Below are 459179 nucleotides of genomic sequence, written 5' to 3' on the forward strand. Positions count from 1 at the left end.
GCTTCGGCCTGGGGTTCACGGTATTGACGGACCCGCTTGCTGCCGCCACGCCGGAATCCGTGGGCAGCTGGCGCATGGGCGGCACGTATGGCCACTCGTGGTTTGTCGATCCGGCGCAGGAATTGTCGGTGGTGGCGTTCACGAATACGGCGCTGGAGGGCATGGCGGGGCCCTTTGTGACGCAACTGTGCCAGGCGATTTATGGCAACAAGGAAGCTGGCGCCAAGGACATGTCATGACGCGCCCGCACCCCATCGTCTTCCTCGCGATGGGCCTGTTCGGCGTGTATTGCATCGAGTTTGGCGTGGTCGGCATCTTGCCGATGATCATGCAGCGTTACGGCGTGACGGCCGCGCAGGCGGGCTCATTGGTGAGCCTGTTCGCGCTGGTGATCGCCGTGGGCGGCCCCTTCCTCGTGCTGCTGGCCACGCGCTGGCGCCGCAAGCCCGTGCTGATTGTCTCGCTTCTCGTGTTTGCCCTGGCCAGCGTGGCTTCGGCATATGCGCCCCGCTTCGGGCTGCTGCTGGCGCTGCGCGTGGTGCCGGCCCTGTTCCACCCCGTGTATTTCTCGCTGGCCATGGTGGCGGCCGCCGCCCTGTATCCACCGCAGCAGGCGGCAAAGGCCGGCGCGCATGCGTTTACGGGCACCAGCATGGGCATGGTGCTGGGCATTCCGCTGACCACGTGGATCGCCGCGCAAGTTGGCTATGAGGCATCGTTCCTCGCCTGCGCCCTCGTGAATGCCCTGGCGGCGCTGGGGCTGTATCTGTTTCTGCCCGACACGCGGCGCGAGGCGCCGCTGACGTATGGCCGCCAGCTGGCCGTGCTGCGCAAACCTGCCCTGTGGTTCACGGTCGCCGCTGCCGTGCTGGTGTTTGCCGCCATGTTTGCCGTGTATGCGTATGCGGCCGCGTATCTGCAGCAGGTGATGGGTTTGTCGGCGCGCCAGACGGGGCTGGCGCTGGTGGTGTTTGGCGTGGGCGGCGTGGCGGGCAATCTGTTCGCGGGGCGCCAGCTGGGCACGCACGTGCTGCGCACGGTCTTGCTGCAGCCCGTGCTGCTGGGGCTGGCGTACTGGCTGCTGTACCGGCATGCGGGCAGCGATATCGGCTGGGCGGCGCTGACCGTGTTGCTGCTGTTCTGGGGCGCGGCGCATACGAGCGGGCTGATCGTGACGCAAGTGTGGCTCAGCAGCGAAGCGCGCGAGGCGCCCGCGTTCGCCATCGGCGTGTATATCGCCGCCATCAACCTGGGCGTGACGCTGGGCGCGCTGGCCGGCGGCATGGCCATCGAGTCCTATGGCATGCGGGGAGCGCTGGCTTGCGGCGCGCTGCTGGGAGCGCTGGCGCTGGCCTTGATCGGGATCAAGGCGTGGCGCTATCGCCTGCCCTCAGTCCTCGATATGGTTGGGGATGCGAAACAGTAAATCCGTGTCGCCGATATCCACGCCCGCTTGCGACAGCAAGGTGCTGGCCTGGCCACGGTGATGCGTCTGGTGGTTGAAGAAATGCATGAGCAGGCTGAAGAATTCGCGCCGGTTCGGCCCCTTGCTGTTGCGGTAGTCGAGCAAATGGTCGAGGTCTTCTTCGCGGATGGAAGCGGCCCAGTCGATGATGACCTGGTCCAGCCATTGCCGGTGCGCGTGCATGGCGGCAAAATCGTCGGCCGCGAACAGCGGCTGCGTGAGCGACGCGGGCGGCGTGATGGCGCGGATGGGATCGAGCAGCGGGAAGCCGGCCGGGTGCTTGGCATAGCGCTGCAGCCACAGCGTGTCGCCCACCATCACGTGGTTCAGAGTGGCCAGCAGGGAGCCGAAAAGGCGCCCCGCTCGCGCTCCAGCTCGCCGGGCGGCAGGCTGGCCGCCGCTGCGTAGACCTTGGCATTCATCCACTGGTTGTAGTCGGCCATCAGGCAAATGTGGGCGCAACGGCTCATGCTGGACTCCTTCAGTGGATGAATGTTCTATGTTAAACGGACTTCAGGAACGCGCGTATGCCAGCTAATAGCATTTCAATGGCCATCGCCGTCAGGATCAAGCCCATCAGGCGCTCGAACGCCGTCATGACCCTTGGACCGAGCGCCCGCTGCAAGCGTTCGGCGCACAGGAAGACGGCCAGCCAGACGGCGGCCACGGCCGTCAGCCCCGCCACGTGGGCGATCACGTCGTTCATTTCATGCGAGGAAAACAGCAGCACGGTGGCCAGGGCCGACGGGCCGGCCAGCGCGGGGATGGCCAGCGGCACGATGAACGGCTCGCCGCCCATCTCGTGGTCGCTATTGCCCGCGTTGGGCTGCGGAAACACCATGCGCATGGCGATCAGGAACAGGATCACGCCGCCGCCGATGCGCAGCGCCACTTCCGACAATTGCAAGGCGTTCAGGAAATGGCGGCCGAAGAACATGAACAGCAGCAAAATGCCGAAAGCGATCAGGCATTCGCGCACCACGACTTTCCAGCGCCGCTCGATGGGTACCCGTTTCAGGGCATTGACGAACAGGGAAACGTTGCCGAACGGGTCGGTGACGAGCAAGAGCAGGATAAATGTCTGGAAGAAATTCTGTGTCATGGCGGTGAGAGATAAGGTCAACACCGCTGCCAGGATGGGCGCGGTGCGATAAGGCTTGCGATGATAACAAGCCCGGCGCTTATCGCCCATGATTATTGATGCATAGCAGCATTTTTTATGCCGCGATGACTTTTGCCTGGTAAAACGCCGTCGGCGTGGTGCCGAAATGCTTTTTGAACATGGCCGTAAACGCGCTTTGGCTCGTGTAGCCATTGTCCATCGCCACATCGATGACCTTGCCGCCGCGCGCCAATTGCTCCAGCGCCCGCAGCAGCCGCGCCTGCTGGCGCCACTGGCCGAAGCGCATGCCCGTCTGCTTCTGGAACAAGCGGTGCAGGCTGCGCTCGGTGATCGCCAGTTCCCGCGCCCAGTGCGCCACCGTCACTTGCTCGCCCGGTTGCTCCATCAGCCGCGCGCAAATGCCGCGCAGGCGCGCGTCCGCAGGCAAGGGCAGGTACAGGGGCAGCACGGGCAGGCTGCCCAGTTCGTGCAACAGCAATTGCAGCAGATGCCAGTCGCGGCTGCCTTCCGCGAAGTCGGGCGCAATGTCGACGGCCGCCACGATCAGTTGCCGCAGCAGGGGGCTGATGTCGAGCACGCAGCTGTGGCCAGGCAGCAATGGAGAATTGGCGCAGTTGACGAACAGCGTGCGCATTTTCACGGCGCCGCTCATGCGCACCTGGTGCGCGATGCCGGGCTGCAACCACACGCCGCGCGTGGGCGGCACCACCCAGCGCCCGCCCTGCGCCTCGATGGTCATCACGCCTTCGATGGCATACAGCAATTGCGCATGCGTGTGGCGGTGTACGGAAATCACGTGGCCATGCGCATAGTCGACGGCCAGCGCCATGGCGCGCGCCGTGACGGGCAGCAATTCCTGAAAGGCGGGGGAAGTGCAATCCATAAAAAGAGCGTCAGTTTTGCGATAGGTATGGACATCTTAGCGCGAGAAGGCGCGGCGCGCCTGCGGCATGATGGTTCCCCGCAACTATTCCTGGAGCTATACATGCCTGTGCGCGCCTATCTGTATCCGTTTCTCGCCATGCTGCTGTGGGCCGGCAACGTCGTCGTCTCGAAGCTGGCCGCGTCCAGCATCGCCCCCACGGCCATCACGGTTTACCGCCTGGTGCTGGTCTTGCTGGTGATGACGCCGTTTATCGCCCGCCCCCTGTGGCGCAACCGTCATGCGCTGCGGCGCCAGTGGTGGCAGCTGGCCTTGTGCGGCCTGATGTCGATGGCGCTGTTCCAGAGCCTGTCCTACCGCGCCGCCGAATCGACGACGGCGACGAACATGGCCATCGTCACGGCGCTGGCGCCGCTGATGACGGCCCTGCTCAGCGTGCTGCTGCTGGGCGAGCGATTGACTGTCGGCATGGCGGCCGGCGGCGTGCTGTCGTTCGGCGGCCTGCTGTACCTGGTAGGGCGTGGCGACGTGCTGGCCTTGCTGCAGCAGGGCGTGCATGCGGGCGATGCGCTGATGCTGCTGGCCTGCCTGATCTTCGCTTTGTACGGCGTGCTGCTGCGCCGCTGGCGTTTAACGATTCCCGCCTGGCAAGCCATCTATTGCCAGGCGCTGGCGGCCCTGGCCTGCATGCTGCCGTTTTTCCTGTTGTTGCCGCCCGGCAGCGCCAGGCTGGACGCCACCACCTTGCCCCTGATCGGCTATGCGGGCATCGGCTCGTCCATCGTCCTGTCCTATTTGTGGATCGAAGGCGTCAAACTGCTGGGGCCGAACCGCTGCAGCATCTACGTCAACCTGCTGCCCTTGCTGACGGCCTTGCTGGCCGTCGTCTGGCTGCATGAAAGCATGCATGTGTATCACCTGGTCGGCGGCGGCATTTCGCTGCTGGGCGTGCTGCTGGCGCAGACGGTACAACGCCCCCTGTTTGGCCGGCGTGCTGGGGTGTCGGGCCTTGCCTGAACGGCCATGCATAATGGCGGTTTTCGGCAGTGGAGTTGACATGCGGTACACATTTTGGACGAGCACGATGGCCATGGCCATGGCGCTGGCCTTGGGCGCCCTGGCGCCAGCGCAGGCCGCGCCGCGTTTTTATGAGGGTGCGCCCATGGCCTACGCCAGCGCCGTCGAGCGCCGCGACGGCGGCGTGGTGCTGGCTTTCCTGCGGGAAAATGGCGAGGTCAACGGCTACTATTGCCAGTGCAAGGGCATCAGTGAAAAACGCATGAATCTGGACAAGTACGGCCAGGCCAGCATCGAGGCCGTGTTCCAGCTGGATCTCGACAGCGAAGGCGAAACCACGTTCGTGCTCAGCCGCAGTGACAACCGCTTTGGCTTGCATGCCTACCGCTACGAGCGCAGCGGCGGCAAGATGTTCAAGGTGGCCACCTTGCAGCCGGCGCTGGATGCCATCGTGCGCGGTGCCAAAACCATGGACGAGGCGCGGGTGCGCGCCGCGCTGGCCCGTTTGCAGCTGATTGACTACAGCATCGCCTATGCGCCCACGGGCGTGGCCGAGTTCGACGCCATCGAGCATGCGCACGGCACCCTGGTCGGCTATTTCAATATCGATGGCGAGTTACTGCCGGGCAAACCGGCCGACGCCCCCGCGTTTGCCTATAAAAAGACGTACCAGGAAAAGGATGGCCATTTCCTCACAGTCACGTATCTGCTGGGCAAGGGCTGGGAAGGGGGCTTCGCGCCCAGTTATCACGTCAAGTGGATCACCTGGGAAACGCAGCCGCAGCGCTTTGCCGCCAGCCAGGACGGGCTATTCATCGAGTATGACGTCAATTGCTGCGTGGGCAGCGTGTTTGCCCGCGGCCTGTATGCGCAGGGCAAGCGTACCGGCGTATGGCATTACGAAGAGCCGAACACCATCCGCTCGTCTGGCGCCTTTGTCGACGACAAGGCGGAGGGACCATGGACGTATGAAAGCGGTGACGAAACGACGACGGGCCAGATGCGGCGTGGGCAGCGCACGGGGCGCTGGGAAGTGAGTCCGGGCGTGGCCGAATGGCGCGCAGCGGACATGCACAGTTTCACCGGTTACGACCATTTCGTGAAAGACCGCCTGGAGGGGCCCAGCGAGCGCCGCGTCGGTGGCGTGGTGCAATGGCAGGGCAACTATGTCAATGGCAAGAAGCAGGGCCAGTGGGTGGAGCCCGGTGGTGGCGGCAACTATGTCGATGATGTGAAACAGGGGCCGTGGAAGAAGGCGACGCCGGACGGCGGCTGGCAAGTGTTGACCATGCTCGATGGTAAACCCGATGGCAAGCTGGAGCAGTATGCGGCCGGCGGCCAGCTGGAACTGGTCGAGCATTACCGCCTCGGTGTGCTCCATGGCACGATGGAAAGTTTTTATCCGGACGGCAAGCGGCGTTACCAGGGCAGCTTTGCCGACGGCAAGCGCGATGGCGCGGAAACCCTGTTGTATCCCGATGGCGAACTGCCGCAATTCCATCGCAACTGGCACCAGGGCGTGCTGCATGGCGTCAACATCGAACATTTCCAGAACGGAAAACCGAAGCAGATAGGCGCCTACAACATGGGCAGGAAAACGGGCCGGTTTCAGTATTTCCGCGACGATGGACAGCTCATCGAAGAAACCATGTATTAACTAGTTGGCTAAGTAATCCTCGGGAAATTAGTGTGAATTTATGACGAACAGAACCGGATGCTATGCAAGGCGCTCGCTGCGACGCAGTGCGGGCACTGCTAGCAGTGAGCAACGCCGCAGAGCGCCGGTTATGGCAGTCAGAAATCACAATAATTTATTGGGGGTTACTTAGCATAAATGGCATTCCCGCGCGACCGCGCACGGCAGCGGAATGCCAGTTCTGCGCAAAAAACATCATCCGCTTGTTACAAATCGTGAAAATCCATACTGGATGTTGCTACTAGTAATCTTTCCCTGTATCTTGCAGTCAGGAAATTAAAAGTACAGGAAACCTCGACCTCGTTGCCCTGTCTTGCACTCCTGACGATATGCGCGGGCCGCCTTTCCCCCTGCCGCCGCACACGCCGTATCGACCTGTCCTGAACAATTCACGTGATCCGCCCATCTGGCGTTTGCCGCTACCCCACCCGGCAGGCGGTGGCACGGTCGCGCCCTTACCAAGGAAATTGCATGCTGTCGAATATAACAATAAAAATGCGTCTGATCGCTACCATGAGCGTGCTGGGCGTGCTGATCGCCTTGCTGGGCGTGATGAGCATTATCAGCCTGAAATCGGCCAACAACAGTCTCAACGAGGTCTACAGCAATCAGCTGGCCTCGACGCAAGCGATCGGTGAATCGCAAATTGCCCTGGGCCGCGCCCGCTTCACGATGGACCGCGTGATGGTGCACCCCGAAGCGGCCGATGCCAAAGATACCCTGGCCCGCGCGGAACAATTCATGGAAGCGTCCAACAAGTCCTGGAAGGTGTACCTGGCCTTGCCGCAAAGCACGGACGAAAAGCGCCTGTCCGACGACATGGACAAGAAGCGCAGCGACTACATGAACAACGGCTTGCTCGTCATGAGCAAGGCTTTGCGCGAAAACAATATCGAACAGGCGGACAAGCTGATGATGGCGGGGCTGACGCCGCTGTACCGCACCCTGGACCAGGCCGCCGAAACCTTGACGCAATACCAGGCCACCTCGGCCGCCAGGATGTATGCGGACAGCCAGTCCAGCTACCGCACCCAGGTGGCCATGGCCATCGCCGGCATGATAGTCGGCGCCTTGCTGACGATTATTTCCAGCTTCTTGCTGCTGCGCGCCATCTTCGGTCCGCTGGACCAGGCCCTGCGCCATTTCGGCGCCATTTCCGACGGCAACCTGGCCAACGACATCGTCATCACGCGCCACGACGAGATGGGTGCCCTGCTGGGCGGCCTGAAACAGATGCAGGAGCGCCTGTCGACCACCGTGCGCGGCGTGCGCGACGGCAGCGGCGCCATCGCCACGGCCAGCAATGAAATCGCCTCGGGCAACCTGGATCTGTCGAGTCGCACGGAACAGCAAGCGTCGAGCCTGGAAGAAACGGCCTCGTCGCTGGAAGAGCTGACCTCGACCGTCAAGCAGAACTCGGACAATGCGCGCCAGGCGAACCAACTGGCCGTCTCCGCCTCGGACGTGGCGGTGAAAGGCGGCGCGCTGGTGGCGCAAGTGGTCGACACCATGGGCACCATCAGCGAATCGTCGAAAAAGATCGCCGACATCATCGGCGTGATCGACGGCATCGCCTTCCAGACCAACATCCTGGCCCTGAACGCGGCCGTGGAAGCGGCCCGCGCGGGCGAGCAGGGTCGTGGTTTTGCCGTCGTCGCCACGGAAGTGCGCAACCTGGCGCACCGCTCGGCTTCCGCCGCCAAGGACATCAAGATGCTGATCGAAGCGTCGGTGCAGAACGTGGGTGCCGGCAGCGCGCTGGTCAGTCAGACGGGCACGACGATGGACGAGATCGTCTCCAGCATCCGCCGCGTGACGGACATCATGGGCGAAATCAGCGCCGCCGGCCACGAGCAGGAATTGGGCATCGGCCAGATCAACCAGGCCGTGGCGGAAATGGATACCGTGACGCAACAGAATGCGGCGCTGGTGGAAGAAGCGGCGGCCGCCTCGGAAGCGATGCAGGAACAGGCGGCGGCGCTGGCCGAGATGGTCAGCATCTTCAAGCTCGACGCCGCCCACAGCGGCCCGGCAGCGGCCAAGCCCGCCTTGCGCAAGCCTGTCGTGGCCGCCGCAGGCGCGGCCTTGAAACGCCCGGCGCTGCGCCTGGCGCCAAGCCGCACCGCCTCGGCAGCCGCTCCGGCCCAGCCACGTGCTGCCAAGCCGGCCGCCGACAACAGCGGCGAATGGGAAGAGTTCTAAGCTAGCGAGGTTCCAGGGCCGCCTTGCTGCCCTGTTCCTGCAGCAGCGCCGCCTCGGCCAAGGCCTGGGCGCGCGCTTCTTCCGCCGCCTGTTCCGCTTTCTCCAGTGCATCGTGGTGCGCCTGCAAGGCCGCCCGCGCGCGCACGAAGACGATCTTGATGGCCGCCATCACGGGCACGGACAGGAAGATGCCGACCACGCCGCCGAGCTGGTCGCCGGCCAGCAAGCCGACGATCACCATCAGCGGGCTCACTTCCACGCCTTCGCTCATCAGGTATGGGTTGACCACGTAATCCTGGAACAAACGGTAGGCGGCGATAAAGCCGATCAGCCAGAACACGTGCTCGAAACCGCTGAAACCGGCCACGACCACGGCGATGACGGCCGCCGCCAGCGGGCCGGCAAACGGGATGAATTCCAGCAGGGCGGCGGCACCGGCCAACAGCAGGCTGTACGGCACGCCCATCAGGGAAAAGGCGATGCTGTAGGACACAAACGTGGCGATCGACAACAGCAGCAGGGCGCGCACATAGCGCGACAGCAAGATGTCGAGGTCATCGATGATGGCGCCCCAGAGCTTCTTGTTCGGGCGGTTCAGCAGGGACAGCAAGCCGTCGCGCATGTCCGGCCCTTCCTTGATCAGCAAAAAGCTCAGCACGGGCACCAGCACCAGATAGATCAGGTTGCTGGCCGCATGCATGACGGTCAAGCCCAGTTCCTTCGCCAGCGGCATGGCTTGGCCCGTACCGCTGCTCAGCTGCGTCTGCATGAAGGACAGCAGGCGCGCGCGCAAGGGTTCCATGAATTCCGGCAACGGGATGCGTTCGGCAAAGTTGTTGCCCCTGAGTAGGGTCGGCAACTGATCGCTGAGCTTGATCGCCTCTTCCTCGATGCGCGCCCCGAAGATCGACCCCAGCACCGCCACCAGCAAGATCACCACCAGGAAGACGATGCCGATACTGGCCGTGCGCGGCAGGCGCTTCGGCCCGTACCGTTCCAGCAGCCCGATCAGCGGATACACGAGGTAGCTGAAGAACACCGCAAACACCACCACGATCAGGGTCGACGATACCTTGTACGTGAGGAATAACAAAAAAGCGACGAGAAAAGCCGTCCACACCATCTTGGCGACGCGCAAGTTAAAACCGAACATATGACTCCTTAGGGCAGGATGCTACGCAAGCGTGGCTGGCTTGAAGGGCTGGGTGGGCAAGGCAGGGATCGGGCCGCGCCGCACGGCCGGAAATCATACCGCAAAATGCCAAAATGCCATGCTCTTGTGCGTAATGGCAATGCTTTCCCTGTTCGCCTCCTTATTTTGTCCGCCAGCTGGCCACGGTGATGAGCACGCTGTCTTTCTTGTCCGGTTCGCGCAGGGTGATTGTGTAGCGGCCGCTCGTGTCGCTGCCCGTGAACACGACCTTGTCGTCATGGCCCTGCACTTGCGCGCCCTTGGCCAGCTTGGCATAGGTGTTGAGCACCCAGTGGAAATCGGCATAGCTGCGCAGGGTGATGCTGGCATCGGGCATGGGCTCGTCGCCGGCCTCGGCCGCTTCCGTAGGCGTGCGCATGGGCAAACCGGCCAGGCCCGCCGGTGCGATGAGCTTGCCGCCGCTGGCGCTGCTATTCAATTCCGCGCTCGGCAGCAACAGGTGCAGCAAGCTGGGCGGAAAGCCGGGCGGCACGTCGCGCGGCTCCCAGCCGGGGTGGCCGGGAAGAGTGGTGATGTATTCCACCGCAGCAATGCTTTGCCGCTGTTCCGGCGCAGCCTGCGCCAGCATGGGCGGCAGTTGCCGCGCCCACACGAGCAGCGGCGCGGCCATCTCGTCCTGCGCGCCCGGCGGTACAAACACCGTCAGCATGGCATGGGTGGACGGCAGGCAGGCGGGCACGGCATCGCCGATGGCGGCCTGGCAATGACCGTTGACGAGGCCCAGGGCCAACAGCTTGCGTTGCGGGTCGAACAGCATGGCGGCCCGCTGCGCGCCGTGTGCGTCGGGGTTGATGGATGCCAGCACGGAACGCCCGTCGGGCAGCATGGTCCGCTGGATGTGTTCCAGTGAGCGCATGCTGTCGAGCGCCTGGAGCGCGATCAGGCTATCGCCCTGCGTGTAGTTGCCGCGCGCATAGCCGAGCAGCTTGAAGACGTCGGCGCGGATTTGCGGATGCTCGTTCAGGCTGAGCGGCGGCGACGGCACGGAGACGGGCACGGTGGCGGCCACGAAGGCGGCGTCTTCGGTCGCTTGCGTTTGCGCCAGCGCAAACGGTGACGTGCCCAGAGCCGCGCACAGTGACAGCAGGGGATAAATGAGGCGTATGTTCAATGGCAATCCTGGTCGAGAGGCCATGCCGGTCCGGGCGCCGGCATGCGCGCGCCGCGATCTTAGCATTTCAGGAATGAAACGCTTTCTGCTAAGCTAGTCTATTGAATCACTGCCCCCTTGCCATGGCCAAGATCACCATTTCCTGCAGTATTCCCGTTGACGATGAGGTCGTGACCGAGTTCTTGCACAAGTATGTGCTCCAATCGCGTGTCGGCGCGGCCAGGAAATTGCGCATGGGAGAGAAGGGCTGCTTTTATGCCTGTTCTTTGTACCAGGAAGACCATGCCAAAGTGAGCCGTTTGATCCGCCGCATGCTGGCCTTTTTTGAGAGCAAGGACATTCCCTTGACCATTCTCAAGATCGGCGCGCAGGACAGCTGGTACGGGGTGGACCCCGACCAGCGCGACCCGTGGAAGATTGCGCCGCAAGCTCTGCTGGCGCTGCTCGATGCGGGGCCGTACGATGGCGTTCAGGCGGCGTTGAGCACGTAGCGGTTCTTGCCGTTCTTCTTGGCCAGGTACAAGGATTCGTCGGCGCGCCGGTAGCTGTGCGACAAGTCGACTTCCTTGAGCAATTCCGCGACGCCGATGCTGACGGACACCTTGCGTTCCGGCACGAAAGCCGCCTCGACGGCATCGACCAGCTGCGCGGCAAAGGCGCAGGCCGCGTTCTTTTCGCCCAGGTAAATGACGGCGAACTCTTCGCCGCCCAGGCGGCCGCACAGGTGCTCGCCTGACAGCCCCGCGATCACCTCGGCGATCCTTTTCAGCACTTCGTCGCCCACGTCATGGCCATGCACGTCGTTGATCTGCTTGAAGTCGTCGATGTCGATCATCAGGAAATACGCGGGCGTGCGCGCTGTGCGCTGCAAGGCGCGCGCGCTTTGCGTGAACATGCGCCGATTGTTGAGCCCGGTCAAGCCATCCTTGTAGGCCATCGTCGCCAGTTCGCGCTGGGCGCGGTAGTTGTGGATGCGCAAGACGAGAAAATAGATGTTCAGCGCCAGGCCGATGATCACGCTGATGGTGACGGCCAGCACGGGCCAATGCTGGTCGGCCTGGCCCGCATGCACGGGGAACTGTCCCAGCCCCAGCATGGCCCACACGCACAGCGATACGCCCAGGTAATACGCGATGCCGCTGAAGATGGGTGCCGTTGTCAGGGTGATCATCACCCCCAGCGGCAACACCCAAAAAGCGGGGTCTTCCGTGCCCAGCATCAGCACGCGAAAGCCGAAAGCGATGAACAGCACGCTGATGGTGCCGCTGGCGATAATCGCCTGCAAGGACTTCGCATACACGGTCAGCAGCAGCCCGGCCAGCATGCCCGTCACCCCCAGCGCCGCCTGCGCATGATCGAGCGAAGCGCGCGGCAGGGTCAGGCTGAACGTGACCAGCCAGCAAGCCAGGCCAAACGTCAGGATGGCTATCGAAATGAAATGCAGTTCCTTGAAAAAGCGCTGCTGCTGCTCCCGTTCTCCTGAAAAGAACAGGTAATAGAAGGCAGGCGACAGGCTGCGCGAAGTGAACATTGCATTTGTCCAGAGACAACACGCCTTGCGGCAGGGCCGCCTCCCGGCAACGGCAGGCGGCATGGCGCGCGTACAAAATTAGTTGCGCTCAGGAACTAGTGTACTGGTTTCTTGGGGGAGTGGGGAGTGTGGCGAGGAAAACGGCGGCCAGTGTCCTGCCGCCGCCACAGTGGCATGCGGCGGTGCGGCAGCGCGGGGCGTCACAGGTCGCGCGCCAGCACCTGACCGACCAGGTCCTTGCCAAAGCTGTGATGCGCTTCTTCCTCCACCAGCTGGAAGCCGGCCTTGTCGTAGATGCGGCGCGCATCGGTGAGGATGCTGTTGGTCCACAACACCATTTTCGTATAGCCGACCTGGCGGCTGAAGCGCAGGCATTCATCCACCAGGCGGCTGCCGATGCCCAGGCCGCGCGCGCAGGGATCGACATACAGCAGGCGCAGCTTGGCCGTCGTATCGTCCTGGCGCACGATGAAGACGGAACCGATCACCTTGCCGTCCTTCTCGGCGATCCAGCAGCGCTCACGGGCAGGATTGAATTCCCGCACGAATTTGGCGAGGATCTCGGCAACGAGTGCCTCGTACTCGTTGTTCCAGCCATATTCCTGCGCATACAGCACGGCTTGCCGGTGGATGATCCAGCCCATGTCGCCCGGCTGCGGATTGCGCAGGATATAGCTGGGCGATGAGCTGGGCGATGGCTCCCCCAGCAAGCCCTGGATTAGCCCCATGGCAGCGACCAGCTCCTGCTGCACCGTCGGCGGCAAGCGCTCCAGCATGGCCGCCACTTCGCGCCGCGACGCGTCGACCAGGGGCGCGAGGGTGCGCTGTCCCTGTTCGGTCAGCTGCAATTGCGTGGCGCGCGCATCCGTCGGCGAGCGCGTCTTGGCGATCAGCCCCTGCTTTTCGAACCCGGCAATCACCCGGCTCAGATAGCCCGCATTCAAGCCCAGCTCGCGGCACAGGTCCGCACTGGTCAATTGCTCCCGGTGCGCCAGTTCATACAGGATGCGCACCTCCGTCAGAGAGAATGCGCTGTCCAGCAGGTGTTCATGCAGCACGCCAATCTGGCGCGTATAGAAACGATTAAAACGGCGCACGATCTCCGTGCGTTCGCCGAGTTGATCCGTATGCATCTAATGCCTCCCATATGCTTGCTTATGGCAGATTATTGATTGCTTTTAGCAAGTATGTCAATGCAAGGCAGGATTTTGGCGCGCATAAAAAAAGCGGCCCCCGAGAGGGCCGCCTTGGCTGTCACACAAATTAGGGAGGCTGCTTATGTGGGGTGTCACAAAATTGTAAATGCCCATTGATTCAAAGGATTTTTCATTTACTTTGTCACACGTAGGGGGAATTGGTGATGAAGCATCGGTTTCCTGCCGAGTAACCTATTCCCATATATCCTGTTGCATAAGGGAAGAGATGCCGGAATCGGTGCCTCTCAACAGAGCATAAACGATATCTCCAATTTTTTTCGCGAGAAGGGGAGGAACAGCATTTCCCACCTGATGAAACTGTTCGGTCCTGTTCCCCTGAAAAAAATAGTTGTCAGGGAAGGTTTGCAATCTTGCTGCTTCCCGCACCGTCAGACTGCGGCACTGCGTTGGATCGTAATGGATGAAATAGTGACCATCCTTGGAAATGTGACTGGTAACCGTCGTGGCTGGCCGCCCGCGCAACTGGACACGGAATCGATCAGAAAACTTGCCCGTTTCCCAGTTATCATGATTAGGTCTCAATCCCTGCAGTGAGAATTCGCCATGTCCTTTCGGCGACCAGCCAAATGCGTCGGCAAACGCCGCCGCGTACGCATAGCGCCGCAGATCTGTGCGCATATGTCCCCGGGCGTCATGATTCAGCCAGACCGAAAGCATCGGATCGTAATACCAGCCATCGAGTAATTCCGGACTCTCTACATCCTGCGTCAGGATGCCAAGCTGCTTGTTACCTGTGCCGAGTCCTCGTTTGATCGAAACAGATGCTTCCCTGAGCACCTCCTGCAATCTAGCATCGCCATGGGCGTCTCTCACCTCACGTGCCATCTCGCTGAAATGGTTCGCCACCACGTCGCCCCAGCCTTCATCCGAGTCGGGCTCTTTGCTCAGCCGGCTGCGTAGCTTGGGAAGAGAACCAATGACTTGCTCGACTGTAACCTCACCTGCTTTCTCGATCTGCGCGGGAGTACCCAAGCCGATGCCTTCGCGCACACCGATAAGAATCACGCGGTGCCGTGCTTGTGGTATTCCATGCTGTTCTGCCTTGATGACGAAATCGTGTACATCGATATTGCGTGGAGAGTCTTTGGCGGAATATTTGGTTGCACAGGTAAGGGAATGGATGCGGTACCCACTTCCGGAAGCCGGCATTTCCATTGCTTTGTCGGGATCCGAAAGATCTTCAAGTATCGTCTCGAAAATCTTTTTCCCACCAACAGTGGCTGTGAGAATGCCTTTTACGTTCTCCATCACGAACACTGCGGGACGGTATTTCTGAATAATTCGCAGGTATTGCTTGTAGAGGAAATGACGATGATCTTCTTCAGGACGGTATTCGATGTTGCTTCGGTTGCGAGCCCGTCCTACGATCGAGTACGCCTGACATGGAGGGCCGCCGATCAGCACCCATGGCGTGTCCGGACCAAGCTCGTGCGCGGAAATTCTTCGATCAAGCTCATCGTTATCATGAGGCTTCCCCAGCTCCAGTTGTAGCGCTTCTTCCCCAGCCTCCACCCATGCATCATGGTTGGTTTCGTCGTACGGATATTCCGATTCGCCGTTGCAGAAACGATAATAAGAGTCGATGGAATTCCCACCTTGACGTTTGAGTAGGCGATAGAAAGCCCTCAGACGAAGTGTACTGTGCGCAGAGGAACTCATTTCAGCCGATACAATTATTCTGAAAGGATCACTTTCTACTGACGAAAATCCTTCACCAAGACCTCCAGGCCCAGCAAAGAGGTCAACGATAGGAATATTTCCCGTAAAACTGGATTTCTGTTTGATGAGCAACTTTGCCTTAAATAAAAACTCGTGTGGGCACGTAGGATACCAGGAAAAATGGACATAGTCGATTCAGCTACCCGGTCGAGAATGATGTCAGGGATTCAGTCTAAAAATACAAAACCCGAAATGCTCGTACGCCAATACCTTCACGCGCAGGGCTTCCGTTATCGGTTGCACACGCGTGAATTACCAGGGTCGCCCGATCTCGTACTGCCAAAATACCGTGTAGTGATTTTCGTACACGGGTGTTTCTGGCATCGACACGCGGGCTGTCGTTTTGCAACCCAGCCTGCATCCAATACCGAGCGATGGAAAACAAAGTTCCAGAGCAACTTGGAGCGGGATGCCAAGAATGTGGCTGCGTTGCAGGCAACGGGATGGCGCGTTTTAGTGGTTTGGGAGTGTGAACTTAAGCGCGAGCCCTTGGACAGACTTCAGCGGCTCGTTAGAGAGCTCAAGCAATAAACGACTACACTGCAAAGTATAATTCTCTCGACCACCTTGCTCGCACCGACATCTCTCCAGCACTACTGGCACAGGTGCGCGTCTTGATCGAGAGAAAGCAGGCCGATCTGGCGCGACGCTATGGCCTTCTGGCCGAGAAGGACTTACTTCAATATCACCGCGCTGATGCATGAACTGGCCCACTATCGGCGTGTGCGCTTTGGCAAAGCCAGTGAGGCGCTCGTTGGCGAGGAACGCCTGCTGTTCGAGGAAATGGTCTCGATGGATCTGGCCGCGATCAAAGAGGAACTCGAAGCCCAGGCGCCGCCAAACCGCGTCGCAAGTGCGCAGGACACCAGCCGCTGTGGCCAGAATCGCCACGTATTGCGTACCGTCATGAGTCCGAGTCGTGCCATTGCGGCCAATGCGGTGCAGAGCTGCTCAAGATCGGAGAGAACGTCAGCGAGCAACTGGACATGGAGCCTGCCCGCTTCTTCGTGCATCGTCCGTGACCCTGCAGGGCAAGCATTACGCAGGCGCATGACAAAGCTCTGTGAATTCTCTGCTGCACCCATATCCGGCCGCAGTACGCATGCCGTCCGTGGCAGACGGTAACGGACGCACATATCGCTGTGGTCATCATTGATGGCGGTATTGCTGCCGTCGGTCTGCTGGCGTGGATCGCGGCCTGCAAATACCTCAACCATCTGCCGCTGTACCGGATTAAATGAAAGCGTCCAGCCGTCCCATCTATGAATTCTTGAACAGCATCACCAAACTACCGTCTCGATCAAGACGGGAGGTAACGATGTAAAACGAGGCACAGGTGGGCAGCTGTGCAGACTATAAAAGCCTTGTTTGCCGAGGTGTCACCGAACTGGCCTGTCTGGCCCATATCCGTAGAAAATTCTTCGATGTGCACGCCGTCAGCGGCAGCGCTGTGGTCAAGGAGGCCTTGCACCGCATCGCGGCGCTGTATGTGATCGAGTGCAAGGTACCGGTCTCGATCCGCCGCAATGCATGGCCCTGCGCAAAAAATTAGCCCTGCCAGCGCTGGTAGCGGTACAGTAAAGGCTGTCGAACACTCGCTCAAGCGCTGTCGGCGCTGGTGCATTATGAGGCATCGGGCACGCTGCCCATCTACAATAATCCGGTCGAGAACGCGATTTGCTTCATCGCTATCGGTAAGAAGGACAGGCTATTCACGGGTTCAGAACGGTCCGGCCGACGTGCCGCAGCAATTCGAAGTCTGTTCGCTACCGCTGAGCTCAATGGACTCGATCCGCCCCGCTGGCTGACCACATTATTGGAACGTCTCCCGACGTGCCCCAACATCAAAATTGATTCCCTGCTGCCATTCCCGGACTTTACCCAATGCTGAAAGCGCTGCACAGGTGGACGCGCTGGCTGCTCACTCAATGGCGATGGCGCCGACGACACCAAGGTGTGCCATTAGGCCATTGCCCTACGAAGCGTACAGGCCATTATTTCAACACATAAAAAACAGCAAGCCCTAGAAAGACAGCCAACCAAGCGCTGAGGCCTGCAACGCCATTTGCATGCCATGCCTCACTTTGGTCGTCGGATATGGAAGAAGTGGACCTGCTACCATTGATGCAGTTGGTCGAAACCAAAATGCGCCGTTTCATGCTGCTCGGCGAACGGGTAATGGCGCGCGACATCGACCGCCAAGTCGCCGACTTCAGCTACGTGCCGCCACCCGCAATCACTTCACCTAACTCGGCACCCGATGACGGTGCGGATGGCATAACTACGCTAAGGAATAGGGACACGACACTCTCGGTTATGCAACAAAGCCGCCGTATGAATAGAAAATCCGAATGATTACATTTCCGAAGAAAATTGACTTACTATAGAGGAAACTTCTGATGAACCATCAGAATTTCTTAATTTTTGTTCTCGATTGCCAAAAATCCATGTCAGCCAATAAAATTCGACCAGCGGCTCGCCTCATCCGTACCATAGGCCAAGATCTGATCAAAGATGTATATGCAGCAATCGTCGAGTTGGTTAAAAACGCGTACGATGCAGACTCCCTCTCCGCCATTATTCGCTTCAACTTCAATGTTGATAGAGAGACACTGTCGATCTCGATAGAGGATCAAGGGCATGGCATGACTCTTGATACGGTGGTGAATAAATGGCTTGTGCCTGCAACCGATGACAAACTCAAAAGAAAGCGAAGTGATAGCGGCCGGACTTTACAGGGGCGAAAAGGAATTGGTCGTTTTGCGGCCGGTATTCTTGGGGACCGCATCTTGTTAGATACCTGTGCTAACGGGAAAAGCACTTCGTTCCTTTTGGATATGGAAGAACTTGAGAATACGAAATTCCTAGATGAATTTGATATTGAAATTGAAGAAAATACGACTTCAGCAGCGAATGGAACACGTATCGAGATTGAAAAGTCCGGTGTAACTACTTTTGATGTGAAAAATATCTGGAATCCTCGGCAGATCCAAAAGCTACTCATCGAATTAAGGAGCTTAACTGCGCCAGAAGAGATTTTTCAAGTTGCCTCTAGGCAAGGGTATGAAATTCGCCGTGACTCGTTCGAAATAAGATTGATATTCGAAGATTTTCCCATAGAAGAATATTCTGGGCGAGAAATTATAATTAAACCATTTCCTATTCTTGATTTATATGATTATAAAATATCAGGTATTGTTAATTCATTAGGAATTGCTTCACTTACCTATGAAAATAGTAATGTCGCCGCTATAGTTGAAAAGATAAATTTTACTATTCCGCTGGACGAAAAGGAAAACGCGAATTATCCAGGGAAATATTTATTGATCTTCGAGTATATGACAGAGATCCAAACAACATTGAAAACATAATTAAGCGAGGATTAATAGATCCTGATACTAATGAATATGTTGGAAAACAAGAAGCTAGGAAGATTCTAGACGAATATTACGGCGTAGGGATATATAGAGAGCAATTTCGGATCCGCCCCTATGGAGAGCAATCTTTTGATTGGCTGGATTTAGACAAAAAGCGTGTGCAAAATCCCTCTTATAAGATTGGTCATAATCAAGTTATCGGTTTTATTCATGTTCGGCCTGAGGAAATTTCAGGACTGCAAGAAAAAGCGCAAGGGATGGGTTGGCGGAAAATGGTGCGTATTTAGGTCTTCTTTCCGTTGTTTCAAAAGTAATAAATGAGCTCGAAGTAAGACGTTTTCAATATAGACAAAAATCGATGAAAGGTGGGCGTTCAAAGAGTCTTGATGAAGAGCTTGAACATCTTTTCGATTTTAAAGAAACCAAAAATAAAATTTCTCGTGAGCTAAAGAATATAGGTATAACAAATGAGCAGCAGGAGCAAATTCAATTAGTCCTGAATAATGCATTGGATAGTGAAAGTTTAAAAAAATCTGATTATGTTAGAAAAATTCGCGACACTATAGCCATTTATCAAGGACAAGCTACACTGGGAAAAATAACTCATGTGATATTGCATGAAGGCCGAAAAAATATCAAGTATATTTCTGAAACGGTTCCTCGTATAGCGAAATGGGCAGCACAACTTTCAAAAAAACCGGATCCGGTACTAGAGATCACTCTCCATGAGCGAAGTGAAAAGACACTCACACATACGAAAAGTCTGACGTTCCTATTTAAGAAAATCGAACCTTTGGCGAGAACAAGACGGTCTCCTGCTAAAAATTTAATTCTTAAAGACGAAATTCAATCAGCCTTCGATATTTATGCTGCGGAAATTGAATTAGCCTCTATTGATGTAGAAATCGATTTCGAAGACAAAAATATCGTAATTCACGGCACTGAAATTGACGTAATAACTATTTTTTCTAATCTTGTTGAAAATAGTCTATTTTGGCTTAGTCACAACGGAGAAAAGCAGAAGAAAATTAATGTCCAAGTATTTTCGGATTCAAGCAATATTGTCGTCGAGTTTAAAGACAGTGGACCTGGGTTCCAAGGTGGAAATTTGGAACTGATGTTTGAACCAGGATACAGCATGAAGCCGTCAGGTATGGGCTTGGGGCTTGCATTAGTTGGAGAGGCAATAAGCCGGGTAGGGGGCACCATCGAAGCGAAGCATTCTAATGATGGCGCAATTTTCGAGTTAATTTTCAAAAAACAAAATGACTGAAATTATTAAAATTCTTGTTGTCGAAGATACAGATGATATGTTTGAACTCTACGAAGATCAAGCAACGGAGTTGAGTACAAATGCCTTAAAAATTTCACTAACACGTGCTAAAACTGTTGATGAAGGTAAACAACGCTTGCTCTCTAACGAATACGACGGTGCAATTGTGGACTTGAATCTAAGTCAGGCGGATCCTAGAGAAGCGTCCGGAAATGATATATTAATAGAAATTATTGAAAAGCACAGATTCCCTGTGTTTGTCGTATCAGGCAATCTGGGTAATCTGAAACCCGAAATACGAGCTAAATCTTCTAATTTTTTGAAATTTTTCGATAGAACAGTATCTAATACTGATGTTTTCAATGAGATCATTGCGATATTTAAAACAGGAATAACAAAAATACTTGGCGGGCGCGGAATTGTTGAACAACAGCTTAGCGATATCTTCTGGAAACATTTATCATCGGAGATAAACGGCGGCCAAGTGTACCAAAAAGAAAAGGTTCTCTTGAGGCATATTGTAAGTCACCTTTTAGAGTACTTAGATCTGCCAGAAGATGATGCTGGCTATCACGAGTCGGAAGTGTATATTCGGCCTCCAATTAGAGCCCACATTTCGAGCGGTGATATTATTCAGATGGATGGGAAATTTTTTGTTGTTCTTTCCCCTGCTTGCGATATCGCCGTCAGAAAACCTGTCGGAAATCCTCCTATAATAAATTCCAATAGAATTACTCTGGCACCTACGATTCCTGTGGAGCGCCAAGCATTTATTGAAAATAAAATTATAAAAAACGAAGATAATAAAAAAGTTCGAGACAACGTATTGAGCGAAATAATTAAAGGAAAACGAGATAAATATGGCTTTCTTCCTAAATACGGCAATATTTCTCCGGCAGTTATCGATTTTCAAAATATAATTTCAATATCGTTCACTGAATACTTAACTATGTCTCGGCTTGCGACAATATCAGGTTTTTTTATGAAAGATATCCAGTCAAGATTTGCCGCATATGTTGGGCGGCAAGGTCAACCGGATTTAGATAAAGATCGATTAATTCAGGAATACCAAGTTCTGATTAGCCCCCTAAACGTTTAAAAGACTTACCGTAGCTCGAGGCAATCTGCCCGGGCTACTGGAGGGGAGTAGTTAAGCCACTGATATCTTGAAGTTCGTACAAAACTCATGGATACTACCATGTTGCCGCATCGCAGAGTTTAGTCGGTTTTTATCCAAAAAAATCAACTCCACCGCAGGCCAATCCAATCGCCAACTTATTTTCGAGAGTATCAAAAAAACTGTTTATAGAATGGTAGGTTATATTGCTTTTGATATTTAGTATGAAGCTGTTACACAAATCCCGCCGATGTCGCTTGAGTCACCATTCGGATAAATTGGCACGATGAATGCACCGGCTAAACCAAAGTGTGGAACGACTAACTGAAGGGCGTATAGCGCGGTGCTAAACGCGCGTGGTTCGCAGCTTATCTTGCTGGACCAAGACATGTGCTGGCACGGCAGTGCCGTTGGTAAACGCGAGCGCAGCCGGAAGTACAGCTAAGCTCCTATTCAACTCTGCTTGATTATCAAGTATCTGTTCAACTTGACGCTGCTGCAGGGAATGGGCATGGCGCAAAGCGTGCTCAGGTTAGCGGGCTTGGATTGGGAAGTTCCTGCTTTCAGCACCTTGAATCGCCGACAAAAGCATCCCGCCGTGACGATTACGGCGAACAAGACGACGTCAGGATTCCACTTGGTGGTTGCCTGTACAGGCATAAGATGTTTTGCGCGGGTCAGGGAAAGCGAAGAAAAATGGGTCCGTCTACCGCAGTCAGTGGCGCAAGGTGCAGCTTGGAATTGATGCCAAGACCCTAGAAATCCGGGCCATTGAGGTCATGGAAAACGCACCGGCGATGCACCGATGCTTTCATGCCTGCTCAGCGACACCAAGGCCTGCCATGAGGCCGTTGCCCTACGCGGCTTATAGGCCATTATTCCAACACGTAAAAACGGTAAGCACTAGAAAGACCATCGACCAAGCGCTGAGACCTGTAATCCCATCCTGAATACTATGCGACACTTCGGTCATCGGATATGGAAGAAGTGGCTTGGCTATCATCGACTCAGCTTAGTAGAAACCAAAATGCGCCGTTTCAAGTTGCTTGCAGCAGGGGGATGGCGCGCGATTTCGAGCGCCAAGTCACCGAGCTTCAAATATGTGCCGCCATCCTCAATAACTTCACCCGACTCGGCACCACGATGACTGTGCCGATGGCATAACGCCGCTAGGGAAAAGCCACATTACGCCCTCGGTTTATTTGTTCAACAAAGCCGCTCAGAGCCATCAAAATGTATCTTTTGATGAAAATCTCAAAGGAAGCGTTCCAAAATCTCAGGTTATGGCTACTGCTAAAACCTGCTTAAACGTCAATATTCCCCGCGCGCAACGCGTTATTTTCAATAAACGCCCGGCGTGGCTCCACGTCGTCACCCATCAAGGTGGTGAAGATCTGGTCCGCCGCAATGGCGTCTTCGATCTGCACTTTCAACAAGCGGCGGACGGTCGGGTCCATCGTCGTTTCCCACAGTTGATCCGGGTTCATTTCGCCCAGACCTTTGTAGCGCTGTTTCGAGACGGTGCGTTCGGCTTCGTCGCGCAGCCATTGCATGGCTTGGTGGAAGTCGACCACGGCGATTTCCTTCATGCGCTCGCCTTCGCCGCGGCGCACGAACGCGCCTTCGCCGATCAGGCCTTCGAAGGTGGCGGCGCCGCTGCTCAGCACGGCGTAGTCCGGGCCTTGCACGAAGTCGGCGTCGATGGCCGTCACTTTGACGTTGCCGTGGTGCATGCGTTCGATGTGCAGCTTGTGTTTTTCCGACAAATCATCGGAACGCACGTGCACGCGCACGGCGCTGTCGTTGATGGCCGTCTGCAGGGCCAGGGCGGAAGCTTCCGCCTGGTCCAGGGTCGACAGGTCCAGCTGCACGCCCGTCATGATGGCCGTCAGGGCGGCGCGGTCGATGACGCGCGTCAGACGCGTCATGATGGTGTTCGACAGGTTGAACTTGCGCACCAGTTCCGTCAGGGTGTCGCCGGAAATGCCTTCCGCGCCTTCGCGCGGCACCAGCACGGCAGTGTTCAGCGCCACCGTCATCATGTAGCTTGCTTCCTCGGCGTCATCTTTCAGATAGCGCTCGTCGCGGCCCGCTTTCACCTTGTACAGCGGCGGTTGCGCGATGTAGATGTGGCCGCGCTCGACCAGTTGCGGCATCTGGCGGTAGAACAGGGTCAGCAACAGGGTACGGATGTGGGCGCCGTCGACGTCCGCATCGGTCATGATGATGATGCGGTGGTAGCGCAGTTTTTCGACGTTGAATTCGTCCGGTCCGATCGAGGTGCCGAGGGTGGCGATCAGGGTGGTGATCTGCTCCGACGACAGCATTTTTTCGAAACGGGCTTTTTCCACGTTCAAGACTTTACCGCGCAGCGGCAGGATCGCCTGGAACTTGCGGTCGCGCCCCTGTTTTGCCGAGCCGCCTGCCGAGTCACCCTCGACGATGTACAGTTCGGACAGGGCAGGGTCTTTTTCCTGGCAGTCGGCCAGCTTGGCCGACAGGCCCAGGCCGTCCATGATGCCTTTGCGGCGCGTCAGGTCGCGGGCCTTGCGGGCCGCTTCGCGGGCGCGCGCCGCTTCGACGATCTTGCCGCAAATAATCTTGGCGTCGTTCGGTTTTTCTTGCAGGTAATCTGCCAGGGTCTTGGCGACGATCTCTTCGACAGGGCCGCGCACTTCCGACGACACCAGCTTGTCTTTCGTCTGCGACGAGAATTTCGGCTCCGGCACTTTCACGGACAAGACGCAGGTCAGGCCTTCGCGCATGTCGTCGCCGTTGATTTCCACTTTCGCCTTCTTGGCGAATTCCTGCTCGTCGATGTACTTGTTGATCACGCGCGTCATGGCGGCGCGCAAGCCCGTCAGGTGGGTGCCGCCGTCGCGTTGCGGGATGTTATTCGTAAAGCACAATACCTGTTCATTGTAGGCATCGTTCCACTGCATCGACACGTCGACCGTGATGTTGGTGCCCTGGTCCGACAGGCGCTCGCCCGTGGCCTGGAAAATGGTCGGGTGCAAGACCGACTTGGCCTTGTTGATGTATTCGACGAAGCCGCGCGTGCCGCCTTCGAAGGCGAACACTTCTTCCTTGCCCGTACGCTGGTCGGACAGCTTGATGTTGACGCCGTTGTTCAGGAAGGACAGTTCGCGGATGCGCTTGGCCAGGATTTCGTAGTGGAATTCCACGTGCGTGAAAATCTCTTCGTCGGCCCAGAAATGCACTTCCGTGCCGCGCTTGTCCGTCTCGCCGATGACCTTGATCGGCGACGTCGCGACGTCGCCGGCCATGACGATCTGGCGGTCTTGCGGCACGCCGCGCACGAATTCCATGTAGTGGACCTTGCCGTCGCGGCGGATGGTCAGTTTCAGCAATTTCGACAGACCATTGACGCAGGATACACCCACGCCGTGCAAACCGCCCGATACTTTATAGGAGTTCTGGTCGAACTTGCCGCCCGCGTGCAGTTCGGTCATGACGATTTCCGCAGCGGAACGCTTCGGATCGTGCTTGTCGTCCATTTTCAGGCCGGTCGGCACGCCGCGGCCATTGTCGGTGATCGAGATCGAATTGTCGCTGTGGATGGTGACGTGGATTTCCGTGCAGTGACCGGCCAGCGATTCATCGATGGAGTTGTCCAGCACTTCGAATACCAGATGGTGCAAGCCGGTGCCGTCCGAGGTGTCGCCAATGTACATGCCCGGGCGTTTGCGTACGGCTTCCAGGCCTTCCAGGATCTGGATGGAGGCGGCGCCGTATTCTTCCGTTTTGGCCTGGATCGGGGTGTCTTGTGGATTCTCGGACATGGACTGCTTTCTCAAATAACGATTGCTGATTGATTCGGGGCTGCTGGCTGATGGCCGCAGGTCGGGTTAGCCGGAACGGCGTAACCCGACAGACGGCGCTCAGCATGTCGGATGACGCTGCGCTCATCCGACCTACGTCACTGCTGTGGTCTTTAGATCCGCATCGGCATGACGACATACTTGAAGTCGGCATTGTCCGGGATGGAGATCAGGGCGGACGAATTCGAGTCGCCCAGCGCGATGTTGACGTATTCGCATTTCAGGTTGTTCAGCACGTCCAGCAGATACGTCACGTTGAAGCCGATGTCGACGGAGTCGCCGCCGTAGTCGATTTCCAGTTCTTCGACGGCTTCTTCCTGGTCCGCATTGGTCGAGCTGATCTTCATGCTGCCCGGGGTGATGATGCAGCGCACGCCCTTGAACTTGTCGCTGGTCATGATGGCGGCACGTTGCAGCGAGCGCAGCAGTTCATCGCGGCCGATGGTGAAGTCGTTCTTGTAGCCTTTAGGAATCACGCGCGTGTAGTCGGGGAACTTGCCTTCCACCAGCTTCGAGATCAGCTCGATGTCGGCAAAGGTCAGTTTCACCTGGTTGGCGGCGATGTCCAGTTGCACCGGCTCATCGTTCTCTTCCAGCAGGCGCTGCAGTTCGATGATGGTCTTGCGCGGGATAATCACTTCCTGGCGCGCGAACGTCTGCTCGGTGGCGACCTGGCAAAACGCCAGGCGGTGGCCGTCGGTGGCCACGGCGATGACATTGTTGCCATCCAGAACCAGCAGCAAGCCGTTCAGGTAATAGCGGATGTCTTGCTGCGCCATCGAGAAATGCACCATATTGAACAGGTGCTTCAGGGTTTTTGGGGCAGGGTGACGGACGCGTTGTAGCTTTCCGCTTGTTGCACGGTTGGAAACTCTTCCGCCGCCAGGGTTTGCAGGGCGAAGCGCGACTTGCCCGTTTGCACGGTCAGGCGCTTGTTGAGCAGGGTCATCGTGACGTCGCCCGATTCGGGCAGGGCGCGCAGGATGTCGAGCAGCTTGCGCGCGGCCACGGTGGTGCCGGTGACGTCCGCGCCGGAACCGATTTCCGCGTGCGTGGTGATCTGCACTTCGGTGTCGGTCGACAGGAAGGAGACATTTTCACCGTCTTTGCGGATGAGGATATTGGCCAGAATCGGCATAGTGTGCCGACGCTCGACAATACCGCTCACGATCTGCAGTGGCCGGAGAAGGGTATCTCGGGTGGTTTTGACCAATTGCATATTTATCCTCAATGTATAGGTTGAACAGTACGACGTTTAACGTATTAATTTAACAATTCTTGCCATGGGGAGCCCCGACAGACCGGCTGCGGCGCCCTCCCAGATAATAAGGGTAAAGCACGTTTTGAGCCAGCCTTGCCCAAGCGGCGCTTAACCTTTTAGTGTTTGCTCCAGCACATGCAATTCATGGTTGCATTCCGGATTCTTTGTGCGGTCCAGCGCGATCTTGCGCACGGCATGCAGCACCGTGGTGTGGTCGCGGCCGCCGAACAGCTCGCCGATTTCCGGCAGGCTCTTCTGTGTCAATTCCTTGGCCAGGTACATGGCGATCTGGCGCGGCCGGGCGATATTCGCGGGGCGGCGCTTCGAATACATGTCGGCAACCTTGATATTGAAGAAGTCGGCCACCGTTTTCTGGATGTTTTCCACGGAAATCTGGCGGTTCTGCACCGACAGCAAGTCCTTCAGGGCTTCCTTGACGATATCGATTGTTATATCTTTGCCATGGAAACGCGAGTACGCCAGGATCTTGCGCAGCGCGCCTTCCAGCTCGCGCACGTTCGAGCGCAAATGCTTGGCGACAAAGAAGGCCACATCGTCGGAGAAGGTCACGCCTTCCTGCTTGGCTTTCTTCAACAGAATCGCCACGCGCATTTCCAGTTCCGGCGGTTCGATGGCCACCGTCAGGCCCGAGTCGAAGCGCGAAATCAGGCGGTCGTCCATGCCCGTGATTTCTTTCGGATACGTATCCGAGGTGATGATGATCTGTTTCTTCGCGGCAATTAATGCCTCGAACGCATAGAAAAACTCTTCCTGCGTGCGGCTCTTGCCGCCAAAGAACTGGATATCATCGATCAGCAGCATGTCGAGCGAGTGATAGTAGTGCTTGAAATCGTCGAAACCCTTGCGCTGGTAAGCGGTCACTACGTCGCGAACGTACTGTTCCGCGTGGATGTAGCGGATCTTCGCGCCCGGATTGTCGGCCATCACCTGATTGCCGATGGCGTGGATCAAGTGGGTTTTACCGAGGCCGACGCCGCCGTAGAAGAACAGCGGGTTATACGACACGCCCGGATTGTTCGCTACCTGGATGGCGGCGGCGCGCGCCAGCTGGTTGGCCTTGCCGGTCACGAAGCTGTCGAAGGTCAGGTCGGTGTTGATGCGGCTCTGCTCACGGCGCGGCGCGGCGCCGATGCTCAGTTCCGGCACGCTGGGCTGCGGTTCCGCCGGGCGCGCGCTGGGCGCGCCGCCATTCGGATCGCTGGCCGGGGTGCTGGCGGTGACTGGCTTTTTCGGCAGGGCCAGGCGCGGGTCGAGCACGAACTGCACTTCCGTCGGCGCTTCGAAATACTGTATGGCCAGCGCCGTGATGCGGCTGGCGAACTGGGTCTTGACCCAATCGAGCTTGAAGCGATTGGGCGCAGCAATGCGCAGCTTGCCCTCTTCGTAATCGAGAGGGATAAGCGGTTTGATCCACGCACTGAATTGTTGCGGTGTCAGCTCCAGTTCCAACTGCGCGGAACAGGCCTGCCAGAAATTATCCATGTATGTCTATGTGAAAAGGTGTGGGAGGGCGTATCGATTCTGCCCTGCGGTCACCGTGTTGCAAGGCCGGCGTCGCGCGAGGGCTCGCCACACGTAACGCGCTATTCTACTCCCGACTGCCAAAGTTATCCACAGGCACGACGCTTATTTTTGTGTGGCGGGGTGGGGCGCCGTGTGTATAAGAAGCGACTTATCCCCCGGTTATCCCGTCACAGGCAGTGCTGGCGCGGCCTGCGGCGCAGGCGGAGAGCTGCGCGCAAATTTCCTGGCGATCACGGCAATCCTTGACAAGAGGGGGCATATGCTGAATAATTCAGGGTTCCCCGCCCGTATTCCGTGTTTATTCATTTGGAACGACAATATGGACTAAGCGTGGATTAACGACGCAGTACCAAATCGTAGCGAGCGGTGATGAGTTGTGGCTGAGGCGCGCAACTGTGCGAAGGCACAGTGAGCACCGGAGGCCGCAAATCGCTCCGCGTAGTAGATTTGGTGCGCGTTCAAGCGGGCGATGAGATTGGCCAGCTTGTGCCTTGGCATAAGTGCGCGATTGTCATTGGCACCAAAAACTGACGGGACGTCAGACCCGATTTTGCATTTTTTTTGTTTTTAGCGAGACCAACATGAAACGTACTTACCAACCTTCCGTCGTTCGCCGCAAGCGTACGCACGGCTTCCGCGCTCGTATGGCTACCCGTGGTGGCCGTGATGTGCTCAACGCACGTCGCGCAAAGGGCCGCAAACGTCTGGCCGTCTAGGCTTGTCGTTGACAGCTGATCGCGTGGCTAGCTGTACTCCAGTCGGCAATCAACGCGAAGGTTCACACGACTTCGCGCGCTTTCGGCGTATCGTTAAAACGGATGAATTTTCATCCGTTTTTCGTTTGCGCCCTTCGCAAAAAACAGCGCATTTTGTGCTGTACACCCGACACAATCAATTGCCGCATGCGCGGCTGGGCGTCGTTGTGGCCAAGCGTTTCGCGCCGCGCGCGGCGACCCGCAACACGATCAAGCGCGTCACGCGCGAGCTGTTTCGCAACAGCGCGATGCCGCCGGTCGACTGCGTGGTGCGTTTGTCGCGCGCCGTCAACAGCAAGGATGGCCCTGCCACCACGACCAGGCTCAAAGCCGAGCTGCGTGAAGAATTGGGCCGCCTGTTCGCGGCGCAAATCGCCGCCCAGGCCCGTTCTGTTGCTGCGCCACCACCATCCGCGCCATGAAAACCCTGCTGCTGTTCCTGCTGCGCGCTTATCAGTTGCTGATCAGCCCCATGCTGGGACAGAATTGCCGTTTCTATCCGAGCTGTTCGCATTACGCGATGGAAGCGCTGCGCGTGCACGGTACGGCCAAGGGCAGCCTGCTGGCTGCCAAGCGCCTGTGCCGTTGCCACCCCTGAAGGGGGCGTCGACCCGGTGCCGCCGGCCGATGGCAAACAATCTTCAACGACCGCTTGCGGTTGCAACCACTCCTGACAAATACCCTAATGGATATCAATAAACGTACCATCCTGTGGATCGTGTTTTCCGTCTCGCTGGTAATTCTCTGGAACGAATGGATGATCTCGAACGGCAAGCCGTCGATGTTCTCCGCGAACACGGAACAAACCGCCAAGGCGCCTGTCACCCCGGCCAAGACGGCCGCCCTGGCGCCTGCCGGCGCGAGCGCCGTGCCTGGCGAAGCGACCGATCCCGCCGCGTTCAAGCGCGAAGTGATTACCATCACCACCGACGTCATCAAGGTCGATATCGACACCCTGGGCGGCCAGGTCAAGCGTCTGGAATTGCTGAAATTCAAGGGCGCGGGCAATCCGGGCTGGTTCGGCGGCTGCTTCGGCCTGTTCAAATGGTGCCAGCCTGACGAAGGCAAGCAAAACGAAGTGCTGTTCGACGTCGGCGCCAACCACACCTACCTGGCGCAGTCGGGCCTGGTCGGCGGTCCTTTCCCCACGCATAACACGGGCTTTACCGTACAGCCTGGCGTACGCACCCTGGCGGACGGAAAGCAAATCCAGCTGGTCATGGAAGCGGTCGAAGGCGGCGTCAAGCTGACCAAGACGTTTACCTTCAAGCGCGGCGACTACGTCATCGACGTGCGCCACGACGTGGCCAACGTGGGCGCCGCTCCCGTCACGCCGCAGCTGTACCTGCAACTGACGCATGACGGCAACAAGCCGGTCGGCGACTCGTTCTTCAACAGCAGCTTCACCGGTCCTACCCTGTACACGCCGCAGGACAAGTACCAGAAGATGACGTTCGAGAAGATCGAAAAAGCGGCCGTGGAAGATGAGAAGAAGGGCAACGACAACGCCATGAAGGGCCTGCATCCGCAATCGGCGAATGGCGGCTGGTTTGCGATTTCGCAACACTTCTTCGTGTCGGCCTTCGTCCCGCCAGAAAACGTCAAGCGCGACATCTTCACGAAAAAGCTCGACACCAACCTGTACGCCATCGGCAACGTGCTGCCGCTGCCGACCCTGGCGCCTGGCGCCTCGGCCAGCATGGACAGCAAGCTGTACTCGGGTCCGCAAATCGCGCACCTGCTGGAAGCCGTTTCGCCCGGCCTGGAACTGGTCAAGGATTACGGCTGGCTGACCATCATCGCCAAGCCGATCTTCTGGGTCATGGAACACATCCACAGCGTGCTCGGTAACTGGGGCTGGACCATCATCGCCTTCACGATCCTGATCAAGCTGGCGTTCTTCCCCCTGTCGGCCGCCGGCTACCGCAGCATGGCGAAGATGAAACTGGTCACGCCGAAGATGCAGGCGATCCGCGAGCGCTACAAGGGCGATCCGCAAAAGATGAACCAGGCCACGATGGAGCTGTACAAGACGGAAAAGATCAATCCGCTGGGCGGCTGCCTGCCGATCCTGATCCAGATGCCCGTCTTTATCGCCCTGTACTGGGTGCTGAACGCGTCCGTGGAAATCCGCGGCGCGCCATGGATCGGCTGGATCACCGACCTGGCCCAGCATGACCCATGGTGCATCCTGCCGGTGCTGTACGCGATCTCGATGTACATCACGACCAAGCTGAACCCGGCCCCGGCCGATCCGATGCAAGCGAAGATGATGCTGTTCATGCCACTGGCATTCTCGGTGATGTTCTTCTTCTTCCCGTCGGGCCTGGTACTCTACTGGGTCGTCAACAACGTCCTGTCGATCGGCCAGCAATGGGTGATCACCAAGAAATACGCGCCGTCCACTGTGTAAGCAGGGTTAGCGAAGTAAAAGCCCGCCTAGTGCGGGCTTTTTAATTCTTGTAGGTCGGATTAGCGTGGCAAGGCCACGCGTAATCCGACACTATCGCCAGCGTGTGCTGCGTCGGCTTACGCGCTGCGCGCTAAGCCGGCCTACGTTGCTGCACTTTCCCTTGCCGTACCTATTACAATATCCCCATGAAACTCGACTCTTCCCCTATCGCCGCCATCGCCACCGCTCCCGGACGCGGCGGCATCGGCGTGGTACGCGCCTCCGGCAAAAATCTCGCCCCGCTGATGACGGCCCTGTTCGGCGCGCAAACGCTGAAACCGCGCCACGCCACCTATCTGCCGTTCACGGAAGCCGATGGCAGCATCATCGACCAGGGCATCGCCATCCACTTCAAGGGCCCGCATTCCTACACGGGCGAAGACGTGCTGGAATTGCAGGGCCACGGCGGCCCTATCGTGCTGCAGCTGCTGCTGGCGCGCGTGCTGGAAGCGGGCAAGGACAGCGGTCTGCGCCTGGCCGAACCGGGCGAATTCACGCGCCGCGCGTTTTTGAATGACAAGCTGGATCTGGCGCAAGCCGAAGCCGTGGCCGACCTGATCGACGCTTCCACGGAAGCGGCCGCCAAGTCCGCCTCGCAATCGCTGTCGGGCGCGTTCTCGAACACCATCCACGCGCTGGTGGAACAGGTGACGGGTTTAAGGATGCTGGTCGAGGCCACCCTGGATTTCCCGGAAGAGGAAATCGACTTCCTGGAAAAATCGAATGCGCGCGGCCAGTTGAAGGCCGTCATCGCAGCCTTGCATAAAGTGTTTGCGCAGGCGGCGCAGGGCGCGCTGCTGCGCGAAGGCTTGAACGTGGTGCTGGCCGGCCAGCCGAACGTGGGTAAATCGTCGCTGCTGAACGCGCTGGCGGGCGCCGACGTGGCCATCGTCACGCCGATCGCCGGCACCACGCGCGACAAGGTCAGCGAAACCATCCAGATCGAGGGTATTCCGCTCAACATCATCGACACGGCCGGCATCCGCAGCGCGGGCGACACCATCGACGCCGTCGAGCGCATCGGCATCGAGCGCACCTGGGGCGAGATCGGCAAGGCGGACGTGATTTTGCACCTGCTCGACGCCGACCACGGCCCGACGCTGGCCGATGAAACCATCGTCGCCGCCTTCCCGGAAGGCGTGCCCGTGGTGCGCGTGTGGAACAAGATTGACCTGTCCGGCCACAAGCCCGGCGTCGACAACATGCCCGATGCCACCCACGTGTATCTGTCTGCGCACGAGCACATCGGCATCGATCTGCTGCGCGCGGAACTGTTGCGCATCGCCGGCTGGCAGCAGACGGGCGAATCGCTGTATCTGGCGCGCGAACGCCATCTGATCGCCTTGAAATCGGCCGGCAAGCATCTGGATATCGCCGCCGCGCACGCGGCGCAGGACGACCAGTCGCTGGACCTGTTCGCCGAAGAGCTGCGCCTGGCGCAGGTGCAGCTGTCGAGCATCACGGGCGAGTTTTCGCCCGACGATCTGCTGGGCGTGATCTTCAGCCGTTTCTGCATCGGCAAATAAGGAGGTGCGATGAAGCTGCTGCTTGTTCTGCTGTTCAGTTTCCTGCCCCTGCTGGCCGGTGCGCAGGAAAAGTTGCCGCAGGACGTGGCGCAGTTCGTCGAAAATGCGCAGATGTGCGAGCACTTCGCCGGCGAATGGGATGACAACGACAAGGCGCGCCAGCGCGAGATCACGCAAGCCGTGGCCAGCTCGTGCGGCCAGGCGCAGCGGCAGTGGAAGCGCTTGCGCGTGAAATACGCGAAGCAGCCTAAGCTGCAAAAAGTCATTGCCGAGAATGCCAATGACGCGGTCAGGAGTTTTCGGAAATAAGTCCGAACGGCGGAAAGGCCGGGGTCAGACCCTCAACACCGCTAACACAAAGGTCATCGCTCAGGTGCGAGGGGGTCTGACCCCAGGTTTTGCTACCCTTTCTTCCCCTTCGCCTGTTCTTCCTTGAACTTCTGGAACGCCTCGATATGCTCGGCGCGGCGCAGCACGCGCGAGTGCGGGTCGAGCGTGTACGTGGCGCCCGCCGGCAGGGGCAGTTCGCCAAAGCCCAGCGACATGGGAACGGTATGGATTTCTTTGCCGATACGCACTTCCACCGGCATCGGGAAGGCGATGTCGGCAGGCGTCTTCCATAGCAGGCGCAAGGTGTCGCCGTCGCGCACGGCGGACAGTTCCGGCAATGCCGCCTGGTACAGATAAACCTGGAAGAACCAGTCGTAATTGCTGTCCGTGACTTTGTTGACGATGGCCATGAATTCCGCCGTGCTGCCGTAGCGCGGCTGGAACTGGCCCGGCTGCGGCTGTTCCGTGCCGTAGACGAGCAGGCGCACGGCGCGGAAGAAGGCCTCGTCGCCGATCAGGCCGCGCAAGGTGTGCAGCACCAGCGCCCCTTTCACATACAGGTCGCCGCCCGGTCCGCCCTTTTTCTGGTCGTAGACTTCTTCCTCGCTTCTCGGCTTGCCCGAAACCATGGGCGCCTTGTTGACGATGCCGGCGCGCATTTGCTGCAACGAAGCAAAATACTCTTGCTCGCCCCGCAGGTACTGCATGTAGAGCGGCTGCATATACGTGCCGAAGCCTTCGTGCAGCCACATATCGTCCCAGTTGCTGTTGGTGAGCTGGTTGCCGAACCATTCATGGGCGAGTTCATGCTGCAACAGCTCGTCGTAGCCATAGCTGGTCTTGGCGAATTTGTTCCCATAGGCATTGATGGTCTGGTGTTCCATGCCCTTGTGCGGGGTTTCGGCGATGCCGACTTTCTCATCGCCAAACGGGTAGGGGCCGATGACGCTTTCAAAAAGTCTAGCATGGGCGGCAATTCCGCGAACAGGGCGCCCGCCTTGGCCTCGCTTTCCGGCAGGCACCAGAATTGCAGGGGGATGCGGTTGCCGTAGCGGCTCGCATACTCGCCCTGCAGGCTATGGTAGGGCGCCACGTTCAGGGCGATGCCATAGGTGCTCGGGTGTTTGGCGCGCCAGTGCCAGGTGCGCCAGCCGTCGGCCTCATCCATGCCGAGCGCGATGCCGTTGCCGGCCGCCACCAGCGGCGCCGGTACCTGAATGTGCTGGTCGATCAGCCGGGCCTTGCCCATCGGGTGGTCGATGCACGGCCAGAACAGGTCGCAGCCTTCGCCTTGCACGGCGCTGGCGAACCACGGCGCGCCAGCGGCGGTGCTCGACCACACCATGCCGCCATCCCACGGCGCTTTCACGGCAACGTGCGGCACGCCGTGGTAGACGATGCGGATGCTGGTGCGCGCGCCTGCCGCGAGGGTGGCCGGCAAGGTCATGCTCAGGCGGCCGTCCGGGTTGGCATAGTCTTGCGGCCGCAGCGTCTTGCCGTCGATTTCGATGACATCGACGGGCAGGTTACGGTCCAGGTCCAGCGCGAAACGCGAGATCGGCTGCGTGGCCAGGAAGGTCAGGCGCGCATCGCCGGCAATGCTGCGGCGGGCGGGATCGATGCGCAGGGTCAGGTCGGCGTGTTCGAACACCACCGCCAGTTGTTCCGGCGTGCGTTCGGCACCCGAATTGAGGGTGTAGGCGGTGGGCGCGCGCGTGGCGCAGGCGCTGAGCAGCAGGCAGGAGAGCAGCAGGGGGATGTGTTTCATGGCGAGCGCGCAAGTGAGCGGAATACCGATTGTAGTGTGAAGTGACAACGTTGTCGTTTGGAAATTTCGAGATGCCGATGGGGCAAGCGTGGCCGCGGTTGAGAAATGTCATGGGCTTCAAACTGTGCTGACGTAATCTTGCTGAGCGGCCTTGAAGTGCCGCCAGGAAAGGAAGCGCCATGGACAGCGAACAGCCGGAAGTCGTGGAAAGCAGGGGATGGCGGCGCCGCCATTGCCTTCCCTGTCGCAATTGATCGCAGTGCTGCCGCCGAAAGGCGCATGCTGGTACTGCGACAAGCCGCTCGATGCCGTGCGCCGCTTTTGCTGCAAGAGTTGTTGCGTGGCGTATGCGGAAGAGGCGCAGTTCAACAGCTGAGCGGTAACGGGCTGAGCGCTAGCGCCGCCGCAGCAGAGCCGCCAGGGCGCCGTCGAAATCGAACTCATGCGCGGCGGCTGCCACTTCCTGGTAGACATTCACGCCCAGGCTGGCCGCGAGCAGGCTGGCCGAGTTTTCCAGGATGTCGATGGCGGCGCCGTCGCCTTCGCGCAGATGGCTGGCCAGGCGCGCCAGCAGCAGCTGGATGGCGGGTGCGGCCGGGTCGGGCGCCACGTCCTGCGCCGCCGTGTGGGTTGCCTCCGGCGTGCCCAGCATGCTGCTGACCGCGCCGAGCAATTGATCCTGCGCCAGTTCCAGCTGCTGCATCTGCTGGGCCAGGTCGGGCGCCTGCGCACGCAGTGCCGACTCCAGGGTTGCCGCCAGGCCGTGCACGTGGCGCGCGCCGATCATGCCGGCGGCGCCTTTCAGGGTATGCGCCTTCAGGCGCGCGGAAGCATAGTTGCCCGTGTCGAATTCGGCGCGGATCTGGCACGGCGTGGTGCCGTGGTCATGCAGGAAGCGGCGCAGGATTTTCAGGTACAGGATGCGGTCGCCCATGATGCGGCCCAGTCCGTTCTCGACGTCGAGAATGCGGACCATGTCGGATGCCGCAACGGCGGCATCATCATCGCAAGCGGCGTGTGGTTTCAGCATGCTGTGCAGAGCGCCCCAAAACTTGTCAATTGCTGTAAAGCAGGAACAGCTATTTTACATCCAGTCGTCCTCGATGCTGCGCCCGCTTGGCACGGCGAGTCGCCCTAGCGCGTGCTGAATGACCAGCTCTGCGTGACGTCCGCGCCATTGACTTTGCCGATGAAACTCACGTCATAGCTGGTGTTCGCGTTCAAGGCCGCCAGCGGGATGATGGACGCGGCCGAGACGGGCGTATGCACATCGTTGCCGCTGGTGAGCAGGCGCACGGCCAGGTCCGCGGCGGCGCCGCGCTGGCGCACGCTGAACGCCGTCACGCTGACGGGCGTGCCGTAGTTGGCATGCACGCTGATCGGGTAGCCGACCACGTCCTGGTTCGGCACGGGATCGGGCGATTCGTTATCGCTGGAGAAACTGATGGCCACCTTCTGCTGTCCGCTGTAGGGATAGGTGACGATCTGCGCCGCCGCCAGCCCGGGGCCATAGCTGCGGTTGCCGGCCAGGTCGGTGGTGAAATACGCATAGCCGCTGCCGCTGACGGCCGCGCCCGCGCCGCCTTCCTTGAACAGCGGCTCGAAAATGACGAAGCGGTGATAGATGGCCGTGACCAGCTCTTCGGCCAGGTAAAAGCCGGACGTGTTGCTGGCGCCGGCGATGACTTCGCCCTGCAGCGAGGTGACGACGTAGCCGGCCTTGGCCAGGCGGTCGCCCAGTTTGACGCCCGTAAAGCCGGGCTTGCCCTGCACCTGCTCGTGCGCCACCGTACTGTTGAGATTGAGATAGCTGGAATGGCCCAGGGCCGCGCTGTCGATCAGGCTATTGCGCACCAGCGGAGACAGGCCGATCTGGCTGCGCCGGTAGTTGAACCAGTTGAAGCCATCGGTGGCGATATTGTTGCTGAGGACGGGAGCGCCAGGCTCCTGCGTCAATTGCCCGGCCGGGGTCGAGGTGCTCAGCGACGTATTGCCGCTATCGCCGCCACCGCCGCAGGCGCTCAGCAGGGCTGCGCTCAGCAGGGCGGGTATCCAGTATTTCCAACGCAGTGACGAGGCAATCAAGTCGACTCCTGTATAGGTGGGCGGACAGCGTGCTGCCCTGTAAAACGATTCTAAGGTATTTTGATCGCTCGTAGAGCATCGATGAAAAGATATGTCCCGCTCGTGCGGGGACGGTGCCGCCGCTGCGCAGGGTAGAATGAGCGTAGCGCAGCGTTTGCCGCTGCATTGCCTCATCCCGCTACTTTGATTGCCCATAATTTGAACACATTGCCCAAGTCGCGCCTGCAGCGCGCCAAATACGCCTTGCCCAGCATGGTGACTTTGCTTTCGATAGCGTGCGGTTTTGCCAGTATCGTTATTTCCGTCGATAACGCCGGTGTCGGCGATGCGGATGCCTACCGCCTGGCGGCGGCGCTGCTGGTACTGGCCGGCGTGTTCGATGCGCTCGACGGCTACGTGGCCCGGCTGACGGGGACCAGCTCGCAGTTCGGCGTGCAGCTCGATTCCATTGCCGATGTGATGAATTTCGGCTGCGCCCCGGCTGTCTTGTTGTATTGCTATGGTTTTGTGCAGATGGGCGTGCACGATCCGCTGCTGTTGCGCTTTGGCGGCATGGCCAGCTTCTTCTTTGTCGCCTGCGGCGCCATGCGCCTGGCGCGCTTCAATGTGAATGTGGGGCGCACCGACCCCCTGTATTTCGTCGGCATGCCGATCACGGCCGGTGCCGCCTGCGTGGCGGCCGTGGTGGTGGCCTGGCCGGCGCCCATCGATTCCATGCTGCACAGCTATCTATTGATGCTGCTGCTGGTCGGCGTGGGCAGCCTGATGGTGTCGACCTTGCGCTTCCCCAGCTCCAAGCAAAAGAAAAGCCTGGCTGCGCTGCTGGTGCTGATCCTTGCCATCGCCCTGCTGGTGTGGCTGAAGACCAGTTTCTTTGCGCTGTTCTTCGCCGTCTACATCGCCGCCACCCTGCTGCTCAACCTGGCGTGGTACCTGGGCTGGCGCGGCATTGCCTTACCCCAGGTATTCAACGACCCGGACGAGATTGATTAAACGTTAAGCCACCTCGTGCCCGCGCGCGGCGCGCAGGATGGCGAACCAGTCGCTGCGGCTGAGCGTGAACTGCGTGCCTTCCACGGCCACGCCCACCGCTTCGATGCGTCCCGTGCCCGTCAGCGGCAGGGGGCGGCATGGCAATTGCATGATCCAGGCAAACACCACGCTGGCAAACGGGCGCTGCAGCTGGTCCGCGATCTGCTTGATGACATTGCGCAAGTTCTCCACATTCGCATCGCCGCCCTGGAACAGCCGTCCGCCCGCCAGCGGCGACCAGATCATCGGCGCCACCCCCACGTCCTGCAAGCCGTCGAAGGTTTCGTCGAACAGGGGCGCCACGTGCAGCGGCGAAAATTCCACCTGGTTCGTCACCAGCGGGAAACGCCGGTGCAGGCACTCGAATTGGTGGCGGCTGAAGTTCGATACGCCAAAGTGCAGCACCTTGCCCGCTTGCCGTAGCTGGGTAAACGCGCCGGCGATCTCGTCGAAATCCATCAGCGGGTCGGGGCGGTGGATCAGCAGCAAGTCCAGGCGGTCCGTCTGCAATTGGCGCAAGCTGTGTTCCACGGAACCGGTGATGTGCGCCGCGCTCGTGTCGTAATGCTGGATGGCATGGCCGGGACGGTGCGGCGACAGCAGCTTGATGCCGCACTTGCTGACCAGCTCCATCTTGTCGCGCAAGCCCGGTTGCAGGGCCAGCGCTTCGCCGAACAGCCCTTCGGCGCTGTAATCGCCATAGATATCGGCATGGTCGAAACTCGATACGCCCAGCGTCAGGCATTGCTCGATGAAGCTCAAACGCTGCTGCGCCGACATATTCCACTCGCCGATGCGCCACATGCCGGCGACGATGCGCGACAGTTCGGGACCGTTGCCGCTTAAACGGCTGCGCGGCGCTTGCAGGCTGGCGGGAAATACATGGCTCATGGGCTGGCTTTCTGGTGGTGGCGAAGAAGGTGACGCCACGATTATATCCAGAGCTACAACATGCTGCGGATAAAGCGGCAGCAACGCTCCTGCAGCGCAGCATCGAGCTGGCCGCCAAGTTGCATCTGGTACACGAGCGCCGATTGCAGCATGAAGGCGAACAGGCGCAGGTCGAGGTCGGCGCGCACGCCGATGTTGACCAGGCGCTGCACCACCAGGGTGATCCACGGCGCGACGATCTGCTCGCGAAAGCGCAGTTGTGCCGCCGCATCGTCGTGGATCAGCACCAATAAATCGCAGGTGAAGCGGCCGTCGGCGTTCAGGTTGTCGAAGATGCGCGCGCAGATCGCCTCGATTTCCTGGCCGTCCGGCATGTCGAGCGCGCGCTGCAGCTTTTCCGCCGTGCGCTTGACGAGCGCGTCGAGCAGCATGTCTTCGCGGCGCGGCCAGCGCCGGTAGATCGTCTGGCGCCCCACGCCGGCCACGTCGGCCACCATCTGTATCGTCACCGCCTCCAGTCCATGCTGGCGCACCAGCAGGACGATGGCTTCCAGTACCGCATCTTCCACGCCCGCCTTGCGCGGGCGGCCACGCACCGCTGCCTCTTTTTTGATCACGTTAAACCTGTCTCTGAATGTTTCTTTTAATTATGGTACGATGCGCACCGTAAATGCAAAGCTACCGCTTGTCAATCACCTTGATCAATTAACCGGCAGGTGGATGCACCGCGCCGCGATACCCCAGTCATCTCTACGTGAAATCTGCCATCTGCGCGGCGCGTGTCCGCATTTTCTTTCTGACTTCCACATCCATCACTGTGGCGGCTCGTGCCGCCTGAGGACAACCTATGAAAATCATCGGGATTTCGCCCCACCGGCGCAACTTCCTGCGCAAGGCCGTCGGCGCCGCGCCTGCCGTGGCCTTGCTGGCCGGCGCCGGCGGCGGCCTGGCCATGGCCGTCTCCAAGGACCAGCCTGCCTATAAACCGCGCTTTTTCGACGCCACCGAATGGGCCACATTGAGCGCGCTGGTCGACCGGCTGATCCCCGCCGACGCCGAAGGGCCGGGCGCGCTGGAAGCGGGCGCGCATGAATTCATCGATGCGCAGATGAACACGCCTTATGCGTATGGCGCGCTGTGGTACATGCAGGGGCCGTTCGTGCCCTCGATCGAACAGTTCGGCTACCAGTTCCATATGGCGCCGCGCGAGCTGTACCAGAGCGCCCTGGCGGGCGTGAATGCGGCCGTCAATAAGCAGTCCGGCAAGCCTTTCGTGCAGCTGAACGCGGCCGAGCGCGACGCCGTCATCACGCAATTGCAAAAGGGCACCCTGGACATCGGCGCAGTGCCGTCGAAAATCTTCTTCAACCAGCTGCTGCAAAACACGCGCGAAGGCTATTTTTGCGACCCCGTGCACGGCGGCAACAAGGACATGCTGGCCTGGAAGATGGTGGGCTTTCCTGGCGCGCGCGCCGACTACATGGATTGGGTGGAGCAGTATGGCAAGAAATATCCGTTGCCTCCCGTGTCCATAGCGTAAAACTTTTAGTACCCGATCAAAGAAAAAGAAAAACCATCATGAGTGATATCAAACCCGATGTAAAAATGAAGCCTGTCGATGCCGTGATTGTCGGCTTCGGCTGGACCGGCGCCATCATGGCCAAGGAATTGACGGAAGCGGGCCTGAACGTGGTCGCGCTGGAGCGCGGCGAATACCGCGACACCTATCCCGACGGCGCCTATCCGAAGACCCTCGACGAGCTGACCTACATCCAGCGCAGCAAGCTGTTCCAGGATATGTCGAAGAGCACGTTCACCTTCCGCCACAGCATCACGGGCGTGGCCGTGCCGTATCGCCAGATCGGCGCCTTCAAGCCTGGCACGGGCGTGGGCGGCGCGGGCTTGCACTGGTCGGGCATGCACTGGCGCGTGTTGCCGGAAGAGCTGCAGATCCGCAGCCACTACGAACGCCGTTACGGCAAGAAATTCATTCCCGAAGGCATGACGATCCAGGATTTTGGCGTGACCTATGCCGAACTGGAGCCGCACTTCGATTTCGTCGAGAAAGTCTTCGGCACCTCGGGCCAGGCGTATAAAGTCAACGGCATCGTCGTCGGTGACGGCAATGTGTTCGAGGGCGACCGCTCCGACAATTACGCGCTGGCGCCGCAAAAAGTGCCGTACACGGCCGAACTGTTCCGCCGTGCGGCCAAGGCCGTCGGCTACCACCCGTTCGTCAACGCCTCGTCGAACGCGTCCGGCCCGTACACGAACCCGTACGGCTGCCAGATGGGGCCGTGCAACTTCTGCGGTTTCTGCTCCGGCTACGCCTGCTACAACTATTCCAAGGCCTCGCCCAACGTCAACATCATGCCGGCCCTGCGCATGGTGGCGAACTTCGAGCTGCGCGCCAACTGCAACGTCGTGCGCATCAACCTCGACGGCAGCAAGGGTGGCAAAGCGCGCGCAACAGGTGTGACCTATATCAATGCGGATGGCAAGGCCGTCGAACAGCCGGCCGACCTGGTCATCGCCAGTGCGTTTGCCTACAACAATGCGCACCTGTTCTTGCTGTCGGGCATAGGCAAGCCATACGACCCCGTCAGCAATGAAGGCGTGGTGGGGCGCAATATCGCCTACCAGATGATGTCCACCATCCAGACCTTTTTCAAGGAAGACACGAACACGAACCCGTTCATCGGCGCCGGCGGCACCGGTGTCGCGCTCGATGACTGGAATGGCGATAACTTCGACCATGGCCCGCTGGGTTTTGTGGGCGGCTCGCCCGCCTGGTGCAACCCGGCCGGCTCCAAGCCCATTTCCGGCATCGCCACGCCGGACGGCACGCCCGCCTGGGGCTCGGCCTGGAAGAAGGCCGTCAAGAAGAGCTACCTGAACACGGTCTCGTTCGATTGCCACGGCGCCAACATGACTTACCGCGACTGCTATGTCGACCTGGACCCCACCTACACGGACAAGTATGGCCAGCAATTGCTGCGCTTTACCTTCGACTGGAAGGAAAACGACATCAAGATGAGCCGTTTCGTCACCGACAAGATGATGAAGGTGGCCGAGGCCATGAATCCGGAATCGATCAAGGTGTCCGTCAAGAGCGTGGGCGACCACCTCGACTTGCGCAACTACCAGACCACCCACTGGGCGGGCGGCACGGCCATGGGCGCGGACCGCAAGACCAGCGTCGTCAACCGCTACCTGCAAAGCTGGGACGTGCACAACGTGTTTGCCGTCGGCTCCAGCGTGTTCCCGGTGGGCATAGGCTACAACCCGACGGGCCTCGCTTGCGCGCTGACCTACTGGTCGGCCAAGGCCATCCGCGAGCAATACCTGAAAGATCCCCGTCCCCTGGTCGCTTGATAAAGAACAAGAAGATGAACAACACATTCACCCATACCGTGGGCGCGCTGCTGCTGGCGCTCGCTTCAAGTACTGCCTGGTCGGCTACCGCGACCACCCCGAACGCCCAGCTGATACGCCAGGGCGAATACCTGGCCCGCGCCGGCGACTGCATCGCCTGCCACACGGCCGGCACGCAGGGCAAACCGTTCGCGGGCGGCCTGGGCATGGAAACGCCGATCGGCAAGGTGTATTCCACCAACATCACGCCCGACAAGAAGGCCGGCATCGGCGACTGGAGCTTTACCGATTTCGACAAGCTGATGCGTACCGGCGTGACCAGGCACGGCTATACCGTGTATCCGGCCATGCCGTATCCGTCGTACTCGCGCCTGAGCGAAGCGGACATGCAGGCGCTGTACGCCTACTTCATGCATGGCGTGAAGGCAGACCCGACGCCGAACAAGGCGGCCGATATTCCGTGGCCGCTGTCGATGCGTTTCCCGCTGACCATCTGGCGCTGGGCCTTCGCCCCCACGCCGCAGCCGTATAAAACGCCGGCCACGGGCGATGCGCAATTGCTGCGCGGCGCTTACCTGGTACAGGGCCTGGGCCACTGCGGCGCCTGCCACACGGCGCGCGGCGTGGGCATGCAGGAAAAATCGCTGACGGATGAGGGCAACACCACCTTCCTGGCGGGTGGCGGCGTGATCGACGGCTGGTCCGTGCCTTCGCTGCGCAATGAACATGGCGGCGGCCTGGCGCGCTGGAGCGCGGCGGAGATCGCCGAATTCCTGAAAACGGGCCGCAACAGCCATACGGCGTCGTTCGGCGCCATGAACGACGTGGTGGCCCATTCCATGCAGCACATGACGGATGGCGACCTGGCGGCGATGGCGAAGTACCTGAAGTCCTTGCCGCCATCGAAGCCAGGCACGCCGGCCTTCGTGGCGGACGACAAGCTGGGCAAGCAGTTGTTCAGCGGTATCGTCAACTCCAAGGGCGCGCAGCTGTACCTGGACCGCTGCGCCGGCTGCCACCGCTCCGACGGCAAGGGCTATGACAAGGCTTTCCCTGCGCTGGCCGGCAATGCCGTGCTGCAGACCAACGATCCCACCTCGGCCATCAACATCGTGCTGTCGGGCGGCGCCGTGCCGGCCACGCGCACGGCGCCGTCGGCGCTGACGATGGCGCCGTATGCCGACATCTTCAATGATGAGCAGACTGCCCAGGTGGTGACGTTTATCCAGACCAGCTGGGGCAATCGCGGCACGCCCGTGACGGCGGCACAGGTGGCCAAGGTGCGCAAGGTCTCGGTGCCGGTGGCGGCGTCGCAGACGGAAGCGACGTTTGCGGCAGGCCGCCACGGCACCTTCCCGCCCGTGGCGCGTCAGCCGCACCTGAAGGATGCGCCGGCGAAGTAAGCTGACGTAACGCAAGACGAAAAAAATGCCCGCAGCATCTGCGGGCATTTTTTATGGGGAGTGCTGACTGCTTATTTCATCCACAGACGCATCGAATCCCAGGCGCGGCCGAAGATCGTGGCCTGGTTGATGGTTTCCAGCGCCACGACGGGCAGTTCCAGCAGAACCTTGTCGTCGACCATCATTTTCAGCTTGCCGACAGGGGCGTTTTCAGCCAACGGCGCCACCAGCGGGTCCTTGCGTTCCAGCACAGGTTTCATCTTGGCCGCCGTGCCTTTTGGTACGGTGACGAGTACGTCGCGGGCGAAACCGATTTTCACGGTGCCTTTCGAGCCTTTCCACACTTCCGGCGTGGCCACGGCCTGGCCCTTCGAGTACAGCTTGACCGTATCGAAGTTCTGGAAGCCCCAGTTCAGCAGCTTCTGGCTTTCCTGCGTGCGCGCCTGGTCGGACGAGGTACCCAGCATGACGGAGATCAAACGGCGCTCGCCGGTGCCGCCTGGACGGCGGGCCGAGGCGATCATGCAATAGCCGGCCGCTTCCGTGTGGCCCGTCTTCATGCCATCGACGGTTGGGTCCAGCCACAGCAGGCGGTTGCGGTTAGGCTGGGTGATCTTGTTGTACGTAAAACTCTTGATGGAATCGATTTTATAGAATTCAGGATAGTCGGCGATCACGCGCTGGGCCAGCACGGACAGATCTTGCGCCGTGGAATAGTTATCCGGGCTAGGCAAACCATGCGGATTGGCAAAACGCGTGTTTTTCATTCCCATGCGCTGGGCTTCGCGGTTCATCAGCACGACGAAGGTGCCTTCGTCGCCGGCGACGGCTTCAGCCAGCGCGACGGCGGCGTCGTTACCCGATTGAATCATCAGGCCGTGCAGCAAGTCGTCGATCGAGACGGGCGTGGCCGGGTCGATGAACATCTTCGAGCTGCTCGAATCAACTTTCCATGCGCGCACGGACACGTTTACCTTCTGGTCCAGCGCCAGTTTCTTTTCGCGGATGGCGGCAAACGTCAGGTAGGCCGTCATGATCTTGGTCAACGATGCCGGCTCGATACGGGCGTCCGGATCTTGCGAAGCAATGATCTGGCCACTGGTGGCGTCAAGCAGCAGCCAGGATTTGGCGGCGATGCTCGGTGCAGGAACGTGCTGGGCGTGGGCGGCGGATAGGAAAAGTACACTGGAGGCCAGTGCCGCTAAAAGTTTTTTCATGGAGGCTGGTCTGCGAAAAAGATGAAGGCTGAGGGCCACGCAGTTGCTGCGTACGTGGCCGCGTGGAAAAAACGGATCAATTATAGCCGTGGAGGCGCTAGTAAGCCCACACTTCAATGATCATCCGCTGCAATTGCGGGTTTGTCACCATGCCACAGCGCAATCACGAGGTTCTTGATGTGGTTGAGCTTGCGGTGGAAAAAGTGGTCGGCGCCGGGGATCACGATCACGGGGATGTCTTGTGGACGGGCCCAGTCGAAGACGGCGGACAGGGGAATTGTGTCGTCCAGTTCGCCGTGGATCAAAATGGTGTCGGCCGGAATGTCGGCCATGGCCCATTTGCCGGCCGCGCTGCCGATCAGCGCCAGACGCTCGGCGGGCGTGCCGGCGGCGGCCAGGCGTTCCTGCAGTTTCGATTGCACGAAGGTGCCGAACGAGAAACCGGACAAGGCCACGGGCAAGCCCGGATACAGGCCGACCATGTGTTCATACAGCAATTGCATGTCGTCCGTCTCGCCCGCGCCATGGTCGTGCACGCCTTCGGAAGCGCCCACGCCGCGGAAGTTGATGCGCGCCACCACGTAACCGAGGGCGACAAACGCGCGCGCCAGGGTTTGCGTGACCTTGTTATCCATCGTGCCGCCGTACAGCGGGTGCGGATGGGCAACGAGGGCGATGCCGCGCGGAGTGTCTGCCGGGAAATCGAGCAAGCCTTCCATGCTGCCCGCATGGCCGGCGAGGGTAAATTTTTCCGAGTTTCTGTTCATGATGCTCATACTGGTGGCGTAGGCTTAAATTAGGATTAAATATGCGGCTTAGATTTTCAGACGTTCGACGATCTTGCCGCCCACCAGGTGGGTATCGATGATCTCGTCGATATCGCTGGTGTCGACATAGGTGTACCAGGTCGCTTCCGGGTAGATCACCAGCAGCGGGCCTTCCTCGCAGCGGTCCATGCAGCCGGCCTGGTTGATGCGGATCTTGCCCGCGCCATTCATGTCGAGTTCCTTGATGCGGCGCTTGCAGTGCTTTTGCGCTGCTTCCGCGCCATGGTCGCCGCAGCTGTTGCGGCCATCTTCACGTTTGTTCATGCAGAAAAAACGTGGCGTTCAAAATACGGTGCGTCGCTCATACTATGCTCCTGCTGATTCATCAATGCGCCATGATAGCGCTTATGGGTGGTCTTCGCGACGCTGGCGCTGCACATCGTCCTGCCGGTTCAGGCGATGCGAGGGCAGGCACAGGAACCACAGGGCCACGAAGGGCCACAGCAAGGCCAAAAATTGCGCCGCGCCATTAAAGTTGAGGAACTTGCCTTGTACCCAGCCTTGCAAGGTTGACATGAAATACGGGTTGATCGGCGTCGTATTCACCATCACCAGGCTCAGCAGCAAGGTGGCGGCCGCGATGCGGCGCTGCGCCACGTGCGGCGCGAAGGCCAGGCCGCCCAGCATGATCAGGCCGATCAAGAAGCCGCCCTGGGCGCCCGGCGTGATCCAGACGAAGGCGTTTTGCGGCGAAAACAGCAGCGCGCTGGCCATCGAGCGCACGATCAGGGCGGCGGCGATCAGGGTCAGCATCAGGATGGCGCGCGGCGCGGCGCGGCGCAGCAGGCACAGCAAGGTGAGCACGGCGCCCGTCATGCCGCAAGCCGTGATGATGGTTTCTGAAAGCCAATATTGCTCGACCGTTAAGATCACGTCGGGACGCAGGTACGCGGCCAGATCGATGTCGATGCCCGTCAGCTGCGACAGCCAGTCCGACAGGATGGGCAGCAGCTGGCCCAGGCCGAACAGATAGCCTTGCGGATAGATCTGCGCCAGCGGCCACAGGGCCACCAGCACCAGGCCCTGGCTGGCATGCTGGGCAAACCAGCGCTGGCGCAAGCGGTACAAATGGCTATGGTCGAGCAGCTTGCGCGCCGTCAAGGCGCCGATGATGGAGCCGATGCAGCAGCCGGCCGCATTCGTATAAAAATCCAGGTTCGACGATACGCGGCTGGGCAAATAGGTCTGCACGGCTTCCATGCTGCCGGAAATCAGCATGCCGCACAGGCTGGCGACGATAACGGCAAAGAAACCTGTGATCCTTGGAAACAGCGAATACACGATCAAGGCGCCCAGCGGGATGTAGCCGACGACGTTGATGCCCACGTCAAAGCCCGTCCAGTAACGGGGCATGCGGGTGTTTTCCAGGAACGTCAGCGGCGACAGGCCATTGCTGTGCCAGCCCGTGAACGGGAACCAGCTGGCGTACACGATCAGGAAGACGTAGGCGAGCAGGGTCGCGCGCGACACGGGCGAGGAACGGACGGGCGGCAGCGGCGCCGCCGGGCTGGCGGAGGGTGCGGGCTCGGTCATTCTTTCGGGATATTCAGCGTGCCCAGCCAGGTGAGCAGGTCGGCGGCGATGGCGTCCGAGGCGGCCGCCAGCGCCTGCGCGCCGCCTTGCGCATCGGCGCTGCCGGCCGGACCGCTGCGGCTGAAGGTTTTCTGGTCGATCAGGCGGTGGCCGCGGAACAGCGAGGCGCGCAGCGACACATGGCCGCTGCTTTGCGTCTGCGTGTCAAACGCTTGCGAAAAATCATCGACGTCGATGCGCAGCAGGGGAATACCGGCGGCCGCGTCCGTGGTCGACAGCACTTTCACGCCGCTTTGCGCCACGCGCGTCTTCAGGCGCTGGCTGAACAGCTGCAGCGGCGGCGTGTTCCAGCGGTTGTAGGCGTACGGCCGCGATTGCTGCGCATCGGCGTACAGCAGGCGGTAATACATGCGCTGGCTGTCCAGCCACGAAGGGCCGTTGGCGTCGGCGATCACCAGCACGGGCACGGCTGGCACGGCGGCCGGTGCGGCCGCCAGCGGCGCGGCAGGGCCGAAGTCATAGAACGTGGGCACGGGGCCGCGGCTGGCGCAGCCGCCCAGCAGGACGGCGCCGGCCAGGATGAGTGCGGTGAGATGGCGTGGGATAGGCATGCGGTGTTCTCCTTATTTGCCGGGCGCCGAAAAACCGGGCTCGCCCGGGCCGGGCGGAATGTCTGGGGCGCCGAACAAGATGCTCTGCGGCTGTTCATTGAGCGTGCTCATGGTGGTTTTCAGGGCGCGCATCGAGGAGCGCGCCTCGCCGCTCAGCTCGATTACCTGCGGCAAGACTTCCAGCGATACGCCATTCGCCACCGTTTCCACGGAATGGCCGACCTTATCGACCGTGCCATTGACCTTCTCGAGCACGCCGCCGGGCGCCTGGATATCGTTACCGAGTTTTTTCCACGTGGCCGTCAGGTCCGACACGTTCTTGCTGGCCGTGCTGACGGCCGTCAAGGTTTGCCGCGTCTGTTCCGTCAGTTGCGGCAATTGCGTCAGGGTCGGTTCCAGTTGCTGGGGAATGGCGCCAAAGGCCTTGGCCGCCTTGCCCACTTCATTGAAGGCGCCCAGCATGGCCGCCTGGTTGTCGGGGCTGAGCAGATTATTCACCTTGTTGGTGATCTGCTCGGCCTGGTCGAGGATGCGCTTGCCCCGTTTTTCCAGCTGGTCGAGCAAGCCCGCGCGCAGGGGGATCAGCGACGGTTTGTCCTTGCTGGTGCCCAGCAGTGTCGAGCCCACGTGCTCGTCGTCGAGCTGGATGTAGGCGATGCCCGTCACGCCCTGGTAGCCGAGCGTGGCAAAGGTGGTGTTGGTGACGGGCGTGTCGGGCGCCACGCTGATGTGCACGAGGATTTGCCCCGCCTTTTGCGTGTCGAAGTCGATGGCGTCGACCTTGCCCACTTCCAGGCCCCGGTAGCGCACGGTCGCCTGCGGGTTCAGGCCCGGCACGGACAGGGTGGTGGCGAGCAAATACGGGACTCTTTCTACGCGGTCGCGGTTGAACCAGACGCCGAACAGGATGGCGGCCACCAGCAGTGTCAGTGTAAAAAATCCCGTCATCAGGGCATGTGATCTGTTTTCCATTACTTCTCCGCTTTCTTGTCTGTGCCGGCGTCGTCGCCTGGCTGTGTCGCCTTGGCTGCCGCCTGTTTTTCATCGAGGACGGCCAGCGCGCGCTTGCCGCGGTCGCCGAGGAAAAATTGCTTGATGAACGGGTGGTCCACTTCGATCACCTCGCGCGTGGGCCCGATGGCGATCACGTGTTTTTCCGCCAGCACGGCGATGCGCGTGGACAGGGCGAACAAAGTGTCGAGGTCATGCGTGACCATGACGACCGTCAAGCCCAGCTCGCGGTGCAGCGACTGGATCAAGGAGACAAAACTTTCCGACAAGTCCGGGTCCAGGCCCGCCGTCGGTTCGTCGAGGAACAGCAGCTTCGGCTCCAGCGCCAGGGCGCGCGCCAGGGCCACGCGCTTGATCATGCCGCCCGACAAGTCCGACGGCATTTTCAGCGCATGTTCCGGACCCAGGCCCACCATGTTCATCTTTAATAATACCGCGTCGTGCACCAGCGCCTCGGGCAGCACGCGCAATTCGCGCATGGGCTGGGCCACGTTGTCGAACACGGTCAGGGCCGAATACAGGGCGCCTTGCTGGAACAGCATGCCCCAGTGGTTGCGCAACTGTTGCAGCTGGTCGGAACTTGCCTTGTTGATATCCTCGCCAAAGACTTTGACGCAGCCCCGTGCCGGATGTTCCAGGCCCAGCATCTGGCGCAGCAGCACCGTCTTGCCCGTGCCGGAGCCGCCCACGATGGAGAGGATTTCGCCCCGCTCGATTTCCAGGTTCAAGTCCTGGTGCACGACGGTGCGGCCGAACTTGGTCCACAGATTGGTGATTTCCACCACGGGCGCGCTGCCGTGCAGGTTGAACTGGCCTTCCTTGCCGGTGCCGCAGGCGATATCGGTGTCGTCCGCCATCAGTAGCCCACTCCATTGAAGACGATGGCAAACACGGCGTCGGCCAGGATCACGACGGTGATGGCCGTGACGACGGCGGTGGTGGTGCCGCGCCCCAGGCTTTCCGTATTCGCCTTGATGCGCAGGCCGAAGTGGCAGGAGACGAGGGCGATCAGCATGCCGAAGATCACGCCCTTGCCCAGGCCGATCATGTAGTTGGCCAGCGGCACGGCATCGGGCAGCTTCTGGATGAAGTAGCGCGCCGACAGATTCAGTTCCACCTTGGCCGCCACCATGCCGCCGATCAGCGCGGCCGTATCCGTCCAGATGACGAGCAGGGGCATGGAAATGGCCAGGGCCAGCACTTTTGGCATGATCAGGCGGAAACCGTGCGAAATGCCCATCACTAGCATGGCATCGAGCTCTTCCGTGACGCGCATGACGCCCAGCTGCGCCGTGATGGACGAGCCGGAGCGGCCGGCCACGAGAATGGCTGCCAGGAGCGGCCCCAGTTCGCGGATGACGCTCATGCCCAGCAGGTTGACCAGGTAGATGTCGCCGCCAAAGGCGCGCAGTTGCTGCGCGGACAGATAGGACAGCACGACGCCGATCAGAAAGCCGACCAGGGCCGTGATGCCCAGCGCCTGGAAGCCCGCATGGAAGATATTGGCGGAGATTTCACGCCACGGCCCGCGCATCGGGTGGCGCGCGAAGCGGCCGATATCCTGCGTCACCTGGCCGACAAGGGCAATAAACCCCTTCAAATGTTCAAAAAACAGCAAGATGGCCATGCCCAGCTTCATCACGGGCGTGAGGCGGTTGGCGCGCGACGGCGGCGTTTGCAGCGGCCCCGTCTCTTCGATGCGCCGGAAAAACTCTTCCTGCGATGGCGCCAGGGTCAGCTGCGCGGGGCGCTGCTTGCCCCAGGCATTCCAGAACAGCTGGGCGCCGATATGGTCCATGCTGTCGATGGCCGACAAATCCCATTGCGCCTTGGTATCGCCCTGCAAGGGCTTGAGCTGGGCCTCGATGGCCTTGATGGCATTGTCATGCGCCAGTGCGTGCACCTGCCAGGTGCCGCTGGCAGTGACAAGGGCTCCCTGTTGGGAGCTGGTCTGGGAGAGGGTCAGTTTCGGCGATTGTACAGTCGGCATCGCGCCAGTTTAAGGGAGAATGGCGCAGACCGCCACCGCTGTTCAATCGCCGGCCCCTCAGGACGCCAGGTGGCGCGCCTGCCGCTGCGGCAGGGCGACGTCCGGGCGCACCTTGGTGTTGTTAGTACTCACTTCGCTGGTCTTGGCGTGCGCGGCCGCCTGCGCGCCGCCCGCATAGTCGCTGGCCAGCAGGGCGTTGGCCTCGGCCGCGCTCATGCCGCGCGTCTGCAGCCATTGCGCCACCAGCTTGGCCAGGCGCTCCATGGCGATGCGGTGGGTGGCGTCCGTGTGGGCGTACAGCCAGTTCGAAAAGTCCATGAAGTTTTCAAACGGCGCATCGCCCAGCATCCATTGCACCGTATTGGCGAAGCGGCCCGAGTTGGCCACCAGGTCCCAGTAGCGGGCGAAGCGCACGAGGCGCTGCATGCTCATGAAATCGAGCTGTTTATTCGCCAGGATGGTGTACGGCGGGTGCGGGTCGAACACCATGCCATAGTTTTCCGTATGCCGGATGATGGGCGTGCCGCGCAGCCGCTTCAAGATGCCGAACTGGATTTCATGCGGTTTCAGGGCCACCAGCTTGTTGAAGCCGGCCGCGAAGCTCGCTTCATCCTCGCCCGGCAAGCCGGCGATCAGGTCCACATGCAAGTGGGCGTTCGATTCCTCGCACAGCCAGCGGATGTTATCGGCCGCCTTTTGGTTGTCCTGCTTGCGGCTGACCAGCGATTGCACGTCCGGATTGAAACTCTGGATGCCGATCTCGAACTGCAGCGCGCCGGGCGGGAACTTGCTGATGCCTTCTTTCAAGGCGTCGGGCAAGTGGTCGGGCACCAGCTCGAAGTGGGCGTAGATGGGATCGTTGGGATTCGCTTCGATCTTGTCTAAAAAGAACTGCATGATCTTCAGACTGGTCTTGATGTTCAGGTTGAAGGTGCGGTCGACGAACTTGAACAGGCGCGCGCCGCGCGCATGCAGGGATTCCATCTCGGCCAGGAAATTCTCCAGGGCGAAGGGCCAGGCCGTCTTGTCCAGCGCCGACAGGCAGAATTCGCACTTGAACGGGCAGCCGCGCGACGCTTCCACGTAAATCGTGCGGTGGCGGATATCGTCGTCTGTATACAAGGAGTAGGGCAGCTGCAGTTCCGCCAGCGGGGCTTGCACGCCCGCATGGATCTTCATCAGCGGCTTCGGCCCGTTGAGGATCTCGCCGCACAGCTTGGGGAAGGTGACATCGCCCCAGCCCGTGATCAGGTAGTCGGCCAGTTTGACGATTTCCTGCTCGCCCGCCTCATGCGACACTTCCGGCCCGCCCAGCACGATGATGACTTCGGGCGCCACGCGCTTGAGCATGGCCACCAGTTTCGTCGTTTCCTCGACGTTCCATATATACACGCCAAAACCGATGATGCGCGGCTTGTTCAGCAGGATGCGTTCGACCAGTTCCGTGGTTTTCGTGCCGATGACGAATTCCTGCAGCCGCGTTTGCGCTTGCAGCGGCCCCATATTGGCCAGCAGATAGCGCAATCCCAGCGAGGCGTGGGTATAGCGGGCGTTCAGGGTGGAGAGCAGGATGGTCATGGGAGGCGTTTGAATCGGCGAAACCGCTATTTTACGCTGTCGCGTCAGCTGTGCGCTGCGGCCACAAATGCCATGTTACCATTTGTCAATAATTACTAACTTGTCAATGCTGCGGCGGGTAAAAAGGGATATACGGTGCTGGCGAAAAAAGTACTCAATAAGAAAGTTCTGCTCGGGGCGCTGGCCGGGGTGGCGCTGGTGGCGGCCGCGCTGGTCGGCTACCGGGTCTTCGGCTGGGGCGCGCTGGGGCCGGTCAACGGCCTGAAGCTCGATTTATCCCGGCCCGACGCGCTGGTCCGGACGAAAAGCCTGTCGGCCTTGCCGCGCGACCTGCTGACGGTGCCGCTGGCGCGCGATGTGCTGCGCGAGGATTTCCTGTTCTATTACGAGCAGAGCGAAGACCGGCTGGGCCTCAAGGGCAGCCTGCGCCGCATCGCCTATGAACATGAATTGGGCTGGGGCGACCAGCTGCTGCGCATGGTGCTGGACCAGCCGGCGGAAGTGGCCCTGTGGCGCGATGCCGACGGCTCGCTCAAGCATTTCGCCATCGCCGTCTCGCGCAGCCAGCTGACGCGCCTGCTGGAAGAGGCGGGCAAGATCGCCTTGAAGGATACGCAGATGCGCGTGGCCGGCAGCTTGCGCGTCGATGGCGGCCAGGTGCCCGTGTATGCGCTGAACTATGCCTACCAGCGCACCTTGCTGTTTGCCGCGCACGGCCAGCGCCTGGTCATCCTGTCCCATCCCGGCATGCTGTACGGCGGCAGCGACGGCAAGCATGGCGATGGCACGGCTGAAAAAATAGTGGCCAACCTGCTGGCGCCGGAGCCGGCGAAACAAAACGTCTTGCATGCGCAATTTCATCTCGACGGCGCCGCGCCCGAGGGACACAGCATCGCCGTCAAGGCCGACTTCCTGTCGTTCGGTTACCAGCCCTTCTTTGGCGCGCTCGAAGCGTTGCGTTTCGATTTTCAACAGGGCACCTGGCAATCGAAGGTGCTGCTCAATGCCGATAAACTGAAAAACGGTGCTTATGACAGCAGCGCCCTGTGGCCCGTGCTGCCGCATAACCCGAGCGCCTGCTTCAGCGTGCCGGTGGACTGGACCGCGCTGCAGCCCGTGCTCAAGCGACTGGGCGACAAGGCGTCCGAGCCGGTGGCGCCGCTGGCCGGCCACTTGCAAGGCCCCGCCGCCGCGTGCTGGTACGGCACTTCGCGGCTGCATACACCCGTGTTCGTGGCCACGCGCAGCGCGCAGGCCGGCGACGACGCTGTATATGGCAGCCTGTTCGCGGCGGCCATCGGCGGCAAGGACCCCGTGCGCAAGACCACCGGCAAGGACGCCAAAGGTGAGTTCGTGCGCTGGGAGCGCAGCGTCGCCACGGCACTGGGCCAGTCCACGCCGGCGCTGGCCGTGGCCGGCAATACGGTTGTCTTCTCCGCCGACGGCAAGCTGGTCGACCAGGTGCTGGCCGTGCGCCGCAAGCAGGCGCCGGCCGCCAGCGACCTGCTGCCCGATGGCGCGCGCACGATCGGCCTGATCGCACCGGCCTCGCTGGCCCGCCTGATCCAGCTGGAAGCCTTCGATACCCTGCCGGCGAATAACGAACCGGTCTTGCGCGCGGCCGCCAACGAACACCTGGTGCCGCGCCTGGACGCCCTGAAAAATATCCCGCGCTGCGCATGGTGCTCAAGCGGCAGCCAGCCAGCGGCACGTCATGGGAAACGCTGGAATGGCAGGAGACGGCGCGATGACGGTGTCGCATGGGCGGCGCGCTGCGCTGGCGGTGTGCGTCGCCGCTGTCGCCGCACCCAAGGCTTGGGCCCTGCGCGCGGCCGCCGGGGGCAAGTGCAGCTGTCGCAATCCCAGAGCCGCGCCTTCCAGGCCTGGATGCTGCGCATCGTCAACGCGCAGATCGAACGGGGACCATCGCCGCGCTGGACGCACCGCGATTGCGCCGGCCTGGTGCGCTTTGCCGTCAACGAGGCATTGACCGTGCATGACGCGAAGTGGCTGCATGCGAATGGTATTGCCAGTGACCGGCGCCTGCCGCCCGAGCTGGAACTGGACGCGAACCAGGCCGCCTTGCGCAACCGCTGGATACAGACGGGTGGCAGTGTCGGCCACTTCGTCACGGCGCTGGCGCTGGTGCAGCACAACAGCCGTTTCATCGCCCGCGAAATCAGCCAGGCGCTGCCCGGCGACCTGCTGTTTTTCGACCAGGGCGACGAACAGCACCTGATGGTCTGGATGGGGGCGCGCATCGCCTACCACACCGGCACCGTCACACCCGACGACAATGGTCTGCGGACCGTCGATATCAAAGAACTCACGAGCTGGAAGGACACGCGGTGGCAACCTGTGGTCAACAATCCGAATTTCGCCGGCGTGTTCCGGCTGGCGTTTTTATCATGAAGCCGATTTTTGTCATGAAGCTGTTCTTTGCCAGCCTGCTGGCCTTGGTCCTCATTGGCGGCGCCTCGGCGCAGGAACGCGAACCGAGCAACTACGCCACCTTCAAGGGCGAGCCTTTCTTCCTGCTGTCGGACGCCAGCTACGGCAGTCTTGATGAAGCGCGCGTGCGGCTCGAGGTGCCCGGGCGCGACATGGGGCGCATGAACCTGGAAGCGTATTCGGGCGCCGACATCGTCGTCTACCGCGTGCCCGAACCGATGGAATTCCTGAAAAAGCAGCGTAATCTGCACCGCATCCAGGTCGAGGGCAATTACCAGGGCGAGGGCCTGGCCAACACCTTGAGCTTTCTGTGGGATAGCTGGTGGAAGCAGTCGCGCCTGGCCTGGCGCAAGCTGTTTTCCGGTGAGGCGCGCCGCGCGGTCACGAAAGAACAGCCGCAGCTGGCGACGAATGACGCCATCCGCAAGCCGACCGTATTCGCCAACCACCCGCAGTACAAGCCGATCAAGGGCATGGAGCTGGTCGACAGCTTCCGCTATCCGATCTGGCAAGCCAAGGCCATCGCCCCGCCGAAAGGCGTCAAGCTCGATGGCTCCAGCAGCGACTTCATCGTCGCCGGCGCCGGCAACGTGATGATCCCGCTGGGCAAGCGCAAGCCGGGCCTGTACCTGGTCGAAGCGATCATCGGCGAGCACCGCGCCACCACCCTGGTGTTCGTGTCGGATACGGTGGCCGTCACCAAGGTCTCGTCCGGCCAGATGCTGGTATGGACGGCGCGGCGCGACAACAGTGCCGCCGTGGCCGGCGCCAGCGTGGCGTGGACGGACGGCACCGGCGTGCTGCAGTCGGCCGTGACGGGTTTTGACGGTGTCGCCTCGCTCGAACGCGGCAGCCCCGAACATACGTATGTACTGGGCCAGGACGGCACTGGCGGCGTGTTCGTGTCCGAGAATTTTTACTATGACAGCGAAATCTATAACACCAAGATTTATGCGGTGACCGACCGGCCCCTGTACCGGCCCGGCGATGAGGTCAACGTCAAGTTTTTGGGCCGCGAATTCACCTCGGCGCGCGCCTCGCAGGCAGCAAGCGCAGCACCGCTCAGCCTGACCGTGCTCAATCCGAACGGCACGCCGCTGCTGACGCAAACGCTGCAGCTGTCCGGCGATACGGGCGCCGACACGCGTTTCCGCCTGCCGACGGAAGCGACCGCCGGCGGCTATGAACTGCGCTTCAATTACAGGGATGGCGTGTATGGCGCGGCCTTCCGCGTGGCCGAATACGTCAAGCCGCACTTTGAAATCAACGTCCAGCCATCGAAACCGGAATTCAAGACGGGCGAGGCGGTCAAGGGCAGCATCGCGCTGCGCTACCCCGATGGCAAACCGGTAAAAAACGCGAAGATGACCTTGTCCTTGCGCGGCCAGCAAAACACCATGGTCGAGGGGGAGCTGCGTTACAGCGGCCTGTTCCCGGTGGTCTTGAAGACCGAGGAAGTGACGAGCGACGGCAGCGGCAATGTGGACTTCACCTTGCCGCCCGCCGCCGATCCGTCGCGCTACATCCTGACCGTGCTGGCGACCGATGGCGCGGCCTACCGCGTCAAGGCGACGCGCGAGCTGATGATAGAACGCTCGAACAGCAGCTATCAGTTGAAGGCGACGCGCCAGTTTTCCGATCCGGGACAAAACGTGCATTTCGACTTGCTGGCCGATGGCCAGGGCGCGGCCAAGCCCGTGCGCTGGGAGATGGTGCAGCTGGAAAAACAGAGCAAGACCGAGGGCGCCTTCGATCCAGCTGCCAAGGGCTGGGACGTGACATTCCCGGCCTCCGGTTCGTATCAGCTGGCGCTGCGCGACGAACGGGGCAACCTGCTGGCCGCCGCCAGCCACTGGGTGGCTGGTGACGGCGTGCAGACCACGCCGGGCAGCATCGAGATCGTGCTGGACCGCGCCCGCTACCGTCCGGGCGACACGGCCGAGGCCTTGATCACCTTCTCCGACAAGGTGGATCAGGCGCTGCTGACGCTCGAGCGCGACAAGGTGGAACACCATGGCTTGATGGCCGGCGCCGCGGATTGGTACCAGGCGAAGCGCGTGGCGCCGCGGCAGTGGAGAGTGCGCATCCCGGTAAAAGAAGAGCATGGCCCGAACATGACGTTCTCGGTGGCGTACACGCGCAATGGCGATTTCGTGTTCGAGAACGCCGGCCTGCAAGTGATCGAGCCGCGTATCGCGCTGCAGTTCAAGAGCGACAAGGAGAGCTACCAGCCGGGCGAGAAGGTCACGCTGGACGTCAAGGCCACCCTGGACGGCAAGCCCCTGAGCACCCTGGTGGCGCTGGGCGTGGTCGATGAAATGATCTATGTGCTGCAGCCGGAAATCGCGCCCGACATCGGCGACTTCTTCTACCATCCGCGCCGCAACAACGTGCGCACCACGGCCAGCCTGTCTTTCATCAGCTACGACATGGCGCAGGGACGCACTGCCGGCGCGCCCGCGCGCCACAATTACAACGAGCGGGGCGTCAAGGTGCTCGAACGTCCGCGCCGCGACAATATCGATACGGCCTACTGGGCGCCATCGCTGAAGACCGACGCCAACGGCAATGCGCGCGTGAGCTTCACCATGCCCGACGCGCTGACCCGCTGGCGCATCACGGGCCGCGCGATGGATGAGCAGGGGCGCGTGGGCCAGCGCACCGCCTATCTGCGGTCGGACAAGAACTTCTATGCCAAGTGGACCGCGCCGGACTGGATGCGCGCCGGCGATGCGCCGCGTGCCTCGGTGGCCGTGTTCAACCAGACGGGCAAGGAGCAGGCGCTCGACGTCGTCCTCTCGGGCGGCGCGCAGCCGAAGACGGAAAAGCTGTCCGCCAAACCGGGTGTCAATTACGTCGAGTTCCAGCTCGCTGCTGGCGCTAGCGGGCCGCTGCGCCTGGAGCTGAAGCAGAACGGCAAAGTGGTCGATGCACTCGATACCGCTATGCAGACGCTGCCCGCCGCCTGGAGCAGCCCGCGTTCGCTGGTGCTGCCGCTCGATGGCGCCACCGGTGATATTCCGCTCAAGCTGCCGGCGGATGCGCGCAATCTCCGCGTCTCGTTCGCGCAGGGAACCGCCAGCCAGTTCGCGCGCATTGCCGACGATTTGATCGACTATCCGTATGGCTGCGTGGAGCAGACGGCAAGCCGTTTGATTCCGCTGGCGCTGGCCACGCAAAGCCTGGGGCCGGACGCCGGCGCCCTGCAAACGCTGCTGACGGCGCAGCGCCTGCGCCTGGTATCCATGGCCGGCCCGAATGCCGTCTTCGGCTGGTGGGGCAACGCCACGGCCGGCAATGCCTTGATGACGGCCTACGCCTATTACGCCGACTGGTACGCGGCGCGCGCGCTGCACATCGAACTGCCGCCCGAACACTGGAACAAGCTGCTGGCCGTCTACGGCGAACATGGCTTGAAGGACGCGATGGGCGACCGCGCGCTGGTGCTGTGGATGGCGCGCGAGATGGGCTTGCCCACGCAGACGCTGGCGGCGGGCCTGGTGGACGACAGCGCCATCGCCGTCCTGGGGGCAAGCCGCGCCAGGCGGGCGACAGTGGCAGCCTGCTGCTGGGCGGGGCATCTGACCGCGAGGCGCAAGCGATGAGCCTTGGCCTGGTGGCGCTGGTCGCCAGCCAGAATGGCATCGTCTTGCCGCATGGGCTGCAGCTGCAAGTGGCCAGCGCATGGCAGGTGCTGCGCGAGTCCAAAGCGCCGGTGGCGCAAGCCTTGCTGATGCTGGCCGGCGAAGTGCCGCCATCGCAGGCGGACGCGGTGCTGGCCGGCGTGCGCGCCGAGATGCCGACCCTGGACCGCGCGATGACGTTGATGTGGGTGCAAAAGAAGCTGGGCGGCATATCGTTCGGCAAGGGGCCGGCCGTCGCGCTGGACGGCGCCTGGCAAAAACGCGATAGCCGCAGCGGCCAGCCGCTGTGGCGGTGGAGCGATGCCAAGGGCCTGCCTGACAAACTGCGTCTCGCTGCACCGGCGCCGGCCGGCACGGTGGCCGTGGTGCAGTACGACAGCCATGCCGCCGAAGCGCAGACCTTGCCGGTCGCCGTCGAACGTCGCATCCTGCGCATGAAGGCGGGCAAGGGCGGCTACACGACGGAGCTGGTCAAGCCGGGCGAGGCGCTCAGCACGGACGCGCTGTACCTCGATGAAATCACCTTGAAATCGGCGCCGGGCGCGAAGCACCGCTTTGGCTTGCTGGAAGTGGCGCTGCCGCCGGGCGCCATGGTCGAATCGACGACCTGGGGCATGGTCATGGCGGGCGACAAGCCGGCCGCGCTGGAACGCGCGCGTCACACCGAGCGCCGCGACGGTTATGCGGTGCCGGTCGAGCCGTTGGAAGGCGCCGTGACCGTGCGCCATTTGCTGCGCTTTGCGCAAAAGGGAGTTACGTGCTGCCGCCGGCGCGCTTTTACCGCATGTACCAGCCGGAGCAGAAAGCGCTCGAGGGCGGCGGCAAGAGCACGCGCGCGCTGAAGGTCGAGTGATGCGCTTTGTACGTCCAGCATTGATGGCGGCCCTGCTGCTGGCCATGCCTGCCTGGTCGGCTTCATTGGACGTGGCCTGGTGGCGCGACGGCAAGATGGAGGTGCGCCAGCTGCGTCAGGGCGGCACCACGCTGCCACTCTCGCCGCCGTTTGACGGCGCGCGCCAAGTGCCGCTGGCCAGCTTGTGGAAGCTGTTCGTATATGTCTACGCGAGCGATAACAAGGTGGCGATGCCCGACTACCGCTGCGGCGGCCGCGATCCGGAAGAAGTGTATTGCTGCGATGCGGGTCAGAGCATCGGCCACGATGCGGCGCTGGCGCAGTCCTGCGGCCCCTTCTTCTCGCCGAAGCGTCTGATGATCACGGCCGCGCCGTGGCGCCAATACTGGACCTCCCGTTTAGGTAGCGCGCCGGCAGGGGACTTTGCCTGGCTGGCGGACCCCGCCCAGCTGGCGCCGGGACGGCTGGTACGGCTGGACAGTCTGCTGCGCGCGTTGGACAGCATACCGGCCGCCAGCCGCGTGGACGCCGAAGCGGCCTTGTTGCGCGTGGTGCTCGATGGTCGCGGTGCCGGCACGGCGCGCTGGTTCGGCAGCCAGTTGCGCGTAAAGACGTATTCCTGGCACGAGCAGCGCCGGGCAGACGAACGGATTGGCGGCGCGGCCGGCTGGCTGGCCGATGGCACCCCCATCTGGTTTGGTGGCGCAGGCGGCAGCAGCAATGTCTTTGAACAGTGGGCGCCCAGGCTGGCCGCCAGTCTGCCGCCAGTGGGTGCGGCAGACGATGGCGGTTGCGTGGTGGTCGACTACTTCAAGCGCTATCCGATCCGTATCGTGCGCGGCGAGCGCGGCGTTGCCGCAGCTGGCCCGCTGAATGGTCGCTACCATGTGCAATTCGAAAATGGCCAGAACCTGGCCCTGCGCAGCACCGGTGAACTGATGCTGTTGCAGGAGAAGGGCGGCCGCCCGCAATTGCGCGGCCGCTTCGGCGTCAATGAATATGTGGCGCGCGTGCTTGACCGCGAAGCGAGCGCGAATGAAGCGGAAGCGGCCAAGGCGCTGGCGATTGCCGCGCGCACGTATTTGCAACAGAACGCGGTGACGGTGGCGGGCTGCCAGCAGATCGCCGACAGCAGCGCGACCCAGCGCGTCAGTCCCAGCCCCGCCACGCCGGCGGCGCTGGCGATTGCGCGCTGGACCGATCAGCTGATCGTCGATGGCGTCACCGTGCGCTATCACAGCAACCAAGCGTCCGAGGGCACGATGGCGTGGAGCGAGGCGGTACGCCAGGCGAAACAGGGCAAGCACTATGATGAATTGCTGGCGGCGGCCTATCCCGGCGGCGCGCTGAGCACCGTTGGCAATACCGGCGCGCGTTGCCGTCGCCTGGCGCAGAACGAGGATTGGCTGGCGCGGTCGGTGCCGCGCTGGCAACGCGTGCTGCTGCGCGAGGCCGGCTACGAGGCGCCGCCGCAAGCGCCGCTGGTCTGCGCGCTATCCAGCGGTGCGCCGTATTCGGAGCAGTCGCGCAACCGTATCTTCATGCGCCCGCTGACCACGCGCGAAGACCGCATCACCTTGGCCCATGAATATTTGCACCTTGGCCTGCGCCATCATCCGCGCGGCCAGGACGAAGAATATGTCGAGCGGCTGGCCCGCCGGCTCGTCGATCTTAACCTGGAGGCTCTGTGAGTTTTTATATCCGTTGCGCGATTCCCCTGATGCTATTGCCACTCTGGGCGCAGGCCCAGGTCACCATCGATGCGCCGAAGGGCGGCTGGCGCAATTCGGCCGGTGCACGCGAGGACTATACGCAAGCGGTCAATTACCCCGCCGCATCGGTCAACCTGCAGCCGGGCCAGGCCGAGACGGCGCAGATACGGGGGCGTATCGCCGGCGCCGTCAAGGGCAAGCCCGCCACCCTGGTGGTCAATGGCGTGGCGATGCCGATGGAGGTGGGCGAGGATGGCAGTTACGGCCGCCCCTATGGCTTTGGCAGCGGCTCGAACAGCGTGGAGGTGCGTTCGCCCGATGGCAGGAGCCGCGCGCGCACCCAGTTTGTCGACAGCTACCAGGGCAAGACACAGGCGCGCTTGCGTATCGTGCTGTCGTGGGACAGCGCCGGCACCGACCTCGATCTGCATGTGGTCACGCCGGATGGTGGTCACGCCTGGTACGGCAATCGCGTCTTGAAGGATGGCGGTGCGCTGGACGTGGACGTGACCACCGGTTACGGGCCAGAAATCTTTTCCAGCGCGGCGCCCCTGAAGGGCAACTATCACGCCTACGTCAATTACTACGGCAGCGGCGAGAACACCGCCATGCTGACCGTGGCCCGCATATCGATCATCACAAATGAAGGTACGCCGCGTGAAAAGCTGCAGAGCTTCCAGGTGCCGATGCGGGCGGCTGGCGAGCTGACCTTGGTGAAATCGTTCGTCTTGCCATAAATGGCTCTTGCGGACACGCTGTTGCTTGGCTATAATTCGCCCCCTCGCTGAACGACGCATGCAAATGCCGAGTGAGACGAGAGAAAAGAAGGAGTTGACGATTGTGCTGAAATGCTTCATACTCTTCCTTCTTCGCAGCTGATAAACACAACGCTTTGTCGATAGCGCGAGAGTAGTAAATAAGCAGTAACCGAATACAGTTCTTTAACAATTAACAGTCGATAAGTGTGGGCATTTGATGTAAGTGCAGCAGTGATCTTCGGATTACTGTAATACTTAAAATATCAAATGTTCACAAGAAATAATGAAATAGGATACTTCTTCGGAAGTAGCCTGTCAGTTTTTTGAGTGAGCGACCCGTCGCAAGACGGTGCCAATAAAATGGCAAAGTAACAGAGATTAAACTGAAGAGTTTGATCCTGGCTCAGATTGAACGCTGGCGGCATGCCTTACACATGCAAGTCGAACGGCAGCACGGAGCTTGCTCTGGTGGCGAGTGGCGAACGGGTGAGTAATATATCGGAACGTACCCTGGAGTGGGGGATAACGTAGCGAAAGTTACGCTAATACCGCATACGATCTACGGATGAAAGTGGGGGATCGCAAGACCTCATGCTCGTGGAGCGGCCGATATCTGATTAGCTAGTTGGTAGGGTAAAAGCCTACCAAGGCATCGATCAGTAGCTGGTCTGAGAGGACGACCAGCCACACTGGAACTGAGACACGGTCCAGACTCCTACGGGAGGCAGCAGTGGGGAATTTTGGACAATGGGCGAAAGCCTGATCCAGCAATGCCGCGTGAGTGAAGAAGGCCTTCGGGTTGTAAAGCTCTTTTGTCAGGGAAGAAACGGTGAGGGCTAATATCCCTTGCTAATGACGGTACCTGAAGAATAAGCACCGGCTAACTACGTGCCAGCAGCCGCGGTAATACGTAGGGTGCAAGCGTTAATCGGAATTACTGGGCGTAAAGCGTGCGCAGGCGGTTTTGTAAGTCTGATGTGAAATCCCCGGGCTCAACCTGGGAATTGCATTGGAGACTGCAAGGCTAGAATCTGGCAGAGGGGGTAGAATTCCACGTGTAGCAGTGAAATGCGTAGATATGTGGAGGAACACCGATGGCGAAGGCAGCCCCTGGGTCAAGATTGACGCTCATGCACGAAAGCGTGGGGAGCAAACAGGATTAGATACCCTGGTAGTCCACGCCCTAAACGATGTCTACTAGTTGTCGGGTCTTAATTGACTTGGTAACGCAGCTAACGCGTGAAGTAGACCGCCTGGGGAGTACGGTCGCAAGATTAAAACTCAAAGGAATTGACGGGGACCCGCACAAGCGGTGGATGATGTGGATTAATTCGATGCAACGCGAAAAACCTTACCTACCCTTGACATGGCTGGAATCCCCGAGAGATTGGGGAGTGCTCGAAAGAGAACCAGTACACAGGTGCTGCATGGCTGTCGTCAGCTCGTGTCGTGAGATGTTGGGTTAAGTCCCGCAACGAGCGCAACCCTTGTCATTAGTTGCTACGAAAGGGCACTCTAATGAGACTGCCGGTGACAAACCGGAGGAAGGTGGGGATGACGTCAAGTCCTCATGGCCCTTATGGGTAGGGCTTCACACGTCATACAATGGTACATACAGAGCGCCGCCAACCCGCGAGGGGGAGCTAATCGCAGAAAGTGTATCGTAGTCCGGATTGTAGTCTGCAACTCGACTGCATGAAGTTGGAATCGCTAGTAATCGCGGATCAGCATGTCGCGGTGAATACGTTCCCGGGTCTTGTACACACCGCCCGTCACACCATGGGAGCGGGTTTTACCAGAAGTAGGTAGCTTAACCGTAAGGAGGGCGCTTACCACGGTAGGATTCGTGACTGGGGTGAAGTCGTAACAAGGTAGCCGTATCGGAAGGTGCGGCTGGATCACCTCCTTTCTAGAGTTTGCACGAATCATGTAAATGATTCACGCATCAAATGTTCACACTTATCGGCTGTTAATAAAGAAGAACAGCATTTGGGGCTGTAGCTCAGCTGGTTAGAGCACCGTGTTGATAACGCGGGGGTCGTTGGTTCGAGTCCAACCAGCCCTACCAGTTTCTGTAGCACCCGTAGCAAACATGGGGGATTAGCTCAGCTGGGAGAGCACCTGCTTTGCAAGCAGGGGGTCGTCGGTTCGATCCCGTCATCCTCCACCAAAAGTTCAAACGTAAATCAGCGCAGATGGCGCCGGGATTTAGGTTTGGTCTTTTCGAGATCAAGTGCTGTATGTTCTTTAACAATCTGGAAGAAGTAAAGATTATTTATTGATCGGTTTGCCGTAAAAAGCGAATCGATGGGTAATGATTGTATGTATCAACAAACAAGCAACAACGTTGTACTTTCTTATCCCTGTAGCGCTCTTTTCATTTGAAAGAATGAAGAGGCTAACGTTATAGGGACAAGCGAATAAGTGCACATGGTGGATGCCTTGGCGATTACAGGCGATGAAGGACGTAGTAGCTTGCGATAAGCTGCGGGGAGTGAGCAAACACACTTTGATCCGCAGATTTCCGAATGGGGCAACCCACCCTTTTAGGGTATTGCATACTGAATACATAGGTATGCAAGGCGAACGCGGCGAACTGAAACATCTAAGTAGCTGCAGGAAAAGAAATCAACCGAGATTCCCAAAGTAGCGGCGAGCGAAATGGGAAGAGCCTGTACGTGATAGTCGGACCGATAACAGAATCCCCTGGAAATGGGAGCCATAGTGGGTGATAGCCCCGTATGTGAAATCGGACCGGTGGTACTAAGCGTACGACAAGTAGGGCGGGACACGTGACATCCTGTCTGAATATGGGGGGACCATCCTCCAAGGCTAAATACTCGTAATCGACCGATAGTGAACCAGTACCGTGAGGGAAAGGCGAAAAGAACCCCGGAAGGGGAGTGAAATAGATCCTGAAACCGTGTGCATACAAACAGTAGGAGCGGACTTGTTCCGTGACTGCGTACCTTTTGTATAATGGGTCAGCGACTTACATTCAGTGGCAAGGTTAACCGCATAGGGAAGCCGTAGAGAAATCGAGTCCGAATAGGGCGATCAGTCGCTGGGTGTAGACCCGAAACCAAGTGATCTACTCATGGCCAGGATGAAGGTGCGGTAACACGCCCTGGAGGTCCGAACCCACTAATGTTGAAAAATTAGGGGATGAGCTGTGGGTAGGGGTGAAAGGCTAAACAAACTTGGAAATAGCTGGTTCTCTCCGAAAACTATTTAGGTAGTGCCTCAAGTATCACCATCGGGGGTAGAGCACTGTTATGGCTAGGGGGTCATTGCGACTTACCAAACCATTGCAAACTCCGAATACCGATGAGTGCGAGCTTGGGAGACAGACGTCGGGTGCTAACGTCCGGCGTCAAGAGGGAAACAACCCAGACCGCCAGCTAAGGTCCCAAAGATTGGCTAAGTGGAAAACGAAGTGGGAAGGCTAAAACAGTCAGGATGTTGGCTTAGAAGCAGCCATCATTTAAAGAAAGCGTAATAGCTCACTGATCGAGTCGTCCTGCGCGGAAGATGTAACGGGGCTAAGCCAGTCACCGAAGCTGCGGATATCCTTTATTGGATATGGTAGGAGAGCGTTCTGTAAGCCTGCGAAGGTGTCTTGTAAAGGATGCTGGAGGTATCAGAAGTGCGAATGCTGACATGAGTAGCGATAATGGGGGTGAAAAGCCTCCACGCCGTAAGCCCAAGGTTTCCTGTTCAACGTTCATCGGAGCAGGGTGAGTCGGCCCCTAAGGCGAGGCAGAGATGCGTAGCTGATGGGAAGCAGGTTAATATTCCTGCACCGTCGTATGATGCGATGGGGGGACGGATCGCGGAAGGTTGTCTGACTGTTGGAATAGTCAGTTTCTGTCTCATAGAAGGCACTTAGGCAAATCCGGGTGCGGAATTCAAGGGGATGGGACGAGTGAATTTATTCACGAAGCAATCGGAAGTGGTTCCAAGAAAAGCCTCTAAGCTTCAGTCATACGAGACCGTACCGCAAACCGACACAGGTGGGCGAGATGAGTATTCTAAGGCGCTTGAGAGAACTCGGGAGAAGGAACTCGGCAAATTGGTACCGTAACTTCGGGAAAAGGTACGCCCCGGTAGCTTGAATGGTTTACTCCATGAGGGTGAAAGGGTTGCAATAAACTGGTGGCTGCGACTGTTTAATAAAAACACAGCACTCTGCAAACACGAAAGTGGACGTATAGGGTGTGACGCCTGCCCGGTGCTGGAAGATTAAATGATGGGGTGCAAGCTCTTGATTGAAGTCCCAGTAAACGGCGGCCGTAACTATAACGGTCCTAAGGTAGCGAAATTCCTTGTCGGGTAAGTTCCGACCTGCACGAATGGCGTAACGATGGCCACACTGTCTCCTCCCGAGACTCAGCGAAGTTGAAATGTTTGTGATGATGCAATCTACCCGCGGCTAGACGGAAAGACCCCATGAACCTTTACTGTAGCTTTGCATTGGACTTTGAACCAATCTGTGTAGGATAGGTGGGAGGCTTTGAAGCGGGGACGCTAGTTCTCGTGGAGCCAACCTTGAAATACCACCCTGGTTTGTTTGAGGTTCTAACCTTGGTCCGTTATCCGGATCGGGGACAGTGCATGGTAGGCAGTTTGACTGGGGCGGTCTCCTCCTAAAGTGTAACGGAGGAGTTCGAAGGTACGCTAGATACGGTCGGACATCGTGTTGATAGTGCAATGGCATAAGCGTGCTTAACTGCGAGACTGACAAGTCGAGCAGGTACGAAAGTAGGACATAGTGATCCGGTGGTTCTGTATGGAAGGGCCATCGCTCAACGGATAAAAGGTACTCTGGGGATAACAGGCTGATTCCTCCCAAGAGTTCATATCGACGGGGAGTTTGGCACCTCGATGTCGGCTCATCACATCCTGGGGCTGTAGCCGGTCCCAAGGGTATGGCTGTTCGCCATTTAAAGTGGTACGTGAGCTGGGTTTAAAACGTCGTGAGACAGTTTGGTCCCTATCTGCCGTGGGCGTTGGAAATTTGAAGGGGGCTGCTCCTAGTACGAGAGGACCGGAGTGGACGAACCTCTGGTGTACCGGTTGTCACGCCAGTGGCATTGCCGGGTAGCTAAGTTCGGAAGAGATAACCGCTGAAAGCATCTAAGCGGGAAACTTGCCTTGAGATGAGATTTCCCAGAGCCTTGAGCTCTTTGAAGGGTCGTTCGAGACCAGGACGTTGATAGGCTGGGTGTGGAAGTGCAGTAATGCATTAAGCTAACCAGTACTAATTGCCCGTACGGCTTGTCCCTATAACCTTAGCAGGTACAGAGGATGAGAAAGTACATGTTGCGAAGTTGTTGATCGCAATCATTACCCAAAATTCTAAATAATCCGCTTCTTCCAGATTCATGGCTTTGTCGCTCCACTGAGGACAAATGCCGGTACAAGTTATGCCTGATGACCATAGCAAGTTGGTCCCACCCCTTCCCATCCCGAACAGGACCGTGAAACAACTTTGCGCCGATGATAGTGCTGCAACCAGTGTGAAAGTAGGTTATCGTCAGGCTTGTTATTCGCAGTAAGAGAAAAACCCGTCAAGCAATTGGCGGGTTTTTTCGTCTGGCGGTTGGATGCGCCGCTGGTGCTGTCGGCTTACGCTGCGCTAAGCCGACCTACGCCGACCTGCGCCGATCCGCCGACCGACGGTCAGTGTGTGGGGACTGCCCCCGGCTGTTCAGCAGGCGAAAAAAGGCAGCGCTGCGCGCTGCCTTTGTCATTTATCACCACATGTTGTGCACAGCGGGCACCGTCATGTTCTCTTCATATTGACACTGTACGATGACTTCCATTCTCATCAAGTAACGTGTGCACCCATGCTGGCCAAGCTTAAACTCGTCAAAACGCCCAAAGGCATCGATAGCGCTTTGATGCTGTCGGCCATGCTGATACTGTGGATCGGCAATTACAGCAACCTCGACCTCATGATTGCCGACAGCATGTTCGACGATGCGCGTGGGCAATTTGTCGGCACCGACAGCGCGTGGGCGGGCAGTTTTCAGATAGGTATGCTCTTGCTTGGCGCCGTCATGATCGGGCTGGCCGTCTGGGACACCTTGCGTCCGGTGGCCTGGCTTGCTTCACGCCGCAGCGCCTTGCGCGTGGCGGCGCTGTCGGCTATCTTCGTGCCGCTAAGCATCTATTGGCTCTCTTCTTTCAGCGATGTGCCGTGCCCCACGGATTTATTGCGCTATGGCGGACTGGAGCCTTACACGCGTTTGCTGGAAACGTTGCCAGCCAGCGCATCTGCCATGGTATGCCTGCCAGCGACCCAGGCGAATATTGCCTGGTGGATGCTGGCCTTGCCATTGTTCTGCCTGCCTGGACGGCCACGCACGGCGCTGCTGCTCACTGGCGTCATGCTGCTGTGCGGTTTGGCGGCAGGCTGGCAGCAACAGTTGCAAGGTGCGCAATTTTTTACGCACACCTTGTGGTCTGCCTGGATCGCTTCTTTCCTGATCTATCTGCTGCATCATTTGTTCCGGACCGAGGACGCGTTGGCCTGAAATACAAAAGTACGTCACAATCTGCCTGTCGAGTTGTCGTTTCATACAAAAACAGGAGCACCATGAACGAGCAGATTGCGAGAGAAGTGGTATTGGTCCGTGCTATCGAGACGGCCGACCAGAAAAAGAAGTCCTCAGCGAGGATGACCGCATGTATGCCAGCCGCAGTGCGCGTGAGCTTGCGCAATGGCAAGCTTCGGGCAAGCAGGCCGAAGTCACGGGTGACGATTTCCTGCAGCAGCGCTCCGAGCTGATCATCAAGCGCATCACCGAGCGCACCCCCGCGTTTGCCGTTTTCGCGAAACGCCGTAACGGCATGAAAACCCTGGCGCTGACTTTGCCCCTGTTGGCACTGCTGCTGGGCGCCGGGCTTGATCGCATCACGGATCCGCACCGCGTCGACTTGTTGTCGGCGCCCTTGCTGTTGATCATCGCCTGGAATGTGCTGGTCTACCTGGGCTTGCTGATCTGGCTATGCATTCCCTCACGTTCCCTGGGCTGGCCGAAAGCGGGATTGGTGCGCCACCTGAGCGTGGGCCGCCTGGCCTTGCCGCGCAAATTGCCGCACGCCTTGTCCTCGGGCTTGCTCAGTTTCATGGGGGAATGGGCGCACCTGAGCGCCAAGCTGACGGCCGCGCGCCTGGGTCGTACCATTCACCTGAGCGCCGCCATGTTTGCCATCGGCGCCGTCGCCTCGCTGTATGCCCGCGGCTTCCTGTCGCAGTACGCGGCCGGGTGGGAGAGCACGTTTCTGAATGCCGGCCAGGTGCACAGCCTGCTGTCGACCTTGTTTGCGCCGGCCATCGCCCTGTTTCATTTGCAAGGTTTTTCGCTGGCGGAAATCGAGGCGCTGCGTTTCCCGCAAACGACGACCGTCGAAGGCGGCGCGCGCTGGGTGCATTTGTATGCGGCAACGATTTTCCTGCTGGTGGTCGTGCCCCGCCTGATCCTGGCCCTGGTTAACAACTGGCGCGCCGCGCGCCTGGCCAGGCACTTTCCGCTGGATCTCGATCAACCGTATTTCCGCAAGCTTAATGAAAGCATCGGCGTGGCTACGGGCGGCATGCTGCGCGTCTTGCCGTACAGCTTTACGGTCGATGAAGCCCGCCACAAGGGGCTGGGGCAGCTGTCCATCATGCTGTTTGGCGAGCAGGGCCGCATGATGCTGCGTCCATCGACGTCATATGGCGAAGAGCCGCAGGAAGTCTTGCGCGGCACGGACTTGAATGATCCGCAAGTCAATATCACGGCCGTGCTGTTCAACCTGACGGCGACGCCGGAAAAGGAAAATCAAGGCGCCTTCCTCGATTATCTGGTGCAATCGTCGGCGCGCGGCATCGCAGTCCTGATCGACGAGTCCAGCTACCTGGAGCGCGCGGGCGAGCAGGTGGATAATGCCGCCCGTTTGGCGGAACGAGTCGCCCTGTGGCAACAGTTCTGCCAGTTCCATAAAACCACGGCCACCGTGGTCAATTTGCTCAATCCGGCCCTGCACCCGCTCGATGCCGGTGTCGGCTTGAAAGTATCGGCAGCAGCATGAGTGTGAATGTGAATAAAGATATCCAGGATAATGCGGTGCAGATTCAGTTTGCGCTGATTTCGCACACGAATAATGGCAAGACGACATTGGCGCGCACCCTGGTGGGCGTGGATATCGGCGAAGTGCGCGACGCCGCCCACGTGACGGTGTTTGCCGAATCGCATACCTTGCTGGCGACGCCGCAGGGCGATGCCCTGCAATTGTGGGACACGCCCGGCTTTGGCGACTCCGTGCGCCTGCTCAAGCGGCTGGGACAGTCGGGCAATCCCATCGGCTGGTTCCTGCGCGAGGTGCTGGACCGGTATCGCGACCGTCCGTTCTGGCTGAGCCAGCAAGCGCTGCGCACGGCCAAGGACGCGGCCGACGTGGTGCTGTACCTGGTCAACTCCTCGGAACATCCGAAGGATGCGGGTTACTTGCCGGCGGAAATGAAAATCCTCGAATGGCTGGGCAAGCCAGTGGTGGTCTTGCTCAATCAGATGGGGCCGCCACGTCCGGGTAATGAAGAACACAGCGAGCAGGCGCGCTGGCGCGAGCATTTGCAGCAATATCCCATCGTACGCGACGTTTTGGCGCTCGATGCCTTTGCCCGCTGCTGGGTACATGAGCGTGTGTTTTACGAAGCCGTGGGCAAGTTGTTGCCGCAATCACAGCAAAGTGGCTATGCGCGCTTGTTTGCTAGCTGGCAAGCGCAGAATACGGCGCGTTTCCAGCAGGCCATGCAATTGCTGGCTACGCAGCTGGCTGCGGCTGCCCAGGATCGCGAGGCCATTGAGCCGGCGTCCAAGGGCTTGCTGAAATCGGCTTTGCAAGTTGTGGGTATCGGCAAGAATGCAGAGCAGCAACGCCAGGAAAAGGCCATGGCTAGCCTGGTGGCGCGCCTCAATACGCACAACGGCGTGATCACGCGTGAACTGTTGATCTTGCACAAACTCGACCCGACCGATGCGCATAAGATCAATAGCCGGATACGGGAAAATTTCGCCGTGCGCGCGCCGATCGACAAGGCGCAAGCGGGGTTGTTGGGCGCCATGATTTCCGGAGCGGCGACGGGACTGTCAGCCGACCTGATTTCCGGTGGCTTGACGTTGGGCACGGGCGCCTTGCTTGGCGGCGTGGTCGGTGCGCTGACATTTGCGGGCGCGGCCTGGGGCTTTAATTCCGGTACGGATCGCAACGAGCCCACGATGCAATTTACCGATGCCTTCCTGCGTACCTTGGTGGTGGCAGGCGTGCTGCGTTACTTAGCGGTGGCGCACTTTGGCCGTGGCCGCGGCAACTTTGTGGAAAGCGAAGCGCCGGCCTTCTGGCAAGATGAAGTCGAGCAAGCGGTGTCGCGTCATGAGGGCGCGCTGGCAGAGTTGTGGAAAGACGTGCGCAGGGAAAAATCGCCCGAGCAAGCGACCGAGCGGATCGCCCCCATGATTGCCGCCATCACTTCCGATACCCTGGCCCGCCTGTATCCGGATGTGCCGCGCCTCGTATAGCGTATCAGGCGCCAATCAGACGCGGGTCTGCAGCCACTGTTGCAGAAATTGCACGCAGGCTCTGACCTTGGCCGAGTTCGACAGCCGCGAGGTGGTCACCGCCCACACATCGGCGGCCTGTTGATACGCGGGCAAAATGCGGATCAGCTTGCCTTGCGCCAGACTGCTTTCCACATCCCATGCGGAGCGCAAGATGATGCCGTGGCCATCCAGCGCCCATTGATGGACGATCTCGCCATTGTTGGCCGATAACGGTCCATCAACCTTCACCGTTTCCTGCCCGTGCGGCCCTTGCAGTTTCCAGCGCCGTCCATCCTGGTCGCGCTCGCGGATGACGATGCAGTCATGCTCACGCAATTGCGCCAGTGTGGCAGGCGTGCCATGTTGGGCCAGGTAGGCGGGCGAGGCACACAGGACGCGCTGGTTGCTGGCAATGCGGTGGGCGATCAGGTCTGGCTCGCGCACCTCGCCGATGCGAATGTCGAGGTCGAAACCTTCGCCCAGCAGGTCAACGGGGCGGTCGAGCAATTCCAGCTGTATTTTCAGGTCTGGATATTGCCGTGCCAGCTGGGATAGGGCGGGACCGAGCCGGTTGCGCCCAAAACCGGAACTGGAGCAGATGCGCAGCAAGCCCTGCGGCTGCAATTTCGACTGCGCCACCGCTTCACCCATCTGTTCGACATCTTCCAGGATGCGCTGCGCCCATTGCCGTACGATCTCGCCGTGATCGGTGACGCTGACCCGGCGCGTCGTCCGGTGCAGCAAACGCACTTGCAGCGCCGCTTCCAGCATGCCGATGCGCTTGCTCACGACCGCCTTGGAAATGCCCAGTTCCAGCGCCGTGGCGGCGAAACTGGTTTTATGGGCGACCTGGCAAAACAGGCGCAAGTCTTCCAGCAGCGGCGTATTTTTCATCGATTGACCACAAAATGTGGATACTTGGGTTATGAATTCCCTGATTGTATTCTGATGCGGCACCAGTATCATCAACATATCCATTTATCCACAGGAGAATGTCATGCCCGGACACAGAATCGCAGTCATCGCCGGCGACGGCATCGGCAATGAAGTCATGCCGGAAGGGTTGCGTGTGGTCGAGGCCGCGGCGCGCCGATTCAATATCGACCTGCAGTTTACGACCATGGCGTGGGCGAATTGCGACTATTACCTGGAGCATGGCCAGATGATGCCCTCGGACTGGTTTGCCCAGCTCAAGGATTTTGACGCCATCTATTTTGGCGCCGTGGGTTGGCCGGACAAGGTGCCCGACCATATCTCCTTATGGGGATCGCTGTTGAAATTCCGGCGCGAGTTCGACGAATACGTCAACTTGCGACCCGTGCGGCTGATGCCGGGCGTACCGTGTCCGCTGGCGAACAAGAAACCTGGCGATATCGACTTTTATGTCGTGCGTGAAAATACGGAAGGAGAATATTCGTCCGTGGGCGGGCGCATGTTCGAGGGGACGGAGCGCGAAACGGTGCTGCAGGAATCCGTGTTTACGCGCAAGGGCGTCGATCGCATCCTGAAGTATGCGTTTGAGCTGGCGCAAAGCCGGCCTAAAAAACACCTGACATCGGCGACCAAGTCGAATGGCATTGCCATCAGCATGCCATTCTGGGATGAGCGAGTCGAAGCGATGGGGCCGAGCTTTCCCGATGTGCACTGGGATAAATACCATATCGACATCCTTGCGGCCCGTTTTGTGCTCAGCCCCGAGCGTTTTGACGTGGTGGTCGCTTCGAACCTGTTTGGCGATATCCTGTCCGACCTGGGGCCCGCATGCACGGGAACGATTGCGATCGCACCGTCGGCGAATATCAATCCTGAGCGCACTTTCCCTTCTGTCTTTGAGCCGGTGCACGGTTCCGCGCCCGATATCTATGGCCAGAATATCGCCAACCCGATTGGCATGATCTGGTCGGGCGCCATGATGCTCGATTTTCTCGGCAATGGCGATACCCAATACACGGCCGCGCATGACGCGATTGTGCGCGCTATCGAGCAGGTGCTCGAGTATGGCCCGCGTACGCCGGACATGGGCGGCAGCGCCAGTACGACTGATGTCGGCAAGGCGGTTGCCGAATTGCTGAAATAAAGCTTGCCGCCCGTGGGCGGCTTTGCTATAGTTCGCCTCCCCAATGAGACGCAGCAGTTTGCGGCACAAAAGGGACGGCCTTCAGGGGCTGGGTAGTAGAAAAGAAGGAGTTGACGGACGTAGCAAATTGCTTCATACTCTTCCTTCTTCGCAGCTGACAAACACAACGCTTTGTCAATAGCGCGAAAGTAGTACCGAATACAGTTCTTTAACAATTAACAGTCGATAAGTGTGGGCATTTGATGCAAGTGCAGCGCCGATCTTCGGATTGGCGTCTAACTTAAAATATCAAATGTTCACAAGAAATAATGAAATAGGCGCTACGAAAGTAGTGGCCTGTCAGTTTTTTGAGTGAGCGACCCGTCGCAAGACGGTGCCAATAAAATGGCAAAGTAACAGAGATTAAACTGAAGAGTTTGATCCTGGCTCAGATTGAACGCTGGCGGCATGCCTTACACATGCAAGTCGAACGGCAGCACGGAGCTTGCTCTGGTGGCGAGTGGCGAACGGGTGAGTAATATATCGGAACGTACCCTGGAGTGGGGGATAACGTAGCGAAAGTTACGCTAATACCGCATACGATCTACGGATGAAAGTGGGGGATCGCAAGACCTCATGCTCGTGGAGCGGCCGATATCTGATTAGCTAGTTGGTAGGGTAAAAGCCTACCAAGGCATCGATCAGTAGCTGGTCTGAGAGGACGACCAGCCACACTGGAACTGAGACACGGTCCAGACTCCTACGGGAGGCAGCAGTGGGGAATTTTGGACAATGGGCGAAAGCCTGATCCAGCAATGCCGCGTGAGTGAAGAAGGCCTTCGGGTTGTAAAGCTCTTTTGTCAGGGAAGAAACGGTGAGGGCTAATATCCCTTGCTAATGACGGTACCTGAAGAATAAGCACCGGCTAACTACGTGCCAGCAGCCGCGGTAATACGTAGGGTGCAAGCGTTAATCGGAATTACTGGGCGTAAAGCGTGCGCAGGCGGTTTTGTAAGTCTGATGTGAAATCCCCGGGCTCAACCTGGGAATTGCATTGGAGACTGCAAGGCTAGAATCTGGCAGAGGGGGTAGAATTCCACGTGTAGCAGTGAAATGCGTAGATATGTGGAGGAACACCGATGGCGAAGGCAGCCCCCTGGGTCAAGATTGACGCTCATGCACGAAAGCGTGGGGAGCAAACAGGATTAGATACCCTGGTAGTCCACGCCCTAAACGATGTCTACTAGTTGTCGGGTCTTAATTGACTTGGTAACGCAGCTAACGCGTGAAGTAGACCGCCTGGGGAGTACGGTCGCAAGATTAAAACTCAAAGGAATTGACGGGGACCCGCACAAGCGGTGGATGATGTGGATTAATTCGATGCAACGCGAAAAACCTTACCTACCCTTGACATGGCTGGAATCCCCGAGAGATTGGGGAGTGCTCGAAAGAGAACCAGTACACAGGTGCTGCATGGCTGTCGTCAGCTCGTGTCGTGAGATGTTGGGTTAAGTCCCGCAACGAGCGCAACCCTTGTCATTAGTTGCTACGAAAGGGCACTCTAATGAGACTGCCGGTGACAAACCGGAGGAAGGTGGGGATGACGTCAAGTCCTCATGGCCCTTATGGGTAGGGCTTCACACGTCATACAATGGTACATACAGAGCGCCGCCAACCCGCGAGGGGGAGCTAATCGCAGAAAGTGTATCGTAGTCCGGATTGTAGTCTGCAACTCGACTGCATGAAGTTGGAATCGCTAGTAATCGCGGATCAGCATGTCGCGGTGAATACGTTCCCGGGTCTTGTACACACCGCCCGTCACACCATGGGAGCGGGTTTTACCAGAAGTAGGTAGCTTAACCGTAAGGAGGGCGCTTACCACGGTAGGATTCGTGACTGGGGTGAAGTCGTAACAAGGTAGCCGTATCGGAAGGTGCGGCTGGATCACCTCCTTTCTAGAGTTTGCACGAATCATGTAAATGATTCACGCATCAAATGTTCACACTTATCGGCTGTTAATAAAGAAGAACAGCATTTGGGGCTGTAGCTCAGCTGGTTAGAGCACCGTGTTGATAACGCGGGGGTCGTTGGTTCGAGTCCAACCAGCCCTACCAGTTTCTGTAGCACCCGTAGCAAACATGGGGGATTAGCTCAGCTGGGAGAGCACCTGCTTTGCAAGCAGGGGGTCGTCGGTTCGATCCCGTCATCCTCCACCACGTTTTACCGAAAGTGCAAATGTAAGCCAGTCAAATAGACTCAGGTTTAGATTTGATCTTTTAGCGATCAAAGCTGTTTCGTTCTTTAACAATCTGGAAGAAGTAAAGATTATTTATTGATCGGTTTGCCGTAAAACGCAAATCGATGGGTAATGATTGTATGTATCAACAAACAAGCAACAACGTTGTACTTTCTTATCCCTGTAGCGCTCTTTGAGGACTTCGGTCTTCAGAGGCTAACGTTATAGGGACAAGCGAATAAGTGCACATGGTGGATGCCTTGGCGATTACAGGCGATGAAGGACGTAGTAGCTTGCGATAAGCTGCGGGGAGTGAGCAAACACACTTTGATCCGCAGATTTCCGAATGGGGCAACCCACCCTTTTAGGGTATTGCATACTGAATACATAGGTATGCAAGGCGAACGCGGCGAACTGAAACATCTAAGTAGCTGCAGGAAAAGAAATCAACCGAGATTCCCAAAGTAGCGGCGAGCGAAATGGGAAGAGCCTGTACGTGATAGTCGGACCGATAACAGAATCCCCTGGAAATGGGAGCCATAGCGGGTGATAGCCCCGTATGTGAAATCGGACCGGTGGTACTAAGCGTACGACAAGTAGGGCGGGACACGTGACATCCTGTCTGAATATGGGGGGACCATCCTCCAAGGCTAAATACTCGTAATCGACCGATAGTGAACCAGTACCGTGAGGGAAAGGCGAAAAGAACCCCGGAAGGGGAGTGAAATAGATCCTGAAACCGTGTGCATACAAACAGTAGGAGCGGACTTGTTCCGTGACTGCGTACCTTTTGTATAATGGGTCAGCGACTTACATTCAGTGGCAAGGTTAACCGCATAGGGAAGCCGTAGAGAAATCGAGTCCGAATAGGGCGATCAGTCGCTGGGTGTAGACCCGAAACCAAGTGATCTACTCATGGCCAGGATGAAGGTGCGGTAACACGCCCTGGAGGTCCGAACCCACTAATGTTGAAAAATTAGGGGATGAGCTGTGGGTAGGGGTGAAAGGCTAAACAAACTTGGAAATAGCTGGTTCTCTCCGAAAACTATTTAGGTAGTGCCTCAAGTATCACCATCGGGGGTAGAGCACTGTTATGGCTAGGGGGTCATTGCGACTTACCAAACCATTGCAAACTCCGAATACCGATGAGTGCGAGCTTGGGAGACAGACGTCGGGTGCTAACGTCCGGCGTCAAGAGGGAAACAACCCAGACCGCCAGCTAAGGTCCCAAAGATTGGCTAAGTGGAAAACGAAGTGGGAAGGCTAAAACAGTCAGGATGTTGGCTTAGAAGCAGCCATCATTTAAAGAAAGCGTAATAGCTCACTGATCGAGTCGTCCTGCGCGGAAGATGTAACGGGGCTAAGCCAGTCACCGAAGCTGCGGATATTGTTCTGTGATTTATCACAGATATATATGGTAGGAGAGCGTTCTGTAAGCCTGCGAAGGTGTCTTGTAAAGGATGCTGGAGGTATCAGAAGTGCGAATGCTGACATGAGTAGCGATAATGGGGGTGAAAAGCCTCCACGCCGTAAGCCCAAGGTTTCCTGTTCAACGTTCATCGGAGCAGGGTGAGTCGGCCCCTAAGGCGAGGCAGAGATGCGTAGCTGATGGGAAGCAGGTTAATATTCCTGCACCGTCGTATGATGCGATGGGGGGACGGATCGCGGAAGGTTGTCTGACTGTTGGAATAGTCAGTTTCTGTCTCATAGAAGGTACTTAGGCAAATCCGGGTACGGAATTCAAGGGGATGGGACGAGTGCACTTGTGCACGAAGCAATCGGAAGTGGTTCCAAGAAAAGCCTCTAAGCTTCAGTCATACGAGACCGTACCGCAAACCGACACAGGTGGGCGAGATGAGTATTCTAAGGCGCTTGAGAGAACTCGGGAGAAGGAACTCGGCAAATTGGTACCGTAACTTCGGGAAAAGGTACGCCCCGGTAGCTTGATTGGTTTACTCCATGAGGGTGAAAGGGTTGCAATAAACTGGTGGCTGCGACTGTTTAATAAAAACACAGCACTCTGCAAACACGAAAGTGGACGTATAGGGTGTGACGCCTGCCCGGTGCTGGAAGATTAAATGATGGGGTGCAAGCTCTTGATTGAAGTCCCAGTAAACGGCGGCCGTAACTATAACGGTCCTAAGGTAGCGAAATTCCTTGTCGGGTAAGTTCCGACCTGCACGAATGGCGTAACGATGGCCACACTGTCTCCTCCCGAGACTCAGCGAAGTTGAAATGTTTGTGATGATGCAATCTACCCGCGGCTAGACGGAAAGACCCCATGAACCTTTACTGTAGCTTTGCATTGGACTTTGAACCAATCTGTGTAGGATAGGTGGGAGGCTTTGAAGCGGGGACGCTAGTTCTCGTGGAGCCAACCTTGAAATACCACCCTGGTTTGTTTGAGGTTCTAACCTTGGTCCGTTATCCGGATCGGGGACAGTGCATGGTAGGCAGTTTGACTGGGGCGGTCTCCTCCTAAAGTGTAACGGAGGAGTTCGAAGGTACGCTAGATACGGTCGGACATCGTGTTGATAGTGCAATGGCATAAGCGTGCTTAACTGCGAGACTGACAAGTCGAGCAGGTACGAAAGTAGGACATAGTGATCCGGTGGTTCTGTATGGAAGGGCCATCGCTCAACGGATAAAAGGTACTCTGGGGATAACAGGCTGATTCCTCCCAAGAGTTCATATCGACGGGGAGTTTGGCACCTCGATGTCGGCTCATCACATCCTGGGGCTGTAGCCGGTCCCAAGGGTATGGCTGTTCGCCATTTAAAGTGGTACGTGAGCTGGGTTTAAAACGTCGTGAGACAGTTTGGTCCCTATCTGCCGTGGGCGTTGGAAATTTGAAGGGGGCTGCTCCTAGTACGAGAGGACCGGAGTGGACGAACCTCTGGTGTACCGGTTGTCACGCCAGTGGCATTGCCGGGTAGCTAAGTTCGGAAGAGATAACCGCTGAAAGCATCTAAGCGGGAAACTTGCCTTGAGATGAGATTTCCCAGAGCCTTGAGCTCTTTGAAGGGTCGTTCGAGACCAGGACGTTGATAGGCTGGGTGTGGAAGTGCAGTAATGCATTAAGCTAACCAGTACTAATTGCCCGTACGGCTTGTCCCTATAACCTTAGCAGGTACAGAGGATGAGAAAGTACATGTTGCGAAGTTGTTGATCGCAATCATTACCCAAAATTCTAAATAATCCGCTTCTTCCAGATTCATGGCTTTGTCGCTCCACTGAGGACAAATGCCGGTACAAGTTATGCCTGATGACCATAGCAAGTTGGTCCCACCCCTTCCCATCCCGAACAGGACCGTGAAACAACTTTGCGCCGATGATAGTGCTGCAACCAGTGTGAAAGTAGGTTATCGTCAGGCTTGTTATTCGCAGTAAGAGAAAAACCCGTCAAGCAATTGGCGGGTTTTTTTCGTCTGGCGGTTGGGTGCGCCGCTGGTGCTGTCGGCTTACGCTGCGCTAAGCCGACCTACGCCGACCTGCGCCGATCCGCCGACCGACGCTCAGTGTGTGGGGGGACTGCCCCCGGCTGTTCAGCAGGCGAAAAAAGGCAGCGCTGCGCGCTGCCTTTGTCATTTATCAAACCCATTAAAAGTGATAAGCGACTTTGACGTTCATGTAATTGACGCCGCTATTCGGTTTCTTGTAACCGCCGTTCGAGAAATGCTGGATCTTCGCAGCGACTTCCCATTTGTTATTGAAGATATAGCCGACGCCGATATGGTCGCCGAACTGGAAGTGGGTCGACAGGCGGTTATCGTCGTTGTCGTACAGCTTGGACAGCATGTGTACGCCAATGCCGCCTTCCGCATAGAAGCCCAGCTTATTTGTATTTTCAAAGCGGAACACAGGGGTAAAGCCCAGGTCCCACAGTTTTTGATGCTGTCCAGGGACGTTGCGATAGCTCTTGCCATCCCAGCCACCGATGCTGGCATCCCAGTAACCGCTCAGCTGCGTGCCATTCGATACAAACCAGGCCTTATCCCAGTTCGAGGTCACGCCGGCGCGTACCATTTGTACCTTCACGCCCTTGGCATATTCGCCGTAGACGGAGTCGATCAGTTTGTCGTCGGCGGCAAAGCCGGCGTTGGCCGCCATCAGCGCGGCAACGGCGGCGATGGATTTGAGGAGATTCTTCTTGAAGAACATAGAGGCTTTCATCGTAAAATTGGCCGATAGGCTATTGTCTTGTCTGCGCAGGCAGCTTTTTTGCATGCCGCTCTCGCCACTTGTTGATTTCAGGGGTTCAATTGACATTCTCTACAAAAATCGCATTTCTCGGTATCGGTCTGATGGGGGATCCGATGGTCCGCTGCCTGCTACGCGCTGGATATTCTGTCACAATTTGGAATCGCACGCACAGCAAGGCCCAAGTCCTGCGTGCGGCAGGGGCGCAGCCGGCCGTATCCGTGGCTGAGGCGGTCAATGGCGCGGACGTGGTCATCTCGATGCTGGAAGCCGGTCCCATCGTGGCGCAGCTACTGCAAGAGGCGCTGCCGGTCCTGCCCGCTGGCGCGATCTGGATCGATATGAGTTCTACCAAGCAATCGGAAGCCCGGCAATTTCATGCCACTTTGCATGCCGCAGGCCATGGCTTCATCGATGCGCCCGTGTCGGGTGGCGTCGGCGGGGCACAGGCGGGTACTCTGGCCATCATGGCAGGCGCCAGCGCCGGCGATTACGCGCGCGTGGAAACTATCCTGGCGGCGATGGGGCGCCCGACCCTGGTGGGGCCACCCGGCAGTGGCCAGGTTGCCAAGCTGTGCAATCAGCTGATCGTCGGCGCGACCCTGAATATCGTGGCGGAAGCCTTGCTGCTGGCCCAGGCGGCTGGCGCGGATGCGGCCGCCGTACGGGCAGCCATCCGCGGTGGTTTTGCGGAGAGCAAGATTCTGGAGGTGCATGGCCAGCGCATGCTGGAGCGCAATTTTGTTGCGGGCGGGCAGGTGAAAAGTCAGATCAAGGATATGCACAACATCCTCGCGGCAGCGGAAGCGGCGCACGTCACCTTGCCGGTGACGCAACTGGTGACGCAGCGCTATGATACCCTCGCCATGAGCCACCCGACGGCAGACCACGCGGCTGCCTTGTTGGCCCTGGAAGCGTTGAATCCGGGCCAGCGCCTGGGCACCGGTCCGGATAAGTTGAGCTGAATCAAGTGACGGGCAGGCTCGCTTCGGCCAGCTTGACCCAGAAACTGGCGCCGATCGGCAGCAGGTTGTCGTTGAAGTCGTAGCTGCCGTTGTGCAAGACGCACGGTCCCAGGCCGTGGCCGCCGTCGCGGTGCTCGCCATCGCCATTGCCGATGAAGATGTAGCAGCCGGCCTTTTCCTGCAGGAAGAAAGCAAAATCTTCCGCGCCCATGGTCGGTTCGACATTCGCGTTGACCTTGTCGGCGCCCACCACGCTTTTCATCACTTCGACGGCAAACGCCGTTTCTTTCGCGTGGTTGACCAGCGGCGGATAGTTGCGCTTGAAGTGGAACTCGACTTCGGCGCCAAATGCGGCGGCCGTGTGCACGGCGATGTCGCGCATGCGCGCTTCGATCAGGTCCAGCACGGGCGTGGTAAAGGTACGCACGGTACCGACCAGACTGGCATCGTCGGGAATCACATTGGTGGCGCTGCCCGCATGGATTTGCGTGATCGACAGCACGGCCGTGTCGAGCGGACTCTTGTTGCGCGTGATGACGGTTTGCCAGCTCTGGGCGATTTGCACGGCCACCATCACGGGGTCGATGCCCTTGTGAGGCTGGGCCGCATGCGCGCCCTTGCCCTTGACGGTGACGTGGAACTCATTGCTCGACGCCATCATCGGCCCTTCCACCACGCTCAGGGTGCCCGTTTCGGCGCCTGGCCAGTTGTGCATGCCGTAGATGGCATCCATGGGAAAGCGGGTGAACAAGCCGTCTGCTATCATTTCGCGCGCGCCTGCGCCGCCTTCTTCGGCCGGCTGGAAGACCAGGTAGACCGTGCCATCGAAGTTGCGGTGTTGCGCCAGGTAATGGGCCGCACCGAGCAGCATGGCCGTATGGCCGTCGTGGCCGCAGGCGTGCATCTTGCCCGGGTGGCGCGAGGCATGCTCGAAGGTATTCATTTCCTGCATGGGCAAGGCATCCATGTCGGCGCGCAGGCCGATGGCACGCTTGGAGCTGCCATGCTGGATGATGCCGACCACGCCAGTGCGGCCCAGGCCGCGTACCACGGGAATGCCCCATTCCGTCAGTTTGGCGGCGACGACGTCCGAGGTGCGCTGTTCTTCGTAGCATAGCTCGGGGTGCGCATGCAGGTCGCGGCGGATACTTTGCAGCTCGGATTGAAACGCCAAGATCGGATCAACTAGTTTCATGGGACTCTCCTGTGGATGCTGGCACGCAGCAATGTATGGCGCGCCGGACCGTGCTTGTTTGATCAAAAACAGGCGCGGCTAATAGTGCATTGTAGCCCTTGTTTGCCGGGTAAATCCAGCGCACGGACGTGCTTGCCACGGCGCCAACAGCAAGCGTCCGGAATGGTTTACAGTATCGCCTTCCCCCAACGTTTTTGGATTGCACCATGACCACCACCCAAGTGCGCGCCGCCTGCCCGCTCGATTGCCCCGATACCTGCGCCTTGCTGGTCACCGTGACCGATGGCGTGGCCACCGCCGTCAAGGGCGATCCTGACCACCCGACCACGGCTGGCGTGCTGTGCACGAAGGTATCGCGCTTCACGGAGCGCACCTATCATGCGGACCGGCTGCTGCATCCACTGCGCCGCGTGGGCAAGAAGGGCGAAGGCAAGTTCGAACGCATCAGCTGGGAAGAGGCATTGCAGACCATCGCGGCCCGCTTGAAGCCGATCGCCGCGCGCGATCCGCAGGCGATCTTGCCGTACAGCTACTGCGGCACCATGGGCCTGGTGCAGGGCGAGTCGATGTCCTCGCGTTTCTTCAACCAGCTCGGCGCTTCCCTGCTGGACCGCACCATCTGCGCGTCAGCCGGCGCCACGGGCTACCGCTACACGGTGGGCGCCAGCATCGGCACGGACCTGGAACAGTTCCAGAACGCCAAATTGATCATCATCTGGGGCGGCAACCCCATCGCCTCGAACCTGCACTTCTGGATGCGGGCGCAGGAAGCCAAGCGCCATGGCGCCACCCTGATCGCCATCGACCCGTACCGCTCGCTGACGGCTGAAAAATGCCACCAGCATATCGCCTTGCTGCCGGGTACCGATGCGGCCCTGGCGCTGGGCTTGATGCATGTCTTGATCACCGAAGATCTGGTCGACCATGACTACATCGAACGCTACACGGTCGGCTACGATGCCTTGAAACAGCGCGCTTTGGAATGGCCGCCCGAGCGCGTGGCCGAGGTGTGCGGCATCACGGCCACGCAAGTGGTGGAACTGGCGCGCCTGTACGGCCAGGCGTGCCGCTCTGGCGAGGGTGCCGCCATCCGCACCAACTACGGCGTGCAACGCGTGCATGGCGGCGGCATGGCCGTGCGCAATATCGCCTGCCTGCCGGCCCTGACGGGCGCCTGGCGCCATCCGGCCGGCGGCATGCAACTGTCGAGCTCGGGTTCCTTCCCCGTCAACCGCAAGGCCCTGCAGCGCCCTGATTTGTTGAAAGGCACGCCGCGTACCATCAACATGAGCACCATCGGCGATGATTTATTAAAAGAAAGCTCGCCCGAATTTGGCCCGCAAGTGGAAGCCGTGATCGTCTACAACTCGAATCCGCTGGCGGTGGCGCCCGATTCCTCGAAAGTGGCGCAGGGTTTTGCCCGCGAAGACCTGTTTACGGTCGTGCTCGAACACTTCCAGACCGATACCGTCGATTACGCGGACATCGTGTTGCCCGCCACCACGCAACTGGAACACGTTGATGCGCATTCCACCTACGGTCATCTGTACATGATGGCGAACAACGCGGCCGTGGCGCCGCTGGGCGAAGCGAAGGCGAATACGGAAATCTTCCGCCTGCTGGCCCAATACATGGGCTTTGACGACCCGTGTTTCCAGGAAAGTGATGATGCGCTGGCGGCCAAGGCCTTCGATGCGACGGATGCCCGTGCCGTGCATTTCGACTGGGAATCGCTGAAACGCAGGGGCTGGCAAAAGCTGGCCATGCCCGAGGCGCCATTTGCCGACGGTGGTTTCCCCACGCCATCGGGCAAGTGCGAATTTTATTCCAGCGCCATGGCGCAGGCGGGACTCGATCCCTTGCCCACGTATATCGCGCCGCACGAATCGCAAGCCAGCAATCCCGCGCTGGCGGCGCGCTTCCCGCTGGCCATGATTTCCCCGCCGGCGCGCAATTTCCTCAATTCCACTTTCGTGAACGTGAAAAGCCTGCGCGCGGCCGAAGGCGAGCCGCACCTCGACATCCATCCCGACGACTGCGCCGCGCGTGGCATCGCGGCCGGCGACATGGTGCGCATCTTCAATGACCGTGGCAGTTTTGTCGCCAAGGCCAGGGTCACGGACAAGGCGAGAAAAGGCCTGGTGGTGGGCTTGTCCGTGTGGTGGAAGAAACTCGCCAGCGATGGCAAGAACGCCAATGAAGTGACGAGCCAGCGCCTGACGGACATGGGCCGCGCGCCGACGTTCTACGATACGCTGGTCGAAGTGGAAAAGGCTGCCTGACATGGCGCGCTGGCCGGCCCGCCTGCTTGTCGGCATGCTGTGCCTGCCGCTGGGCGGCTGCACGCAGCTGCGCTACTACACGCAGGCGGCGCAGGGGCAATATGCGCTGTGGTCCGGCGCGCGCCCCATCGGTGACTGGCTCGATGATCCGGCCACCGAACCGCGCCTGAAAGTGCGCCTGGCCAAGGCGCAGCAAATCCGTCGCTTTGCCGTCAGCGAACTGGATTTACCGGACAATGGCAGCTACAAGAACTACGCGTCCCTGCGGCGCCCGTTCGTGCTGTGGAACGTGGTGGCCACGCCGGAATTGTCGCTGCAGCCGCTGCAATGGTGTTTTCCCATCGCCGGCTGCGTCAATTACCGCGGCTATTACAGCAAGGACGAGGCGCTAGCGTATGCCGACGAGTTGCGCGCCCTGCATTACGACGTGCAGGTGGGCGGCGTGCCCGCGTATTCCACCCTGGGCTGGTTCGACGATCCCTTGCTGTCGACCTTTATCAACTACAACGATGCGGAACTGGCGCGCCTGATTTTCCATGAACTGGCGCACCAGGTGGTGTACGTGCCCGGCGATTCGGCCTTCAACGAATCGTTCGCCAGCGCCGTGGAAGAGGCGGGCGTGCAGCGCTGGCTGGCGCGCGAGGGCAATGACGCGATGCGCGCGGCCTACGCTCAGTACGCGGCGCGGCGCCAGGATTTTCTGGCCTTGCTGCTGACATACCGGGGGAAGCTGGACGCCGTGTATGCGAGCGACGCCAGCGATGCGGACAAGCGCGCGCGCAAGGCGCAGGTGTTTGCAGCATTGCAAGACGCGTATCAGGTGCTCAAGCAAAACTGGGGCGGTTTTGCCGGTTACGACCGCTGGTTCGAGCAGCCCTTGAGCAATGCGCACCTGGCTTCCGTGTCTACCTACAATGAATTTTTGCCTGCCTTCAAAAAATTGCTGGAAGAAAAAAGAACTTTCGTGCTTTTTATGCTGCAGTGCACACAATGGCCCAGCTCAAGAAGCCTGAGCGCAGGCATGCGCTGGAACAATTGTCCAGCCCCTGACCCGTAAAGATTGTCCCGTATGCCGAGGCAAGCGATTCGGTAACAGCGTATTTATCATGCTGCAATGCAGCATAAAAAGGCCCTAGAGTTGCCGCTCGAATACTGTTGAAAGCGCTTGCATGGAAGCGCGGCGCCCGATAGCATCGCATTAGTAGCATAGAGCAATTGCTCGTCAGAATGCTCAAACTGACTGCAGGACGACAGAATCCGCAGCGATGATCCGCGCCGGCAGGGTGCGCCGGCTCCCCCACGATTATTCGAGACAAGAGGCACAGGATGGACAAAATTTGGCTGAAGTCGTACCCTCCCGGCGTCCCCGCCGACATCGATCCTGATCAATATCGTTCGCTGGTGCATTTGCTGGAAGAAGCGTTTCAAAAATATGCGGACCGCAATGCCTATGTCTGCATGGACAAATTTCTCACCTATGCCGAACTCGATACCTATTCGCGCCAGCTGGGCGCCTGGCTGCAAAGCCGCGGCCTGAAGAAGGGCGCGCGTGTCGCCCTGATGATGCCGAACGTGCTGCAGTATCCGGTGGCGATCGCCGCCGTCCTGCGCGCCGGCTACACGGTGGTCAACGTCAACCCTTTGTATACGCCGCGCGAACTCGAACACCAGCTGAACGACTCGGGCAGCGAAGCCATCATCGTGCTGGAAAACTTTGCCCATACGCTCGAGCAAGTGCTGAGCAAGACGGCCGTCAAGCACATCGTCGTCGCCAGCATGGGGGAGATGCTGGGCGGCTTGAAGGGCATGATCGTCAATTTTGTCGTGCGCAACGTCAAGAAGATGGTGCCCGCGTATTCCTTGCCGAACGCCATGCGCTTCAAGCAGGCGCTGGCGCTGGGCAGCCGCATGAAGCTCACGCCCGTCGAGCTGAGCATCAACGACGCCGCTTTCCTGCAATACACGGGCGGCACCACGGGCGTGTCGAAAGGCGCGACCTTAAGCCACCGCAATGTGATCGCCAATGTGCTGCAGAGCGAAGCGTGGTCGGGCGCGGCGCTCGACCAGAACAGCCGCGAGCAGATGATCGTCGTCTGCGCCTTGCCGCTGTACCACATCTTTGCGCTGACGGCCTGCGCCATGTGGGGCACGCGCGTGGGCGCCCTGAATATCCTGATCCCGAATCCGCGCGATATCCCGGGCCTGATCAAGGAATTGGGCAAATACAAGTTCAACCTGCTGCCGGCGGTCAATACGCTGTATAACGCGCTGGTCAATCATCCCGACTTCGCCAAGCTCGATTTCTCGGGCTTGAAGATCGCCAATGGCGGCGGCATGGCGGTGCAGCAAGCCGTCAACGACAAGTGGCTGCAGGTGACGGGCGTGTCCATCATCGAAGGCTATGGCTTGTCGGAAACGTCGCCCGTCGCCACCTGCAACCGCGCCGACAGCACGGCGTTTTCCGGCACCATCGGCTTGCCCGTGCCATCGACCGATATCGCCATCCTCGACGATGACGGCAAGGAAGTGCCGCTGGGCCAGACGGGCGAGATCGCCATCCGTGGCCCGCAAGTGATGAGCGGCTACTGGAACCGTCCCGATGAGACGGCCAAGGTCATGACGCCGGACGGCTACTTCAAATCGGGCGACGTGGGCATCATGGATGAGCGCGGCTACGTGAAGATCGTGGACCGCAAGAAAGACATGATCCTCGTCTCCGGCTTCAACGTGTATCCGAATGAAGTCGAGGCCGTCATTGCGGCCCATCCAGGCGTGCTCGAGTGCGCGTGCGTGGGCGTGCCGGACGAACACTCGGGCGAGGCCGTGAAAGTGTTTGTTGTGCGCAAGGATCCGAACCTGACCCAGGAAGTGCTGGCCGCGTACTGCAAGGAGCAGTTCACCGGCTACAAGCGGCCGAAATACATCGAATTCCGCGATGAATTGCCGAAGACCAACGTCGGCAAGATTTTGCGCCGCGCCTTGCGCGACGAGAAAAAGATAGCAGCATAAACAATGTGGATGCGCCAGGGGGCGCATCCCTTTTACAGATAAAGATGAGGCGAGATGGACAAGATTTGGTTGAAGTCGTACCCGGACAGCGTTCCCGCAGAGATTGATTGCACGCAATACCGTTCCGTCACGCATTTGCTGGAAGAGTCGTTCCAGAAATACGCGGACCGTAACGCTTTCGTGTGCATGGATAAATTCCTTACCTATCGCGAGCTCGACCAGCTGTCGCAGCAGATGGGCGCCTGGCTGCAAAGCAAGGGCCTGCAACGGGGCGCACGCGTGGCGATCATGCTGCCGAACGTGCTGCAATATCCGGTGGCCATGGCGGCGATCCTGCGCGCCGGCTATACGGTGGTGAACGTCAATCCGCTGTACACGCCGCGCGAACTGCAGCACCAGCTGATCGATTCGGGCAGCGAAGCGATCATCGTGCTGGAAAACTTCGCCACCACGGTCGAGCAGGTGCTGCCGCATACCCAGGTCAAGCACGTGATCGTGGCCACCATGGGCGACTTGCTGGGCGGCTTGAAGGGGACCATCGTCAACTTCGTCGTGCGCAAGATCAAGAAAATGGTGCCCGCGTTCTCCTTGCCGAACGCCATCAGCTTCAACAAGGTGCTGGCCGAGGGGGCACGCTTGACCTTGACGCCGGTGCAGCAGGGGCATGACGATATCGTCTTCCTGCAATACACGGGCGGCACGACGGGCGTGTCGAAAGGCGCGATGTTGCTGCACCGTAACGTGATCGCCAACGTGCTGCAGAACGAGGCGTGGATGTCGCCCGTGATGACGCCTGAAATGCGCGCCACCTCGATGGGTTTCATGTGCGCCTTGCCCCTGTATCACATCTATTCGCTGACGGTCAGCGCCCTGATGGGCATGCGTCTGGGTGGCATGAGCGTGCTGATTCCGAATCCGCGCGACATCCCCGGCTTCGTCAAGGAATTGAGCAAGCACAAGATCGTCGTCTTCCCGGCCGTCAATACCTTGTATAACGCGCTGCTGAACAATGCCGACTTCGCCAAGCTCGATTTTTCCAGCTACAAGGTGTGCAATGGCGGCGGCATGGCCCTGCAGCGCAACGTGGCCGAACGCTGGCTGAAACTGACGGGTTGCCCGCTGATCGAAGGCTATGGCATGTCGGAAACATCACCCGTGGTGACGGGCAACCGCGTCGATATCACGGAATTCACGGGCACCATCGGCTTGCCTTTCCCGTCGACGGAAGTGGCGATTCTCAACGACGACGGCGTGGAAGTGCCGCTGGGCGAGCCGGGCGAAATCGCCGTGCGCGGCCCGCAAGTGATGGCGGGATATTGGCAGCGTCCGGACGAGACGGCCAAGTCGATGACGGCCGACGGCTACTTCAAGACGGGCGACGTGGGCGTCATGGACGAGCGCGGCTATGTAAAAATCGTAGACCGTAAGAAAGACATGATCATCGTCTCCGGCTTCAATGTGTATCCGAACGAGGTGGAAGACGTGGTCGCGTCGTGCCCTGGCGTGCTCGAATGCGCATGCATCGGCGTGCCGGACGCCAACGCGGGCGAAGCCGTGAAAGTGTTTGTCGTGCGCAAGGACCCGAACCTGACGGTGGAACAGATCCGCGAGCATTGCAAGCATGAATTGACGGCCTACAAGAAGCCAAAATACATCGAGTTCCGCGATGAATTGCCGAAGACCAATGTCGGCAAGATCTTGCGCCGTCAATTGCGCGACGAAAAGAAGGTTGCCTAGGCTTTAACTTTGCAAGCCCGCCTTGCCGTCCCGGACGGTAAAGCTGGCCAGTGTCGCGATGGCAGAAGTGCTGTCGCGCACGTTCTCCAGGCCCTGGAACAGGGTCGTCGTTTTCTCCGGCGTGATTTCCAGCAACATATAGCCGCGCTTGTCGCTGCGTCCGTAACGGATGTGCGGGTTCATCGCCACGTACTGGTCCGTGCGCGCCTGCGGGCGGGAGCTGGAGGTGATCGAGGTGCCGCAAAACTCGGTCGCCAGCACGGGATTGGCCTTGCTGCTGGGGCGCGTGGCATTGCGGCTCAGTTCGGTCGCATAAAAGGTGTGCACGTCGCCCGACAACACCAGCGGATTGCTGGCCTGGCTGCTGCGCAAGGCGTCGAGCAGATGCTGGCGCGCCATCGGGTAGCCATCCCAGCCATCGGTCCAGACGCGTTCGTCACCGGGCCGCAGGATGGGCACCTGGCTCGATTGCGCCATCAGGGTTTGCTGGGCCAGGATATTCCAGCGCGCGGGAGATGCATCGAGACCGGTTTGCAGCCAGCGCTGCTGTTCTTCGCCCAGCATGGTGCGGTCGGGCTTGCGCAAGTCGGGGCAGTTGCGCGTGGTGACGGAATTCGAACCGCCGCGGCCCGGTCTGGCGCAGGCGTGGTAGGCGCGGTATTGGCGGTCGTCCAGCACGTGGAAGCGTGCCAGGCGGCCCCAGTCGTAGCGTTGGTAGATGCGCATGTCGACAAAGCCCCTTCTGCCCAGCGGCAGCAGGCGCAGCGGCATGTGCTCATAAAACGCCTGGTAGGCGGCCGCGCGGCGCTGCAGGAACGTGGGTGTCAGTAGTTCGTCGCGGTCATTGCCGTAATCGTTGGCCACTTCATGGTCGTCCCAGGTGACGATCCACGGCGCGGCCAGGTGCGCGCCCTGCAAGTCGCGGTCGCTCTTGTATTGCGCGTAGCGGGCGCGGTACTCGTCCAGCGTAAAACTTTCATGCGTGCGCACGGCCCGGCTCGGGTGCTGCAGCTGATACGGCCCCCATTCGTAGATGTAGTCGCCCAGGAAGGCCACCAGGTCGGGCGCAGCCGCGGCAATGTGCCGGTGCGCCGCATACGCGCCGAATTCCCAGTGCTGGCACGAGGCGACGGCCAGTTTCAGCGAGGCAGGCATGGAGCCGGGCTCGGGCGCCGTGCGCGTGCGGCCCACGGGGCTGACGGCGTCGCCCAGCATGAAGCGGTACCAGTACCAGCGTCCGGGCGCCAGGCCACCTGCGTCGACGTGCACGCTGTGGGCGAGGGCGGGCGTCGCCGTGGCCTGGCCCTTGGCGGCGATGCGCCGGAAAGCCTCGTCTTCGGCCACTTCCCAGCGCACGTTCAGGGCGATGGCGGGCGTGGCGGCTGCGTGCAGCGGGTCGTAGCAGATACGCGTCCACAGCACGACCGCGTCCGGCAAGGGCGAACCGGAAGCGACGCCGAGCGCAAACGGATAACCCGTGCCGTTCAGGCGCGTAGCGGCGCCGGCACTGGAACCTGACAGCAGGCTGCCGGCCGCGGCCAGCGCCGTGATGCGCGCAGCGCTCAGCAAGAAGATGCGGCGCTGGCTATCCATCGTGTGGAATGATTACGACAATCAAGACGCCAATAAGGTCTCGATCGGCGGCACCTTGCGCGGCTTGCGGTCGGAGTCCGTCGCCACGTAGATCAGGGTCGCTTCCGTGACTTTCACGATGCATGCCTGCAGCCGGTTGCGCTCGGCATACACTTCCACATTGACGGTGATCGAGGTATTGCCCACCTTGACGATGTCGGCGTAGAAGGAGAGCAGATCGCCGACGAAGACGGGATTTTTGAAGACGAAGGAATTGACGGCAATGGTGGCGACACGGCCGTTGGCGCGCCGCGTGGCCGGCAGGGAACCGGCGATATCGACTTGCGCCATGATCCAGCCGCCGAAGACGTCGCCGTACACATTCGCGTCCGACGGCGCGGGCATCATGCGCAGTTCGGGCATTTTCCCGGCGGGCAGGCCGGCGGCGAGGCAGTTGTCGGGGCGGGCGGGGGAGGTGCTCATCTTTTATTCTCATGAAAGGCTACAATTGCTGCGATTGAACCATAAAAAGCCGACCTTCGCCATGCGCCGTTCCCAGACTCCCCCTCCGCCCCGCTCGCCAGCTTCCGCCAGCCACAGCGATTTCGCCACCATCAAGACCCTGTTGCCGTACCTGTGGGTCTACAAATGGCGGGTATTGCTGGCGCTGCTATGCCTGGTCGGCGCCAAGCTCGCCAACGTGGGCGTGCCCCTGATCCTGAAAAACTCGTCGACGCCATGACGATCACGGCGGCGCATCCGCAAGCGCTGCTGGTGCTGCCCGTGGGCTTGCTGGTGGCGTACGGCTTGCTGCGCCTGTCGACCACCTTGTTTACGGAATTGCGCGAATTCCTGTTCGCCCGGGTCACGCAGCGCGCCGTGCGCACCATCGCGCTGCAAGTGTTCCGCCACCTGCATGCGCTGTCCCTGCGGTTCCATTTGAACCGGCAGACGGGCGGCATGACGCGCGATATCGAACGGGGCACGCGCAGCGTCGGCTCGCTCATTTCCTACACCCTGTTCAACATCCTGCCGACCCTGGTGGAAATCACCCTCGTGCTCGGCTATCTGGTCTTGCATTACGATATCTGGTTCACCGTGATCACGGCGGTGGCGCTGGTGTCCTACATCGCGTTCACCGTGCTGGTGACGAACTGGCGCACGCATTTCCGCCGCACCATGAACGACCTCGATTCGAAGGCGAATACCAAGGCCATCGATTCGTTGATCAACTATGAAACCGTGAAATATTTCGGCAACGAGGATTACGAAGCGAAGCGCTACGACGAAGGCTTGCAGCGCTATGAATCCGCCGCCGTGAAATCGCAGACTTCCCTGTCCTTGCTCAATACGGGCCAGTCGCTGATCATCGCCACGGCCGTTACCTTGATTTTGTGGCGCGCCACGGTGGGCGTGATCGCCGGCACGATGACCCTGGGCGACCTGGTGCTGGTCAACGCCTTCATGATCCAGCTGTACATTCCCCTCAATTTCCTGGGCGTCATTTACCGCGAAATCAAGCAAAGCCTGGCCGACATGGAGCGACTGTTTTCCCTGCTGAACGAGAACCGCGAAATCGCCGATACACCGGACGCCAAGCCGCTCGTCACGCGGGGCGCGGCCGTGCGTTTCGCGCATGTGGATTTCAGCTATGAAGCGAAGCGGCAAATCCTGTTCGACGTGGATTTCCAGATCCCCGCCGGCACCACGACGGCCGTGGTGGGTCACAGCGGCTCGGGCAAGTCGACCTTGTCGCGCTTGCTGTTCCGCTTCTATGAAGTCGATGGCGGCGGCATCACCATCGATGGCCAGGATGTGCGCAATATCACGCAGGACTCCCTGCGCGCGGCCATCGGCATCGTGCCGCAGGATACGGTGCTGTTCAACGACAGCATCGAGTACAACATCGCCTACGGCAAGCCGGGCGCCAGCAAGGAGGCCATCGTGGCGGCGGCCAAAGCCGCATCGATCCATGATTTTATTGAAAGCTTGCCAGATGGTTATAACTCCATGGTGGGCGAGCGGGGTTTAAAACTGTCGGGCGGCGAAAAGCAGCGCGTGGCGATTGCCCGCACCTTGCTGAAAGACCCGGCCATCCTGATCTTCGATGAAGCCACCTCGGCGCTCGACTCGAAGGCCGAGCAGGCGATCCAGTCGCAGCTGAAGGAGATTGCCAAAAACCGCACCACCCTGGTGATTGCGCACCGTTTGTCGACGGTGGCAGACGCCCAGCAAATCCTCGTGCTCGACCATGGCCGCATCGTCGAGCGGGGCACGCATCCGCAATTGCTGGCGGCGGATGGCCTGTATGCGCAGATGTGGCAACGCCAGCAGGCGAATCGGGACGATGAGGCGGAAGAGGACGCGTTGGCGGGGCTGGCGCCGGCAAAATAAATCGGCAAAGGGGAATCAGTAGGAAAAATGCTACAGCCGCGCCGATTCAGGCGCGCGTATAGCGCCTATTTGAGGGCAATCGCAGAAAACGGCTGGTCCGGCGCTGAAAATGAAATAAAATTAATTCCATTGGTGGCGTCTGCACCACAGTTGTTTCGTTCGGAGTCCATCCCGTTTGTCCGCCCAGGAGAATTTATGAAATTGACCAAAATCATCGCCACGCTGCTCAGCGTCGGCGTCATCAGCAGCATGTCGCCAGTCCAGGCTCAGGAATTGACCGGCACCTTGGCCAAGATCAAGAAAGCCGGTTCCGTCACCCTCGGCGTGCGCGACGGCTCCGTGCCCTTCTCCTATCTCGATGACAAGCAGCAATACCAGGGTTATTCGATCGACCTGTGCATGAAAGTCGTCACGGCCTTGCAGAAACACCTGGGCATGAGCGAACTGAAGGTGGTGATGAGCCCCGTCACGTCGGCCAACCGCATCCCGCTGATGGCCAACGGCACCATCGACCTCGAATGCGGCTCGACGACGAACAATCTGGAGCGCCAGCAGCAGGTGGCGTTCGCCCCCACCATGTTCGTCATCGGCAACCGCGTGCTGTCGAAAAAATCCTCGAACATCAAGACCCTGGAAGACTTGCGCGGCAAGACCCTGGTCGCCACGGCCGGCACGTCGACCATCAAGCAGATGACGATCCTGAACAAGGAAAAGAACCTGGGCATGACGATTGCCGTCGGCAAGGATCATCCCGAGTCGTTCCTGATGCTGGAAACGGGCCGCGCGGTGGCCGAAGCCAATGACGACATCTTGCTGGCGTCGCAGGTGGCCAACTCGAAGAACCCGAACGACTACGAAATCACCAAGGAAGCGCTGTCGGTCGAACCGTACGGCATCATGCTGCGCAAGGGCGACCCGGCTTTCAAGAAAGTGGTCGATGATGCGCTGATCCGCCTGTACAAGAGCGACGACATCAACCGCATTTATGCGAAATGGTTTACCTCGCCGATCCCGCCGAAAAACATCAACCTGAAATTCCCCATGCCGCCGCAACTGAAGGCCGTGTTCATGAATCCGACCGACTCGGGCGACCCGGCGGCATATGCGGCCGTGCCCGAAGCGCAGAAGACTTCGGACAAACGGAAAAAGTAAAGATTGCGTAACAAACCGGGAGGCGCAAGCCTCCCGATTTATTTGCGGGACGGGTGGCCGGCTGGCCGCTGTCCTCGGGCTGCATGCGAAGGATGATCATGAATTACAACTGGAATTGGCGCATTTTCTGGGAGATTTCTCCCGATGGCGTGGGCACGTATATGGACACCTTGTGGTCCGGCCTGGTCTGGACCCTGGCCACGGCCGGTGCGGCCTGGATCATGGCATTGATATTGGGCCTGGTGGTCGGCACCGTCCGCACCCTGCCGAATAAATGGCTGGTGGGCGTAGCCAATGCCTACGTTGAATTGTTCCGCAACGTGCCGCTGCTGGTGCAGATGTTCCTCTGGTATTTCGTCATGCCGGAACTGCTGCCGCCGGACCTGGGCGCCTGGGTCAAGTCGCTGCCGAATGCGCCGTTCGTCACGGCCGTGCTGTGCCTGGGCTTTTTTACCTCCTCGCGTGTGGCCGTGCAGGTGACGACGGGCATCGAGGCGCTGCCGCGTGGGCAGAAACTGGCCGGCACGGCGCTGGGCCTGACCCTGCCGCAAACCTACCGTTTCATTTTGCTGCCGATGGCCGCGCGCGTCATCCTGCCGCCGCTGACCAGCGAATTTTTGAACATCATCAAGAACAGTTCCGTGGCGCTGACCATCGGCCTGATCGAGCTGACGGCCAGCGCGCGCGCCATCCAGGAGTTTTCCTTCCAGGTGTTCGAGGCGTTTTCGGCCGCCACCATCATCTACGTCGTCGTCAACCTGCTGGTGGTGGTGCTGATGCACCTGATCGAGAAAAAGGTCGCCATCCCCGGCTTCATCGTCGCCGGCGCCAAGACGGGAGGACACTGATATGTTCGGTAATTTCGACTTCGATGTCATCTCCCGCTCATGGGTCTACCTGTTCCAGACCGGCATGGTGTTTACCCTGAAACTGACGGCGCTGTCCATGGTGGGCGGCATCGTGCTGGGCACCGTGCTGGCGCTGATGCGCTTGTCCGGCAGCCGCCTCATCTCGGGCGTGGCGTCGACCTACGTCAACCTGATACGCTCGATCCCGCTGGTGCTGGTGATCTTCTGGTTTTACTTCCTCGTGCCGTATATCGCTGCCTGGATCATCGGCGCGAACGAACCCGTGAAAGTGGGCGCGTTTTCTTCCGCGCTGATCACCTTCATCATGTTCGAGGCCGCCTACTATTGCGAGATCATGCGCAGCGGCATACAGTCGATTCCCCGCGGCCAGGTGTGGGCGGGCCAGGCGCTGGGCATGAACTACTCGCAGACCATGGCCTTCATCGTGCTGCCGCAAGCGTTCCGCAACATGATCCCCGTGCTGCTGACGCAGACCATCGTGCTGTTCCAGGACGTGTCGCTCGTGTACGTGTTGTCGATTCCCGATTTCGTCGGCGCCGCCTCGAAGATCGCCCAGCGCGACGGCCGCCTGGTGGAGATGTACGTGTTTGTCGCCGTCGTGTATTTCGTGCTGTGCTACGCCTTGTCGTTCCTCGTCAAACGCCTGCAGAAACGCGTCGCCATCATTCGCTAACCGTAAAAGAAAGAACAAGATGATTGAACTCAATAACGTCAGCAAATGGTATGGCCAGTTCCAGGTACTGACCGATTGCACCACCAATGTCGACAAGGGCGACGTGATGGTCATTTGCGGCCCGTCCGGCTCCGGCAAGTCGACCCTGATCAAGACCGTCAACGGCCTCGAACCGATCCAGCAGGGGCGGATCATCGTCGACGGCATCACCGTCAACGATCCGAAAACGAATCTGTCGAAACTGCGCGCGCGCATCGGCATGGTGTTCCAGAATTTCGAGCTGTTTCCGCATTTGTCGATCCGCGAAAACCTGACCATCGGCCAGATCAAGGTGCTGGGCCGCAGCGCCGACGAAGCCAATGCCAAGGGCTTGAAATACCTGGACCGCGTGGGCCTGCTGTCGCAGCAGGATAAATTCCCGGGCCAGCTGTCGGGCGGCCAGCAGCAGCGCGTGGCGATCGCCCGCGCGCTGTCGATGGATCCGATCGCCATGCTGTTCGACGAGCCGACGTCGGCGCTCGACCCGGAAATGATCAACGAAGTACTCGACGTGATGGTGGGCCTGGCGCAGGAAGGCATGACGATGATGGTCGTCACGCACGAAATGGGTTTTGCCCGGCGCGTGGCCAACCGCATCGTCTTCATGGACCAGGGCAAGATCATCGAGGATTGCAGCAAGGATGACTTCTTCAACACGACCCGCTCGGACCGCGCGCGCGATTTCCTCGCCAAGATCATCCATTAATTTTCCATCACCTTGAAGTTGAGTACGAATGCCTGACATGAAACACCTCGCCGGCGCCATGCTGGCGCTGGGCCTGCTGGCCCATGCCCACGCGGCCGACAAGATCGCCGTCGACATCGCCCTGCGCGACGCCACCCTGATCGACGTGGCCGGTGGCCGCGCCGTCAAGGGCAAGACCGTGCTGCTCAAGGGCGACAGCATCGTCGCCGTCGTCGATGAGGCGCAGCTGCGCGGCTACGCGCCGAAGCGGACCATCCGTCTGCCCGGCAAATACCTGATGCCGGGCCTGTGGGACACGCACGTGCATTTCGGCGGCGGCCCCGAGCTGATCGACGAGAACAAGCAGCTGCTGCCCCTGTACCTGGCGTACGGCATCACCACGGTGCGCGACTGTTCGGGCGACTTGCCCGACACGGTGCTGGCATGGCGCCGGCAGATCAACGCTGGCCAGCTGCCAGGCCCGACGATCTTTACCTCTGGCGCCAAGCTCGAAGGCATCAAGCCGCTGTGGAAGGGCACCATCGAAGTGGGCACGCCGCAGGAAGTCACGCGCGCGCTCGATGGCCTGCAGGCGCAGCAAGTGGACTTCGTGAAGATCACGGAAAACACCCTGAAGCCGGAGCTGTACCTGGAAGCGTTGCGCCAGGCGCGGGAGCGGGGCATGCGCACTTCGGGCCATATCCCGGTGCAGCTGACCCTGGCGCAGATGGCCGATGCGGGCCTGGGCACGATCGAACATCAATCCTACCTGCTGCGCGCCACGACGCCACGCGAACAGGAGCTGACGGAGAAGGTGGCTGCCGGCACGATGACGGGCAAGGAGGCCATGCGCGAAAGCCTGCAAAGCTACGACGAGGCGACGGCGCGCAAGGCCTTCAGCTACCTGGCCGCGCGCGGCACGGCCATCGTGCCGACCTTGTGGGGCTCGCGCGTGACGGCCTACCTGGACCGCGAAGACCACACGCACGATCCGGCCCTGCAATATATCGGCAAAGGCTTGCGCGCCACCTACGACTGGCGCGTGCAGCGCGCCGCCAAGGATGGACCGGAAGCCATAGCCCAGCGCCACGCGCAGTTCGAGCAATCGGCCAGGCTGCTGCCGATCTTGCAGCAGCAGGGTGTGAGCATCATCGCCGGCACGGACGCGGGCTTCTTGAATTCCTTCGACTATCCGGGCCAGGCCCTGCACGATGAAATCGGCCTGTACGTGCAATACGGGCTGACACCGCAGCAAGCCTTGCAGTCGGCCGTCATCAACGGCCCCCGCTTCCTGGGCAAGCTGGAGCGCTACGGCAGCGTGGCGGCCGGCAAGGCGGCCGATTTGCTGGTGCTCGACGCGAACCCGCTGCAGGACATCGGCGCCACGCGCCGGATCCGCCTGGTGGTCAGCCGTGGCCAGGTATACGACCGCGCCAAGCTGGATCAGATGCTGGCCGAGATCCGCGCCTGGGTCGCCAAGCAGGAGACGGCATCGGCCAAGTCCTGATGCTCTTCGTGCTTTTTAGTAAAGACAAAGACGGCCGGTTGATACCGGCCGTTTTGCCGTCTGCCAGCCAGCATGCGCGGGCTCTCCCGGCCGGCGGGACGGTCCTGCGGCTGGTAAAATGGCGCTATCCGCAATGACCGCCCGAGAGCAGCCGCCATGTCCACACCCGATCACACCCCAGATTCCATCACCATCACCCGTCCAGACGACTGGCATTTGCACCTGCGCGACGGCGCCGTCATGGCTAGCGTGCTGCCGCACAGCGCGCGCCAGTTCGGCCGCGCCATCGTCATGCCGAACCTGAAGCCGCCCGTCACCACCACGGCCGATGCCAGCGCCTACCGCGAGCGCATCCTGGCGGCCGTGCCGGAAGGCGTGAACTTCGATCCGCTGATGGTGCTGTACCTGACGAACAACACCTCGCCCGATGAAATCCGTCGCGCGCAGGACAGCGGCATCGTGCAAGCCGTGAAACTCTATCCGGCCGGCGCCACGACGAATTCCGACCTGGGCGTGACGGATCTGAAGAATTGCTACAAGGTGCTGGAAGTGATGCAGGAAGTGGGCATGCCCTTCCTCGTGCACGGCGAAGTGACGGACCCGGAAATCGACATTTTCGACCGCGAAGCCGTCTTCATCGAGCGCGTGATGCGTCCGCTGCGCAGCGCCTTCCCGGCCCTGTCCGTCGTGTTCGAGCACATCACCACCAAGGATGCGGCGCAGTATGTGGCCGAAGCGGAAGGTCCGATCGCCGCCACCATCACCGCGCACCATCTGCTGTACAACCGCAACGAGATTTTCAAGGGTGGCATCCGCCCCCATTACTACTGCCTGCCCATCCTCAAGCGCGAAGAGCACCGTTTGGCCCTGATGACGGCCGCCGCCAGCGGAGACGAGCGCTTCTTCCTCGGCACCGATTCTGCGCCGCACGCGCAAGGCGCCAAGGAAATGGCCTGCGGCTGCGCCGGTTGCTACACGGCCCTGCACGCGATGGAAATGTATGCGGAAGCGTTCGAGCGCGCCGGCGCGCTCGATAAACTGGAAGCGTTCGCCAGCTTCCACGGCCCGGCCTTCTACGGCGTGCCGCGCAACACGGACACCATCACCTTGCGTCGCGAAAGCTGGACCTTGCCGGCCTCGCTGCCGCTGGGCGACAGCCACGTGATTCCGCTTAACGCGGGCGAACAGATCAACTGGAAAATGGTCTAAGCATTCATGCTGCCATCGATAGACTGGACCCGCCCCTGGTTTGCCACGGTGCTGCCGGCGCGACGGCAGCTGGACCTGCAGCGCGACACGGTGATCGCGGCGCTGAACGGACGGGCGCGGGCGCTGGACTTGCGCAATCCGTCCGGCTTGCCGCTGGCCTTCGTGCCGCAAGCGGACCTGCCCGAAGGCGTGGCCTACGAGGAGTTCATCGGCGCCACGGGCGGCGTGCCCACGCGCGACAATCTGCACGATTTTTTCAACGCGCTCGTGTGGCTCACCTTCCCGCGCATCAAGCGGCAATTGAATGCGCTGCAGGCGGCGCAGATCGCCCTGTCCGGGGTCGGCAAATCGCGCGGTCCCGCGCGCGACGGCGCGACGATTTTCGATGAAAATTCCGCCTTGCTGGTGCTGCGCGACAGCGATGCGGGGCGCGCGCTGGAAGCGGCCTTGCGCGGACACGACTGGCGCAGCGCGTTCATCGCGCAGCGCGAGAAATTTGGCGCGGGCGGCGACGCCGAAGTCTGGCTGTTCGGCCACGCACTGATGGAAAAACTGGTGGCGCCGCGCAAGGCCATCACGGCGCACACGCGCGTGATCTTTGCCGGCGACGCTTACTTTGCGCTCGACGACGCGGCACGCCGCGCCTGGCTCGACGAGCGGGTGGCGCAGGACCTGGCGCAGCAAGGCCTCACCACGGCGGACTTCACGCCGCTGCCGGTGCTCGGTTTACCCGGCTGGTGCGAAGGCCAGGACGACGATTTTTACAATGACGCGGCGGTGTTCCGCCCGAAGCGCAAGGCAGCTGGCGCAGAAAGAGAGTAGAGCATGGAGCATACCGTCCGCTGGGGCATCCTCGGCACCGGCAAGATCGCCCGCGCGATGGCCAATGGCTTGCGCGACGCGCCTGGAGCGCAGCTGGCGGCCGTCGCCTCGCGCAGCGCCGCCGGCGCGCAAGCCTTCGGCGCCGAATTCGGCATCGAGCGTTGCCACGGCTCCTACCAGGCGCTGGCTGACGATCCTGGCGTGGACGTGATCTACATCGCCACGCCGCACACCCTGCATGCGGAAAATGCCCTGATGTGCCTGGCCGCCGGCAAGCACGTCGTGTGCGAAAAGCCGTTCACCATGAACGCGCGCGAGGCGCAGGCCGTGGTCGATATGGCGCGCGAGAAAAAGCTGTTTCTGATGGAAGCGATGTGGAGCCGTTTCCTGCCCGCCGTGCAGGAAGCGCAGCGCATCATCGCCAGCGGCGAGATCGGCGTGCTGCGGCAGGTGCAGGCCGATATCGGCTTTGTCGCCCATTTCCCGCCCGAGCACCGCATGTTCAATCCCGAACTCGGCGGCGGCGCGCTGCTCGACGTGGGCATCTATCCGCTGTCGATGGCGGCCTTCTTCCTCGGCCCGGTATCGGCCGTGCAGGCGCTGGCCGAGATGGGCGCCACCGGTGTCGACGAACAGGTGGTGTTTTCCTTGCTGCACGCGGGCGGCGGCACCTCGTCCTGCGCCTGCAGCCTGCGCGCGCAGACGCCGACGGAAATGACGATTTCCGGCAGCCTGGGGCGCATCCGCCTGCCCAACCGTTTTTACAAACCCGATCAGCTGATCGTCGAAGCGATGGATGGTGCACGCCGCGTCGTCGCCGCGCCGCACCTGGGCAATGGCTACGCGCACGAGGCCATCGAAGCGATGCGCTGCATCCGCGCCGGCCTGCTGGAAAGCCCCGTCATGCCGCACGCCGACAGCGTGGCGCTGATGCGCAACCTTGACACCATGCGCGGCCAGATCGGCCTCGTCTACCAAGCCGACCAGGCGTGAACAGGAACCCCATGACATTGCACGCATCCCGTCCTAGCCTGAAGACCGTCCTCATCGCCAGCGGCGTCGTCCTGACCCTGGCGATGGGCGTGCGCCACGGCCTGGGCTTCTGGATGCAGCCGATCTCGCAAGCGAACGGCTGGACGCGCGAAACGTATTCGCTGGCGCTGGCCATGCAAAACCTGATGTGGGGCGTCTTCGGTCCGTTCGCCGGCATGGCGGCCGACCGTTTCGGCACCATGCGCGTCGTCATCGTCGGCGCCATCAGCTACATGGCGGGCCTCGTGTGGATGGCGCTGGTGACGCAGCCCACCCTGTTCATCGTCGGCTCGGGCATCTTCATCGGCCTGGCGCTGGCCTGCACTGCCTTTGGCGCCATCAGCGGCATCATCGGCCGCAGCGCGCCGCCCGAGCAGCGCTCGTGGGCCTTCGGCATCTCGTCGGCGGCCGGCTCGTTCGGCCAGTTCCTGATGATGCCGGTCGAGCAGCAGCTGATCTCCGCCGTGGGCTGGCAAAACGCCTTTTACGTGCTGGCCGCGCTGGTGCTGCTGGCCATGATCCCGATGGCCTTCTACCTGCGCGAGCCGCCCGTCTCGCACGCCAGCGGCCCGCAGCAAAGCGTGGGCGCCGCCTTCAGCGAAGCCATCGCCAGCCGTTCGTTCTGGCTGCTGCTGGCGGGCTATTTTGTCTGCGGCTTCCAGCTGGTCTTCATCGGCGTGCACTTGCCGGCCTATTTGAAGGACCAGGGCCTGATGAACCCGAACATCGCCGTCACGGCGCTGGCCCTGATCGGCCTGTTCAACATCGTCGGTTCCTACTATGCGGGCAAACTGGGTGGCAAGATCGCCAAGCGCTACCTGCTGTCGGCCATCTACGTGACGCGTGCCGTGGTCATCACCGTGTTCCTGCTGGCGCCATTGTCGGCGTGGTCCGTGTACCTGTTCGCCGCCGGCATGGGCGTGCTGTGGCTGTCGACCGTGCCGCTGACGAACGGCATCATCGCCGGCATCTTCGGCGTCAAGCACCTGTCGATGCTGGCCGGGATGGTGTTCTTCTCGCACCAGGTGGGCAGTTTCCTCGGTGCGTGGCTGGGCGGCTATCTGTACGAGCACCAGGGTAGTTACCACATCGTGTGGATGATCACCATCGGCCTGGGTTTGCTGGCCGCGCTGATCAACCTGCCCATCGACGAGCGCGCCGTCAAGCGCACGGCGGTGGCCGCGTAATGGCCAGCTGGCGCACGTGGCTATGGCGCCTGGCCGGCGCCGCGCTGCTGGCTCTGGTCTTCCTCGCCTATCTGCGGCCCGACTTCATGCTCGACCTGGCGAACCGCTTCTGGATGTGCATGTAGGCTGCGCGGGCGCAAGGCCGTTTGCGAAAAGTGGGATTACGCTGGAAGTCGGATTACGCTACGCTAATCCGACCTACCCGACCTATTGCGGTGTCTTTACGCGTAGGTCGGATTAGGCCGCAGGCCGTAATCCGACAACACCCGGAAATAAGCAATACCGATAGCGTTTAGGCCGCAGGCCGTAATCCGACAACACCCGAAACCATGCGATATCGACGCGCATTCCAGCCAGGCGGCAGCTTTTTCTTCACGGTGGTGACGGCACACCGCCGGCCCGTCTTTACTTCGGAAACTGCCGTGGCTTTGCTCAGGGACGCTTTCCGCGCCGTGCGCCAGAAGCGGCCATTCGCTATCGACGCCATCGTCATCTTGCCCGATCACCTGCATTGCATCTGGACCTTGCCTGAAGACGATGCCGATTTCATGACGCGCTGGCGCTTGATCAAGACGTGGTTCAGCAAGCATGCAGGATTGAAAGACGTTTGGCAGCATCGCTACTGGAGCATGTGCTACGCGACGAGCGCGACTTGATAAAGCATGTCGATTACATCCATTACAACCCCGTCAAGCATGGCTTGGCGAGTAAAGTCATCGATTGGCCGTATTCCAGTTTTCACCGGTATGTAAAGCACGGCTTGTGTGCGGAGGATTGGGGCGGTGATGTCGTAGACATGACAGGTGTTGGGCGGGAGTGACATTAGTCAACAATGTTGTCGGATTACGCTACGCTAATCCGACCTACCCGACCTATTGCGGTGTCTTTTCGCGTAGGTCGGATTAGCGCGCAGCGCGTAATCCGACAGCACCTGAAAGCAATACCGGCTTTACACCTTCAAAAACTCTTCTTTTCCACCCAGCCAGCGCGCCAGGTGCGCTTCCACGGTGGCTGCGGCCGCCGCCGTGGAAGCGTGCAGCAAATCGTGCGCCACGTCGCGGGCCTGATCGACCAGCCATTGGTCCGTTTCCAGGTCGGCGAAGCGCAGCATGGCCTGGCCGGACTGGCGCGCGCCGAGGAATTCCCCTGGACCGCGGATTTCCAGGTCGCGCCGGGCAATTTCAAAACCGTCCGTCGTTTCGCGCATGGTCATCAAGCGCTGGCGCGCCACACCGCCCAGCGGGCCCTGGTACAGCAGCAGGCAGACGCTGGCCGCCGAGCCGCGGCCCACGCGGCCGCGCAGCTGGTGCAGCTGCGACAGGCCGAAACGCTCGGCATGCTCGATCACCATCAGCGAAGCGTTCGGCACGTCGACGCCCACCTCGATGACGGTGGTGGCCACCAGCACGTGGATATGGCCGGCGATGAAAGCGTCCATCACTTCCTGTTTTTCCGCCGGTTTCAGGCGGCCGTGCACGAGGCCCACCTGCAGCGCGGGCAGGGCTTCGGCCAGCATCATGTAGGTGTCGGTGGCCGTCTGCAGCTGCAGCGCTTCCGATTCCTCGATCAGCGGGCAGACCCAGTACACCTGGCGGCCTTCCAGCGCGGCCGCATACACGCGGGCGATGACTTCATCGCGCCGGTTCTGGTCGATGGCGCGCGTGACGATGGGGCTGCGGCCGGGCGGCAGTTCGTCGATCACCGACACTTCCAGGTCGGCGTAATACGTCATGGCCAGGGTGCGCGGGATCGGCGTGGCCGACATCATCAGCTGGTGCGGCACAGCCGCGCTGTCGCCCTTGTTGCGCAGGGTCAGGCGCTGGCCCACGCCGAAGCGGTGCTGCTCGTCGACGATCACCAGGCCCAGTTTCGCAAACAGCACGTTATCCTGGATCAGCGCATGCGTGCCGATCACCAGCTGCGCTTCGCCCGATTCGATCAGGGCCAGCGCCGCCGTCTTTTCCTTTTTCTTCAGGCTGCCCGTCAGCCAGGCCACCTTCACGCCCAGCGGCTCCATCCAGGCGGCGATCTTGCGGAAGTGCTGCTCCGCCAGAATCTCCGTGGGCGCCATCAGCGCGGCCTGGTAGCCGCTGTCGATCGCCTGCGTGGCGGACAGCGCCGCCACCACCGTCTTGCCGCTGCCGACGTCGCCCTGCAGCAAGCGCTGCATCGGATACGGCTGGCGCAGGTCGGCGCGGATTTCCTCGAGCACGCGCGCCTGCGCGCCCGTCAGCTTGAAGGGCAGGGCGGCGCCGAAGGCGTTCGACAAGGTGCCGACGATGGGCAGCGAGGCCGCGCCTTTCGAGCGGCGCGCGCGCTGGGCGCGTTTGAGCGACAGCTGCTGCGCCAGCAGTTCATCGAACTTCATGCGCACCCAGGCTGGGTGCGAGCGGTCCATCAGCGCGCTTTCATCGATGTCCTGCGGCGGATAGTGCAGCAGGTGCACGGCGGCGCGGAACGGCGACAGCTGCATCCCGCGCAGCAGATCATCGGGTAATGTATCCCGCCAGTCGATGCGGCGCATGGCGTCGGCGATTTCGCGCCGCAGCACGTGCTGCGACAGGCCTTCGCCGGACGGATACACGGGCGTGAGGGCCGTGGGCAGCGGCGCGCCCTCGTTGACCACCTTGTACGTCGGGTGGACCATCTCGGCGCCGAAAAAGCCGTGTTTGAGTTCGGCGCGCGCGCGCACCCGCGTGCCTTCGGCCAGCTGCTTGACCTGGCTGCCGTAGAAATTCATGAAGCGCAGCAGCAAATTGCCCGTTTCGTCGGCGATCGTCACCAGTAATTGCTTGCGCGGCTTGAAATTGACTTCGCACTTGGTGACGACACCTTCCACTTGCCACGACTCGCCGCCGCGCAGGCAGGCGTCGCGTATCGTGTAGACCTTCGTCTCGTCTTCATAGCGCATCGGCAGGTGCAGCACCAGGTCCATATCCGTGCGCAAGCCCAGTTTGGCCAGGCGGCTTTCCGTGCTGACCACTTTTTTGGCGGCCTTCGGCTTGGCGGCCGGCTTGGCTGTGGGAGGAAGATCGGGCTTGGGTTCGGACATATCGGAGATTTTTGTGCCGCTAGCGTAAAATAGAGGGTTGTCCGGCACACCCTGTGCGTACCGCAGTCGTTGTGTTGCGGCGGATTATTGTAATGCCTGTATAGGCGCACAGTATAGTGCCAGATGTTCCATTGCGCACTCCTAATCATTTTTGACGTACTTTTGAAGCAAAACGCATGTATTCGCTTTCCGATTTCGATTTTAATTTGCCGCAAGAAAACATTGCGCAAACTCCGTTGGCCGAGCGCAGCGCCTCGCGCCTGTTGCACCTGGACGGCGACGCCCTGGTTGACCGCAGCTTTGCCGATATCGTCGGGCTGTTGCAGGCGGGCGACCTGCTGGTAATGAACGATACGCGCGTGCTCAAGGCGCGCTTCTTCGGCGTCAAGGAAAGCGGCGGCAAGATCGAGGCGCTGGTCGAGCGCGTGCTCGACGACCGCACCGTGCTGGCCCAGGTGCGCGCGTCGAAGTCGCCGCCGCCCGGCTGCCGCATCCGCCTGGCCGACGCCTTCGACGTGACGGTGGGCCAGCGCGCCGGCGAATTCTTTACCTTGCACTTCGAGGCCGACGTGTTCGAGTTGATCGAGGCGCATGGCCGCTTGCCGCTGCCGCCCTACATCGAGCACGATGCGGACGAATTTGACGAAACGCGCTACCAGACGGTCTTCAACAAGGTGCCCGGCGCCGTCGCCGCGCCGACGGCCGGCCTGCATTTCGACCAGGCCCTGCTCGACCAGTTGAAGGCCAAGGGCGTCAACTTTGCCTATGTGACCCTGCACGTGGGCGCCGGCACCTTCCAGCCCGTGCGCACGGAAGTGCTGGCCGAACACAAGATGCATACCGAGTGGTACACCATGCCGCAGGAAACCGTCGACGCCGTGCGCGCCGCGCAGCAGGCCGGGCGCGACGTGGTGGCCGTCGGCACGACCAGCCTGCGCGCGCTGGAATCGGCCTCGCAAAGCGGCCGGCTGGTGGCGGGCAGCGCCGATACGGCCCTGTTCATCACGCCCGGCTACGCCTTTAAAACGGTGACGCGCCTGATCACCAACTTCCATTTGCCGAAGTCGACCCTGCTGATGCTGGTGTCGGCCTTCGCCGGCTATGAGCCGATCCGCAACGCCTACGCGCATGCGATCGCGCAGAACTACCGTTTCTTCAGCTATGGCGATGCGATGCTGCTGACCACGCAATCGCGCGCTGCGCTGAACCTTGATACTCCCGTGAAAGACTAACCATGCTGGAATTTACATTACTCAAGACCGACACGAGCGGCCTGACCAAGGCACGCCGCGGCACCTTGAAACTCAACCATGGTGTCGTGCAGACGCCGATCTTCATGCCAGTGGGCACTTACGGTTCCGTGAAAGCCATGTCGCCGCTGGAACTCAACGAGATCGATGCACAGATCATCCTGGGCAACACGTTTCACCTGTGGTTGCGTCCAGGCAACACGGTCATGGAAAAATTCGGCGGCTTGCACGGTTTCATGGGCTGGAACAAGCCGATCCTGACGGACTCGGGCGGATTCCAGGTGTTTTCGCTGGGCGCCATGCGCAAGATCACGGAAGAGGGCGTGCATTTCAATTCGCCCATCAACGGCGATAAACTGTTCCTCTCGCCGGAAGTGTCGATGCAGGTGCAGCGCGTCTTGAACTCCGACATCGTCATGCAGTTCGACGAATGCACGCCGTACGAGATCCAGGGCCGCCCGGCCACCATCGAGGAAGCGGCCAAGTCGATGCGCATGTCCTTGCGCTGGGCGCAGCGCTCGAAGGACGAGTTTCACCGCGGCGAGAACCCGAATGCGCTGTTCGGCATCGTGCAGGGCGGCATGTTCGAAATGCTGCGCGACGAGTCGCTGGCCAAGCTCGAAGAGATCGACTTCCCCGGCATCGCCATCGGCGGCCTGTCCGTCGGCGAGCCGAAGGAGGACATGATGCGCATGCTGGCCCACGTGGGCCCGCGCCTGCCGGCCAACAAGCCGCATTACCTGATGGGCGTGGGTACGCCGGAAGACCTGGTGGCGGGCGTATCGAACGGCATCGACATGTTCGATTGCGTCATGCCGACGCGTAACGCCCGCAATGGCTGGCTGTTCACCCGTTTCGGCGACATCAAGATCAAGAACGCCAAGTACAAGGAAGACCAGGCGCCGCTCGACGAGACGTGCAGTTGCTACGCCTGCCGCAACTTCTCGCGCGCCTACCTGCACCATCTGCACCGCTCCAAGGAAATCCTCGGCGCGCGCCTGAACACCATCCACAACCTGCATTACTACCTGGACCTGATGCGCCAGATGCGCGAGGCGCTCGATGAAGACCGTTTCCACGCGTTTACGCTGCAATTCCATGCGGAACGGGCACGCGGAACTTAAGAAAAGCTTAGCTTGCGCCCTGGCGGCAGCAGGGCCGGAAGTTTTGTGTATTGGTGCTTGGACGGGGGCGATAAAGCATTGCATAATGCCTTTTTAGCCCCACTTAAAGTTGCCATGCCTGCAATTCGGGTTATGACGTATAGCCAATGCTAGAATACAGCGCTATTTTTTCAAACTGATTAGAACTGGAGTCACCGTGTTTTTCATTTCCAACGCTTATGCGCAAGCCCCAACCGACGCCCTGGGCCTCGGCGGCAACCTGACCAGCTTCCTGCCGCTGGTATTGATGTTCGTGGTCATGTATTTCCTGATGATCCGTCCACAGCAAAAACGCGCCAAAGAACAACGGGCGATGATGGACGCGCTGGCCAAGGGTGACGAAGTCGTCACCGCCGGCGGCATGCTGGGCCGTGTTGTCAAGGTAGTGGACGCTTACGTCACCATCGAAGTGGCGACCGGCACCGAAATCACGGTGCAAAAGAGTGCCATTACCACCTTGCTGCCTAAAGGCACCCTGAAGGCACTGTAATTTCTCGCTGTCATTGCCTCGGCAATGATAGACCCGGGGCGGCTATCGGCCGCCCCTCGCGACGCCTCCGACGCTCAACACTGAACGCTGAATCACTATGAATCGCTATCCTGCCTGGAAATACATCATCATCGTCGTCGCCTTATTGCTGGGCGCACTCTATACGGCGCCCAACTATTTCGGTGAGTCACCGGCGCTGCAAGTAACCAGCGGCAAGTCGACCGTCAAAGTGACGGGCGAGCTGATGACGCAAGTCGAGCAAATATTGACGAAAGAGAACGTCAAGTCGGAAGGTGTCACCATGGATGGCGCCGGCAACCTCGCCTCCGTGCGCGTGCGGTTCGCCGATCCCGATACCCAGTTCAAGGCGAAACTGGTGCTGGAAAAGGACCTGAATCCCGATGCCAGCGACCCCGCGTACATCGTGACGGTCAACCTGCAAGCCAATACGCCGATGTGGATGCAAAAATTGCATGCCTTGCCCATGTTCCTGGGCCTGGACTTGCGCGGCGGCGTGCACTTCCTGATGCAGGTCGATGCGAAAGCCGTACTGAACAAGAAAGTCCAGGGCGTCCAGTCCGCCGCGCGTAGCGTGTTGCGCGACAAGAATATCCGCCATGCGGGCATCGAGCGCGTAGGCGACAGCGTGCAGATCAACTTCCGCGACGCGGAAACGCGCCTGAAGGCAAAGAATGTCCTGTCCGACCAGATGACGGAACTGGCGTTCGCCGATGCGGGCGAAGGCAGCGATTTGAAATTGAACATCACCCTGAAGCCGGCGGCCCTGAAGGCGACCATCGACGAAGGCGTGAAACAGAATATCTCCACCCTGTCCAAGCGCGTCAACGAGCTGGGCGTGGCCGAACCGCTGATCCAGCAGCAAGGTCCCGACCGCATCGTGGTGCAACTGCCTGGCGTGCAGGACGTGGCCCGCGCGAAAGCCATCATCGGCCGCACGGCGACCCTGGAAGTGCGCCTGGTCGACGAAAGCATCGTGCCCGGCACCGAACTGTCGAGCGCTATTCCGTTCAACTCGGAATTGTTCACCGTCGGCAAGGGCGTGCCTGTCGTACTGGCGAAAGACGTGATCCTGACGGGCGACTATATCTCCAGCGCCACGGCCAGCTTCGACCAGAACCAGCAAGCGGCCGTGTCGATCGACCTGAACGGCGACGGCGGACGCAAGATGCGCGAAGCGACGCGCGAACGCGTGGGCAAGCGCATGGCCATCGTGCTGTTTGAAAAGGGCAAGCCGGAAGTGCTGTCGGTCGCGACCATCCAGCAGGAACTCGGTTCGCGCTTCCAGATCACCGGCATGGGCGGCGCGGAAAACGCGAATGAACTGGCGCTGCTGCTGCGCTCGGGCGCCCTGTCCGCACCGATGACCGTCATCGAAGAACGCACGATCGGACCGCAGCTGGGCGCGGAAAACATCGCCAAGGGCTTCCACTCGACCTTGTACGGTTTCATCGCCATCGCCATCTTCATGATCGCCTACTACATGTTGTTCGGCGCCTTCAGCGTGCTGGCCCTGGCCACCAACCTGCTGTTGCTGGTCGGCTTGCTGTCGATGATCCAGGTGACCTTGACCTTGCCAGGTATCGCCGCTATCGCGCTGGCGCTGGGCATGGCGATTGACGCCAACGTGCTGATCAATGAACGTATCCGCGAAGAGCTGCGTGCCGGCAATACGCCGCAAGCGGCGATCGCCGCCGGCTTCGACCGTGCCTGGGCCACGATTCTGGACTCGAACGTGACCACCCTGATCGTCGGCCTGGCGCTGCTGGCCTTCGGCAGCGGCCCCGTGCGCGGCTTCGCCGTTGTGCATTGCCTGGGTATCCTGACCTCGATGTTCTCCTCCGTGTTCGTGTCGCGCGGCGTGGTCAACCTCTGGTATGGCCGCAAGAAAAAGCTGACGACCTTGTCGATCGGCACGGTGTGGGTGCCGGGCGCCAGCAAATAAGCGACGGCCCCGACTCACCCAATAGCGTCAACAGCGATCGCGTCCGGTGGCCCAGCCGCCGGACGCACAGAATAGAACTCAGAGGATTTCATGGAATTTTTCCGGATCAAAAAAGATATTCCCTTCATGCGCCATGCGTTGATTTTCAACGTGATTTCGGCCGTGACCTTCCTTGCCGCCGTCTTCTTCCTGGTGCACAAGGGCTTGCACCTGTCCGTCGAATTCAAGGGCGGTACCCTGATGGAGGTGAAATACCCCAAGGCGGCCAATCTTGAAGGCATACGCGGCACCCTCATCGCCATGGGCTATGAAGAGCCGGGCGTGACCAGCTTCGATACGGCGCGCGACGTGATGATCCGCCTGCCGGTGGAAAATGGCGTCAGCGCCGCGAACACCTCGCAGCGCGTGTTCGAATCGCTGTGCAAGGCCGAGCAGGGCACGACCAAGGCCATCGACACCGTCACCGCCAAGGGCGAACATGTGCTCAAGAGCGCCTGCATGGACACCGCCGGCAATGAAGCGGTGGTACTGCAGAAGGTTGAATTCGTCGGCCCGCAAGTGGGCGAGGAACTGGCGCAGAACGGCTTGAACGCGCTGGTGGTGGTGATTATCGGCGTGATGATCTACCTGGCCATCCGCTTCGAATGGAAATACGCTGTCTCGGCCATTATCGCCAACTTGCACGACGTGGTGATCATCCTGGGCTTCTTCGCTTTCTTCGAATGGGAATTCTCGCTGACGGTGCTGGCGGCGATCCTGGCGGTGCTCGGTTATTCCGTCAACGAATCGGTGGTGATCTTTGACCGTATCCGCGAAAACTTCCGCAAGCAGCGCAAGGCTTCCGTGCATGAAGTGATCGACAACGCGATCACCAGCACCATTTCGCGTACCATCATCACCCACGGCTCGACCCAGATGATGGTGCTGTCGATGCTGGTCTTCGGCGGCCAGACCCTGCACCACTTTGCACTGGCGCTGACCATCGGTATCTGCTTCGGTATCTACTCGTCCGTGTTCGTCGCGGCCTCGATCGCCATGTGGCTGGGCGTCAAGCGCGAAGACTTGATCAAGCCGATCAAGGAAAAAGACGAAACCGACGGCGCCGTGGTGTAAGCGCAGGTTTTTTGCAGGTCGAATGAGGAACGATCACCGTTTGCGGTGGTCGTTTTTTTATGGTGGATGACGATGAAGCGTTTGATAGTGATGGGCATCATGGCGGGCATCGGCACCTTGGTCAATGCCGCGCAATTGAGCCGAGTGGACAGCGGTGCCATCGCCCTGCGCGGCCCGATTGCCGAGGGCGACGTGGACACGCTGCGGCAGCTGGCCACGCCTGGGACGACGCTGTTGCGCGTGAACAGCGAGGGTGGCGATGCGCAGGCGGCCATGCAGCTGGGCCGCTACCTGCGCCGGCAGCAATGGGATATTGCCGTTGACACCGTGTGTGCGGGCAGCTGCGCCCTGTATGTCTTCCCGGCCGCGCGGTACAAGCGCATTCCGGCCGATGCCGTGCTGGCGCTGCAGGAATCGGCATTCCTGCGCGCGCAGGCGAGTCCGGCACAGATGCGCCGCACCCTGGCCGAGGCTGGCGTGGCGGCCGAGGACCTGGAGCGCGAAACGGCGGCGCTGGCGGCCCAGTTGACGGAGACTGCGGCGCAGGAAGCGGCGTTTGCCTCGGAACTGGGCATTGCTTCCGCCTTTTACCGCGATTTCCCGCAAGTGGCGGCGCAGGCCGAGAGCGTGCGCCAGCGCTTTCCCGACCAGGAGGCGGCCGTCCACTGGTGGCCGGCCGCCGCCCGCCTGCAGCGCTGCTACGGCATCGCCGGCGTGGACGAGGGGCCGCGCGCGGTTCGCCTGGCGCCCGGTGGTTATCTGTATGTGCCGGCCCTGTCGGCCCTCGTCATGGGCGACCAGGCCTTGCAGGACTGTCCATGAGCCGCAGCGGCCGCTTGTTCCTGCTGATGGACGCCATGCGCGCCAGGCGCGTGCCCGTCACGGCGGCCCAGCTGGCGCAGCAGCTGGGCGTATCCGAGCGCACGATCTACCGCGATATCCAGACCCTGGCCGAACTGGGCGCACCCTTGCAGGGCGAGGCGGGCATCGGCTACGTGCTGCGCCGCGGCGCCTTCCTGCCGCCGCTGATGTTCGGGGCCGATGAACTGGAGGCGCTGGTGCTGGGCGCGCGCTGGGTGCGCCGGCAGGGCGACGCGGGCCTGGCGCAGGCGGCCAGCAATGCCCTGGCCAAGATCGCGGCGGCCTCGCCGCGCGACTTGCGCGACAGCATGGCCGAGACCAGCCTGTGGGTGCCGCTGGGCCGCCCCGCCGATGGCACACAGCCGGCCGACCGCTACGTGCAGCCCGTGCGCGAGGCGATCCGCTACGAACAGAAACTCACGCTTGCCTATCAGGATGAGCACGGCAGCGCCACCTTGCGCACGGTGTGGCCCTTCGCCCTGGCCTTTTTCGAGGGCAAGCGCCTGCTGGCCGCCTGGTGCGAACTGCGCGGCGATTACCGGCATTTCCGCATCGACCGCATCGCCAGCGTGCGGCAGCATGAGGAGCGCTATCCCACGCGGCGCCACGCCTTGCTCGACACCTGGCGCAAGGCGCATGAGATTGATCCGGAATCCTGATATTCGCTCCTGACAAAAACTGTCAGTGACGGCAACTACGATGGTGGCTTCTTCACTCACCGGAGCCTTTGCCATGCGCCTGTACCATCACCCCATGTCCTCAAATGCCCGCCGTGCCCTGATGACGGCGATCCACCTCGGCCTGCCGCTGGAACTGGCCGAAGTCGACCTGATGAATGCGGACGACCGCCGCCGTCTGCTTGAACTGAACCCGAACGGCAAGGTGCCCGTGCTGGCCGACGGCGCTTTCCTGCTGTGGGAATCGTGCGCCATCATGCAATACCTGGCCGAGCAGGTGCCGGGCCAGACGATTTATCCGCAGGCGCCGCAGGCGCGCGCCGACGTCAACCGCTGGCTGTTCTGGGCCGCGCAGCACTTCGCGCCCGCCGTCAGCGTGCTGGCCTGGGAACGCGCGTGGAAGGGCATGACGGGCAATGGTCCGGCGGACCCGCTGGAAGAGGCGCGCGGCGAGCGCGACCTGCATGAGTGCGCCGTGGTGCTGGACGCGCACCTGGCGGGACGCAGCTGGATCCACGCAGACGATGTGACCCTGGCCGATTTCGCCGTGGCCGCGCCGCTGATGTACAGCGAGGCCGTGCGGCTGCCGCTGGCGCAGTACCGGCATATCCAGGCGTGGTTGGCCCGCGTGCGGCAGCTGCGCGCCTGGCAGGAAACGGATGTCGAACTGCTGCCGGGATAATCTGCGCGCTAAGTGTGCCAGCGCACGGAGCCGGCGCGGCACACCGCATAAGATAGGGCTGTCTCTTTCAGGACATCCCTAGCTTTGGACTTTACCCGCTTTCGAGCGGGTTTTTTTCGCCGTTATTGGCGCTTGCTGTTGATGGCGAGTGCTCACATTTAGCGCGTGAAGCACATCAATGCACGAGCACCTTCAGCAGCGACTGCACTTCATCGTCCGATTCTTCCATGATGCTCGACAAGGTCGCATCGTCGCCGATCACGCAATCGATGCTGCCGGCGGCGCGCGCGGCGCGCACGGCGATGGCGGCCGGGCTTTCATTGAGGGGCGACGAGACGGGCGCCAGGTCATTCGCCAGCAGCAGGGTGTCGCCCAGCGATTCGGGCGGAATGGCGCGCAATCCTTCCCACAGCGCATCGATGGCGCCCATCACCGCTTCCGGCACCTTCAGCTTGGTCAGGACGCCATGGCCGATGGCCTGTTCGCCATGCTCGACCCAGTCCTGCGGTTCGCCATCGAGGATGCCGGGGAATTCGGCCGCGCGCGACAGCAGATAAAAGCCGCCCACTTCATGCATGATGCCGGCAAACAGGGCAGTATCGGGATCCACCTTGGTCACGCGGCGGGCCAGTACCTGCGACAGGGCCGCCACGTGGGCCGTATGTTCCCATAGCTGGTTGGCCTTCGCCTGCAGCGCGGGATCGGTGATGGTGCTGCCCAGCTGGCGCACGATCAGCGATGCCACCACCGACTGCAGGGTACGCACGCCGAGCCGTTGCACGGCGTTGCGCACGCTGGTGATTTCATTGCCGGAACGGTTGAACGCCGCCGAATTGGCGATGGCCACTGTGCGCGCGGCCAGCAGCGGGTCAGCCTGCACCAGCTTGGCGGCGGCCTCGATATGGCAGTCGGGATCGGCCAGCGCCTCTTGCAGCTTGAGCGAAGCGTCCACATTGGCAGGAAAGGTCAGCTCGCCACGAGCGGCTTGCGCGGCGATGCTTTTAAAGGCGTCGAGTCTGTTCATTGAAAAAATTATACTCGCAATATTTCCGTGCGGAACTTTTTAACCGTGATCTTTTCGCAAACAGCTGGACAAAAGGCAAGCAAAGCCCCGTAAACGGAAAAAGGCATGCCTATATTGTTGACATGCCTCTTTTTAACGACAGCGATCGTCACAGCGCTGGACAGGACGACTGCGCAGCAGGTCCTGTTCAGCGCTACTACAGAACTTCGCTGAAGATCGCGTCGCAGCCTTCCACCAGCTCGTCGCTGTCTTCCAGCTCATCCGTCAAGCCCAGGTCGAACAGTTCCTCGACGGCGTTCATGAAGCTGTTGTGCTTGGTGGCGCCGATCAGGCGGTAGATTTCGCCGTCTTCGTTGCGCACGCCGATGATCAGTTTTTCCTGGCGCACCAGTTCCGGCGTGCTGGCATTGAGCAGCAGGTTGCCGATGATGTGTTTATCGAAATGAGCGGGCTTTTTGCCTTCGAGCAGTGAGGTTTTCAACTTGGTTTCCTTTGTCTTGTTTGAATGTCTGTGCTTGGTGAATGGTCAGCCGTGACCGTTGGCGATCGCGTGTTTCAAGCCTGCCAGGGTGCTTTCCAGACGTATGAAATCGTCTTCGGTATAGCCGTCGAACAGGCGCTGGCCTTGCTTTGTCAGCTTGGGGAACACGTCATGGAACACCTGTTCGCCCTCGCAGCTCAGGCGCACGTAATAGGAACGCTTGTCGCGTGGACAACGTTCGCGTATCACCAGTCCCTTTTGTTCCAGCCGGTCCACCACGCCCGTCAAAGTCCCCTTGGTAATCAGGGTTTTCTGGCCCAGTTCCTTGTAGGACATGCCGCAAGTGTTGCCGAGCGTGGCAATGATGTCGAATTGCGCATGCGTCAAGCCGTACTGGCGCACGAAGTCGCTAGAAAACCGCTCGAAGCCTTGCATGCATTCGGCCAGCAGCCGGATACTTTTTAAATATCGTTCACCCATGGCAGTGATTATATCCTTCCGCCCCGCTTTTTTCCGCCGCGCCAAGATGCGCCCCCGCATGAGGGTCTCGCTGGGGCGGAAGTCCGGTATCATGTGGGCAACTCAGCCCTTGCCCCGATCCCGCCCCGCCGATGTCCTTCGCTAATCTTTCCCGTATCGGCCTCGACAAACCGCTGCGTTTGCTGCTGGTGCATGCCGGCGATGCCGAGTCGATCACCTGGGCCGGCCTGGTGCAGCCGCTGCGCCTGTGCGCGCGGGCGCTGGGGTCGCAGGCGTTCCAGCTGGACGTGCGTACGCCGGAACAGGTAGCCGCGCAGGGCGGCCACTGGCATATCGCGCTGCTGGTGGCCGATGAAACGCAGGCGCCGCTGCGCGCCGAGCTGTGCCGGGCCGTGATCGAGCGCTGCCGTTCGGCGCCGTTCTGGGGCGGCGTGGGCGCCGCCGTGCTGTGGCTGGCCGACGCGGGCGTCATGGATGGCGTGCGCATCGCCCTGCCGTGGGCCTTGTATGCCGATGCGGAAGCGAAGGCAGAACGGGCCATCCTGACGCCGCATTTGTTCGACATCGACGGCCCGCACATCACCTGCTGCGGCGGCGCGGCCAGCATCGATTTTTCTCTGACCCTGATCGAGACCATCTTTGGCGCCGACGTGCAGGCGCTCGTCAAGGAAGCGCTGTGCGTGGACAAGGTGCGCGGCAAGGAAGAGCGCCAGCGCGTGGCCCTGCAGGCGCGTTTCGGCGTATTGCAGCCGAAGCTGTCCGAAGCGGTGACCTTGATGGAAGCCAATATCGAGGAGCCGTTGTCGACCGACGACATCGCCAGCCTGGTGGGCCTGTCGCGGCGCCAGCTGGAACGGCTGTTCAAGCAGTACCTGGGCAGCCTGCCGTCGCGCTACTACCTGGAGCTGCGTTTGCAGCGCTCCAGGCAACTGTTGCTTGATACACATTATTCCATCGTGCAAGTTGGCCTGATGTGCGGCTTTTCCTCCGGCTCGCACTTTTCCACGGCGTTCGGCACCCTGTTTGGCAATACCCCCGCGAAGAGCGGCAGCGCAAGCTGATGCCGCCGGTCTAGCCAGCATCCAGGCAGCTGTGATGAATTGTGAAAATCCTTGTCGCAGATTCAAAAGAGTTTTAGCATCCCGCTTTTTATAATGCAGTACACACGTAGCTGTCGTAGCTGCGGAGTACCTAACATATTGATGGGGAAATGCTATGAATGCCAAGCTTGATTCGACCGTAACGGCTCGTCCAGTCACCCGGGAAACCTTTGACCAGGTCCTCGTTCCTACCTACGCCCCTGCAGCCATGGTGCCCGTGCGCGGTTCCGGGCTGGATCTGTGGGACCAGTCGGGCAAGCATTACCTCGATTTCACCTCCGGCATCGCCGTCAACAGCCTGGGCCACTGCTATCCGGCCCTGGTCGACGTGCTGACCAAGCAAATCAATAATTTGTGGCATTTAGGCAACGGCTATACGAACGAGCCTGTGCTGCGCCTGGCGCTGGCGCTGACGGAAGCGACCTTCGCCGACCGTGCCTTCTTCTGCAACTCGGGCGCGGAAGCCAACGAAGCGGCCCTGAAGCTGGCGCGCAAGTACGCGCACACCAAGTTCGGCGCGCACAAGTCGCGCATCATCTCGTGCTTCAGCTCCTTCCACGGCCGCACCCTGTTTACGGTCTCCGTCGGCGGTCAGGCCAAGTACACGGAAGGCTTCGAGCCGCTGCCGCCGTCGATCGACCATATCGCCTACAACGACATCGAAGCGGCGCGCGCCGCCATCGGCGATGACGTGTGCGCCGTGATCGTCGAGCCGGTACAGGGCGAAGGCGGCGTGGTGCCGGGCAATCCGGAGTTCCTCAAGGAGCTGCGTGCCCTGTGCGACAAGACCGGCGCGCTGCTGATTTTCGACGAAGTCCAGAGCGGCATGGGCCGCACTGGCGCGTTGTTCGCCTACATGGGCTACGGCGTCACGCCGGACATCCTGACGGCCGCCAAGGCGCTGGGCAACGGCTACCCGATCGGCGCCATGCTGACCACGAATGAACTGGCGCAAACCCTGGCCGTCGGCACTCACGGTACCACCTACGGCGGCAACCCGCTGGCCGCCACCGTGGCCCTGACCGTGCTGGAGACGATCAACACGCCGGCATTCCTGGCGCGCGTCAAGGAAGCCAGCGTCAACACCATCGCCATGCTGCAAGGCTTGATCACGGATTACCCGCAAGTGTTCTCCGTGGTGCGCGGCAGCGGTTTGCTGCTGGGCCTGGTCGTCAGCGATGCCTGGAAGGGCCGCGCGAAAGACATCCAGAAAGCGGCCGAAGCGCAAGGCTTGATGGTGCTGATCGCCGGCATGGACGTGGTGCGCCTGGCACCGGCCCTGATCGTCTCGGACGAGCAGATTGCCGAAGCGGGCCGCTTGCTGCGCGCCGCCATCGACGGCATGCTGAAAGCCTGAGGCTAGCCTCGCTCCCTGTTTGATCACCGGCCCGCCGCTTTGCCGCGGGCCGGCTTGGTTCTACCCGGGTTTTCAGCCCATGTATCGTCAGCATTGAAGGAGTACCCATGTATGTTGTCCGTCCGGTAGAAATTGCGGATATTGCAGCCCTCGAAGCGCTGGCCGCGGTAACCATGCCGGGTGTCCATACCCTGCCGAAGACGCGCGAGAAAATCGCCGCCTCCGTCGAGCGCTCCATCGCCTCGTTTGCCGCCCATGTCGACATCCCCAGCGAAGAGTCGTATCTCTTCGTGCTTGAATCCCTGCTCGACAAGAGCATCGCCGGCACGGCCGCCATCTTCGCCTCGGCCGGCTCGAACGGCACCTATTTTTCCTTTCGCAACGACGTCATCCAGCAAGTCTCGCGCGACCTGAACATCAGCCACAGCGTGCATGCGCTGACCCTGTGCTCGGAACTGACGGCCTATTCGCAGCTGTCCGGCTTCTACGTGCGCAACATGGAGCAGGCGGGCCTGGAAGCGGCCCTGCTGTCGCGCGCGCGGCTGCTGTTCGCCGTGCTGGCGCCGCACCGTTTCGGCGACCGCTTCTTCGTGCCGCTGGCCGGCATCACGGACGCCAACGGCCAGTCGCCATTCTGGGATGCGCTGGGCCGCAAGTTCTTCCAGATGGATTTCCTCGATGCCGAAAAAGTCATCGGCGGCGCGCGCAACCGCACCCTGATCGTCGAACTGATGCCGCACTACCCCGTGTACGTGCCGCTGTTGCCCGGCGACGCGCAGGCGGCCATGGGCCAGATCCACCCGAGCGGCGAACTGGCGTTCAATCTGCTGACGGAAGAAGGTTTTGAAGCGGACGATTACATCGACATCTTCGATGGCGGCCCGATCCTCCAGGCGCACAAGCATGCGCTGCGCTCGTTTACGGGCTCGCTCACGCGCCGCGTCGTCGCAGGCGTCACGCCCAGCCGCACGGGCCTGAAAGTGCATTACGCGATCGCGTCGGGCGCGGAGCGCAACTTCCGCGCCGTCACCTTCACCTGCGATGCGCTCGAAGCGCAGGACACCGTCGGCTTGCCGGCCGAGCTGCTGGAAGCGCTGGCCGTGGCCGAAGGCGACAGCGTCATTTGCGTGCGCATCTAACCGAGAGAACATTATGCTAGTAGTACGCGCCATCAACGCCAATGACCTCGATGCCCTGTACGGCCTGGCCAGCCAGGTCGGCACCGGCATGACCACCCTCAAGCCGGACATGAAAATGCTGGGCGACCGCCTGGCCATCGCCTGCGCCTCGTTCGCCGAAACCATCGCGCCCGAAAAGCGCGACTACATGTTCGTCATGGAGGATACGGACACGGGCCGCCTGGCCGGCGTGTGCGCCATCAAGGGCGCCGTGGGCCTGGAAGAACCGTTCTATAACTACCGCATCGGCACCCTGGTGCATTCCAGCCGCGAACTCGACGTGTTTACGCGCATGGAAACCCTGTACCTGTCGAACGACCTGACGGGCAGCACGGAACTGTGTTCGCTGTTTTTGCATCCCGATTACCGCAGCGGCAACAACGGCAAGCTGCTGTCGAAAAGCCGTTTCCTGTTCATCGCCCAGTTCCCGCACCTGTTCACGGAAAAGCTGATCGCCGAAATGCGCGGCTACCAGGCGCCGGACGGCAGCTCGCCGTTCTACGAAGGCCTGGGCCGCCACTTCTTCAAGATGGATTTCCACCACGTCGACGACCTGACGAGCCTGGGCAAGAAATCGTTCATCGCCGAACTGATGCCGCGCCAGCCCATGTACGTGGCCTACCTGCCCGACGAGGCGCAGGAAGTCATCGGCAAGGTGCATCTGAGTACGGCGCCCGCGCGCCGCCTGCTGGAACAGGAAGGCTTGCACTTCGAAGGTTATGTCGACATCTTCGACGCCGGTCCCGTGCTGCAGGCGCGCGTCTCTGAGCTGCGCGCCATGCGCGACAGCATGCCGGCCGTGCTCGATGCCGCGACTGTGCCAGTGCCTGCGCCTGAAGCGTGCGGCGACGCCGCCCAGGCCGAGCCTTACCTGGTGTCGAACACCGACCTGAAAGATTTCCGCATGATCGTCACCAGCGCCAATCCGCACAGCGGCAAGCTCGCGCTGGACGACGATGAACTGCATCTGCTGCGCTGCCATCAAGGCGATACCGTGCGCACCTTGTCACTCAACCCGAGGAAGCATCCCCATGTCTAATGTGAATACCACGCAATCGAACTTCATCAACGGCGCCTGGCTGCCGGGCACGGGCCGCGAACTGGTCACCATCGATCCGTCGAACGGCAAGCAGACCTGGGCCAGCCTGGAAGCGACGGAAAACGAAGTCGGGCAAGCTTGCCAGGCCGCCCGCGCCGCCTTTGAAGCGTGGGCCGATACGCCCGTCGACGAGCGCATCGCCATCTGCGTGCGCTTTCGCGAGCTGCTGAAGGAACACGCCGAGGCGCTGGCGCTGCTGATCTCGGAAGAAGTGGGCAAGCCGCTGTGGGAGTCGCGCACGGAAGTGGCCACCATGGCCAACAAGATCGATATCTCGGTGCAGTCCTACCACGCGCGCACGGGCATCACGCAAAGCAAGATCGCCGATGGCGACGCCGTGCTGCGCCACCGTCCGCATGGCGTGTTCGGCGTCTTCGGCCCATACAATTTCCCCGGCCACCTGCCGAACGGCCATATCGTGCCGGCCCTGATCGCCGGTAACACCATCGTCTTCAAGCCCAGCGAATATGCGCCGCGCACGGCCATCAAAACCGTGCAGCTGTGGCAGCAGGCAGGCCTGCCGGACGGCGTCGTCAACCTCGTCAACGGCGGGCGCGACACGGGCGTGGCGCTGGGCGCGAATGCGCACCTCGATGGCGTGCTGTTTACGGGGTCCTGCCAGACGGGCATCAGCCTGCACCGCCAGTTCGGCGGCCAGCCGGGCAAGATGCTGGCGCTGGAAATGGGCGGCAACAACGCCCTCGTCGTATGGGACGTGAAGGACGTGGACGCCGCCGTGCACCACGCGATCTTCTCCGCCTTTGTCTCGGCCGGCCAGCGCTGCACCTGCGCGCGCCGCCTGGTGGTACAAGATAACGCAGCCGGCGCCGCCTTCGTCGCGCGCCTGGTGGAAGTGGCGGCGAAACTGGGCATCGGCGCGTCCGATGCGCAGCCGCAGCCATTCATGGGACCCGTTGTCTCGAGTGCCGTGGCCGCGCGCCTGGTGCAGGCGCAGGCGGACATGGTCGCCAGGGGCGGCAACACCCTGCTGCAGATGCGCCAGCTGAATCCCGAGGCGGGTTTTGTCACGGCCGGCATCGTCGACGTTACCAACGCTGTCGGCATCCCCGACGAGGAATGGTTCGGCCCGCTGCTGCAGGTGATCCGCGTGGCCGATTTCGATGCGGCCCTGAAGGTCGCCAACGCCACCGAATTCGGCCTGGCCGCGGCGCTCTTGTCCGACGATCCGGCCCTGTGGCAAACCTTCCAGACGCGCGCGCGCGCCGGCATCATCAACTGGAACCGTCCCACCACGGGCGCGGCCAGCACGGCGCCGTTCGGCGGCATCGGCAAGTCGGGCAACCACCGTCCGAGCGCCTATTACGCGGCCGACTATTGCGCCTACCCGGTCGCTTCGATCGAGAACAGCGTATTGGAACTGCCGGCCAAGCTGTCGCCCGGCCTGAATTTTTAAGGAACTCCCATGCACAGCACGCGCGAATACAATTTTGACGGCCTGGTCGGGCCATCGCATAACTATGCCGGACTGTCGTTCGGCAACGTGGCCTCGTTCAGCAATGTGAAAAGCGCTTCGAATCCGAAGCAGGCCGCCTTGCAGGGCCTGGCCAAGATGCGCGCCCTGGCCGCGCGCGGCTTTGCGCAAGCCTTGCTGCCGCCGCAGGACCGGCCGAATTTCCGCCTGTTGCGCTCCATCGGTTTCACGGGCAGCGATGCCGAAGTGCTGGCGCGCGCCTACAAGGAATCCCCTGTGATTTTGGCCTGCGCCTATTCCGCCTCGCCCATGTGGACGGCGAATGCCGCCACGGTCAGCCCATCGGCCGATACGCAGGATGGCCGCGTGCATTTCACGGCCGCCAACCTGAATAACAAGCTGCACCGCGCCTTCGAGCACGCGCAGTCGGCGCGCAGCCTGCGCGCCATTTTCAGCGATGCCAAGCACTTCGCCGTGCACGACGCGCTGCCGTCGACGCCCGCCTTTGGCGACGAGGGCGCGGCCAACCACACGCGCCTGGGCGCGAGCCACGGCGCGCCGTCCGTTGAATTGTTCGTGTATGGCCGGGTGGAGTTCGATCCCTCCGCGCCGTCGCCGAAGCGCTATCCGGCGCGCCAGACCCTGGAAGCGTCGCAAGCCGTGGCGCGCCTGCACGGCCTGGACGCGAAGCGCACCGTGTACGTGCAGCAGAACCCGGAAGTGATCGACCAGGGCGTGTTCCATAACGACGTCATCGCCGTCGGCAATGGCAATGTGCTGTTCTATCACGAGCAGGCGTTTGCCGATGAAGGGGAAAGCCTGTCGCAGCTGCGCCGCGCCGTCGCCGCCACCGGGGCGGAGCTGCAAGCCTTGCGCGTGGACACGGGCCAGGTACCGATCGCGGACGCCGTCAGCAGCTATCTGTTCAACAGCCAGCTGCTGACGAAAGAGGGCGGCAAGATGGCGCTGGTGATCCCGCAGGAATGCCAGGAAAACCGCGCCGTGTCGCGCTACCTGGAAGGCCTGGTGGCCAGCGGTGGCCCCATCGATGAACTGATCCATTTTGACCTGCGCCAGAGCATGCGCAACGGCGGCGGGCCCGCCTGCCTGCGTTTGCGCGTGGCCCTGACGCAAACCGAGGCGCGCGCCATGCACCAGGGCGTGATCATGACGGAAACGCTGTACCATCGGCTGGTGCAGTGGGTGGAAAAGCACTACCGCGACCATCTGGAGCCGGGCGACCTGGCCGATCCGCAGCTGGCGCTGGAAGTGCATGCTGCGCTTGAAGAATTGACGATCATCCTCAACTTACCTGGATTGTACGACTTGTAGGCGATAGAAAAACACACAGAAAATCCGAGACAGACTATCCGTAGCACAGAATTGGACGGGCGACCCCCGTCTCTTGACACCGCTGCCGCCCAGCCACAAGCCCGAACGACAGCGTTGGACATTCACATTACCGTAATGGAGATGCAAGATGAATCACACGCCACAAGATTTGCGTACACAAACGCTGGAGCTGATTAACGCGGCTGGCAATGCGGGCAAGGCGGCAGCGCCTGTCGTGCAGCTGGTGCAGGCATGGCTCGACTCGCTCGACGCCGAAGACCTGGCCGACATCGCGCCCGACAGCCTGGCGCCCGTGCTGGTCGACGGCTTCACGCAAGCGGCCAAGCGCACCGGCAGCGGCTGCCAAATTGCCACCCTGCGTTATGCGGATGGCCGTGGCGGCATGGCGAGCGCCTTGCTGATCCTGAACGAAGACATGCCTTACCTGGTCGACTCCATCGTCATGGCCATGCGCCGCCAGCACCTGGCCGTGCGCGGCGTGATGAACACCGTGCTGCCCGTGCGCCGCGCCGCTGACGGCAGTGTCGAAGCGGTGCGCCAGCCGGGCGATCCGCTCGAATCGTATGTGCTGGTGCTGCTCGACGAAGAGCTGGCGCCGGAAGCCCTGGCCGCGCTGGTCGCCGCCCTGGAAACGGTCGCGCGTGACGCTGCCGTCGTGCGCCGCGATGCCGCCGCCATGAGCGAGCGCCTGGCCACCGTCGCCGCGGCCGCATCGCAGCATGGCGAAGAGGGCGCGGAAGTGGCCGCCTTCCTGGAATGGGCCCGCAGCGGCGGCTTTGAAGTATTCGGCTACGCCTACTACCGCGTCAAGCCGGGCGTGCGCGAACTGGAACGCGACATCCCGAGCCGCGTCGGCGTGCTGCAGGATACGGCGCACCCCGTGTATGGCACCTGCCTGGCGAATATCCCCGGCGACTTCGACACCCTGGCCAAGCGCGACTCGGCGCTGTCCATCGTCAAGGCCGACGTGGCGGGTACTTTGCACCGCGACCAGCAGCTGGACTTCATCGGCGTGCGCGACATGGATACGCAAGGCGCGATCCTGGGCGAGCATTGCTTCGTCGGCCTGTTCACCCGCGCCGGCAATTCCACCCCGCTGGCGGCGCTGCCGTTTGCGCGCGGCCGCGTGGCCAAGGTACTGAGCCTGGCCGGCGTGCGCCAGCATGGCTTCCGTGCCGAGAAATTCCGCGAAATCCTCGAATCCCTGCCGCGCACCGAGGCGCTGGAAGCGGACCTCGACTGGCTGGCGCAAGTGTGCGGTTCCGTCGTTTCGCTGTACAAGCAGCCGCGCACCAAGGTCTTCGCGCGCCGCGACGTGTACGCGCGCCACCTGAACGTGCTGGTCTACCTGCCGCGCGAGCGCTACAGCGCCAGCGTCGCATCGAGCCTGGCCAAAGCCCTGCAAGCCAGTTCCGGCGCCACGCACGTGAGCACGCAAACGCTGGTGGCCGACGGTCCCCTGGCGCGCGTCTACCTGATCGCCCACGCCGCCCGTTACCCGCTGGACCTGGAAACGGATATCGAACAGCCGCTGCTGGGCGTGCTCGATGGCTGGCATAACGGCTTTGCCGCCGTGGCCGACGCCGTGCCCGACGTGGCCCTGCGCGCCAGCCTGCGCAAACTCTGCGCCACCTTGCCGCTCGACTACGTGGCCGCCACCGCGCCGGCCGTCGCCTTCCGCGACCTCGACACCATCCTGCGCAATACCGATCCGGCGCATGTGGCCGTACGCATCGAGACGGGCGCCGTCACCACCATCCGTTTGTACTCGGCCAACAAGGTGCCGCCGCTGTCGACCATTTTGCCGGCCCTGCACAATGCGGGCGTGGCCATCGACCGCGAACAGGCGTATTCGGTTTCGCTGTCCGACGGCACGCGCTATTTCGTCACCAGCCTGACGGTCGATGCCGCCAGCGCGGCGAAACTGGCGCAGCCATCCGTCGTCGCCGTGGCGCAGGAATTGTTTGCCGCCCTGTTCAACGACACGGCCGAAGATGGCCGCCTGAACGGCCTCGTCATCGAAGGCGGCTTGTCGACGCGCGAAGTGCAGCTGGTACGCGCCTACACCAGCTACTGGCGCCAGACGGGCAGCCGCTTCTCGGTGCGCTACATCGCCGAAAGCCTGCGCAAGCAGCCGGCCCATGTGAAAGCCCTGGTCGAAGCCTTCCTGCAGCGTTTCGATCCTTCGCTGTCCGACGCGCAGCACGCGCAAGCCCTGGAAAGCATCGCCGCCATCAAGGCCGGCCTGCCCTCCGTGAACCACGCCGATACCGAGGAAATCCTCGGCGCGCTGGCCGACCTGATGGCAGCCACCCTGCGCACCAGCTACTTCCAGAACAATCAGCAAGGCGACAAGATCATCTTCAAGTTCGACACCAGCAGCCTGGCGCTGGTGCCGGAACCGCGTCCTTACCGCGAGATTTTCGTCTTCTCGCGCCGCTTTGAAGGCGTGCACCTGCGCGGCGGCCCCGTCGCCCGCGGCGGCTTGCGCTGGTCGGACCGCATGGAAGACTACCGCACCGAAGTGCTGGGCCTCGTCAAGGCGCAGATGGTCAAGAACGCCGTCATCGTGCCGGCCGGCGCGAAGGGCGGTTTTGTCTGCAAGATGATGCCGAAGGATGCCGTGCGTGAAACCATCGCGGCCGAAGGCGAAGCCGTCTACCGCCTGTTCATTTCCAGCCTGCTGGAAGTGACGGACAACCGTTCGCTGGGCAATATCGTCCCGCCGGTCGATACCGTGTGCTTCGACGACGCCGACCCGTATCTGGTGGTGGCCGCCGACAAGGGTACGGCCACGTTCTCGGACATCGCCAACGGCATCGCCGTGCAGCGCGGCTTCTGGCTCGGCGACGCGTTCGCCTCGGGCGGCTCGAACGGCTACGACCACAAGAAACTGGGCATCACCGCCAAGGGCGCATTCGAAGCCGTGAAACGCCACTTCTATGAAATGGACCACGACCTCAATACCACGCCGATCACCATGGTCGGCGTGGGCGACATGTCGGGCGACGTGTTCGGCAACGGCGTATTGCTGTCGCGCCAGCTGAAACTGGTGGCCGCATTCGACCACCGCCACATCTTCCTCGATCCGACGCCGGATGTCGCCGTCTCGTTCGACGAGCGCGCGCGCCTGTTCGCCTTGCCGCGCTCGTCGTGGGACGACTACAACAAGGAGCTGATTTCGGCTGGCGGCGGCGTGTATCCACGTTCCGCCCGCACGATCGAACTGTCGCCGCAGATCCGCGCCGCGCTCGATATCGCCGAGACCTCGCTGGCGCCGGAAGAGCTGATGCACCGTATCCTGAAGTCGCCCGTGGACCTGTTCTACAACGGCGGCATCGGCACCTACATCAAGGCATCGACGGAAACGCACGCACAGGTGAAGGACCGCGCGAATGACCATATCCGCGTGAATGGCAATGAGCTGCGCGTCAAGGTCGTGGCCGAAGGCGGGAATCTGGGTGCGACGCAGGCGGGCCGCATCGAGTTCGCGCTGGCGGGCGGACGCATCTTCACCGATGCGATCGACAATTCGGCCGGCGTGGATTGCTCGGACCATGAAGTGAACGTGAAAATCTGGCTGGACGTGGAAGTCAATGCGGGCAAGCTGACGGAAGCGGAACGTAACCGCGAGCTGTATGCGATGACGGACGACGTCGAGCGCCTGGTCTTGCGCGACAACACGCAGCAGACGCATTTGCTGGTGCGCGAGCTGCAGGCGCAAGGCGAGAGCGCCGTGCAGGATGGCTATGCCGCCCTGATCGCCAGCCTGGAAGAGGAGGGCGCCCTGTCGCGCGAACTCGAGCAACTGCCGTCGGTGGCCGAACTGGCACGCCGCAAGCTGGACAACCGTGGCTTGACCACGCCGGAACTGGCGGTGGTGATCGCCAACGTGAAGAACCGCTTCAAGCGCATCCTGTCCGCCCTGCCGCTGACGGACGAAACGTGGGCCGAGCCGGTGCTGAAACCGTACTTCCCATCCTTGCTGGTGGCAACCCGTTCGGCGCTCGACCACCCGCTGGCCAACGCCATCCTGGCGACCGTGCTGGCCAATGAAGTGATCAACCGCTGCGGCCCGCTGATGATCCGCAACCTGGCGGCGGAACACGGCGTGGACGAGTCGGCCGTGATCCTGGCCTGGGGCCAGGCCTGGGTGGCGCTGAACCTGGCGCCCGTGTTCGACGCGCTCGATGCGGACGCCTTGACGGTGCCGCGCGACGTGTCGATCAAGGTCGATGCGCAAACGCGCGTGCTGCAGCAAACGATGATCGCCGGCGTGCTGTCCGTGCCGGCCGAGCAATTGCGCGGCGCGGGACTGGCCGAACTGACGCGTTTGTTCGGCGCGGAATCGAAGCGCGAGCTGCTCAAAGCCGTCGGCATCAAGTCGGAAGCGGCGCTGGTGCCGGGCTTGACGCCCGCCTTCGTGCAGGCGTGGGATGCGGTCGATGCGCTGGAAGTCGTTGCCGGCTTCCTGTTCCCGGCCCTGTCCGTGCCGCGCCCTGCCTCGATGGACCTGGCCGCCTTCCTGCAAGTGGGCCTGGCCCTGCGCAGCCAGGCGGGCATCGACACGCTGGAGCGTGGCCTGAAGCTGGCCGCGCAAGGCAAGTCGCAGGAACAGTTGCGCAACTACGCGCAGCAAGCCCTGCGCCGCACGCAACAGCGTCTGCTGACGCAGGTGCTGGCGCGCGCCGAGCAAGGCAATGCGGGCCAGGCCGTCGATGCGGTGACGGGTGCGCTGGGCCTGTCGGCCTATGTGGCGGCGACGGAACTGGAGCAAGCCATGCTGGACGTGTGGACCTTGTCGGAAGCCGTGAATAAAATCACGGCGAAAACCCCAGCGGAAGCGGCGGTGTAATGACGCAAGAAGCAACGCAAGTAGTAACCCAGGTAGTGCAGGGCGCTGGCGGCTTGCCGCCGGCCGTGCAGGCGCTGGCGCAGGCCGATTTCAGCGGCGTGGCGCAGCTGTTCGCCAACGCCGGTTTCACGGTGGCCTTGCCGGCGCCCGGCATGCTGCAAGTGGTCAAGCCGCAAGCCGATAAGGGCCGCCCCAGCGTGGCCGTTTCTGTCGGCGTGCATGGCGACGAGACGGGGCCGATCGAAGTGCTGGCGCATCTGCTCGACGCGCTGTCGCGCGATGCGTCGCAGCTGGCCGTCGACCTGCTCGTCTGCGTAGGCAACGTCGATGCGATCCGGGCCGGCAAGCGTTTCATCGACGCCGACCTCAATCGCATGTTCCGCCCCGTGCGGGGCAGCCTGGCGCAAGCGGCGGAAAGCGCGCGCGCCGATGAAATGATCGCCGCGACCAAAGCGTTCTTTGACGCGGCCGGTCCTGTGCGCTGGCACCTGGATTTGCACACGGCCATCCGGCCTTCCGTGTACCCCACGTTTGCCATCGTGCCGGACCTGGTGGACGACGACGCCAAGGCGCAGCTGATAGCCTGGCTGGGCCAGGCGGCCATCGGCGCCATCATCATGAATCCGCAGTCGGCCGGCACCTACAGTTATTATTCGGCCGAGCATTGCGGTGCGGCCGCCAGCACGGTGGAACTGGGCCGCGTGGGCACTCTGGGGCAGAACGATTTATCGCTGTTCGACGACGTGTCGCGGGCGCTGGACGGCCTGTTGCGCGGCTTGCCCGCGCAGCCCGTCAAGGCGCAACCGCATGTGTTCAAGGTGGCGCAGGAAATCATCAAGCACAGCGATGAATTCCGCATGGCCTTCGATCGCGGCACGCAGAATTTCACCTCCTTGCCGCAGCACGCCGTGATCGCCAGCGATGGCGACCACGTCTACACGGTGCGGCACGCGGAAGAGCTGGTGGTGTTCCCGAACCCCGATGTGCGGGTGGGCTTGCGCGCGGGATTGATGGTGGTGCGCGTGGCGTGATTGTCCAGCGATGACGCCGTATCAGGCGCCAGCCGGGAAACCCGATTGGCGCTTTTTTTATAAAAAATGCCGCACGGAAATAATTATCCATTAAGCAATTGATTGGTTTAAAATATTTACCCTTTGCAATTTTTGGACCGATCATGTTGAAACGCCTGCTGACAGCCTTGCTGTGTCTGACCCTCTCCGGCCTCACGGCCGCCGCTCCTGCCGATGAGAAGGCCGCCGCGCCGGAAATGACGGCCGAACAATTCCTCGCCCAGCTGCACTTGCAGCGCGGCAAGATCACCTTGCCGGGCGGCATCGCCACCCTGGATTTGCCCGCAAACTTCCGTTACCTGTCGCCGGCCGATGCCGAGCGCGTGCTGGTCGATGCCTGGGGCAATCCTCCGGGCATGGAATCGCTGGGCATGATCGTGCCTGCCAAGACCAGCGTGCTCGAGCGCGATAGCTGGGGTGTCATCGTCACGTATGAAAAGGAAGGGCATATCAAGGATGACGATGCGGACAGCATCAAATACGACGAATTGCTCAAGGATATGCAGGCGTCCGTGCTGGAAAACAATGCGGAGCGCAAGAAGCAGGGTTATCCCGGCATCCATTTGATGGGCTGGGCGGAAAAACCCAGCTATGCCAAGGATACGCACAAGCTGTATTGGGCCAAGGATTTGATGGTCGATGGCGGCGAGCACTCGCTGAACTACAACGTGCGCGTGCTGGGCCGCGAAGGCGTGCTGAACCTGAACGCGATCGCCAGCATGCAGCAGATCGAGGCGATCAAGAAGGAAATGCAGCAAGTGACGGCGTTCACGGAATTTACCGACGGTAACCGCTACACGGATTTCGACAGCAAGACGGACAAGGTGGCCGAATACGGCCTGGCGGCGCTGGTGGCCGGCGGCGTGGCCAGCAAGCTGGGCCTGTTCGGCAAACTGCTGGCGCTGCTGCTGGCCTTCAAGAAAGTACTGATCCTGGCCGTGGTCGGCGCCGGTGCGGCCATCGTCAAGTTTTTCGGCGGCAAGCGCAAGGACAAGCCGCAGCCGCAGCCAGTACAGCAGCAGGAAGCAGCCGAACAGCCCGGCCATGCGCCGGACGGCAAGGTGAATCTGGAAAAGTAGGATGAACTGGGCCGCTCGGTGCGCCGGCGCACAGGAGTGGCATTGTGCGCGCTGCCGGAAGACAGCGCCTCGGGTACACTGGCTCATCGTTCACTATCAGGAGTCAGCCATGTCCGTGTCCATGTATCAGGCAACCATTCCCGTCTTCATCCGCGGCTTGCGGGTCGTCTCGGCCCTGCTGGAAAAAGCGCAGGCCCATGTCGAGGAAGACGGCATCGTGCCCGAGATTTTACTGGGCGCGCAGCTGGCGCCCGACATGCTGGACTTGACGGCGCAGGTGCAGCGCGCCAGCGACACGTCGAAGATGTCGGTCGAGCGCCTGAGCGGCGTGCCGGCGCCGAAATTCGAGGATAACGAAGCGTCGTTCGAGCAGTTACAGGAACGCATCGCCAACACCATCGCCTATATCGACAGCGTCAACGCGGGCCAGATGGCGGGCAGCGCGCAGAAGGAAGTCGTACTGAACTGGACTGACGAGGGGACGAGATTCTCGGGCGACGATTACCTGCTCAGCTTTGCCTTGCCGAATTTCTATTTCCACGTCTCCATGGTCCACGCCATTCTGCGCAACAATGGCGTGGCCGTGGGCAAGCTCGATTATCTGGGACCGTACGATTAACGTTGTGGCTGTTGGACTTGGTTCTGCACCGCATTGCCCAGTATGCCGCCGCCGATCACGCCGGCCACCGTCGCCAGCGCCTTGCCGCGGCCGCCACCTACCTGATTGCCGATCAAGCCGCCGATGACGGCGCCCGTGCCGATGCCCACGTAGTTGGGCTGGGCGGGCGCAGGCACCGGTTGCGGCTGGCGTACGGGTTCGCGGTAGGCCGTCTCGCGGTAGCCATCGTCACGGTAGGCAGGACCCGCCTGCGCCACTTGCGTGTGGTGCACGACGCGCTTGTGCACGACGGGTGCCGGCGCCGGAGCGGGGGCGGCTTGTGCCACCACGGGAGCGGCCAGCGGTGCCGCCACTGGCGCTGCCAGGGCTGCCGCGTTCGCCGGCGTCATGGCGGCCACGTCGGCAGGCATGGCAGGCACGTTCGCCCGCGAATTGGGCAGGATGCCGGCGATGGACGCCGCGCCCACCAGGCACAGAACGGTCACGGAAATGGCGGCGCCGGCCATCAAGGGGTGGATGCGGCTGGCGGTGGTCGTCGTGTTCATGTGTTCTCCTGGGGTGGTATTGCGGGTGTTGTTGATGTGTCCAGATTAGCGGCCGCGCCTGCCAAAGGCTAGCCCTTGCGCTGTATCAAACGTAAGCAGGTGTAAGCCGTACTTTCCAAAGCACAGTAGAATCGGGGCTTCCCCTATTCCGGAGTGCGCCATGAGCCAGTTATTCACGCCGTTTGCACTGGGGCCGCTGCCGGTGGCCAACCGCATTGCCATCGCGCCCATGTGCCAGTACTCGGCCGACAACGGCAACGCCACCGACTGGCACATGATCCACCTGGGCCATCTGGCCCTGTCCGGCGCGGGGCTGCTGATGACGGAAGCGACGGCCGTCTCGCCCGAGGGACGCATCTCGGCCGACGACCTGGGCCTGTGGTCGGACGCGAATCAAAGCGCGCTGGCCAAGGTGGTGCAGGCGATCCGCCGCCATGCGCCGGTTCCGCTGGTGGTGCAGCTGGGTCATGCGGGACGCAAGGCGTCGAGCCGCGCGCCTTGGCAGGGCGGCGCCTGCGTGCATCTGGCCGAGGGCGGCTGGCAAACGGTGGCCCCGTCCGCCATCGCCCACGCGCCTGGCGAAACGGTGCCGCTCGCCCTCGACGAGATGGGCTTGCTGCAAATCAAGGGGGCGTTTGTGGCCGCCGCCCAGCGCGTGCATGCGCTCGGCATCGAAGGCATCGAACTGCACGCGGCGCATGGCTATCTGCTGCACCAGTTCCTGTCGCCCCTGTCCAACCAGCGCACGGATGCGTATGGCGGCAGCCTGGACAACCGCATGCGCTTTCCGCTGGAGGTCTATGCAGCCGTGCGCGCCGCCGTGCCCGCCAGCATGGCCGTGGGCGTGCGCCTTTCCGCCACCGATTGGGTCGATGGCGGCTGGGACATCGAACAAAGCGTGCGTTTCGCGCAGGAACTCAAGCAGCTGGGCGCCGACTTCATCCACGTCTCCAGCGGCGGTATTTCGCCGCAGCAGCAGATTCCCGTGGGACCCGGCTATCAGGTGGCGTTTGCCGAACGCATCAAGCGCGACAGCGGCTTGCCCACCATCAGCGTGGGCCTGATCACGGAAGCGCAGCAGGCCGAAGACATCATCGCCAATGGCCAGTCCGACATGGTGGCGCTGGCGCGCGCCATCCTGTTCGATCCCCGCTGGCCCTGGCACGCTGCGGCCCAGCTGGGCGCGCAAGTGTCGGCGCCGCCGCAGTACTGGCGCTCGCAGCCGCGCGAATACAAGCACCTGTTCGGCGACACGACCCTGGGCCAGCGCTAACAGGTCTGCTCTGCTACACTGACGCTTCTTTCCCATTTCTCCAGGACGCTTCGACATGCGCCATTGATACTGCCGTGCTGTGCACGGCCTCGCCCTTCCCGCCAGCGCGCCATTGCGCCGCGCGGGTTCGCCAGCCTTGCTCAAGGAGTATCCATGCCCGCATTACTGCAACTCGACCGTCTTTCCTTTGCGCTGCCCGATGGCCGTGCCCTGTTTTCCGATTTGCAATTTGCTTTTGCCCCGCAACGTATCGGCCTCGTCGGCGATAACGGCGTGGGCAAGAGCGTGCTCGCGCGCCTGCTGGCAGGCCGGGCGCAGCCGTCTTCTGGCGCCGTGCGCTGCGACGGCGCCGTGCATTACGTGGCGCAGGAACTCGATCCGCAGCGCTATCCCACCGTGGCGGCGCTCGCCGGCATGGACGACTTGCTGGCGGCGCTGGCGCGCATCGCTGAAGGCAGCGTCGACGAGGCCGACTATGCCCTGGTGGGCGAACGCTGGGATGCCCACGCCCGCCTGCGCCAGGCGCTCGATGCGCTCGATTTGCGCCATGTCGATGCCGGCACGCCAACGGCCAGCCTGAGCGGTGGCGAACGCCAGCGCATCGCCCTGCAAGGCGCCTGGCTGTCGCAGGCGGACTGGCTGGTGCTCGATGAGCCGAGCAACCATCTCGATGCGCGGCAGCGCGCCCGCCTGGTGGCGCAGATGACGCGCTGGCCCGGCGGCTTGCTGCTGGTCAGCCATGACCGCGGCTTGCTCGAGCACGTCGATACGATCGTCGAGCTGTCGCCGCAGGGCTTGCGCAGCTATGGCGGCAATTACGCGCTGTATGCGCAGCAGCGCGCGCTGGAACAGGCCGGTTTTGCTGCCGCCCTGCAGGCGGAAAAGGCCGGCGCCAGACGCGAGCAGCGCGAAGCGCAGCAGCACGCCGAGCGCCAGCAGCGCCGAGTCGGACGCGGCGAGAGGGAAGGGCGCGAAGGCAACCAGAGCAAGCTGCTGCTGGACGCGAAAAAGGAGAAAAGCCAGGATAGCCAGGGCAAGCTGCGCGTGCGCGCGCAAGAGGCGCAGCAGGCCCGCCAGCAGCGCGTGATGGATGCCAGCGCCCGCTGCGCGCCCGAGGCCGAACGGCTGCTGCTGGCGCCCGACAGCGCCGTGCCGAACGGCAAGCTGATCCTGGAGCTGCGCGAGCTGGTCTTGCCGCATGGCCAGGCGCAGCCTGTGAACCTGGTCTTGAGCGGGCCGCGCCGCCTGGCCGTGACGGGCGACAATGGCAGCGGTAAGTCGACCCTGCTGCGCGTGATCGCCGGACAGCTGGCGCCCGCCAGCGGCGAGCTGCGCCGCCATGCGCGGGTGGCGTGGCTGGATCAGCATGCGGGATTGCAAGACGGTGAGTGCAGCGCCGTGCAACGCTTGCAGGCACGCAACAGCATCGTGCCGGAAGGCGAGCTGCGCACGCGGCTGGCGCTGCTGGGCATCGCCGGCGCGCGCGCCACCATGCCCAGCCGTTTGCTCAGCGGCGGCGAGCGCATGAAGGTGGCGCTGGCGGCCGAACTGTATGCGCAGGCGCCGCCGCAACTGCTGCTGCTCGACGAACCCGACAATCATCTGGACCTGGCCAGCCTGCAGGCGCTGGAGCAGATGCTGCTGCAATACCAGGGGGCGTTACTTGTGGTTTCGCACGACCAGGCATTTTTGCAGGCGATAAACCTTGACCCCGAGGGCTTGACATTGCACAAGTGACAATTTAATGAAAAAAGTCACGCTCGATGCCTGTAGAGCATGCTTCATGAACCGATGCTGAATTTTGTTTGATTGTCGGTATAATCCACTGAATAACCGGGCCTATTTGTGAACTAAAACTGCTGGTTCACCAATATGATGACGTTTAATCTGGCACTGTTGTCGGTCACTACCGCACTGCCAGGGCGTCATCCTCCGTGCCCTGCCGTGCATGAATTTTGGTTTCGCTTATATTGTTTTCTTGGAGAAATAGCATGTCGTTTTACGAAAAACTCAAAGCCCTCAACATTGAACTGCCAGTCGTCGCCGCGCCAGCTGCCGCCTACGTGATGCATGCCCGCACGGGCAATACCGTCTTCCTGTCCGGCCACCTGGCCAAGAAGGATGGCAAGGTCTGGGTTGGCCAACTGGGCAAGGACGTCACCACGGAAGAAGGCAAGATCGCGGCGCGCGGCATCGCCATCGAACTGATCGCTACCCTGCAAGATGCATGCGGCGGCGACTTGAACAAGGTCAAGCGCATCGTCAAGGTGATGAGCCTGGTCAATTCCACCTCCGAATTCACGGAGCAGCACCTGGTGACCAATGGCGCCTCGGAACTGTTCGTCGAAGTCTTCGGCGACAGCGGCAAGCACGCCCGCTCCGCCTTCGGCGTGGCGCAAATCCCGCTGGGCGCATGCGTCGAGATCGAGCTGATCGCCGAACTGGCCTAATCAGCTGAGCATGCCGGCGATTGCCGCCGGCTCGCCCTTTCCTCCTTTCCAGCAAGAGCGGAACCGCCATTGGGGTGGAGGGATCGGTGTATTCAAGAAAAAACGGAGACACGTAATGAAAACGAGTGAACAAGGCTTGCACCGCGGCCTGGGCGAGCGGCAAATCCGCCTGATGGCGCTGGGCGCCGCGATTGGCGTGGGCCTGTTTTTGGGTTCCGGCAACGCGATCAAGATGGCCGGTCCCGGCATCATGCTGTCGTACATCATCGGTGGCGCGGTCATCTTCATGATCATGCGCGCGCTGGGCGAAATGGCCGTGCACAACCCGGTTGCCGGTTCCTTCAGCCGCTATGCCCAGGATTACCTGGGCCCCCTGCAAGGCTATCTGACGGGCTGGAACTACTGGTTCCTGTGGCTGGTCACGTGCGTGGCGGAAATTACCGCCGTTGCCATCTACATGGGCATCTGGTTCCCCGACGTGCCGCGCTGGATCTGGGCCCTGGCGGCCTTGGGCTCGATGGGCGCGATCAACCTGCTGGCCGTGAAAGCCTACGGCGAGTTCGAATTCTGGTTCGCCCTGATCAAGGTCGTCACCATCATCCTGATGATCGTCGGCGGCACGGGCATGATCGTCTTCGGTCTCGGCAACGGCGGCGTGGCCGTCGGCATCTCGAATCTGTGGACGCATGGCGGTTTCTTCCCGAATGGCGCGCAGGGCGTATTGATGTCCTTGCAGATGGTGATGTTTGCCTACCTGGGCGTGGAAATGATCGGCCTGACGGCCGGCGAAGCGGCGAACCCGAAGAAATCGATTCCCGACGCCATCAATTCCGTGTTCTGGCGTATTTTGATTTTCTATGTCGGCGCGCTGTTCGTCATCCTGTCGATCTACCCATGGAATGAAATCGGCACCACCGGCAGCCCGTTCGTCATGACGTTCGAACGCCTGGGCATCAAGACGGCGGCCGGCATCATCAACTTCGTCGTGCTGACGGCAGCCTTGTCGTCGTGCAATGGCGGCATCTTCAGCACGGGCCGCATGCTGTACAACCTGGCGCTGCAAGGCCAGGCGCCGAAGGCGTTTGCGGAAACGACGGCCAGCGGCGTGCCGCGCCGCGCCATCCTCGTGTCGGTCTTCGCGCTGCTGCTGGGCGTGCTGCTGAACTACCTGGTGCCGGAAAAAGTGTTTATTTGGGTCACCTCGATCTCCACCTTCGGCGCCGTCTGGACCTGGGGCGTGATCCTGGTCACGCAGATTCAGTTCCGCAAGACCTTGACGCCGCTGGAAATCAAGAACCTGGCCTTCCGCATGCCGTTCGCGCCGTATGGTTCCTGGATTTCGCTGGCGTTCCTGGCGCTGGTGATCGGCCTGATGGCGTATTTCCCCGATACGCGCATCGCCCTGATGGTGGGACCGGCCTGGCTGATCCTGCTGACGGTGCTGTACTACGCGCTGGGCCTGGCGCCAAAGGACAAGCGCGATGACGTGCCGCAAGGCTACGAAGCGGGCTGGCCGCCGGCCGATGCGCCAAACGTCAAGAAGTAAGCCAGCGTCGTTGAGCTGAGCCAAAAGCGCGCCCCTGCCCCTGCAGCGGCGCGCTTTTTCTTTCATGGAAGCAACTTCGGCCGTGCCCGCACTGTTGCGGCTTTGCCGGCGTACGCCTGGCGTTGTTTCCTTGCATCAAAGTTCTGTTTAGCTGAGCCGATGAAAGCCCTATAATCGCTTAGTTTTGAAAATGGACGCGATCTTTCCGGTTTTTTGCCAGGTAGGGCCGGAGCGCCGTTTTTATTTGTTTTTACCCGTCATGTATCTAAGGACACCTGGCAAAACCGTAGCGAGCGGCAGTGAGGCTCGGTGCCCCCGTTGGGCTGAGAAGCGCAGCTGTGCTGTAGCGCCGTGAGCATCGCAGGCTGCGACGCGCGACGCGCAGCAGGTTTTGATCGGTGTTTCAAACGCATGCCTCATAAAGGAAGTCTAGTGAGCCAAACCCTGGTCCAGAAAATTTGCCGCACCAAGCCGATCGATACCACGGTCGAGTATGGTGAAGGCCTCAGCAGCAGTGGCTTGAGCCGGTCCATCGGCTTGTTTTCCCTCACCATGATCGGCGTCGGCGCCACTGTCGGCACGGGCATCTTCTTTACCATGGTCGAAGCGGTCCCCAAGGCGGGTCCGGCGGTCATTCTGTCGTTCCTGATCGCCGCCATCACGGCAGGCCTGACGGCGCTGTGCTATGCGGAATTGTCATTCCGCATCCCTGCCTCCGGTTCCTCGTATTCGTTTGCCTATGCCACCGTGGGCGAGTTTCTCGCCTTTATCATGGCCGCCTGCCTGCTGCTCGAGTACGGCCTGGCCGGCAGCGCGGTGGCCATCGGCTGGTCGTCCTACCTGAATAATTTCCTGGAAAATGCGTTTGGCTGGCATATCCCCGAGATGCTGCGCACGCCGATGATCGTTTCCGGCCCCCATGGCATGGAATTTCGTGCCGGACACATCAATTTACCGCCCATCTTCCTGATCTGCATGTGCGGCTTTTTGCTGTTGCGCGGCGCCAAGGAATCGGCCCTGATGAATGCCATCATGGTCATCATCAAGCTGGCGATCCTCGTGTTCTTCATCGCCATTGCCTTTTCCGGTTTCAATGCCGATAACTTCGTGCCTTTCTTTAATAGCGACAATAGCAAGGGATTTGCCGGCATGACGGGCGTGACGGCGGCTGCCGGCACCGTGTTCTTCTCGTTCATCGGCCTCGATACGGTGGCCACGGCGGGCGACGAAGTGAAAAATCCCAAGCGCAACGTGCCGCGCGGCATCCTGTATGGCTTGCTGATCGTCACCGTGTTCTATTTGCTGGTGGCCGTGGCCGCCCTGGGCGCGCAGCAGGCCAAGCTGTTCGAAGGCCAGGAAGCGGGCCTGGCGGTGATTCTGCAAAATGTCACGGGCAAGACCTGGCCGGCGCTGATCCTGTCGGCCGGTGCCGTCATTTCCGTCTTCAGCGTGACCCTGGTGACGATTTACGGCCAGACGCGCATCCTGTTCGCCGTCAGCCGCGATGGCCTGATTCCGAAATCGTTCCAGAAGATCCACCCGCGCACCCTGGTACCCGTCAGCAATACCATCATCGTCTGCCTCGTGGTGGCTCTGGTGGCCGGTTCCGTCGATGCGACTTACCTGTGGGACATGGTCAGCATCGGCACCCTGACGGCGTTCATGGTGGTCTCGATCGCCGTGCCCGTGCTGCGCCACAAGCAGGGCGCGAACCGCATCGAAGGCTTCAGCGTGCCGTTCGGCCCTTACGCGATACCGGGCCTGAGCGTGTTTGCCTGCCTGTACATCATGCGCGATTTGCCGCATACGACGTTTGTCGTGTTCAGCGTGTGGATGGCGGTGACGGTGGCCATTTACTTCCTGTACAGCATGCGGCATTCACACCTGGGCAAGAAGGCCCGCTGATGCAGTCTGTTCCATCCAAAACCGCCGCGCTTGCTGGCGGTTTTTTTATTTCTAACCGGAATTTACATGATGAAAATAACTGATCTGGCCGCTTGCGGCTTGCTGGCAAGCAGCTTAATGGGAACCATGGCGCAAGCCGCGCCTGCCAGCGGCCCGCTGCTGCGCGATTACCGCGCCGTCGCCCTGTCGGCGAATGGCCAGCGCATCGCCGCCATCGAGTCGAGCAAGGCGGAACAGCCACAGCCGCAGCGCCCGCACGCGGCCATCGTCGTGCGCGACGCCGCCAACGGCGCCATCGTGCAGCAATTCGACCCGTGTGCCGTGTGTTCCTACGATAAGCCCAGCTGGTCGCCCGATGGCCGGCAGCTGGCCTTCATCGGCTACGATGCCAAGGCGGGCACGGCGCGGCTGTACCTGGCCACGATGACGCAGGCACAGGCGCGCGTGTTGACGAGTATCAAAGGTGTGGCCAGTACGGCGCGCTGGTCGCCGGATGGCAAGCAGCTGGCGCTGCTGGCGACGGTGGGCGCGCGCAAGCTGGCCGGCGCCGTGGAGGCGGGCGCGCGCCAGGTGGGCGAAGTGGGCAGCGAAGACGATGCCCAGCGCATCGCCGTCGTGCCTGTCAGCGGCGGCGAACCGCGTCTGCTGTCACCCGCCGACACCTATGTGTATGAATACAGCTGGACGCCCGATGGGGGCGGCTTTGTCGCCACCAGCGCGCAAGGCAATGGCGACAGCAACTGGTGGGTCGCCAAGCTCAGCCATATTGATGCCGCCACGGGCGCCCTGCGCGTGATCGCGTCGCCGGCCATGCAGATGAACCTGCCCTCGGTCTCGCCGGACGGCAAGACGGTGGTCTTCATCGGTGGCCTGATGAGCGATTTCGGCTCCATCGGCGGCGATATCTATACCGTCCCGCTGGCCGGCGGCACGCCGCGCAATCTCACACCCGATTACCGCGGCACCTTCAATGGCGTGGTCTGGCGCGGCGCCGGCTTGCTGGCGACGGCCCTGATCGATTCGCAGCTGGCGCTGGTGCCCGTCGACGTGCAAACGGGTCCGGCCCAGCCCGTGCTGCTCGGTGAGATCAGCAGCGGCGGCAGCGATGGCCGTCTGTCGTTCAGCGCCGATGGTTTGCAGGCCGCTGCCGCGCAGGAAGACTTTACGCACGCCAGCTACCTGGTGGCGGGGCCGGTGGCCCAGCTGAAAAAAATCACGCGCGACAATGACGGCTTCGCGCCCCAGCTGACGGTGCGCAACGTGGGCTGGAACAACGAACAATACAAGGTGCAAGGCTGGCTGCTGGGGCCGTTGAAGACGGACGCGGGCAAGCGCTACCCCATGGTCGTCAACGTGCATGGCGGCCCGGGCGCGGCCGCCTCGCCCCGCTACGTGGCGGCGAGCACCCTGATCCATGAATTGACGCAAAAGGGCTATTTCGTCTTCCTGCCCAATCCGCGCGGCAGCTTTGGCCAAGGCCAGGCTTTTACACGCGCCAACATGGCCGACTTCGGCGGCGGCGACTGGCGCGACATCCTGGCCGGCATCGACGCCGTGGAAAAAGTGGCGCCCGTCGACGGCCAGCGCCTGGGCTTGATCGGCCATTCGTATGGCGGCTTCATGACCATGTGGGGCGTCACGCACAGCGACCGCTTCAAGGCGGCCGTGGCCGGGGCGGGCGTGTCGAACTGGATCAGTTATTACGGCCAGAACGGCATCAATCAGTGGATGATTCCCTTCTTTGGCGCGTCCGCGTATGACAACCCGGCCGTCTACCGCAAGGCCTCGCCCATCGAATCGATCAAGGCGGCGAAGACGCCGACCCTGATCTATGTGGGCGAGCGCGACGTGGAAACGCCGGCTGCCCAGTCGCTGGAATTCTGGCATGGCTTGCGCGCCATGGGCGTGCCGTCCAGCCTGTTCATCTACGACGGCGAAGGCCATTCCTTCCGCAAGCCCGAGCACCAGCGCGACTTGCAGAAACGTACTATCGGCTGGTTTGAACGGTATTTGAAGTAGTGATCAGTGGCCTGCCAAAGGCAGGCCAGCCTGGATAAAGCGGCTGACAACATGTTCAGGGCTAGGCGCCGTGCCGAAGGCAGTACGAATGTACGACGAGGCGCGGCAACAACGCCATGGACTTTTTATCAGGCGCGCGGTGCAACGATGTGCACGATCGCCGCGCTATGCACCACGATCTTGTCCGCATCCGCCTGTAACAAGCGGATGCGTCGCTTGACCAGCGGCCAGCCTGACCAGGCCACGTCGCTGACGGGCGGTGCGGCAGCGCTAGCCTGCGGCGCGCTGATGGCGGTCTTCTCGTCGAGCTGGTCCAATGCGCGCGACAGGGTCAGGCACACTTGCGTATGGCTGTGGCCAAGCAGGGCGTTGACGGGCGCGACGGGCAGCTGGCTGGCATGGCGCCCCAGGATCGAGCGCAGCGCCGCCACGTGGGCGACCAGCAGGTAATTTTGCACGATGAACAGGTTGATGTCTTCCACGGCCCGCTGCTTGCTGGCCGGTTCGTCGAGCATGCGCACCAGTGCCGAGCTGAGCGCGGCCAGGCTGTCCATCAGGCGCTTGCGCTCGATACGGTAGGCAAAATCGTCGAAACATTTTCCTTGCAGCAGCGCGAAGCTGGCCTGCATATAGCTGAGGTTTACATTCAGCACCTGGCGCACCAGCCGTGGCAGGCTCTGGTATTCCCAGTTGGCCAGCACGAAGCTGAACACGGTGGCCACCGCCGCGCCGATCAGGGTATCGATCAAACGCTCGCTGACCAGGTTCGGGTTGCTGGGCGCCACCAGGTGCATTTGCAGCAAGATCATCAGGCTGACGGCGATGGCCGTGTAGCGGTAGCGCAAATAGATGAAGGTAGGCGTGGCGACGATGGAGAGAAACAAGATGGCCATCAGCACGATATTGCTGTGCACAAAGCGGATCACGATGGCCGTGACCACGCAGCCGATGATGGTGCCGATGATGCGGTCGGCGCGGCGCTGGCGCGTCATGCTGAAGGTAGGGCGCAGGATGATGACGATGGTCAGGACGATCCAGTAGCTGTGCGCCGCATACGGCAGCCAGTGGCCGATCAGCAATCCGACCGAGATGGCCATCGACACGCGCAGGGCGAAGCGGAATACGGGCGAATCCAGGCGCAGATTCGATAGCAAGGTCTTCAGTTCGTATTTCTGCTGCGACAAAAACGGCGCCATGTCCGCGCCGCTCCAGAACGGCACGTCGGCATAGACTTTTTGCGTCGCCAGATGCAGCTCGGCGATCATTTTCAGAATCGCGCGGATCTTGTTGCGCTGCGCGCGCAGGGTCGCCAGCGCTTCCTGCGCGCCGTCGCCTTTTGCGTGCAGGCGGGCGATCTCCGCTTCGATGTCGGCCCATTCCTTGTCATAGCTGATCTGCGCATACGAGGCGCGCTTGCGCGTGACGGCATACGCCACGGCTTCGATATCGCGCGCCGCCTTGTAGGCAAGGTCGTGCAAAGATTTCAAGACATCGGAATCGGCCAGGTGCTGGCGCAGCAGCGCGTAGTCGGTATGCGTGGAGAGGATCAGTTCATACAGATCCAGCATGCACACGTGCACCTGCACGACGATGGCATCCTTGCTGTTCTTGTGGCTGCGCAAAATCAAGTCACGCGACGCCTGCTGGCGGTCGGCCAGAATGCTTTGATGGCGCACCAGCTTGTTGAACTGTTCCGTCAAATTAAAACGCGTGTCGTAGAAATCGGCCTTGATGTCGATGTAGGCGGCCAATTCGAACAGGGCTTCGGCCAGCACTTGCTGTTTGATACGGTGGCGCAAGACCCAGGCAATGGCCATGGCATAGGCCAGATAGATCAATCCCCCCAGCATGAACAGGCCCGCGTGGTGAAACGATTGCTGCCACGTCATCTGGTGTTCCATCGACATGGTCATGATGAACAGGGCGGCCAGTTGCAAGGGCATGGATTTCTTGCCGTACACCACCATCATGCTGGCGAGAAAGCTGACCAGCACGAGCACCGTCATCAGCAGCCACTGCACGGGACCGCATAGGCTGATCAACAAGGTGACGGCGCTGCACAGCAGGACCGAGGCCAGCATTTCATTGAACTTGTGGCGCAGCGGGCTGGGCATGTCCATCAGGGTCGTACACAGGGCGCCGATGCACACCGTCATGGCGGTGGCGCTGTCGCTGATTTCCTGGGTCAGCAAGGCCAGGCCGACCAGACCGATGGCCACGCGCAAGCCCAGGTAAAAATAATGGCTGTAGATAAAGGTGCGCAGGTTCAGTGCGTAGTGCATGGGATTACCTTGTGGGCAGGGCACAGAAAGAGGCGCCGCACCGGGGTCTCCGATGCGGCGCCAGGATGTTGCAGTCGCTACAGTCCCCAGTTACATGAGGGCGATGACGGGATAGCGCCGCCATTCCGGCTCGGCAAAGCGCTGGCAGTGTTCAAAAATGAAGTCGAGCACGGCTTCCTGATTGCTCAGCAGGGCCGGATTCGCTGCCTTCCACTCGGCAAATTTAGCGGCCAGCGCCGGTTCGTCGCGCAGCAGTTCCGACGCCATGTCTTCAAAGACGTAATCCGAAAACGCTTCTTTCTTCTCCAGCACGCTGTTGAAGAAGCCCCAGCGGAAGAAGCTGTCGTGCGCCTGCGGTTCCAGCGTTTCCACGGCATAACGCGCGTTGTCCTGCTCCAGGCTGACCACATAGTCGCCCGCCTGCAAGGTGAACTGGCCCGTGCGCGCTTCCAGTTCCACCGTGTCGTGGAACATGTGGCCTTCGTAGGCGGCGGCGCGCGTGCCGACGTTGGCAATGTGGTAGTAGCGCGCCGTTACCGTCTGTTCGGCGGTGATGCGGGTCATGTCGACGCCGTTCCAGCGCAGGCGCTCGATCACTTCGCGCCACGCTTGCGGCACGACATAGGCTTTCGGCGCGGCCACGGTGACGTCCGCATCGAAGCGGTTGTAATAGGCGATGTCGCGTTCCCACGGCTGCGAGCGGTCGTAGGACAGGCGCTGGTAGTCGCCCAGCACGCTTGGCGTGTATTTTGCTGCGTAGCCCTTGAAGGGGAAGGTCGACGGTTGCTCTTCGTTCATGGCCCAGTGGATCGGCCACTCGGCTTGCGTGCGTCCCGCTGCTTTGGCTTGCGCGCGCAGTTGCTTGATCTGTTCGCCATGTTCGATGGTAAAGGCCATGGTGATGTCGAGCAGGGCGCGCATGGAAGCGTAGCGGTCGGCAAAGGGCTTGAGCATGTGCGTTTCCGGCATGAAACCGATGACGTGATGCAGGGCCGCAAAACCGGTCGAGAAACGGGGTACTTCGAGGAATTCGGCGATGCCGTGGTCGGGGCTGTCCTTGACGGGGTTCACATACGGGCAGGTGGGCCAGCCGGCCTGTTCCATCTGCGCAAAGATGTGCGGCAGCATGGTGTCTTGCAGGAAGGGACCGAGGCCATTGCCCAGCTTATCCGTCTGCGTGTGGATCAGGGTCATCGTGTACGGGTAATCGGCGCCGTTCGACGTGTGCGTGTCGACCATCACGTCCGGGTCCCAGCTGGCCAGCAGGCGGTTGAACACTTGCGCGTTCAGGCTGTCGCACTTGATGAAATCGCGGTTCAAGTCCAGGTGGCGGCTGTTGCCGCGGAAACCGAATTGCTCCGGGCCATCCTGGTTCACGCGCGAGGTATTGGCGCGGTTCAGGCTGCCGTCGACGTTGTAGATCGGGATGAACAGCAGCACGGTGCTGCCCAGCGCCGCCAGGCGTTCCGGCTGCGTGCAGAGGTCGCGCACGATGGCCATGCAGGCGTCGATGCCTTCCGGTTCGCCTGGGTGGATGCCGTTGTTGTTGAAGAACACGGTGCGGCCCGCGCGCTTGATCTGCTCGCGGTCGAACACGCCGTCCGCGCTGACGACGCCAGCGTGGATGGGCACGCCCGAGTCGGACAGGCCGATCTGTTCGAAGTGCAGCACCTGCGGATAGCGTGCGGCGAGATCTTGATAGAAGGTGATGCATTCCAGCCAGGTCGTGGTCTGGTTGTGGTTACCGAGTTCGTAGGTCGTGCGCAAGTCTGGTGGCATAGCGGTCTGAGTCTGGGAGGGGAAGGCGCGCTGGGTAAGTACGCCCGCTAGGGGCCAATTGTAGCACCGGCGTTGGCGCCTTGAGGCGCGGCAGATGGGCCGGGTCGAACTTGTGTTATGAATACGTTTCACGCGCAAGGGAGGCGGCATGGGCAAGACGGCGATGGCGGCACTGGTGTGGGGGATATGCCTGGCGGCACAGGCGGCGCCGTTGCGCTTGCCAGCGGGCAAGGAACCGATGGCGCAGGGCGGCTCCGTGACGGCCGCCGCACAGGGCGCGCTGATACGCTACCGGGGCTGGCTGCTGGCCGTCGATGGCGCCGTATCGGAGGAGCGGCCCGACGTCTTGCTGACGTCGGCGGAGGCGGGCCAAGTGCCGCAGCTGCGGGTCGGCGCGATGCAGCGTGCCTTGCCCGTATGGTCGGCCTTCGAACTCGTCAAGGGCAGCACGCGCCTGCGCATCACGGCGCTGCCGGGGCCGGATGAGGTGGCCGCGCTGCTGCTGGACTTTGGCGATGGCGATTACCGCATCGTGATTCCCGCCACGGGCATCGCCCGGCCAGCCTATCCGCTGCTGGCTCAGCGCTTTCCCGGCGCCGACCTGGCCTTGCTGCTGCAGGATGGCCGGCGCGTGATGCTGCCGCTGGGAAGCGGCCGCGCGCACGTGTTTGGCGAGGAGCAAGCCGCGCCTTACCGTTTCACCAAAATAAAACGTTAGACGAAAAAAGCCACTCCCGCAGGAGTGGCTCAGGGAACAACCGCCCGTTGCCGGGCTTATTAGTTGTTGTTATCCGCGAATTACTCGGCGCCCATTTCTTTCAGCAGGTTGTCTGCGTGGTCGATGTGTTTCATGTTCCACAGCATGTAGCGCAGGTCGACCTGGATCGAACGGGTGTTGGCCTTGTTGTAGTCCCAGTCGGAAATGATCGAGTCCAGGGTGCCATCGAATGCCAGGCCGATGAATTCGCCTTTCGCGTTCAGGGCAGCCGAACCGGAGTTGCCGCCGGTGATGTCCAGGGTGGCCAGGTAGTCGACCGGCACGGTTTTCAGCTTCGGATCGACAAATTTGCCGAAGTCCTTGGCTTTGATCGCGGCCAGCTGCTTCGCCGGTGCATTGAACTCGCCTTCGCCCGTGGCTTTGGCGGCGACGCCATTGACGGTGGTGAAGGCGGTCCAGGTGGTGCCGTCGGCGCCATGGTCACGGCCGGCAACACGGCCGAACGTCACGCGCAGGGTGCTGTTGGCGTCAGGGTAGACGGCTTGGCCCTTGCTCTTCATGAAGGCGATCTTTGCTTTCATGTAGTTGGCGTAGGCTTGCTGGATCTTGCCGGCCAGTTCTTCCTCTTCCGCTTCGTTTTTCAGCGAATCCGGATACATGGCGACGGCGGCCTGGATGAAGCTGTCCTTGCTGGCCTGGAATTCGGCTGGCGTGCGTTTCAGCCAGGCTGCGCGCTCGGCCTTGTCGCCCAGCTTGCTGCCGGCATACAGTTTGTCCAGGGCGGCGGCCAGGTCGGCTTGCGACATGCCGTCCTTGATGCCGATGGCGGCGTCGAAGCTGGCGCGGCGCTGTGCGGCCGGTTGCGCGGCGTACTTGGTCAGGCTGTTCAGTACCAGCGCCTTGTCGACTTTTTCATCGTAGGTGCGCTCGACCGAGGTGATGCCCGCTTCCAGGCGTGGCAAGTCGCGCGTCTGGTAGCCGGACTTGCGTTCCGTATCGGTCTTGGTGCCTTCGTTGGATAAACGGTACAGGCTGCGTGCCGTGTTCAGCAGGCGTGGCTGGGCGTAGCTGAGGAAGAAGTCGCGCTTGGTGTCGGCATCGCGTTCGGCGATCAGCTTTTCCACTTGCTCGATGTCGCCGGCAAATTCCGCCTTGCGGGCAGGATTGGCGTTGACCCAGGTTTTCAGGGCTTCGTGTTCCGTCGTCTTGCGCGCCAGGAAGTCGCTGCCGGCGTAGGAATCGAGCATGCCTTGGCGGTTCTTGTAGTAATTATTCACGCCAGCCACCTGACCCGCGTATTTCAGGGCAACGTCCTTGTTGTCCTTGGTTTCGCGCGCGATGATGGCCAGGGTTTCGCCCGACGCTTTCACGAAGGCCGGGTAGTTCCAGTCAAACGTGAACGCCACTTCCGATGGCAGGCGGTGACGGTTGGTGCGGCCCGGGTAGCCCAGCGCCATGACGAAATCGCCCTCCTTCAAGCCATCCTTGGCCAGTTTCAGCACGTGTTTTGGCTGGTACGGCACGTTGTCCTTGCTGAAGTCGGCAGCTTTGCCGTCTTTGCTGACATAGGCGCGGTAGAAACCGTAGTCGCCCGTGTGGCGCGGCCACATCCAGTTGTCGGTGTCGCCGCCGAATTTACCCACGCCCGCTGGAGGCGCGTGCACCAGGCGCACGTCGCGGATTTCCAGTTGCTTGATCAGGTAGAACTCCAGGCCGCCGTAGTAGCTCGACACGGTGCAGCGGAAGCCCGCTTCTTTTTCGCATTCGGCGACCAGTTTCTTCTGGTTTTTCTCGATCGCATCGATGCGGGCCTTGCCTTGCAGCTTGGCCACGTCGGCGCTGATGATCTTGTCGCTGACATTCGTCACGGCCGAGGTGACGAAGATGCGGCTGCCCGGGGCGGCCGGCAATTCTTCAGCGAACGTCTTGGCCAGGAAACCGTTGGCCAGCAAATCGCGCTCCTTGGTCGAATTGACCGCCACGCTGTTGTAGACGCAATGGTGGTTGGTGGCAACCAGGCCTTGCGGCGAGACGAACGACGCCGAGCAGCCGCCCAGGCTGACGATGGCGCCCATCGGGAATTCGGTCAGTTTGGTCAGGGTGGCCGGGTCCAGTTTCAGTCCGGCGGCTTTCAGTTCCTTGGCTACTTGTGGCAGCTGTTGGGGCATCCACATGCCTTCGTCGGCGTGTGCGAAGTTGCTCAGGATGGCGAGCGCGATGAGAGATTTTTTCATTCGAGTTCTGTTCTTTTACATTGTAGGGAAGTCGGAATCAGCGGTGTACCCGCTGATTATGCAGCGGGCGACATAGAGTATCCGTATCGGACTCGCACTAGTCAATCACATTTTCCTGGCAGCATATTCGCAAGTGCTTGCCTGAATGATATGTTTTGCGCTGGCGGAGGCGCTGGAAGCGGCTGGCAACCCGCATTTTCTCGTGCGGCGGTTGTGGTATTTGTCCATACGTGTCCTGGCGGCAATGAAAAATGGCCGGGCGCTTGCGCGGCCCGGCCACTTGCCATGCCCTGCTTTTTGCTTGCTTAGCGTATTTTGCCGCGGCGCAAAAGATTGACGATGCCCAGCAGGATCACGGCGCCCAGGAACGAAACGAGCAGCGAAGACAGGCTGAAATTGTCGCTATTGATGGTGCCCGTGCCGAACAGCGGCGCCAGCAGCCAGCCGCCCAGGAAGGCGCCGACGATGCCGACGACGATATTGAGGAAGATGCCCTGTTGCGCATCGGTTTTCATGACCATGCTGGCCAGCCAGCCGATGACGCCGCCAATAACGATCCAGATAATGAAATTCATGTAGTCCTCCGCGCGGTGGATAAGTGGGTGTGGCATGTCAGAACAACATCATGCCAATCGATAGTGATGCCGCACGATAGAAAAGTCCAGCGGATTCGCATGGCGCATGCAAAAGCCCGCCTGGCTGCGGGCAGCGAGGCGGGCTTATCATGCGGCAAGATCGTGTTTAGTCGGCCTTGATCGCTTCCACCTGGATGGCCAGCTTGACTTCCGGCGAGAACGCCGGCATGCCGTAGTTCAGGCCAAAGTCGCTGCGCTTGAATTCCGCCGTGGCATCGGCGCCGCACACTTCACGCTTGTAGCGCGGGTGCATGATGCACTTGAACTTGCTCACGTTCAACTTGACGGGCTTGGTCACGCCCAGCAGGGTCAGTTCGCCATCGACTTCCACCAGCTGCTCGCCGTTGAACTTGAGCGAGGTGCTCTTGTAGGTGATTTGCGGGAATTTCTCGACGTTGAACATGTCCGCTTTTTTCGCGTGCGTGTTCATGGCATCGAGGCCGAAGTCGATCGAATCGGCATCGATGACCAGATCCAGGCTGCCGCTCTTGGCGGCGCGGTCCAGGGTCACCGTCCCCTTGGTCTTGTTGAACTTGCCGCGCCACACGGACATGCCCATGTGATCGGCTTCAAAGCTTGGGAAGGTGTGCGTCGGGTCGAGATTGTAGGTGTCGGTAGCGGCCATGGCCGAACCCGCGCCGGCGGCTGCCAGCACGGCGATCATCAAGTGCTTCAATTTCATTGAATTCCTAACTAAGTTAAACAACAGATTTTTGGGCGTTGATCTGATATGTAACGCCTGAAAAACGTTCAGGGCAAGAGCAACGCAGTCATGGACGTTTTCTCAGGTGTTACTGAGCAGCGACGTGGAATTTAATCGTGACCTCGTCGGCAACCATGCTCGTGTCTTTCCACTCGCCTTCGCCGATGTTGTAGGTCAGGCGCTTGATCGGCAGGGCGCCGTCGAACGCGTATTTGCCGCCATCAGCCTTCACCGTCAGGGGGAAGGTGACGTCGGTGGTCTTGCCTTTGATGCTCAGCTTGCCGCTTACCGTCAGCTTGCCCGCGCCGGCGGCCTTGATGCTGTTCGAGACAAAGGTGGCTTTCGGGAACTGGGCCGAATTGAACCATTCCTTCTTCGCCACTTCCTTGTTGTACTCGGGGTCGCCGATATCGATGCTGGCGGTCTCGATCTCCACCGACGCCTTCGAGGAGTCCGGCGCGGCCGGGTTGTAATCGATGGCGATATTGAATTTCTTGAACTTCGCTTCCACGGGCACGTTCATTTGCTTGAACACGGCCGACACGCTGGTCTTGGCGGGATCGACTTTCAGCAGGGTGGCGGCGGTGGCGGCTACGGACAGGCCCAGCAGGGAAGCGAGGACGATGCGTTGGGTGGTTTTCATCTTGTTTTTTTCCTGTAGTTTCAGTGAGCAAGGGGAAGTCGATGTCAGGGCAGCATGCGCTTGAGGACGCCATCGCGGTCGATGAACTGGTGCTTCAGCGCCGCCAGCACATGGGCGGCCACGGCGGCGGCCATCGTCATGTTCAGAACATAATGAATCTCTTTTAAAAGCGGCTTAAGTTCCGGATTCGGCGCCATGATGACGGGCAGCTGGAACAGGCCCAGGTAGACCACCGGCACGCCGGCGGCCAGGGTGTACAGGTAGCCGGAGATGGGCACGGCGAAGATCAGGATGTACAGCAGCACATGCATGGCATCGGCCGCCTTCTTTTGCCAGGCAACCATGCTGGCCGGGTGCGGCGGCGGCACGTTGGCCTTGCGCCACAGCAGGCGGATGGCGGCGATGGCCAGCACGGTCACGCCCAGCCATTTATGCCAGGAGAAATATTTGAGCTTGGTAGGCGTCAGGCCGGGAATATCCGTCATGACCAGGCCCATGACGAAGGCGCTGATGATCAGCAGGGCGGTCAGCCAGTGCAGGATGATGGCGGTGGTGGTGTAGCGTTGCATCGGCGGCTTTCTTGAATGTAGTACGTGTTAGGACTAATTCGGCCTAATATACCAAAGAAAAGCAAATTGCGCTGCGTGCTGGAGATTCTACAAGAAAGAGTGCGGGAAAAACCGCGGGGCGGGCAGCATTTGTATGCTGGCCGCCCCGCGGGAGCGGGATCGGACGATCCCCATGTGGAAACGGCTTAGATGGCTTTGGCCAATTGCGCCGCGATGCCGATGTAGTTGCCCGGTGTCATGGTCAGCAGCACGTCCTTGGCATCCTGCGGAATGGCCAGGCCATTGACGAAGGTTTGCAGCGCCTCTTTCGAGATGCCCTTGCCGCGCGTCAGCTCTTTCAGCTGCTCGTACGGGTTTTCGATGCCATAGCGGCGCATCACGGTTTGTACGGGTTCGGCCAGCACTTCCCAGGTCGCGTCCAGGTCTTGCGCCAGGCGCGCGTGGTTCACTTCCAGCTTGTTCAGGCCGCGCAGGCAGCTGTCATACGCCAGCAGGGTGTAGCCGAGGCCCACGCCGATGTTGCGCAGCACGGTCGAATCGGTCAAGTCGCGCTGCATGCGCGAGACGGGCAGTTTTTCCGACAGGTGCTTGAGCACGGCATTGGCCAGACCCAGGTTGCCTTCCGAATTTTCGAAGTCGATCGGGTTGACCTTGTGCGGCATGGTCGACGAGCCGATTTCGCCCGCTTTCAGCTTTTGCTTGAAGTAGCCCAGCGAGACATACGTCCAGATGTCGCGGTTCAGGTCCAGCAGGATCGTGTTGGCGCGCGCGAAGGCGTCGAACAGCTCGGCCATGTAGTCGTGCGGTTCGATCTGGATGGTGTACGGGTTGAAGACCAGGCCCAGGCGCTGTTCGATGACGGCCTGCGAGAATGCGGGCCAGTCGAAGCCGGGGTAGGCCGACAGGTGGGCGTTGTAGTTGCCGACGGCGCCATTCATCTTGCCGAGGATTTCCACTTGTTCGATGCGTTTCACGGCGCGCTGCAAACGGGCCACGACGTTGGCGAATTCCTTGCCCAGGGTGGTCGGGCTGGCCGTCTGGCCGTGCGTGCGCGACAGCATCGGCACATCGGCGTTGTCGTGCGCGATCTGCGTCAGCTTGGCCACCAGGCCGTTCAATGCCGGCAGCATCACGCCGTCGCGCGCGGCCTTGAGCATCATGCCGTGCGAGGTGTTGTTGATGTCTTCCGAGGTGCAGGCGAAATGGATGAATTCCGACGCCGCCACCAGTTCCGGCACGTCCGCCACTTGTTCCTTCAGCCAGTATTCGACGGCCTTGACGTCATGGTTGGTGACCGCTTCGATGGCCTTGATGCGGGCCGCGTCGGCTTCCGAGAAGTCGGCCGCCATCTTGTCGAGCAGGGCGTTCGCTTCGGCCGAGAACGGCTTGATTTCGGCGAAACCGGCTTGCGACAGCGCTTGCAGCCAGGAGATTTCCACTTTCACGCGGTGGTGCATGAAACCGGCTTCGGACAGGATCGGGCGCAGCAGATCGGTCTTGCTGGCGTAGCGGCCATCGAGCGGAGACAGGGCCGACAGCGTGGAATACGGAGTAGTAGAAGTCATGAGAGCGGACGCAAGTTAAAGAAACGGTTGGCGTGTGGCGCGCGGGGAGGGTAGGGCTATTGCAATACAGCAACACTGACGGCGCCACATTAAAGGGCGATTTTACCACCGCTGGGGGCCTGCCAGCCGTCCGTCGGCTGCCGGCGCCTCCCATTTTGGCCGAATCCGCCCCCGATGCGGCATGCCTGCCACACTGGGCGGTGCGCCGGGTGCGTGCCGCCAAAAGGCGGCTGCCGCCGATGCTATACTGAGCGCTGCTCCTTACCTTAAAGTACCTATGAAACTGATCGGTTCCCTCGCCAGCCCGTATGTCCGCAAAGCCCGTATCGTGCTGGCGGAAAAAAGCTCGACTATGTCTTCGAGCTGGAAAACGTGTGGGTGCCGGAAACCCGCATCGCCCAGGCCAACCCGCTGGGCAAGGTGCCCTGCCTGGTGATGGAAGATGGCAGCGCGCTCATCGATTCGCGCGTCATCGTCGAATACCTCGACACCCTCACGCCCGTCTGTAAACTGCTGCCGGCCGGCGGCAATGGCCGCGAGCGGGCCGATATCAAGAACTGGGAAGCGCTGGCCGACGGCATCCTCGACGCGGGCGTGCTGGTGCGCCTGGAGCGCACGCAGCGCCCGCCCGAGCAGCAAAGCGCCGCCTGGATCGCGCGCCAGCTGGACAAGGTCACGCTGGGCCTGGCCGCGCTCGAGGCGCGCCTGGGCGAGAGCGCGTATTGCGCCGGCAAGAACTACACCCTGGCCGACGTGGCCGTGGGCTGTACCCTGGGCTGGCTCAGCTTCCGCTTCCCGGAAATCGACTGGCGCGCGGAGCACCCGGCGCTGGCGCGCCTGTTCGACAAACTGTCCGAACGGCCATCGTTCAAGGACACCGTGCCGCAGTGAGCGCACGATGACCGGTTCCGACTCGAAGGCGCAGCAGCGCCTGCAGATGGCCGATATCGCGCGCCTGGCCGGTGTGTCCACGTCGACCGTGTCGCGCGCGCTGAGCGGCAGTTCGCTGGTCAATGAAGAAACGCGCGCGCGCGTCATCGCGCTGGCCCGTTCGCTCAAGTATTCCATCAATATCGGCGCGCAAAACCTGCGCCTGAAACAGAACCGCACGGTGGGCGTGGTGGTGCCGTATGACGCGGCCACGCGCCAGCACCTGTCCGATCCTTTCTTTCTGAGCATGCTGGGCAGCCTGGCCGATGCGCTGACGGAGCAGGGCTTCGACATGCTCATTTCACGCGTCGATGCCGAAACGCTCGATGCGGCGGCCCAGTCCTTCGATAGCGGCCGCGTGATCGGCATCATCCTGATCGGCCAGTGGCGCCACCATGAACAACTGAACCAGCTGGCCGCGCGCCAGGTGCCCATCGTCGTGTGGGGCGCGCAATTGCCGCAGCAGCTGTATTGCACCGTCGGCGGCGATAACGTCGCGGGCGGCAGGCTGGCCACGGAACACTTGCTGGCGGCGGGGCGCCGGCGCATCGCCTTCTTTGGCGACGCCAAGCTGCCCGAAGTGGCGCAGCGCCACCAGGGTTATGCGCAGGCGCTCGCCGCGCAGGGACTGGCGCCCGACCCGCAACTGTACGTGGCCGGTTCCTTCCTGCCGCAGGGCGGCGCGACGGACGTGCAGGAACTGCTGGACCGCCAATTGCCGTTCGACGCCATCTTTGCCTGCAGCGACTTGCTGGCCATGAGCGCCATCAACGCCCTGCGTGCGCGCGGCGTGGCCGTGCCGGAACAGGTGGCCGTGGTCGGCTACGACGATATCGAACTGGCCGCGTATTTCCATCCGCCACTGACCACCGTGCGCCAGCCGATCCGTACTGCCGGACGCGCGCTGGTGGCTTCGCTGCTGGCGCTGGTCGACGGCGCGCCTGCGCCATCCCGGCAATTGCCAACCGAGCTGATCGTACGCGCCTCGGGCCGCTGAAGCACCGTTGTCAGTCATTGCAACCGATTGCAATAAATTCAAATTTCCCCCGTTATTTTTATGCTGCGCAGCAGCATAAAAAAGGCTGAATTCGCCTGACATTCCGCCTGTTTTCCTCTATGTTGCCCGTGTTTTTCTCTTAAAAACAACAACATTTTCATGTTGCAGTGCTCGATTGCAATCGATTGCAATAAATTCTTATTCGTTGAATAATGACGTACCGGCCCAGTCAGCGCGACACGGCATGCGGCGGCCAGGACTCATAACAAGCCGATACCTCGACGTATCGGCATACAACACTGGAGACAAGATGAAGACACGTACTGCTCAACGCGGCGGCATGGCCGCAGCCGTCGCCCTGGCCATGCTGCAGCTGGGCGCCGCCCAGGCGCAATCGGCCGGCGACACCGCCAGCGCCGCCCCTGCCGATGGCCTGAACCTGGAACGTATCGTGGTCACGGGCACCACCGGCGGCACGTCCAAAATGAAATCGAGCAATTCCGTCAGCAGCATGGAGCTCGATACCATCCTGCACAATGCGCCGACCAGCGCCGCCGAAGTCCTGCGCTCGGTGCCGGGCTTGCGGGCCGAGTCTTCGGGCGGCGAAGGCAATGCCAACATCACCGTGCGCGGCCTGCCCATTTCCGCCGGCGGCGCGCGCTATGTGCAGATCCAGGAAGACGGCTTGCCCGTGCTGCAGTTCGGCGACTTCAACTTCACCACGCCCGACAGCTTCGTCAAGATCGATTCCACGCTCGACCACCTGGAAGTGGTGCGCGGTGGTTCGGCCTCCACCCTGGCCACCAATTCGCCGGGCGGCATCATCAATTTCATCAGCAAGAACGGCAAGGAGAAGGGCGGCAGCGTGGCCATCAGCCGCGGCCTGGGCTACGACCAGACGAGGGTCGACTTCGACTATGGCGCGCCGGTGTCGGAGCGCACGCGCTTCTTCATCGGCGGCTCCTGGCGCACGGGCGAAGGCATCCGCCACAGTGGCGTCAACAGCGAAAGGGGCGGTCAGATCCGCGGCAATGTCACGCATGAATTCGACAGCGGCTTCGTGCGCCTGTCGTTCAAGCACCTCGACGACCAGTCGCCCACGGCCTTGCCGGTGCCGGTCAGCGTGCGCGATGGCCGCATCGGGGAAATCGCCGGCATCGACCCGCGCAAGGCCAGCTTCTATTCGCCGTACTGGGTGCCCGACATGGTGCTGAACAAGGATAACCAGCGCGTGGCCACCCGCGTCAACGACGGCTTGCACGTCAAAAGCGATACCGTGGGCCTGGAGGCATCGTTCAAGCTGGGGCAGGGCTGGAGCGTGAGCGAAAACTTCCGCTACGCCGACAATTCGGGGCGCTTCATCGGCGTCTTCCCGTCGAATAACGGCAGCGACGGCAGCTATGTGTTTGCCAGCGGCCCGAATCGGGGCAAGCCCTACATCGGCCGCGCGTTTTCCGCCGTGGTGTTCAACACGTCCATCGACGACGCCAGCAATATCTTGAGCGACACCAAGCTGGCCAGGACGTTCGTGCTCGACAGCGGCAAGCTGACCACCACGGCCGGCCTGTACCTGTCGCAGCAAAAGCTGGGCCTGACCTGGAACTTCAATGAATACCTGATGCAGGCCACGGGCGACCAGCCGGCGCTGTTGCAAGCGGCCAGCGGCACGCCCGGCTACATCGGCCCGGCCTTCGGCGCCTGCTGTTCGCGCGCCGTCGACATGGAATACCGCACGACCTCGCCCTACCTGAACCTGGCCTGGGAAAGCGGCGCGCTGAACCTCGACGGCGGCCTGCGGCGCGACCGCCAGCATGCCAGCGGCATGGCCAATATCGCCACCGGCGCGCAAGCGTACCTGCTGTCGACGGTGCAGCAGGTCGACTACACCCTGGGCCACACGTCGTACTCGCTGGGCGCGAACTACAAGCTGCAAGCCAGCCTGGCCGTGTTTGCCCGCGTCAGTGAAGGCGTGGCCTTCAATGCTGACCGCATCCTGTTCGGCACGCCGCTCGATGGCAGCGTGCCGGTCGCCATCAACACCGTGCGCCAGCTCGAAGGTGGCGTGAAATGGCGTCAGGGTCCCCTGAGTACCTTCGTCACCGTGTTCCAGGCCAAGACGAGGGAAAGCAATTACGAAGCGACCACCCAGCTGCGCACGGCCAACAGCTATGAAGCCAAGGGCGTGGAACTGGAAGCGGCCTACAGCGCCGGCGACTTCCGCATCAACGGCGGCTTGACGTTCACGGATGCCGAGATCACGGGCACGGCGGCGGCCGACGTGGCGCTGATCGGCAATACGCCGCGGCGCCAGGCGCGCGTCGTGTACCAGATCGCGCCCACCTATGAGTGGGGCGCCGCCACCCTGGGCGCCAGCCTGGTCGGCACGGGCAAGTCGTGGGGCGACGATGCGCACACGATCACCTTGCCCGCCTACCAGGTGCTCAACGCCTTCGTCAATTACCAGCTCACGCCGCAAATGCAGGTGGCGCTGACGGCGAACAATCTGCTCAACAAGATCGGCTATACGGAAGTCGAGGGCGATGGCCATGCGGCCCGCTCGATCACGGGGCGCGCCGTCAAGGTCAGCCTGAAATACGCATTTTAAGCAAGGATAGGATTCATGATGTCGATACGCAGCCCCTGGCGCGCCTGCTGGCGCCGCTCCCCACGCACTTGCGCGCCGATGCGGCGCGCCGCTATGCGCGCCAGGAGGCGGTCTTGCTCGACCGCCTGGGCAGCCTGTATGGCCAGCGGCCCGATTTCCTGCCCTGGCTGGGCGATCTGATGGAAAGCGTGGGGCGGCTGTATGCGGCGCGCGCGCCGGCGCTGCTGCGGCAGGATGCGCAGCGCGAAGAACATCCGGACTGGTTTGCCAGCCAGTCCATGCTGGGCTACAGCGCCTACGTGCAGCGCTTCGGCGGCAATCTGCAGGGCGTGGCGGCGCGCATTGCCCATCTGCGCGAACTGGGCGTGACGTATCTGCACCTGCTGCCGTTCTTGCGTGCGCGCGCCGGCGAAAGCGATGGCGGTTTTGCCGTCGCCAGCTTCGAGGAAGTCGACCCCGCCCTGGGCAGCAATGCCGACTTGCTGGCGCTGACGGCGCAGCTGCGCGCGGCCGGCATCAGCCTGTGCTCGGACCTGATCCTCAATCACGTGGCCGACGACCATGCTTGGGCGCTGGGCGCCAAGGCGGGCGACGCGCTGCTGCGCGATTTTTCCACACCTATCCCGACCGCGTGCAGCCGGACCGCTACGAGCGCACCGTGGGCCAGGTCTTTCCGCAGGCGGCGCCCGGCAATTTCACGTTCGTGCCGGAACTCCAGCGCTGGGTCTGGACCACGTTCTATCCGTACCAGTGGGATCTGAACTACGCCAATCCGGCCGTCTTCGCGGCCATGGCCGGCGCCATGCTGGGCCTGGCCAACAAGGGTATCGAAGTGTTCCGCCTCGATTCGACGGCCTTCCTGTGGAAGCGCGACGGCACGGACTGCATGAATCAGCCCGAAGCCCACAGCCTGCTGCAAGCCCTGCGGGCGATTGCCGCCATCGTCGCGCCGGGCGTGCTGCTCAAGGCCGAAGCCATCGTGCCCACGCCCAAGCTGCCCGCCTACTTTGGCAGCGATGCGGCGCCCGAGTGCCATATCGCCTATCACAGCAGCCTGATGGCCGCCGGCTGGGGCGCGCTGGCGGAGGAAAGCACGGATTTGCTGCAGCAGGTGATCGCGGCTACGCCGCCGCTGCCGCCGGCCGCAAGCTGGCTCAGTTATGTGCGCTGCCACGACGACATCGGCTGGAACGTGCTGCTCAATGAGGCGGGCGCGGACGGACCGGCGCGCCTGGCGCGCATCGCGCAGTTCTTTGCCGGCGCCACCGGCAGCTATGCGCGCGGCGCCGCCTTCCAGAGCAGCAGCGCCGACAGGGCGCATGGCAGCAACGGCATGGCCGCCTCGCTGGCCGGCCTGGAAAGCGCCGTCACGGTGCAGGAGCAGGAATATGCGTTGCGGCGCCTGCTGCTGCTGCATGGCCTGGCATTGAGCTTTGGCGCCTTGCCCGTGTTGTACATGGGCGATGAACTGGGCATGACCAACGATCACAGCTACACGCAGCGTGCCGACCGGGCGATGGACAGCCGCTGGCTGCAGCGCCCCGCGTTCGACGACAGCCTGCTGGCATGGCGCCACGATGGCGTGAGCGCCAGCGGCCGGCTGTACCTGGCGCTGCGCCAGCTGATCGACGTACGCGGGCGCTTGCCTGCCCTGGCCGCCGCCGCGCCGCGCAGCGTGATGCAGGCCGATGCGCCGGCCGTGCTGGCGCTGCTGCGCGGCGACGGATTTCTCAACCTGAGCAACTTCAGCGGCGCCAGCCAGCGTTTCACTTTGCCCGCGGGCGAATGGCGCAACAGCCTCGATGGCAGCGTGCTGGCCGGCACGGTAGGCCTGCAGCCATGGCATATGCTGTGGCTGGAGCGGGAGCAAGATCGGGAGCCAGCATGAGCAACGCCAGCGCGCAGCGTCCGCATCTGTCGTTTTGGCAGATCGTCAACATGAACGTCGGATTTTTCGGCATCCAGTTCAGTTTTGGGCTGCAGCAAAGCAGCATGAGCCCCATCTATAAATACCTGGGCGCCGATGAGGCGAGCCTGCCGTACCTGTGGCTTGCCGGTCCCATGACGGGGCTGCTCGTGCAACCGCTGATCGGCGCGATGAGCGACCGCACGGTGACGCGCTGGGGCCGCCGCACGCCCTATTTTCTGATCGGCGCCATCCTGTGCAGCCTGGGCCTGCTGGCCATGCCGTTCAGTCCCACCCTGTGGATGGCCGCCAGCCTGCTGTGGATACTCGACGCGGCCAACAATGTGACGATGGAGCCGTACCGCGCCTTTGTCAGCGACAAGCTCGACAAGAAGCAGCACTCGCTGGGTTTTCTCACGCAAAGCGCGTTTACGGGGCTGGGGCAAACGCTGGCCTACCTGACGCCGTCGCTGCTGGTCATGCTGGGCATGAACAAGGATGCCGTCAATGGCAGCCATATCCCGCACATCGTCATCGCCGCCTTCCTGATCGGCGCCGTGTTCTCGCTCGCCTCGGTGCTGTGGACCCTGAAGACGACGCCGGAAAATCCGCTCACGGCGGCCGAGCTGGCGGCCATCCGCAGCCGCCCGCCGGGCTGGCAGCATACGCTGGCCGATATCGGCGCGGCCCTGCGCGACATGCCGCCGACGATGAAGCAGCTGGCCCTCGTCAACCTGTTCCAGTGGTACGCCCTGTTCTGCTACTGGCAGTACATCGCGCTGTCGCTGGCGGCGACCCTGTTTCACACGACGGATCCCGCGTCGCAAGGTTTTCGCGACGCGGGGCTGCTGAACGGGCAGGTGGGCGCGTTCTACAATTTCGTCGCTTTTGTCGCCGCCTTTGCGCTGGTGCCGTTCACGCGCCGCTTCGGCCCCAAGCGCATGCACAGCCTGTGCCTGTGCGCGGCCGGCGTGGGCATGCTGAGCATCCCGCTGATCCACAGTCCGGCGCTGCTGTTGCTGCCCATGCTGGGCGTGGGCCTGGCCTGGGCCAGCATCATGGGCAATCCCTACATCATGCTGGCCGGCTGCATTCCGCCCGAGCGCACGGGTGTCTACATGGGCATTTTCAATATGTTCATCGTCATCCCGATGATCATCCAGATATTCACCCTGCCCCTGTATTACCGCAGCTGGCTGGGTGGCAATCCGGAGAACGTCATCCGGCTGGCCGGCGCCCTGCTGCTGTGCGCGGCGGTGGCGGTGCTGTTCGTCAAGCTGCGCCCGTCGCAGGCCACAAAGACTTGAGGACGGACGAAAAAACCGGCAATTGCCGGTTTTTCTTGTTCCACTAATGATGTTACGACACCTGACAAAAACCGTAGCGAGCGGAAGGAAGAGGTGGTCGAGAAGCGCAACCGTACTCTAGTACGGTGAGCATCGCAGGCCGCCTATGCCGACGCGCAGTAGGTTTTGGCAGGTGTCCTCATTACTCTTCAATCGCCATCTGACTTTGCAGGTAGTTCTGGATGCCGACCTTGGCGATCAGGTCGATCTGCGTTTCGAGCCAGTCGATATGCTCTTCCGTGTCTTCCAGGATCATCAGGAACAGGTCGCGCGAGACGTAGTCGCCCGCTTTTTCGCTGATGGCGATGCCTTCCTTGACGGTGGTGTGCGCGGCGCGTTCCAGCTTCAGGTCGCATTCCAGCATTTCCGGCGTGTTTTCGCCGATCAGCAGCTTGTGCAGCGCTTGCAGGTTAGGCAGGCCGTCGAGCATCAGGATGCGGTCGATCAGCTTGTCGGCGTGTTTCATTTCGCCGATCGATTCTTCATATTCCTTCTTGCCCAGCTTTTCCAGGCCCCAGTGCTTGTACATGCGCGCATGCAGGAAGTACTGGTTGATGGCCGACAGTTCGTTGGTGAGCTGTGCATTGAGCATGCGGATGACTTCTTTATCGCCCTTCATGGGAATTCCTTTGTTCTGTGTCGCGTTCGATGATGAAACCGCAGGCTGCTGGCGTTCACTGCCGGGTGGCGCAGGGCTGCCTGGTGGCGCGCAGGTTGCCGGTTTCGCTATGTCCGCATGATAGCGCAAAATAGGCGCGATTTCCGGTGCTAAACGGCATTTTTCCGTCTTTTTAACGTAAATATCGTGCGAATAAAACCCATTCTCAAGTGGATTGCCAGTTTTTTCCGTTTTTTATTTGTTAAGGAAAATGAAGGCCATTCTCATTCGCGTTTCTGGCCCGCTTTTGGCGCCGCCGGATCGCGTGCATGACCGCGCTGAACAGGCGGGAAATGTTGGGCCATTCTTGCTTTTGTAGCTTCTTGGCCGCTGCCGGCGATGCGATAATCAGGCAGCGATATTTACTGAAAAAAGGATAGCAAGATGATGCTGCATATACCCGGCGTGCTGACGCCGGAACAGGTGACGCAGTTTCGCCAGCGCCTGGCGCAGACGGACTGGGTCGACGGGCGCGCCAGCGTCGGGGCGCAAGGCGCGCAAGTCAAGCGCAACCGCCAGCTGGCAGAGGGGTCGCCGCTGGCGCTGGAACTGGGCGAGATCGTCAGCCGCGCGCTGATGGCCCATCCCCTGTTCTTTGCCGCCGTGCTGCCGCTGCGCATCCTGCCGCCCTTCTTCAACAGCTATGCGGGCGGCGAGCACTATGGCCTGCATATCGATGGCGCCATCCGCACGCCGAAAAACGGCATGCAGTCGATGCGCGCCGACGTCTCGTCGACCGTGTTCCTGAGCGAGCCGGACGAGTACGAGGGCGGCGAGCTGGTGGTGGTCGATTCCTACGGCACGCACGAAGTGAAACTGCCGGCCGGCGATGTGATCGTGTATCCGTCGAGCAGCGTGCATCAGGTGCTGCCCGTCACCAGCGGCGAGCGCATCTGCTCCTTCCTGTGGACGCAAAGCATGGTGCGCGAGGACTGGAAGCGCAGCATGCTGTTCGAGCTCGATCAAAACATCCAGAGCGTGCGCGCAGAGCATGGCGATTCGCCGGCCACCGTGGGACTGACGGGGCATTATCATAATTTGCTGCGCATGTGGGCGGAGATGTAAGGCTGGGGTCAGACCCCCGGTGAAGTTGGCGCTGAACCTTGCGTTGGCGGCGTTGAGGGTCTGACCCCTGGGGCAGTACGGGCAAAAAAAGTCTGCCTGGCCCGGGGATGTAGGCTGGCAGACTGAAACAAGCAAATCGCTTGACTAAAAACGGGCGCAAAAAAGCAAGCAGGGCACAGGGTGCGGTGCTTGCGGGCTGGCAGCGGCCCTAGGGCCGCAGGAAGGCTAGCTCAGCTGGAAGGTCAGGGGGACAAGCACGTACACGGGCACGGGCTTGCCGTTTTCGATCATGGGCTTGAACAGCGCGCGCTGCGCGGCCTGGCGGCCCGCTTCGTCGAGATTCGTGTAGCCGGTCGATTTCTGGATCAGGATTTGCTCGGGCAAGCCCTTTTCATTGATCAGGATGCGCAACACCACGGTGCCGCTTTCGCCCAGGCGGCGCGACAGATTCGGGTAGATCAGCTGCGGCGCCTTGATGTATTCGACGCTGCTGACGGTGCGCGGCGTCGCTGGCGCCGGTGGCGTCGGCGCCGGTGCCGCTGGCGCCGTCGGCGCGGCGGTGGCGACCGGTGCCGCTTCGGCGCGCGTCGGCTGCGGCGGCGTGATCGTCGGTTCGCTCGGCGCCACGGCGATCAGCGGCAGCGGCGGGATCACGGCGCGCGGCACGGGTGCGCTCAGTTCCACGGTTTTCGGTACGGACGGCGCCGGCGGTTTCGGTGGCGCCGGCGGGGCGATGATGCTGATGGTCGTGATGGTCGGCATGGCCGCCGTGACGACGCGGCTCAGCAGGCCGCTCTGGATGGCGTAGAAGCCGGCGATATGCAGGACGACGATGGCCATCAGCGGCGCGAATTTGTTGCGCTTCTTGTCGAAGTCGGCAAATTGCTGCACGGCCTGCACCGTTACGGGCGGGGGCATCATCGTCATGGCGTTCATCGCTTTCTTTAGTTTGTCAGTACAGCTCGCATCAATACGGTTTCTTGCAGCGCCACGGTGGCGTTCAGGTGATCGTTCAGCACTTCCCGCGCGCAGGTGTGGCATTTGCCGCAGCAGGTGGCCACGCCCAGGTCGCGGCGCAGTTCGGCCATGCTGGACAGGCCAAGATCGACGGCTTGACGGATTTCACGATCAGATATGTTGTTGCAGACACATACAATCATTGATACACCTTCTGGCTGGAGGATGAACAGACACTAGTACCGTGAAGCATTGTTGCTAGTGTTTTAATGAGAATCATTATCATTACGTTTCATTGTCGCGCAAAGTGCAGGACAATGCAAGCGATTTTGATCAAGTGTGCGGCAGTTGGCGGCCTGGCCCGGCAGCTTGCCATGCGCTTTGCGCGCATGGCGCAGCCCTTGATGGGGGCGGCTCTCCGGGCTAAATAAAAACAATTCGCATTCATGTTTATAATGCTGGTATTGTCTCGGACGGTCGCCGTCCGGACACATTGAAAGGCCGCTTGTCGGTAATGCGCAACAGTTGCGTTTTACCTCACAACATCAGGACATGCGCCAGGCGCAGCAGTCTGTCCCGGTGTTCTTAATTTGAACGGAATTTGCTCATGACTCTAGTTCCACCCATGATGACGCTCGACGCGCTGGCAGTCGGCCAGAGCGGCACGGTGTTGCATATCACGCCCCACGCGGCAGGACAGACGGAAGACGGCGTCGACCTCGTCCGCCGGTTGATGGAGCTGGGATTCGTTCCCGGCGAACGCATCCGCATGCTCAAGCGCGGCATTCCCGGCGGCGATCCGCTGGCCATCAAGGTCGGCAATGCCACGTTCGCACTGCGCCGCTTCGAAGCGGCGCTGATCACGATTCAACCGCTGTCTCAATCGGAATAACCATGGGTGCTGTCGAAACTATCGTGGAAGCGGGCGCGCACAAGCCGCCGCACCAGCCACAAATCGCCTTGCTGGGCAATCCGAACTGCGGCAAGACGGCCCTGTTCAACCGTTTGACGGGCGCGCGCCAGAAAGTGGCGAACTACGCCGGCGTGACCATCGAGCGCAAGGAAGGCCATTTCACCTCGCCCGCCGGCAAGCCCGTGCGCGTGCTCGACCTGCCGGGCGCCTACAGCCTGTCGGCTACCACGCCCGATGAAGCCATCACGCGCGACGTGGTGGGCGGGCTGCGCCGCGGCGACCCGCGTCCGGACGCCATCATCTGCGTCGTCGACGCCACCAATCTGCGCCTGAATTTGCGCCTGGTGCTGGAAGTCAAGCGCCTGGGCCTGCCCATGCTGCTGGCGCTGAACATGACGGACGTGGCGCGCAAGCGCGGCATGCTCATCGACACGGCCAGGCTGTCGCAGGAACTGGGCATGCCCGTGGTGGAAACCGTCGCGGTGCAGCACGATGGCGAAAAAGCCCTGCTCGACGCCATCGACGCCATGCTGCCGCTGCCTGCGGTGGAAGCGAAACCGCTGGCGGCCATCGACGCCGTCAGCGTCGAAGAGACCCAGCGCGAAGTGCGCCGCATCCTGGCCGCCGTCAGCAACGACACGCGCGACAGCGGCAACCTGACGGAAAAGATCGACGACGTGGTGCTGCACCCCGTCTTCGGCCCCATCATCCTGGCCGTGCTGATGTTCCTGATCTTCCAGGCCGTGTTTGCCTGGGCCGCCACGCCGATGGAAATGATCACGGACGGCGTGGGCCACCTGGGCGCCGTGCTGACGGCGAACATGCCCGATGGCCACCTGAAAAGCCTGCTGGTGGAAGGCATCATCGGCGGCGTCGGCAGCGTGCTGGTATTCCTGCCGCAGATCCTGATCCTGTTCTTCTTCATCCTGAGCCTGGAAGACTGCGGCTACCTGCCGCGCGCGGCCTTCCTGCTGGACCGCCTGATGGGCGGCGTGGGACTGTCGGGCCGCGCCTTCATTCCGCTGCTGTCGAGCTTTGCCTGCGCCATTCCCGGCGTGATGGCGGCGCGCACCATCCAGAATCCGCGCGACCGCCTCGTCACCATCATGATCGCGCCGCTGATGACGTGCTCGGCGCGCCTGCCCGTGTACGCGCTGATCATCGCCGCCTTCATCCCGGAGCGCCAGGTGTGGGGCTATCTGAGCCTGCAAGGCCTGGTGCTGTTCGTGCTGTACTTCGCCGGCATCATCTCGGCCATGGCCGTGGCCTGGGTCATGAAGCGCAGCATGGGCGTGCGCGGCAACCAGCCCTTGCTGCTGGAACTGCCGGCCTACCACTGGCCGCATCTGCGCAACCTGGCCGTCAGCCTGTGGGAGCGCGCGAAGATCTTCCTCACGCGCGTCGGTACCATCATCCTGAGCCTGATGATCATCCTGTGGTTCCTCAGCACCTTCCCCGGCGCGCCGGACAACGCGATCCATCCGCCCATCTACTACAGCCTGGCCGGCATCCTGGGCCGCGGCCTGGAAGTGGTCTTCGCGCCCATCGGCTTCAACTGGCAGATCTGCATCGCGCTGGTGCCGGGCATGGCGGCGCGCGAAGTGGCCGTCGGCGCGCTGGGCACCGTATACGCCTTGTCGCAAACGGGCGACGCGCTGGCATCCACGCTGGAGCCGCTGATCGCCCATTCGTGGTCGATGGCCACCGCGCTGTCCTTGCTGGCCTGGTACGTCTTCGCGCCGCAGTGCCTGTCGACCCTCTCCGTCGTGAAACGCGAAACGGGCGGCTGGCGCTATCCGCTGCTGATGGCCGGCTATATGTTCGCGCTGGCGTATGCGGCCTCGTTCATCACGTACCGCGTCGCCCTGATGCTGAGCGCTTAGGAGAAAACCATGTGGCAAACCCTCATCGTCGCCCTGATCGTCGCCGCCGCGCTGCTGCATTTTTCGACCAAGTACCTGCCGGCCGGCGTGCGCCGCGCCATCGTGCGCGGCCTGGTGCGCTGCGGCCTCGATGAGGCGAAGCTGTCGGCCTTCTTCAAGGTGGCGCCGGGCTGCGGCAGCGGCTGTGGTTCCTGCGGCTCCTGCGACAGCCCGCCGCCGCCGTCAAATACACCGCCGGCCGACGGCAGCAGCAAGCGCGTGATCCTGATGCAGGTACAGCGCTAAAGCCTGTATTGCAGTGTAGCCACGGGTGCGCCCGTGGGCTACACTGGGCTTTTCGCATGGCAAGGAGTGGCAATGGCGATACTGTTGATCTTCATGTTTCTGTTTGCCGTCGCCACCTGGCTGCTGGCCAGCCGGCGCGGCCGCCACGGGGGACTGTGGTTCGGCATCGGCCTGTTCCTCGGCCCCTTTGCCTTGCTGGCGGTAGCGGCCCTGCCGCCCGTGCCGCCCGTGCCGCCACCCTGACCCCGTTTTTCAAAACCCGCCATTGCGGGTTTTTTTACGCCTGCATGCCCGCGTGGCGCAGCCGGTACTGGCGCGGCGAGCACGCCATGACGCGCTTGAAGGCGTGGCTGAAGGCGCTGTCCGAATCGTAGCCCAGCGCCTGCGCGATCGAGGCGATGGGCGCGCCGCTGTCCTTCAGGCGCCGCGTGGCCAGGCGCATGCGCCAGCGCAGCAGGTAGCCGAGCGGCGTCACGCCCACCCTGGTTTTGAAGTGCAGGGCAAAGGCGGAGCGCGACTGGCCCGCGACGGCGGCCAGCTGCGCCAATGTCCAGCGCTGCGCCGGCTGCGCATGCATGGCTTCGATGGCCGCGCGCAGCCGGGGATCGGCCAGCGCGAACAGCCAGCCTGCCGGGTGCGAGGCCTGCGCTGCCAGATGCTGGCGCAGCATCTGCAGCAGCATCATGTGGCCCAGGTGGCGCGTCATCAGCGCCGCGCCGGGCGCCGTCGCCTGCAGCTCCTGCGCCAGGCGTTGCAAGGCCCAGTGCAGCACGCCGGCCTGGTCTGTGTCGCCGCGCACGTGCAGCAGCGGCGGCAGACAGTCGAGCAGGATGGCCGCCTCGTCGCCAAAGCTGAAGCGTCCGCCGATCAGGAAAAAATCGTGCTGTGGCGCGCCGTGGCGGGCCACACCGTGCTGCGCGTGCCGGTACACTTCCAGCGCCGGCGCGGCCGGCAAGCCGGGTGCGCTGGCCAGGGTGAACGCATGCCCCTGCGCCAGCAGGAAGCAGTCGCCTGTATGCAGTTGTACGGGAGCGTCGATGCCCGCGACCGTCAGCCAGCAGCCGCCTTCGATCACGGCGTTGAACTTGATGCCGTCCGGCGGCGGAAAGTCGATGGCCCAGTCGCCGCCCGCCTTCAGGCCGGCAAAATAGGAACTGCGCGTATCAAACAGCGAAAGTACATCGGAGAGCAAATCCATGGTGGGGCTCATTTCTGGACGATGGCGATAGTATTGAAGATTTTACGCCATTCACAGTCCAGTTCTTTGCGCGCAACATATCCATCTCGCCAGCCATTCGGACTGGCGTCACTTGCAAAGGCAGATCCCATGGACAGCATCAACAAGCAACAAATTCCCCTGCGCTCCGGCTTTGATGCCGCCACGACCGCCACCGAGGCGCTGGCCGGGCGCGACCTGTCCGGCGTGCAGGCCATCGTCACGGGCGGCGCGTCGGGCCTGGGGCTGGAAACGGTGCGCGTGCTGGCCGGTGCCGGCGCCAAGGTACTGGTGCCGGCGCGCGACCCACATCAGGCGCAAGCGGCCCTGGATGGCATGGCCGGCGTGGAGGTCGCCGCGCTCGACCTGCTCGATCCGCAATCGATCGATGCCTTTGCCGCCGCCTTTCTTGCCACCGGCCGCGCCTTGCACGTGCTGGTCAACGGCGCCGGCATCATGGCCACGCCTCTGCTGCGTGATGCGCGCGGCTACGAGGGGCAGTTCGCGACGAATCACCTGGGGCATTTCCAGCTGACGGCACGCCTGTGGCCCGCCCTGCGGCAGGCGCAAGGCGCGCGCGTCGTGTGCGTGTCGTCGCTGGGACACCGGCAGGCTGCCGTCCACCTGGACGACCCGCATTTCCTGCGCCAGCCGTACGATAAATGGCGCGCATATGCGCAGTCGAAAAGCGCGAATGCCTTGTTTGCCCTGGAGCTGGACCGGCGCGGCGCGACGCACGGCGTGCGCGCCTTTTCGCTGCATCCGGGCGCCATCCTGACGCCGCTGGTGCGCCATCTGGACCTCGACGACTTGCGCCGGGTCGGGGCGCTCGATGACGAGGGCCAGGTGAATTCACCGCCGCAATCGGGTTTCAAGAATGTGGCGCAGGGCGCGGCCACCGCCGTCTGGTGCGCCACCAGCGCGCAGCTCGATGGTCTGGGCGGCGTGTATTGCGAGGATTGCGATATCGCTACCTTGGTGGCGGACGACAGCACGGGGCCGGGCGTGCGGCGCTGGGCCGCCGATCCCGCGCAGGCACGCCGGCTATGGGCGCAGAGCGAGCAGATGACGGGCATGCGCTTCGATTGCGACGCGGCATAAAAAATGCCGGGCAGTGCCCGGCATGTGCATGACGGCGGCGTGGATTTACGCCTTGCCGGCCAGCTTGTCGACGACCGGCACCAGCGCGGCCGGGCGGCAGCCGAAGGCGGCCAGGCGGCCTTGCGCGTGGGGCGCCAGGTCCAGGTCGTAGGGCAGCCGGCCCGCCACCAGCCACAGTTTGTCGTGCGGCAGGGCGTCGATCAGGCGGCGCTGGCCGTCGACGAACATGGCGTTATACGTTTGCAGCACGATCTGCCCCGCGCCTTGCGCAAAGGCGATGGCCTCGTCGACTTCGTCGTCCAGCGCCTCGGCCGACAAGGCGTATTCGCGCACATCCAGGCCCGCTTCCAGCAGGGCCGGCAGCATCGAGCTGCGCGCTTCCTTGTTGCGGCCCAGCGCCACTTCGTCGATCTCGCTGCGCGAGCGCACTTCCACCGTCAGCAGGGTCACGGGCAGGCCCGCGTCGAGCGGGCGGTAGTCGCCCTGCACGCGCAATGCCGCTTTTTGCAGCAGCTGCGACAGGGCCATGGCGGCCGGCTGCATCAGCGCCGGCGGGGCGAGGGGCGTGTGCGCCAGTCGCGCACGGCACGGTTGCGCTTGAGTTCCGCCACGCGCGCGCACGCCGCGTCGATGCGGGAGAGCGCAATGTCGCCCCGCTCCACGGCGACGATGACGGCCTCGATGGCCGCCGTCTGCTGCGCTTCGCGGTGCGAGATGAGGACGATGTCGGCGCCCGCCTGCAGGGTGGCGATGGCACCCTGGGCGATGCCGATGCCGTCGGCAATCGCCGCCATTTCCAGGCAGTCGGTGATGACGACGCCCCGGTATTTCAACTCGTCGCGCAGCAGGTCCGTCAGCACGCCCTTCGACAGGGTGGCCGGCACGCTGGTGTCGGCTTCGAAGGCAGGGAAGACCACGTGCGCCGTCATGATGGCGTCCACGCCGCCGGCAATGGCCGCGCGGAAGGGCGCCAGTTCCACGGCGCGCAGGCGTTCCTTGTCGTGCGGGACCAGCGCCATGGCGTAATGCGTGTCGATGGCCGTGTCGCCGTGGCCGGGGAAGTGCTTGGCGGTCACGGCCACGCCGCTGGCGCGCTGGCCGCGCATGGCTGCCATGCCGTAGTCGATGACGGTGGCGGCATCCTCGCCATACGCGCGCACGCCGATGACGGGGTTGTTGCGGTTGTTGTTCACGTCCAGCACGGGGGCGAGCAGCATATTGATGCCGACCTGGCGCATTTCATCGCCGCTGATCTGGTTCATGCGTTCGCAGTCCTCGATGGAGCCGGCCGCCTGGAAGGCCATCGCCGCGGGAATCGGCGTGACGCCCTGCTCGATGCGCATCACCATGCCGCCTTCCTGGTCGATCGAGATCAAGAGCGGGATGTCGGACACTTCCGCATTGATCTCCTGCAGTTCGCGGCACAGGGCCGACACTTGCGCGGGCGTGTGCACGTTGCGGCGGAACAGGATCACGCCGCCTACCTTCTTTTCGCGTATCAAGGTCTTGATATGCTCGTCCGCCTGCAGGGCGTCGAAGCCCACCATGAACAACTGTCCTATTTTCTCGCGCAAACCCTGCTCCATGCTGCAACTCCTCCGGTATTGATTGTGACGACGGCATACGTATTCTGGCACCGTGGTGGCGCATCGTGGCGGTCACCGGAAAAGCTGCCTTGGTTTTGTACTTGTTTTGGTATTGTATTGGATTTGGGTTTTTGCGCAAGTGGTTATTAAGTGGTATTAATGCACTTGCGCAAGCACCCCATCAATCGAGGCGCTGGAACGAGGCCGATTGCGCCTTGGGCCAGTACAGGCCGAACACGGGCGGCAACTGCGGCAGCTGGCTCGGGTCGAGCAGCTGGCCCGCTTCCAGGAAGGGCAGCAGGGCCGACGCCAGTTTCACCTGGTTCGGCGAGATGCGCCGCACCAGGTGGTGCGGACGCAGTTCCTGCGGATGCGCCAGGCCGGCGGCGGCGATCAGCTCGGCCAGCGCCTTCATGGTGTTCTGGTGGAAGTGCGCCACGCGGGCGATTTTGTCGGATACCACCAGCGCGCGCTGGCGCTGCGGGTCTTGCGTGGCCACGCCCGTGGGACAGCGGTCAGTGTGGCAGCTTTGCGACTGGATGCAGCCCAGCGCGAACATGAAGCCGCGCGCCGAATTGCACCAGTCGGCGCCCAGCGCCAGCAGGCGGGCGATGTCGAAGGCCGTGATGATCTTGCCCGAGCAGCCGATCTTGATCCTGTCTCGCAGGTTGGCGCCCACCAGGGTGTTATGCACGAGCACCAGCGCTTCCTGCAGCGGCGTGCCCACGTGGTCCGTAAATTCCAGGGCGCGGCGCCCGTGCCGCCTTCGCTGCCGTCGACGACGATGAAGTCGGGCGTGATGCCCGTTTCCAGCATGGCTTTCACGATGGCGAAGAATTCCCACGGATGGCCGATGGCCAGCTTGAAGCCCGTCGGCTTGCCGCCGGAGAGATTGCGCAGGCGGTCGATAAAGTGCAGCATTTCCATCGGCGTGGAAAAGGCGCTGTGCGCGGCCGGCGAGACGCAATCCTCGCCCACCATCACGCCGCGCGTGGTGGCGATCTCGATCGTCACTTTCGGGCCGGGCAGCACGCCGCCGTGGCCCGGCTTGGCGCCCTGCGACATTTTCAGCTCGATCATCTTGACCTGCTCCGAGCTGGCGTTGGCGATGAAGCGCTCTTCCGAAAACGTGCCGTCCTGATTGCGGCAGCCGAAGTAGCCGGAGCCGATTTCCCACACCAGGTCGCCGCCGTTTTCGCGGTGGTAGGGGCTGATGCTGCCTTCGCCCGTGTCGTGCATAAAGCCGCCGCTGCGCGCGCCGCCGTTCAGGGCCAGGATGGCGTTGGCGGACAGGGCGCCAAAGCTCATCGCCGAGATATTGAAGACGCTGGCCGAATACGGCTTATTGCGCGGGCAGTCCGGATGGTTGCCGATCTCGATGCGGAAGTCGTGGCCCGTGACCTTGGCGGGGGCGATCGAGTGGTTGATCCATTCATAGCCCGCCTCATACACGTCGAGCTGGGTGCCGAACGGGCGCTTGTCCGTCTGCTCCTTGGCGCGCTGGTAGACGATGCTGCGCTGGCTGCGCGAAAACGGCGTCGCCTCGCTGTCGCTTTCCAGGAAATACTGACGGATTTCGGGGCGGATGCTCTCAAAAAAGAAGCGGAAATGCGCGAGGATGGGATAGTTGCGGCGCAGGGCGCGCTTGGTTTGCAGCAGGTCGCTGATGCCGACCAGGGTCAGGGCACCGGCCAGCACGGGCAGCCAGTAATGGTCGTAGTAGAACAGGGACAGGACAAAGATGGCTGCCGTCGCAATGAAGGTCAGGTAGCGAAATGGTACTAGGTGCATGGGCACTCCGGGGAAGTCAGACTGATATTGCTGAGTGTACCGGTGATTTGTGGATCTTGCTGAATGGGAAAGTGTGCGGTTGGAGCGATGCTATCCACGCATGCGACACCTGACAAAACCGTAGCGAGCGGCAGTGATTTGTGGCCGAGAAGCGCAACCGTACTTTAGTACGGTGAGCATCGCCGGCCGCAAAGCGCGACGCGCAGTAGGTTTGGTCAGGTGTTCACCGTTGTGCGGCGCGGATGCGCTCGACCCGTTCGGTGCTGGCCGGATGGCTCGACAGATACGGCGTGCCTTCGTCCAGCTTGCCCAGGGCGACAAACACCTGCGCCAGGTGTTCCAGTGGAATAGCGTTCTGGCGCAGCATGGCGATCGCGTAGTCGTCCGCCTCGCGCTCCACGTCGCGCGAGTATTTCAGGTCCAGCAGCAGCGGCGGCAAGGTCGCCACCACGGTCGAGACGTCGCCGAACAGCAGCGCCGCGCCGGCGCCCACGGCCGAGGTCTGGATCAGGCGGCGCGTCAGGTGGCGCTGCTGCAAATGGCCCAGTTCATGCGCCAGCACGCCCATGATGGCATCGTCGTCCGGCATCAGTTCCACCATTTCATCGGTCAGCACGATGTCGCCCGACGGCAGGGCGAACGCGTTCGGACCGATCTTGCTCTTGCGGAAAACGATGCGGTGTTCGGGCGTGCTGTCGCCGGGCGTGGCCAGGCGCGCGAACCGGGCGCGCAAGGCTTGCTGGCGCTTGCCATCGAGCTTGCTTGCCTCAAACACGTGGCCGTCGAGGAAATCGAGCACGCCCTGGCCCAGCTGGCGCTCGACGGACTGGGGAATCGCATACGCGACCCCCTTCGCCACCACGGGCAGCAGGTACTGATAGCTGAGCCACAGGGCCAGCACGGTGGCGACCGTGGCCAGCAGGGCGCCGCGCCAGCTTTGCTGCAGCCGCACCACCCAGCCGTCGCGGTGGCCCGTGTCGTGCAGCAGACTGTTGAAGGCCGCCTGGTCGGCGATCTCCAGGTAGGCGCCGTCGGGAAAGCTGACCTTGCGCACGGCGTGGCTGCTGCGTTCGGACACGTGCAGCTCGCCCAGCGGGCAGCTGCGCGCGATGTCGCCGGCCAGCACGGCCATCCCATCGTGCACGCTGAGCGTGACGTGGTACAGGCGCGAGGTCTGGCCGTCGAAATAGCGCGCGGGCACGGGGCCGCGCCCGGCGCTTGGTGATCGAGCGTCATGCTACAGCGACAGGTCGAAGTCCAGCAGGTCGACCATGCCTTCGCCCGTGGCAGAGACCTGCTCGCCGGTGGCGGCGACGAAGGCGCCCAGGCTGCCATGCACCAGCATCGATGTCGCTTCCAGGCGGTACTTCAGCCAGCGCACCTGGGCGAATGGCGAAAACAGGCCCAGGGTGACGACGATACCGAGCAGGTTGGTCAGCATGACGAAGGTGGTGCGGCCCCAGGTCAGCTGCGACTGGAACTGGTGCTGCTGCAGGCGCGTGTGGTTCCAGATCAGGTTCTGGATCATGGTCAGGAACAGCGGCAGCACGATAAAGGCCCACGCATACAGGGCGGCCACGGCGCCGAAGATGCTGCCGGCCTTGGTGACATCATTGGCATCGGTGGCAAAGGTGGCGAAGACGCTGGCGAAGACGACAAAGATCAGGACCAGGAATCCGGCCAGCAGCAGGGCGAAGAACAGCAAATAGGTCTTGTAGAAGCTGCCCACCGTGGCGTCGAAGCTGAAATTGCTGCTGCCGAAACGGCTCTGCGTGTGCTGGAAGCGCTTCAGGCGCTGGTGCAGGAACGGCGTCATCAGGCCAGCCGTGAAGGTGTTCAGGATCGGCAGCCACAGGAAGTATTTGTAGGCTTCCTGGCGCTGCCGTCAAAGCCGAAGCGGATGCCGCGGTAGCTGGTGTTGTAGAGCTTGAACTGCAGGCTTTTCCAGACCAGCCATGGCAGCACGGCCATCATCAGCACGAGCATGATCAGGCCGACGATGGGCGAGACCTGGAAGGCGATGTTGTAGCCGCCGATCAATACCACGGCCGCGATGCGGCCCTTCAGGATGGCGACGGCATTGCCGTGGTATTCGAAGCTGCTGCCAGCGAGGTGGGTGCTGGAATAGAAATAGCGGTTGCGGCGCACCTTGGCCCAGGCGGAATAAATGCCCAGGGTGACGATGCTCAGCAGCAGGTTGACGATCCAGATACGGAAGTATTCGCTGCCGGTGGCGCTGAAGGTAATGCCTTCGCGCTGGGTGTTCGGGTTGTTGGTGTCGATATCCACGCCAGGAATCCTTGCAATTGAAAAAGAATTAAGATGCATGATTGTCAAGAAGTTGTCAATAAAAATATTGTTCAGGCGTAATATATTTTGTCTGAATGGCCGAATCGGAGCGGCGCGCGCCCTGTACGCAGCGCCCGGCTATACTGGGACTCAACCATTGCCAACGGAAATCGCCATGATCGTCGTCCACCATCTGAACAATTCGCGCTCGCAGCGCGTGCTCTGGCTGCTCGAGGAGCTGGGCCTCGACTACGAGGTCAAGCGCTACCAGCGCGACCCGAAAACCATGCTGGCGCCCGCCTCGCTGAAGGCCGTGCATCCGCTGGGTAAGTCGCCCGTGATCACGGACGGCGCCAACACCATCGCCGAATCGGGCGCCATCATCGATTACCTGGTCGAGCGCTACGGCAATGGCCGTTTGATACCGGCGGCGGGCACGCCCGAGAAGCTGCGCTGGACCTACTGGCTGCATTTCGCGGAAGGCTCGGCCATGCCGCCGCTGCTGATGAAGCTGGTGTTCGACAAGGTCGAATCGTCGCCGATGCCGTTTTTCGTCAAACCGGTCGCGCGCGGCATCGCCGGCAAGGTCAAGAGCAGCTTCATCCTGCCCAATATCAACAGCCAGCTGGCCTACATGGAAGCGGAACTGGAGAAAAGCAAATGGTTTGCCGGCAATGAATTCACGGCGGCCGACATCCAGATGAGCTTTCCGCTGGAAGCGGCGGCCATGCGCGGCGGACTCGACGAGCGCCTGCCGAAGCTGACGGCCTTCCTGCAGCGCATCCACGCGCGGCCTGCCTACCAGCGTGCGCTGGAAAAAGGCGGACCGTACGATTTCGCAAAGTAAGCGGCGTTGACGGGCTATGCGCGGGGCGCCATACGGTAAAATGCCCGATTCAACCAGTATCCACTTACCGCATGGCCAGACTCCTCGCTATCGACGGCTTGAATATCGTACGCCGCGTCTACGAAGCCAGTCCTGAACCCGATTCCGACCTGAAGGCGGAGATCGCGCTGCGCCATGCGCTGTCGTCGTTCCGTACGCTGATCAACGACCACGAACCAACGCACATCCTGCCCGCCTTCGATTTCGGCGGCCCGACCTGGCGCCACGCCCTGTATGCCGGCTACCGCGAGGGGCGCCAGCCCATGCCGCAAGTGCTGCGCGACGCCTTGCCCGGCTTTTACGCCACCCTGGCCAGCTTCGGCATGCACGTGGTCAGCATTCCCGAGGTCGAGGCCGACGACGTGATCGGCACGGCCGTCATGCGCTGGCTGCACGAGGGGCGCGGCGCGGCCGTCATCGCCACCACCGACAAGGATTTGCATGGCCTGATCGCCCACGGCGCGCTGGTATGGGACCATTTCAAGGGCATCTGGCACGACCGCGCCTGGGTCGAGAAGAAGTTCGGCGTGCCGCCGGAACTGCTGCCCGACCTGCTGGCGCTGATGGGCGATGTCACCGACAGCATTCCCGGCGTGTCGAAGATCGGCCTGAAGACGGGCGCGAAACTGTTGCGTGCCTACGGCAATATCGACGCCGTGATGGCCGGCGCGGGGATTTTGCCCGGCGCGCTGGGCGAAAGCCTGCGAAAAGAGCGGGAAATACTGTATCTTTCAAGAAAGTTGGTCGAACTCAAGACCGACGTGACGTTGGGCGTCACCTGGAACAAGCTGGCGTGGGAAAAGTAGAGCGCCCAAAAAAGCTCATGGCGTTGTTGCCTTGCCTCGTCGTACATTCGTACTGCCTTCGGCAACGCGCCTAGCCCTGAGCATTTTGATGGGCGCTCTCTGAGTGGAACTCGCAATAGAAAATCAAGCAAGGGATGTAATCATGATGTTAAAGACTGTCCTGATCGACAGCAGCGCCGTGGCGCGCGGCCTGCTGAACACGGTCCTGACCGATGGCGGCTACGATGTCTGCGGGCAGACGCATACCAGCGCGCTGGGGCTGGCGCTGCTGGTCAAGCACCATCCGCATTTCGTCTGCATCGCGCGCGAGCAGGTGGAAGACGGGACGAATGTGGTGCAGACCATCCGCGCCCAGTATCCGAAGACGCTCATTTTCATGGTCTCGGGCGGCATCGACGCCGCCTCGCTGCAGGCGGCCCACGCCATGGGCGTGTCGGGCTTCATCGTGAAACCGTTCATGGCCGACACGGTCCTGAAAACCGTGCGCAATACGGTGATCGCCATGGTGCGCAAGCAGCAGGCCTTGGCCGCCGCTGCGCAAGGCAATTCCTAGACGCCGGCCAGGCCCGTCGCGCTGGCGATGATGCCGCCGCCGAGGCACACGTCGCCGTCGTACAGCACGGCCGACTGGCCCGGCGTGACGGCCCATTGCGCCTGGTCGAAGGCCAGGCCGAAGTGTTCATTCCCCTCCGGCAGCAGCTGGCAAGCCACGTCGGCCTGGCGGTAGCGCGTCTTGGCGCTCAAGGCGCCCGCCTGCGGCGCCGTGCCGGCGACCCAGCTGGCCTGGTCGGCGCTCAAGGCCGGCGACAGCAGCCACGGGTGGTCGTGGCCCTGCACTACCCACAGGGTGTTGTTGGCGATATCCTTGCGCGCCACATACCAGGCGTCGCTGCTGCCGTCCGCGTTCTGGTACGACTTCACGCCGCCGATGCCGATGCCCTTGCGCTGACCCAGCGTATAGAAACTCAGTCCCACGTGTTCGCCCACGGTCTTGCCGTCGGCCGTCTTCATCGGTCCCGGCTTGTACGACAGGTAGCGGTTCAGGAATTCGCGGAACGGACGTTCGCCAATAAAACAGATGCCCGTCGAATCCTTCTTCTGCGCGTTCGGCAAGGCCAGCTTCTCGGCGATCTGGCGCACCTGCGTCTTCGGGATTTCACCGAGCGGAAACAAGGTCTTGGACAATTGCGCCTGGTTCAGGCGGTGCAGGAAGTAGCTTTGGTCCTTGCTGGCGTCGACGGCCTTGAGCAGTTCATAGCGGCCCGCATCGGTCGGCGCCTGGCGCACGCGCGCGTAGTGGCCGGTGGCGATCAGGTCGGCGCCCAGGGTCATGGCGTGGTCGAGGAAGGCCTTGAACTTGATTTCGGCGTTGCACAGCACGTCCGGGTTCGGCGTGCGGCCGGCCTGGTACTCGCGCAGGAAATCGGCGAACACGCGGTCCTTGTATTCGGAGGCGAAATTGACGGCTTCGATATCGACGCCGATGACGTCGGCCACGCTGGCCGCGTCGATCCAGTCCTGGCGCGTGGAGCAGTATTCCGAATCGTCGTCATCTTCCCAGTTTTTCATGAACAGGCCGATGACTTCATAGCCTTGTTCCTTCAGCATCCATGCCGCGACCGAGGAATCGACCCCGCCCGACATGCCGATCACGACTTTCTTCTTGCTCATCTTGCTTTCCAGTGTACTTTAATAATATGGCAATGCGTATTGCTATGCGCTATTGAAAACGGACGCATGCGTGTGCAGCAGGGCCAGCGGCGCGCGCCGGCCGGCCAGGTATTCGTCCACGCACTGCAGCACCAGCGGGCTGCGGTGGCGTTCCTGGCACGCCGCCAGCTCGTCGCGCGTCATCCACAGGGTGCGGATGATGCCTTCGTCCAGCGGTCGGTCGTGCTCGGCGCCGGCCGTGCCGCAAAAGGTGAAGCGCAGATAGGTCACGTCCTCGCCCGTGCGCAGTGACTGGTAGCGCGACATGTACATGCCGACCAGTGCCGTGGGGATGAAATCGTAGGCCGCTTCTTCCAGCGTTTCGCGGATCACCGCCTGTTCCAGCGACTCGAACGGGTCGAGGTGGCCGGCTGGCTGGTTGAGCTTGATGCCTTCGCTGGTCTCTTCTTCAATCAGTAAAAACAGGCCATCGCGCTCGACGATGGCGGCCACGGTGACAGAGGGTTTCCAGATTCTCGGCATGATTCCATCCTTGAAAGAGCCGACATTTTATCTTGTTCTGCGCGCGCGGTTTGAAGCCGGCCTTTTGTTGCGCGGACATATTGATAAATGACAACGTTTTAGCAAATAGCGGTGGGAGGTACTTACGTCTTTCCCGGGGAGCGCACTAGCATGGGGGCTTAGTTGGCAAGATGGCAGGAAGCGCCCGCTAATATAGGCTTTCCCTGTGGTCAAAACAAGCGCGCACGCTTGCTCGACTGTGGTGAGATTGACACACCTTTCCCACAATATGGGCGCCGCGCCGCATGGTGAAACAAATCATGGATGCGGATGAAATTAGTGTCGTACGACTAAAAGTTGCTGCTTCACAAACGTTTAACGCGCTGCTTTCCGTGTTAGATTCTAGTCAGTTTATCAATTAGCGGAGGCATCATGAGGATAGGCATACCGGCCGAAACACGGCCTGGTGAAACCCGGGTGGCAGCCACGCCCGAGACAGTCAAGAAGCTGGCAGCCAAGCATCAAGTCGTCGTGCAGTCGGGGGCGGGCCTGCAAGCCTCGATTCCCGACGACGCGTATGCCGCCGCCGGCGCGCAGATCGGTACCGCCCAGGAAGCCTATGGCTGCGCCATCGTGCTCAAGGTGCGCGCACCGGACGCCGGCGAACGGGCCCTGATGGCCAGCGGCACGGTGCTGATCGGCATGTTGAACCCGTTTGACGCGGACAATATCGCTGCCATGGCGACGGCGGGCCTGTCCGCCTTCGCCCTGGAAGCCGTGCCGCGCATCACGCGCGCGCAGTCGATGGACGTGCTGTCGTCGCAGGCGAACATCGCCGGCTACAAGGCCGTGCTGGTGGCGGCGAATACCTATCAGCGCTTCATGCCCATGCTGATGACGGCGGCCGGCACCGTCAAGGCGGCCCGCGTGCTGATCATGGGCGTGGGCGTGGCCGGTTTGCAGGCGATCGCCACGGCCAAGCGCCTCGGCGCCGTCATCGAGGCGTCCGACGTGCGCCCGCCCGTCAAGGAGCAGGTGGAGTCGCTGGGCGCCAAGTTCCTCGACGTGCCCTTCCTCACCGATGAAGAAAAGGAAATCGCCAAGGGTTCGGGCGGCTATGCGCGCGCCATGCCGGCCGACTGGATGCGCCGCCAGGCCGAACTGGTGCACGAACGGGCGAAACTGGCCGACATCATCATCACCACGGCACTGATTCCCGGCCGCGCCGCGCCCGTGCTCATTTCCGAAGAGACGGTGAAAGCCATGAAACCCGGTTCCGTCATCGTCGACCTGGCCGTGGAGCAGGGCGGCAACTGCCCGCTGTCCGAGCTGGGCAAGACGGTCGTCAAGCACGGCGTGTACATCGTAGGCGAGCCGAACCTGGCGACCCTGGTGGCGGCCGACGCCTCGGCCCTGTATGCGCGCAACGTGCTGGACTTCTTAAAGCTCATCATCGACAAGGACGATCAATTGCTGATCGACCGCGAGGATGAAATCATCAAGGCCAGCCTGGTTTGCGCGGGCAATGACATCCTCAGAAAATAACCCGGCGCCGGAGAGAACAACATCATGGAAATCAGTCACACCATCACCAACCTGATCATCTTCGTGCTGGCCATTTATGTCGGCTACCACGTCGTCTGGACCGTCACGCCGGCGCTGCATACGCCGCTGATGGCCGTCACCAATGCCATTTCCGCCATCATCATCGTCGGCGCCATGCTGGCGGCCGGCCTGACCGATGGCCCGCTGGCGCAAGTGGCCGGCACGCTGGCCGTGGCGCTGGCCGCCGTCAATGTGTTCGGCGGCTTCCTCGTCACGCAGCGCATGCTCGAGATGTTCCGTAAAAAAGAACCGAAGGCCAAGCAAGGAGCAAAAGAATGAGTCACGCCATGAGCTTCGTCACCATGAACCTGGTAACGATGATGTACCTGATCGCCTCGGTGTGCTTCATCCAGGCCCTGAAAGGCCTGTCGTCGCCATCGACGGCGCGCCGCGGCAATGCCTTCGGCATGAGCGGCATGGCCATTGCCGCCGTCACCACCGTGGCGCTGATCCTGAAGCTGAAGGAACAGCAGACGGGCGGCATGGGCCTGACCCTCGTCCTCATCGGCATCGTCACGGGCGGCGCCATCGGCGCCTACCTGGCGAAAACCGTGGAAATGACGAAGATGCCGGAACTGGTGGCGGCCATGCACTCGCTGATCGGCCTGGCGGCCGTCTGCATCGCCGTGGCGGCCGTGTCGGAACCGTGGGCCTTCAATATCGCTGAGCGTGGCCAGGCGCTGCCGATCGGTAACCGCTTCGAGCTGTTCATCGGCACCTTCGTCGGCGCCATCACGTTTTCCGGTTCCGTGATCGCCTTCGGCAAGCTGTCGGGCAAATACAAGTTCCGCCTGTTCCAGGGCGCGCCCGTCAGCTTCAAGGGCCAGCACATGCTCAACCTGGTGCTGGCGCTGGTGATGGTGGGACTGGGCCTGGCGTTCTGCTTCGCCGATGGCGTCGAGCCGGCCTGGACGCCGTTCGTCATCATGACCCTCATCGCCTTCGCGCTGGGCGTGCTGATCATCATCCCCATCGGCGGCGCCGACATGCCGGTGGTGGTGTCGATGCTCAACAGTTACTCGGGCTGGGCCGCGGCCGGTATCGGTTTTTCGCTGAATAACTCGATGCTGATCATCGCCGGCTCATTGGTCGGCTCTTCCGGCGCGATCCTGTCGTACATCATGTGCAAGGCCATGAACCGCTCGTTCTTCAACGTCATCCTGGGCGGCTTCGGCGGCGATGCGCCGGCGGCCGGCGCGGCCGGCGCGCAGGAACAGCGTCCGGTCAAATCCGGTTCGGCCGACGATGCCGCCTTCATCATGAGCAATGCGGAAACCGTCATCATCGTGCCCGGCTACGGCCTGGCCGTGGCGCGCGCGCAGCACTCGCTGAAAGAACTGGTGGAAAAGCTCACGCACAAGGGCATCACCGTCAAGTACGCGATCCACCCGGTGGCGGGGCGCATGCCGGGCCATATGAACGTGCTGCTGGCCGAAGCCGAGGTGCCGTACGACCAGGTCTTCGAGATGGAAGACATCAACGGCGAATTCGGCCAGACGGACGTGGTGCTGGTGCTGGGCGCGAACGACGTCGTCAACCCGGCGGCGAAGGACCCGAAATCGCCGATCGCCGGCATGCCGATCCTCGAAGCCTATAAGGCCAAGAGCATCATCGTCAACAAGCGCTCGATGGCGTCCGGCTATGCGGGCCTGGACAACGACCTGTTCTACCAGCCGAACACGATGATGGTGTTTGGCGACGCCAAGAAGGTGATCGAGGATATGCTCAAGGCAGTCGAATAAGCGGTATTTTTTGCCGTAGGTCGGATTAGCGGGGCAAAGCCCCGCGTAATCCGACGTATTGGGGCCAACAATGTTGTCGGATTACGGCCTTCGGCCTCGGCGGCCCCGCCTAATCCGACCTACGCTTGTTTTCAGGCTGCGACGACCTTATTGCGTCCCTGGTGCTTGGCCGCGTACAGGGCCTTGTCGGCATCCGACATGGCCGCGTCCAGGGTGGCGCCGGCCGTCAGGGAGGCCACGCCGATGCTGATGGTCACCTGCAGCGAGCCGCCGTCGGGCAGCACGGTGACCGCCGCCGCCACGGCTGCGCGGATGCGTTCGGCCACCTGGTGCGCCTGCCGCAGGCTGGCGTCGGGGAACAGCAGGCCGAACTCCTCGCCGCCGAGGCGCGCCGCCACGTCGGTGATGCGTCCCGTGTCGCGCAGCGCCTGCGCCACCGTGCGCAGCACGGCGTCGCCCACGGCATGGCCATAGCGGTCGTTGATCTTCTTGAAATGGTCGAGGTCGGCCACGCCCACGGTCAGGGCGGCGCCGCTGCGCGCCGCGCGCGCCATCGCCTGCGCGGCTTGCGCTTCATAGGCGCGCCGGTTGGGCAGCGACGTCAGCGCATCGTGCAGCGCCTGCTGTTCCAGCTGCGCCAGCAGGCTGGCGTTCTTTGCCGCCAGTTCGCGCCGTTCGCGCACGTCGAGCAAAAAGGCGCCGAAATAGCGCATGCCGTCGACCACGCCCAGGTCCAGCGCCTTCATTTCGATGGGGATCATTTGCGTGTCGCGGTGGCGGATGGCGAATTCGCGTATCTTGCCCAGCACGCTGGACGTGCGCGAGCTGCGGATGTAGTTGATCACGTGGTTGTCGTGCTGCGCGCCGACGGCGTCGGGCAGCAGGCCGTTCAGGGTCTGGCCCAGCAATTCCCCGCCGGCATAGCCCGACAGCGCCTGCATGGCGCCATTGATATAGCGGATGCGGCAATGTTCATCGATGATGATGACGGCGTCGAGGGCGTCTTCCAGCAGGCGGGAAAAAGCACTTCGGGAAGAGCTGCAGGCGGTGCTGCGGGCAATGCATCTGTCATGGAACGGTCGCCAAAAACCAGGTGACAGCCATTGTCGCATCCGCGGGCCGTTTACTCCATGCCGGATCGCCCGCCTGTTTCTTTTTCGCCCGAGCTCTTTGCTTATTGATAAGGCTCAGCGGCGGCCGTACATCATCAGTTCTGCCAGGCTCTTGCGCGCCGGGCGGAAGGCGTCCAGCAAGCCCAGCGACAGGCCCAGCAAGCCTTGCGTGGGAGCGCTGCCCGTGAAGATGCGCGCCATGGTGTCGGTGACGCGCACGGTCAGCCCCCTGTCGGCCTGGCGCAGGCTGGCGTAGCGTTCCAGCGCTGCGGGGCTGCTGTCCTGCGCCAGCACGCGGGCCAGCACGGCGGCGTCGCGCAAGCCCAGGTTCAAGCCCTGTCCCGCCACCGGGTGCAGGGTTTGCGCCGCGTTGCCGATGGTGACCGTGCGCGCCGTGCCGTTCGCCTGCGCGTTCAGGCCCAGCGGATAGGCCAGGCGCGCCGTCGTGTGCGTAAAGCGTCCCAGGCGGCTGCCGAAGGCGACGCCCAGGCGGGCCAGGAAGGCAGCGTCGTCCAGGGCCAGCAATTGTTCGGCGCGCGTGGGCGGCACGCACCACACCAGCGCGTAGCCGTCGTCCTGCGGCAGCAGGGCCAGCGGACCCTCATCGGTAAAGCGCTCGTACGCGCGGTGGGCGATGGGGCTACTTGTGCGCACATGGGCAATGATGGCGCTTTGGCCATAATCGCGGCTGACGGCGCGTTCCGTCTGCTGGCCGAACAGGCCGCCCTCGGCCTGCACCAGCAGGCTGGCGCGCAAGCTAGACGGGGCGCCCGCCTGGTCGATCTGCACGGACACGCCGTCGGCGTCTTCCTCACTGCCCGTCACCATGGCCGGGCGCAGGCTGGCCACGCCCAGGCGCTCGCACACGTCGGCCAGCGCGCTGACGACGGCGCCGTAACGGGCCACGTAGCCGAGCGCCTCGACGCCATGCTCGCTGCGGTCCATCAGGCTGCGCCCGAACTGGCCGCGGCGCGACACGTGGATCTGGTGGATAGGCGTCGCCTCCATGGGCCAGGCGCCCGCTTCCTCGAGTATCTGGCGGCTGCCGTGCGACAGGGCGATGGTGCGCGGGTCGCGCCTGGCCTGTTCGAGGGATTTGGCGTCGAGCAGGGCGATGCCGGCGGCGCGGCTGCCCCGCTGCATCAGCAGGGCGGCCAGGGCCATGCCGACGGGGCCGGCGCCGCAGATGGCGAGATCAAAAGTGGACGGTGTATGCATGCGGCGGGGTTAATCCTGTGACATCAGTTGTTCGATTTCAGCGACGCTCCTGGGCGCCGTGCTGAAGACTTCATGGCCTTGCGGCGTGACCAGCACATCGTCCTCGATGCGGATGCCCGTATGCCAGAACTGCTCCGGCACGCCGGCGCCGGGACGCACGTAGATGCCCGGTTCCACCGTCAGCACCATGCCCGCTTCGAGCGCGCGCCACGGCTTGCCGGGCGCGTCCGTGTCGCGGTAGGCGCCCACGTCGTGCACGTCCATGCCCAGCCAGTGGCTGGTGCCGTGCATGTAGAAGGGCATATACGCCTTGTCGGCGATGACGTCCTGCACGCCGCCGTTTTTTTGCCGCTCCAGCAAACCCAGGTCCAGCATGCCCTGCGCCAGCACCTGCACGGCCGCCTCGTGGATGGCGCTGTGCGGCAAGCCGGGGCGCACCATGTCCAGCGCCGCCTGCTGCGCCGCCAGCACCAGCTCGTACAGCGCCCGCTGCGGGCTGCTGAAACGGCCGTTGACGGGCCAGGTGCGCGTGATGTCGGAGGCGTAGCCATCGAGTTCGCAGCCGGCGTCGATCAAGACCAGTTCGCCGTCTTTCAATGCCGCATTGTTGGCGCTGTAGTGCAGGATGCAGGCGTTGCCACCGCCGGCCACGATGGAGGAATACGCGGGGAACTGGGCGCCGCTGCGCCGGAATTCGTACAGCAGCTCCGCCTCCAGCGCGTATTCGTGCAGGCCGGGCCGCGTGGCGCGCATGGCGCGCGCGTGGGCGGTGCTGGAAATGGCGGCGGCGCGGCGCATCAGCTGCTGTTCTTCCGGGTCTTTCAGCAGGCGCATGGCGTCGAGCATGCCGTTGAGTTCAATCGCCATGGCCGGCGCCGTGACGCCGCTGCGGGCCTTTTGCCGCACGTTGTGCCGCCAGAGCTTCACCTGCGCATCGAGACTGCCGCCCAGCGCATAGTAGATGGCGGGGGAGTCGGCCAGCAGGCGCGTCATTTCCGCGTCGAGTTCCTCGATGGGGAAGGCGGCGTCAAAACCGAAGCTGGCGCGCGCCGCCTCGGGGCCATGGCGGAAACCATCCCAGATTTCGCGCTCCGTGTTCTTGGCGCGGCAAAACAGGATGGCGCGCGCGGGCGCCGTGGCGCTGGCGGCCACCAGCGCCACGGCGCTGTCGGGTTCCGTGTAACCGCTGAGGTAATAGAAATAGCTGTCGTGGCGGTACGGATAATCGCAATCGCTGTTGCGCGGCACTTCGGGCGCTGTGGCAAGGATGGCCACGCTGCCCGGCAGCATCTGTGCCAGCAGCGCCGCCCGCCGTGCCGCGTAATTGGCCATCATGCCGCCGGTGCCCTGGCTGTCGCGCCGTTGAGCGCGTCGAGTTGCTTTGGGGTGCCGACATTGGTCCACTCGCCCGTATACACTTCGCCGCCCACGCGGCCCTGGTCCGCGTACTGGCGCAGCAGATCGCCCAGTCTGGCGTGGCTGCCCGGTGCGATGCCGTCGAACATTTCAGGACGGTACACGCCGATATTGGCGAAGGTCCATTTGGTGTCGTCCGTATTGTTGATCGAGAACAAGGTCAGGCCGAAGTCGCCCTTGGGATGGAAGTCGGGATTGGGCACCAGGTAGGTCCAGGCGATGTCGCGCTGGTCGGCCGGATACGGCGTGCCCAGCACATCCTTGTCGGCCAGCACGTCGAGCACCTGCTTGAAGTCGAAATAGGGGCAATAGATGTCGCCGGAGATGGCGAGAAACGGCTCTTCTCCCAGCAAGTGGCGCGCCTGGGCGATGCCGCCCGCCGTTTCCAGCGGCGTGCTTTCCGGCGAATACGCGATGCGCGCGCCATACGCGCTGCCGTCGCCCAGGGTCTCTTCGATCAGGTGGCCCAGATGGGAATGGTTGATGACGATGTCCGTGATGCCGGCGCGCACCAGGTTCAGCACATGCCAGACGATCAGCGGGCGGCCGCGCACTTTCAGCAGCGGTTTTGGACAGGTATCGGTAAGCGGACGCATCCGTTCACCGCGGCCTGCGGCAAAGATCATGGCTTTCATGGGTAGTCGTTTTCAGTATCGGTAAGTCGGCTGCGCGGACAGGCCGCGCAGCAGGAAAGTGCCTAGAACGTATAGCCGACTTGCGGCGTTTTATTCTCCAGCGCATCGAGCAAACGCACCAGCGGCTTGAGTTCCGTGTAGCGGTTGGCCGTCTTGCGCACGTAGTCGAGCACGGTTGGCAGGTCGCCCATGTACAGATCCTTGCCGTCGCGGTAGTTCAGGCGCGCGAACAGGCCGAGGATTTTCAGGTGGCGCTGCAGGGCCGTGAATTCGAAATCGCGGTAGAAGGCGTCGATGTCGGGATTGACGGGCAAGCCCAGCTGCTTGGCGCGCTGCCAGTAGCGGATCACCCAGTCGAGCACCAGTTCCTCGTCCCACTGGATATACGCGTCGCGCAGCAGCGAGGCGATGTCGTAGGTGACGGGACCGAAGACGGCGTCCTGGAAGTCGAGGATGCCGGGATTGGGGATCGAACCATCGTTGATGTGCATCAAATTGCGCGAATGGTAGTCGCGGTGCATGAATACTTGTTGCTGCGACAAGATATTCACCGTGATGGCCTCGAAGACCTTGTCCAGCTGGGTTTGTTGCGCATCCGTCAAGGTGGCGCCCAGGTGCTTGCCGATAAACCATTCCGGGAACAGATTCATTTCGCGCAGGATGAAGGCGCGGTCGAATTCGGGCAGCACGTCGGGGGCGCTGGCCAGCTGGATTTTCATCAACGATTCCAGCGCTTCGGCGTACAGCACGCTGGCATTGTCGTGGTTCAAGGCGTCGAGATAGGTGGTCGTGCCCAGGTCGGAGAGCAGCAGGAAGCCATTCTCCAGGTCTTGCGCGATGATGTCGGGCACGGACACGCCGGCGCTTTTCAGCAAGCCAGCCACCTTGACAAAGGCGGGCACGTTTTCGCGCTCGGGCGGCGCATCCATGGCGACCAGTGTACTTCCCGGCAATGTTGCATTGCCTGGCAGCACATCGAGACGGTAGTAGCGGCGGAAGCTGGCATCGCTGGAAGCGGGGCGGGCGGAATCGGGAGAAACGAGGTTAAGCGAGGTCAACCAGGCTTTCAACAGGGTCAGGCGAGCGTCGGCGGATGCCGGCGCGGCAGGGGAATTGGGGGAGAATGACATTAAGCGGCCTGTGGAATCGGGTTGATGGTGCAGATTCCCATATAATAAGGGATTCAAATCAAAAAATCGCCTGTCAATGGTGCTTGCCCCTTCCAATTCATGAGCTGGTTTTCGGCCTCCCCCTTCGCAGCGCTGGGCTTTCGCCATCAGCGCGCTCGTCGCCGCCACGACGGTGCCTGTCCACGCCCAGAAAGCACCGCGTCCGGTGCATGTGGAAGATCCCGACGCGCCCACCGTCATGACGGCGAACAGCATGAACGGACGCCCGGAGCGGGAGATCAATCTCGACCAGAATGTCGTGATTGAACGCGGAAAAACCACAAAAATGACGGCCGATACAGCTTGTTACAAACAAGTTGAAGATCAGTTCGATGCCGAGGGCCATATCAAGATGTGGCGTTTCGGCGATTACTACACGGGCGACGTCCTGAAGCTGAACATGGAGACCGGCAAGGGTTTCCTGCTCAACCCGACTTACCGCTTCGAAGTGGGCGGCGGCCAGGGCAAGGCCGAGCGCGTCGACTTCATCAATCCCGATGAAGCCACTGTGATCGACGGCACCTATAGTACTTGCGAGGGACCGAATCCTGACTGGTACCTGAAATCGAGCACCTTGAACCTCGACACGGGCCGCGACGTGGGCACCGGCAGCAAGACCATCATCTATTTCAAGGACGTGCCGATCCTGGGCACGCCGGGCATCTCGTTTTCGCTGTCGGGTGCGCGCCGCTCGGGCTGGCTGGCGCCCACGCCAGGCTTTGCCTCGAAGAACGGTTTCGAACTGCTGATGCCGTACTACGTGAACATCGCGCCGAACCGCGACCTGACCCTGTACCCGCGCTATATCCAGCGGCGCGGCATCCAGCTCGGGGCGACGGGCCGCTACATGGGCGAGACGGATGCCGGCCTGTACCAGGGCGAAACGTCGTTCGAGTTCTTGCCTAACGACAAGCAGACCAAGACCAACCGCTACATGATCAAGTCCAAGCATGAGCAGGCGCTGGCCAAGGACTGGAGTTACAGCTGGGATCTGCGCGAAGCGTCCGACAATAATTACCCGAACGATTTTTCGAAAACCGTCGCCACCGCCACCGAGCGCCAGTTGCTGCGCGAATTGCGCACCGACTACCGCACCGAGGACTGGAGCCTGACGGCGCGCGTGCAGAATTACCAGGTGCTGCAGGATCCCGATGCAGTCAACAATCCCAGCCTGACCGTCACGCGTCCGTATGACCGTTTGCCGGCGGTGAACTTTCATGCTGGCAAGTACGATGTCTGGGGCGGCTTCGACTGGACCTTCGACGCGGAAGCGACGCGCTTCGCGCATCCGACTCTGGTGCAAGGCTCGCGCCTCGTGGCCGTGCCGCAAGTGAGTTTCCCCATCCTGCGCCCTGGCTACTTCATCACGCCCAAGCTGATGCTCAATGCCAGCGCGTATCAGCTCGACAATGACGCCAGGACCAAGGCACTGTTCCCGTCGACCTCGTTTACGCGCGCCGTGCCGACGTTCTCGGTCGACAGCGGGCTGGTGTTTGAACGCGACACGAATCTGTTTGGCGCCAAGGGCGGCACGCAAACCCTGGAACCGCGTCTGTTCTACGTCTATACGCCGTACCGCGACCAGTCGCAGTTTCCGAACTTCGATACGGCCGCCGGCACGTTCAACCTGACGCAGATCTTCACGGAAAACCGGTTTGTCGGCAGCGACCGCATCGGCGACGCCAACCAGGTCACGGCCGCCCTGGTGTCGCGCTTCCTGCAGGCGGACGGCACGGAGCGCATGCGATTGACCTTCGGCCAGCGTTTCTATTTTGCCGACCAGCGCGTGCAGCTCAATTCGAGCACGCCCGTGAATCAGTCGCGTTCGGATATCCTGCTGGCCGCGACGGGCCGCGTGTCCGAGACTTGGACCGCCGACAGCCTGGTGCAGTACAATCCCAGCGACCGCCAACTGGTGAGCTACAACTACACCTTGCAATATCAGCCCGGTGCCAAGAAGGTATTGAATTTTGGCAATCGTTTCCAGCGTGGAGATGCTGGTTGGCGCAATGTTGAAGTGTCGTCCCAATGGCCGTTGACGGACCGCCTGTATGGCGTGGGACGCATCAGCTATTCCGTGAAGGATCGCAGCATGCTGGAAAGCCTGGTCGGCCTGGAATACAAGGGCGACTGCTGGGTGTTCCGCATGGGGGCGCAGCGTTTCGTGACGACGAACAAGACTGTCTCGACACCGATCTTCTTCCAGCTGGAATTGACGGGCTTGTCGAGTGGCCTGGGCTTGGGCGCGAATGGCCTGGAAACTTTTACAAAAACCATCCCTGGTTACCAGACACTGAGCCAGCCACTCCGTTAAGATAGGCACCGTTGCCGCCGCCGGTGTTCCCGGCGCTGGCACAAACCGGTTTTTTTATTCACCTGAACTCATGAGCGCTCTACACATTATGCGTAATGCCAGTATGCACCAACTCAAAATTGCAACGGTTTTGTTGTGCGCCATTTCCGGCGCCACGACCAGTAGTGTCTGGGCGCAACAGGCTGCGCCAGCGCCTGCGGCCAAGCCCGCTGCCGCTGCCCCAGCGCCGGTCAAGGGCTTCACGCCCCCCGCGTCGAGCAGTGGCCAGACCATCGATTCCATCGCCGTCGTCGTCAATGACGATGTGATCACGCGCAATGAAGTGGCGGCCCGCATCAAGAGCGTGGAGCAGCGCATGAAGGCGCAGAATATCCCGCTTCCCGACCCTGCCGACCTGCGCCGCCAGTTGCTAGAGCGCATGATTGTTGAACGCGCGCAAATGCAGCTGGCCAAGGAAATGGGCGTGCGCGTGGATGACCTGACCCTGGACCGCGCGATTGGCCGTATTGCTGAACAGCAAAAAATGACGGTGCAAGAGCTGCGCAACCAGATGGAAAAGGAAGGCACGCCGTTTGCGACCTTCCGCGAAGAAATCCGCGATGAAATCATCATGCAGCGCCTGCGCGAGCACGAAGTCGACGCCAAGATCCAGATTTCCGATTCCGAGGTGGATAACTTCCTGGAAGCGGAAAAAGCGGCAGCCAGCGAACAGGTGGAGATGAACCTGGCGCAAATTCTCGTGCGCATTCCGGAAAATTCCAGCCCCGAACAAATCGCCGCCCGCCGCGCGCGCGCCGAAGAAGTCAGCCGCCAGCTGCGCACGGGCGCCGATTTCGCCAAGATGGCCGCTACCTATTCCGACGCCAGCGATGCGCTGAGCGGCGGCGATATCGGCTGGCGCCAGAGCGACCGCCTGCCGCCCCTGTTCACGGAACAGTTGCTGAAATTGAAGCCAGGCCAGATCACGCCTATCATCAAGAGCAACACGGGCTTCCATATCCTGAAGCTGGTGGACCGCCGCAGCGCTGCCGAGGCGCAAGCCGTGGCCGCCGTGCAGCAAACGCATGCCCGCCACATCCTGCTGAAAGTGACGCCGACCCTGTCGGCGGCCGAAGCCAAGCGCAAACTGCTGGAATTGAAGGAGCGTCTCGACAACAAGGCCGCCAAATTCGAAGACCTGGCCCGTTTGTTCTCGAACGACGGTTCCGCGGCCAAGGGCGGCGACCTGGGCTGGCTGTATCCAGGCGACACCGTGCCGGAATTTGAAACGGCGATGAATGCGCTGAAACCGGGCGAAGTGAGCCAGCCGATCGAATCGAGCTTTGGCTTCCACCTGATCGAAGTGCTGGAACGCAAGAGCGACGACGTCTCGAAAGAGAAGCAGCGCGCCGCCGCGCGCAATGCCTTGCGCGAACGCAAGCTGGAAGAAGCGACGGAAAACTGGGCGCGCGAAGTGCGCGACCGTGCCTACGTCGAATTCCGCGCGGACGACCAGTAATGCTGCTGATTCATTGCGCATGAGTAACTTGCCCCTTGCACGCCGTCCGGCCATCGCCATCACCTGTGGCGAACCGGCCGGTGTCGGCCCGGAAATCTCCATACGCGCGGCCTGGGCCATGCGCAATGAAGTCAACTGCATCCTGCTGGGCGACGCCGCCTTCCTGGCGCTGACGGCCAGCCTGATCGATCCGGAGATCCGCCTGGCGGCGCTGTCGCTGCAAGCCGTGCGCAACAGCGGCTTGCCCCAGTTCGGTCCCGGCCGCCTGGCCGTGATCGATATTCCCACTGTGAACAATGTCATTCCCGGCGTGCTGGACAAGGAAAACGGGCGGGCCGTATTGGCCACCCTGGACGCGGCCGTGGAAGGCATCGCCGCCGGCTGGTTTGGCGCCATGGTCACGGCACCCTTGCAAAAAAGCACGATCAACGATGCAGGCGTAGCCTTTTCCGGCCATACGGAATACCTGGCAGAAAAACCGGCACGCCGCAAGTGGTGATGATGCTGGCCGGAGAACCGGGTCACGGCGAGCCGACCTTGCGCGTGGCGCTGGCCACCACGCACCTGCCATTGAAGGACGTGTCCGCTGCCATCACGATGGACAGCCTGGCCGTCACCCTGGATATCATTCAGCTTGATTTGCAACAGAAATTCGGCATCGCCGCGCCGCGCATCCTGGTCACCGGCCTGAACCCGCACGCGGGCGAGGGCGGCTATCTGGGACGCGAGGAAATCGAGGTGATCAGCCCCGCGATCGCGGCGGCGCAAGCGCACGGCATCGATGCGCGCGGACCGTACCCGGCCGACACCTTGTTCCAGCACAAATACCTGGCGGACGCCGACTGCGTGCTGGCCATGTACCACGACCAGGGCTTGCCCGTGCTGAAATACGCAACCTTCGGGCGCGGCATCAATATCACCCTGGGCTTGCCGCTGATCCGCACTTCGGTCGACCACGGCACGGCGCTGGACCTGGCCGCGCAAGGGCTGGGCCTGGCCGATGGCCACAGCATGGAGCAAGCCCTGCAAACGGCGCTCGACATGCTGCGCGCGAGTATCCCGACCAGAGCGTAGGTCGGGTTAGCCGCAAGGCGTAACCCGACGCTGCCTGCTCAACGATCCCGCCGGCCTGTGCCGGCTTTACCGCATTGATAGAAAACACATTATGAAACACGTTGCCCGCAAACGCTTTGGCCAGAACTTCCTGCATGACCGCTTCGTCCTCGACGACATCACGGCCGCCATCGCGCCGCAGCCGGACGACGCCATGGTCGAGATCGGCCCCGGCCTGGGCGCGATGACGGAGCAGCTGCTGCGCCATTTGAAACAGATGCATGTGGTGGAACTGGACCGCGACCTGATCGTGCGCCTGGAAAAGACCTTCAATCCGGCCAAGCTGACGATCCACTCGGGCGATGCGCTGAAGTTTGATTTCGCGCAAATTCCCGTGCCGGCCGGCCAGAAGCTGCGCATCGTGGGCAATTTGCCGTACAACATTTCCAGCCCGCTGCTGTTCCATTTGGCGGACTTCGCGCCGCTGGTGCAGGACCAGCATTTCATGCTGCAAAAGGAAGTGGTCGAACGCATGGTGGCCGAGCCGGGCAGCAAGGCGTATGGCCGCCTGTCCGTGATGCTGCAATGGCGCTATGACATGTCCTTGCTGTTCATCGTGCCGCCGACGGCCTTCGATCCGCCGCCGAAGGTGGAATCGGCCATCGTGCGCATGATTCCCGTGGCCGAGCGCCTGGCGTGCGACCAGGCCACTTTGGAAGCGGTGGTCATGAAGGCCTTCTCGCAGCGCCGCAAGGTGATCCGCAACTGCCTGGCCGGTATGTTTACGGAAGAGCAGATCAAGGCGGCCGGCATCGATCCGACCCTGCGTCCGGAAACCGTGGGGCTGGAGCAGTATGTTGCCCTGGCGAATCTGCTGAAAGCACCTGCTTGAGTTTTAACTTAAAACCACTGGTCGACCTGCTGTAAATCCTGGCGCAACGCTGAAAAGCAGTCGTCCACATGGTGGTTGCGGCTGATTTCATTGCGCCGCATCAAGGCGATCTTGCGCTTGCAGGTGGGCTGGCGCAGGGGCGCCACATGCAGATCCTCGTCGTTGAGGAAGGTCGTGTACAGGCTGGGCATGATGCCCACAGCGATGCCGGCGCGCACCACGCCATACAGCGATTCGCTGTGGATCATCTGGTACAGGTTTGAGGGGCTCAAGCCATGCTGGCGCAGCGCGCTCGAGGCGAACTCCCAGATGCTGCCCTTGGTAAACACGACGATTTCCTGGCCCGCCAGCTGTTCCCAGCGCACTTCCTTCAGCGGCGCCAGCGCATGGCGTCCCGCCGTCACCAAGACCAGCTCGTCCTCGAACAGGCCCACGCTTTCCAGCGACACGGAACCAGGCACCTCGATGCCCACGCAAAAGTCCAGCTGGCCCGAATGCAGCGCATGCAGCAAGCCGTCGTTGGGCATGTCCGACAGGACGATTTCCACTTCATCGCCATGCTGCTCGCAGTAGCGCGCCACCACCACGGCCGTCATCGCCATGGCCGAGGGAATCGCGCCGATGCGGATGCGGTGCCGGCCGCTGCCGATGGCGCGCTGGATATCGGCAAAGGTGTTGCTGGCCGTATTCAATAAATGCGTGGCGTAATCGAGCGCCAGCTTGCCTTCGCGCGTCAGTTCCAACTGGTGGGTTGTGCGGTTAAACAACTTTTTCCCAGTTGATTTTCCAGCAGCTTGATCGACGCGCTGAGGGCCGGCTGGGTCACGCACAATTCCTGTGCAGCCTTGCTGAAGCTGTTTACCCGGGCTAGGGTGGCAAACGCTTGCAAATGTCGTAAGGAAATTTTCTTGCTCAGTTCATGCATGGCTTTGCTTATTAGAAAAAGTAATGGATTTATAAAAATAAACAAATTTTCTTATCCCTCAATTTACCATATTCTGGACTGGTCCTTACTTGTCTTGAAAGCAACAATATTCGGGAGAAGAGCCTGGAATGCGGCGCCGGCAGGTGCGGCGGTGCGCCAGACTAGGGATGTATCAATAAAATAATTCCAAAAAAACTCAGGGTTTATTCTTTTTAGGGTGGCGGCGATGAACAAATGGATGACGGGAACGATGGTGGTGGGTGGCTTGCTGGCGGCGCAGGGCGCGGCGCAGGCGCAAAGCAGCGTGCAAGTGTATGGCTTGCTGTCGGCCGGCATCGGCTATGTGTCGGATGAGGGCAAGGGCAGCCGCACGCATGCGCTGAGCGGCACGAACCAGAATCCCCGCATCGGTTTTCGCGGCCAGGAAGACCTGGGCGACGGCACCAAGGCCGTCTTCGTGCTGGAAAACGGTTTTAACGTGATGACGGGCACGGCCTCGCAAAGCGGCCGTTTGTTTGGCCGCCAGTCGTATGTGGGCCTGTCGAGCAACGACAAGGGGACGCTCACCCTGGGCCGCCAGTACGAAGCCGTGAAGGATCTGCTGGGCCCGGTGGTCATCGCCAGTAACGGCGTGCACATCGGCGACAACGACAATGGCTACAACAACTTGCGCGTGCAAAATGCCGTCAAGTATGTCAGCCCGAACATCAGCAACCTGTCGTTCACGGGCTTGTACGGTTTCAGCGAAAATCCGGAAGACTCCAACCGCAACCGCGTCTACAGCATGGGCGCCGGCTACAAGGTCGATGCCTTCAGCTGGGCCGTCGCCTACACCAAGATGGATCGCCCGAACAGCCCCGATGCGCCGAATGGCGCCATCGGCAACGACTACGGCAGTTCCCTGCTGATCTTCAACAAGAGCGCCGTCAAGGGCGCCGGCGTGGACAGCCAGGCCATCGCCGGCACGGGAGGCTTTTATAATGTCGGCAGGACCAAGTTCGGCGCGCTGTACACCAACGTGCGCTACCACTACCTGGATCAAAGCAATCTGACCTTGCAAAACGTGGACCTGAACGTGAACCACAAGCTGACGGAAGCGTTGAACCTGGGCGCCTCGTATTTCTTTACCACGGGTAAATATGATGTGATCAACAAGACGCCAAAATGGCATCAGGTCAACTTCCAGGCCGATTACTTCCTGTCCAAGCGCACCGACGTCGCCGTCACCTGGAGCTACCAGAAGGCGGCAGGCGATGCGACGTTCGCCCGCGTGTTCGGCTTCGGCGCCTCGGGCGGCAAGACGCAAAGCGTGCTGATCGTCGGCATGCGACATTATTTCTGATTCTGATTCATCTTTACAGGCGCTGTCCCGCAGCGCCGCCCCTGAAAGGAAGCATCTTGAAAAAGCACCTCATGTTGGCGTTGAGCCTAGGCTTGCTGGCCAACGCCGCCCACGCGGAAAAACGCGAGCTGGTCATTTCGGCCTATCCGATTGCCCAGCCCTTGTTCATGAAGTATGTGTACGAGCCGTTCAAGGCCAAATGCGGTTGCGATATCAAGGTGGAAACGGGGAATAATGCGGACCGCATCGCCAAGCTGGTGGTGCACGCCAAGAACCCGGTGATCGACCTGGTGCTGCTGTCCGATTCCGGCATGCTGGAAGCGGCGCAAAAGGGTGTCATTCAGCCCATGGATTACTCCAAGCTGAGCAATTACAAAGCCCTGTACGACGTGGCGAAAAACCCTATCGGCGGCAACTACGCCGTCGGCTACACGCTGTACTCGGTGGGCCTGGTGTACCGCAGCGACAAGGTCGCCCCGCTGACGTCCTGGAAGGACCTGTGGCGCCCCGAACTGAAGGGCCGCGTGGCCTTCCCCGACGTGAGCACCACGCAGGGCCCCTTGATGCTGCGCATGGCCGATGCGGCCTGGGGCGGCAAGACGGACGACTACGCCACGGGCTTTGCCAAGATCGTCGGCATGAAGGGTAACGTCGTCACGTTCTCGAAAAACAGCGCGCAGCTGGCCGCCCTGTTCGCGCAGGATGAAATCTGGGCCGCACCTGTCGCCCGCTTTACCTGGTCGCAAATGCTCAAGACGGGCCTGCCCCTGAAGTGGAGCATCCCGGCCGAAGGCCAGGCGGCCGGCATGAACGTGATGGGCATCGTCGCCGGTTCGAAGAACGCAGACCTGGCCTACCAGCTGATGGATTTCTGGCTGTCCAAGGAAGTGCAGACGCAGCTGGCGACCAATCTGGTCGACTCGCCCGTCAACAAGGACGTGCGCCTGTCGGTGGCGGCCGCGCAATTCAATACCTATGGCGCCGACCAGATCAATTCGCTGAAATTCGTCAAGCCGGAAACCATCATCAAACAGCGCAGCAACTGGATGACGCAGTGGAACAAGGCCATGAGCAAATAGTGGTGACGAGGAGAGAACGCCATGTTTGCTGATCCAAAAAGCGCCTGGGGCTGCTGCTGGTCCTGCCTGCGCTGATCTTTATCGTCGTCTGCTTCCTGCTGCCCGTGCTGGCCTTGCTGGTCGACGCCTTCCGCGTCGGCGACGGCATGCAGTGGGGCGTCGACCGCTTCATCGAATTCTTCTCGCAGGAATTCAACCGCACCATCTTCTGGCGCACCTTGCGCATCGCTGCGCTGGTGACCCTGGCGTCCGTCATCCTCGGCTACCCGGCCGCGCAAGCCGTGGCGCGCGTGTCGCCGAAGTGGCGCGGCCTGGTGGTCGGCATGATGATCCTGCCGCTGATGGTTTCGCCCATCGCGCGTACCTATGCGTGGATCGTCTTGCTGGGCCGTAACGGCGCCGTCAACGCGGCGCTCGTCAACATGGGCTTCACGGAAGAGCCGCTGCGTTTGCTGTTCAGCGAATTTGCCGTCTTTGTCGGCCTGCTGCAATTGCTGCTGCCATTGATGCTGATGTCGCTGGCCGGCGCGCTGGAAAACCTGCCGCGCGACGTGGAACCGGCCGCGGCGACTTTGGGCGCGAATCCATGGCAAGTATTCTGCAAGGTCACCCTGCCGCTGACGCAGGAAGGCCTGGTGGTCGGCGGCACGCTGGTATTTACGGGCTGCGTGACGGCCTACGTGACGCCGGCCCTCTTGGGCGGCACCAAGGTGCTGATGCTGGAAACGCTGCTGTACCAGAAGGTCAGCGTGGAGAGCGACTTCGGCGCGGCCAACGTCATCGCCGTCATCCTCGTCTGCATGACCCTGCTGGTCAATGCCGGCCTTAAACGTATTTCCTCGAGCCGGAGCTCCGTATGAAAGAAAGCCTATTCTCGCGCGCCGTCCTGTGGCTGGTGTTTTTGTTCCTGCTGGGGCCTTTCGCCATCGTCGTGCTGGCCGGCTTTTCCGGCGGCGAAACGCTGGCCTTCCCGCCCGAGTCGTATTCGCTGCGCTGGATCCTCGAAGTGTGGGCTGCGCCCGAGTTCCGCCGCGCCTTCCAGACCAGCCTGGAAATCGGCCTGATCGCCACCGTCATCGCGCTCCTGCTGGGCATTCCCGTCGCGTATGCGTTTTCGCGCATGCCGCCGCCTGGCATCGGCGCCATCCGGCAAATCCTGACGTCGCCGCTGATTATTCCCGCCATCCTGGTCGGTTTGGGCTTGCTGCACCACCTGGTGCTGACGATCAATGCGCCCGTGTACGTGGGCCTGCTGATCGGCCATATCGCGCTCTTGATTCCGTACTCGGTGCGCGTCGTGTACGCCAGCCTGGTGAACCTGCGCGTGGATATCGAGGATGCTGCCATCACCCTGGGCGCGTCGCGTTTGCGGGCGTTTTTCATGATCGTGCTGCCGAATATCCGCAACGCCGTGATCGCCGCCTTCTTCCTCGCCTTCGTCACTTCGTTCAACCAGGTGCCCGTCTCGCTGTTCCTGACGGGTCCTGGCATCAGCACCCTGCCGATCGAGATGCTGGGGCATATGGAAAACAGCTTCGATCCGTCGATCGCTGCCCTGTCGACCTTGCTGGTCTTGTTCACCATGGCCTTCGTGATGGTGACCGAGAAGGTGCTGGGCATTTCTAAATACATGTAAGAGGCAACACACGATGAGTTATCTGGAACTGCACAAGCTGAACCTCGGCTACGCCAAGAACACGACGTCCGTGAAGGACCTGGACCTGCACGTCGAGCAGGGCGAGCTGATTTCCCTGCTGGGCCCCAGCGGCTGCGGCAAGACCACCACCATGCGCGCCATCGCCGGCCTGATGCCGCTGCAGTCGGGCCGCATCGTGCTCGACGGCCGCGAAATCGGCAAGCTGGCGCCGAATAAACGCAATATCGGCATGGTCTTCCAGTCCTACGCGCTGTTCCCGCACCTGAACGTGTACGACAACATCGCCTTCGGCTTGCGCCTGCGCAAGGTTGCGCCAGCCTTGTTGAAAACCAAGGTCGAAGCCGTGATCGCCGCCGTGGGCCTGACGGGTTTTGAAACGCGTTTGCCGGCGCAGATGTCCGGCGGCCAGCAGCAGCGCGTGGCGCTGGCGCGCGCCATCGTCGTCGAGCCGGCCCTGCTGCTGCTCGACGAGCCGCTGTCGAACCTGGACGCCAAGCTGCGCGTGCAGATGCGCGCCGAGCTGCGCCGCATCCAGCGCGAACTGGGTATCACCATGCTGTACGTGACGCATGACCAGGAAGAAGCGCTGGCCCTGTCCGACCGCATCGTCGTCATGAACGGCGGGCGCATCGAGCAGCTGGCCGCGCCGGAAGCCGTGTTCAATACGCCGTCGACGCGCTTCGTCGCCAACTTCATGGGTTTCGAAAATCTGTTCGACTACCGCGACGGCGCGCTGCACCATGCCGGCGCCAGCCTGCCGTACACGTCCCCAGTCGCTGCCGGCACCACGGTGCTGGGCTGGCGTCCGGACAAGGTGCGCGTCTGCGCGCCCGATGACGCGGCGGCTCACTACCCGGGCACCGTGCTGGCGCGCGGCTTCCTGGGCGACACCGTCGAATACCTGCTGCAAACGCCGCTGGGCCAGGTCAAGGGCATTTGCGCGGCCGGCGGCGCCGCCTGGCGCGAAGGCACGGCCGTCTCGTTCGTGCTGCCGTCCGACAGCGCCCTGTGCCTGGCCGCCTAACCTCGACTGAAAGCCACCATGACCCAAGCCTTGAAAAAGATCTGGCTCGACACCGATCCCGGTTTCGACGACTGGCTGACGATGCTGCTCTTGGGCAGCAATCCCGCTATCGAGTGGCTGGGCGTGAGCGTGGTGGCGGGCAATGCGCCCGTCGACATCACCTACGACAATGCCTTGCGCATCAAGGCCCATGACGGCTTGACGGTGCCGATCTACCGCGGCTGCGAAGAGCCGCTGGCCGGCGTCATCGAAACGGCGCAGCGCATCCTCGGCGACAGCGGCATGCCGACCACGGGCGAGGTGCTGCCGCCCGGCGCCGACAGCGATGCTGCCGGCCACGCCGTCGACGCGCTGATCGCCGCCGTGCGCAAGCATCCGGGCCAGATCACCATCATGGCGATCGCGCCGATGACGAACCTGGCGACCGCCTTGACCCGCGCGCCCGACATCGCCGAGAAAATCGTCGAAATCATCCTGATGGGCGGCTCGACCGACCAGGGCAACCACACGGCGGCGGCCGAATTCAATATCTATGCGGACCCGGAAGCGGCCGCCCAGGTGTTCAAATCCGGCATCCCGCTGCGCATGTTCGGCCTGAACCTGTGCCGTCAGCTCTTGGTGACGAATGCGGAAGTGGAACGCCTGCGCGCCCTCGGCACGCCGCGCGCGCTACGTCTGGCAGGCTACCTGGAAGCGTACGTGCGCATCCGCAGCAGCGACGGTTCCGTGCCCATGCCCATGTACGACCCGGTGGTGGCCCTGTATCTGGAAGCGCCGCAGCTGTTCCAGTTCCAGCCGGCTCACGTGGCCATCGAATTGACGGGCGAATTGACGCGCGGCATGACGGTGTGCGAATTCCGCGTGCCGCGCCGCGCGCCCGTCAACACGCAGGTGGCGATGCTGGCCGACGGTCCCGCCGCCATCGAGCGCCTGATGCGCCGCCTGGCCGCCATTCTCGTCTGACCCACTTCACTACGAAACGAGCTTCATGTCTAATTCTCCCCTGAGCATCGAACAGTTTTTACGCGCCATGCCGAAAGTGGAGCTGCATTGCCACCTGTTCGGTACGGTGCGCCAGGCTACTTTCCGTGCGCTGGCCGCCAAGACGGGCAATGTCGTCACGCCCGAGGAAATCGACGCGTTCTATACGCGCGGCGACAAGCCCGTCGGCGTACTGCGCGTGCTGCGCGCGCTCGACGCGCACCTGATCGTCTCGCCGACGGACCTGTATTGCCTGGCGTATGAATACCTGGAAGACGCGCATGGCCATGGCGTGCGCTATGCGGAGTTCTTCTGGAATCCGACCGGCACCGTGCGCGTCTCGGGCATCCGCTACGAGTCGGCGCAGGACGCCATCGTGGCCGCCATCCGCGATGCGCAAAGGGATTTTGGCGTGATCGGCCGTCTGATCCCCAGCATCGACCGCGAAGCGGCTCCCGCCGAAGCCGCGCAGATGGTGGAGTGGATGAAGGCGTACCGCGCGCCGGAAGTGATCGGCATCGGCATCGACTACCGCGAAAACGACCGTCCGCCGGAGCTCTTCATCGAAGCCTACCGCGCCGCGCGCGCCGCCGGCTTCAAGTGCACGGCGCACGCGGGCGAATTTGGCATGCCGTGGATGAACGTGGCGACGGCGATAGACGAATTGCAGGTGGACCGGGTCGACCACGGCTACACGATCGTCGACAACCCGGAGCTGGCGCAGCGCTGCGTGGAGCGGGGTCTGGTGTTCACCGTCGTGCCCACCAATTCGTATTATCTGCGCACCCTGGCGCCCGAGCGCTGGGCGCTCGATCACCCGATCCGCGCCATGGCCAAGCTGGGCCTGAAACTGCATCCGAATACGGACGATCCGACCCTGCACCACGTGACACCGACGGGTGCCTGGATGATGATGCGCGAATTCGGCTTCGGCCTCGACGACATGCGCGGCTTCATGTTGAATGGCCTCGATGCGGCCTGGATAGACGAGAGCACGCGGCGCGACTGGCGCGCGGAATTTACGCGCGAGTTCGACGCGCTGCGGGCCAGGGTCATCGAGTAAATCAGGCCGACGCCGGTGGTGGGGCCAGCAGCGAGGGAAACGCCCGCTGCGGGCAGCTTTGGCGCTCGCACACCTTGCAGCCCGTGCCGATCGGCGTGGCGCTGGATGGGTCGTGCAAATCGAGTCCTTTCGAATAGATCAGCCGGTGCGCCTGTGAGATATCGCAGCCCAGCGCCACGGCAAAGGTCTTGCCCGGTGCGCGGAAACCCGGCGACGCCGTGCTGACCTGGCGCGCGATCCACAGGTAGGTGCAGCCGTCGGGCATGCTGGCCACTTGCGTGAGCACCTGGCCCGGATGGCTGAAGGCGTCGTAGACGATCCACAACGGACACGTGCCGCCCACCCTGGAAAAATGGAAGTCCGTCGCCGACTGGCGCTTCGAGACATTGCCCGCGCGGTCGACGCGCACAAAGAAAACGGCAGCCCCGCCGCATCGGGGCGCTGCATGGTACTCAGACGGTGGCACACGGCTTCGAAACCCACGCCGAACTGGTGCGCCAGGCGCTCGATATCGTAGGCGCGCGTCTCCGCCGCCTGCAGGAAGCGCTGGTACGGCATCAGCAGGGCGCCGGCGAAATAATTGGAAAACGCCAGGCGCGCGCCCGTCTGCGCGGCCGCGCCGGAGAGTCCCGCCGCCAGCACGAGCGCGTCGATCAAGTCGCTGTGCTCGAGCAGGCTGATTTGCGCCGCCATCTGGAAGGCGCGCTGGCCGCCTGTCAGGGTGTCGGGCAGAAACAGGATATGGTGTTGCGCGTCGTAGCGGTGCTTGCGCACCATGCCCGCGTCGCCATCGGACAAGCGCACCTGGATGCCGTGGCGCTCCAGCAGGCGGCCTTGCAGCGCGTCGAGCGTGCGCAGGGCGGGATCGAGTTCGCCGGCCACCCGCTCCGCCGCCCGGTCCAGTTCATCGATATAGTTTTGCCGCCGGTTCAGGTATTCGCGTACTTCCTCGTCCGTGGAGGGCGCCGCCGAGCTGGCGCCGCGGCTGCCGTCGTCGAGGCGCGCGGCCAGCGTATCGGCCCGTTCCGCCATCACGCGGTAGCGCCGCTGCAAGAGCAAAATCGAGCGCGCCAGCTCCGGCATGTTTTCCACCAACATTTTCAATTCCGCCATCGAGGTGGGCGGCGCGTCGGGCAATTCGCCGAACACGTCGCGCACGTCGGCCACCAGGCTGGCGCTGTCGTGTTCGGAAAAGATTTGCGGATCGACCCCGAGAACACTGCCGATGCGCAGCAGAATCGGCACCGTCAGCGGGCGCTGGTTGCGCTCCATCTGGTTCAGGTAGCTGGGCGAGATGCCCAGGGCCTTGGCCAGCGCCACCTGCGTCATGCGCCGTTCCTCGCGCAGCCGCTGCAGGCGCACGCCCATGAAAACCTTTGCCATCGCGTTTCCTCTTCCCCGGTTTGTGGAATCTGCAAATTTACAATCTTTGCAGATTAACAGATTCATCTTTGCATTATCTCGCATTTTCACGCCTTGTTTGCAGCCTGGATTGTGCGAATAATGCAAACAGACCTATACCCCAACGAGGAGACACCGAGTGACCACGCAAACTGCAATTCCGACCGTTCCACTGTTGATCAACGGCGAGTGGGTCGAATCCCGCACCACCGTCTGGCGCGACGTCGTCAACCCCGCCACGCAGGAAGTCCTGGCCAAGGTACCGTTCGCCACGCCCGATGAAGTGAACGCGGCCATCGCCTCGGCCCAGCGCGCCTTCAAAACCTGGCGCAAGACGCCGATCGGCGCCCGTGCCCGCATCTTCCTGAAATTGCAGCAGCTGATCCGTGAAAACATGGCCGACCTGGCCGCCACCCTCACCATGGAACAGGGCAAGACTTTGCTCGATGCGGAAGGCGACGTCTTCCGCGGCCTGGAAGTGGTCGAGCATGCGGCCAATATCGGCACCCTGCAGATGGGCGAATACGCGCAAAACGTGGCTGGCGGCGTCGATACCTACAGCGTGATGCAGCCGCTGGGCGTGTGCGCCGGCATTACTCCGTTCAATTTCCCCGCCATGATCCCCCTGTGGATGTTCCCGATGGCGATTGCCTGCGGCAATACGTTCGTTCTGAAACCATCGGAGCAAGATCCGCTCGTGACGGAAAAACTCGTGCGCCTGGCCTTGCAGGCGGGCATCCCGGCCGGCGTGCTGAACGTCATCCACGGCGGCGAAGACGTGGTCAACGCCCTGTGCGACCATCCGGATATCAAGGCGATCTCGTTTGTCGGCTCCAGCAAGGTGGGCACGCATGTGTACCAGCGCGCCAGCCTGAACGGCAAGCGCGCGCAATGCATGATGGGCGCCAAGAACCATGCCGTCGTCTTGCCGGATGCCAATAAAGAACAGACCCTGAACCAGCTGTTGGGCGCCGGTTTCGGCGCGGCCGGCCAGCGCTGCATGGCCGCGTCCGTTGCCGTGCTGGTGGGCGAAGCGCGCGAGTGGCTGCCGGAACTGTCCGCCAAGGCGCAAGGCTTGAGCGTGGGCGCGGGCAAGGACAATCCGGACCTGGGCCCCGTCATTTCGTGCGCGGCGAAAGAGCGCGTGCACAGCCTGGTTGCCAAGGGCATCGAACAGGGCGCCGTGCTGACCCTCGATGGCCGCGACGTGAAGGTCGATGGCTATCCGAACGGCAACTTCGTCGGCCCGACGATTTTGTCCGGCGTGAAGCCCGGCATGGTCGTGTATGACCAGGAAATCTTTGGCCCCGTCCTGATCGTCGTCGAAGTCGATACCCTGGACGAAGCGATTGCGCTGGTGAACGCGAATCCGAACGGCAACGGCACGGCCCTGTTCACGCAAAGCGGCGCGGCCGCGCGCTACTTCCAGGAAGAAATCGACGTGGGCCAAGTGGGCATCAACGTCCCCATTCCCGTGCCCGTGCCCCTGTTCAGCTTTACGGGCTCGCGCGGCTCGAAACTGGGCGACCTGGGTCCGTTCGGCAAGCAGGTCGTGCTGTTCTACACGCAGACGCAGACGATCACCCAGCGCTGGTTCACGGATGCGGCCTCGGTGGGCAAGGTCAACACCACCATCAGCCTCAAGTAAGGAGTGGCCATGGACTTTGAACTGAGCGACGAACAGCGCGAGTTCCAGCAGGCGGCGCGCGCGTTTGCCGAAGGCGAACTGGCGCCGCACGCGGCCCATTGGGATGCGGAATCGATCTTCCCCGTGGAAACGATTGCCAAGGCGGGCGAGATGGGCTTTTGCGGCCTGTACACGCCGCAGCGCTGGGGCGGCTTGGGCCTGTCGCGCCAGGATGCCGCCATCGTCTTCGAGGAGCTGGCCGGCGGCTGCACCTCGACCACGGCCTACATCACGATCCACAACATGGCTACCTGGATGCTGTCGCGCTGGGGGCAGGAAGCGCTGTGCGACGAGTGGGTGCCGGCCCTGGCCGCCGGCCAGAAGCTGGCCAGCTATTGCCTGACGGAACCGCAGTCAGGATCGGATGCGGCGTCCTTGCGCACGAAAGCCGTCAAGGATGGCGACTTTTATGTGCTCGACGGTACGAAAGCGTTCATCTCGGGCGCGGGCCAGACGGACATGCTGATCGTCATGGCGAGAACCGGCGGCGAGGGCGCGGCCGGTATTTCCGCCTTTGCCGTGCCGGCGAATTTGCCCGGCATCGTGTATGGCAAGAAAGAAGAAAAGATGGGCTGGAACAGTCAGCCCACGCGCATCATCAGCTTCGATCAGGTGAAAGTGCCTGTCGGTAACTTGCTGGGCGCGGAAGGCGAAGGCTTTGCCATCGCCATGAAGGGCATCGATGGCGGGCGCATCAATATCGCCGTGTGCTCGGTGGGCACGGCGCAGGCGGCCCTGACGCGGGCGCAGGCGTACATGAAGGAGCGCACGCAGTTCGGCCGCGAGCTGGCGCAGTTCCAGGCCTTGCAATTCAAGCTGGCCGACATGCTGACGGAGCTGGTGGCGGCGCGCCAGATGGTGCGTCTGGCAGCCTGGAAACTCGACCAGGAAAGCCCGGACGCTACGGCATATTGCGCCATGGCCAAACGTTTCGCCACGGATGTGGGTTTCAATGTGGCCAACGATGCGCTGCAGTTGCACGGCGGCTACGGCTACATCCGCGAGTACCCGCTCGAGCGCCATGTGCGCGACACGCGCGTGCACCAAATCCTGGAAGGGACGAATGAAATCATGCGCCTGATCGTCGCGCGAGCGATTCTGAAAGACGGCGCCACGGAGACCTTACGATGACTAAAGTGTATACCAATCTGCTGCTGGAACGCCGCGGCCACACGGCCCTGGTGACTCTCGACAACCCGCCCGCCCACACGTGGACCCTGGCCAGCCTGCGCGCCCTGAAAGAGTTGGTGGCCGACCTGAACCTTGATCCGGACGTGTACGCGCTCGTGATCACGGGCGGCGGCGCCAAGTTCTTCTCGGCCGGCGCCGATCTGAAAGTGTTTGCTGACGGCAATAAAGACACGGCGTTCGCCATGGCCGCCGCGTTTGGCGAGGCCTTCGAGGCACTGTCCGCGTTTCGTGGCGTCAGCATCGCCGCCATCAATGGCTATGCCATGGGCGGCGGGCTCGAATGCGCGCTGGCCTGTGATATCCGCATCGCCGAGGAACACGCGCAGATGGCCTTGCCGGAAGCCTCCGTCGGCCTGCTGCCGTGCGCGGGCGGCACGCAGCACTTGCCGTGGCTGGTGGGCGAAGGCTGGGCCAAGCGCATGATTTTATGTGGCGAGCGCGTCGATGCGGACAAGGCCCTTGCCATCGGCCTCGTCGAGGAAGTCGTGCCAACTGGCAAGGCTGCCGCCACGGCGCTGGCCCTGGCCGCCAAGGTGGCGCGCCAGAGCCCCAGCAGCGTGACGGCGTGCAAGACCCTGATCCAGGGCGCGCGCAGCCATCCGCTGGTCAACTCCTTGCCGGACGAACGCACCCTGTTCCTGGGCCTGTTCGATACGCAAGACCAGAAAGAGGGCGTGCAGGCGTTCCTGGAAAAACGTCCGGCGGAGTGGAAGAATGGTTGAGACTTTGCTTGAAACCGTGAAAATCGAGGAGCGCGACTGTCCCGGCGGCATGAAGCTGGGCGTCATCACCCTCGATGCGCCAAAGTCCTTGCACGCCTTGACCCTGGACATGATCCGCGCCATCGACGGTGCCCTCGTGCGCTGGGATGCTGACGACGCCATCGCCTGCGTGGTGCTGCAATCGTCGACGGACAAGGCCTTCTGTGCCGGCGGCGACGTGCGCAGCCTGCGTTCGGCCGTGGCCGAGCAACCGGGCGTCGTCCCGAACCCGCAGGCGCTGGCCTTCTTTGCCGAGGAATACCGGCTCGACCACCGCATCCATACGTATGCGAAACCGCTGCTGGTGTGGGGCGGCGGCATCGTCATGGGCGGCGGCCTGGGCCTGATGGCCGGTGCCAGCCACCGCGTGGTGACGGAAAGCACGCGCATTGCCATGCCGGAAATCACGATCGGCCTGTTCCCCGACGTGGGCGGCAGCTGGTTCCTGGGCCGCATGCCGGGGCGCAGCGGCCTGTTCCTGGGCTTGACGGGCGCGCCCATGAACGCGGCCGACGCCCTGTTCGCGGGCCTGGGCGACTATTTCCTGCGGCAGGAAGAGCGCGCCATGGTGCTCGACGCGCTGGCGCTGGCGCAATGGCAAGCAGTTCCGCAAGCGAACCACCAGCAGCTGAGCCGCTTGCTGCGCGGCTTCTCGGCGCCAGCCGCGCTGTTGCCCGTCTCCGAAGTGCGCGCCAACTTCGACGCCATCGCCGCGCTCACGCAAGCCCCCACCTTGCCCGAAGTGGTGGCCGCCATTGCCGCGTATGACGGCGATTCGGTCTGGCTGCAAAAGGCGGCCCACTCGCTGGACAAGGGTGCGCCCAGCTCGGCCGCGCTGGTCTGGGCCATGCGTGTACGCACGCGCCACATGAGTCTGGCGCAAGTGTTCCAGCTGGAACTCATTGTCGCCGTGCAATGCTGCGCCCATGCAGACTTCAGCGAAGGCGTGCGCGCCTTGCTGATCGACAAGGACAACGCGCCGCAGTGGCAACCGGCCAGCCTGGCCGAGGTCAGCGCAGCGTATCTGGACGAGTATTTTGCGGCGCCGTGGAGCACGCATCCACTTGCCGACCTACACATTTAAACATTTAAGTAGTGCATAAAAATGCTCAGGGCTAGGCGCCTTGCCGAAGGCAGTACGACTAGTACGACGAGGCAAGGCAACAACGCCATGGGCTTTTTAGGCGCTACAGGAGATATTTACCATGCAACATATCGCATTTATCGGCCTGGGCAACATGGGCGCGCCGATGGCCCGCAACCTGGTCGCCGCCGGCTTCCACGTGTCCGTGTTCGACCTGGCGCCAGCGGCGGTGGCATCGCTGGTCGAGGCGGGCGCCACGGCGGCCGCGTCCGCCAGCGCGGCCGTGCAGACGGCCGACGCCGTCATCACCATGTTGCCGGCCAACAAGCACGTGCAGGAACTGTACCTGGCGGCCGGCGGCGTGCTTGACTCGGCCAAGCCCGGCGCCCTGTTCATCGATTGCAGCACCATCGCGGCCGATGTGGCACGCCAGGTGGCGCAGGCGGCCAGCGAGCGCGGCTTTGCCATGATCGATGCGCCCGTCTCGGGCGGCACGGCGGGCGCGGCGGCCGGCACCCTGACCTTCATCGTCGGCGGCAGCGAAGCGGCCTTGCAGCAGGCGCGGCCCTTGCTGGAAAAGATGGGCAAGAACATCTTCCATGCGGGCGAGGCGGGCGCGGGCCAGGTGGCGAAGATTTGCAACAACATGCTGCTGGGCATTCTGATGGCGGGGACGGCCGAGGCGCTGAACCTGGGCGTGGCGCATGGACTCGATCCGAAAGTGTTGTCCGAGATCATGGCCAAGAGTTCGGGCCGCAACTGGACCCTGGAAGTGTACAACCCGTGGCCCGGCGTCATGGACGGCACGCCCGCGTCGCGCAATTACACGGGCGGCTTCGGCACGGCGCTGATGCTGAAGGACCTGGGCCTGGCGCAGCAGTCGGCCCTGTCGGCGAACGCGCCCACGCCCTTGGGCGGGCTGGTGCGCCAGCTGTACCAGATGCATGCGCAAGCCGGTTATGCGCAGCAGGATTTCTCCAGCATCGTGCAGATGCTGCAGCCGGGCTTGAATCAACCGGCCTGAGAAATTTTGGACAAAAAAAGCCCGCTGGTGAAAGCGGGCTAAATCCAATTCTTGGAAGAGTTGGAGGAGACAGATGCATTATGCTGCATCGCCACATATAACTCCAATTTATCTTTCGAATATCAACTATAGATTTTCATGATATCTCTTCCTGGCAGCCGCGTCGCGGCTGCCAGCGTCACCGCATCAGGCCGGATTGCAGGCGATCTGCACGGTCGTCACGTTCGCTTCGCCCATGACGCCAACGCCGGTGTTCGGCGCCACGCTGCATTTCAAGCCGGTCGGCTGGGCAAATATGCTGATGCCATACGTGTCGCCATCGGGAACACGCGACGCCAGGGTGAAGGTCGTGCTGTCCTTGGCCACCGAGGTTTGCGCATTGCCGTTGATCAGGATCAGGCCGTCGGCTGTCAGGCCAGTCACCGTGCCGCCTACCGTGTAGCTATTTTGCGTGCACATGACGGCCGCCTGGATGCTCAGGTAGTGACCGGCCGAACCGGTCCCGCCACTGACGGTGCAAGTCATGTGGGCTGGCTGGGTCTGCACGGTGATGTTGTAGTCGGTGCCATAGTCGATGCGCTTGGCAAAGGTGAACGAGGTCTGGCCCGCTGTAATCGGGAGGTTGACGCCGGCGTTGGCCAGGACCAGGCCGTTGGTGTTCAAGTTGCTGATGGTGCCGCTGACATCATACGAGGCCTTGCCGCCGCAAGCAGCCAGTCCCAGGGTCAACAGCAGCGCGGCGACAGGGCGCAGGCAGGATAACTTCATGTATTTCTCCAATCCAATATAGTGGTGACGAATCGCGTGGCTTACAGCGCCGTGCAGTTCAGTGTGGCGCCGGTCGTGGCGGCTGAACCCATGGTGCCGACGACGTCGCGGCCGTTGGCGCTGGCAGAACCCACGAAACTGCACGTCTGGCCCGTTGGATACGTCGCGATGGAAATATTGTAGGCGATGCCGTCATTGACATTCGGGAACGTATAGCTGGTGCTGCCTTTCAGCGGGCTGGTGGTGGTATTGCCGATGGCCAGGGTCAAGCCGTCGGCGGTCAGGCCCGTGATGGTGCCGCTCAGCGGGTAGGAGTTGGTCACGCAGCTCACGAAGGCCGTGGTCACGGTATAGCTCGATGCCTTGCCGACGCCATTGGTAATAGTGCAGACGGCGCCCTTTGGCTGTTGCGCAATGGTGATGTCGTAGCGGTCATCGGTGCTGACCAGCTTGGTGAAAACAAAGGAGGTCTGGCCTGAGGCGACAGGCAGGCGTTCGCCATCATTCAGCAGAATCAGGCCATCTTTTGCCAGATTGGAGACTTGGCCGCTCAGATACAGGTTGCCGCCGCTGCCGCCGCAGGCCGCCAATGTGACGGCGCAAGCCGCCGCCAGCATCGAGCGCAGGTACAAATTTTTCATACATTCTCCAAAACGAATTAGGTTGGGTAGCGCAACGCGGACGCTGGCGCCGCATTGGAATGGCGCCTATTTTAGTCTATCTGGCAAGCCGGATGATCTTGCCTTGTATCACCCTGTAACAATTTTTCGCCGGGAAGCGCTGGCCCGGCCCCATTTCATGGGGGCGCCGCCATGCTGGCGGCGTCGATCAATGCGACAATAGATGCAGGCTGCGCACTGTGGCGCGGCATCCACCGTGAGTCCCATGTCCCTTGCTCCTGTAAAACCTGCCGTGCCGCCCAAGGCCATCCTGTTCGACCTCGACGATACCTTGTGGCCCATCGCGCCCGTGATTGCCGCCGCCGAAACCCTGCTGCACGACTGGCTGGCCACGCATGCGCCCAAGGTGGCGCAGCAGTTTTCCATCGAGCTGTTGCGCCAGCACCGCCTGGCCATGCTCAAGGAACAACCGCATTTCCATGGCAATCTGATCGAGTTGCGCCGCGCGGGCCTGCTGACCGCCTTCGAGGCCGCTGGCGAGGATGCCGCCCTGGTCGACGGCGCCATCGCGCAGTTCCTGGCCGCGCGCCATCGGGTCCAGCCGTATGACGATGTCTTGCCGGGCCTGGCCTGGATGCGCCAGCGCCTGCTGCTCGGCTCCATCTCGAATGGCAATGCGGACCTTGAAATTATCGGTTTGGCGCAGCATTTCAAGGTGTCGATTGCCGCCAGCGATTTCGGCGTGGCCAAGCCCGATGCCAGCATCTTCCTGGCCGCTTGCGCCGCGCTGGGCGTGGCGCCCCATGAAGCCGTGTATGTGGGCGACGATCTGTATTTCGACGTGACGGGGGCGCAAGGGGCGGGCATGCGTGCCGTGTGGATGAACCGCAAGGGCAGCGACGCCCACCTGGCCACCGGCGTGCAGCCCGACGCCATCTGCGCCAACTTTGATGAATTGCTGCTGTGGCTGCAGGGGCAACTGGAAGATTGATCGCCGCTGGCCGGGCGAACGTGCATAATAGGCGCTGTTGATGCAGGTTCGGCCGCTTTCGCTGCCGCTTGCTTAATAAAGATTATTTGCTTACCTAAAACACCATGCAACTCGATACACGTGCCCAAACACTGCTGAAAGCCCTGGTCGAGCGATATATCGCCGACGGCCTGCCGGTCGGTTCGCGCGCCTTGTCGAAAATTTCCGGCCTCGACCTGTCGCCGGCCACGATCCGCAACATCATGGCCGACCTGGAAGAGCTCGGTTATGTCTCCAGTCCCCATACTTCGGCCGGACGCATCCCCACGCCGCGCGGCTACCGCATCTTTGTCGACACCTTGCTGACCGTCCGGCACCTGGACGAGCACATGGTGGAATCGCGCATGCGCCTGCAGACGCCGCAGCCGCAAAAAACCATCGCCAACGCGGCGCAGATGCTGTCGTCGCTGTCGCAGTTCGCCGGCGTCGTGCTCAGCCCGCGCCGCGAATCCGTGTTCCAGCAAATCGAATTCCTGCGCCTGTCGGAAAAACGCATCCTGCTCGTCATCGTTGCTCCCGGCGGGGACGTGCAGAACCGTTTATTGCTGACGGAAGCCGACTATACGCCGGCGCAGCTGGTGCAATCGGCCAATTACATCAACCAGAATTATGGCGGCCTGTCCTTCGACGCCGTGCGCGTGCGCCTGCAGGGCGAATTGCGCCAGTTGCGCGACGATATGGGCAGCCTGATGCAGGCGGCCGTGGAAGCGGGCAGCGAAGCGATGGCCGACCATAGCGACGACATGGTCATTTCCGGCGAGCGCAACTTGCTCAGCGTGAGCGATCTGTCATCGAATATGCATTCGCTGCGCCAGATGTTCGACATGTTCGAGCAAAAGACGGGCTTGATGCAGTTGCTCGACGTGTCGAGCAAGGCGACGGGCGTGCAGATTTTCATCGGCGGAGAATCGAACCTGGTGCCGATGGATGAGATGAGCGTGGTGACGGCGCCGTATGAAGTCAACGGCAAGATCGTGGGAACCTTGGGAGTGATCGGACCGACGCGCATGGCTTACGAGCGCGTCATTCCGATCGTCGACATCACGGCCAAGCTGCTGTCGAGCGCGCTCAGCCATCATTGATGCGGTTCAATGCTGCGCCGGTCGGCCCCTTGCGGGAGCGGCCGGCGTGGGTCAGGCTGTTTTGTGCGGGCAGGCTGTCTTGGTGCAGTTGCCGTAGATGGCCAGGGCGTGTTCGGCGATCTTGAAGCCGCGCTCTTCGGCCACTTTTTGCTGGCGGATTTCGATTTCTTCGTCGAAGAATTCTTCGACCCGGCCACAGTCGAGGCACACCAGGTGGTCGTGGTGGGAGCCTTCGTTGAGTTCGAAAATCGCCTTGCCGGTTTCAAAATGGTTGCGGTTGAGCAAGCCTGCCTGTTCGAATTGCGTGAGGACGCGGTAGACAGTTGCCAAACCGACATCCATATTGTCGGCCAGCAGAATCTTGTAGACGTCTTCCGCGGTCAGGTGGCGTACCGGGCTACTCTGGAAGATATCGAGTATCTTCAGCCGTGGCAGGGTGGCTTTCAGGCCGCTTGCCTTGAGATCACTAGGATTGTTACTCATGTTTGTTGCTCGTATGTGGGTCAGGTGCTTTATCATATAGCGTTTTGTCGGGGAGTGCCAAAATATGCATTTTTTGGCGGGCCGGTCACTCCTGGCGTTTTGTTCATCCAATTGAGGTCATTTATGCGCGTAACCCCGGCTGTATTGCCATCTCTCTGGCACCGTCTTTCATTTCGAGCACCAGTCGTGGCAGGCATGGTCTGTGTCGCGCTGGCCATGTCCGGCTGCGCCAGCCGTGGCATCCTTGGCGAAAAGCCGGCCGCTGCTCAAAAAGAAGGCAAGGAACTGGTCCCCGAACAGGGCGCGCAGACGACCACCATTACGCCGCTGCAAAAATTCATGTGGTTTTTCTCGCCGTACCGTCCAGACATTCAACAAGGCAACTTTGTCTCCGAAGAGATGCTGGCCCAGTTGAAAGTGGGCATGACGCGCGACCAGGTGCGTTTCGTCCTCGGCACCTCGCTGCTGACCGATATCTTCCATGCCGACCGCTGGGATTATCCATTCCGTCTGGCCCGGGGCAGTGGCGAAACCACCAGCAGCCGCGTGGTCGTGTACTTCGGCAAGGATGGCAAGGTTGAACGTTTCGAAGGCGGCAACTTGCCGACGGAGAAAGAATATATCGACCGTATCGCGGGTCCGTCGCCATTCGCCAAGGTCGCCAAGGCCGACGTGCCTGCCGCCGCCGTGCCATCGCCCGTGGCGCCAAGCGCCGTGCCGGTACCGGCCGATGCCGCCCCTGCCATTCCTGTGAGCAAGCCTGAAGTTGCACCGGCACCTGCCGCCGAGCCAGCACCTGCGCCTGCCGCCGAACCCACCAAATAAGTTGCTGTAAGAGAATAAAATGACTGAACTGAAAATCGCCATCGCTGGCGCCAGCGGCCGCATGGGCCATATCCTGATCGAAGCGGTCAGCAACGCACCCGACGCCGTGCTGACCGGCGCCCTCGACCGCGTCGGCTCGCCGACCGTCGGCCAGGATGCCGCCGCCTTTCTTGGCAAGCCTGCCGGCGTGCTGATCGAGTCGGACCTTGCCACCGGCCTGGCCAATGCCGATTACCTGATCGACTTCACCCGTCCCGAAGGCACCTTGCAGCACCTGGCCTACTGCGCCGAGCATGGCATCAAGATGATCATCGGCACCACCGGTTTCGATGACGCGGGCAAGGCCGCTATTGCCGCCGCCGCCGAAAAGACGGCCATCATGTTCGCGCCGAACATGAGCGTGGGCGTGAATGTCACCATGAAATTGCTGGAACTGGCCGCGAAAAGCCTGTCCGAAGGCTACGACATCGAAATCATCGAAGCGCATCACCGCTTCAAGGTCGATGCGCCGTCGGGCACGGCCCTGCAAATGGGTGAAGTGGTGGCCGGCGCCCTGGGCCGCGACCTGAAGGAGTGCGCGGTGTACGGCCGCGAAGGCGTGACGGGCGAACGTGACCCGTCGACCATCGGCTTTGCCACCATCCGCGGCGGCGATATCGTCGGCGACCATACTGTGCTGTTTGCCGGTATCGGCGAACGCATCGAGATCAGCCACAAGTCGAGCAGCCGCGTCACCTACGCCCACGGCGCCCTGCGCGCGGCGCGTTTCCTGGCCGACAAGCCGACCGGCCTGTTCGACATGCAGGATGTGCTGTCGCTGAAGAACTGAGGAAGACCATGGCCACTGCCATCCTGAATGGAAAAGACATCACCGACGCAGCGAGTTTTCACGCGCAATGCGTGCAAGCCTTCGGTTTCCCCGAGTTCTATGGCAACAGCATGGATGCCTGGGTCGATTGCCTCAGCTACCTGCGCGACGATGAAAACATGACGCAGTTCCGTTTGAAGCCGAACGAAGTGCTGGAAATCGTGGTGCAGGACGCTGACGCGATGAAGGCGCAAGTGCCTGATTTACTGGAAGAAATTACGTTTTGCATCGCCGGCATCAATGAACGCTATGACGATTACGGTGAAAAACCGGCGTTGAAGCTGGTACTCAAGTGAATAGAATCGTAGGTCGGATTAGGCCCTGCGGGCCGTAATCCGACAACATTATTGGCTGTGCAAGTCGGATTACGCGCAAGCGCTAATCCGACCTACGTCCAGACGACCAACATTTACACCACCTTGCGCTCACGCAAGCCGTCAATCTCCTCACCGTCCAACCCCAGCCACTGCTGCAGCACCTCGTTCGTATGCTGCCCCAGCAAGGGCGGCGGCAAGCGGTATTGCACCGGCGAGCCGGACAGGCGCACGGGATTGGCCACCAGCGCCACCGTGCCCGCCGTCGGGTGCGGCATTTCCACTTTCAAGCCCCGCGCCACCACTTGCGGGTCGGCAAAGACCTGGTCGATGCGGTTGACGGGGCCGCACGGCACGGCTTGCGCCTCGAAGGCGCTGATCCACTCGGCCGTCGTGCGCATGACCGTGGTCTGGCGCATCAGGGGAATCAAGATGGCCCGGTGCGCCACGCGCTGCGGGTTGGTGGCGAAGCGTTCATCCTGCGCCCATTCCGGGTGGCCGGCGACGGCGCAAAAACGCGAAAACTGTCCATCGTTGCCGATCGCCAAGATCATGTCGCCATCGGCCGTGGGAAAGTCTTGATACGGAACAATGTTCGGATGCGCATTGCCCATGCGCTGCGGCACTTTGCCGCCGCACAAGTAGTTCGCCGCCTGGTTGCCCAGGGCCGCCACTTGCACGTCCAGCAGGGCCAGGTCGATATGCTGGCCCAGGCCCGAGCGCTCCCGTTCGGCCAGCGCCGCCTGCACGGCGATGGTGGCGTACAGGCCCGTCATGATGTCCGTCTGCGCCACGCCCACTTTTTGCGGCCCGGCGCCAGGCTGGCCATCGGGCACGCCCGTGATGCTCATCAAGCCGCCCATGCCCTGGATCAAGAAGTCATAGCCGGCGCGCGCCGCGTACGGCCCGTCCTGGCCGAAGCCGGTAATCGAGCAATACACGAGGCGCGGATTGAGTTCGAGCAAGCTGGCTGAGTCCAGGCCATATTGCTTCAAGCCATCGAGCTTGAAATTTTCCAGCAACACGTCTGCCTCTTGCGCCAACTTGCGCACCAGGGCTTGCCCTTCAGGGGCGGCCAGGTCGATGCACAAGGAGCGCTTGTTGCGGTTGGCGCACTGGAAATAGGCCGCTTCGGCCGTGTCGCGGCCGTCCTCGTCCTTCAGATACGGCGGCCCCCAGGAGCGCGTGTCGTCGCCGCGGCCCGGCTGCTCGACCTTGACGACGTCGGCGCCGAGGTCGGCCAGCATTTGCCCGGCCCACGGGCCGGCCAGCACGCGCGACAGGTCCAGCACGCGCAAGCCGGTCAACGGCGCGGGCCGCAGGGTGGAGGTGAGGGTGGAAGCCAAGGCATCCATTAGTTGAAGGCGGCGATGCCGGTGATGGCGCGGCCGATGATCAGCGCGTGCACGTCGTGCGTGCCTTCATAGGTGTTGACCACTTCCAGGTTGACCAGGTGGCGGATGACGCCGAACTCGTCGGAAATGCCGTTGCCGCCCATCATGTCGCGCGCCACGCGGGCGATATCGAGCGCCTTGCCGCAGCTGTTGCGTTTCATGATAGACGTGATTTCCACGGCCGGCGAGCCCTCGTCCTTCATGCGGCCCAGGCGCAAGCAGCCTTGCAAGCCCATGGTGATTTCCGTCAGCATGTCGGCGAGTTTCTTTTGCACCAGCTGGTTGGCGGCCAAGGGGCGGCCGAATTGCTGGCGGTCCATCGTGTACTGGCGCGCCTTCAGGTAGCAGTCTTCGGCCGCGCCCAGCGCGCCCCAGGCGATGCCGTAGCGCGCGCTGTTCAGGCAAGTGAACGGGCCTTTCAAGCCGCGCACGTCGGGGAAGGCGTTTTCTTCCGGGCAAAACACTTCATCCATGACGATTTCACCGGTGATGCTGGTGCGCAAACCGACCTTGCCGTGGATCTCGGGCGCCGACAGGCCTTTCCAGCCTTTTTCCAGCACGAAACCGCGGATCGCGCCCTCGTCGTCCTTGGCCCAGACGACGAACACGTCGGCGATGGGGCTGTTGGTGATCCACATCTTGGCGCCGGAGATACTGTAGCCGCCCGGTACCTTGCGCGCGCGCGTGACCATGCTGCCAGGGTCGGAGCCGTGGTTCGGTTCCGTCAGGCCGAAGCAGCCGATGAATTCGCCCGTCGCCAGTTTCGGCAGGTATTTCTGTTTGGTTTCTTCGTTGCCGAAGGCATTGATCGGCACCATCACCAGCGACGATTGCACGCTCATCATCGAGCGGTAGCCCGAATCGACGCGCTCGACTTCGCGCGCGGCCAGGCCGTAGCAAACGTAGTTCAGGCCGGCGCCGCCGTATTCTTCCGGAATGGTCGTGCCCAGCAAGCCCAATTCTCCCATTTCGCGGAAGATGGCCGCATCCGTGCGGCCATGGCGGAACGATTCGAGGACCCTGGGCACCAGGCTGCCCTGGCAATAATCGCGCGCCGCTTCCAGCACGGCGCGTTCGTCGCCCGTCAGTTGTTCTTCCAGCAGCAGGGGGAATTCCAGTCGAATACGGTTTTGCTCATCACAGGCCTCGCAGGTGAGCGCCGGTGATCGGCGCAAGATTGAATATGGCTCATGGTAGGTTCTTGCCTAGCCTTGCGCAAACGATTTTTTCGCACCCAGACATGCGTGCTACGCATATCTTGCGGCATACTAGAGGAATTTCACCGGCCGGATACCCCATGTCACGCAAAATTCCCATGCTGCAGGCGCTAAATTGTTTCGAGGCGGCCGCGCGCCACCAGAGCTACACGCACGCGGCGCGCGAACTGTCGCTGACGCAAAGCGCCGTGTCGCGCCAGATTTCATCGTTGGAAAGCTTTCTTGGCGTGCAACTGTTCCAGCGCACGCGCCATGGCGTGCTGCTGACCAGCGCCGGCGCCGCGTATGCGCGGCAGATCGCGGCCCGCCTCGATGGCCTGGAGCGCGACACGCTCGACACCATGGCGCGCCAGGGCGGTGGCGGGACCTTGCAGCTGGCCTCGGTACCCACGTTTGCCACGCGCTGGCTGATGCCGCGGCTGTCGTCACTGGCGGGCATGCACCCGGACATCGTCGTGCATATCGATGCCTACACGAAACCGTTCATGTTTGCCGATACGGAATACGACGGCGCGCTGTACGCGGGCACGCCCGAGCAGCTGGCGCGCTGGCCCGGCACGCGCGCCACCTTGCTGATGCATGAAGAAATCGTGCCCGTCGCCAGCCCCCGCCTGCTGGCGGCGCGCAGCGCCTGGCAGCCGCAGGATTTGCTGGACCTGACCTTGTTGCAACAAAGTACGCGCCCGGGTGCCTGGCGCCAGTGGTTTGACGCCATGCAGGTCGATGGAGAAGGGGCGCGCTACGGCGCGCGCTATGAGCTGTTTTCCATGCTGGCCATGGCGGCCGTGCAGGGGCAGGGCGTGGTCTTGCTGCCCCGTATGCTGGTGGAGGCGGAACTGGCGCGCGGCGAGCTGCGCATCGCATGCGAGCGCCCACTGCGCGGCCAGCGCGCGTATTACCTGATCACGCCCGAGGCGGCGCATGAAAAGCTGGCCTTGCAGCAGTTCCGGCTATGGCTGCAAGGCGAGGCAGCCTAGACGACCTTGGCCGTATCGAAGTGAGGATTGTCGATCAGGCCGATCTGATTGCCGAACGGGTCGAGCAATTCCACCGTGCGGATGCCGTCGCCCACGTCCGTGATCGGGTGATGCAGGGTGCCGCCCAGTGCCACGATGCGCTCGACCTCCTGCTCGATGCCGTCCACGCCCCAGTACGTCACGCTGCCCTGCGTGCCGGGCTGGCCGTCCGGCAGCAGGCCCAGCTCGAAGCCGCCGATGGCAAAGCCGACATAGAACGGCTGGTCGAAATACGGTGTGGTGCCGAACACCTGGCTGTACCAGGCCTTGGCCTGCTCCAGGTCGGGGACGGGATAGGTGACGGTGCGTAAACCCTTGATCATGTTCTGCTCCTGGTGAATGAAGAATAACACCATCATGCCACCGGCGCGCGGCGCGCGATTGGAAAAATGGAAGGTGCTCACGCGCGCCGGCCCGTCAGCCACGCTTCGGGCGAGCGGCGGGTGAATTCCTGGAAGTCGTGGATCAGGTGCGACTGGTCGAAATAGCCGTATTGCAAGGCCACTTGCACCCAATCCGGCTGCTGCGGCAGGCTTTTCAAGCCAGCGCTGGCGGCCCTGAAACGGCAGATGCGGGCAAACAGCTTCGGGCTGATGCCCACGTGCTGGCGAAATTGCAGCGCCAGGTGCTGGCGCGACACCCCCAGCTGCTGCGCCAGGCCATCCACGCGCACCTGGCCGCATGCGCGCTCGATGGCCGCGATGGCATGGTCGGCCACGCCGGCCTGGCGCCGTGGCGGCGCGGCGCGCAGGCGCAGCAGCAGATAATCTTGCAAAATGGCAATTCTTTGCGCGTTGGACAAGGGTTCGCTCCACAGGGCGTCACCCAGGCGCGCCGCCAGCTCGCGGCCCCACAGTTGCCGCAGATCGGCACGTCCATCATTGAGTTCGCACAAGGGCAGCTGGAAGAAGCGTGCCGCCGCGCCCGGCTTGAAGCGGGCCGCCACCGTCTGCACGAGGCCCTGGCTGACGACGGCAATCGGCGCCGTCATCATGCCGACGGCAAAGCTGGCGTCCTGCTGGTCCTGGCACAAAATATCGATGCAATTGTCGGGCAAGACCTGGTGCGTCAGGGGCGTGGCGCCCGTCTGCACGCGGCAGGTCCAGACGCAGTCCAGCCATGGCCGCAGGGCGGGGATGGGGGCGACTTCCTGGTAGATGATCATGGCCGGCTTTGATGCAAAGAACAAGATTGTGTATATATCACACAGCATAATTGTGCGCTCGCAAAAATATGCCGGCCCGGGCCGCCAGCGCGCCGCGCTATCGGGCGGCGACAACCAGTATAATGCTCGGTTCATATCCACTATTGGCCGCACATCATGCAAGATAAATATAGTCCCGCCGACGTCGAACAAGCCGCCCAATCGCACTGGAAGGCGATCGACGCCTATAAAGCCGTCGAACACGACCCGCGTTTCCCAAAAGGCAAGTATTTTGCCTGCTCGATGCTGCCTTACCCTTCGGGCAAGCTGCACATGGGTCACGTGCGCAACTATACGATCAATGACGTGATGTACCGCTACCTGCGCATGAACGGCTACAACGTGCTCATGCCGATGGGCTGGGATGCGTTCGGCATGCCGGCGGAAAACGCGGCCATGGCCAACAACGTGCCGCCCGCGCAATGGACGTATTCGAACATCGCCCACATGAAACAGCAGATGGAATCGATGGGCCTGGCCATCGACTGGTCGCGCGAAATGACCGCCTGCAAGCCTGAATACTATAAATGGAACCAGTGGATGTTCCTCAAGATGCTGGAAAAAGGCATCATCTACAAGAAGACCGGTACCGTGAACTGGGACCCGATCGACCAGACCGTGCTGGCCAACGAACAGGTGGTCGACGGCAAGGGCTGGCGTTCCGGCGCGCTGATCGAAAAGCGCGAAATCCCCATGTACTACGCGCGCATCACCGATTACGCGGAAGAGCTGCTGGCCTATGTCGATGACAAGCTGCCGGGCTGGCCCGAGCGCGTGCGCACCATGCAGACCAATTGGATCGGCAAGTCGACGGGTGTGCGCTTCGCCTTCCCGCATGAGATCAAGGACGCGAACGGCGCCCTGATCGGCGACGGCAAGCTGTACGTCTTTACTACCCGTCCGGACACCGTCATGGGCGTGACCTTCTGCGCCGTGGCCGCCGAACACCCGCTGGCCATCCACGCCGCGCAAAGCAATCCTGCACTGGCCGCCTTCAACGCCGAATGCAAGCTCGGCTCCGTGATCGAAGCGGACATGGCGACGATGGAGAAGAAGGGCATGCCGACCGGCCTGTTCGTCACCCATCCGCTGACGGGCGCGCAGGTGGAAGTCTGGGTCGGCAACTACGTGCTCATCACCTACGGCGACGGCGCCGTGATGGGCGTGCCGGCGCACGACGAACGCGATTTCGGCTTTGCCAAGAAATACAATCTGCCGATCAAGCAAGTGATCGAAGTCAAGGGCCAGGAATTTTCGACGGACGCCTGGCAGGAATCGTATGGCAGCAAGGATGGCGTGTGCGTCGCTTCCGGCAAATACGACGGCCTGCATTTCGCTTCCGCCGTCGACGCGGTGGCCGCCGACCTGGCGGAACTGGGCCTGGGCGAAAAGAAAACCACGTTCCGCCTGCGCGACTGGGGTATTTCGCGCCAGCGCTATTGGGGCACGCCGATCCCGATGATCCATTGCGCCGATTGCGGCGTGGTGCCGGTGCCGGAAAAAGACCTGCCGGTGGTGTTGCCGGAAGACTGCGTGCCGGACGGCACGGGCAACCCGCTGAACAAATATGAAGCTTTCCTGCAGTGCGACTGCCCGCAGTGCGGCAAGCCGGCGCGCCGCGAGACGGACACCATGGATACCTTCGTCGATTCGTCGTGGTACTACATGCGCTATACCTCGCCAGGCTCGAACGACGCCATGGTCGATGCGCGCAACGATTACTGGATGCCGATGGACCAGTACATCGGCGGCATCGAACACGCCGTCATGCACTTGCTGTACGCGCGCTTCTGGACCAAGATCATGCGCGACTTCGGCCTGGTCAAGTTCGACGAGCCTTTCGTCAACCTGCTGACGCAGGGCATGGTGCTCAACGAAACGTACTTCCGCAAGGACGCCGCGGGCAAGACCACCTGGTTCAACCCGGACGACGTGCGCCTGTCGCTCGACGACAAGGGCCGCCCGCAAAGCGCCGTCCTGGTGGCCGACGGCCAGCCGGTGGAAATCGGCGGCACGGAAAAGATGTCGAAGTCGAAGAACAACGGCATCGACCCGCAAGCGCAGATCGAGCAGTACGGCGCCGACACGGCCCGTCTGTTCACCATGTTCGCTTCGCCGCCGGAACAGACGCTGGAATGGTCGGGCAGCGGCGTCGAAGGCGCGAACCGCTTCCTGCGCCGCGTGTGGAACTTCGGCTATGCCCAGTCGGCGACGATCCAGGCCGCACTGGCTGGCGGCGCCGCACCGGCCACGGGCGACGCGCAGAAAAACCTGCGCCGCGAATTGCACAAGCTGCTGCAGCAAGCCGATTACGACTTGAAGCGCATCCAGTACAACACAGTGGTGTCGGCCTGCATGAAGATGCTCAACACCCTGGAATCGGCTAAGCTGGACGATAGCCCGCAGTCGAAGGCGCTGATCGCCGAAGGCTTCTCCATCTTCCTGCGCCTGCTCAATCCCGTCGCGCCGCACATCACCCACGTCTTGTGGGAAGAGCTGGGCTATGCGGGCGTGCACGGCGACCTGCTGAACGTGGCCTGGCCGCAGGTCGACCCGCAGGCATTGGAGCAGTCCGAGATCGAGATGATGATCCAGGTGAACGGCAAGCTGCGCGGCTCGATCACGGTGGCCAAGGATGCGGACAAGGCCAGCATCGAAGCGGCCGCGCTGGCGTGCGAAAGTGTGCAGAAGTACGTCGAGACCACGCCGAAAAAGATCATCGTCGTGCCAGGCAAGTTAATCAGCATCGTGGTGTAATCATGACGACTTCCTCTCAAGTATCGCTGTTGGGCCGCCGCGCCGTGCTGGCGCTGGGCCTGACCGTCCTGCTGTCGGCCTGCGGCTTTCATTTGCGCGGTTCGAACGGCAGCTTCATGCTGCCGTTCGCGACGATGTACATCGGCTTGCCCGACACGTCGCCGCTGGCGATCGGCCTGAAGCGCTATATCCGCGCCATTGGCAGCACGGAGGTGGTCAATACCAAGGATGGCGCCGACGCCGTCCTTGAGGTGCTCACCGACCCGGAGAGGAATCGTACCAAGACCATTTTGTCGCTGAACAAAAATGGCCGCGTGCAAGAGTACCAGCTCGGTTACTCGATCAATTTCCGCGTGCTGGACAAGGCCGGCAACCAGTTGCTGGCGCCGACGACCATCAGCCTGGTGCGTCCGATCACCTTCGACGAGTCGCAGGTGCTGGCCAAGGAAACCGAGGAAGCGGCGCTGTACCGCGACATGCGCAACGACATGGTGCAGCAGATCATGCGCCGCCTGGCCGCCATCAAGCCGGTGCTGCCGGCCATGTCGGTGGCGCCGGTGGCGCCCGTGACACCGGTCGCCCCGCAGCAGTAACGGGGACGCCATGCAATTGCGGATAGACGCGCTCGATGGGCATGTGGCCAAGCCGCTGGCGCAGCTGTATGTGATCACCAGCGACGAACACCTGCTGGCGCTGGAAGCGGCCGACAAGATCCGCCGCGCGGCGCGCGCGCAGGGATACTCCGAACGCGACGTGCTGACGGTGGAGCGCAGCTTCAAGTGGGGCGAACTGCTGGCGGCGAACCAGGAGCTGTCGCTGTTCGGCGATAAAAAACTGATCGAGTTGCGCATCCCCACGGGCAAGCCGGGCAAGGATGGCGGCGCGGCGCTGCAAAGCTACGCGAAGAACCTCAGTCCCGACAACCTGACCCTGATCACCTTGCCCAAGCTGGACTGGGCCACGCAAAAGGCGGCCTGGGTCGCCAGCCTGCAGCAGGCGGCCGTGTATATCGACATTCCGAATGTGGAACGGGCACAGTTGCCCGCGTGGATATCCCAGCGCCTGGCCGCGCAGGGGCAAAGCGCCGAGCGTGCCAGCATCGACTTCATCGCCGAACGGGTGGAGGGCAATTTGCTGGCGGCGCACCAGGAAATCCAGAAACTGGGCTTGCTGCATGCTGCGGGCAAGCTGACGTATGAACAAGTGCAGGACGCGGTGCTGAACGTGGCCCGCTACGATGTCTTCAAGCTGTCCGAAGCCATGCTGGCCGGCGATCCGGCGCGCCTGGTGCGCATGCTCGAAGGCTTGAAAGGCGAGGGCGAGGCGCTGCCGCTGGTCTTGTGGGCCGTCTCCGAAGAAATCCGCACGCTGTTAAAATTGAAGGCCGGCATGGCACAAGGGCGTCCGTTGGGCGCGCTGCTGAAGGAATACCGCATCTGGGGTCCGCGCGAGCGGATGATGGAACCGGCCCTGCGGCGCATTTCGCTGCCCGTGCTGGAAGCGGCGCTGCAGCAGGCGGCGCAGGTGGACAAGATGATCAAGGGCTTGCGCGCCAAGGGCTACGCGGGCGATGCCTGGGACGCCATGCTGCAGCTGGGACTGAAGATCGCCCGAGGCTAGTTTTTTACTATATGGATACGAGCATGGACATCACAGAATATATGCAGGACGTGGGCACGCGCGCGCGCGCCGCTTCGCGCGCCATGGCGCGTGCCGACAGCGCCACGCGCAACCGCGCCTTGAGCCTGATCGCCGCCGCCATCGTGCGCGATGCCGACCTGCTGCGCGCGGCCAACCAGCGCGACCTCGATGCGGCCGCCGCCGCCGGCCTGGCGCCGGCCATGCTCGACCGCCTGACCCTGTCCGACGCCGCCATCGCCACCATGGTCGAAGGCTTGACGCAAATCGTGTCGCTGGCCGACCCGATCGGCGAAATCTCGAACATGAAATTCCGTCCGACGGGCATCCAGGTGGGCCAGATGCGCGTGCCGCTGGGCGTCATCGGCATCATCTATGAAGCGCGCCCGAACGTGACGGTGGACGCGGCCGGCCTGTGCATCAAGAGCGGCAACGCGACGATCTTGCGCGGCGGCTCGGAAGCGATTCACTGCAACCGCGCGCTGGCCAAGCTGGTGGCGGAGGGCTTGCTGGGCGCAGGCCTGCCTGCCGATGCCGTGCAAGTGATCGACACCACAGACCGCGCCGCCGTCGGCGCTTTGATCACCATGCCGCAGTACGTGGACGTCATCGTGCCGCGCGGCGGCAAGGGTCTGATCGCGCGCCTGATGGAAGAGGCCACCGTGCCGATGATCAAGCACCTCGACGGCATCTGCCACGTCTACATCGACGCCAAGGCCGATATCAGGAAGGCGATCGATATCGGCTTCAACGCGAAGTGCCACCGCTACGGCACCTGCAACACCATGGAAACCTTGCTCGTGTCGCGCGCCATCGCCGCCACCGTGCTGCCGCAGCTGGCCGAACTGTACCTGACCAAACAGGTGGAACTGCGCGCCGATGCTGAGAGCCATGCGATCCTGGCCGCCGCCGCTTATCCGCACCTGGTAGCGGCCACCGAGGAAGACTGGTCCACCGAATACCTGGCCGCCATCCTGTCGGTGAAGGTGGTCGACGGCATCGACGAAGCGATGGACCACATCAACCGGTATTCATCGAAGCACACGGAATCCATCATCACGGAAGACTACAGCGATGCGCTGCGCTTCCTGCGCGAAGTCGATTCCGCCTCGGTGATGGTGAACGCCTCGACGCGTTTCGCCGACGGCTTCGAATATGGCCTGGGCGCCGAGATCGGCATCTCGAACGACAAGCTGCACGCGCGCGGTCCGGTGGGACTGGAAGGCCTGACCTCGCTCAAATACGTGGTCTTTGGCCACGGCGAAGTCCGTAAGTAGCCTCTTTCGCGGGCTGCCCACAAGGCGGCCCGTGCTCTCATTTTTCTCCACCTCCGACACTGGGAACCCCATGCTCTTTCTCTGGACCAAAGCCTTCCACATCATCTTCGTCATGTCCTGGTTCGCCGGCCTGTTTTACTTGCCGCGCATCTTCGTGAACCTGGCGATGGAGACGGAAACGGTGGCGACCGAGCGCCTGTTGCTGATGGCGCGCAAGCTGTACCGCTTCATGTCCCTGCTGGCGCTGCCGGCCATGGTGCTGGGGCTCGCGTTGATGTGGATGCTGTACGGCGGGGGCGAAGGCCGCATGAAGATGCCGGGCTGGATGCACGCCAAGCTGACGTTCGTGGTGCTGCTGCTCGGCTATCACCATGCCTGCGGTTCCATCCTGCGCAAGTTTGAAAAAGGTCTCAACAAGCGCAGCCACACCTGGTTCCGCTGGTTTAATGAAGTGCCGGTGGTGATGCTGCTGGCCGTCGTCGTGCTGGTCGTGGTCAAGCCTTTCTAAGGGAGTCGAGATGAGTGCAAGTCAGAGCAAAGTCGTGCAGTATTTCTTCGCCCCCCACTCGCCATGGACCTATCTGGGTCATGCGCGCCTGATGGCCATCGCCGCGAAGACTGGTGCCCAGATCGACGTGCGCCCTTTTGACCTGGGCAAGGTCTTCAGCGTCTCGGGCGGCCTGCCGCTGGCCAAGCGCGCACCGCAGCGCCAGGCGTACCGCCTGGCCGAACTGGCGCGCTGGTCGGCCTTTGCAAGTGCCATTGACCCTGCAGCCGAAGTTCTTCCCCGTCTCGCCGGAAGCGTCGGCCAAGCTGATCATCGCCACGCGCCTGGCGCATGGCGTGGAAGCGTCGCTGAACCTGGCGCACGCCATCATGCGCGGCCTGTGGGCTGAGGAGCGCAACATCGGCGACGAGGAAACCCTGGTACAGATCGCACTGGATGCCGGCTTCGATGGCCGCCAGTTGCTGAAAACGTCGGAAACGGCCAGCGTGCAGGCCGAATACGATGCCAATACGGAAGCGGCCACCGCCGCCAGCGTCTTCGGCTCGCCGTGGTACATCGTCGATGGCGAAGGGTTCTGGGGTCAGGACCGCCTCGATTTTGTCGAGCGCGCGCTGGGTAGGTCGGATTAGCGTGGCAAAGCCGCGCGTAATCCGACAAGCGCAGTGTGCGGCATGTCGGCTTACGCCCTGGCGGGCTAAGCCGACCTACGCCAACCTACGCCGACCTGCGCAAGATATTGGATGTAGGTCGGATTGGCGCTGCGCGCGTAATCCGACAAGTTTTGAAATTTTTAGTTAATTGTTTTTCAACGGATAAAAGGTACACCATGGCTTCATATTTTTGCCCATGCCCGCGCGGCATGGAAGCGGCGCTGGCCGAGGAACTGGGCGAGATCGCCCAGGATAGTGCGACCATGAAGGTCCACAACCAGGTACCGGGCGGCGTACACTGCTCGGGCGACCTGCTGGACTCCTATCGCATCAACCTGCATTCGCGCATCGCCTCGCGCGTGCTGATGCGCATGGCCCATTCCGGCTACAAGACGGAAAACGATATCTATGACCTGACCCTGGCGCAATCCTGGGAAGACTGGTTCGGCGTGCACCACACGATCCGCGTCGACGTCACGGCCGTCAAATCGCCGCTGCGCAGCCTGGAATTCACGACCTTGAAAATCAAGGATGCGATCTGCGACCGCTTCCGCGACCAGTTCAACGAGCGCCCATCGGTCAATACCAAGACGCCGGACATGCGCATCGTCGGCTTCCTCGACGCACACACGTTTACCGTCTACCTCGACACCTCGGGCGAAGCCTTGTTCAAGCGCGGCTGGCGCGAAGAGACGGGCGACGCGCCGCTGCGCGAAAACCTGGCCGCCGGCCTGCTGCGCGTGTCGGGCTGGAAGCCTGGCATGGTGCTGTTCGACCCGATGTGCGGTTCCGGCACCATCCTGGCCGAAGCGGCGCAGATGCTGCAGGGCATTCCGCCGGGCGCTTCGCGCCAGTTCGCGTTTGAAAACTTCCACGACTTCGATCCGGCGCCGTGGAATGCCATGAAAAACGCCATCAAGGTCAATCCGCTGCCAGCCGAACCGACCATTTTCGGCAGCGACATCTCGGGCGACATGGTCGCCATGACGCGCCACAACCTGCGCTGCGCCGGCGTGCGCTTCGACGTCCCTTTGAAACAGATCGAGGCGCAGGAAGTCAAGCCGCCAAGCGAAGTGCCGGGCATCATGCTGACCAACCCGCCGTACGGCGAGCGTATCGGCGTGCGTGGCGACAGCACCATCCCGGAAGATGAACTGTCGACTTCCTTCTATTCGGCCATGGGCACGACCCTGAAGCAGCGTTTCGCCGGCTGGACCGTGTTCCTGTTCACGGCCGACCTGGGCCTGCCCAAGCTGCTGCGTTTGAAGGAAGCGCGCAAGACGCCTTTCTTCAATGGCGCGCTGGAATGCCGTTTGTTCCGCTTCGATATGGTGGCCGGTTACAACCGCCGCGAAGAAGCCAAACCAAAAAACATTTGATTAAACCTACTGCGCGTTGCCACTTGCGGCTTGCGATGCTCACCGTACTTTCGTACGGTTGCGCTTCTCGGCCACAATTGGCGGCCGCTCGCTACGGTTTTCTCAAATGTTTTAAGCGCTAAAAAATGCTGTATCACGCGCGCGGACCGCAACCGGTCCGCGCGCCACTTTGGACCCGCCATGTTTCCCACCCCTCCGGCCGATGTGCCGCCCGACCCGGTCACGCCCGTTCCGCCTCCCACACCAAGCCACATGGCGCCGCTGAGCCGCGGTGCGCTGGCGATGATGCTGGCCGGGCTGTCGATGCTGGGCCCCCTGTCGATCGACACCTATCTGCCCGCGTTTGGCGCGATCCAGGGTTCGCTGCAGGCGTCGCCGCTGGAAGTGCAGCAGTCGCTGACGTTCTACATGCTGGCCTTTGCCGGCATGGTGCTGTGGCATGGCGCGATCTCGGACACCTTCGGCCGGCGCAACGTCATTCTCGTGTCCCTGCTGATGTTTGCCATCGGCTCGCTCGGCTGCGCCTCGGCGCACACGGTGCATTACCTGTGGTTCTTCCGCATCATGCAGGGCGTCTCGGCCGGCGCAGGCGTGGTGATCAGCCGCGCCATCATCCGCGACCTGTATGCCGATGCGGCGGCGGCGCGGCTGCTGTCGCTGGTGACGATGATCTTTTCCATCGCTCCGGCCGTGGCGCCGATCCTGGGCGGCTGGATCGTCATCTGGTTCGATTGGCGCTCGATCTTCCTGTTCCTCGCCTTTTACACGGTGGTGCTGCTGGCGTTCTGCTACTGGCGCCTGCCCGAAACCCTGCCGATGGAAAAGCGCCAGCCCTTCAATCCCCGCTTCCTGGCGTCGAGCTATGGCCAGATCCTGCGCTCGCCCCTGTTCCACATCAAGGCCGGCATCGTCGCGCTCAATTTCGCGGGCCTGTTCCTGTTCATCACGGCCGCGCCGGAAATGCTGCCCAAGCAGCTGGGCCTGGGGCCGTCGCAATTCGCCTGGCTGTTCATTCCCTGCGTGAGCGGCATCTTCATGGGGGCCGCGGCGGCCAACCGCATCGCCGGCAAGGTCACGTTCGCGCGCCAGATCGGCATCGGCTTTGCCTTCCTGCTGTGCGCCGCCAGCGTCAATGTCGTGTATCACCTGTTCCTGCCGCCCTCCTTGCCCTGGTCGGTGCTGCCCCTGTTCTTCTATACCTTCGGCATGTCGCTGGTGGGGCCGGGCGCGACCCTGCTGGCGCTCGATCTGTTCCCGCACATCCGCGGCACGGTGGCCTCGTGCCAGTCGTTTGCCAGCACCTTGCTGGGTGCCGTGGTGGCCGGCGTGATCTCGCCGCTGCTGTCCGGTTCCGTGCTGTGGCTGGCGTCGGGCCAGCTGGCATTTACGGGGCTGGCGCTGGCCCTGTGGCTGCTATCGCGGCGCTTCCGCCACCGTTTGCTGGGTTCCTTCAAGGCATAAGTTTCCACTATAGAACGCTGGATTTATTTCAACTTAATTTTCTATATTGCAAGTAATATCCGGCGCTTATGATAAGATGATCTCTTTTCCCGGCATCCTCTCAGGCGACATTTTTTGGGTTACAGGAGTGGAGGATTCCTCTGAACGTGGCCGCGCTTCGCTGCTGAGCGCTCTTCCTTTTCGAACCGGCAATGCCTGATACGATGCATCAATCTGATCAAGATATTCGCAATCGCCTGCTGATTGCCCGCCTGCCGGCCATGCCGCAGATTCTCATCAAGCTGATCGCCCACCTGCAGGCCGACGATGCCGGCATGCCGGAGCTGGCCGCCCTGATCGCCAAGGATGCGGGCATGACCAGCAAGATCCTCGGCGTGGCCAACAGCTCGGCCTACCATCGCCAGAGCAAGGTCGTCAGCCTGGAGCAATCGCTCGTGTCGCTGGGCACGGACATGATCAAGACCCTGGTCATCAGCGAATCCGTCTTCCAGACCTTCAGCAGTTTTCCCCATTCCGGCAGCACGGATCTGCGCGCCTTCTGGAAAAGCTCGCTGTCGGCCGCCGTCATGGCGCGCGCGCTGGCCAAGGCCATGGCGTATCCGCACGTCGAGGAAGCGTATCTGGCGGGCTTGCTGCACAACGTGGGCCGCCTGGCCTTGCTGGCCACGGCGCCGAAGGAATACGCGTTCAACTTCACGGCGCGCGACGATGCCGCCCTGTGCGCGGTGGAGCAGCGCACCTTGCAAATCACGCATGCCGAAGCGGGCGCCTGGCTGATCGAACGCTGGCATCTCGACTCCTTCCTGGCCGACAGCGTGCTGTATCACCATGAACCGCTGGCGCGCCTGGAAGCGAGCCATCCCCTGATCCGCATCGTGCGCCTGGCGCACCTGCTGTGCTGCCATGCCGACGATGCGGAATCGATCGCGCAGGCGGCAAGCCTGTGCGCGCTGGACGCCGGGGTACTGGAAGAACTGGCCGGCAGCGTCGCGCGCCAGGTGGCCGAGGCCGCGCAGCACCTGGGCATCGACCTGGCCGGCGCGGACGAAATCGCCACGCCGCCCGCCTATGCGCCGCCAGCCGTCGACCCGGTGCAGCAGCGTCTGTCCGACGAAGTGCGCAACATGGTGCTGGTGTCGGAAGTGGGCCAGACCTTCGCCCGGCAACAGGGCGAGAGCGGCCTGCTCGAAGCCGTCACGCGCTCGGCGCGCATCCTGTTCGATTTCGAGACGGCCGTCATCCTGCTGCAAAACCCCACCGGTCATGCGCTGGTGGGCGTGGCGGCGGGCGAACATCAGCAGCGCCTGGCCGGCTTCTCGGTCCCGCTGGCCAAGGGCGGGCCCCTGGCCGCCTCGGCGCTGGAGTGTCAGCTGGCCTTTTTAAAACGCGACATGCCGGCGCTGGGCATCGTCGAGGAGCAGCTGTTCCGCATTCTCGATACCGACAGCCTGGTCTGCGTGCCTTTGGCGTCGGGCCAGCGCAGCCTGGGCGTCTTGATCGGCGGCGTGGCGGCCTGGCAGATTCCCGCCTGCCAGAAGCGCGAGGGTTTCCTGCGCGCCTATGCCAACCAGGCCGCCACGGCGCTGGAAGCGGCCATCAGCGCGCGCGGCCTGGCACGGCGCCAGCTCGATCACGTGGCCGAGGAGTACCGCGCCGCGTCGCGCCGCGTCGTGCATGAAGTGAATAACCCGCTGTCCATCATCAAGAACTACCTGAGCGTGCTCGATCACAAGCTGGAGAAGCAGGAGCCGGTCACGGGCGAGATGGCGATCCTGAACGAGGAAATCGACCGGGTCGGTCAGTTGATCGGCGGCCTGGCCGATCTGCAGCCGGTGGCCGCCAGCGGCGTGACCGATTGCGCGCGCGTGGTCGACGACGTGCTGCGCCTGTTCCGCGCCACCGACTTCCTGCCGCCGAAGATCGAGGTGGTCACGCGCATGCAGGACGCACCATGCGAGGTGGAGGCCGATGCCGGCATGCTCAAGCAAATCCTGCTCAACCTGCTGAAAAACGCCGTCGAAGCCTTGCCCGATGGCGGGCGCATCGAAGTGGCGAACCGTGGCCACGTCAACCGCGACCGGCGCCTGTATCTGGAATTGTGCGTCAGCGACAATGGCGCCGGCCTGGCGCCGGACGTGCTGGCCAATCTGTTTTCGCCCGTGCGCAGCAGCAAGGAAGGGGCGCACCACGGCCTGGGCTTGTCCATCGTGCATGACCTGGTCACCCGCCTGCATGGCGTGATCGGCTGCCGCAGCGGCAAGTCCGGCACCGCGTTTGAAATCCTGCTGCCTATTCCCATGCCGGCGAGCGCCGCGGCCGCGCTGCCCGCGCCCGGCAATACCGCCTTGTCCTCGTAACGTCCATGAACTCCTCCGCCATTCCGTTTGACCTGGAAAACAGCCCGCGCATCCTGCTGGTCGACGACGAGCCCCGTCTGCTCGCTTCCCTCCACGAATTGCTGAAGGACCGCGGCTACCAGCTGTACACGGCCACCTGCGGCAGCGAGGCGCTGGCGCAGTTGTCGAAACTGCGCTTCGACCTGATCCTGCTCGATCTGCGCCTGCCCGACATGAGCGGCCATGAAATTATGGACCACATTAACCGGCGCGGCATCGAGGGCGACGTGATCGTCATGAGCGGCGACGTCGGCATCGAGGCGGCCATCGGTGCCCTGAAACGCGGCGCCTACGATTACCTGCGCAAGCCGTACAGCCGCGAGGAGCTGCTCAAGACGGTGGAGAACGCGCTGCAAAAGCGCAAGCTGGCGCTGGAGAACGAGCGCATCGCGCTGCAGCTGGAAAACTCGGAAAAGATGTACCGCTACCTGGTCGACAGCTCGCCCGACATCATCTATACGCTGAACCACGAAGGCCGCATCACCTTCATCAACGACCGGGTGCACCAGTTGCTGGGCTTTAGCCGCGAAGAGCTGATCGGCAGCCATTATTCGATCCTCGTGCACGATGAAGACCAGGAGCGGGCGCGCTATGCCTTCAATGAGCGCCGCCTCGACGAGCGCGCCTCGCGCAACGTGGAACTGCGCCTGAAATGCCATAGCGGCAGCGGCAGCGACCGGACTTTCAGCAATACGCTGATGACGATTCCGCTCAATTCCATCGGCATGCACGGCCACGATCACGAAGCGAAAAAGCAGGAGTATTTCGGCACCTACGGCGTGGCACGCGACATCACCGACCGCAAGCGCGCCGAGGAAGTCATCTCCTACCAGGCCTACCACGACATCCTGACGGACCTGCCGAACCGCATGCTGTTCAAGGACCGCCTGGGGCTGGCCGTGATCCAGGCGCGGCGCAAGCTGACGGAACTGGCCGTGATGTTCATCGACCTCGATCGTTTCAAGCTGGTCAACGACACGCTCGGCCACGTGAAGGGCGACGAGCTGCTGCAGCAGGTGGCGCTGCGCCTGAAGGATTGTTTGCGCCGCGGCGATACGCTGGCGCGCCAGGGCGGCGATGAATTCACCATCGTGCTGCCGGAACTGCGCGACCGCCAGGATGCGCGCCTGATCGCCGACAAATTCCTCGAATGCCTGCACCAGCCTTTCGACCTCGATGGCAACCAGGTGCATATTTCGGCGTCCATCGGCATCGCCATCTATCCGGGCGACGGCGAGACCATCGACGAGCTGCTGCGCCACGCCGACATCGCCATGTACCAGGTCAAGGCGCTGGGCAAGAACGGCCACAGTTTCTATCACGAGTCCATGCTCGACGTGTCGCACCAGAAGATCGCGCTCGAGCAGAGCCTGCGCAAGGCGCTGGAGCTGAACCAGCTGGAGATGTATTACCAGCCGCAGGTGGACGTGATGACGGGCCGCATCGTCGGCGCCGAAGGCCTGATGCGCTGGAACCACCCGCAGCGGGGCTTGCTGACGGCTGGCGAATTCCTGCCGTTCGCCGAGGAAAACGGCTTGATGCTGCCGATCTCGGACTGGATGCTGGGCGCCCTGTGCCGCGACCTGGTGCAGTGGAACGCGGCCGGCGGCGAGGCCGTGCGCCTGTCGCTCAATTTGTCGCCGCAATACCTGGACCGGGGCGACTTTTTCGAGAAGATGCGCGGCGCGCTGACGCGCTACGGCATCGCGCCGGAAAAGATCGAAGTGGAAATCACGGAAAACATCTGCATCCGCAACCCGCAGTATGCGATCGAGCAGTTGAACAAGCTGTGCCAGCTGGGCGTGTCGGTGGCCATCGACGATTTCGGCACCGGCTATTCGTCGTTGTCGTACCTGCACCGCTTCCCCATCCACACCATCAAGATCGACCAGTCCTTCGTCAAGGAGATCCACGACGAGCACGGACACTATCCCGTCATCCTGGCCATCATCTCGATTGCGCGCGGCCTGGGCCTGCACCTGATCGCCGAAGGCGTGGAGACGGAAGGCCAGGCGCGCTACCTGCAGGACAAGGGCTGCACCACGATGCAGGGCTATCTGTACCACCGTCCCATTTCGCTGGGCAGCTTCATCGGCGTGCTGCAGGAGCAGAACCGCCTGATCGCCGATGCCGCCCCCGCGCTGCCGCAGACGCTGGCCATCGAGGCTTGACCGTGTCGCTCGCCGATCCCCGCTACACGGCTGCGCATTACACGGCTGCTCATTACACGGCTGACTACCTGCGCCTGAAGGGGCTTGCCGAGAAGGGCAATGCGAATGCCCAGCATAGTCTGGGCTTCATGTATTTCAACGGCCAGGGCATCGGCCAAAGCTATGCGCTGGCCCTGTACTGGTATGGCCTGGCCGCTGCGCAGGGACTCGAACACGCGCAGTACAATCTGGGCGTGATGTGCCAGAAGGGGCAGGGCGTGCCACAGGACTTTGCGCAGGCGGCGCACTGGTACCAGCAGGCGGCCGAGCAGGGCTACGCGGCGGCGCAATACAACCTGGGCTGGCTGTATGCCAAGGGCCAGGGCATCGCGCAAGATAGCGGGCAAGCCATGCTGTGGTTTAGCCGCGCGGCGGAACAGGGCGACGCGGGCGCGCAGAATAATCTGGGCATGATGTATGACAATGGCAAGGGCGTGCCGCAGGATTTCGCGCAAGCCATCGCCTGGTACCGCAAGGCGGCCGAACAGGGCTATGCGCGCGCGCAGTTCAACCTGGGCCTGCGCTACGACAATGGCCAGGGCGTGCGGCAGGACCGCCAGCAGGCGACGGCCTGGATGCGCAAGGCGGCCGAGCAGGGGTATGCGCCGGCCCAGTTCAACCTGGCGCTGCGCTATGAGAATGGCGACGTGCTGCCGCAGGACAGCCGGCAGGCGATCGCCTGGTACCGGCGCGCGGCCGATCAGGGCCATGCCAGTTCGCAGTTCAACCTGGGCCTGATCTACGACAATGGCCAGGGCGTGCCCTGCGATAAACAGGCGGCGCTGGAATGGTATGTCAAGGCGGCGGGACTGGGCCATGCGGCGGCCCAGCACAACCTGGGCCTGCACCATGAGCATGGCGCACAGGACTATGCCCAGGCGCAAGCGTTTTACCGTCAGGCCGCCGAGCAGGGCTTTCCCGCCGCGCAGTATCAGCTGGGACTGTTGTACGAGCATGGCCAGGGCATGCCAGCCGATGCGCAGGAAGCCATCTTCTGGTACCGCAAGGCGGCCGACCAGGGGCATGTGCGGGCGCAGTTCGACCTGGGCCTGCGTTATGAACACGGCCAGGGCGTGCCGCAGGATCTGTCGCTGGCGCTGGAATGGTACCGTCGCGCCGCGGAGCAGGATTACGCGCCCGCGCAGTACATGCAGGGCGTGTTGCACGACCGCGACGATGGACCGGCGCCCGACAGCCAGCAAGCCTGCGCCTGCTATTGCCGCGCCGCCGCGCAGGGCCACAGCCTGGCCCAGTTCGCGCTGGGCCTGCGGCATGACAATGGCCAGGACGTACCGCAGGACTATGCCGCCGCCTGGGACTGGTATGCGCTGGCCGCGCGCCAGGGCCATGCGCGGGCACAAATGAATCTGGGCCTGATGGCAGCCAGCGGCCAGGGTAGTCCGCTCGATTTGCAGCAGGCGTATATCTGGCTGTCGATGGCGGCGGCGGCCGGCGTGGCCGGCGCGGAAAAATCCTTGCGCCAGACGGCGGCACGCATGCGCGAGACGGATCTGGCGCGGGTGCGCGAACAACTCGCGGCGATAGCAGACTGAGTCACGCCGCGCGCGTTAGCGTGCGCGAATACAACAGCAGGTGCTGTATAGTCCTTTCCCTTCGCCATCTGCGGCCCCCCTTGTTTCCTCCCAGACGCATAAAATTGCTGCGGCATTTGCAGTTTTGATGTGCTAAGGTGCCTGAAGAAGGTGGTCCGTCTATTCTTTTGAAAAGGAAAACCATGCGCCTGAATCCTTTCCCTGGCCGTCCGGCCGCCATCCTGTGTGCGCTGGCGCTGCTGTCGTCCGGCGCGGGCGCCGCCGGGCCCCTCGATGCCCTCAGCAACCAGGATGCCAGCAATGGCTTGAAGGCGGCGCTGGAAGCCGGTTCGGCCGCCGCCGTTGCCAAGTTGGGCATCGAAAATGGTTTCCTGAACAACGACAAGGTCAAGATCAAGCTGCCCGGCATCCTGGAGCAAGCCAAACCCTTGCTGAAAATGACGGGCCGCGGCCAGCAGCTGGACGATCTGGTGGTGTCGATGAACCGTGCCGCCGAGTCGGCCGTGCCCATGGCCAAGCCCCTGCTGCTCGATGCGGTCAAGTCGATGAGCGTGACGGATGCGAAAAATATCCTGTCCGGCGGCGACACGTCGGTGACGGACTTTTTCCGCCAGAAGACATCGGCGCCCCTGGCCGTCAAGTTCCTGCCCATCGTGAAATCCGTCACCGACCGTTCCGGCCTGGCCGGCAAATACAACAGCACCATGAGCCAGATCGGCAAGACGGGACTCGTGCCGCAGCAGCAGTCGACGGTGGAAGGCTACGTCACGGACCGTGCGCTTGACGGCCTGTACCTGATGATCGGCGAGGAAGAAAAAGCCATCCGCAGTAATCCGCTTGCCTACGGCAGCAAGATTATCGGCAAAGTGTTTGGCAGTTTGAAGTGACCGTTCCAGCGTGCGGTAGGACCGCAGACGGCGTTTGCGCGGCAGAGACAGGTGTGGCGCAAGGGAAACAAGTTAAGCATTTGCTACAAGAAAACAATGTTAAAATTCTGCGGCATACACTCCTGAGGCATGGTTAAGCAACGATCAGCTGCCTGGGAGTGCCCGGTTTTAGTGGCGAACTGATGTGTGGCATTGCAACATGCCCGTCGGTTGGCCTTTTTTCGTTTTATTCACGTTTCCCCAAGCTCATTGATTTTCTGAATATATTCTCAGGAATTCCAGATGCAGGATATTTTAGGTAGCCGGATTTGTTAAGCGTACTCAGAAAATCAATCAAATATACCTGGTGTGGCTGTCTGGTGCTTGGCGCGCCTTCGGTGATGGCCGCGACCCCGAATCATGGTGGTCAATCCGGCTATATCAATATGCCCAGCACCGTGGTGGAAACGGACGGCACCTTCAGCGTCGGCTACAGCTACGACAGTCCGTATGGCCAGTTATGGGCCACGGCGAATATCCTGCCTTTCCTGCAGATGACGGGACGTTATGTGTCGATCACGGGTATTCCCGGTTTTACCAATGTGCCCGGCGAATATGGCAGCGGCTATGGCCGCTACAAAGATAAGGTCGTCGACGGGAAATTGCGCCTGTGGACGGAAACGGAGTGGATGCCGTCTGTCGCCGTCGGCATGACGGATCTGTTCGGTACCGAGTTATTCAAGGGGCAATATGTCGTTGCCACCAAGACTTTTGGCGCCAGCAAGAATATCGAAGCGAGCCTGGGCTATGCCCATAAACGCCCGGACGGCGTGTTTGCCGGCGCGCGCTGGACTCCTGCCGCGCTGCCGCGCTGGTCGGTGGTGGCCGAATACGATACCACCAATTACTTGCGCGACTTCCGCGCCAGCGAAACGAATGCGGGCAAGCGTCGCAAGGGCGCTTCCGTGGGCCTGGAATACCGCTGGGGCTGGCTTGCCCTGCAAGCGGCCCGGAGCCGCGATCAGTTCAGCGTGAACGCCTTTATCAGCATTCCATTTGGCGAACGCGAGTTCATCCCCAAGGTGTACGAACCAGCGTATTTCGTGGACGACAAGAATCCGCCGCCGCTGCCGAGCAAGGAAGAATGGCACCGCGATGCCGTCTATGGCGCCGACCTGGTCAATGCTCTGGCAAAACAGGACTACAAGAATATCCGTGTCGAGCAGGAAGGCAATGTCCTCAGCCTGAGCCTGACCAATAGCCGTATTTCCAACATGGGCCGCGCCGTCGGCCGTGCCGCGCGCACGGCGGTTGCCTTCACGCCGAAGGGCGTGACGACCCTGCGCATCACGTATACCAAGCTGGACCAGCCGATCGCCACCTACGAATTCTTCGATTTGCCCAAACTGAATGACTATTTGGCAGGCAAGATCGACCGCAAGGCTTTCCTCGACGTCGTGCTGCTGCGCTATCCGGAAAAAGCGATGTCATCCGGGACGATCAGCAAGGTTGGCTGCAGGAATTCCTCGACAAGCCGGCGCCCGTCGTTGCCGCTGCGCCTGCGCTTTCACCTACGTCTTCACCGGCACCTGCGCCCGCACCGGTACTGGCTGCGGCCCCCGCACCTGCTCCGGCCAAGCCCGCCGATGTCCTCAAGGACGATGGCAAGCTGGCCGTCGGTGTCGGCGTCGACGGCGACGTGGTGCAGATCAAGTCGCTGGACCGGGAGGCGAACCGTTTCAAGGTCGCTCCCAAGGTCGGCTTCTTCTTCAATGACCCGAGCGGCGCCTTCCGCTATTCGATTTCGGCGGTGGCCAATTACGACCGCCGCCTGGGCGACGGCCTGTACCTGAATACAGCCGCTAGTCTGCAGTTGCTGGAAACGGTGTCGGGCGTCAAGCAGCCATCGAACAGCAACTTGCCGCATGTGCGTACCGATGTGGCGGAATACCTGCGCGGCGGGCGTTTCTCGCTGAGTCGCGTCTTGCTGAACAAATACAACAACCCCGCCGAACGCGTGTATACCCGCATGTCGGCCGGCCTGTATGAAGACATGTTCCGCGGTGTGGGCGGCCAGGTGCTGTACTTGCCGAAGGATAGCCGCTGGGCGGCTGACGTGGCCGTTGATGCCTTGCAGCAGCGTGGATTCAAGGGATTGCTCGATTCGCGCGACTACAAGACGGTGACGGCGATCGGTTCCCTGCATTACCGCTTGCCGCACGACATTACCGTGACGGCACGCGCCGGCCGCTTCCTGGCCAAAGACACGGGCGTGCGCATGGAATTCAAGCGCCGCTTCCAGTCCGGTATCGAAGTCGGTGCCTGGTACACGCATACGAACGGCAACGACATCACCAGCCCTGGCACGCCGTCGAAGCCATACCAGGACCGCGGTATTTTCCTGTCCGTACCGCTGAACAGCATGTTGCCGATGGACACGCAATCGACGGCCGGCTTCGCCATCTCGCCATGGACGCGCGACGTCGGGCAGATGGTGGCTTCGCCGGGCGACCTGTACGACATGTTCGAGCGTCCGCGCGCCGACATGCACAGCTACGATGGCCTGGGCAATTTTGCCGAGCGCCCGGACGAACAGCACCTGCCTGCCGTCAATCCGCCGGACCGGCCATTCGTCAACCCATGGCCGGCGTTTCGCGCACGCCTGGATCAGTCGTCTTCCGCCTTGCCCCAACCGGCCGAGTGGGTCAAGGCCACGGCCCTGATCGGCGGCGTGGTGGTCGCTTCCGCGCTGGCCGACAAACCCGTCGACCGTTTCGTCAAGAAACATGAAGATTCCAAGGTCTACCGCAACTGGGACAAGCTGGGCAAGGCCATGCCCTACGCGGCAGTGGGCGCCGCCGCCGCCGCTTTCGCCCTGGGCGATGAGCGCCTGCAAAATACGGGACTCATTTCCCTGCAATCGGTTGCCGCGGCAACGGGCGTGGCGGTGGCTGGAAAATATGCATTTGGTCGCGCCCGTCCGGAAGAAGACCGCGGAGCGTGGAGCCGTGTCGGCAGCGGTACGTCCCGCTCGAATTCCTCATTTCCTTCCGCGCATGCCGCGATCGGCTTTGCCGCCGTGACGCCGTTTGCCAAGGAATACGATGCGCCATGGCTGTACAGCGTGGCCGCCGTCGGTTCCGCCGGCCGCGTGTTTGGCCGCAAGCACTGGGTCTCCGACACGGTCGCCGGCGGCATCATAGGTTACGCCATGGGCAGCTGGCTGTGGCACGCGCAGCGCGACCAGTAAATCGGGCCTGTCGATCAATCCCGGACCGAAAGAAATCAGCGTGACCTGGCAGGGCAAGTATTAAACGCGTATCGCGCCCCTTTACTCATACAACATCATTCATCCAGACAAAGACCAGCATGAAAAAGCAACTTCGTACTCCCCGCCTTTCGTGAAACACGTGATTTTCTCGGCTTTCCTGCTGGGTGCAACTTCGGCCTATGCCGCAGGGCAGGATCTGGACACGGCTGACATGCCGCGCTCGAACCCGTCTCGTTCACAAGCAAGCGAGTTGGGTGCCGGTACCTTGCCTAGTATCCGTAGCGGCCGCAGCGACCCGCGCCAAGCGAAAACGCTGGCTACCAATAATCTCAGCAAGCAGGCTGCGGCCGAGGCCAAGGTTGGCGCTTTCGAAGAGTATGTCGATGGCGTGACGGGTAAGAAACTGAACATCTTCGGTAAGGATTTGTTCGGCGATGTGCCATCCACCTTTGCGCCGCTCGATGGTGTCCAGGTGAATCAGGAATATGTGATCGGCACGGGCGACGAGTTGCAGGTACGCGGCTGGGGCATGGTTGACATTGACGTCAGTGCCACGGTCGACCGCAGCGGTGCGATCTTCATTCCCCGCGTCGGATCCGTCAAGGTCAGCGGCGTGCAGTACAAGGATTTGCAGGGCTACCTGAAGAAAGCCATTGGCAAGATCTACACTAATTTCGACCTGACGGCGAGTATCGCGCAAACGCGTGCCGTGCAAGTGTACGTGGTTGGCCATGCCGTACGTCCTGGCACCTATACCTTGAATTCCATGAGTACCCTGCTCAACGCCCTGTTTACATCGGGTGGCCCGGACGCTACCGGCAGCATGCGCAATATCCAGCTCAAGCGCGGCAAGGATACCGTCAGTACCTTCGACTTGTATGACATGTTGGTCAAGGGTGACAAGAGCCGCGACGTCACCTTGCGCGATGGCGACGTGATCTATATTCCTGAAGTGGGCCCGCTGGTAGCCCTGACCGGTAACGTGAAGCAGCCCGCCATTTTCGAGTTGAAAGGCAGTGCGACACTGGCCGACGTATTGAGCTGGGCTGGTGGTTTTGATTCGGCAGCAGAGACCAAGCAAATCGTCGTCGAAAAGAACATCGACAATCAATATAGAACCGTACTGGACCTGGTTGCTGACAAAGGTATCTCCAGCAGCCAGTTGGCAGGCATTGCCGTCAAGCCGACCGATATCCTGCGCGTGTTCGCACCAGGCGCCGTACCGGTCCAGGCGCAAATCCAGAATGAATACGTGCGCGTGGCTGGCGAAGCAAAGCAGAGCGGTATTTTCCTGCTGAAAAAGGTGAAACCCTGCGCGAGCTGATCGCCCGTGTCGGCGGCGCCAATGAAAACGGTTACCTGTACGCCACTCAGTTGAACCGTGAATCCGTACGTCGCGCCCAGCAGATCAAATTGAATCAGGTGGCTGACCGCTTTGAACGGGAGCTGGAGTCGAACGCGACACAGCGCATGGCAGCCAGCAGTGACAAGGATAACGCAACGAAGGCTGCGGCTGAAGTCGAGCAGCAACGCCGCATCGCACAAAAACTGCGCAGCATCAAGGCTGAGGGCCGTATCGTTCTCGATCTGCCAGGCGTCGATACGCAAGTCAAGAATCTGCCGGATCTGCCGCTGCAGGACGGCGATTCCATCCTGATCCCGCGCCGCCCGGGCACGGTGGATGTGCTGGGTTCTGTCTTCCAGCAAAACGCCTTTGTGTATCGTCCACAGCGCACGGTCAACGACTATGTTCAGCAGGCCGGAGGTATCACTGCGAATGCGGACAAATCCGAAATGTATGTGATTCGGGCCGATGGCACGGCGCAGAGTGGCCAGGGAACCGGCTGGTTCAGTGGTATTGGCGGCACGGCGCTTAATCCAGGTGACACGGTAGTGGTGCCCGAGAAAATCGAACGCAGCACGTTTATGCAGAGCCTGAAGGAATGGACTGCGATTTTCTATCAGTTTGGTTTGGGAGCAGCTGGTTTGAAAGTGTTGAAGGATTAACACGGCATCTCATCAGATACGCATAAAACCACACTTTATTTGAAAGCGAACGATGTCCGAGCATGTAGAAATTCAAAATAAGCAATATTCAGTAGTCCAGGTAGAGGACGAGGGCATTCATTTGCTCGACGTGTGTGCTGCCTTGGTACGCCAGCGGAAGATTATCTTTATCCTCCCACTGGTTATTGGCGCACTGGCGCTGACGGCCAGTTTGCTGATGAAACCGAAATATGTCAGCACAGCGGTTATTATGCCGCCACAGCAGCAGAGTTCGTCCGTCACCGCAATGCTGGGCCAACTGGGTGGTTTGGCCGGGGCTGCCGGCAGTATAGCTGGATTGAAAAATCCCAATGATCTGTATGTGGGCATGCTACAAAGCCGCACAATTGCAGATAACTTGATTGAAAAATTCAAGCTGAAAGAGTATTTCAATGAAGATACTTTAGATTCCACGCGTGAAAAGCTGGCGAAGGTACGTTCGTTATCGAATGGAAAAGATGGCTTGATTGGTATTTCGATCGAAGATACGGATCCGAAATTTGCGGCTGAACTTGCAAATGCATATGTGAAAGAGCTGGCTACGCTGACCAAGAATTTGGCAATCACTGAAGCTGCCAGACGCCGGGTGTTTTTTGAGAAACAATTGATGGCCGCCAAAGAAGACTTGGCAAATGCCGAAGTTGCGATGAGGAAAATGCAAGAAACGACAGGCATGCTTCAATTGGAAGAACAGGTAAAGGGAATTATTGCCAATGAGGCTCAGCTGCAAGCCACCATCGCGGCCAAAACGGTTCAGTTACAGGCCATGCGCAGTTTTGCGACCGCCAGCAACCCCGAATATATGCGCTTGCAGGAAGAGATGCGCGGGCTGCAGGGACAGTTGGAAAAGCTGCAAAGTGGCCAAAGCAGGAGCGGCGACATCATGATCCCAAGCGGAAAGCTTCCTGCGGTTGGTGTCGAGTATGTTCGCACATTACGGGATGTTAAATATTACGAGACCATTTTTGAACTGCTGGCAAAACAGTATGAACTAGCCAAAATTGATGAGGCGAAGGATTCTTCCATGATCCAGCAACTTGATTTGGCAGTTCCGGCCCAGGAAAAATCAAGCCGAAACCTGTGCTCTTCACCTTGGCCGGCCTGATTGGCGGAGGGATATTCGCGATTTTCATCGCAATTTTACGGGATGGCTATATATCGTCCAAGCGTAATAACAAGAATAATTCTCGCTGGACAGCTGTATTGGATGCTTGGAAAAATAATTAAAACACATTCTAGTTATCACGCCATTTAAACTGGCGTAGTTTGACATTTTAAGAAATGTTATAAAGAAAATTTTCAACTACTTATGGCAACTGCATCATTACGTAACTTATTTTTAAAGAATGCCGTTGCAAATGTGATTGGTGGGATAGGTACGACATTATTCAATTTACTGCTGCCGGCACTTGTCGTTCGTCATTTGGGAAAATTGGAATTTTCACTTTGGAGTTTATCGCTGCAAATATTGATATATATGCAGCTCTTTGGTTTTGGGTTGCAAACCGCAATGACAAAATTCATTGCGCATGGAAATGAAATATCGGATTTAAATGATCAGCGGAAAACCATAAAAGCTGGCTTGGTGTTGGTGTCATTTTTCAGTTTTTTTGCAGTTTTTGCAGTCGTGCTGCTTGCAGTATTTTATCCATTATTTTTCAAGAATATTCCTGAGGACTTGGTCGGTGAATTCAGAACCTGTATAGCCATACTGGGCATGTCGGCGGCGTTTCAGTTATTTGCATTGGTGCCATCAGGAATGTTTATTGGATTGCATCGAAATATCGTGCCGGTCAGCGGACTGCTGCTGACTAGAATGTCGAGTTTATTCTTTATTTGGCTGGTATTGAGTAATGGGGGAACACTTCTCGAAATTTCTGTCGTATTGGCATTATGTGGAGTAATGATATTGCCGATCAGCTATTTCTATGCGAAGAAATGGGGCGGGGAGATTGTAAAAAATTTAGGAACCATTGATTGGGGCAGGTGCAAGGAACTATTTTATTATTGTTCTAGTCTGGCGGTATGGAGTGTTGCAATGCTGTTTGTCAATGGCATTGATTTGGTGATAGTCGGACATTATGACTTTGAAAAAGTGGCATCTTATTCGCTGGCAATAACTGCAATATCCATTCTGGTGGGTGTAATGCAGGCCGTCCTAGGCCCTTTGGTTGCAATTGGATCGGCCTCGTTTGCCAAAGCAGACAAGCAAGTACGCTTGCCAAAGTTGTTGGCGATATCGAGTGCTGGCTGCGCCATATTTCTTGTTTTTGTAATCGTACTTTTCTTCTTCTTTGGAAAATTTCTTCTGTCCTTATGGGTAGATGTAAACTATGTCGATGACGTCTATGCATTGCTTTCTATAATGCTATTCGCCCATGCGATAAGAAGTTTGTTGAGTCCATATTCGCTTTTGCTGCTTTCTATTGCTGAACATAAAAAAGCATTCATGCCAGCTATTATAGAGGGTGTTGTTAATTTGTCCTTCAGTTTGATGCTTGCTCCATCATATGGTGTCATCGGAGTAGTATATGGGACATTAATTGGTGCAATTGCAGGAGTAGCTAGTGCGCTGATTTTTGTTGTGGATAAAACAAAAATATTATCTATTTCAAGATTATATTTCTTTAATAGAGTGATATTTTTCCCGGCAGTAACGTTGGGAGTGTTATTTTGGCTTTGCCAAAGTTGAGGGCATTAGTCATGAATTTTATAAAATTAGTTATTAAGGCTGTATTGTTTAGGCCGAAAGTTGCAAATTTGGGCACGGGGAGTTATGTTTATCTTCCCCGTAGATTAATAAATAAAGAATTGATTGAAATTGGTCGGAATTGCCGGATCGGTAAAGGTGTGGTGCTGGAGCCAATAACGATTAATGGCCAGCAAAGATTCTCACCTAAAATATTTTTTGGTAACGATGTTTATGTAGGTCGATACTGTCAAATGTATAGTATTGACTCCATACGCATTGAGGATGGATGTGTGCTAAGTGAGTATGTCTATCTGTCAGACTCCGCGCATGGTTTTAATCCGGATGCCGGCTTGATCATGCAGCAAGATTTGGAATCGAAAGGCCCTATTCATATTGGGAAAAATACATTCATCGGATATGGCGTCTCGATCATGCCTGGTGTCTCACTTGGCAGGAACTGCATTGTAGGAACGAGATCGGTCGTCACTCGGTCTTTTCCAGATTTTTCGATGATTGCAGGTAGTCCGGCAAAAATAATTAAAAAATACTGCCAAGAAAAAAAGAATGGGTTTCTATTTGATCTTTGTCTTTCCTGTAAAGTGATTTGATTTTTAGGTGGGAAACCATTGTTTATGCTGCTGCCACTTAGACTTGGCGCAGATGAATGTATTACCTCTATAAATGATTGATGTTACGTTTTTCAGCGCAGGATGGAAAATTAAGTAATGCCTCTTGTATTTTTAATTGTATAAAAATACAAGAGGTGATTTGAAATATATTTAACAAATAGTATACGGAAATATCATGAAGATTTTGATCACTGGTGGTGCAGGTTTTATCGGGTCCAACTTGGCATTGCACTTGAAAAGCATGGGGCATGAAATAACAATTCTGGATATATTATCTCCCCAGATTCATGGCGATAATCCATCTGAAACCTCGCCTTTGTATCGCAGCATCAAGGATACTACTAATTTTGTTTTGGGGTCGGTGACCGATGTCGCCGCATGGAAAGCTGTTCTGCCAGGCCAGGACGCCATTGTGCATTTTGCAGCAGAGACAGGTACCGGCCAGTCCATGTATGAAATCAAACGCTATGTCGACGTCAATATTGGTGGTACCGGCATCATGCTTGATCTGCTGGCCAATGGAAAATATCAGGTCAAAAAAGTCGTGGTTGCATCTTCGCGTTCTATTTATGGTGAAGGGAAATATCATTCGGAAGCGTTGGGCATCATCTATCCAGGCGCCCGCAAGGATGCAGACATGCAGGCCGGTCGCTTCGAGCCATTGTGTCCGCAGACGGGTGCGCCTTTGACGTTGCTCGCAACAGATGAAGACTCGAAAATCCACCCATCGTCGGTATATGGCATTACCAAGCAAAACCAGGAACAGATGGTAATGACGGTATGCAGCTCGCTGGGCATAGGCGCAACCGCATTGCGCTACCAGAATGTTTATGGACCGGGCCAGTCGTTGAGCAATCCTTACACTGGTATCTTGTCGATCTTCTCGACCCGTATTAAGAACGGCAATGGACTGAGCATCTTCGAAGATGGCAAGGAAAGTCGCGATTTCGTGTTTATTGACGATATCGTTGCAGCCACGACTTTGGCACTGACTAAAGAAGAGGCCAATGGCGAAGTGTTCGGTATCGGCGCCGGCGTTGCAACCGATGTGCTGACCGTGGCCCAGACGCTGGTTCAGCACTATGATATCGACGTACCGATCAAGGTCACCGGCGCGTACCGCCTTGGTGATATCCGTCACAACTATGCCGACCTGTCCAAATCGAATCGTCTGCTGGGCTTCCAGCCTAAAGTGAATTTCAATGAAGGTATTGCCCGTTTTACCGCTTGGGTTAACGAACAAGCAATACAGGTCGATGCTTACGAGGCAAGTATTGCAGAAATGAAACAACGCGGATTGTACAAATGATGCCCAAGGTTGGCCTGGTAACGGTACTGTTCAATAGTGCACCGGTCTTGCCTGGGTTTTTGAAAGTCTGTCAAAGCAAGATTTTAGCGATTATTGGCTGTTCATTATAGACAATAGCATTGATGAGCTTTCGTACGCGGCGGCGGAAGAGGGCATTGCAAAATACGGTATCAAGAATGTTACCTTGATACGCAATCCCAGCAATGTTGGCGTCGCAACTGGCAACAATCAGGGTATCAAATTCTCGCTGGAAATGGGCTGTGAATATGTATTGTTATTAAATAATGATATTGAGTTCAAGGATGCCGGCTTGTTGAACAAGATGCTGACGCTGGCAGAGCAGCATCAGGAAAAGCTGATTGTGCCCAAGATCTATTTCTTTGACTCAGGAAAAATCTGGTGCGCCGGCGGCAAGATCAATCCCTGGACTGGAACCACCTTGCACACAGGCGAGGGGGACGTGGATAAGGGACAGTACGATGTTGCTGGCTACACGAATTATGCGCCAACCTGTTTCATGTTGATTCACCGTTCCGTCTTCGATACGATCGGCGTGATGGATGATAAATATTTTGTTTACCACGACGATACCGATTTTGTATGGCGTTCCAATCTGGCGAATTTCAGGATTTATTACTGGCCTGGAGGTGAAGTATGGCACAAGGTCAGTAGCAGTACAGGTGGATCTGCATCGCCTTTTTCCATCTATTATGGCGAAAGAAATCGCATCTATTTCATCAGAAAAAATTTTAATGTATTGACGAAAATGGTGGCGTTTTTCTATTACTTTTTAACACGGCCATTGAAGTGGAAATTATTTTCAAATAAGTTACGTGGACCCTTCTTTAAGGGTGTTCGTGATGGATTGAAAATGTGAAAATATTGGTTTGGTATTTCAGGTAAAGAGGCTAAGGTTTGTCAAAAATAATATTCTTCTTGGCTTTCTTTTCAGTATTTCAGGGGATGGCAATTCCCGGAGCTGAAAATTTAGGTGTGTCGCCATTTGTGGTAATGCAAATTTTTCTTGCAATGTATGCATTATTGTATTGGCATAAGCATGGATTTATTATTCCAGGTAAATGGAGATGGTTTACATTTTGGTTTTTGGCCTTTGCTGTCATATCCGTATTTTCTGCATTTATTTTCCCATTCCTATTTGATGGAATGAGGGTCTATACTCCGCGGGGCGGCGTTGATCCGCAATATCTGGCACCTGGAGTTCTCGAATTTTCTGTTTCAAATGTGGCTCAGGCGCTTTATCTGTTCCTTTATGCCACCGGAATATTGATTTTTATAACACGTTTTGATACCGCCATGCTCGAAGCGACTAATCGTGCTTACCTTTTTTCCGGTATACTGGTGTGTTTCTTTTCGTATTATCAGCTGATAAGCGTTGTAACCGGAATATATTATCCGGACGAGTTTTTATATAATAATGCGAATTTCGATTTGGCAGGTGAGCGAAGTATTTCTTTCCTGCCTCGGATTTACTCTACCTTCAGCGAGTCATCATTTTATGCGATTTTCATGGCTAGTTTTCTGGCATGGGTATACATTAAATTTTTAAATGAGCCGAATAAGTCCAAGTCGTATCAATGGCTTGTTTTGCTGATCGGAACAATGTTCTCATTGTTGATATCTACATCAAGTACGGGCTTTGTTACGGTCGCTTTATTTTTCATCTTGCACACGATTTCGTCTGTACTTTTGGGAACGGGAACAAGGCAAAAACGCCGTATCACGCTTATTCTATCTTCATTTGTTTTCATAATGTTGGCACTGTATTTCCTTGTGCCTAACGTAGATAGTATTCTTAACGAAGTCATTTTTGATAAGGGTACATCGGAATCTTCGTTGCATCGTTTTGAGGCAGATCGATTTGCTTTCGTTGTTTTTTTTAAAACCTATTTTTTGGGTGCTGGTTTAGGTAGCAACCGACCGTCCAGTTTCGTTGCCTTCCTTATGTCGAATGTCGGCATATTGGGAACATTCTGTATTGTTATCGCAATGTTGATATTGTATCTGATGAGTGTCAGCGCGATCCGTTCGAGTTCCGCAGAGCCGCGCTATAAAGTTACTTGTCAGGCATCTGGTTGGGCCCTGTTTGTCATAGTGTTGGCAAAAGTATTAGGCGGGCCAGACTTGAATTTTCCGCCAATGTGGATACTGATTGGATATTTCATTTTGTCCATCATGCAGCTCGATCTGAGTAATAAAAATAAGAAATTAGCGGTTTAATTTTCACTGCCGTTTATTTGTCAAACTATTTTCGAAAAAACAAATTGCACTTGGAATTTGTTATTGAAACTAGCGTTGTTGGATGGCCGAATCTGACTTCATGCAACATATTTCAATACCATATCATTGTTGATATTAAAGTGATTTTATGTGGCTTGTACGGGACGGTTTGAAACATTTTTATGTTCTACTTCGCAACAGGTTGCCGCACCATGAAATTTTTAATGTCATGCGAAAGACAAGAATGACATGGTAAATTTTTCTATATGCATTATTAATTAATTATTTGATTTTTTTAAACGGCGGTTTTTTCTGTTTTTTGGAAAAGCGAGTAATTCTTGGGGTGAAAATTTTAAGTCATGTTATTCAATAGTGTTGAGTTTATTTTTCTATTTTTCCCCATAGTATTCATCGGATATATTTATCTGGCGAAGCGTGAACCAGATCGTGCGATCTTGTGGTTGTCTTTTTCGTCTTTGTTTTTCTATTCATGGTGGGATTTAAGAAATCTTCCGATACTTCTTATTTCAATCGTTTTCAATTTTTATGTTGGCAAATCAATTAGCAAGTGGCGGCATGCTAACCGACACCGGTCCTTGATTCTTTTGCGTCTCGGAATTGTCGTGAATCTTGTGGCGTTGTTTTATTATAAATATACACATTTCCTTCTCACCGAAGGCTTGCAGATATTTGATATTACGACGCATATTCCTACGATTGTTTTACCAATTGGAATTTCATTCTTCACGTTTACTCAAATAGCATTTTTGGTGGATTCTTATCGTGATGATGTGGACGAGTGCAACCCAGTTCACTATTCTTTGTTTGTCAGCTACTTTCCGCATCTGATCGCCGGACCTATTCTGCATCATAAAGAAATGATGCCGCAGTTTAAGACAGTGATAGTGCCATCGATTTTTGCGGAAGATTTTCGGAATGGCCTCAGTATATTTTTGATCGGTTTGGCAAAGAAACTCTTGATCGCTGATTTATTGGGAAATTATGCTAATTACTTCTTTAATGGAGTTGCTGCGGGTGGCACACCTGGTTTCTTTGATTCGATCACGGGAGTTCTTGCATATAGTTTTCAGTTATATTTCGATTTTTCCGGCTATTCTGACATGGCGGTAGGTATCAGCTTGATGTTCGGCATTCATTTGCCAATCAATTTCAATTCGCCTTATAAAGCTAAAAATATAATTGATTTTTGGCGTCGTTGGCACATTACTTTGTCCCGGTTTTTGAGAGATTATCTCTATATTACCCTAGGGGGCAATCGTAACGGTACAGTCAGGCGCTATCTGAATCTGTTCCTGACCATGCTGTTGGGTGGAATCTGGCATGGGGCAGGTTGGACATTTTTGTTGTGGGGCGCCTTGCATGGCGTCTATCTCGGCATCAATCATTTCTGGCGTTTTCTGACGGGGCGTTTTAACTGTCTAAAAATAGTATCTTCATATGTTTCTTGGAGTTATCTGCCGCTGACATTCGTCAGTGTTGCTTTCGCCTGGATCGCTTTCCGTGCAGCGTCAATCGAAAATTTTTATGCAATCGCACGCGGTGTTAGCGGCTTGAACGGCTTTACATTGCCCTCACAAATATTGTCAATGCTACCAGCAACTGGGTGGATCAAGGGGCAAGGGGTCGTTCCGCTACTGGCGGATGGAACTATCATGGGCTTTGTGGAATTAGTGATTCTTCTTGTCATGGCAAGTTGTGTAACCTGGTTCTTCCGTAATTCCAATGAAATATCGACCCGTAATCGCTTGCTGATTGCAATCGTACTTGCTCCACTTTTGGTTCAAAAGATATTTTTTGGTGGCGATGTGGAATTTCTTTACTTTCAATTTTGATGAAAAAATTAACAGCTACTCATTATATTTTTTTGCTTTTTCTGGCTTTTCTTGGCTACTTTGCTTTGTATTTTTCGATTAATAAACCACTGACTTTTGGGGAGATTGATCGCTTATACAATCAGAAGGTGGCTTTGACGAAAGCAGGCGAAGGATCGCGTATATTCATTTTCGCCGGCAGTAATGGCCGCTTCAGCCACAGTTGTGCCATCATTTCCAAGGACCTGAATCGTTATTGCGGAAATTTGTCTATTGCAGCAGGCGTAGGATTGGATTTTCTGCTGGCTTCTTACGAGCAGAATTTCCGTCGCGGCGACGTAATTTACATGCCAATGGAGTTCCAGCAGTATATGGTGTCCAAGGATGCAATGTATAGTGGCCCAGAGAATCCCATATTATTTAAAAAGAATTTTTCTTTGCTTTGGAGTTTGGGTATTGAAAGAACTATTCATGCCGCATTTTTTGCAAATGAAAATTACTTTATACAAGGCGCAGCTGAAATGTTGCTTCAGAGAAAAGGTGTGCAGCGCCGCTTTACTGAGGCATCGGTGAACGCTTATGGTGATCAGCAAGGACATACATCACAGTTAGCAGCGGAGTACAGCACCTTCCTGAATTCGGTTCATGAAGATATTCCTAATCTGACACTTGCAGCCAATTCTTACGCAAACCAGATATTGAAAGAATTTTTAGTACGGGCAAAAACTAATGGCGTTATCGTGGTTGGCGGCTTGCCAACGACTTTCTCAGGTACGACACTACCACCGGCTACTTTGTCATTTTTGAAAAAAACATATGAAGATGCGGGGCAAAAATTTCTTGTTCTAGATAATAACAGTCAATACGAAAAGCGGTATTTTTTTGATAAGCCATATCATTTGAATGAAATATACCAGTCAGTGCACTCTCATAAGATTTCGGAAATATTAAGGAACGTCGGTGGAAAATAATATGGAATGCAATGCGAAGATTCTACTGATCGCACCTGATTTCTTTGGTTACGCCAAAGAAATTCAGGCCTGTCTCACCCGCCGTGGCGTTTCATCCGTATGGTTTGACGATCGTCCAGCTACAGACACGTTGACGAAGGCATTGATCCGGATTTCACCACGATTGCAAAGGGGTAAGGCGGAGCGCTATTTCGATGATGTAATACGCCAGGCGCGGCAGCATCCGATCACCGAGGTTTTGGTCATCAAGGGCCAGGCGCTTTCCTGCGAGGCGATACAAAGGATGAAAACCGCATTTCCACAAGCGCGTTTCACTTTGTATTTTTGGGACAGCTACAAAAATATGTCAGCTGACAGCCCGAATAAAGTACAGTTCTTTGATCGGGCCTTCACTTTCGACCCCGTCGATGCGGGAAATGATCCCCGCCTGGCATACCGGCCGCTGTTCTATCTTGATGAATATGCGCGACTGCCAGCCGTGGAGAAAGATATTGATCTGTTCTTCTTTGGCACTGTACACTCGGACCGCTACAAGGTTCTGTCCCAGATGGAACGCGCTTTGCCATCTGGTGTTCGGGTAAAGAAGATTCTGTACTTTAACTCGCGTCTGGTGTATTGGGCGCGGCGCTTGTTCGATCCATCCTTTTGGGGATCGACGGAATCCGAGTTTGTTTTCAAACCAGTGGCCAAGGCTGAGTTGCGTGCGCTGCTGGCACGCTCACGCGCCGTCATCGATATCGAACGTCCCATCCAGTCCGGCTTGACCATGCGTACGCTGGAGACTGTTGGCGCGCACAAGAAGCTGGTGACTACCAATCCGTTTGCGCAACGCTCGGACATTTACCGGCCCAGCAACGTGCTGGTCATCGATCGTACCGGGATGAAGGTGCCCAAGGAGTTTTTCGATACGGACTTTGAGCCGTTGGGCACAATACTGGAACAAAAATATAGCCTGGACGGCTGGCTTGATGAAGTCTTACCTTCGTCGTGCATCGTAGTAACGCAACGCGGCGATACCGCGTCTGCTGCTTGAATTTAGAATTGGCCGGATTACATGATCTTTATTAATGCACGTTTTCTCACGCAATCGATTACCGGGGTACAACGTTATGCCTTGGAAATAAGCCGCATATTGAAAAAATCGATCCGTCGATCCGCTTCGTGGCGCCGAAAAATATCAAGCATCCAGAGCTGGCCAAGGAGTTGGGCGTGGAAGTGATTGGCCGGCTGACTGGCCACTTATGGGAGCAGATCGAGCTGCCACGTTTCTTGAAAAGCAATGGCTCGCCGCTGCTGTTGTCACTGGCAACCACGGCGCCGATTTTCTATGCGCGCAAGATTGTTACCGTGCATGATCTGGCATTCATCCATTTTCCCGATGCTGTGTCATGGAAATTTCGCCTTTATTATAATTTTCTGATTCCGCGCGTGCTGCGTTCTTCCCTGCACGTAACCACGGTCAGTAATTTCAGCAAGAATGATATTTGCAGCACTTATCGGATCAAACCAGGCCACTTGAGTGTTGTCTATAATGCTTCTTCATCCATATTTCACGCCGAGAATGGGGCTCTGGCAAAGGAAAAAGCCATTATCGCGGTTGGTTCCATCCAGCCCTATAAGAATATAGAAACGCTGGTCAAGGCATTCGATCTGTTCAAGCAGCGAGGCGGTTCGGATTATGTGCTGAAGCTGATTGGCGGCTGGAACAAGAGCGTCTTCAAAGCAACTACATTGGCGCAAATGCTGGAAGGACGCAGCGACGTCCAGTTGACCGGTTATGTTGCAGATGCTGATCTATTCAAGATGTATGGTTCCGCCACCTGCTATGTCTTTCCTTCTCGTTTCGAGGGTTTTGGTATCCCGCCCTGGAAGCCATGGCATGTGCCTGTCCCGTCATCGCATCGACTGCGGCCAGTATTCCCGAGGTATGTCTGGACGCGGCGCTGTACTTCGATCCTGACAGCGCCGATGACATGGCAGAGAAGATGTTGCAATTGGTTAATGATAAAGCGCTGCAGGAAGAGCTGGTCAAGAAAGGGACTGAAAATATCAAGCGCTTCAGCTGGGAGAAATCCGGCCAAGCGATGTTTGAAATAATTAAGAAATACCAATAACAGCGCCGCGTCTTTACCATTGAGAAGGATTTCAACGGCTTGGCAAGCCATCTCCTTGCCAACCTATGCATTATTTTGCCTTAACGGCAATACTCCCATCCGGCTTTCAATATGCCTGCCTCGATTAGTCGCATTGCCATGGCATGCATACGAAAATCGTGATCTTACCTGCCGCCAGCAATAAGCTTGGTAAATCTCGGAAAAACGAGTTTAAGCAGGAAAAACAGGCAAATACAGATAGCGACAGTTGCCGTGACCGACATGAAATAAATTGCCAGTATTTTTTCAGCATGTTGTGGTTGCAGTATTTTGTACGCTATTTTTCTGATGACCGTCAATAATGGTTCGTGCGCTGCAAAAACGAAAAAACTGGCAGATCCCAACACTACCAAAGCATTTTTCAACGCAGTCATCTTTGCAATTTCCTTGGTCAGGTAAATAAATGCAGGGATACCGAACATGATACCGATCTTGTGAAAATAGCGATAAACCTGGGTATCCGGAAATGCGCTGTTCGTTACGATAATGACGATATACAGGGGGAATATCCATTTTGCCTGTTTATCCAGCAAGAACAGGCTTTGCCGCTTGATGCCGAAGTAAGCACCCAGAATGAAGAACAACGCTGACTCTGAAGCGTTTCCACCAAAACTGACAAACCAGAATGTCAGGAGGGTTGCCAATGATATGGCAGGAATTTTTTCAATAACTGACTGATTAATGGTGCCAATAAAACCAGGATCATCAGGTCACGGATGAACCAGAATTGATAAGATGCCGGAAAACGGTTGATTCCAAAAATCGCTTTAATATAATCAAAAATTCCATAGTCACTTATCAGTGTCATTTTTCCGGAAAAAATGATTCTGTTTTTGGATAGGATTGCGCCGCAGCAAATAAAAGCAGAACCAGAACGTTCCAGAACAAGAACGGTATCAGCAATGTATGGACGCGCGACTGTATTTTGCTTTTATACTGATCATTTGACCATTCTGCGCCGGAAAAAAACAGATAACCAGACATCAGGAAAAACAATGGTACGGCGCAGCGGGCCAGTTCCTGTGAAATCAGCGTTTGTACAAACTCATTGATGTGGCTCGCTCCTGCGGCCGAGGGATTTGTGGCCAGCGTGTAAGCATGTATAAAAACCACGCCAACGATCAGTGGGAAGCGCAGCAACTGTAGCCGCAAGGAATCTTCATTTTTCAACATGTTTTTGCCAGAAGAGTGCAAACCGATATTTTATATTGCTAAATTATTAATTTTATGATGAAAAAATGGCCGTCACATGAGTGACGGCCATTGGTGTTACTTAGCCCATGCAAAGTTTTAATGCATCCTGCCATTGCGGCAAGCCGCAGAATCTGTCGATCAGGCGCTGCGACGACAGCACGGAATTCGTCGGCCGTTTGGCTGGCACGGGGTAATCCTGAGCCAGTATCGGTTTGAGCCTTGGTTTCTTCGTGACCGATGGATTAGCCATGATGGCCTCGGTAAAGCCAAACCAGGTGGTGTTGCCCTGTGCTGTCAAATGATACAGGCCAGCCCGCTCTTTCCACCATGCCTGCCGATCAGCCGCTGCAAGGCTTTGTGCCACGATATGCGCAGTGGTGTCTGCAATGGTGCGGCTCCATGTCGGCGCGCCGTATTGATCGGAAACGATGCCCAACTCTTCACGTTCTTGCGCCAGGCGGCGCATGGTCAGCAAGAAATTCTTGCCGTGCGTGCTATAGACCCAGCTGGTGCGCAAGATCAGGTGAGGGATGCCAGTGGCCTGGATAGCTTGTTCTCCAGCCAGTTTGCTGCTGCCGTAGACATTGATCGGGCAGGTCGGGTCGGTTTCAATATACGCACCGTCCTTGCTACCGTCAAAAACATAGTCGGTGCTGTAATGGATCAGCGCCGCCCCCAGTTTTTTGGCTTCCTCGGCCATGACACCGGGTGCTTCGCCATTGATGCGCAAGGCCAGTGCCGGCTCGCTCTCGGCCTTGTCGACCGCTGTATAGGCTGCCGGGTTGACGATCAGGGTCGGCTTTACGCGACGGATGACATCGCGCACTTGGTCCAGGTCAGCTAGATCCATTTGACTGCGGTCAACGGCGATAATTTCGCCCAGGCCCTGTAGGCTGCGTTCAAGTTCGTAACCGACCTGGCCGGTTTTTCCTGTGATTAAGATGCGACTCATGAGATAGATTGATTCCAGTTGGACAGATTGGTGGATCAGGCGAAGACGTCGGCGTTGGCCAGCAGCGTGCCCACTTTATCTTTGCCCGACAACAGTGGTTCGCCGTCCAAAGGCCAATCGATACCGATCGCCGGATCATTCCACAGGATGCTGCGTTCGAACTCCGGTGCCCAATAGTCTGTTGTTTTGTAGAGAAACTCGGCATGGTCACTGGTTACGACGAAGCCATGCGCAAACCCTTCAGGAACCCACAGTTGGCGCTTATTGGCGGCCGACAGGGTAACTCCGACCCAGTGGCCGAAAGTTGCGGAGCTTTTGCGTAAATCGACGGCAACGTCGAACACTTCGCCCGCGGTGACGCGCACAAGTTTTCCTTGCGCTTGCTGGATTTGGTAGTGCAGGCCGCGTAACACTCCCTTCGCTGATTTGGAATGGTTGTCCTGCACGAAATCGCGCTTGACACCTGTCAGCTCGGCAAAGCGCTTCTGGTTAAAGCTTTCATAGAAAAACCCGCGATCATCGCCAAACACGGTTGGCTCGATGATCAGAACATCAGGTATTGCTGTCGTTTGAATTTGCATGGTATGAAATGAGCCTTTCAGGCCTTAGTATATTTTTTCTTCGAGGAGACGCAGCAGGTACTGGCCATAGGCATTTTTTCAATGGCTGGGCCAGCTGCTCCAGCTTTGCTGCATCGATATACCCCTTGCGGTAGGCAATTTCTTCTGGGCAAGCTACCTTCAGGCCTTGTCGGTTTTCAATCGTCGCAATGAATTGTCCTGCTTCCAGCAACGATTCATGCGTACCAGTATCAAGCCAGGCCATGCCACGTCCCATCAACTCCACATTGAGCTCGCCGCGCTCAAGATAAACCCGGTTCACATCCGTGATTTCCAGTTCGCCACGTGGTGAGGGGGCGATGCCGGCAGCGATATCACACACCTGGTTATCGTAGAAATACAAGCCGGTGACGGCGTAGTTCGATTTTGGTTTGAGTGGCTTTTCTTCGATGCTGACAGCGCGGCGCTGATCATCGAAGTCGACCACGCCATAGCGTTCGGGATCGTGAACATGATAGGCAAACACGGTCGAGCCGCTGGTGCGTGCCGAGGCTTCGCGTAACTGCGATTCAAAGTCGTGGCCGTAATAGATGTTGTCACCCAAAATAAGGGCCGATGGTGCATCGCCGACAAATTCCTTGCCGATGATGAAGGCCTGTGCGAGTCCATCCGGGCTGGGCTGCACAGCGTAGCTTAGGCGGATACCCCACTGGCTGCCGTCGCCCAGCAATTCCTGGAAGCGCGGTGTATCTTGTGGTGTAGAAATGATCAGGATGTCGCGTATGCCGGCCAGCATCAGGGTGGTCAGCGGATAGTAGATCATCGGTTTGTCATACACGGGCAGCAGCTGCTTCGACACGGCCATGGTGACGGGGTACAGGCGCGTGCCGGAACCGCCAGCCAGGATGATGCCCTTGCGTTCGATGGCGGCCCCCATTATTTCTGCTCCAGTGCCGTATCGCGTGCCCCGTAGTTTTTCTCCACCCACTTCAGGTAGTCGCCCGATTGGACGTCGCGTACCCAGGCCTGGTTGTCCAGATACCACTGCACGGTCTTGCGAATGCCGGTAGCGAAGGTTTCGGCCGGCTTCCAGCCCAGTTCTCGTTCGATCTTGCGCGCATCGATGGCATAGCGGCGGTCGTGGCCCGGGCGATCCTGCACATAGGTGATTTGTTCGCGATAGCTGCCCGATGCCTTGGGATCGAGCGTATCGAGGATGTCGCACAAGGTGTGCACGACGTCCAGATTGGCCATTTCATTCCAGCCGCCCACGTTGTAGACCTCGCCCAGGCGTCCCGCTTCCAGGACGCGGCGGATCGCCGAGCAATGGTCGCCCACGTACAGCCAGTCGCGCACCTGCATGCCATCGCCATAGATAGGCAAGGCTTTGCCGGCGCGGGCATTGCTGATGATGAGCGGAATCAGTTTTTCCGGGAAATGGAAGGAACCGTAATTGTTCGAACAGTTGGTGGTGAGCACCGGCATGCCATACGTATGGAAATACGCGCGCACCAGATGGTCGGACGCCGCTTTCGATGCGGAGTACGGGCTGTTGGGTGCATATGGCGTTGTTTCCGTGAATGGCGGGTCATGCGGTCCCAGGGTGCCATACACTTCATCGGTCGAGACGTGCAGGAAGCGGAAGCCATCCTTGGCTTCGCCCGTCAGGCCGGACCAGTAAGCGCGTGCGGCTTCGAGCAGACTGAAGGTGCCATTGACGTTGGTCGAAATGAATTCGCCGGGGCTATGGATCGAACGATCGACATGGCTCTCTGCGGCAAAATGCACGATGGCGCGTGGCTGGTGTTCTGCCAACAGGCGGGAGATGTGGGCGGTGTCGCAAATATCGCCGCGTACAAAGATATGCCGGGGGTCTTGCTCCAGGCTTGCCAGATTGCTGAGATTGCCAGCATAGGTCAGTTTGTCAAAATTGATCACGGGCTCATCGTTGAGCGCCAGCCAGTCGCGTACAAAATTGGAACCGATGAAGCCGGCGCCGCCAGTCACTAAAATCATGCTGCTATCCTTTTTCTGGAACATTGCCACAATGCCCCCTCGACAAATTGTCTTGAGCGCGAGGGCAATTAAATATTCTTAAATACAACTACTAACTTAATAACGTTACTAATATGCGCCATCTTTCTTGAAAATGACTTTAACCGTTTTCAGTAGTATGACAATGTCATTGAACAAAGACCAGTTCTTGACATACCAGGCATCGAGATAGACGCGCGTATCGTAGCTGACGTCGTTCCTGCCGCTGACTTGCCATAGACCCGTGACCCCGGGCTTGGCTTCAAGGTAATAGTCGATCTGGTTGCCATAGCGTTCCAGTTCGGCATCGACAACCGGCCGCGGACCGACCAGGCTCATCTCGCCTTTCAGTACGTTCCATAGTTGCGGCAATTCATCAAGGCTGGTCCGGCGCAGGAAGTGGCCGATCGAGGTGATGCGCGGGTCGTTTTTCAGCTTGAAGTCACGGTCCCACTCGGCACGGGCTTCAGGATCGCGCTCCAGTAGCTCCTTGAGCAAGACGTCGGCATTCACGGCCATGGTGCGGAACTTGTAGCAGAGAAAATGCTTGCCATTCTGGCCCACGCGTTTGTGGCCGTAGAAGATGGGACGACCCGATGCCATGACCTTGGCCGCGATCCACAGCAAGATGGGGGCGCCGACGATCATCACGCAGATCGAGGCCGTCAGATCAAAGCAGCGTTTAATCAGTTGCAAACCTGGCCGCGCCAGATTGTTGCGCATGGTCAGCAGCAAGACTTCATGTGTAAAGAAATGGTTGACTTCCATGCCGTACAGGGGCAGGCCGCGTACGGCTGGCACCACTTGCATATTGGCAACGCAACGGCTGATCTGCTGGATCATGCCCTGATAAGCGTCAATGCCGCCCTGTTCCAGCGCGACAACCGTATGCGGATCGCCCAGCAGCTTGAGTGTTTGTTCCGGACTCTGACCCAACGAAATGCAGGGCACAACCTGCTTGCTGCGATTCACATACTGATGTTCCAGGCGGTCTTGGCCTTCCGGTATCAGGAATGCAATCAGACGATAGCCCATCAACGCTTCCTCATCGAAGGCACGCGCAGTTTGCAAGGCATTATCACCCCATCCGATGATGACCATGGGGCGTATCCAGCCGCCCGCCTTCATCAACAGGTATTTGACCAGGCCGCGCAGCAGCAAGGCACAGCACGGCACCAGCAACCAGGTAGCCAGCAGCGCTTCGCGCGAGGAGTCGCGTTTGTCGAGGAAGACCAGGGCCGCGTCAATCAGGCCCATGACCATGGCGATTTTCAGGATTTCCTTGATTTCATTCGAGTATGGACGGCGTTTGGCATGATGGCCCTTCAGCTTGAAGATCGCCACAGTGACCACGGAGAGCAGGCTGTAACTGAGCAGGCGCGAGCTATCCAGCCCGAAGCTGTTCAAGCCGGTGGCATCGAGCGTCCATTTGCCAGCGAGCCAGAATGCCATGAACATGGCCAGTGCATCGGCAAAGGTGAGAAAATATTTTTCTGCCCTGCTGCTGCAATACCATTTCACTTCTTGTACAAAGATGCCTTCGATTGGTTTCATGATGACTTGCTTAACCTTATAAACTTCAGTGTGAATTCTTGCGGTGCTGCATGCAGGGTGATTGTGTCCTGCTCGGTTAAGCGCGGCCGTAGCGGTCTTCAAATCGGACGATATCGTCTTCCCCAAGGTAGCTACCCGATTGAATTTCAATCAGTTCCAGCGGTAGCTTGCCCGGGTTGGCCAGAGAATGGACGATGCCGAGGGGGATATAGGTAGACTGGTTTTCGGTCAGCAAATATTCCTTGTCGCCATTGGTGATCTGGGCCGTGCCGGAGACCACGATCCAGTGCTCGGCGCGGTGGTGATGCATTTGCAATGACAGCTTGGCGCCAGGCTTGACCGTGATCCGCTTGACCTGAAAACGTTCGCCATTGCCGATAGAATCATAGGAGCCCCATGGACGGAAGACTTTACGGTGCATGGTGGCCTCGGGACGCTCCCTGGTGACCAGTTGTGCGACCATGGTTTTGGTCTGTTGTGCCTGATCCGCATCCATGACCAGCACGGCGTCGGCGGTTTCCACGATAACGGTATTGCGCATGCCGATTGCAGTGACCAGGCGGCTACTGCTGTGCACCAGGCAATCGTTGCAATCCTGGATCAGCACGTCGCCTTGGGTGCTATTCTGGCTGGCATCCTTTTCCGCCACGTCGAATACGGCTTTCCAGGAGCCGATATCATTCCAGCCGGCATCAAGGGCGATGGTAGCCGCATGGCTGGTGCGTTCCATGACGGCGTAGTCAACGGCGATATCGGGGCTGGCGGCGTAGGCATCCTTGTCAAGGCGAATGAAGTCGAGGTCGCTTTTCGCGGCGGTGATGGCAGCGCGGCACGCGGCCAGGACGGCGGGTTGGAACTGTGCCAGTTCTTCCAGATAGCGGCTGGCGCGGAACAGGAACATGCCACTGTTCCAGAAGTAATCGCCGCTGGCGATATATTGTTCTGCGAGCTCCAGGACCGGCTTTTCCACGAATTCAAGTACGCGCTGAACTTGCCCGCTTGCAGCGCCTTCGGCGCGAATATAGCCGTATCCGGTCTCTGGTCCCGTTGGCGTGATGCCGAAAGTTAACAAATTACCTGCCTCTGCAGCAGTGCGCGCCAGCGCGATGGCGCGATGGAAGGCCGCGGTATCCAAGATGACGTGGTCCGATGGCAGCACCAGCAGGAGTGGATCTTCGCCATTCTCCATCGCATGCAAGGCGGCTGAAGCGATCGCCGGCGCCGTATTGCGGCGCATGGGCTCAAGTAACATGCGGCTGTTTTCCAGGCCGATCTCACGCACTTGCTCCGCGACAATGAAACGCGAGGATTCGTTGCATACCAACAGTGCTGGCGACACAGTGTCGATGCCGGCCAGGCGCTGCAGCGTCTGTTGCAGCATGCTGCCCTGGGTCGACAAGCGCAGAAACTGCTTTGGGAATGCCTCGCGCGAAAGCGGCCATAAACGTGTGCCGGAGCCGCCGCAAAGAATCACTGGTACGAGGGGAGTAGTCATTTATGCATCAATGTAAATATAATATTGGACGGTGTCGAATAATTGGTCAGTTGGCATATCTTGAGGCTCGTCCAGCCTGCCGTACTCTTATGTAGGGAGGTGGACATACATGCTGGAAAAAAGTCAATGTTGTAAGCAGGGGCAGTATTTTAATAAATTACAAGAAACTTTGTATTTTCTCTCGACTCTATTGGGCACGCACTTTCGTTCGTCTTGTATTGTAGTTTGCCGCCCCTGTATTCTTACTAGCGCACAACGTTTTCAAGCAAAAAAGCAACAAACACGCATATGGCCGTCATGCTGAGGAGCAACACTGCACCTGCAGCGCAGTCCTTGGCAATCTTGATGCTGGGATGTAGGGATGGGTGGAGGTGATCAATCAGATGCTCCAGCGCGGTGTTGAACAATTCCGCAGCCAGGACCAGGCCGCAATTCAGCAATAGCAGGGCCCACCACATCAAGGGTGGTTGGTACCAACAGAGTACGACGAGCACCATCAGGGCAGCCAGACACTGCAGGCGGACGCTCGATTCCATGCGGAAGGCCGCGCCTATGCCTTGTAGGGCAAATCCCATGCGCTTGAAGAAGGGCTGGTTCTTCATGGCAACTGAAGCAATGGCGCGGGATATTTGACTGACATAAAGGCGGATCTCTCAATGAATAGATGAGGATCGCAGGCATGACCATACGATATGACATCATTCGTCCACAGCAGAAAGACTGGTGCCAATCTTTTTGATGTTTGATAAAAAGTAAAAAAAGCCCGTTTTCAAATGAAAAGGGCTTTTATTGCAATAGTTGACATATTTGAGTATGTCAACTATTGCGGTACCAGGCCTTCACCTTTCGGCTCTACATCAAGCTGCGGGATAGGCCTACCTGTTGCTGCCTGGGCAGCCAGGTATTAATGGTGGGTTGGGGTGGTGTGCGCGGTGGTCGAATCCGAGCTTGCTGCACCGGCCACAACGGCAACTGCTGCGCCGATTGCGATCATGGTGCTGACGCTCAGGCCAGCAACGGTGGTGCCTGCAGCGGCGCCAGCTGCTGGTGCAGCTGCTGCTGGTGCAGGAGCCGGTGTCGATTGAGCCATTGCTTGCGCGGAAGCGAAGCACAGGATTGCCGAAGCGATCAGAATTTTCTTCATGAGATACCCTTTTAGGTTGAACAGCGGAAATGCTAGACTGTCACATGATTGTAACAACTTTTTTCATGTCAGTCTGCGCAGTACAGTCTGTGGTGCCGATAATTCACTGTATTTTAGACCAATATTAAAGCTTTTTTCCTCTTAGTTCTCATGGCGTTGTTCTGCGTAAACAGAATCGATGCTTTTTGTGCATGGATGTCCTCGCTAACTGAGGTATTGACTTGTTGCTTCAAAAGTTGCCAAGTCCTTGCCATGCGGCGTAAAATTGTTTCGTTGTACACAATTCTGCCGCCTTCCTCACGTAGTACCCCTAGGTCCTAGTTGTGGTTATAACGCGATCCACAATTCGCACCAAGTTGCCTTGACGCCACACTCCCCATCATTTTTCGAACAAAGAAGCTGCTCAGTTGGGCAATCAAGAGGATGATTTCGTTCGGACGTGGCGGGGGGCGAGAGCAAGCAGCTGCTGCAGATTTCATCAGCGAATAAGAGCAAGTAGAGCGTAGCCCGGAAGAGTCGCTGACGAGGCGTGTCAAGTAACAATGTTTGCAAAACAGTAGTAGACGGAAGGATGTTTGATCAAGAAGTGTGCCGGTCTCTTACTTACATGCGAAGAGGCCCCTTGCTTGCCGTCTGGAATCTCGGCCGTGTGGCCGCATCCCCATATATGTGATGGCAATCTGACCCAGAGCCACGCCGTTCGTATGAAATGCTGCATTTTTTCTATGTCCGTCGGCAGAAGTGATCGTTTTGACGTGTACCTGTCAGTCCGGCAGCTATGCCGGACTTATGATACTGCAACGGGAACGGGGCGCGCAGGAGGCTAGGCAAGTAGTGGCCATATCTCTACTAGTTCTGCAGGAAAAGCAGATATGTTGTTCAACCTATATAATATTGCGCGCTATCGCAATAAATTCTTGTGAGATAACTAAATTTATGAAGATTTTTATTGTTTTCTTTTCCGCGTTGATATTGACGGCATGCGGTGGCGGAGGTGGAATAGGCAACCCTACTTCTATCGTTCCTGTCCCGCCGATAGTAAATCCGCCATTGGACGAGATGAAAATTTTGATCATTGGACAATCGATATCGTCGAATTGCAACGAATATGTTTATGGTGCTGTCGATAATGTATTTCAAATAGGTAAAGATGGATCACTGAAGGCTGCACGCGATCCGTTTGAATGGGCAGATTGCAGCAAGGGGGCGATGTGGATGCCTCTTGGAAAAAATTGATTGAAGCAGGTATTGCTCGAAAGGTGGTATTTATGCCAATCGGGGTGGCTGGAAGTAGGGTGGAAGACTGGCAGGTAGGTGGTGCCGCGTTTGGCAAGTTAACAAATGCCATTGCTTTAATGCAAGCACAAGGGTTAAGTTTTGACTTTGCATTTTGGCATCAAGGCTCATCAAACGCCGGTACGGACAAGATCGTATATGCCGAGCGTCTGCGCTCGGTATTGGACTACGTAAACAGTAAAGTAAAAATCAAGCGCTGGCTGATTGCTGTTCATTCTCGTTGCTCTGGCGCATATGATAGTGGTATTGAGTCTGCTCAAATTTTAGTTGGTAATGCCCCACAACTGAATCGCTATCCAGGGCCTAATACTAATTTATTAGGTAATGAATATAGATATGATGTTTGCCATTTGAACCAGAAGGGGCAGGAGAAAATGGCATCGATGTGGCTTGAGTCAGTAAGTGCTGTTCCTAGATAGAAGATTGGATTTAAAATGAATTCGAAGTTCAGATATTCCTTGGAGAATTTTCGGGGTGTCGCAATTATTTTTGTAATGTTTTCTCATATCGCTTCGATTCAGCAGATGGGAAGGTTTGGGGATTTCTATTATTATATTTTCGCTGATGCGACAAATTGGTTTGTTTTCATTTCTGGATATTTATTTTATTATCTTGAGGTAAATAAATTCAATTATATGAATTATTTGTCAAAGAAGGCTATGTATGTTGTATTGCCATATTTGATTCTATCGATTCTTCCAATAGCATTCTGGATTTACTCTTCGCAACACATACTCTACGGTTTGACACCGATGAAATTTGTGCTTTGGTCATTGCTCTCGGGAGGTATTGCCGTCGCTCCTATGTGGTTTATACCCATGATTGTACTTTTCTTCCTGATGACACCAATTTTTAGAATTTTATCAAAGACGAAACTCATCTACGTTCTTACTGCCTGTGCTTTAATTTTTTCCATGTTTTCCTCACGAACAGCACACAATACCAATCCGTTGCTGTCTTTTTTGCATTTTCTTGGGGTTTACTTATTAGGTATCATTGCTGCAAAAGATGCCCTTGTTATTGATGGATGGAAAAATTCAACCAAGGGAAAAATTATTGCAATTTCTTTGGTTGTTTTTGTGATGTTGGGTTTTTTGTTTCCTGGATTCAAAAGTTTGCCACCAAGTTTCTTTAGCGGTCTTGGGACCTTTAACTATATTATGGCGGGTAAGCTGGCTTTGCTGATCGCAATTTTCCTTCTCTTTGAGCGTTTTATGGAGCATAAAAATAATACTCTTGGATATTTTGCGAAGATAAGCTTCGGATTGTTCTTCATCCATGGAATCATGGAGGCCATATTTCGCAGAGGAGCAAGAGATATTGATTTTGGCAACCAGATTTTGAGATTTTTCGCTGAAGTTGGTGTTGTTGTTGTTGTTTCTATAGGCGTCGTTTTTGTGCTCAAGAAGATATTGAAAAAATGGAGTCGCTATGTTATCGGTTGCTAAGTCATTTACTGCGGCACTCTTGATACTTTGCTCAACATTCACGCATGCTCGCGATATGTATATACTTGCAGTCCAGGAAAATGCTTCTGCAGTGTGTGAGGGAAAATATTTTAACGAGGTTGAGGGGATATATGAAATCGATGAAGGCGGGAACGAGATTCCGGCCGGCATGAAATCTGCCAAAGCTAATTGTGAAAATATGGGAAATATTATTCCATTGGGAGAAGAAATACTTAAAGCGGGTATGGTAAATCGGGTTGTTTTTATGCTGGTCAATGCGACAGGATCAGATGAAAATTTAATGGATGACGAGGCGTCTAAAAAATTAAAATCTGCGATTGATTTGGCAAATTCTAAAAAAATAAAATTCGATTTTGCTTTATGGCAAGGAGCGTTGATGGAAAATAATCCGAACGCAAATTACAGCCGTGAAGTTCAGGGCACAGTTAAATCGATAAGCCTGAGTGCAAAGGTGGATAAATGGGTTATTGGGCTGAGTGCCCATTGTCATCGAGCCGCTGGTGATCCTACAATCTCCATACGGCAAGAACCTTTAATTAATCGTTTCCCTGGCCCTGACATTGGTACGCTTGCCGGAGAGTATCGTACTGATCAATGCAGCGTCAATGATCTTGGGCAAAAAGAAATGGCAAAACTTTGGTATGCAGCGATGAAAAAAGCTGACATTGATAGCGAAAAATATCAGAGGGAATCCTTACTCTATTATTTCAAGTGATACCTTGTTGATTTAAATCTGTACCGGTATTTTTTTGCATCTCATTATATGCAGAGTACTGTCAATGGACAAAAGTGTAAGGGAGCTGCGATCTGGATCGCATTTCGGCGAAAATGCCCATTTCATTTCTCCTTATCGCCACGGACCGCAACGTTGCCAACCGGGGTGAAAGCCGCGTAAAATGCAGGCTTCGCGGGTGTAGCTCAATGGTAGAGCAGAAGCTTCCCAAGCTTACGACGAGGGTTCGATTCCCTTCACCCGCTCCAATGAAAAACGCCTGAAAATCTGTCTCAGGCGCTCCACAAAGCTGCCGCCGCTCCACAAATCGCATTGGTTGTCTATTTTAGGCCTCACGATCTATGTCCGCACTCCAAGTTTGGTTGGCCTCAGCACCACAAGGCGCCGTAGCCTTAATCACTGCAGTGTTAGCAGCAAGTGTTGCTATAGTTGTTACCTTTTTGACACAATGGATTTTAGGACGACGAGCGCGTACAGACCTTCTTACAAAGAAGCTTGAGGAACTCTATCTTGCGCTGAATGAAGTCTCTGCCCATAACCTCAACAGGGTAGAAGTGGCGTTGCCCCTTGCTGTGGCTACACCGTTCACAAGGCCTAAAATCGAGGGTAGCTCTATGGAGCGCCAAGGGCTCGATCTGCATAAAAAAATTGTTATGCTGGTTCGCTTATATTTTCCTGGTCTTTCACAAGCTCACCAAGAAATTTTCCGCCGAAACAGTGCTGTCAACACGCTAATTTATGAGGCTGAAGTAGGGCCTGCGCTTTCTGCTGACAAGTTAATTTTCCTTGCGGGCGCGTTTCGAGATGCAGCCGTTGCCATGGAGGAAGAGATTATCTGTAACCGAAGGGTGCTCGTGAAAGATTACTTGTTGCCAACAAGATATAGGCACGTGCACCCAGTTCAAACAACGCCTCCAACAGAATGAAAAAATACGGCGAATAGTGTTCGCAGACCTAAGAAGGCCTGTGGTATTCGGACAGAAGTTATTGCACGTTGCGTCTACTTGGTAGGAGCCACAATCTTGCCTCGCCGAAGGTAGTGCCGCTGCGTAGTTTTCACGCTGTCGTGCCCCAAAAGGTCGCTGGCCGCCTGGTCGCCACGTTCGTCTGATGTGTCATCGGCTGCCTTCGCGCGCAGGTCGTAAAACCAAAATGCCATGATGTCCTGCGCCAGTTCCGGCACATGTTCCGCCGCCCGCTTTTTTGCTGCGTCAAAGTGCGTGCGAAGCGCTGGCGCGGTCAGGCGCTTGCCGTGAATATTGGTCAGTAGTGCACCTGTCACGATCTTGTGTGTTGCCTTGCGCACTCGGATACGGTCTATCAGCTTGGCCAGCTCCCCAGTGATAGTGATGCGCAGCGGCTGCTTGGTTTTTTCCTGCGTTATGATCAGGTACCCATCGATGATGTCTTGTTCAGTCATGCGCAGCGCATCCGCTGGACGCTGACCGGTCAGGTAGGCCAAGTCCATCGCATCCCGTAGCGGCGCGCTGCCGTGCATGCGTACAGCGGAGAACACAGCATCCGTAATGTAGACGGTACGCTTTGCCAGTGAATGGCCCTGGATGCCCTCGCAAGGGTTCGACAAGCTTGTGTAGCCCCAGCCGCGCGCATGGTTCCACATGGTTGAAAACACTCGTTTGCAACGGTTGGCGGTGGTCGGCTTGTCGGCGTGGTCGTCAAGGAACTGTCGAATGTGCATTGGCTTGATCTGGTCCAGCGGCGCCCCGGAAAAGGCCGCCAGTAGGTGCTTGATGTCTGACCGGTACATGCGCGCTGAGCTGGCGGCGAGTTTTGGAACCGCTTCAACCAGGTAGCGCGTTTCGACATCGGAGAACGTCGCGTTGGCAGTAAGTTCCACCACAATATTCAGCTCAGCATATTTTTTCAAGGCCAGAATGAAATCTGGCCCAAGCGGAATTTCTTTGCGAGGCTTATCTTTCGTGTACATGTAGTAATACACCCTGCCGCTGCGCTGGGTGCGCGGGTGCATGTTTGGTGGCATGTTCAAATTACGCGTGTTTCGTCGGCCCATTTTTATTGATCCTTGGCATTACCCATGTTTTTTCCTGTGGCGCTTCCTTGCGCCCCTCTACTGCAGCGACCGTAACAACCGGCCGCCCGATGGCATTCACCCAAAAGGGGAGGCCCATCTTCCGCAGCGCCTCAATTTGCTTCGTTTTCATCTTGCGACCGGTCAGGGCACAGATTTCGTCCGTGGACAGGAACGTGCTCATATGGATATCCTCACGCATGCACCCTGCAGCGTCGAGCCAGGGAAACTAGCCAATGCGCCAGCTCGGCGGGCGTGTGCTCACGTTCTGCCTTGCCGCATTCCGGCCGCCAGCCCGGATCCCCTTTCCGGCGCCGCTCGCCGGCGCGGTTGCGGCCGGACTGGGCGATCACATGCGAGGCTTCGCCCAGGATGATGGGTATGGCCGGTATTTGAGCCGGCGCACAGCCGACGATGTACAGCAAGGTGGCTTTTTCGGCGCGGTGGCCAAACGAGCTTTGGAAAATCGGCAGCGTCCAGCCGCCAAATTTGTCCCGCTCGCCGATCGCTGGCAAGCCGCAATGAGGCCAAAGGGTCGAGCGCTTCGGGTGCTCGAGCACGCCGCCGAACTTGCGCACCTGGGCGACGGCCCACACCGCGAGTTCCTTTTCGTCCGGGCGCGGCTTGGCCAGGTGGCGCAGCGTGCCCCAGGAGCGGCAAGGCGGATGCGCCACCACCGGCACACCACCTGGCCAGGCGCGGGCGTCGCGCTCCGCGTCCCAGGCGTCAACTGCCGGCATGGTCTTGTAGATCGAATTGGCGCGCACGAACAAGGCAGCCACGGCAGGTAATGAGCGTTCCGCTGTCATGCTGGGCACCCGACAGGCGCGGTTGCCTTCTTGACCGCCTCGATGGCGCCCAGCGGCACCGCGCGGAACATGCCCGGCCACTGGTGATCCAGCTCCACCCAGGCATGCAGCTCGCCATTGCCCACGTCGCGGCGCAGGTCGTTGACGGTGCCGGCCTGGTAGCCTTCGTCGGTATCGAATGTCACACGGTCGCCCAGGGCGATTTGCCGCGGCGAATTGGTCGAAGTGTTCAGCATTGCGGTGCTCCTTTTAGTTTGGCGGTAACGCCGCACACGCCGTAGCGGTCGATGGCAGCGTCGATCACGTCGCCGCTGGATGCGGCAACCTCAAAAAATTCAAAGCGTTCGGTTTGCGTGCGAACGATCACGGCATAGGTGCTCATGTGCCATTTCTTTCATGGGGTGGGTTGTCGGGGACGATCAGCCGGGGCCACGGGCACGCGTTGACGGCCGCCCAGGCTGCAATTACCGCTGTTTTTGCCTCGTCCGACAGGTTCGGCACGGGTGCCGCCGGCGGCGTGGCCGGGGCAGGGCGGTCGGGGTGCGTACAGTTATTTACACGAGTCCGAGGAACGGCAACCCCAACAGCCACCGCGCGAGCGCCTGTGGCCTGTACGGGCGTCCACGTATGGCGCACGGACTTGAAGACCACGCCTATGAGGTCGCTGCAGCGCACGCCGTAGGGCGTGGTGCGCAGTGTTTCGCCGTAGCGCCCAATGACGGTCTTTTCGTCCTTGGCCAGGGTGACGACCAGTTCCTTGCGCGGCACCAGGGCGCCGCCTTGGGCGCGCAGGTATTCGGCCCAGCAGGCGCGCTTTTCTCCGTCGATCTTTTGCACGGCGTCCCAGGCGCGGCGCATGGCTGCCGGCGCTTCGTTGAGCATGCTTTCCTCGATGCGGCGCAGTTCGCGCCAGACGGTGACGGGCGCGCCGCCCCATTGCTGGAATTGGCGGATGCCCCAGCAGGCTGCCCAGGACTCGACGCGCGCCGATGGCGTCAGCTCGACATCGCCTTCGGTGTTGGCCGTGACAACGTAGCCTTCCGTCGTCTTGTGCTCGGCCACGCCGTCGATGTTCTTGGCCACGTACTTGGCGATGTAGCCGGCGGCGCTGCCCTTGGCCCAGTCGATGCGTTTCACGTCCAGGCGGCGCGCGAAGGCGCCCGGTTCGCCACGGTCCACGCGCCAGGCGTAGCGCTTCATGATGCGGATGGCGCGGCCGGCCACGTCCCGCAGGTGGACCGTCTTGTATTTCGCGGTCGGGCGCACGAACAGCAGCAGATGCCAATGCGGACAGCCATCGTGGTGCGGCTCGGCGATGCGAAAGCCGTACAGACCGATGCCACGGCGCGCCAGCGCGGAGCGGCACAGCGAGGTCATCTTGCCCAAATACGCATTGGCCTCGCGCGGTGTGGAGCCGTCGAACTTGGCGTTTGGCTTGCCGCTGTGCTGCATGGCGTGAAAGCGTGATGGGCACGTCCAGGTGATGAAAATGCCCTGGTCGCCGCACTCGCGGGCGATCTGTTCAAAACCGTTGATGCGCAACATCAGCTCGCCGCGCCGGATGGCTTTATTCGCGGTCGTTTTCTCGGCCAGCTCGGCGATGCTGAATTGCTGGCCGTTTTCGTTTTGCACCAGGGTGGCGGCCAGCGCTGCCGCGTTGCGGCGGTTCTGCGCCAGGCGCGACAGCACGGCGTCGTTGCTGGCATAGGGTTCGCCGCGATAGTTCACGTAGCCCAGGCGGATATTGCCCGCTTCAAAGGCGCGCTTGACGCGTTTGCGCAACTGGCGGCGCCACCAGCGTGCATCCACCAGGCGGGCGATGGTGTCGGTCATCGTGTCGAACTCCGGCAGCTCGATGCCATACGAGGCGCATTCGTCTTCCATGATCTGCAGGGCGTGCGTGTCGGACACGGCCATCCACAGCATTTTGGTGACGCCGGCCGCCGCGCGCTCGGCGGTGGCCACGATGTCGGCGTCGCTCTGCGACAGGTCGACGCCGGCCGGCACGTATTGTTCGGCGAACTCGCGCACAAAGCTGGTGGCGACGGATTCATAGACTTTGTACCAGGACGACCAGGCCATCTTGGCCAGGGCGGCCGTGATGACGCGGTTGCGCCACTTGAACGGGATGCGGGCCAGCTCGGGCGCGAATTGCGCGGATCGCAAGAAGGCTTCATGGCGTTGCGGGGCAGGCAGCAGGATTTGTTTAGATTGCATTCAACAGTCTTTCGTACACACGGATAGCGGCAGAGGTGGCGGCGCGTAGCTCGATGCGCTCTTCCTCGGTAAATGAGTGGATGGGCGATTCCCAGCGGTCGGCATCCATGCCGGCGGCGATCAACACGGAACGGCGCGCGCCACGCGGAGACAATCCCCAGGCTTGGGCCATGAAGGGCGCAAGGTTGCGCGGCTTGATGCTGCGCAGTGATGCCTTGGCCTCGGCAATGGCCGCCAGCGCATGCCCGGCGCCCGGTGGCGTCGGCATATCCTTGTCGCGCGCGGCCAGAATCTCGGCGGCAGGCTGGAAGGACAGGTGATTTTCGATAAGGGACGCCGGCATGGCTCAGTCCTTGATGGCGCCGATGGCCCGCAAAACGTCAGGGGTAATGACGATCAGGAGCGACAGCATCCAGATGCCGCAGGTTTTGGCCAGGCGCAGCATCAGCGTGCCCCTTCCTTTGCTAAATACTTGGCCCAGTAAGTCAGCGTGCGCGACGAGCTGGTGCATTGCACGACGCCGGATTCGCTGGCGAACAGGTAGCGCAGCTCGATGGGCAAGCTACCTGCCAGGGCGCGCTGGCTGTCTGGTAAGAAGAAGCCGCTATGCTGCAGCGCGTGCAGATCGCTGATGATGAAGGTAAGATTGGCCGCGCCATAGGCGTGATAGGTCTTGACGATCTCGCGGAGATAATCGGACAGCACGGCAATGTTGTCAGGAGTGCGGGTGCGAGTTTGAGCATTGGCCAGCAACAGGAAACAGGTAGGAGCGACGGGCACGACGCATTTTTCAAGGACTGGTCGGCCCGGCTTCGGCATTGCAGGTATTCCGGATTGGCTGGTGGCGTGCAGCGTGTTTTCCATCGGTTTTCCTTATTTCAGGTTGAACGAATCCCGCACGCTCAAAAGGGAGCGCAGCAGGGCACAGCAAAAGAGGGGGAGTTACAGCGGCCGGGTTACGGCGGCGCGAGGATAGGTAAGGCGTTCATCAGCACCCCGCAGTCAGGTCCAGGGCCAGTTGGCTGGTGGCCGCTGTGCGTGCATGCTGGGACATCGGGATGCGGATATCCGGCTTGGGCATGGCGGACAGCGAGAGAGTGCGCAGTACTTCCAGGCCTGCCACGAAGGAGTGCCCGCATTCGGGGTTCTGGCACATGTAGGTGATTTCCTTGAACATGGCGGACATCGTGCGGCTTTTGACGGCGCGGACGGTGTTTTCGCAATGCGGGCAGGGCAGGCCGATGACTCTCATTTGTTTTTTCTTTTCACTTGATACAGGGCACGGCCTCGGCCGCTCATCTTGCGAATCCCGATTCGTACGTTATCCTTAATCAACCACTCGATAGCCTGATCGATGGTGTCCAAGCCCTGCTGTATTCGGACACGTTCAAACGTGTCTTGGTCTTCATCGCATATTTCTACAGGTACGGAACGGTCGGGCATATTTTCGGCTGCTCAAAAGTTGCTGATTGGTGACTTCATTTAGGCAGCAATGCTGGGTAAGGTGACACTGTTGTCGTCGCCAAGCACTATTGCCGCCTGGCGAAGCGCGAGCTGCCGCAGAAACGGCGCCAGTTCCTCGCCCTGATAATTGGCGATGGCGGCCAGGACGTCATACTCATATTCGTCAAGGCGCACCATGACACGGTTGTTGCGGACGCGTTTTGGATCGGGATACATGGGCCTGCTCCTGTGCTGTTAAGCGTGATGGACAAGGGAGAATTGTTCGAGTTCGGCCTCGTAAGATTGCAGGCCACGTAACAGCATTAGGCGCATAAACGATGCCCGCGAACGGGAGTCTTGCTGTGCGAATTTTTCCACGCGCTCGATCTCAGGAGGGAGCAAGCGAATCGGGATTGGCTGCGAAAGTGGGTTCTTCGGCTGGCGCGTGACTGGAGCGGTAGATGTCATAGGATATGATTTGTATACGTCACATGGTAATGACGTCACTTTAGTACAAAAAATTGTACTTTGCAACTAAAAGATAGACATATGGATACATTTGGGCAGCGCTTAAAAAGCGAACGGAAGCGACTAGGCATGACTCAACCGGAATTCGCACTGGTTGGGAAGGTCGAGAAGGGCACACAAATTAATTACGAACAAGACAAGAGATTTCCTAGTGCGGATTATCTAATTGCCATCGCATCAGTGGGCGTCGATACGCAATATGTGTTGCATGGCACGGCCGCAAGCGCCACGTTGACCGACGACGAGAATGAGCTGTTAGTCGGATATCGTAAGCTGGACCTGCGAGGAAAAGCACGCGTACTTGGTGTTGTTGAGGGGATTACGGAGCTGGCCGCTCCCCCGTCACCAAGAGGAATCGAACGCAACACGCAAATGGTTTTTCATGGAAAAGTAGGCCAGCAAATTCATGGGGATATCACGGCTCCCCAAACGATCAACGTTGGTCGCAAAAAAATCACCTACGTAAAGCGCGGCGGAAAGATAGGCTATCGTTGGTATGGTCAGCAGTGAGATGGAAAGTTGCAGCTGTAGCCCCTTTGCTCTTTGCGTGCTGTTGGCCGCAATATAGGTGCGACACGATGATTTCCATGGGAAACGGCGCTGTCAGAAATTCATGCTATTTCGATGGCAAGGCATACACTGTCGGTGTTGTCATTGAGACAGCGCGAGGTATTAAATGCGAGTGTGCATCAGCAACTTTTGATGGCCTACCGACTTGGGTGAGTGGCAGATGGAGTTAGCTAGCTAAAGTAGGGGGCGTGGCGAGGAAACCCACCCCAAGAGTATGTTGAGGTGGTTTCTGTATCTATACGATCATAGCTAGTTATCGTTGTTGAAAGGGCTGTAGATACGCATTCACAATTTTGTCAGCGGCTAGATTGGATTTGCTTAGTAATCGCTCACACAGTCCCTCCAACTCACCGGCCTCAAGCAGCGAATCGCAGAGTTCTCGGAATAAGATACGCGCATCTCCACCGATATGAGCGAGTCTATCCATTGTCAATGCCTTAGATCTAGACGCCATGGCTGCTTCTGTCGCAAAGGCATTTGGGACGACGCTGACTCGCTCACAAGTATGACCGGGATAATGCTCTTCAAACCACTGCTCCGCGACGAGCAATTGTCCATGCTCTTCCTTCTTAAGCGGATTTGCTTCACGTTTTCTGCTTTTTGCTTCAATGACCATACCGACTTTGCTTGGGAGAATCCAAAGCACATCCGGCCCGACGCCTGCATCATCGTGCCTTGAAGCAGTAAATCCTAGCATTCTTCCAAGATTGACTAGCGCCTCTTCAAACTGGTTAGCTGACGCTTCGGCGTGTAGCTTGGAGAGAATATCTTCGAGAGTTTGCAAATAGCCACGTCGCATGCGATATTTAAGAATCGGAGCAACGATTGCTTTAGCTTGAACGCCTGGTAGTGCCAAAGCGCGGTACGGCGGCGGAACACGTGGACGAAGCATGGCGCTGTTCGCTGCATAAGCTGAGCGTTGCAATTCCTCAGCCCGTTCTACATTGCCCCAATCGTCAGCTATGCGTGCGGTTATCTGCAATATCCAGCCCTTGGTTTGTAAGTCAATCTTGCCCAGATCTAGAACTCGTTGCAGCTTCGCGATCGCTTTTTCATGGTGGCCTGCTGCCCACAGATCAACAGCTTTACGCTCTACATCTGCCAGATCTAAATGTTCAACATCTTGAACGACATCCTCCACTAACTCCGCCAGCGTTTCGGCATAGTGGCTCTGCCAATCAGCATCACGATCAATACATTTCATTACTGTACCAAAAAAATCATTACGATCTGCGACAGCTTTACTAATTTCCGTACCCATTAATAGTTGTGCTTGTGTTGCACTTGTCAAGAAACTGAAATTTGCATCCTTGGCGATCCAAGACGCTAAAGCTGATCCAACTAAGAGTACGGCACAATGGTCACCAGCGCCCCTTGCGCCACGACCTATCCCCTGTTCGATGCGTTGAGCTAACATCCTAGTGAAACCTGCCCCGCCATAGAGTGTGATTGCGCGATAACGCTCATATTCTGAGGTGCCGGTAGGAAGACCGCTCATTACCAAAAGGCGACACGCGTCCCCAGGAAGATCGATGCCATCGTAGCGGTTTGCAAATACATATGGTCCTGAACTTGCGCCTGATTGCAGGGCGGCAATGGCTCCTGCAACTGCATCTGAACCTTTAGCAACGGTAGCAATCGTACCCCACTCCTTGGCGATCTTATCGGAAGGCGTTAAGAACACAACGCCTTTTTTTGCTCGATAAGTTGCGTGAAAGTTCTTCAACAGCGGTCCGGTCATTCATTGCAAATGGCATCATGTCTGGACATAGCACCATGCGTTCACTCACCCCGGCCAGTGATCGTGACGTAAGTGGCTTTTTGACAAGATTCACATCGGCACCAAACGTTCGTATAAGATCGCTGTCATCCGCGATTGTCGCCGACATGTAAATACGGCGAGGTGCAGTTGTGAAGGTAGGGAACGTATCCAGCATAGGAAGTACCGGGGTGATACTAAAGTGTTTGGAGCTAATCAGTGCGTGGCACATATTCAAACGGTCTCGAATTAAAGGCCACACAAATCTGTGAGTTTTTGCTTCATTGCGAAGAATTTGCTCAACTGCTCCGAAATTTTCTCGCCAAGCAGGATATGGAACCTCAAGTACTCCAAAATCACGCTCTGAAATGATGTCGTCGAAAGTTCCGGCTTTCCCAGCCTCACGAAACGAGAGACGGAATAAGTCGCACAGCGCTTTGTATTGCTGTGGTGATTCAATCGCATCGACATTGAGAGTAAATTTTTCACGTACCTCGGAAAATGCAGAGTGTGCATCATCCAAAATGATTGCCCCCACGCTCACAACATCCGCAGATCCAACGATTCCGAACTTACTCATCCCGTGAAAAAGAGCTGAATAGGTCGCCACCATAACCGCTTTGCTGTTGAGGAAATCCTCGTGTAGCGGGGCCCCGATCTGATAGGCCACGGCTGGGATGCCAAATTGTTTTGCCCGTTCGATGGTCTGATCTACTAGCTGAGTTGTCGGAGCTAAATATAGTACAGGTGATTTCAGTTCGTTAAGAGTTGACTGTGCCATCAACAAACCGACAAGAGTTTTTCCGCCACCAGTGTGCAGTTTGATTACGACGTCCGCTGCATTCCTGTCTTCAAACCAAGTTTTTAGAACATCGCTCTGACTAGTGTATAGGTCGTTAAAGCCAGGCGGCTTAGGAAGGCGCCGCAAAATTTCAGCTGGCTCGACTGGCTGAGCTTTGGGCTTCGTGGCGCGCAGTTTATTAAAATCTACCATTCAGATTGCTCCAATTTCAAATGTGGTGGGCTACCTTATCATTTAAAAATGCTGTTAAAACTACCGAATTGTCACAAATTCTAACGATAATTCCGTTAAAATTTTTGCCTGAAGATAGAGTTTTTTCACGTTTTTCTAAAACTGATCCCTATTTTTATTATTCGTGGTTGTTTTCTTCAATAATACTTCGAACCTCTTTTATCTTTTCCCATGCGAGTTTGGCAGCGCGCATGGCGCCGTGCTTGCTCCTGTAAAGATGCTCCAGCGTCTTGAGCGTGCCCGTGGCTCCGGCCTGCTCCTGCCCCGCCTTTCTCTTCTTCGCCGCCACGTCCTTCCACTTGGCCACCACGCCCGTGATGCCTTCGTCCGGGTCTTTCTCTTCCTCGCGCTCGGCCTCTACCGCTTCCGTTTTCGTTTCAAACTCCACACGCGTGGTAAAGCCGTTGCCGCCCAAGCTGTGCGTGACCTTGACCGATAGCCATTCGGTGGCGTCGATCTCGGGCTTGAAGCCGGTTACGGTCACGGGCGATTGCGGGAACACGGCCGGGTTGCCCAGGGCCAGGCTCATTTCAAAGGTGGCCAGGCCGCGCAGGATGCGCTGCCATTCGGCGACGGCCGCCGCGCGCGCGTCCGTTTCGTTGGCGAAGGTGGTGCGCAGGCGCTTGCTGTTGCCGGGCACGCCGGCCACCACGCTGCGGCGGCGCGCGTAGCGCTCGTCGTGCCAGAAGGCGCGCACGCCCGTGTAGGCGTCGCTTTCGGCGCTGTGGTAGCGGTGGCCGTCGCCCAGGGCGCGCGTGATGGGAATGACGGGCAGCGCCTTGCCGCTGGCGGTGCGGCTCTGGTTGATGGGGATGAAGAGCAGGGTGTCGTTCTTGACGGTGGCCACCGCGTCGTATTTCCTGCCCAGCCGGCGCAGGAAGGCCGCATCGCTTTCGTGGGTCTGGTCGATGTGCTCGATGGCGATATCGCGCAGACGCGCGGACACGCCCGACGCCAGCTCGTTGCGAAAGGCGATGGCCTCGATGATGGTGCCCAGGGTGGTCTTGTGAAAGCTGTGTTCCTGCTGCTGTTTGAAGGTGTCGATCAGGTTGGCCGACCTGGCGCGCAGGGTGATGGTGTCGGGCGCGCCGCTGTGCTCCACCTCGTCGACGGTGAACTTGCCCATGTCCACCAGGCCGGACGCTTGCCAGCCCAGCGCCAGGGCGATCTGCGCGCCGCGCGGCGGCAGGGCCAGCTTGCCGTCGCTGTCGTCCAGGGAAATGTCGAGCTGGTCGCTCTCGTCGCCGCGGCACAGGGTCAGGGTCAGATTAATCAGCCGCGGCGAGACGATGGCCGTCAAATCCTTGTCCTCGATGCTGACCATGAAGGCGGGGATGTTGGTACTCATTTGAACTTGTCCGCCGCGCTGCCGATGGCGCCGCTGATGCTGCCGCCGATCTTGTCCTTCATCTCGCTGACCACGCCGCCATATTTCGACGTGATGCCGCCGACGACATTGCCCACGACGCTGCCCACGGCATTCCTGGCCGCGCCGGCAATGCTGCTGGTTATGCCGTCGATGCTGAGCATGTTTTTCAGGTCGCCGATGTCGCCCAGGCCGACCATGGCCAGCACGCCGTCGTCGTCGCGCTTGAGCGCAATCGAGAACTCGACGCGGCGCGCGCCGCCGCTGCCGTCCAGGATGGTGCGCCCCTCCGTCATGCTGGTGATGCGGTAGGAGCCGAGAATGCGGCCCGTGCCCTGGATCAAAATCCACGATTTACCGGTGTCGGCCATCATGCGCAGGGCATCGAGCGAATACAGGGAGCCGGTCAGTTCCGGCGCCACCCAGCCCGACAGGGTAATCGTGTCGTCGCCGGGCCCCACGTACTGATGCGCGTCGCGCAGGCCCACGCGGGCCGTGCTGGCGTGCTTCCATTCCGTTTGCCGCTGCAGCTCGTGATAGGCCAGAGTCGGCAGGCTGAAGACGAACATTCCTAAAATCATCATCATGGTGTTTTTTCCTTCTTAATCGTGGTCGCGCAGGGACGAGCGGATGCGCGCCGCTTTTTCGCGATCGCGTTGTTCCATGGCCGCATATACCGCGCGGGCGATGGCCTGCGGATCGGAACCGGCTTGCGCCTGGATCGTGATTTCGATCTTGTCGCCCTGGATCGTCATACCGGCGCCGAACGCGCCCTGGGCCAGCGGCGCGCGCGTGTCGAAGGCGCTGGCGGGTAACGCCGTGGCCGTGCCGATGGCGATGCCGGCGCCCAGTTGCGTCAGGCGCTGCGCCAGGCCCGATACCTTGGCAATCGGCGCATCCTCGCTGCGGTCCAGGCCTACGGCCAGACCCTGCATGGTGTAGTCGCCGAGCTGGGCAAACACGCGGCTTGGGCTGTGGATGCCCAGTTTTTCCTTGAACCAGGCAATGGTGCTGGAACCGGCATTGCTGATGGCGTCCTTGACGGCGCCCATGGACCCGGTGATGCCGTTGACCAGGCCGCGCAGGATGTTGGCGCCGAACTCGGTGAACTGGGCCGGCAGCTTGATGCCGAACCAGCTCAACACGCCCGCGAACGCCTGGTAAAACACGCCGACGGGCGACCAGTTGATAATCAGCGCGCTGATGCTGGCCATGCCGCCGCCGAACGTGGCTTGCATCCGCGACCACAGATCGGCAATGAACCCGGTCAGCGGCGCCAGGCCCGCGACAATGCTACGGCAAATGTTGCCGGCAAAGTCGGTGAGCTTGGCCGGCAGCGCAATGCCGAACCAGCCCAGCACGCCCGCAAACGCGCGATAGAACAGGCCCAGGGGCGACCAGTTGGCGATCAGGCTATTGATGCCGGTAAAGCCGCCGGCAAACGCCGTCTTGACGTCCGACCACAGACCGCGAAAGAAACCCTTGATCGGCTCCCAGTATTTGTAGATCAGGAAGGCGGCGCTGGCGATGACTGTGACAGCAATGCCAATCGGGTTCAGCATCAGGGCGCGACCCAGCCACAGCACGGCGCGGCCCGCCCACATGAAGGCGCCGCCCAGGCCGCGCAGGATGGGCGTGAGCACCCCGCCCGTCACGCCCATTTTGGCAAACATGACGTGCAGCATGGCATACGGGCCGATCATGGCGGCGATGCCCAGCATCAGCGGGCCGAGCACCAGCAGCAGGCCGGCCAGCACGGCAAAAGCGGTAATCATGACCTTGGCCACGGTCGGGTTGCGCTCCATGAAACCGTTCAGGCGCGTGACGGCGGAAATCGCCAGTTCCAGCCCCTGCGCATACAGCGGCAGGATTTTTTCGCCCATGGTCAGTTTCAAGTTGGCCAGCTTCGACTGCGCCTCCAGTTCCTTGCCGGCGGCCGAGTCGCGGCCCAGCTTTTCCAGCCGGCCGATGTTCGCGGCGCCACGGTTGAGCTTTTCGTTCTTGTGGATCTGCACGCGCTGCAAGTACATCTGCGAATACAGGTTCGACGCCGTGCGGTTGGAAAAGATGCTGCCGATGGCGTCGAGCACCTGTTTCTTTTCCGTGATGCCTTTCTTGGCCAGTTGCGGCAACAGCACCTTTTCCAGCCACTCGAACTGGTTTTCGCGGAACAGTTCCGCGCCCAGCAGCGCGCCGGGATCGAGGAACGAGACTTGCCCCGCCTTGTCGTGCTTGACCTTGCTTTTGTCTCCAATCAGGCCGAACTCTTCCAGCTTCCTGGCTGAGCGCTTGGTGGTGCGGCCCTGGTACAAGTTCTGGTAGGCGCTCATCAGGGACGTGCCGACGCGGTTGCCGCTCATTTCCTGCACCAGCGGTTCCATCTGGTAGTAAAACGCATCATCTTTCAAGCCTTTGGCAGCGATACCGCCCGTCTTGATCATGTTCAGCCATTCATTCGGCCCCACGCGCCCGCCCGTGGCGGTGATGACCTGCTGCACGATATTGGCCTGGGCTTCGAACTTTTCCTTGCTCTCCAGGCCGCCGCGCAGCTCGATGACCTTGAGCATGTCCATGAACTTGCGTTCGTTGTCGGCGCCTTCGGCCTCGCCAAAGAAGGCGTGATTGGCAAACTTCATCTTGGCCAGGGTAGGCGCGACCATTTCCGCGTGGTGCACGTCGGCAAAGGCGCTCATGCCGTCGCGCATCAACTGCAGGTTGTCGAGCTGGCTGGTGCCATAGGTCTTCATGTTGCGCGCGAAGGCGACGGCCTCGGCTGACACCTTGTCGCCCAGGCCCAGCGCGTTGACTCTGCCCACTTCCGTTTGATAGTGCTTGGCCTCGTTCAGCCCCTTGACGACGGGCGCGCCGATGACGGCGCCCGTGGCGGTCGCGCCAGCGCCGGCCATGGCCAGATTGCCCGCCTTGTTGCGCAGCTTGTCGGCATGCTGGGTGGCGTTGGTGACGCGCTGCTGCCTGGCGTTTGCATTGGCCAGCTTCTGCTGCTGCAAGGTCATGGTTTTGTTGGTGGCCTCGATCTCGCGGCGCAAGGTGCGCTCGTGGTTGGCCAGGTCTTTGGTGCCGATGCCGGCGCCCGCCAGGCGCTCGCGCATGACCTGCAGTTGCTGGGCCTGCTGCTGGCCTGCCGTCTTCAAGGCGCCGGCCGCTTTGACGGCGGCGTTAAACTCGCGCGTCATGGCGCGCGTGGGCGCCTCCGTCTGTTTCATCTTGGTGGCCAGGCTGGCCACCTTTTGCTGGGCTGCTTCCAGCTTGGTGCGCGTGGCGTCCAGGCCGCCATGCAGTTCGCGGAACTTGCTGATGTTTTTCTGCTGGGCATTCAAGTCACGCAAACGGTCGCTGGTCGCTTTCAACGCCTTGGCCGTATCGCTGGAGCCGCCCATGATTTTTTTCAGCGGGCCGGTGATCTTGTCCAGCGCTGCAAACACTACCTGTAACTTCAAATCCCGACCAGCCATCTATTCCGCTCCGCTTCGTTGCCGGGCGCGCTCGCGCCAGGCCATCAGTTCATCAATCGTAAAGCCGTCCATCGCTGCCGGCGTCCAGTGGAAGACGCCGGCAATGTCGGCCATGGCGTCTTCTACTTCGCCGGGGATACCGAAAGGCGATCGGCTTTGCTCGCCAAAAACCGGCAACCTCGGCGCCCACGGCCAGCAGGTCGGCCGGGTCCATGTTGGCGATGTCGTGCGCGGTCAAGGTCGGCTCGGTGATGCGCGGCAGCACGATTTGCAGGGCCGACACGTTCAGGTTGGCCAGCTCGATCAGGGAAATGCCACGCAGGGCGCCCGCCTTGGGCTTGCGCACGGTGAGCGCGGTGATGAAGCCGTCGCCGCGCTTGATCGGTTCGTCCAGTTCGATGACGGCTTGGTTTTGGGTATCGTTGTGCATAGTGGTTTCCTTGTTGTGGTGTGTTTAAAAAGGGGATTACAGGCCGATGGCCTTGCGGATGGCGGCATTCGTGTCGCCGCCGCCGAAGTTCTCGGTGCCGCTCATGAAGTCCAGCTCGATGACGGTGGCGCCGTCGATCATCAGCTTGTAATAGCTGCAGGCCATCGTGTATTTGTGCGTGGTGTCGTCGCCCATCTTCGCCGCGCCCATATCGATTTCCTTGTAGCGGCCGCGCACGACGACCTCGACGGCGGCGACCGTGCCGTCATCGTCTTCCTGGTAGGCGCCGGCAAAGCGCAGCTGCACGGCGCCGTGTGCGTGGGCGCCGTACTGTTTCAGGGCTTCGGCGATCAGGCCGCCGCCGCTCCATTCCAGCGACAGCGCCTCATTGCCGAAGTCCACGGACACGGGGCCGCTCATGCCGCCGGCGCGGTACTCTTCCATCTTGCGGCTCAGCTTGGGCAAGGTGACTTCAGGCACCATGCCCATGAAGGACACGCCGTTCTGGAACAAGTTAAAATTTTTCAGTTTGCGGGGCAGGCCCATAATTTCTCCAGTGATTCAATGCGCCCGCGTTGGTGCGGGCAGGGTGGGGATGCTGATTACGCGGCGATACGCGAGGCGAAGTCGGCCAGGTAGCGGTCGGTAATACGCTGCTGGAATTTCAGGTTTTCCAGCGGCGGCACGGGCGTGTAGTCATAGTCGATGGCCAGCTTGCCCGCCTTGAGCGTGTCCTTGTCGTTGAACTGCTCGTCATACCAGGCATGGCCGTCGATGATGTAGCCCTGCAGTTTCAAGTCGCGGAACTTGGCATTGATGCTTTCCAGCAGATCGCGCACCAAGGACGGATGCAAGGGCAGGTCGACAAAGGCGAAATGCGCCTCGGCGATGGTGTCGGCCAGCACCTGGGCCGTGCGCGTGTAGCTTTCGAAATAGAAGAAGCCGCCCGGCGTCTCGCAGGTACGCGAACCCCAGAAGCGGTAGCCGCCCATGTTGATCAGGGTGGTCACTTCCTTGGCATTGAGCACGCCGGCGTCGGTGGCCGGGTCTTGCAGGTCGAAAAACACGTCCTTGGTGATGCCGGTCGGGCCGTTGACGACGACATTCGACAGCGTCTTGTGCCATCCCGTCTCCTCGTCGATCTTGGCGCGCAGACCCATGGCGTAGGCCACGGCGGAAATACTGGCCTCTTCATCGGTGGCGGTATTCCAGTTCACGAAGTCGGGCCAGATCATCATGATTTCGCGCTGGCCGAACTGGCCGCGATAGGTGGTGGCCGCCATGACGGTGGCGCAGCCATAGGCGGATGCATACACGAAGCCGCGCAGGCGTTGCGCCACGCTGGCCAGAGCATTGGTGACGGCCTGGGTATCCAGCCCCGGCGCGCCCAGGATGCGCGGTTTGACGCCGAGCTTGCTTTGCGCGGCCAGCAGCGCCTGGGCGCCCAGGTACTTGCCGTCCGGCGACACGCCGCCCACGGCATTGGTCGTGGTTTCCGCTTCCGTTTCGCCTTCGGCCACGCGCACCACGATGGTCAGCGGTTTGGTCTGCGCGGCGATGGCCGCCAGGCTGCGATACAAGGTGCCCGTCTTGCCGGCCTTGCCCATGGCGGCCAGCACGTTGGTGACGAGCACGGGCGTGTCGAGCGGGAACGCGGCCGGGTCCGCATCGTCGGCCGTGGCGATCAGGCCCAGCACGGCCGTGGAGACGGTGCGGATGGGGCGCGAACCTTCGTTGATTTCGATGACGCGCACGCCATGGTGATAGTCGGTAGCCATGTTGTTCTCCTGGTAGGTGGTAAATGTCGGGGTGTTACTGTGTGATGGCTGCTTCATCGAAGGCGCGCCGCGCCTCTTGCGGCAGCGTGTCCGCGATGCGCTGGAACTCGGCGCTGACGGCTGCCTGCAGCTCGTCCAGATCGCGCGCGGCGGTCACGCTTGGGCAGATCGTGATGTCGAGCAGGCAGGTGCGCGCCGTGATGATCGTTTGCACGGTGTCCGTGTCGCCGCTGGCCACGGCCGCAAAGCCGATGCCGGCCAGGCGGTTGAGGATGCCGTCGCGCGTTTTTCTGACGCCGACCAGGAAGGTGTCGCACTGCACCAGCAGCGGCGTGGGCGTCGGCGCGGTAATGACCAGCCGGCCGTTCTCAAATTGAAAGGCATGGCCTGCGGGCCTGCCCATCGCGGCCGCATAGTCTTCGTCATCCACCTCGATCAAGTCGTCAGGCAGGTGCGGATACTCAATGTGTTGGGGATAAAAATTGCCTGTCGAGTAAGAGTAGCGAATGGTCATTTCACTTGCCTATGGAAATAATGAAAACAGAAACGTTGCTGTTGGTGTAATTGTTCTGCGCCACGCCGCCATTCACGGAGGTGGGCATGGCGGCGACAAACGCATTGGAATTGGGACTCGCACCGACCCCCAGGACGCTGGCCGTGCAGCCGAACGCCGCTTCCTTGAACGCAACCGGAAAGGAGAAATTCTTCGTTGCAATGCCGTTTGATGCGACGGGCACGTCGACGGTTTGCCATTGCATGATGAAGTCGTCCGGCAGGAACTTGTGGCCGCTACCGGCCAGCACGCCTGAAAATGCGGCATTGCGGCTCAGTTCCGCGGTGGAATCGATCACGCGCCACACCTGATCGGTGGTCGCCATCAGCGTGAGCGACTGGCCTTTTTTGACCGTGATGCTGTTCGTTTCATCGGGCGCCATGAGAAAGGCACCCTTGGCCGGTACGAGCCGTGCGCTTTGCGGGCCGGTGCAATGGACGCGCACGCAGATACCGGCATTGTTGGGAATGCCCAGCGATACGGGAGGGGGCAGGGTGAGCACCATTGCCGCGCCGCCCAGCAAGAGCACCGAACCGGCGTCGTCGGCGGTCAGCGAACGGTCCGCTTCCACGCGGGTGTAACCCGTCATGCTGCCTTGTGCGCGGCGGACAAACTCGGTGGTTGCAATGCGCGGCCCGCTGTTGAATTGCTCGGGCGTTGGCGCGACGTTGCCAAAGTAATTCTTGAACGCTTCCACATGGCGCAGTTGTGCCGAACCATTGACACAGACCCAGTTGCCCAGACCATCGCTTTCCACGGTCAGCGATTCGCCAGCATTGACGTCGATGCTTTGGATGGCTACAGCGCTGGCATACAGCAGGTCGCCCGGGACGACATTGACCTTCATGCCAGGGCTGACGCTGACAACGCAGAAGAATTCGATGCGCGTGCCGCGTTTGCATTGCCTGGAGCCGGGTAGTGTGAATTCCGCCAGGCCTAGGCCCGATACGCCATTGTTGATGAAGCTCGCGCCGGCATCGTCTTTCGACAAGGGATACTTGCCGGTACCGACCACGACCATTTTGGACGCCTGCATGCCTATCCGATTGGCGTACTCGGTGGTGGCGATCTTTGTGCTGCTGTCGAATTGGGGCTGCGTCGGGGCCGTGTTGTTGAAGTAGTCGGCAAAATCGACGTTGCGCCACATTTCGGCCGTCGCGTCGATGACTTGCCAGACTTGGCCGGCCGTCGCCATCAAGGTGAGGAACTGGCCCTGTTTGACGACAATATTCTTCACGTCGCTGACGTCATAGGCAATGACCACGCCAGCAGCGGACGCAATCGTGCCGGCGGCCTGGTTCCGTCCGAAGAGCTTGAAGTATTTTCCCGAATTGGCGGGAATACCCAGCGCGTCCGGGCTGGGAATGGTGAGCGTCAGGCCAGGGGTGGTAAAGTACAGGGCGGCGCCCATATCGTCCGCCGTCAAGGTGCGACTCGCGCCCACGCCAACGAATTTGACCATGCTGCCCTGTGCCTGCTGGACAAACTCCGCATTGACCAGCTTCTTCGAGGCGTCAAATTTCTTGAGCGTCGCCACCTCTTTCATGCTGTATTGCGGGTGCGGATCGGCGGCGGCCAGGTGCTTGGCCAGTTGCGCGTCGCTGTAGGCGCGCACGGTAATGTCCTGGTCATCGACATATTTACGGGTGGCCAGGATGACGGACGGGTCGATTTTCAATTCGATGGCGGCCGTGCTGGCGACGATCAGGACGATGCGCACCACTTGCGTGCGCCCGCTGCCTTCAAGCATCAGGGGCTTGTAGCTGGGCGGGCAGTTGGCCACCGCGCACAGGTCGCCGGCCTCGTCGTAGATGCCGATTTCGCGTATCCACCAGCCGCCCACGTCCTCGGGCAAGACTTGCTCGACGATGATCTGGCTTGGGTTGGCCGGGTCGACGGTCAGCTGGTTCAAGCCGGCGCGGCGCACCTCGCGTACCAGCGCCTTTTGCGTGCGCACGGGCATGGGCAGAGTGCCGTTGCCGTCGCCCACGGCCAGGTTCTTCAGTTTCAGGGTTTGGCCCAGGGCGATGGCGTTGGCCAGCTTGGCCTCGCCCACCTGCGTCAGGATGGCAAAGTATGTGCTCATGGATAGATGGTGAGAGTGTCGATGGTATGGGATGCGCCGGCCTGCAACAGCGTGCCGCGCACTTCGATGGTTTCCGCGATCCAGGGATACACGGTCATGCTGTCGCCGTGGTAGGCGCAAGCGCCTGTGTAGACGTTGCCGCGGCTTTCCAGATAAATGGCCAGGCCCGTCATGTGGCGGCTGACGGGCTTGGCGTCCGCAATCAGGCGTTCCATTTCCTGGAACATGGCGTCGGTGATGCCGGTGTCCAGCACGCCCACATCGAGGCGGAAGGTACCCGGCACGCCCGGCGGCATGGTCTGCCACCATTCGGTAATGCGGATCAAATAGCCCAGGGACTCCACAACGCGGCGCACGGCGGCAATCGTGCCCTTGTGCTTGTGGATGAAATAGGACGCCTTGATCGTGCCGCGCTTGGTCGATTCGGGCCAGGCGTCGTCCCAGCGGTCAACGGAACAGGCCCAGGCCAGAAACGGCAACAAGTTGACCGGGCAGCGGTCGGCGCTCCACAGGTCGCGCAGCGGCACGGGCACGTTGACCAGCTCGGCGCAGGCCACGGCAATGGCGCGTTCCAGCGCCGTGGTGTTGGGCGGCAGGGTCGGCACAAAGTTATTCATCGCGCACCACCACATTGAGCTTGATGGCCGTGCAGCGCGCGGCCTGGGTGGCGTTCAGTTCGATGTCCGCCGCCGGGCTGGTCAAGACGACCTTGCGCACGCCTTCGACGTGCACGGCGGCGCTGCAGGCGGAACGGTAGATACTGTGGCCCAGCGGGCGGCGCGGCTGCGACACGCGCACGGCGTTGGCGCGCGCGGCGTCCAGCAGAATCGGCACTTCCGGGCCGACGCCGATAAACAAGGTGGCCTCGATCTGGTAGTCGATGACCTGGGCGGCCTGCACGCTCAAGCGGTCACCCAGGGGGCGCACTTCCTCGGCATTGAGCGCGCGTGCCACGATGGCCAGCAGCGCGGCGTCGGCGATGCCGGTGTCGTTGTTGGCCAGCACCGTGACGATGACGTGCGCGGGCGCCGGACTGGTGGCGCTTGCATCCTTGACGCGGCCGTCGGCACTGCGGGCGTGAAATTCGTAGGAGGCTTTCGGGCCGGCCACGGACAGGCCGTCCGGCGCTTCCTGGATGCGCAGGCGATAGGCGTCGTTGTCTTCCATGATGGCCGCCACGGGCGGCATGGCGTTGGGATTGGCCGGCGTGATGACCAGGCGCGCCACGTTGACGTTGGCGCCCAGTTGATCGAGGTCGCCGTCGAGGGCGAACGCCAGCATGACCGCCTTGCCTGCCTCGTTGACGCGGTTGCGCAGGATGGTTTCCTGATACGCGTTTTCCTCCAGCAGCTTGGTGGCCGGTTCCGACTCCAGTTCAAGCAATGCCGTGACGGTGGCGCGCTCGGCTTCCGGCAGCAGGCTCACCAGGTGCGCTTTGCGTGTGGCGAGGATGGCTTCGAAGTCCAGCACTTCTACCACGCTGGGTGCCGGCAACTGGGTCAGGTCGATGGGCGTGCTCATACGGCGCCGCCTTGCTTGACGGGCACGGCCAGGGTGATGCCCTGGCCATTGGCCGTACCATCGAGCAGCAGCGCGATGGCGCCGTCCGTGTCGCGCGTGAGCTGTACGCTGGCGAGCTGCAGGCGCGGCTCCCAGCGGCGCAGGGCAAAGGCGGTGGCCGCATAGATGCGCAACTGCGTGGCGCTGTGCAAGGGCTGGTCGATCAGTTCGGGCACTTCGGAGCCATAGCGCCGGCGCCGGATGCGCGAACCGATGGGCGTGGTGAGAATGTCGGTCACGGACTGGCGCAGGTGGCCCAGGCCCGTCAGGCTGCGCCCGGTGGCGGCGTGCATGCCCATCATGCTTGCGGCCCGCCCGACTTGTCGCCGCCGGCCTTGACGCCGCCGTGCGGATGCTTGGCCAGGCTGATGGCGCCGGCCAGCACGTCCTCGCTGGCCTTGATGGTGCCTTGCACGGCCATGGCCACGCCGCCAGCGGCACCGGCCTTGGCGTTCACGCCGCCGTTCAGGGTAGTGGCGCCTTCCACGGTGGTGGACTGCTTGACGATCAGGTTTTTCATGACGGTCAGGTCGCCCGTGCAGATGGTGCTGGGTGCGTTCGACGTCACCTTGTCGGCGGTGATGGTGGCGGTGCCGCCGGGGAGCGTCGCCGTCAGGGCGTGGGCCGCATGGTCGTACTGCACCACGGCGCCGTCGGGGTAATGCGTGGTGTGGATGGTGGGACTGGTGTCGGGCGCGTCAAATTCCTGCGAGTACAGCGCCGGCAAGATGATGCCGCGCGTGAGGTCGCCGCCCGGGGAAAAGACGATGACCTGTTCGCCCACGGTGGGCACCGACCAGGTGCGCGTGCTGCCGGCGCGCCGTGTGGCCCATTTCAGCCATTCGGTGGTGAGTGTCGGCCCGAGCCGCACGCGCGCCTTGGCCCCGTTGACCTCGGCAATGGTGCCCAGGCGGATCAGGTTTTGCAGCAAGCGGAGGAGGTCGGACAGGTCGGCGTTCATGCAATGCATGTTGCCGAAGTCCGCGTGCGGATGCACGCGGGGGCGGGTTGATATGCGGATTAGTGACTATAGTAGAGGTAAATACTAGGGCTCAGATATCATAGTGATTGAATTTTTTAAGCTATGGGAAAAATTTCATTGTGAAATATATTTATATTTTATAAAATTCTATGATTGATATTTTTATTGCCACATACTGAAATGATGTGGATTTTTGTATTTATTTTTATATGCTTCAAAAGCAAGAGGGATTTCTCCATTTTTTTTGTGCGGAAAAGTTTGTAATAAAAAAGATGGGAAAAAATGGCTGAGTTATGGAAGCTAGGGCTCTTTTTTGGTGCTATGTAAAATTTGCAGCCGAGACGTTCAATAATGTTCTGCGCAAATTTGACATTTCCAGAATTGCAAGCCGTGCTAATAATCGCGGTCGCTGTTATTTTTTTAGGCTATTTTTTAGCTTTGATACAGTCACGACTCCTCCCTGTGTCCACCATCCAATGAATTTTTCTTCATCTCCGATAAGTCTCCCGTGACAAGTAATATGAATATATTTATATTTTGATTCTTCTATAGCTTTTATAAATGTCTCGGCAGAATCAACATGAATGTATGAAGATTTAATTCTCATTAAGTCGAACATATGCTTCAAGAACTGTCCTTCAGATCCGGGATCATCCTTGTCGATACACTCAATGATTTGTACACCAGTTCTCATTTTTTATCTCGTTATTGGGTTTAAATTTTTATGAATATTGGCATAGTTGATGCGCGCTTTCAATGCTCTAGTACGACGTCATCTAATTTTCGGTAATTTTTGTTGCTCTATTGGTATTTTATGGATTTAATTGTTGGAATGAATATATTTTATCGGGAAAGTGATGGTTCTATACTATTCGAGATGATTTAGCAATGACTCCCGTATCAACGTCAGGTCTGTTGGACTTAGTCCCAAGAGCGGGCGAGCAGGATACCTATATTGGGGCCCCTTTCTTGTGACATTGTCGGTCATCCCATCGTGATGGATTCGAGCTATTTGCATCACTTTTCCTACAAAACCAACACTCAATTGTTGTTGGGTAGCTTGTACCTTGAGATATTTAGCTGTGCGGATCTTGTTGAACATTTCCAACTTCTGCCGCTTGATACGTCCATTCTTCCCCTTGAATTCCTTGCGCCGCTTGCGCGCAGGATAGGCCGTGCCGTCCGGCCCCTGCTGCGCCTTGATGCGCTGCGCCTGGCTGCGGCGCAGGTCGATGGCCACCTTGTGATGGATGGCGCGGCGCTGGGCCGGCTGCAGCTTGGCCAGCAGGGCGCCGGCCCAGGCTTCCAGCGCGCGCAGGTCATCGCTCATGCTGTCGCCTCGGGCGTGCGCCATTCGGCCAGCAGCTTCTCGCCGGCATACAGTTTCCAGAACTCGTCCGCGTAGGCCGGCATGTGCTGTATCTCGGCCAGGTGCTTGATGTCGAGGCGACCCGCCTCGCCGGTCTTGACGGCCACGCGCTCGGTCAGGTCCAGCTTGATGGAAATGTCGACCGTTTCATGGTTGTTGAAATCGACTTCGAAGGCGATGCCGTGCTTGCGCGTTTCCTCGTTGGCCATCAGGTCGAGCTGATTGACTTTCAGCCAGGCGATCAGGGCCACCATGATGGCGTCGGCATCGCCCGCGTAATCGGTCACGATCAGGTTGAGCTTGAAACGGTACTCGAAGGAAAGGGAGGCGGTGGCCGACGCGACCACGTTGCCCTCGTCGGCGAAGACCAGCAGGCGGTCGGGGTCGCGCTGCAGCTGGGGAATTGCGGCGGCAAGGTGCTGGCGGAGGCTATTCGGTTTGTACATGGTAGGTGTCTCGTACTAGGTTGTAGGCGTCGATGCAGGCGTTCAGCTGGCGGGTGGCGTCGTCGCCTTCGCCGGCAATGGCGTCAAGAGCTGCCGCAGTCGCCGGGTCAAGTTCGGCGCGCGCTTGGTGCTGATCGCTTGCGGCAGCGGTGGAATCTGCAGTGGCGGCGCATTGGCCGCTGGCGACGGGGATTGACAGGCGCACAGCGCCGCTGCGCACGTCATCGTTAAAACGGTCACGCTCGGTTTTCGCATGGGTTCGCTCCTGGGTGAGGTGGTCGGCGCGCTGCGCCAGGGCGGCGCCGGCGGCGCGCTCCAGCGTGAGCACGCGGGCGGTGGCCTGGGCCAGCGCGGTGGCGGCGGCGGATGTTTGGATAGCCGCTGCCCGCTGCAGTGCGGCGATGCAGGCATCCTTGCGCCATCCCTTCGCCGTCCAGCCCGCGATGGTGCCGCATAGCAGGCAGGCGGCCAGCGGGCGCCAGGTGGTTGCGGTCACATGCCCACCCGTTCCTTGATCCAGCCGAACAGGAAACGGCGCTGGGTCTTGTTGGCTTCGGTGATGTCCAGGTAGCGCGCCGCCTGCAGGCCGTTCAAGGCGCGCAGCAGCACGGCGGCGCCGTCCTGGCCTCGCCATTTGAGGAAAGCGGCCAGCGCACCCAGCGACTGCGCGCCCAGGCGGCCATCGACGAACAGGGCGGGATAGCGGGCGCCCGTGTCATTGAAACCGTTCAGCCAGCGCTGCAGGAATTCGGCCGCGCGATGCGGCCCCATGTTCACGCCCGTGTCGATCACTTCGGCGCCGATGCCGGCATGCAGGGCCAGCACCTGGTCGAACTTCGGTTCCGTGATGTAGCGGGCCGTGTAGATGGCGCGCGCCAGGGCAACGGGCAGCTCGCGCATCGGGCCTTGATAGCCGTTGGCGCGCGCCACCGCCACGGTGATGCCGTAATTGGTTTCGCCGCCCTTGTCGTGCTGGTCGTTCACATAGCCGCCTTCGGCGCGCAGGATGGCGTCGATGGTGCGCGCGATCAGCGGGTTTTCAGTGGTAAGCATCAATGCTCCTTCGCGTCTTTGACCAGCTCGGCGATGTCCTTGTCGCTGCGGCGCTGGAACCAAAGGGCCACGGCGCGCGATACCCACCAGCCGGGCGCGCCGACGATCAAGTCGATGGCCGAGGCGTTGACCATGGCACCGATGCTGGGCAATTGGGCGCACAGCAGCTGGTACACGGTGCCGCCCAGCAGACACGAGAACACGCCCGCGCAGGCCAGGCGGGCGACGAACTCGCCCTTGTTGAAGGTGCCGTCGCTATTCAGCGGCGGCAGCACGATGTACAGCATGGCTGCGCCGACCATGCCCAGCGCCGCCTTGAAGCCGTACAGTTTGACCAGGGTGGCGAAACCACCAAACGATTCTGCGGACATTGCTTGTTTCTCCATGATGAGGATAAGTAGAGGTGTTGTTAAAAAATTTAGTCCCATAGCTGCACAAGATCGGCGGCGGCCACCTGTCCCGTGCTGGGCGCCGGCTCGGGCAAGGTGACGACCAGGCCGGCCGGCAGCACGGCGCCTTGGCGCGCCAGCGCGGGATTCATTTCCAGGGTTTGCTCGACGTATCCCGCGCCGTCGCCCAGGTAGCGCCATACCAGGGCGTCCACCGTGTCGTGCTGTTGCGTGCGCACCTGCATCAGATCAACTCCACGGTCAGGTGCGTGCGGCCGACCATATCGGCGATGGCCCATTGCGCATTGCGCCGCTGCGCGCCGGGCGCCTCGTCCAGCCACTCCATGCTTTTCTTGTCGCTCACGGAGGTGGCGGTGCTGTCGTAATCGCGGTAACGCTCGATCAGATCCGCTTTTGCCGTGCTGTAGACGGCGCGCCGGTACTGTGCCAGCAAGCGGGACTCGCGGTTGATGCGCGTGGCCGGCACGTCGACCAGGGCGGCTATGCCCGCTTGCGCATGCGCGGCCTGCCAGTCGGCCAGCTCGCGGTTGACGTGCAGGATGGCGTCGACCACGGCTTGCACCAGGCGCGCGTCGGTGACGGTGCCGTCCAGGCGCATGGCGTCGCGCATATCGGTGAGGGCAATATCGGGAAACCAGCCGTCGTTCTCGATGATGCCGGCGGCCGGCGCGGGCGGCGCCGGGTCGGCGCCGGGCGGGATGGACGGGGGCAGGGCCATGAAGGACATACGGGGCGCTTTCAAAAATGGGGCGGTGGACGGGGTTCATCAGGCAAATTGATTAGCCAGAATCCCCCCGTGCCGCCGTGCTGCGGGGATGCTCTTTACGTGGAACCGGCCGCGCGCTTGAGGCGCCGTTCCAGCCGTTCCATATCTTTCTTGACGCCGCACGACTCGGATAAAGCACGTGCGCGCTTCAACTGGCCCATGGCCGTTTCCGCCTGCGCCACCAGTTCCGGCGCGATGTCCGTATCGTCGGCCTGATCGAGCACGGCGATCATGGCCAGGCCGATGGCCTTGTGCAGCTTGGCGCGGGCCTGGTCGGGCGCGTCGCTGGCGGCCGTCAACTGTTCCACCTGGCCCAGCACCTGCGCCGCGTGCTGCGGATCGGCGGCCAGCTTGCCGTGCAAGTAGCCTTCGGCAAACTCGTCCAGCATCAGGGTGGCGATATCGCGGCTGTAGGTGTCGGGCAGGGTGAACTTGTGCGCCAGCGCGTAGGCGGCCATGACCAGGGCGCGCGCGTACTCGCCCGTGTCGATGTGCCACACCAGCAAGGTGGCGAAGACGTCATCCTGCGCGCCCTTGCCGCCGGCCAGCACGCCGTCGATCCACTGCGCGTAATCCGGCAGCAAGGTGGCCTTGACCTCGATCTTGCGTTCCACGGACTGAATGGACTTCAGGCGGCGCCGATCATCGGACAGCTTGTAGAGCATCATTTCGTAAGCCGTGCCGGTGGTGACGCCTTGCGGCGCGGCGGCGCCGGCCGTGCGCTCGGCCAGCATGCGCGCGCGGTGGCGCAGTGCAGGGGATTGGTTGGCCATCACTTGTCTTTCAGCTCGATGTTTTCCACCAGCGCGGCCAGGCCCAGGTCTTCGATCACGTAGGCATCGTTGGACGACTCGTAATTCTCGATGCGGTCGCGCTTGGGCACGTCCTCGACGCGGCGGCGGCGCGCGCCTTCCTGGAAGTAGATCGACAGATTGTCGAAACGCGTGATGAGGATGGCGTTGTCCGGGAAGTAGGGCACGCGTGCGGCCGGCAAGCCGCCGATGCGTTTCTGGCTGATGATGATGTCGGCCGCCAGGGTTTCCGTGGGGGCCTGCTTGGTGTTGACCAGTGGGAAATACTTGTCGTTCAACAGCTTGCGCCCGACGATGGCCACCAGGTTGGTGTCTTCCTGATACCACGGGTCCAGCAGGTTGACGGCATCGGTCACGGCCGCGTCGAGGTTGGCATAGTCGGCGCCGTCCACGTCGCCGATGATGACCTTGCCCGGCATGCCGTTGGCCACCAGGCCCAGCACGCGCTCGGGCGCCAGCTCGCGCAGGTGCTGCAGCCAGCCCTTGTTCACGTCCTGCAGCAGCGGATTGGCGTCCAGGTCGGTGTCGGCCATGGCCTTGACGCCATTGAAGCCGATGACGATGCGGTCGAGCGCCTGGCGCGTCAGGATGGCATTGGCCACGCGCGATTGAAAGTCTTGGAACTTGGCCCAGGCGTCGAGCTTGGCATAGTTCAGATGCGTGTCGAAGTTGGTCTGTTCGCATCGGTATTTGGTGCCGTCCAGGGTGGACAGGTCGCGCGTCTTGCGTTCCTTGTCCTTGGTGTTGGTGCGGCCGGCAATCGGGCCGGAGACGCCCAGGCCCAGCTTTTCGCCTTCCTGCTCGGTCACGCCGATGATGTTCACTTTCGACAGGAACTCGCTCGATTCCTGCATCTTCGTTTCCAGCTTTTGCTGCACGCTGGGCGTGACGCTGAAGGTCTTGGCCACGTTGTCCGTGTCGTTCAATTGGCCCAGGCGGGTTTCGTACTGGCCAAAGACCTGGCGCGTTTGCTTTTTCATAAATCAGTGCTCCGTTGTTGAATGGGGTGTCGTGGAATGGCGTGGGCGTTTAAAACTCGGTCTGCACGGCGCCGTCGTTGCCGGTGGCGGCCGGGCGGCGCGGGCCGTTGCCGGGCGCTTCGTCCATCTGCGCCTTGAAGGCGGCCAGTTCGTCTTGCGTGGCCTGCAATGCGGTTTCGGCTTTCTCCAGGCGCGTCACGGCGTCCGCGTAGTTGTCGTTGGCGGTGACGACGTGGCCCGCCAGCGCCTCGACGGCTTCGCTGATGTCGGCGAACTGCGCGGCATCGGCGCCCGATTTATGGGAAAAGCGCGACAGCAGGTTTTTCACGGCATCGGCCAGCCTGATGCCCTGCTCTTCGAATTCCAGCTCGACCTCGACGGCGGAGGTAAACAGGTTGGTGCTTTGCTGCTTGCGATTCGCCGAGAATTTCAGGGCATCGGTGCCCAGGCTGGCGGGGCTGTCGGTGACGCCCAGGCCGACCAGGTAGGGCTGCGCCGAGTCGGCAAAGTCGGGCTGGATTTCCAGGCTGGTGTACAGCTTCTGTTTCGCTTTGTTGATGGCGACCAGTTCTTGCGTGGGTTCGATCTGCGCGAACAGGGCCAGTTTCTTGCCGTTGTCCGTGTCCACCTCTTCGGCTTTCACCGCGATCACGTCGCCGTAGGCCTTGAACTGGCTGTCGGGCAGGATGCCCCGGATGTGTTCGAGCCAGATGCGCGCGCCGTAGGTTTTCGGGTTGTAGGTGGCGGCGATCTGCTCGATGGTGGCGCGGTCGATGTTGCGGCCGTCCGTGGTGGCGCCTTCGGTGGCGACGCGGAAGAATTTCGATTTGGACATGGTGGGCGTTCTCGGTTGATCGGATAACGCCATGGTCAACGTCTTGGCGCTGCGATTCAATGCGCTGCGGGTTGCTATGGGCCATAGCGACTTTTGCCTTCCCCGCTCCGCGCGCGCGCGGCCTACGCTGGCGGCATGTTAGGAATCCACCAAACCCCTGAAGAAATAATCGCCGAACTGGCCGTGCCCGAATCCGAGCCGCGCCGTGCCGCGCGCGCCCTGTACTGGAAGGGCTGGCGCATTTCATCCATCGCCCGCCACTTAGGGTAAAGCGCAGCACCATCAATAGCTGGAAGCTGCGCGATGAATGGGACCAGGCGCAGGCCATCGAGCACGTCGAGGCAGCGGCCGAGCTGCGCCTGGTGAAACTGATCGAAAAAGAGGTCAAGAGCGGCAGCGATTACAAGGAAATCGATCTGCTGATGCGCGCCATCGTTCAGGCGGCGCGCGTGCGCCGCTATGAGCAGCCGGGCGGCAACGAGGTCGATCTCAACCCGAAACTGGCGAACCGCAATGCCGGGCCGAAGAAGAAGCCGACGCGCAACGACTTCAGCGACGAACAGAAAATCCAGCTGCTTGACGCCTTCCAGGATTCGCTCTTCGACTATCAAAAAGTGTGGTTCCGCAACGGCGACCAGCGCACGCGCGCCATCCTCAAGAGCCGCCAGATCGGCGCCACCTGGTACTTTGCGCGCGAAGCGCTGGCCGACGCGATGGCGACGGGCCGCAATCAAATCTTCCTGTCCGCCTCCAAGAGCCAGGCGCACGTCTTCAAGCAATACATCGTGCAATTCGCACGCGAGGCGGCCGGCATCGAGCTGACGGGCGATCCCATCGTGCTGCCGAACGGCGCGCATCTCTACTTCCTGGGCACCAATGCGCGCACGGCGCAGGGCTACCACGGCAATTTCTACTTCGATGAATTCTTTTGGACGCAGAACTTCCAGGAGCTCAACAAGGTGGCCTCGGGCATGGCCATTCACAAGAAATGGCGCAAGACGTATTTTTCCACGCCATCCTCGACCACGCATCAGGCCTATCCGTTCTGGACGGGCGAGCTGTTCAACAAGCGCCGCGCCAAGGCCGACCAGGTGAATATCGATGTGAGCCATGGCCGCTTGTCGTCGGGTTTTACGGGCGAGGACAAGATCTGGCGCCAGATCGTCACCATCCTCGACGCCGAGCGCGGCGGCTGCAACCTGTTCGACATCGACGAGCTGCGCAACTTCGAATACAGCCCCGACCAGTTCGACAACCTGCTGATGTGCAACTTCATCGACGATTCGGACAGCGTTTTCCCCTTGAACGAGCTGCAGCGCTGCATGGTCGATTCCTGGGTCGAATGGGACGACTACAAGCCGCTGCTGGGCCTGCGTCCGTTCGGCAACCGGCCCGTGTGGATCGGCTACGACCCGGCCTTGAACGGCGACAGCGCCGGCTGCGTCGTGCTGGCGCCGCCGATGACGGCCGGCGGCAAGTTCCGCATCCTGGAGCGCCACCAGTGGCGCGGGCAGAGCTTCGAAGACCACGCCGACGCCATCCGCCAGATGACGCAGCGCTACAACGTCGAATACATCGGCATCGATACCACGGGCATGGGTATCGGCGTGCTGCCCATCGTGCGCGGCTTCTTCCCGGCAGTGACGCCGCTGAACTACTCGCCCGAAGTCAAAACCCGCATGGTGCTAAAAGCCAAAAACATCATCAGCAAGGGCCGGCTGGAGTTTGACGCCGGCTGGACCGACATCGCGCAGTCCTTCATGGCCATCCACAAGACCCTCACCCCCAGCGGGCGGCACGTGACCTATATCGCCGGCCGCAGCGATGAAACCGGCCACGCCGATCTGGCGTGGGCCTGCATGCACGCCCTCGATCACGAGCCCTTCGAAGGCACCACTGACAACCACCACTCTTTCATGGAGATTTATTCTTGAGCAAAGCACCACACTTGCGCGCGCGCGGCCAGCAGGCCGAGGGCGCCCTATCCACAGCGGCCACGGTGCCGGCCGCCGCCGGCATCGAGGCGTTTTCCTTCGGCGACCCGACGCCCGTGCTCGAGCACGCCGATATCCTCGATTGCTTCGAATGCTGGAAGAATGGGCACTGGTATGAGCCGCCCGTCAACCTGGCCGGCCTGGCCAAGTCCTTCAATGCCGGCGTGCACCATAGCAGCGCCATCCACTTCAAGGCCAACGTGCTGGCGTCCACCCTGATTCCCAGCAAGTACCTGTCGCGCGACGCTTTTAAACGCATGGCCCTGGACTTCTTGACCTTCGGCAATGCCTACCTGGAAGACCGGCCCAGCCGCAGCGGCAAGGCGCTGGCGTACCAGCACGCGCTGGCCAAGTACATGCGGCGCGGCGTCGATCTGGATACGTATTTCTTCGTGAACGGCTACCAGGCCGTGCACCAGTTCGACAAGGGCCGCGTCTTCCACCTGATGGAGCCGGACGTGAATCAGGAGCTGTACGGCGTGCCGCAGTACCTGAGCGCGCTGCAGTCGGCCTGGCTCAACGAAGCAGCCACCTTGTTCCGCCGCAAGTACTACAAGAACGGCTCGCACGCCGGCTTTGTTTTCTACATGACGGACGCCGCCGCCAACACCCAGGACGTGGACAACCTGCGCCAGGCCATGCGCGACAGCAAGGGGCCGGGCAACTTCCGCAATCTGTTCATGTACGCGCCGAACGGCAAGAAGGACGGTATCCAGATTCTGCCGGTGTCGGACGTGGCCGCCAAGGACGAGTTTTTCAACATCAAGAGCGTGACGCGCGACGATCAACTGGCCGCGCACCGCGTGCCGCCGCAGCTCATGGGCATCCTGCCGAACAACGCCGGCGGCTTCGGCGCCGTCGAGCCGGCCGCGCGCGTCTTCGCGCGCAATGAGCTGGTGCCGCTGCAGGCGCAGTTCGAAGCGATCAACGAGTGGGCCGGCGTGGAAGTGGTGCGCTTCGCCCCGTATGACCTGGCCACGGGCGGGGAGGGCGCGGCATGAGCGATCACATCGACAACACGGACAAGATCATCTTCGCCGAGGTGGCGCGTGGCTTGGCCGCCGTGCGGCGCCGGCCCGCCTTGGCGCCGCATGGCTGCTGCCACTACTGTGACGAGGCGCTGGCACCCGCGCTGCTGTTCTGCAATGTGGATTGCCGCGACGATTACGAGAGGGAGCAGGCGGCCAAGGCCCGCGCCGGCCGCCCAGGATGACCGCCACGCCGCGATAGCCGGCAGGGCGGGGCCGCGACAGCCCGGCCGCGCCAGAGCGCCCAGCCACCGCACAAGCCGCCCACGAGGCGGCTTTTTCACGTCCTGACGATTGATGTTGCTCTTTGGGTAATAAAAAGACCCGTTTCGGCCCGGCGCGCGCAGTTGTCCCCCTCCACACCTGCCCGCTATACAGGGGTCTTTTGACTCAAATGTGCGCCATGGCCGAAGGCGCATGAGGACTGGCGCGGCGGGGCAAAGAGGGAGCATGCGATTTGACGCATTTTGACGCACTTTATTCACCTATGGAACCTAAATATCATCCTGCGGCAGAGGCGCCATTGATCCATCACACCTGAATGATATCAATTCGGTTTTGAGGTTCGTATACCGTTGTTGACCAGTGGGCTACAATCGCAGCCAAGTCGTTAATCATGTCGCACTACCAAGGAGCTTGGCTCGCTCATTTTTGTTGTGAAAGTGCATCATTGTCGGAGGATCACCTTGAGTAAAAAATTACAAAAAAACAAATCTGGGACAGAGGAAGGAGTTCTTGGGGAGGCGCAAATTCGTGAGCTGAAACAGCACGTTGACTATCAAACAAAAGAATTTACCACCGAAATCATAGTGCAGAAGTATCTTGAGGGCGAAGCCGATGATGAGAACGAAATTTTCATCCCAACATATCAACGCGATTTTGTTTGGAGTGAGGCCCGGCAGAGTAAATTCATAGAGTCAGTTATATTGGAGCTTCCAATTCCGTATATTTTTATTGCGACGTTACCAAAAGAAATATCTGATGATGATGGGCGGGCAGAAATTGTGGATGGATCGCAGCGCATTCGAACTTTAGCAGTCTTTTTGAATGATAAATTAAGACTGAGTGGCTTGGAAAAGCTGAATAAATTGAACGGATTTTGTTTTTCTGACTTGGAAATTTCTCGGCAACGGAAGATAAAAAGGCAAAGTATCAGAGTTATTGAGTTGTCTGATAAAGCGGATGAACAAATTCGACGAGATATTTTTGAACGCATCAATACCGGTAGTGATGAGCTCAAGGATATGGAGAAGAGAAAGGGTATATATACCGGCCCCTTCTACGATTTCATTTGTGAATGCGCAGAGATGCCGGAATTTCAAAAAGTTTGCCCAATTTCGAGAGCTAAACAGAGGCGTGAAGAGGCGCAGGAATTAGTGTTGCGATACTTTGCTTACTGTGATACGTATCAAAAATTCAGACATGATGTTAGAAAATTTCTTGACGCATATTTGAAAGAATATCAGCACGATTTTCCGAAAGAACGGATGTCGCGAGAATTCAAGAATATGATTAAATTTGCTGAAAATAATCTTCCATACGGGTTTAGAAAGAATGCAACTTCAACGACTGTTGCTCGGGTTCGCTTCGAGGCTCTCGCTTGTGGAATTACACTAGCTCTGAGAGATAAGCCGCGTCTCAAGCCAACACCTGGAAGTATGGGGTGGATTGATTCACCAGAATTTAGTTCACATGTGGCATCCGATGCCAGCAATTCCCTGCCACGTTTGAGGGGACGACTCGAATTCGTACGCGATAGGTTATTGGGGCGTTAAATGTTAAATGCACAGGCTGAATTCGAACGTCGAGAAATTGAAATAGAGGAATACATTTCGTATCTTGAAACTCTGGAAGTTCAAACTGGATTTTCAGTTTCGCTTATCAATACGATGAAATCATCAGCGCTACTGATGATGTATAACATTGTCGAATCAACGATGACTAATTTAATGCAGGATATATTCGATCATCTGCGCGATGAAAATATACCATTTGAATCATTGAATGATAAAATGAAGATACTTGTATTGAGTTACAGTAAACAGGCTGCTCCTGGAAAGCTTGTGGAAAAAATGACTCAGAACGCATGGAGTATTGTTGTTGCTTGCTTTAATCGTACAGAACTTTTCTCTGGTAATATTGATTGCAAAAAAATAAGAGAAACTATGAAGGAAATTGGTGTCACAGCGAAATCGACATATAGAGAAGATGTTTTGTTAAAGATAAAGGGGGAGCGTAATGATCTTGCTCATGGTCATAAATCATTTTCTGATTGTGGTCGCGAATACGCTGCCACGCAGTTGCGAGAGTTCCACAAGAAAGTGATGGCAGTGCTTCGCAATGTGATAACAGATTTTGAAAAATTCTTGAGTTTGAAGGCATATGCGTGACTAGTAAGAAGAAAGAAACAGTGAGTTTTTTTGATAATTCATGCTCGGGTAAAGGCTTGGCGATGCAAGATGGGCTATTGGCTGCGAGCTATTGGATTAAAGAAACAAAAAAGAAGAGGTGGCCTTCGAATGTGGTAGGACGCCAAGAGCTGCGTTTGGTTGATTTTTTTCGGGTTGCGGAGGATTAAGTCTTGGTGCGCATATTGCATGTGGACAATTAAATCGTAATTTGAAGATCGTTTTGGCTGCGGATATGTGGGACGACGCTTTGGAAGTGTACAGATCAAATTTCAATAGCATCCTTGAGGCATCAACAAACGTAGACTTGTCTTTGATGGTTGATGGTCAAGGATCGTCTAAATTGTCGAAAAGAGGCAAGGTATTATCTAGATCAATGGGAGAGGTGGATGTTATCGTCGCCGGGCCACCATGCCAAGGTCATTCTGATTTAAATAATTTTAGCCGTAGAGACGATCCGAGAAATTCTCTTTATACGATTCCGGTTGCATTTGCCATAGCTAACAAAGCAAAAATCCTTTTGCTTGAGAATGTTCCTGCCGTTGTTCATTCGGCAGGGGGTGTTGTAGATGACGCCTTGAAGGATTTGCAGAAAAATGGTTATTCCGTCATGCAATTCATTGCGGACGCACAGGATTTTGGTTTGCCGCAAACACGAAAGCGACATGTTTTAATTGCTTCGCGCTTACATTCGGCCGAGGAGTTAACTGCTTTGGTTCGTTGCGTGGAAAAGCGGATTCGTGATGTGGAGTTGTGGGATTTTATTAATGATATAGAAAATGAAGCAGAGGATAGTGAACGGCTAATAACAAAACGCTCTAAAATATCAAAAGAGAATGTAGATAGAATTTCATTCCTATTTCAGTCTAACACCTTTGATTTGCCAAATAACCTGCGCCCTCCGTGTCATCGGGATAAGGCTCATTCTTATATATCTATGTATGGCCGCCTTCATGCTGATCGTCCGGCTCAAACCATTACCAGTGGTTTTGGCTCCATGGGGCAAGGGCGATTTGTGCACCCAACGCAGCCTCGGATGATAACAGCGCATGAAGCTGCTCGTATTCAGGGCTTTCCTGACTATTTTAAGTTTAGGCCAGTACAGAAGATTACAGCTCTTCGCGAGATGATCGGCAATGCTGTTCCTCCCCCGTTTGCCGCCGTGTTGCTTAAGTTGTTGCTTCAGTAGCATGTTGCCTCTGTTTCCTGTTGTGATTCATTTAGACTGAATCCTAGGTACGTTCTGTTTTTTCTTTAGGTGTGAACTAGGTCGGTTTGTTTAGCGATAACGGAATGTGAGTGCACCGCTAGCCGAGGGAGGAGGCAATAGGTACCCTCTATCAGTTCAATCAACGGTGCACGTCTGTTGATAGTTACCGTTTTCCTAAATAGCACGCTCCACAAACGCAAAATGCTCCGCATGGATGGCTGCTTGTGCGGCTGCTATAATGTCACCTTTGCGGAGCAGAAACGGGCCGCAAGCCCGCATGGCTGTTGAGTTCCTTGTCGAGCTTCCCAAGCTTACGACGAGGGTTCGATTCCCTTCACCCGCTCCATTTTCCGCTGGCGCCTGGCTTTGTGCGGCGCCGCCACTATTTTCTTCATTCCCATGTCCTCTGATACCCCAGCAAACGGCCCGGCGCGGCCGATGATGTACGATCCGACCGAACACCGCATCCGCAGCTTCGTGACCCGCGCGGGACGGCTGTCTGTCGCGCAGGCGCGCGCGCTCGAGACCTTGGGACCGCAGTTCCTGTTGCCTTTCGCTAAGGAATCCATGGACTTCGAGCAGGTGTTCGGGCGCAAGGCGCCGGTCATCCTGGAAATCGGTTTCGGCATGGGCGCGACGACGGCGCATATCGCGAAAGCCATGCCGGAGAAGGATTTCATCGGTGTCGAAGTGCACACGCCTGGTGTGGGCAGCCTGTTGAAGCTGATCGGCGAAGAGTCGCTGACGAATCTGCGCCTGCTGCAGCATGATGCCGTGGAAGTGCTGACGCACATGATTCCCGCCAATTCCCTGGCCGGCATCCACGTGTTCTTCCCTGATCCATGGCACAAGGCGCGCCACAACAAGCGCCGGTTGATCCAGTCGCCTTTTGTTCAGCAATTGACCGACCGCCTGGCGCCGGGCGGCTATCTGCATTGCGCCACCGATTGGGAAGATTACGCGGTGCAAATGCTGGAAGTGCTGGGTGCCGAGCCGCAGTTGCGCAATAGCGCCGACGCTTATGCGCCGCAGCCGGCGTATCGTCCGCTGACCAAGTTTGAAAACCGTGGCTTGAAGCTGGGCCATGGCGTGTGGGACCTGGTGTTCATCAAGAAGTAACTTTGGCGGTTTGCCCACCTGTGCCGTGTGCACGAGATCAAGCCTGCCGCGGCGACGCCGCAGGCTTTTTTCATGCGCGCCTTATCGTGTGCTGGCTAGGCAAAGTGGGTGAATTACGGTAGTCTTATCTTTTTTGCATTGATTGATATTATGTCCAAGAAAATACTCGTGACCGGCGCATCCGGTTTCATCGGTTCGCATACCTGTGTCGAATTGCTGGCTGCCGGCTTTGACGTCGTCGCGGTGGATAATCTGTGCAATAGCGCGCGCGAAGCGATGGTGCGCGTGGAGCGCATCTCCGGCAAAAGCGTGCCCTTCTATGAAGCGGACGTGCGCGACCGCGCGGCCATGGCCGCCGTCTTGCGTGAGCACGCCATCGATGCGGTGATCCACTTCGCCGGCTTGAAAGCCGTGGGCGAGTCCGTGGCCCAGCCGTTGATGTATATGGACAACAATGTGTCGGGCACCGTGGCGCTGCTGGAAGTGCTGGCGGCGGCGAATGTGAAGCGTTTTGTGTTCAGTTCGTCGGCCACGGTGTATGGCGATCCGGAAGCCTTGCCGATCCTGGAATCGTCGCGCCTGTCCGTGACCAACCCGTATGGCCGCTCAAAGCTGATGGTCGAGCAGATACTGGCCGATCTCGTGCATGCCGATGCGCAGTGGCAAGTTGGCGTGCTACGCTACTTTAATCCCGTCGGCGCGCATGCCAGCGGCTTGATCGGTGAAGATCCGGCCGGCATCCCGAACAATCTGATGCCATTCATCGCCCAGGTGGCAGTGGGCCGCCGCGAGCGCCTGGCCGTGTTTGGCAACGACTACGATACGCCGGACGGCACGGGCGTGCGCGACTACATCCACGTGGTCGACCTGGCGCTGGGCCATGTGGCGGCGTTGAACCGCCTGTTCTCCACCGAGGGCGGCTTTACCGTCAACCTGGGCACAGGACACGGCTATAGCGTGCTCGACACCGTGCGCGCCTTCGAGGCGGCCAGCGGCCGCAAGGTGCCATACGACATCGTGCCGCGCCGCCCGGGCGACATCGCCAGCTGCTATGCCTCGGCCGACAAGGCGAAGCAATTGCTGGGCTGGCAAGCGCAGAAAAACATCGACGACATGTGCCGCGACCACTGGTGCTGGCAGCACCAGAATCCGCAAGGCTATCTTGCCTGAGAGATGGCCGATGTATTCAGTTTTGGCACAGCAGTAATGCGTCATGCCAGTTGGGTAAGCCGCAGAAAGTCTCCATCAGTTTCTGCGACGACAATACCGAATTGGCAGGTCGCTGTGCCGGGACCGGATACTCGGATGCCAATATGGGTGTCAGCTGCGGCTTTTTTGTGACCGATGCATGGGCCATGATCGCTTCTGCGAAGCCAAACCACGTGGTTTTTCCTTGTGCCGTCAAATGGTAGAGCCCGGAATGCTCGTCCCACCACGCTTGCTGGTCGGCGGTGGCCAGGCTTTGCGCGACGATGTGCGCGGTGGTGTCGGCAATGGTACGGCTCCATGTCGGCGCGCCGAATTGATCTGACACGATATTGAGCGCGTCGCGCTCCTGGGCCAGACGGCGCATGGTGAGCAGGAAGTTTTTGCCATGCGTGCTATATACCCAGCTGGTGCGTAGGATAAGGTGGGCGACGCCCGTGGCCTGAATGGCTTGTTCGCCCGCCAGCTTGCTGCTGCCGTAAACATTCACTGGACAGGTAGGATCAGTTTCCAGATAGGCACTGTCCTTGCTCCCGTCGAACACGTAGTCGGTACTGTAATGTATCAGTGTGGCGCCAAGCTTTTTGGCTTCCTCTGCCATGACGCCAGGGGCTTCGCCATTGATGCGCAGTGCAAGTTCCGGTTCGCGTTCCGCCTGGTCGACTGCGGTATAGGCGGCAGGGTTGACGATCAACGTAGGCTTCACACTGCGAATGACGTCCCGCACCTGTTGCAGATTACTCAAATCCATTTGACTGCGATCAAGCGCGATGATTTCTCCCAAGCCTTGCAGGCTGCGTTCGAGCTCATAGCCAACCTGGCCAGTTCTTCCGGAGATTAAAATTCGGCTCATGAATATTCCTGTTTATATTGGTGCCAATAGTATGCCTGAATGCGGCTGGATGGAGTGATTCGCCCGCCGATTTTTCAGCGCCTTATCCGGTCAGCGTTGCCATGCGCCGCCCAGACAAAAAATCCCGCTCACACGCAAGTGTGGCGGGATTTTTTTGAGCGCCATTAAACCAATGGCGTCAAAGGTAGTAATGGCGCCTGAAAATGTCGGGGCTAGGCGCCGCCCCGAAGACAGTACGCCAGTACGGCGAGGGGCAGGCAACAACGCCCCAGGCATTTTCTCAGGCAGCCATTATGGATACAGGCCGCGTACTTCGCGCGCCTGCAGCACGCGCGTGCACGCCAGGATGAAGGTGGCGGTACGCATCGACACTTTCTTCTCTTGCGACACTTGCCATACGGCGTCGAACGCTTCGCGCATGATGCGGGTCAGGCGGCTGTTGATTTCTTCTTCCGTCCAGAAGAAGCTCGAGAAGTTCTGCGCCCACTCGAAGTAGCTGACGGTCACGCCGCCGGCGTTGGCCAGCACGTCCGGCACGATCAATACGCCGCGGTCGGTCAGGATGTCGTCCGCTGCCGGCAGGGTCGGGCCGTTGGCGCCTTCCAGGATGATCTTGGCGCGGATGACTTGTGCGCGTTCAGCCGTGATCTGCTGTTCCAGCGCGGCCGGGATCAGGATGTCGCAATCGATGCCCCAGAAATCTTCGCGCGGCACGAATGCCTCGGCGCCCGGGAAGCCTTCGACGCTGCCCACTTCGGCCACGTGTGCCAGCAGTTGCGGGATGTTCAGGCCGCCGGCATGCACCACAGTGGTCTTGTGGTCTTGTACCGCCACGACTTTCGAGCCGGCTTCAGCGAACATGCGTGCGGCGACGCCGCCCACGTTGCCGAAACCTTGCACGATGACTTTCGCGCCTTCGAGCGACATGCCGACCTTGGCGGCCGCATCGCAACCGACGACGAACACGCCGCGGCCCGTCGCATCGCGGCGGCCCAGGCTGCCGCCCAGCGAGATCGGTTTGCCCGTCACCACGCCGGTCGACATATTGCCGCCGATCATGGCGTAGCTGTCCATCATCCACGCCATGACTTGTTCGTTCGTGTTGACGTCCGGCGCCGGGATATCCTTGTTCGGTCCGATGATCATGCTGATTTCGCTCGTGTAGCGGCGGGTCAGGCGTTGCAGTTCGTTGCGCGACAGGGTCTTCGGATCGACGCGGATACCGCCCTTGGCGCCGCCGTATGGCACGTTGACCGCCGCGTTCTTGACCGTCATCCAGGCCGACAGAGCCATTACTTCCGACAGGGTCACGTCCTGGTGGAAGCGCACGCCGCCCTTGCCTGGGCCGCGCGACAGGTTGTGCTGCACGCGGTAGCCTTCGTAGTGGGCAATGGTACCGTCATCGCGCTCGATAGGCACGTCGACCGTCAAGATGCGCTTTGGACGCTTCAGCGTTTCCACCCAGCGCGACAGGTTGCCCAGGTAAGGCGTAACGCGGTCGATCTGCTCGAGGTAGACGCCCCATGGGCCCAGGTCTTCAGGATTGAGGTAGGAAGGAAGTGCGTGCTTGCTGGTCATGCTTGATAAGCTCCTGGACAAAACGGTGGTGTAATGCCGAAAAATCTACTGCGCGTCGTGCTTTGCGGCCGGCGATGCTCGCTGTACCTTCGTACAGCTGCGCTTCTCGGCCACAAATCACTGCCGCTCGCTACGATTTTTCCTGGCATTCAAAAATGCTGTGGTAGGCGCAATCAATTGAGTTGCGCGCAGCGGAACCGCATCGTAGGCGATAGCCTCATGCCCCGGCCAATGCTTTGTGCGCATCCGGTTATGCATTTATTGCATAGATTGGGGGTCAGGATGGAATTGCGGTGAAGGCTGCGCGCCGGCGTTTTTTCCGCCGCGCGCGGCGCTTTCCTGCGACTGCACCAGGTATTGCCACAGGCTTTCGACGATCTGCTTGCCGGGGCGCAGGCTGGAGGGGCGTTCGCGGTACAAGCGGATTTCCAGCTCGATTTCCCAGCCTGGCGCGCCGCCGTCGGCGCGCGCCAGGTGCTTGTATTTGACGTCGCGCATGACGGCCGATTCGGGCAGGAAGGCGATGCCGCGTCCTTCCAGCGCCATCATTTTCAAGCCTTCGGCCATGTCCGTTTCGTAGCAGGTTTCCAGGAACAGGGGCGCCTTGGCATCGGCCAGCAGCAGTTCCACCATGCGCCCCAGGTAGGCGTTGCTGGTGTAGGAAAGGAAGGGCAGCGGCTCCTTGGCGCTGCCCGGCAGGACGAAATCCGGCACCTTGTCCTGGCCGCAGCGCGCATACGCACGCAGGGTTTCGCGGCCCATCACCAGCATGTCGTAGCGGCCCGGGTCCAGCTGCACCGGCTGGCGCGGATGGTGATAGCACAGCAGCAGGTCGCAGCCGCCGTCGACCAGTTGCAGCACGGCGTCGTGCACGTTCAGCGCCATCAGGCGGCTGTTGATGGGCGCGAAACCTTCTTCCAGCGCCGTCAGCCACTTCGGCATGAAGGTCAGCGACAGGGTGTGCGGCACGGCGAAATCGACGCTCGTTTGCGTGGCCGCGCGCTTGCCGCGCAACAGGGCGCGCACGCCGTTGATCTGCCCCAGCATTTCCAGCGCCTGCTCGTAGAACACGGCGCCGGCCGGCGTCAGGCGCGTGGGATACGAGGTGCGGTCGACCAGGTCGATGCCGAGCCAGTTTTCCAGCGACTGGATGCGCCGCGAGAATGCCGGCTGGGTGACGTGGCGCAGGGCCGCGGAACGGCTGAAATTATGCGTTTCAGCGAGCGAGATGAAGTCTTCCAGCCATTTGGTTTCCATCGCGGCGGCGTTCTCTTATCAAGGGCAGGGGCTAGGTGGCGTGGTCAGGGCGTATCGGGGCGGCCGCCGGCTGGTACAGGGCGGCGGGCAGGCCGAAGAAGGACGGCGGACCCAGGGTCGTGCCATCGAGCGAGCCGCCCGCGTTCAGTGCCTTGTTGATGGCCGACAGCAAGGAGCTGCGGTCGGCGAGATTTTTTATCAGGGCGCGCGGGCCGTTGTGGAAGGTATGCTGGGCGATATCCGCGGCGACGACAAAGATCGGTTCGCGGCGCAGGGGGAACTCCACCCATTCGCCGTCCTCGTCCTGCGCGCGGAACGTGTCGGGCAGGGTCATGTTGTCGGCGCCGGGAAGGTGCGCCGCCAGCACCAGGCCGAAGGCTTCAGGCACCACGTCGGCCAGGCGGCGCACGGTGAGCTCGTCCCGCACCAGGACACGTACTTGCGCTTCCACCGCGTCTTCTGCGTCGGGCTGGGCGCCGAGGATTTTCACGGCCTGATAGATCAGGTCGGACGAGAGTGCTTCCATCAAATCATCTCCAGGATCATGGCGACGATTTCGTCGCCGTACGAGGCCAGTTTTTCTCGCCCACGCCGCTCACGCCGCGCATCTGCTCGAGCGAGGTGGGTTTGGCCTTGGCGATTTCGCGCAGGGTGGCGTCGACGAAAATCACGTAGGCGGGCACGTTGTGCGTGCGCGCCGTTTCCACGCGCCACCAGCGCAGCTTGTCGAAGATCGCCTGCTCGCTGGTGGACAAATCCGTCTCGACATAGCCCTTCGCCACGCTGGTGCTGCGCTTGCTGGTCTTCACCGGTTTCTGGTATTGGCGCAGCTGCACCTTCTGGCCGCCCTTGAGCACGGGGCGCGAGGCGTCCGTCAGTTTCAGCGAGCTGTATTGTTCATGGTCGACCGAGACGAGGCCCAGCGCGATGGCCTGGCGCAAAATCGATTTCCATTCCGCTTCGCCCAGGTCCGAGCCGATGCCGAAGACGGACAGGGAATCGTGGTGCCAGGTCTTGATGCGTTCGGACTCCACGCCGCGCAGCACGTCGATCACGTGGCCGCCGGCGAAGCGCTGGTCGACGCGGTAGATGGCCGACAGCAGTTTTTGCACGGGCACCGTGCCGTCGAACGATACGGGCGGCACCAGGCAGGTGTCGCAATTGCCGCATGGCGAAGCCGGTTCGCCGAAGTATTCGAGCAGGCGCATGCGGCGGCAGCTGAGCGTTTCGCACAGGCCCAGCATGGCGTCGAGTTTCACGCCCAGCACGCGCTTGAAGGTGTCGTCCGCTTCGGATTCGTCGATCATGCGCCGCTGCAGCACCACGTCCTGCAAGCCGTACGCCATCCAGGCGTTGGCGGCCATGCCGTCGCGGCCCGCGCGCCCCGTTTCCTGGTAATAGCCCTCGATGCTTTTTGGCAGATCCAGATGCGCCACGAAGCGCACGTCGGGCTTGTCGATGCCCATGCCGAAGGCGATGGTGGCGACCATGACGATGTTTTCTTCGCGCAGGAAGCGCGCCTGGTTGGCGCTGCGCTTGGCGTACTCCATGCCGGCGTGATAGGGCAGGGCGCGGATGCCGCTTTGGTTCAAAAACTCCGCCGTCTCTTCGACTTTTTTGCGCGACAGGCAGTACACGATGCCGCAGTCGCCCGCGTGTTCCGTGTTGATGAAGTCGAGCAGCTGCTTGCGGCCGTTGGCCTTTTCCACGATCTGGTAGCGGATGTTCGGACGGTCGAAGGACGAGACGAACTGGCGCGCGTCTTCCAGCTGCAAACGCAGGGCGATTTCGGCGCGCGTCTGCGGGTCGGCCGTGGCCGTGAGCGCGATGCGCGGCACGTCCGGGAACTGCTCGTGCAGCACCGACAGCTTGATGTATTCGGGACGGAAGTCGTGGCCCCACTGGGCCACGCAATGCGCCTCGTCGATGGCGAACAGGGCGATCTTCGAGGCCTGGAACAGGTCCAGGCAGCGCTGCGTCATCAGGCGCTCGGGCGCCACGTAGACGACGTCGATGCCGCCCGTGCGCACCAGGCGCTCGATGCGGCTCGCTTCTTCGTAGGTTTGCGTGGAATTGAGGAAGGCGGCGCGCACGCCGACCTCTTCCAGCGCGTCGACCTGGTCCTGCATCAGCGCGATCAGCGGCGAGACGACGACGCCCACGCCATCGCGCAGCAGCGCGGGAATCTGGTAGCACAGCGACTTGCCGCCGCCCGTGGGCATCAGCACCAGCGCGTCGCCGCCATGGCTGACGTGGTCGACGATGTCGGCCTGCTGGCCGCGGAAGGCCGGGTAGCCGAAAACGGTTTGCAGCAGGTGCAGCGCGCGCTGGTTAAGATCTTGATTCATAGTGCCTTATTCTGCCCAAACAACCCAGCCGTAGTGGGCGCTGGCCAACACCAGCAGGCCGAACACGATGCGGTACCAGGCAAAAAACGTGAAGTCGTGCGAGCTGATATAGCGCAGCAGCCAGCGCACGCACAGGAAGGCGGAGATGAAGGCGGACACGGTGCCCAGGCCGAACAGGGGCACGTCGGTGGCCGACAGGATGTCGCGCGCTTTGTACAGCGAGTAGAAGGTGGCCGCCAGCAGGGTGGGGATGGCCAGGAAGAACGAGAATTCGGTGGCCGTCTTGCGCGACAGGCCCAGCAGCATGCCGCCGATGATGGTCGAGCCGGAACGGCTGGTGCCGGGAATCAGCGCGAACGCCTGCGCGCAGCCCACTTTCAAGGCGTCGAACGGCGTCATTTCATCGACCGAGTTGACGCGCACGGTGACGGGGTTGGTGCGCGCGCGGCGCTCGACCAGCAAAATCACGATGCCACCGATGATGAAGGCCATGGCGACCGGTACAGGCTTGAACAGCGCATGCTTGATCATCTTGCCTACGCCTAAGCCGATGATGGCCAGCGGCAGGAAGGCGATGGCCACGTTCAGCACGAACTTGCGCGATTTGGCTTCGCTGCCGAAGGTGGTCAGCACGCTGCCGATGCGCTGGCGGTATTCCCAGCACACGGCCAGGATGGCGCCGGCCTGGATGGCGATCTCGAAGACATCCATGACCTCTTTCGAGACATCCTTGGTAAAGTCGAGCAGGCTGCCGGCCAGGATCAGATGTCCCGTGGACGAAATAGGCAAGAATTCGGTGAAACCTTCGACCAGCCCCATGATGATGGCTTTTAACGCAAGAATGAGATCCATAGATGTATACAAGGGTGTAATTGACAGGATGGGGTGACCGCTTGGCGCCAGCAATGTGCGCGGGGTCGAAGCTTACCACGCCGCAGGCCTGCGGACCTTATTTGGACGCTGTCGGGCGGCGCTTTTTAGCGCCGTCCGACAGGCGGGAGGGACGATCAGGATGCCTGTTTTGCCGGCGCCACCAGGCGCGCGCTGGCGGCCACCAGCAGCAGGGCGGCGCCCAGCATGGCGAAGGCGATATTCAGACTGGTGGCGTGCGCCACGAAGCCGATCACGGCCGGTCCGGCCAGGATGCCCGCATAGCCGATGGTGGTGATGGCCGCCACGGCCAGGCTGGCCGGCATCGCATGCTGGTTGCCCGCCGCCGTAAACAGGATGGGCACGATGTTTGCCGCACCCAGGCCGATCAGCACGAAGCCGGCCATGGCCAGGCTGGCGTGCGGCGCCAGCACGGCCAGGAAGAAGCCGCTGGCCGCGCACAAGCCGCCGAAAGTAAGCACACGCTTGCCGCCAAAGCGGCTGACCACCTTGTCACCCGTGAAGCGGCCTATCGTCATGGCAATGGCGAAGGCGGCGTAGCCGAGGCCGCCCTTGGCTTCTTCCACGCCGCGCGTGGTGGTCAGGAACAGGGCGCTCCAGTCGAGAATCGCGCCTTCGGCCAGGAAGACGATAAAGCACAGCAAGCCGATGAAAATGACGGCGCCGTGCGGCATGACGAACAGCGGCGTCTTTTCGCCGGAAGCCGAGGCGGTCGGCAGCAAGTGGCCTTGCGCCGCACCCAGCACGCCGCACAGCAGCAGCATCACCACGCCACACGACCAGGCCGGCGTCAGGCCCAGCCACAGCAGCAGGGCCATGCAGGCCGCGCCGGCGAAACCGCCCACGCTGAACAAGGCATGAAAGCCCGACATCATGGCGCCGCCATTGGCTTTTTCGATGATCACGGCCTGGATATTGATGGCCACGTCGAACGTGCCCATGGCCGCGCCGAACACCAGCAGCACCATGCCCAGTTGCAGCGGGCTGGCGGCCAGCGCCAGGCCGGGCAGGATGGCGGTCAGCAGCAGACCTGCGGCGGCGATGACCTTGCGGCAGCCGAAGCGTGCCGTCAGCATGCCCGTAAACGGCATCGCGCACAGCGAGCCGGCGCCCAGGCACAGCAGCAAGACGCCGAGCGTCGCTTCATCGAGGCCCAGGCGCGACTTGGCGTAGGGGACCAGCGGGGCCCAGGCGGCCATGCCGAGGCCGGCGGCGAAGAAGACCAGGCGGGTGGCGCGTTGTTGCAGGGTGCCGGTGAGATGCATGGGGGAGCTTTTCAAGAGTCGGGGTGGATAAGATCAGGCGCGGGCGCGCAAAACTTGCACGCCCAGCCGTTCAAAGGCGGCCACATGGGCAGAGTCGGCATCGGCTTCCAGCACCAGGTGCTGCAGCAAGCCCGTGGCCAGCACGCCGAAGGGCGCGGCCGTGCCCAGCTTGTCGCTGGTGGCGGCCACCACCACGGCCTTGCTGGCGCCGGCGATGCTGCGCTTGAACTCGGCCTCGTCGTAGTTGAACGCCGTCACGCCCGCATCCGCATCGGCGCCGCAGGCACCGAGGAAGCACAAGTCGGGATGCATGCGCTCGACCGTGCGCAGCGCTTGCGGACCCAGGCTGGCACCGGCGCGGCGGTCGACCCGGCCGCCAGCCATGATCAGCTCGATTTCGGGACGCTCCATCAGGACCATGGCGATGGACGGCGCATTGGTGATGACAGTGAGCGCCAACTGCGGCAAGGCGCCGGCGATGGCAAGGTTGGTCGAGCCCGCATCGAGAAACAGCACCTGGCCCGCGCGCACGAGGGACACGGCGGCCTGCGCCAGGCGCGCCTTGCGTTCCGGCGCTTCCTGTTTGCGCTGCGTCAAGGTGCCGCCATCGGGCGCCAGCGGCAGGGCGCCGCCATACACGCGCTGGCACAGGCCGGCCGCCGCCATCTCGCGCAGATCGCGCCGTATCGTGTCTTCGGACACGTCGAGCTGGCGCGCCAGGTCCAGCGCCAGCACGCGGCCGTCGGCATGCAATTGTTGCTGGATCAGCGCGTGGCGTTGTTTGAGGAGCAGGGTGGCGGACATATAAACTTATAAACATGCAGGAATGTGCATGAATATACGCAAACGTGCAGACGCGGTCAATGCTTATCTGCGCGTCACGGCGGCCAACGGCTGGCTTACCGTGCAACCGCGGCGGCCTGCTTGCCTGCCTCTTCCAGCAGCCAGCCGCGAAAGGTCGCCAGGCGCGGCAGGCCTGCGGACTCCGGCCGGTAGACCACGTAGTAGGCCAGCGGCGAAAGAAAAGTCATCGCGCCGCACAGGCGTACCAGCCGCCCGGAGGCGATATCGTCATGCGCCATCACGCTGCGCGCCAGCGCCACGCCATGGCCCTCGGCCGCCGCCTGCAGCACCGCCGCCGAATTGTTGATCTTCATGCCGCGCGAGGCGGCGCTATCGCGCACGCCCGCCTTCTGCAGCCACGCTTCCCACGTTGGAAAATCGCCATGGCCATCCATCGACAGGTCGTGAATCAGCGTTTGCCGCGCCAGGTCGGCCGGCTGCCGCAATGGCGCATGCTGTTGCAGAAACGCGGGCGAACACACGGGATAGACTTCTTCATCCATCAATTTGTCGGCGCTCAGTCCCGGCCAGTTGCCGGTGCCGTAGCGCACGCCGATATCGATGCGTTGCGAGACGAAATCGACGGGCTTCAGACTGGTATCGAGCCGCACGTCGGTTTCCGGGCAGACCGATTGAAAGCGTTCAATCCGTGGCAACAGCCACTTGGCGGCGAAGGCGGGACTGACGGTCACCGTCAGCACCCCGTTGAGCGAACCTTCCTTGAGCCTTTCCAGACCCAGCAGCAAGCGGTCAAAGCCGGCGCGCAAATCCGGCAGCGCGCGCTCCGCGGCCTGCGTCGCCACCAGCCGCGTCTTGCCCGCCGTGTGCCGATGGAACAGCGGCGCGCCCAGCCAGTCTTCCAGGGCGCGCACCAACTGGCCCACGGCAGCGGGGCTGACGTTGAGTTCAGCGGCGGCGGCTGAAAAGCTCTGGTGGCGGGCGCTGGCTTCGAATGCCCGCAAGGCGTTCAGATGGATCGGTGTCTTCATGATTTTCTTCCATGGTGTCGCGTGATTGTGCGTCTCTGCGTGGCTATTTTAGTCACTCCGCAGCCGTACCACTAAAGATTTTCTTTCAATAACTGACATTTAATCTGGTTTGTTCCCGTTCGCCGCCAAGCGCAGAATGCATTGCATCGCGGCAGTACACAACTGCCCGGAAGTTTTTCTTCAACAGCGCCTGCCTGGACGGCGGGCATAGGAAAGGAATGAAAATGAGCAAGCAATTCGAAGGCAAGAAACTGCTGGTCGTGGGTGGCACCAGCGGCATGGGTCTGGCGACGGCACGCGTGGTGCTGGAGCAAGGCGGCAGCGCCGTGATCGTCGGCCACCGCGCAGAGAAAACCGAAGAGGCGCGCAAGGCATTGTCGGCGCTCGGCACGGTGTGGGCGGTGACCGCCGACCTGTCGAGCGACGCGGGCCTGGCTGCGCTGCTCAAAACGCTGGACGAACAGCATGCGGACATCGATCTGCTGGTCAACGCGGCCGGCGTGTTCTTCCCCAAACCTTTCCTCGAACACGGCGCCGCCGACTACGACCAGTATATGAATCTCAACAAGGCCTTGTTCTTCATCACGCAAAAGGTGGCCGCGCACCTGGTCGCCAGCGGACGCCCTGGGTCTATCGTCAACATCGGCTCGATGTGGGGCAAGCAGGCGATCGCCGCCACGCCATCGTCGGCGTATTCGATGGCCAAGGCCGGCCTGCACTCGCTGACCCAGCATCTGGCGATGGAACTGGCATCGAAGCAGATTCGCGTCAACGCCGTCTCGCCAGCCGTCGTGCAGACGCCGATCTACGAAGGTTTTATTCCGAAGGCGGAGGTCCATGAGGCGCTGCAGGGCTTCAACGGTTTCCACCCGATCGGCCGCGTGGGCACGCCGCAGGACGTGGCGGAAGTGGTGGCGTTTCTGCTGTCCGACAAGGCTGCCTGGGTGACCGGCGCGGTGTGGGACGTCGATGGCGGCGTGATGGCCGGCCGCAACTAAATACCTGGGGCAAGCCCGCCTTGCCCGCCTTTTCTTCACCTGATCATCAAGGAGCATCGCATGGCTTATCTGCAAATCACCCTCAAGATCGCCAACGCCAACCGCGCCGCGGCGGCTGGCGTCTATCAGCAGTACAAGGCGCCGTTCCTGGCCGGCATCGCGGGCGCGCAGTCGAAGCAATTGCTGATCCGCGAGGAAGACGTGCAAGTGCTGCATGGCTTCGACAGCGTGGGCAACGCCAATGCCTATCTGCAAAGCGCGCTGTTCAACAGCGACGTGGTGGTGGCGCTCACGCCGCTGCTGGACGCGGCGCCCGACGTGCGCATTTATACCGTGGCGTAAGCGGGCACCCGCCCGCTGCTACCTACTATTCCCTTTTTGGAGCAAAAATCATGATGCAAGACTGGAACACCTACCGCGACTCCCTGCTGGAAAAAGTCGGCGATTACGCCGCGCAGAGCCCCGACGTGATGCGCGGCGTGATGGCCATCGACGGCGCCGCCGCCAAGACCGGCCACCTGGCGCCGAAGATCCACGAACTGATCGCGCTGGCGGTGGCCATCACCACGCGTTGCGACGGCTGCATCTCGGTGCACACGAAGAAAGCGGTGGAAGCCGGTGCGACCCTGGAAGAAATTTCCGAAGCGCTCGGCGTGGCGATCGCGCTCAATACGGGCGCCGCGCTGACGTATTCGGCGCGCGTGATGGAAGCCTACCAACAGCTGCCGAAGCAGTAAGCGCGGGCCGCCGCCACCGCCGGCCAGGGCGCCATGCCGTGGCTGGCGCTGGCCGTTTTTTTCAACTCTGGAAGTTTGTCATGCTGATCAATGCCGATTTTTCGCGCCCCGTCATCCTGGCGCCGCACCAGTACCGCTGGGTCGCGTCGCCGCAGGGCGGCGTCGAGCGCATCATGCTCGATCGCATCGGCGCCGAGCAAGCGCGCGCAACGAGCATCGTGCGCTATGCGCCCGAATCCTTCTTCCCGCCGCATCGGCATCCGGGCGGCGAGGAAATCCTGGTCCTCGACGGCACGTTTTCCGAAGACGGCGTGGATTATCCCGCCGGCTGGTATTTGCGCAATCCGCCCGGCTCCAGCCATCGGCCGTCGAGCGGCGCGGGGGCGGTGATCTTCGTCAAGTTGCAGCAGATGCAGCCGCGCGAACAGCGCCACGTCCGCATCGACACCCGTGACCCCGCCAACTGGCGCGAGCAGCGGGGGCGGGCCGTCTGTCCGTTGTTCGACGATGCTGCCGAGCAGGTCAGCCTGCAGCGGCTGATGCCGCATGAAGCCTTGCTGGCCGAGGCAGGCGGCGGCCAGGAACTGCTGGTGCTCGAGGGCGAGGTGCACGCACGCCAGCATGCCTGCGCGCCGCGCAGTTGGATGCGCCTGCCTGCCGGCACCTTGCCCGCCATCGTTGCCGGTGCGCAGGGAGCCACCGTTTACCTGAAAGTCCGGCATGTGGCGGACACGACTTTGAAAGGATCAGCATGCAACACGCACGCATCATCATTATCGGCGCCGGCCTGAGCGGCCTGTACGCGGCCCACTTGCTGGAGCGGCTGGGCGTGGCCAATGTCGTCGTGCTCGAAGCGCGCGATTTCATCGGCGGGCGTATCGCCGGCATGCAGGCAGCTGGCGGCAGCGACCGCTTCGACCTGGGCCCGGCCTGGTTCTGGCCCGAGCAGCAGTGCGCGCTGCACCAGCTGGTCGACGGGCTGGGGCTGCAGCGCTTCGCCCAGTACGACCAGGGCGATATGCTGTACCAGCGCGCCGCGGGGAGGCGCCGGTGCGCATGCGCACGTACGCGAGCGCGCCGCCATCGATGCGCCTGATTGGCGGCATGAATGCGCTGACCGATGCCTTGCGCGGCACCTTGCGCAGCACGCGCATCGTCACCGGACAACAGGTGCTGCGCCTGCGCCATGCGGCCGAGCACGTCGAAGTGGCGAGCGCGGATGCGGCGGGCGCCGTCACCGCGTGGCGCGCCGGCCACGTGTTGCTGGCATTGCCGCCGCGCCTGGCTGCCGCCGGTATCGCGTACGAGCCGGCCCTGCCTGCGGCGCTGGCGCGCGGGTGGACCGCCACCGCCACCTGGATGGCGCCCCATGCGAAGTACGTCGCCGTCTACGAGCGGCCGTTCTGGCGCGAACAGGGCTTGTCCGGTTCGGCGCGCAGCCAGAGCGGGCCGCTGGGCGAGATCCATGATGCCTCGATGCCGGGCGGCAGCGCTGCCCTGTTTGGTTTCCTGGCCGTGCCGGCACGCACGCGCCAGCGCCTGGACGATGGGATCTTGCTGGCGCATTGCCGGGCCCAGCTGGTACGGCTGTTCGGCCCGCAAGCGGCCGCGCCGCGCACCGATGCCATCAAGGACTGGTCGCAGGATGCGCTGACCGCCACCGCCGCCGACCTCGACGCCGGCGGCGAGCACGGTCACGCCCCGGCAGCGGCGCCTGCGGCCGGTCCCTGGCAGGGCCGCCTGACGGCCATCGCCAGCGAATGGTCGCCGCGCTTTCCCGGCTATCTGGCCGGCGCGGTCGAGGCGGCCGCTCTGGGCGTGCAAGCCTGGCAAGCGGCGCAGCAGCGCCCGGCGATTCCGTGACTTAACTCAATGAAGGAGAAATGAAGATGAAAACAACTTACCGCGCCATGCAAGTGAGCCGCCCCGGCGTGCTGGAACTGGTCGAGCGCGCCACGCCGCTGCCCGGCGTGGGCGAAGTCTTGATTGCCGTCGAAGCCTGCGGCATCTGCGGCGCCGACAGCGCCGATATCGACGGCGCCGACCCGGCGCTGCAGCCGCCGCGCGTGCCCGGTCACGAGGTGGTCGGGCGCATCGTCGCGCTGGGCGAACACACGCCGGGCATCTGGCAAATCGGCCAGCGCGTCGGCGTCGGCCGTCTGGGCGGCCACTGCAACGCCTGCCCGCCCTGCCGCCAAGGCCGTTTCCAGTTATGTCAGGACCAGCCGTTCGTGGGCGCCAGCCGCGACGGCGGCTATGCCGAGATGATGCTGGCGCGCGTCACCGGCCTGGTATCGATTCCCGGGCAGCTCGATGCGGAAGAGGCGGCGCCCGTCCTGTGCGCGGGCCTTGCCACCTTCAATGCGCTCAAGAAGAGCGGGGCGCAGGCGGGCGATACGGTCGCCATCCTGGGCATCGGCGGCCTGGGACATATGGCCTTGCAGTATGCGCGCCGCATGGGCTTCAAGGTGGTGGCGATCGGGCGCGGCGGCGATATTGCGCAGGATGCGCTGGAGCTGGGCGCGCACGTGTATGTCGACAGCTTGGCCGAGGATGCGGCCGCCGTGCTGCAAGCGCATGGCGGGGCGCAGGCGGTCATCACCACCGTTTCTAGCGCGGCGGCCGTGACGGCGCTGATGGATGGCCTGGCGCCAGCCGGACGGCTGGTCGTGCTGGGCGCGGGCAAGGATCCGCTGCTCGTGTCTTCCGGTAAATTGGTGGTGGGCGAACGCGGCGTGCTCGGCTCGATCACCGGCACGCCGTATGACAATGAAAAGACGCTTGCTTTCAGCGTGCTGGCCGGCGTGCGTCCGCATATCGTAACCATGCCGCTGGAACGTGCGGCCGAAGCCTATCAGCGCATGCAGTCCGGGGACGTCAAGTTCCGCATGGTGCTGACCATGTTGCCGAAGGCCTAGGCATTCTCTTCAAGTCTGCGGCGCCGTTGCCTGCTCCAGGTCGTCGAGCCAGCTTATCGCCTGTTCGCGGCTGGCGCCGCACATCTCTGCCGACGGCTGCAATCCTGCGCAGAACGCCGGCCGTTCCGGCTGTCCGAAAATGCGGCAGCGGCTATCGTCTCCCAGCTGCACGCAGCGGACACCAGCGGGTTTCCCGTTCGGCATGCCCGGTATCGGACTGGTGATGGAGGGAGCGATGCAGCACGCTCCGCAGTGGTCGCGGCAGTTCATGGTTATTCTTTAGTGGACGACCAGCTTGCCATCCGGCTGCCAGGGAGCAGGCGCAGGACGGCATGGCGATGGCTGGAAAGGGATCAGGGGCCGACAGTATAGCAAGTCGGCGCGGCCTGCCGCTTCCCGCCGCTTGCCTAGCGCACGATGCTGACGCGCTTGCCCGACAGGGTGCGGCGGGCCGGATCGCCATGCACGGTGATACGGCCGGAACCGCTGGCGCGGGCGTTGACTTCATTCTGCACGGTGACGTCGACGTCGCCGGAACCGTTGCTCGCCAGATAGGCAACGTCGCTGCGCAGGGAGGCCAGGTTGATGTCGCCCGAGCCATTCACGTTGGCGTCGAGGCGCTGCACGGCGCCGCTGGCGCTGATGCTGCCCGAGCCGTTGACGGCCACGTTGATGCGTTCGCCGCGCACGCTGCCCAGCTGGATACTGCCCGAACCGTTTTGCACCGCGTCCGTGTTGCCGCTGGCGAGGGCGGCCGCGTTGATGCTGCCCGAGCCATTGTTGGCCACGTCGAGGCGCCCCACCGTGCCCGACAATTCGCTCTTCATCGCACCGCGCTGCTCCAGGCTGAAATCGTCGCCATTGAAACCGCTGGCCACCAGGCGGCCCGAGCCGGAAATGGTGATCTTCCTCAATTGCGGCGTTGTGTAGATGACGTGGATGCCATTGCCGCTGCGAATGTTGCTGTCACTCCAGATGCGCAGGGTATTGCCGCTCACTTCGCTATGGATGCGCGGCTGCAGGTTGCTGTCCGCTTCGATCACCAGCGACGTTGCCGGCCCCACGCGCACGTCGATTTTCATATCGATGCGCTTCATGCTGTCGATGTCGAGCGTGTTGATGTTGCCGACCTGGCGCACGTCGCGGCTCATTTGCTCGTTGCCCTGGATGGCATTGCCGCCCGAGTCCGCATGGCGCACTTCGCCATCGTTGGGATTGATGACGATGGCGCAACCGCCGAGGGCAACGGCACAGCACAGGGCCAGCAAGGTACGCATGGTGTTTCCTTTATGATTGTTTTAGGTCAGGACAAGAAATAAGCCGGCTGCCGCGCCGCGGCTGCCGTGCTGTCGATGCCAAGATAGCAAAGCGCCTGTCATTGCTGAACGCCAATGCGATGAACTGCGTAAAACGGGGGCTGAAACGCATTCTGGTTCACCCAGCGCCATGGGGCAGGTGCCAGAGGAGGTGTCGCCAACGCCGGCACGGAGCGTACAATACCCGTGTTCGGCGTTCCGGGCGATGCTCCGCGCTTGACCTTGCCGATAGACAGGGCTACTATTAATGACTCAAAAGTAAGTTATTTGGAAAGATACATGCAAGCCCCGATTGATACCAAGCCCCGCTGGGAGCGGCGCAAGGATGCCCGCCCGCAGGAACTGCTCGCCGCCGCCCTCGACCTGTTTGTCGAACGGGGCTTCGCATCGACGCGCCTGGAGGATGTGGCCAAGCGGGCCGGCGTGTCGAAAGGCACCCTGTACCTGTACTTTGAGAATAAGCAAGAGCTGTTCAAGGCCGTGGTGCGCGACAATATCGTGCAGTCGATCGGCGAGGCGGAAGACAGCATGGCCGCTTCGGACAGCACCAGCGCTGAATTGTTGCGCAAGGTGATGATGCAGTGGTGGGAAGAATTCGGCGCCACCAAACTGGCCGGATTGACCAAGCTGATGCTGGCCGAAGCGAACAATTTCCCGGAACTGGCGCAGTTTTACAACGAAGAAGTCGTCACGCGCGGCAATGCGCTGATCGTCAGCCTGCTGGAACGGGGCATGCAGCGCGGCGAATTCCGCCAGATCGATCCCGTGCTGGTCAGCACCATCCTCAGCGCGCCCGTCACCATGCTCATGATGTGGACGCACTCCTTCGTGCCGTGCGAGGTCAAGAATATCGACCCGCTCGCCTATATGGACGCCTTTATCGACATGAGCGTGCGCAGCCTGCAGGCGGAGGCGCCCGGGAAAAGCTGATGCACCGGGCCTGGCTACTACCGTTCAGTTACCCCTTTTCCAAGGTTCGCCCCCCAAATCTGCAGATCGTCGCAAATTTCCTCCATTCCCCGCCTTTATGGTTAACATGTGCTTTCAGCCAGTTCAACGATAAAATGGCGGATTATTACTTCACTTACCGAGTCCAAAGATGAATATCGAACAAGCCCGCTTCAATATGATCGAACAGCAGATCCGTCCATGGGACGTACTGGATATCGACGTGCTGGAGTTGTTGAACGTGGTCAAGCGTGAAGATTTCGTGCCCGCCGCCTATAAAAACCTGGCCTTCGTCGACACCGAAATTCCACTGGGCGGCGGCGAATGCATGTTCACGCCAAAGCTGGAAGCGCGCATTTTGCAGGACGTAGCCGTCAAGAAGCATGAAAATGTGCTGGAAATCGGCACCGGCAGCGGCTACATGGCCGCTTTGCTGGCGCACAAGGCGCGTCACGTGACGAGCGTGGAAATCGTTCCCCAATTGAAAACCCTGGCCGAGCAGAACCTGGCTGCCAACGGCGTGACCAACGTGACCGTGGAACTGGGCGACGGCGCCCAGGGCTGGAGCAAGGGTGCGCCATACGACGTGATCGTCGTGTCCGGCGCCCTGGCCGTGCTGCCGGAAGCGTTGTTGCAACAAGTCAAAGTCGGCGGCCGCATCCTGGCCATCATCGGCGAAGCGCCGATCATGTCGGCGCATTTGATCACGCGCAGCTCGGACAAGGCCTACGACACGCGCAAGCTGTTTGAAACCAATGTCCCGCCGCTGCAAGCCGTGGCGCCGTCGCATTTCCAGTTCTGAGGCGACCGATTCGATGGAGCATTTGAGTGCACCGCAGCTGGCCGCCTGGCTGGCTGACCCTTCCCGCCCCCGTCCTGTTTTGCTGGACGTGCGGGAGCAGTGGGAGTTCGACCTGTGCCACCTCGACGGTGCCACCTTGATGCAGATGAACTCGATTCCTGCGCGCATCGATGACCTCGATGAAGACGCCGAGATCGTCTGCATCTGCCATCACGGCATGCGCAGCATGCAAGTGGCGGCCTTCCTGGAACGCAATGGTTTTGGCAAGATCAGTAATTTGACGGGCGGCGTGCATGCCTGGGCGCTGCAAGTCGACAGCGCCATGCCGAAATACTAAGTTAATTCGCAGTAGATGCACTTCCAGGCATGTTTTTGTGCATGCCTGCGGAGGCCTGTACCCCGCTCCTGCCGGCGCGGCCGCCAGGCAGGCTGTAACCGATTTTTGATTCCATCAACTTTTGACGACTCCAACGGAGAAATGCAATGCGGAAACCCCTTATCGCCGTGCTGATGACCAGCGCCTTTGTCTCGATGACATGCTCGCTGCAAGCACAGGCGGCCGATCTCATCCAGGTGTACCAGCAGGCGCTGGCCAATGACGCGCAGTACGCCAGCGCGCGCGCGGCCCTGTCTGCCGGGATGGAGCGGGTGCCGCAGGGGCTGGCAGGCTTGCTGCCGCAAATCTCCGCGTCGGGCAGCAATACGCGTGGCAACCAGGAGCAGATTCTGCAGAACGCGGGCGGCAACAAGATCACCTCGCCGTCCGTGAACGTGCGCACGAACAGCTACAACCTGACCCTGGCGCAGCCGCTGTTCCGCTGGGACCGCTGGGAAACCTACCAGCAAAGCAAGCTGGCGCAGGCGATTGCTGAAGCGCAATTTGCGCAAGTCCAGCAAGACTTGATCACGCGCGTGGCGCAGGCGTATTTCGACGTGCTCAGCGCACAGGACAACCTGGGCGCCACGCAGGCGCAAAAAGTCGCCACGACGGAGCAGCTGGCATCGGCCAAGCGCAACTTCGAAGTCGGCACGCAAACGATTACCGACACGCACGAAGCGCAAGCGGCCTACGACCTGGTGGTGGCGCAGGAATTTGCCGCCATCAATGACCTGGCCAACAAGCGCAGCGCCCTGCAAACCATCATCGGCGAAGCGCCGACCTCGCTGGCGCCGATGCGCGCGGGCGTGGTCATCAGCGCGCCGGAACCGGCTGCCATCGAACCGTGGGTGAGCTCGGCGGAAGAGCAGAACTACAGCGTCGTCACGGCCCAGTTCAACGTGGAATCGGCCAAGCGCGACATCGGCCGCAACCGTGCCGGCCACTACCCGACGCTGGACCTGATCGCCAACGCGGGCCATACCTACACCTCGGGTGGCGGCAATGGCAGCGGCAATAACAACAACGCCATCGGCGTGCAGTGGAGCATCCCCATCTTCAGCGGCTTTGCCGTGACGAGCAAGGTGCGCGAATCGATCGCGCTGGAAAACAAGGCCCGCAACGACCTGGAAACGGCACGCCGCGCGGCATCGCAAGGCGCGCGCCAGGCCTTCCTGGGCGTCAATAGCGGCCTGGCGCAAGTCAAGGCGCTGGAAGCGGCGGAAGTGTCGAGCAAGTCGGCGCTGGAGTCGAACCAGCTCGGCTATCAAGTGGGCGTGCGCATCAATATCGACGTCTTGAACGCGCAGAAACAATTGTTCTCGACGCAAAAAGACCTGTCGAAAGCCCGCTACGACACCATCATGAACGGCTTGCGCCTGAAGGCGGCGGCCGGCACCCTGAAGGAAACGGACTTGATGCCCGTCAATGCCTTGCTCGACAAGTAAGCGCGCTCTTGCTCTACATGAAAACCAGCATCGGCAGCGGCGCTGGTTTTTTTCGTCTGGCGGTCTTGTCACGCGGCGCGGCTGTTGGCGAACTGGGTCAGCACGACACCAGCCACCACCAAGCCAGCGCCGGCCCAGTGCAGCGGAGAAATATGCTTCACGGTAAAACCCAGCAAGCCGTAGCGGTCGATGGCCAGCGCGGCCAGCATCTGCCCGCCGATGACGGCCGCCATGAAGGGGCCGGAACCCATGCGCGGCGCCAGCATCAGCGCGGCCGTAATATAAAACACGCCGGCCGCGCCGCCGAGCCAGGACCAGCCCGGTCCGCGCATGGCGAGGTGGAGATCGGGCGCGGGCACCCGCCAGGCCAGCATCACCAGTAAAGCAAGCACGGCGCTGACGGCCAGCGAGGCGAGCGTGGCCCACAGCGGGTGGCCCAGGTTGCGGCCCAGCGCCGCATTCGCGCCCGCCTGGAAGGGGACGACGGCGCCGGCCAGCATGGCCAGCGGGGCAAACAAGGTGATCCATCCGTGCATGTGCGACTCCCTGCGTGTTGAGTTGATGGCATCATCGTATTATGCTGTCATGATTAAATCCAATTCGTATTTTGTCATTAAACTATGCACCAAATGAATAATTTGCGGGCCGTCGATTTGAACTTGCTGGTGATCCTGGACGCGCTGCTGAGCGAGCGCCATTTGTCGCGCGCGGCCGAACGCCTGCACATGAGCCAGCCTGCCGTCAGCCATGCGCTGGCGCGCCTGCGCCATCTGCTCGATGATCCGCTGCTGCTGCGCGGCAAGGGCGGTTTCCAGCCGACGGCGCGCGCCCTGGCGCTGGCGCGGCCCCTGGCTGAAGCCTTGCAGAGCGTGCGCTCGGTGCTGGGCGGCGCCGTCTTCGAGGCGGCCACGGCGCAGCGCGTGTTTCGCCTGGCCATGTCGGATTACGGCGCGGCGCTGATCTTGCCCGCTTTGCTGCGGCGTTTGCGCGTGGAAGCGCCCGGCATCGACGTGGCCGTCAGCTATGCCAGCCGCCAAGCCGTGGTGGCTGGCGTGCAGGATGGCGATATCGACCTGGCGCTGGGCGTGTTCCCGCAACTGCCTGAGCAGTTGCACAGGGAAACCTTATTCGAGGAAACGTTCGTGTGCGCGCTCGATCCGGCCAGCCTGGCGCCGGGCGAGTCCTTGAGCTTGCAGACCTATCTGGCGCGCCCCCACGTGCTGGTGGCATCCGGCGAAGGCGGCATGGCGGCCGAAGTCGATGCGGCGCTGGCGCAACTGGGCCAGGCGCGCCGCATCGCCGTACGCGTGCCGTACTGGACGGTCGCACCGGAGGTGGTGATGGGGACGGATTTGATCCTGACGGTGGCGCGGCGCGCCGTGCAGGGCAGCGCCGCGCAAGGGCTGACGCTGTGCTCCGCGCCGTTTGCCATCGCACCGTTTGCGTTTGAAGCGATACGGCACCGCCGCACGGACGGCGATGCGGGCATCGCCTGGCTGCGCGCGGCCATTGCAACGGCCGCGCAGCCAGGCTGAGGAATTACAGGCCGCCGCCCTGGCCGTCGAACTTGCGTTCGATCAATTCGATCTTGTAGCCGTCCGGATCGGTGATGAAGGCGATGACCGTGTTGCCGCCTTTCACGGGACCCGGTTCGCGCGTGACGTTGCCGCCATTCGCGCGTGCCGCGTCGCAGGCGGCGACGATGTCGTCGGCCGAGATGGCGATGTGGCCGTACGCCGTGCCCAGCTCGTAGCTGGTGGTGCCATAGTTATACGTCAGCTCCAGTTCCGCATGGTCCGGGTTCGCGCCATAGCCGACGAAGGCCAGGGTGTACTGATATTCAGGATTGTCGCTGGTGCGCAGCAGCTTCATGCCCAGGACGTTCGTGTAAAAATCGATGGAGCGCTGCAGGTCGCCGACCCGCAACATGGTGTGCAAAATACGCATCGTAAATCCTTGATATGAATAGGGGAATGGCAGGATTCTATGCGTTTTGCGGCTTTCTTGCCGAGACCGCCCCGGCTGCCCTGGTGGCAGGACAGACGCGGACGGTGAGGTTAGTGCCTCCGGATTTACTCCAGATGAGCGTCCAGCGTGATTTCCGTGGCCAGCAGCTTCGATACGGGGCAGCCGAGCTTGGCGCGCAGGGCCGCATCCTGGAACGCTTCGTCGGTGGCGCCGGGAATGGTGGCCACCAGGGTCAGGTGTACGGCCGTGATGGCATAGCTGCCATCGATCTTTTCCAGGCTGACATCGGCCGTGGTTTTCAGGGCGGTGGCGCGCAAGCCCGCCTCGCCCAGTTGGCCGGACAGGGCCATGGTGAAGCAGGCCGCGTGGGCAGCGCCGATCAGTTCTTCCGGATTGCTGCCGGGACCGTCTTCGAAGCGCGTATTGAAACCATAAGCCACATTGTCGAGCGCGCCGCTTTGGGTGGAAATAAACCCTTTGCCATCCTTAAGGCCGCCACTCCAGACGGCTGATCCTGTTTTTTTCATGATGTACTCCTTGCGTGGTTCGAGCATCCATCATGCGCGCCCCACCCTGGCGCTTCCGTTCGTTGCGCCACACAGGGGCGCATGCGCGGCGTCGATGCATTCACGGCGCCGGCGTGACGCGCCAGATGACATTGCCCACGTCGTCCGCCACCAGCAGCGCGCCCGCCTTGTCGACGGCCACGCCGACGGGGCGCCCATGCGCATGGCCAGCCTTGTCGAGGAAGCCGGCGACGACGTCCTGCGGAGGACCGCTGGGCACGCCATTGGCGAAGGGCACATAGATGACTTTATAGCCGCTGAAGGGCTTGCGGTTCCACGAGCCGTGCTGGCCGATGAAGGCGCCGCTCCGGTAGCGTTCGGGCAGCAGGGCGGCGTCATAAAACGCCAGTCCCAGCGAGGCCGTGTGCGCGCCCAGCGCGTAGTCGGGTGTAAGCGCCGTGGCGACCAGTTCGGGACGGGGCGGCGTGACCCGCGCATCGACGTGCTGGCCGAAATAACTGTAGGGCCAGCCATAAAGGCGCCGTCCTTGACGGACGTCATGTAGTCGGGCACCAGGTCGTTGCCCAGCTCGTCGCGCTCATTGACGGCCGTCCACAGCGCGCCCGTCCTGGGCTGCCAGGCCAGGCCCACGGGATTGCGCAAGCCCGTCGCATACACGCGGGCCTTGCCCGTGGCCCGCGTGAATTGCCAGATGGCGGCGCGGCCATCTTCGGCCGCCATGCCGTTTTCGCCCACGTTGCTGTTCGAGCCGACGGCAACATAGAGAAATTTGCCGTCGGGACTGGCGACGACGTTCTTGGTCCAGTGGTGATTGATGGGGCCGCCCGGTAAATCCAGCACCTTGATGCCCGGCGCCGTGATCGCCGTTTGCCCGGTGATGTAGGGAAAGCGCATCAAGGCGTCGGCATTGGCGATGTATAGCTCGTTGCTGACCAGGGCCATGCCGAATGGCGAATTAAGTCCCTGCAGGAACACGCTGCGCGTCTGCGCCACGCCATTCGCATCGACGCCGCGCAGCAGGGTGATGCGGTTGGCGCTGGGCGTGGCCGCACCCGCCTTTTTCATCTGCATCTGCATGATGGCGCCCTTGATGCCCTTGCCATCTTCCGGTTTCGGCGGGGCGTTCGTTTCCGCCACGAGTACGTCGCCATTCGGCAAGACGTACAGCCAGCGCGGATGGTCGAGGTCGCGCGCATATGCCTGGATGGCCAGGCCCGCCGCGACAGCGGGGCGCTGCCCGGCCGTCCAGCGCTGCACGGGCGCCACGTTCACGGTGGGAATCAGCTGCTTGTCCGGCGCAGGCAGCACGGGCTGCGGGCCGAAGCCCACGGGCATGGCGGGCGCCTGGGCATGGGCGAGATTGGCGCCGCAGACAGCGGCCAGCAGGAAGGAACGGACGTAACGGTGCATGGCGTACTCCGAAAACAATCGCAGCGTGAGAGTTGGAGTCAGCGCGCCTTCTTTGGTTCCAGTTGCGCGTCGGGACGGGCTTGCTGCGGCGCGGCGGGCTTGACCTTTTCCACGCCCGGTTGCGCGTGGCGGTCCGTGTCGACCAGGCCTTGTTCCAGGTCGCTGGCCGCCTGTTGCATGATCTTGCGCGGACGCACGTTCTGCGCGTCGGGCGATTCGTCGCGCTCATGCGGCAGGCGGTCGACGCCGTCATTTTTCACCTTTTCATCGGTATTGATCTTGCGTTCGCTATGCTGGCTAACCATATGGCCTCCTGACAGAAAAATTGACGTGAAATCAGTTTCCTGCCGCACCAGGGCGCATGCAAGCGGATTTGTCCATGCAGGGAGCGCTGGCGCACGCATGGACGATTCTTTTTCTGCGCTACACTGCGTGCAACACCAGGAACGCCCCTTGCGGGCACACGACAGCCGCACTATACTGTGCATATATACAGTATCATGCGATGCCGGCGTGCGACGCGACAGCCAGGGGCGGTTTGCCACCGAATTCACTACCGAGATTTTTATGCCCGTCGATAACTACGCCGACCAGCGAGCCGAACAGCCAGCCGCGACCTTGCCAGCCCCGGGCGAGCGCTTCAACCTGGGCGCCAAGACCATCGCCCTGGTCGTGCGCCAGAATACGGATGGCATTGCCGAGCCCGTGAAAAGCATCGTCGATTTCCTGCAAGTGCTGGGTCACACGGTGGTCTTCGAGGCGGAGACGGCCGCGCACCTGAACCTGGCGTTTCCCGGCGTGCGCGCCATGTCGGCGGCCGAGATCGGCGCCGCCGCCGATTGCGCCATCGTCATGGGCGGCGACGGCACCATGCTCGGCATTGCGCGCCAGCTGGCGCCATTCGACGTCCCTTTGATCGGTATCAATCAGGGGCGTCTGGGCTTCATGACGGATATCCCGCTCGAGCGTATGCTGCCCGTGCTGGCGCAAATTTTGGGCGGCCGCTTCAAGGCCGAACGCCGCACCTTGCTCGAAGGCAGCGTGCTGCGCGATGGCGTATCGATCCACGTGGGCATGGCCGTCAACGACGTCGTCGTCTCGCGCGGCGGCGGCGCCGGCATGGCCGAATTGCGCGTCGAGGTCGACGGTCACTTCATGTACAACCAGCGTTCGGATGGCTTGATCATTTCCACGCCCACGGGCTCGACCGCGTATTCGCTGTCGGCCGGCGGCCCGCTGCTGCATCCGACCCTGGGCGGCATCGTGCTCGTGCCGATCGCCCCGCATGCGCTGTCGAACCGCCCCATCGTCTTGCCCGATTCCAGTCAGATCGTCGTGGAAATCGTGCGCGGGCGCGATATCAGCGTCAATTTCGACATGCAGACCTTTGCCAGCCTGGTGCAGCAAGACCGCATCCTGATCCGCCGATCACCCCATACGATTACCTTCCTGCATCCGGAAGGGTGGAGCTACTACAACACCCTGCGTGAAAAACTGCACTGGAATGAGTACCCGTCGGGCGAGGGCAAGCTCAGCTAATAGTTTCTCCACCTCAACCCGCGGTGCGCCGCCTAACCACAGAAGCCATGCTCCATACACTGTCCATCCGCGATTTTGTCATTGTCGATACCATTGAACTGGAATTTTCCGCCGGCTTCAGCGTGCTGACGGGCGAGACGGGCGCCGGCAAGTCCATCCTCATCGATGCGCTGACCTTGGCGCTGGGCGGGCGCGGCGACGCCAGCGTGGTGCGCGAAGGCGCGGCCAAGGCCGACATCACGGCCGATTTCTCCGTCAGCGAGGTGGCGCAGGCCTGGCTGGTGGCCAATGAATTCGCCAACGACGATGGCGGCGCCCTGCTGCGCCGCGTGATCGACAATGCGGGCCGCTCGAAGGCGTATATCAACGGCATCCCCGCCACGGCCGCGCAGCTGCGCGAACTGGGCGACATGCTGGTCGACATCCACGGCCAGCACGCGCACCAGTCCTTGCTGAAAAGCGAGGCGCAGCGCGCCTTGCTCGACGGCCAGGCGACGGCGCGCGAAGCGGGCGCGGAGCAGGATGCGCGGCAAGTGGCGGCGTTGCACAAGCGCTGGCGCGCCCTCGTGCGCCAGCGCGAGGAATTCGAAACGAATGCCGCCAACGTGCTGTACGAGCGCGAACGCCTGGAATGGCAAGTGGGCGAACTGGAAAAGCTGGCCGCCAAGCCCGGCGAATGGACGGAGATCACGAACGAGCACAGCCGCCTGTCGCACGCGGCCAGCCTGCTCGAAGGGGCGCAGGAAGCCCTGGCGATCATTTCCGAACAGGAAGATCATCCGATCGTGTCGCAACTGTCGGCCCTGAACCAGAAGCTGGGCAAGCTGGTGTCCGTCGATGCGGAATTGCAGCCGATCGTCGACCTGATCGAATCGTCGCGCATCCAGCTGCAGGAATCCGTGTATGCGTTGAACAATTACCTGGACCGGGTGGAGCTGGACCCGGAGCGCCTGCACCAGCTCGATGCCCGCATGGAAGCCATGCACAGCACGGCCCGCAAATTCCGCGTCACGCCCGAAGAGTTGCCTGAGGAACATTCTAAACTGTCGGAAAAGCTGCAGCAACTGGCCGACGCTTCCGATATCGAAGGTTTGCTGCGCCAGGAAGCGAAGATCGAGGCCGAGTACCGCGCCGTCGCCGAGCGCCTGTCCGCCACGCGCCGCGCCGCCGCCCTGGAACTGGGGCAAGCCGTCACGCGCGCCATGCAGGAACTGAGCATGACGGGCGGCAGCTTTGAAATCGCGCTGCACCCGTGCGATCCGGCCGCCCACGGCCTCGAGCAAGTCGAGTTCCTCGTCGCCGGCCATGCGGGCACGGCGCCACGTTCGCTGGCCAAGGTGGCCTCCGGCGGCGAACTGGCGCGTATCGCGCTGGCCATTTCCGTCATCACCTCGCACGCCACCACCACGCCGACCCTGATCTTCGACGAGGTCGACAGCGGCATCGGCGGCGCCGTCGCGGAAGTCGTGGGGCGCTTGCTGAAACGCCTGGGGCAGGGACGGCAAGTGCTGTGCGTGACCCACTTGCCGCAGGTGGCCAGCCAGGCGAATCAGCATTTCCAGGTGGCTAAAAGCACCCTGGACAATGGCAAGACGGCGTCGCGCATCGACATGCTCGACGCCAAGGCCCGCGTGGAAGAAGTGGCGCGCATGCTGGGCGGCCTGGAAATCACGGCCACCACGCGCAAGCATGCGCGCGAATTGCTCGCGATTTGACCTGGGACGTGACAGGCATGCTGCCATCGTCTGGCAGTACTCCCGATGTTGACGCAATGTAACTATAATGGTCGGTTAATCCATCCAACGCCTTCGAAGAGCCTTCATGTCATTTCAAACAGAACCGCCGTACACGCATGGCAGCATCGACCGCAGCGCCGTGGTGCTGGTCAACCTGGGCACGCCCGATGCGCCGACCTCGTCGGCCGTGCGGCGCTACTTGAAGCAATTCCTGTCGGACCCGCGCGTGGTGGAGATACCCCGCATCGTCTGGTGGTTCATCCTGAACCTGATCATCCTGCCGTTCCGCTCGGGCCAATCGGCCAAGAAATACGCGTCGATCTGGACGCGCGAGGGCTCGCCCCTGAAAGTGCATACGCAAAAGCAGGCGAAACTGCTGGCAGGCGCCCTGGCCGAGCGTGGCCATGACGGTGTGACCGTGGCCATGGCCATGCGCTACGGTTCGCCTTCCTTGCCCGAGGTGCTGGCCCGGCTGAAAAGTGAAGGCTGCGAGCGCATCGCCATCCTGCCGGCCTATCCGCAATACTCGGGCACGACGACGGGGTCCATCTACGACGCCGTATTCGCCCATTACGCCACGGTGCGCAATGTGCCGGAATTGCGTTTTATCAAGCAATATCACGAGCACGACACGTACATCGACGCCTTGCGCGATTCCGTGCTGAACCACTGGGAAGCGCATGGCCGTCCGGAAAAGCTGGTGATGAGTTTTCATGGCGTGCCCAAGCGTACTTTGCTGCTCGGTGATCCTTACCACTGCCAATGCCTGAAAACGGCGCGTCTGCTGGCGGAAAAGTTGAAGTTAACTAAAGAGCAATACGTGGTGACCTTCCAGTCGCGCTTCGGCAAGGCCGAATGGCTGCAGCCGTACACGGCACCGACCCTGGTGGTGCTGGCGCAGCAGGGCGTCAAGCGCGTCGACCTGCTGTGTCCGGGCTTTACCAGCGACTGCCTGGAAACGCTGGAAGAGATCGCCATGGAAGCGAAGCATGATTTCGAGACGGCCGGCGGCCAGCAATTTCACTATATCGCTTGCCTGAACGAAACGCCGGCCTGGATCGCGGGCATGGCGGAAATTGCGGAACAACATATGATCGGCTGGCCGACGATGAAGACGGCGCCGCAGCGCGACGCGGACAAGAGGGCGGGCGAGCAGGCGCGCGCGGCGGCCTTGGCACTGGGCGCGACGAATTAAAGATAATTGATTTTTTTATAATCAAAAGCCGCGCTTGCGCGGCTTTGTCATGTGTGGTGCGACAAAAGTACTATCCAGATAGCAACGCCGCCAGTGGCGATGGCTGTGGCGGGACTGGTAGAATGCCCGCTTTGCCGGGGAAGCCTGGAAAATCAAGGGGGCGCGCACGGATCGCTGGCCGAAATGGGAAGCGCTTTGTAATAAGCTGTAACATGGATCGATGCAATTCTGGTTTTGCATGCATACCCCTTGAAACAATAGGATATAGCCCCATCTGCCCGTTAGTGTTGTAAAGATAGTTAGACTAACTCATTTAAGTCATTGATTGTAGGAGCTTTCTAGATGCAAGATCAGGAAAACCAAGCTGTACCTAATCCGCAAGCGGACGCCGCGGCGACTGCCCCATCGACTCCCGCAGAGCCTACTTTGGAAGAGCAGCTGGCGAGTACCGAAGCGCGTCTTGCAGAGATGCACGATGCCTTCATGCGCGCCAAGGCCGATGGCGAAAATATTCGCCGCCGTGCGCAGGAAGATGTTGCTAAAGCGCATAAATTCGCAGTGGAAAGCTTTGCCGAAGCCATGGTGCCGGTGAAAGACAGTCTGGAAACGGCGCTGACGGTGGAAGCACCGACCATCGACTCGCTGAAAGAAGGCGTCGAGATGACCCTGAAGCAATTGAACGCAGCGTTCGAGCGCAACCGCCTGGTGGAAGTCTTGCCAGTGCAGGGCGAAAAGCTCGATCCGATGAAACACCAGGCCGTTGCCGTGGTGCCAGCGGAGCAGGAAGCCAATACCATTGTATCCGTCCTGCAAAAGGGCTATATGATTGCGGACCGCCTGCTGCGTCCAGCCATTGTCACGACCGCGCAAGCAAAATAATCAGAGGGCGGCATCAAGCAAGCCTTGAAACCATGCCGCTTTGCCACATATAAGAACCATCTGAAATCTAGCAAATAAAAGGAAAAAATCATGGGTAGAATTATCGGTATCGATCTGGGAACCACGAATTCCTGCGTTTCCATCATGGAAAACGGTCAACCAAAGGTAATCGAAAACGCTGAAGGCGCACGCACGACGCCGTCGATTATTGCTTATCAAGAAGATGGCGAAATTCTCGTCGGCGCGCCAGCGAAACGCCAGGCCGTGACCAATCCGAAAAACACGCTGTACGCAGTCAAGCGTCTGATCGGTCGCAAGTTCGACGAAAAAGAAGTCCAAAAAGACATCGCGCTGATGCCGTACCAAATCATGAAAGCCGACAACGGCGATGCATGGATCGGCGTACGCGACAAAAAACTGGCACCGCCGCAAATTTCGGCTGAAGTCCTGCGCAAGATGAAGAAAACGGCAGAAGACTACCTCGGTGAAGAAGTCACCGAAGCCGTCATCACCGTGCCTGCGTACTTCAACGACTCGCAGCGTCAAGCCACCAAGGATGCCGGCCGTATCGCTGGCCTGGACGTCAAGCGCATCATCAACGAGCCAACCGCGGCAGCGCTGGCGTTCGGCCTGGACAAGACCGAAAAAGGCGACCGTAAAATCGCCGTGTATGACCTGGGTGGCGGTACGTTCGACGTGTCGATCATCGAAATCGCGGATGTTGATGGCGAGAAACAATTCGAAGTGCTGTCGACCAACGGCGACACCTTCCTGGGCGGCGAAGACTTCGACCAGCGCGTCATCGATTACATCATCGACGAGTTCAAGAAGATCAACGGCATCGACCTGAAAAAAGATCCGATCGCCCTGCAGCGCATCAAGGCTTCGGCCGAGCGCGCGAAGATCGAATTGTCGTCGTCGCAGCAAACCGAGATCAACGAGCCGTACATCGCCATGGCGAACGGCGCACCGGTCCACTTGAACCTGAAGATGACCCGCGCCAAGCTGGAATCGCTGGTGGAAGAGCTGATCACGGCCACGATGGAACCATGCCGCACCGCCATCAAAGATGCTGGCGTGAAAGTGTCGGACATCGATGACATCATCCTGGTCGGCGGTATGACGCGTATGCCGAAGGTGCAGGAAAAAGTGAAGGAATTCTTCGGCAAGGATCCACGCAAGGACGTGAACCCGGACGAAGCCGTCGCCGTGGGCGCAGCGATCCAGGGTTCGGTCCTGTCGGGCGAACGCAAGGACTTGCTGTTGCTGGACGTCACCCCTCTGTCCCTGGGTATCGAAACCCTGGGCGGCGTGATGACCAAGATGATTCACAAAAATACGACGATTCCGACCAAGTTCAGCCAAGTGTTCTCGACGGCCGACGACAACCAGCCTGCGGTGACCATCAAGGTCTTCCAGGGTGAGCGCGAAATCGCCGCCGGCAACAAGGGTCTGGGCGAGTTCAATCTGGAAGGCATCCCGCCAGCATCGCGCGGCACGCCGCAGATCGAAGTGACCTTCGACATCGACGCCAACGGCATTTTGCATGTCGGCGCGAAAGACAAGGCCACCGGCAAGGAAAACAAGATCACGATCAAGGCCAATTCCGGCTTGACCGAGGCTGAAATCCAGAAGATGGTGAAAGACGCCGAGCTGAACGCGGAAGAAGACAAGAAGGTCAAAGAATTGGCCGAGTCGCGCAACCAGGCCGATGCTCTGGTACACTCGACCCGGAAATCCTTGACCGAATACGGCGACAAGCTGGACGCGGGCGAGAAAGAGAAGATCGAAGCGGCGATCACCGACCTGGAAGCAAGCATCAAGGCGGGCGACAAGGCTGAGATCGACGCCAAGGTGGAAGCACTGTCGAGCGCATCGCAGAAACTGGGCGAAAAAATGTATGCCGACATGCAAGCGCAGCAAGCTGCCGGCGGCGCGGAAGGTGCACAGCAAGCTGCTGGCGCATCGGACGCAGGCGCCAAGCAGGACGACGTTGTCGACGCTGACTTCAAGGAAGTCAAAGACAGCAAGTAATTGTCTTGCGCTCCCATGAACTGGGGGCAGCCGGGCTGAACGCTACATCGCGGGATTAGCCGCGAAGACCGGCCGAGCCGAGTCGCTGCGCCTAGCGCAGCACTCGACTCGGCTTTTTCGTGTAATTTTTACATCAGTAGATAGACTGCAAGGTGCCGACAACATGGCAAAGCGTGATTTTTACGAGACACTCGGTGTCGCAAAAAATGCTTCGGAAGAAGAGATCAAGAAGTCTTACCGTAAACTGGCGATGAAATACCATCCGGACCGCAATCCGGATAGCAAGGAATCGGAAGAAAAGTTTAAGGAAGTCAAAGAAGCCTACGAGATGCTGACCAATCCGGAAAAGCGCGAAGCGTATGACCGTTATGGTCACGCCGGCGTGGACCCGAACATGGGCGGCGGTGGCGGCTTCGGCGGCGGTGCGGGCGGCTTTGCCGACAGCTTCGGCGATATCTTCGGCGACATCTTTGGCGGTGGCGGTGGACGCAGCCGCAATGCGGGGCCACAGGTGTACCGTGGCGCCGACTTGCGCTACAACCTGGAAATTACACTGGAGCAAGCTGCTCACGGCTTCGACACGACTATTCGCGTGCCGAGCTGGGACAAGTGCGACACTTGCCATGGCAGCGGCGCCAAGCCGGGTACGTCGCCGACCACTTGCGGTACCTGCGGCGGTCACGGCCAGGTGCGCATGCAGCAGGGCTTCTTCAGCATCCAGCAAACCTGCCCGAAATGCCATGGCAGCGGCAAGGTCATCACCGACCCCTGCACGCCATGCGGCGGCGCCGGTCGCATCAAGCGCAACAAGACGCTGGAAGTCAAGATTCCAGTCGGTATCGACAACGGCATGCGTATCCGTTCGTCCGGCAACGGCGAACCGGGCACGAATGGCGGCCCGTCGGGCGACCTGTATGTGGAAATCCACATCAAGCCGCACGCCGTGTTCCAGCGCGAAGGCGACGACCTGCATTGCGAAATGCCGATCTCGTTCACCAAGGCGGCTTTGGGCGGCGAAATCGAAGTGCCTACCCTGAACGGCAAGGTGTCGTTCACGATCCCGGAAGGCACCCAGTCGGGCAAGACCTTCCGCCTGAAAGGCAAGGGCATCAAGGGCGTGCGTTCCGGTTACGCGGGCGACCTGTTCTGCCACGTGGCCATCGAAACGCCCGTCAAACTGACGGAAAAACAGAAAGACCTGCTGCGCGACTTTGAAAAGTCGACGACCGAGGGCGGTGCCAAGCACAGTCCGCAAAGCAAGACCTGGAAAGACAAGGTCAAGGATTTTTTGAGTAAGCACACGTAATACCATGCGCCGGGATGCTGAAACATCCCGGCGTTTTTTTCATCACGACTGAAAAATGTGCGCGCATCGCCGGCCTATGGGCGCGATCTGCGGCCAATTCAGTCGTACGCACACAATGGGAGCGATATGACCGAACAGAAAAATGGCCCGGCCCTGGCGGAACTGCTGCAGCGTAACCGCCGCTGGGCCGACTCGATGGTGGCGAAGGACCCGAACTTCTTCAAGAACCTGGAAGCGCAAACCTCGCCCGAATACCTGTGGATCGGCTGTTCCGACAGCCGTGTGCCCGCCAACGAATTGCTGGGCATGGCGCCTGGCGATGTGTTTGTGCACCGTAATATTGCCAACGTGGTCGTGCATTCCGACCTCAATTGCCTGTCCGTCCTGCAATTTGCCGTGGACGTGCTGAAAGTCAAACATGTCATCATCGTCGGCCATTACGGCTGCAAGGGCGTGCATGCGGCCATGACGGGCACGCGCATCGGCCTGGTCGACAACTGGCTGCGCCACGTGCAGGACGTGGGCCAGAAGCACGAGCGCTACCTGGGCGACGTGCTGACGAGCCGCCAGCGCGGCGATCGCCTGTGCGAACTGAACGTGGTCGAGCAGGTGTTGAACGTGTGCCAGACCACCGTCGTGCAAGATGCGTGGGAACGGGGCCAGGAACTCAGCGTCCACGGCTGGGTTTACGGCTTGAAGGATGGCTTGCTGAACGACCTCGAAGTGACGGTCGCTGCCGGCCACGAGCTGGCGCCACGCATGGCGACCCGCCTGGCCCGCTACGAAGCAACGGCGTAAGCCACGCCGGCACGGCGCTTACGGCGCGGTGCCTTCCAGGCGGTCCAGGTAGTCGGCCGCCTCCCGCACGCCTTCCTGTGCCGCCTGGCGCAGCCAGGTCTTGGCCTGGGGAAGATCCCGGGGCGTGCCGCGGCCTTCGGCCAGCGCCACGCCATAGTGGTAGCGCGCCAGCCGCGCATAGGCGGCGTCATCATTCGTATGGGCGCCGCGCCGCATCAGCGCCGTCGCCTGCGCCAGGTCCCTGGGGACGCCGATGCCCGTTTCATACAGCTGGGCCAGCCAAATCATCGAATACACATCGTTCCAGCGCCGGATGCAGTCTTCAAAGATGGCGACGGCTGCCGCATGGTCACCCGTCTTGTCGGCCGCATAGCCGTATAAACACTTGATGCGCTTGTCGCTGTGCACATAGGCTTTGTAGCTGAGATCGCCTTCATCCTGGCTATCCTGGGCGTGGATGGGAACAGCGAACAGAACGGCGAGCATCAGGGCGTAGGTGCGCATGGTTTTCCTGGTCGATGGTTGAAGATTGGCAGACAAGCAAGTTGCGTGCTAGCTCCCTTTCCGGGCAAAGCCGGTGCCGCTGTGCCATTGCGTGACAGCGTCTGTTGCAGCATGGCGCAACGCGGCGCGCATATCCATAGCAGAAATGCTTCGTTTGCAGGATCGATGCGCAGGCATACAGTGGACTTCCCCAGACTCTAGTCGAGTTCCCATGTCGGCCGTCCTGAAACCCGCGTTTTCTTCCAGCCAGTTCCGTATCGAAACGTTCGACGCGCCGCTCGGCGCGCAAGTGCTGGGGCTGGACCTGGCGCAGCCGTTGTCGCTGGGCGACTTCCAGCGCCTGCACCACGCCCACCTCGACCATCACGTGCTGGTGTTCCGCGACCAGCGCATCACGCCGCAGCAGCAAGTCGATTTCAGCCGCCGCTTCGGCCCCTGCAAATCCACGTGCTGCGCCAGTTCCAGCTGCCCACGCAGCCGGAGGTGCTGATCATCTCGAACATCGTCGAAGATGGTCAGCCCATCGGCCTGGGTGACGCGGGCCATTTCTGGCATTCCGACCTGTCGTACAAGGAAGTGCCCAGCCTCGGCTCCATGCTGCACGCGCAGGAATTGCCGGACGAGGGCGGCGATACCGTATTTGCCAACATGCACCTGGCGTGGGAAAGCTTGCCGGCCGCGCTGCGCCATGCCGTGCGCGGCGCCCGCGCCGAGCACAGCTACCTGAACCAGTATGAGGAGTTGCGCCGGCGCAACCCGTGGCGCCCCGCGCTGACGCAGGCGCAGATCGATGAAGTCAAACCCGTGACCCACCCCGTCGTGCGCGTGCACCCGGAAACGGGACGCCGTGCCCTGTTCGTCAGCGAACATTTCACCACGCGCATCGTCGGCTTGCCCGCCGATGAAAGCCGCGCCCTGCTCGACGAACTGTTCGCCCACAGCGTGCGCCCCGAGCATTTATATGTGCACCGCTGGCAGCCGCACGACCTGGTGTTCTGGGACAACCGCTCGCTGATGCATCTGGCGACGGGGTGTCCGCCCGAGCAGCGCCGCAAACTCTACCGCACGACCATCGAAGGCGATGCGCCGTACTGATTTTTGACCGTAGTTGACCAAGGAGTGTCCATGTTGCCGATCTTGACCTTTTCCCGCCGCCTGCTCGCCACCATTGTCGTGCTGTGCATGGCCATGCCCATGGCCCGGGCCGAAGGCCAGATCCGCATCGCGGGCCAGCATGGCATCACCTTCTTGCTGCTCAATATTGCGCAGGAACAAAAACTGATTGAAAAGCATGGCAAGCAGCAGGGCGTCGACGTGAAAGTCGAGTGGATCACCCTGTCCGGCGGCCCCGCCATCAATGACGCTTTGTTGTCGGGCAATATCGATATCGCGGGGGCCGGGTTGGGGCCGCTGCTGACGATCTGGGACCGCACCAAAGGACGGCAGAACGTGCGCGGCGTGGCCTCGCTCGGTAATTTTCCCTACTATTTGATCAGCAACAATCCGAAGGTGAAAACCCTGGCGGACTTGACGGACAAGGACCGCATCGCCTTGCCCGCCGTCTCCGTGTCCGTCCAGGCGAGGATATTGCAGATGGCCGTGGCGAAGCAGTGGGGCGACAAGGAATTTGCGCGCCTCGACAGGATCACGCAAACCCTGCCGCACCCGGACGCGGCGGCCGCCATCATCGCCGGCGGCACAGAGTTGACAGGTCACTTTGGCAATTCGCCGTTCCAGGAACAGGAGCTGGCGCAGAATCCGAACGCCCACATCATCCTGAACTCGTACGACGTGCAAGGCGGGCCCAGCTCGTCGACCCTGCTGTATGCGACGGAAAAGTACCGCAAGGACAATCCGAAGACGTACCGCGCCTTCATCGCCGCCCTGGCCGAAGCGGCGCAGTACGCGAGCAGCAATCCGCAGGGCGCGGCCGACATCTATATCAAGGTGAACAAGAGCAAGGTGGAGCGCAATCTGCTGCTGAAAATCTTTGCCAACCCGCAAGTGCAATTCAAGATCGCGCCGCAAAATACCTATGGCCTGGCGCAATTCCTGCACCGCGTGAGTGCCATCCGCAACCTGCCCGACAGCTGGCGCGATTACTTCTTTGACGACCCTGCCATCACGCAAGGAGGCTGACATGAACGCGCCCGCTTTTCACTTGGTACGTCCTCCGGTTGCGCTGGAGCCCTTGCTCAGCGTCAAACATGTCAGCCTGGAATACCGCACGGAACAGCGCACCGTGCGCGCCACGCACGACGTCAGTTTCGACGTGTTCCGCGGCGACCGTTTCGTGCTGCTGGGGCCGTCGGGCTGCGGCAAGTCGTCCATGCTGAAAGCCGTGGCCGGCTTCATCGCGCCGCGCGCGGGCAGCATCGCCATGCAGGGCGTTCCTATCAGCAAGCCGGGGCCGGACCGTGTCGTCGTGTTCCAGGAATTCGACCAGTTGCCGCCGTGGAAGACCGTGCTGGAAAACGTCATGTTCCCCTTGCTGGCCAGCAAGCGGCTGGACAAGCTGGCGTCCCGCGAGCGCGCCCATCACTGGATCGCCAAGGTGGGCCTGGCGGGCTTTGAAGATGCCCATCCGCATACCTTGTCGGGCGGCATGAAGCAGCGGGTGGCCATCGCCCGCGCCCTGGCCATGCAGCCGGAAGTGCTGTTGATGGACGAGCCGTTTGCCGCCCTCGATGCCTTGACGCGGCGCAAGATGCAGGAAGAGCTGAGCCGCCTGTGGGAGGAGCTGCGCTTTACCCTCGTCTTCGTCACGCATTCGATCGAGGAAGCGCTGGTCGTGGGCAACCGCATCCTGCTGCTGTCGCCCCATCCGGGCCGGGTGCGCGCCGAACTCAACAGTCATCAGTTCGGCTTGCACAGCGCGGGCAGTGCGGAATTCCAGGCGGCCAGCAGCCGCATCCACGGCTTGCTGTTCGATGAGGAAGTGGTTCCCGTTCAGCAAGCAGGGCCTGTCCAACGGGAGGCCGTATGAACGTGCTGCTGGAGCCGCCCATCCGCCAGGAATTCGTCTATGCGGCGCCGCCGCCGGCCGGCGTCACCGTCGAGCAGCCACTGTCGCGCTGGCAGCGCTGGAGCCAGCACGCGCTGTGGCGCAAGGCATTCATTTTGCTCAGCCTGGCCCTGCTGTGGGAAGGGGCGGCGCGCTGGACGCAGAACGATTTATTGCTGCCCAGCTTTATTCAGACGGCGCAGGCGTTTATCGGCGGCATCGCCAGCGGTGAATTGCTCACGCGTACGGCCGCGTCCCTCGTCGTCTTGCTGCAGGGCTATGCGGTGGGCGTGCTGGCCGCCTTCGTGCTGACCTTGCTTGCAGTATCGAGCCGCATCGGGCGCGACGTGCTGGAAACCCTGACGGCCATGTTGAATCCCTTGCCGGCGATTGCCCTGCTGCCGCTGGCCCTGCTGTGGTTCGGCCTGGGACGCGCCAGTTTGATCTTCGTCATCGTCCATTCCGTGATGTGGCCGCTGGCCCTGAACACGTATGCGGGATTCCAGGGCGTGCCGGAAACCCTGCGCATGGCGGGCCGCAACTACGGCTTGAACGGCTTGCGCCTGGTGCTGCACATTCTCGTGCCGGGCGCCTTGCCGTCCATCGTTTCGGGCTTGAAGATAGGCTGGGCGTTCGCCTGGCGCACCCTGATCGCGGCCGAGCTGGTATTCGGCACCACGTCGGGGCAGGGCGGCCTGGGCTGGTACATCTTCCAGAACCGCAACGAACTGTACACGGACAAGGTGTTTGCCGGCCTGGCAGCCGTCATCGTCATCGGTTTAATCGTGGAAAACATCGGCTTTCGCACCCTGGAGCGCGTCACCTTGAAACGCTGGGGCATGCAGCGGTAGTGATCTCACCATAATTATTTCAAGATCTTGCGTGCCGCCGCGATGATGTGCCGCGACAGCTGCTCCATGCGCGGCGACTGCACCTTCCACGTGTGCCAGTACAGGGCCACGTCGGCCGGCGTCTTGGGTGTGAGCATTTCCACCAGCTCGCCATCCGTGTTCGCCTTCAGCAGCAACTCCGGCACCATGCCGTAGCCGAGGCCGTAGCGGATGGCGTTGAAGTGCGAGGTGGCGCCCGGCACGTAATGGCAGGGGTAGGCGCCTTCGGGCAAGCCCAGCGCCTCTTGCAGGAACGACGACTGCAGGGTGTCCTTGCGCGTGTAGGCGACCACGGGCGCCGTGCGCGCCGCCTTGCGCGTCAGCCCGTGCGCAAACCACTGCTGGCGGAACGCTTGTGTGGCCACCAGCCAGTAGCGCATCACGCCCAGCGGCTCGGCTGTGCAGCCGCGCATGGCTTTGGCTTCCGTGCTGATGCAGCCGATGGCCATGCCCGTCTCCAGCAAGGTGTAGGTGTGGTCCTGGTCTTCCACGGTCAGGTCCAGCAGCACGCGCTCGCGTATCAGTACTTCGGACAGGGCGGGAAAGAACCAGGTGCCCATCGAGTCCGCGTTCAGCGCCAGCACCAGGGTCAGCGGGGCATCCTGCTGCACCGCCAGTTCCGCCTGCAAGTCCGCTTCCAGCAGCTTGGCCCGCTTCAGATACTGCATCAGGCGCTGGCCCATGCGCGTGGCGCGCGCGGGACGGCTGCGCACGATCAGCGCATTGCCCAGCTGGCTTTCCAGCGCCCGCACGCGCTGCGAAATGGCCGGCGACGTCAGATGCAGCCGCAACGCGGCCTGCTCGAAACTGCCCGTTTCGACGACGGCGCGGAACGCTTCCGTGTGTTTGGGATTGAGATCCATGACCACTGCCTAACATAAGAAAAATTTATCAATACTAAATAATACTTACTTTTTATAAGGATGGATGTGTTGCAGTGCACAATGCCTCTTTGATGGAGCGCCGCGCGCGGCCTCCTGGCAGCAAGGGAATATCACCATGGAAGCACAAGCGAACGACCACACCCCCGCAAGCCGCAGTCTAAGCTGGCGCGCAAGCTGAAATTCGGCCTGGGATTGATCCTGGGCCTGGGCTTGTCCGCAGCCCTCGCGGGCGGCTGGTGGCTGCGCCAGGCATGGCGGGACTTGCCGGCCGTCGAGCACCTGGCCCAGTACAAGCCCGCGCTGCCGCTGCGCATTTTCTCCAGCGAAGGCGAGCTGCTGGCCGAGTACGGCGAAGAGCGCCGCGAGTTCCTGCCGTTGAAGGAGATCCCGCTGCGCATGCGCCAGGCCCTGCTGGCCATCGAGGATGCGCGCTTCTACGAGCATGGCGCCGTGGACTTTTACGGCTTGACGCGCGCCACCCTGGCCAACGTCGTCACGGGTCACCACGCGCAGGGCGCCAGCACCATCACCATGCAGGTGGCGCGCGACTTTTTCCTGTCGCGCGAAAAGACCGTGCAGCGGAAGCTGACGGAGATGCTCCTTGCCTACAAGCTGGAACAGCACTACGGCAAGGACAAGCTGCTGGAACTGTACATGAACCAGATTTACCTGGGCGAGCGCTCCTACGGCTTTTCCGCCGCCTCGAACATTTACTTTGACAAGCCGCTGGCCGAGGTCAGCATCGCCGAAGCGGCCATGCTGGCCGGCCTGCCGAAGGCGCCGTCGGCCTACAACCCCGTGGCCAATCCGCAGCGCGCCACCGTGCGCCAGCATTACATCCTGCAGCGCATGCGCGAACTCGGTTACATCACGCCGGCCGAATACGACGCCGCCGTGGCGGAAAAACTGGCCCTGAACAAGGACCGCAACAGCTCCGTGCACGCGGCCGCGTATGCGGTCGAGGAAGCGCGTCAGCTGATCCTGCAAAGCTACCCGGAAGGCGCCTACAGCATGGGCCTGGACGTGACGACCACCATCCGCATGGCACCGCAGCGCGTGGCCGACAAGTCGCTGCGCGATGGCTTGCTGAACGCGCAGGCGCGGCGCGGCTATCGCGGCCCGGAAGCGCGCCTGACCGCCTCCGCAGACAGCGTGGCGCGCCAGCTGGCCGCCTACCCCGACAGCGGCGAACTGCGCGCCGCGCTGGTGCGCAAGGTCGATACTGCCGGCAAGCGTCAGCTGACGGCGCAGCTGCGCAATGGCGACGAGATCGTGCTGACGGCATCGGATGCGCGCCTGGGCGGCAAGCTGCAGTGGGATGGCAAGCGCGCCATCGTCGAGGGCAGCGTCATCCGCGTGGTGCACGACGCGGCGAAAAACCGCTGGCTGGTGAGCCAGCTGCCCGAGATGGAAGGCGCGCTCATTTCCGTCGAGGCGCACAGCGGCGAAATCGTCGCCATGGCGGGCGGCTTCGATTTTTACCGCAACCACTACAACCACGCCATGCAGGCCTACCGCCAGCCCGGTTCCAGTTTCAAGCCTTTCGTGTATTCGGCGGCGCTGGAAAAGGGCTATTTTCCCGGCACGGCCGTGGACGATACGCAGCGCTTGCTGCTGCCGCGGGAGACGGGCGCGCAGCCGTGGCGCCCGCGCAATTACGGCAACAACTATGAAGGCTTCATCAGCGTGCGGCGCGGCCTGGTGCGCTCGAAAAACCTGGTGGCCGTCAGCCTGATGCAGGCGGCCGGCCCCGGCTACGTGCAGCACTACGCCACGCGCTTCGGCTTCGAGGGCGCGCGCAACCCCGTCTCCCTGCCGCTGGCGCTGGGCGCGGGCGCCGTCACGCCGCTGCAGCTGGCGCAATCGTATGCCGTGTTTGCCAACGGCGGCGTGCAGATGCCGCCCAAGCTGATCAAGGAAGTGCGCAGCCGCAGCGGCGCGGTGCTGTTTTCCGACGCGGCGCCGCGCGCCAAGGGCACGCCGGCACCGGGCACGCAGGTGATCTCCACGCGCAACGCCTACGTCATGGACAGCATGCTGCGCGACGTCGTCAAGAGCGGCACGGGACGCGGCGCGCTGGCGCTGGGACGCGGCGACGCGGCCGGCAAGACGGGCACCTCGAACAATGCGTACGACGCCTGGTTCGCCGGCTATTCCTCGGGGCTCGTGTCCGTCGTCTGGCTCGGCTACGACCAGCCCAAGAGCCTGGGCAACGCCACCGGGGGACGCTGGCGCTGCCCGTCTGGCGCGATTACATGCAGGTGGCCGTGCAGGGCCGCCGCGAACAGGTGCTGGCCGAACCGCCTGGCCTGGCCCTGCTCGATGGCGACTACGTGTATGCCGAATACCTGGCCGGCGACTGCCTGAAGGATAACTTCGCCTTTATCCACAGCAGCGTCGGCTGCGGCAGCGGCGCTGCCGATACGCGCATGGCGCACGGTGAAGCTGGCACTGGCGGCGATGGCGGCTCCGGCACGGGCACGAATGAAGCACGCACCCTGAGCGAAGCGCGCGAACGCGAACAAATTCTCAAATCATTTTCGGAAGAGTAAGACCATGCTGTTATATACGATCTACCTGGTGGCGATTGTCGCCGAAGCGATGTCCGGCGCCATCATGGGCATGCGGCGCGGCATGGACTTGTTCGGCATCTGCATGATCGGCACCGTCACGGCGCTGGGCGGCGGCACCGTGCGCGACGTGCTGCTGGGGCACTATCCGCTGGGCTGGATCGCGCATCCCGAGTACCTGCTGTTTACCATCGGCGCGGCCGTCGTCACCGCCTTTGTCGCGCGCTACCTGCACCATCTGCGCGCCATTTTCCTGCTGGTCGATGGCCTGGGCCTGGTGGCGTTTTGCGTGATCGGCTGCGACATCGCCATGTCGGCCAAGATGCACCCGGCCATCGTCGTGCTGGCGGGGATGATCACGGGCGTCTTCGGCGGCCTGCTGCGCGATATCCTGTGCAACCAGATTCCCCTGGTGCTGCAGCGCGAAGTGTATGCCACCGTGGCCCTGTTCACGGGCGCCCTGTATGTCGGCCTGCTGCACTTCAAGGTCGACAGCTCGGTGGCGCAGCTGGCGTCCATCGGCGCGGGCTTTTTGTTCCGTTTCCTGGCGTTGCATTTCGAGTGGCGCCTGCCGAATTTCAACGGCGACCGCATACGGGGTTTTGAGTAAGGTGGCAGCCGCGTGAATATTTTTGCGCGTCTTTAACCCTTTTTCTGGGCTGCTGCGTTTCATGTTGGACACCCCAGCCAACCGGAGAAGAAGCGATGTCCCGCGCCCTCAAGATCACATTGATACTGTCCCTGCTGCTGTCGGCAGGCAGCCACGCCGCCGGCACGGCGCCGCGCAAGACCCTGGCGCCATTCGCCAGCGAGCAGGCCTTGAGCAGCTACCTGCAGCAGCTGCAGGCGCGCCAGGCGGCGCTGCAAAGGGAGCAGCAGAAACTGCAGCGCGCCACGGCGCAGTATTCGGCGCAGTACATGGCAGTGCCAGCGCCGGCCCCTCCCGCTACTCCAGCACCGATGACGGCGAAAGCGGCGCCGGCGGCATCGGCAGAGGCGGCCGAATCGGTCACCAATGTGCAGACGGTTGGCGTGGACGAAGGCGGCATCGTCAAGCTGCACGGCAGGCACCTGGTGATGCTGCGGCGCGGCAAGCTGTTCACCGTGCAGGTGGGCGGCAATGCCCTGCAGCCCGTCGCCTCGCTCGACGCGTTCGCGCCGGGCAGCGACCCGTCGGGCAGCTGGTATGACGAAATGCTGATCGATGGCGACACGGTGGTGGTGATCGGCTACAGCTACAGCCGTGGCGGCACGGAGATCGGCCTGTTCGACATCGGTGCGGACGGCAAGCTGGCGTACCGCGCCACGTATCACTTGCGCTCCAACGATTATTATTCGTCGCGCAATTACGCCAGCCGCCTGGTCGGCGGCAAGCTGGTGTTCTATTCGCCCCTGTCGCTGAACCTGCGCCGGGGCGACCCGTTCGGCGGCTTTCCCGCGCTGCGCCGCTGGCGTCCCGACGCCGTACCGTCCGACTTCAAGCGCATCGCGCCGGCCACGCGCATCTACCGCACCGATGACGAACCCGAACCAGGCGCAGGCCTGACCCTGCATACGGTCACCGTGTGCGACCTGGCGCAGCGCGACATGCGTTGCGAAGCGACCGCCGTGATGGGGCCGCAGGGCCGCGTGTTCTATGTGTCGGGCGAATCCGTTTTCGTGTGGACCACGCGCCGCGGCAGCGACTCGGGCGTGTTCCGCATTCCCCTCGACGGCTCGGCGCCCAGCGCCCTGAAGGTGGCCGGTGCCCCCGTCGACCAGTTCTCGTTCCTGGAAAGCGTGGACGGCCACTTGAACGTCCTGCTGCGCGCCGAAGGCCAGGGCGATGGCATGTGGGATGGCGCAAAAGGGCGTGGCGACATGGCCTTGCTGCGCGTGCCATTGGCCACGTTTTCCGATGGCCGCGACAGCGCGCCGGCCGGCAGCTACAAGCCGCTGCCCGGTGGCGGCGGCTACGGCCTGCAGAACCGCTATGTGGGACCGTATCTGCTGTATGGTAGTCCGGGCAACGCGGGACGCCGCAAGGCGGACCAGGCTTGGCCGCGCCAGCCCCTGTATGCCGTGCGCTGGGCCGATGCGGGCGGCGTGCAAGCCTTGTCCCTGCCGCATGGCGTGGAGCGCATCGAGGCGCTGGGCAATGACGCCGTGGTGATCGGCGCGCAGGGCAGGGATCTGCACTTCAGCACCATCGGCCTGGGAGCGCAGGCGGCGGTCGCCACGCGCTACATCCGCGCCGACGCGGCGCAGGGCGAGTCGCGCAGCCACGGCTTTTTCTACAAGCCGCAAACGGCCGGCGAGGGCTTGATCGGCCTGCCCATCCTGGGCGCGGACGAGCGGCCTGGCCTCAACAAGTCGGCCGCATCCGTCCTGTATCTGCGCAACAGCGGCTTGCGGTTGACGGAACTGGGTGCGTTGGCCGCGCGGCCTGGCCAGGCGCCGGACGACGGCTGCCGCGCGTCCTGCGTGGACTGGTACGGCAATGCGCGCCCGCTGTTCCTGCAGGGCCGGGTATTCGCCCTGCTCGGCTATGAACTGGTGGAAGGGGCGCTCAGGGATGGACAGATCCGCGAAGTACGCCGCGTCAGCTATGCGCCCATTGCGTCCACTGTACGCTGAAGGCGCAGGGAAATTGTCTCCGCCGCGTAGTTCGGCTACACTGGTCCGCATGCCCGATACCTTACTGACCGCGACGGATGAGGAACTGATGCTGCGCTACAGCGCCGGCGACCTGCCGTCGTTTCGCGAGTTGTACCGGCGCCACAGCCAGGGGCTGTACCGCTTCGTGGCCTGGCGTTCGCCGCGCCGCGCGTGGGTGGACGAGATCGTCCAGGATGCGTGGGCCAGCCTGCATGCGGCGCGCGCCGGCTACCAGCCGCAGGCGGCGTTTCGCACCTATCTGTACCAGATCGCGCGCAACCGCCTGATCGACCTCCTGCGCCAGCGGGAAGGACAGGAGCACGGCGACGCGGGCGAACTGGCTGACGAGGGCGCCTCGCCGCCGCAGTCGCTGGAGCAGAAACAGCAGCACGCGCGGCTGCATGCGGCCATCGCCGCGCTGCCGGCGGAACAGAAGGAAGCGCTGGTGCTGCAGCAGTTCAGCGGCATGAGCATCCTCGAGATCGCTGCGGTGACGGGGGCGGAAGCGGAAACCGTCAAGAGCCGGCTGCGCTACGCCATGCAGAAATTGCGCGCGGGCTTGGACAGCGCCGGTGGCGCGGGAGGACAGGCATGAATACGTACAATCACGACGAACCGAATGACGAGGAATTGAACGCGCTGCTGGCCAGCCTGCCGCAGCCCGCGCCTTCCAGCGCGCTTGATGCGGCCATTCTGGCCGACGCTGAAAAAGCATTGGTAAAACCCGTCGCCGCGAACGACGGCGCCGATGGCGTGCTGCGCACCTTGCCCGCCAAGAAATCGCCCGATTACCTGCAGCGCTGGCGCGTTCCGCTGGGGCTGGCCGCCGCCGTGCTGCTGACGGTAAACCTGATCGGCGTGGACTGGTTCGGCTCGAAGCCGGCGCAATTTCCCGTAGTCGGGGAACCGCTCACGCGGGAGGTGATGCGGGAAGCCGCACCGGCCCCTGCCCCTGCGACTGCGTCCGCGCCACCGCCGCCGGCGCCGCGCGCCATGGCCAAGGCGGCACCGAGGCCGCCGGCGCAGGCCGAGCCAGTACCCGCGCACGTGTCAGTACCCCTGCCTCCGCCAGCACCGCCGCCCCCTCCTGCCCCGGCAATGCGTGAGGCGATGGAGCAGCAGGCCGCCATGCAGGCTGAAGCCGGCCCGCAGCGCCAGGCGCCGGCGCAGCGCGCGCTGGCCATGCCCGCGCCCGTGGCGGCCCGCTCCGCGCCGCTGCCGCCGCCCGCAAAGCTCGACGCCTCCGTGTGGCTGGTGAAGATCGACGCCCTGCTCAAGGCGGGCGAGAGTACCCTGGCGCACGAGGAGTGGACGGCGTTCCGGCAGGCGTATCCCGACTATCCGGTGGCCGAGGAGTTGCGGCAGCGGCTGGAAAAAATACCGAAGTAGCGCTTTACACGATCCCCTTCCTGCGCTCCCACACGGCGCTGCCGACGAAAATGGCGGCGCACACCCACATCACGGCCGGCAGGGCGTTTACGCCGGCCGATTGCATCAGGACGCCCGTCAGCAGGGGACCGCCGCCGCTGGTGATACCCCAGGTGGCGTTGACGATGGCACTGGCGCTGGTCAGCGACAGCCCCGTGAAACGCTCGCCGCAGGCCACCAGCGCCAGCATGTAGATGCCGCCCGCCGCCGCGCCCAGCAACAGCAGCAGGGTCCACCACAGCCATGGCGTGCCGACGGCAAACGGCAGCAGCGGCAGCAGCAGGCAGACGGCCACGCCGCAGCCCGCGTGCACCCTGGCGCGGCCGAAGCGGTCGGCCATCCAGCCCAGCGCGAATTGCAGGCCCGTGTCGCCCACCAGCACCACGGTGGCCGACAGCAGGGCCAGGTCCGTGCCGATGCCGTGCTCCATCGCATACAGCGGCAGCAAGCTCAATGCCAGCGTGTCGAACAGGGCGAAGAAGGCGGCGCCCAGCACGATCATCGGCATGCGCGGCAGGATCAGGGTCCACTGCACGCCGTGTTCTTGCGGCTCCTTTTCCGGGCCGCTGTTCGAGATCAGCATCAGGCCCGGCACGGCCAGCAAGAACAGCAGGCCGCAGGCGGCGAAGCTCCACGCAATCTTGTCGTTGAAGAGGGCCACGAGGGCGGGACCGATCAGCTGGAAGAAAGTAAAACTGGTGGTGTACATGGCCACCACGCGGCCGCGCGAATTATCGGGCGCCAGGCGGTTGACCCACGCTTCGCCGATGGTAAACAGCACTCCCATGGCGCCGCCGAAGAGGAAGCGCAGCACGCTCCACGCCAGCAGGTGGTCGCTGAACTGCATGGCGATCGTCGCCAGCGAGGCCACCCAGACGGCGCCCAGCATGGTGGCGCGGGCGCCGAAACGCCCCACCCAGCCCGAGACGAACGGCGAGGCGGCCAGGATGCCGAGGGCGCTGACGGCCGTGATCATGCCGATGATGTCCGTGCCCACGCCGCGCTGGTGCAGGGTCAGGGCGGTGAGCGGCATGGTGGCGCCCAGTCCCAGTCCCACCACGCCGATGCTGACCACGAGGGCGAAGAAGTCGCGCCACGGCATGTGCTTCATGGCTGCCCCCGCACGGTGAAAAAGGGGTTCGGGAAGGCTGAAAAACGGTGTGGATGCATGGGAAAGTAGGCAACTGTGCCTGCGGCGCTGGTGTTTGGCGCCGGACGGGCATATGATGATTTAAATAAAGGCAATATTGCAAAGCCGTAGTGTAGGCGATATGCGCCGCCGCTGGCCACGTCCATCGGTGTGGCCGCCTCTACCGGCTCTGCTGTACAGTGAAGCGAGCGGCAGCGCTGTCATGGCGCTGTCATTGGATCGTCACGCCAGCGAGGTAGCACCATGCGCCGTCCCATCGTTCTCGTTCCCGCCTGCCAGCGCCAACTGGGCAGCCACGCCTGGCACATGGCGCAGGATAAGTACCTGCACGCCGTGCTGCGCGGCGCAGGCTGCATGCCGCTGCTGCTGCCCGCGCTGGGCGCCGATGCCGACCTGGAAGCGGCGCTGCAGGTCGCCGACGGCGTCATGCTGACCGGTTCCGCTTCGAACGTCGATGCGCGCCTGTATGGCGAAGAGATCCTGCATCCCGACCTGCCGCAGGACCCTGCGCGCGACGCCACCACCTTGCCCCTGATCCGCGCCGCACTGGCGTCGCAGTTGCCGCTGCTGGCCATCTGCCGCGGCTTCCAGGAAGTCAACGTGGCCCTGGGCGGCAGCCTGCACCAGGCCGTGCAGGCGGTGCCTGGCATGCTGGATCACCGCGAAAACGTGCTCGATCCACTGGAACGCCAGTACGCGCCCGCGCACCGCATCAAGTTGATGCCCGATGGCGTGCTGTCACGGTTGCTGGGCGGCGAGAGCGAAATGATGGTCAATTCCCTGCATGGCCAGGGCATCGCCCGGCTGGCCGATGGCTTGCTGGTGGAAGCGCTGGCCGACGACGGCCTGGTGGAAGCGTACACGGTGGCCAGCGCCGCCGGCTTTGCGCTGGCCGTGCAATGGCACCCGGAATGGCAGGTGGAAGACAATCCGCAGTCCATGCGGCTGTTCGGCGCCTTTGGCCAGGCTTGCCGCGACTACCAGGAGCAGCACAGAAAGACAGAATGACAGGCGCGCCGCCCGCAGCACGCGGTGTTTGATCAAGACCAGCGAGAGGGAAACATGGCAATACGCGAAAATTTCACCTATACGGATATGGATTTGTGGCTCAATGAAAAGCGCGTCACGGAAATCGAATGCCTGGTCCCCGACTTGACGGGCGTGGCGCGGGGGAAGATCCTGCCGCGCGGGAAATTCACCCAGGAGCGCGGCATGCGCATCCCGGAAGCGGTGCTGGGCATGACCGTGACGGGCAATTATCCGGTCGACGATGGCGGCTATGACCGCGCCATTTCCAGCACCGACCGCGACATGATTTTAAAGGCCGATCCCACCACCATCACCATGGTGCCCTGGGCTACGGACCCCACCGCGCAAGTCATCCACGACTGCTATTTTGCCGATGGCGCGCTGGTCGATTTCGCTCCCCGCTCCGTGCTGCGGCGCGTGTTGAAACTGTATGCGGACAAGGGCTGGAAGCCCGTGGTGGCGCCGGAGCTGGAGTTCTACCTGACGGCGAAAAACACGGACCCCGACTTGCCCTTGAAACCGCCCATCGGGCGCAGCGGCCGGGCCGAGACGAGCCGCCAGGTGTACAGCATCGACGCCGTCAACGAATTCGACCCGCTGTTCGAGGATATCTACGATTACTGCGAACTGATGAACCTTGACGTCGATACCCTGATCCACGAAATCGGCGCGGGGCAGATGGAAATCAACTTCCTGCACGGCGATCCGCTGGGCCTGGCCGACAAGGTCTTCTTCTTCAAGCGCACCTTGCGTGAAGCCGCGTTAAAACACGATATGTACGCCACCTTCATGGCCAAGCCCATGGCCGGCGAACCAGGGTCCGCCATGCACGTGCACCAGAGCGTCGTCGATGCGAAGACGGGCCTGAACATCTTCAGCAACGAGGACGGTTCGGCCGCGCCCATCTTCAAGCATTACATCGCGGGCCTGCAGCGCTACATGCCGTCGGCCATGGCCATCGTCGCGCCCTACGTGAACTCCTACCGCCGCATCGTGCGCCACACGGCCGCGCCGATCAACATCCAGTGGGGCCTGGACAACCGCACGGTGGGCTTCCGCGTGCCCGAGTCGGGCGTGCAGGACCGCCGCGTGGAAAACCGCATCATCGGCGCCGACGCGAATCCCTACCTGGCCCTGGCCGTCACCCTGGCCTGCGGCTACCTGGGCATGACGGAGCAGCTGGAAGCGACGCCGATGATGGTGGGCAGCGCCTACGACATGAAGTTCGAGCTGCCGCAAGGCTTGCCCGAAGCCCTGCAGTTGCTGCGCGCGGAAGACAAGCTGCGCACGGTGCTGGGCGAACGCTTCATCGACGTGTATGCGGCCATCAAGGATCTGGAGCACCAGGAATTCATGACCGTCATCAGTCCGTGGGAGCGCGAACATCTCTTGCTGCACGTATAAAGGATCACCTATGAGCACATCCAATAATCCGCTGGCGCCGAGCGCCGCTTTTGTAGCCTCCGTGGCGCAGAAAAACGCGGCGCCGCAAGTCTACGATACGGCCGCCATCCAGAAAATGGACTCGGCCCACTACCTGCATCCGTTCACCGATTTCCAGGACCTGGCAAGCAAGGGCGCCAGGGTGATGGTGCGCGGCGACGGCGTCTACCTGTGGGATAGCCAGGGCAAGAAGATCGTCGACGGCATGTCGGGCCTGTGGTGCGTCAACGTGGGCTACGGCCGCACGTCGATCTCGCAAGCTGTGTACCGGCAAATGGAAACGCTGCCCTTCTATAACAGCTTCTTTGGCACGACGAACGTGCCGGCCGCGCAGCTGGCGGCCAAGCTGGCGCAGATATCGCCGCCGCAGTTCCAGCATGTGTTCTTCACCAGTTCCGGCTCGGAAGGCAACGACACGAATGTGCGCATGGTGCGCCGCTACTGGGATATCCTCGGCTACAAGGAGCGCCACACCATCATCAGCCGCCACAACGCGTATCACGGCAGCACGGTGGCGGGAGCATCGCTGGGCGGCATGGACGGCATGCATGTGCAGGGCGGCTTGCCGATACCGGGCATCGCGCATATCGGCCAGCCCAATTACCTGGAGTCGGGCCACGGCTTGACTCCGGAAGCCTTCGGCCTGAAGGCGGCTGGCTGGCTGGAAGACAAGATCCTGGAAATCGGCGCCGACAAGGTGGCCGCCTTCATCGGCGAACCGGTGCAGGGCGCCGGCGGCGTCATCATCCCGCCCTCCACCTACTGGCCCGAAATCCAGCGCATCTGCGACAAGTACGGTATCTTGCTGATCGCCGATGAAGTCATCTGCGGCTTCGGCCGCCTGGGGCGCTGGTTCGGCTCCGAGCTGTTCGGCATCAAGCCCGACCTGATCACCTTTGCCAAGGGCGTCACCTCGGGCTACGTGCCCCTGGGCGGCGTGCTGGTGGGCGACAGGGTGGCCAAGGTATTGATCGAGCGGGGCGGCGAATTCACGCATGGTTTCACGTATTCCGGTCACCCCGTCGCCTGCGCGGCCGCGCTGGAAAACATCCGCATCATCGAGGAAGAGCAGCTGGTGGCCAAGGTGGCCGACGACACGGGACCGTACCTGAAGCAGTGCTTCGCCAGCCTGGGCGAGCATCCGCTGGTCGGCTATGCGGACAGCTGCGGCCTGGTCGCGGGCCTGAACCTGGTGCGCCGCAAGGGCGCCACCGTGCACGACAACGAGCTGTTCGACGAGGGCCAGGGCGTGGGCATGATCTGCCGCGGCCACATGTTCGACAACGGCGTCATTATGCGCGCCGTGGGCGAACGCATGATCGTCGCCCCGCCCCTGGTCATGACGCGCGCGCAGATCGATGAGATGGTGGCGCTGATACGGCTGTGCCTGGACAAGACGTATGACGAGGTGAAGGCGAAGGGCTGGGTGTAGGTTTTTGCCCCATTTTGCCGCCATCTGCGTATTTTTTGGACCGCAATGGCGGCAGTTCCGCTAAACTTCCATCCTGGCCGCTCCTGTAGTGGCCAGTTTTTCATTTTGACACCCTCTTACCCAGAAGCTACCCACACATGACGATAGCAACACCTGCCGCGTCGGCCAGCGACGCCCAAGCGCCTTTCTTGCTGATTGATCAGCTGGTCAAGGAATTCGATGGCGTGCGCGCCGTCGATGGTATTTCCGTGACGATCAACAAGGGTGAGATCTTCGCCCTGCTGGGCAGTTCAGGTTGCGGCAAGTCGACCCTGCTGCGCATGCTGGCCGGTTTCGAGACGCCGACCTCGGGGCGCATCGCCCTGGCGGGCAACAGCATCGTCGACGTGCCGCCGCACCAGCGGCCCATCAACATGATGTTCCAGTCGTACGCGCTGTTCCCCCATTTGTCCGTGTGGGACAACATCGCCTTCGGCCTGCGCCGCGACGGCTTGCCGAAAGCGGAAGTGGCGGCGCGGGTCGAGCAGATGCTGGCGCTGGTGCAACTGGGCCAATACGCGAAGCGCAAGCCGCACCAGCTGTCGGGCGGGCAGCAGCAGCGCGTGGCGCTGGCGCGCAGCCTGGCCAAGCGGCCGCAATTGCTGCTGCTCGACGAACCGCTGGGCGCGCTGGATAAAAAACTGCGCGAACGCACGCAGATGGAACTGGTCAACATCATCGAGCAGGTGGGCGTCACGTGCGTAATGGTCACGCACGACCAGGACGAGGCCATGAGCATGGCCACGCGCATCGCCGTCATGAGCGAAGGGCGCATCCTGCAGGTGGGCGCGCCGGGCGAAATCTACGAGACGCCGAACTGCCGCTTCGTCGCCGACTTCATCGGCAGCGTCAACCTGTTCGACGGCCGCATTACGGAAGACGAACCCGATCACGTGGTCATCGACACGCCCGATGGCCGCCACTATGTCGCGCATGGCATCACGGGCAACCTGGGCATGGATGTCTCGGTGGCCGTGCGCCCCGAAAAGATCGGCATCCAGATCGCGCCGCCCGCCTTGGAAGAGCGCGCGTCACCAAAGGAACACGGCTACAACTGCGCCCAGGGCGTGATCGTCGCCATGGCGTATTTTGGCAATGAAACGAGCTACCACGTGCGCCTCGACAGCGGCACCGTGGTGAAAGTCTCGCGCACCAACGCGGCCCGCCACGATGCCGCGCGCCTCGAGCGCGAACAGCGCGTGTGGGTGTGGTGGGACGGCGCCGACATCGTCGTGCTGACCAGCTGAGGCCATCATGACGTCCATTCTGCAATCGCTGCGCAAGCTCGTCGCCCTGCGTTGGGTCACTGGGCGCACCGCCGTCATCGCCGTGCCCGCGCTGTTCCTGACGGCCGCCTTTCTGGTGCCCTTCCTGATCGTGCTGCGCATCAGCCTGTCCGACATGGATACGGCGGGCAGCCCGTTCGGCGGCTTGCTGTCGTACGTCGACGGCATCGTCGTGCTGAAGGTGAAAATCGCCAACTACCTGTTCATCGCCGCCGACGAACTGTATCTGCTCACCTACCTCAGTTCCATCAAATACGCGGCCATCACCACGGCCATCTGCCTGTTCATCGGCTACCCGTTCGCCTACTTCATGGCGCGCGCCAGGCCATCGATCCGCCCCGTGCTGATGATGCTGGTGATGCTGCCGTTCTGGACTTCGTTCCTGCTGCGCGTGTATGCGTGGAAGGGCATCCTGGCCAACCACGGCTTGCTCAACGATCTCTTGATCGCGCTGGGCGTGGTGAGCGAACCGCTGCACATGATGAACACCTCGTTTTCGCTGGTGGTCGGCATGGTGTATGCCTATCTGCCGTTCATGATCCTGCCCCTGTACGCCAATCTGGTCAAAATGGACGTGCGCTTCCTGGAAGCGGCTGCCGACCTGGGCGCCACGCCCCTGCAGGCGTTCTGGCGCATCACCGTGCCGCTGTCGAAGTCGGGCATCATCGCCGGCGCCATGCTGGTCTTCATTCCCTCCGTCGGCGAATACGTGATTCCCGAGCTGCTGGGCGGCCCGGAAACCCTGATGATCGGCCGCGTGCTGTGGGATGAGTATTTCACCAATAACGACTGGGCCATGGCTTCGTCCGTGACGGTGCTGGTGATCCTGCTGATCCTCGTGCCGATGGCCATTTTTAACAAATACAAGACCGACCAGGACGCGGAGGAGCGCACATGAACGGACGTACCTTCCTGCAGCGCTGGTTCGGGCGCGGCTGGCTCTCGCTGGGCTATCTGTTCCTGTACCTGCCCATCATCGTGCTGATCGTCTTCTCGTTCAACAGCTCGCGCCAGGACATGGTGTGGAGCGGCTTTTCGCTGCGCTGGTACAGCGAGTTGATGAGCGATGCGGAAATCATCTCGGGCTTCGGTTTATCCCTGAAGATCGCCTTCATGTCGGCGACGTCTTCCGTCATCCTCGGTACCTTCGCCGCCTTTGCCTTGACCAGCTACCAGCGCTTCCGCGGCCGCACGGTGTTTTCCGCCATGGTCAGTGCGCCCTTGGTGATGCCGGAAGTGATCATCGGCCTGTCGCTGCTGCTGATGCTGGTGTCCATGCAAAAGGTCTTCGGTTTTCCCGAGCGGGGCGTGCTGACCATCTGGCTCGGTCACACCCTGCTGGGCATGGCGTATGCGGCCGTGGTGGTGCAATCGCGCCTGCAGGAAATGAGCAAGTCGCTGGCGGAAGCGGCCATGGACCTCGGTTGCCGCGCGCACCAGGTGTTCTTCCTCGTGACCCTGCCGAACATCACGCAGGCATTGGCCTCGGCCTGGCTGCTGACGTTTACCCTGTCGCTGGACGACGTGGTGCTGTCCGCTTTCCTGTCCGGTCCCGGTTCGACGACGATGCCGCTGGTGATCTTCTCGCGCGCGCGTCTGGGGCTCGACCCGCGCGTCAATGCGATCGCCGCGCTGACGATCCTCGTCGTGACGCTCGCCGTGATCGCGTATGCCGTGATGCTGGCGCGCGCCGACCGCAGACGCCGCAAGCAGATGTCCGCGGCGTATTCGGCGGACCAGGAGTAAGCTGCTTGTAAACTGACACAGGAGACGACCATGACGGAAAACACCAGCTGGCACGCACGGGCCGCAGAGATCAAGATCGATGGCCGCGCTGTCATCAACGGCGAACGGGTCGCGGCCAGGTCCGGCCAGACTTTCGACAATCTGTCGCCCATCGACGGACGTCTGCTGGGGCAGGTGGCCCGCTGCGACGGCGCCGACGTGGAGGCGGCCGTGCAGGCCGCGCGCGCCGCCTTTGACGACCGCCGCTGGGCCGGTAAATCGCCGGCGCAGCGCAAGCGGATATTGATCAAGTTCGCCGACCTGGTGCAGAAATACGGTCCCGAACTGGCCCTGCTGGAAACCCTGGACATGGGTAAGCCGATCAAGTACAGCCAGAGCGTGGACGTGGGCGCCACGGCCAACTGCCTGCGCTGGTACGGCGAGGCGATCGACAAGGTCTACGATGAAATCGCGCCGACACCCGCCAACAGCCTGGCCCTGATCACGCGCGAACCGGTGGGCGTCGTCGCCGCCATCGTGCCGTGGAATTACCCGATGATCATGGCCGCCTGGAAGATCGCGCCCGCCCTCGCGGCCGGCAACAGCGTGATATTGAAGCCGTCCGAGAAATCGCCATTGACGGCGCTGCGCCTGGCCGACATCGCGCTCGAAGCGGGCGTGCCGGCGGGCGTGTTCAACGTGCTGCCAGGCTACGGCAACGAGGCCGGCGCCGCGCTGGCGCTGCACATGGACGTCGATTGCATCGGCTTTACGGGGTCCACGCGCACGGGGAAACTGATCGTGCAGATGGCGGGCCAGTCGAATCTGAAACGGGCGTGGACGGAACTGGGCGGCAAGTCCGCCAACATCGTGTGCGCCGATTGCCCGGACCTGGACAAGGCCGTGGCGGCCGCCGTCGGCTCCATTTTCTTCAACCAGGGCGAAAGCTGCAATGCGCCATCGCGCCTGTTCGTGGAAGAATCGATCAGGGAAGAATTTGTCGCCAAGGCGCTGGCCATGCTGCCGCGCTTCCAGCCAGGCGACCCGCTCGACGAAGCCACCGTCATGGGCGCCATCGTCGACGCCACGCAGATGCAGACGGTGATGGGCTATATCGCGGCCGGCAAGAGCGAAGGCGCGCAGCTGCTCGGCGGCGGCGAGGCCGTGCGCCTTGATACGGGCGGCTACTACGTGCAGCCCACCATCTTCGGCGTGGACGCCGGCATGACGATCGCGCGCGAAGAGATTTTCGGGCCGGTGCTGTCCGTGCTGGGCTTTACGGATATCGCTGAAGCCATCCAACAGGCAAATGCCACGCCCTACGGCTTGCAGGCGGCCGTGTGGACCTCGGACATCAGCAAGGCCATCCAGACGGCGCGCGCCCTGCGCGCCGGCACCGTGCACGTCAACCAGTACGACGGCGACGACATCACCGTGCCGTTCGGCGGCTACAAGCAGTCGGGCAACGGGCGTGACAAGTCGCTGCACGCGCTGGACAAGTACACGGAGCTGAAGACGACGTGGATACAGGTGGGATAGGGATTTGCGCCTGCGGTGTTGTCGGATTACGGCCTGCGGCCTAATCCGACCTACCCGACCTATAGCGTGGATGGTTTCGTAGGTCGGCTTGGCGCGCAGCGCGTAAGCCGACTTGGACGTAAAACAAACTACATCAGAAGCAGTGTTCCAGCGCCGGGAAGCTGCCATCCTTGACGGCTTTGACGTAGCCGGTGACGGCGTCGTCGATGCTGGCCGCGCCTTCCATGAAGTTGCGCACGAAGCGCGCCTTGCGGCCTGGGAACACGCCCAGCATGTCGTGCATGACGAGGACCTGGCCCGAGCAGTCGGGACCGGCGCCGATGCCGATGGTGGGAATCGTCAGCATGTCGGTCACTTCCTTGCCCAGCTGCGACGGCATGGCTTCCATCAGCACGATGGCGGCGCCCGCGTTTTGCAGCACCAGCGCGTCGTTCTTCAGTTCGGCGGCGCTTTCCGTGCTCTTGCCCTGCACCTTATAACCGCCCAGCTGGTGCACGAATTGCGGCGTCAGGCCGATGTGGGCGCAGATGGGGATGCCGCGCTCGGTGAGGAAACGGACGGTCTCGGCCAGCCAGGCGCCGCCTTCGATCTTGATCATGTGCGCGCCCGCCTGCATCAGGATGACGGCGTTGGCGTAAGCCGTTTCAGGCGTGCCGTACGCGCCGAACGGCAGGTCGGACAGGATCATGGCCGACTTGCTGCCGCGCGCGACGGACGCCGTGTGGTAGGCCAGTTCGGCCACGGTGACGGGCAGGGTGGAGTTCAGGCCGTTGCAGACCATGCCGAGCGAATCGCCGATCAGCAGGATCTCCACGCCGCAGCGGTCCATCAGGGACGCGAAGCTGGCGTCATAGCAGGTCAGCATGGAGATCTTTTCACCGGCGGCGCGCAACGTGGCCAGCGTGTGGATGGTCACGGCCTTGTTGGCGACAGGCTTGGATGGCGCCGGCGCCGGTGTGGCGGCCTTGTCTTTTGCGGCCAGATCTGTTCCTTGCAAATAAGCGGACATAGGTATTCTCTAGAGTGAAAGGGGGTGATGCTATTGCGACGCCGCTAGTGTAGTACTTTATAGGACGGCGTGCAGGGGCGGCATTGTAGTGTATGTCTGGCGCGGCGGCTCAGAGCTGGCTGATGGCCTGGTCCGCCACGCCCGCCAGATAGCCTTGCGCGGGGCCGCGTCCTGGCACGGCGATGTCGGGCGCCAGGGCCAGCAGCGGCACCAGCACGAAGGCGCGCTCCGTCAGGCGCGGATGGGGCACCGTCAGTGTGGCGCTGGCGATCTGCTCATCGCCGTACAGCAGCAAGTCCAGGTCCAGGGTGCGCGGGGCGTTGCGGTAAGGCCGTTCGCGCCCGTGCGCCGCCTCGATGGCGTGCAGGGCCAGCATCAGTTCCTCTGCCGGCAGGGTGGTCGTGATGCGCGCCACGGCGTTGATGTAGTCGTCGCCGCTGGAATCGATGGGCGCCGTGCGGTAGCTGGCCGAGGCATCCAGCAAGCTGGCGCCGGGCAGGCGCGCCAGGCGCGCGATCGCATCCTGCACATTCGCGCGCGCGTCGCCCAGGTTCGCCCCGATGCCGATGTAAGCAATCACTGACATTATTCGCCGTTGGTGCTGCCGGTGGTGGTGCCGCCACCCGTTTTGCTGCGCGTGCTGCGGCGTGGCGGACGCTTCTTCTTGACGGCGCCCGGTGCTGCATTCGCGCTGACGAGCAGCGCTTCGCGCGTTTCCTCGTCGCCTTCATAGAAGGCCGTCCACCATTCGCCGATGTCCATGTCGATCTCGCCCGAGGCGCAGCGCAGCAGCAGGAAGTCGTAGCCGGCGCGGAAGCGCAGGTGTTCGAGCAATTTGTACGGCGCTTTGCCGACGCGGCGCTCGAAGCGGGGCTGCATCGACCAGATGTCGCGCATGTCGGAGCCGATCTTGCGCTGCAGGGCCAGTTTTTCCGTTTGCGAGTCGAGCACGTCGTCGGCCGCCAGGTGCAGCGCGGGGATGGTCGATTCGCCGGCGGCGCGGTAGGCCGTCCATTTTTCCAGCACCTGGTGCCACAGCAGCGAGGCAAACAAAAAGCCCGGCGAGACGGTCTTGCCGGCGGCGATGCGCTGGTCCGTGGCGTCCAGCGCCAGGGTGACGAACTTCGCGCCCAGCGGCTGCTCCAGCACCACGTCGAGCAGCGGCAGCAGGCCGTGATGCAAGCCTTCCTTGCGCAGCTGCTGCAGGCAGGCCAGCGCATGGCCGCTCATCAGGAGCTTGAGCATCTCGTCGAACACGCGCGGCGCCGGCACGTTGTTGATCAGCGGCGCCATGACGGGAATCGGCGCGGCCGTGTGCGGCTCGATGGTGAATTTCAGCTTGGCGGCGAAGCGCACCACGCGCAGCATGCGCACGGGGTCTTCGCGGTAGCGTTCTTCCGGCTTGCCGATCATGCGCAGGGTCTTGGCGCGGATGTCTTCCACACCGCCGTGGTAATCGAGCACTTCCTGCGTGGCCGGGTTGTAGTACATGGCGTTGATGGTGAAGTCGCGGCGCAGCGCGTCTTCGTGCTGCAAACCGAAGGTGTTGTCGCGCAGGACGCGGCCATGTTCATCCTTGGGCGCGGAATCGGCGCCGGCGCCGCGGAAGGTCGTCACTTCCAGCAGATCCTGGCCGAACATCACGTGCACGATCTGGAAGCGCTTGCCGATGATGAAGGCGCGGCGGAACAATCGCTTCACCTGTTCCGGCGTGGCGTTGGTGGCGATGTCGAAGTCCTTGGGTTTCACGCCCAGCAGCAGGTCGCGCACGGCGCCGCCGACGACGAAGGCCTCGAAGCCCGCTTCCTGCAGGCTGCTGGTGACGCGGATGGCATTCGACGACACCAGTTTCGGGTCGATTCCGTGTTGCGCGGGACCGAGCACGATGGGGGCCGTGGTGTCGCGCGCTGCCTCTTTTTTAACGCCGAGGATCTTGCGGATGAATTTTTTAATCATTGAATAAGTGGAGTGATGGCCAGCCGTGGAGGGATGCGTGTGCGCTCAAAGCGGTGTTGGGGTTGGTCGCGACCGGGTGGGTCACGACCGACAGCAGGGGAATGTCGTTGTGCGAATCGCTGTAAAAATAGCTGCGCTCGAACTGCCCCAGTTCCTTGCCCATCTTTTCCAGCCAGGCGTGGGTGTGGGTCAGCTTGCCCGCGCCCAGGGTCGGCGTGCCTACCAGCTTGCCCGTGACATTGCCTTCATCGTCATATTCGGGCATGGCGGCCAGCAGGTGCTCGACGCCCAGTGCATCGGCGATGGGTTTGGTGATGAAATGGTTGGTGGCCGTGACGATGGCCAGCAGGTCGCCCGCGTCCTGGTGCTGCTTGATCAGCGCCACGACTTCCGGGCGGATGGCCGGCAAGACTACTTCGGCCATGAATTGGCGGTGTAGCGCTTCCAGGCGTTCGCGCGGGAATTGCGCCAGGGTGCCGAGCGAGAATTCCAGGTACTCCACTGGATCGAGCGTGCCGGCCTGGTATTGCGCGAAAAATTCGTCGTTGCGGCGGGTGAATTCGGCGGCGTCCACGGCACCGATGCGTACCAGGAATTCGCCCCACTCGTGATCCGAGTCGATGGGCAGCAGGGTGTGGTCGAGGTCAAACAGGGCCAGATTCATCATTCTTTCGCTTCCGCCTGCAGCAACTCGCGCAATAATGGCAAGGTGATCGGGCGTTGGGTTTCAAGGGAGTAGAGGTCGAGAGAGTCCAGCATCGTCGACAGCGAACGCATGTCGCGCCGGAAATGGGACAGCAGATAGGGTAACACGCCGGGCGACAAGGTCAAGCCGCGGGTGGTGGCCGCCTGGGTCAGGGCGGCGATTTTTTCATCGTCCGTCAAGCCGTGGATCTGGTAGATCAGGCCCCAGCCCATACGCGTGCGCAAGTCTTCGCGCACGGGCAGCACGGCCGGCGGCACTGCGCCGCTGCACACCATGAAGGCTTTGTTGGCGCGGATTTCATTGAACAGGGCAAAGGCGTCGATCTGCGCCAGCGGCGACAGTTTTTCGCAGTCGTCGAGCAGGTACAGGTCCACGTCAGGCGAATACACGAATTCGGACTCGATCGAGAACGGCGAAATGTAGCGCGCGCGCTCGGTGCTGGCCAGGGCCTTGAGCAGGTGGCTCTTGCCGGCGGCCAGTTCGCCCCACAGGTAGGCAAAATGTTCGCGCGATGTGCGCGCGGCGAACTGGCGCATCAGCTGCGCCACTTCGGCATTCTGTCCCACCTCGAAGGTATCGAGGCTGTGCGCCTGGTCTGTGCCTAAATCGAGCACCAGTTGTTTCATGGCGTACGCCTTGTCCTGTTTTTCATTACTGCATGTGCATCGTGGTGTTGCTAGGTTGATATGATATCCGCTTTTACTAGGTATTATAGAAGCTGCTGGTGAGGTAGTGGCGTCTTAGATGCTTAAAAGCGACCATCAGGACGGCAGAAGCGGGTAAAGCGAGCAAAACGCCGACGAAACCGAACAATTGTCCGAACGCTAATAAGGCAAAGATCACGGCCAGCGGGTTCAGGCCGATGCGCTCGCCCACCAGGCGCGGCGTGAGGAAAAAGCCCTCGATGACCTGGCCGCAGCCATAGATGACGGCCACGGCGATGACGCCGCTCCAGTCGGCAAACTGCAGCAGGGCGGCGATCAGCGCCAGCATCAGGCCCAGGCCGAAGCCCAGGTAGGGGATGAACACGAGCAAGCCCGTGATGATGCCCACGGGCAATGCCACTTCAAAACCGGCGATGGCCAGCGCCACCGAGTAATAGGTGGCCAGCACCAGCATGACGAGCAACTGGCCGCGCAGGTATTGCGCCAGCAGGGTATCGACTTCCTGCGCCATGCCCACCGTGCGGCCGACCCAGCGGCGCGGCACGGCGCCGGCGATGCGCGCCAGCATGGGATGCCAGTCCAGCAACAGATAGAACAGCACCACGGGAATGAGCACCACGGTGGCCAGCCAGCCCAGCACGGCCGTGCCGCCGATACGGGCCGAGGCGAGTACCGTGCTCCAGATTTCATCGCCGCTGGTGGCCATCTGCTGGCTCAGCATGCGCTTGATGCCGGTGCCGTCCAGGCGCACGCGGATGCCCAGGTCGCGCAGTTTCGGCGCCAGGAACTCGTTCGCCTTGCTCAGGAATTGCGGAATTTGCGCCTGCAGCAAGGGGATTTCCTTTTGCAACACAGGCACGACGATCAGCACCAGCGCCGTAATGGCGAGGAAAAACAACACTACGACGACCAGCACGGCCAGCGGACGGGGCAAATAAAAGCGCTGGTAATGCAGGCGCTGCAAGCGGTCGACGCCGGGATTGAGCACGTAGGCGAGGATGGCGGCGGCCAGGAAGGGCGTCAGGATGGGGCCCAGGCTGACGAGCAGCAGCAAGAATGCCAGCCAGACCGCGATCCAAAATGCTGTTTGCTTCTGTTCGGCGGTGATGGCGAATGGCATGGAGTTTGTGCTGTTGCGTTAAAAAAAGGCAGTTAATTACGAAATGGCGGGGCAGTTTGATAAAATAGCGACTTGATCGACCGAATTCACCCGCTGGCGTCCTGCCGCACGATGTTGAAGAACATGCTTGCGCGCGCGTGCCGGCGGGTATCCGCCTTCTATTTTACCGCCTCCGCTGCCACCACACCATGAACCAGACTTCTAATGTTTCCCTTTCCTACCGTGACGCTGGCGTCGATATCGACGCAGGCGATGCTTTAGTCGAAGCAATCAAGCCGTTTGCCAAGCGCACCCTGCGCGAAGGCGTGATGGGCGGCCTGGGCGGTTTTGGCGCCATGTTTGAAATCAGCAAGAAGTACAAGGAACCGGTGCTGGTCTCGGGCACCGACGGCGTGGGCACGAAATTGCGCCTGGCGTTCGAACTGAACCGCCATGACACGGTCGGCATCGACCTCGTCGCCATGAGCGTCAACGATATCCTGGTGCAAGGCGCCGAGCCGCTGTTCTTCCTCGACTATTTTGCCTGCGGCAAACTGGACGTGGCGATTGCCACCGACGTCATCAAGGGCATCGCCCAGGGTTGCGAACAGGCCGGTTGCGCGCTGATCGGCGGCGAAACGGCGGAAATGCCGAGCATGTACCCGGCCGGCGAATACGACTTGGCAGGTTTTGCCGTCGGCGCCGTGGAAAAATCGAAAATCATCGACGGCACCAAGATCGCCCCGGGCGACGTGGTGCTGGGCCTGGCCTCGTCGGGCGTGCACTCGAACGGTTACTCGCTGGTGCGCAAGATCATCGAAGTGGCGAAGCCGGACCTGGAAGGCGACTTCCATGGCCGTAAGCTGGCCGACGTGCTGATGCAGCCGACGCGCATCTACGTCAAGCCATTGCTGGCGCTGATGGATGCCATGGAGGTGAAGGGCATGGTGCACATCACCGGTGGCGGCCTGGTGGAAAACATCCCGCGCGTGCTGCAGCCTGGCCTGGTGGCCGAACTGGACTCGAAGGCATGGACCATGCCGCCGCTGTTCACGTGGCTGCAACAGCACGGCGGCGTGGCTGACGCCGAGATGCACCGCGTCTTCAACTGCGGCATCGGCATGACCGTCATCGTCTCGCAGGAAAACGCCGACGCGGCCATCGCGCAATTGCAAGCGGCCGGCGAAACCGTCTCGCGCATCGGCACCATCCGCGCCCGCGTGGGCGACGAGCATCAAACAGTTGTTATCTAAGCTGTAGCTTGAACAAACAAGGCAGGCGCTCGCAAGAGGCCTGCCTTTTTTGCGCCGCGATATCTTACCGCTTACCGCGCGTGCGCCGGTTTCATGCGGCCGTCCGGCTGCGAGCCTCCTTTCCCGATCATGGCCACGCTGACGGCCGAGACGAGGGAGGCGAACAGGATGTAGCCGACGATGTGCCATGGCTCGCCATTGCCCGTTTTCAGCAGGTAGGTGGCGATGATGGGCGTCAGGCCGCTGGCGAAGATGCCGGAGAACTGGTACACGAAGGAGATGCCCGTGTAGCGCACCTTGGCGTCGAACAGGTCGCAGAACAGGGCCGCTTCCGGGCCGTACACGGCCGAATACAGTACGCCCAGCGGGATGATCACGGAACACCACAGCAGCAGCGGATTGTCGGCGTGGTGCAGCATGATCCAGAAGGCGGGGATGGCCGACACGCCCGTGATCAAGGAGCCCCAGAAAAACACCTTGCTGCGGCCGATGCGGTCCGACAGGCGGCCGAAGAAGGGGATGCAGAAGCACATCACGACGGCCGACGCCATCACGCCCATCAGCGCTTCCGTGCGGTCTATCTTGATGGTGTTGGTCAGATAGGTGATGGAAAACACGCCGAAGATATTGAAGAACACGCCGTCGATATAGCGCGCGCCCATGCCTTTTAATACATTGCCCGGATAGCGCTTCAGCAGGTCGAAGAATGGAATCTGCGTCTCCGCGTTCTTTTCCTTGATGGCCTGGAACTCCGGCGTTTCCATCACGTTCAGGCGTATCCACATGCCGATGAAGACGAGAGCAGCCGACAGGATGAAGGCCACGCGCCAGCCCCACGAGAGGAATTGCGCATCCGTCAGGCTGTACGACAGGATCGCCACTACGCCCGACGCGAGGCACAGGCCGATGGCCAGGCCGATCTGCGGCAGGCTGGCGTAGAAGCCGCGGTCCTTTGGCGGCGCATATTCATACGCCATCAGCACGGCGCCGCCCCATTCGCCGCCAAGGCCGATGCCTTGCAGCACGCGCAGGAACAGCAGCAATCCCGGCGCCCAGTAGCCGATGTGGTCATAGGTCGGCAGCACGCCGATCAGGAAAGTGGAGATGCCCATGATCATCAGGGTCATCACCAGCATGCTCTTGCGGCCGATCTTGTCGCCGAAGTGGCCGAAGATCACGCCGCCGATGGGGCGCGACAGAAAGCCCACGGCGAAGGTGCCGTAGGCCAGCATGGTCGAGACGAGCGGATCGCCGCCCGGGAAATACAGTTTGCTGAACACGATGCCGGCCACGACGCCGTATAAAAAGAAGTCGTACCACTCGATGGTGGCGCCGATCACGCTGGCCATCACGACTTTCCGCAGCTCTTGGGCTTTTTTCGGATTGTTGGGATTGTTGTCCATATCTAGTCTCCAATCGATATCGATTATGTGTTTGATGCCTGGCTTGTCGCCGGGTCATTGGAGGCGGGGCCGCCTGCCCGCCGCTGACATCCTCCTTGCCGGAAATGGAATGGGTGGGTCAGGCCGCCTGCGGCAGCCGCACGGCGTCCGCCAGGATCATGTCGGCCGCTTTTTCGGCGATCATGATGGTGGGCGCGTTCGTATTGCCCGAGACGATTTCCGGCATGATCGACGCATCGACCACGCGCAGGTTCTGCATGCCGTGCACGCGCAGGCGGTCGTCGACGACTGCCATGGCGTCGTGGCCCATCTTGCAGGTGCCGCTCGGGTGGTAGATCGACTGGCTGAAACGCCGTGCCGCTTCCAGCAGCTGCGCATCCGTCTCGAACTGCGGACCGGGCACGAACTCTGAAATGATGTGCGGCGCCAGCGACGGCGCGGCGGCGATCCTGCGCGCCACGCGCAGGGCGGCAATGGCCGTCCGCTGGTCGCGCGGGTCGGACAGATAATTGGGATAAATGCCCGGATAGGCGAGGGGATCGGCGGACTTGATCGATACGTGGCCGCGGCTGTGCGGGCGCAGCTGGCACACGGACGACGTGAAGGCGGAAAACGGATGCGCGCCTTCGCCCGGCTTGTCGGCGCTCAGCGGCTGCATGTGGAACTGGATGTCGGGCCGCTCCACCTCGGGCGAGGATCGGGTAAACACCGTCACCTGGCTGGCCGCCAGGGTGAGAGGGCCGGAGCGGGAAAACACATATTGCATGCCCACCCACAGCTTGCCCCATAGGCTGTTGACTTCATCGTTCAGGGTTTTCAGCCGCGTCTTGAAGACGAGGCGGATCTGCAGATGGTCTTGCAGGTTCTGTCCCACGCCGGGCAAGTCGTGCACGAGCGGCACGCCCACTTCCTCGAGCAGGGTGCGCGGACCCACGCCCGAGCATTGCAGGATGTGCGGCGAGCCGATGGCGCCCGCGCATAAAATCACTTCGCCGCTGGCGCGCGCCTGGCGCAGCTGGCCATCCTGCCGGAACTCGATGCCGACGGCGCGCTTTCCTTCGAACAGCACGCGCGTGATCTGCGCGCGCACTTCCACGCGCAGGTTGGCGCGCTTGCGGGCGGGCCGCAAAAAGGCTTTCGCTGTACTCCAGCGCAGGCCCTTGCTGGCCGTCTGCTGGAAGTAGCCGACGCCTTCCTGCGTGGCGCCGTTGTAATCGGCATTGAAGGGGATGCCGCTTTCCGTGGCGCCGGCAATGAAGTGTTCGGCGATGGGGCGGCGCAGGCGCAGGTCCGACACCTTCAACGGGCCGCCCACGCCGTGGTAGTCGCTGGCGCCGCGTTCCTGGTCTTCCGATTTTTTAAAATAGGGCAGCACCTCGGCATAGCTCCAGCCTGCGTTGCCCAGTTCGGCCCAGCGGTCGTAATCCTCTTTCTGTCCGCGCACGTACAGCAAGCCGTTGAGCGAGCTGGAGCCGCCCAGGACCTTGCCGCGCGGCCATTGCAACTGGCGTCCGGCGATGCCGGCATCCGCTTCCGTGCGGTAGCACCAGTCCAGCTTCGGGTCGTGCATGGTCTTGAAATAGCCGACCGGCACGTGTATCCAGGGATTGTTGTCCTTGCCGCCCGCTTCCAGCAGCAATACCCGGTGGTTGCTGTCGTGCGACAGGCGGTTGGCCAGCACGCAGCCGGCGGAACCGGCGCCGACGACGATGTAATCGTAGTGTGTTTGCAACATGGTGCTTGTCTCCTGCGTTGCGGTATCGCACCGCCTCGGCGGGCGTTTTTTGCGATACACTGGTCTTTATTGATTATTTTTGGAACGTCTGGTTCCATTTATAAAAGACGTGCTGCACCGGGACAAGCGGAAACCGCCGCATACGCGAGAGGTGAAACAGAACATGCATGATGCGTTTCAAAAACGGCCGGCCGAGGCCGAAGAAGACAGCCCGGCGGGGGGCGGTAACTGCCAGCCCGGCGGCCAGCCATGGCGACGAGGCGCGCGGCTTGCGCGTGCTGCGCCTGATCGAGCACCTGGCCAGCGCCAGCCAGCCCTTGACCCTGTCGCAGCTGGCCGCGCGCATGCAAGTGCCCAAGGCCAGCATGATGCGGCTGCTCGATACGCTGGAGCAACACGGCTATGTGCTGCGCACGCCCGTGGGGCGCGGCTATGTGCCGGGCGCAGCGTCCACCAACCTGGCGCTGGCCACCCTGCGCAACAATGCCCTGATCCGCGTGAGCCGCAGCATCCTGGGCAGCCTGGTGGCGGCCACGGGCGAGACGTGCAACTTGGCCATTCCCGAGGGCAATGCGATCGTCTACGTGGACCGCGTGGAAACGCAGGAACCGCTGCGCCTGCACCTGGTGCTGGGCACGCGCGCGCCCATGCATTGCACGGCGAGTGGCAAATTATTCCTTGCGCATATGTCCTTGCTGGAGCGGCGCGCCTTGCTGGCCATGCTGAGCCTGCAGGCACGCACGCCGAAAAGCATCACGGATCCCGTGCTGCTCGAGCGCGAGATCGTGCGCATCGCCCGCCTGGGCATCGGCATCGACGACGAGGAATTCGTGCACGGCATGGTGGCCGTGGCCGTGCCCATCTGTGCCGCCGACGGGCGCATCGTGGCCGCCGTGGCCTGCCACGCGCCTGTGGCGAGAAAGTCCGTGGAGCAGCTGATGCAGCACGTGCCGCAGTTAAAAGAAGCGGCCGTCAAGCTGCGGCCGCTGCTGCTGGCGGAGTCCAGCTAGGGTTTCAAGACCTTCGCCACCTTGGCGGCCCGCAGGCGGAACGCATCGGGCATGCCCGAGCCCAGCAGCGGGCGCAGATACAGCCGGAAAGCATCGGTCACGTCCGTGCCGCTGGCGCTGATGAACTCGTCTTCCATGGTGCGCGTCTTGCCCGCCACCTCGGTCAGCGGCAGCAACTCGTAGTCGACGGAATAAAAGCCCGTGCGCTTGATGGCGACGGAACCGTCGCGGTCGCCCCACATGGCGAACTGCACCGCCTTTTCGCCCACTTCGCGGGCTTCGCGCTGGTCGACGTCGGAGACGCAGCCGATGAAGGAACGCTGCAGATAGCCGAAGGTATCGCCGCGCACGCGCTTGATGCCGAGCTTGGCCTTGATTTCGTCGCACAGCAGGTCGGCCAGCGCGCCCGTGCCCGACAATTGCACGTTGCCATGCGCATCGCGCTCCACTTCCTTGGCGAGCAGGCTGGCGATCGGCTCGCCCGACGCGTCGTGGATGCCTTCCGAGACGGCGATCACGCAGCGGCCGTACTTCGCATAGGTGGCCTTCACGTCGGCGAGGAATTGCTCCAAGACAAAGACGCGCTCGGGCAGGTAGATCAGGTGCGGGCCATCGTCGGGGAACTTCTTGCCCAGCGCCGAGGCAGCCGTCAGAAAGCCCGCGTGGCGTCCCATCACCACGCCCACGTACACGCCGGGCAAGGCCGCGTTGTCCAGGTTGGCGCCGGCGAACGCTTGCGCGACGAAGCGCGCGGCCGAGGGAAAACCGGGCGTGTGGTCGCTGCCCACCAGGTCGTTGTCGATGGTTTTCGGGATGTGGATGCAGCGCAGCGGATAGCCGGCCTTGTGCGCTTCCTCGCTGACGATGCGCACCGTGTCGGACGAGTCGTTGCCGCCGATGTAAAAGAAGTGCTCGATCTCGTGCGCGCGCAGTACTTCGAAGATTTGCTGGCAGTAGGCGATGTCGGGCTTGTCGCGCGTGGAACCGAGCGCAGAGGACGGCGTGGCGGCCACCAGTTCCAGGTTGTGGCTGGTTTCCTGCGTCAGGTCGACGAACTCTTCATTGATGATGCCACGCACGCCGTGCAGGGCGCCGTACACGCGCGTGACGTGCTGAAAACGCCGCGATTCGAGCACCACGCCCACCAGCGACTGGTTGATGACGGCGGTGGGGCCGCCTCCCTGGGCAACAAGAATTTTTCCAGACGGCATGGGATCTCCTCGTAAGTAAAACGGCCCTCCAGCCTACTCCTTTTTTAGCGGGACGCTGTCTTTTCCGATATTTCTGTCAAGGAATTTCTCCACGCGCTGCCAGAAGTCCACGCGCGTGGCCGCCAAGTCCCAACGGTCACCCTCTTCGGCATACAGCTGCCAGTCGACGCGTGGATTGCTCAGCTTGAGCTTGTCGCGGAACTGCGTGCCCTGGTATGTGGGAACGTTGCTGCTGGCCCCTCCGTAGGCCAGCAGCAGGGGCTGCGTCAATTTTTCGGCCTGGTACATGGGAGAGCTGGCCTTGAGCTGGGCGGCATCGTGCACAGGATCGCCTATGCGTTGCGGCATGGAGTATTGTCTTTCCTGCTCGCCCATCCGGTGACCAACGCTCCAGTGTTGCGTGAACATTTGCGGCAAGTCGGTGATGCCGCTCCAGCTGACGCCACAGTGGAACAGGTCGCTATTCTTGATCAATCCCATCAGGGCTGCGTAACCGCCATAGGCGCCGCCGCCGACGATGCAGATGCGTTGTGGATCGGCAATGCCTTGCGCGATGGCCCAGCGCACGCCGTCGGCCAGGTCATCCTGCATGGCCAGGCCCCATTGTTTCCAGCCCGCCCGAAGGAACTGGTCGCCGCGCCCACCGCTGCCGCGAAATTCGGGTTGTAGCACGGCGTAGCCGCGCGAGGCGAGGAATTGCCGCTCGCTCATCCATTGCCACAGGCTGCCACGTCCTCCTGGCACGCTGCGCACGAGCAGCACCATCGGCAATTTCTTCCCGCCGCCCTTGGGCAAGGTCAGCCAGGTGGGAATCTCCATGCCGTCGCGCGCGCGATAGGTCATCAAGTCGGTTTGCGCCATGTACCGCGCATCGATGGCGGGACGGGCATCGCCGATTTTCTGTAATTGACGAGTTTGCTTGTTGTACAGCAAGTAGGCGCTGGGCTGGCGGTCCGAATACGCCGTCACGATGAGCTGCGGGCTATCCGCCCTGGCGCTGCGTGAGACCAGGTTGATGGTCGCCGGCAATTGTGTGTCGATGTCTTGCTGCACGGCCTTCCAGTCGGCGCTGAACCATTCGGTGGTGGTGGCATCATTGGTGTAGTAGACGCCCAGCAGGCGTTTCTGGTCCGCGAGGATGCCGCCGTCGAAATCGTAGCCGGCCAGCGTGACCAGCGGCTTGCCCGTGACGCGGCCAGCCGTCAGGTCGTAGGCATACAGGGCGCGCTTGTCGGCACCGTTGCGGCTGCTGACATACAGGGTGCCGTCGGGTCCGAATTCCACGGGCGTGATGGCACCGGGTCCGTTGTCATAGATATCCTGGCTGGCGACGGCGCGCCAGCGCTGATCGTCCTGCTCAAGGTAGTAAAACGTCTTGCGCCCGTCCTCGACGACCATTGCCAGGCGCGGCCTGCCCTGCTGATCCAGCAGCCAGTGGCGCACGCCTTTGGCTGGCGGCATCACCTTTTCCCATTGTTGGGTGGTGGTGTCGAGGCGCAGCAAGTCGAATTGTCCGACCTCTGCCGTATTCTCATTACGTTCCTTGAGCACAACGGCTTTCTGGACATAGATGACATCGGAAGCCTGGGCGCCGGGCTGGTCCAGCAGATATACGGAGGGAGGCAACTTCCTGGACGCAAAGCGCGGGTCGTCCGCTGCCCCATCCATGGAGGCCAATTGGCGGTAATTGCCGCCATCGCGGTCGACGACGAACATGCCCGGCGCATATTTGCGCTGGCCGTCTGCCGCGTGCGAGTCGGTGGTATCGAATACCAGCCGCTTTGCATTGACCCATGCCACTTTATCAATATCGCGGTCGCTGAAGTTGGCAACGACCTTGACCTCCTGGCTCGCCACATCGAGCACGGCCAAACGCCGGCGCCGGTTGTCGCCCATCAGCAAGATGGCCACCGCCCGTCCGTCAGGCGACAGTGCCACGTTGCTGATCTGATCTTTATCAAAGAAAGCGGCGGTGCCAATGCCTGACGGGGCATCAGCCGCTGGGCTGGCGGCTGCCGTTTGGGCGGGCGCCTGCGGCGATACGAAGGCCAGCAACAGGCAGGCAGTCACAACGCGGGTGAGCGCCATATAGCGTTCAAGAGAGACCTTGCCGGGTATCATTTTATCCCTTGATGGTTAGTAAATAAGGTATTTATTTATGCATTATTTCTAGAGGCTATCATTGTTTTTACGTTTGAGGCAGCAGGCCGTTATTCCGGCGCCCGGATATGCTCGACCAGTCCCCTGCTGCGCCGTCCCGGCGCCGGCGTCAGCCAGCTGACGAGGATGGCGGCGGCCAGGCCGGCGGGCACGCCGAAGATGCCGGCGGAAATCGGGGCGATATGGAACCATTGACCGCTGGCATTGCCTCCCAGCATGGTGCTGGTGTGCAGCATGTAGTACAGGCAGACGCCAAAGCCCGTCAGCATGCCGGCCAGCGCGCCCTGGTAATTGGCGCGTTGCCAGAAGACACCGAGCACCAGCGGCGGGAACAGGGTCGAAGCGGCCAGGGAGAAGGCCACGCCCACCAGCGACAAAATGTCGGCCGGCTTTTGCGAGGCCGCATAGGCGGCGATGAAGGCCACGGCCAGTAGCAGCAGTTTGGAAATCGTCACGCGCTTTTGCGTCGAGGCGCTGGGATCGACCACCTTGTAATAGACGTCGTGCGACAGGGCGTTCGAGATGGCCAGCAGCAAACCGTCGGCCGTCGACAGGGCGGCGGCCAGGCCGCCGGCCGCCACCAGGCCGGAAATCACGTAGGGCAGGCCGGCAATCTCGGGCGTGGCCAGCACCAGCACGTCGGCGTCGATGGAGATTTCCGCCAGTTGCACGATGCCGTCGCGGTTGACATCGACGATGCTGATCAGGGGACTGAGCTTGTCCACGTTGGCCCAGTACGACACCCAGGTGGGCAGGTTCGCGTATTGCGTGCCCACCAGCGCCGAGTAGATATCGTACTTGACCAGCACGGCCAGCGCGGGAATCGTGAGATAGATCAACAGGATGAAGAACAGGGTCCAGAACACGGACACGCGCGTTTCGTGCACGGAGGGCGTGGTGTACGATCGCATGAGGATGTGGGGCAGGGCGGCCGTGCCCAGCATCATGCAAAATACGAGGGCCAGGAAATTGTTGCGCTTGATGTCGGACTGTTCCCGGTCGGCGGCGGGAAACGGCTGCGCGTGCGGAATGATCGGTTCGGCGCGTTTCTGGTTTTGCGCCTGCGCGGCCTGCCACAGCACGCGTGCCTCGTCGGGACTCTTGGGATAGGCGATCAGGTAGCGCTCCGCGTTGCGGATGTCGAACAGCGAGGTATTGCGCTGGCGCAAACTGTCGAGCTGGCGCTGGGCCGCCAGGCGGCCTTGCTCCCAGGAACCGGGCAAGCCGTCGATGCGCGCCTGGTAGCTTTGCGCGCGCTGGCGGAAGATGGCGCGCACTTCGTTTTCTTTCGGGTCCGTTTCCAGCACGTGTTCGCGTGCGCTCAGTTGCGGCAGCACCTTGCCGTAGGCGATCTGCGGCACGGGATTGTCCGCATGCTTGACCGACAGCCATATGGCGGGAATCAGAAAGGCGACGAGGATGATGATGTACTGCGCCACCTGCGTCCAGGTGATGGCGCGCATGCCGCCCAGAAAGGAACAGACGAGGATGCTGGCCAGGCCCAGGAAGATGCCGACGGAAAAGTCCACGCCCGTGAAGCGCGAGGCGATCAGGCCGACGGCGTAGATCTGCGCCACGACATAGGTGAACGACACGATGATGGTGGCGGCCACGGCCACCACGCGCACGCTGGCGCCCCGTTTGTCGGTGCCGCTGCCGTAGCGCGCGGCGAGGAAATCGGGAATCGTGTATTGGCTGAACTTGCGCAGGTAGGGCGCGATCAATAGCGCCACCAGGCAATAGCCGCCCGTCCAGCCCATGATGAAGGCCAGGCCGTCGAAGCCGTTCAGGTACAGGCCGCCCGCCAGGCTGATGAAGCTGGCCGCCGAAATCCAGTCGGCGGCCGTGGCCATGCCGTTGAACATGGCCGGCACCCGGCGCCCCGCCACATAGTATTCGGTAACGTTCGAGGTACGGCTGATGACGCCGATGGTGGCGTACAGCGTGATGGTGACGAGCATGAACAGGTAGCCGATCCACGCGCGCGGCATGCCTTCCTGTTCCAGTACCGACAGGGCCAGCAGGAAGGCGGCGAAACCGGCGGTAAACAGCAGGTAGTAGCGGCACAGGCGCGCAAAGAAGCTGCGCTGGCCGCTCATGCTTGCTCCTCGGCATGGAAAGCCCGGTCGAGGCGCCGCATGCGCCAGGCATAGAAGGCGATGATGGCCAGGTACACGAGCGAGGCGCCCTGGGCCGCCATATAAAAGGGAAGGGGCCAGCCGAACAGGTTCAGGTGCAACAGCTCGCGCGCATAGAACACGGTCAGGAAGCCCGTCAGCAGCCAGACCAGCAGCAGGATGGCCGTCAGGCGCCGCGTCTTGCGCCAGTGCACATCGCGGCGCGCCTGCAGCTCGGGGCCGGGCGTGCGCGACGGCTGCGGCGGCGTTGCGGAAAGGCTGGGTTTATCCATACGTGATGTCATCCTCTTCTGGCGCTTCCGGCAACAGCAGGGCGATGCTCAGGCGCAGCAGGGTGCCTGGCAACTTCGGCGACGTGGCGCGCGGATTGTTAAAAATATCGACTTCGGCGCCATGCTGCTGCGCAATCTCGCGCACGATGGCCAGGCCCAGGCCGCTACCGTCGACATTGCTGCCAAGAATGCGGTAAAAGCGCTCGAATACGTGGGCCCGCTCGGCCGGCGCAATGCCGGGGCCCGTATCTTCCACTTCCAGGATGGCCAGTTCCAGGGTGCTGCGCACGCGCACCGTGACGCTGCCGCCCGACGGCGTGTAGCGCAGGGCATTGTCGATCAGATTGCTCAGCAGCTCGCGCAGCATCATGGCATTGCCGGAAATCATGATCGAATACGCGGGCTGTTCGAAGCCCAGGTCGATATGCTGGGCAAACGAGGCTTGCACCCAGTCTTGCACCACGCCGCGCGCCAGTTCGCTCAGTTCGATCGGCTCGAATGCCGTGCCCGCCTGCGGCTGGTTTTCCGCGCGCGCCAGGGCCAGCAGCTGGTTGACCAGGCGCGTGGCCGCTTCCGAGCTTTTCGCCAGCTGCAGCAGCGAGCGGTGGATCTCGTCGTGGTCGGTCTGGCGCAGGGCCAGCTCCGATTGCATGCGCATGCCGGCCAGCGGCGTCTTCATCTGGTGCGCCGCGTCGGCGATGAAGCGTTTCTGCATGTCGATCGACAGCGACAGGCGCGCCAGCATCTCGTTGAGCGAACCGACCAGCGGCGTGATTTCCTCGGGCACCTGGCCCGATTCGATGGGAGAGAGGTCGTCAGGCGGCCGGGCGCGTATGCGTTCCTGCAATTGCGCCAGCGGCGACAGGCCGCGCGCCAGGGCAAACCAGACCAGGGCCAGGATCACGGGCAGGATGATGAACTGCGGCAAAATCACGCCCTTGATGATTTCATTGGCCAGCTGGGCGCGCTTTTCCAGCGTCTCGGCCACTTGCACCAGCGCGCGGTTCGGCTCATCGTCGTTGCCGGCAGGAATATCGAGATAGCTGAACGCCACGCGCACGGGCGTGCCGTGGATGGTGTCGTTGCGAAACAGCACCATGCCGCTGCGGTATTTGTCGGGGTCTTGCGGCGGCGGCAAGTCGCGGTCGCCGTCGAGATATTCGCCGTGCGGACCCACCACCAGGTAATACAGGGTGTCGATATCGTCGCCGCGCAGGAAGTCGCGGCCGCTGCTGCTCTTGTCCGGCGCACGGCGCAGCAGCGCGCCATCGGCCTGCTTGACCTGTTGCGTCAGCACCGTCACGCTGTCTTCCAGCGCATGGTCGAACGGTTGATTGGCGATGCCCTTGGCCACCAGATAGGTGATGGCGATGCTCATCGGCCACAGCAGCAGCAGGGGCGCCAGCATCCAGTCGAGGATTTCGCCGAACAGCGAATGCTCGATGGTGTCATCCTGCTCCGTGGTGGGCGGCTCGAACCAGTCGTCGTCGTCCGGCTCGTCCGCTGGCGCCTCGCGCGCCTTCACTTGCTGGCGGGACCGCTGGCAGGAGCGGCGGCCTCGCCCGCTTCGGCTTGCAGGCGCGCCGCTTCCGAATATTTTTCCAGGCAATAGCCGAGGCCGCGCACGGTGGCGATGCGCACGCCGCCCACCTCGATCTTCTTGCGCAGGCGGTGCACATATACTTCGATGGCGTTGTTCGATACTTCCTCGCCCCATTCGCACAGGTGGTCGACCAGCTGCTCTTTCGAGACGAGCCGGCCGGTGCGGCCCAGCAGGATTTCCAGCAAGCCCAGTTCGCGCGCGGACAGGTCGAGCATCTGGTCGTTGATGTAGGCGCTGCGTCCCACCTGGTCATAGCTGAGGGGGCCGTGCTTGATGATGGTGGCGCCGCCGCCGGCGCCGCGGCGCGTCAGGGCGCGCACTCTTGCCTCCAGTTCCGACAGGGCGAACGGCTTGGCCATATAATCGTCGGCACCGAGGTCGAGGCCATTCACGCGCTGTTCGATGGAATCGGCGGCCGTCAGGATCAGCACGGGCAGCAGCGAGGCGCGCGCGCGCAGGCGGCGCAGCACTTCCAGGCCGGACATCTTCGGCAGGCCCAGATCGAGGATCAGCAGGTCGAATTCCTGGGTGGACAGGGCCGTATCGGCTTCCTGCCCGGTCTTGACGTAGTCGATCGCATAACCGGACTGGCGCAGCGAGCGGGTCAGGCCATCGGCCAGCACGCTGTCATCTTCGGCAAGTAAAATACGCATGGTGAGGCTTCCTATGCTTGCAGCGGTAGAAGCTTGTATTGTGTTTCATTTTCCGCAAGGTGGCGAGTTTTTGTGAAAAACCAGGCTTGTATTGATCTGTTTCAAAACAAATCCACGTTCCGCTTGCATTGATCACTGTTTTTTTATACAGTACTGTCTGTGTAAAGAATTTAACCCACTGGCGCTATCGCAGGCTGCACGGTTCACGTAGATGCGTCACGTGAATCCGCACCTGTAGAACGGCTGAAAGAACATATGGACGATAAAAAAGCTGTAGTACCCGCATCGGAAAAAGCCAAGGCGCTCGCCGCCGCACTGGCGCAGATCGAGAAGCAGTTTGGCAAAGGTTCGGTCATGCGCATGGATGCCAGCGCACCGATCGAAGAAGTGCAAGTCGTGTCGACCGGTTCGCTCGGCCTCGATATCGCGCTGGGCGTGGGCGGCTTGCCGCGCGGCCGCGTGGTGGAAATCTACGGTCCGGAATCGTCGGGTAAAACCACGCTGACCCTGCAAACCATCGCCGAAATGCAAAAACTGGGCGGCACCTGCGCCTTTATCGATGCCGAGCACGCGCTGGACGTCGGTTACGCGCAAAAGCTGGGCGTGAACCTGCATGAATTGCTGATCTCGCAACCGGACACGGGCGAGCAGGCGCTGGAAATCTGCGACGCCCTCGTGCGTTCGGGCAGCGTCGACCTCGTCGTCATCGACTCCGTGGCGGCACTGACGCCACGCGCCGAGATCGAAGGCGACATGGGTGATTCCCTGCCAGGTTTGCAAGCGCGTCTGATGTCGCAAGCGCTGCGCAAGCTGACCGGCTCCATCAACCGCACGAATACCCTGGTCATCTTCATCAACCAGATCCGCATGAAGATCGGTGTGATGTTCGGCAGCCCGGAAACGACCACGGGCGGCAATGCGCTGAAATTCTACGCCTCCGTGCGCCTGGATATCCGCCGCACGGGCTCGATCAAGTCCGGCGATGAAGTGATCGGCAACGAAACCAAGGTCAAGGTCGTCAAGAACAAGATCGCGCCGCCGTTCAAGGAAGCGCACTTCGACATCCTGTACGGCGCCGGCACCTCGCGCGAAGGCGAAATCCTGGACCTGGGTTCGGATGCCAAGATCGTGGAAAAATCCGGTTCGTGGTACAGCTACAACGGCGAACGCATCGGCCAGGGCAAGGACAACGCCCGCGCCTTCCTGCAAGAGCGTCCGGCGCTGGCCCGCGAAATCGAAAACAAGGTCCGCGCTTCGCTGGGCGTGCGCGAACTGCCGCCGCTGGCCGCTGAAAAGCCGGAAAAAGCGGATAAGGCCGCCGACAAGGCTGCCAAGGCTGCGGAAGCCAAGGCAGAGTAGGTCGGATTGGCGCGGCAAAGCCGCGCGTAATCCGACAACACCACAGACGTCAACAATGTTGTCGGATTACGGCCCAAGGGGCCTAATCCGGCCTACGCATGGCTTGCTGCAAGGTGTGACCATGATCGCCGTCCCGCGCTGTTGCGCCGGGCGGCGATTGTGTTTGGGTGATGTGATCGTGGAATGAAAGACAAGGTGGGTGTATGGCCGCAGTACAACTAAGCCTGAAGGGCAGGGCGCTACGCTTTTTGTCGATGCGCGAACACAGCCGCATGGAATTGCGGCGCAAGCTGCAGCGCCATGCGCAGGAGGGCGACGACGTGGAAGCCTTGCTCGACAGCCTGGAGCAAGCCAACTGGCTGTCGCAGGAGCGGTTTTCCGAGTCCTTGATCCACCGCCGCTCGGCCCGCTTCGGCAACAGCCGCATCATGGCGGAACTGCAAAGCCATGGCATAGGCGGCGAAGCGTTGCAGGAACTCAAGGCGGGCCTGGCCGAAGGGGAAGTGGCGCGCGCCTGCGAGGTGTGGCGCCGCAAGTTTGGCCAGGTGGCGCAGGATGCGGAACAGCGCAACAAGCAGATGCGCTTCCTGATGCAGCGCGGCTTTTCCCAGCGTGCCGTGCAGGCGGCCTTGAAGGGGCTGGAGCCGGAAGACGACTAGGCGCGCGCCGCTGGCCGTCCCTCCGGTCCCGCTGTGTTCCTTCTGCAACAGTTCGTCGCTGCCCCGTGCCTTGCCTGCCAGGCAGCCTTGCTCCAGATCATTGTTTTACTGGCAAGTTCACTTTCCTCGCCGCCAGCCTTTCGATCGGATGGCATATTGTTGCGCTGCGTGGGGCCGGGCCTGACCGTGCCGCCGTGGGCTGCGCCGGCGCAGCCATTCGGTCAGGTGTTTCGCGGCGCCCATCGGTCATATCTATCATCACCGCCCGTGATAACAGGCTCAATTTCCATGTGAGTTCTTTATACTTTGAAATGTTTTTATCAAAGCAATGAAAAATTATGTTGCGGCGCAACCGGCGCCTACTGTGCTACACTTTTAGGGTTTTTGCGGCGCCGCAGGTGCGGTTGCTGTTCGTAGAAGCTGCGAACAGAGTGCTTTAGGCACATGGCTGCTTACTAAATTATGGCCGCGCAAGCGGCATCGGTCTTATGCCCCTGTCAACTCCCGTATCCCGGCGCGCCCTACGGCACTCCCGCGTTATCGACGTCCAAGCGTATATGCGCGACGACGGCCTGTGGGATATTGACGCCCATATCACCGATATCAAAAGCTATGACGCGACCCTGGCCTCCGGCCCCCGTCCCGCCGGCGCCCCTCTGCATGACCTCCATTTACGCATTACCGTCGATCGCGAACTGACCATTGTCGAGGCCGAAGCCGCCTCCGATGCCGTGCCCTATCCCGGTTTTTGCGATACCATCGGCCCCGCTTACAGGGCGCTGATCGGTTTGAACCTATTGAAGAATTTCCGCCGCGACTTGAAACAGCGCCTGGCGGGAATCGCTGGCTGTACCCATTTGACCGAATTGGCGCAAGTCTTGCCGACTGCGACGGTTCAGGCATTTGCCGGCGATGTCTGGTCGACCCGTGACGGTGCGAATGCTGACTTGTCGCATGAAAAGCCGTTCCAACTCGACAAATGCCACGCCCTGCGCACCGATGGCGGGGCGGTTGCACAGTATTACCCGCGCTGGGTAGCCAAGGTGTGATCCCGGCGCTGTTTTTCCTGTTTTTTTGCACCACTAACCGTATTTTTACAAATCAGTATCAGAAGGGAAGCCAGCATGAAAATCCATGAGTATCAAGCCAAAGAAATCCTCCGGCAGCACGGAGTGACGGTACCACGCGGTATTCCGTGCATGTCCGTCGAAGAAGCCGTCAAGGCTGCGGAAACCCTGGGCGGCCCGGTGTGGGTTGTCAAGGCGCAGATCCACGCAGGTGGCCGCGGCAAGGGCGGCGGCGTGAAAGTGGCAAAATCGATGGAACAGGTCAAGGAATACGCTGACCAGATCATGGGCATGCAGCTGATCACGCATCAGACCAGCGCCGAAGGCCAGAAAGTCAACCGCCTGCTGGTGGAAGAAGGCGCCGACATCAAACAGGAACTGTACGTTTCGCTGGTCACCGACCGCGTTACCCAGAAAATCGTCCTGATGGCATCGTCCGAAGGCGGCATGGACATCGAAGAAGTGGCCGAGAGCCACCCTGAGAAGATCCATCACGTCACCATCGATCCGGGCACAGGCCTGACCGATGCCCAGGCAGACGACATCGCCGCCAAGATCGGCGTGCCTGCCGGTTCCATCGCCGACGCCCGCGTCAACCTGCAAGGCCTGTACAAAGCCTACTGGGAAACCGATTGCTCGCTGGCCGAGATCAACCCGCTGATCGTCACCGGCAGCGGCAAGGTCATCGCCCTGGACGCCAAGTTCAACTTCGACCCGAACGCCCTGTTCCGTCATCCGGAAATCGTCGCCCTGCGCGATCTGGATGAAGAAGATCCAGCTGAAATCGAAGCGTCGAAATTCGACCTGGCTTACATCTCGCTCGACGGCAACATCGGTTGCCTGGTGAACGGCGCCGGCCTGGCCATGGCCACCATGGACACCATCAAGCTGTTCGGCGGCGAGCCAGCCAACTTCCTGGACGTCGGCGGCGGCGCCACGGCAGAAAAAGTGACCGAAGCGTTCAAGATCATGCTGAAAAACCCAGGCCTGAAAGCCATCCTGGTGAACATTTTCGGCGGCATCATGCGTTGCGACGTGATCGCTGAAGGCGTCATCGCCGCAGTGAAAGCCGTCTCGCTGAACGTACCGCTGGTCGTGCGCATGAAGGGCACCAACGAAGACCTGGGCAAAAAGATGCTGGCCGATTCCGGTCTGCCTATCATCGCAGCCGACACCATGGAAGATGCAGCCAAGAGCGTCGTTGCCGCTGCTGCCGGTCAAGCTTAATTAAGGAATCAACATGTCCATTCTGATCAATAAAGATACCAAAGTCGTTACCCAAGGGATCACCGGCAAGACCGGCCAGTTCCACACCCGCGGTTGCCGCGACTACGCGAACGGCAAAGCTGCCTTCGTGGCAGGCGTGAACCCGAAGAAAGCCGGCGAAGATTTCGAAGGCATTCCTATTTTCGCTAACGTTACCGAAGCGAAAAAAGAAACCGGCGCCAACGTTTCCGTGATCTACGTACCGCCAGCAGGCGCGGCAGCGGCGATCTGGGAAGCTGTCGAAGCTGAAATGGATCTGGCCATTTGCATCACCGAAGGCATTCCTGTCCGCGACATGATGGCCCTGAAGGACCGCATGGCGAAAGCTGGCAGCAAGACCTTGCTGCTGGGCCCTAACTGCCCAGGCCTGATCACGCCAGACGAAATCAAGATCGGCATCATGCCAGGTCACATCCACAAGAAGGGCCGTATCGGCGTCGTATCGCGTTCGGGCACCCTGACCTATGAAGCAGTGGGTCAACTGACCGCACTGGGTCTGGGCCAATCGTCGGCAGTCGGCATCGGCGGCGACCCGATCAACGGTCTGAAGCACATCGACATCATGAAGATGTTCAATGACGATCCAGATACCGACGCGGTCATCATGATCGGCGAAATCGGCGGTCCGGACGAAGCCAACGCGGCTTATTGGATCAAAGACAACATGAAAAAACCGGTCGTCGGCTTCATCGCTGGCGTGACGGCTCCTCCAGGCAAGCGTATGGGCCACGCCGGCGCGCTGATCTCGGGCGGCGCCGATACGGCACAAGCCAAGCTGGAAATCATGGAAGCTTGCGGCATCACCGTGACCAAGAACCCGTCGGAAATGGCGCGTCTGCTGAAAGCCATGCTGTAATTTCAGCCCGCTGACCGTAGTACAAAAAAGGAGCTTCGGCTCCTTTTTTTGTCCGCAAGACAGGCCGTTTTCCGGCCTGAGCGGACGGCGCTGGTCCGATAGCGCCCAAATGTGTCGCTTTTCTTTCCATGTGTACCGCCGCTGCCCGGGCGCGCCGCTGGCATGGCGCTTGCACTGTGAAGGGCATGACCAACTGCACTCCGGGAGGATGCGATGCGCGCGCAAAGCGGATTTACCCTGATAGAACTGATGATCGTGGTGGCCATCGCCGGCATCCTGGCGGCCGTGGCCATTCCCCAGTACGGCGACTATACGATGCGGGCCAAGGTCAGCAACGTGCTGGCCGCCGCCGCACCGTTGAAAACGGCCGTGGCCCTGTGCGTGCAGGAAAATGGGGGCGAGGCGGCCGCCTGCAGCACGCCCACCGAGAGCGTACCAAGTTCCATTCCCGTGTTCAGTGCCACGCGCGAAGTGGCGAGCGCCACTGTGGACAAGGGGAATATCGTGCTGACCCTCGCTGCCGACCTGGGTACGGGGATCGGTGGGCAAAGCGTGACGATGACCATGAAGCCGGGTACCAGTAGCCTGAGCTGGTTCAACAGCACCACCGTGACGAATCTGGCGGCGAAGGAAGCGATTATCAAAAACAACATTCCCGACGTGACCCCGACCCTGTAAGCGGCGCTTGCCAGCCGGGTATCAGACGATTTTTTGCCGGTCCGCGATCAGCGCTTCATAGGTAAGGTTTTGCAACAGGGTGTAGTGGGTCGGTTCCAGGTCGATGAATTGCACGCCATATGTATAGATTTCGGCTGCGTCGGCGGCATGGCCATTCGACGGCTTGCCCACGCTGACGTTCTGGATGCGGGCGCGCGTGTTGACGCGCATCTGATGCTTGTTCGGCTGCACCAGCAGGGTAAAGCTGAGCGCCACGCCGTCGTCATCGGGCGTGAGCATGCCGGGCGCCTCGATCAGCGCGCCCGACACGCTGAGGTTGACGATGAATACGGGCACGGCCGCCACGTCGCGGTAGCTCAGCTGCGCCGGGATCTCCACTTTCACGCGCATGGCCGTGCGCAGGCTGGTGCCCTGGATGGTGTCGGGAAAGCTCAGGTGCACGTAATGGAGCGGCCGGCCGAAGATGCGCAGCACGCTGCACGCAAACGAACAGACGGTGACGCCGGAAAACACACGGATGGTCAGCTTGTCGCCCTCGTTGAGCACGATGGAGGCGCCATTTTCCATGGGAATCTTGACGATCAGGTACTCGTCTTTCACATAACCGATCACGGTCGAGAAATGCTGGATGGGTTTGATGGTGCGGTGCGTGATGAACTGAATGCGTCCTCCCACCTGCAGATTCATGGCTTCGAATTCGAAGTCCTGGAGCTTGCTTTCCGCGGCGGGCTTGTTGCTTGTCATGCGATGCTCATGTGGATATGGTCGACTCGCAGTATGCATGATTTCTTGATGAAAAAGCATTTATATCAATGAATTTCATATTGATATCGAAAAGTGCCATGGACAGGTCCCGCTGCGCGTTGCAGGCTTTACAATTGCGTCAATACTGACGAATGTAAATTTTATGCCACGCAGCTATTTTTGGACCATGTTGTGCCTGATCCTGCATCAAATCGATGCTGCCTACTGGAAAGAGTGGGAGATGTTTCATGTGCCAGGCGGCATACAGGGTTTCCTGATATTCAATCTGGCGGCGATCGCCGTGGTGCTGGCCGGTTACCGGCACGTGCTGTTGGCCACCCCGCGAGCGCCCCTGTATGCTTGTGTCTGCGCCGCGCTGGGCGTGGGAACGTGCCTGATCCATGCCGGCTTTGCGCTGGCAGGGCAGGAACAGTTCCACTTGCCCCTGTCCATGGCCATCATCGTGCTGTGCCTGGCCAGTGCCATCTGGCTGCTGTGCGACTTGCGCCGCGTCCGGGGCCAGCTGGCGCGCCAGGCAGCATAATGACACCTCGGCGTGCCAATCGCCCGACTTGCCCCCATGCTTCTCCAGCACGCGCACGTTGGTCATGACCATGCCCCGGTCGACGGCCTTGCACATGTCATAGATCGTCAACAAGCCGATCTGCACGGAGCGTCAGCTATTTGCTGCCACTACCTTTGTATCAAGTGGCGCAGCAAGCCTGGACGCCATATTCCTCCTGCATATCAGTAGCTACCTCTGGTTTTTTGACACTTTGAATAGACGCATGCGAAGACCGCAATACTATTTATTTCCATAAGACACATCTTCGATTTTTATCAATAACGAGAGTTTTTGATTGATATATTTTATGGTGTGTTGTTAGTTATTTCTGCAGCGTATGAGCAATATTCCAATTTTACCCATGCAGGAGTGGGAGATGACGTGAAAGTGGAAGCTTGCGGGCACCGTATGCGTGAGACGTGATATTTTTCTATGGATGTCAAAATGACTTCAATGATGAAAAATCTTCGGTTGTCTAAGTATCTTCTTCTGGTACCTTGCTGTTTGATAATTGTTGCGTGCGGTGGTGGTACTGGCAATGCTCCTGATACTCCTGTGATTATTCCCGTCACTCCTGTCGCCCCGATTACTCCAGTCATCCCTGTCACCCCCACCCCCGTCATACCCACCATACCCGTCCCTCCTGCCATTCCAGTTACCCCTGTACCCCCCGTCACCCCTGTCATTCCAGTTACCCCCGTTATCCCGGATCCCTTGCCGGAACTACGGATTCTGGTCATCGGTCAATCGATATCGTCGAATTGCAATGAGCATGTTTATCCTGCGGCGGATAATGTATTTCAGGTAGGCAAAGATGGAACAATAAAAAATGCAAGCGATCCTTTTGAGTGGGCCGACTGCAATAAAGGATCCATGTGGGTGCCGCTGGGAAAAAAGCTTATTGTGGGCGGTATCGCGCGTAAAGTTGTATTCATGCCGATTGGTGTAGGTGGAACTAAAGTGGCAGATTGGCAGGTTGGTGGTCTTGCTTTTGGAAAGCTCAATAGCGCAATTGGACTAATCCAGGCACTGGGAATTAATTTTGATTTTGCTTTTTGGCATCAAGGTTCCTCGGATTATGGTACCGATAAGGATTTATATATCCAACGATTGGGTGAGGTAATCGACTACGTCAATGGTAAAGTCAAGGTGAAGCGCTGGATGATTGCGGTACATTCTCGTTGCGGGGCATATGATCGCAATATCGAATCTGCTCAACTAAAGTTTGGCAATGCCCCTGATTTGAAGCGTTATCCCGGACCAAACACTAATTTGCTGGGTGATGAGTATAGGTTTGATGCTTGTCATCTAAACGAAAAAGGACAGGAAAAAATGTCGTCGATGTGGCTTGATTCGATGAAAGCTGCTCTTGAATGAGCCGACGTAATCAGCATATGCTGTTTGAGCAGCAATCCCATGAAATATTTGCGTGAAAATTAAACGGCCCTCATGCCTTTGGCCCAGCGATAGCCGACATGGTGCCGGTGGCCTTGCCCGTCTTCATGAAAGCGCCACGTCTGTGCCGGTGTGGCACAGAGTCTCCACGATCCTACGTGTTAATTCAGCGCGTCTGCTTGCCGCTGAAATTCACACTGCCGCCGTCCAATCGCCCGACTTGCCGCCATGCTTTTCCAGCACGCGCACATTCGTCATGACCATGCCCCGGTCGACGGCCTTGCACATGTCGTAGATCGTCAGCAAGCCGATCTGCACCGACGTCAGCGCTTCCATCTCCACGCCCGTCTTGCCCGTCGTGTCGACCTGGGCGCGGCAATGCACGCTGTTGGCCGCTTCATCCACATCGAAATCGACGGTGACGCGCGTGAGCGCCAGCGGGTGGCACAGGGGAATCAGGTCGCTGGTGCGCTTGGCGCCCATGATGGCGGCGATGCGGGCGATGCCCAGCACGTCGCCCTTTTTCGCATTGCCGGAAATGATCAATGCCAGGGTGGCGGGCTGCATGCGGATGGTGCCGGCGGCCACGGCGCTGCGGCGCGTCTCTTCCTTGCTGCCCACATCCACCATATGGGCCTGGCCCGTGGCGTCGAAATGGGTCAGTTCCCCGGCGGGGGCTTGCTTGTCTGCTGTTGTCATGGCGTCAAAATAGATGAGGGAACGGGGGCGCGGCACGTCCGGCCACCACGTCATGCCACTGGCATGTCGCGTGGGAATGGGCGCCGCTAACAAGGTATGATAGCACCCGTGAATTCAAAAACTCCCCTTCCGATCGTCCCTGAAAACGCCGGCACGGCATGGTTGCGCGGCTCCCGGCGCGCATCCATGCTGGCGGCATTGTGGCTGGCGGCGCCGTTTGCGCTGGCGCAAACCTATACGTCCGCGCCTGCGGCGCCGGCCGCCGGCGCGGCAGCCAAGCCTGCCGGCAGCTGGACGCCGCTGGCCGTGCCGCCGGCGCCGAATCTGCCGAACCTGGGCGATACGTCGCGCGAAGACCTGTCGCCGGCGATGGAGCGCAAGATCGGCGAGGAAATCATGCGCGGCATCCGCGGCGACCGCGACTATCTCGACGACGCGCCCTTGCTCGAATACCTGAATACCTTCGGCAACGCCCTCGTGGCGGCGCGCCCCAGCGTGCGCGGCGAAACGAATTACGACTATTTCTTCTTTGCCGTGCGCGATCCCCAGTTGAATGCGTTTGCCTTGCCGGGCGGTTTCATCGGCGTGCACTCGGCCCTCGTGCTGGCGGCGCAAACGGAGGCGGAACTGGCTTCCGTGCTGTCGCACGAGATCGGCCACGTGGCGCAGCGCCATATCGCGCGCATGCTGGGCCAGCAGCGCCAGGATGCCCTGATGCCGCTGGCGGCCATGCTGCTGGCGGCGCTCGCTTCGCGCGCGGGCGGCGACGTGGCCATGGGCGTGTTTGCCGCCGGCCAGGGCCTGGCCATCCAGCGCCAGCTCAATTTCGGCCGCGACGCCGAGCGCGAGGCCGACCGCATCGGTTTCCAGATCATGGGCGAAGCCGGTTTCGACACCACCGGCATGGTGGCCTTCTTCGGCCGCATGCAGGCGGCCAGCCGTTCGTACAGCGACCTGATGCCCGCCTACCTGCAAACCCACCCGCTGACGACGGAACGCATCGCCGACATCCAGGCGCGCATCCGCGAGCAGCCCTACAAGCAGCGTGCGGACAGCCTGAGTTTTCACCTGGCCCGGGCGCGCGCCCGCGTGCTGCAGGATGAAAGCGTGCAAGGCCTGCTGAACGCCAAGGCCGTCTTCAAGACGCAGCTGGAACAGCAAAGCCGCTTCCAGGTGACGGCCGCCCATTACGGCTTGTCCTTTGTCGCCGTCAAGCAGGGCAAGCCGGCGGAGGCGCAAAAGGAGCTCGATGCGGCCAATGCGGCCCTGCACCAGCCGGCCGGACCCAACGTGTTCACATCGGGCGGCACGCAGGCCCCCAATTCCCTGCTGGCGGCGATGGGGCTGGAAGTGCTGTTGATGCCGGCGCAAAAGAAGGAAGTGGCGCCGCAAGCCCTGAAGGCGGCGGACTCTGCGCGCCAGCAGTTTCCCCTCTCGCGCGGCATTGCCCACCAGTATGCGGAAGCGCTGATGGCTGCCGGCAAGCTGGAGCAGGCAACCTTGTACCTGCGCGAGCAGGTGCAGCTCTACAAGGAAGAGCCGGAACTGTACGATTTACTGGCGAAAGCCTATGCGGAGCAGGGCAAGATGACCTTGCAGCACATGGCGCTGGCCGAATCCTACGTGCTGCAGGGCGCCACCATGGCCGCGCTGGACCAGCTGACGATCGCCCGCAAGTCGACGGATGCGACCTTCTATGACCAGGCCGTGATCGATGCGCGCGAGCGCGAATTGCAGGAAAAGCGCCGCGAACAGATCAAGGACCAGAAGGGCTGACGCCTATTCGGCTTGCGGCATCGGCTGGAAGTCGAAGGTTTGCGGCACGGCGTCGTAGCGCAGCGGCTGCACGGCGATCTCCTTGTCGTCATGTAATAGAGTCAGCTTGCCCCGGCGCTCTTCCAGCCACGCCAGCAAGGCCTCGTCGCTGGCCGCCTGGCCATCGACGTGCAGGGCGTCCAGCACTTGCGCCATGTCGCGGTCATCGACCTGCGCCACGATATGATCGTTGCGCAAGATCAAGACGCCGTTGTCGCACCAATACACCTGCTCGATCTGTTCCAGCGGCGCGCCCGTCTGCAAGACAAAACCGTGCCGCGGGTCGCTGCGGGCGATGTAGGGTGTCGCTTCCAGATTTACATACACGCGCTGCGGGCCGTTCTGGAAGAACCAGCAGCCGCGTTCGTCATGGCCGTAATTGCGGTTGATAAATCCCAGTAGGGCCTCGTGGGCGATCTTGTCGCCAGGCAGTTGTCGCTGTTGCGCATGCTGGTCGCGCATGCGCCAGTGGCCGCGCGCGTCCAGGCCCAGCCAGCCGTAGCAGTGCGGTACGTTCGGCCATTTGGCCAGGGCCTGCTTGACGAGTTCATCCATGTGTAGCGTTTTCCGTGTGCGTTTGCGAACTGCCAGCGTGACAGCTTTGCGGCGTCGATGGCGCCGTGTTGCCGCCTTCAAAAAATGGAGCAGGCGCTGCGGCAGCCAGCGTGTGCTTCCCGGTAACTTACCTGCCGCAAAGCCGACGTGGCCGCCGTGGCGCGGATACTCGAGCGTGACCGTCGGCGCGGCGCTGTGCGGCAGGAAGCGCCCGGGCAGGAAGGGGTCGTTTTGCGCGTTCAGCACCAGGGTCGGCACGGTGATGTCCTGCAAGACGTGCTTGGCGCTGGCGCGGTGCCAGTAATCGTCGGCGTCGCGGTAGCCGTGCAGGGGCGCCGTGACGACATTGTCGAAGGCGTGCAAGTCGCGCGCGGCCAGCATGGCGTCGCGCGCAAACAGCCCGGGAAACTGTTCCAGCTTGGCCAGGCATTTGGGTTTGAGCGTGTTCAGGAACATGCGCGTGTAGAGCCGGTTGGCGCCCGATGACAGGGCCTTGCCCCCTTGCGCCAGATCAAGAGGAGCCGACACGGCGGCGGCCGCATCGATGAAATCGGCCTGGTGCTGCGACTGGCCCAGCCAGCACAGCAGGGCGTTGCCGCCCAGCGAGACGCCGGCCGCGTAGAATTTTCCCGTGGCGCGTGGGCGCAGGCGCTGCACGATCCAGTCCACTTCCTGCGCATCGCCCGAATGGTAGAAGCGGGGCGCCAGATTCGCTTCACCCGAGCAGCCGCGAAAATGCGGCACGGCGCCCGACCAGCCGCGCGCGGCCACCTCGGCCATCAGGGCGCGCGCGTAATGGCTGTTCGACGAGCCTTCCAGGCCGTGGAACAGCAGCACGAAGGGCTGGCCCGGCTGGCCGTCGACCAGGTCGACGTCGACGAAGTCGCCATCGGGCGCTTGCCAGCGTTCACGGCGGAAGGCCACGGCCGGCTTGGCGAGGCACACGGCAGGATAAATCGTCTGCGCGTGGCCGCCTGGCAGCCACAGCGGGGCGGTGTAGGGGGCGTTGTCAATAAGCGGCAAAGACATCAGTGCAGGATCTGCGTCCCCGCAACGTCGGCCGGCGCGCCACCGGGGGCGATGGAGGCGTGGTGCAGCACAATGCGCCAGCCGCGCGGGGTTTTCACGTACACATTCGTCGCCAGCAAGTGCGCCGGGCCGCCTTCTTCCTGGGTGACGCCTTCGATGACGGTGTGCACCGAACTCATCAGATTGTGCGTTTCATGCAGCTGCGCCGGCACGATGTGCAGGCCGCCGCCCGCCAGGATGGTTTCCCACGAGGCGCGGATGGCGGCATGGCCGATCAGGCGCGCGCCGCCCGGGTGGATGCAGACGATCTCTTCATCGTCCGCCCATAGCGCCATCAGCGCTTCGAGGTCGGCGCGGTGCAAGGCATCGTAGAACGCCGTTTCGACTTCGGCGGCGCTGCCATTGAGTTCTTTCAGACGTTTCATGACGACTCCGGCTTGAGCGGTATAGATGACAGGTGCAAATGAAAACGGCGCGCTGGGGGCGCGCCGCTGGGCAGTTTAATGGTGGCCGGCGCTGGCGCCTTCCTTCAGGGTGTAGGCCGTGCCGCAGTACGGGCACTTGGCGATACCGTCTTTGTTGAATTCCAGGAACACGCGCGGATGCGACGACCACAGCGGCATGGCCGGGTTAGGGCAGTGGGCTGGCAAGTCTTTACTGTCGAGTTCGACCGCTGGCTGGGTGGTTTTTGTCATCTTGTCATGCTCCGTGAGGCTGTATGGATGGAATTCGGCTGCTGCCAAAAGCACGATTTTAACGGATTCAGGCAGACAGCAAAAATCATGGCTAAAATGGCGGCTTGATCATCTTCGGCTGCGGCGCGGGTTTTCGCGGAAATATGGCAGCTGCAGCGCCACACTGACTGGATTTGCCTTGCCGGTATCACCGTTGCCGCCCATGTCGTCTTGCACCATTGTTGTGCAGTTACCACACTCAGCCTGCCGGGGACTCGCGTGAACACCCGCGTGAACGCCGTCCCGGCCCCCAACGACGATGCCTTGCTGAAAGATGCCTGGCGCGCCGGCCTGAACCTGGGCGCGCCCACCCTGCTGGGCATCGCCGCCTGGGGCATGGTGGTGGGCGTGGCCATGGTGAAAAGCGGCCTGAGCGTGGCGCAGGCGGGGGCCATGACCCTGTTTGTCTTTGCCGGCTCGGCCCAGCTCGCGTCCTTGCCCCTGCTGGCCGCGCAAGCGCCCGTGTGGGTGATCTTCGCCACGGCCCTCGTCGTCAATTTGCGGTTTGTTATCTTTTCCGTGCTGCTGGCCCCCCATTTCGCCCATTTGCCGTGGCGCCAGCGCTTTGCGCTTGGCTATGTGGCGGGCGACATCACCGTGGGCCTGTTCCTGCAGCGCTACCCGCATGAAACGCCGGACCCGGCCAAACTGCCTTTCCTGAAAGGCTTGATCTACCCCAACTGGCTGGCCTGGCAAACCGGTTCCTTCATCGGCATCGTGCTGGGCGCTATCGTGCCGGCCGAATGGGGTCTGGGCTTTGCCGGGACCCTGGCGATCCTGTGTGTGACGATACCGCTGATCCTCAGCCGCGCCGCCCTGTGCGGTGTGCTGGTGGCGGGCGCGGTCGCCGTGCTGGCCTTCAGCCTGCCCTATAAACTGGGCTTGCTGGTGGCCGTGGTGGTGGGCATGGTCAGCGCCATGGCCGTGGAAGAATTGACAGAAAAATGGACAAAACGCCATGTTTGACGGCATAGCCTGGGGCAGGAGCGACGTGTGGATCGCCATCGCCGTGCTGGTGGTGGCCACGGCCGCCACGCGCAGCACCTTCTGGCTGATCGGCCACCACATCACCATTCCGCGCCGCGTGGGCGAGATGCTGCGCTATGCGCCGGCCTGCGCGCTGGCGGCCATCATCGCGCCCGACATGCTGATGGAGGGGCAGCAAATCCACTTGGAGTTGTCGAATCTGAAACTCTTGTCGGGTATTGCCGCCACGCTCTTTTTCGTGATCCGCCGCAATATGCTGCAAACCATCGTCTTCGGCATGCTGGTTTTCACGGGCTTGCGACTGTTGCACGTTTTTCAGTAAAGCAGGACAAATCGGGGATTTGGTCTGGTCATTGCGGTAAAATAGCGCACTTCCTTCCACTCGTCATCTGGATCGCCATGTCAGCTGTTCTCAACTTCATCCGTCTGCAAGATTTGATCGCCCAAAATGCACTGCAAGGCAAGCGCGTGTTTATCCGCGCCGACCTGAACGTCCCGCAAGATGACAGTGGCAAGATCACCGAAGATACGCGCATCCGCGCTTCGGTGCCGGCCATCCGTGCCGCCCTCGACGCTGGCGCCGCCGTCATGGTGACGTCGCACCTGGGCCGTCCGACGGAAGGCGAGTTCAAGCCGGCCGACAGCCTGGCGCCCGTGGCGGCCCGCCTGTCCGAGCTGCTGGGCCAGGAAGTTGCACTGAAACAAGACTGGGTCGATGGCGCCGGCCTGGAAAACCTGGCCGCCGGCCAGGTGGTCCTGCTGGAAAACGTGCGCGTCAACAAGGGCGAAAAGAAAAACAGCGATGAGCTGGCGCAAAAAATGGCGAAATTGTGCGATATCTACGTCAATGACGCGTTTGGCACGGCCCACCGCGCCGAGGCGTCCACACACGGCATCGCCAAGTTCGCCCCTGTCGCCTGCGCCGGCCCGCTGCTGGCCGCCGAACTCGATGCGCTGGGGAAAGCGCTGCACGCGCCGGCCCGTCCATTGCTGGCCATTGTTGCTGGTTCGAAAGTATCGAGCAAGCTGACCATCCTGAAAGCCCTGTCCGACAAGGTCGATAACCTGATCGTCGGTGGCGGCATCGCCAACACCTTCATGAAAGCCGTTGGCTTGAATGTCGGCAAGTCGCTGGTGGAAGCGGAACTCGTCGACGAAGCGAAAGCCATCATCGACATCATGGCCAAACGGGGCGCGCAAGTGCCGATTCCCGTCGACGTCGTGTGCGCCAAGGAGTTTTCGCCCACAGCCGCCGCCACCGTCAAGGACGTGGCCGACGTGGCGGATGACGACATGATTCTCGATATCGGCCCGAAAACGGCGGCCCTGCTGGCGCAGCAGATCGCCGCCGCCGGCACCATCGTGTGGAACGGCCCCGTTGGCGTGTTCGAGTTCGACCAGTTCGGCAACGGCACCAAGACCCTGGCCTTGGCCATTGCCGAGTCGAAAGCATTCTCGATCGCCGGCGGTGGCGACACCCTGGCGGCGATTGCCAAATACGACATTACGGATAAAATCAGCTATATCTCGACGGGCGGCGGCGCTTTCCTGGAGTTCCTGGAAGGCAAGACTTTGCCTGCAGTGGAAATTCTCATGCAACGTGCTGGCTGATCCAGCCTGACTGTAGTGCCACCAAGCGCAGCCTGACCGCTGCGCTTTTACCTTGCCGGCTGCTGTCTCAAACCGGCCTTGCTCACCTTCGCTCGCGCACAAGGATTCCTATGCCACGTGGTACAAAAATCGTAGCAACAATCGGCCCCGCCTCCACCGACTTCGATATCCTGGTCAAAATGATACGTGCGGGCGTCGATGTGGTGCGCTTGAATTTTTCCCACGGCAAGGCGCAGGACCATATCGACCGCGCCGCGCTGGTGCGCCTGGCGGCGGCCGAGTGCGGCCGCGAAGTGGCCATCATGGCCGATATGCAAGGGCCGAAGATTCGTGTCGGCAAGTTTGAAAACACCCGCATCCAGCTGGAAGCGGGCGAGCGCTTCATCCTCGACGCCAAGTGGGGAGAAAACGGCGAGCTGGGCAACCAGGAACGGGTCGGCCTCGACTACAAGGCCCTGCCGCGCGACCTGCACAAGGGCGACGTGCTGCTGCTGAACGACGGCCTCATCGTGCTGATCGTCGAGCGCATCCACGGCAGCGAAATCCACACCACCGTGAAAATCGGCGGCGAGTTGTCGAACAACAAGGGCATCAACCGCCAGGGCGGCGGCCTGTCCGCGCCCGCGCTGACGGCCAAGGATATGGAAGATATCAAGACGGCTATGAGTTTCCAGGCCGACTATCTGGCCATTTCCTTCCCGAAATGCGCGACCGACATGGAAATGGCGCGCCAGCTGGCCAATATCGCCGGCGAACCGTACCACCACAAGCCGATGATGATCGCCAAGATCGAGCGGGCGGAAGCCATTCCTGCGTTGCAAGAGATTCTTGACGCCTCCGACGGCATCATGGTGGCCCGTGGCGACCTGGCCGTGGAAGTGGGCAATGCGGCCGTGCCGGCCCTGCAGAAGCGCATGATCAAGATGGCGCGCGCGTCGAACAAATTAGCCATCACGGCCACGCAGATGATGGAATCGATGATCGTCAACGCCGTGCCGACGCGCGCGGAAGTGTCCGACGTGGCAAATGCCGTGCTCGACGGCACGGACGCCGTCATGACGTCGGCGGAAACGGCCTCGGGAAAGTACCCGATCGAGACGGTGGAAATGATGGCTGCCATCTGCGTGGAAGCGGAACAGTCCGAATACAACAAGCTCGATGCCGATTTCCTCAACGTCACGTTTACCCGCATCGACCAGTCGATCGCCTACGGCGCCCTGTTTACAGCCCATCACCTGCGCGTAAAAGCCATCGTGGCGCTGACGGAATCCGGTTCCACCGCCTTGTGGATGAGCCGCCACAGCATCGACACGCCGATCTACGCGCTCACGCCCAGCGTCACGACTTTGCGCAAAGCCGCGCTGTACCGCAATGTTCGGGCGTATCATCTGATGCAGAACGCTCCCAGCGCGCAAGTGCTGAAGCTGGCGGAAGATTTACTCGTGGAACAGGGCATCGTCAGGAAGGGCGACATGATCGTCGTCACCTGGGGCGAGCCGATGGGCCAGGTGGGTGGCACGAATGCATTGAAAATCGTCAAGGTTGGCGACCTCGATGCCGTGCTGATCTGAGGTAAAGAATTCAGGCGCCGCCGCGGTCATGAACCGCGAAGCGCCGCAATGGTTTCTATTGTTATCTGGAGTATTACCATGTCTCTCGTATCCATGCGTCAACTGCTGGACCATGCCGCCGAAAACGGTTATGGCATTCCTGCTTTCAACGTCAACAACCTGGAACAAGTGCAAGCCATCATGGCCGCCGCCGATGCCTTGAACTCGCCGGTGATCATGCAGGCGTCCGCCGGCGCGCGCAAGTACGCCGGTGAAGCCTTCCTGCGCCACCTGATCGACGCCGCCGTCGAAGCGTATCCGCACATTCCCGTCGTCATGCACCAGGATCACGGCCAGTCGCCAGCCGTCTGCATGGCCGCCATCCGCTCGGGTTTTACTTCCGTGATGATGGACGGTTCGCTGGAAGCGGACGGCAAGTCGGTCGCCTCCTACGAATACAACGTGGAAGTATCGCGTGAAGTGGTGAAATTCTCGCACGCCATCGGCGTGACGGTGGAAGCGGAACTGGGCGTGCTCGGTTCGCTGGAAACCATGAAGGGCGACAAGGAAGACGGCCACGGCGCCGACGGCACCATGACGCGCGAGCAACTGCTGACGGACGTGGCGCAAGCGGCCGACTTCGTGCAGCGTACCCAGTGCGACGCCCTGGCCATCGCCATCGGCACCTCGCACGGCGCCTACAAATTCACGCGCAAGCCGACGGGCGACATCCTGGCCATCGACCGCATCAAGGAAATCCACGCGCGCATCCCGAACACCCATCTGGTGATGCATGGTTCCTCGTCGGTGCCGCAGGAATTGCTGGCCATCATCCGCGAATTCGGCGGCGACATGAAGGAAACCTACGGCGTGCCAGTGGAAGAAATCCAGGAAGGCATCCGTCACGGCGTGCGCAAGATCAACATCGACACCGACATCCGCCTGGCGATGACGGCCGCGATCCGCAAGTACCTGTTTGAAAACCCATCGAAATTCGACCCGCGCGACTACCTGAAGCCAGCCCGTCTTGCTGCAGAGCAAATCGTGCGCGCCCGCATGCAGGCATTCGGCTGCGAAGGCCAGGCGTCGAAAATCAAGGCCATGCCACTGGAAAAAATGGCCGAGCGCTACAAGGCCGGCGAGCTGTCGCAAATTGTGAAGTAAAATTCTGTCTGGAACGGGCCGGAAGCAATGCTCCGTGCCCGATTTTCTCGACCGGCGGGCGCCTTCCCTGCCTGCCGGTTTCGTTTCATCCAACTATTCCCCCGCTATGAACAGCCTCTATCAGACTTCCATCCACTCCCTGCCATTGCTGGGCCACGGCAAGGTCCGCGACAACTACGCCGTTGGCGACGACAAGATCCTGATCGTCACCACGGACCGCCTGTCGGCCTTCGATGTCGTCATGAACGAGCCTATCCCCGGCAAGGGCAAGGTCCTCAACCAGATGAGCGACTTCTGGTTCGAGAAACTGGGCCATATCGTGCCGAACCACCTGACCGGCGTGGCGCCGGAATCCGTGGTGGCGCCCGAGGAAGTGGAGCAAGTCAAGGGCCGCGCCGTGGTGGCCAAGCGCTTGAAGCCGATCATGGTCGAGGCAGTCGTGCGCGGCTACATCATCGGTTCGGGCTGGAAAGATTACCAGGACACGGGCAGCATCTGCGGCATCGCGCTGCCGGCGGGCCTGCAACAGGCGGAAAAGCTGCCGGAACCGATCTTCACCCCGGCGGCCAAGGCCGAGCTGGGCGAGCATGACGAAAACATCAGCTTTGCTGAAATGGAAGAGCGCATCGGCGCCGACCTGGCCGCCAAGATGCGCGACGTCGCCATTGCCCTGTACAAGACGGCCGCCGAGTACGCGGCCACGCGCGGCATCATCATCGCCGACACCAAGTTTGAATTCGGCCTGGACGACAATGGCGTCATGCATCTGATGGATGAAGTGCTGACGGCCGACTCCTCGCGCTTCTGGCCCGCCGATTCCTACCAGCCCGGCATTTCGCCGCCCTCGTTCGACAAGCAGTTTGTGCGCGACTACCTGGAAACGCTGACCTGGGGCAAGACCGCACCGGCGCCCGCGCTGCCGGCCGATGTCATCGAAAAAACCCAGGCCAAGTACTTCGAAGCCATCGAACGCCTGACGGGCGAGAAGCTGAAGGCCTGAGATGACTGAGCAGAATAAGCCGCTGGTCGGCGTCATCATGGGCTCGTCCTCGGATTGGGACGTGATGCAGAATGCTGTTGCAATGCTGAAACAGTTTGGCGTGCCATACGAAGCGCAGGTCATTTCCGCGCACCGCATGCCCGACGAGATGTATGCGTACGCGAAAAGCGCGCGCGCGCGGCTTGCGCGCCATCATCGCCGGCGCCGGCGGCGCCGCCCACCTGCCTGGCATGGTGGCGGCGATGACCATCGTGCCCGTGCTGGGCGTGCCCGTGCCATCGAAATACCTGCGCGGCGAAGATTCCATGCTGTCGATCCTGCAAATGCCCAAGGGCGTGCCCGTGGCCACCTTCGCCATCGGCGAAGCGGGCGCGGCGAATGCTGCGCTGACGGCGGTGGCGATGCTTGCCGCCAACGACGACGCCCTGGCCGACCGCCTGGAAGCCTTCCGCGCCACGCAAACGGCCGCCGCCAAGGCCATGGTCTTGCCTGAATAATGTGTTTGAAAAATAATGAATAGTAAATCGACTTCCCCATTGCTGCCCGCCGCCAACCCACCGGCGTGGCTGGGCGTGATGGGCGGCGGCCAGCTCGGCCGCATGTTTGCCCAGGCCGCCCAGAGCATGGGCTACCAGGTGGCTGTGCTGGAACCGTCCGACGCCTGCCCTGCGGGGCAGGTGGCGCAGCGCCTGGTCCATGCCGGCTACGGCGATGCAGCCGGGCTCGACGCCCTGGCCGCGCAATGCCTGGCCGTCACCACGGAATTCGAGAACGTGCCGGCCGACAGCCTGTCGCGCCTGGCCGAACGCGTGTTTGTCGCCCCCAACGCCCACGGCGTGTCGGTGGCGCAGGACCGCATCGCGGAAAAGCGTTTCTTTGTCGACTGTGCAAGCAAATCCGGCGTGCTGCCGGCGCCGCACATGGTGATTGCCACGCAGGACGATATCGACAACATCGCCGACGACTTGCTGCCAGGCATCCTGAAAACCGTGCGCATGGGCTATGACGGCAAGGGCCAGTACCGCGTGCGCACGCGCGACGAGGTGCGCGCCGCGTTCGCGGAAATGGGCGAGGTAACTTGCTTGCTGGAAAAGATGCTGCCGCTGGCCTATGAAGTGTCGGTGCTGACGGCGCGCGGCGTGGACGGCGCCTCGGTCGTGTATCCGATCGCCGAAAACGTGCACCGCGACGGCGTCTTGTTTACCACCACGGTGCCGGGCCCGAACGTGTCGGACGAGAGCGCCGCCAGGGCGCAGCGGGCGGCGCAGGCCATGGTTGCCGAACTCGGCTATGTCGGCGTGCTGTGCATCGAATTTTTCGTGCTCACCGACGGCAGCCTGGTGGTCAACGAAATGGCGCCCCGGCCGCACAACAGCGGCCACTACACGATGGATGCCTGCGTCACCAGCCAGTTCGCGCAGCAGGTGCGGGCCATGGCGCGCCTGCCCTTGGGCGACGTGCGTCAGCATTCGCCGGCCGTGATGCTCAACCTCCTCGGCGACGCCTGGTTTGCCGACGGCAGCGATGTCGCCTGCGAACCGGCCTGGGACCGCATCCTGGCCCTGCCGGGCGCGTGCCTGCACCTGTACGGCAAGGACGATCCGCGCCGTGGCCGCAAGATGGGCCATTTGACCTTCATCGCGGCCAGCTTGCCGGAGGCGCAGCAGCGCCTGCGCGACGCTTGTCTGATCCTGGGAATCGCGCCGTGAGCGTGCCCGCACAAGATCTGGCGGCGGCCGCCGCCGTGCTGGAGGCGGGCGGCCTCGTCGCTTTCCCCACAGAAACGGTGTACGGCCTGGGTGCCGATGCGGAAAACCCGGCCGCCGTGGCGCGCATCTATGAGGCCAAGGGTCGTCCATCGGACCATCCCGTGATCGTCCACGTGGCGCCCGGCGCCGACTTGGCGCACTGGTCCGACGACATCCCCGAGGAAGCACGGCAGCTGGTGGCCGCCTTCTGGCCCGGTCCGCTGACCCTGATCGTCAAGCGCGCCGCGCATATCCCCGACGCCGTTTCCGGCGGCCAGGATACGGTGGGCTTGCGCTGCCCGTCGCATCCGGTGGCTATCGCCTTGCTACGCACGTTCAAGGGCGGCAAGGGCGGCCTGGCGGCGCCGTCGGCAAACAAGTTCGGCAATGTCAGCCCCACCACGGCGCAGCACGTGCGCGATGAATTCGCGGCGGAACTCGACAGCGGCTTGCTGGGCCTGGTCCTCGACGGCGGGCAGAGTGACGTGGGCATCGAGTCGACCATCGTCGACCTGTCGCGCCTGGCCACGCACGGTCCCGTGCTGTTACGTCCCGGCCATATCAGCAGCGAGCAGATCGCCGCCGTCATCGGCCGCGCGCCGGCTGTTGCCGACGCGGCCGCGCCACGCGCCTCGGGTACCCTGGAATCGCACTACGCGCCACATACGCCTGTTGCGATGCAGCACAGCGACGACGTGCGCGCCACCTTGAACCGCCTGCTCAACGACGGGCGCCGCGTGGCCCTGATCCACTACTCGGATCTGCCGCCGGCCAGCGCCAGCGTGCGCCTGGCGGCCAGCCCGGAAAATTACGCGCATGCGCTGTATGCCTCGCTGCGCACGATGGACCAGGTCGGCGCCGAGCTGATACTCGTCGAAGCACCGCCCACCGGCCCCGCCTGGCTGGGCGTGAACGACCGTTTGCGGCGTGCCGCGTTCGGCTCAAGTGGTATCTTGCAGCAATTTCTATCCGTCTCATAAAAAGTCCCGCAAGGGGCTTTTTCTTGATGCAGCGCAATAGAGATGCTTGCCACGAAACATATTAAATCCTCCATAATTCAGCGGATCGCCCCGTCATGACGGGGCGCTGGCGGTGTTGTTATTTCGTTGATTTTTAAAACATATTTTCTATACAAGCCTGAGGAACGATGGCATATTAGTTGGGTAGCGAATAGCACGCCCGTTCGTTTAGAAACCAGAAAAAAGACCGAGGAGACAAAATGCATCAAACAAAATTCGCGCTGGCCGTGCTGGCTGCGGCTGTCCTGGCAGGTTGCGGCGGCGCCAGTGGCGGTGATCAAACCTTGAAAGTCAAATACACGGCGCAGGTGTCGTTCGGCGACAGCCTGTCCGATGTCGGTTCGTATGCCGTGGGCACGGTGCTGGCGAAAGGTGGCGGCAAGTTCACCATCAATGGCGACAATACCAAGATCAATCCTGAACTGACGGGCAAGAACTGGACCGAGCACCTGGCCGCGCAATTCGGCCTGGCCGCGCCATGCGCCGCCGAGACCGGCCTGGAAGGCAATGCGGCGAAGGGCTTGTCCGTGCCGCGCGTCAAGCATCCTGGCTGCTACGGCTACGCCATGGGCGGTTCGCGCGTCACCAACCCCGTCGGTCCGAACAACAAGCTGACGGGCAGCGAGCTGGGTGCCCTGACCGTGCCTGTGGTGACGCAGATCGCGAACCACCTGGCCGCTTCCGGCGGCAAGTTCAGCGGCACGGAAGCCGTCTTCGTGATGGCCGGCGGTAACGACGTGCTGTACCAGCTCGGCGCATTGCAGGCCGGCGCAACGGCGGCCGGCACGAAGGCGGGCGCCGATGCGGGCGCCAAGGCTTTTGCCACCAACCTGACCCTGGCCCTGGCCGCCGGCGCGCCCAATCCCACCACGGCCGCCGCCTCCATCGGCGCCGCTATCCAGACGGCCAGCGCGGCGCCTGGCGCCACGTCGGCGACCATCGTCGGTGCCGCCGTGCAAGCTGCTGTCATCGCTGGCAATACGGCCGTTGCCTCGCCCACCGTGTATGGCCCGCTGGTTACCAAGGCGCAAGCCGATGCGACGGTTACCGGCAATGCTGCCGGCGCCAAGGCCGGCGCCGACTACGCTGCGGCCCAAGGGCCATTGCTGATTGCCGCCATGAAACAAGCGGGTACTGAGCTGGTGGCGCTGGTCAAGGACCAGATCATCGCCAAGGGCGCCAATTATGTGGTGGTCAACAATCTGCCTGACGTGGCCGGCACGCCATCGGGCCTGAGCAAGGATGCCAATACCAAGGCACTCATCAATGCCATGGTCAGCGCCTTCAATGGCGAACTGAGCGGCGGCCTGAACGGCAATGCGAAAGTCTTGCTGGTCGACGTGTTTGCCGTCAGCCATGACCAGGGCACCAACCCTGGCCCGTATGGCTTGACGAATGTCAGCGAGACGGCATGCGACTTGAGCGCACCAGGCAATATCCTGGGCAGCTCGCTGGTCTGCAATGGCACGAACCTGAAAGCGGGCGACGTCAGCCACTACTCGTATGCCGACGATGTGCACCCTACGCCGTTCAACAACCTGTTGCTGGCCCGTTATGTGGCCAAGGACATGGTCGTGCGGGGCTGGCTGTAAGGAATCGCCGCGCCAGCCGCGTCCCGGGGACGTGGCTGGCGCTGGCAGCGACAAGACTGGATAGCCCGGCTATCCGCACATAATGATCAGGAGACAAGATGAAAAATCGTTTGAATACCGCTGTACGCGTGCTGGCCGCCGCCGCCGCGATGGCCATGGCGACTGGCGCTTCGGCGCAAAGCGCGGGCACCTGGATGGCCAAGGTCGGCGTCAACAAGATCACGCCCCACGTCGACAGTGGCGACATTTCCGCGCCGGCACTGCCGGGCACGAAGGCCGACGTCAAGTCCGATACCAAGCCCATCCTGACCTTTGCCTACATGATCACGGACAATATTTCCGCTGAAATGATCCTGGGCGTGCCGTACAAGCATGACCTGATGGGCGATGGTTCCATCAAGGGCACGGGCAAGCTGGGCACGGCGGAAGCCTTGCCGCCGACGGCCTTCATCCAGTACCGTTTCTTCCAGCCGAACGCGATGATCCGTCCTTACGTGGGCGCGGGTTTGACGTATGCTTATTTTCAGAAGGAAAGAGGTTCGGGCCAGATGACGGCCTTGCTGGATCCGGGTGGATCGCCCGTGACCTACCGCATGGACAACAAGCTGGCCGGCAGCCTGGTGGTCGGCAGCACGCTGTCCTTCAACGAGCGCTGGTTTGCCGACGTGGCCGTGGTCAAGACCTTCCTGAAAACCAGGGCGAAATTCTCGACGGGGCAGACGCAGGACATCAAGCTCGACCCGCTCGCCGTGAGTGTCAGCATCGGGTATAAATTTACCCTGTAAAACAAAAAATCCGCCTCGGCGGATTTTTTTGTCCCGCTCAGGCTGGCGGTGTGTTGAACTGTCCATTGTGGAAGATCAAGGGCGCTTGCGCCGTAAACGCGCATTGTTCCACTTCGCCCACGAAAATGACGTGGTCGCCTTCGGGATAGCGGCTGCGGTTGTGGCATTCGAACCAGGCCGACGCGCCTTTCAGGATGGGCTGGCCCGTGCGCGACAGCTCATACTCGACGTCGTCGAAGGGATTCGGCGTACGGCGGGCGAAGCGCTGCGCCAGTTCCGCCTGCTCGGCGCCCAGCACATTGATGACGTAGTGCGAGTTGCCGCTGAAGATGGGCATGCTGTTCGCCACGGAACCGAGGCTCCACAGCACCAGCGGCGGCGACAGCGAGACGGAATTGAAGGAGCTGGCCGTCAAGCCGCGGAAACTGCCGTCGGCCAGGCGCGTCGTAATGACCGTCACGCCGGTGGCAAACTGCGACAATGCCTGGCGGAAATGTGTCGTATCGAATTCTTGCGCTGGCGCGCGGGGAGAGCGTGTGTTCATGGGTGACCTGTCTATTTGCTGACATTATGCCAAAAATCGGCAATGCCAGCGCAATCGTGGCCGGCATGCCCCATATGTGCGGTGCGCCACGCGCCGTTTCAAGCGGCGCTGCAGGCCATGGCGCTTTGCGTTACAGTAATGAAATGATACGTCGCACAGGCGTTGCGGGAGGGCATCATGACTCAACAGATGGAAGTGGCGGTACTGGGCGGCGGCTGTTTCTGGTGCCTGGCCGCCGTGTACGGGGAAGTGCGCGGCGTGATGCGCGTCGAGTCCGGCTATACGGGCGGGAGCGTGCCCAACCCCAGGTATGAACAGGTGTGTACGGGCGAGACGGGTCACGCGGAAGTGGTGCGGCTGGAATTCGATCCCGCCGTCATCAGCTATCACGACTTGCTGGAAATCTTTTTACCTTGCATGACCCCACCACCCTGAACCGGCAGGGCAACGATGTCGGCACGCAATTTCGCTCTGTCATCTATTACCAGTCGGCCGAACAGGAAAGCGTGGCGCGCAAGGTGCTTGCCGAGATGGCCGGCGTGTGGGATGCGCCGATCGTCACGCAGCTGGAACCGGCATCGGTCTTTTATCCGGCCGAGGATTACCACCAGAATTACGTCGAGCAGCATCCCTTGCAGGGGTATTGCGCCCTCGTCGTCGTGCCCAAGGTGGAGAAGTTCCGCGCCATGTACGCGGGGCGCCTGAAGTAAGCACCCCGCGCGCGCATCAGGATCAGGTCGCCAGCAGGGGCGCCGGCCTGGCGTCCTGCGCATACATGTAGTGGCGCGACCAGGGCAGGGCGGAAGAGCGCCGGCCCGCCTTCACGCAGACGATCTGGTACAGGCTGATCAAATCTTGCTCGAAGGCATAGGCGCAGCCGGCCAGGTAGACGTGCCAGATGCGGAAGCGCCGCTCGCCCGCCAGCGGACGGATCTGCTCGGCGTTGGCTTCGAAATTCTCCGTCCACAGGGCGCAGGTGCGCGCATAGTGGCGCCGCAGGTTTTCCACGTCCAGCACTTCCAGCCCCCTTGCTGCATGGTCTTGAGCACATTGCCGATGTGCGCCAGCTCGCCGTGCGGAAACACATATTTTTCGATGAATTCCCCGCCCCCATACGGCGTTTCGCCATTCTCCGGGTCCGTCGAGGTGATGCCGTGGTTCATCGCCATGCCGTCCGGCGCCAGCAGCTTGTTGATGATGGAAAAGTACTCGGGCAAATGCTTGAGGCCCACGTGTTCGAACATGCCCACGCTGGTGATGCGGTCGAACTGGCCCGTCACGTCGCGGTAGTCTTGCAGGCGGATATCGATCAGGTGCGCCAGGCCGGCCGCCGCCACGCGCTCGCGCGCCAGCGCGTACTGGTTTTCCGACAGGGTCACGCCCACGCAGCGGGCGCCATATTGCTGTGCAGCACGCATGACGAGCGCGCCCCAGCCGCAGCCGATGTCGAGCAGGGTCTGGCCCGGCTGCAACTGGATTTTCTTCAGGATATGGTCGATCTTCTTGACTTGCGCCTGCGCCAGGGTTTCATCGCCGTGTTCGAAATAGGCGCAGGAATACACGAGGGCGGGGTCGAGGAATTGCTCGTAGAAGGCATTCGACACATCGTAGTGGTAGCGGATGGCTTCGGCATCCTTGTTCTTGTCGTGCGTAAAGCTGCGCACGATGCGGGCCAGCTTGCCTTCCGGTTTCAAGGTGTTGCGCGCCAGGGCATTGCAGATGGAAATCATGTCCTGGGCCGTGCCCTTGACTTCGATATTGCCTTCCACATAGGCCGAGCCCAGGTTGGCCAGTGAGGGGTTCAGCAGATAGCGGGCCGAGGCGACGGTCGGCAGGCGGATGGTGACGCGCGGCGTTTCGCTGGACAGGTCGACATGCTGGCCATTCCACAATTCTATGCGCAGCGGCAAGGCGGTCTTGCTGCGGATGCTGGCGATCCAGGACTTGAGTTGGTTTTGTACAAACAAAATGGCCTCCAATGTAGCGGCCGCCGTTGCGGCCGCAAATTGAGAAACAATGTCATTTAGTAACTTCTACCCTCATAGCCTACACCTATATTGACCAGCTTGCTTTGCGCCGCCTTGACTATGCGCTCAAGGCTGCAAGCGCTGCATGCTCCATTGCCCGTCCGCACCACGCGTAAACACGATGCGGTCGTGGAAGCGCGAACGGCGTCCCTGCCAGAACTCGATGCGTTCCGGCTGCAAGCGGTAGCCGCCCCAGTGGGCCGGACGCGGCGGCTGCGCATCGCCGACGGCGGCGGCCACGGCCTCGTAATTGCTTTCCAGCGCGGCACGGTCGGCGATGGGCGCGCTTTGCTGCGATGCAATCGCTGACAAGCGGCTTTGCACGGGGCGCACATTGAAATATTCATCGCTTTCGGCGGCCGTGGTTTTCACCACCGTGCCCTCGATGCGCACCTGCCGCTCCAGCTCGCCCCAGAAGAACAGCAGGGCGGCGTGCGGATTGTGCTCGAGCTGCCGGCCCTTGTCGCTGTGGTAGTTCGTGTACCAGGTAAAGCCACGCTCGTCGAATTGCTTGATCAGCACGATGCGCGAGCTGGGCTTGCCCTCGGGACTGACGGTGGACAAGCTCATGGCGTTCGGTTCCAGCACCTGGGCCTTGACGGCTTCGGCAAACCATTTCTGGAACTGGGCGACGGGATCGGCCAGCACATCCGTCTCGCTCAGGCTGGACTGCACGTAATCGGTGCGCATGGCCGCCAGCACGGCGGCCGCGTCCGGCTGGGCTGCTGCGGGCGCTTCGGGCGCGATGCCGCGGCGGCGCTGCATGGCCGTGCCCAACTGCTCCATCTGCCGCGCGCTGAACAGGCGCTTGGCCATCGGCGCCAGCTGCCCCTCTTCCTTGCTCATGTGGGCCTGGTAGGCTGCCACATAGTCGCGCACGCCATGGGCGGACAGCTGCACGCCCGTGCCGGCGGCGATGGCGTCCAGTTCCGGGCGCAGGGTCAGCCAGGCCTGGTCCATGCGCTGGTGGTCGGCCAGGATCTCGGGCACCAGGGTCGCCAGCAGGGCCGCGTCCTCGCCCGTGGCGGTGGCCTGCAGCATGGGCATCAGATCCTGCTCCTCATCGTCATGGTGCAGATGGGCGGCTTGATTGAAATATTGCAACACTGCCTTGGCCGCCTGCTGCGCGTCCGCCGTGTTGCCGTGCTGCACCAGATGCGCCAGCAGGTTTTGCAGGGTCGTCAGTTGCTTGCGGATCTTGTCGTGGCAATGCTTGAGCACGGCAATGGGCTGGTCAAAGCCGGGAACGGAGTCGAACAGGGGAGAGGTCATGGCGAGTTCTCGTGGTGAACGGTGTGGGGGCGCGGCGACAAACGGAGCTTGTCGCTGTGTCAATCCGGCTATTTTAGAATATCTGTCAGCGCAGTGTCCGTTAAAATGGCGCCATGCATACCTCCACCAATGAACTAATTTCCATGGACTTGACCGAGATCGATTTTGAACGGCGTTTCGGCGGCATTGCCCGCCTGTACGGCGCCCCCGCGCTGGAACGTTTTCGCGCGGCCCACGTGTGTGTGATCGGCGTGGGCGGCGTCGGTTCCTGGATCGTCGAAGCGCTGGCGCGCAGCGCCATCGGCCGCCTGACCCTGATCGACCTCGATAATGTTGCCGAATCGAATATCAATCGCCAGATCCAGGCCATGAGCGACACCATCGGCAAGGCCAAGATCACGGCCCTGGCCGAACGCATCGAACTGATCAACCCGTTTTGCCAGGTCACGCAGATCGAGGATTTCATCACCCCCGATAATCTGGAGCAGTTGCTGGGCGGGCGCGATTTCGACTACCTGGTCGACGCCATCGACAATGCCAGGGCCAAGGCGGCCGTGATCGCGTATTGCCGCGCGCGCAATATCCCCATGCTGACCATCGGCAGCGCGGGCGGGCAGACGGACCCGACCCTGATCGCCGTGCGCGACCTGTCGAAGACGGAGCAGGAACCGCTGCTCAAGCGCGTGCGCAAACTGTTGCGCACCGAATATGGTTTCCCCGTGGCGTGAAAAACAAATTCAACGTCGACGCCGTGTTTTCCATGGAGCCGTTGAGCACGCCAGAGAGCGCGGAAGCGTGCGCCATCGATGGCAGCACGCCCGCCGGCGTCACGGGCTTGAATTGCGCCGGCTTCGGTTCCAGCGTGGTGGTGACGGCCAGCTTCGGCATGGTGGCGGCCGCCCATGCGCTGAAAACCTTGCGCCAGGACAAACTGGCTGCCGAGCCAGTGGCGGACGCCGCCTAAGCCAGTTTGCGGCGCGCCACGATGCGGTAGTCGCCGCTGCTTTTCAGCGATTCCACCAGCACCAGTTCGTCCGCCTGCCAGGCGATGGGCGCGAAGTCCTGGCTTGCCGGCGGCGGCGCCTGGCGCGCCAGGGTCACGTGCGGCGTAAAGCGGTCGTGCTCGAAGCGGGGCGCCAGCCCCTGTTGCGCCAGCGCGCGCATGCAGGCCGCGCGCAAGTCCAGCAGGGCCGGCGACGGCTGCGCCAGGGCGGCCCAGGCCAGCGCCAGCTTCGTGAAGTGGCTGGCGTGGTCGAACAGCAAGGGCATGGGGTGCGCCGGCAATTGTGCCAGGATCGCCAGCAGGGCCGGCAGGTCGCTGGCCGGGTGCTGGCCCAGGAAGGCCAGGGTCAGGTGCAGCTTGTCCGCGCGCACGGGCTTGCCTTGCAGGCGCGCCTGCCAGGCGGCCAGCGCCGCGCGCGTGGCCGCATCGGGCCACAACGCGTAAAACAGGCGGGGGCTATGGGTATCGGGCGACAAGTTTTTCCTATCGTTGCGGCGGTTTGCTATGATTGGCGTTCCCTGCCTCTTGCATTGGCAGGGATCTCACCGAAACTCACTGAAAGAATACATCATGACGCGTAGCTCCGTTTTGTTTGCCCTGATCTGCTCCGTCGCCGCGTCGCTGGCGCAGGCACAGGCGCCAGCGCCTGTTCCCGCCTCGGCCGTCTCGCTGAGCCCCGGCCCTGTCGCCGATAAATTGATTCTGATCGACAACAAGGTCGGCACGGGCAAGGAAGCGTCCGCCGGCAGCAACGTTACCGTGCATTACACGGGCTGGCTGTACCGTCCCCTGGCGAAAGATTCGCGCGGCAAGAAGTTCGACAGCTCCGTGGGCCGCGGCCCGTTCGACTTCCCGCTGGGCAAGGGCATGGTCATCAAGGGCTGGGACCAGGGCGTGGCCGGCATGAAAGTGGGCGGCAAGCGCACCCTGATCATTCCAGGCGAACTGGCCTACGGCCCGCGCGGCGCCGGCAATGGCGACATTCCGCCGAACTCGGCACTGATCTTCGACGTGGAACTGCTGGACGTTAAGTAATTGTTCAGTTTGGCGGCGGCGCATGCTCGCGCCGCCGCCAAAACGCGGTAGACTGGATTCTTCTGTAATTGCTGTGGAGACTCCCATGAACATCGCCAACGACGTCACTGAACTGATCGGCAACACCCCCTGGTGCGCATCAACCGCATCGCCGCCGGCAGTGTGGCCACCATCCTCGCCAAACTCGAATTCTACAATCCCGCGCACAGCGTCAAGGACCGCATCGGCCTGTCCATGATCGTCGCCGCGGAAGCCGCCGGCAAGATCCATCCCGATACCGTCATCGTCGAGCCCACCAGCGGCAACACGGGCATCGCGCTGGCCATGGTGTGCGCCGCGCGCGGCTACCGCTGCACCCTCGTCATGCCCGACACCATGAGCCGCGAACGGCGCATCCTGCTGCGCGCCTACGGTGCCGAACTGGTGCTCACACCGGGCAGCGAAGGCATGCTGGGCGCCATCCGGAAGGCCGAGGAACTGGTGGCGGCCGACCCGCGCTACCTGATGCTGCAGCAATTTAATAATCCCGCCAATCCCGCCATCCACCGCGCCACGACGGCCGAGGAAATCTGGCGCGACACGGATGGGCAAGTGGACATCGTCGTCGCCGGCGTGGGTACGGGCGGCACGATCACCGGCATCGGCGAAGTGTTGAAGGAGCGCAAGCCCGGCCTGCAAGTGATCGCCGTGGAACCGGAAGCGTCGCCGATGCTGTCGAAAGGCACCAAGGGGCCGCACCCGATCCAGGGCATCGGCGCCGGTTTCGTGCCGCAGATCCTCAACACGGCCATCTACGACGAAATCATTTGCGTGAAGAACGACGACGCCTTCGCCACGGCGCGCCTGGCCGCCAGCGATGAAGGCTTGTTGGTCGGCATCTCGTCGGGCGCCGCCCTGTGGGCCGCCCTGCAAGTGGCGCGCCGTCCGGAAAACGCGGGCAAGACCATCGTCACCATCATCCCGTCGTTCGGCGAGCGCTACTTGAGCACGGCCTTGTACGCAGGGCTGGGCGATTAAGGCTTGAGGGCCGGCAACAGCAGCCGCAGGTCTATCCCTTCCGCCAGCGCCCGATTGCCCGCGTCGCCCGGGTGCAAATGGTCGCCCGAGTCGTAGGCGGGCAGCAGGCGCAGCGGATGCGCGGGGTCGCGCGTCCAGGCGTCGAAGTCGAGCACGGCGTCAAACAGGCCGCTGGCGCGTATCCACGCATTGAGTTGCTGGCGCAGCGCATCTTTTTCCTTTTGATAATAGTCGCTCAAGGGCGTGCCGGGCAGGGCGCCTTCGAATGGCGTCACAGTGGCGCCGACCACGCGCACGCCGCGGCGGCGGGCCTGGGCCACCAGTTGCGCGTAGCCGGCCGTTAATTCCTCCAGGGTAGGACGCTGTTGCTGTGGCGCGAACGCCGTGCCGGGCCAGCTGATGTCATTGATCCCCAACAAGACGACCACCGTGCGCACGCCAGGTTGCGCCAGCACGTCGCGCTCGAAGCGCGCCAGGGCATTGTCTCCCATGCCGTCGGATAACAACCTCGCGCCGGAAATCCCCGCATTGATCACGGCCACGCCCTGCGGCGCCAGGCGTTCGGCCAGGAAGTCGGGCCAGCGCGCATCCATCCCCAGGCTGGCGCTGGCGCCATCGGTGATCGAGTCGCCCAGGATGGCCACCACTTGCGCCGCCGGCGCCGCTTCCACTTCGATGGCACCGAGTAGAAGGCGCGCCGTGGTGGTCTGCACGCCCGTTTGCGCCTCGTCAATGCGCGCGGCCCGCGTCTGGTCCTGCGGGGCGATCCACGCCGTTTCGCGGCCATCCCAGTGAAACGTGGAGACGGAACTGGCTTGCGGCAGGTGCACGCTCACCGTCAGCCGCGCCAGGTCTGGCACGGACAGCGCGACGGGGTCGCTGACGAGCGGCGCTCCCGGCGCCATGGTAGCCGAGGGCTGGCCGGCAAAGGTCAGCGTGCGCAGGCTGCCCGCTTCGATGGCCGAGCCGTTCGCCGCCAGGGCTACGCTGGCGGCACCGATGCGCAGCGGCACCTTGCCATACGCATTCGACAGCACGATGCGCACGCGCGGGCCGCCCACGCTGAGGCGCGCCACCTGGCGCACGGTTTGTTCGTGCAGCACGGCGGGCACGTTGGCGGGAAGCACAAAGTCGCTGCCCCACACGGCTTGCGGACTGGCCGTCCAGCTGGCCAGCCAGTTGGAGGCGGGGGCTGGTGCAAGTTCGGCGTTGGCGGCCTGGGCCGGGCTGGTGCTGAATGCCAGACTCAGCAGGGCGGCGGGGAGGAGGGAAGATCGTTGCATGGCGGCTCGCTTTATCAAGGGGAATGTGCGCATGATGCAAGCAAAGCCATTTATGTACTAGACTATCCCATCGAAGAACATTTATGAGTTGAATTCACAATGGCCAGACTGGAAGTGAACCGCTCCGGCGAGCTGGAAGTGTTTGTGCGCGTGGTCGAGCTGGGCGGTTTTTCCGCCGCCGCGCGCGCCTGCGGCATGACGCCGTCGGCCGTCAGCAAGCTCGTGTCTCGGCTGGAAGAGCGCCTGGGCGCGCGCCTGTTGAACCGCTCCACGCGCCAGCTGCAGCTGACGGCCGAGGGCTGCGGCCTGTATGAACGGGGCACGCAGGTGCTGGCGGCGCTGGACGAGGCCGAGCGCTGCGCGGGCGTGCAGGATGTGCCGCGCGGCAAGATCAGGGTGAATGCGAACGTGCCGTTCGGCCAGCATTTCTTGCTGCCGCTGGCGCCGCTGTTTCTCGAGCGCTATCCCGAGGTGACGCTCGACATCGTGCTGACCGATACCGTGGTCGATATCCTCGAGCAGCGCACGGACGTTGCCGTGCGGGCCGGCCCCTGAAAAGCTCCAACTTGCTGGCGCGTAAGCTGGGCCAGACGCGCATGGCGATCGTCGCATCGCCCGCCTATCTGGCGCGGCGCGGCACGCCGCGGGCAGCGGCCGATCTGGCGTCGCACAATCTGCTCGACGCCAATTACGTGCGCGCCCGCTCGGGCTGGCCGCTGCGCCTGCCCGACGGCGACCTCGTCGTGCCGGTCGTTGGCAATACGCAGGCCAGCGATGGCGAAGCCTTGCGGCAACTGGCGCTGGCGGGGCTGGGACTGGCGCGCCTGGCGGCCTTCCAGGTGCGCACCGATATCGCGGCAGGCCGTTTGCAGGCCGTGCTGGAAGCGTTCAACCCGGGCGACAGCGAAGACGTGCATGCCGTGTTCGTGGGGCAGGGCGGGCATGTGCCGCTGCGCGTGCGCGTCTTTCTCGACTTCCTGGCGCAGCACGTGGACCTGGCTTGATGCGATAGGCTGCAGGCGGACACGGCCGCGCAGTACAATATCGGACGGGCCGCAATGGTTCGGCCCGTATTGTGCCTTTGAATGGAAATATGTTCCTGGTAAAACCTGAACGCCGCCGCCTGCTGCAGGTGGGCGCAACCGTGGCTGTCATCGCGCTGGGCCTGGCCTCGCGCGCCTATCCCCAATTCCTCCCCGCCGCGCTGGGCAAGTATCCGGGCGACGTCCTGTGGGCCATGATGATCGTCTTTGCGCTGGGCATCGTCGCCACGCGCATGCGCACGTGGCAGCTGGCGCTGACTGCGCTGCTGATCTGCTTTGCCGTGGAATTCGGCCAGCTGGTCCAGACGCCCTGGCTCGTCGCGCTGCGCGCGCATCCGCTGGGGCACCTGGTGCTCGGTTCCGCCTTTGGCTGGATCGACTTGATCGCCTACACGGCCGGGGTGGCCGTGGCGGCGTTCATCGACAAGCTGGCGCTGTTCAAGCGCCGCTAGTCCTTACTTCACGTTCCCCTCCGCATCGCGCAATTCCACGGGCGCCAGTTTCAGCTTGCTCAACTGCGGGGCGATCTTCGCCTGGTCGCCCACGCCGATGACGATCAGCTTTTCCGGCTGCAGGTATTTTTTCGCCACCTGCTGTACCTGCTTGTCCGTCACGCTGGCAAAGCGCTGCGGCAAGGTCGCGTAGTAGTCGAGGCCCAGGCCGTAGACATAGGTGTTGGCCATGCTGGCGCTGATGCTGGCATTCGTCTCGAACTGGCCCGGCAAGGACAGCACCTGCGAATTGCGCGCATTCGACAATTCCCTGGCCGTCAAGGGCTTGGCGATCATGGCGCGGATTTCCTTGAAGGTTTCCGACACGGCCGCACCCGTCACGTCGGTGCGCACGCCGGCCGCGATGGAGAACGGTCCCGGCTGGCTGCGGTACTGGAATTGCGAGCGCACGCCATAGGTGTAGCCCTTCTCTTCGCGCAGGTTATTGCTCAGCCTGCTGGTAAACAAGCCGCCCAGCGCCGCGTTCATCACTTGCAGCGGCGCATAGTCGGGCGTCGCGCGGGCCACGGCGATGGTCGACAGGCGCACGGCCGTCTGCGGCGCGCCCGGCTTGTCGACGAGGATCAGCCTGGCTTTCGTCGTGGCCGGCGCCGCCGTCACGGACGGCGCCACGGCGCCCGCCTTCCAGCTGCCGAACTTGGCTTCCGCCAGCGCCTTCAATTGCGCCGCGTTGATGTCGCCCGAGACGATCAGTGCCGCATTGTTGGGCACGTAATGCTGCCGCCAGAACGCCTGCAGGTCGGCGCGGCTGGTCGCCTTCAGGGCCGCTTCCGTGCCCAGTTGGATATAACCGTACGGATGTTGCGGGCCGTACAGGGCGGCCGCTTCCACGCGGGCCGCCACGGCCGCCGCGTTTTCGCGCTGCTGCGCCAGTTCGCCGATGCGGCTGGCGCGCTGGCGTTCCACCTCTTCTTGCGGGAATTGCGGGTGCTGCACCACGTCGGCCAGCACGTCGAGCGCTTGCGGGAAGGTGGTTTTCAGCGACGTCAGCTGGGCGAACGAGGCGTCCGCGCCGGAACCCGTGCCGAGGAAAGCGCCCAGTTGCGCCACGTCATCGGCGATCTGCGGCGCGCTGCGCGTACTGGTTCCTTCCTGCAGCAATTGCGCCGTGAAGCCGGCCAAGCCCGGCTGCGCCAGCGGATTGGCGCCCGAACCGCTTTTTACCACCAGCTGGCTGGAAATCAGCGGCACGGCCGGGTTGTAGTTGTGGATCACGGTCAAGCCATTGCTCAAGGTGAAGGAGGTCGCTTGCGGCAGCACGATCTTCGGCGCGGGACCGGCGGCCGGCACCTTGTTACGCCATGGCTCGTCCGCATTGATGGCCGTGCCTGGCGCCGGCTTGACCTTGCCCGGCGCCGGCGTCGCTACTTCCGGACCCAGGTCCGGCTTGCCCGGCACGCCATACACGACCACGCGCGCCTGGTTTTTCAGGTAGGTGTCGACGGCGCGCTGTACGCCGGCCGCCGTCACCTGACGGTAGCGCTCGATATCCTTGCCCAGGTAGCCGGGGTCGCCCAGGTACTGGTTGTACTGGTTCATCATGTTGGCGTTGCCGCCCACTTTTTCCACCTGGCTCAGCATGCTCGTTTCGATGCTGTTGCGGGCCCGCTCGATTTCCTTCTCGCTGGGTCCCTTGGTGCGCAATTGCTCCAGTTCCGCCTGCATGGCTTGCTCGATTTCCTCGGGCTGATGACCGGGGCGGGCCGTCACGTCGAGGGTGAACACGGAGGTGAGGGCGTTCGAGCTCTGGTTGGCGCCCACGTCCTGCGCGATCTGCTTGTCGTACACCAGGGATTTATACAGGCGGCTGGACTTGCCGCCGGCCAGGATCTGCGCGGCCATCGACAGTTCCGCGTCATCCTTGGCGTAGGCGGACGGCGTCAGCCAGGCCATGAAGACGCGCGGCAGTTCGACCCGGTCCTGCACCACGATGCGGCGCTCCTGCGTGATGGGCGGCGTCACGACGTCGGGCTTGGCCACGGCGGGGCCGCTCTTGAAGCTGCCGAAGTATTTGTTGACCAGTTCCTTGGTCTTCGCCTTGTCGATGTCGCCCGCGATCACCAGGCTGGCATTGTTGGGACCATAGTATTTGGTGAAGAATTCCTTGATGTCGGCCAGTTTCGCGTTCTGGATGTCCGCATGCGAACCGATGACGCTGGCGTAATACGGGTGGGTCTTCGGAAACAGCTGGTGGTACAGCGCTTCCTGCACGATGCCGTAGGGCGCGTTTTCCACGCTCTGGCGGCGCTCGTTGCGCACCACGTCCTGCTGGTTCGTCAGCGCCGTCTGGTCGAGCACGTCCAGCAGATAGCCCATGCGGTCGGAATGGGCCCACAGGGCCAGTTCCAGCTGGTTCGACGGCACCGTGTCGAAATAATTGGTGCGGTCGAAATCCGTGCTGCCGTTCGAATCGGTGGCGCCCGCGCCTTCGAGCAACTGGTCGGCCATGCCGCGCGGCACGTGCTTGGTGGCGGCGAACATCATGTGTTCGAACAGGTGCGCAAAGCCCGTCAGGCCCGGCGCTTCATTCGCCGGTCCCACGTGGTACCAGATGTTGACGGCCGTGACGGGCAATTTATGGTCTTCCACGAGGATGACGTCGAGGCCGTTCGGCAAGGTGTATTTTTCGTAGGCGACATTGGGCACGGCCATGGCTGCCGTCGCGGCAGCGGCGCCGGCGGCGTGGGCGAGCGTGAGCGGGGCGCCGTACAGCGACAGCATCAGGGCGGGAATGGCCAGCAATTTGATCGGTTTCATGCATGCTTCCAGGCTAGGGTGGGGAAGACGCTGCGGCCCGCTCGTGGCTGGCCCAGCGCGACGGTGCTACAGTTTATACAGCAGGGCCGCGCCGCCCAGCACCAGCAGCGCGCAGGCGAGCGAGACGATGGCCGCCGCACCCAGCAAACGCCATTCGCGCGGCGTAAAGCCGGCCGGCCCGGCCGGCGATGGCGATGGTGCCGGCGCTTGCGGCACGGGCTGGGGCATGGCAGCGCCCGGTTCGGGCGGCACGCCGCCCGTGGCGCGCGCCTGCGCCGCCAGCGCCTGGGTGGCGGCGTCCAGCAGGGCCAGCTGGCGTTCGACGGTGTCCGCCAGCACGGCTTCGTTCAGCGCCACCAGGGCGAATATCGGGTCGTCGACGTCGATCTTGATGCCCGTCTTGTCGAACACGTGGCTGCGCAGTGTGTGCCGGTCCATCTACCACTGCACCTTGTCGAGCTGTTCGAAGATGTCGCGGTAGACGACCTTGATGCGCTGCTTTTCCATGATGTTGAACTTGTCGTTCTGCAGCACTTCCTGCATCGTCAGGCGCGCCGTGTTCATTTTCTTGACGTCGGCGCCGAAGGTGTCGGGGTTGCGCTGGCTCAAGGTGATGCTGCCTTTCACGCGCGCGCGGTTGTCGGCATACGATTGTGACTCGACGAACTGCTTGCCGGACGCCGATTGCAGCAGGCCGAAGTGTTCGTTTTGCCACAGCACCAGCGGCACCTTCGTCGCTTGGGCCGTGGCGACAAAACCCGTGGCCGTGTCGTGCAGGGTGTCGCCGCCGCCGACGATGGTGTGGATGTACACCTTGCGGCCCGATTCTTCCAGAAGAGAGAAACAGTCGTTTTCCAGCAGGTAGCCCATCAGCGGCGAAAACGTGTTCGCGCCATTGTCGACCACGCAGTTGCCGTCCGTATCGAGGATGTCGATCATCAGCGCGTCGAAGCGTTTCGGATCGATGTTGCGCGCATCCGTCATCACGGGCACGTGCTTGACGTTCATCGCCTTGTAGCGGGAGAAGGTGGCGTTTTCCTGGTCGGTGTCATAACAGCGCAAAGGCGTGTCGTCCTTGCCGCCTATCCACTGGGCCAGCAGGGTCGAGACGAGGGTCTTGCCGATGCCGCCCTTGCCCTGCAGGATGAAATGTACCGTGTTTTGCATTGCGACTACTCCAAGTTGTTGCGTCAGTGACAATCAAAGATCCGTGACAGCGGCGCTGGCGCCCGGCCAGGCCACGACTGGCATTTTTACCACAATCCTTTGCAAAGATGCCATGCGCGGGAGCGAATCTGGTTATGATGTTAATCAGGATACCATTGATACAGAGCAAGTTTTGTGTGAAAAATGCACCCCAGAGTGTGAATGAGGACGCAGTGCCGATCTCCAGTCTCGATAAAGCCGACATTGACCGTTTGAATCAGCAAGCCCTGTCTTGCCTGGTCGGCAACCGCCGCCAGGCACGCCGGCTGGCGCAGATGGCGCTGGCGGCGGCGCAACGGCAACAGTATGCGCGCGGCGGCGCGTATGCGGAACTCAATCATTGCTGGCTGTCCTATTATGCGGGCGAAACGGAACCGTCGTGCGAGCGCCTGCGCGACTATTTCAAGCAGACCTGCGACCTGGAAGGGGGCATGGAAGTGGCCGCCCTGCAGGGCGCGTATGCGAGCCGGCGCGGCGACTTCGCCGATGCTGAGCAGCACTTCCTGCAGGCGCGCAGCCAGGCCGCGCAGATCCCCGATTCCCTGCACAAGTTCATGCTGTACGCGCGCCTGGGCGTCGATGCCCTGAACCGTGGCGATACGCAGGACGGTCCGCGCAATTTCCTGCTGGCGCTCGACATCGCCGAGCGTTTCGGCAGCCCCGCGCACCGGGTCAACAGCCTGTCGAACCTGGCGTCGTCGCAGCATGACCTGGGCAACGATGAAGACGCCATTCCCCTGCTGGTCGAGGCGCTCGAGATCATCGGTACGCAAAAGCTCAAATACCAGCAAACCATCGTTTCGGCCAATCTGGCCATGTGTTTATTAGCCACCGGCAAGCCAGCCGAGGCGCTGGCGCTGGTCGAGCCGTTTTACGAGTGGCCGGAGGAAGACCTGGCCGTGCGCGCCTTCCTGTTCTGCATTGCCGCCCACGCCGCCATCCTGCTGCGCCAGCCCGGGAGCGCCTTGCAATTGCTGCTGCGGGCGGAAGACTATGCGCGCCGCGGCCAGGACCTGGAAGAGCAGATGCATGCGTGGCTGGTGCGCGGCAAGCTGGACCTGCACGCGGGCCAGACGGCGCAGGCGCTGGCCTCGCTGACGCAGGCGCACAGCCTGCTGAGCTGGACGCGCAATCCGTTTCACCAGCAGCAGATCCTGCGCGGCTTGTCCGACATCAATGCCCAGCTGGGCGAATGGCAGGCCGCGTACGGTTTCCTGCAGCAATACCAGGCCGCGTACGAGGCCAGCAGCAAGTCGGCGCGCGCCTCGCGCAGTCTGATGCGCAACCTGGAAAAGGAAATGCACAGCTTGAAAGCCGAGCGCGACAAGGCGCTGGAGCTGCAGGCGGCGCGCGAATCGGAAAACGTCAAGCTCGAGCACCTGAACCGCGAACTGGCGCACCAGATCCTGCACGTCAATTCGCTGCAGGACAGCCTGAAGGAGCAGGCCATGCGCGACCACCTGACGGGCCTGTACAACCGCCGCCATTTTGAAACCTGCCTCAATGCCATCCTGCACGCGGCCGATGCGGATGCGCCCGTGGCCATCGCCATCATCGACCTGGATTTCTTCAAGCGCGTCAACGACACGTACGGGCATAACTTTGGCGATGAGGTGCTGATCCAGTTCGCGCGCCTGGTGGAGAGCCAGCTGCGCGGCAGCGACATGGTGTGCCGCTATGGCGGCGAGGAATTCTGCCTGCTGTTGCGCGAGGCCGACAGCGTCATCGCCGCGCACAAGATCGACGATATCGCCGCGCGCTACCGCCAGCTGCTGATCCAGCAGGCGCCGCACAGCCTGTCCGGCTGCACCTTTTCCGCCGGTATCGCCGAATATCCGCGCCACGGCGCCGGCCGCCACGAATTGCTGATGCGCGCCGACAGCGCCCTGTACGCGGCCAAGCAGGCGGGACGCGACCGCGCCTGCGTCGCCGACGCTACTGGATAAAACGCAGCAGTTCGCGCAGGGCGTGCGCCACGGCCTGCTCGCGCACGGCCTGGCGGTCGCCGGCGAACACCCGCCGCTGCGTCTGCACGCGCCCGTCCATGGCCCAGCCGAAGCAGACGGTGCCGACGGGCTTGCCCGGCACGCCGCCCGTGGGGCCGGCGATGCCCGTGGTCGAGACGGCCACCTGGGCTTCGCTGTGGGCCAGCGTTCCTTGCGCCATGGCGGCGGCCACTTCCTCGCTGACGGCGCCGTGGGCGGCGATCAGTTCGGCGGGCACGCCCAGCATGCCGGTCTTGGCCCCGTTGGAATAGGTGACGAAGCCCCGTTCGAACCAGGCGCTCGAGCCTGAGATATCGGTGACGGCCTGTGCCACGCCGCCGCCCGTGCACGATTCGGCCGTGGCCAGCAGCAGGCCCTTCGCCTGCAGGGCCAGGCCGACGGCGGTGGAGAGGGGGACGAGTGCGTTGCTCATGGTTGACTCCTGCATGCGGTGAAAATGGTGGCAAGACTGTAGCATGGCCCACGGTAAAAGAAACTTTCCCCGGTCACAGCGAAAATGCGTACACTCTTTTATACATTTGCTACCACTTCGGGCCGGCAGGCGCTCTGTCGCTGCGCCGCCCTGGTGCACATCGCTCGAACAGGCAAGCGGCATGGTGCCGCGCCTTCGTATGCATTATCTTTACTCGGTTGTCATGGCAATTCTGAACTGGACCTGGTGGCGTCATCCTGGCCCCCTGCGCCGCCCCGTGCGCGGCGGCCATCGCTCCCTTCGCTGGGGCTGGCTATTGCTGCTCCTGGGCGCGCTGTGCACCGAGGCGCAGGCGCAGGTGCCGGGCGACCTCGAGCGCCAGGTCAAGGCCGCGTATCTGTACAAGTTTGCCGGCTATGTCGAGTGGCCGGACGGCAGCTTTGCCCGGGCCGACTCTCCGCTGGTGATCGGCGTGGCGGGCGCCGACGCGCTGGCCGAGCAGCTCGAACTGAGCGTGGCCGGGCATAGCGTCAACGGCCGCGCCGTGCAGGTGAAAAAGTGCGCCGCGGCGAAGCGCTGGCCGGGCTGCACGTGCTGTACCTGGGCGCGCTGGATAAAACGGCGCTGCAGGAGATGCTGGCCGCCAGCCGTGGCCTGGCGTTGCTGACGGTGTCCGATTCGGATGAGGTCTACGCGATGGGCAGCATGATCAATTTTGTGATGGCCGAGGACAAGGTGCGCTTCGACGTGGCCCTGAAACCCGTGGCGCAGGCGCATATCCGCATCAGCGCGCGCATGCTGCTGGCCGCCTATCGCGTGCAGACGGGAGGCGCCTAGATGATACGACTGCGCTCCATCCGCCACAAACTGATGTCGGTGGTCTTGCTGACCACCCTGGTGGCGCTCGTCATTTCGCTGGCCACCATCGTCGCCTACGACTTGCGCGCCTACCACCGCAACCTGGTGGCCGACATCAGTACCCAGGCCGAACTGCTGGGGCATATGAGCTCGGCCGCGCTGGCCTTCGACGACGAACGCCTGGCGCTGGAAAACCTCAGCCTGATGCGCATCCGCCCGCGCGTGACGGCCGGCGCCCTGTACAAGGCCGACGGCAGCCTGTTCGCCAGCTACCGCGCGAACGAGCACGTGGGCGAGCTGCCGGCGAAGGTGGGCAAGGAAGGCGAAACCATCCAGGGCAGTTCGGTGGAGCTGTTCAAGCCCATCGTCGACAATGGCGAACTGCTGGGCACGGTGTATCTGCGCGCCGACTACGAGCTGGCCGGCCGCACGGCCGATTACCTGGCCATCGCGCTGGGCGTGACGGTGCTGGCGCTGCTGGTGGCCTTGCTGCTGCTGCGCCGCCTCGATTTCGTCATCACGCAGCCCATCCTCGATATCGCCGACGTGGCGCGCGAAGTGATCGAGACGGGCGACTACTCGCGCCGCGCGCGCAAGCTCAGCGTCGACGAAGTGGCGCAGCTGGTCGATTCCTTCAACAAGATGCTGGCCGAGATCGAGCTGCGCACGCAGGCGCTGGAACGCTCGAACGGCGAGCTGGCGCGCGAGGGCGAGCAGCGCACCCAGGCGCAGCAGGAAGTCATGCGCCTGAATCAGGAACTGGAAGTGCGCGTGCACGAGCGCACGATGCAGCTGGAAATGACGAATGGCGAACTGGCCATGGCGATGGAAGAGGCGCGCAGCGCCAACTACGCCAAGTCGGCCTTCCTGTCGTCGATGAGCCATGAATTGCGCACGCCGCTGAACGCCATCCTGGGCTTCGCGCAAATCCTCAGTTCCGACCGCCTGCCGTCGACCCTCGAGCAAAAGAAGGAGTTCGCCGGGCATATCCTGAAATCGGGACGCCATCTGCTGACCTTGATCAATGAAATCCTCGACCTGGCGAAGGTGGAATCGGGGACGGTCAGCCTGTCGCTCGAACCGGTGGGCCTGGACGCCATCTTGCAGGAATGCCGCGACATGATCGCGCCGCTGGCCAGCCAGCGCGGCATCGGCATGACCTTCCCCGACGCCTGCCCCCTGAACGTGCTGGCCGACCGCACGCGCCTCAAGCAGATTCTGTTGAACCTGCTGTCGAATGCGCTCAAGTACAACCGCGAGCAGGGGCGGGTGACCATCGATTGCGCGCCGCAGGCGGGCGGACGGGTGCGCATCAGCGTGCGCGACACGGGCATAGGCCTCGACGGCGAACAGGTGGCGCTGCTGTTCCAGCCCTTCAACCGGCTGGGGCAGGAGGGCGGCACGGAAGAAGGCAGCGGCATCGGCCTGGTGGTCACCAAGCGCCTGGTGGAGCTGATGGATGGCAGCATCGGCGTGACCAGCGCGCCCGGCGAGGGCAGCACGTTCTGGATCGAGCTGCGCGTGGTCGACGCCTTGCCCGCACCCGACCTGCTGGCCTTGCCGCGGCCCGACCTGGCCGGGGCGCTGCTCGAGCACAGCGCCCCCGTGACCCTGCTGTACGTGGAAGACAATCCCGCCAACCTGACCCTGGTCGAGGAAATCGTCCGCTACTGCCCGCAATTGCAGCTGCTGACGGCCACGGATGGCCGCCTGGGCGTGGAAATGGCGCGCACCCACCTGCCGCAGCTGATCCTGATGGACATCAACCTGCCGCACGTGAACGGCACGGACGCGCTGAAGCTGCTGCGCGCCGACCCGCGCACGGCGCACATTCCCGTCATCGCCCTGACGGCCAACGCCATGCCGGGCGACGTCGAGCGCAGCATGGCGCTGGGCTTTTACCGCTATCTGACCAAGCCGATCAACCTCGATGAATTTACCGAGGCGATCAACAGCACCCTGGCCTATGTGGCGCAGCAGCGCCGGCAGAAGGGAACAGGCGCGCCATGATCAGCCAGGCCGATATCTATGCGGCGAAAATTCTCATCGTCGACGACCAGGACGTCAATTTGCGCCTGCTCGAGCATTTGCTGCAAAGCGGCGGCTACACGGCCATCAGCAGCACCCTCGACGCGCGCGCCGTGGCCGGCCTGCACCAGCGCCACCAGTTCGACCTGATCATCCTCGACCTGGTCATGCCCGGCATGAGCGGCTACGAGGTGATGGATGCCTTGCGTCCGCTGGAGCGGGAAGGCTATCTGCCCGTGCTGGTGATCGCCGCCGACCCGGACGCCAAGCTGGCCGCGCTGGAAGCGGGCGCGCGCGACTTCATCAGCAAGCCGTTCGACGCGCTCGAGGTGCTCACGCGCATCCGCAACATGCTCGAAGTGCGGCTGCTGCACCGCGCCGCGCGCCACTACAACACCTTGCTCGAACGCACGGTGGGCCAGCGCACGGCCGAGCTGCAGCGCTTTCGCGGCGCCATGGACGCCACCACCGACGCCATCTTCCTCGTCGACGTGCTGGGCATGACCCTGGTCGACGTCAACGACGGCGCGTGCCGCCTGCTCGGCTATGCCCGCGCCGAACTGCTGGCGCTGTCGCCCGGCACCCTGCTGCCATCGCCGCCGGCCCCGCCCCTGGCCGCGCTGCCGGGCGGCCCGGCCCACCTGGCCACGGAAGTGACGGAATGCGAACTGGTGCGGCGCGACCTGAGCCTGGTGCCCGTGGAACTGGGCTGGCACTGGTATGCGCAGGCGCCCGTGGCGGGCGGGGGCGCGGGCGGCCTGCTGCTGATCGCCGTGGCGCGCGACATCAGCGAACGGCGCCAGGCGCAGGAGCGCCTGAAGCACCTGGCCCATTACGACGGTTTGACGGGCCTGCCGAACCGCAGCCTGTTTTACCAGACGCTGGCCCAGGCCGTCGAGCTGGCGCAGGAAAAAGCTGGCGCATCGTGGTGCTGTTCATCGCGCTGGACCGCTTCAAAAGCATCAACGACACCCTGGGCGCGGCGCTGGGCGACGAACTGCTGCGCCAGTTCAGCAACCGCCTGGTCGAATGCGTGCGCCTGCGCGACACGGTGGGGCGCCTGGGCAACGACGAATTCGCGCTCATATTGACCATGAGCCGCAACCAGCAGGAAGCCGTGGCCGTGGCCAACCAGGTGCGCGAAGTCCTGCGCGCGCCGTTCGACCTGCGCGGCCACGCGGCCACCCTGACGGCCAGCATCGGCATCGCCATGTATCCGGACGACGCCACCGACCCGGAAACGCTGATCAAATACGCGAATACGGCCATGGGCGGCGCCAAGCAGGCGGGCCGCGACGGCTACCGCTTTTTCACGGCCGGCATGAACGTGCAGGTGCTGGCGCGCCTGGACCTGGAACTGGCGCTGCGCCATGCGCTCGAACACGAGCAGTTCATTTTGTATTACCAGCCGAAGGTGGACTTGCGCACGGGCCGCATCAGCGGCGTGGAAGCGCTGCTGCGCTGGCGCCGCCCCGGCTACGGCCTGGTGGCGCCGGCCGAATTCGTGCCCGTGCTGGAAGACACGGGCCTGATCGTGCGCGTGGGCGCCTGGGTGATCCAGGCCGCCTGCCGCCAGATCGCCGAATGGCGCGACAGCGAAGCGGGGCCCGTGCACGTGGCCGTGAACGTGTCGAGCCGCCAGTTTGCCGAAGGCGACCTGGAAGGCGAAGTGACGCGCGCGCTGGCGCAGCACAAGGTGGCGCCCGAGCTGCTGGAACTGGAACTGACGGAAACGGCGCTGATGTCGAACGCCGAGCGCACCATCGTCGTGCTGGGCAAACTGAAAAAATCGGCGTGAAGGTGGCCATCGACGATTTCGGCACCGGTTACTCGAGCCTGGCGTATCTGCAGCGCTTCCCCATCGACAAGCTGAAAATCGACATCGCCTTCGTGCGCAACATCACCAGCAACCCGAACGACGCGGCCATCGCGCTGGCCATCGTCAGCATGGCGCACAGCCTGAAACTGAGCGTGGTGGCCGAGGGCGTGGAATCGCGCCCGCAGCTGGAATACCTGCGGCGCAACCGCTGCGACGAGATCCAGGGTTTCTATTTCAGCCGCGCCCTGCCGGCGCTGGAACTGGGACAGATGATCGCCGCGGGCGCCGGCCTGCCGCCCGGCCACGACCCGGCCGCCCAGCCGGCGCAAACCCTGCTCATCGTCGACGACGACGTCAACGTGCTGTCGTCGCTGCACCGCCTGTTCCGCCCCGAGGGCTACCAGATTCTCACGGCCAGCACGCCGGCCGAAGGGTTTGAGATGCTGGCCCTGCACCGGGTCCACGTGATCGTCTGCGACCAGCGCATGCCCAGCATGAGCGGCACCGAGTTCCTCAGCAAGGTCAAGGAGCTGTATCCGGAAACCATCCGCATCATCCTGTCCGGCTACACGGGCCTGGAAGCCGTGCTCGACTCGATCAACCGGGGCGCCATCTACCGTTTCTATACGAAGCCGTGGGATGACACCCAGCTGCGCGACAACATCCGCCTGGCCTTCCAGCATTACTGGATGGTGAACCAGCCGGGGCTGGCGCGGGCGGCGGTGCGCTAGCCGATTGAATCGCTGAAGTGGTCGAACGAGCTCAGTTGTAAATCCAGCGGCTGTCCCTGCGCATCGACCAGCCGCAAGCCTGCTTGCGCCTCGATGCGGCCCACGCGCGTGGCGGGCGTGCCGCAGCTGATCGCCAGTGCGGCGATGGCGTCGCGCGAGGCAGCGGGCGCCGTGAAGCACAGTTCATAGTCGTCGCCGCCGGCTGCCGTGTAGCGGCGGCGCAGGGGCGTCGCTTGCCGCGCCAGCACGGGGCCGGCCGGCAGGGCGTCGACGTCCAGGGTGGCGCCCACGCCCGACGCTTTCAAGATGTGACCGAGGTCGCCGACAAGGCCGTCCGAGATGTCGATGGCCGCATGCGCGAGGCCCGCTTCGGCCAGGGCGCAGCCGAGCGCCACGCGCGGCGTCGGCGTGTGCAGACGCGCGCCTGCAGTGGCCAGGTCGGCTGGCGATAATTCCTGTTCCATGCGGTAGCCGGCCAGCGCCAGGCGCGCGTCGCCGACAGTCCCGCTGACCCAGATGTCGTCGCCCGCCACGGCCGCGCCGCGGCGCAGGGCCTGGCCCGGCGCCAGTTCGCCGAACACGGTGATGCAGATATTCAGCGGACCCTTGGTGGTGTCGCCGCCGATCAGTTCACAATCAAAGGCGTCGGCCAGCGCGAACAGGCCATCGGCAAAGCCGGCCAGCCAGGCGCGCTCCGCCTGCGGCAGGGCCAGGGCCAACGTGAATGCCACGGGGCGCGCGCCCATGGCGGCCAGGTCGGACAGGTTCACGGCCAGGCTTTTGTGACCCAGCATGCGGGCGTCGGCGCCGGCAAAGAAGTGCCGGTCCTCGACCAGCATGTCCGACGAGATGGCGATCTGCTTGCCGGCGCCGGGCGTCATCAGCGCGCAATCGTCGCCGATGCCCAGGGTGGCGCGGCCGGGGCGCTGGCGCACGAAATAGTGTTTGATCAGGTCGAATTCGGAAAGCGCGTCGTGTGGGGCCATGGCGTGGTCAGTTCGTTGAATGATGGTGTGGCCCGGCTATTATAGGCTGGCCTACAATACAGGCCTTTGCCACTGCTGATCATGCCCCTATGCCCCTCCACGATATCCACGCCGTGATGCAATCCTATCTTGACGATGGCTGGCTGCGCGAGCCGCAGGCCGTCGGCCTTGCCAGTTTCACGGCGTCGGAACTGTTGGCGCGCGGTTTTTATGAACTATGCGATGGCGGCCAGCTGTGCCTGTATGAGGATGAACGCTGGTTCCGCCGCGCCAGCCGGGCCGTGCAAGCATCGTTCAAGGTGTATCTGCAAGGCGGCCGCTTGCACGCGAATGGACTGGAACTCGGTTATCAGCTGCGCCTGGCCAGCGTGCTGCGCGCGGCGCGGCGGCCCTTGCCGCCGTATCGCCTGCTGCTGGAGGCGGGGGCGCGCAGCGGCGCGCTGCTGTTCGACAGCGGCCTGGTGCTGCAGTTCGCGGCCAACCTGCACGGTGCGCCCCGCCATTATTTCCTGACCCTTGTCGAGGGGCAGTTGCCCGACCCCGGCGCAGGCGAGCTCGACCTGCGCGCCGCCAGCGAGGGCCACGTCCAGGCCCTGTATGGCCACTGTGCGCCGGAAGAATTGCAGCGCCAGGCACGGCGCGGCCATGCGGCCCTGCGCGAGCTGGCGCGCGTGCTCGCTTAAACCTTCTTCGCCTGTGCCATGCCCTGCAGCAGCTTGGCCAGCAACTGGTCGAGCTGGCGCTGCTCGTCCGCGCTCAGTGCCGACAGCATCGCGCGCTCGTTTTCCACGTGCAGCAGCACCAGCTTTTCGATCAAGGCGAGCCCTTGAGGCGTGAGGGCCACCAGCACGCCGCGCCGGTCCGTCGGGTGCTTCTGTCGTTCGATCAGGCCGGCCGCTTCCAGCCGGTCGATGCGGTTGGTCATGCCGCCCGAGGACAGCATGGCCGCCTCGTACAGGGCCGTCGGCGTCAGGCTGTAGGGCGCGCCCGAGCGGCGCAACGTCGCCAGCACGTCGAATTCGCCCGGCTGCAAGCCGTGTTCGGCAAACAGGGGATTGAGCCAGTCGCGCGCCATCAGCTGCGCCACCGTGCCCAACTGGCCCACCAGCTGCATGGCGCGCGTATCCATCTGCGGCAGTTCGCGCTGCCATTGTGCGGCGGCAAATTGCGCGCGCGTGTGTTCTTGCGGGGTATCCGTCATGGTGTATGTATTTATCTCGACATCAAGATAGATTTCTATCTTTATGCTAAGATACTTTTCATCAAGTGATTATGTCACGCATTAAACCATGTGCCTCCCTGCGAGGCAAGGACTACTCTGCCATGCCTGTTGAACGCCCCGTATCTTCTCCGCTGCCCTCGTCCGCCCTGCTGGTGGCCGCCATCATCCTGCTGGGCCTGAACCTGCGCCCCATCCTGGCCGCGATCGGCCCCTTGCTCGACAGCATCCAGGCCAGCACGGGCCTCGGCAATGCCGACGCGGGCTTGCTGACCACCGTGCCCGTGTTCGCCATGGGCCTGTGCGCGCTGGCGGGCGCGCAGCTGCAGCGCCGCCTGGGCGTGGCGCGCGGCATCGGCATCGGCATCGCCATCATCGCCGCCGCCTGCGCCTTGCGCTGGCCCCTGCACGGCAGCGGCGGGCTGATCGTCACGGCGGCCTTGGGCGGCCTGGGCATCGCGCTGGTGCAGGCCTTGCTGCCGGCATTCATCAAGCGCCATTTCCCCGAGCGGGCGGGCCAGCTGATGGGCTTTTATACGACGGGCATCATGGGCGGCGCGGCCATTGCGGCCGCGTCCGCCTCGCCGCTGGCGCAGTCGCTGGGCTGGCAGGCGCTGCTGGCCCTGTGGGCGCTGCCCGCCGTGGCCGCCGCGCTGCTGTGGCGCCGCGCCGCCGCCGCGCGCGTGGACGGGGCCAGCGGCGCGGATGCCAGCCTGCCCGTGGGCAATGGCCGCGCCTGGCTGCTGATGGTGTTTTTCGGCATCGGCACGGGCGCCTATACGCTGGTGCTGGCCTGGCTGCCGCCGTTTTACACGGAGCTGGGCTGGAGCGCGGCCGACAGCGGCTTGCTGCTCGGTGGCCTGACCCTGGTGGAAGTGCTGGCGGGACTGGTCATTTCCAGCATCATCCACCGCTTTGCCGACCGCCGCATCCTGCTGCTGTCCGTCCTGCTGGCCGTGCTGGCCGGCCTGGCGTGCCTGATCGTGGCGCCCGCGCAACTGGCCATTCCCGCCGTGATATTGCTCGGCTGCGGCATTGGCGCGCTGTTTCCCCTGTCGCTGATCGTCAGCATGGACCATGTGACGAACCCTTCTGGCGCCGGCGCCTTGCTCGGTTTCGTGCAGGGCGGCGGCTACATCATCGCCAGCAGCATGCCCTTCATCGCCGGGCTGATCCGCCAGCATTCGTCCAGCCTGGCCCAGGCGTGGATGGTGATGGCGGGCGGCGTGGTGCTGTTGCTGCTGATTGCCACGCGCTTCGCGCCGGGGGCGCGGCTGGCCGGTGCGCGCTAGCGTGCGCATGGCGTATCGGCCAGCTGATATATTTCGGCCATGAACATCGTCGACCACTATTTAGCCGGCTTGCGCCAGGCCATGTCGCTCGAGCCGCTGGCGGAGCTGGCGCTGGCCAGCGGTGCCAGCGCGGCGCAACTGGACAGCTTGCGCCAGGCCTATCCGCTGTGCCCGGACAGTCTGCTGCGCCTGCTGGGCCGGTATAACGGCACCTATTACGAGGAATATGCCGGCGGCATGGTGCTGGTGTACATGCTGGGTTCGGACGTGTTCGAATATCCGTATTACCTGAGTTCCGTTGCACAGATCCTGGAAGACCGGCAAGCGAACCAGCGCAGCATCGCCGATATCTATGGCCATTACCTGGAAGACGACCCCGGCATCGTCGACGCCCGCATCGACGCGGGCATCCAACAGGGCCAGCGCCTGTGTTTTTCGCATTGCATGAACAATGGCGGCTCGTCGCGGCTGTATGTCGATTTCACGCCCGCGGCGTCGGGCAAGGTGGGGCAGGTCGTGCGCTTCCTGCACGATCCCGACAATTACCTGGTCATCGCCGACAGTTTCGACGCGTATCTGCAGATGCTGATCGATGACGATTACGGCTTCCTGATCGAGGACAATTTTGAATAGTCCGGCGACGCCGCCGTCCCTGCTGCCGGCCAACCGCCGCATCGTGCTGTCCGGCGCTGATGCGCCGCCTCCTGTCCGCGCCATTCGACACCAGCCTGGGCGACGACGAGATGGACGATATCGAGCGCGCCGTCGCCGCGCTGCCGCTGTGGCGTGCCTCCGGCGACTGATCACAAAAACCAATTGAAATCTAAAATTTGATAGTTTTTCCTGCTGAGGACGTTTGTGCCGCCGGACGGCCTTACAATGCTAGGTTATGCGTTTTCGTGATATCAGACTGTGGCTAGCGGAAAATACCTAGCTAATTGAAAGAATCGGTCTGATAAAATCCGGAACACCCGATCGACCAAACAGGAAGGCAGCACAGCATGGATTCGTCATCTGATAAAAAAGAAGAATTGCGTCAACAATTGCGCTTGGCCGCACTCGAGTATCACGAGTGCCCGCGCCCCGGCAAAATCAGCGTGACGCCGACCAAACAACTGACCAACCAGCGCGACCTGGCGCTGGCCTACTCGCCAGGCGTGGCCGCTCCCTGTGAAGAAATCGTCATCGATCCGGCCAATGCCTATAAATATACGGCGCGCGGCAACCTGGTGGCCGTCATCACCAACGGCACGGCCGTGCTGGGACTGGGCAATATCGGCCCGCTGGCCGCCAAGCCGGTGATGGAAGGCAAGGGCGTGCTGTTCAAGAAATTCGCCGGCATCGACGTCTTCGACATCGAAATCAACGAATCGGATCCCGATAAACTGGTCGACATCATCGCCTCGCTGGAACCGACCTTCGGCGGCGTGAACCTGGAAGACATCAAGGCGCCCGAGTGCTTCTATATCGAGCGCCAGCTGCGCGACCGCATGAAGATTCCCGTCTTCCATGACGACCAGCACGGCACCGCCATCATCGTCGGCGCGGCCATCCTGAACGGCCTGAAAGCCGTCGGCAAGAAAATCGAGGACTGCAAGCTGGTCGTGTCGGGCGCGGGCGCCGCGGCGCTGGCCTGCCTGGACCTGATCGTCGACCTGGGCTTCCCGCTGAAAAACATCTACGTCACCGACCTGGCCGGCGTGGTCTACAAGGGCCGCGCGGAACTGATGGACCCGGACAAGGAACGCTTCGCGCAAGACACGCCGCTGCGCACCCTGGGTGAAGTCATCCCGGACGCCGACATCTTCCTCGGCGTTTCCGCCGCCGGCGTGCTGAAACAGGACATGGTGCGCAAGATGGCGCCGAACCCGCTGATCCTGGCGCTGGCCAATCCGAATCCGGAAATCCTGCCGGAAGAAGTCAAGGCCGTGCGCAGCGACGCCATCATCGCCACGGGCCGTTCGGACTATCCGAACCAGGTCAACAACGTGCTGTGCTTCCCCTACATCTTCCGCGGCGCCCTCGATTGCGGCGCGACGACGATCACGCGCGAGATGGAAATCGCCGTGGTGCACGCGATCGCCGACCTGGCGCATGCCGAGCAGTCGGACATCGTGGCCACCACCTACGGCATCAGCAACCTGTCGTTCGGCCCTGAGTACCTGATCCCGATGCCGTTCGATCCGCGTTTGCTGATCAAGATCGCGCCGGCGGTGGCCAAGGCGGCCGAGGATTCCGGCGTCGCCACGCGTCCGATCAAGGACTTGCAGGCGTACGCGGACAGCCTGCAGCAATTCGTCTACCGCAGCGGCACCTTCATGAAGCCGCTGTTCCTGATGGCCAAATCCACGCCGGCCGAACTGAAACGCATCGTCTACGCCGAAGGCGAAGAAGAGCGCGTGCTGCGCGCCGTGCAAGTGGTGGTCGATGAAAAACTGGCGCGTCCCATCCTGGTGGGCCGTCCGCCCGTGCTCGAAGCGCGCATCCAGAAGTTCGGCCTGCGCCTCAAGCAAGGCGTCGACTTCGACGTCATCAACCCGGACTTCGACGAGCGCTACCGCGATTACTGGAACGCGTACTACGCGATGACCAGCCGCAAGGGCGTTACCGAGGAATACGCTAAACTGGAAATGCGCCGCCGCCACACCCTGATCGGTTCGATGATGATCCACAAGGGCGATGCCGACGGCATGATCTGCGGCACCTTCGGCACCACCCAGCTGCACCTGAAATACATCGACCAGGTGCTGGGCAAGCGCGCCGGCAGCAATGTCTACGCCGCCATGAACGTGCTGATCATGCCTGAACGCCAGCTGGTGATGGTCGACACGCACGTCAATGAAAACCCGGACGCCGAGCAATTGGCCGAGATCACCATCATGGCCGCCGAAGAGATGACCCGTTTTGGTTTGTCGCCGCGCGCGGCCCTGCTGTCGCACTCGAACTTCGGTTCCAGCGACAGCGCCTCGGCGCAAAAGATGCGCGCCGCGCTGGCCATCATCAAGGAACGCGCGCCGGATCTGGAAATCGACGGCGAAATGCACGGCGATACGGCCCTCGACAGCAAGCTGCGTCAAAAACTCATGCCGAATTCGGCACTGAAGAACGACGCCAACCTGCTCGTCATGCCGAACATCGAGTCGGCCAACATCGCCTACAACCTGGTCAAGACGGCCGCCGGCAACGGCATCGCCGTCGGTCCGATCCTGCTCGGCTGCGCCAAGCCCGTGCACATTCTGACGCCATCGGCCACCGTGCGCCGCATCGTCAACATGACGGCCCTGTGCGTCGTCGACGCCGTGGCGCAGCGCAAAGCCTAAGGTTTTAGCTGTTGCTTGAAAGCCGCGCCATCCGCAAGGGGGCGCGGCTTTTTTACATCGGTGGCACGGGCAGGGCCGTGGCGGCCGGCTGGCGGCGCAGGTAATAGTGGCGGTACAGCAAGATTTCGCCCCACACCAGCAGCAGCGTTAGCAGGGCGAACAGGCCCAGCGTGATCTTGAGCGAATTGAAATACGCGCCGGCCTGGCGTTTGATGGCGTCGATGAAAATCATCGGCACGGATTTATCGAGTTTGCTGAAGTCGGCATGGCGCGCCACATCGGTGGTCAGGCGCACGGCCAGGTCGGTGCCCAGCGCGGCCAGCTCGCCCGTCGCCTGGCCACGGAAATTGGCACCCTTGAGCGCCTCGCCGAGCAGGCCGACCCTGGCGATCAGCTGTTCCTGCAGCACCTGCGTCAGCAGCACGCTGCCGCGGCGCAGGATGAATTCATTGATCCAGCGCGCCTTGCTGCGTTCCCAGTAGCTGCTGGACGTGGGCTGGTAATACAGGCCTTGCACGAAGGGTTCGAGCAGGCTGCGCACGCTGATGGGCTGGCCCGGGGCGATCAGCCTGGCCTGCTGCTCCAGGTAGACGCGCAGCGCCGGCATCTGCGCTTCGACCACCGGCTGCAGGTCGCGCTCGAGGGCCTGGTTGACCACGCGGTGCACGCTGTGCACGGCGCCAAGCCCGCCGCCGAGGAGCGGCAGCGCGAGCAGGATCAACACATAGCTGAGCTTGGCGGCCACATGCCAGGCGGGCGGACGGCGCACCAGCAGGCATTTTCTGGCCAGCTGATGGCAGATGCCGAGCGCCAGCACAAAGCCGATCACGCCATACAGCAGCATCCACGGCAGGACCGTCCACAGCAGGTCGCTGCCGAACGGCGCCAGGGCGCTGCCCCAATTGATCAGTTGTTGCTTCATCTACATTGCCTTGATATGGAAAATCAGGCAAGTATAGCCATTGTGCAACAAAACGTGGCGCGCGGGACCTCAGTGCGCCATCAACACGGGCAAGCTCATCTGGCGCAGCACGGTTTCCGTCACGCCGCCCAGCAGGATTTCGCGGAAGCGCGCGTGGCCGTAGCCGCCCATCACCAGCAGGTCCGCATGCACTTCGGCCGTCATGGCCAGCAGCGCCGCGCCGACGTCGCCCGTGGTGACGGCGGGGCGCACCTCGACGGGCACGCCATGGCGGCTCAGGTAGGCGGCGATGTCTGCGCCCGGATGGCGGGCCGGCTGTGCGTGGCCGGCGGGCGGGTGCAGCAGGGCCAGCACCACCAGGCGCGCCGCGCGCAGCAGGGGCAGGGCGTGGCCGATGGCGCGCGTCGCTTCCATGCTGCCATCCCAGGCCACCACGACGGTATTGTCCAGTTGCGCGAATTGGCCGCTGCGCGGCACGATCAGCACGGGGCGGGCCGCGTTCAGCATGACGTAGGGCACCAGGTCGCCCATGGCGCCCGGCAGCGCTTCGCTGTCGTCGTGCTGGCTGAGCACCGTCAAGTCGCTGTAGCGGGCGCTGACGGCCATGCCGCCATCTTCGTCGTCTTCGATCAGGCGCCGCTCGAGCGAGACGGCGCCGGCCTGGCGCGCCAGTGTTTCAAACTGGGCCAGCGCCTGTTCCGCCTGGCCGTGCAGGGCATTGATCTGCGCCGCCACGGCGCCGCCGCGCATGCCGCGGTTGTTTTCCAGGGTAAAGCGCGACACACCCGTCATGGCGGCACCGATCAGGTGCGCCTGGTGCGCGTGTGCCAGCCGCGCCGCGATGGCGATGCGTTGCGGCGCATGGCGCGACAGGTCGGCGTGGACGAGGATGGATTTGTAGGCCATGGTGTCATTCGCTAGTCAGGATGGCAACAAGGCTAGAACGGCAACACGGGCAAGTCCAGCATTGGCGTGCCGGCGGGCGGTTTTCTTATGCGGGGCTTGACCTAGGTCAAAAAAACACGGGCGAGGACCTTTCGCAAGGCGATAGCCAGGAGATTGCGAGCTGTTTGATGTGCATCAAAATGCCTGGCCCCCTGCAGGCGATAATGGCATCGAACTCCTTGCCTTTCCAGTGGTCTGCATCGGCGCCGGCGCCATCTGTCCGGCACTTCCTTGTGTGACGCAACAACGCTGGCCGTGGCGGGAGTTCACTTCTCGGACTTTCATGCTCTCTCGTATTCTTTTTAGCCAGCACGCGCAGTGCGGCGCCTTGCCTGGAGTCATGCTACATTCATGTCCTGTTTTTTTCTGAAAGGATGAGGATGCCTTTAGGTAACAACTTCTTGCGGCACAATCAGCAAGCCTGGGATGCCCAGGCTGCACGGAACAGTCCCTGGTCGCAACCCGTCGACAGCGCCACCATCGCCGCGGCCCGTGCCGGGCAGTGGCAAATCCATCTGACGCCCGGTCCCTTGCCGGCCGGCTGGCTGGGCGAGGTGCGCAGCAAGCGCATCCTGTGCCTGGCCGGCGCCGGCGGGCAACAGGCGCCCGTGCTGGCTGCCGCCGGCGCGCACGTCACCGTCTTCGACCTGTCTGAACAGCAACTGGCGCAAGACCGCATGGTGGCCGAACGCGACGGCTTGCAACTGGCCACCGTCCAGGGCGACATGCGCGACCTGGCCCGCTTTGCCGACGCCAGCTTCGATGTCATCATCCACCCCGTGTCGAACCAGTACGTGCCCGATATCGCCCCCGTGTGGCGCGAATGCGCGCGCGTGCTGGCCGATGGCGGCGTGCTGCTGAGCAGTTTCTTCAATCCGGCCGTATTCATCGGCGACCGCGATCCGCAATGGGCACAGCAGGGTTTGATACGCCCCCGTTTCGTGCTGCCGTATTCGGATGTGGAGGATATGGATGCCGATGCGCTGGCGGCGCGCATGGAAAAGGGCGAGGCGCTGGTCTTCGGCCACGGCCTGGACAGCCAGATCGGCGGCCAGCTGGCGGCGGGTTTCGTGCTGGCCGGTTACCACGAGGAAATGCATCCCCACCCGCGCTTTGAAATTGAAAAATACTTGCCCAGCTTTATCGCCACGCGCGCCGTCAGGCTGGCGCGCGCGGTATAGCGATCATTAGTTGTACGGCTGCAAGTCCAGCCAGACGGCGTACGACAGGCGCTTGCCGTTCCACAGGCCGCCGCCGCGGATGACGGCGTCGCACGAGGTCAGCTGGCCCGCCAGGTCCATGCGGCCCAGGTTGCGGCGCAGGCGCAGGGCGTCGTTGTGCGACAGGTAGCCCACCAGCTGGCCGTCGATGAAGACGGCGATGGCCTTGTCCTGGAACGGATTGGCATCGTCGCAGACGAGCAGGGCCAGGCATTTTTCTTCCGCGTTGCCGGGACCGTGCTCGCCGGCCAGCCTGGCGATGGCGGGCTGGTACATCGCTTCGTTTTCCACTTCCGACGCGAAGCGCCCCTCGTCGCTCCAGTGGTGCGCGGGCGCGCCCGCGGGAATCGCCGGCACGTACTGGCGCACCGAGAGGAGCGGCTTGTGCAGCGGTTTCACGGGCGTGCGGCCGCTGAAGACGTAGTACAGCAGGGCGATGACGATCACGATGGCGAGCAGGTAAAGCATGGTATCTCTCTGATTTCTAAGGGGGAGCCGGAATGGCGGGCGTGCCGCGCGGCGTTGCCGCTACTATAGCAAGTTCGCCGCCCGGTCCCGGGTAAATCTGGCCATGATCCGGCGCCGCCGGCGCAGCGCCAGCGGATCGTTCAGCACGATGGGCGAGGCGCCCGTCAAGCCCGAATAATACTGGCCGTGCCGGCGCAGGACGGTGGCATACTCGCGCGGCGCGTGGCCGTGCGCCAGCATGCGTGCGTCGCAATCGACCTCGATGGCAAAGCGCAAGCGGTGCAGCTGCCACCACAGGGGCACATTCCACGGCATGATCAGGATCAAGGCGTAGGCCAGCGCCAGCAACTGCGGGTCGCGCGCGGCCAGCCGGCATTGTGCATGCGCCAGCAGCAGCGCCTGTTGCGGGGGCGGAATCAGTTGCAGCCAGACGGGCATCACGATGCGGGGCCGCAGCAGCCCCGCCACGCAGGGGCCGATGCCGCCGCTCAAGTACACGGGCGTGCCCAGCAGCGATGTTTTCTGCCAGCGCCGCTGGTGCGACAGCAGCCAGACGCTGCGCAGCGCCAACAGCAACAGCATGCCGCTCGATAAGACAAACCAGCCCAGTTTCAGCTGCGCCTGCTGCGCCGGCATGGCCGTCAGCACGCCGGGCAGCCACGCCAGGGGCACGATGACGGACGCGGCGATGGCCGCCAGCCACGGCCAGCGTGTCGCGCGCCCGCCCTGTTGCCGCGCGCGCTCGGCGCGCCAGGCGGCAGCGCTCGACAGCAGCGCCAGCGCCATGCTACCCAGCAGCCAGGCCGGCATCGGGCGCCTAGCGCTTCAGCGCCATGCCGACGGAGGCGGGCGCCGTATGCTTGAAACCGAACTGCGCATACAGGTCTTGCGCCTGGCCATCGGCGATCAGGCTGACATACGCGCTTTCCGGCACGTCGCTGTCGATGAACTGGCGGATTTCGCGCATGATCAGCTTGCCCAGGCCTTTGCCCTGATGGGCCGGCAGCACGGCGATATCGACCACCTGGAAGAAGCAGCCGCCATCGCCGATGATGCGGCCCATGCCCACCACTTCGTCGCCATGCAGCACTTGCACGGCAAACAGGGAGTTCGGCAAACCCTTGGCCGCCGCCTCCGCGGTTTTCGCGCTCAGCCCGGCGGCGACGCGCAGGTGCTGGTAGGTGGCGATGGAAGGGATGGCCAGGCGGGTGGTGTAGGGCGATGCGGCGGTCAAGACGGTCTCCTGTGCAATATGGATGGAATGGCCATTATAGGCGGCGAGCGCGGCCGGGGGCGGCACGCTTTATTCGCCGCGCCCTATGTCGTGCGCGGCGCTTTTGCGCTATGGTGGCGTCATCCAATTATTTGTTGAAAGCATGCCATGTCCGCAGGATTTACCGCCACCGAGTTGTCCGTCATCCATGAAGACGACGCCCTGATCACCACCCTGGCCGCGCCAGCCGGCAAAGGCGAGCCCGTCTACCTGATGCTGCAGCGCGCCGACGAATACGATGAGCAGGACGTGTCCATGGGCATGGACGAACCGTATATTGAATATTGCGGCCAGGAATTTGCCTGGTATGGCCACATGCACGCCGTGATCCTGCATCCGAACCGCCTGTCCGTGCAGATGGATGCCGAGGCGGCCATGCAGATGGATGACGACGGCCAGATCGACGTGCGTTTCAACTTGACGCCCGAGCGCTACGCCCAGCTGCAGCAGGCGCTGCGCACCACGTTCGAAGGCTGCGATTACTATCGCGAAGAACGTTGATCTGCGCGGACGGCACCGGCCATGGCGTCGCGTATGCTCGATAGCGGGTATTGACTGGGGAGAAGACGATGACGGTGCTGATACTCGGTTTGCTGCTGTTCCTGGGCTTGCACTCGGTACGCATCGTCGCCGACGGCTGGCGCAGCGCCCAGCTGGCGCGCCTGGGCGAAAAGCGCTGGAAGGGTTGTTCATATGTCTAGATAAATGTGATTTCCATGCGGCATGTAAATTACTGAGTTCGTTGGTAAGTGATCGATTTGTTTTGAAAAACATCGTGACGCGAAAGTTTTTCTGATAAAATTCTCGTTACTGGAAACAACTTTGTGAGTCAGGTATGAGCGCGACACCCCCAGCTGGTCTTCGTGAGCTAGAGCAACTCATTATGGAACATATCCCACGCGATGTATTCATGGCGTGTGAGGATGCCTATTTCAATGGTGACGAAATAGGTCGAGCTCAGTCCTCCGAGTTTGCTGAAGGGCATCGTCCTTCAGCCGCCGGGCATAATAAGCACTTTCGTATCAATGAGGCTTTTCATGAGGCGTTAGAGGCGCAAGGAGCCAAGCCTACTCCATTGAAAGGAACGCGGTTAGTCATCGGGCAGCTAGGCATTTTCAACGTTGCGCGACTTAACGTTCCTGGACATAAATGGGTAAGTCTGAAGCGTAGCGCTACACGCAAGGCATTGGCTGAGCTTAATGATAATATTAAACGAAAGTATGTTCAAAGTGATATGTTTGCGGGTGCTTCTGAGCCAACCGGCGGGACGATTTTTATTCTCGGCGTAATGGATGGCATAGACCAAAAAGGCATTGCTCAGTTGACGCAAGTTATGGTGGCATTGCCCGCCCCAGACATGAACTCTTGGCTCTACATAAACACTATCTCAGAATTTGTGGATCTTTACGATCAGGCAGATATTTCTGAGCAAATTGACAAGGCTCAGCCTAAGCTCAAGATACAACCCAAGAAACAAACCGGAAATGACCAAGGGAATTAACGATCTTCAACCCGAGCGCCTTGAACAAGCGCTCGCGGCTCGAGGCCTTACCAAAGGCCAATTAGCTAGTCTGGTTGGCGTAGCTGCGCCAACAGTTACAAAATGGTGCAAAGGTGACCAAGCGCCTGAAGCACATACCTTTGATCGCCTTGCTTCAGTGCTTAATGTACAAGCAGAATGGCTTACTCGACCAGTCTTAAAGTCTGTTTCTACTCCGCTTTTTCGTAGCAATGCCTCAGCATTAAAAGCTGCTCGGGCTAAGCTTGAGGCTCGAACAGAGTGGGTGCAGGAGGTTGCTTCTCTTCTTAGCGAGTATGTTGACTACCCTAAGGTAAATCTTCCTAATCGCGAATTTAAAGACCCAGAACAGATTAGTGATGCTGATATCGACGCCGCAGCGGATGAATGTCGTCTGCTTTGGCAATTAGGGCGCGGTCCTATTCAAAATCTCGTTTTAGCGGCTGAAAGTGCTGGCGTTATTATTGCTAGAGAAGAGACGGAAATATCTGCTATTGAGGGACTTTCGAGTTGGAGTGAGCTACTTGCCCGTCCGATTGTGTTCCTCTCTGCTGACAAGGCAAATGGCTTTCGCAGTCGCTTCGATCTCGCGCATGAGATAGGTCATCTCGTCCTTCATAAGCATATTCCTAGGGCTGATGAGCGAGACCGTTACAACCAGATGGAAAAGCAGGCGCATAGATTTGCTGGTGCGTTACTACTTCCGGCTGAGGCATTTTCTCGCGAAGTGCGAGTGCCAACAAATCTTGATAATTTGCTAATATTGAAGCAGCGTTGGGGGCTTCAGTTGCTGCGATGATGATGCGTTTACATGCACTTGGTTTGTTAAGTGATGAGGATAAATTGGCGCTCTTTAAACGGCGCTCTGCGCGTTGGGGATCGAAAGCCGAGCCGGGAGATGAGAAGTGGTCCCCAGAGTTGCCACGGCTCCTTCGGCGCACTGTTGAGCTTCTGGTTAACGAAGGAATTTTGCCGGTTGAGAGTCTTCCTCGTCATTTGGGCTTTTCCCCTCTCGATATCCAAAAGCTTTGTAGTTTGCGTAGCAACTACTTCGACGCGCCTGGGGAAATCATTGATCTTGCCACACTCCGTATTGCGAAAGCGGATGGACAGACACCGAGTCGCCCCGATAAGAAGCCCGGCGCAGTACTGTCTTTTTTAAATTTTAAGAAATAATGCTTCAAGGTGTAGTTGGTATGGCACCTTTTAGCCACAGAGGCTGAGGTTCTATACCACTGCGGGCACGAGTTGCTTGCTTTATATTTGCATGGATATTCCCTGCGCGCCGATTTTGAGATTGTGTAAATAGTTGGCCCAGCATCGCATCATTTCAAGATGTGCGGGAAGATGACTAGTTCGATTGTAGGCGCAGCCATTTTGGTTCATGACCGTGCGGGCTAACTGGTGCTCGATCAGATCGACACGCTTGCGAAGTACCGCATCCATGATCGTTCTGGCCATTGCTTGGAATCCATGGGCCGTCATGATTTCTTTGCTGTAGTCTAAGCCCTTAGTGACGGTTTAAAAACTTAGCGGAAATTTAGTCGACGCAGCAGCAACGAACCCATGGCCAGGTAAATCATATTTTCCGAAACATCAATGCGCTGCTCGTAGTCGCGCACCAGGCGCCGGTAACGCATCAGCCATGCAAACGTTCGCTCGACCACCCAGCGCCTGGGCTGAACAGCGAAACCTTGCTGCCCTTGCAGGCGCCGCACGACCTCCACCGTGAAGTCAAGAAACGCGGCCTTGTCCATCAACTGTGTGCGGTCATATGCCGCATCCCCAAACAGATGCTTCACCCATGGCCAGCGTTTAATCAGGCCGTCGAGCACCATCTGAGCACCAGTGGAGTCGGCGATATCGGCCGGCGTCAGGTTCATCGCCAGCAAGCGACCGTCCGTATCGACCGCGATATGGCGTTTGCGCCCGCTGAGTTTCTTGTGGGCGTCATAGCCTCTCGTTCGTGCCCCTGGCGCTTTCACGCTCTGGCTATCGACAACACCGGCACTCGGCAGCACCTCCCGTTCATTGCACATACGATCGAGCATCAGCGCCAAGTCATGAATGGTACGAAACAGCATGCGCCGCATCAGCCGCCGAAACCAGTAATAAACCGTCTGATACGGCGGGAAATCATTGGGCAGCATGCGCCACTCGCATCCGGACCGTACCATGTAACGCAGCGCATTGATCACCGTGCGCAAATCTGTCTTGCGAGGTCTTCCCGTCTTCGCTTGCCTTGGCAGCAGCGGTGCGATCAGACGCCACTCTTCATCTTTCACATCTGTGGGATAGCCACGTTTGAGTGCCGTCCTCACCTGCTGATGCCGGCTTCGATTCTCTTGTGTCCACATCGTCAATCACTCCAAAACATCAAAGATGCTTTGACCTGAAAGTTGCTATGAAGTTTTTAAACCGTCACTTAGTGACGGTTTAAAAACTTAGCGGAAATTTAGTCGACGCAGCAGCAACGAACCCATGGCCAGGTAAATCATATTTTCCGAAACATCAATGCGCTGCTCGTAGTCGCGCACCAGGCGCCGGTAACGCATCAGCCATGCAAACGTTCGCTCGACCACCCAGCGCCTGGGCTGAACAGCGAAACCTTGCTGCCCTTGCAGGCGCCGCACGACCTCCACCGTGAAGTCAAGAAACGCGGCCTTGTCCATCAACTGTGTGCGGTCATATGCCGCATCCCCAAACAGATGCTTCACCCATGGCCAGCGTTTAATCAGGCCGTCGAGCACCATCTGAGCACCAGTGGAGTCGGCGATATCGGCCGGCGTCAGGTTCATCGCCAGCAAGCGACCGTCCGTATCGACCGCGATATGGCGTTTGCGCCCGCTGAGTTTCTTGTGGGCGTCATAGCCTCTCGTTCGTGCCCCTGGCGCTTTCACGCTCTGGCTATCGACAACACCGGCACTCGGCAGCACCTCCCGTTCATTGCACATACGATCGAGCATCAGCGCCAAGTCATGAATGGTACGAAACAGCATGCGCCGCATCAGCCGCCGAAACCAGTAATAAACCGTCTGATACGGCGGGAAATCATTGGGCAGCATGCGCCACTCGCATCCGGACCGTACCATGTAACGCAGCGCATTGATCACCGTGCGCAAATCTGTCTTGCGAGGTCTTCCCGTCTTCGCTTGCCTTGGCAGCAGCGGTGCGATCAGACGCCACTCTTCATCTTTCACATCTGTGGGATAGCCACGTTTGAGTGCCGTCCTCACCTGCTGATGCCGGCTTCGATTCTCTTGTGTCCACATCGTCAATCACTCCAAAACATCAAAGATGCTTTGACCTGAAAGTTGCTATGAAGTTTTTAAACCGTCACTTAGCGCGGAATTGACGGTGTTCTCGCTCATGCAAGCTTCAGCGGTTCTAATGTTAGAGAAAACAAATCTTCCATGGCCTGATATGTGGGGATCGTCCGAAAAATTACCAATGACTGCATCGACAATGGCACTATGAGGTCGTTGTCCATCTTCTTTTTGTGTCTTGGTATACGCCACTCCGCAGCCTCTAGGTAGAGCTCAATTCAGTTAGCAGCGTGCAACTCTCCTAGATGTACGAAAACTAGCGGAGACAGCTTTAAGGCAGCTAAGGGATATGGATGCCCGCCGTTGGCGTGAATTGAGCGTAGCAAATCCCTCTACCGGCTCCGTAGTCGCCGTATAGTGCCCTTCCCCGTCGCTGCCAGCACACCTTTGAGATTGGTAGTTACATAGCGCTTCGCAAATCCACTAGCGATTGAGAAGCAGAATACTTATCTGCATATCTGCTTACCCTATCGTGGGCTTGACCGTATCGTAATTTTCCATTTTTTGCGCAGCCGCCAAGACATCACGAAGGCCAATTGTGGAAATCGGCTTGCTTTCAATGAACGGAAAAACGTCATGGTTAAGCCAGTTCGTTACTTTTTCTTGTGTGCTGGTGGGCAGCTTTAGGCAACAAAAAACCCGCTCTCTATGGCGGAGGCGGGTTCGTTGGATCTGAATAGACTTCTTAGTACGTGTTCTGTGGTGCCGGGAGCCGGAATCGAACCGGCACGCTGTTTCCAGCGCGGGATTTTGAGTCCCGTGCGTCTACCTATTCCGCCATCCCGGCAACGCGAGACGCATTATCACTGATTTGTCACAATCTGGCAAGTTTTATGCTTGGCGGGCGTTTTGCACACGCAGGCAGAATCGTTGACGGCGGCGATTCCAGCGCAAGAAGCGGAGTGCCGCGCCTGGCTTGTCGGCCTATCTTTTCCCTTTCAACCACTTGAAGGGGAAGCAAATGTTGCAACTGGAAAACAAGGTCGCCATCATCACGGGCGCCAGCTCTGGCATCGGCCATGCGGCGGCGCGGCTGTTTGCGCGCCATGGCGCGCGGCTGGTGCTGGTGGCGCGGCGGCGGAAGGAACTCGATGCGCTGGTGGCGCAGCTGGCGGACGGCGGCGCGCAAGCCGTGGCCTGTGCCGGCGATGTGGCCGACGCGGCGTGCGCGCAAGCGGCCGTGGCGCTGGCGCTGCAACGCTTTGGCGGCCTCGATATCGCCTTCAATAATGCGGGCACCCTGGGGCCCATGGGACCCACGCCCGAGCTTGCCCTGGAAGACTGGCGGACGGCGGTCGATACCAATCTGACCAGTGCCTTCCTGGCGGCCAAATACCAGCTGCCCGCCATGGCGGCGCGTGGCGGCGGTTCGCTGATTTTTACTTCGACCTTTGTCGGCCATACGCTGGGCATGTCCGGCATGGCGGCGTATGCGGCCAGCAAGGCGGGCGTGATCGGTTTGACCAAGGCCTTGGCGGCCGAGTATGGCGCGGCGGGTATCCGCGTGAATGCCCTGCTGCCGGGCGGCACCGATACGCCCATGGGACGCGCGGTGGCCGCCACGCCCGAAGCGCAGGCCTTCGTGGCGGGATTGCATGCGTTAAAACGCCTGGCCACGCCGGACGAGATCGCCCGCTCGGCGCTGTACCTGGCCTCCGATGCATCGAGTTTCACCACCGGCACGGCGCTGCTGGCCGACGGCGGCGTGTCCATCGTGCGCGCATAAAGCACGCGCAGAAACGCCGACGGCCCGGGATGAGCCGGGCCGTCGGTGGTGTGTTGCTACATCAGGCTCAGTTGTGAACCGAACTCAGTTGGCGCGCGATGATGTCGTGGTTGAGCCAGACGACGGGGGCTTGCGGCTCCGACATGGCGTGGAACATCAGCGGGCCCGTGCCTTCCAGCACCAGCGAGCTCAGGTGGTCGGTGATCAGTTCCTTGCGGTCCTTGTGCAGCTTGGTGATGTCGTCCGAGGTGCCGATCATGACGTCGGCCAGCTCTGGCGTGTTGTCCATCGGCCAGGCGGCGAAGTTGCGGAACTGCACGCTGGTGGCGTCGCCGTTGTAGGCGGCGATACGGTCCAGCAAGTCTTGCAGCGACACGCCGTCTTCCAGCAAACCCTGGCAGATTTTCCACTGTTCCTCGGCCCAGGCGCCGCCGCCTTCTTTTTCAGCGCGTCGAGCAGGGGGAACAAGGACAGTTCCACGCCGACGAAAATGTCGGACGAATTCGTGCGGATTTCCGGGCAATTGAAGACGGTCGCCTTGATGCCTTTTTCCCACGCAGCCTTGGCCACGTTTTCCAGGCGCATCTTGGCCAGGCCTTGCGTGTAGTTGCTGTAGGTTTGCCACTGGTATTTGCCGTCGATCAAGATCTCGGTACCGTGGTAGCCGTAGGCGCTGTAGCGCACCTGGCCGCCCGTCTGCTCGATGCGGGCACGGATGGCGGCGCTGCCGTCGATCAGGTGCTGCAAGGTGTTGGCCGTGACTTCGTCGAAGTTCATCAGGATCAGCTTGCCCAGGTCGCTGTCGAGCAGGGCGCGCGAGGACATGAAGCGCTCGCCGCGGCCTTTGTAGATGCGGTTGGCGATCGCCAGGAAGACTTTGACCTTGGGAATGCCGCCCGCCATGGTGTGGGCGAAATACACATTGCTGCCGTCAGGAATCAGGCTGTCCAGTTCGGCCATGGCTTTCGCCACGGAAGCACTGAAGCGGGCGATGCCGGCTTCGCGGCAGCGTTCGATCTGCGCCCAGTCCAGCTTGTCTTCCTGCCAGCTTTTCAGGGTCATGTCGGCCAGCAGGGCCGTCGGCGTCGGCTCGCCGGCGGGCGCGTCGAGGTCGAAACCGGCCATCAGCGGCACATTGATGATGCGGCCGCCCAGGTTGGCTTCGGCTTCGGCCAGCTCTTCCGCGTTCAGCGGGCGCAGCGCCATGTTTTCATCGCGGCGGCCGACCGTCATGCCGACGATATTCATGCCCGCCTTGCGCGCTTCGTCCAGCAAGCCATTTACATAGCCGCGGCCGAACAGCTCGCCGAACAGCACAAAGGTGTCGCCCTTGCGGAAGATATTTTTTTGCGGGATGTCTCTTAAGGACGTGATCTCGGTCATGGTGTCAATTCATTCAAAAATTAGCAGGGCAGACGGCTGGTGCTGCTGCCCGCTGGTTCAACATAGTGTTAAATTATGCGCCATTTCAGCGGGGAAAATCTTCTTGCGAACGATTCTCGTCTGGAATGGCATCTTCTTTTTCATGCAGCTCTTATTCTTTCGCCAAGGCGTATTTTACGCTGCCCCGGCGCACAGCGCCCGCGGACTGGCCCGGCAGGCGCCGATATTACCTCAGCTTGGCCTTGCCGGTCAGCAGAATTGATCTAAAACAAATCCTGTTGCCCCGACACCAGGCGCGAAAAATCGTCGCCGAGGAAGGGCAAGATGGCGTCCGCCACAGGCTGCAGCTGGCGCGTCAGATAGTGGTGGTAGTCGATGGGCGAGCGCTGCGTTTCCAGCGGTTCCGGCCCCGCCACCGTGATGACATAGCTGATCCAGCCGCCATTCTGGTATTGCAACGGCCGGCCCTGCGCCAGGTTGTAGGCGTCGGCCGTGCGCGCCGCGCGCACGTGGGGCGGCACGTTGCGCTGATAATCGTCGAGCGGACGGCGCAAGCGCTTGCGGTAGACCAATAAGGCGTCGCATTCGCCGCGCACGGTGCGCGCCACGTAGTCGCGCACATAGTCCTGGTAGGCGGCGCGCTGGAAGATGCGCAGGTACAGCTCTTGCTGAAATTGCTGCGCCAGCGGCGTCCAGTCGCTGCGCACCGTCTCCAGGCCCTTGTAGACCATCTGTTCGCTGCCGTCGGGCTTGCCCACCAGGCCAGCGTAGCGCTTCTTGCTGCCTTCTTCCGAGCCGCGGATGGTGGGCATCAGGAAACGCCGGTAATGCGTCTCGAATTCCAGTTCCAGCGCATTCTCCAGGCCGAACTCCTCGCGCAGATGGGCGTCCCACCAGGCGTTCACATGCGCCACCAGGGCGCGGCCGATCTTGCCCGCCTCTTCATCCGTATGCGCTGTTTTGAGCCACACAAACGTGGAATCCGTGTCGCCATAGATCACCTGATAACCCTGTTCGGTGATCAGCTCGCGCGTGCGGTGCATGATGTCGTGGCCGCGCAGGGTGATCGACGAGGCCAGGCGCGGATCGAAAAAGCGGCAGCCGCTCGAGCCCAGCACGCCGTAAAACGCGTTCATGATGATCTTTAACGCTTGCGACAAGGGCGCGTTGCGCTCGCGCTTGGCCGCCTCGCGCCCTTGCCACACCTGTTTCACGATGGCGGGCAGGCAATGTTTTACGCGTGAAAACTGCGCGCCCCGGTAGCCGGGCACGGTATCGGCCTCGTCGCCGCTGGTGCCCACCACCAGGCCCACGGGGTCGATCAGGAAAGTGCGGATGATGGACGGGTACAGGCTTTTATAGTCGAGCACGAGCACGGAATCGTACAGGCCCGACTGCGAATCCATGACGAAGCCGCCGGGGCTGTTTTCGCCCGAGATATCGCCCAGGTTGGGCGCCACGTAACCCTGCCGGTGCATCAGCGGCAAGTACAGGTGTTCGAAGGCGGCCACGGAGCCGCCGCTGCGGTCGGCCGCCAGGCCCGTCACGCTGGCCCGCTCCAGCAGGAAGGTCAGCAGCTCGGTCTTGGCGAAGATGCGCGTGACCAGCTCGCAATCCTTGAGGTTGTAGCGGGCCAGCGCGGGCTTGTCTTCGCGGAAACGTCGGTCGATCTCCGCCATGCGCTGGTAGGGATTGTCGATGGACTTGCCTTCGCCCAGCAGGGTCTGCGCCACGTTTTCCAGGCTGAACGAGGAAAAATTCCACGTCGCCGAGCGCAGGGCTTCGATGCCGTCGATGATCAGGCGTCCCGCGGCGGCGGCAAAATAATGTTCCTGCTTGCCGCCATGCTCGCGCCATTCCATCACGGCGCCGCCGCGCCCCAGTTTCAAGGGCACTTGATAACGTTCGGCGTGTTCCTTGAGCACGCGCAAGTCGAACTGCACCAGGTTCCAGCCGATGATGGCGTCCGGGTCGTGCCGCTCCATCCACGTGTTCAGGCGCTCGAGGATCTGTGCGCGCGTGTCGCAGTATTCGAGGTCGAAGTCGAGTAGCTCATCGCCGCCGTTTGGCGGCCCCAGCATGTAGACCTGGCGCTGGCCGCAGCCTTCCAGGGCCAGCGAATACAGCTCGCCATGCGCCGTCGTCTCGATATCGAGCGAGGCCAGTTTCAAGCTTGGCCGGTAGCCGGGCGCCGGCCTCAGCTGCACTTCCTGCCCTGTTTCCCCTTTGACGCTTACCGGCGCCGTGATGAAACGCTCCATCAGGTAGCGCTCGGGCGGGCGGATGTCGGCTTCGTACACGTCGACGCCGTGCGCGCGCAGCTGCTTTTCCAGCTTCAGCAAATGCCGGTATTGCTTGCAGTACAGGCCCAGCACGGGGCGGTGGTGAAAATCGCACAGCGACAGGGGCCGCAGCTCGGCATGCCGCTCGCCGCGCAGCAGCTGTTGCGCCTGTTCCTGCTGCTCCATGGGGATAAAGGCGACGGCCGTCTGCACGGGCAGGCGCACGTGGCGGGGCCCGGCGTCCGTTGCCAGCCAGAAATCGACTTCCGTGCCGTCGCGCGTGTCGCGCCAGTGGCGGGTCAAGATAAAGCCCTGTTCGGGCGGGTGCTGCGCGTTGCCTGTCATGGTGCCGTGAGTATCTGCTGTGCTGGCCTGCACATTACAGCAAGCTGACGCAGGGCGGGGACGGTTGCGGCTATAATTTTCTGCATCGAAGACGATAACAAGAGCGCGCCGCGCCACCCACCCCGGAGACAGCATGCAAGCAATGAGTTATGTACACGGCGCCCACGAGACGCCGTTGATCGGCGAAACGATAGGCGCCTACCTGGACGGCATCGCCGAGCGCTACGGCCAGCACGATGCCCTGATCGTGGCGCACCAGAACGTGCGCTGGACGTATCTGGAATTCCAGCAGCGCGTGCACCGCCTGGCCGCCGGCCTGTTGAAACTGGGCTTGCAGCCGGGCGACCGGGTCGGCATCTGGTCGCAGAATTGCGCGGAATGGGTGCTGACGCAGTTTGCCACGGCGAAAGCCGGTTTGATCATGGTCAACATCAACCCCGCCTACCGCCGGTCCGAACTCGAATACGTGCTCGACAAGGTGCAATGCAGCGCGCTGATCCTGTCGCCCAGCTTCAAGTCCAGCGATTATCTGGCCATCGTGCAGGACGTGGTGCCGGAAATCGCCCGTTCGCGCGCGGGCGCCCTGCAGTCGCCGCGCCTGCCGCAATTGCGCCACGTCATCCGCCTGGGCGCGGCCGCCACGCCGGGCATGCACAACTTCGACGCGGTGATGGACGGCATCACGGACGCCGACCTGGCGCATCTGGCCGAAGTGAGCGCCACCTTGCAGTTTGACGATGCCGTCAACATTCAGTTCACGTCCGGCACCACGGGCGCGCCGAAAGGCGCCACCTTGACGCACCACAATATCCTGAACAACGGTTTCTTCATCGGCGAAGCCATGCGCCTGACGCAGCAGGACCGCTTGTGCATCCCCGTGCCCCTGTACCACTGCTTCGGCATGGTGCTGGGCAACCTGGCCTGCGTCACGCACGGCGCGGCCATGGTGTTTCCCGGCGAAGGCTTCGATCCGAAAGCCGTGCTGGAAACGGTGCAGGCCGAGCGCTGCACGGGCTTGCATGGCGTGCCGACCATGTTCATCGCCATCCTCGACCATCCTGATTTCAAGCAATACGATCTGTCGAACTTGCGCACCGGCATCATGGCCGGCTCGCCTTGCCCGATGGAAGTCATGACGCGGGTCATCGAATTGATGCACATGGCGGAAATCACGATTGCGTATGGCATGACGGAAACGTCGCCCGTCAGCTTCCAGACGTCGATCGAAGACCCGCGCGAGATGCGTGTCTCGTCCATCGGCCGCGTCCACCCGCACCTGGAAGTGAAAATCATCGATGCGGAAGGCCGCATCGTGCCGCGCGGCGAAAAGGGCGAATTGCTTACGCGCGGCTATTCCGTGATGCAGGGCTACTGGGGCGACCCGGAAAAAACCAGCGAAGCCATCGACGCGGCGCGCTGGATGCACACGGGCGACCTGGCCGTCATCGACGACTACGGCTTTTGCAGCATCGTCGGCCGCTCGAAGGACATGGTGATACGCGGCGGCGAAAACATCTACCCGCGCGAAGTCGAGGAATTCCTGTACCGCCACCCGAGCGTGCTCGACGTGCAATGCGTGGGTGTGCCGGACGCCAAGTATGGCGAAGAACTGTGCGCCTGCATCATCCTGCGTCCGGGCACGCAGGCCACCAGCGACGACATCCGCGCCTTTTGCGACGGGCAGATCGCCTACTACAAGATTCCCCGCTACGTGCGCTTCGTCGAGGAATTCCCCATGACGGTGACGGGCAAGATCCAGAAATACCTGTTGCGCCAGCAGGTGGCGACGGATCTGGGGCTGAGCGCGGATTAAGTTTCTCGCCAGCACAATAAAAAACACCGGGACGCTCGCGCGGCCCGGTGTTTTTTTATGGATGTGGCGTAAAGCTTAGGCCAGTTGCGCCTGCGGTGCGCGCGCTGGCGTGCGGCGGCGCATGAAGGCCAGCAAGCCCAGGCCGGCCAGCAGCATGGCGTAGGTGCCTGGCTCAGGTACGGCCGAGACGTTGACCGTGTTGAAGCCGGAGCCTTTCATCGCGACGTGGCCATAATTGATCGAGCTGACCGAATTGGCGATCAGGGTGCCATTCATGTCGCCCGAACCCGAGAACGCGCTGTTCGGCGCCAGGATGCTGCCGGTGATGCCGACGTTCTGCAGGCTGGTGCTGGTGGCGTTGGCGAAGTTGAACAGCGTGCGGTTGGCGAAACTGGCGAAACTGTCGAAGCCGCCGCTCATGATGATGTTGGTGGCCGTGCCGTTGATGATGATGCTGGCCGTGCTTTTCAGCGAGGACAGGTCCAGCGTCAGGTTATGCAGGTTCGATGCATTGATGTTGAAGATGTTCACGTCGGCGTTGACGTTGCCCACCAGGGTCATGTTGCCGTACTGGGAAATCACGGTGCCGTTCGATTGCAGCTTGGCCACGTCGCCCGACAGGGTCGTCAGTTGCTGCTTGGCGCCCGCGAAATCCAGGGTGGACGCATTGCCTTTGCTGATGTTGTTAGTTGGGAACCATTGCGGCGCCGTCAGGGTGGCGTTGGGGTTGCTGACGCCGTACACGGCCGAACCGCGGAGCGTGCCCCAGCCCGTGTTCAGGTTGCCGCCAGCAACGACCGAATTGACGGCGCTGCCTGGTTTTTTATTCGTGCCGACGCTGTAGTTGTCCAGGTAGATATTGCCGCCAGCGGCAATGCTGCCAGCGACGTTGGTAAAGCCGCTGGAGCCGCTGCTGCCGATGTTGCCGAAGATAAAGGCCGAGTAGCCATTGGCGACGCCCAGGTCGACCACGGTGGCTTGGGCCGAGGCGCTGAAGGAGAGGGCGAACAGGGCGGCGCTGATGAGCGGCAAGGTGCGGGTAGCAAATAATTTCATGGATAATCTCATAGTGAATTGGGGGACGATTCGGGCGGGAAAGCAAGACACCGCCATCGCGCAGTCCGCTATTATAATCTAAAAAACAATGTTAGTTCAATTTAGGTAATTAAATATATTTTAAGGCAACACTTTTCTTGGTGGCAATAATTCTCTGGCGGACGTAAAAAAACCGGGGCTGGCCCGGTTTTTTGCCGCTTACCTGACGCGCTGGTACAGGCGGAAGCGTTCCACGTCATCCGTGGGACGGCGCCCTTCCCACAGCTTGATCCAGTCCGCGCCGTGATGCTCGGGCAGTTGTTCCTTGTTGTCGGGAACCTTGATGCTGTCTTGCAACAAGAACACATCGCATTGCTGCTGCCCCACCGTGGCAAACGGCAGGTGGCCGTAGTAGGCAAACGAGCGCGCTGGGCGGCGCCGACGTTGCTGTTGATGCAAGTAGTGCCTGGCGGCAGGTGGACGGAAATCTGGTGCGCCACGCTGGCGTAGCTCTTGCTGTAGTTTAGCGGCGGCAGGAACAGGGTCATGATCAGCACCCAGATCAGGATCAGGCCGCCGGACGACAGCACCACGGCGCGCCACAGCACGGCCGGCTGGCGCGAAATGCGCCAGTGCACCAGCGCCACCCAGCCCGCGCTGGCGCAGGCGGCGACGAAAAAGGCCAGCAAGTCCAGCTCGGGCTTGAAGCCTGGCATGAGCTTCAGGGCGTTATGCGACAGTTTCGGCGGCCAGCCCGTCAGGATGGCGAACCAGAACAGCCACAGCGCGAGGGCGCAGATGGTCAGCACCATCACGGAGAACCAGTCGATGGCGTTGATGGCGCCCCGTTTCATGGTCAGCAAGCCGAACGCGGCCATTACGGCCAGCGGCGGCAGCAGCGGCAGCAGCTGGCTCGGGTCGGGATCGGGATGGCACAGGCCCAGGATGGCCAGCATGGCGACAAAGGTCAGCGGCACGACGATGTGCAGCACGTGGTGCTGGCGGCGCCAGGCATACACGGCCCAGGCGGCGAACGGCCATGCGGGCCAGAAGAACCAGATGCCGACGCGCAAGAAGTACTGCACGCTTTTCAGGCTTGGGGCGCTGAACTGGCGGCAGTTCCATTCCATCCATGCTTGCAGCGGCGAATGGCCGTACGGCCGCAGCCATTCGCCCGGCAGCAGCCAGACCAGGGTCAGCGCGGCGCCGATCAGGATGGCCAGCGCCAGGTGGCGCACGCTGCGCAGCAATGGCAGGCGCAGGAAGACGGTGCACAGCAGCAGGGCGATGCTCAGCGCCGCCGGCGTGATCCAGCCGCGCGCGAGCGTCAGGCCGCCCATCGCCAGGCCCAGCAGGGCCGCATTGCGCACGGAGGGGCCTTCCATGTAGCGCACGGCGCGGTACAGCAGATAGGCCATCAGGGACACGTACAGCGCTTCGGCCGTGATGTCGTGGCTGTGCTGCAGCAGGCCCAGGCAGCCCAGATAGATGAGCACGGCGGCATCGGCCAGGGTGCGGCCGAAATCGTCCGGTTCGGGCTGGCCGCCGAAGGCCAGGCGCAGCGGCTGGGCGTCGTTGCGGCGGCCCAGGTTGAAGGCCGTGTACCAGACGGACAGGGTGCTGACGACGAAGATGCCGATGGTCGACATGCGCGCGCCGAAGACGTCGCCGTCGATCCAGCCGAACAGCTTGATGAAGATGGCGCCCAGCCAGAAGGCCAGCGGGCCTTCATCGGGCAGCGACAGGCCGGCGATGTTGGGCCACAGCCAGTCGTTCAGGCCGCCATGCGCCATGGTCCACATGATGCCGAAGCTGGCGGCATCATCGTTCTTCCACGGTTCGCGGCCGATCAGGCCAGGCAGGATGTACAGCAGGCCGAGCGCAAACAAGGCCCATCGTGGCAGCGCGAGTGTGGCAGCGGCGGGAAGGCGGACTGGCTTCATCGATAGTCGGTATCAGAAAAAATGGCAAGACGCGACGAATGGCGTCGGGTATGCGCGAGTATAAAGTAAAGCGGCCAAAGACAAAAAAGGCAGCCGTGGCTGCCTTTTCTCTGGTAGCCGAAGCTGCCCTGTTTTGCCGCAAAGCGGCAAAAATCAGCCTGCTGCGACTGCGGTTTTCGAACCAACCGAACCGAACTTCTGACGGAACTTCTCGACGCGACCGGCGGTATCGACGATTTTGTGCTTGCCCGTGAAGAATGGGTGCGATTCAGCCGAAACCTCGATCTTCACCAGTGGGTATTCTTTACCGTCGTGGGTGATTTTTTCGCGGGTTTGGATGGTCGAGCGGGTAACGAATTTGAAATCGCACGACAGATCGTGGAAAACAACTTCGCGGTATTCTGGATGGGTATCGACTTTCATGGTCTTCTCTCTAGTTTGGTAGCCAAACAGCACTTCGTCGGTCGTCCTGCTTCTTGACCCGATTGCCGATCACTTGCCAGGGTTTAAAATAATGCAACCGTCGATTATATAGCGCTTTGGGGGCGGCGGCAATAAAAAAGCCGCTCAATGAGCGGCTTGCATGATCGCGAGTGGTCGGCGTGGCGCAACGTAGGTCGGATTAGCGCGCAAGCGTGTAATCCGACAACACCACCGTCTTCGCCAACAATGTGGTCGGATTACGGCCCTGCGGGCCTAATCCGACCTACGATACACGATGGGCGAATTTAACCGCCGCGGCGCATCATGTCGAAGAACTCTGCGTTGTTCTTCGTGGCTTTCATCTTGTCGAGAATGAACTCCATCGCCTCGATCTCGTCCATCGAGTACAGCAACTTGCGCAGGATCCAGATTTTTTGCAGCTCGTTCGGCTTGATCAGCAGTTCTTCGCGGCGGGTACCCGATTTGTTCAGGTTGATTGCCGGGTAGACGCGTTTTTCGGCCAAACGGCGTTCCAGATGCACTTCCATGTTGCCGGTACCCTTGAATTCCTCAAAGATCACGTCATCCATGCGCGAACCCGTTTCGATCAGCGCCGTGGCGATGATGGTCAGCGAGCCGCCTTCTTCGATATTGCGCGCGGCGCCGAAGAAGCGTTTTGGACGTTGCAGCGCGTTCGCATCGACACCGCCGGTCAGGACCTTGCCCGAGGCAGGGATGACGGTGTTGTAGGCACGGGCCAGGCGGGTGATCGAGTCGAGCAGGATGACCACGTCTTTTTTCATTTCGACCAGGCGCTTGGCTTTTTCCAGCACCATCTCGGCTACTTGCACGTGGCGCGTGGCTGGCTCGTCGAAGGTCGAGGCGACGACTTCGCCGCGGACCGAACGTTGCATTTCGGTCACTTCTTCCGGGCGTTCGTCGATCAGCAGCACGATCAGGGTGATATCCGGGTGATTGGCCGTGATCGCGTGCGCGATGTGCTGCAGGATCACGGATTTGCCGGATTTCGGCGACGCCACCAGCAAGCCGCGCTGGCCTTTGCCGATCGGGGCGATCAGGTCGATGATGCGGCCGGTGATGTTTTCCTGGCCATTCATTTCACGTTCCAGGCGCAGCGGCTCGTTCGGGTGCAGCGGCGTCAGGTTTTCAAACAGGATGCGGTGCTTCGAGGCTTCCGGGGATTCGCCGTTGACCTTGTCGACTTTGACCAGTGCGAAATAGCGTTCGCCATCTTTCGGGGTCCGTACCTCGCCTTCGATCGAATCGCCGGTGTGCAGATTGAAGCGGCGGATTTGCGAAGGGGAGATGTAAATGTCGTCGGTGGACGCCATGTAGCTGGCGTCAGGCGAGCGCAGGAAGCCGAAGCCGTCAGGCAGCACTTCCAGGGCGCCGTCGCCAAAAATCTGTTCGCCGGACTTGGCGCGTTTTTTCAGGATAGCGAACATCAGCTCCTGTTTGCGCAAGCGGGCTGCGTTGTCAATGTCAAGACCGATCGCCATCTCAAGCAGGGCGGATACGTGTAGGGCCTTTAGTTCGGATAAATGCATATGTGTTGAGTGTCCCGAGACGGGATGTAAAGGTAGGGGAGGGGACTGCGTGGCGTTGATTAATTATTGGGGAAGGCTGTGCACGAATGAGGCAAAGCCGCTTCCCGGTCTATCCAGTCAGGCGGCGCTGCGGGCGCAGCGCTGCCCATCATACATTAAATGTTGCTGTCGACGAAAGCGGTCAACTGGCCCTTGGCCATGGCGCCCACTTTTTGAGCAGCTGCAACACCATCCTTGAACAGGATCAGGGTCGGGATGCCGCGGATGCCGAACTTGGCAGGTACCGCCTGGTTGGCGTCCACGTCCATCTTGGCGATCACGATGCGGCCGGCGTATTCCTTGGCCACTTCTTCCAGGATCGGCGCGATGGCCTTGCAGGGACCGCACCATTCTGCCCAGAAGTCGACCAGTACTGGCAACTCGGATCGCAGGACGTCTGCTTCAAAAGATGCATCGCTAATGTGTTTGATATTTTCGCTCATATTTTCCTCAAATGAGGGTGGGATCAATAATGCCTGGAATTCACCATACGCTGGTTCGCCATCCATGCTTCCTGGAATGCAGTTAGAAGATGGGGGCAATGGGCACAAATTCAATGTTCTTGGAAGGTGCGACCAGAGGTATGCAGGCGGGGATGGCTGAAATAATAACCCATTTTTTCAAAGCGTGGCGATTATTGCAGAAAAACTTGAGGCATATCGCCAGCATATCGCTCGCGCGCGCGCCGCCAGGGCGGCAAAGCCGCATGCCTGCTGGCCTGCGGCGCCGTGTCCGCCCTGCCGGCCTGGCTGCGCGATCAGCCTTGCGCGCTGGCCAGACGCGCCGTGTGCTGCAGCTGCAAGTTCACCATGAGCTGCAATTCCGCGCTTTCCATCGGCTTGCGGAAGGTGCCTAATATATGCAGGCCATTGGCCATGGCCAGGCGTTCGGCCGCCAGGCGCACGGCCGAATGCAGGCCCGACAGCAGAACCACGCCGCCGCGGAAGCCGTTTTCGGCCGCCATGCGCAAAAATTCGATGCCGTCGATGTCGGGCATGGACAGGTCGCAGATCAGCAGGTCGGGCTGGTGCTGCTTCAGGGTGGCCAGCGCCTGTTCGCTGTGCGACTCGCAGCGGATGTCGAACGGACCCATCTGCTCGAGCATGTCGCTGAGCACGTCGAGCATGAACACGTCGTCGTCCAGCAGCAGCACGCGCAACGGCGCCAGGCCCGCTTCATTGTGTTCCCGGATAGCTTGGTTTGATACAGTATTCATCGTCCTGTCTTTCTATTGATATGCTGCATCGCTGTCGATGCCGATACCTTGCCTTAACGGAATTTGGCGGTAGCTAATCGTCATTGGCAAAGCTGGTGTTATTCATGATTTGTTCGGTAATCTGTTCCAGCAGGGGCCACAGGCGCGCGACGATGCGCTGCGCCCGTTCCGCCTCGTCGGCCGGTTCGCCCGGCGCCAGGGTTTCCAGGTTGTGGCACAGCTCGGCCAGCCCCAGGGCCCCCACGGTGCGCGCCGACGACTTGATGCGGTGTCCCAGTTCCCGCACCTGGTGCACGTCGCCGCGCGCCAGGGCCGCATCGATGTCGCCAAAGCCATCCTGCGTCGTCTGCAGGAACTTGAAGGCGAATTTGCGCACCTTTTCCGGGTTGTAGCCCAGCAGCTTGGCCAGGATCGACAGGTCGATCACCTGCGGGTCGCCCGCCAGCGTGGTCTTGAAGGCGGGCGCGGCGCGGCTGCGCGCCGGCGGCGGCGGCGTCTCGCGCGCCGGCAGCCAGCTGGCGATGGTCTGGTACATCATGGCCGGCTGGATGGGCTTGGAAATGAAATCGTCCATGCCCGCGTCCAGGCAGCGCACGCGGTCTTCGCTGGTGGCCGTGGCCGTCATGGCCAGCACGCGCAGGTGCGCCAGCTGCGGGTCGGCGCGGATGTGGCGCGTCGCCTGCAAGCCATCCATCAGCGGCATCTGCACGTCCATCAGCACGCAGTCGAACTGGGTCTGGCGCAGCAGGTCGAGCGCCTCCTCGCCATTGTTGGCCAGGCAGACGGAGGCGCCCGCCTCCTCCAGCAATTCCAGCGCCACCTGTTGATTAAACGTGTTGTCTTCCACCAGCAGGATGCGCGCATGCTTGAGCGTGCGCATCACCAGGGCCGCGTCGGCGCTGGCGCGCATGGCGGCCGCCGTCTGCACCATGCTGTCGAGCATGGCCGGCGCCGCCTGGTCGGAAATGCCCAGGTTGGCCGTGAACCAGAAGGTGCTGCCGGCGCCGGGACGGCTGTCGACGCCCACGTCGCCGCCCATCAGCTGGGCCAGCTGCTTGCAGATGGCCAGGCCCAGGCCCGTGCCGCCATATTCGCGCGTGGTGGAGGTGTCGGCCTGCTGGAAGGACTGGAACAGCTTGCTCATCTCGTCCTGCGACAGGCCGATGCCGTGGTCGCACACTTCGAAGCGCACCAGGCAGTGCCTGGCGTCCGCCACCACCTTGCGCACTTTCACGGTAATGCTGCCCTGTTCGCTGAACTTGATGGCGTTATTGGCGTAGTTGATCAGCACCTGCCCCAGGCGCAGCGGGTCGCCCACGAGCACGGCCGGCAACTGCGGGTCGATCTCGAACAGCAGCTCCAGGTTCTTGCCGGCGGCGCGCGGCGCCACCACCGTCATCAGCGTCTGCACCACGTGGTCGAAACTGAAGTTGACGCGCTCGATTTCCAGCTTGCCCGCTTCGATCTTCGAGATGTCGAGGATATCGTCGATGATGCCCAGCAAGTGTTCTCCGGCAAAGCGGATCTTTTCCAGGTAATCGCGCTGGCGCGGTTCCAGGTCCGTTTTCAGGGCCAGATAGGCCATGCCGATCACGCCATTCATCGGCGTGCGGATTTCATGGCTCATGTTGGCCAGGAATTGTCCCTTCGCCAGGCTCGCCTCTTCGGCCACCTGCTTGGCCTGGTCCAGCTGCTCCGTGCGCTGCGCCACGCGCTCTTCCAAGTGTTCGTTGAGTTCGCGCAAGGCGCTCTCGCTGCGCTTGTGATACGTGATGTCCGTCAGGCTGGCCACCACCATGCCCACCTTGCCGTATTCATCGCGGATGGCCTCGGTATTTACGGACAGCCACGACAGGCTGCCGTCGGGCTGCTGCACGCCCATCAGCACGTCGCGCATGGCCTCGCCCGTCGACAGGGTGATGTGCACGGGATGGCTGCGCTGGTCGAAGGCGGAACCGTCTTCGCGGATGGCTTGCCACAGGCTGCGGTTGGCCTGACTGGCCGGGCTGGCCGCCAGCATGCGCTCGGCGGCGGCGTTGCTTTCCAGAATGTGGCCGTGGCTGTCCTGCACCACCAGGCCATTCGTCACGGCGCCGAACACGGACGCCATGCGCTGGCTCGAGTTCGACAGGGCGATCGACGCCTGGCGCCGTTCCGTGATGTCGGTGATCATCGCCAGGGTGCCGCCCGGCTCGCCATTGTCCGACTGGATGCTGGTGCTTGACAGCAAGCCCCACAGGCTGGACTGATCCTTGCGGAAGAAGCGGAAATCGACCTGGTCCGGCTGGCTGGCGGCACTGCCGTGGCTGGCCAGGCGGCGCTGCATCAGCAGCTGGCTGTCGCGGTCCATGAAGTCGAGCAAGGGGCGGCCCAGCATTTCCTGCACCGTGTAGCCCAGCATGTGCGCCATCTTCGGGTTGACGAAGGTGGTCTTGCCGTCCGCATCCGTCATCCAGATGCCTTCGGCGGCCGTCTGCACGATCAGGCGGTAGCGTTCCGAACTGGCGTGCAGGGCTTCCTCGGCGCGTTGCCGCTGCGTCATGTCGCGCAGCGAGACGATGGAAAACACTTGCCCGGCCATGCGCAGCGGCGACAGGCTGACCTTGGCCGGGAAGTGCGTGCCGTCGCGGCGGCGCGCCATCATCACCCGGCCTGGCAGGCTGTGCCGCGCTTGCGGGTCGCCGACGGACTGGCTGGCCGTGCTTTCCGGTACCAATTGCTCCAGCGACATGCCCGTCAATTCGGCCAACGGATAGCCGAAGCAGCGCGCGCCGATCTGGTTGGCGTAATGCACCTTGCCCTCGACGTCGGCCACCAGCATGGCTTCGGGCGCCGCTTCCAGCATCGAGCGCATGCGCGATTGCTCGTCCTGCTTGCGCTCGCTGATATCGCAGACGATGCCGCTGGCCTGCGTGGCGGCGCCGTCCGAGGCGCGTGTCAGCACGGCGCCGCGCGCCAGCAGCCAGCGCCAGTGGCCGTCGCTGTGGCGCAAACGGAATTCGCAATTGAAGGTGCCGGGCGCCTGCCCATCCAGATGCTGGCGAAAGGCCAGGCTCAGACGTGCGCGGTCGTCGCGGTGCACCTCGGCCAGCCAGTCGGCCAGTGCATGGTCGAGCCTGGCGCCCTTGTCGCCCAGCACGTCCTGGTACTGGGGGGCGAACAGCAGCCGGTCGGACTGGCGCCGCCAGGTCCAGCCAGCCAAGGCCGCGCCGCGCAAGGCGTGCACGGCATCCTGTTCGGCCAGGGCCTGCGCGGGCAGCAGCAGGCGGCGCAACTGTTTCCGCAGCCGCCAGGCTTGCCAGCAAGCCACTCCCGCCAGGGCGGTGGCGCTGGCGGCAGCATACGGCCACAGCAGTGCCGGCGCCATGCCGTGTGCCGCCGCCTGTACCGGCAGCGAGACTGCCAGGCCTGCCGCCAGCATCGTACGCGCGAGCCGGCGCAGCGCAGGGCGCCGTCGGCGTGGTGCGCTGAAACTCGTGTGGCTGCAATACGACAAATGCATCCCTTTCTGGGGCGTGATTGGACTGGGCTGGCAGTGCATGATGCGCGCTCAAATAAACGCCTGCGGCGCTTTCTGGCGGCAACTATAGCATCGAATATTTACTCGGAGTATTTAAGTTCAGAAACGGCCAAAACGGGATTTTTTTGTCCCGGAATGGCCGTTTTTTCGCGATTTGGTGAGAATCTGAGAGAAAGTCGGCGCGAAATCGTGCTACGGAATCAGCGATCTGTAGAGCACCTGATAAAACCGTAGCGAGCGGCAGCGAGGCTCGGCGCCCCCTTGTGGCCAAGAAGCGCAACCGTGCTTGGGCACGGGGGCGCCGAGCCGGTGAGCATCACAGGCCGCAAAGCGCGACGCGCAATAGGTTTTTCCAGGTGTTCTCAGGTGAAACTGCCCGCAAACTGATAGCGGTGTCCGGGATGCCACATGGTGGCGAGCGAGGCGATCTTGCCGCCCGAGCGCGTCTGGCGGCGCAGCACCAGGCACGCCTGTTTCGTGTCGATGGCCAGCATTTCGGCGATGTCGCGCGGCGCCGACAGCGCCTCGATGCTGTAGGTGGCGCCTTGCAGGGGGCGGCGGCCATCAGGTATTCGTTCGGCGTGATGCTGGAAAAATCCTGCGTCATGTAGTCGGGCGCGCACTCGGGATTGACCCAGCGGTCTTCCACCTGGATCGGCACGCCGTTTTCAAAATGCACGATCAGCGAATGAAACAGCGGGTGTTCCGGCGGCAGGCCGAATTGCTTGGCCAGCAAATCCGAGGCCTTGGTACGCTCCAGCAATTGCAGGCTGCTGCGGTGGATATGCCCGCGCGCGCGCACTTCATCGGCGATACTCTTGATTTCCAATAAGGTCGCCTGGTATTTTTGCTGTGCCACATAGGTGCCCGATCCCTGGCGCCGCGTCAATATTTGCTCGCTGGTGAGTTCGCGCACGGCGCGGTTGACCGTCATGCGCGAGACGCCGAACTGTTTCACCAGGGCTTGCTCGGACGGAATCACGTCGCCTTCCTTCCAGCGTCCGGCGGCAATGCCGGCCAGCAGAAAATCCTTGATGCGCTGGAAAATGGGCGTATTTTCTTGTGTATTCTGGTCGTCCAATGCGGTTTCTCCGGGGCGCGGGCAGGACGCGCCGCCGGCTGGAGGCGCGATGGCCGATTTTAGCACCGAGCAAGGCAGGCGCCGCCAGCCTTTTTTGAATTCAAAAGCAAGCGCCGGAGTGTGGCGCGCGCGGGCGCTGGCTATGCTGGTGACTTGTTATTGACCTGCACGGAGTTCGCCATGGAACACGCTTACCTGACTGACGATGAACGCTGGGACGCCCTGCAGCGGCGCGCGCCCGACGCCGACGGCGTCTTTTATTACTCGGTGCGCACGACGGGCGTGTATTGCCGGCCATCCTGCGCGGCGCGTCCCGCCTTGCGCCGCAACGTGGCCTTCCACGCCACGTGCGAGCAGGCGGAGGCGGCCGGCTTTCGCCCCTGCCTGCGCTGCAAGCCGAACTTGCCGCCGCTGGCCCAGCGCCAGGCGGCCATCGTGGCCGACATCTGCCGGCTGATCGACGCCAGCGACGAGCTGCCCGATCTGGAGAGCCTTGCCGGCGCCGCAGGCATGAGCCGCTTTCACTTCCACCGCGTCTTCAAGGCGCACACGGGCATCACGCCGAAAGCGTACGCGGCGGCGCGGCGCGGCGAGCGCCTGAAGGCCGGCTTGCAGGGCGCTGCGAACGTCACGGAAACGTTGTATGCGGCCGGTTTCAATTCCAGCGGCCGCCTGTATGCCGCCACGCCCGGCTTGCTGGGCATGACGCCGGGCGCATTCCGCGCCGGCGGCAGCGGCGCCGTGATCCGCTTCGCCATCGGCGCCTGCTCGCTGGGCGCCATCCTCGTGGCCAGCACGGAGAAGGGCATCTGTGCGATTCTGATCGACGACGACCCGGAAGTGCTGCTGCGCGACTTGCAGGACCGTTTCCCGCAAGCCGAGCTGCGCGGCGCCGAGCCTGACTATGAACGGACGGTGGCGCAGGTGGTGGGACTGGTCGAGGCGCCGGCGATCGGCCTGGACTTGCCGCTCGACGTGCGCGGCACCGTGTTCCAGCAGCGCGTGTGGCAAGCCTTGCGCGAGATTCCCGCCGGCAGCACGGTCAGCTATGCCGAGCTGGCGCGGCGCATCGGCGCACCGAACGGGGCGCGGGCCGTGGCGGGCGCCTGCGCTGCGAACGCGCTGGCCGTCGCCATCCCCTGCCACCGGGTCGTGCGCAACGATGGCGCGCTGTCCGGCTACCGTTGGGGCGTGGAGCGCAAGCAGGCGTTGCTCGAGCGCGAGGGCGAGCGGTGAGGGCGCTGGACTGGCGCCAGATCGAGGATGAGCTGAATCAATACGGCTGCGCCGTCGCGCCGGGCTTGCTCAATCCCGCGCAGTGCGGGGCGCTGGCGGCGCAGTATGACGATGCGTCGCGCTTTCGCAGCCGTGTGGTAATGCAGCGCCACGGTTTCGGCCAGGGCGAGTACCAGTATTGGGCGCATCCGCTGCCGGACGTGGTGGCCGCCTTGCGCGAACAGTTGTACGGGCCGCTGGCAGCGATCGCCAACCGCTGGCACGCCAGCATGGGCCTGGCAGCGCGCTTTCCCACCAGCCACGCGGATTTCCTCGCGCGCTGCCATGCGGCGGGGCAGACGCGGCCCACGCCCTTGCTCTTACGCTACCGCGAGGGCGATTACAACTGCCTGCACCAGGACCTGTATGGCGAGCACGTGTTTCCGCTGCAAGTGGCCGTGCTGCTGTCCCGTCCGCAAGACGATTTCACGGGCGGCGAGTTCGTGCTGACGGAGCAGCGCCCGCGCATGCAGTCGCGCTTGGAGGTCGTGCCGCTGGCGCAGGGCGACGCCGTGATCTTTCCCGTGGCGCTGCGCCCCGTGAATGGCACGCGCGGCAGTTACCGCGTCAACATGCGCCATGGCGTGTCGCGCCTGCGCTCGGGCTTGCGCCACACCCTGGGCATCATTTTTCATGATGCGAGCTGAACGCTAGCTGCGGCGCTTGAGTTTCCGCAATTACATGGCATGATGGCTACTCCCTGTCACTTTTCACTTTTGCCATGTCCGCGTTGCTCCGCCTGTTGTGCCTGTTGACGATCTTCCTCTTCCCCGTGGCCCATGCGCAGGACGCTGCGCCATCGCTCGTTACGGAGACTGCCAGCGTCATGGCGCCGTCACAGGCCGCGGCCGTCAAGACGGCGCCATTGATGTTCGCCAACCGCAAGGTGTTCGTCTTCCGCGCCGCGCTGGCCGGCTATCCGCCCGATGAACGGGCCATCGGCGCGCAGCGCCGCCTGGAAGGCGTGCTGGCGAAAAACGGTCCCTTGCAGGCGAGCACCCGCATGATTCCCGAGGGCACGCAGGTGCTGCTCGACGGCGTGCAGCTGTTCGTCGTCGTGCCCGGCGACGTGAACCTGCTGGCCGGCGACACGACGGAAAGCGTGGCGAAAACGGCCGCCAGCGAGTTGAGCAAGGCCGTGTCTGACTATCGCGAACAGGGCAGCTGGCGCTACCTGTCGATTGCCGCCGCCGTGTGCGCGGCCGCCACCCTCGTGTTCTGGCTCGTGTGGATGGGCTTGACGCGCTTGTACCGCTGGGCCAAGCGCCGCAGCGGCATCCTGCTGGCCTCGCGCCTGCGCGACGTGCGCCTGAAAAACGTGCGCGTGCTCGACGCCGAACACTACATCGCCTTCGCGTATCAACTGCTGAGCGCCGTGCTGTGGGGTTTGCGCCTGATGGTCACGTATCTGTGGGCCGCCTTCGTGCTGGGCCGTTTGCCCTACACGCGCTCGTGGGGCGAAAGCCTGAGCGGCTACCTGTTTGACGTGGCGGCCGACGTCTTCCACGCCATCATCGGCGCCTTGCCGGGGCTGGTGCTGGTGTGC

General features: G+C 61.4%; 388 protein-coding genes, 6 tRNA genes, 6 rRNA genes and 41 pseudogenes (2 of these 441 only partly in view). 253 read left to right on the top strand and 188 right to left on the bottom strand.

The annotated features are described in order from the left end of the window. Together ACRHIG_RS04395 and ACRHIG_RS04400 are read left to right on the top strand one after the other, a co-directional pair. Window positions 1–239: the 3' end of a serine hydrolase domain-containing protein gene (locus ACRHIG_RS04395; protein ID WP_489629476.1), read on the top strand. 964 nt of this gene lie to the left of the window's left edge; the window shows 239 of its 1203 coding nt (coding positions 965–1203); its start codon lies off the left edge, out of view; the stop codon is at window positions 237–239. Beyond that, window positions 236–1426, top strand: coding sequence for an MFS transporter (locus tag ACRHIG_RS04400; protein ID WP_489629477.1), 1191 nt, complete (start codon window positions 236–238; stop codon window positions 1424–1426). Before ACRHIG_RS04395 ends, ACRHIG_RS04400 begins: the two co-directional genes overlap by 4 nt. On the opposite strand, the pseudogene ACRHIG_RS04405 reads toward ACRHIG_RS04400, so the two are convergent. The 3 genes and pseudogenes from ACRHIG_RS04405 to ACRHIG_RS04415 all read right to left on the bottom strand — a co-directional run bounded on the left by ACRHIG_RS04405 (window position 1391) and on the right by ACRHIG_RS04415 (window position 3471). Continuing rightward, a pseudogene (locus tag ACRHIG_RS04405) lies at window positions 1391–1935 on the bottom strand (DinB family protein). The gene ACRHIG_RS04400 and the pseudogene ACRHIG_RS04405 sit on opposite strands and share 36 nt — an antisense overlap. 32 nt (window positions 1936–1967) lie before the next feature. Then, window positions 1968–2567, bottom strand: a complete 600-nt coding sequence (locus tag ACRHIG_RS04410) for a MarC family protein (RefSeq protein WP_475417678.1) — start codon at window positions 2565–2567, stop codon at window positions 1968–1970. A 115-nt stretch (window positions 2568–2682) separates the two neighbouring features. Continuing rightward, window positions 2683–3471 carry an AraC family transcriptional regulator gene (locus ACRHIG_RS04415; protein ID WP_489629478.1) on the bottom strand — a complete coding sequence of 263 codons (789 nt, stop codon included), beginning with the start codon at window positions 3469–3471 and terminating at the stop codon, window positions 2683–2685. 102 nt (window positions 3472–3573) lie between these two features. Here ACRHIG_RS04415 and ACRHIG_RS04420 point away from each other — a divergent pair, with 102 nt between their 5' ends. From ACRHIG_RS04420 to ACRHIG_RS04430, 3 genes are all read left to right on the top strand, one after another. Next, window positions 3574–4488, top strand: coding sequence for a DMT family transporter (locus tag ACRHIG_RS04420; protein ID WP_489629479.1), 915 nt, complete (start codon window positions 3574–3576; stop codon window positions 4486–4488). 40 nt (window positions 4489–4528) lie between these two features. After that, entirely contained in the window at window positions 4529–6145 is a 1617-nt protein-coding gene (locus ACRHIG_RS04425; protein WP_489629480.1) for a toxin-antitoxin system YwqK family antitoxin, read from the top strand. Between the two features lie 510 nt (window positions 6146–6655). Then, on the top strand, window positions 6656–8386 hold the full coding sequence (locus ACRHIG_RS04430) for a methyl-accepting chemotaxis protein (RefSeq protein ID WP_489629481.1): 1731 nt from the start codon (window positions 6656–6658) through the stop codon (window positions 8384–8386). Window position 8387: 1 nt separating this feature from the next. Here ACRHIG_RS04430 and ACRHIG_RS04435 read toward each other — a convergent pair whose 3' ends face one another. Both ACRHIG_RS04435 and ACRHIG_RS04440 read right to left on the bottom strand, forming a co-directional pair. Beyond that, window positions 8388–9539 carry an AI-2E family transporter gene (locus ACRHIG_RS04435; protein WP_489629482.1) on the bottom strand — a complete coding sequence of 384 codons (1152 nt, stop codon included), beginning with the start codon at window positions 9537–9539 and terminating at the stop codon, window positions 8388–8390. A 160-nt stretch (window positions 9540–9699) separates the two neighbouring features. Then, window positions 9700–10710, bottom strand: coding sequence for a hypothetical protein (locus ACRHIG_RS04440; RefSeq protein ID WP_489629483.1), 1011 nt, complete (start codon window positions 10708–10710; stop codon window positions 9700–9702). Window positions 10711–10832: 122 nt separating this feature from the next. Between ACRHIG_RS04440 and ACRHIG_RS04445 the strand changes: the two genes are divergently transcribed. Beyond that, a complete protein-coding gene (locus ACRHIG_RS04445; protein WP_489629484.1) occupies window positions 10833–11201 on the top strand; it encodes a hypothetical protein in 369 nt (122 codons plus the stop codon). On the opposite strand, the gene ACRHIG_RS04450 is transcribed toward ACRHIG_RS04445, so the two are convergent. The 3 genes from ACRHIG_RS04450 to ACRHIG_RS04460 form a co-directional block, all read right to left on the bottom strand. Next, the gene (locus tag ACRHIG_RS04450; protein ID WP_475417670.1) at window positions 11180–12241 is read right to left on the bottom strand and encodes a GGDEF domain-containing protein; all 1062 of its coding nucleotides are present in this window, start codon (window positions 12239–12241) and stop codon (window positions 11180–11182) included. The genes ACRHIG_RS04445 and ACRHIG_RS04450 overlap by 22 nt on opposite strands. A gap of 200 nt (window positions 12242–12441) precedes the next feature. Then, window positions 12442–13374 carry a bifunctional helix-turn-helix transcriptional regulator/GNAT family N-acetyltransferase gene (locus ACRHIG_RS04455; RefSeq protein WP_489629485.1) on the bottom strand — a complete coding sequence of 311 codons (933 nt, stop codon included), beginning with the start codon at window positions 13372–13374 and terminating at the stop codon, window positions 12442–12444. Between the two features lie 255 nt (window positions 13375–13629). Then, window positions 13630–15249, bottom strand: a complete 1620-nt coding sequence (locus ACRHIG_RS04460) for a DNA cytosine methyltransferase (RefSeq protein WP_489629486.1) — start codon at window positions 15247–15249, stop codon at window positions 13630–13632. A 48-nt stretch (window positions 15250–15297) separates the two neighbouring features. On the opposite strand from ACRHIG_RS04460, the gene ACRHIG_RS04465 reads away from it, so the two are divergent. The 9 genes and pseudogenes from ACRHIG_RS04465 (at window position 15298) to ACRHIG_RS04505 (ending at window position 22108) form a co-directional block, all read left to right on the top strand. Next, window positions 15298–15708 carry a very short patch repair endonuclease gene (locus ACRHIG_RS04465; protein WP_489629487.1) on the top strand — a complete coding sequence of 137 codons (411 nt, stop codon included), beginning with the start codon at window positions 15298–15300 and terminating at the stop codon, window positions 15706–15708. Between the two features lie 120 nt (window positions 15709–15828). Beyond that, complete coding sequence (locus ACRHIG_RS04470; protein ID WP_489629488.1) at window positions 15829–16302, top strand: transposase domain-containing protein; 474 nt, start codon at window positions 15829–15831, stop codon at window positions 16300–16302. 211 nt (window positions 16303–16513) lie between these two features. Further along, window positions 16514–16855 (top strand): annotated as a pseudogene (locus ACRHIG_RS04475) (IS66 family transposase); the annotation flags it as partial. A gap of 126 nt (window positions 16856–16981) precedes the next feature. Next, the gene (locus tag ACRHIG_RS04480) at window positions 16982–17068 is read left to right on the top strand and encodes a hypothetical protein (protein WP_489630740.1); all 87 of its coding nucleotides are present in this window, start codon (window positions 16982–16984) and stop codon (window positions 17066–17068) included. A 30-nt stretch (window positions 17069–17098) separates the two neighbouring features. Further along, window positions 17099–17426, top strand: a pseudogene (locus tag ACRHIG_RS04485) (transposase); the annotation flags it as partial. A 150-nt stretch (window positions 17427–17576) separates the two neighbouring features. Then, on the top strand, window positions 17577–18548 hold the full coding sequence (locus ACRHIG_RS04490) for an ATP-binding protein (protein ID WP_489629489.1): 972 nt from the start codon (window positions 17577–17579) through the stop codon (window positions 18546–18548). A 268-nt stretch (window positions 18549–18816) separates the two neighbouring features. After that, window positions 18817–19827, top strand: coding sequence for an ATP-binding protein (locus tag ACRHIG_RS04495; protein WP_489629490.1), 1011 nt, complete (start codon window positions 18817–18819; stop codon window positions 19825–19827). Then, window positions 19820–20926, top strand: a complete 1107-nt coding sequence (locus tag ACRHIG_RS04500; RefSeq protein WP_489629491.1) for a response regulator — start codon at window positions 19820–19822, stop codon at window positions 20924–20926. The genes ACRHIG_RS04495 and ACRHIG_RS04500 overlap by 8 nt, the downstream gene beginning before the upstream one ends. Before the next feature lie 361 nt (window positions 20927–21287). Beyond that, window positions 21288–22108, top strand: a pseudogene (locus ACRHIG_RS04505) (transposase). A 140-nt stretch (window positions 22109–22248) separates the two neighbouring features. Here ACRHIG_RS04505 and gyrB read toward each other — a convergent pair. The 3 genes and pseudogenes from gyrB to dnaA form a co-directional block, all read right to left on the bottom strand. Further along, a complete protein-coding gene (gene gyrB / locus ACRHIG_RS04510) occupies window positions 22249–24747 on the bottom strand; it encodes a DNA topoisomerase (ATP-hydrolyzing) subunit B (protein ID WP_489629492.1) in 2499 nt (832 codons plus the stop codon). 152 nt (window positions 24748–24899) lie between these two features. Next, window positions 24900–26005 (bottom strand): annotated as a pseudogene (gene dnaN, locus ACRHIG_RS04515) (DNA polymerase III subunit beta). 150 nt (window positions 26006–26155) lie between these two features. Then, window positions 26156–27550 carry a chromosomal replication initiator protein DnaA gene (dnaA, locus tag ACRHIG_RS04520; RefSeq protein WP_070224767.1) on the bottom strand — a complete coding sequence of 465 codons (1395 nt, stop codon included), beginning with the start codon at window positions 27548–27550 and terminating at the stop codon, window positions 26156–26158. Between the two features lie 623 nt (window positions 27551–28173). On the opposite strand from dnaA, the gene rpmH reads away from it, so the two are divergent. The 6 genes and pseudogenes from rpmH (at window position 28174) to ACRHIG_RS04550 (ending at window position 32634) form a co-directional block, all read left to right on the top strand. Beyond that, a complete protein-coding gene (gene rpmH, locus ACRHIG_RS04525; RefSeq protein ID WP_010401996.1) occupies window positions 28174–28308 on the top strand; it encodes a 50S ribosomal protein L34 in 135 nt (44 codons plus the stop codon). Window positions 28309–28316: 8 nt separating this feature from the next. Continuing rightward, on the top strand, window positions 28317–28769 hold the full coding sequence (gene rnpA / locus ACRHIG_RS04530) for a ribonuclease P protein component (RefSeq protein WP_226936366.1): 453 nt from the start codon (window positions 28317–28319) through the stop codon (window positions 28767–28769). Beyond that, window positions 28766–29021 (top strand): annotated as a pseudogene (yidD, locus tag ACRHIG_RS04535) (membrane protein insertion efficiency factor YidD). Before rnpA ends, yidD begins: the two are co-directional and overlap by 4 nt. Window positions 29022–29032: 11 nt before the next feature. Next, on the top strand, window positions 29033–30760 hold the full coding sequence (gene yidC / locus ACRHIG_RS04540) for a membrane protein insertase YidC (RefSeq protein ID WP_475415130.1): 1728 nt from the start codon (window positions 29033–29035) through the stop codon (window positions 30758–30760). Window positions 30761–30945: 185 nt separating this feature from the next. Then, entirely contained in the window at window positions 30946–32325 is a 1380-nt protein-coding gene (mnmE, locus tag ACRHIG_RS04545; RefSeq protein WP_475415129.1) for a tRNA uridine-5-carboxymethylaminomethyl(34) synthesis GTPase MnmE, read from the top strand. A gap of 9 nt (window positions 32326–32334) precedes the next feature. After that, window positions 32335–32634: a hypothetical protein gene (locus tag ACRHIG_RS04550; RefSeq protein ID WP_489629493.1), complete on the top strand. Its 300-nt coding sequence runs from the start codon at window positions 32335–32337 to the stop codon at window positions 32632–32634. A 92-nt stretch (window positions 32635–32726) separates the two neighbouring features. Here ACRHIG_RS04550 and ACRHIG_RS04555 read toward each other — a convergent pair whose 3' ends face one another. After that, on the bottom strand, window positions 32727–33539 hold the full coding sequence (locus ACRHIG_RS04555; RefSeq protein ID WP_489629494.1) for a M1 family aminopeptidase: 813 nt from the start codon (window positions 33537–33539) through the stop codon (window positions 32727–32729). 194 nt (window positions 33540–33733) lie between these two features. On the opposite strand from ACRHIG_RS04555, the gene ACRHIG_RS04560 reads away from it, so the two are divergent. Continuing rightward, window positions 33734–34468, top strand: a complete 735-nt coding sequence (locus ACRHIG_RS04560) for a hypothetical protein (RefSeq protein ID WP_489629495.1) — start codon at window positions 33734–33736, stop codon at window positions 34466–34468. 172 nt (window positions 34469–34640) lie between these two features. Next, window positions 34641–34799, top strand: a complete 159-nt coding sequence (locus ACRHIG_RS04565; RefSeq protein WP_489629496.1) for a hypothetical protein — start codon at window positions 34641–34643, stop codon at window positions 34797–34799. A gap of 18 nt (window positions 34800–34817) precedes the next feature. On the opposite strand, the gene ACRHIG_RS04570 is transcribed toward ACRHIG_RS04565, so the two are convergent. Further along, window positions 34818–35453 (bottom strand): Hpt domain-containing protein, encoded by a 636-nt coding sequence (locus ACRHIG_RS04570; RefSeq protein ID WP_489629497.1) that lies wholly within the window; start codon window positions 35451–35453, stop codon window positions 34818–34820. Window positions 35454–35557: 104 nt separating this feature from the next. Further along, window positions 35558–36508 (bottom strand): CAP domain-containing protein, encoded by a 951-nt coding sequence (locus tag ACRHIG_RS04575; RefSeq protein ID WP_489629498.1) that lies wholly within the window; start codon window positions 36506–36508, stop codon window positions 35558–35560. 207 nt (window positions 36509–36715) lie between these two features. Here ACRHIG_RS04575 and pssA point away from each other — a divergent pair, with 207 nt between their 5' ends. Further along, on the top strand, window positions 36716–37501 hold the full coding sequence (pssA, locus tag ACRHIG_RS04580; RefSeq protein WP_489630741.1) for a CDP-diacylglycerol--serine O-phosphatidyltransferase: 786 nt from the start codon (window positions 36716–36718) through the stop codon (window positions 37499–37501). A 3-nt stretch (window positions 37502–37504) separates the two neighbouring features. On the opposite strand, the gene ACRHIG_RS04585 is transcribed toward pssA, so the two are convergent. Together ACRHIG_RS04585 and ACRHIG_RS04590 are read right to left on the bottom strand one after the other, a co-directional pair. Then, window positions 37505–38431 carry an aldo/keto reductase gene (locus tag ACRHIG_RS04585; protein WP_489629499.1) on the bottom strand — a complete coding sequence of 309 codons (927 nt, stop codon included), beginning with the start codon at window positions 38429–38431 and terminating at the stop codon, window positions 37505–37507. A gap of 53 nt (window positions 38432–38484) precedes the next feature. Continuing rightward, window positions 38485–39027: a TetR/AcrR family transcriptional regulator gene (locus tag ACRHIG_RS04590; RefSeq protein ID WP_489629500.1), complete on the bottom strand. Its 543-nt coding sequence runs from the start codon at window positions 39025–39027 to the stop codon at window positions 38485–38487. A gap of 251 nt (window positions 39028–39278) precedes the next feature. On the opposite strand from ACRHIG_RS04590, the gene ACRHIG_RS04595 reads away from it, so the two are divergent. From ACRHIG_RS04595 to ACRHIG_RS04605, 3 genes are read left to right on the top strand one after another with little or no spacing between them, the layout of a single operon-like run. Next, the gene (locus ACRHIG_RS04595) at window positions 39279–39971 is read left to right on the top strand and encodes a gluconate 2-dehydrogenase subunit 3 family protein (protein WP_489629501.1); all 693 of its coding nucleotides are present in this window, start codon (window positions 39279–39281) and stop codon (window positions 39969–39971) included. Between the two features lie 38 nt (window positions 39972–40009). Next, window positions 40010–41806: a GMC family oxidoreductase gene (locus ACRHIG_RS04600; protein ID WP_046683272.1), complete on the top strand. Its 1797-nt coding sequence runs from the start codon at window positions 40010–40012 to the stop codon at window positions 41804–41806. Window positions 41807–41820: 14 nt separating this feature from the next. Further along, window positions 41821–43209, top strand: a complete 1389-nt coding sequence (locus ACRHIG_RS04605; protein WP_489629502.1) for a cytochrome c — start codon at window positions 41821–41823, stop codon at window positions 43207–43209. A 71-nt stretch (window positions 43210–43280) separates the two neighbouring features. Here ACRHIG_RS04605 and ACRHIG_RS04610 read toward each other — a convergent pair whose 3' ends face one another. The 9 genes and pseudogenes from ACRHIG_RS04610 to ACRHIG_RS04650 all read right to left on the bottom strand — a co-directional run bounded on the left by ACRHIG_RS04610 (window position 43281) and on the right by ACRHIG_RS04650 (window position 51976). After that, complete coding sequence (locus ACRHIG_RS04610) at window positions 43281–44426, bottom strand: D-alanyl-D-alanine carboxypeptidase family protein (RefSeq protein ID WP_489629503.1); 1146 nt, start codon at window positions 44424–44426, stop codon at window positions 43281–43283. Between the two features lie 113 nt (window positions 44427–44539). Next, on the bottom strand, window positions 44540–45193 hold the full coding sequence (locus tag ACRHIG_RS04615) for an alpha/beta hydrolase (RefSeq protein ID WP_070291993.1): 654 nt from the start codon (window positions 45191–45193) through the stop codon (window positions 44540–44542). Between the two features lie 48 nt (window positions 45194–45241). Continuing rightward, window positions 45242–45558 (bottom strand): annotated as a pseudogene (locus ACRHIG_RS04620) ((2Fe-2S) ferredoxin domain-containing protein). 40 nt (window positions 45559–45598) lie between these two features. After that, entirely contained in the window at window positions 45599–46786 is a 1188-nt protein-coding gene (locus tag ACRHIG_RS04625; protein WP_489629504.1) for a VanZ family protein, read from the bottom strand. Further along, entirely contained in the window at window positions 46783–47397 is a 615-nt protein-coding gene (locus tag ACRHIG_RS04630; protein WP_489629505.1) for an ABC-type transport auxiliary lipoprotein family protein, read from the bottom strand. Before ACRHIG_RS04630 ends, ACRHIG_RS04625 begins: the two co-directional genes overlap by 4 nt. A gap of 12 nt (window positions 47398–47409) precedes the next feature. Beyond that, on the bottom strand, window positions 47410–48369 hold the full coding sequence (locus ACRHIG_RS04635) for an MlaD family protein (protein WP_489629506.1): 960 nt from the start codon (window positions 48367–48369) through the stop codon (window positions 47410–47412). Next, the gene (locus ACRHIG_RS04640; protein ID WP_489629507.1) at window positions 48369–49265 is read right to left on the bottom strand and encodes an ABC transporter ATP-binding protein; all 897 of its coding nucleotides are present in this window, start codon (window positions 49263–49265) and stop codon (window positions 48369–48371) included. Before ACRHIG_RS04640 ends, ACRHIG_RS04635 begins: the two co-directional genes overlap by 1 nt. After that, window positions 49265–50398 carry an MlaE family ABC transporter permease gene (locus tag ACRHIG_RS04645; RefSeq protein ID WP_121670653.1) on the bottom strand — a complete coding sequence of 378 codons (1134 nt, stop codon included), beginning with the start codon at window positions 50396–50398 and terminating at the stop codon, window positions 49265–49267. The genes ACRHIG_RS04640 and ACRHIG_RS04645 overlap by 1 nt, the downstream gene beginning before the upstream one ends. Before the next feature lie 57 nt (window positions 50399–50455). Next, entirely contained in the window at window positions 50456–51976 is a 1521-nt protein-coding gene (locus ACRHIG_RS04650) for a B12-binding domain-containing radical SAM protein (RefSeq protein ID WP_489629508.1), read from the bottom strand. A gap of 198 nt (window positions 51977–52174) precedes the next feature. Here ACRHIG_RS04650 and ACRHIG_RS04655 point away from each other — a divergent pair. The 14 genes and pseudogenes from ACRHIG_RS04655 to ACRHIG_RS04720 form a co-directional block, all read left to right on the top strand. Then, a pseudogene (locus ACRHIG_RS04655) lies at window positions 52175–53623 on the top strand (DUF2138 family protein); the annotation flags it as partial. 67 nt (window positions 53624–53690) lie between these two features. After that, window positions 53691–54388 (top strand): annotated as a pseudogene (locus tag ACRHIG_RS04660) (DUF1175 family protein). Further along, complete coding sequence (locus ACRHIG_RS04665) at window positions 54385–58032, top strand: MG2 domain-containing protein (RefSeq protein WP_489629509.1); 3648 nt, start codon at window positions 54385–54387, stop codon at window positions 58030–58032. Before ACRHIG_RS04660 ends, ACRHIG_RS04665 begins: the two are co-directional and overlap by 4 nt. Then, window positions 58029–58913 carry a hypothetical protein gene (locus ACRHIG_RS04670; protein WP_489629510.1) on the top strand — a complete coding sequence of 295 codons (885 nt, stop codon included), beginning with the start codon at window positions 58029–58031 and terminating at the stop codon, window positions 58911–58913. Before ACRHIG_RS04665 ends, ACRHIG_RS04670 begins: the two co-directional genes overlap by 4 nt. 10 nt (window positions 58914–58923) lie before the next feature. Beyond that, the gene (locus ACRHIG_RS04675; RefSeq protein ID WP_489629511.1) at window positions 58924–60615 is read left to right on the top strand and encodes a DUF2300 domain-containing protein; all 1692 of its coding nucleotides are present in this window, start codon (window positions 58924–58926) and stop codon (window positions 60613–60615) included. A gap of 29 nt (window positions 60616–60644) precedes the next feature. Continuing rightward, a complete protein-coding gene (locus ACRHIG_RS04680) occupies window positions 60645–61373 on the top strand; it encodes a YfaP family protein (protein WP_353660926.1) in 729 nt (242 codons plus the stop codon). A gap of 401 nt (window positions 61374–61774) precedes the next feature. Beyond that, a 16S ribosomal RNA gene (locus ACRHIG_RS04685) occupies window positions 61775–63303 on the top strand. Window positions 63304–63385: 82 nt separating this feature from the next. Next, a tRNA-Ile gene (locus tag ACRHIG_RS04690) sits at window positions 63386–63462 on the top strand. A gap of 26 nt (window positions 63463–63488) precedes the next feature. Further along, window positions 63489–63564: transfer RNA gene (locus tag ACRHIG_RS04695), tRNA-Ala, on the top strand. Between the two features lie 240 nt (window positions 63565–63804). Further along, window positions 63805–66679, top strand: a 23S ribosomal RNA gene (locus ACRHIG_RS04700). Between the two features lie 144 nt (window positions 66680–66823). After that, a 5S ribosomal RNA gene (rrf, locus tag ACRHIG_RS04705) occupies window positions 66824–66936 on the top strand. Together the 16S, 23S and 5S rRNA genes with 2 tRNA genes alongside form the textbook arrangement of a ribosomal RNA operon. A gap of 307 nt (window positions 66937–67243) precedes the next feature. Further along, the gene (locus tag ACRHIG_RS04710; protein ID WP_475417566.1) at window positions 67244–67933 is read left to right on the top strand and encodes a phosphatase PAP2 family protein; all 690 of its coding nucleotides are present in this window, start codon (window positions 67244–67246) and stop codon (window positions 67931–67933) included. A 151-nt stretch (window positions 67934–68084) separates the two neighbouring features. Further along, window positions 68085–69473: a DUF2868 domain-containing protein gene (locus tag ACRHIG_RS04715; RefSeq protein ID WP_489629512.1), complete on the top strand. Its 1389-nt coding sequence runs from the start codon at window positions 68085–68087 to the stop codon at window positions 69471–69473. After that, a complete protein-coding gene (locus tag ACRHIG_RS04720; RefSeq protein ID WP_489629513.1) occupies window positions 69470–70960 on the top strand; it encodes a DUF3482 domain-containing protein in 1491 nt (496 codons plus the stop codon). The genes ACRHIG_RS04715 and ACRHIG_RS04720 overlap by 4 nt, the downstream gene beginning before the upstream one ends. Before the next feature lie 15 nt (window positions 70961–70975). On the opposite strand, the gene ACRHIG_RS04725 is transcribed toward ACRHIG_RS04720, so the two are convergent. Further along, window positions 70976–71875 (bottom strand): LysR family transcriptional regulator, encoded by a 900-nt coding sequence (locus ACRHIG_RS04725; RefSeq protein WP_489629514.1) that lies wholly within the window; start codon window positions 71873–71875, stop codon window positions 70976–70978. A 103-nt stretch (window positions 71876–71978) separates the two neighbouring features. On the opposite strand from ACRHIG_RS04725, the gene ACRHIG_RS04730 reads away from it, so the two are divergent. The 6 genes from ACRHIG_RS04730 to rrf (ACRHIG_RS04755) all read left to right on the top strand — a co-directional run bounded on the left by ACRHIG_RS04730 (window position 71979) and on the right by rrf (ACRHIG_RS04755) (window position 78647). After that, window positions 71979–73058 (top strand): tartrate dehydrogenase, encoded by a 1080-nt coding sequence (locus ACRHIG_RS04730; RefSeq protein ID WP_475417570.1) that lies wholly within the window; start codon window positions 71979–71981, stop codon window positions 73056–73058. A 404-nt stretch (window positions 73059–73462) separates the two neighbouring features. Beyond that, window positions 73463–74992 (top strand): 16S ribosomal RNA (locus tag ACRHIG_RS04735). Window positions 74993–75074: 82 nt separating this feature from the next. After that, window positions 75075–75151 (top strand) — tRNA-Ile (locus tag ACRHIG_RS04740). A 26-nt stretch (window positions 75152–75177) separates the two neighbouring features. Beyond that, window positions 75178–75253: transfer RNA gene (locus tag ACRHIG_RS04745), tRNA-Ala, on the top strand. A 248-nt stretch (window positions 75254–75501) separates the two neighbouring features. Further along, window positions 75502–78390: ribosomal RNA gene (locus ACRHIG_RS04750) — 23S ribosomal RNA — on the top strand. A gap of 144 nt (window positions 78391–78534) precedes the next feature. Further along, window positions 78535–78647: ribosomal RNA gene (gene rrf, locus ACRHIG_RS04755) — 5S ribosomal RNA — on the top strand. A 226-nt stretch (window positions 78648–78873) separates the two neighbouring features. Here the strand turns inward: rrf (ACRHIG_RS04755) and ACRHIG_RS04760 are convergent. Beyond that, window positions 78874–79446 carry an acyloxyacyl hydrolase gene (locus tag ACRHIG_RS04760; protein WP_230539252.1) on the bottom strand — a complete coding sequence of 191 codons (573 nt, stop codon included), beginning with the start codon at window positions 79444–79446 and terminating at the stop codon, window positions 78874–78876. 89 nt (window positions 79447–79535) lie between these two features. On the opposite strand from ACRHIG_RS04760, the gene ACRHIG_RS04765 reads away from it, so the two are divergent. Beyond that, window positions 79536–80438 (top strand): NAD(P)-dependent oxidoreductase, encoded by a 903-nt coding sequence (locus ACRHIG_RS04765; protein ID WP_489630742.1) that lies wholly within the window; start codon window positions 79536–79538, stop codon window positions 80436–80438. A 1-nt stretch (window position 80439) separates the two neighbouring features. Here the strand turns inward: ACRHIG_RS04765 and ACRHIG_RS04770 are convergent, their stop codons facing one another. Beyond that, on the bottom strand, window positions 80440–81633 hold the full coding sequence (locus tag ACRHIG_RS04770) for a M20 aminoacylase family protein (RefSeq protein ID WP_489629515.1): 1194 nt from the start codon (window positions 81631–81633) through the stop codon (window positions 80440–80442). 206 nt (window positions 81634–81839) lie between these two features. On the opposite strand from ACRHIG_RS04770, the gene ACRHIG_RS04775 reads away from it, so the two are divergent. From ACRHIG_RS04775 to ACRHIG_RS04790, 4 genes and pseudogenes are all read left to right on the top strand, one after another. Beyond that, window positions 81840–83915: a molybdopterin-containing oxidoreductase family protein gene (locus ACRHIG_RS04775; RefSeq protein ID WP_489629516.1), complete on the top strand. Its 2076-nt coding sequence runs from the start codon at window positions 81840–81842 to the stop codon at window positions 83913–83915. Window position 83916: 1 nt separating this feature from the next. Further along, a pseudogene (locus ACRHIG_RS04780) lies at window positions 83917–84965 on the top strand (aminopeptidase). A 276-nt stretch (window positions 84966–85241) separates the two neighbouring features. After that, window positions 85242–86924, top strand: a complete 1683-nt coding sequence (locus tag ACRHIG_RS04785) for a long-chain fatty acid--CoA ligase (RefSeq protein ID WP_489629517.1) — start codon at window positions 85242–85244, stop codon at window positions 86922–86924. 54 nt (window positions 86925–86978) lie between these two features. Next, window positions 86979–88661, top strand: coding sequence for a long-chain-fatty-acid--CoA ligase (locus tag ACRHIG_RS04790; protein WP_475414207.1), 1683 nt, complete (start codon window positions 86979–86981; stop codon window positions 88659–88661). A 3-nt stretch (window positions 88662–88664) separates the two neighbouring features. Here ACRHIG_RS04790 and ACRHIG_RS04795 read toward each other — a convergent pair whose 3' ends face one another. Next, entirely contained in the window at window positions 88665–90254 is a 1590-nt protein-coding gene (locus tag ACRHIG_RS04795) for an alkaline phosphatase D family protein (protein ID WP_475414206.1), read from the bottom strand. 21 nt (window positions 90255–90275) lie between these two features. Further along, window positions 90276–90716 (bottom strand): acyl-CoA thioesterase, encoded by a 441-nt coding sequence (locus ACRHIG_RS04800; protein WP_475414205.1) that lies wholly within the window; start codon window positions 90714–90716, stop codon window positions 90276–90278. A gap of 61 nt (window positions 90717–90777) precedes the next feature. Between ACRHIG_RS04800 and ACRHIG_RS04805 the strand changes: the two are divergent. From ACRHIG_RS04805 to ACRHIG_RS04860, 12 genes and pseudogenes are all read left to right on the top strand, one after another. Beyond that, window positions 90778–92627: pseudogene (locus ACRHIG_RS04805) on the top strand (ABCB family ABC transporter ATP-binding protein/permease). A 195-nt stretch (window positions 92628–92822) separates the two neighbouring features. After that, window positions 92823–93779 carry an amino acid ABC transporter substrate-binding protein gene (locus tag ACRHIG_RS04810; protein ID WP_475414203.1) on the top strand — a complete coding sequence of 319 codons (957 nt, stop codon included), beginning with the start codon at window positions 92823–92825 and terminating at the stop codon, window positions 93777–93779. Window positions 93780–93877: 98 nt separating this feature from the next. Next, entirely contained in the window at window positions 93878–94627 is a 750-nt protein-coding gene (locus ACRHIG_RS04815) for an amino acid ABC transporter permease (protein ID WP_489629518.1), read from the top strand. A gap of 1 nt (window position 94628) precedes the next feature. After that, window positions 94629–95321, top strand: coding sequence for an amino acid ABC transporter permease (locus tag ACRHIG_RS04820; RefSeq protein WP_475414201.1), 693 nt, complete (start codon window positions 94629–94631; stop codon window positions 95319–95321). A 19-nt stretch (window positions 95322–95340) separates the two neighbouring features. After that, entirely contained in the window at window positions 95341–96066 is a 726-nt protein-coding gene (locus tag ACRHIG_RS04825) for an amino acid ABC transporter ATP-binding protein (RefSeq protein ID WP_475414200.1), read from the top strand. Between the two features lie 37 nt (window positions 96067–96103). Further along, entirely contained in the window at window positions 96104–97552 is a 1449-nt protein-coding gene (locus ACRHIG_RS04830; protein WP_489629519.1) for an amidohydrolase family protein, read from the top strand. A 156-nt stretch (window positions 97553–97708) separates the two neighbouring features. Then, window positions 97709–98761, top strand: coding sequence for a dihydroorotase (pyrC, locus tag ACRHIG_RS04835; protein ID WP_475414198.1), 1053 nt, complete (start codon window positions 97709–97711; stop codon window positions 98759–98761). Between the two features lie 6 nt (window positions 98762–98767). Further along, a complete protein-coding gene (locus ACRHIG_RS04840) occupies window positions 98768–99583 on the top strand; it encodes a DUF3025 domain-containing protein (protein ID WP_475414197.1) in 816 nt (271 codons plus the stop codon). 3 nt (window positions 99584–99586) lie between these two features. After that, window positions 99587–100576, top strand: a complete 990-nt coding sequence (locus ACRHIG_RS04845) for a Gfo/Idh/MocA family protein (RefSeq protein WP_489629520.1) — start codon at window positions 99587–99589, stop codon at window positions 100574–100576. 11 nt (window positions 100577–100587) lie between these two features. Then, the gene (locus ACRHIG_RS04850; RefSeq protein ID WP_475414195.1) at window positions 100588–101802 is read left to right on the top strand and encodes an MFS transporter; all 1215 of its coding nucleotides are present in this window, start codon (window positions 100588–100590) and stop codon (window positions 101800–101802) included. After that, window positions 101802–101927, top strand: a complete 126-nt coding sequence (locus ACRHIG_RS04855; protein ID WP_255206293.1) for a hypothetical protein — start codon at window positions 101802–101804, stop codon at window positions 101925–101927. The genes ACRHIG_RS04850 and ACRHIG_RS04855 overlap by 1 nt, the downstream gene beginning before the upstream one ends. A gap of 204 nt (window positions 101928–102131) precedes the next feature. After that, window positions 102132–102458 carry an REP-associated tyrosine transposase gene (locus ACRHIG_RS04860; RefSeq protein ID WP_475414194.1) on the top strand — a complete coding sequence of 109 codons (327 nt, stop codon included), beginning with the start codon at window positions 102132–102134 and terminating at the stop codon, window positions 102456–102458. 293 nt (window positions 102459–102751) lie between these two features. Here ACRHIG_RS04860 and recG read toward each other — a convergent pair whose 3' ends face one another. Continuing rightward, on the bottom strand, window positions 102752–104854 hold the full coding sequence (gene recG, locus ACRHIG_RS04865; protein WP_489629521.1) for an ATP-dependent DNA helicase RecG: 2103 nt from the start codon (window positions 104852–104854) through the stop codon (window positions 102752–102754). A 176-nt stretch (window positions 104855–105030) separates the two neighbouring features. Between recG and queA the strand changes: the two genes are divergently transcribed. The 8 genes from queA to ACRHIG_RS04905 all read left to right on the top strand — a co-directional run bounded on the left by queA (window position 105031) and on the right by ACRHIG_RS04905 (window position 113053). Then, entirely contained in the window at window positions 105031–106086 is a 1056-nt protein-coding gene (queA, locus tag ACRHIG_RS04870) for a tRNA preQ1(34) S-adenosylmethionine ribosyltransferase-isomerase QueA (RefSeq protein WP_475414192.1), read from the top strand. A 2-nt stretch (window positions 106087–106088) separates the two neighbouring features. Beyond that, window positions 106089–107228 (top strand): tRNA guanosine(34) transglycosylase Tgt, encoded by a 1140-nt coding sequence (gene tgt / locus ACRHIG_RS04875; RefSeq protein ID WP_034745502.1) that lies wholly within the window; start codon window positions 106089–106091, stop codon window positions 107226–107228. Window positions 107229–107424: 196 nt separating this feature from the next. Continuing rightward, window positions 107425–107757, top strand: coding sequence for a preprotein translocase subunit YajC (gene yajC / locus ACRHIG_RS04880; RefSeq protein ID WP_298403037.1), 333 nt, complete (start codon window positions 107425–107427; stop codon window positions 107755–107757). Between the two features lie 97 nt (window positions 107758–107854). Next, window positions 107855–109720: a protein translocase subunit SecD gene (gene secD / locus ACRHIG_RS04885; RefSeq protein WP_475414191.1), complete on the top strand. Its 1866-nt coding sequence runs from the start codon at window positions 107855–107857 to the stop codon at window positions 109718–109720. Between the two features lie 90 nt (window positions 109721–109810). Next, on the top strand, window positions 109811–110833 hold the full coding sequence (secF, locus tag ACRHIG_RS04890) for a protein translocase subunit SecF (protein WP_070220687.1): 1023 nt from the start codon (window positions 109811–109813) through the stop codon (window positions 110831–110833). A 72-nt stretch (window positions 110834–110905) separates the two neighbouring features. Then, the gene (locus ACRHIG_RS04895; protein WP_475414190.1) at window positions 110906–111655 is read left to right on the top strand and encodes a hypothetical protein; all 750 of its coding nucleotides are present in this window, start codon (window positions 110906–110908) and stop codon (window positions 111653–111655) included. After that, on the top strand, window positions 111652–112353 hold the full coding sequence (locus tag ACRHIG_RS04900; RefSeq protein ID WP_475414189.1) for a helix-turn-helix transcriptional regulator: 702 nt from the start codon (window positions 111652–111654) through the stop codon (window positions 112351–112353). Before ACRHIG_RS04895 ends, ACRHIG_RS04900 begins: the two co-directional genes overlap by 4 nt. A 73-nt stretch (window positions 112354–112426) precedes the next feature. Then, window positions 112427–113053: a glutathione S-transferase family protein gene (locus tag ACRHIG_RS04905; RefSeq protein WP_489629522.1), complete on the top strand. Its 627-nt coding sequence runs from the start codon at window positions 112427–112429 to the stop codon at window positions 113051–113053. 175 nt (window positions 113054–113228) lie between these two features. Here ACRHIG_RS04905 and ACRHIG_RS04910 read toward each other — a convergent pair whose 3' ends face one another. The 3 genes from ACRHIG_RS04910 to ACRHIG_RS04920 all read right to left on the bottom strand — a co-directional run bounded on the left by ACRHIG_RS04910 (window position 113229) and on the right by ACRHIG_RS04920 (window position 115038). Beyond that, window positions 113229–114077, bottom strand: coding sequence for an HDOD domain-containing protein (locus ACRHIG_RS04910; protein WP_475414187.1), 849 nt, complete (start codon window positions 114075–114077; stop codon window positions 113229–113231). Window positions 114078–114273: 196 nt separating this feature from the next. Then, window positions 114274–114558, bottom strand: a complete 285-nt coding sequence (locus ACRHIG_RS04915; RefSeq protein ID WP_230539226.1) for a hypothetical protein — start codon at window positions 114556–114558, stop codon at window positions 114274–114276. Between the two features lie 45 nt (window positions 114559–114603). Continuing rightward, complete coding sequence (locus tag ACRHIG_RS04920) at window positions 114604–115038, bottom strand: MarR family winged helix-turn-helix transcriptional regulator (protein ID WP_475414186.1); 435 nt, start codon at window positions 115036–115038, stop codon at window positions 114604–114606. Window positions 115039–115169: 131 nt separating this feature from the next. Between ACRHIG_RS04920 and ACRHIG_RS04925 the strand changes: the two are divergent. The 10 genes and pseudogenes from ACRHIG_RS04925 to ACRHIG_RS04970 all read left to right on the top strand — a co-directional run bounded on the left by ACRHIG_RS04925 (window position 115170) and on the right by ACRHIG_RS04970 (window position 130180). Next, window positions 115170–116113, top strand: a pseudogene (locus tag ACRHIG_RS04925) (GlxA family transcriptional regulator). A gap of 140 nt (window positions 116114–116253) precedes the next feature. Then, window positions 116254–117495: an acetylornithine/succinylornithine family transaminase gene (astC, locus tag ACRHIG_RS04930; protein WP_230539223.1), complete on the top strand. Its 1242-nt coding sequence runs from the start codon at window positions 116254–116256 to the stop codon at window positions 117493–117495. A gap of 107 nt (window positions 117496–117602) precedes the next feature. Continuing rightward, window positions 117603–118634 (top strand): arginine N-succinyltransferase, encoded by a 1032-nt coding sequence (locus ACRHIG_RS04935; RefSeq protein ID WP_489629523.1) that lies wholly within the window; start codon window positions 117603–117605, stop codon window positions 118632–118634. A gap of 13 nt (window positions 118635–118647) precedes the next feature. Then, entirely contained in the window at window positions 118648–119712 is a 1065-nt protein-coding gene (gene astA / locus ACRHIG_RS04940; protein WP_475414183.1) for an arginine N-succinyltransferase, read from the top strand. Then, window positions 119705–121186: a succinylglutamate-semialdehyde dehydrogenase gene (astD, locus tag ACRHIG_RS04945; RefSeq protein WP_475414182.1), complete on the top strand. Its 1482-nt coding sequence runs from the start codon at window positions 119705–119707 to the stop codon at window positions 121184–121186. Before astA ends, astD begins: the two co-directional genes overlap by 8 nt. Window positions 121187–121195: 9 nt before the next feature. Then, on the top strand, window positions 121196–122536 hold the full coding sequence (astB, locus tag ACRHIG_RS04950) for an N-succinylarginine dihydrolase (RefSeq protein WP_475414181.1): 1341 nt from the start codon (window positions 121196–121198) through the stop codon (window positions 122534–122536). A gap of 148 nt (window positions 122537–122684) precedes the next feature. Continuing rightward, on the top strand, window positions 122685–127412 hold the full coding sequence (locus ACRHIG_RS04955) for an NAD-glutamate dehydrogenase domain-containing protein (protein ID WP_489629524.1): 4728 nt from the start codon (window positions 122685–122687) through the stop codon (window positions 127410–127412). Beyond that, window positions 127412–128443, top strand: coding sequence for a succinylglutamate desuccinylase (locus tag ACRHIG_RS04960; protein WP_489629525.1), 1032 nt, complete (start codon window positions 127412–127414; stop codon window positions 128441–128443). The genes ACRHIG_RS04955 and ACRHIG_RS04960 overlap by 1 nt, the downstream gene beginning before the upstream one ends. 143 nt (window positions 128444–128586) lie before the next feature. Then, the gene (locus ACRHIG_RS04965) at window positions 128587–129561 is read left to right on the top strand and encodes a DUF2167 domain-containing protein (protein WP_475414178.1); all 975 of its coding nucleotides are present in this window, start codon (window positions 128587–128589) and stop codon (window positions 129559–129561) included. Window positions 129562–129670: 109 nt separating this feature from the next. Continuing rightward, the gene (locus tag ACRHIG_RS04970; RefSeq protein WP_489629526.1) at window positions 129671–130180 is read left to right on the top strand and encodes a DUF1993 domain-containing protein; all 510 of its coding nucleotides are present in this window, start codon (window positions 129671–129673) and stop codon (window positions 130178–130180) included. On the opposite strand, the gene ACRHIG_RS04975 is transcribed toward ACRHIG_RS04970, so the two are convergent. Continuing rightward, complete coding sequence (locus ACRHIG_RS04975; protein WP_489629527.1) at window positions 130177–130725, bottom strand: glycine zipper 2TM domain-containing protein; 549 nt, start codon at window positions 130723–130725, stop codon at window positions 130177–130179. The genes ACRHIG_RS04970 and ACRHIG_RS04975 overlap by 4 nt on opposite strands. Window positions 130726–130885: 160 nt before the next feature. Here ACRHIG_RS04975 and ACRHIG_RS04980 point away from each other — a divergent pair, with 160 nt between their 5' ends. From ACRHIG_RS04980 to ACRHIG_RS05005, 6 genes are all read left to right on the top strand, one after another. Beyond that, window positions 130886–131998 carry an NADH:flavin oxidoreductase/NADH oxidase gene (locus ACRHIG_RS04980; protein WP_489629528.1) on the top strand — a complete coding sequence of 371 codons (1113 nt, stop codon included), beginning with the start codon at window positions 130886–130888 and terminating at the stop codon, window positions 131996–131998. A 153-nt stretch (window positions 131999–132151) separates the two neighbouring features. After that, a complete protein-coding gene (locus tag ACRHIG_RS04985) occupies window positions 132152–133735 on the top strand; it encodes an ABC-F family ATP-binding cassette domain-containing protein (protein ID WP_489629529.1) in 1584 nt (527 codons plus the stop codon). A gap of 254 nt (window positions 133736–133989) precedes the next feature. Beyond that, window positions 133990–134448 (top strand): RidA family protein, encoded by a 459-nt coding sequence (locus ACRHIG_RS04990; protein ID WP_034745569.1) that lies wholly within the window; start codon window positions 133990–133992, stop codon window positions 134446–134448. Between the two features lie 115 nt (window positions 134449–134563). Beyond that, window positions 134564–135994, top strand: a complete 1431-nt coding sequence (locus ACRHIG_RS04995) for an amino acid permease (RefSeq protein WP_489629530.1) — start codon at window positions 134564–134566, stop codon at window positions 135992–135994. Window positions 135995–136426: 432 nt separating this feature from the next. After that, entirely contained in the window at window positions 136427–137899 is a 1473-nt protein-coding gene (locus ACRHIG_RS05000) for an amino acid permease (protein ID WP_489629531.1), read from the top strand. Window positions 137900–137968: 69 nt separating this feature from the next. After that, window positions 137969–139918 carry a S9 family peptidase gene (locus ACRHIG_RS05005; RefSeq protein ID WP_489629532.1) on the top strand — a complete coding sequence of 650 codons (1950 nt, stop codon included), beginning with the start codon at window positions 137969–137971 and terminating at the stop codon, window positions 139916–139918. Window positions 139919–140046: 128 nt separating this feature from the next. Here ACRHIG_RS05005 and ACRHIG_RS05010 read toward each other — a convergent pair whose 3' ends face one another. After that, on the bottom strand, window positions 140047–142200 hold the full coding sequence (locus ACRHIG_RS05010; RefSeq protein WP_489629533.1) for an FUSC family protein: 2154 nt from the start codon (window positions 142198–142200) through the stop codon (window positions 140047–140049). 90 nt (window positions 142201–142290) lie between these two features. After that, a complete protein-coding gene (locus ACRHIG_RS05015; RefSeq protein WP_489629534.1) occupies window positions 142291–143979 on the bottom strand; it encodes a M14 family zinc carboxypeptidase in 1689 nt (562 codons plus the stop codon). Between the two features lie 148 nt (window positions 143980–144127). On the opposite strand from ACRHIG_RS05015, the gene ACRHIG_RS05020 reads away from it, so the two are divergent. After that, window positions 144128–144697: a hypothetical protein gene (locus ACRHIG_RS05020; RefSeq protein WP_489629535.1), complete on the top strand. Its 570-nt coding sequence runs from the start codon at window positions 144128–144130 to the stop codon at window positions 144695–144697. 80 nt (window positions 144698–144777) lie between these two features. Here ACRHIG_RS05020 and ACRHIG_RS05025 read toward each other — a convergent pair whose 3' ends face one another. The 6 genes from ACRHIG_RS05025 to purB form a co-directional block, all read right to left on the bottom strand. Next, the gene (locus tag ACRHIG_RS05025; RefSeq protein WP_489629536.1) at window positions 144778–146931 is read right to left on the bottom strand and encodes a S46 family peptidase; all 2154 of its coding nucleotides are present in this window, start codon (window positions 146929–146931) and stop codon (window positions 144778–144780) included. A 305-nt stretch (window positions 146932–147236) separates the two neighbouring features. After that, entirely contained in the window at window positions 147237–147506 is a 270-nt protein-coding gene (locus ACRHIG_RS05030; protein WP_071075198.1) for a GlsB/YeaQ/YmgE family stress response membrane protein, read from the bottom strand. 166 nt (window positions 147507–147672) lie between these two features. Further along, window positions 147673–148248 (bottom strand): YceI family protein, encoded by a 576-nt coding sequence (locus ACRHIG_RS05035; RefSeq protein ID WP_326455971.1) that lies wholly within the window; start codon window positions 148246–148248, stop codon window positions 147673–147675. Between the two features lie 109 nt (window positions 148249–148357). Then, a complete protein-coding gene (locus ACRHIG_RS05040; protein WP_489629537.1) occupies window positions 148358–148912 on the bottom strand; it encodes a YceI family protein in 555 nt (184 codons plus the stop codon). Between the two features lie 44 nt (window positions 148913–148956). After that, window positions 148957–149481: a cytochrome b gene (locus ACRHIG_RS05045; RefSeq protein ID WP_070311507.1), complete on the bottom strand. Its 525-nt coding sequence runs from the start codon at window positions 149479–149481 to the stop codon at window positions 148957–148959. Window positions 149482–149666: 185 nt separating this feature from the next. Next, complete coding sequence (purB, locus tag ACRHIG_RS05050) at window positions 149667–151046, bottom strand: adenylosuccinate lyase (RefSeq protein ID WP_489629538.1); 1380 nt, start codon at window positions 151044–151046, stop codon at window positions 149667–149669. 277 nt (window positions 151047–151323) lie between these two features. On the opposite strand from purB, the pseudogene ACRHIG_RS05055 reads away from it, so the two are divergent. From ACRHIG_RS05055 to ACRHIG_RS05080, 6 genes and pseudogenes are all read left to right on the top strand, one after another. Next, window positions 151324–151937 (top strand): annotated as a pseudogene (locus tag ACRHIG_RS05055) (glutathione S-transferase N-terminal domain-containing protein). A 7-nt stretch (window positions 151938–151944) separates the two neighbouring features. Next, complete coding sequence (locus tag ACRHIG_RS05060) at window positions 151945–152973, top strand: LacI family DNA-binding transcriptional regulator (RefSeq protein WP_070220621.1); 1029 nt, start codon at window positions 151945–151947, stop codon at window positions 152971–152973. 310 nt (window positions 152974–153283) lie between these two features. Beyond that, a complete protein-coding gene (locus tag ACRHIG_RS05065; RefSeq protein ID WP_489629539.1) occupies window positions 153284–155578 on the top strand; it encodes a TonB-dependent receptor in 2295 nt (764 codons plus the stop codon). Window positions 155579–155646: 68 nt separating this feature from the next. Further along, the gene (locus ACRHIG_RS05070; protein WP_489629540.1) at window positions 155647–156339 is read left to right on the top strand and encodes an alpha-amylase family glycosyl hydrolase; all 693 of its coding nucleotides are present in this window, start codon (window positions 155647–155649) and stop codon (window positions 156337–156339) included. After that, entirely contained in the window at window positions 156282–157466 is a 1185-nt protein-coding gene (locus ACRHIG_RS05075) for an alpha-amylase family glycosyl hydrolase (protein WP_489630743.1), read from the top strand. Before ACRHIG_RS05070 ends, ACRHIG_RS05075 begins: the two co-directional genes overlap by 58 nt. Beyond that, entirely contained in the window at window positions 157463–158791 is a 1329-nt protein-coding gene (locus ACRHIG_RS05080; RefSeq protein WP_489629541.1) for an MFS transporter, read from the top strand. The genes ACRHIG_RS05075 and ACRHIG_RS05080 overlap by 4 nt, the downstream gene beginning before the upstream one ends. A gap of 181 nt (window positions 158792–158972) precedes the next feature. Here the strand turns inward: ACRHIG_RS05080 and bfr are convergent, their stop codons facing one another. Beyond that, complete coding sequence (gene bfr / locus ACRHIG_RS05085; protein ID WP_489629542.1) at window positions 158973–159449, bottom strand: bacterioferritin; 477 nt, start codon at window positions 159447–159449, stop codon at window positions 158973–158975. 423 nt (window positions 159450–159872) lie between these two features. Between bfr and ACRHIG_RS05090 the strand changes: the two genes are divergently transcribed. Next, the gene (locus tag ACRHIG_RS05090) at window positions 159873–160553 is read left to right on the top strand and encodes a Fe2+-dependent dioxygenase (protein ID WP_489629543.1); all 681 of its coding nucleotides are present in this window, start codon (window positions 159873–159875) and stop codon (window positions 160551–160553) included. A 225-nt stretch (window positions 160554–160778) separates the two neighbouring features. Here the strand turns inward: ACRHIG_RS05090 and ACRHIG_RS05095 are convergent, their stop codons facing one another. Together ACRHIG_RS05095 and ACRHIG_RS05100 are read right to left on the bottom strand one after the other, a co-directional pair. Beyond that, a complete protein-coding gene (locus ACRHIG_RS05095) occupies window positions 160779–161489 on the bottom strand; it encodes an energy transducer TonB (RefSeq protein ID WP_489629544.1) in 711 nt (236 codons plus the stop codon). 8 nt (window positions 161490–161497) lie between these two features. Then, window positions 161498–161713, bottom strand: coding sequence for a (2Fe-2S)-binding protein (locus tag ACRHIG_RS05100; RefSeq protein WP_034745611.1), 216 nt, complete (start codon window positions 161711–161713; stop codon window positions 161498–161500). A gap of 404 nt (window positions 161714–162117) precedes the next feature. Between ACRHIG_RS05100 and ACRHIG_RS05105 the strand changes: the two genes are divergently transcribed. The 4 genes from ACRHIG_RS05105 (at window position 162118) to ACRHIG_RS05120 (ending at window position 164834) form a co-directional block, all read left to right on the top strand. Continuing rightward, the gene (locus ACRHIG_RS05105) at window positions 162118–162402 is read left to right on the top strand and encodes a FeoA family protein (RefSeq protein ID WP_475414157.1); all 285 of its coding nucleotides are present in this window, start codon (window positions 162118–162120) and stop codon (window positions 162400–162402) included. Between the two features lie 2 nt (window positions 162403–162404). Further along, window positions 162405–164306 (top strand): ferrous iron transporter B, encoded by a 1902-nt coding sequence (gene feoB, locus ACRHIG_RS05110; protein WP_489629545.1) that lies wholly within the window; start codon window positions 162405–162407, stop codon window positions 164304–164306. Between the two features lie 9 nt (window positions 164307–164315). Further along, on the top strand, window positions 164316–164591 hold the full coding sequence (locus ACRHIG_RS05115; RefSeq protein WP_489207978.1) for a DUF6587 family protein: 276 nt from the start codon (window positions 164316–164318) through the stop codon (window positions 164589–164591). Window positions 164592–164663: 72 nt separating this feature from the next. Then, a complete protein-coding gene (locus tag ACRHIG_RS05120) occupies window positions 164664–164834 on the top strand; it encodes a hypothetical protein (RefSeq protein WP_489629546.1) in 171 nt (56 codons plus the stop codon). A 34-nt stretch (window positions 164835–164868) separates the two neighbouring features. Here the strand turns inward: ACRHIG_RS05120 and ACRHIG_RS05125 are convergent, their stop codons facing one another. Then, on the bottom strand, window positions 164869–165789 hold the full coding sequence (locus ACRHIG_RS05125) for an AraC family transcriptional regulator (protein WP_489629547.1): 921 nt from the start codon (window positions 165787–165789) through the stop codon (window positions 164869–164871). Window positions 165790–165927: 138 nt separating this feature from the next. Between ACRHIG_RS05125 and ACRHIG_RS05130 the strand changes: the two genes are divergently transcribed. After that, a complete protein-coding gene (locus ACRHIG_RS05130; RefSeq protein ID WP_489630744.1) occupies window positions 165928–166908 on the top strand; it encodes an oxidoreductase in 981 nt (326 codons plus the stop codon). Between the two features lie 45 nt (window positions 166909–166953). Here ACRHIG_RS05130 and ACRHIG_RS05135 read toward each other — a convergent pair whose 3' ends face one another. The 5 genes and pseudogenes from ACRHIG_RS05135 to ACRHIG_RS05155 form a co-directional block, all read right to left on the bottom strand. Further along, window positions 166954–167451, bottom strand: a complete 498-nt coding sequence (locus tag ACRHIG_RS05135; protein WP_489629548.1) for a hypothetical protein — start codon at window positions 167449–167451, stop codon at window positions 166954–166956. After that, the gene (nagZ, locus tag ACRHIG_RS05140; RefSeq protein ID WP_489629549.1) at window positions 167451–168494 is read right to left on the bottom strand and encodes a beta-N-acetylhexosaminidase; all 1044 of its coding nucleotides are present in this window, start codon (window positions 168492–168494) and stop codon (window positions 167451–167453) included. The genes ACRHIG_RS05135 and nagZ overlap by 1 nt, the downstream gene beginning before the upstream one ends. Window positions 168495–168675: 181 nt before the next feature. Continuing rightward, window positions 168676–170285: pseudogene (locus ACRHIG_RS05145) on the bottom strand (FMN-binding glutamate synthase family protein). Between the two features lie 223 nt (window positions 170286–170508). Then, on the bottom strand, window positions 170509–171486 hold the full coding sequence (locus ACRHIG_RS05150) for a M48 family metallopeptidase (protein WP_489629550.1): 978 nt from the start codon (window positions 171484–171486) through the stop codon (window positions 170509–170511). Window positions 171487–171522: 36 nt separating this feature from the next. After that, window positions 171523–172613 (bottom strand): annotated as a pseudogene (locus ACRHIG_RS05155) (YjgN family protein). A 136-nt stretch (window positions 172614–172749) separates the two neighbouring features. On the opposite strand from ACRHIG_RS05155, the gene ACRHIG_RS05160 reads away from it, so the two are divergent. The 3 genes from ACRHIG_RS05160 to ACRHIG_RS05170 all read left to right on the top strand — a co-directional run bounded on the left by ACRHIG_RS05160 (window position 172750) and on the right by ACRHIG_RS05170 (window position 174819). Further along, window positions 172750–173421 (top strand): glutathione S-transferase, encoded by a 672-nt coding sequence (locus tag ACRHIG_RS05160; protein ID WP_475414149.1) that lies wholly within the window; start codon window positions 172750–172752, stop codon window positions 173419–173421. 71 nt (window positions 173422–173492) lie between these two features. Beyond that, window positions 173493–174266, top strand: a complete 774-nt coding sequence (locus ACRHIG_RS05165; RefSeq protein ID WP_076571923.1) for a 5'-3' exonuclease — start codon at window positions 173493–173495, stop codon at window positions 174264–174266. Between the two features lie 145 nt (window positions 174267–174411). Then, window positions 174412–174819 (top strand): response regulator, encoded by a 408-nt coding sequence (locus ACRHIG_RS05170; protein ID WP_077409312.1) that lies wholly within the window; start codon window positions 174412–174414, stop codon window positions 174817–174819. Here the strand turns inward: ACRHIG_RS05170 and mnmA are convergent. Continuing rightward, window positions 174816–175937: a tRNA 2-thiouridine(34) synthase MnmA gene (gene mnmA / locus ACRHIG_RS05175; protein ID WP_489629551.1), complete on the bottom strand. Its 1122-nt coding sequence runs from the start codon at window positions 175935–175937 to the stop codon at window positions 174816–174818. The genes ACRHIG_RS05170 and mnmA overlap by 4 nt on opposite strands. A 42-nt stretch (window positions 175938–175979) precedes the next feature. After that, entirely contained in the window at window positions 175980–176459 is a 480-nt protein-coding gene (locus tag ACRHIG_RS05180; protein ID WP_010401817.1) for an NUDIX hydrolase, read from the bottom strand. Between the two features lie 411 nt (window positions 176460–176870). On the opposite strand from ACRHIG_RS05180, the gene ACRHIG_RS05185 reads away from it, so the two are divergent. From ACRHIG_RS05185 to ACRHIG_RS05195, 3 genes are read left to right on the top strand one after another with little or no spacing between them, the layout of a single operon-like run. Then, window positions 176871–177983 carry a Re/Si-specific NAD(P)(+) transhydrogenase subunit alpha gene (locus ACRHIG_RS05185; protein WP_099411321.1) on the top strand — a complete coding sequence of 371 codons (1113 nt, stop codon included), beginning with the start codon at window positions 176871–176873 and terminating at the stop codon, window positions 177981–177983. A gap of 24 nt (window positions 177984–178007) precedes the next feature. Next, window positions 178008–178322 (top strand): NAD(P) transhydrogenase subunit alpha part 2, encoded by a 315-nt coding sequence (locus ACRHIG_RS05190; RefSeq protein WP_034745644.1) that lies wholly within the window; start codon window positions 178008–178010, stop codon window positions 178320–178322. An 8-nt stretch (window positions 178323–178330) separates the two neighbouring features. Next, window positions 178331–179785 carry an NAD(P)(+) transhydrogenase (Re/Si-specific) subunit beta gene (locus ACRHIG_RS05195; protein WP_489630745.1) on the top strand — a complete coding sequence of 485 codons (1455 nt, stop codon included), beginning with the start codon at window positions 178331–178333 and terminating at the stop codon, window positions 179783–179785. A gap of 131 nt (window positions 179786–179916) precedes the next feature. Here ACRHIG_RS05195 and ACRHIG_RS05200 read toward each other — a convergent pair whose 3' ends face one another. The 5 genes from ACRHIG_RS05200 to ACRHIG_RS05220 all read right to left on the bottom strand — a co-directional run bounded on the left by ACRHIG_RS05200 (window position 179917) and on the right by ACRHIG_RS05220 (window position 185296). Next, entirely contained in the window at window positions 179917–180897 is a 981-nt protein-coding gene (locus ACRHIG_RS05200) for a GGDEF domain-containing protein (RefSeq protein WP_489629552.1), read from the bottom strand. A gap of 75 nt (window positions 180898–180972) precedes the next feature. Next, window positions 180973–182115 carry a UbiH/UbiF/VisC/COQ6 family ubiquinone biosynthesis hydroxylase gene (locus ACRHIG_RS05205; RefSeq protein WP_489629553.1) on the bottom strand — a complete coding sequence of 381 codons (1143 nt, stop codon included), beginning with the start codon at window positions 182113–182115 and terminating at the stop codon, window positions 180973–180975. Between the two features lie 9 nt (window positions 182116–182124). Next, window positions 182125–183447, bottom strand: coding sequence for an aminopeptidase P N-terminal domain-containing protein (locus tag ACRHIG_RS05210; RefSeq protein WP_489630746.1), 1323 nt, complete (start codon window positions 183445–183447; stop codon window positions 182125–182127). After that, entirely contained in the window at window positions 183447–184166 is a 720-nt protein-coding gene (gene murU, locus ACRHIG_RS05215) for an N-acetylmuramate alpha-1-phosphate uridylyltransferase MurU (protein ID WP_475414145.1), read from the bottom strand. The genes ACRHIG_RS05210 and murU overlap by 1 nt, the downstream gene beginning before the upstream one ends. A 62-nt stretch (window positions 184167–184228) precedes the next feature. Next, window positions 184229–185296, bottom strand: a complete 1068-nt coding sequence (locus ACRHIG_RS05220; RefSeq protein WP_489629554.1) for an aminoglycoside phosphotransferase family protein — start codon at window positions 185294–185296, stop codon at window positions 184229–184231. Window positions 185297–185468: 172 nt separating this feature from the next. Between ACRHIG_RS05220 and ACRHIG_RS05225 the strand changes: the two genes are divergently transcribed. The 4 genes and pseudogenes from ACRHIG_RS05225 (at window position 185469) to rsmA (ending at window position 191092) form a co-directional block, all read left to right on the top strand. Further along, window positions 185469–187649, top strand: coding sequence for an LPS-assembly protein LptD (locus ACRHIG_RS05225; RefSeq protein WP_489629555.1), 2181 nt, complete (start codon window positions 185469–185471; stop codon window positions 187647–187649). A 103-nt stretch (window positions 187650–187752) separates the two neighbouring features. Beyond that, on the top strand, window positions 187753–189147 hold the full coding sequence (locus ACRHIG_RS05230) for a peptidylprolyl isomerase (protein WP_232731233.1): 1395 nt from the start codon (window positions 187753–187755) through the stop codon (window positions 189145–189147). Window positions 189148–189166: 19 nt separating this feature from the next. After that, a pseudogene (pdxA, locus tag ACRHIG_RS05235) lies at window positions 189167–190221 on the top strand (4-hydroxythreonine-4-phosphate dehydrogenase PdxA). Between the two features lie 91 nt (window positions 190222–190312). After that, complete coding sequence (rsmA, locus tag ACRHIG_RS05240; RefSeq protein ID WP_475414140.1) at window positions 190313–191092, top strand: 16S rRNA (adenine(1518)-N(6)/adenine(1519)-N(6))-dimethyltransferase RsmA; 780 nt, start codon at window positions 190313–190315, stop codon at window positions 191090–191092. A gap of 8 nt (window positions 191093–191100) precedes the next feature. Here rsmA and ACRHIG_RS05245 read toward each other — a convergent pair whose 3' ends face one another. Both ACRHIG_RS05245 and ACRHIG_RS05250 read right to left on the bottom strand, forming a co-directional pair. Then, on the bottom strand, window positions 191101–191859 hold the full coding sequence (locus tag ACRHIG_RS05245) for a LysR family transcriptional regulator substrate-binding protein (RefSeq protein ID WP_489629556.1): 759 nt from the start codon (window positions 191857–191859) through the stop codon (window positions 191101–191103). Then, on the bottom strand, window positions 191826–192017 hold the full coding sequence (locus ACRHIG_RS05250) for a LysR family transcriptional regulator (RefSeq protein WP_489629557.1): 192 nt from the start codon (window positions 192015–192017) through the stop codon (window positions 191826–191828). The genes ACRHIG_RS05245 and ACRHIG_RS05250 overlap by 34 nt, the downstream gene beginning before the upstream one ends. A 226-nt stretch (window positions 192018–192243) precedes the next feature. Here ACRHIG_RS05250 and ACRHIG_RS05255 point away from each other — a divergent pair, with 226 nt between their 5' ends. The 7 genes from ACRHIG_RS05255 to ACRHIG_RS05285 all read left to right on the top strand — a co-directional run bounded on the left by ACRHIG_RS05255 (window position 192244) and on the right by ACRHIG_RS05285 (window position 199163). Next, window positions 192244–193359: a porin gene (locus tag ACRHIG_RS05255; protein WP_489629558.1), complete on the top strand. Its 1116-nt coding sequence runs from the start codon at window positions 192244–192246 to the stop codon at window positions 193357–193359. 56 nt (window positions 193360–193415) lie between these two features. After that, on the top strand, window positions 193416–194438 hold the full coding sequence (locus ACRHIG_RS05260) for an ABC transporter substrate-binding protein (protein WP_489629559.1): 1023 nt from the start codon (window positions 193416–193418) through the stop codon (window positions 194436–194438). 104 nt (window positions 194439–194542) lie between these two features. Then, complete coding sequence (locus ACRHIG_RS05265; RefSeq protein ID WP_489629560.1) at window positions 194543–195298, top strand: ABC transporter permease; 756 nt, start codon at window positions 194543–194545, stop codon at window positions 195296–195298. Then, window positions 195295–196074 (top strand): ABC transporter permease, encoded by a 780-nt coding sequence (locus ACRHIG_RS05270; protein WP_070290842.1) that lies wholly within the window; start codon window positions 195295–195297, stop codon window positions 196072–196074. Before ACRHIG_RS05265 ends, ACRHIG_RS05270 begins: the two co-directional genes overlap by 4 nt. Window positions 196075–196087: 13 nt before the next feature. Further along, window positions 196088–197119: an ABC transporter ATP-binding protein gene (locus tag ACRHIG_RS05275; RefSeq protein ID WP_474293273.1), complete on the top strand. Its 1032-nt coding sequence runs from the start codon at window positions 196088–196090 to the stop codon at window positions 197117–197119. An 18-nt stretch (window positions 197120–197137) separates the two neighbouring features. Beyond that, window positions 197138–198082: a nucleoside hydrolase gene (locus tag ACRHIG_RS05280; protein ID WP_489629561.1), complete on the top strand. Its 945-nt coding sequence runs from the start codon at window positions 197138–197140 to the stop codon at window positions 198080–198082. Between the two features lie 25 nt (window positions 198083–198107). Continuing rightward, window positions 198108–199163 (top strand): adenosine deaminase family protein, encoded by a 1056-nt coding sequence (locus tag ACRHIG_RS05285; protein WP_475414136.1) that lies wholly within the window; start codon window positions 198108–198110, stop codon window positions 199161–199163. A 1-nt stretch (window position 199164) separates the two neighbouring features. On the opposite strand, the gene ACRHIG_RS05290 is transcribed toward ACRHIG_RS05285, so the two are convergent. Continuing rightward, window positions 199165–199629, bottom strand: a complete 465-nt coding sequence (locus ACRHIG_RS05290; RefSeq protein ID WP_489629562.1) for a helix-turn-helix domain-containing protein — start codon at window positions 199627–199629, stop codon at window positions 199165–199167. A gap of 44 nt (window positions 199630–199673) precedes the next feature. After that, window positions 199674–200630: pseudogene (locus ACRHIG_RS05295) on the bottom strand (ImmA/IrrE family metallo-endopeptidase); the annotation flags it as partial. Window positions 200631–200703: 73 nt separating this feature from the next. On the opposite strand from ACRHIG_RS05295, the gene ACRHIG_RS05300 reads away from it, so the two are divergent. The 5 genes from ACRHIG_RS05300 to mmsB all read left to right on the top strand — a co-directional run bounded on the left by ACRHIG_RS05300 (window position 200704) and on the right by mmsB (window position 206311). After that, complete coding sequence (locus ACRHIG_RS05300) at window positions 200704–202212, top strand: CoA-acylating methylmalonate-semialdehyde dehydrogenase (protein WP_475414134.1); 1509 nt, start codon at window positions 200704–200706, stop codon at window positions 202210–202212. A 9-nt stretch (window positions 202213–202221) separates the two neighbouring features. Beyond that, window positions 202222–203382: an acyl-CoA dehydrogenase family protein gene (locus tag ACRHIG_RS05305; protein WP_436500134.1), complete on the top strand. Its 1161-nt coding sequence runs from the start codon at window positions 202222–202224 to the stop codon at window positions 203380–203382. Continuing rightward, entirely contained in the window at window positions 203379–204164 is a 786-nt protein-coding gene (locus ACRHIG_RS05310; RefSeq protein WP_489629563.1) for an enoyl-CoA hydratase, read from the top strand. Before ACRHIG_RS05305 ends, ACRHIG_RS05310 begins: the two co-directional genes overlap by 4 nt. Further along, entirely contained in the window at window positions 204157–205287 is a 1131-nt protein-coding gene (locus tag ACRHIG_RS05315) for an enoyl-CoA hydratase/isomerase family protein (RefSeq protein ID WP_489629564.1), read from the top strand. The genes ACRHIG_RS05310 and ACRHIG_RS05315 overlap by 8 nt, the downstream gene beginning before the upstream one ends. 121 nt (window positions 205288–205408) lie before the next feature. Beyond that, complete coding sequence (mmsB, locus tag ACRHIG_RS05320) at window positions 205409–206311, top strand: 3-hydroxyisobutyrate dehydrogenase (protein ID WP_489629565.1); 903 nt, start codon at window positions 205409–205411, stop codon at window positions 206309–206311. A gap of 186 nt (window positions 206312–206497) precedes the next feature. Here the strand turns inward: mmsB and ACRHIG_RS05325 are convergent, their stop codons facing one another. Together ACRHIG_RS05325 and ACRHIG_RS05330 are read right to left on the bottom strand one after the other, a co-directional pair. Next, window positions 206498–207079: a hypothetical protein gene (locus ACRHIG_RS05325; protein WP_475414130.1), complete on the bottom strand. Its 582-nt coding sequence runs from the start codon at window positions 207077–207079 to the stop codon at window positions 206498–206500. Between the two features lie 41 nt (window positions 207080–207120). After that, window positions 207121–207720, bottom strand: coding sequence for a hypothetical protein (locus tag ACRHIG_RS05330; RefSeq protein WP_475414129.1), 600 nt, complete (start codon window positions 207718–207720; stop codon window positions 207121–207123). A gap of 244 nt (window positions 207721–207964) precedes the next feature. Between ACRHIG_RS05330 and ACRHIG_RS05335 the strand changes: the two genes are divergently transcribed. Both ACRHIG_RS05335 and hrcA read left to right on the top strand, forming a co-directional pair. Continuing rightward, entirely contained in the window at window positions 207965–208690 is a 726-nt protein-coding gene (locus ACRHIG_RS05335; protein ID WP_489629566.1) for an HAD family hydrolase, read from the top strand. 104 nt (window positions 208691–208794) lie between these two features. Next, window positions 208795–209811 carry a heat-inducible transcriptional repressor HrcA gene (gene hrcA, locus ACRHIG_RS05340; RefSeq protein ID WP_035822689.1) on the top strand — a complete coding sequence of 339 codons (1017 nt, stop codon included), beginning with the start codon at window positions 208795–208797 and terminating at the stop codon, window positions 209809–209811. 51 nt (window positions 209812–209862) lie between these two features. Here the strand turns inward: hrcA and fur are convergent, their stop codons facing one another. Next, window positions 209863–210294 (bottom strand): ferric iron uptake transcriptional regulator, encoded by a 432-nt coding sequence (fur, locus tag ACRHIG_RS05345; protein WP_034745717.1) that lies wholly within the window; start codon window positions 210292–210294, stop codon window positions 209863–209865. Window positions 210295–210489: 195 nt separating this feature from the next. On the opposite strand from fur, the gene ACRHIG_RS05350 reads away from it, so the two are divergent. The 3 genes from ACRHIG_RS05350 to ACRHIG_RS05360 are packed head-to-tail and all read left to right on the top strand — an operon-like array spanning window position 210490 to window position 212283. Next, entirely contained in the window at window positions 210490–211119 is a 630-nt protein-coding gene (locus ACRHIG_RS05350) for an outer membrane protein assembly factor BamE (protein ID WP_052139921.1), read from the top strand. 19 nt (window positions 211120–211138) lie between these two features. Next, entirely contained in the window at window positions 211139–211948 is an 810-nt protein-coding gene (gene dapB, locus ACRHIG_RS05355; protein WP_489629567.1) for a 4-hydroxy-tetrahydrodipicolinate reductase, read from the top strand. A gap of 8 nt (window positions 211949–211956) precedes the next feature. Beyond that, window positions 211957–212283, top strand: a complete 327-nt coding sequence (locus ACRHIG_RS05360) for a barstar family protein (protein WP_076565750.1) — start codon at window positions 211957–211959, stop codon at window positions 212281–212283. A 113-nt stretch (window positions 212284–212396) separates the two neighbouring features. On the opposite strand, the gene ACRHIG_RS05365 is transcribed toward ACRHIG_RS05360, so the two are convergent. Together ACRHIG_RS05365 and ACRHIG_RS05370 are read right to left on the bottom strand one after the other, a co-directional pair. Next, window positions 212397–213656, bottom strand: a complete 1260-nt coding sequence (locus tag ACRHIG_RS05365; protein WP_489629568.1) for a CaiB/BaiF CoA transferase family protein — start codon at window positions 213654–213656, stop codon at window positions 212397–212399. Further along, the gene (locus ACRHIG_RS05370; RefSeq protein WP_489630747.1) at window positions 213656–214819 is read right to left on the bottom strand and encodes an acyl-CoA dehydrogenase; all 1164 of its coding nucleotides are present in this window, start codon (window positions 214817–214819) and stop codon (window positions 213656–213658) included. Before ACRHIG_RS05370 ends, ACRHIG_RS05365 begins: the two co-directional genes overlap by 1 nt. Before the next feature lie 173 nt (window positions 214820–214992). On the opposite strand from ACRHIG_RS05370, the gene ACRHIG_RS05375 reads away from it, so the two are divergent. Continuing rightward, on the top strand, window positions 214993–215889 hold the full coding sequence (locus ACRHIG_RS05375; RefSeq protein ID WP_489629569.1) for a LysR substrate-binding domain-containing protein: 897 nt from the start codon (window positions 214993–214995) through the stop codon (window positions 215887–215889). Here the strand turns inward: ACRHIG_RS05375 and ACRHIG_RS05380 are convergent. Beyond that, complete coding sequence (locus tag ACRHIG_RS05380; RefSeq protein WP_489629570.1) at window positions 215886–216251, bottom strand: VOC family protein; 366 nt, start codon at window positions 216249–216251, stop codon at window positions 215886–215888. The genes ACRHIG_RS05375 and ACRHIG_RS05380 overlap by 4 nt on opposite strands. A gap of 77 nt (window positions 216252–216328) precedes the next feature. Further along, window positions 216329–217117 carry a DUF6597 domain-containing transcriptional factor gene (locus tag ACRHIG_RS05385; protein WP_489629571.1) on the bottom strand — a complete coding sequence of 263 codons (789 nt, stop codon included), beginning with the start codon at window positions 217115–217117 and terminating at the stop codon, window positions 216329–216331. A 132-nt stretch (window positions 217118–217249) separates the two neighbouring features. On the opposite strand from ACRHIG_RS05385, the gene leuS reads away from it, so the two are divergent. The 26 genes and pseudogenes from leuS to ACRHIG_RS05515 all read left to right on the top strand — a co-directional run bounded on the left by leuS (window position 217250) and on the right by ACRHIG_RS05515 (window position 250929). Continuing rightward, window positions 217250–219889, top strand: coding sequence for a leucine--tRNA ligase (leuS, locus tag ACRHIG_RS05390; protein ID WP_489629572.1), 2640 nt, complete (start codon window positions 217250–217252; stop codon window positions 219887–219889). 2 nt (window positions 219890–219891) lie between these two features. Next, on the top strand, window positions 219892–220482 hold the full coding sequence (locus ACRHIG_RS05395; protein WP_475414119.1) for an LPS-assembly lipoprotein LptE: 591 nt from the start codon (window positions 219892–219894) through the stop codon (window positions 220480–220482). 10 nt (window positions 220483–220492) lie between these two features. Beyond that, window positions 220493–221509, top strand: coding sequence for a DNA polymerase III subunit delta (gene holA / locus ACRHIG_RS05400; protein ID WP_058048018.1), 1017 nt, complete (start codon window positions 220493–220495; stop codon window positions 221507–221509). 11 nt (window positions 221510–221520) lie between these two features. Next, window positions 221521–222804, top strand: coding sequence for a glutamate-5-semialdehyde dehydrogenase (locus ACRHIG_RS05405; protein WP_489629573.1), 1284 nt, complete (start codon window positions 221521–221523; stop codon window positions 222802–222804). A 70-nt stretch (window positions 222805–222874) separates the two neighbouring features. Further along, window positions 222875–223312, top strand: coding sequence for a CopD family protein (locus tag ACRHIG_RS05410; RefSeq protein ID WP_034745744.1), 438 nt, complete (start codon window positions 222875–222877; stop codon window positions 223310–223312). Window positions 223313–223322: 10 nt separating this feature from the next. Beyond that, window positions 223323–223941: pseudogene (locus ACRHIG_RS05415) on the top strand (2-hydroxychromene-2-carboxylate isomerase). A 197-nt stretch (window positions 223942–224138) separates the two neighbouring features. After that, window positions 224139–225341 carry a THUMP domain-containing class I SAM-dependent RNA methyltransferase gene (locus ACRHIG_RS05420; RefSeq protein ID WP_478309762.1) on the top strand — a complete coding sequence of 401 codons (1203 nt, stop codon included), beginning with the start codon at window positions 224139–224141 and terminating at the stop codon, window positions 225339–225341. Between the two features lie 180 nt (window positions 225342–225521). Continuing rightward, the gene (locus tag ACRHIG_RS05425; protein ID WP_489629574.1) at window positions 225522–226802 is read left to right on the top strand and encodes a multidrug effflux MFS transporter; all 1281 of its coding nucleotides are present in this window, start codon (window positions 225522–225524) and stop codon (window positions 226800–226802) included. A 203-nt stretch (window positions 226803–227005) separates the two neighbouring features. Beyond that, on the top strand, window positions 227006–229159 hold the full coding sequence (locus ACRHIG_RS05430) for an HDOD domain-containing protein (protein WP_489629575.1): 2154 nt from the start codon (window positions 227006–227008) through the stop codon (window positions 229157–229159). A 5-nt stretch (window positions 229160–229164) separates the two neighbouring features. After that, the gene (locus ACRHIG_RS05435; RefSeq protein ID WP_326459796.1) at window positions 229165–231369 is read left to right on the top strand and encodes an EAL domain-containing response regulator; all 2205 of its coding nucleotides are present in this window, start codon (window positions 229165–229167) and stop codon (window positions 231367–231369) included. Between the two features lie 2 nt (window positions 231370–231371). Continuing rightward, the gene (locus ACRHIG_RS05440) at window positions 231372–232961 is read left to right on the top strand and encodes an SEL1-like repeat protein (protein ID WP_489629576.1); all 1590 of its coding nucleotides are present in this window, start codon (window positions 231372–231374) and stop codon (window positions 232959–232961) included. Window positions 232962–233143: 182 nt separating this feature from the next. Further along, window positions 233144–233848, top strand: a complete 705-nt coding sequence (locus ACRHIG_RS05445; RefSeq protein WP_475414112.1) for a DUF4197 domain-containing protein — start codon at window positions 233144–233146, stop codon at window positions 233846–233848. A gap of 380 nt (window positions 233849–234228) precedes the next feature. Then, a pseudogene (locus tag ACRHIG_RS05450) lies at window positions 234229–235269 on the top strand (YjbH domain-containing protein); the annotation flags it as partial. A gap of 260 nt (window positions 235270–235529) precedes the next feature. After that, window positions 235530–237077: a YjbH domain-containing protein gene (locus tag ACRHIG_RS05455; RefSeq protein ID WP_489629577.1), complete on the top strand. Its 1548-nt coding sequence runs from the start codon at window positions 235530–235532 to the stop codon at window positions 237075–237077. Window positions 237078–237228: 151 nt separating this feature from the next. After that, window positions 237229–238422, top strand: a complete 1194-nt coding sequence (locus ACRHIG_RS05460; RefSeq protein WP_489629578.1) for an SLBB domain-containing protein — start codon at window positions 237229–237231, stop codon at window positions 238420–238422. A gap of 50 nt (window positions 238423–238472) precedes the next feature. Further along, window positions 238473–239105, top strand: a complete 633-nt coding sequence (locus tag ACRHIG_RS05465) for a polysaccharide biosynthesis/export family protein (RefSeq protein WP_489629579.1) — start codon at window positions 238473–238475, stop codon at window positions 239103–239105. Window positions 239106–239157: 52 nt separating this feature from the next. Next, window positions 239158–240249 carry a GumC family protein gene (locus ACRHIG_RS05470; protein ID WP_489629580.1) on the top strand — a complete coding sequence of 364 codons (1092 nt, stop codon included), beginning with the start codon at window positions 239158–239160 and terminating at the stop codon, window positions 240247–240249. Window positions 240250–240453: 204 nt separating this feature from the next. After that, the gene (locus ACRHIG_RS05475; RefSeq protein ID WP_489629581.1) at window positions 240454–241836 is read left to right on the top strand and encodes an MATE family efflux transporter; all 1383 of its coding nucleotides are present in this window, start codon (window positions 240454–240456) and stop codon (window positions 241834–241836) included. A gap of 11 nt (window positions 241837–241847) precedes the next feature. Next, window positions 241848–242444, top strand: coding sequence for an acyltransferase (locus tag ACRHIG_RS05480; RefSeq protein ID WP_489629582.1), 597 nt, complete (start codon window positions 241848–241850; stop codon window positions 242442–242444). Window positions 242445–242640: 196 nt separating this feature from the next. Beyond that, window positions 242641–243774, top strand: a complete 1134-nt coding sequence (locus ACRHIG_RS05485; protein ID WP_489629583.1) for an NAD-dependent epimerase/dehydratase family protein — start codon at window positions 242641–242643, stop codon at window positions 243772–243774. 67 nt (window positions 243775–243841) lie between these two features. Beyond that, on the top strand, window positions 243842–244651 hold the full coding sequence (locus ACRHIG_RS05490) for a glycosyltransferase family 2 protein (protein WP_489630748.1): 810 nt from the start codon (window positions 243842–243844) through the stop codon (window positions 244649–244651). 38 nt (window positions 244652–244689) lie between these two features. Continuing rightward, window positions 244690–246012, top strand: a complete 1323-nt coding sequence (locus ACRHIG_RS05495) for a hypothetical protein (protein WP_489629584.1) — start codon at window positions 244690–244692, stop codon at window positions 246010–246012. Window positions 246013–246635: 623 nt separating this feature from the next. Beyond that, entirely contained in the window at window positions 246636–247865 is a 1230-nt protein-coding gene (locus tag ACRHIG_RS05500) for an MBOAT family O-acyltransferase (RefSeq protein ID WP_489629585.1), read from the top strand. After that, window positions 247865–248815, top strand: a complete 951-nt coding sequence (locus ACRHIG_RS05505) for a hypothetical protein (RefSeq protein ID WP_489629586.1) — start codon at window positions 247865–247867, stop codon at window positions 248813–248815. The genes ACRHIG_RS05500 and ACRHIG_RS05505 overlap by 1 nt, the downstream gene beginning before the upstream one ends. Further along, entirely contained in the window at window positions 248805–249848 is a 1044-nt protein-coding gene (locus ACRHIG_RS05510; protein ID WP_489629587.1) for a WaaS/CpsH family glycosyltransferase, read from the top strand. The genes ACRHIG_RS05505 and ACRHIG_RS05510 overlap by 11 nt, the downstream gene beginning before the upstream one ends. A gap of 182 nt (window positions 249849–250030) precedes the next feature. Further along, window positions 250031–250929 (top strand): annotated as a pseudogene (locus tag ACRHIG_RS05515) (glycosyltransferase family 4 protein). Window positions 250930–251093: 164 nt separating this feature from the next. Here ACRHIG_RS05515 and ACRHIG_RS05520 read toward each other — a convergent pair. The 10 genes and pseudogenes from ACRHIG_RS05520 to ACRHIG_RS05565 form a co-directional block, all read right to left on the bottom strand. Continuing rightward, on the bottom strand, window positions 251094–251612 hold the full coding sequence (locus ACRHIG_RS05520; protein ID WP_489629588.1) for an acyltransferase family protein: 519 nt from the start codon (window positions 251610–251612) through the stop codon (window positions 251094–251096). A gap of 160 nt (window positions 251613–251772) precedes the next feature. After that, window positions 251773–252141 (bottom strand): acyltransferase family protein, encoded by a 369-nt coding sequence (locus ACRHIG_RS05525; RefSeq protein WP_489629589.1) that lies wholly within the window; start codon window positions 252139–252141, stop codon window positions 251773–251775. A 100-nt stretch (window positions 252142–252241) separates the two neighbouring features. After that, a complete protein-coding gene (gene rfbD, locus ACRHIG_RS05530) occupies window positions 252242–253114 on the bottom strand; it encodes a dTDP-4-dehydrorhamnose reductase (protein WP_489629590.1) in 873 nt (290 codons plus the stop codon). A 35-nt stretch (window positions 253115–253149) separates the two neighbouring features. Next, a complete protein-coding gene (rfbC, locus tag ACRHIG_RS05535; RefSeq protein WP_489629591.1) occupies window positions 253150–253695 on the bottom strand; it encodes a dTDP-4-dehydrorhamnose 3,5-epimerase in 546 nt (181 codons plus the stop codon). A 24-nt stretch (window positions 253696–253719) separates the two neighbouring features. Further along, a pseudogene (rfbA, locus tag ACRHIG_RS05540) lies at window positions 253720–254611 on the bottom strand (glucose-1-phosphate thymidylyltransferase RfbA). Next, on the bottom strand, window positions 254611–255690 hold the full coding sequence (gene rfbB / locus ACRHIG_RS05545) for a dTDP-glucose 4,6-dehydratase (protein ID WP_475417864.1): 1080 nt from the start codon (window positions 255688–255690) through the stop codon (window positions 254611–254613). The pseudogene rfbA and the gene rfbB overlap by 1 nt, the downstream one beginning before the upstream one ends. A 108-nt stretch (window positions 255691–255798) precedes the next feature. Then, on the bottom strand, window positions 255799–257262 hold the full coding sequence (gene wbaP / locus ACRHIG_RS05550; protein ID WP_489630749.1) for an undecaprenyl-phosphate galactose phosphotransferase WbaP: 1464 nt from the start codon (window positions 257260–257262) through the stop codon (window positions 255799–255801). Between the two features lie 76 nt (window positions 257263–257338). After that, a complete protein-coding gene (locus ACRHIG_RS05555; RefSeq protein WP_489629592.1) occupies window positions 257339–258757 on the bottom strand; it encodes a mannose-1-phosphate guanylyltransferase/mannose-6-phosphate isomerase in 1419 nt (472 codons plus the stop codon). 245 nt (window positions 258758–259002) lie between these two features. Further along, complete coding sequence (locus tag ACRHIG_RS05560) at window positions 259003–259359, bottom strand: diacylglycerol kinase (RefSeq protein WP_489629593.1); 357 nt, start codon at window positions 259357–259359, stop codon at window positions 259003–259005. 302 nt (window positions 259360–259661) lie between these two features. Next, window positions 259662–259901, bottom strand: coding sequence for a hypothetical protein (locus ACRHIG_RS05565; RefSeq protein WP_170846353.1), 240 nt, complete (start codon window positions 259899–259901; stop codon window positions 259662–259664). Window positions 259902–260837: 936 nt separating this feature from the next. Here ACRHIG_RS05565 and ACRHIG_RS05570 point away from each other — a divergent pair. The 6 genes from ACRHIG_RS05570 (at window position 260838) to ACRHIG_RS05595 (ending at window position 264325) form a co-directional block, all read left to right on the top strand. Next, complete coding sequence (locus ACRHIG_RS05570; RefSeq protein ID WP_489629594.1) at window positions 260838–261137, top strand: hypothetical protein; 300 nt, start codon at window positions 260838–260840, stop codon at window positions 261135–261137. Next, window positions 261113–261616 (top strand): sialate O-acetylesterase, encoded by a 504-nt coding sequence (locus ACRHIG_RS05575; protein WP_489629595.1) that lies wholly within the window; start codon window positions 261113–261115, stop codon window positions 261614–261616. Before ACRHIG_RS05570 ends, ACRHIG_RS05575 begins: the two co-directional genes overlap by 25 nt. A 15-nt stretch (window positions 261617–261631) precedes the next feature. Continuing rightward, window positions 261632–262645 (top strand): acyltransferase family protein, encoded by a 1014-nt coding sequence (locus ACRHIG_RS05580; protein WP_489629596.1) that lies wholly within the window; start codon window positions 261632–261634, stop codon window positions 262643–262645. Then, complete coding sequence (locus ACRHIG_RS05585) at window positions 262629–263381, top strand: hypothetical protein (RefSeq protein WP_489629597.1); 753 nt, start codon at window positions 262629–262631, stop codon at window positions 263379–263381. The genes ACRHIG_RS05580 and ACRHIG_RS05585 overlap by 17 nt, the downstream gene beginning before the upstream one ends. Window positions 263382–263573: 192 nt before the next feature. After that, window positions 263574–263647: transfer RNA gene (locus ACRHIG_RS05590), tRNA-Gly, on the top strand. Between the two features lie 93 nt (window positions 263648–263740). Then, window positions 263741–264325, top strand: a complete 585-nt coding sequence (locus ACRHIG_RS05595) for a hypothetical protein (RefSeq protein ID WP_489629598.1) — start codon at window positions 263741–263743, stop codon at window positions 264323–264325. A 74-nt stretch (window positions 264326–264399) separates the two neighbouring features. Here ACRHIG_RS05595 and ACRHIG_RS05600 read toward each other — a convergent pair whose 3' ends face one another. The 10 genes from ACRHIG_RS05600 to ACRHIG_RS05645 all read right to left on the bottom strand — a co-directional run bounded on the left by ACRHIG_RS05600 (window position 264400) and on the right by ACRHIG_RS05645 (window position 270155). Then, window positions 264400–265389: a tyrosine-type recombinase/integrase gene (locus ACRHIG_RS05600; RefSeq protein ID WP_489629599.1), complete on the bottom strand. Its 990-nt coding sequence runs from the start codon at window positions 265387–265389 to the stop codon at window positions 264400–264402. A gap of 19 nt (window positions 265390–265408) precedes the next feature. Continuing rightward, window positions 265409–265633 (bottom strand): DUF4224 domain-containing protein, encoded by a 225-nt coding sequence (locus ACRHIG_RS05605; RefSeq protein WP_489629600.1) that lies wholly within the window; start codon window positions 265631–265633, stop codon window positions 265409–265411. A 10-nt stretch (window positions 265634–265643) separates the two neighbouring features. Further along, a complete protein-coding gene (locus tag ACRHIG_RS05610; protein ID WP_489629601.1) occupies window positions 265644–266258 on the bottom strand; it encodes a hypothetical protein in 615 nt (204 codons plus the stop codon). Next, entirely contained in the window at window positions 266255–266494 is a 240-nt protein-coding gene (locus ACRHIG_RS05615) for a hypothetical protein (RefSeq protein ID WP_051958924.1), read from the bottom strand. Before ACRHIG_RS05615 ends, ACRHIG_RS05610 begins: the two co-directional genes overlap by 4 nt. Further along, window positions 266488–266640 (bottom strand): hypothetical protein, encoded by a 153-nt coding sequence (locus ACRHIG_RS05620; protein WP_175539401.1) that lies wholly within the window; start codon window positions 266638–266640, stop codon window positions 266488–266490. Before ACRHIG_RS05620 ends, ACRHIG_RS05615 begins: the two co-directional genes overlap by 7 nt. Beyond that, entirely contained in the window at window positions 266637–268475 is a 1839-nt protein-coding gene (locus ACRHIG_RS05625) for a replication endonuclease (protein ID WP_489629602.1), read from the bottom strand. Before ACRHIG_RS05625 ends, ACRHIG_RS05620 begins: the two co-directional genes overlap by 4 nt. Beyond that, a complete protein-coding gene (locus tag ACRHIG_RS05630) occupies window positions 268465–268818 on the bottom strand; it encodes a hypothetical protein (protein ID WP_489629603.1) in 354 nt (117 codons plus the stop codon). Before ACRHIG_RS05630 ends, ACRHIG_RS05625 begins: the two co-directional genes overlap by 11 nt. Window positions 268819–268919: 101 nt before the next feature. Continuing rightward, window positions 268920–269339: a hypothetical protein gene (locus ACRHIG_RS05635; protein WP_489629604.1), complete on the bottom strand. Its 420-nt coding sequence runs from the start codon at window positions 269337–269339 to the stop codon at window positions 268920–268922. 124 nt (window positions 269340–269463) lie between these two features. Continuing rightward, window positions 269464–269727 (bottom strand): Ogr/Delta-like zinc finger protein, encoded by a 264-nt coding sequence (locus ACRHIG_RS05640; RefSeq protein WP_489629605.1) that lies wholly within the window; start codon window positions 269725–269727, stop codon window positions 269464–269466. 230 nt (window positions 269728–269957) lie between these two features. Beyond that, entirely contained in the window at window positions 269958–270155 is a 198-nt protein-coding gene (locus tag ACRHIG_RS05645) for a hypothetical protein (protein ID WP_034745824.1), read from the bottom strand. Window positions 270156–270467: 312 nt separating this feature from the next. Between ACRHIG_RS05645 and ACRHIG_RS05650 the strand changes: the two genes are divergently transcribed. Continuing rightward, on the top strand, window positions 270468–270956 hold the full coding sequence (locus ACRHIG_RS05650; RefSeq protein ID WP_489629606.1) for a helix-turn-helix domain-containing protein: 489 nt from the start codon (window positions 270468–270470) through the stop codon (window positions 270954–270956). Window positions 270957–271269: 313 nt separating this feature from the next. Here the strand turns inward: ACRHIG_RS05650 and ACRHIG_RS05655 are convergent, their stop codons facing one another. The 26 genes from ACRHIG_RS05655 to ACRHIG_RS05780 all read right to left on the bottom strand — a co-directional run bounded on the left by ACRHIG_RS05655 (window position 271270) and on the right by ACRHIG_RS05780 (window position 292707). Then, window positions 271270–272742 carry a hypothetical protein gene (locus tag ACRHIG_RS05655; RefSeq protein WP_489629607.1) on the bottom strand — a complete coding sequence of 491 codons (1473 nt, stop codon included), beginning with the start codon at window positions 272740–272742 and terminating at the stop codon, window positions 271270–271272. Beyond that, a complete protein-coding gene (locus tag ACRHIG_RS05660; protein WP_489629608.1) occupies window positions 272678–273769 on the bottom strand; it encodes a DEAD/DEAH box helicase in 1092 nt (363 codons plus the stop codon). The genes ACRHIG_RS05655 and ACRHIG_RS05660 overlap by 65 nt, the downstream gene beginning before the upstream one ends. Before the next feature lie 157 nt (window positions 273770–273926). Next, window positions 273927–275156, bottom strand: coding sequence for a phage late control D family protein (locus tag ACRHIG_RS05665; protein ID WP_489629609.1), 1230 nt, complete (start codon window positions 275154–275156; stop codon window positions 273927–273929). Next, the gene (locus ACRHIG_RS05670; RefSeq protein WP_489629610.1) at window positions 275153–275761 is read right to left on the bottom strand and encodes a phage tail protein; all 609 of its coding nucleotides are present in this window, start codon (window positions 275759–275761) and stop codon (window positions 275153–275155) included. Before ACRHIG_RS05670 ends, ACRHIG_RS05665 begins: the two co-directional genes overlap by 4 nt. A 15-nt stretch (window positions 275762–275776) precedes the next feature. Beyond that, on the bottom strand, window positions 275777–278647 hold the full coding sequence (locus ACRHIG_RS05675) for a phage tail tape measure protein (protein ID WP_489629611.1): 2871 nt from the start codon (window positions 278645–278647) through the stop codon (window positions 275777–275779). Continuing rightward, a complete protein-coding gene (locus ACRHIG_RS05680) occupies window positions 278648–278719 on the bottom strand; it encodes a GpE family phage tail protein (protein ID WP_436505455.1) in 72 nt (23 codons plus the stop codon). Beyond that, window positions 278700–279077, bottom strand: coding sequence for a phage tail assembly protein (locus tag ACRHIG_RS05685; protein WP_489628540.1), 378 nt, complete (start codon window positions 279075–279077; stop codon window positions 278700–278702). Before ACRHIG_RS05685 ends, ACRHIG_RS05680 begins: the two co-directional genes overlap by 20 nt. A gap of 36 nt (window positions 279078–279113) precedes the next feature. Further along, entirely contained in the window at window positions 279114–279623 is a 510-nt protein-coding gene (locus ACRHIG_RS05690) for a phage major tail tube protein (RefSeq protein ID WP_489628539.1), read from the bottom strand. 56 nt (window positions 279624–279679) lie between these two features. Then, complete coding sequence (locus ACRHIG_RS05695; protein ID WP_489628538.1) at window positions 279680–280855, bottom strand: phage tail sheath protein; 1176 nt, start codon at window positions 280853–280855, stop codon at window positions 279680–279682. Window positions 280856–280889: 34 nt separating this feature from the next. Then, window positions 280890–281369 carry a hypothetical protein gene (locus ACRHIG_RS05700; protein WP_489628537.1) on the bottom strand — a complete coding sequence of 160 codons (480 nt, stop codon included), beginning with the start codon at window positions 281367–281369 and terminating at the stop codon, window positions 280890–280892. A gap of 1 nt (window position 281370) precedes the next feature. After that, a complete protein-coding gene (locus tag ACRHIG_RS05705) occupies window positions 281371–283494 on the bottom strand; it encodes a phage tail protein (protein WP_489628536.1) in 2124 nt (707 codons plus the stop codon). Then, complete coding sequence (locus ACRHIG_RS05710) at window positions 283491–284111, bottom strand: phage tail protein I (RefSeq protein WP_489628535.1); 621 nt, start codon at window positions 284109–284111, stop codon at window positions 283491–283493. Before ACRHIG_RS05710 ends, ACRHIG_RS05705 begins: the two co-directional genes overlap by 4 nt. Beyond that, on the bottom strand, window positions 284104–285015 hold the full coding sequence (locus ACRHIG_RS05715; protein ID WP_489629612.1) for a baseplate assembly protein: 912 nt from the start codon (window positions 285013–285015) through the stop codon (window positions 284104–284106). Before ACRHIG_RS05715 ends, ACRHIG_RS05710 begins: the two co-directional genes overlap by 8 nt. Then, entirely contained in the window at window positions 285012–285356 is a 345-nt protein-coding gene (locus tag ACRHIG_RS05720; protein WP_489628533.1) for a GPW/gp25 family protein, read from the bottom strand. The genes ACRHIG_RS05715 and ACRHIG_RS05720 overlap by 4 nt, the downstream gene beginning before the upstream one ends. Next, a complete protein-coding gene (locus tag ACRHIG_RS05725) occupies window positions 285353–286051 on the bottom strand; it encodes a phage baseplate assembly protein V (protein ID WP_489629613.1) in 699 nt (232 codons plus the stop codon). Before ACRHIG_RS05725 ends, ACRHIG_RS05720 begins: the two co-directional genes overlap by 4 nt. 397 nt (window positions 286052–286448) lie before the next feature. Further along, complete coding sequence (locus ACRHIG_RS05730) at window positions 286449–286730, bottom strand: hypothetical protein (protein ID WP_489629614.1); 282 nt, start codon at window positions 286728–286730, stop codon at window positions 286449–286451. A 174-nt stretch (window positions 286731–286904) separates the two neighbouring features. Further along, window positions 286905–287366 carry a phage virion morphogenesis protein gene (locus tag ACRHIG_RS05735; RefSeq protein ID WP_489629615.1) on the bottom strand — a complete coding sequence of 154 codons (462 nt, stop codon included), beginning with the start codon at window positions 287364–287366 and terminating at the stop codon, window positions 286905–286907. Beyond that, window positions 287363–287851 (bottom strand): phage tail protein, encoded by a 489-nt coding sequence (locus tag ACRHIG_RS05740; protein WP_489629616.1) that lies wholly within the window; start codon window positions 287849–287851, stop codon window positions 287363–287365. The genes ACRHIG_RS05735 and ACRHIG_RS05740 overlap by 4 nt, the downstream gene beginning before the upstream one ends. Further along, window positions 287835–288347 (bottom strand): lysis system i-spanin subunit Rz, encoded by a 513-nt coding sequence (locus ACRHIG_RS05745; protein WP_489629617.1) that lies wholly within the window; start codon window positions 288345–288347, stop codon window positions 287835–287837. Before ACRHIG_RS05745 ends, ACRHIG_RS05740 begins: the two co-directional genes overlap by 17 nt. Then, the gene (locus ACRHIG_RS05750; RefSeq protein ID WP_489629618.1) at window positions 288344–288904 is read right to left on the bottom strand and encodes a glycoside hydrolase family 108 protein; all 561 of its coding nucleotides are present in this window, start codon (window positions 288902–288904) and stop codon (window positions 288344–288346) included. Before ACRHIG_RS05750 ends, ACRHIG_RS05745 begins: the two co-directional genes overlap by 4 nt. Continuing rightward, on the bottom strand, window positions 288904–289275 hold the full coding sequence (locus tag ACRHIG_RS05755) for a hypothetical protein (protein WP_086144199.1): 372 nt from the start codon (window positions 289273–289275) through the stop codon (window positions 288904–288906). Before ACRHIG_RS05755 ends, ACRHIG_RS05750 begins: the two co-directional genes overlap by 1 nt. A 47-nt stretch (window positions 289276–289322) precedes the next feature. Next, window positions 289323–289538 (bottom strand): tail protein X, encoded by a 216-nt coding sequence (locus ACRHIG_RS05760; protein WP_489629619.1) that lies wholly within the window; start codon window positions 289536–289538, stop codon window positions 289323–289325. After that, window positions 289538–290041, bottom strand: a complete 504-nt coding sequence (locus ACRHIG_RS05765) for a head completion/stabilization protein (RefSeq protein ID WP_489629620.1) — start codon at window positions 290039–290041, stop codon at window positions 289538–289540. The genes ACRHIG_RS05760 and ACRHIG_RS05765 overlap by 1 nt, the downstream gene beginning before the upstream one ends. Before the next feature lie 95 nt (window positions 290042–290136). After that, window positions 290137–290853: a phage terminase small subunit gene (gene gpM, locus ACRHIG_RS05770; protein ID WP_489629621.1), complete on the bottom strand. Its 717-nt coding sequence runs from the start codon at window positions 290851–290853 to the stop codon at window positions 290137–290139. Next, window positions 290853–291872, bottom strand: coding sequence for a phage major capsid protein, P2 family (locus tag ACRHIG_RS05775; protein ID WP_489629622.1), 1020 nt, complete (start codon window positions 291870–291872; stop codon window positions 290853–290855). The genes gpM and ACRHIG_RS05775 overlap by 1 nt, the downstream gene beginning before the upstream one ends. A gap of 49 nt (window positions 291873–291921) precedes the next feature. Continuing rightward, a complete protein-coding gene (locus ACRHIG_RS05780) occupies window positions 291922–292707 on the bottom strand; it encodes a GPO family capsid scaffolding protein (RefSeq protein WP_489629623.1) in 786 nt (261 codons plus the stop codon). Between the two features lie 135 nt (window positions 292708–292842). Here ACRHIG_RS05780 and ACRHIG_RS05785 point away from each other — a divergent pair. The 9 genes and pseudogenes from ACRHIG_RS05785 to galE all read left to right on the top strand — a co-directional run bounded on the left by ACRHIG_RS05785 (window position 292843) and on the right by galE (window position 301636). Continuing rightward, window positions 292843–294641: pseudogene (locus ACRHIG_RS05785) on the top strand (terminase ATPase subunit family protein). After that, complete coding sequence (locus ACRHIG_RS05790) at window positions 294638–295702, top strand: phage portal protein (RefSeq protein WP_489629624.1); 1065 nt, start codon at window positions 294638–294640, stop codon at window positions 295700–295702. The pseudogene ACRHIG_RS05785 and the gene ACRHIG_RS05790 overlap by 4 nt, the downstream one beginning before the upstream one ends. Next, the gene (locus ACRHIG_RS05795; protein WP_489629625.1) at window positions 295699–295914 is read left to right on the top strand and encodes a hypothetical protein; all 216 of its coding nucleotides are present in this window, start codon (window positions 295699–295701) and stop codon (window positions 295912–295914) included. Before ACRHIG_RS05790 ends, ACRHIG_RS05795 begins: the two co-directional genes overlap by 4 nt. 501 nt (window positions 295915–296415) lie before the next feature. Then, entirely contained in the window at window positions 296416–297504 is a 1089-nt protein-coding gene (locus ACRHIG_RS05800; RefSeq protein WP_489629626.1) for a DUF262 domain-containing protein, read from the top strand. Further along, the gene (locus ACRHIG_RS05805) at window positions 297505–298119 is read left to right on the top strand and encodes an MAE_28990/MAE_18760 family HEPN-like nuclease (RefSeq protein WP_489629627.1); all 615 of its coding nucleotides are present in this window, start codon (window positions 297505–297507) and stop codon (window positions 298117–298119) included. It begins immediately after the preceding gene. Further along, the gene (locus tag ACRHIG_RS05810; RefSeq protein WP_489629628.1) at window positions 298116–298307 is read left to right on the top strand and encodes a hypothetical protein; all 192 of its coding nucleotides are present in this window, start codon (window positions 298116–298118) and stop codon (window positions 298305–298307) included. Before ACRHIG_RS05805 ends, ACRHIG_RS05810 begins: the two co-directional genes overlap by 4 nt. A 14-nt stretch (window positions 298308–298321) precedes the next feature. After that, window positions 298322–299326, top strand: a complete 1005-nt coding sequence (locus ACRHIG_RS05815; RefSeq protein ID WP_489630750.1) for a DNA cytosine methyltransferase — start codon at window positions 298322–298324, stop codon at window positions 299324–299326. Window positions 299327–299785: 459 nt separating this feature from the next. Beyond that, on the top strand, window positions 299786–300466 hold the full coding sequence (gene trmB / locus ACRHIG_RS05820; protein WP_475417868.1) for a tRNA (guanosine(46)-N7)-methyltransferase TrmB: 681 nt from the start codon (window positions 299786–299788) through the stop codon (window positions 300464–300466). 150 nt (window positions 300467–300616) lie between these two features. Then, window positions 300617–301636: a UDP-glucose 4-epimerase GalE gene (gene galE / locus ACRHIG_RS05825; protein ID WP_489629629.1), complete on the top strand. Its 1020-nt coding sequence runs from the start codon at window positions 300617–300619 to the stop codon at window positions 301634–301636. Between the two features lie 16 nt (window positions 301637–301652). Here the strand turns inward: galE and rfbD (ACRHIG_RS05830) are convergent, their stop codons facing one another. The 9 genes and pseudogenes from rfbD (ACRHIG_RS05830) to gcvA form a co-directional block, all read right to left on the bottom strand. Next, the gene (rfbD, locus tag ACRHIG_RS05830) at window positions 301653–302525 is read right to left on the bottom strand and encodes a dTDP-4-dehydrorhamnose reductase (RefSeq protein WP_489629630.1); all 873 of its coding nucleotides are present in this window, start codon (window positions 302523–302525) and stop codon (window positions 301653–301655) included. A gap of 291 nt (window positions 302526–302816) precedes the next feature. Then, on the bottom strand, window positions 302817–304103 hold the full coding sequence (locus ACRHIG_RS05835) for a Glu/Leu/Phe/Val family dehydrogenase (protein ID WP_034785857.1): 1287 nt from the start codon (window positions 304101–304103) through the stop codon (window positions 302817–302819). A 258-nt stretch (window positions 304104–304361) separates the two neighbouring features. Continuing rightward, window positions 304362–305360, bottom strand: a complete 999-nt coding sequence (locus ACRHIG_RS05840; protein ID WP_489629631.1) for a LysR family transcriptional regulator — start codon at window positions 305358–305360, stop codon at window positions 304362–304364. 31 nt (window positions 305361–305391) lie between these two features. Next, window positions 305392–305889, bottom strand: coding sequence for a hypothetical protein (locus ACRHIG_RS05845; RefSeq protein WP_489629632.1), 498 nt, complete (start codon window positions 305887–305889; stop codon window positions 305392–305394). Beyond that, window positions 305886–307708, bottom strand: a pseudogene (recQ, locus tag ACRHIG_RS05850) (DNA helicase RecQ). Before recQ ends, ACRHIG_RS05845 begins: the two are co-directional and overlap by 4 nt. 6 nt (window positions 307709–307714) lie before the next feature. Then, complete coding sequence (locus ACRHIG_RS05855; protein WP_489629633.1) at window positions 307715–308560, bottom strand: undecaprenyl-diphosphate phosphatase; 846 nt, start codon at window positions 308558–308560, stop codon at window positions 307715–307717. A 155-nt stretch (window positions 308561–308715) separates the two neighbouring features. Next, window positions 308716–309864: an MFS transporter gene (locus ACRHIG_RS05860; protein ID WP_489629634.1), complete on the bottom strand. Its 1149-nt coding sequence runs from the start codon at window positions 309862–309864 to the stop codon at window positions 308716–308718. 33 nt (window positions 309865–309897) lie between these two features. Further along, window positions 309898–310668, bottom strand: a complete 771-nt coding sequence (locus ACRHIG_RS05865; RefSeq protein ID WP_489629635.1) for a DeoR/GlpR family DNA-binding transcription regulator — start codon at window positions 310666–310668, stop codon at window positions 309898–309900. A 95-nt stretch (window positions 310669–310763) separates the two neighbouring features. Further along, a complete protein-coding gene (gene gcvA, locus ACRHIG_RS05870) occupies window positions 310764–311696 on the bottom strand; it encodes a transcriptional regulator GcvA (RefSeq protein ID WP_070220488.1) in 933 nt (310 codons plus the stop codon). 224 nt (window positions 311697–311920) lie between these two features. Between gcvA and ACRHIG_RS05875 the strand changes: the two genes are divergently transcribed. From ACRHIG_RS05875 to ACRHIG_RS05905, 7 genes are all read left to right on the top strand, one after another. Beyond that, window positions 311921–312694, top strand: a complete 774-nt coding sequence (locus ACRHIG_RS05875) for an SDR family NAD(P)-dependent oxidoreductase (protein WP_489629636.1) — start codon at window positions 311921–311923, stop codon at window positions 312692–312694. A 60-nt stretch (window positions 312695–312754) separates the two neighbouring features. Then, window positions 312755–313036, top strand: coding sequence for a hypothetical protein (locus tag ACRHIG_RS05880; protein ID WP_070220486.1), 282 nt, complete (start codon window positions 312755–312757; stop codon window positions 313034–313036). A 50-nt stretch (window positions 313037–313086) separates the two neighbouring features. Then, window positions 313087–313431, top strand: a complete 345-nt coding sequence (locus tag ACRHIG_RS05885; protein ID WP_070220483.1) for a carboxymuconolactone decarboxylase family protein — start codon at window positions 313087–313089, stop codon at window positions 313429–313431. An 80-nt stretch (window positions 313432–313511) separates the two neighbouring features. Then, window positions 313512–314222, top strand: coding sequence for a cupin domain-containing protein (locus tag ACRHIG_RS05890; protein ID WP_475417542.1), 711 nt, complete (start codon window positions 313512–313514; stop codon window positions 314220–314222). Continuing rightward, the gene (locus ACRHIG_RS05895; RefSeq protein WP_489629637.1) at window positions 314183–314527 is read left to right on the top strand and encodes an FAD-dependent oxidoreductase; all 345 of its coding nucleotides are present in this window, start codon (window positions 314183–314185) and stop codon (window positions 314525–314527) included. The genes ACRHIG_RS05890 and ACRHIG_RS05895 overlap by 40 nt, the downstream gene beginning before the upstream one ends. Beyond that, window positions 314488–315294 carry an FAD-dependent oxidoreductase gene (locus ACRHIG_RS05900; RefSeq protein ID WP_489630751.1) on the top strand — a complete coding sequence of 269 codons (807 nt, stop codon included), beginning with the start codon at window positions 314488–314490 and terminating at the stop codon, window positions 315292–315294. The genes ACRHIG_RS05895 and ACRHIG_RS05900 overlap by 40 nt, the downstream gene beginning before the upstream one ends. Window positions 315295–315320: 26 nt before the next feature. Beyond that, a complete protein-coding gene (locus tag ACRHIG_RS05905) occupies window positions 315321–316349 on the top strand; it encodes an alcohol dehydrogenase (RefSeq protein WP_489629638.1) in 1029 nt (342 codons plus the stop codon). 9 nt (window positions 316350–316358) lie between these two features. On the opposite strand, the gene ACRHIG_RS05910 is transcribed toward ACRHIG_RS05905, so the two are convergent. Together ACRHIG_RS05910 and ACRHIG_RS05915 are read right to left on the bottom strand one after the other, a co-directional pair. After that, the gene (locus tag ACRHIG_RS05910) at window positions 316359–316619 is read right to left on the bottom strand and encodes a YkgJ family cysteine cluster protein (RefSeq protein ID WP_489629639.1); all 261 of its coding nucleotides are present in this window, start codon (window positions 316617–316619) and stop codon (window positions 316359–316361) included. Between the two features lie 137 nt (window positions 316620–316756). After that, window positions 316757–317626 carry a head GIN domain-containing protein gene (locus ACRHIG_RS05915; protein WP_489629640.1) on the bottom strand — a complete coding sequence of 290 codons (870 nt, stop codon included), beginning with the start codon at window positions 317624–317626 and terminating at the stop codon, window positions 316757–316759. Window positions 317627–317944: 318 nt separating this feature from the next. Between ACRHIG_RS05915 and ACRHIG_RS05920 the strand changes: the two genes are divergently transcribed. The 4 genes from ACRHIG_RS05920 (at window position 317945) to ACRHIG_RS05935 (ending at window position 321239) form a co-directional block, all read left to right on the top strand. Further along, window positions 317945–318595, top strand: a complete 651-nt coding sequence (locus ACRHIG_RS05920) for a TetR/AcrR family transcriptional regulator (protein ID WP_489629641.1) — start codon at window positions 317945–317947, stop codon at window positions 318593–318595. A 169-nt stretch (window positions 318596–318764) separates the two neighbouring features. Next, window positions 318765–319415 (top strand): protein-L-isoaspartate O-methyltransferase family protein, encoded by a 651-nt coding sequence (locus ACRHIG_RS05925; RefSeq protein ID WP_475417537.1) that lies wholly within the window; start codon window positions 318765–318767, stop codon window positions 319413–319415. Between the two features lie 13 nt (window positions 319416–319428). Next, window positions 319429–319752 carry a rhodanese-like domain-containing protein gene (locus ACRHIG_RS05930; protein ID WP_219132534.1) on the top strand — a complete coding sequence of 108 codons (324 nt, stop codon included), beginning with the start codon at window positions 319429–319431 and terminating at the stop codon, window positions 319750–319752. Window positions 319753–319898: 146 nt separating this feature from the next. Continuing rightward, a complete protein-coding gene (locus tag ACRHIG_RS05935; RefSeq protein ID WP_475417536.1) occupies window positions 319899–321239 on the top strand; it encodes a TolC family outer membrane protein in 1341 nt (446 codons plus the stop codon). Between the two features lie 68 nt (window positions 321240–321307). Here the strand turns inward: ACRHIG_RS05935 and ACRHIG_RS05940 are convergent, their stop codons facing one another. Further along, complete coding sequence (locus tag ACRHIG_RS05940; RefSeq protein ID WP_489629642.1) at window positions 321308–321775, bottom strand: DMT family transporter; 468 nt, start codon at window positions 321773–321775, stop codon at window positions 321308–321310. 93 nt (window positions 321776–321868) lie between these two features. Here ACRHIG_RS05940 and ACRHIG_RS05945 point away from each other — a divergent pair, with 93 nt between their 5' ends. Then, entirely contained in the window at window positions 321869–322774 is a 906-nt protein-coding gene (locus ACRHIG_RS05945) for a LysR substrate-binding domain-containing protein (protein WP_489629643.1), read from the top strand. Between the two features lie 4 nt (window positions 322775–322778). Here ACRHIG_RS05945 and gloA read toward each other — a convergent pair whose 3' ends face one another. The 4 genes and pseudogenes from gloA to ACRHIG_RS05965 form a co-directional block, all read right to left on the bottom strand. Continuing rightward, a complete protein-coding gene (gloA, locus tag ACRHIG_RS05950; protein WP_070290874.1) occupies window positions 322779–323186 on the bottom strand; it encodes a lactoylglutathione lyase in 408 nt (135 codons plus the stop codon). Between the two features lie 125 nt (window positions 323187–323311). Continuing rightward, complete coding sequence (locus ACRHIG_RS05955) at window positions 323312–323734, bottom strand: OsmC family protein (RefSeq protein ID WP_035828320.1); 423 nt, start codon at window positions 323732–323734, stop codon at window positions 323312–323314. 100 nt (window positions 323735–323834) lie between these two features. Then, a pseudogene (locus ACRHIG_RS05960) lies at window positions 323835–325144 on the bottom strand (PQQ-dependent sugar dehydrogenase). Window positions 325145–325182: 38 nt separating this feature from the next. Next, window positions 325183–325449 (bottom strand): hypothetical protein, encoded by a 267-nt coding sequence (locus ACRHIG_RS05965; protein WP_489629644.1) that lies wholly within the window; start codon window positions 325447–325449, stop codon window positions 325183–325185. A gap of 262 nt (window positions 325450–325711) precedes the next feature. Between ACRHIG_RS05965 and ACRHIG_RS05970 the strand changes: the two genes are divergently transcribed. The 7 genes from ACRHIG_RS05970 (at window position 325712) to can (ending at window position 334631) form a co-directional block, all read left to right on the top strand. After that, window positions 325712–326683, top strand: a complete 972-nt coding sequence (locus ACRHIG_RS05970) for an NAD kinase (protein ID WP_230539113.1) — start codon at window positions 325712–325714, stop codon at window positions 326681–326683. Window positions 326684–326730: 47 nt separating this feature from the next. Then, window positions 326731–328398, top strand: coding sequence for a DNA repair protein RecN (recN, locus tag ACRHIG_RS05975; protein ID WP_489629645.1), 1668 nt, complete (start codon window positions 326731–326733; stop codon window positions 328396–328398). Window positions 328399–328504: 106 nt separating this feature from the next. Then, window positions 328505–329614: a ferrochelatase gene (hemH, locus tag ACRHIG_RS05980; RefSeq protein WP_489629646.1), complete on the top strand. Its 1110-nt coding sequence runs from the start codon at window positions 328505–328507 to the stop codon at window positions 329612–329614. A 342-nt stretch (window positions 329615–329956) separates the two neighbouring features. After that, window positions 329957–330493: a nucleotide exchange factor GrpE gene (grpE, locus tag ACRHIG_RS05985; protein ID WP_152250733.1), complete on the top strand. Its 537-nt coding sequence runs from the start codon at window positions 329957–329959 to the stop codon at window positions 330491–330493. A gap of 90 nt (window positions 330494–330583) precedes the next feature. Then, window positions 330584–332527 carry a molecular chaperone DnaK gene (gene dnaK, locus ACRHIG_RS05990; RefSeq protein WP_070290878.1) on the top strand — a complete coding sequence of 648 codons (1944 nt, stop codon included), beginning with the start codon at window positions 330584–330586 and terminating at the stop codon, window positions 332525–332527. 163 nt (window positions 332528–332690) lie between these two features. Further along, window positions 332691–333833: a molecular chaperone DnaJ gene (gene dnaJ, locus ACRHIG_RS05995; protein WP_489629647.1), complete on the top strand. Its 1143-nt coding sequence runs from the start codon at window positions 332691–332693 to the stop codon at window positions 333831–333833. 126 nt (window positions 333834–333959) lie between these two features. Beyond that, window positions 333960–334631 carry a carbonate dehydratase gene (gene can, locus ACRHIG_RS06000; protein ID WP_489629648.1) on the top strand — a complete coding sequence of 224 codons (672 nt, stop codon included), beginning with the start codon at window positions 333960–333962 and terminating at the stop codon, window positions 334629–334631. Between the two features lie 18 nt (window positions 334632–334649). On the opposite strand, the gene ACRHIG_RS06005 is transcribed toward can, so the two are convergent. Continuing rightward, the gene (locus ACRHIG_RS06005) at window positions 334650–335135 is read right to left on the bottom strand and encodes a tetratricopeptide repeat protein (protein WP_489629649.1); all 486 of its coding nucleotides are present in this window, start codon (window positions 335133–335135) and stop codon (window positions 334650–334652) included. A gap of 211 nt (window positions 335136–335346) precedes the next feature. Between ACRHIG_RS06005 and ACRHIG_RS06010 the strand changes: the two are divergent. From ACRHIG_RS06010 to ACRHIG_RS06025, 4 genes and pseudogenes are all read left to right on the top strand, one after another. Next, a pseudogene (locus tag ACRHIG_RS06010) lies at window positions 335347–336230 on the top strand (TauD/TfdA dioxygenase family protein). 30 nt (window positions 336231–336260) lie between these two features. Then, on the top strand, window positions 336261–337274 hold the full coding sequence (locus ACRHIG_RS06015) for an ABC transporter substrate-binding protein (RefSeq protein WP_489629650.1): 1014 nt from the start codon (window positions 336261–336263) through the stop codon (window positions 337272–337274). A gap of 1 nt (window position 337275) precedes the next feature. Further along, window positions 337276–338121, top strand: a complete 846-nt coding sequence (locus tag ACRHIG_RS06020) for an ABC transporter ATP-binding protein (protein ID WP_489629651.1) — start codon at window positions 337276–337278, stop codon at window positions 338119–338121. After that, entirely contained in the window at window positions 338118–338990 is an 873-nt protein-coding gene (locus ACRHIG_RS06025; protein WP_489629652.1) for an ABC transporter permease, read from the top strand. The genes ACRHIG_RS06020 and ACRHIG_RS06025 overlap by 4 nt, the downstream gene beginning before the upstream one ends. Window positions 338991–339004: 14 nt before the next feature. Here the strand turns inward: ACRHIG_RS06025 and ACRHIG_RS06030 are convergent, their stop codons facing one another. Next, complete coding sequence (locus ACRHIG_RS06030; protein WP_475417523.1) at window positions 339005–339898, bottom strand: HTH-type transcriptional regulator ArgP; 894 nt, start codon at window positions 339896–339898, stop codon at window positions 339005–339007. A gap of 177 nt (window positions 339899–340075) precedes the next feature. On the opposite strand from ACRHIG_RS06030, the pseudogene ACRHIG_RS06035 reads away from it, so the two are divergent. From ACRHIG_RS06035 to ACRHIG_RS06055, 5 genes and pseudogenes are all read left to right on the top strand, one after another. After that, window positions 340076–342465: pseudogene (locus tag ACRHIG_RS06035) on the top strand (penicillin-binding protein 1A). 4 nt (window positions 342466–342469) lie between these two features. Beyond that, window positions 342470–343093: a trimeric intracellular cation channel family protein gene (locus ACRHIG_RS06040; RefSeq protein WP_071075300.1), complete on the top strand. Its 624-nt coding sequence runs from the start codon at window positions 342470–342472 to the stop codon at window positions 343091–343093. Between the two features lie 95 nt (window positions 343094–343188). Continuing rightward, a complete protein-coding gene (locus tag ACRHIG_RS06045; protein ID WP_489629653.1) occupies window positions 343189–345099 on the top strand; it encodes a beta-propeller domain-containing protein in 1911 nt (636 codons plus the stop codon). A 49-nt stretch (window positions 345100–345148) separates the two neighbouring features. Next, window positions 345149–345715 (top strand): sigma-70 family RNA polymerase sigma factor, encoded by a 567-nt coding sequence (locus ACRHIG_RS06050; protein WP_489629654.1) that lies wholly within the window; start codon window positions 345149–345151, stop codon window positions 345713–345715. Then, a complete protein-coding gene (locus ACRHIG_RS06055) occupies window positions 345712–346509 on the top strand; it encodes a hypothetical protein (protein WP_489629655.1) in 798 nt (265 codons plus the stop codon). Before ACRHIG_RS06050 ends, ACRHIG_RS06055 begins: the two co-directional genes overlap by 4 nt. Before the next feature lie 4 nt (window positions 346510–346513). Here the strand turns inward: ACRHIG_RS06055 and ACRHIG_RS06060 are convergent, their stop codons facing one another. Then, window positions 346514–347659, bottom strand: coding sequence for an MFS transporter (locus tag ACRHIG_RS06060; protein ID WP_475417518.1), 1146 nt, complete (start codon window positions 347657–347659; stop codon window positions 346514–346516). A 282-nt stretch (window positions 347660–347941) separates the two neighbouring features. On the opposite strand from ACRHIG_RS06060, the gene ACRHIG_RS06065 reads away from it, so the two are divergent. The 7 genes from ACRHIG_RS06065 to ACRHIG_RS06095 all read left to right on the top strand — a co-directional run bounded on the left by ACRHIG_RS06065 (window position 347942) and on the right by ACRHIG_RS06095 (window position 356191). Next, window positions 347942–348706: a gamma-glutamyl-gamma-aminobutyrate hydrolase family protein gene (locus tag ACRHIG_RS06065; protein ID WP_489629656.1), complete on the top strand. Its 765-nt coding sequence runs from the start codon at window positions 347942–347944 to the stop codon at window positions 348704–348706. A 54-nt stretch (window positions 348707–348760) separates the two neighbouring features. Further along, the gene (locus ACRHIG_RS06070) at window positions 348761–350131 is read left to right on the top strand and encodes a glutamine synthetase family protein (RefSeq protein ID WP_035822563.1); all 1371 of its coding nucleotides are present in this window, start codon (window positions 348761–348763) and stop codon (window positions 350129–350131) included. A 10-nt stretch (window positions 350132–350141) separates the two neighbouring features. After that, window positions 350142–351602: an aspartate aminotransferase family protein gene (locus tag ACRHIG_RS06075; protein ID WP_489629657.1), complete on the top strand. Its 1461-nt coding sequence runs from the start codon at window positions 350142–350144 to the stop codon at window positions 351600–351602. 137 nt (window positions 351603–351739) lie between these two features. Then, window positions 351740–352888: an ABC transporter ATP-binding protein gene (locus tag ACRHIG_RS06080; protein ID WP_076565898.1), complete on the top strand. Its 1149-nt coding sequence runs from the start codon at window positions 351740–351742 to the stop codon at window positions 352886–352888. Between the two features lie 7 nt (window positions 352889–352895). Then, entirely contained in the window at window positions 352896–353825 is a 930-nt protein-coding gene (locus tag ACRHIG_RS06085) for an ABC transporter permease subunit (RefSeq protein ID WP_475417514.1), read from the top strand. Then, entirely contained in the window at window positions 353822–354673 is an 852-nt protein-coding gene (locus ACRHIG_RS06090) for an ABC transporter permease (RefSeq protein ID WP_436499988.1), read from the top strand. Before ACRHIG_RS06085 ends, ACRHIG_RS06090 begins: the two co-directional genes overlap by 4 nt. A 30-nt stretch (window positions 354674–354703) precedes the next feature. Then, window positions 354704–356191, top strand: a complete 1488-nt coding sequence (locus ACRHIG_RS06095) for an aldehyde dehydrogenase (protein WP_489629658.1) — start codon at window positions 354704–354706, stop codon at window positions 356189–356191. A 133-nt stretch (window positions 356192–356324) separates the two neighbouring features. Here ACRHIG_RS06095 and panB read toward each other — a convergent pair whose 3' ends face one another. The 6 genes from panB to ACRHIG_RS06125 all read right to left on the bottom strand — a co-directional run bounded on the left by panB (window position 356325) and on the right by ACRHIG_RS06125 (window position 361647). After that, window positions 356325–357200: a 3-methyl-2-oxobutanoate hydroxymethyltransferase gene (gene panB / locus ACRHIG_RS06100; protein WP_175445216.1), complete on the bottom strand. Its 876-nt coding sequence runs from the start codon at window positions 357198–357200 to the stop codon at window positions 356325–356327. A 109-nt stretch (window positions 357201–357309) separates the two neighbouring features. Further along, window positions 357310–357786 carry a 2-amino-4-hydroxy-6-hydroxymethyldihydropteridine diphosphokinase gene (gene folK, locus ACRHIG_RS06105; RefSeq protein WP_489629659.1) on the bottom strand — a complete coding sequence of 159 codons (477 nt, stop codon included), beginning with the start codon at window positions 357784–357786 and terminating at the stop codon, window positions 357310–357312. Further along, entirely contained in the window at window positions 357786–359156 is a 1371-nt protein-coding gene (gene pcnB, locus ACRHIG_RS06110; protein WP_475417510.1) for a polynucleotide adenylyltransferase PcnB, read from the bottom strand. Before pcnB ends, folK begins: the two co-directional genes overlap by 1 nt. Then, window positions 359149–359820 (bottom strand): histidinol-phosphatase, encoded by a 672-nt coding sequence (locus ACRHIG_RS06115; protein ID WP_489630752.1) that lies wholly within the window; start codon window positions 359818–359820, stop codon window positions 359149–359151. The genes pcnB and ACRHIG_RS06115 overlap by 8 nt, the downstream gene beginning before the upstream one ends. After that, complete coding sequence (hda, locus tag ACRHIG_RS06120; RefSeq protein WP_058048421.1) at window positions 359820–360488, bottom strand: DnaA regulatory inactivator Hda; 669 nt, start codon at window positions 360486–360488, stop codon at window positions 359820–359822. The genes ACRHIG_RS06115 and hda overlap by 1 nt, the downstream gene beginning before the upstream one ends. 76 nt (window positions 360489–360564) lie before the next feature. Beyond that, on the bottom strand, window positions 360565–361647 hold the full coding sequence (locus ACRHIG_RS06125; protein WP_489629660.1) for an AI-2E family transporter: 1083 nt from the start codon (window positions 361645–361647) through the stop codon (window positions 360565–360567). Between the two features lie 188 nt (window positions 361648–361835). Here ACRHIG_RS06125 and purM point away from each other — a divergent pair, with 188 nt between their 5' ends. After that, window positions 361836–362879, top strand: coding sequence for a phosphoribosylformylglycinamidine cyclo-ligase (purM, locus tag ACRHIG_RS06130; protein WP_092796783.1), 1044 nt, complete (start codon window positions 361836–361838; stop codon window positions 362877–362879). Window positions 362880–362950: 71 nt separating this feature from the next. On the opposite strand, the gene ACRHIG_RS06135 is transcribed toward purM, so the two are convergent. Next, window positions 362951–364228: an MFS transporter gene (locus ACRHIG_RS06135; protein ID WP_489630753.1), complete on the bottom strand. Its 1278-nt coding sequence runs from the start codon at window positions 364226–364228 to the stop codon at window positions 362951–362953. Window positions 364229–364400: 172 nt separating this feature from the next. Further along, the gene (locus ACRHIG_RS06140) at window positions 364401–366017 is read right to left on the bottom strand and encodes a GMC family oxidoreductase (RefSeq protein WP_489629661.1); all 1617 of its coding nucleotides are present in this window, start codon (window positions 366015–366017) and stop codon (window positions 364401–364403) included. 167 nt (window positions 366018–366184) lie between these two features. Between ACRHIG_RS06140 and ACRHIG_RS06145 the strand changes: the two genes are divergently transcribed. Then, the gene (locus tag ACRHIG_RS06145; protein WP_489629662.1) at window positions 366185–367027 is read left to right on the top strand and encodes an IclR family transcriptional regulator; all 843 of its coding nucleotides are present in this window, start codon (window positions 366185–366187) and stop codon (window positions 367025–367027) included. Here ACRHIG_RS06145 and ACRHIG_RS06150 read toward each other — a convergent pair. The 6 genes from ACRHIG_RS06150 to ACRHIG_RS06175 all read right to left on the bottom strand — a co-directional run bounded on the left by ACRHIG_RS06150 (window position 367024) and on the right by ACRHIG_RS06175 (window position 375064). Beyond that, window positions 367024–368238, bottom strand: a complete 1215-nt coding sequence (locus ACRHIG_RS06150; protein WP_489629663.1) for a 6-phosphofructokinase — start codon at window positions 368236–368238, stop codon at window positions 367024–367026. The two genes, ACRHIG_RS06145 and ACRHIG_RS06150, sit on opposite strands and share 4 nt — an antisense overlap. 33 nt (window positions 368239–368271) lie before the next feature. After that, a complete protein-coding gene (locus ACRHIG_RS06155; protein ID WP_489629664.1) occupies window positions 368272–370176 on the bottom strand; it encodes an alpha/beta hydrolase family protein in 1905 nt (634 codons plus the stop codon). A gap of 272 nt (window positions 370177–370448) precedes the next feature. After that, on the bottom strand, window positions 370449–372497 hold the full coding sequence (locus tag ACRHIG_RS06160; RefSeq protein ID WP_489629665.1) for a sodium:solute symporter family protein: 2049 nt from the start codon (window positions 372495–372497) through the stop codon (window positions 370449–370451). Further along, complete coding sequence (locus tag ACRHIG_RS06165) at window positions 372494–372808, bottom strand: DUF4212 domain-containing protein (RefSeq protein WP_489629666.1); 315 nt, start codon at window positions 372806–372808, stop codon at window positions 372494–372496. The genes ACRHIG_RS06160 and ACRHIG_RS06165 overlap by 4 nt, the downstream gene beginning before the upstream one ends. Next, the gene (locus ACRHIG_RS06170; protein ID WP_489629667.1) at window positions 372801–374333 is read right to left on the bottom strand and encodes a sensor histidine kinase; all 1533 of its coding nucleotides are present in this window, start codon (window positions 374331–374333) and stop codon (window positions 372801–372803) included. The genes ACRHIG_RS06165 and ACRHIG_RS06170 overlap by 8 nt, the downstream gene beginning before the upstream one ends. Continuing rightward, window positions 374330–375064, bottom strand: a complete 735-nt coding sequence (locus tag ACRHIG_RS06175; RefSeq protein WP_326458745.1) for a response regulator transcription factor — start codon at window positions 375062–375064, stop codon at window positions 374330–374332. The genes ACRHIG_RS06170 and ACRHIG_RS06175 overlap by 4 nt, the downstream gene beginning before the upstream one ends. A gap of 255 nt (window positions 375065–375319) precedes the next feature. Between ACRHIG_RS06175 and recA the strand changes: the two genes are divergently transcribed. The 6 genes from recA (at window position 375320) to ACRHIG_RS06205 (ending at window position 380949) form a co-directional block, all read left to right on the top strand. Beyond that, window positions 375320–376423, top strand: coding sequence for a recombinase RecA (gene recA, locus ACRHIG_RS06180; RefSeq protein ID WP_076565922.1), 1104 nt, complete (start codon window positions 375320–375322; stop codon window positions 376421–376423). Window positions 376424–376626: 203 nt separating this feature from the next. Beyond that, window positions 376627–377082: a recombination regulator RecX gene (gene recX, locus ACRHIG_RS06185; RefSeq protein ID WP_326458744.1), complete on the top strand. Its 456-nt coding sequence runs from the start codon at window positions 376627–376629 to the stop codon at window positions 377080–377082. Between the two features lie 488 nt (window positions 377083–377570). Then, entirely contained in the window at window positions 377571–378131 is a 561-nt protein-coding gene (locus ACRHIG_RS06190) for a DUF2889 domain-containing protein (RefSeq protein WP_475417501.1), read from the top strand. A 75-nt stretch (window positions 378132–378206) separates the two neighbouring features. Then, window positions 378207–379376: an ADP-forming succinate--CoA ligase subunit beta gene (sucC, locus tag ACRHIG_RS06195; RefSeq protein WP_230539079.1), complete on the top strand. Its 1170-nt coding sequence runs from the start codon at window positions 378207–378209 to the stop codon at window positions 379374–379376. A gap of 13 nt (window positions 379377–379389) precedes the next feature. Continuing rightward, window positions 379390–380271, top strand: coding sequence for a succinate--CoA ligase subunit alpha (gene sucD / locus ACRHIG_RS06200; RefSeq protein WP_475417500.1), 882 nt, complete (start codon window positions 379390–379392; stop codon window positions 380269–380271). Between the two features lie 213 nt (window positions 380272–380484). Continuing rightward, a complete protein-coding gene (locus ACRHIG_RS06205) occupies window positions 380485–380949 on the top strand; it encodes a pilin (RefSeq protein WP_475417499.1) in 465 nt (154 codons plus the stop codon). Between the two features lie 21 nt (window positions 380950–380970). On the opposite strand, the gene ACRHIG_RS06210 is transcribed toward ACRHIG_RS06205, so the two are convergent. Next, window positions 380971–381693 carry a flagellar brake protein gene (locus tag ACRHIG_RS06210; protein ID WP_489629668.1) on the bottom strand — a complete coding sequence of 241 codons (723 nt, stop codon included), beginning with the start codon at window positions 381691–381693 and terminating at the stop codon, window positions 380971–380973. Window positions 381694–381856: 163 nt separating this feature from the next. Between ACRHIG_RS06210 and ACRHIG_RS06215 the strand changes: the two genes are divergently transcribed. Beyond that, window positions 381857–382237, top strand: coding sequence for a DUF6713 family protein (locus ACRHIG_RS06215; RefSeq protein ID WP_489629669.1), 381 nt, complete (start codon window positions 381857–381859; stop codon window positions 382235–382237). Window positions 382238–382243: 6 nt separating this feature from the next. On the opposite strand, the pseudogene ACRHIG_RS06220 reads toward ACRHIG_RS06215, so the two are convergent. Then, window positions 382244–382366: pseudogene (locus tag ACRHIG_RS06220) on the bottom strand (cyclic pyranopterin monophosphate synthase MoaC); the annotation flags it as partial. Window positions 382367–382702: 336 nt separating this feature from the next. Here ACRHIG_RS06220 and ACRHIG_RS06225 point away from each other — a divergent pair. Further along, the gene (locus tag ACRHIG_RS06225; protein WP_489629670.1) at window positions 382703–383635 is read left to right on the top strand and encodes a sialate O-acetylesterase; all 933 of its coding nucleotides are present in this window, start codon (window positions 382703–382705) and stop codon (window positions 383633–383635) included. A 210-nt stretch (window positions 383636–383845) separates the two neighbouring features. On the opposite strand, the gene moaC is transcribed toward ACRHIG_RS06225, so the two are convergent. After that, entirely contained in the window at window positions 383846–384352 is a 507-nt protein-coding gene (moaC, locus tag ACRHIG_RS06230) for a cyclic pyranopterin monophosphate synthase MoaC (protein WP_475417910.1), read from the bottom strand. A 186-nt stretch (window positions 384353–384538) separates the two neighbouring features. Between moaC and ACRHIG_RS06235 the strand changes: the two genes are divergently transcribed. Continuing rightward, window positions 384539–386128 carry a M48 family metallopeptidase gene (locus ACRHIG_RS06235; RefSeq protein WP_475417908.1) on the top strand — a complete coding sequence of 530 codons (1590 nt, stop codon included), beginning with the start codon at window positions 384539–384541 and terminating at the stop codon, window positions 386126–386128. A gap of 3 nt (window positions 386129–386131) precedes the next feature. Here ACRHIG_RS06235 and ACRHIG_RS06240 read toward each other — a convergent pair whose 3' ends face one another. The 4 genes and pseudogenes from ACRHIG_RS06240 to ACRHIG_RS06255 all read right to left on the bottom strand — a co-directional run bounded on the left by ACRHIG_RS06240 (window position 386132) and on the right by ACRHIG_RS06255 (window position 388446). Next, window positions 386132–386722: a DUF2946 family protein gene (locus ACRHIG_RS06240; protein ID WP_489630754.1), complete on the bottom strand. Its 591-nt coding sequence runs from the start codon at window positions 386720–386722 to the stop codon at window positions 386132–386134. Window positions 386723–386788: 66 nt separating this feature from the next. After that, window positions 386789–387751, bottom strand: a pseudogene (locus ACRHIG_RS06245) (YheT family hydrolase); the annotation flags it as partial. Further along, on the bottom strand, window positions 387751–388176 hold the full coding sequence (locus ACRHIG_RS06250) for a YybH family protein (protein ID WP_475417905.1): 426 nt from the start codon (window positions 388174–388176) through the stop codon (window positions 387751–387753). The gene ACRHIG_RS06250 and the pseudogene ACRHIG_RS06245, both read right to left, overlap by 1 nt. A 75-nt stretch (window positions 388177–388251) precedes the next feature. Further along, window positions 388252–388446, bottom strand: coding sequence for a zinc-finger domain-containing protein (locus ACRHIG_RS06255; RefSeq protein WP_034780619.1), 195 nt, complete (start codon window positions 388444–388446; stop codon window positions 388252–388254). 258 nt (window positions 388447–388704) lie between these two features. Between ACRHIG_RS06255 and ACRHIG_RS06260 the strand changes: the two genes are divergently transcribed. The 11 genes and pseudogenes from ACRHIG_RS06260 to ACRHIG_RS06310 all read left to right on the top strand — a co-directional run bounded on the left by ACRHIG_RS06260 (window position 388705) and on the right by ACRHIG_RS06310 (window position 399941). Further along, complete coding sequence (locus tag ACRHIG_RS06260; protein WP_475417904.1) at window positions 388705–389451, top strand: AzlC family ABC transporter permease; 747 nt, start codon at window positions 388705–388707, stop codon at window positions 389449–389451. Next, window positions 389444–389794: an AzlD domain-containing protein gene (locus ACRHIG_RS06265; RefSeq protein WP_326458733.1), complete on the top strand. Its 351-nt coding sequence runs from the start codon at window positions 389444–389446 to the stop codon at window positions 389792–389794. The genes ACRHIG_RS06260 and ACRHIG_RS06265 overlap by 8 nt, the downstream gene beginning before the upstream one ends. 77 nt (window positions 389795–389871) lie before the next feature. Continuing rightward, on the top strand, window positions 389872–391083 hold the full coding sequence (locus ACRHIG_RS06270) for a phosphoglycerate kinase (protein ID WP_489629671.1): 1212 nt from the start codon (window positions 389872–389874) through the stop codon (window positions 391081–391083). Between the two features lie 110 nt (window positions 391084–391193). After that, complete coding sequence (pyk, locus tag ACRHIG_RS06275; protein ID WP_475417901.1) at window positions 391194–392654, top strand: pyruvate kinase; 1461 nt, start codon at window positions 391194–391196, stop codon at window positions 392652–392654. Between the two features lie 78 nt (window positions 392655–392732). Further along, complete coding sequence (gene fba, locus ACRHIG_RS06280) at window positions 392733–393797, top strand: class II fructose-bisphosphate aldolase (protein ID WP_034746119.1); 1065 nt, start codon at window positions 392733–392735, stop codon at window positions 393795–393797. 106 nt (window positions 393798–393903) lie between these two features. After that, entirely contained in the window at window positions 393904–394797 is an 894-nt protein-coding gene (locus tag ACRHIG_RS06285) for a phosphoribosylaminoimidazolesuccinocarboxamide synthase (RefSeq protein WP_034780603.1), read from the top strand. Window position 394798: 1 nt separating this feature from the next. Next, window positions 394799–395294: pseudogene (purE, locus tag ACRHIG_RS06290) on the top strand (5-(carboxyamino)imidazole ribonucleotide mutase). A gap of 15 nt (window positions 395295–395309) precedes the next feature. Continuing rightward, complete coding sequence (locus ACRHIG_RS06295) at window positions 395310–396506, top strand: 5-(carboxyamino)imidazole ribonucleotide synthase (protein ID WP_489629672.1); 1197 nt, start codon at window positions 395310–395312, stop codon at window positions 396504–396506. Beyond that, window positions 396503–397525, top strand: coding sequence for an L-threonylcarbamoyladenylate synthase (locus ACRHIG_RS06300; RefSeq protein ID WP_489629673.1), 1023 nt, complete (start codon window positions 396503–396505; stop codon window positions 397523–397525). The genes ACRHIG_RS06295 and ACRHIG_RS06300 overlap by 4 nt, the downstream gene beginning before the upstream one ends. 239 nt (window positions 397526–397764) lie before the next feature. Next, window positions 397765–399156: an SGNH/GDSL hydrolase family protein gene (locus tag ACRHIG_RS06305; protein ID WP_475417896.1), complete on the top strand. Its 1392-nt coding sequence runs from the start codon at window positions 397765–397767 to the stop codon at window positions 399154–399156. Window positions 399157–399254: 98 nt separating this feature from the next. Beyond that, a complete protein-coding gene (locus tag ACRHIG_RS06310) occupies window positions 399255–399941 on the top strand; it encodes an OmpW/AlkL family protein (RefSeq protein ID WP_489629674.1) in 687 nt (228 codons plus the stop codon). 37 nt (window positions 399942–399978) lie between these two features. On the opposite strand, the gene ACRHIG_RS06315 is transcribed toward ACRHIG_RS06310, so the two are convergent. Next, entirely contained in the window at window positions 399979–400485 is a 507-nt protein-coding gene (locus tag ACRHIG_RS06315; protein WP_475417894.1) for a flavin reductase family protein, read from the bottom strand. Window positions 400486–400674: 189 nt separating this feature from the next. Between ACRHIG_RS06315 and msrA the strand changes: the two are divergent. Next, window positions 400675–401195, top strand: a pseudogene (msrA, locus tag ACRHIG_RS06320) (peptide-methionine (S)-S-oxide reductase MsrA). A 181-nt stretch (window positions 401196–401376) separates the two neighbouring features. Here msrA and ACRHIG_RS06325 read toward each other — a convergent pair. Continuing rightward, window positions 401377–402464 (bottom strand): annotated as a pseudogene (locus ACRHIG_RS06325) (class I SAM-dependent methyltransferase); the annotation flags it as partial. Between the two features lie 114 nt (window positions 402465–402578). Continuing rightward, on the bottom strand, window positions 402579–403784 hold the full coding sequence (gene pdxH, locus ACRHIG_RS06330) for a pyridoxamine 5'-phosphate oxidase (RefSeq protein WP_489629675.1): 1206 nt from the start codon (window positions 403782–403784) through the stop codon (window positions 402579–402581). Window positions 403785–403927: 143 nt separating this feature from the next. Between pdxH and tcdA the strand changes: the two are divergent. Continuing rightward, window positions 403928–404748: pseudogene (tcdA, locus tag ACRHIG_RS06335) on the top strand (tRNA cyclic N6-threonylcarbamoyladenosine(37) synthase TcdA). Here tcdA and thpR read toward each other — a convergent pair. Then, a complete protein-coding gene (gene thpR / locus ACRHIG_RS06340; RefSeq protein ID WP_489629676.1) occupies window positions 404745–405263 on the bottom strand; it encodes an RNA 2',3'-cyclic phosphodiesterase in 519 nt (172 codons plus the stop codon). The pseudogene tcdA and the gene thpR overlap by 4 nt on opposite strands. Before the next feature lie 94 nt (window positions 405264–405357). Between thpR and ACRHIG_RS06345 the strand changes: the two genes are divergently transcribed. Continuing rightward, window positions 405358–405822, top strand: a complete 465-nt coding sequence (locus tag ACRHIG_RS06345; RefSeq protein WP_034780576.1) for an FKBP-type peptidyl-prolyl cis-trans isomerase — start codon at window positions 405358–405360, stop codon at window positions 405820–405822. Between the two features lie 132 nt (window positions 405823–405954). Next, window positions 405955–406839, top strand: coding sequence for a cysteine synthase A (cysK, locus tag ACRHIG_RS06350; protein WP_489629677.1), 885 nt, complete (start codon window positions 405955–405957; stop codon window positions 406837–406839). Here the strand turns inward: cysK and ACRHIG_RS06355 are convergent. Further along, window positions 406836–408122, bottom strand: coding sequence for an SGNH/GDSL hydrolase family protein (locus tag ACRHIG_RS06355; RefSeq protein WP_489629678.1), 1287 nt, complete (start codon window positions 408120–408122; stop codon window positions 406836–406838). The genes cysK and ACRHIG_RS06355 overlap by 4 nt on opposite strands. A 99-nt stretch (window positions 408123–408221) precedes the next feature. Here ACRHIG_RS06355 and ACRHIG_RS06360 point away from each other — a divergent pair. Both ACRHIG_RS06360 and ACRHIG_RS06365 read left to right on the top strand, forming a co-directional pair. Beyond that, window positions 408222–409126, top strand: a pseudogene (locus tag ACRHIG_RS06360) (LysR family transcriptional regulator). Window positions 409127–409215: 89 nt separating this feature from the next. After that, a complete protein-coding gene (locus ACRHIG_RS06365) occupies window positions 409216–409617 on the top strand; it encodes a ribosomal maturation YjgA family protein (protein ID WP_489629679.1) in 402 nt (133 codons plus the stop codon). Window positions 409618–409620: 3 nt separating this feature from the next. On the opposite strand, the gene ACRHIG_RS06370 is transcribed toward ACRHIG_RS06365, so the two are convergent. From ACRHIG_RS06370 to ACRHIG_RS06380, 3 genes are all read right to left on the bottom strand, one after another. Further along, on the bottom strand, window positions 409621–412434 hold the full coding sequence (locus tag ACRHIG_RS06370) for a M16 family metallopeptidase (protein ID WP_489629680.1): 2814 nt from the start codon (window positions 412432–412434) through the stop codon (window positions 409621–409623). Window positions 412435–412500: 66 nt separating this feature from the next. Next, window positions 412501–412872, bottom strand: coding sequence for a hypothetical protein (locus ACRHIG_RS06375; protein ID WP_489629681.1), 372 nt, complete (start codon window positions 412870–412872; stop codon window positions 412501–412503). Then, window positions 412873–413601, bottom strand: coding sequence for a P-loop NTPase family protein (locus tag ACRHIG_RS06380; protein WP_101482913.1), 729 nt, complete (start codon window positions 413599–413601; stop codon window positions 412873–412875). Window positions 413602–413813: 212 nt separating this feature from the next. Here ACRHIG_RS06380 and ACRHIG_RS06385 point away from each other — a divergent pair, with 212 nt between their 5' ends. Further along, the gene (locus tag ACRHIG_RS06385; protein WP_489629682.1) at window positions 413814–415586 is read left to right on the top strand and encodes a diguanylate cyclase; all 1773 of its coding nucleotides are present in this window, start codon (window positions 413814–413816) and stop codon (window positions 415584–415586) included. On the opposite strand, the gene ACRHIG_RS06390 is transcribed toward ACRHIG_RS06385, so the two are convergent. Beyond that, window positions 415576–416058: a CinA family protein gene (locus tag ACRHIG_RS06390; protein WP_475417024.1), complete on the bottom strand. Its 483-nt coding sequence runs from the start codon at window positions 416056–416058 to the stop codon at window positions 415576–415578. The genes ACRHIG_RS06385 and ACRHIG_RS06390 overlap by 11 nt on opposite strands. Window positions 416059–416281: 223 nt before the next feature. Here ACRHIG_RS06390 and ACRHIG_RS06395 point away from each other — a divergent pair. The 3 genes and pseudogenes from ACRHIG_RS06395 (at window position 416282) to ACRHIG_RS06405 (ending at window position 421494) form a co-directional block, all read left to right on the top strand. Then, a pseudogene (locus tag ACRHIG_RS06395) lies at window positions 416282–416895 on the top strand (TOL_0243 family YfiR-like periplasmic protein). After that, window positions 416896–418926 carry a sensor histidine kinase, YfiR-like protein-associated gene (locus tag ACRHIG_RS06400; protein ID WP_489629683.1) on the top strand — a complete coding sequence of 677 codons (2031 nt, stop codon included), beginning with the start codon at window positions 416896–416898 and terminating at the stop codon, window positions 418924–418926. Next, window positions 418923–421494: pseudogene (locus ACRHIG_RS06405) on the top strand (EAL domain-containing protein). The gene ACRHIG_RS06400 and the pseudogene ACRHIG_RS06405 overlap by 4 nt, the downstream one beginning before the upstream one ends. On the opposite strand, the gene thiL reads toward ACRHIG_RS06405, so the two are convergent. Next, window positions 421491–422480, bottom strand: coding sequence for a thiamine-phosphate kinase (gene thiL, locus ACRHIG_RS06410; RefSeq protein WP_489629684.1), 990 nt, complete (start codon window positions 422478–422480; stop codon window positions 421491–421493). The pseudogene ACRHIG_RS06405 and the gene thiL overlap by 4 nt on opposite strands. An 89-nt stretch (window positions 422481–422569) precedes the next feature. Here thiL and ACRHIG_RS06415 point away from each other — a divergent pair, with 89 nt between their 5' ends. Further along, complete coding sequence (locus ACRHIG_RS06415; RefSeq protein ID WP_489629685.1) at window positions 422570–423163, top strand: hypothetical protein; 594 nt, start codon at window positions 422570–422572, stop codon at window positions 423161–423163. Here ACRHIG_RS06415 and ACRHIG_RS06420 read toward each other — a convergent pair. Further along, complete coding sequence (locus tag ACRHIG_RS06420; RefSeq protein ID WP_489629686.1) at window positions 423160–423681, bottom strand: MarR family winged helix-turn-helix transcriptional regulator; 522 nt, start codon at window positions 423679–423681, stop codon at window positions 423160–423162. The two genes, ACRHIG_RS06415 and ACRHIG_RS06420, sit on opposite strands and share 4 nt — an antisense overlap. 122 nt (window positions 423682–423803) lie before the next feature. On the opposite strand from ACRHIG_RS06420, the gene ACRHIG_RS06425 reads away from it, so the two are divergent. From ACRHIG_RS06425 to ACRHIG_RS06435, 3 genes are all read left to right on the top strand, one after another. After that, entirely contained in the window at window positions 423804–424991 is a 1188-nt protein-coding gene (locus ACRHIG_RS06425; RefSeq protein ID WP_489629687.1) for an MFS transporter, read from the top strand. A gap of 39 nt (window positions 424992–425030) precedes the next feature. Continuing rightward, window positions 425031–425624 carry an SMI1/KNR4 family protein gene (locus tag ACRHIG_RS06430; RefSeq protein WP_489629688.1) on the top strand — a complete coding sequence of 198 codons (594 nt, stop codon included), beginning with the start codon at window positions 425031–425033 and terminating at the stop codon, window positions 425622–425624. Between the two features lie 368 nt (window positions 425625–425992). Continuing rightward, the gene (locus ACRHIG_RS06435; protein ID WP_489629689.1) at window positions 425993–428311 is read left to right on the top strand and encodes an NADP-dependent malic enzyme; all 2319 of its coding nucleotides are present in this window, start codon (window positions 425993–425995) and stop codon (window positions 428309–428311) included. A gap of 52 nt (window positions 428312–428363) precedes the next feature. On the opposite strand, the gene ACRHIG_RS06440 is transcribed toward ACRHIG_RS06435, so the two are convergent. Beyond that, complete coding sequence (locus ACRHIG_RS06440; protein ID WP_489629690.1) at window positions 428364–429233, bottom strand: hypothetical protein; 870 nt, start codon at window positions 429231–429233, stop codon at window positions 428364–428366. Between the two features lie 69 nt (window positions 429234–429302). Continuing rightward, entirely contained in the window at window positions 429303–430139 is an 837-nt protein-coding gene (locus ACRHIG_RS06445) for a universal stress protein (RefSeq protein ID WP_489629691.1), read from the bottom strand. Window positions 430140–430558: 419 nt separating this feature from the next. Between ACRHIG_RS06445 and ACRHIG_RS06450 the strand changes: the two genes are divergently transcribed. Next, a complete protein-coding gene (locus tag ACRHIG_RS06450) occupies window positions 430559–431359 on the top strand; it encodes a class I SAM-dependent methyltransferase (RefSeq protein WP_489629692.1) in 801 nt (266 codons plus the stop codon). A 6-nt stretch (window positions 431360–431365) separates the two neighbouring features. Here the strand turns inward: ACRHIG_RS06450 and ACRHIG_RS06455 are convergent, their stop codons facing one another. The 3 genes from ACRHIG_RS06455 to ACRHIG_RS06465 form a co-directional block, all read right to left on the bottom strand. Further along, window positions 431366–431866: a hypothetical protein gene (locus ACRHIG_RS06455; RefSeq protein ID WP_475417011.1), complete on the bottom strand. Its 501-nt coding sequence runs from the start codon at window positions 431864–431866 to the stop codon at window positions 431366–431368. 63 nt (window positions 431867–431929) lie between these two features. Further along, on the bottom strand, window positions 431930–432676 hold the full coding sequence (locus tag ACRHIG_RS06460; protein WP_489629693.1) for a M56 family metallopeptidase: 747 nt from the start codon (window positions 432674–432676) through the stop codon (window positions 431930–431932). Window positions 432677–432683: 7 nt separating this feature from the next. Continuing rightward, a complete protein-coding gene (locus ACRHIG_RS06465; protein WP_489629694.1) occupies window positions 432684–433100 on the bottom strand; it encodes a GNAT family N-acetyltransferase in 417 nt (138 codons plus the stop codon). A gap of 147 nt (window positions 433101–433247) precedes the next feature. Here ACRHIG_RS06465 and ACRHIG_RS06470 point away from each other — a divergent pair, with 147 nt between their 5' ends. The 5 genes and pseudogenes from ACRHIG_RS06470 (at window position 433248) to ACRHIG_RS06490 (ending at window position 435834) form a co-directional block, all read left to right on the top strand. Continuing rightward, complete coding sequence (locus tag ACRHIG_RS06470) at window positions 433248–433640, top strand: Imm10 family immunity protein (protein ID WP_489629695.1); 393 nt, start codon at window positions 433248–433250, stop codon at window positions 433638–433640. Window positions 433641–433708: 68 nt separating this feature from the next. Then, window positions 433709–433825: pseudogene (locus tag ACRHIG_RS06475) on the top strand (NnrU family protein); the annotation flags it as partial. 149 nt (window positions 433826–433974) lie between these two features. Next, on the top strand, window positions 433975–434640 hold the full coding sequence (locus ACRHIG_RS06480) for a hypothetical protein (RefSeq protein ID WP_489629696.1): 666 nt from the start codon (window positions 433975–433977) through the stop codon (window positions 434638–434640). Beyond that, window positions 434624–435457 carry an XRE family transcriptional regulator gene (locus ACRHIG_RS06485; RefSeq protein ID WP_489629697.1) on the top strand — a complete coding sequence of 278 codons (834 nt, stop codon included), beginning with the start codon at window positions 434624–434626 and terminating at the stop codon, window positions 435455–435457. Before ACRHIG_RS06480 ends, ACRHIG_RS06485 begins: the two co-directional genes overlap by 17 nt. After that, entirely contained in the window at window positions 435454–435834 is a 381-nt protein-coding gene (locus ACRHIG_RS06490; RefSeq protein ID WP_489629698.1) for a hypothetical protein, read from the top strand. The genes ACRHIG_RS06485 and ACRHIG_RS06490 overlap by 4 nt, the downstream gene beginning before the upstream one ends. A gap of 81 nt (window positions 435835–435915) precedes the next feature. On the opposite strand, the gene ACRHIG_RS06495 is transcribed toward ACRHIG_RS06490, so the two are convergent. The 5 genes from ACRHIG_RS06495 to ACRHIG_RS06515 all read right to left on the bottom strand — a co-directional run bounded on the left by ACRHIG_RS06495 (window position 435916) and on the right by ACRHIG_RS06515 (window position 438771). Then, window positions 435916–436143 carry a hypothetical protein gene (locus ACRHIG_RS06495; protein ID WP_489629699.1) on the bottom strand — a complete coding sequence of 76 codons (228 nt, stop codon included), beginning with the start codon at window positions 436141–436143 and terminating at the stop codon, window positions 435916–435918. 44 nt (window positions 436144–436187) lie between these two features. Then, window positions 436188–437015 carry an IS5 family transposase gene (locus ACRHIG_RS06500; protein ID WP_489627178.1) on the bottom strand — a complete coding sequence of 276 codons (828 nt, stop codon included), beginning with the start codon at window positions 437013–437015 and terminating at the stop codon, window positions 436188–436190. An 87-nt stretch (window positions 437016–437102) separates the two neighbouring features. Continuing rightward, window positions 437103–437930 carry an IS5 family transposase gene (locus tag ACRHIG_RS06505; RefSeq protein ID WP_489627178.1) on the bottom strand — a complete coding sequence of 276 codons (828 nt, stop codon included), beginning with the start codon at window positions 437928–437930 and terminating at the stop codon, window positions 437103–437105. A 516-nt stretch (window positions 437931–438446) separates the two neighbouring features. Further along, window positions 438447–438725: a phage integrase central domain-containing protein gene (locus tag ACRHIG_RS06510; RefSeq protein ID WP_489630755.1), complete on the bottom strand. Its 279-nt coding sequence runs from the start codon at window positions 438723–438725 to the stop codon at window positions 438447–438449. Beyond that, a tRNA-Leu gene (locus ACRHIG_RS06515) sits at window positions 438685–438771 on the bottom strand. The genes ACRHIG_RS06510 and ACRHIG_RS06515 overlap by 41 nt, the downstream gene beginning before the upstream one ends. Before the next feature lie 174 nt (window positions 438772–438945). On the opposite strand from ACRHIG_RS06515, the gene ACRHIG_RS06520 reads away from it, so the two are divergent. Then, window positions 438946–439710 carry an SDR family oxidoreductase gene (locus tag ACRHIG_RS06520; protein WP_489629700.1) on the top strand — a complete coding sequence of 255 codons (765 nt, stop codon included), beginning with the start codon at window positions 438946–438948 and terminating at the stop codon, window positions 439708–439710. A 67-nt stretch (window positions 439711–439777) separates the two neighbouring features. Here ACRHIG_RS06520 and ACRHIG_RS06525 read toward each other — a convergent pair. Together ACRHIG_RS06525 and ACRHIG_RS06530 are read right to left on the bottom strand one after the other, a co-directional pair. After that, window positions 439778–441093: pseudogene (locus tag ACRHIG_RS06525) on the bottom strand (enoyl ACP reductase FabMG family protein). Window positions 441094–441356: 263 nt separating this feature from the next. Continuing rightward, on the bottom strand, window positions 441357–443720 hold the full coding sequence (locus ACRHIG_RS06530) for a DNA polymerase II (protein WP_489629701.1): 2364 nt from the start codon (window positions 443718–443720) through the stop codon (window positions 441357–441359). Window positions 443721–443853: 133 nt separating this feature from the next. On the opposite strand from ACRHIG_RS06530, the gene ACRHIG_RS06535 reads away from it, so the two are divergent. Beyond that, the gene (locus ACRHIG_RS06535; protein WP_489629702.1) at window positions 443854–445533 is read left to right on the top strand and encodes an AMP-binding protein; all 1680 of its coding nucleotides are present in this window, start codon (window positions 443854–443856) and stop codon (window positions 445531–445533) included. A 75-nt stretch (window positions 445534–445608) separates the two neighbouring features. Here the strand turns inward: ACRHIG_RS06535 and ACRHIG_RS06540 are convergent. The 9 genes and pseudogenes from ACRHIG_RS06540 to hutC all read right to left on the bottom strand — a co-directional run. Next, window positions 445609–445728 (bottom strand): annotated as a pseudogene (locus ACRHIG_RS06540) (PEP-CTERM sorting domain-containing protein); the annotation flags it as partial. Window positions 445729–445776: 48 nt separating this feature from the next. Beyond that, window positions 445777–446646: pseudogene (locus tag ACRHIG_RS06545) on the bottom strand (choice-of-anchor A family protein); the annotation flags it as partial. A gap of 141 nt (window positions 446647–446787) precedes the next feature. Continuing rightward, window positions 446788–448511: pseudogene (locus ACRHIG_RS06550) on the bottom strand (ArnT family glycosyltransferase). Between the two features lie 153 nt (window positions 448512–448664). Continuing rightward, on the bottom strand, window positions 448665–448934 hold the full coding sequence (locus ACRHIG_RS06555) for a type B 50S ribosomal protein L31 (protein ID WP_034746247.1): 270 nt from the start codon (window positions 448932–448934) through the stop codon (window positions 448665–448667). A gap of 305 nt (window positions 448935–449239) precedes the next feature. Beyond that, window positions 449240–450502, bottom strand: a complete 1263-nt coding sequence (rho, locus tag ACRHIG_RS06560; protein WP_010401543.1) for a transcription termination factor Rho — start codon at window positions 450500–450502, stop codon at window positions 449240–449242. A 155-nt stretch (window positions 450503–450657) separates the two neighbouring features. After that, window positions 450658–450984, bottom strand: a complete 327-nt coding sequence (gene trxA, locus ACRHIG_RS06565) for a thioredoxin TrxA (RefSeq protein WP_489630756.1) — start codon at window positions 450982–450984, stop codon at window positions 450658–450660. Between the two features lie 314 nt (window positions 450985–451298). Further along, on the bottom strand, window positions 451299–451757 hold the full coding sequence (locus ACRHIG_RS06570; RefSeq protein ID WP_489629703.1) for a response regulator: 459 nt from the start codon (window positions 451755–451757) through the stop codon (window positions 451299–451301). Between the two features lie 73 nt (window positions 451758–451830). Continuing rightward, window positions 451831–455178 (bottom strand): PAS domain-containing hybrid sensor histidine kinase/response regulator, encoded by a 3348-nt coding sequence (locus ACRHIG_RS06575; RefSeq protein ID WP_489629704.1) that lies wholly within the window; start codon window positions 455176–455178, stop codon window positions 451831–451833. A gap of 461 nt (window positions 455179–455639) precedes the next feature. Continuing rightward, window positions 455640–456358, bottom strand: a pseudogene (hutC, locus tag ACRHIG_RS06580) (histidine utilization transcriptional repressor HutC). A gap of 180 nt (window positions 456359–456538) precedes the next feature. On the opposite strand from hutC, the gene ada reads away from it, so the two are divergent. The 3 genes from ada to ACRHIG_RS06595 all read left to right on the top strand — a co-directional run. Further along, window positions 456539–457594: a bifunctional DNA-binding transcriptional regulator/O6-methylguanine-DNA methyltransferase Ada gene (ada, locus tag ACRHIG_RS06585; protein WP_489629705.1), complete on the top strand. Its 1056-nt coding sequence runs from the start codon at window positions 456539–456541 to the stop codon at window positions 457592–457594. Then, window positions 457591–458280: a 2OG-Fe(II) oxygenase gene (locus ACRHIG_RS06590; RefSeq protein ID WP_489629706.1), complete on the top strand. Its 690-nt coding sequence runs from the start codon at window positions 457591–457593 to the stop codon at window positions 458278–458280. The genes ada and ACRHIG_RS06590 overlap by 4 nt, the downstream gene beginning before the upstream one ends. Before the next feature lie 74 nt (window positions 458281–458354). Then, window positions 458355–459179 carry the beginning of a mechanosensitive ion channel family protein gene (locus ACRHIG_RS06595; RefSeq protein WP_489629707.1) on the top strand. It continues 945 nt past the right edge of the window, so 825 of the gene's 1770 nt are visible here — the first part of the coding sequence; the start codon lies at window positions 458355–458357; its stop codon lies beyond the right edge, outside the window.

The sequence above is a fragment of the Janthinobacterium sp. C22 genome, assembly GCF_057919405.1.

Excerpts from the sequence above, each read along its gene's own strand:
- ACRHIG_RS04400 (WP_489629477.1), top strand. The coding sequence starts at position 236 with ATGACGCGCCCGCACCCCATCGTCTTCCTCGCGATGGGCCTGTTCGGC.
- ACRHIG_RS04410 (WP_475417678.1), bottom strand. The coding sequence starts at position 2,567 with ATGACACAGAATTTCTTCCAGACATTTATCCTGCTCTTGCTCGTCACC.
- ACRHIG_RS04415 (WP_489629478.1), bottom strand. The coding sequence starts at position 3,471 with ATGGATTGCACTTCCCCCGCCTTTCAGGAATTGCTGCCCGTCACGGCG.
- ACRHIG_RS04420 (WP_489629479.1), top strand. The coding sequence starts at position 3,574 with ATGCCTGTGCGCGCCTATCTGTATCCGTTTCTCGCCATGCTGCTGTGG.
- ACRHIG_RS04425 (WP_489629480.1), top strand. The coding sequence starts at position 4,529 with ATGCGGTACACATTTTGGACGAGCACGATGGCCATGGCCATGGCGCTG.
- ACRHIG_RS04430 (WP_489629481.1), top strand. The coding sequence starts at position 6,656 with ATGCTGTCGAATATAACAATAAAAATGCGTCTGATCGCTACCATGAGC.
- ACRHIG_RS04435 (WP_489629482.1), bottom strand. The coding sequence starts at position 9,539 with ATGTTCGGTTTTAACTTGCGCGTCGCCAAGATGGTGTGGACGGCTTTT.
- ACRHIG_RS04445 (WP_489629484.1), top strand. The coding sequence starts at position 10,833 with ATGGCCAAGATCACCATTTCCTGCAGTATTCCCGTTGACGATGAGGTC.
- ACRHIG_RS04450 (WP_475417670.1), bottom strand. The coding sequence starts at position 12,241 with ATGTTCACTTCGCGCAGCCTGTCGCCTGCCTTCTATTACCTGTTCTTT.
- ACRHIG_RS04455 (WP_489629485.1), bottom strand. The coding sequence starts at position 13,374 with ATGCATACGGATCAACTCGGCGAACGCACGGAGATCGTGCGCCGTTTT.
- ACRHIG_RS04465 (WP_489629487.1), top strand. The coding sequence starts at position 15,298 with ATGGACATAGTCGATTCAGCTACCCGGTCGAGAATGATGTCAGGGATT.
- ACRHIG_RS04470 (WP_489629488.1), top strand. The coding sequence starts at position 15,829 with ATGGCCTTCTGGCCGAGAAGGACTTACTTCAATATCACCGCGCTGATG.
- ACRHIG_RS04490 (WP_489629489.1), top strand. The coding sequence starts at position 17,577 with ATGAACCATCAGAATTTCTTAATTTTTGTTCTCGATTGCCAAAAATCC.
- ACRHIG_RS04500 (WP_489629491.1), top strand. The coding sequence starts at position 19,820 with ATGACTGAAATTATTAAAATTCTTGTTGTCGAAGATACAGATGATATG.
- gyrB (WP_489629492.1), bottom strand. The coding sequence starts at position 24,747 with ATGTCCGAGAATCCACAAGACACCCCGATCCAGGCCAAAACGGAAGAA.
- dnaA (WP_070224767.1), bottom strand. The coding sequence starts at position 27,550 with ATGGATAATTTCTGGCAGGCCTGTTCCGCGCAGTTGGAACTGGAGCTG.
- rpmH (WP_010401996.1), top strand. The coding sequence starts at position 28,174 with ATGAAACGTACTTACCAACCTTCCGTCGTTCGCCGCAAGCGTACGCAC.
- yidC (WP_475415130.1), top strand. The coding sequence starts at position 29,033 with ATGGATATCAATAAACGTACCATCCTGTGGATCGTGTTTTCCGTCTCG.
- mnmE (WP_475415129.1), top strand. The coding sequence starts at position 30,946 with ATGAAACTCGACTCTTCCCCTATCGCCGCCATCGCCACCGCTCCCGGA.
- ACRHIG_RS04550 (WP_489629493.1), top strand. The coding sequence starts at position 32,335 with ATGAAGCTGCTGCTTGTTCTGCTGTTCAGTTTCCTGCCCCTGCTGGCC.
- ACRHIG_RS04555 (WP_489629494.1), bottom strand. The coding sequence starts at position 33,539 with ATGGAACACCAGACCATCAATGCCTATGGGAACAAATTCGCCAAGACC.
- ACRHIG_RS04560 (WP_489629495.1), top strand. The coding sequence starts at position 33,734 with ATGGTAGGGCGCCACGTTCAGGGCGATGCCATAGGTGCTCGGGTGTTT.
- ACRHIG_RS04565 (WP_489629496.1), top strand. The coding sequence starts at position 34,641 with ATGGCGGCGCCGCCATTGCCTTCCCTGTCGCAATTGATCGCAGTGCTG.
- ACRHIG_RS04570 (WP_489629497.1), bottom strand. The coding sequence starts at position 35,453 with ATGCTGAAACCACACGCCGCTTGCGATGATGATGCCGCCGTTGCGGCA.
- ACRHIG_RS04585 (WP_489629499.1), bottom strand. The coding sequence starts at position 38,431 with ATGAGCCATGTATTTCCCGCCAGCCTGCAAGCGCCGCGCAGCCGTTTA.
- ACRHIG_RS04595 (WP_489629501.1), top strand. The coding sequence starts at position 39,279 with ATGAAAATCATCGGGATTTCGCCCCACCGGCGCAACTTCCTGCGCAAG.
- ACRHIG_RS04600 (WP_046683272.1), top strand. The coding sequence starts at position 40,010 with ATGAGTGATATCAAACCCGATGTAAAAATGAAGCCTGTCGATGCCGTG.
- ACRHIG_RS04605 (WP_489629502.1), top strand. The coding sequence starts at position 41,821 with ATGAACAACACATTCACCCATACCGTGGGCGCGCTGCTGCTGGCGCTC.
- ACRHIG_RS04610 (WP_489629503.1), bottom strand. The coding sequence starts at position 44,426 with ATGAAAAAACTTTTAGCGGCACTGGCCTCCAGTGTACTTTTCCTATCC.
- ACRHIG_RS04615 (WP_070291993.1), bottom strand. The coding sequence starts at position 45,193 with ATGAACAGAAACTCGGAAAAATTTACCCTCGCCGGCCATGCGGGCAGC.
- ACRHIG_RS04625 (WP_489629504.1), bottom strand. The coding sequence starts at position 46,786 with ATGACCGAGCCCGCACCCTCCGCCAGCCCGGCGGCGCCGCTGCCGCCC.
- ACRHIG_RS04630 (WP_489629505.1), bottom strand. The coding sequence starts at position 47,397 with ATGCCTATCCCACGCCATCTCACCGCACTCATCCTGGCCGGCGCCGTC.
- ACRHIG_RS04635 (WP_489629506.1), bottom strand. The coding sequence starts at position 48,369 with ATGGAAAACAGATCACATGCCCTGATGACGGGATTTTTTACACTGACA.
- ACRHIG_RS04640 (WP_489629507.1), bottom strand. The coding sequence starts at position 49,265 with ATGGCGGACGACACCGATATCGCCTGCGGCACCGGCAAGGAAGGCCAG.
- ACRHIG_RS04645 (WP_121670653.1), bottom strand. The coding sequence starts at position 50,398 with ATGCCGACTGTACAATCGCCGAAACTGACCCTCTCCCAGACCAGCTCC.
- ACRHIG_RS04650 (WP_489629508.1), bottom strand. The coding sequence starts at position 51,976 with ATGACCATCCTGCTCTCCACCCTGAACGCCCGCTATACCCACGCCTCG.
- ACRHIG_RS04665 (WP_489629509.1), top strand. The coding sequence starts at position 54,385 with ATGAAGCCGATTTTTGTCATGAAGCTGTTCTTTGCCAGCCTGCTGGCC.
- ACRHIG_RS04670 (WP_489629510.1), top strand. The coding sequence starts at position 58,029 with ATGAGCCTTGGCCTGGTGGCGCTGGTCGCCAGCCAGAATGGCATCGTC.
- ACRHIG_RS04675 (WP_489629511.1), top strand. The coding sequence starts at position 58,924 with ATGCGCTTTGTACGTCCAGCATTGATGGCGGCCCTGCTGCTGGCCATG.
- ACRHIG_RS04680 (WP_353660926.1), top strand. The coding sequence starts at position 60,645 with ATGCTATTGCCACTCTGGGCGCAGGCCCAGGTCACCATCGATGCGCCG.
- ACRHIG_RS04710 (WP_475417566.1), top strand. The coding sequence starts at position 67,244 with ATGCTGGCCAAGCTTAAACTCGTCAAAACGCCCAAAGGCATCGATAGC.
- ACRHIG_RS04715 (WP_489629512.1), top strand. The coding sequence starts at position 68,085 with ATGTATGCCAGCCGCAGTGCGCGTGAGCTTGCGCAATGGCAAGCTTCG.
- ACRHIG_RS04720 (WP_489629513.1), top strand. The coding sequence starts at position 69,470 with ATGAGTGTGAATGTGAATAAAGATATCCAGGATAATGCGGTGCAGATT.
- ACRHIG_RS04725 (WP_489629514.1), bottom strand. The coding sequence starts at position 71,875 with ATGAAAAATACGCCGCTGCTGGAAGACTTGCGCCTGTTTTGCCAGGTC.
- ACRHIG_RS04730 (WP_475417570.1), top strand. The coding sequence starts at position 71,979 with ATGCCCGGACACAGAATCGCAGTCATCGCCGGCGACGGCATCGGCAAT.
- ACRHIG_RS04760 (WP_230539252.1), bottom strand. The coding sequence starts at position 79,446 with ATGAAAGCCTCTATGTTCTTCAAGAAGAATCTCCTCAAATCCATCGCC.
- ACRHIG_RS04770 (WP_489629515.1), bottom strand. The coding sequence starts at position 81,633 with ATGAAACTAGTTGATCCGATCTTGGCGTTTCAATCCGAGCTGCAAAGT.
- ACRHIG_RS04775 (WP_489629516.1), top strand. The coding sequence starts at position 81,840 with ATGACCACCACCCAAGTGCGCGCCGCCTGCCCGCTCGATTGCCCCGAT.
- ACRHIG_RS04785 (WP_489629517.1), top strand. The coding sequence starts at position 85,242 with ATGGACAAAATTTGGCTGAAGTCGTACCCTCCCGGCGTCCCCGCCGAC.
- ACRHIG_RS04790 (WP_475414207.1), top strand. The coding sequence starts at position 86,979 with ATGGACAAGATTTGGTTGAAGTCGTACCCGGACAGCGTTCCCGCAGAG.
- ACRHIG_RS04795 (WP_475414206.1), bottom strand. The coding sequence starts at position 90,254 with ATGGATAGCCAGCGCCGCATCTTCTTGCTGAGCGCTGCGCGCATCACG.
- ACRHIG_RS04800 (WP_475414205.1), bottom strand. The coding sequence starts at position 90,716 with ATGAGCACCTCCCCCGCCCGCCCCGACAACTGCCTCGCCGCCGGCCTG.
- ACRHIG_RS04810 (WP_475414203.1), top strand. The coding sequence starts at position 92,823 with ATGAAATTGACCAAAATCATCGCCACGCTGCTCAGCGTCGGCGTCATC.
- ACRHIG_RS04815 (WP_489629518.1), top strand. The coding sequence starts at position 93,878 with ATGAATTACAACTGGAATTGGCGCATTTTCTGGGAGATTTCTCCCGAT.
- ACRHIG_RS04820 (WP_475414201.1), top strand. The coding sequence starts at position 94,629 with ATGTTCGGTAATTTCGACTTCGATGTCATCTCCCGCTCATGGGTCTAC.
- ACRHIG_RS04825 (WP_475414200.1), top strand. The coding sequence starts at position 95,341 with ATGATTGAACTCAATAACGTCAGCAAATGGTATGGCCAGTTCCAGGTA.
- ACRHIG_RS04830 (WP_489629519.1), top strand. The coding sequence starts at position 96,104 with ATGAAACACCTCGCCGGCGCCATGCTGGCGCTGGGCCTGCTGGCCCAT.
- pyrC (WP_475414198.1), top strand. The coding sequence starts at position 97,709 with ATGTCCACACCCGATCACACCCCAGATTCCATCACCATCACCCGTCCA.
- ACRHIG_RS04840 (WP_475414197.1), top strand. The coding sequence starts at position 98,768 with ATGCTGCCATCGATAGACTGGACCCGCCCCTGGTTTGCCACGGTGCTG.
- ACRHIG_RS04845 (WP_489629520.1), top strand. The coding sequence starts at position 99,587 with ATGGAGCATACCGTCCGCTGGGGCATCCTCGGCACCGGCAAGATCGCC.
- ACRHIG_RS04850 (WP_475414195.1), top strand. The coding sequence starts at position 100,588 with ATGACATTGCACGCATCCCGTCCTAGCCTGAAGACCGTCCTCATCGCC.
- ACRHIG_RS04855 (WP_255206293.1), top strand. The coding sequence starts at position 101,802 with ATGGCCAGCTGGCGCACGTGGCTATGGCGCCTGGCCGGCGCCGCGCTG.
- ACRHIG_RS04860 (WP_475414194.1), top strand. The coding sequence starts at position 102,132 with ATGCGATATCGACGCGCATTCCAGCCAGGCGGCAGCTTTTTCTTCACG.
- recG (WP_489629521.1), bottom strand. The coding sequence starts at position 104,854 with ATGTCCGAACCCAAGCCCGATCTTCCTCCCACAGCCAAGCCGGCCGCC.
- queA (WP_475414192.1), top strand. The coding sequence starts at position 105,031 with ATGTATTCGCTTTCCGATTTCGATTTTAATTTGCCGCAAGAAAACATT.
- tgt (WP_034745502.1), top strand. The coding sequence starts at position 106,089 with ATGCTGGAATTTACATTACTCAAGACCGACACGAGCGGCCTGACCAAG.
- secD (WP_475414191.1), top strand. The coding sequence starts at position 107,855 with ATGAATCGCTATCCTGCCTGGAAATACATCATCATCGTCGTCGCCTTA.
- secF (WP_070220687.1), top strand. The coding sequence starts at position 109,811 with ATGGAATTTTTCCGGATCAAAAAAGATATTCCCTTCATGCGCCATGCG.
- ACRHIG_RS04895 (WP_475414190.1), top strand. The coding sequence starts at position 110,906 with ATGAAGCGTTTGATAGTGATGGGCATCATGGCGGGCATCGGCACCTTG.
- ACRHIG_RS04900 (WP_475414189.1), top strand. The coding sequence starts at position 111,652 with ATGAGCCGCAGCGGCCGCTTGTTCCTGCTGATGGACGCCATGCGCGCC.
- ACRHIG_RS04905 (WP_489629522.1), top strand. The coding sequence starts at position 112,427 with ATGCGCCTGTACCATCACCCCATGTCCTCAAATGCCCGCCGTGCCCTG.
- ACRHIG_RS04910 (WP_475414187.1), bottom strand. The coding sequence starts at position 114,077 with ATGAACAGACTCGACGCCTTTAAAAGCATCGCCGCGCAAGCCGCTCGT.
- ACRHIG_RS04920 (WP_475414186.1), bottom strand. The coding sequence starts at position 115,038 with ATGGGTGAACGATATTTAAAAAGTATCCGGCTGCTGGCCGAATGCATG.
- astC (WP_230539223.1), top strand. The coding sequence starts at position 116,254 with ATGAATGCCAAGCTTGATTCGACCGTAACGGCTCGTCCAGTCACCCGG.
- ACRHIG_RS04935 (WP_489629523.1), top strand. The coding sequence starts at position 117,603 with ATGTATGTTGTCCGTCCGGTAGAAATTGCGGATATTGCAGCCCTCGAA.
- astA (WP_475414183.1), top strand. The coding sequence starts at position 118,648 with ATGCTAGTAGTACGCGCCATCAACGCCAATGACCTCGATGCCCTGTAC.
- astD (WP_475414182.1), top strand. The coding sequence starts at position 119,705 with ATGTCTAATGTGAATACCACGCAATCGAACTTCATCAACGGCGCCTGG.
- astB (WP_475414181.1), top strand. The coding sequence starts at position 121,196 with ATGCACAGCACGCGCGAATACAATTTTGACGGCCTGGTCGGGCCATCG.
- ACRHIG_RS04955 (WP_489629524.1), top strand. The coding sequence starts at position 122,685 with ATGAATCACACGCCACAAGATTTGCGTACACAAACGCTGGAGCTGATT.
- ACRHIG_RS04960 (WP_489629525.1), top strand. The coding sequence starts at position 127,412 with ATGACGCAAGAAGCAACGCAAGTAGTAACCCAGGTAGTGCAGGGCGCT.
- ACRHIG_RS04965 (WP_475414178.1), top strand. The coding sequence starts at position 128,587 with ATGTTGAAACGCCTGCTGACAGCCTTGCTGTGTCTGACCCTCTCCGGC.
- ACRHIG_RS04970 (WP_489629526.1), top strand. The coding sequence starts at position 129,671 with ATGTCCGTGTCCATGTATCAGGCAACCATTCCCGTCTTCATCCGCGGC.
- ACRHIG_RS04975 (WP_489629527.1), bottom strand. The coding sequence starts at position 130,725 with ATGAACACGACGACCACCGCCAGCCGCATCCACCCCTTGATGGCCGGC.
- ACRHIG_RS04980 (WP_489629528.1), top strand. The coding sequence starts at position 130,886 with ATGAGCCAGTTATTCACGCCGTTTGCACTGGGGCCGCTGCCGGTGGCC.
- ACRHIG_RS04985 (WP_489629529.1), top strand. The coding sequence starts at position 132,152 with ATGCCCGCATTACTGCAACTCGACCGTCTTTCCTTTGCGCTGCCCGAT.
- ACRHIG_RS04990 (WP_034745569.1), top strand. The coding sequence starts at position 133,990 with ATGTCGTTTTACGAAAAACTCAAAGCCCTCAACATTGAACTGCCAGTC.
- ACRHIG_RS04995 (WP_489629530.1), top strand. The coding sequence starts at position 134,564 with ATGAAAACGAGTGAACAAGGCTTGCACCGCGGCCTGGGCGAGCGGCAA.
- ACRHIG_RS05005 (WP_489629532.1), top strand. The coding sequence starts at position 137,969 with ATGAAAATAACTGATCTGGCCGCTTGCGGCTTGCTGGCAAGCAGCTTA.
- ACRHIG_RS05010 (WP_489629533.1), bottom strand. The coding sequence starts at position 142,200 with ATGCACTACGCACTGAACCTGCGCACCTTTATCTACAGCCATTATTTT.
- ACRHIG_RS05015 (WP_489629534.1), bottom strand. The coding sequence starts at position 143,979 with ATGCCACCAGACTTGCGCACGACCTACGAACTCGGTAACCACAACCAG.
- ACRHIG_RS05020 (WP_489629535.1), top strand. The coding sequence starts at position 144,128 with ATGGGCAAGACGGCGATGGCGGCACTGGTGTGGGGGATATGCCTGGCG.
- ACRHIG_RS05025 (WP_489629536.1), bottom strand. The coding sequence starts at position 146,931 with ATGAAAAAATCTCTCATCGCGCTCGCCATCCTGAGCAACTTCGCACAC.
- ACRHIG_RS05030 (WP_071075198.1), bottom strand. The coding sequence starts at position 147,506 with ATGAATTTCATTATCTGGATCGTTATTGGCGGCGTCATCGGCTGGCTG.
- ACRHIG_RS05035 (WP_326455971.1), bottom strand. The coding sequence starts at position 148,248 with ATGAAATTGAAGCACTTGATGATCGCCGTGCTGGCAGCCGCCGGCGCG.
- ACRHIG_RS05040 (WP_489629537.1), bottom strand. The coding sequence starts at position 148,912 with ATGAAAACCACCCAACGCATCGTCCTCGCTTCCCTGCTGGGCCTGTCC.
- ACRHIG_RS05045 (WP_070311507.1), bottom strand. The coding sequence starts at position 149,481 with ATGCAACGCTACACCACCACCGCCATCATCCTGCACTGGCTGACCGCC.
- purB (WP_489629538.1), bottom strand. The coding sequence starts at position 151,046 with ATGACTTCTACTACTCCGTATTCCACGCTGTCGGCCCTGTCTCCGCTC.
- ACRHIG_RS05060 (WP_070220621.1), top strand. The coding sequence starts at position 151,945 with ATGACCGGTTCCGACTCGAAGGCGCAGCAGCGCCTGCAGATGGCCGAT.
- ACRHIG_RS05065 (WP_489629539.1), top strand. The coding sequence starts at position 153,284 with ATGAAGACACGTACTGCTCAACGCGGCGGCATGGCCGCAGCCGTCGCC.
- ACRHIG_RS05080 (WP_489629541.1), top strand. The coding sequence starts at position 157,463 with ATGAGCAACGCCAGCGCGCAGCGTCCGCATCTGTCGTTTTGGCAGATC.
- bfr (WP_489629542.1), bottom strand. The coding sequence starts at position 159,449 with ATGAAGGGCGATAAAGAAGTCATCCGCATGCTCAATGCACAGCTCACC.
- ACRHIG_RS05090 (WP_489629543.1), top strand. The coding sequence starts at position 159,873 with ATGATGCTGCATATACCCGGCGTGCTGACGCCGGAACAGGTGACGCAG.
- ACRHIG_RS05095 (WP_489629544.1), bottom strand. The coding sequence starts at position 161,489 with ATGAACGCCATGACGATGATGCCCCCGCCCGTAACGGTGCAGGCCGTG.
- ACRHIG_RS05100 (WP_034745611.1), bottom strand. The coding sequence starts at position 161,713 with ATGATTGTATGTGTCTGCAACAACATATCTGATCGTGAAATCCGTCAA.
- ACRHIG_RS05105 (WP_475414157.1), top strand. The coding sequence starts at position 162,118 with ATGACTCTAGTTCCACCCATGATGACGCTCGACGCGCTGGCAGTCGGC.
- feoB (WP_489629545.1), top strand. The coding sequence starts at position 162,405 with ATGGGTGCTGTCGAAACTATCGTGGAAGCGGGCGCGCACAAGCCGCCG.
- ACRHIG_RS05115 (WP_489207978.1), top strand. The coding sequence starts at position 164,316 with ATGTGGCAAACCCTCATCGTCGCCCTGATCGTCGCCGCCGCGCTGCTG.
- ACRHIG_RS05120 (WP_489629546.1), top strand. The coding sequence starts at position 164,664 with ATGGCGATACTGTTGATCTTCATGTTTCTGTTTGCCGTCGCCACCTGG.
- ACRHIG_RS05125 (WP_489629547.1), bottom strand. The coding sequence starts at position 165,789 with ATGGATTTGCTCTCCGATGTACTTTCGCTGTTTGATACGCGCAGTTCC.
- ACRHIG_RS05135 (WP_489629548.1), bottom strand. The coding sequence starts at position 167,451 with ATGCAGCCGGCCGCCATGGCCCTGTCGCAGCTGCTGCAAAAAGCGGCA.
- nagZ (WP_489629549.1), bottom strand. The coding sequence starts at position 168,494 with ATGGAGCAGGGTTTGCGCGAGAAAATAGGACAGTTGTTCATGGTGGGC.
- ACRHIG_RS05160 (WP_475414149.1), top strand. The coding sequence starts at position 172,750 with ATGATCGTCGTCCACCATCTGAACAATTCGCGCTCGCAGCGCGTGCTC.
- ACRHIG_RS05165 (WP_076571923.1), top strand. The coding sequence starts at position 173,493 with ATGGCCAGACTCCTCGCTATCGACGGCTTGAATATCGTACGCCGCGTC.
- ACRHIG_RS05170 (WP_077409312.1), top strand. The coding sequence starts at position 174,412 with ATGTTAAAGACTGTCCTGATCGACAGCAGCGCCGTGGCGCGCGGCCTG.
- mnmA (WP_489629551.1), bottom strand. The coding sequence starts at position 175,937 with ATGAGCAAGAAGAAAGTCGTGATCGGCATGTCGGGCGGGGTCGATTCC.
- ACRHIG_RS05180 (WP_010401817.1), bottom strand. The coding sequence starts at position 176,459 with ATGCCGAGAATCTGGAAACCCTCTGTCACCGTGGCCGCCATCGTCGAG.
- ACRHIG_RS05185 (WP_099411321.1), top strand. The coding sequence starts at position 176,871 with ATGAGGATAGGCATACCGGCCGAAACACGGCCTGGTGAAACCCGGGTG.
- ACRHIG_RS05190 (WP_034745644.1), top strand. The coding sequence starts at position 178,008 with ATGGAAATCAGTCACACCATCACCAACCTGATCATCTTCGTGCTGGCC.
- ACRHIG_RS05195 (WP_489630745.1), top strand. The coding sequence starts at position 178,331 with ATGAGCTTCGTCACCATGAACCTGGTAACGATGATGTACCTGATCGCC.
- ACRHIG_RS05200 (WP_489629552.1), bottom strand. The coding sequence starts at position 180,897 with ATGCGACAATGGCTGTCACCTGGTTTTTGGCGACCGTTCCATGACAGA.
- ACRHIG_RS05205 (WP_489629553.1), bottom strand. The coding sequence starts at position 182,115 with ATGCATACACCGTCCACTTTTGATCTCGCCATCTGCGGCGCCGGCCCC.
- ACRHIG_RS05210 (WP_489630746.1), bottom strand. The coding sequence starts at position 183,447 with ATGGCCAATTACGCGGCACGGCGGGCGGCGCTGCTGGCACAGATGCTG.
- murU (WP_475414145.1), bottom strand. The coding sequence starts at position 184,166 with ATGAAAGCCATGATCTTTGCCGCAGGCCGCGGTGAACGGATGCGTCCG.
- ACRHIG_RS05220 (WP_489629554.1), bottom strand. The coding sequence starts at position 185,296 with ATGTCATTCTCCCCCAATTCCCCTGCCGCGCCGGCATCCGCCGACGCT.
- ACRHIG_RS05230 (WP_232731233.1), top strand. The coding sequence starts at position 187,753 with ATGCACCAACTCAAAATTGCAACGGTTTTGTTGTGCGCCATTTCCGGC.
- rsmA (WP_475414140.1), top strand. The coding sequence starts at position 190,313 with ATGAAACACGTTGCCCGCAAACGCTTTGGCCAGAACTTCCTGCATGAC.
- ACRHIG_RS05250 (WP_489629557.1), bottom strand. The coding sequence starts at position 192,017 with ATGCATGAACTGAGCAAGAAAATTTCCTTACGACATTTGCAAGCGTTT.
- ACRHIG_RS05255 (WP_489629558.1), top strand. The coding sequence starts at position 192,244 with ATGAACAAATGGATGACGGGAACGATGGTGGTGGGTGGCTTGCTGGCG.
- ACRHIG_RS05270 (WP_070290842.1), top strand. The coding sequence starts at position 195,295 with ATGAAAGAAAGCCTATTCTCGCGCGCCGTCCTGTGGCTGGTGTTTTTG.
- ACRHIG_RS05275 (WP_474293273.1), top strand. The coding sequence starts at position 196,088 with ATGAGTTATCTGGAACTGCACAAGCTGAACCTCGGCTACGCCAAGAAC.
- ACRHIG_RS05280 (WP_489629561.1), top strand. The coding sequence starts at position 197,138 with ATGACCCAAGCCTTGAAAAAGATCTGGCTCGACACCGATCCCGGTTTC.
- ACRHIG_RS05285 (WP_475414136.1), top strand. The coding sequence starts at position 198,108 with ATGTCTAATTCTCCCCTGAGCATCGAACAGTTTTTACGCGCCATGCCG.
- ACRHIG_RS05305 (WP_436500134.1), top strand. The coding sequence starts at position 202,222 with ATGGACTTTGAACTGAGCGACGAACAGCGCGAGTTCCAGCAGGCGGCG.
- ACRHIG_RS05310 (WP_489629563.1), top strand. The coding sequence starts at position 203,379 with ATGACTAAAGTGTATACCAATCTGCTGCTGGAACGCCGCGGCCACACG.
- ACRHIG_RS05315 (WP_489629564.1), top strand. The coding sequence starts at position 204,157 with ATGGTTGAGACTTTGCTTGAAACCGTGAAAATCGAGGAGCGCGACTGT.
- mmsB (WP_489629565.1), top strand. The coding sequence starts at position 205,409 with ATGCAACATATCGCATTTATCGGCCTGGGCAACATGGGCGCGCCGATG.
- ACRHIG_RS05325 (WP_475414130.1), bottom strand. The coding sequence starts at position 207,079 with ATGAAGTTATCCTGCCTGCGCCCTGTCGCCGCGCTGCTGTTGACCCTG.
- ACRHIG_RS05330 (WP_475414129.1), bottom strand. The coding sequence starts at position 207,720 with ATGAAAAATTTGTACCTGCGCTCGATGCTGGCGGCGGCTTGCGCCGTC.
- ACRHIG_RS05335 (WP_489629566.1), top strand. The coding sequence starts at position 207,965 with ATGTCCCTTGCTCCTGTAAAACCTGCCGTGCCGCCCAAGGCCATCCTG.
- hrcA (WP_035822689.1), top strand. The coding sequence starts at position 208,795 with ATGCAACTCGATACACGTGCCCAAACACTGCTGAAAGCCCTGGTCGAG.
- fur (WP_034745717.1), bottom strand. The coding sequence starts at position 210,294 with ATGAGTAACAATCCTAGTGATCTCAAGGCAAGCGGCCTGAAAGCCACC.
- ACRHIG_RS05350 (WP_052139921.1), top strand. The coding sequence starts at position 210,490 with ATGGTCTGTGTCGCGCTGGCCATGTCCGGCTGCGCCAGCCGTGGCATC.
- dapB (WP_489629567.1), top strand. The coding sequence starts at position 211,139 with ATGACTGAACTGAAAATCGCCATCGCTGGCGCCAGCGGCCGCATGGGC.
- ACRHIG_RS05360 (WP_076565750.1), top strand. The coding sequence starts at position 211,957 with ATGGCCACTGCCATCCTGAATGGAAAAGACATCACCGACGCAGCGAGT.
- ACRHIG_RS05365 (WP_489629568.1), bottom strand. The coding sequence starts at position 213,656 with ATGGATGCCTTGGCTTCCACCCTCACCTCCACCCTGCGGCCCGCGCCG.
- ACRHIG_RS05375 (WP_489629569.1), top strand. The coding sequence starts at position 214,993 with ATGTCACGCAAAATTCCCATGCTGCAGGCGCTAAATTGTTTCGAGGCG.
- ACRHIG_RS05380 (WP_489629570.1), bottom strand. The coding sequence starts at position 216,251 with ATGATCAAGGGTTTACGCACCGTCACCTATCCCGTCCCCGACCTGGAG.
- leuS (WP_489629572.1), top strand. The coding sequence starts at position 217,250 with ATGCAAGATAAATATAGTCCCGCCGACGTCGAACAAGCCGCCCAATCG.
- ACRHIG_RS05395 (WP_475414119.1), top strand. The coding sequence starts at position 219,892 with ATGACGACTTCCTCTCAAGTATCGCTGTTGGGCCGCCGCGCCGTGCTG.
- holA (WP_058048018.1), top strand. The coding sequence starts at position 220,493 with ATGCAATTGCGGATAGACGCGCTCGATGGGCATGTGGCCAAGCCGCTG.
- ACRHIG_RS05405 (WP_489629573.1), top strand. The coding sequence starts at position 221,521 with ATGGATACGAGCATGGACATCACAGAATATATGCAGGACGTGGGCACG.
- ACRHIG_RS05410 (WP_034745744.1), top strand. The coding sequence starts at position 222,875 with ATGCTCTTTCTCTGGACCAAAGCCTTCCACATCATCTTCGTCATGTCC.
- ACRHIG_RS05420 (WP_478309762.1), top strand. The coding sequence starts at position 224,139 with ATGGCTTCATATTTTTGCCCATGCCCGCGCGGCATGGAAGCGGCGCTG.
- ACRHIG_RS05425 (WP_489629574.1), top strand. The coding sequence starts at position 225,522 with ATGTTTCCCACCCCTCCGGCCGATGTGCCGCCCGACCCGGTCACGCCC.
- ACRHIG_RS05430 (WP_489629575.1), top strand. The coding sequence starts at position 227,006 with ATGCATCAATCTGATCAAGATATTCGCAATCGCCTGCTGATTGCCCGC.
- ACRHIG_RS05435 (WP_326459796.1), top strand. The coding sequence starts at position 229,165 with ATGAACTCCTCCGCCATTCCGTTTGACCTGGAAAACAGCCCGCGCATC.
- ACRHIG_RS05445 (WP_475414112.1), top strand. The coding sequence starts at position 233,144 with ATGCGCCTGAATCCTTTCCCTGGCCGTCCGGCCGCCATCCTGTGTGCG.
- ACRHIG_RS05470 (WP_489629580.1), top strand. The coding sequence starts at position 239,158 with ATGTCCGAGCATGTAGAAATTCAAAATAAGCAATATTCAGTAGTCCAG.
- ACRHIG_RS05475 (WP_489629581.1), top strand. The coding sequence starts at position 240,454 with ATGGCAACTGCATCATTACGTAACTTATTTTTAAAGAATGCCGTTGCA.
- ACRHIG_RS05480 (WP_489629582.1), top strand. The coding sequence starts at position 241,848 with ATGAATTTTATAAAATTAGTTATTAAGGCTGTATTGTTTAGGCCGAAA.
- ACRHIG_RS05485 (WP_489629583.1), top strand. The coding sequence starts at position 242,641 with ATGAAGATTTTGATCACTGGTGGTGCAGGTTTTATCGGGTCCAACTTG.
- ACRHIG_RS05505 (WP_489629586.1), top strand. The coding sequence starts at position 247,865 with ATGAAAAAATTAACAGCTACTCATTATATTTTTTTGCTTTTTCTGGCT.
- ACRHIG_RS05525 (WP_489629589.1), bottom strand. The coding sequence starts at position 252,141 with ATGTTGAAAAATGAAGATTCCTTGCGGCTACAGTTGCTGCGCTTCCCA.
- rfbD (WP_489629590.1), bottom strand. The coding sequence starts at position 253,114 with ATGAGTCGCATCTTAATCACAGGAAAAACCGGCCAGGTCGGTTACGAA.
- rfbC (WP_489629591.1), bottom strand. The coding sequence starts at position 253,695 with ATGCAAATTCAAACGACAGCAATACCTGATGTTCTGATCATCGAGCCA.
- rfbB (WP_475417864.1), bottom strand. The coding sequence starts at position 255,690 with ATGATTTTAGTGACTGGCGGCGCCGGCTTCATCGGTTCCAATTTTGTA.
- wbaP (WP_489630749.1), bottom strand. The coding sequence starts at position 257,262 with ATGAAACCAATCGAAGGCATCTTTGTACAAGAAGTGAAATGGTATTGC.
- ACRHIG_RS05555 (WP_489629592.1), bottom strand. The coding sequence starts at position 258,757 with ATGACTACTCCCCTCGTACCAGTGATTCTTTGCGGCGGCTCCGGCACA.
- ACRHIG_RS05560 (WP_489629593.1), bottom strand. The coding sequence starts at position 259,359 with ATGAAGAACCAGCCCTTCTTCAAGCGCATGGGATTTGCCCTACAAGGC.
- ACRHIG_RS05565 (WP_170846353.1), bottom strand. The coding sequence starts at position 259,901 with ATGAAGAAAATTCTGATCGCTTCGGCAATCCTGTGCTTCGCTTCCGCG.
- ACRHIG_RS05570 (WP_489629594.1), top strand. The coding sequence starts at position 260,838 with ATGAAGATTTTTATTGTTTTCTTTTCCGCGTTGATATTGACGGCATGC.
- ACRHIG_RS05580 (WP_489629596.1), top strand. The coding sequence starts at position 261,632 with ATGAATTCGAAGTTCAGATATTCCTTGGAGAATTTTCGGGGTGTCGCA.
- ACRHIG_RS05585 (WP_489629597.1), top strand. The coding sequence starts at position 262,629 with ATGTTATCGGTTGCTAAGTCATTTACTGCGGCACTCTTGATACTTTGC.
- ACRHIG_RS05595 (WP_489629598.1), top strand. The coding sequence starts at position 263,741 with ATGTCCGCACTCCAAGTTTGGTTGGCCTCAGCACCACAAGGCGCCGTA.
- ACRHIG_RS05600 (WP_489629599.1), bottom strand. The coding sequence starts at position 265,389 with ATGCACCCGCGCACCCAGCGCAGCGGCAGGGTGTATTACTACATGTAC.
- ACRHIG_RS05605 (WP_489629600.1), bottom strand. The coding sequence starts at position 265,633 with ATGAGCACGTTCCTGTCCACGGACGAAATCTGTGCCCTGACCGGTCGC.
- ACRHIG_RS05610 (WP_489629601.1), bottom strand. The coding sequence starts at position 266,258 with ATGACAGCGGAACGCTCATTACCTGCCGTGGCTGCCTTGTTCGTGCGC.
- ACRHIG_RS05615 (WP_051958924.1), bottom strand. The coding sequence starts at position 266,494 with ATGCTGAACACTTCGACCAATTCGCCGCGGCAAATCGCCCTGGGCGAC.
- ACRHIG_RS05620 (WP_175539401.1), bottom strand. The coding sequence starts at position 266,640 with ATGAGCACCTATGCCGTGATCGTTCGCACGCAAACCGAACGCTTTGAA.
- ACRHIG_RS05625 (WP_489629602.1), bottom strand. The coding sequence starts at position 268,475 with ATGCAATCTAAACAAATCCTGCTGCCTGCCCCGCAACGCCATGAAGCC.
- ACRHIG_RS05630 (WP_489629603.1), bottom strand. The coding sequence starts at position 268,818 with ATGCCGGCGTCCCTTATCGAAAATCACCTGTCCTTCCAGCCTGCCGCC.
- ACRHIG_RS05635 (WP_489629604.1), bottom strand. The coding sequence starts at position 269,339 with ATGGAAAACACGCTGCACGCCACCAGCCAATCCGGAATACCTGCAATG.
- ACRHIG_RS05640 (WP_489629605.1), bottom strand. The coding sequence starts at position 269,727 with ATGAGAGTCATCGGCCTGCCCTGCCCGCATTGCGAAAACACCGTCCGC.
- ACRHIG_RS05645 (WP_034745824.1), bottom strand. The coding sequence starts at position 270,155 with ATGTATCCCGATCCAAAACGCGTCCGCAACAACCGTGTCATGGTGCGC.
- ACRHIG_RS05650 (WP_489629606.1), top strand. The coding sequence starts at position 270,468 with ATGGATACATTTGGGCAGCGCTTAAAAAGCGAACGGAAGCGACTAGGC.
- ACRHIG_RS05660 (WP_489629608.1), bottom strand. The coding sequence starts at position 273,769 with ATGGTAGATTTTAATAAACTGCGCGCCACGAAGCCCAAAGCTCAGCCA.
- ACRHIG_RS05665 (WP_489629609.1), bottom strand. The coding sequence starts at position 275,156 with ATGAGTACCAACATCCCCGCCTTCATGGTCAGCATCGAGGACAAGGAT.
- ACRHIG_RS05670 (WP_489629610.1), bottom strand. The coding sequence starts at position 275,761 with ATGATGATGATTTTAGGAATGTTCGTCTTCAGCCTGCCGACTCTGGCC.
- ACRHIG_RS05675 (WP_489629611.1), bottom strand. The coding sequence starts at position 278,647 with ATGGCTGGTCGGGATTTGAAGTTACAGGTAGTGTTTGCAGCGCTGGAC.
- ACRHIG_RS05685 (WP_489628540.1), bottom strand. The coding sequence starts at position 279,077 with ATGCACAACGATACCCAAAACCAAGCCGTCATCGAACTGGACGAACCG.
- ACRHIG_RS05690 (WP_489628539.1), bottom strand. The coding sequence starts at position 279,623 with ATGGGCCTGCCCCGCAAACTGAAAAATTTTAACTTGTTCCAGAACGGC.
- ACRHIG_RS05695 (WP_489628538.1), bottom strand. The coding sequence starts at position 280,855 with ATGGCTACCGACTATCACCATGGCGTGCGCGTCATCGAAATCAACGAA.
- ACRHIG_RS05700 (WP_489628537.1), bottom strand. The coding sequence starts at position 281,369 with ATGACCATTCGCTACTCTTACTCGACAGGCAATTTTTATCCCCAACAC.
- ACRHIG_RS05705 (WP_489628536.1), bottom strand. The coding sequence starts at position 283,494 with ATGAGCACATACTTTGCCATCCTGACGCAGGTGGGCGAGGCCAAGCTG.
- ACRHIG_RS05710 (WP_489628535.1), bottom strand. The coding sequence starts at position 284,111 with ATGAATAACTTTGTGCCGACCCTGCCGCCCAACACCACGGCGCTGGAA.
- ACRHIG_RS05715 (WP_489629612.1), bottom strand. The coding sequence starts at position 285,015 with ATGAGCACGCCCATCGACCTGACCCAGTTGCCGGCACCCAGCGTGGTA.
- ACRHIG_RS05720 (WP_489628533.1), bottom strand. The coding sequence starts at position 285,356 with ATGATGGGCATGCACGCCGCCACCGGGCGCAGCCTGACGGGCCTGGGC.
- ACRHIG_RS05730 (WP_489629614.1), bottom strand. The coding sequence starts at position 286,730 with ATGAGAACTGGTGTACAAATCATTGAGTGTATCGACAAGGATGATCCC.
- ACRHIG_RS05735 (WP_489629615.1), bottom strand. The coding sequence starts at position 287,366 with ATGAGCGATGACCTGCGCGCGCTGGAAGCCTGGGCCGGCGCCCTGCTG.
- ACRHIG_RS05740 (WP_489629616.1), bottom strand. The coding sequence starts at position 287,851 with ATGTACAAACCGAATAGCCTCCGCCAGCACCTTGCCGCCGCAATTCCC.
- ACRHIG_RS05750 (WP_489629618.1), bottom strand. The coding sequence starts at position 288,904 with ATGCTTACCACTGAAAACCCGCTGATCGCGCGCACCATCGACGCCATC.
- ACRHIG_RS05755 (WP_086144199.1), bottom strand. The coding sequence starts at position 289,275 with ATGTCCGCAGAATCGTTTGGTGGTTTCGCCACCCTGGTCAAACTGTAC.
- ACRHIG_RS05760 (WP_489629619.1), bottom strand. The coding sequence starts at position 289,538 with ATGCAGGTGCGCACGCAACAGCACGACACGGTGGACGCCCTGGTATGG.
- ACRHIG_RS05765 (WP_489629620.1), bottom strand. The coding sequence starts at position 290,041 with ATGTCCTTCATGGCCCTGCCCCCGTCCATCCCGCCCGGCGCCGACCCG.
- gpM (WP_489629621.1), bottom strand. The coding sequence starts at position 290,853 with ATGGCCAACCAATCCCCTGCACTGCGCCACCGCGCGCGCATGCTGGCC.
- ACRHIG_RS05775 (WP_489629622.1), bottom strand. The coding sequence starts at position 291,872 with ATGAAAAAGCAAACGCGCCAGGTCTTTGGCCAGTACGAAACCCGCCTG.
- ACRHIG_RS05780 (WP_489629623.1), bottom strand. The coding sequence starts at position 292,707 with ATGTCCAAATCGAAATTCTTCCGCGTCGCCACCGAAGGCGCCACCACG.
- ACRHIG_RS05795 (WP_489629625.1), top strand. The coding sequence starts at position 295,699 with ATGAGCGATCACATCGACAACACGGACAAGATCATCTTCGCCGAGGTG.
- ACRHIG_RS05805 (WP_489629627.1), top strand. The coding sequence starts at position 297,505 with ATGTTAAATGCACAGGCTGAATTCGAACGTCGAGAAATTGAAATAGAG.
- trmB (WP_475417868.1), top strand. The coding sequence starts at position 299,786 with ATGATGTACGATCCGACCGAACACCGCATCCGCAGCTTCGTGACCCGC.
- galE (WP_489629629.1), top strand. The coding sequence starts at position 300,617 with ATGTCCAAGAAAATACTCGTGACCGGCGCATCCGGTTTCATCGGTTCG.
- rfbD (WP_489629630.1), bottom strand. The coding sequence starts at position 302,525 with ATGAGCCGAATTTTAATCTCCGGAAGAACTGGCCAGGTTGGCTATGAG.
- ACRHIG_RS05835 (WP_034785857.1), bottom strand. The coding sequence starts at position 304,103 with ATGACCAGCAAGCACGCACTTCCTTCCTACCTCAATCCTGAAGACCTG.
- ACRHIG_RS05840 (WP_489629631.1), bottom strand. The coding sequence starts at position 305,360 with ATGGAAACCAAATGGCTGGAAGACTTCATCTCGCTCGCTGAAACGCAT.
- ACRHIG_RS05855 (WP_489629633.1), bottom strand. The coding sequence starts at position 308,560 with ATGGATCTCATTCTTGCGTTAAAAGCCATCATCATGGGGCTGGTCGAA.
- ACRHIG_RS05860 (WP_489629634.1), bottom strand. The coding sequence starts at position 309,864 with ATGCATCTCACCGGCACCCTGCAACAACGCGCCACCCGCCTGGTCTTC.
- ACRHIG_RS05865 (WP_489629635.1), bottom strand. The coding sequence starts at position 310,668 with ATGTCCGCCACCCTGCTCCTCAAACAACGCCACGCGCTGATCCAGCAA.
- gcvA (WP_070220488.1), bottom strand. The coding sequence starts at position 311,696 with ATGAAGACACCGATCCATCTGAACGCCTTGCGGGCATTCGAAGCCAGC.
- ACRHIG_RS05875 (WP_489629636.1), top strand. The coding sequence starts at position 311,921 with ATGAGCAAGCAATTCGAAGGCAAGAAACTGCTGGTCGTGGGTGGCACC.
- ACRHIG_RS05880 (WP_070220486.1), top strand. The coding sequence starts at position 312,755 with ATGGCTTATCTGCAAATCACCCTCAAGATCGCCAACGCCAACCGCGCC.
- ACRHIG_RS05885 (WP_070220483.1), top strand. The coding sequence starts at position 313,087 with ATGATGCAAGACTGGAACACCTACCGCGACTCCCTGCTGGAAAAAGTC.
- ACRHIG_RS05890 (WP_475417542.1), top strand. The coding sequence starts at position 313,512 with ATGCTGATCAATGCCGATTTTTCGCGCCCCGTCATCCTGGCGCCGCAC.
- ACRHIG_RS05895 (WP_489629637.1), top strand. The coding sequence starts at position 314,183 with ATGCAACACGCACGCATCATCATTATCGGCGCCGGCCTGAGCGGCCTG.
- ACRHIG_RS05900 (WP_489630751.1), top strand. The coding sequence starts at position 314,488 with ATGCGCACGTACGCGAGCGCGCCGCCATCGATGCGCCTGATTGGCGGC.
- ACRHIG_RS05905 (WP_489629638.1), top strand. The coding sequence starts at position 315,321 with ATGAAAACAACTTACCGCGCCATGCAAGTGAGCCGCCCCGGCGTGCTG.
- ACRHIG_RS05910 (WP_489629639.1), bottom strand. The coding sequence starts at position 316,619 with ATGAACTGCCGCGACCACTGCGGAGCGTGCTGCATCGCTCCCTCCATC.
- ACRHIG_RS05915 (WP_489629640.1), bottom strand. The coding sequence starts at position 317,626 with ATGCGTACCTTGCTGGCCCTGTGCTGTGCCGTTGCCCTCGGCGGTTGC.
- ACRHIG_RS05920 (WP_489629641.1), top strand. The coding sequence starts at position 317,945 with ATGCAAGCCCCGATTGATACCAAGCCCCGCTGGGAGCGGCGCAAGGAT.
- ACRHIG_RS05925 (WP_475417537.1), top strand. The coding sequence starts at position 318,765 with ATGAATATCGAACAAGCCCGCTTCAATATGATCGAACAGCAGATCCGT.
- ACRHIG_RS05930 (WP_219132534.1), top strand. The coding sequence starts at position 319,429 with ATGGAGCATTTGAGTGCACCGCAGCTGGCCGCCTGGCTGGCTGACCCT.
- ACRHIG_RS05935 (WP_475417536.1), top strand. The coding sequence starts at position 319,899 with ATGCGGAAACCCCTTATCGCCGTGCTGATGACCAGCGCCTTTGTCTCG.
- ACRHIG_RS05940 (WP_489629642.1), bottom strand. The coding sequence starts at position 321,775 with ATGCACGGATGGATCACCTTGTTTGCCCCGCTGGCCATGCTGGCCGGC.
- ACRHIG_RS05945 (WP_489629643.1), top strand. The coding sequence starts at position 321,869 with ATGAATAATTTGCGGGCCGTCGATTTGAACTTGCTGGTGATCCTGGAC.
- gloA (WP_070290874.1), bottom strand. The coding sequence starts at position 323,186 with ATGCGTATTTTGCACACCATGTTGCGGGTCGGCGACCTGCAGCGCTCC.
- ACRHIG_RS05955 (WP_035828320.1), bottom strand. The coding sequence starts at position 323,734 with ATGAAAAAAACAGGATCAGCCGTCTGGAGTGGCGGCCTTAAGGATGGC.
- ACRHIG_RS05965 (WP_489629644.1), bottom strand. The coding sequence starts at position 325,449 with ATGGTTAGCCAGCATAGCGAACGCAAGATCAATACCGATGAAAAGGTG.
- ACRHIG_RS05970 (WP_230539113.1), top strand. The coding sequence starts at position 325,712 with ATGCCCGTCGATAACTACGCCGACCAGCGAGCCGAACAGCCAGCCGCG.
- recN (WP_489629645.1), top strand. The coding sequence starts at position 326,731 with ATGCTCCATACACTGTCCATCCGCGATTTTGTCATTGTCGATACCATT.
- hemH (WP_489629646.1), top strand. The coding sequence starts at position 328,505 with ATGTCATTTCAAACAGAACCGCCGTACACGCATGGCAGCATCGACCGC.
- grpE (WP_152250733.1), top strand. The coding sequence starts at position 329,957 with ATGCAAGATCAGGAAAACCAAGCTGTACCTAATCCGCAAGCGGACGCC.
- dnaK (WP_070290878.1), top strand. The coding sequence starts at position 330,584 with ATGGGTAGAATTATCGGTATCGATCTGGGAACCACGAATTCCTGCGTT.
- dnaJ (WP_489629647.1), top strand. The coding sequence starts at position 332,691 with ATGGCAAAGCGTGATTTTTACGAGACACTCGGTGTCGCAAAAAATGCT.
- can (WP_489629648.1), top strand. The coding sequence starts at position 333,960 with ATGACCGAACAGAAAAATGGCCCGGCCCTGGCGGAACTGCTGCAGCGT.
- ACRHIG_RS06005 (WP_489629649.1), bottom strand. The coding sequence starts at position 335,135 with ATGCGCACCTACGCCCTGATGCTCGCCGTTCTGTTCGCTGTTCCCATC.
- ACRHIG_RS06015 (WP_489629650.1), top strand. The coding sequence starts at position 336,261 with ATGTTGCCGATCTTGACCTTTTCCCGCCGCCTGCTCGCCACCATTGTC.
- ACRHIG_RS06020 (WP_489629651.1), top strand. The coding sequence starts at position 337,276 with ATGAACGCGCCCGCTTTTCACTTGGTACGTCCTCCGGTTGCGCTGGAG.
- ACRHIG_RS06025 (WP_489629652.1), top strand. The coding sequence starts at position 338,118 with ATGAACGTGCTGCTGGAGCCGCCCATCCGCCAGGAATTCGTCTATGCG.
- ACRHIG_RS06040 (WP_071075300.1), top strand. The coding sequence starts at position 342,470 with ATGCTGTTATATACGATCTACCTGGTGGCGATTGTCGCCGAAGCGATG.
- ACRHIG_RS06045 (WP_489629653.1), top strand. The coding sequence starts at position 343,189 with ATGTCCCGCGCCCTCAAGATCACATTGATACTGTCCCTGCTGCTGTCG.
- ACRHIG_RS06050 (WP_489629654.1), top strand. The coding sequence starts at position 345,149 with ATGCCCGATACCTTACTGACCGCGACGGATGAGGAACTGATGCTGCGC.
- ACRHIG_RS06055 (WP_489629655.1), top strand. The coding sequence starts at position 345,712 with ATGAATACGTACAATCACGACGAACCGAATGACGAGGAATTGAACGCG.
- ACRHIG_RS06060 (WP_475417518.1), bottom strand. The coding sequence starts at position 347,659 with ATGAAGCACATGCCGTGGCGCGACTTCTTCGCCCTCGTGGTCAGCATC.
- ACRHIG_RS06065 (WP_489629656.1), top strand. The coding sequence starts at position 347,942 with ATGCGCCGTCCCATCGTTCTCGTTCCCGCCTGCCAGCGCCAACTGGGC.
- ACRHIG_RS06070 (WP_035822563.1), top strand. The coding sequence starts at position 348,761 with ATGGCAATACGCGAAAATTTCACCTATACGGATATGGATTTGTGGCTC.
- ACRHIG_RS06075 (WP_489629657.1), top strand. The coding sequence starts at position 350,142 with ATGAGCACATCCAATAATCCGCTGGCGCCGAGCGCCGCTTTTGTAGCC.
- ACRHIG_RS06080 (WP_076565898.1), top strand. The coding sequence starts at position 351,740 with ATGACGATAGCAACACCTGCCGCGTCGGCCAGCGACGCCCAAGCGCCT.
- ACRHIG_RS06085 (WP_475417514.1), top strand. The coding sequence starts at position 352,896 with ATGACGTCCATTCTGCAATCGCTGCGCAAGCTCGTCGCCCTGCGTTGG.
- ACRHIG_RS06090 (WP_436499988.1), top strand. The coding sequence starts at position 353,822 with ATGAACGGACGTACCTTCCTGCAGCGCTGGTTCGGGCGCGGCTGGCTC.
- ACRHIG_RS06095 (WP_489629658.1), top strand. The coding sequence starts at position 354,704 with ATGACGGAAAACACCAGCTGGCACGCACGGGCCGCAGAGATCAAGATC.
- panB (WP_175445216.1), bottom strand. The coding sequence starts at position 357,200 with ATGTCCGCTTATTTGCAAGGAACAGATCTGGCCGCAAAAGACAAGGCC.
- folK (WP_489629659.1), bottom strand. The coding sequence starts at position 357,786 with ATGTCAGTGATTGCTTACATCGGCATCGGGGCGAACCTGGGCGACGCG.
- pcnB (WP_475417510.1), bottom strand. The coding sequence starts at position 359,156 with ATGATTAAAAAATTCATCCGCAAGATCCTCGGCGTTAAAAAAGAGGCA.
- ACRHIG_RS06115 (WP_489630752.1), bottom strand. The coding sequence starts at position 359,820 with ATGAATCTGGCCCTGTTTGACCTCGACCACACCCTGCTGCCCATCGAC.
- hda (WP_058048421.1), bottom strand. The coding sequence starts at position 360,488 with ATGAAACAACTGGTGCTCGATTTAGGCACAGACCAGGCGCACAGCCTC.
- ACRHIG_RS06125 (WP_489629660.1), bottom strand. The coding sequence starts at position 361,647 with ATGCCATTCGCCATCACCGCCGAACAGAAGCAAACAGCATTTTGGATC.
- purM (WP_092796783.1), top strand. The coding sequence starts at position 361,836 with ATGAACCAGACTTCTAATGTTTCCCTTTCCTACCGTGACGCTGGCGTC.
- ACRHIG_RS06135 (WP_489630753.1), bottom strand. The coding sequence starts at position 364,228 with ATGGCCAGCGTGATCGGCGCCACCATCGAGTGGTACGACTTCTTTTTA.
- ACRHIG_RS06140 (WP_489629661.1), bottom strand. The coding sequence starts at position 366,017 with ATGTTGCAAACACACTACGATTACATCGTCGTCGGCGCCGGTTCCGCC.
- ACRHIG_RS06145 (WP_489629662.1), top strand. The coding sequence starts at position 366,185 with ATGATGCGTTTCAAAAACGGCCGGCCGAGGCCGAAGAAGACAGCCCGG.
- ACRHIG_RS06150 (WP_489629663.1), bottom strand. The coding sequence starts at position 368,238 with ATGCCGTCTGGAAAAATTCTTGTTGCCCAGGGAGGCGGCCCCACCGCC.
- ACRHIG_RS06160 (WP_489629665.1), bottom strand. The coding sequence starts at position 372,497 with ATGAGCGGCCAGCGCAGCTTCTTTGCGCGCCTGTGCCGCTACTACCTG.
- ACRHIG_RS06165 (WP_489629666.1), bottom strand. The coding sequence starts at position 372,808 with ATGGATAAACCCAGCCTTTCCGCAACGCCGCCGCAGCCGTCGCGCACG.
- ACRHIG_RS06175 (WP_326458745.1), bottom strand. The coding sequence starts at position 375,064 with ATGCGTATTTTACTTGCCGAAGATGACAGCGTGCTGGCCGATGGCCTG.
- recA (WP_076565922.1), top strand. The coding sequence starts at position 375,320 with ATGGACGATAAAAAAGCTGTAGTACCCGCATCGGAAAAAGCCAAGGCG.
- recX (WP_326458744.1), top strand. The coding sequence starts at position 376,627 with ATGGCCGCAGTACAACTAAGCCTGAAGGGCAGGGCGCTACGCTTTTTG.
- ACRHIG_RS06190 (WP_475417501.1), top strand. The coding sequence starts at position 377,571 with ATGCCCCTGTCAACTCCCGTATCCCGGCGCGCCCTACGGCACTCCCGC.
- sucC (WP_230539079.1), top strand. The coding sequence starts at position 378,207 with ATGAAAATCCATGAGTATCAAGCCAAAGAAATCCTCCGGCAGCACGGA.
- sucD (WP_475417500.1), top strand. The coding sequence starts at position 379,390 with ATGTCCATTCTGATCAATAAAGATACCAAAGTCGTTACCCAAGGGATC.
- ACRHIG_RS06205 (WP_475417499.1), top strand. The coding sequence starts at position 380,485 with ATGCGCGCGCAAAGCGGATTTACCCTGATAGAACTGATGATCGTGGTG.
- ACRHIG_RS06210 (WP_489629668.1), bottom strand. The coding sequence starts at position 381,693 with ATGACAAGCAACAAGCCCGCCGCGGAAAGCAAGCTCCAGGACTTCGAA.
- ACRHIG_RS06215 (WP_489629669.1), top strand. The coding sequence starts at position 381,857 with ATGCCACGCAGCTATTTTTGGACCATGTTGTGCCTGATCCTGCATCAA.
- ACRHIG_RS06225 (WP_489629670.1), top strand. The coding sequence starts at position 382,703 with ATGACTTCAATGATGAAAAATCTTCGGTTGTCTAAGTATCTTCTTCTG.
- moaC (WP_475417910.1), bottom strand. The coding sequence starts at position 384,352 with ATGACAACAGCAGACAAGCAAGCCCCCGCCGGGGAACTGACCCATTTC.
- ACRHIG_RS06235 (WP_475417908.1), top strand. The coding sequence starts at position 384,539 with ATGCTGGCGGCATTGTGGCTGGCGGCGCCGTTTGCGCTGGCGCAAACC.
- ACRHIG_RS06240 (WP_489630754.1), bottom strand. The coding sequence starts at position 386,722 with ATGGATGAACTCGTCAAGCAGGCCCTGGCCAAATGGCCGAACGTACCG.
- ACRHIG_RS06250 (WP_475417905.1), bottom strand. The coding sequence starts at position 388,176 with ATGAAACGTCTGAAAGAACTCAATGGCAGCGCCGCCGAAGTCGAAACG.
- ACRHIG_RS06255 (WP_034780619.1), bottom strand. The coding sequence starts at position 388,446 with ATGACAAAAACCACCCAGCCAGCGGTCGAACTCGACAGTAAAGACTTG.
- ACRHIG_RS06265 (WP_326458733.1), top strand. The coding sequence starts at position 389,444 with ATGTTTGACGGCATAGCCTGGGGCAGGAGCGACGTGTGGATCGCCATC.
- ACRHIG_RS06270 (WP_489629671.1), top strand. The coding sequence starts at position 389,872 with ATGTCAGCTGTTCTCAACTTCATCCGTCTGCAAGATTTGATCGCCCAA.
- pyk (WP_475417901.1), top strand. The coding sequence starts at position 391,194 with ATGCCACGTGGTACAAAAATCGTAGCAACAATCGGCCCCGCCTCCACC.
- fba (WP_034746119.1), top strand. The coding sequence starts at position 392,733 with ATGTCTCTCGTATCCATGCGTCAACTGCTGGACCATGCCGCCGAAAAC.
- ACRHIG_RS06285 (WP_034780603.1), top strand. The coding sequence starts at position 393,904 with ATGAACAGCCTCTATCAGACTTCCATCCACTCCCTGCCATTGCTGGGC.
- ACRHIG_RS06295 (WP_489629672.1), top strand. The coding sequence starts at position 395,310 with ATGAATAGTAAATCGACTTCCCCATTGCTGCCCGCCGCCAACCCACCG.
- ACRHIG_RS06305 (WP_475417896.1), top strand. The coding sequence starts at position 397,765 with ATGCATCAAACAAAATTCGCGCTGGCCGTGCTGGCTGCGGCTGTCCTG.
- ACRHIG_RS06310 (WP_489629674.1), top strand. The coding sequence starts at position 399,255 with ATGAAAAATCGTTTGAATACCGCTGTACGCGTGCTGGCCGCCGCCGCC.
- ACRHIG_RS06315 (WP_475417894.1), bottom strand. The coding sequence starts at position 400,485 with ATGAACACACGCTCTCCCCGCGCGCCAGCGCAAGAATTCGATACGACA.
- pdxH (WP_489629675.1), bottom strand. The coding sequence starts at position 403,784 with ATGACCTCTCCCCTGTTCGACTCCGTTCCCGGCTTTGACCAGCCCATT.
- ACRHIG_RS06345 (WP_034780576.1), top strand. The coding sequence starts at position 405,358 with ATGACGCGTAGCTCCGTTTTGTTTGCCCTGATCTGCTCCGTCGCCGCG.
- ACRHIG_RS06355 (WP_489629678.1), bottom strand. The coding sequence starts at position 408,122 with ATGCAACGATCTTCCCTCCTCCCCGCCGCCCTGCTGAGTCTGGCATTC.
- ACRHIG_RS06365 (WP_489629679.1), top strand. The coding sequence starts at position 409,216 with ATGTTCCTGGTAAAACCTGAACGCCGCCGCCTGCTGCAGGTGGGCGCA.
- ACRHIG_RS06370 (WP_489629680.1), bottom strand. The coding sequence starts at position 412,434 with ATGAAACCGATCAAATTGCTGGCCATTCCCGCCCTGATGCTGTCGCTG.
- ACRHIG_RS06375 (WP_489629681.1), bottom strand. The coding sequence starts at position 412,872 with ATGGACCGGCACACACTGCGCAGCCACGTGTTCGACAAGACGGGCATC.
- ACRHIG_RS06380 (WP_101482913.1), bottom strand. The coding sequence starts at position 413,601 with ATGCAAAACACGGTACATTTCATCCTGCAGGGCAAGGGCGGCATCGGC.
- ACRHIG_RS06390 (WP_475417024.1), bottom strand. The coding sequence starts at position 416,058 with ATGAGCAACGCACTCGTCCCCCTCTCCACCGCCGTCGGCCTGGCCCTG.
- ACRHIG_RS06400 (WP_489629683.1), top strand. The coding sequence starts at position 416,896 with ATGATACGACTGCGCTCCATCCGCCACAAACTGATGTCGGTGGTCTTG.
- thiL (WP_489629684.1), bottom strand. The coding sequence starts at position 422,480 with ATGGCCCCACACGACGCGCTTTCCGAATTCGACCTGATCAAACACTAT.
- ACRHIG_RS06415 (WP_489629685.1), top strand. The coding sequence starts at position 422,570 with ATGCCCCTCCACGATATCCACGCCGTGATGCAATCCTATCTTGACGAT.
- ACRHIG_RS06420 (WP_489629686.1), bottom strand. The coding sequence starts at position 423,681 with ATGACGGATACCCCGCAAGAACACACGCGCGCGCAATTTGCCGCCGCA.
- ACRHIG_RS06425 (WP_489629687.1), top strand. The coding sequence starts at position 423,804 with ATGCCTGTTGAACGCCCCGTATCTTCTCCGCTGCCCTCGTCCGCCCTG.
- ACRHIG_RS06430 (WP_489629688.1), top strand. The coding sequence starts at position 425,031 with ATGAACATCGTCGACCACTATTTAGCCGGCTTGCGCCAGGCCATGTCG.
- ACRHIG_RS06435 (WP_489629689.1), top strand. The coding sequence starts at position 425,993 with ATGGATTCGTCATCTGATAAAAAAGAAGAATTGCGTCAACAATTGCGC.
- ACRHIG_RS06440 (WP_489629690.1), bottom strand. The coding sequence starts at position 429,233 with ATGAAGCAACAACTGATCAATTGGGGCAGCGCCCTGGCGCCGTTCGGC.
- ACRHIG_RS06445 (WP_489629691.1), bottom strand. The coding sequence starts at position 430,139 with ATGGCCTACAAATCCATCCTCGTCCACGCCGACCTGTCGCGCCATGCG.
- ACRHIG_RS06450 (WP_489629692.1), top strand. The coding sequence starts at position 430,559 with ATGCCTTTAGGTAACAACTTCTTGCGGCACAATCAGCAAGCCTGGGAT.
- ACRHIG_RS06455 (WP_475417011.1), bottom strand. The coding sequence starts at position 431,866 with ATGCTTTACCTGCTCGCCATCGTGATCGTCATCGCCCTGCTGTACTAC.
- ACRHIG_RS06460 (WP_489629693.1), bottom strand. The coding sequence starts at position 432,676 with ATGCCGGCCTGGCTGCTGGGTAGCATGGCGCTGGCGCTGCTGTCGAGC.
- ACRHIG_RS06470 (WP_489629695.1), top strand. The coding sequence starts at position 433,248 with ATGTCCGCAGGATTTACCGCCACCGAGTTGTCCGTCATCCATGAAGAC.
- ACRHIG_RS06480 (WP_489629696.1), top strand. The coding sequence starts at position 433,975 with ATGAGCGCGACACCCCCAGCTGGTCTTCGTGAGCTAGAGCAACTCATT.
- ACRHIG_RS06485 (WP_489629697.1), top strand. The coding sequence starts at position 434,624 with ATGACCAAGGGAATTAACGATCTTCAACCCGAGCGCCTTGAACAAGCG.
- ACRHIG_RS06490 (WP_489629698.1), top strand. The coding sequence starts at position 435,454 with ATGATGATGCGTTTACATGCACTTGGTTTGTTAAGTGATGAGGATAAA.
- ACRHIG_RS06495 (WP_489629699.1), bottom strand. The coding sequence starts at position 436,143 with ATGACGGCCCATGGATTCCAAGCAATGGCCAGAACGATCATGGATGCG.
- ACRHIG_RS06500 (WP_489627178.1), bottom strand. The coding sequence starts at position 437,015 with ATGTGGACACAAGAGAATCGAAGCCGGCATCAGCAGGTGAGGACGGCA.
- ACRHIG_RS06505 (WP_489627178.1), bottom strand. The coding sequence starts at position 437,930 with ATGTGGACACAAGAGAATCGAAGCCGGCATCAGCAGGTGAGGACGGCA.
- ACRHIG_RS06520 (WP_489629700.1), top strand. The coding sequence starts at position 438,946 with ATGTTGCAACTGGAAAACAAGGTCGCCATCATCACGGGCGCCAGCTCT.
- ACRHIG_RS06530 (WP_489629701.1), bottom strand. The coding sequence starts at position 443,720 with ATGACAGGCAACGCGCAGCACCCGCCCGAACAGGGCTTTATCTTGACC.
- ACRHIG_RS06535 (WP_489629702.1), top strand. The coding sequence starts at position 443,854 with ATGCAAGCAATGAGTTATGTACACGGCGCCCACGAGACGCCGTTGATC.
- ACRHIG_RS06555 (WP_034746247.1), bottom strand. The coding sequence starts at position 448,934 with ATGAAAGTCGATACCCATCCAGAATACCGCGAAGTTGTTTTCCACGAT.
- rho (WP_010401543.1), bottom strand. The coding sequence starts at position 450,502 with ATGCATTTATCCGAACTAAAGGCCCTACACGTATCCGCCCTGCTTGAG.
- trxA (WP_489630756.1), bottom strand. The coding sequence starts at position 450,984 with ATGAGCGAAAATATCAAACACATTAGCGATGCATCTTTTGAAGCAGAC.
- ACRHIG_RS06570 (WP_489629703.1), bottom strand. The coding sequence starts at position 451,757 with ATGAATACTGTATCAAACCAAGCTATCCGGGAACACAATGAAGCGGGC.
- ACRHIG_RS06575 (WP_489629704.1), bottom strand. The coding sequence starts at position 455,178 with ATGCTGGCGGCAGGCCTGGCAGTCTCGCTGCCGGTACAGGCGGCGGCA.
- ada (WP_489629705.1), top strand. The coding sequence starts at position 456,539 with ATGGAACACGCTTACCTGACTGACGATGAACGCTGGGACGCCCTGCAG.